Source organism: Agrobacterium pusense (assembly GCF_013285525.1).
Lineage (GTDB): Bacteria > Pseudomonadota > Alphaproteobacteria > Rhizobiales > Rhizobiaceae > Agrobacterium > Agrobacterium pusense.
The window spans coordinates 1,639,469-2,096,962 of sequence record NZ_CP053856.1; the positions used below are offsets into that span (position 1 = coordinate 1,639,469).

The 457,494-nt window shown below is 59.5% G+C and carries 444 protein-coding genes, 3 tRNA genes, 1 other RNA gene and 1 pseudogene (2 of these 449 only partly in view); 190 read left to right on the forward strand and 259 right to left on the reverse strand.

The features are described from left to right. Positions 1–492 carry the beginning of an aminopeptidase P family protein gene (locus HQN82_RS08120; RefSeq protein WP_173614745.1) on the reverse strand. The gene continues 1,350 nt to the left of window position 1, outside the view, so 492 of the gene's 1,842 nt are visible here — the first part of the coding sequence; it begins with the start codon at positions 490–492; the stop codon falls past the left edge of the window. A gap of 293 nt (positions 493–785) precedes the next feature. Between HQN82_RS08120 and HQN82_RS08125 the strand changes: the two genes are divergently transcribed. Beyond that, a complete protein-coding gene (locus HQN82_RS08125; protein WP_003522343.1) occupies positions 786–959 on the forward strand; it encodes a hypothetical protein in 174 nt (57 codons plus the stop codon). A 147-nt stretch (positions 960–1,106) separates the two neighbouring features. Here HQN82_RS08125 and HQN82_RS08130 read toward each other — a convergent pair whose 3' ends face one another. The 3 genes from HQN82_RS08130 to HQN82_RS08140 form a co-directional block, all read right to left on the reverse strand. Continuing rightward, a complete protein-coding gene (locus tag HQN82_RS08130; protein WP_112766564.1) occupies positions 1,107–1,985 on the reverse strand; it encodes a 50S ribosomal protein L11 methyltransferase in 879 nt (292 codons plus the stop codon). An 80-nt stretch (positions 1,986–2,065) separates the two neighbouring features. Further along, complete coding sequence (sco, locus tag HQN82_RS08135; protein ID WP_022556589.1) at positions 2,066–2,674, reverse strand: cytochrome oxidase assembly protein Sco; 609 nt, start codon at positions 2,672–2,674, stop codon at positions 2,066–2,068. A gap of 141 nt (positions 2,675–2,815) precedes the next feature. Beyond that, positions 2,816–2,974: a hypothetical protein gene (locus HQN82_RS08140; RefSeq protein WP_006697769.1), complete on the reverse strand. Its 159-nt coding sequence runs from the start codon at positions 2,972–2,974 to the stop codon at positions 2,816–2,818. A 226-nt stretch (positions 2,975–3,200) separates the two neighbouring features. On the opposite strand from HQN82_RS08140, the gene HQN82_RS08145 reads away from it, so the two are divergent. Beyond that, positions 3,201–3,668, forward strand: a complete 468-nt coding sequence (locus tag HQN82_RS08145) for a chemotaxis protein CheW (protein ID WP_003522339.1) — start codon at positions 3,201–3,203, stop codon at positions 3,666–3,668. A gap of 36 nt (positions 3,669–3,704) precedes the next feature. Here HQN82_RS08145 and HQN82_RS08150 read toward each other — a convergent pair whose 3' ends face one another. The 3 genes from HQN82_RS08150 to gcvA are packed head-to-tail and all read right to left on the reverse strand — an operon-like array spanning position 3,705 to position 5,796. Then, positions 3,705–4,196, reverse strand: a complete 492-nt coding sequence (locus tag HQN82_RS08150; protein WP_142184867.1) for a CreA family protein — start codon at positions 4,194–4,196, stop codon at positions 3,705–3,707. A 46-nt stretch (positions 4,197–4,242) separates the two neighbouring features. Beyond that, entirely contained in the window at positions 4,243–4,851 is a 609-nt protein-coding gene (locus HQN82_RS08155) for a 3'-5' exonuclease (RefSeq protein ID WP_035209699.1), read from the reverse strand. A gap of 42 nt (positions 4,852–4,893) precedes the next feature. Beyond that, positions 4,894–5,796: a transcriptional regulator GcvA gene (gcvA, locus tag HQN82_RS08160; RefSeq protein WP_004442772.1), complete on the reverse strand. Its 903-nt coding sequence runs from the start codon at positions 5,794–5,796 to the stop codon at positions 4,894–4,896. Between the two features lie 197 nt (positions 5,797–5,993). Between gcvA and HQN82_RS08165 the strand changes: the two genes are divergently transcribed. Next, on the forward strand, positions 5,994–6,923 hold the full coding sequence (locus HQN82_RS08165) for a DMT family transporter (RefSeq protein ID WP_045531911.1): 930 nt from the start codon (positions 5,994–5,996) through the stop codon (positions 6,921–6,923). Between the two features lie 179 nt (positions 6,924–7,102). Continuing rightward, positions 7,103–7,636, forward strand: coding sequence for a GNAT family N-acetyltransferase (locus HQN82_RS08170; protein ID WP_035209694.1), 534 nt, complete (start codon positions 7,103–7,105; stop codon positions 7,634–7,636). A 4-nt stretch (positions 7,637–7,640) separates the two neighbouring features. On the opposite strand, the gene HQN82_RS08175 is transcribed toward HQN82_RS08170, so the two are convergent. The 9 genes from HQN82_RS08175 to HQN82_RS08215 form a co-directional block, all read right to left on the reverse strand. Further along, positions 7,641–8,534, reverse strand: a complete 894-nt coding sequence (locus HQN82_RS08175) for an aminoglycoside phosphotransferase family protein (RefSeq protein WP_112766566.1) — start codon at positions 8,532–8,534, stop codon at positions 7,641–7,643. 64 nt (positions 8,535–8,598) lie between these two features. Next, positions 8,599–10,773, reverse strand: a complete 2,175-nt coding sequence (gene ligA / locus HQN82_RS08180; protein ID WP_112766567.1) for an NAD-dependent DNA ligase LigA — start codon at positions 10,771–10,773, stop codon at positions 8,599–8,601. A 116-nt stretch (positions 10,774–10,889) separates the two neighbouring features. Continuing rightward, positions 10,890–12,563, reverse strand: a complete 1,674-nt coding sequence (recN, locus tag HQN82_RS08185; protein WP_004442779.1) for a DNA repair protein RecN — start codon at positions 12,561–12,563, stop codon at positions 10,890–10,892. A 15-nt stretch (positions 12,564–12,578) separates the two neighbouring features. Beyond that, entirely contained in the window at positions 12,579–13,445 is an 867-nt protein-coding gene (locus tag HQN82_RS08190; RefSeq protein WP_006697761.1) for an outer membrane protein assembly factor BamD, read from the reverse strand. A 233-nt stretch (positions 13,446–13,678) separates the two neighbouring features. Then, positions 13,679–14,638 carry a UDP-3-O-acyl-N-acetylglucosamine deacetylase gene (gene lpxC / locus HQN82_RS08195; RefSeq protein WP_004442781.1) on the reverse strand — a complete coding sequence of 320 codons (960 nt, stop codon included), beginning with the start codon at positions 14,636–14,638 and terminating at the stop codon, positions 13,679–13,681. A gap of 271 nt (positions 14,639–14,909) precedes the next feature. Next, positions 14,910–16,664, reverse strand: a complete 1,755-nt coding sequence (ftsZ, locus tag HQN82_RS08200) for a cell division protein FtsZ (protein WP_037089889.1) — start codon at positions 16,662–16,664, stop codon at positions 14,910–14,912. A gap of 91 nt (positions 16,665–16,755) precedes the next feature. Next, the gene (gene ftsA / locus HQN82_RS08205; protein WP_004442783.1) at positions 16,756–18,087 is read right to left on the reverse strand and encodes a cell division protein FtsA; all 1,332 of its coding nucleotides are present in this window, start codon (positions 18,085–18,087) and stop codon (positions 16,756–16,758) included. Further along, entirely contained in the window at positions 18,084–19,016 is a 933-nt protein-coding gene (locus HQN82_RS08210) for a cell division protein FtsQ/DivIB (protein WP_022556596.1), read from the reverse strand. Before HQN82_RS08210 ends, ftsA begins: the two co-directional genes overlap by 4 nt. Further along, on the reverse strand, positions 19,004–19,930 hold the full coding sequence (locus HQN82_RS08215) for a D-alanine--D-alanine ligase (RefSeq protein ID WP_004442785.1): 927 nt from the start codon (positions 19,928–19,930) through the stop codon (positions 19,004–19,006). Before HQN82_RS08215 ends, HQN82_RS08210 begins: the two co-directional genes overlap by 13 nt. A gap of 236 nt (positions 19,931–20,166) precedes the next feature. Here HQN82_RS08215 and HQN82_RS25660 point away from each other — a divergent pair, with 236 nt between their 5' ends. Further along, complete coding sequence (locus HQN82_RS25660) at positions 20,167–20,295, forward strand: hypothetical protein (RefSeq protein WP_272955770.1); 129 nt, start codon at positions 20,167–20,169, stop codon at positions 20,293–20,295. Positions 20,296–20,470: 175 nt separating this feature from the next. Further along, positions 20,471–21,775 (forward strand): MFS transporter, encoded by a 1,305-nt coding sequence (locus HQN82_RS08220; RefSeq protein ID WP_004442787.1) that lies wholly within the window; start codon positions 20,471–20,473, stop codon positions 21,773–21,775. Positions 21,776–21,865: 90 nt separating this feature from the next. Here the strand turns inward: HQN82_RS08220 and HQN82_RS08225 are convergent, their stop codons facing one another. The 19 genes from HQN82_RS08225 to HQN82_RS08315 all read right to left on the reverse strand — a co-directional run bounded on the left by HQN82_RS08225 (position 21,866) and on the right by HQN82_RS08315 (position 42,509). Further along, positions 21,866–22,672 (reverse strand): GGDEF domain-containing protein, encoded by an 807-nt coding sequence (locus HQN82_RS08225; protein WP_112766568.1) that lies wholly within the window; start codon positions 22,670–22,672, stop codon positions 21,866–21,868. A gap of 193 nt (positions 22,673–22,865) precedes the next feature. Further along, on the reverse strand, positions 22,866–23,831 hold the full coding sequence (gene murB, locus HQN82_RS08230) for a UDP-N-acetylmuramate dehydrogenase (protein WP_004442789.1): 966 nt from the start codon (positions 23,829–23,831) through the stop codon (positions 22,866–22,868). Beyond that, the gene (gene murC / locus HQN82_RS08235; RefSeq protein ID WP_004442790.1) at positions 23,828–25,243 is read right to left on the reverse strand and encodes a UDP-N-acetylmuramate--L-alanine ligase; all 1,416 of its coding nucleotides are present in this window, start codon (positions 25,241–25,243) and stop codon (positions 23,828–23,830) included. Before murC ends, murB begins: the two co-directional genes overlap by 4 nt. Beyond that, positions 25,240–26,376 (reverse strand): undecaprenyldiphospho-muramoylpentapeptide beta-N-acetylglucosaminyltransferase, encoded by a 1,137-nt coding sequence (gene murG, locus HQN82_RS08240; RefSeq protein ID WP_112553905.1) that lies wholly within the window; start codon positions 26,374–26,376, stop codon positions 25,240–25,242. Before murG ends, murC begins: the two co-directional genes overlap by 4 nt. Positions 26,377–26,382: 6 nt before the next feature. Further along, positions 26,383–27,537 carry a putative lipid II flippase FtsW gene (ftsW, locus tag HQN82_RS08245; protein WP_004442795.1) on the reverse strand — a complete coding sequence of 385 codons (1,155 nt, stop codon included), beginning with the start codon at positions 27,535–27,537 and terminating at the stop codon, positions 26,383–26,385. A gap of 5 nt (positions 27,538–27,542) precedes the next feature. Continuing rightward, complete coding sequence (murD, locus tag HQN82_RS08250) at positions 27,543–28,952, reverse strand: UDP-N-acetylmuramoyl-L-alanine--D-glutamate ligase (protein WP_173614746.1); 1,410 nt, start codon at positions 28,950–28,952, stop codon at positions 27,543–27,545. Between the two features lie 3 nt (positions 28,953–28,955). After that, positions 28,956–30,056 (reverse strand): phospho-N-acetylmuramoyl-pentapeptide-transferase, encoded by a 1,101-nt coding sequence (gene mraY, locus HQN82_RS08255; RefSeq protein WP_003522196.1) that lies wholly within the window; start codon positions 30,054–30,056, stop codon positions 28,956–28,958. Positions 30,057–30,079: 23 nt separating this feature from the next. Then, complete coding sequence (locus HQN82_RS08260; protein ID WP_004442800.1) at positions 30,080–31,513, reverse strand: UDP-N-acetylmuramoylalanyl-D-glutamyl-2,6-diaminopimelate--D-alanyl-D-alanine ligase; 1,434 nt, start codon at positions 31,511–31,513, stop codon at positions 30,080–30,082. Beyond that, positions 31,510–32,979: a UDP-N-acetylmuramoyl-L-alanyl-D-glutamate--2,6-diaminopimelate ligase gene (locus tag HQN82_RS08265; protein WP_108081445.1), complete on the reverse strand. Its 1,470-nt coding sequence runs from the start codon at positions 32,977–32,979 to the stop codon at positions 31,510–31,512. Before HQN82_RS08265 ends, HQN82_RS08260 begins: the two co-directional genes overlap by 4 nt. 57 nt (positions 32,980–33,036) lie before the next feature. After that, positions 33,037–34,779: a peptidoglycan D,D-transpeptidase FtsI family protein gene (locus HQN82_RS08270; protein ID WP_112766570.1), complete on the reverse strand. Its 1,743-nt coding sequence runs from the start codon at positions 34,777–34,779 to the stop codon at positions 33,037–33,039. Then, positions 34,779–35,336 (reverse strand): cell division protein FtsL, encoded by a 558-nt coding sequence (gene ftsL, locus HQN82_RS08275; RefSeq protein WP_004442805.1) that lies wholly within the window; start codon positions 35,334–35,336, stop codon positions 34,779–34,781. The genes HQN82_RS08270 and ftsL overlap by 1 nt, the downstream gene beginning before the upstream one ends. Position 35,337: 1 nt before the next feature. Next, positions 35,338–36,363 (reverse strand): 16S rRNA (cytosine(1402)-N(4))-methyltransferase RsmH, encoded by a 1,026-nt coding sequence (rsmH, locus tag HQN82_RS08280; RefSeq protein ID WP_022556601.1) that lies wholly within the window; start codon positions 36,361–36,363, stop codon positions 35,338–35,340. Between the two features lie 14 nt (positions 36,364–36,377). Then, a complete protein-coding gene (mraZ, locus tag HQN82_RS08285) occupies positions 36,378–36,818 on the reverse strand; it encodes a division/cell wall cluster transcriptional repressor MraZ (RefSeq protein WP_022556602.1) in 441 nt (146 codons plus the stop codon). Positions 36,819–37,219: 401 nt separating this feature from the next. Next, an RNA gene (rnpB, locus tag HQN82_RS08290) (RNase P RNA component class A) lies at positions 37,220–37,621 on the reverse strand. A gap of 56 nt (positions 37,622–37,677) precedes the next feature. After that, positions 37,678–38,868, reverse strand: coding sequence for an NAD(P)/FAD-dependent oxidoreductase (locus HQN82_RS08295; RefSeq protein ID WP_173614747.1), 1,191 nt, complete (start codon positions 38,866–38,868; stop codon positions 37,678–37,680). 60 nt (positions 38,869–38,928) lie between these two features. Continuing rightward, the gene (locus HQN82_RS08300; protein ID WP_112766572.1) at positions 38,929–40,116 is read right to left on the reverse strand and encodes an FAD-dependent oxidoreductase; all 1,188 of its coding nucleotides are present in this window, start codon (positions 40,114–40,116) and stop codon (positions 38,929–38,931) included. An 88-nt stretch (positions 40,117–40,204) separates the two neighbouring features. Then, complete coding sequence (locus HQN82_RS08305) at positions 40,205–40,744, reverse strand: lytic transglycosylase domain-containing protein (RefSeq protein WP_004442810.1); 540 nt, start codon at positions 40,742–40,744, stop codon at positions 40,205–40,207. A 248-nt stretch (positions 40,745–40,992) separates the two neighbouring features. Next, a complete protein-coding gene (locus HQN82_RS08310) occupies positions 40,993–41,772 on the reverse strand; it encodes an N-acetylmuramoyl-L-alanine amidase (RefSeq protein ID WP_072494644.1) in 780 nt (259 codons plus the stop codon). Continuing rightward, a complete protein-coding gene (locus HQN82_RS08315; protein ID WP_034498855.1) occupies positions 41,769–42,509 on the reverse strand; it encodes a J domain-containing protein in 741 nt (246 codons plus the stop codon). Before HQN82_RS08315 ends, HQN82_RS08310 begins: the two co-directional genes overlap by 4 nt. 328 nt (positions 42,510–42,837) lie before the next feature. Here HQN82_RS08315 and HQN82_RS08320 point away from each other — a divergent pair, with 328 nt between their 5' ends. From HQN82_RS08320 to HQN82_RS08350, 7 genes are all read left to right on the forward strand, one after another. After that, a complete protein-coding gene (locus tag HQN82_RS08320) occupies positions 42,838–44,049 on the forward strand; it encodes a pyrophosphate--fructose-6-phosphate 1-phosphotransferase (protein WP_112766677.1) in 1,212 nt (403 codons plus the stop codon). 52 nt (positions 44,050–44,101) lie between these two features. Further along, positions 44,102–44,737 (forward strand): LysE family translocator, encoded by a 636-nt coding sequence (locus tag HQN82_RS08325; RefSeq protein ID WP_022556608.1) that lies wholly within the window; start codon positions 44,102–44,104, stop codon positions 44,735–44,737. 123 nt (positions 44,738–44,860) lie between these two features. Further along, entirely contained in the window at positions 44,861–45,940 is a 1,080-nt protein-coding gene (locus tag HQN82_RS08330; protein ID WP_137069276.1) for a lytic transglycosylase domain-containing protein, read from the forward strand. Between the two features lie 328 nt (positions 45,941–46,268). After that, positions 46,269–47,519, forward strand: coding sequence for a BtaA family protein (locus HQN82_RS08335; RefSeq protein WP_173614748.1), 1,251 nt, complete (start codon positions 46,269–46,271; stop codon positions 47,517–47,519). Further along, on the forward strand, positions 47,516–48,235 hold the full coding sequence (locus tag HQN82_RS08340) for a class I SAM-dependent methyltransferase (RefSeq protein WP_022556612.1): 720 nt from the start codon (positions 47,516–47,518) through the stop codon (positions 48,233–48,235). Before HQN82_RS08335 ends, HQN82_RS08340 begins: the two co-directional genes overlap by 4 nt. A gap of 231 nt (positions 48,236–48,466) precedes the next feature. Then, entirely contained in the window at positions 48,467–49,246 is a 780-nt protein-coding gene (locus tag HQN82_RS08345) for a glycoside hydrolase family 25 protein (protein ID WP_004442823.1), read from the forward strand. Between the two features lie 122 nt (positions 49,247–49,368). After that, positions 49,369–50,595, forward strand: a complete 1,227-nt coding sequence (locus tag HQN82_RS08350) for a lytic murein transglycosylase (RefSeq protein WP_045531946.1) — start codon at positions 49,369–49,371, stop codon at positions 50,593–50,595. A 465-nt stretch (positions 50,596–51,060) separates the two neighbouring features. Here HQN82_RS08350 and metF read toward each other — a convergent pair whose 3' ends face one another. From metF to ettA, 3 genes are all read right to left on the reverse strand, one after another. Continuing rightward, positions 51,061–51,954: a methylenetetrahydrofolate reductase [NAD(P)H] gene (metF, locus tag HQN82_RS08355; RefSeq protein ID WP_173614749.1), complete on the reverse strand. Its 894-nt coding sequence runs from the start codon at positions 51,952–51,954 to the stop codon at positions 51,061–51,063. 1 nt (position 51,955) lies between these two features. Further along, positions 51,956–52,969 carry an ArsR/SmtB family transcription factor gene (locus HQN82_RS08360; protein WP_173614750.1) on the reverse strand — a complete coding sequence of 338 codons (1,014 nt, stop codon included), beginning with the start codon at positions 52,967–52,969 and terminating at the stop codon, positions 51,956–51,958. A 159-nt stretch (positions 52,970–53,128) separates the two neighbouring features. Beyond that, entirely contained in the window at positions 53,129–54,778 is a 1,650-nt protein-coding gene (gene ettA, locus HQN82_RS08365; protein ID WP_004442830.1) for an energy-dependent translational throttle protein EttA, read from the reverse strand. Positions 54,779–54,925: 147 nt separating this feature from the next. On the opposite strand from ettA, the gene HQN82_RS08370 reads away from it, so the two are divergent. The 4 genes from HQN82_RS08370 (at position 54,926) to HQN82_RS08385 (ending at position 59,769) form a co-directional block, all read left to right on the forward strand. Beyond that, positions 54,926–55,903, forward strand: a complete 978-nt coding sequence (locus HQN82_RS08370; RefSeq protein WP_173614751.1) for an alpha/beta fold hydrolase — start codon at positions 54,926–54,928, stop codon at positions 55,901–55,903. Positions 55,904–56,070: 167 nt separating this feature from the next. Beyond that, positions 56,071–57,273 carry a succinate--glutarate CoA-transferase gene (gene caiB / locus HQN82_RS08375; RefSeq protein WP_004442833.1) on the forward strand — a complete coding sequence of 401 codons (1,203 nt, stop codon included), beginning with the start codon at positions 56,071–56,073 and terminating at the stop codon, positions 57,271–57,273. Next, on the forward strand, positions 57,270–58,937 hold the full coding sequence (locus tag HQN82_RS08380; protein ID WP_162699398.1) for a thiamine pyrophosphate-binding protein: 1,668 nt from the start codon (positions 57,270–57,272) through the stop codon (positions 58,935–58,937). Before caiB ends, HQN82_RS08380 begins: the two co-directional genes overlap by 4 nt. A gap of 67 nt (positions 58,938–59,004) precedes the next feature. Next, positions 59,005–59,769 carry a HugZ family pyridoxamine 5'-phosphate oxidase gene (locus tag HQN82_RS08385; RefSeq protein WP_112766575.1) on the forward strand — a complete coding sequence of 255 codons (765 nt, stop codon included), beginning with the start codon at positions 59,005–59,007 and terminating at the stop codon, positions 59,767–59,769. Positions 59,770–60,038: 269 nt separating this feature from the next. Here HQN82_RS08385 and HQN82_RS08390 read toward each other — a convergent pair whose 3' ends face one another. The 3 genes from HQN82_RS08390 to HQN82_RS08400 form a co-directional block, all read right to left on the reverse strand. Then, complete coding sequence (locus HQN82_RS08390; RefSeq protein WP_112766576.1) at positions 60,039–60,380, reverse strand: RidA family protein; 342 nt, start codon at positions 60,378–60,380, stop codon at positions 60,039–60,041. 50 nt (positions 60,381–60,430) lie between these two features. Beyond that, entirely contained in the window at positions 60,431–60,769 is a 339-nt protein-coding gene (locus HQN82_RS08395; protein WP_112766680.1) for a protein tyrosine phosphatase family protein, read from the reverse strand. A gap of 115 nt (positions 60,770–60,884) precedes the next feature. After that, a complete protein-coding gene (locus HQN82_RS08400) occupies positions 60,885–61,718 on the reverse strand; it encodes an aldose 1-epimerase family protein (protein WP_080822954.1) in 834 nt (277 codons plus the stop codon). A 155-nt stretch (positions 61,719–61,873) separates the two neighbouring features. Here HQN82_RS08400 and HQN82_RS08405 point away from each other — a divergent pair, with 155 nt between their 5' ends. Then, on the forward strand, positions 61,874–63,259 hold the full coding sequence (locus HQN82_RS08405; RefSeq protein WP_173614752.1) for a L,D-transpeptidase family protein: 1,386 nt from the start codon (positions 61,874–61,876) through the stop codon (positions 63,257–63,259). A 58-nt stretch (positions 63,260–63,317) separates the two neighbouring features. Here the strand turns inward: HQN82_RS08405 and HQN82_RS08410 are convergent, their stop codons facing one another. The 8 genes from HQN82_RS08410 to HQN82_RS08445 form a co-directional block, all read right to left on the reverse strand. Next, entirely contained in the window at positions 63,318–64,523 is a 1,206-nt protein-coding gene (locus HQN82_RS08410) for an MFS transporter (protein WP_173614753.1), read from the reverse strand. A gap of 46 nt (positions 64,524–64,569) precedes the next feature. Then, positions 64,570–65,217, reverse strand: a complete 648-nt coding sequence (locus HQN82_RS08415) for a TetR/AcrR family transcriptional regulator (RefSeq protein ID WP_173614754.1) — start codon at positions 65,215–65,217, stop codon at positions 64,570–64,572. A gap of 144 nt (positions 65,218–65,361) precedes the next feature. Further along, complete coding sequence (locus HQN82_RS08420) at positions 65,362–66,078, reverse strand: ParA family protein (protein ID WP_004442847.1); 717 nt, start codon at positions 66,076–66,078, stop codon at positions 65,362–65,364. Positions 66,079–66,364: 286 nt separating this feature from the next. Then, positions 66,365–67,510 (reverse strand): iron-containing alcohol dehydrogenase, encoded by a 1,146-nt coding sequence (locus HQN82_RS08425; protein ID WP_034498788.1) that lies wholly within the window; start codon positions 67,508–67,510, stop codon positions 66,365–66,367. Continuing rightward, positions 67,507–68,895 (reverse strand): aldehyde dehydrogenase family protein, encoded by a 1,389-nt coding sequence (locus HQN82_RS08430; RefSeq protein ID WP_173614755.1) that lies wholly within the window; start codon positions 68,893–68,895, stop codon positions 67,507–67,509. The genes HQN82_RS08425 and HQN82_RS08430 overlap by 4 nt, the downstream gene beginning before the upstream one ends. A gap of 18 nt (positions 68,896–68,913) precedes the next feature. Beyond that, positions 68,914–70,281, reverse strand: coding sequence for a glutamine synthetase family protein (locus tag HQN82_RS08435; protein WP_006697733.1), 1,368 nt, complete (start codon positions 70,279–70,281; stop codon positions 68,914–68,916). 64 nt (positions 70,282–70,345) lie between these two features. Next, positions 70,346–71,860 carry an amino acid permease gene (locus HQN82_RS08440; protein ID WP_112766581.1) on the reverse strand — a complete coding sequence of 505 codons (1,515 nt, stop codon included), beginning with the start codon at positions 71,858–71,860 and terminating at the stop codon, positions 70,346–70,348. 213 nt (positions 71,861–72,073) lie between these two features. After that, positions 72,074–72,847, reverse strand: coding sequence for an N-formylglutamate amidohydrolase (locus tag HQN82_RS08445; protein ID WP_004442857.1), 774 nt, complete (start codon positions 72,845–72,847; stop codon positions 72,074–72,076). A 174-nt stretch (positions 72,848–73,021) separates the two neighbouring features. On the opposite strand from HQN82_RS08445, the gene HQN82_RS08450 reads away from it, so the two are divergent. The 8 genes from HQN82_RS08450 (at position 73,022) to HQN82_RS08485 (ending at position 81,513) form a co-directional block, all read left to right on the forward strand. After that, the gene (locus HQN82_RS08450; RefSeq protein ID WP_173614756.1) at positions 73,022–73,900 is read left to right on the forward strand and encodes a MurR/RpiR family transcriptional regulator; all 879 of its coding nucleotides are present in this window, start codon (positions 73,022–73,024) and stop codon (positions 73,898–73,900) included. A gap of 288 nt (positions 73,901–74,188) precedes the next feature. Further along, positions 74,189–75,295: an ABC transporter substrate-binding protein gene (locus tag HQN82_RS08455; RefSeq protein WP_006697730.1), complete on the forward strand. Its 1,107-nt coding sequence runs from the start codon at positions 74,189–74,191 to the stop codon at positions 75,293–75,295. A gap of 100 nt (positions 75,296–75,395) precedes the next feature. After that, positions 75,396–76,280, forward strand: coding sequence for an ABC transporter permease (locus HQN82_RS08460; protein ID WP_037089843.1), 885 nt, complete (start codon positions 75,396–75,398; stop codon positions 76,278–76,280). Continuing rightward, positions 76,277–77,059 (forward strand): ABC transporter permease, encoded by a 783-nt coding sequence (locus HQN82_RS08465; protein ID WP_004442862.1) that lies wholly within the window; start codon positions 76,277–76,279, stop codon positions 77,057–77,059. The genes HQN82_RS08460 and HQN82_RS08465 overlap by 4 nt, the downstream gene beginning before the upstream one ends. Before the next feature lie 12 nt (positions 77,060–77,071). Beyond that, positions 77,072–78,130 carry an ABC transporter ATP-binding protein gene (locus tag HQN82_RS08470; protein ID WP_004442863.1) on the forward strand — a complete coding sequence of 353 codons (1,059 nt, stop codon included), beginning with the start codon at positions 77,072–77,074 and terminating at the stop codon, positions 78,128–78,130. Positions 78,131–78,225: 95 nt separating this feature from the next. Next, on the forward strand, positions 78,226–79,269 hold the full coding sequence (locus tag HQN82_RS08475; protein WP_112554331.1) for a zinc-dependent alcohol dehydrogenase family protein: 1,044 nt from the start codon (positions 78,226–78,228) through the stop codon (positions 79,267–79,269). 58 nt (positions 79,270–79,327) lie between these two features. Beyond that, positions 79,328–80,104, forward strand: a complete 777-nt coding sequence (locus HQN82_RS08480; protein ID WP_112553945.1) for an AAA family ATPase — start codon at positions 79,328–79,330, stop codon at positions 80,102–80,104. Positions 80,105–80,181: 77 nt separating this feature from the next. Further along, entirely contained in the window at positions 80,182–81,513 is a 1,332-nt protein-coding gene (locus HQN82_RS08485) for an MFS transporter (protein ID WP_112766582.1), read from the forward strand. Positions 81,514–81,582: 69 nt separating this feature from the next. On the opposite strand, the gene metH is transcribed toward HQN82_RS08485, so the two are convergent. After that, the gene (gene metH, locus HQN82_RS08490; RefSeq protein WP_142184897.1) at positions 81,583–85,356 is read right to left on the reverse strand and encodes a methionine synthase; all 3,774 of its coding nucleotides are present in this window, start codon (positions 85,354–85,356) and stop codon (positions 81,583–81,585) included. Positions 85,357–85,535: 179 nt separating this feature from the next. Between metH and HQN82_RS08495 the strand changes: the two genes are divergently transcribed. Continuing rightward, a complete protein-coding gene (locus HQN82_RS08495; protein ID WP_162699400.1) occupies positions 85,536–86,795 on the forward strand; it encodes an AGE family epimerase/isomerase in 1,260 nt (419 codons plus the stop codon). Positions 86,796–86,925: 130 nt separating this feature from the next. On the opposite strand, the gene HQN82_RS08500 is transcribed toward HQN82_RS08495, so the two are convergent. Then, entirely contained in the window at positions 86,926–87,486 is a 561-nt protein-coding gene (locus HQN82_RS08500; protein ID WP_034498853.1) for a dual specificity protein phosphatase family protein, read from the reverse strand. A 199-nt stretch (positions 87,487–87,685) separates the two neighbouring features. Next, complete coding sequence (locus HQN82_RS08505) at positions 87,686–88,138, reverse strand: hypothetical protein (RefSeq protein WP_004442872.1); 453 nt, start codon at positions 88,136–88,138, stop codon at positions 87,686–87,688. A 436-nt stretch (positions 88,139–88,574) separates the two neighbouring features. Between HQN82_RS08505 and HQN82_RS08510 the strand changes: the two genes are divergently transcribed. Further along, complete coding sequence (locus tag HQN82_RS08510; protein WP_022556638.1) at positions 88,575–89,207, forward strand: outer membrane protein; 633 nt, start codon at positions 88,575–88,577, stop codon at positions 89,205–89,207. A 211-nt stretch (positions 89,208–89,418) separates the two neighbouring features. Next, a complete protein-coding gene (locus HQN82_RS08515) occupies positions 89,419–89,784 on the forward strand; it encodes a hypothetical protein (RefSeq protein ID WP_004442874.1) in 366 nt (121 codons plus the stop codon). A 177-nt stretch (positions 89,785–89,961) separates the two neighbouring features. On the opposite strand, the gene HQN82_RS08520 is transcribed toward HQN82_RS08515, so the two are convergent. Beyond that, positions 89,962–90,037: transfer RNA gene (locus HQN82_RS08520), tRNA-Ile, on the reverse strand. A gap of 177 nt (positions 90,038–90,214) precedes the next feature. Here HQN82_RS08520 and HQN82_RS08525 point away from each other — a divergent pair. Continuing rightward, positions 90,215–90,958 (forward strand): SIMPL domain-containing protein, encoded by a 744-nt coding sequence (locus tag HQN82_RS08525; protein ID WP_037089833.1) that lies wholly within the window; start codon positions 90,215–90,217, stop codon positions 90,956–90,958. Between the two features lie 155 nt (positions 90,959–91,113). Here the strand turns inward: HQN82_RS08525 and HQN82_RS08530 are convergent, their stop codons facing one another. Both HQN82_RS08530 and HQN82_RS08535 read right to left on the reverse strand, forming a co-directional pair. Next, positions 91,114–91,449 carry a hypothetical protein gene (locus tag HQN82_RS08530; protein WP_107339162.1) on the reverse strand — a complete coding sequence of 112 codons (336 nt, stop codon included), beginning with the start codon at positions 91,447–91,449 and terminating at the stop codon, positions 91,114–91,116. A gap of 150 nt (positions 91,450–91,599) precedes the next feature. Beyond that, positions 91,600–92,022: a secondary thiamine-phosphate synthase enzyme YjbQ gene (locus HQN82_RS08535; protein ID WP_173614757.1), complete on the reverse strand. Its 423-nt coding sequence runs from the start codon at positions 92,020–92,022 to the stop codon at positions 91,600–91,602. Positions 92,023–92,275: 253 nt separating this feature from the next. Here HQN82_RS08535 and HQN82_RS08540 point away from each other — a divergent pair, with 253 nt between their 5' ends. Then, complete coding sequence (locus HQN82_RS08540) at positions 92,276–94,828, forward strand: HWE histidine kinase domain-containing protein (protein WP_173614758.1); 2,553 nt, start codon at positions 92,276–92,278, stop codon at positions 94,826–94,828. Positions 94,829–94,906: 78 nt separating this feature from the next. On the opposite strand, the gene HQN82_RS08545 is transcribed toward HQN82_RS08540, so the two are convergent. The 4 genes from HQN82_RS08545 to HQN82_RS08560 all read right to left on the reverse strand — a co-directional run bounded on the left by HQN82_RS08545 (position 94,907) and on the right by HQN82_RS08560 (position 101,292). Then, positions 94,907–95,824 carry a DUF930 domain-containing protein gene (locus tag HQN82_RS08545; protein ID WP_004442882.1) on the reverse strand — a complete coding sequence of 306 codons (918 nt, stop codon included), beginning with the start codon at positions 95,822–95,824 and terminating at the stop codon, positions 94,907–94,909. A gap of 194 nt (positions 95,825–96,018) precedes the next feature. Then, complete coding sequence (rpoD, locus tag HQN82_RS08550; RefSeq protein ID WP_004442883.1) at positions 96,019–98,073, reverse strand: RNA polymerase sigma factor RpoD; 2,055 nt, start codon at positions 98,071–98,073, stop codon at positions 96,019–96,021. A gap of 393 nt (positions 98,074–98,466) precedes the next feature. Beyond that, positions 98,467–100,452, reverse strand: a complete 1,986-nt coding sequence (gene dnaG / locus HQN82_RS08555; RefSeq protein ID WP_006699649.1) for a DNA primase — start codon at positions 100,450–100,452, stop codon at positions 98,467–98,469. 390 nt (positions 100,453–100,842) lie between these two features. Beyond that, a complete protein-coding gene (locus HQN82_RS08560) occupies positions 100,843–101,292 on the reverse strand; it encodes a GatB/YqeY domain-containing protein (RefSeq protein ID WP_004442886.1) in 450 nt (149 codons plus the stop codon). Positions 101,293–101,630: 338 nt separating this feature from the next. Here HQN82_RS08560 and carA point away from each other — a divergent pair, with 338 nt between their 5' ends. Further along, the gene (gene carA, locus HQN82_RS08565; protein ID WP_045531978.1) at positions 101,631–102,836 is read left to right on the forward strand and encodes a glutamine-hydrolyzing carbamoyl-phosphate synthase small subunit; all 1,206 of its coding nucleotides are present in this window, start codon (positions 101,631–101,633) and stop codon (positions 102,834–102,836) included. A gap of 37 nt (positions 102,837–102,873) precedes the next feature. On the opposite strand, the gene HQN82_RS08570 is transcribed toward carA, so the two are convergent. Continuing rightward, positions 102,874–104,271: an MATE family efflux transporter gene (locus tag HQN82_RS08570; RefSeq protein ID WP_004442888.1), complete on the reverse strand. Its 1,398-nt coding sequence runs from the start codon at positions 104,269–104,271 to the stop codon at positions 102,874–102,876. Positions 104,272–104,601: 330 nt separating this feature from the next. Between HQN82_RS08570 and mcpU the strand changes: the two genes are divergently transcribed. After that, positions 104,602–106,692: a methyl-accepting chemotaxis protein McpU gene (mcpU, locus tag HQN82_RS08575; protein ID WP_112766587.1), complete on the forward strand. Its 2,091-nt coding sequence runs from the start codon at positions 104,602–104,604 to the stop codon at positions 106,690–106,692. Positions 106,693–106,979: 287 nt separating this feature from the next. Continuing rightward, positions 106,980–107,459, forward strand: a complete 480-nt coding sequence (locus tag HQN82_RS08580) for a DUF2938 domain-containing protein (RefSeq protein ID WP_107339155.1) — start codon at positions 106,980–106,982, stop codon at positions 107,457–107,459. 30 nt (positions 107,460–107,489) lie between these two features. Here the strand turns inward: HQN82_RS08580 and ypfJ are convergent, their stop codons facing one another. Then, positions 107,490–108,407: a KPN_02809 family neutral zinc metallopeptidase gene (ypfJ, locus tag HQN82_RS08585; protein WP_173614759.1), complete on the reverse strand. Its 918-nt coding sequence runs from the start codon at positions 108,405–108,407 to the stop codon at positions 107,490–107,492. Between the two features lie 98 nt (positions 108,408–108,505). After that, the gene (locus HQN82_RS08590) at positions 108,506–108,994 is read right to left on the reverse strand and encodes a DUF2306 domain-containing protein (protein ID WP_142184916.1); all 489 of its coding nucleotides are present in this window, start codon (positions 108,992–108,994) and stop codon (positions 108,506–108,508) included. Positions 108,995–109,041: 47 nt separating this feature from the next. Between HQN82_RS08590 and HQN82_RS08595 the strand changes: the two genes are divergently transcribed. The 3 genes from HQN82_RS08595 to HQN82_RS08605 all read left to right on the forward strand — a co-directional run bounded on the left by HQN82_RS08595 (position 109,042) and on the right by HQN82_RS08605 (position 113,973). Then, positions 109,042–109,905 (forward strand): LytTR family DNA-binding domain-containing protein, encoded by an 864-nt coding sequence (locus tag HQN82_RS08595; RefSeq protein WP_037089822.1) that lies wholly within the window; start codon positions 109,042–109,044, stop codon positions 109,903–109,905. A gap of 158 nt (positions 109,906–110,063) precedes the next feature. Beyond that, positions 110,064–113,552 carry a carbamoyl-phosphate synthase large subunit gene (gene carB / locus HQN82_RS08600; protein ID WP_113381205.1) on the forward strand — a complete coding sequence of 1,163 codons (3,489 nt, stop codon included), beginning with the start codon at positions 110,064–110,066 and terminating at the stop codon, positions 113,550–113,552. Positions 113,553–113,769: 217 nt separating this feature from the next. Further along, on the forward strand, positions 113,770–113,973 hold the full coding sequence (locus HQN82_RS08605; protein WP_153776198.1) for a type II toxin-antitoxin system antitoxin: 204 nt from the start codon (positions 113,770–113,772) through the stop codon (positions 113,971–113,973). An 18-nt stretch (positions 113,974–113,991) separates the two neighbouring features. Here HQN82_RS08605 and HQN82_RS08610 read toward each other — a convergent pair whose 3' ends face one another. The 3 genes from HQN82_RS08610 to HQN82_RS08620 all read right to left on the reverse strand — a co-directional run bounded on the left by HQN82_RS08610 (position 113,992) and on the right by HQN82_RS08620 (position 117,942). Then, positions 113,992–115,131: a GGDEF domain-containing protein gene (locus HQN82_RS08610; RefSeq protein ID WP_173614760.1), complete on the reverse strand. Its 1,140-nt coding sequence runs from the start codon at positions 115,129–115,131 to the stop codon at positions 113,992–113,994. Between the two features lie 136 nt (positions 115,132–115,267). Further along, entirely contained in the window at positions 115,268–116,710 is a 1,443-nt protein-coding gene (locus HQN82_RS08615; RefSeq protein ID WP_173614761.1) for a UdgX family uracil-DNA binding protein, read from the reverse strand. After that, positions 116,710–117,942, reverse strand: a complete 1,233-nt coding sequence (locus HQN82_RS08620) for a putative DNA modification/repair radical SAM protein (RefSeq protein ID WP_173614762.1) — start codon at positions 117,940–117,942, stop codon at positions 116,710–116,712. Before HQN82_RS08620 ends, HQN82_RS08615 begins: the two co-directional genes overlap by 1 nt. A gap of 221 nt (positions 117,943–118,163) precedes the next feature. Between HQN82_RS08620 and greA the strand changes: the two genes are divergently transcribed. Then, positions 118,164–118,640, forward strand: a complete 477-nt coding sequence (gene greA, locus HQN82_RS08625) for a transcription elongation factor GreA (protein WP_003522847.1) — start codon at positions 118,164–118,166, stop codon at positions 118,638–118,640. An 85-nt stretch (positions 118,641–118,725) separates the two neighbouring features. Beyond that, the gene (locus tag HQN82_RS08630; protein ID WP_035209285.1) at positions 118,726–119,781 is read left to right on the forward strand and encodes a glycosyltransferase family 4 protein; all 1,056 of its coding nucleotides are present in this window, start codon (positions 118,726–118,728) and stop codon (positions 119,779–119,781) included. Positions 119,782–119,800: 19 nt separating this feature from the next. On the opposite strand, the gene HQN82_RS08635 is transcribed toward HQN82_RS08630, so the two are convergent. Then, positions 119,801–120,268 carry an Lrp/AsnC family transcriptional regulator gene (locus HQN82_RS08635; protein ID WP_004442906.1) on the reverse strand — a complete coding sequence of 156 codons (468 nt, stop codon included), beginning with the start codon at positions 120,266–120,268 and terminating at the stop codon, positions 119,801–119,803. A gap of 250 nt (positions 120,269–120,518) precedes the next feature. Here HQN82_RS08635 and trxB point away from each other — a divergent pair, with 250 nt between their 5' ends. The 4 genes from trxB to HQN82_RS08655 all read left to right on the forward strand — a co-directional run bounded on the left by trxB (position 120,519) and on the right by HQN82_RS08655 (position 124,540). Further along, positions 120,519–121,493 (forward strand): thioredoxin-disulfide reductase, encoded by a 975-nt coding sequence (gene trxB, locus HQN82_RS08640; protein ID WP_112766592.1) that lies wholly within the window; start codon positions 120,519–120,521, stop codon positions 121,491–121,493. Between the two features lie 24 nt (positions 121,494–121,517). Then, entirely contained in the window at positions 121,518–122,414 is an 897-nt protein-coding gene (locus HQN82_RS08645; protein ID WP_034498849.1) for a LysR family transcriptional regulator VtlR, read from the forward strand. Positions 122,415–123,010: 596 nt separating this feature from the next. Next, complete coding sequence (locus tag HQN82_RS08650) at positions 123,011–123,301, forward strand: ArsR/SmtB family transcription factor (protein ID WP_006699635.1); 291 nt, start codon at positions 123,011–123,013, stop codon at positions 123,299–123,301. Between the two features lie 123 nt (positions 123,302–123,424). Beyond that, positions 123,425–124,540 carry an alkene reductase gene (locus tag HQN82_RS08655; protein ID WP_022556662.1) on the forward strand — a complete coding sequence of 372 codons (1,116 nt, stop codon included), beginning with the start codon at positions 123,425–123,427 and terminating at the stop codon, positions 124,538–124,540. Between the two features lie 47 nt (positions 124,541–124,587). On the opposite strand, the gene HQN82_RS08660 is transcribed toward HQN82_RS08655, so the two are convergent. Together HQN82_RS08660 and HQN82_RS08665 are read right to left on the reverse strand one after the other, a co-directional pair. Further along, entirely contained in the window at positions 124,588–124,977 is a 390-nt protein-coding gene (locus HQN82_RS08660; RefSeq protein ID WP_035209279.1) for a DUF6220 domain-containing protein, read from the reverse strand. Then, a complete protein-coding gene (locus HQN82_RS08665; protein ID WP_173614763.1) occupies positions 124,977–126,014 on the reverse strand; it encodes an NAD-dependent epimerase/dehydratase family protein in 1,038 nt (345 codons plus the stop codon). The genes HQN82_RS08660 and HQN82_RS08665 overlap by 1 nt, the downstream gene beginning before the upstream one ends. An 89-nt stretch (positions 126,015–126,103) precedes the next feature. On the opposite strand from HQN82_RS08665, the gene HQN82_RS08670 reads away from it, so the two are divergent. Further along, positions 126,104–127,048, forward strand: a complete 945-nt coding sequence (locus HQN82_RS08670) for a LysR family transcriptional regulator (protein WP_173614764.1) — start codon at positions 126,104–126,106, stop codon at positions 127,046–127,048. Positions 127,049–127,150: 102 nt separating this feature from the next. On the opposite strand, the gene HQN82_RS08675 is transcribed toward HQN82_RS08670, so the two are convergent. After that, positions 127,151–127,417: a DUF2188 domain-containing protein gene (locus HQN82_RS08675; RefSeq protein WP_004442919.1), complete on the reverse strand. Its 267-nt coding sequence runs from the start codon at positions 127,415–127,417 to the stop codon at positions 127,151–127,153. Positions 127,418–127,612: 195 nt separating this feature from the next. Here HQN82_RS08675 and HQN82_RS08680 point away from each other — a divergent pair, with 195 nt between their 5' ends. Further along, positions 127,613–128,719, forward strand: coding sequence for a calcium:cation antiporter (locus HQN82_RS08680; protein WP_112766594.1), 1,107 nt, complete (start codon positions 127,613–127,615; stop codon positions 128,717–128,719). A gap of 56 nt (positions 128,720–128,775) precedes the next feature. Here the strand turns inward: HQN82_RS08680 and HQN82_RS08685 are convergent, their stop codons facing one another. Continuing rightward, positions 128,776–129,978 carry a pyridoxal phosphate-dependent aminotransferase gene (locus HQN82_RS08685; protein WP_004442922.1) on the reverse strand — a complete coding sequence of 401 codons (1,203 nt, stop codon included), beginning with the start codon at positions 129,976–129,978 and terminating at the stop codon, positions 128,776–128,778. 212 nt (positions 129,979–130,190) lie between these two features. On the opposite strand from HQN82_RS08685, the gene HQN82_RS08690 reads away from it, so the two are divergent. The 4 genes from HQN82_RS08690 (at position 130,191) to HQN82_RS08705 (ending at position 133,278) form a co-directional block, all read left to right on the forward strand. After that, positions 130,191–131,114 carry an EAL domain-containing protein gene (locus HQN82_RS08690; protein ID WP_107339139.1) on the forward strand — a complete coding sequence of 308 codons (924 nt, stop codon included), beginning with the start codon at positions 130,191–130,193 and terminating at the stop codon, positions 131,112–131,114. Between the two features lie 136 nt (positions 131,115–131,250). Beyond that, complete coding sequence (locus tag HQN82_RS08695; RefSeq protein ID WP_004442924.1) at positions 131,251–131,562, forward strand: hypothetical protein; 312 nt, start codon at positions 131,251–131,253, stop codon at positions 131,560–131,562. Between the two features lie 152 nt (positions 131,563–131,714). After that, positions 131,715–132,617: a DMT family transporter gene (locus HQN82_RS08700; protein ID WP_034498771.1), complete on the forward strand. Its 903-nt coding sequence runs from the start codon at positions 131,715–131,717 to the stop codon at positions 132,615–132,617. Between the two features lie 445 nt (positions 132,618–133,062). Continuing rightward, on the forward strand, positions 133,063–133,278 hold the full coding sequence (locus HQN82_RS08705; protein ID WP_003494703.1) for a cold-shock protein: 216 nt from the start codon (positions 133,063–133,065) through the stop codon (positions 133,276–133,278). An 86-nt stretch (positions 133,279–133,364) separates the two neighbouring features. Here the strand turns inward: HQN82_RS08705 and HQN82_RS08710 are convergent, their stop codons facing one another. Continuing rightward, positions 133,365–134,009, reverse strand: coding sequence for an MBL fold metallo-hydrolase (locus HQN82_RS08710; protein WP_004442926.1), 645 nt, complete (start codon positions 134,007–134,009; stop codon positions 133,365–133,367). 229 nt (positions 134,010–134,238) lie between these two features. Here HQN82_RS08710 and HQN82_RS08715 point away from each other — a divergent pair, with 229 nt between their 5' ends. The 4 genes from HQN82_RS08715 (at position 134,239) to HQN82_RS08730 (ending at position 137,708) form a co-directional block, all read left to right on the forward strand. Continuing rightward, on the forward strand, positions 134,239–134,838 hold the full coding sequence (locus tag HQN82_RS08715; protein ID WP_004442927.1) for a DUF1236 domain-containing protein: 600 nt from the start codon (positions 134,239–134,241) through the stop codon (positions 134,836–134,838). Positions 134,839–135,074: 236 nt separating this feature from the next. Then, the gene (locus tag HQN82_RS08720; protein ID WP_112766596.1) at positions 135,075–135,581 is read left to right on the forward strand and encodes a MarR family winged helix-turn-helix transcriptional regulator; all 507 of its coding nucleotides are present in this window, start codon (positions 135,075–135,077) and stop codon (positions 135,579–135,581) included. Between the two features lie 2 nt (positions 135,582–135,583). Beyond that, positions 135,584–136,297, forward strand: a complete 714-nt coding sequence (locus HQN82_RS08725) for a response regulator (RefSeq protein WP_006699625.1) — start codon at positions 135,584–135,586, stop codon at positions 136,295–136,297. A 31-nt stretch (positions 136,298–136,328) separates the two neighbouring features. Further along, positions 136,329–137,708, forward strand: coding sequence for an ATP-binding protein (locus tag HQN82_RS08730; protein ID WP_006699624.1), 1,380 nt, complete (start codon positions 136,329–136,331; stop codon positions 137,706–137,708). 14 nt (positions 137,709–137,722) lie between these two features. Here the strand turns inward: HQN82_RS08730 and HQN82_RS08735 are convergent, their stop codons facing one another. From HQN82_RS08735 to HQN82_RS08750, 4 genes are all read right to left on the reverse strand, one after another. Continuing rightward, positions 137,723–138,064, reverse strand: a complete 342-nt coding sequence (locus HQN82_RS08735) for a tRNA-binding protein (protein ID WP_004442931.1) — start codon at positions 138,062–138,064, stop codon at positions 137,723–137,725. Positions 138,065–138,075: 11 nt separating this feature from the next. Continuing rightward, entirely contained in the window at positions 138,076–138,894 is an 819-nt protein-coding gene (gene proC / locus HQN82_RS08740; protein ID WP_004442932.1) for a pyrroline-5-carboxylate reductase, read from the reverse strand. 1 nt (position 138,895) lies between these two features. Next, positions 138,896–139,396, reverse strand: coding sequence for a type III secretion system chaperone family protein (locus tag HQN82_RS08745; RefSeq protein WP_004442934.1), 501 nt, complete (start codon positions 139,394–139,396; stop codon positions 138,896–138,898). A gap of 426 nt (positions 139,397–139,822) precedes the next feature. Next, the gene (locus HQN82_RS08750; RefSeq protein ID WP_004442935.1) at positions 139,823–140,086 is read right to left on the reverse strand and encodes an accessory factor UbiK family protein; all 264 of its coding nucleotides are present in this window, start codon (positions 140,084–140,086) and stop codon (positions 139,823–139,825) included. A gap of 308 nt (positions 140,087–140,394) precedes the next feature. On the opposite strand from HQN82_RS08750, the gene lgt reads away from it, so the two are divergent. The 6 genes from lgt to HQN82_RS08780 all read left to right on the forward strand — a co-directional run bounded on the left by lgt (position 140,395) and on the right by HQN82_RS08780 (position 146,400). After that, positions 140,395–141,207 (forward strand): prolipoprotein diacylglyceryl transferase, encoded by an 813-nt coding sequence (lgt, locus tag HQN82_RS08755; protein WP_162699413.1) that lies wholly within the window; start codon positions 140,395–140,397, stop codon positions 141,205–141,207. 16 nt (positions 141,208–141,223) lie between these two features. After that, positions 141,224–142,324, forward strand: a complete 1,101-nt coding sequence (locus HQN82_RS08760) for a class I SAM-dependent methyltransferase (RefSeq protein ID WP_077987400.1) — start codon at positions 141,224–141,226, stop codon at positions 142,322–142,324. 151 nt (positions 142,325–142,475) lie between these two features. After that, positions 142,476–143,270, forward strand: coding sequence for a peptidoglycan editing factor PgeF (gene pgeF, locus HQN82_RS08765; RefSeq protein ID WP_112766599.1), 795 nt, complete (start codon positions 142,476–142,478; stop codon positions 143,268–143,270). A gap of 1 nt (position 143,271) precedes the next feature. Beyond that, on the forward strand, positions 143,272–144,423 hold the full coding sequence (locus tag HQN82_RS08770; protein ID WP_173614765.1) for a M24 family metallopeptidase: 1,152 nt from the start codon (positions 143,272–143,274) through the stop codon (positions 144,421–144,423). An 89-nt stretch (positions 144,424–144,512) separates the two neighbouring features. Beyond that, on the forward strand, positions 144,513–145,247 hold the full coding sequence (locus HQN82_RS08775) for a hypothetical protein (protein WP_173614766.1): 735 nt from the start codon (positions 144,513–144,515) through the stop codon (positions 145,245–145,247). A gap of 220 nt (positions 145,248–145,467) precedes the next feature. Then, positions 145,468–146,400, forward strand: coding sequence for a ribose-phosphate pyrophosphokinase (locus HQN82_RS08780; protein WP_003522877.1), 933 nt, complete (start codon positions 145,468–145,470; stop codon positions 146,398–146,400). A gap of 230 nt (positions 146,401–146,630) precedes the next feature. Here the strand turns inward: HQN82_RS08780 and HQN82_RS08785 are convergent, their stop codons facing one another. From HQN82_RS08785 to HQN82_RS08800, 4 genes are read right to left on the reverse strand one after another with little or no spacing between them, the layout of a single operon-like run. Next, positions 146,631–147,479 carry a phosphatase PAP2 family protein gene (locus HQN82_RS08785; RefSeq protein ID WP_173614767.1) on the reverse strand — a complete coding sequence of 283 codons (849 nt, stop codon included), beginning with the start codon at positions 147,477–147,479 and terminating at the stop codon, positions 146,631–146,633. Continuing rightward, positions 147,469–148,977 (reverse strand): ArnT family glycosyltransferase, encoded by a 1,509-nt coding sequence (locus HQN82_RS08790; RefSeq protein ID WP_173614768.1) that lies wholly within the window; start codon positions 148,975–148,977, stop codon positions 147,469–147,471. Before HQN82_RS08790 ends, HQN82_RS08785 begins: the two co-directional genes overlap by 11 nt. Further along, entirely contained in the window at positions 148,952–149,239 is a 288-nt protein-coding gene (locus HQN82_RS08795; RefSeq protein WP_035209260.1) for a lipid-A-disaccharide synthase N-terminal domain-containing protein, read from the reverse strand. The genes HQN82_RS08790 and HQN82_RS08795 overlap by 26 nt, the downstream gene beginning before the upstream one ends. A gap of 20 nt (positions 149,240–149,259) precedes the next feature. Beyond that, a complete protein-coding gene (locus tag HQN82_RS08800) occupies positions 149,260–150,099 on the reverse strand; it encodes a glycosyltransferase family 2 protein (RefSeq protein WP_035209259.1) in 840 nt (279 codons plus the stop codon). A gap of 189 nt (positions 150,100–150,288) precedes the next feature. Here HQN82_RS08800 and HQN82_RS08805 point away from each other — a divergent pair, with 189 nt between their 5' ends. Further along, positions 150,289–152,553: a methyl-accepting chemotaxis protein gene (locus HQN82_RS08805; RefSeq protein WP_112766603.1), complete on the forward strand. Its 2,265-nt coding sequence runs from the start codon at positions 150,289–150,291 to the stop codon at positions 152,551–152,553. Positions 152,554–152,695: 142 nt separating this feature from the next. On the opposite strand, the gene adh is transcribed toward HQN82_RS08805, so the two are convergent. The 3 genes from adh to HQN82_RS08820 form a co-directional block, all read right to left on the reverse strand. Continuing rightward, positions 152,696–154,213 (reverse strand): aldehyde dehydrogenase, encoded by a 1,518-nt coding sequence (adh, locus tag HQN82_RS08810; RefSeq protein WP_112766604.1) that lies wholly within the window; start codon positions 154,211–154,213, stop codon positions 152,696–152,698. A gap of 173 nt (positions 154,214–154,386) precedes the next feature. Beyond that, the gene (locus HQN82_RS08815) at positions 154,387–155,346 is read right to left on the reverse strand and encodes a helix-turn-helix domain-containing protein (protein WP_006699467.1); all 960 of its coding nucleotides are present in this window, start codon (positions 155,344–155,346) and stop codon (positions 154,387–154,389) included. A 94-nt stretch (positions 155,347–155,440) separates the two neighbouring features. Next, the gene (locus HQN82_RS08820) at positions 155,441–157,522 is read right to left on the reverse strand and encodes a putative bifunctional diguanylate cyclase/phosphodiesterase (protein ID WP_173614769.1); all 2,082 of its coding nucleotides are present in this window, start codon (positions 157,520–157,522) and stop codon (positions 155,441–155,443) included. Positions 157,523–157,824: 302 nt separating this feature from the next. Between HQN82_RS08820 and HQN82_RS08825 the strand changes: the two genes are divergently transcribed. From HQN82_RS08825 to HQN82_RS08845, 5 genes are all read left to right on the forward strand, one after another. Next, a complete protein-coding gene (locus HQN82_RS08825) occupies positions 157,825–158,433 on the forward strand; it encodes a 50S ribosomal protein L25/general stress protein Ctc (protein WP_004442950.1) in 609 nt (202 codons plus the stop codon). 297 nt (positions 158,434–158,730) lie between these two features. Beyond that, positions 158,731–161,118: an EAL domain-containing protein gene (locus HQN82_RS08830; RefSeq protein ID WP_112766605.1), complete on the forward strand. Its 2,388-nt coding sequence runs from the start codon at positions 158,731–158,733 to the stop codon at positions 161,116–161,118. A gap of 16 nt (positions 161,119–161,134) precedes the next feature. Further along, on the forward strand, positions 161,135–161,848 hold the full coding sequence (locus HQN82_RS08835; protein ID WP_037089780.1) for a substrate-binding periplasmic protein: 714 nt from the start codon (positions 161,135–161,137) through the stop codon (positions 161,846–161,848). A 99-nt stretch (positions 161,849–161,947) separates the two neighbouring features. Beyond that, positions 161,948–162,664, forward strand: a complete 717-nt coding sequence (gene pth, locus HQN82_RS08840; RefSeq protein WP_004442954.1) for an aminoacyl-tRNA hydrolase — start codon at positions 161,948–161,950, stop codon at positions 162,662–162,664. Between the two features lie 7 nt (positions 162,665–162,671). Further along, positions 162,672–163,124 carry a GNAT family N-acetyltransferase gene (locus HQN82_RS08845; protein ID WP_173614770.1) on the forward strand — a complete coding sequence of 151 codons (453 nt, stop codon included), beginning with the start codon at positions 162,672–162,674 and terminating at the stop codon, positions 163,122–163,124. A 3-nt stretch (positions 163,125–163,127) separates the two neighbouring features. On the opposite strand, the gene clpS is transcribed toward HQN82_RS08845, so the two are convergent. After that, positions 163,128–163,439, reverse strand: coding sequence for an ATP-dependent Clp protease adapter ClpS (clpS, locus tag HQN82_RS08850; RefSeq protein ID WP_006699463.1), 312 nt, complete (start codon positions 163,437–163,439; stop codon positions 163,128–163,130). 241 nt (positions 163,440–163,680) lie between these two features. On the opposite strand from clpS, the gene ychF reads away from it, so the two are divergent. From ychF to HQN82_RS08865, 3 genes are all read left to right on the forward strand, one after another. Beyond that, entirely contained in the window at positions 163,681–164,784 is a 1,104-nt protein-coding gene (ychF, locus tag HQN82_RS08855; RefSeq protein WP_004442957.1) for a redox-regulated ATPase YchF, read from the forward strand. A gap of 297 nt (positions 164,785–165,081) precedes the next feature. Continuing rightward, positions 165,082–165,555, forward strand: a complete 474-nt coding sequence (locus HQN82_RS08860) for a MaoC family dehydratase (protein WP_004442958.1) — start codon at positions 165,082–165,084, stop codon at positions 165,553–165,555. After that, complete coding sequence (locus HQN82_RS08865; protein WP_072494690.1) at positions 165,552–166,019, forward strand: MaoC family dehydratase; 468 nt, start codon at positions 165,552–165,554, stop codon at positions 166,017–166,019. The genes HQN82_RS08860 and HQN82_RS08865 overlap by 4 nt, the downstream gene beginning before the upstream one ends. Before the next feature lie 43 nt (positions 166,020–166,062). Here the strand turns inward: HQN82_RS08865 and HQN82_RS08870 are convergent, their stop codons facing one another. The 4 genes from HQN82_RS08870 to petA form a co-directional block, all read right to left on the reverse strand. After that, positions 166,063–166,605 (reverse strand): adenine phosphoribosyltransferase, encoded by a 543-nt coding sequence (locus HQN82_RS08870; protein WP_004442960.1) that lies wholly within the window; start codon positions 166,603–166,605, stop codon positions 166,063–166,065. Positions 166,606–166,830: 225 nt separating this feature from the next. Beyond that, positions 166,831–167,718, reverse strand: coding sequence for a cytochrome c1 (locus HQN82_RS08875; RefSeq protein ID WP_004442961.1), 888 nt, complete (start codon positions 167,716–167,718; stop codon positions 166,831–166,833). A 22-nt stretch (positions 167,719–167,740) separates the two neighbouring features. Then, positions 167,741–169,024, reverse strand: coding sequence for a cytochrome b (locus tag HQN82_RS08880; RefSeq protein WP_004442963.1), 1,284 nt, complete (start codon positions 169,022–169,024; stop codon positions 167,741–167,743). 14 nt (positions 169,025–169,038) lie between these two features. Beyond that, positions 169,039–169,617 (reverse strand): ubiquinol-cytochrome c reductase iron-sulfur subunit, encoded by a 579-nt coding sequence (gene petA, locus HQN82_RS08885; protein WP_004442965.1) that lies wholly within the window; start codon positions 169,615–169,617, stop codon positions 169,039–169,041. Positions 169,618–169,926: 309 nt separating this feature from the next. Here petA and HQN82_RS08890 point away from each other — a divergent pair, with 309 nt between their 5' ends. Beyond that, positions 169,927–170,859: an endonuclease/exonuclease/phosphatase family protein gene (locus HQN82_RS08890; protein ID WP_006699460.1), complete on the forward strand. Its 933-nt coding sequence runs from the start codon at positions 169,927–169,929 to the stop codon at positions 170,857–170,859. 9 nt (positions 170,860–170,868) lie between these two features. Here HQN82_RS08890 and HQN82_RS08895 read toward each other — a convergent pair whose 3' ends face one another. The 3 genes from HQN82_RS08895 to HQN82_RS08905 form a co-directional block, all read right to left on the reverse strand. Then, on the reverse strand, positions 170,869–172,773 hold the full coding sequence (locus tag HQN82_RS08895) for an ABC transporter ATP-binding protein (protein ID WP_345791260.1): 1,905 nt from the start codon (positions 172,771–172,773) through the stop codon (positions 170,869–170,871). 605 nt (positions 172,774–173,378) lie between these two features. Then, positions 173,379–175,229, reverse strand: a complete 1,851-nt coding sequence (locus tag HQN82_RS08900) for an ABC transporter ATP-binding protein (RefSeq protein ID WP_045532037.1) — start codon at positions 175,227–175,229, stop codon at positions 173,379–173,381. Between the two features lie 376 nt (positions 175,230–175,605). Next, positions 175,606–176,481 (reverse strand): phosphodiesterase, encoded by an 876-nt coding sequence (locus HQN82_RS08905; protein ID WP_037089774.1) that lies wholly within the window; start codon positions 176,479–176,481, stop codon positions 175,606–175,608. Positions 176,482–176,715: 234 nt separating this feature from the next. Between HQN82_RS08905 and HQN82_RS08910 the strand changes: the two genes are divergently transcribed. Together HQN82_RS08910 and HQN82_RS08915 are read left to right on the forward strand one after the other, a co-directional pair. Further along, positions 176,716–177,189, forward strand: coding sequence for a tRNA (cytidine(34)-2'-O)-methyltransferase (locus HQN82_RS08910; RefSeq protein ID WP_004442975.1), 474 nt, complete (start codon positions 176,716–176,718; stop codon positions 177,187–177,189). A gap of 173 nt (positions 177,190–177,362) precedes the next feature. Continuing rightward, complete coding sequence (locus HQN82_RS08915; RefSeq protein WP_045532041.1) at positions 177,363–179,015, forward strand: Na/Pi cotransporter family protein; 1,653 nt, start codon at positions 177,363–177,365, stop codon at positions 179,013–179,015. A gap of 59 nt (positions 179,016–179,074) precedes the next feature. Here the strand turns inward: HQN82_RS08915 and HQN82_RS08920 are convergent, their stop codons facing one another. Further along, positions 179,075–179,350, reverse strand: a complete 276-nt coding sequence (locus tag HQN82_RS08920; protein ID WP_004442978.1) for a hypothetical protein — start codon at positions 179,348–179,350, stop codon at positions 179,075–179,077. 128 nt (positions 179,351–179,478) lie between these two features. Here HQN82_RS08920 and hemF point away from each other — a divergent pair, with 128 nt between their 5' ends. From hemF to HQN82_RS08935, 3 genes are all read left to right on the forward strand, one after another. Beyond that, positions 179,479–180,390 (forward strand): oxygen-dependent coproporphyrinogen oxidase, encoded by a 912-nt coding sequence (gene hemF, locus HQN82_RS08925; protein ID WP_107339118.1) that lies wholly within the window; start codon positions 179,479–179,481, stop codon positions 180,388–180,390. Between the two features lie 121 nt (positions 180,391–180,511). After that, positions 180,512–180,778 carry a hypothetical protein gene (locus HQN82_RS08930; RefSeq protein ID WP_004442981.1) on the forward strand — a complete coding sequence of 89 codons (267 nt, stop codon included), beginning with the start codon at positions 180,512–180,514 and terminating at the stop codon, positions 180,776–180,778. A gap of 119 nt (positions 180,779–180,897) precedes the next feature. Continuing rightward, positions 180,898–181,083 carry a DUF1059 domain-containing protein gene (locus tag HQN82_RS08935; RefSeq protein ID WP_004442982.1) on the forward strand — a complete coding sequence of 62 codons (186 nt, stop codon included), beginning with the start codon at positions 180,898–180,900 and terminating at the stop codon, positions 181,081–181,083. A gap of 25 nt (positions 181,084–181,108) precedes the next feature. Here HQN82_RS08935 and HQN82_RS08940 read toward each other — a convergent pair whose 3' ends face one another. The 3 genes from HQN82_RS08940 to HQN82_RS08950 are packed head-to-tail and all read right to left on the reverse strand — an operon-like array spanning position 181,109 to position 183,626. Continuing rightward, entirely contained in the window at positions 181,109–182,365 is a 1,257-nt protein-coding gene (locus tag HQN82_RS08940) for a CCA tRNA nucleotidyltransferase (protein WP_173614772.1), read from the reverse strand. Then, positions 182,362–183,000, reverse strand: coding sequence for a CoA pyrophosphatase (locus HQN82_RS08945; RefSeq protein WP_137068883.1), 639 nt, complete (start codon positions 182,998–183,000; stop codon positions 182,362–182,364). Before HQN82_RS08945 ends, HQN82_RS08940 begins: the two co-directional genes overlap by 4 nt. Continuing rightward, the gene (locus HQN82_RS08950) at positions 182,997–183,626 is read right to left on the reverse strand and encodes a DUF1285 domain-containing protein (protein ID WP_173614773.1); all 630 of its coding nucleotides are present in this window, start codon (positions 183,624–183,626) and stop codon (positions 182,997–182,999) included. The genes HQN82_RS08945 and HQN82_RS08950 overlap by 4 nt, the downstream gene beginning before the upstream one ends. 175 nt (positions 183,627–183,801) lie before the next feature. On the opposite strand from HQN82_RS08950, the gene HQN82_RS08955 reads away from it, so the two are divergent. The 5 genes from HQN82_RS08955 (at position 183,802) to HQN82_RS08975 (ending at position 191,160) form a co-directional block, all read left to right on the forward strand. Beyond that, positions 183,802–184,812 carry an AAA family ATPase gene (locus tag HQN82_RS08955; RefSeq protein WP_022556704.1) on the forward strand — a complete coding sequence of 337 codons (1,011 nt, stop codon included), beginning with the start codon at positions 183,802–183,804 and terminating at the stop codon, positions 184,810–184,812. 25 nt (positions 184,813–184,837) lie between these two features. Continuing rightward, positions 184,838–185,764, forward strand: a complete 927-nt coding sequence (locus tag HQN82_RS08960; RefSeq protein WP_004442988.1) for a DUF58 domain-containing protein — start codon at positions 184,838–184,840, stop codon at positions 185,762–185,764. Next, on the forward strand, positions 185,761–188,571 hold the full coding sequence (locus HQN82_RS08965; RefSeq protein ID WP_112766611.1) for a DUF4159 domain-containing protein: 2,811 nt from the start codon (positions 185,761–185,763) through the stop codon (positions 188,569–188,571). Before HQN82_RS08960 ends, HQN82_RS08965 begins: the two co-directional genes overlap by 4 nt. 1 nt (position 188,572) lies before the next feature. After that, a complete protein-coding gene (locus HQN82_RS08970; protein ID WP_112766612.1) occupies positions 188,573–190,657 on the forward strand; it encodes a hypothetical protein in 2,085 nt (694 codons plus the stop codon). Between the two features lie 89 nt (positions 190,658–190,746). Then, positions 190,747–191,160: a GNAT family N-acetyltransferase gene (locus HQN82_RS08975; protein WP_045532056.1), complete on the forward strand. Its 414-nt coding sequence runs from the start codon at positions 190,747–190,749 to the stop codon at positions 191,158–191,160. 19 nt (positions 191,161–191,179) lie between these two features. On the opposite strand, the gene HQN82_RS08980 is transcribed toward HQN82_RS08975, so the two are convergent. Continuing rightward, a complete protein-coding gene (locus tag HQN82_RS08980) occupies positions 191,180–192,133 on the reverse strand; it encodes a LysR family transcriptional regulator (protein ID WP_022556707.1) in 954 nt (317 codons plus the stop codon). Positions 192,134–192,219: 86 nt separating this feature from the next. Between HQN82_RS08980 and HQN82_RS08985 the strand changes: the two genes are divergently transcribed. Then, positions 192,220–193,185, forward strand: coding sequence for an MBL fold metallo-hydrolase (locus tag HQN82_RS08985; RefSeq protein WP_037089763.1), 966 nt, complete (start codon positions 192,220–192,222; stop codon positions 193,183–193,185). 56 nt (positions 193,186–193,241) lie between these two features. Here HQN82_RS08985 and HQN82_RS08990 read toward each other — a convergent pair whose 3' ends face one another. Then, the gene (locus tag HQN82_RS08990) at positions 193,242–194,555 is read right to left on the reverse strand and encodes an MFS transporter (protein WP_006699448.1); all 1,314 of its coding nucleotides are present in this window, start codon (positions 194,553–194,555) and stop codon (positions 193,242–193,244) included. A 211-nt stretch (positions 194,556–194,766) separates the two neighbouring features. Further along, positions 194,767–195,336 carry a GNAT family N-acetyltransferase gene (locus HQN82_RS08995; protein WP_004443004.1) on the reverse strand — a complete coding sequence of 190 codons (570 nt, stop codon included), beginning with the start codon at positions 195,334–195,336 and terminating at the stop codon, positions 194,767–194,769. 295 nt (positions 195,337–195,631) lie between these two features. On the opposite strand from HQN82_RS08995, the gene HQN82_RS09000 reads away from it, so the two are divergent. Beyond that, complete coding sequence (locus HQN82_RS09000; protein ID WP_037089971.1) at positions 195,632–196,624, forward strand: glutathione S-transferase family protein; 993 nt, start codon at positions 195,632–195,634, stop codon at positions 196,622–196,624. A gap of 15 nt (positions 196,625–196,639) precedes the next feature. Here HQN82_RS09000 and HQN82_RS09005 read toward each other — a convergent pair whose 3' ends face one another. Beyond that, positions 196,640–197,131, reverse strand: a complete 492-nt coding sequence (locus tag HQN82_RS09005) for an NUDIX domain-containing protein (RefSeq protein ID WP_006699445.1) — start codon at positions 197,129–197,131, stop codon at positions 196,640–196,642. A gap of 65 nt (positions 197,132–197,196) precedes the next feature. On the opposite strand from HQN82_RS09005, the gene HQN82_RS09010 reads away from it, so the two are divergent. Next, positions 197,197–198,162 (forward strand): metallophosphoesterase family protein, encoded by a 966-nt coding sequence (locus HQN82_RS09010; RefSeq protein ID WP_004443010.1) that lies wholly within the window; start codon positions 197,197–197,199, stop codon positions 198,160–198,162. A 200-nt stretch (positions 198,163–198,362) separates the two neighbouring features. On the opposite strand, the gene leuA is transcribed toward HQN82_RS09010, so the two are convergent. The 3 genes from leuA to HQN82_RS09030 all read right to left on the reverse strand — a co-directional run bounded on the left by leuA (position 198,363) and on the right by HQN82_RS09030 (position 202,042). Further along, positions 198,363–200,072 carry a 2-isopropylmalate synthase gene (leuA, locus tag HQN82_RS09015; protein ID WP_112766614.1) on the reverse strand — a complete coding sequence of 570 codons (1,710 nt, stop codon included), beginning with the start codon at positions 200,070–200,072 and terminating at the stop codon, positions 198,363–198,365. 319 nt (positions 200,073–200,391) lie between these two features. After that, on the reverse strand, positions 200,392–200,634 hold the full coding sequence (gene brnA / locus HQN82_RS09020) for a type II toxin-antitoxin system BrnA family antitoxin (RefSeq protein WP_170985846.1): 243 nt from the start codon (positions 200,632–200,634) through the stop codon (positions 200,392–200,394). A 229-nt stretch (positions 200,635–200,863) separates the two neighbouring features. Next, the gene (locus tag HQN82_RS09030) at positions 200,864–202,042 is read right to left on the reverse strand and encodes a benzoate/H(+) symporter BenE family transporter (protein ID WP_112766615.1); all 1,179 of its coding nucleotides are present in this window, start codon (positions 202,040–202,042) and stop codon (positions 200,864–200,866) included. Between the two features lie 274 nt (positions 202,043–202,316). On the opposite strand from HQN82_RS09030, the gene HQN82_RS09035 reads away from it, so the two are divergent. Further along, positions 202,317–203,399, forward strand: coding sequence for an esterase-like activity of phytase family protein (locus HQN82_RS09035; protein ID WP_173614774.1), 1,083 nt, complete (start codon positions 202,317–202,319; stop codon positions 203,397–203,399). A 79-nt stretch (positions 203,400–203,478) separates the two neighbouring features. Here HQN82_RS09035 and HQN82_RS09040 read toward each other — a convergent pair whose 3' ends face one another. Together HQN82_RS09040 and HQN82_RS09045 are read right to left on the reverse strand one after the other, a co-directional pair. Further along, complete coding sequence (locus HQN82_RS09040; protein WP_034498755.1) at positions 203,479–204,123, reverse strand: NrsF family protein; 645 nt, start codon at positions 204,121–204,123, stop codon at positions 203,479–203,481. After that, on the reverse strand, positions 204,120–204,668 hold the full coding sequence (locus HQN82_RS09045) for a sigma-70 family RNA polymerase sigma factor (protein ID WP_173614775.1): 549 nt from the start codon (positions 204,666–204,668) through the stop codon (positions 204,120–204,122). Before HQN82_RS09045 ends, HQN82_RS09040 begins: the two co-directional genes overlap by 4 nt. 182 nt (positions 204,669–204,850) lie before the next feature. On the opposite strand from HQN82_RS09045, the gene HQN82_RS09050 reads away from it, so the two are divergent. Then, positions 204,851–205,093 carry a pentapeptide MXKDX repeat protein gene (locus tag HQN82_RS09050; RefSeq protein ID WP_004443022.1) on the forward strand — a complete coding sequence of 81 codons (243 nt, stop codon included), beginning with the start codon at positions 204,851–204,853 and terminating at the stop codon, positions 205,091–205,093. A gap of 71 nt (positions 205,094–205,164) precedes the next feature. Here the strand turns inward: HQN82_RS09050 and HQN82_RS09055 are convergent, their stop codons facing one another. Then, on the reverse strand, positions 205,165–205,746 hold the full coding sequence (locus HQN82_RS09055; RefSeq protein ID WP_003523060.1) for an ATP-dependent Clp protease proteolytic subunit: 582 nt from the start codon (positions 205,744–205,746) through the stop codon (positions 205,165–205,167). A 233-nt stretch (positions 205,747–205,979) separates the two neighbouring features. On the opposite strand from HQN82_RS09055, the gene HQN82_RS09060 reads away from it, so the two are divergent. Next, complete coding sequence (locus tag HQN82_RS09060; RefSeq protein ID WP_173614776.1) at positions 205,980–206,570, forward strand: HupE/UreJ family protein; 591 nt, start codon at positions 205,980–205,982, stop codon at positions 206,568–206,570. Positions 206,571–206,670: 100 nt separating this feature from the next. Beyond that, positions 206,671–207,423 carry a DUF2076 domain-containing protein gene (locus HQN82_RS09065; RefSeq protein WP_173614777.1) on the forward strand — a complete coding sequence of 251 codons (753 nt, stop codon included), beginning with the start codon at positions 206,671–206,673 and terminating at the stop codon, positions 207,421–207,423. A 25-nt stretch (positions 207,424–207,448) separates the two neighbouring features. Here the strand turns inward: HQN82_RS09065 and queF are convergent, their stop codons facing one another. From queF to HQN82_RS09085, 4 genes are all read right to left on the reverse strand, one after another. Then, the gene (queF, locus tag HQN82_RS09070) at positions 207,449–207,913 is read right to left on the reverse strand and encodes a preQ(1) synthase (RefSeq protein WP_004430149.1); all 465 of its coding nucleotides are present in this window, start codon (positions 207,911–207,913) and stop codon (positions 207,449–207,451) included. Between the two features lie 16 nt (positions 207,914–207,929). Next, a complete protein-coding gene (locus HQN82_RS09075; RefSeq protein WP_004443025.1) occupies positions 207,930–208,832 on the reverse strand; it encodes a cation diffusion facilitator family transporter in 903 nt (300 codons plus the stop codon). Between the two features lie 155 nt (positions 208,833–208,987). Beyond that, positions 208,988–209,389 (reverse strand): glyoxalase superfamily protein, encoded by a 402-nt coding sequence (locus HQN82_RS09080; RefSeq protein ID WP_173614778.1) that lies wholly within the window; start codon positions 209,387–209,389, stop codon positions 208,988–208,990. A 67-nt stretch (positions 209,390–209,456) separates the two neighbouring features. Next, positions 209,457–210,560 carry a branched-chain amino acid ABC transporter substrate-binding protein gene (locus HQN82_RS09085; RefSeq protein ID WP_004443027.1) on the reverse strand — a complete coding sequence of 368 codons (1,104 nt, stop codon included), beginning with the start codon at positions 210,558–210,560 and terminating at the stop codon, positions 209,457–209,459. Between the two features lie 286 nt (positions 210,561–210,846). On the opposite strand from HQN82_RS09085, the gene HQN82_RS09090 reads away from it, so the two are divergent. Next, a complete protein-coding gene (locus HQN82_RS09090) occupies positions 210,847–212,022 on the forward strand; it encodes a DUF3095 domain-containing protein (RefSeq protein ID WP_112766683.1) in 1,176 nt (391 codons plus the stop codon). Positions 212,023–212,150: 128 nt separating this feature from the next. On the opposite strand, the gene HQN82_RS09095 is transcribed toward HQN82_RS09090, so the two are convergent. The 4 genes from HQN82_RS09095 to HQN82_RS09110 form a co-directional block, all read right to left on the reverse strand. Further along, positions 212,151–212,471 (reverse strand): ArsR/SmtB family transcription factor, encoded by a 321-nt coding sequence (locus HQN82_RS09095; RefSeq protein WP_003524068.1) that lies wholly within the window; start codon positions 212,469–212,471, stop codon positions 212,151–212,153. 536 nt (positions 212,472–213,007) lie between these two features. Beyond that, positions 213,008–214,054 carry a choline ABC transporter ATP-binding protein gene (gene choV / locus HQN82_RS09100; RefSeq protein ID WP_004443032.1) on the reverse strand — a complete coding sequence of 349 codons (1,047 nt, stop codon included), beginning with the start codon at positions 214,052–214,054 and terminating at the stop codon, positions 213,008–213,010. Beyond that, a complete protein-coding gene (choW, locus tag HQN82_RS09105; protein ID WP_173614779.1) occupies positions 214,051–214,902 on the reverse strand; it encodes a choline ABC transporter permease subunit in 852 nt (283 codons plus the stop codon). The genes choV and choW overlap by 4 nt, the downstream gene beginning before the upstream one ends. A gap of 187 nt (positions 214,903–215,089) precedes the next feature. Beyond that, a complete protein-coding gene (locus HQN82_RS09110) occupies positions 215,090–215,992 on the reverse strand; it encodes a choline ABC transporter substrate-binding protein (RefSeq protein WP_373887382.1) in 903 nt (300 codons plus the stop codon). 373 nt (positions 215,993–216,365) lie between these two features. On the opposite strand from HQN82_RS09110, the gene HQN82_RS09115 reads away from it, so the two are divergent. The 3 genes from HQN82_RS09115 (at position 216,366) to HQN82_RS09125 (ending at position 218,902) form a co-directional block, all read left to right on the forward strand. Further along, positions 216,366–216,947 carry a thymidine kinase gene (locus HQN82_RS09115; protein WP_004443038.1) on the forward strand — a complete coding sequence of 194 codons (582 nt, stop codon included), beginning with the start codon at positions 216,366–216,368 and terminating at the stop codon, positions 216,945–216,947. 111 nt (positions 216,948–217,058) lie between these two features. Continuing rightward, a complete protein-coding gene (locus tag HQN82_RS09120) occupies positions 217,059–217,508 on the forward strand; it encodes a pseudoazurin (protein ID WP_072494710.1) in 450 nt (149 codons plus the stop codon). Positions 217,509–217,744: 236 nt separating this feature from the next. Continuing rightward, a complete protein-coding gene (locus HQN82_RS09125) occupies positions 217,745–218,902 on the forward strand; it encodes a DUF2333 family protein (protein ID WP_112766622.1) in 1,158 nt (385 codons plus the stop codon). Positions 218,903–218,932: 30 nt separating this feature from the next. On the opposite strand, the gene HQN82_RS09130 is transcribed toward HQN82_RS09125, so the two are convergent. Together HQN82_RS09130 and HQN82_RS09135 are read right to left on the reverse strand one after the other, a co-directional pair. Beyond that, positions 218,933–219,649: a helix-turn-helix transcriptional regulator gene (locus HQN82_RS09130; RefSeq protein WP_112766623.1), complete on the reverse strand. Its 717-nt coding sequence runs from the start codon at positions 219,647–219,649 to the stop codon at positions 218,933–218,935. Between the two features lie 95 nt (positions 219,650–219,744). Continuing rightward, entirely contained in the window at positions 219,745–220,266 is a 522-nt protein-coding gene (locus HQN82_RS09135) for a TIGR00645 family protein (RefSeq protein WP_004443046.1), read from the reverse strand. Positions 220,267–220,619: 353 nt separating this feature from the next. Between HQN82_RS09135 and HQN82_RS09140 the strand changes: the two genes are divergently transcribed. After that, positions 220,620–222,866, forward strand: a complete 2,247-nt coding sequence (locus HQN82_RS09140; protein ID WP_173614780.1) for a TonB-dependent hemoglobin/transferrin/lactoferrin family receptor — start codon at positions 220,620–220,622, stop codon at positions 222,864–222,866. 56 nt (positions 222,867–222,922) lie between these two features. Here the strand turns inward: HQN82_RS09140 and HQN82_RS09145 are convergent, their stop codons facing one another. Further along, positions 222,923–223,861 carry an extensin-like domain-containing protein gene (locus tag HQN82_RS09145; protein WP_173614781.1) on the reverse strand — a complete coding sequence of 313 codons (939 nt, stop codon included), beginning with the start codon at positions 223,859–223,861 and terminating at the stop codon, positions 222,923–222,925. A 282-nt stretch (positions 223,862–224,143) separates the two neighbouring features. On the opposite strand from HQN82_RS09145, the gene HQN82_RS09150 reads away from it, so the two are divergent. Beyond that, positions 224,144–226,333, forward strand: coding sequence for an anthranilate synthase (locus HQN82_RS09150; protein WP_112766627.1), 2,190 nt, complete (start codon positions 224,144–224,146; stop codon positions 226,331–226,333). Then, the gene (locus tag HQN82_RS09155; protein WP_173615008.1) at positions 226,333–226,842 is read left to right on the forward strand and encodes a GNAT family N-acetyltransferase; all 510 of its coding nucleotides are present in this window, start codon (positions 226,333–226,335) and stop codon (positions 226,840–226,842) included. Before HQN82_RS09150 ends, HQN82_RS09155 begins: the two co-directional genes overlap by 1 nt. Here HQN82_RS09155 and HQN82_RS09160 read toward each other — a convergent pair. Further along, on the reverse strand, positions 226,839–227,783 hold the full coding sequence (locus tag HQN82_RS09160) for an HD-GYP domain-containing protein (protein ID WP_035211098.1): 945 nt from the start codon (positions 227,781–227,783) through the stop codon (positions 226,839–226,841). The two genes, HQN82_RS09155 and HQN82_RS09160, sit on opposite strands and share 4 nt — an antisense overlap. Positions 227,784–228,059: 276 nt before the next feature. Here HQN82_RS09160 and ade point away from each other — a divergent pair, with 276 nt between their 5' ends. Then, entirely contained in the window at positions 228,060–229,754 is a 1,695-nt protein-coding gene (gene ade, locus HQN82_RS09165; RefSeq protein WP_173614782.1) for an adenine deaminase, read from the forward strand. A gap of 67 nt (positions 229,755–229,821) precedes the next feature. On the opposite strand, the gene HQN82_RS09170 is transcribed toward ade, so the two are convergent. The 3 genes from HQN82_RS09170 to bglA all read right to left on the reverse strand — a co-directional run bounded on the left by HQN82_RS09170 (position 229,822) and on the right by bglA (position 232,755). Further along, positions 229,822–230,373: a hypothetical protein gene (locus HQN82_RS09170; protein ID WP_173614783.1), complete on the reverse strand. Its 552-nt coding sequence runs from the start codon at positions 230,371–230,373 to the stop codon at positions 229,822–229,824. Positions 230,374–230,638: 265 nt separating this feature from the next. Beyond that, a complete protein-coding gene (aac(6'), locus tag HQN82_RS09175; protein WP_112766630.1) occupies positions 230,639–231,094 on the reverse strand; it encodes an aminoglycoside 6'-N-acetyltransferase in 456 nt (151 codons plus the stop codon). Further along, the gene (gene bglA / locus HQN82_RS09180; RefSeq protein WP_173614784.1) at positions 231,091–232,755 is read right to left on the reverse strand and encodes a beta-galactosidase BglA; all 1,665 of its coding nucleotides are present in this window, start codon (positions 232,753–232,755) and stop codon (positions 231,091–231,093) included. Before bglA ends, aac(6') begins: the two co-directional genes overlap by 4 nt. A gap of 155 nt (positions 232,756–232,910) precedes the next feature. Between bglA and HQN82_RS09185 the strand changes: the two genes are divergently transcribed. Further along, positions 232,911–233,831, forward strand: coding sequence for a sugar kinase (locus HQN82_RS09185; protein WP_173614785.1), 921 nt, complete (start codon positions 232,911–232,913; stop codon positions 233,829–233,831). 138 nt (positions 233,832–233,969) lie between these two features. Continuing rightward, positions 233,970–235,019, forward strand: coding sequence for a bifunctional monoglucosyl/glucuronosyl diacylglycerol synthase (locus HQN82_RS09190; RefSeq protein WP_022556737.1), 1,050 nt, complete (start codon positions 233,970–233,972; stop codon positions 235,017–235,019). A 170-nt stretch (positions 235,020–235,189) separates the two neighbouring features. Here the strand turns inward: HQN82_RS09190 and HQN82_RS09195 are convergent, their stop codons facing one another. The 4 genes from HQN82_RS09195 to HQN82_RS09210 all read right to left on the reverse strand — a co-directional run bounded on the left by HQN82_RS09195 (position 235,190) and on the right by HQN82_RS09210 (position 238,957). Next, positions 235,190–235,798, reverse strand: coding sequence for a DUF2026 family protein (locus tag HQN82_RS09195; RefSeq protein ID WP_112554139.1), 609 nt, complete (start codon positions 235,796–235,798; stop codon positions 235,190–235,192). 195 nt (positions 235,799–235,993) lie between these two features. Then, on the reverse strand, positions 235,994–237,412 hold the full coding sequence (gene der, locus HQN82_RS09200) for a ribosome biogenesis GTPase Der (protein ID WP_173614786.1): 1,419 nt from the start codon (positions 237,410–237,412) through the stop codon (positions 235,994–235,996). A gap of 132 nt (positions 237,413–237,544) precedes the next feature. Further along, positions 237,545–238,216 carry a tetratricopeptide repeat protein gene (locus HQN82_RS09205; protein ID WP_004443073.1) on the reverse strand — a complete coding sequence of 224 codons (672 nt, stop codon included), beginning with the start codon at positions 238,214–238,216 and terminating at the stop codon, positions 237,545–237,547. Between the two features lie 156 nt (positions 238,217–238,372). Then, positions 238,373–238,957: an NnrU family protein gene (locus HQN82_RS09210; RefSeq protein ID WP_006699417.1), complete on the reverse strand. Its 585-nt coding sequence runs from the start codon at positions 238,955–238,957 to the stop codon at positions 238,373–238,375. A 148-nt stretch (positions 238,958–239,105) separates the two neighbouring features. Here HQN82_RS09210 and HQN82_RS09215 point away from each other — a divergent pair, with 148 nt between their 5' ends. Next, entirely contained in the window at positions 239,106–240,089 is a 984-nt protein-coding gene (locus HQN82_RS09215) for a polysaccharide deacetylase family protein (RefSeq protein WP_173614787.1), read from the forward strand. A gap of 46 nt (positions 240,090–240,135) precedes the next feature. Here the strand turns inward: HQN82_RS09215 and bacA are convergent, their stop codons facing one another. From bacA to HQN82_RS09235, 4 genes are all read right to left on the reverse strand, one after another. Beyond that, positions 240,136–241,410: a bacteroid development protein BacA gene (gene bacA / locus HQN82_RS09220; RefSeq protein ID WP_006699415.1), complete on the reverse strand. Its 1,275-nt coding sequence runs from the start codon at positions 241,408–241,410 to the stop codon at positions 240,136–240,138. A gap of 185 nt (positions 241,411–241,595) precedes the next feature. Beyond that, positions 241,596–242,786, reverse strand: a complete 1,191-nt coding sequence (locus tag HQN82_RS09225; RefSeq protein WP_022556741.1) for an MFS transporter — start codon at positions 242,784–242,786, stop codon at positions 241,596–241,598. A gap of 284 nt (positions 242,787–243,070) precedes the next feature. After that, a complete protein-coding gene (gene map / locus HQN82_RS09230; RefSeq protein ID WP_004443083.1) occupies positions 243,071–243,823 on the reverse strand; it encodes a type I methionyl aminopeptidase in 753 nt (250 codons plus the stop codon). A gap of 51 nt (positions 243,824–243,874) precedes the next feature. Beyond that, positions 243,875–244,939, reverse strand: a complete 1,065-nt coding sequence (locus HQN82_RS09235) for an LLM class flavin-dependent oxidoreductase (RefSeq protein WP_004443085.1) — start codon at positions 244,937–244,939, stop codon at positions 243,875–243,877. Positions 244,940–245,144: 205 nt separating this feature from the next. Between HQN82_RS09235 and HQN82_RS09240 the strand changes: the two genes are divergently transcribed. The 5 genes from HQN82_RS09240 (at position 245,145) to HQN82_RS09260 (ending at position 252,078) form a co-directional block, all read left to right on the forward strand. Next, positions 245,145–245,921, forward strand: coding sequence for a 3-hydroxybutyrate dehydrogenase (locus tag HQN82_RS09240; protein ID WP_004443086.1), 777 nt, complete (start codon positions 245,145–245,147; stop codon positions 245,919–245,921). 127 nt (positions 245,922–246,048) lie between these two features. Continuing rightward, positions 246,049–247,518 carry a xanthine dehydrogenase small subunit gene (xdhA, locus tag HQN82_RS09245; protein ID WP_112766633.1) on the forward strand — a complete coding sequence of 490 codons (1,470 nt, stop codon included), beginning with the start codon at positions 246,049–246,051 and terminating at the stop codon, positions 247,516–247,518. Between the two features lie 3 nt (positions 247,519–247,521). Then, positions 247,522–249,861 (forward strand): xanthine dehydrogenase molybdopterin binding subunit, encoded by a 2,340-nt coding sequence (gene xdhB / locus HQN82_RS09250; protein WP_173614788.1) that lies wholly within the window; start codon positions 247,522–247,524, stop codon positions 249,859–249,861. 195 nt (positions 249,862–250,056) lie between these two features. Next, the gene (gene xdhC / locus HQN82_RS09255) at positions 250,057–250,911 is read left to right on the forward strand and encodes a xanthine dehydrogenase accessory protein XdhC (protein ID WP_173614789.1); all 855 of its coding nucleotides are present in this window, start codon (positions 250,057–250,059) and stop codon (positions 250,909–250,911) included. Between the two features lie 237 nt (positions 250,912–251,148). Next, positions 251,149–252,078 carry a LysR substrate-binding domain-containing protein gene (locus tag HQN82_RS09260; protein ID WP_173614790.1) on the forward strand — a complete coding sequence of 310 codons (930 nt, stop codon included), beginning with the start codon at positions 251,149–251,151 and terminating at the stop codon, positions 252,076–252,078. Here HQN82_RS09260 and HQN82_RS09265 read toward each other — a convergent pair. Then, a complete protein-coding gene (locus HQN82_RS09265) occupies positions 252,054–252,392 on the reverse strand; it encodes a hypothetical protein (protein WP_006699610.1) in 339 nt (112 codons plus the stop codon). The two genes, HQN82_RS09260 and HQN82_RS09265, sit on opposite strands and share 25 nt — an antisense overlap. A 471-nt stretch (positions 252,393–252,863) precedes the next feature. On the opposite strand from HQN82_RS09265, the gene puuD reads away from it, so the two are divergent. The 4 genes from puuD (at position 252,864) to HQN82_RS09285 (ending at position 257,670) form a co-directional block, all read left to right on the forward strand. Then, complete coding sequence (gene puuD, locus HQN82_RS09270; RefSeq protein ID WP_173614791.1) at positions 252,864–254,126, forward strand: urate hydroxylase PuuD; 1,263 nt, start codon at positions 252,864–252,866, stop codon at positions 254,124–254,126. Further along, positions 254,123–255,433 (forward strand): guanine deaminase, encoded by a 1,311-nt coding sequence (guaD, locus tag HQN82_RS09275; RefSeq protein ID WP_173614792.1) that lies wholly within the window; start codon positions 254,123–254,125, stop codon positions 255,431–255,433. Before puuD ends, guaD begins: the two co-directional genes overlap by 4 nt. Positions 255,434–255,736: 303 nt before the next feature. After that, positions 255,737–256,456: a sulfite exporter TauE/SafE family protein gene (locus HQN82_RS09280; protein ID WP_173615009.1), complete on the forward strand. Its 720-nt coding sequence runs from the start codon at positions 255,737–255,739 to the stop codon at positions 256,454–256,456. A gap of 80 nt (positions 256,457–256,536) precedes the next feature. Further along, the gene (locus tag HQN82_RS09285; RefSeq protein ID WP_004443103.1) at positions 256,537–257,670 is read left to right on the forward strand and encodes an alpha-hydroxy acid oxidase; all 1,134 of its coding nucleotides are present in this window, start codon (positions 256,537–256,539) and stop codon (positions 257,668–257,670) included. 204 nt (positions 257,671–257,874) lie between these two features. On the opposite strand, the gene HQN82_RS09290 is transcribed toward HQN82_RS09285, so the two are convergent. Then, complete coding sequence (locus HQN82_RS09290; RefSeq protein WP_004443106.1) at positions 257,875–258,219, reverse strand: DMT family transporter; 345 nt, start codon at positions 258,217–258,219, stop codon at positions 257,875–257,877. 2 nt (positions 258,220–258,221) lie between these two features. After that, positions 258,222–258,800: a TetR/AcrR family transcriptional regulator gene (locus HQN82_RS09295; protein ID WP_173614793.1), complete on the reverse strand. Its 579-nt coding sequence runs from the start codon at positions 258,798–258,800 to the stop codon at positions 258,222–258,224. Positions 258,801–258,989: 189 nt separating this feature from the next. On the opposite strand from HQN82_RS09295, the gene HQN82_RS09300 reads away from it, so the two are divergent. Further along, positions 258,990–260,261, forward strand: a complete 1,272-nt coding sequence (locus tag HQN82_RS09300; protein WP_173615010.1) for a D-alanyl-D-alanine carboxypeptidase — start codon at positions 258,990–258,992, stop codon at positions 260,259–260,261. Between the two features lie 3 nt (positions 260,262–260,264). Here HQN82_RS09300 and HQN82_RS09305 read toward each other — a convergent pair whose 3' ends face one another. The 9 genes from HQN82_RS09305 to HQN82_RS09345 form a co-directional block, all read right to left on the reverse strand. After that, a complete protein-coding gene (locus tag HQN82_RS09305; RefSeq protein WP_006699602.1) occupies positions 260,265–261,008 on the reverse strand; it encodes a metallophosphoesterase family protein in 744 nt (247 codons plus the stop codon). Between the two features lie 5 nt (positions 261,009–261,013). Beyond that, complete coding sequence (gene uraH, locus HQN82_RS09310; protein ID WP_037089711.1) at positions 261,014–261,370, reverse strand: hydroxyisourate hydrolase; 357 nt, start codon at positions 261,368–261,370, stop codon at positions 261,014–261,016. Beyond that, complete coding sequence (locus tag HQN82_RS09315) at positions 261,367–261,867, reverse strand: ureidoglycolate lyase (RefSeq protein ID WP_004443111.1); 501 nt, start codon at positions 261,865–261,867, stop codon at positions 261,367–261,369. Before HQN82_RS09315 ends, uraH begins: the two co-directional genes overlap by 4 nt. A gap of 3 nt (positions 261,868–261,870) precedes the next feature. Then, positions 261,871–262,233 carry a HepT-like ribonuclease domain-containing protein gene (locus tag HQN82_RS09320; RefSeq protein WP_004443112.1) on the reverse strand — a complete coding sequence of 121 codons (363 nt, stop codon included), beginning with the start codon at positions 262,231–262,233 and terminating at the stop codon, positions 261,871–261,873. Next, the gene (locus HQN82_RS09325) at positions 262,230–262,520 is read right to left on the reverse strand and encodes a nucleotidyltransferase family protein (RefSeq protein WP_004443113.1); all 291 of its coding nucleotides are present in this window, start codon (positions 262,518–262,520) and stop codon (positions 262,230–262,232) included. The genes HQN82_RS09320 and HQN82_RS09325 overlap by 4 nt, the downstream gene beginning before the upstream one ends. Positions 262,521–262,569: 49 nt before the next feature. Continuing rightward, positions 262,570–263,067 carry a 2-oxo-4-hydroxy-4-carboxy-5-ureidoimidazoline decarboxylase gene (gene uraD, locus HQN82_RS09330; RefSeq protein ID WP_112766638.1) on the reverse strand — a complete coding sequence of 166 codons (498 nt, stop codon included), beginning with the start codon at positions 263,065–263,067 and terminating at the stop codon, positions 262,570–262,572. Then, positions 263,067–263,990 carry an allantoinase PuuE gene (puuE, locus tag HQN82_RS09335; RefSeq protein WP_072494737.1) on the reverse strand — a complete coding sequence of 308 codons (924 nt, stop codon included), beginning with the start codon at positions 263,988–263,990 and terminating at the stop codon, positions 263,067–263,069. Before puuE ends, uraD begins: the two co-directional genes overlap by 1 nt. Before the next feature lie 200 nt (positions 263,991–264,190). Further along, positions 264,191–264,898 (reverse strand): DUF1045 domain-containing protein, encoded by a 708-nt coding sequence (locus tag HQN82_RS09340; protein WP_004443119.1) that lies wholly within the window; start codon positions 264,896–264,898, stop codon positions 264,191–264,193. A 96-nt stretch (positions 264,899–264,994) separates the two neighbouring features. After that, the gene (locus tag HQN82_RS09345) at positions 264,995–266,209 is read right to left on the reverse strand and encodes an NAD(P)/FAD-dependent oxidoreductase (RefSeq protein ID WP_173614794.1); all 1,215 of its coding nucleotides are present in this window, start codon (positions 266,207–266,209) and stop codon (positions 264,995–264,997) included. Here HQN82_RS09345 and mnmC2 point away from each other — a divergent pair. Next, positions 266,208–266,963 (forward strand): tRNA (5-methylaminomethyl-2-thiouridine)(34)-methyltransferase MnmC2, encoded by a 756-nt coding sequence (gene mnmC2, locus HQN82_RS09350; protein ID WP_112766639.1) that lies wholly within the window; start codon positions 266,208–266,210, stop codon positions 266,961–266,963. The two genes, HQN82_RS09345 and mnmC2, sit on opposite strands and share 2 nt — an antisense overlap. 11 nt (positions 266,964–266,974) lie before the next feature. On the opposite strand, the gene HQN82_RS09355 is transcribed toward mnmC2, so the two are convergent. Beyond that, a complete protein-coding gene (locus HQN82_RS09355) occupies positions 266,975–270,649 on the reverse strand; it encodes a response regulator (RefSeq protein WP_162699408.1) in 3,675 nt (1,224 codons plus the stop codon). Between the two features lie 501 nt (positions 270,650–271,150). Between HQN82_RS09355 and HQN82_RS09360 the strand changes: the two genes are divergently transcribed. Further along, a complete protein-coding gene (locus HQN82_RS09360) occupies positions 271,151–272,623 on the forward strand; it encodes a DEAD/DEAH box helicase (protein WP_004443127.1) in 1,473 nt (490 codons plus the stop codon). 234 nt (positions 272,624–272,857) lie between these two features. Here HQN82_RS09360 and HQN82_RS09365 read toward each other — a convergent pair whose 3' ends face one another. From HQN82_RS09365 to HQN82_RS09380, 4 genes are all read right to left on the reverse strand, one after another. Continuing rightward, positions 272,858–273,766, reverse strand: a complete 909-nt coding sequence (locus HQN82_RS09365; protein ID WP_112556943.1) for a DMT family transporter — start codon at positions 273,764–273,766, stop codon at positions 272,858–272,860. Positions 273,767–273,930: 164 nt separating this feature from the next. Continuing rightward, entirely contained in the window at positions 273,931–274,320 is a 390-nt protein-coding gene (locus HQN82_RS09370) for a DoxX family protein (protein WP_173614795.1), read from the reverse strand. A 239-nt stretch (positions 274,321–274,559) separates the two neighbouring features. After that, positions 274,560–275,177: a L,D-transpeptidase gene (locus HQN82_RS09375; RefSeq protein WP_004443131.1), complete on the reverse strand. Its 618-nt coding sequence runs from the start codon at positions 275,175–275,177 to the stop codon at positions 274,560–274,562. Positions 275,178–275,255: 78 nt separating this feature from the next. Continuing rightward, entirely contained in the window at positions 275,256–276,152 is an 897-nt protein-coding gene (locus HQN82_RS09380) for a DMT family transporter (RefSeq protein WP_006699592.1), read from the reverse strand. Between the two features lie 437 nt (positions 276,153–276,589). On the opposite strand from HQN82_RS09380, the gene HQN82_RS09385 reads away from it, so the two are divergent. The 7 genes from HQN82_RS09385 (at position 276,590) to HQN82_RS09415 (ending at position 282,091) form a co-directional block, all read left to right on the forward strand. After that, positions 276,590–277,999, forward strand: a complete 1,410-nt coding sequence (locus tag HQN82_RS09385; RefSeq protein WP_022556767.1) for a circularly permuted type 2 ATP-grasp protein — start codon at positions 276,590–276,592, stop codon at positions 277,997–277,999. A 3-nt stretch (positions 278,000–278,002) separates the two neighbouring features. Beyond that, on the forward strand, positions 278,003–278,944 hold the full coding sequence (locus tag HQN82_RS09390; protein ID WP_004443135.1) for an alpha-E domain-containing protein: 942 nt from the start codon (positions 278,003–278,005) through the stop codon (positions 278,942–278,944). Between the two features lie 21 nt (positions 278,945–278,965). Then, on the forward strand, positions 278,966–279,787 hold the full coding sequence (locus tag HQN82_RS09395) for a transglutaminase family protein (RefSeq protein ID WP_112766642.1): 822 nt from the start codon (positions 278,966–278,968) through the stop codon (positions 279,785–279,787). A 4-nt stretch (positions 279,788–279,791) separates the two neighbouring features. Continuing rightward, the gene (locus HQN82_RS09400) at positions 279,792–280,388 is read left to right on the forward strand and encodes a class I SAM-dependent methyltransferase (RefSeq protein WP_112766643.1); all 597 of its coding nucleotides are present in this window, start codon (positions 279,792–279,794) and stop codon (positions 280,386–280,388) included. A 116-nt stretch (positions 280,389–280,504) separates the two neighbouring features. Next, positions 280,505–280,963: a GNAT family N-acetyltransferase gene (locus tag HQN82_RS09405; protein ID WP_112766644.1), complete on the forward strand. Its 459-nt coding sequence runs from the start codon at positions 280,505–280,507 to the stop codon at positions 280,961–280,963. Positions 280,964–281,018: 55 nt separating this feature from the next. Further along, entirely contained in the window at positions 281,019–281,435 is a 417-nt protein-coding gene (locus HQN82_RS09410; RefSeq protein ID WP_004443141.1) for a VOC family protein, read from the forward strand. 23 nt (positions 281,436–281,458) lie between these two features. Continuing rightward, a complete protein-coding gene (locus HQN82_RS09415; protein WP_112766645.1) occupies positions 281,459–282,091 on the forward strand; it encodes a histidine phosphatase family protein in 633 nt (210 codons plus the stop codon). 200 nt (positions 282,092–282,291) lie between these two features. On the opposite strand, the gene araD1 is transcribed toward HQN82_RS09415, so the two are convergent. From araD1 to chvE, 4 genes are all read right to left on the reverse strand, one after another. Beyond that, positions 282,292–283,287: a 2-keto-3-deoxy-L-arabinonate dehydratase AraD1 gene (gene araD1, locus HQN82_RS09420; RefSeq protein ID WP_112766646.1), complete on the reverse strand. Its 996-nt coding sequence runs from the start codon at positions 283,285–283,287 to the stop codon at positions 282,292–282,294. A gap of 119 nt (positions 283,288–283,406) precedes the next feature. After that, on the reverse strand, positions 283,407–284,603 hold the full coding sequence (gene gguB / locus HQN82_RS09425; protein WP_004443145.1) for a sugar ABC transporter permease GguB: 1,197 nt from the start codon (positions 284,601–284,603) through the stop codon (positions 283,407–283,409). Continuing rightward, complete coding sequence (gene gguA, locus HQN82_RS09430; RefSeq protein WP_022556773.1) at positions 284,600–286,138, reverse strand: sugar ABC transporter ATP-binding protein GguA; 1,539 nt, start codon at positions 286,136–286,138, stop codon at positions 284,600–284,602. Before gguA ends, gguB begins: the two co-directional genes overlap by 4 nt. A 90-nt stretch (positions 286,139–286,228) precedes the next feature. Continuing rightward, complete coding sequence (gene chvE, locus HQN82_RS09435; RefSeq protein WP_004443148.1) at positions 286,229–287,293, reverse strand: sugar ABC transporter substrate-binding protein ChvE; 1,065 nt, start codon at positions 287,291–287,293, stop codon at positions 286,229–286,231. A 254-nt stretch (positions 287,294–287,547) separates the two neighbouring features. Here chvE and HQN82_RS09440 point away from each other — a divergent pair, with 254 nt between their 5' ends. Together HQN82_RS09440 and HQN82_RS09445 are read left to right on the forward strand one after the other, a co-directional pair. Continuing rightward, the gene (locus HQN82_RS09440; RefSeq protein ID WP_004443150.1) at positions 287,548–288,552 is read left to right on the forward strand and encodes a LysR family transcriptional regulator; all 1,005 of its coding nucleotides are present in this window, start codon (positions 287,548–287,550) and stop codon (positions 288,550–288,552) included. A 71-nt stretch (positions 288,553–288,623) separates the two neighbouring features. Further along, on the forward strand, positions 288,624–289,106 hold the full coding sequence (locus tag HQN82_RS09445) for a hypothetical protein (protein ID WP_112766648.1): 483 nt from the start codon (positions 288,624–288,626) through the stop codon (positions 289,104–289,106). Positions 289,107–289,152: 46 nt separating this feature from the next. Here the strand turns inward: HQN82_RS09445 and HQN82_RS09450 are convergent, their stop codons facing one another. Continuing rightward, positions 289,153–289,416 carry a hypothetical protein gene (locus HQN82_RS09450; protein WP_006699583.1) on the reverse strand — a complete coding sequence of 88 codons (264 nt, stop codon included), beginning with the start codon at positions 289,414–289,416 and terminating at the stop codon, positions 289,153–289,155. A 237-nt stretch (positions 289,417–289,653) separates the two neighbouring features. After that, positions 289,654–290,160 carry a MarR family winged helix-turn-helix transcriptional regulator gene (locus HQN82_RS09455; protein ID WP_112766649.1) on the reverse strand — a complete coding sequence of 169 codons (507 nt, stop codon included), beginning with the start codon at positions 290,158–290,160 and terminating at the stop codon, positions 289,654–289,656. A gap of 520 nt (positions 290,161–290,680) precedes the next feature. Between HQN82_RS09455 and HQN82_RS09460 the strand changes: the two genes are divergently transcribed. Then, a tRNA-Arg gene (locus tag HQN82_RS09460) sits at positions 290,681–290,757 on the forward strand. 92 nt (positions 290,758–290,849) lie between these two features. Then, positions 290,850–291,332, forward strand: coding sequence for a hypothetical protein (locus HQN82_RS09465; RefSeq protein WP_173614796.1), 483 nt, complete (start codon positions 290,850–290,852; stop codon positions 291,330–291,332). Positions 291,333–291,411: 79 nt separating this feature from the next. Here the strand turns inward: HQN82_RS09465 and HQN82_RS09470 are convergent, their stop codons facing one another. Further along, on the reverse strand, positions 291,412–292,161 hold the full coding sequence (locus HQN82_RS09470; protein ID WP_173614797.1) for a DUF4145 domain-containing protein: 750 nt from the start codon (positions 292,159–292,161) through the stop codon (positions 291,412–291,414). Positions 292,162–292,679: 518 nt separating this feature from the next. Next, the gene (locus HQN82_RS09475) at positions 292,680–293,399 is read right to left on the reverse strand and encodes a hypothetical protein (RefSeq protein ID WP_173614798.1); all 720 of its coding nucleotides are present in this window, start codon (positions 293,397–293,399) and stop codon (positions 292,680–292,682) included. A 185-nt stretch (positions 293,400–293,584) separates the two neighbouring features. Here HQN82_RS09475 and HQN82_RS09480 point away from each other — a divergent pair, with 185 nt between their 5' ends. From HQN82_RS09480 to HQN82_RS09490, 3 genes are read left to right on the forward strand one after another with little or no spacing between them, the layout of a single operon-like run. Next, positions 293,585–293,845 carry a hypothetical protein gene (locus HQN82_RS09480; RefSeq protein WP_173614799.1) on the forward strand — a complete coding sequence of 87 codons (261 nt, stop codon included), beginning with the start codon at positions 293,585–293,587 and terminating at the stop codon, positions 293,843–293,845. Further along, a complete protein-coding gene (locus tag HQN82_RS09485; RefSeq protein WP_173614800.1) occupies positions 293,832–294,464 on the forward strand; it encodes a hypothetical protein in 633 nt (210 codons plus the stop codon). Before HQN82_RS09480 ends, HQN82_RS09485 begins: the two co-directional genes overlap by 14 nt. Continuing rightward, complete coding sequence (locus HQN82_RS09490; RefSeq protein ID WP_173614801.1) at positions 294,464–294,940, forward strand: hypothetical protein; 477 nt, start codon at positions 294,464–294,466, stop codon at positions 294,938–294,940. The genes HQN82_RS09485 and HQN82_RS09490 overlap by 1 nt, the downstream gene beginning before the upstream one ends. A 141-nt stretch (positions 294,941–295,081) precedes the next feature. Here the strand turns inward: HQN82_RS09490 and HQN82_RS09495 are convergent, their stop codons facing one another. The 8 genes from HQN82_RS09495 to HQN82_RS09530 form a co-directional block, all read right to left on the reverse strand. Further along, positions 295,082–296,545: a HEPN domain-containing protein gene (locus HQN82_RS09495; RefSeq protein WP_173614802.1), complete on the reverse strand. Its 1,464-nt coding sequence runs from the start codon at positions 296,543–296,545 to the stop codon at positions 295,082–295,084. A 59-nt stretch (positions 296,546–296,604) separates the two neighbouring features. Then, a complete protein-coding gene (locus HQN82_RS09500; RefSeq protein ID WP_112951022.1) occupies positions 296,605–296,871 on the reverse strand; it encodes a DUF982 domain-containing protein in 267 nt (88 codons plus the stop codon). A 417-nt stretch (positions 296,872–297,288) separates the two neighbouring features. After that, the gene (locus HQN82_RS09505) at positions 297,289–297,612 is read right to left on the reverse strand and encodes a phage holin family protein (protein WP_003513730.1); all 324 of its coding nucleotides are present in this window, start codon (positions 297,610–297,612) and stop codon (positions 297,289–297,291) included. A gap of 1 nt (position 297,613) precedes the next feature. Continuing rightward, positions 297,614–297,853, reverse strand: coding sequence for a hypothetical protein (locus HQN82_RS25505; protein WP_234904846.1), 240 nt, complete (start codon positions 297,851–297,853; stop codon positions 297,614–297,616). A gap of 123 nt (positions 297,854–297,976) precedes the next feature. After that, a complete protein-coding gene (locus HQN82_RS09515) occupies positions 297,977–298,867 on the reverse strand; it encodes a glycoside hydrolase family protein (RefSeq protein WP_234904847.1) in 891 nt (296 codons plus the stop codon). A gap of 82 nt (positions 298,868–298,949) precedes the next feature. Beyond that, a complete protein-coding gene (locus HQN82_RS09520) occupies positions 298,950–300,110 on the reverse strand; it encodes a phage late control D family protein (RefSeq protein ID WP_173614805.1) in 1,161 nt (386 codons plus the stop codon). 2 nt (positions 300,111–300,112) lie between these two features. Continuing rightward, positions 300,113–300,325 (reverse strand): tail protein X, encoded by a 213-nt coding sequence (locus HQN82_RS09525; RefSeq protein WP_080841915.1) that lies wholly within the window; start codon positions 300,323–300,325, stop codon positions 300,113–300,115. 4 nt (positions 300,326–300,329) lie between these two features. Then, positions 300,330–300,794, reverse strand: coding sequence for a phage tail protein (locus HQN82_RS09530; RefSeq protein WP_080810740.1), 465 nt, complete (start codon positions 300,792–300,794; stop codon positions 300,330–300,332). 76 nt (positions 300,795–300,870) lie between these two features. Here HQN82_RS09530 and HQN82_RS09535 point away from each other — a divergent pair, with 76 nt between their 5' ends. Next, positions 300,871–301,212 carry a hypothetical protein gene (locus HQN82_RS09535; protein WP_173614806.1) on the forward strand — a complete coding sequence of 114 codons (342 nt, stop codon included), beginning with the start codon at positions 300,871–300,873 and terminating at the stop codon, positions 301,210–301,212. Here the strand turns inward: HQN82_RS09535 and HQN82_RS09540 are convergent. The 32 genes from HQN82_RS09540 to HQN82_RS09695 form a co-directional block, all read right to left on the reverse strand. Then, positions 301,209–303,428: a phage tail tape measure protein gene (locus HQN82_RS09540; protein ID WP_234904848.1), complete on the reverse strand. Its 2,220-nt coding sequence runs from the start codon at positions 303,426–303,428 to the stop codon at positions 301,209–301,211. The genes HQN82_RS09535 and HQN82_RS09540 overlap by 4 nt on opposite strands. A 52-nt stretch (positions 303,429–303,480) precedes the next feature. Beyond that, positions 303,481–303,750, reverse strand: coding sequence for a phage tail assembly protein (locus HQN82_RS09545; RefSeq protein WP_173614807.1), 270 nt, complete (start codon positions 303,748–303,750; stop codon positions 303,481–303,483). A 75-nt stretch (positions 303,751–303,825) separates the two neighbouring features. Then, positions 303,826–304,338 carry a phage major tail tube protein gene (locus tag HQN82_RS09550; RefSeq protein WP_080816010.1) on the reverse strand — a complete coding sequence of 171 codons (513 nt, stop codon included), beginning with the start codon at positions 304,336–304,338 and terminating at the stop codon, positions 303,826–303,828. A gap of 12 nt (positions 304,339–304,350) precedes the next feature. Beyond that, positions 304,351–305,814, reverse strand: a complete 1,464-nt coding sequence (locus HQN82_RS09555; RefSeq protein WP_173614808.1) for a phage tail sheath subtilisin-like domain-containing protein — start codon at positions 305,812–305,814, stop codon at positions 304,351–304,353. Between the two features lie 121 nt (positions 305,815–305,935). Beyond that, the gene (locus HQN82_RS09560; protein ID WP_173614809.1) at positions 305,936–306,505 is read right to left on the reverse strand and encodes a hypothetical protein; all 570 of its coding nucleotides are present in this window, start codon (positions 306,503–306,505) and stop codon (positions 305,936–305,938) included. A gap of 9 nt (positions 306,506–306,514) precedes the next feature. Continuing rightward, positions 306,515–307,570, reverse strand: a complete 1,056-nt coding sequence (locus tag HQN82_RS09565) for a hypothetical protein (protein ID WP_173614810.1) — start codon at positions 307,568–307,570, stop codon at positions 306,515–306,517. Between the two features lie 61 nt (positions 307,571–307,631). Continuing rightward, a complete protein-coding gene (locus HQN82_RS09570) occupies positions 307,632–307,805 on the reverse strand; it encodes a hypothetical protein (protein ID WP_173614811.1) in 174 nt (57 codons plus the stop codon). 9 nt (positions 307,806–307,814) lie between these two features. Continuing rightward, complete coding sequence (locus tag HQN82_RS09575; RefSeq protein ID WP_173614812.1) at positions 307,815–310,079, reverse strand: hypothetical protein; 2,265 nt, start codon at positions 310,077–310,079, stop codon at positions 307,815–307,817. Positions 310,080–310,091: 12 nt separating this feature from the next. After that, a complete protein-coding gene (locus HQN82_RS09580; RefSeq protein ID WP_173614813.1) occupies positions 310,092–310,757 on the reverse strand; it encodes a phage tail protein I in 666 nt (221 codons plus the stop codon). Continuing rightward, positions 310,754–311,701, reverse strand: coding sequence for a baseplate J/gp47 family protein (locus tag HQN82_RS09585; protein WP_234904849.1), 948 nt, complete (start codon positions 311,699–311,701; stop codon positions 310,754–310,756). The genes HQN82_RS09580 and HQN82_RS09585 overlap by 4 nt, the downstream gene beginning before the upstream one ends. 2 nt (positions 311,702–311,703) lie before the next feature. Continuing rightward, positions 311,704–312,081: a GPW/gp25 family protein gene (locus tag HQN82_RS09590; protein ID WP_173614814.1), complete on the reverse strand. Its 378-nt coding sequence runs from the start codon at positions 312,079–312,081 to the stop codon at positions 311,704–311,706. Continuing rightward, positions 312,032–312,229, reverse strand: a complete 198-nt coding sequence (locus tag HQN82_RS09595; protein ID WP_173614815.1) for a hypothetical protein — start codon at positions 312,227–312,229, stop codon at positions 312,032–312,034. The genes HQN82_RS09590 and HQN82_RS09595 overlap by 50 nt, the downstream gene beginning before the upstream one ends. 9 nt (positions 312,230–312,238) lie before the next feature. Continuing rightward, on the reverse strand, positions 312,239–312,790 hold the full coding sequence (locus HQN82_RS09600; RefSeq protein WP_173614816.1) for a phage baseplate assembly protein V: 552 nt from the start codon (positions 312,788–312,790) through the stop codon (positions 312,239–312,241). After that, the gene (locus tag HQN82_RS09605) at positions 312,790–313,536 is read right to left on the reverse strand and encodes a hypothetical protein (protein WP_173614817.1); all 747 of its coding nucleotides are present in this window, start codon (positions 313,534–313,536) and stop codon (positions 312,790–312,792) included. Before HQN82_RS09605 ends, HQN82_RS09600 begins: the two co-directional genes overlap by 1 nt. Before the next feature lie 8 nt (positions 313,537–313,544). Further along, complete coding sequence (locus HQN82_RS09610; RefSeq protein WP_173614818.1) at positions 313,545–313,922, reverse strand: hypothetical protein; 378 nt, start codon at positions 313,920–313,922, stop codon at positions 313,545–313,547. A 1-nt stretch (position 313,923) separates the two neighbouring features. After that, on the reverse strand, positions 313,924–314,247 hold the full coding sequence (locus HQN82_RS09615; protein ID WP_112495633.1) for a DUF2190 family protein: 324 nt from the start codon (positions 314,245–314,247) through the stop codon (positions 313,924–313,926). Between the two features lie 75 nt (positions 314,248–314,322). Further along, entirely contained in the window at positions 314,323–315,978 is a 1,656-nt protein-coding gene (locus tag HQN82_RS09620) for a phage major capsid protein (RefSeq protein WP_173614819.1), read from the reverse strand. A gap of 98 nt (positions 315,979–316,076) precedes the next feature. Then, the gene (locus HQN82_RS09625; protein WP_112154917.1) at positions 316,077–316,727 is read right to left on the reverse strand and encodes a hypothetical protein; all 651 of its coding nucleotides are present in this window, start codon (positions 316,725–316,727) and stop codon (positions 316,077–316,079) included. Beyond that, complete coding sequence (locus tag HQN82_RS09630; RefSeq protein ID WP_173614820.1) at positions 316,714–318,255, reverse strand: phage portal protein; 1,542 nt, start codon at positions 318,253–318,255, stop codon at positions 316,714–316,716. Before HQN82_RS09630 ends, HQN82_RS09625 begins: the two co-directional genes overlap by 14 nt. Continuing rightward, positions 318,255–318,449, reverse strand: coding sequence for a phage head-tail joining protein (locus tag HQN82_RS25760; protein WP_112200667.1), 195 nt, complete (start codon positions 318,447–318,449; stop codon positions 318,255–318,257). The genes HQN82_RS09630 and HQN82_RS25760 overlap by 1 nt, the downstream gene beginning before the upstream one ends. After that, on the reverse strand, positions 318,449–320,230 hold the full coding sequence (locus HQN82_RS09640; RefSeq protein WP_173614821.1) for a phage terminase large subunit family protein: 1,782 nt from the start codon (positions 320,228–320,230) through the stop codon (positions 318,449–318,451). Before HQN82_RS09640 ends, HQN82_RS25760 begins: the two co-directional genes overlap by 1 nt. Continuing rightward, entirely contained in the window at positions 320,145–320,879 is a 735-nt protein-coding gene (locus tag HQN82_RS09645; protein WP_234904850.1) for a MerR family transcriptional regulator, read from the reverse strand. The genes HQN82_RS09640 and HQN82_RS09645 overlap by 86 nt, the downstream gene beginning before the upstream one ends. Positions 320,880–321,039: 160 nt before the next feature. Beyond that, positions 321,040–321,609, reverse strand: a complete 570-nt coding sequence (locus HQN82_RS09650; RefSeq protein WP_173614823.1) for a hypothetical protein — start codon at positions 321,607–321,609, stop codon at positions 321,040–321,042. A gap of 242 nt (positions 321,610–321,851) precedes the next feature. After that, positions 321,852–322,538: a transcription termination/antitermination protein NusG gene (gene nusG, locus HQN82_RS09655; protein ID WP_173614824.1), complete on the reverse strand. Its 687-nt coding sequence runs from the start codon at positions 322,536–322,538 to the stop codon at positions 321,852–321,854. Next, the gene (locus tag HQN82_RS09660; protein WP_173615013.1) at positions 322,528–323,796 is read right to left on the reverse strand and encodes a helix-turn-helix domain-containing protein; all 1,269 of its coding nucleotides are present in this window, start codon (positions 323,794–323,796) and stop codon (positions 322,528–322,530) included. Before HQN82_RS09660 ends, nusG begins: the two co-directional genes overlap by 11 nt. Continuing rightward, positions 323,796–324,089, reverse strand: a complete 294-nt coding sequence (locus tag HQN82_RS09665) for a hypothetical protein (protein WP_173614825.1) — start codon at positions 324,087–324,089, stop codon at positions 323,796–323,798. The genes HQN82_RS09660 and HQN82_RS09665 overlap by 1 nt, the downstream gene beginning before the upstream one ends. Then, on the reverse strand, positions 324,086–324,481 hold the full coding sequence (locus tag HQN82_RS09670) for a hypothetical protein (RefSeq protein WP_234904851.1): 396 nt from the start codon (positions 324,479–324,481) through the stop codon (positions 324,086–324,088). The genes HQN82_RS09665 and HQN82_RS09670 overlap by 4 nt, the downstream gene beginning before the upstream one ends. Before the next feature lie 242 nt (positions 324,482–324,723). Beyond that, positions 324,724–325,359: a DUF4031 domain-containing protein gene (locus HQN82_RS25510; RefSeq protein ID WP_345791256.1), complete on the reverse strand. Its 636-nt coding sequence runs from the start codon at positions 325,357–325,359 to the stop codon at positions 324,724–324,726. Beyond that, positions 325,356–326,738 carry an SAM-dependent methyltransferase gene (locus tag HQN82_RS09680; protein WP_173614826.1) on the reverse strand — a complete coding sequence of 461 codons (1,383 nt, stop codon included), beginning with the start codon at positions 326,736–326,738 and terminating at the stop codon, positions 325,356–325,358. The genes HQN82_RS25510 and HQN82_RS09680 overlap by 4 nt, the downstream gene beginning before the upstream one ends. After that, the gene (locus tag HQN82_RS09685; RefSeq protein WP_142841007.1) at positions 326,738–326,989 is read right to left on the reverse strand and encodes a hypothetical protein; all 252 of its coding nucleotides are present in this window, start codon (positions 326,987–326,989) and stop codon (positions 326,738–326,740) included. The genes HQN82_RS09680 and HQN82_RS09685 overlap by 1 nt, the downstream gene beginning before the upstream one ends. Beyond that, positions 326,986–327,483, reverse strand: a complete 498-nt coding sequence (locus HQN82_RS09690; RefSeq protein WP_112967340.1) for a hypothetical protein — start codon at positions 327,481–327,483, stop codon at positions 326,986–326,988. The genes HQN82_RS09685 and HQN82_RS09690 overlap by 4 nt, the downstream gene beginning before the upstream one ends. Positions 327,484–327,692: 209 nt before the next feature. Further along, positions 327,693–327,914 (reverse strand): Cro/CI family transcriptional regulator, encoded by a 222-nt coding sequence (locus HQN82_RS09695; RefSeq protein WP_234904852.1) that lies wholly within the window; start codon positions 327,912–327,914, stop codon positions 327,693–327,695. An 85-nt stretch (positions 327,915–327,999) separates the two neighbouring features. On the opposite strand from HQN82_RS09695, the gene HQN82_RS09700 reads away from it, so the two are divergent. The 6 genes from HQN82_RS09700 (at position 328,000) to HQN82_RS09725 (ending at position 331,369) form a co-directional block, all read left to right on the forward strand. Next, a complete protein-coding gene (locus HQN82_RS09700; RefSeq protein ID WP_173614828.1) occupies positions 328,000–328,695 on the forward strand; it encodes an XRE family transcriptional regulator in 696 nt (231 codons plus the stop codon). Between the two features lie 496 nt (positions 328,696–329,191). After that, positions 329,192–329,512 carry a hypothetical protein gene (locus HQN82_RS25515; protein WP_234904853.1) on the forward strand — a complete coding sequence of 107 codons (321 nt, stop codon included), beginning with the start codon at positions 329,192–329,194 and terminating at the stop codon, positions 329,510–329,512. A 55-nt stretch (positions 329,513–329,567) separates the two neighbouring features. Then, positions 329,568–329,798, forward strand: coding sequence for a hypothetical protein (locus tag HQN82_RS09710; protein ID WP_173614829.1), 231 nt, complete (start codon positions 329,568–329,570; stop codon positions 329,796–329,798). 60 nt (positions 329,799–329,858) lie between these two features. After that, a complete protein-coding gene (locus HQN82_RS09715; RefSeq protein WP_173614830.1) occupies positions 329,859–330,041 on the forward strand; it encodes a hypothetical protein in 183 nt (60 codons plus the stop codon). A 30-nt stretch (positions 330,042–330,071) separates the two neighbouring features. Next, positions 330,072–330,404, forward strand: a complete 333-nt coding sequence (locus HQN82_RS09720; protein ID WP_112200745.1) for a hypothetical protein — start codon at positions 330,072–330,074, stop codon at positions 330,402–330,404. Between the two features lie 59 nt (positions 330,405–330,463). Then, positions 330,464–331,369, forward strand: a complete 906-nt coding sequence (locus HQN82_RS09725) for a YfdQ family protein (RefSeq protein ID WP_173614831.1) — start codon at positions 330,464–330,466, stop codon at positions 331,367–331,369. Positions 331,370–331,698: 329 nt separating this feature from the next. Here HQN82_RS09725 and HQN82_RS09730 read toward each other — a convergent pair whose 3' ends face one another. From HQN82_RS09730 to uppW, 5 genes are all read right to left on the reverse strand, one after another. Next, entirely contained in the window at positions 331,699–332,436 is a 738-nt protein-coding gene (locus tag HQN82_RS09730; protein ID WP_173614832.1) for a DUF2290 domain-containing protein, read from the reverse strand. Next, positions 332,433–334,529, reverse strand: coding sequence for a DEAD/DEAH box helicase (locus HQN82_RS09735; protein WP_173614833.1), 2,097 nt, complete (start codon positions 334,527–334,529; stop codon positions 332,433–332,435). The genes HQN82_RS09730 and HQN82_RS09735 overlap by 4 nt, the downstream gene beginning before the upstream one ends. A 93-nt stretch (positions 334,530–334,622) precedes the next feature. Continuing rightward, complete coding sequence (locus HQN82_RS09740; protein ID WP_173614834.1) at positions 334,623–335,855, reverse strand: tyrosine-type recombinase/integrase; 1,233 nt, start codon at positions 335,853–335,855, stop codon at positions 334,623–334,625. 537 nt (positions 335,856–336,392) lie between these two features. Then, positions 336,393–338,342 carry a methyl-accepting chemotaxis protein gene (locus HQN82_RS09745; RefSeq protein ID WP_173614835.1) on the reverse strand — a complete coding sequence of 650 codons (1,950 nt, stop codon included), beginning with the start codon at positions 338,340–338,342 and terminating at the stop codon, positions 336,393–336,395. Between the two features lie 470 nt (positions 338,343–338,812). Then, positions 338,813–340,189 (reverse strand): Wzy-type polysaccharide biosynthesis protein UppW, encoded by a 1,377-nt coding sequence (gene uppW, locus HQN82_RS09750; protein ID WP_112766887.1) that lies wholly within the window; start codon positions 340,187–340,189, stop codon positions 338,813–338,815. A gap of 534 nt (positions 340,190–340,723) precedes the next feature. Here uppW and HQN82_RS09755 point away from each other — a divergent pair. Continuing rightward, positions 340,724–341,794 (forward strand): GNAT family N-acetyltransferase, encoded by a 1,071-nt coding sequence (locus tag HQN82_RS09755; protein ID WP_162699445.1) that lies wholly within the window; start codon positions 340,724–340,726, stop codon positions 341,792–341,794. Positions 341,795–341,830: 36 nt separating this feature from the next. Here the strand turns inward: HQN82_RS09755 and uppG are convergent, their stop codons facing one another. Next, positions 341,831–342,910 carry a polysaccharide biosynthesis glycosyltransferase UppG gene (gene uppG / locus HQN82_RS09760; RefSeq protein ID WP_153776329.1) on the reverse strand — a complete coding sequence of 360 codons (1,080 nt, stop codon included), beginning with the start codon at positions 342,908–342,910 and terminating at the stop codon, positions 341,831–341,833. A gap of 2 nt (positions 342,911–342,912) precedes the next feature. Continuing rightward, the gene (gene uppI / locus HQN82_RS09765) at positions 342,913–343,983 is read right to left on the reverse strand and encodes a polysaccharide biosynthesis UDP-hexose transferase UppI (protein WP_112766884.1); all 1,071 of its coding nucleotides are present in this window, start codon (positions 343,981–343,983) and stop codon (positions 342,913–342,915) included. 275 nt (positions 343,984–344,258) lie between these two features. Here uppI and uppH point away from each other — a divergent pair, with 275 nt between their 5' ends. Beyond that, positions 344,259–345,170: a polysaccharide biosynthesis endo-1,4-beta-xylanase UppH gene (gene uppH / locus HQN82_RS09770; protein ID WP_173614836.1), complete on the forward strand. Its 912-nt coding sequence runs from the start codon at positions 344,259–344,261 to the stop codon at positions 345,168–345,170. 8 nt (positions 345,171–345,178) lie between these two features. Continuing rightward, positions 345,179–346,123 carry a polysaccharide biosynthesis UDP-hexose transferase UppJ gene (uppJ, locus tag HQN82_RS09775; protein WP_142185039.1) on the forward strand — a complete coding sequence of 315 codons (945 nt, stop codon included), beginning with the start codon at positions 345,179–345,181 and terminating at the stop codon, positions 346,121–346,123. A 21-nt stretch (positions 346,124–346,144) separates the two neighbouring features. On the opposite strand, the gene HQN82_RS09780 is transcribed toward uppJ, so the two are convergent. Both HQN82_RS09780 and uppL read right to left on the reverse strand, forming a co-directional pair. Further along, entirely contained in the window at positions 346,145–346,393 is a 249-nt protein-coding gene (locus tag HQN82_RS09780) for a hypothetical protein (protein ID WP_022556783.1), read from the reverse strand. Positions 346,394–346,547: 154 nt separating this feature from the next. Beyond that, a complete protein-coding gene (gene uppL / locus HQN82_RS09785) occupies positions 346,548–347,348 on the reverse strand; it encodes a polysaccharide biosynthesis UDP-hexose transferase UppL (protein ID WP_004443235.1) in 801 nt (266 codons plus the stop codon). 243 nt (positions 347,349–347,591) lie between these two features. On the opposite strand from uppL, the gene HQN82_RS09790 reads away from it, so the two are divergent. Beyond that, complete coding sequence (locus tag HQN82_RS09790; RefSeq protein WP_003491679.1) at positions 347,592–347,801, forward strand: hypothetical protein; 210 nt, start codon at positions 347,592–347,594, stop codon at positions 347,799–347,801. Positions 347,802–347,821: 20 nt separating this feature from the next. On the opposite strand, the gene uppM is transcribed toward HQN82_RS09790, so the two are convergent. Further along, entirely contained in the window at positions 347,822–349,444 is a 1,623-nt protein-coding gene (gene uppM, locus HQN82_RS09795; RefSeq protein ID WP_173614837.1) for a polysaccharide biosynthesis protein UppM, read from the reverse strand. A 257-nt stretch (positions 349,445–349,701) separates the two neighbouring features. Here uppM and uppO point away from each other — a divergent pair, with 257 nt between their 5' ends. The 3 genes from uppO to HQN82_RS09810 all read left to right on the forward strand — a co-directional run bounded on the left by uppO (position 349,702) and on the right by HQN82_RS09810 (position 352,042). After that, complete coding sequence (gene uppO, locus HQN82_RS09800; protein ID WP_173614838.1) at positions 349,702–351,117, forward strand: polysaccharide biosynthesis phosphomannomutase UppO; 1,416 nt, start codon at positions 349,702–349,704, stop codon at positions 351,115–351,117. Between the two features lie 131 nt (positions 351,118–351,248). Next, on the forward strand, positions 351,249–351,650 hold the full coding sequence (locus HQN82_RS09805; RefSeq protein ID WP_037091753.1) for a group II truncated hemoglobin: 402 nt from the start codon (positions 351,249–351,251) through the stop codon (positions 351,648–351,650). Continuing rightward, positions 351,647–352,042 carry a DUF423 domain-containing protein gene (locus HQN82_RS09810; RefSeq protein WP_004443245.1) on the forward strand — a complete coding sequence of 132 codons (396 nt, stop codon included), beginning with the start codon at positions 351,647–351,649 and terminating at the stop codon, positions 352,040–352,042. Before HQN82_RS09805 ends, HQN82_RS09810 begins: the two co-directional genes overlap by 4 nt. Positions 352,043–352,208: 166 nt before the next feature. Here the strand turns inward: HQN82_RS09810 and HQN82_RS09815 are convergent, their stop codons facing one another. The 3 genes and pseudogenes from HQN82_RS09815 to rutR all read right to left on the reverse strand — a co-directional run bounded on the left by HQN82_RS09815 (position 352,209) and on the right by rutR (position 353,629). Further along, positions 352,209–352,418, reverse strand: coding sequence for a hypothetical protein (locus HQN82_RS09815; RefSeq protein ID WP_427832738.1), 210 nt, complete (start codon positions 352,416–352,418; stop codon positions 352,209–352,211). Next, a pseudogene (locus HQN82_RS09820) lies at positions 352,399–352,722 on the reverse strand (DUF2325 domain-containing protein); the annotation flags it as partial. The pseudogene HQN82_RS09820 and the gene HQN82_RS09815, both read right to left, overlap by 20 nt. Positions 352,723–352,987: 265 nt before the next feature. Beyond that, positions 352,988–353,629, reverse strand: a complete 642-nt coding sequence (gene rutR, locus HQN82_RS09825) for an HTH-type transcriptional regulator RutR (RefSeq protein WP_004443251.1) — start codon at positions 353,627–353,629, stop codon at positions 352,988–352,990. A 259-nt stretch (positions 353,630–353,888) separates the two neighbouring features. On the opposite strand from rutR, the gene HQN82_RS09830 reads away from it, so the two are divergent. From HQN82_RS09830 to HQN82_RS09875, 10 genes are all read left to right on the forward strand, one after another. Continuing rightward, on the forward strand, positions 353,889–355,136 hold the full coding sequence (locus HQN82_RS09830; RefSeq protein ID WP_112766878.1) for a Zn-dependent hydrolase: 1,248 nt from the start codon (positions 353,889–353,891) through the stop codon (positions 355,134–355,136). Next, positions 355,133–356,590 (forward strand): dihydropyrimidinase, encoded by a 1,458-nt coding sequence (hydA, locus tag HQN82_RS09835; protein ID WP_112766877.1) that lies wholly within the window; start codon positions 355,133–355,135, stop codon positions 356,588–356,590. The genes HQN82_RS09830 and hydA overlap by 4 nt, the downstream gene beginning before the upstream one ends. Before the next feature lie 2 nt (positions 356,591–356,592). After that, entirely contained in the window at positions 356,593–357,027 is a 435-nt protein-coding gene (locus HQN82_RS09840; protein WP_045532166.1) for an NUDIX hydrolase, read from the forward strand. Continuing rightward, positions 357,024–357,818, forward strand: coding sequence for an ABC transporter ATP-binding protein (locus HQN82_RS09845; RefSeq protein ID WP_037091764.1), 795 nt, complete (start codon positions 357,024–357,026; stop codon positions 357,816–357,818). Before HQN82_RS09840 ends, HQN82_RS09845 begins: the two co-directional genes overlap by 4 nt. Positions 357,819–358,064: 246 nt before the next feature. Beyond that, complete coding sequence (locus tag HQN82_RS09850) at positions 358,065–358,940, forward strand: ABC transporter permease (protein WP_112766876.1); 876 nt, start codon at positions 358,065–358,067, stop codon at positions 358,938–358,940. Then, positions 358,937–359,809, forward strand: coding sequence for an ABC transporter permease (locus HQN82_RS09855; protein ID WP_173614839.1), 873 nt, complete (start codon positions 358,937–358,939; stop codon positions 359,807–359,809). Before HQN82_RS09850 ends, HQN82_RS09855 begins: the two co-directional genes overlap by 4 nt. A gap of 21 nt (positions 359,810–359,830) precedes the next feature. Beyond that, on the forward strand, positions 359,831–360,823 hold the full coding sequence (locus HQN82_RS09860) for an ABC transporter substrate-binding protein (protein WP_004443268.1): 993 nt from the start codon (positions 359,831–359,833) through the stop codon (positions 360,821–360,823). 500 nt (positions 360,824–361,323) lie between these two features. Beyond that, the gene (locus HQN82_RS09865) at positions 361,324–362,520 is read left to right on the forward strand and encodes an efflux RND transporter periplasmic adaptor subunit (RefSeq protein ID WP_006699561.1); all 1,197 of its coding nucleotides are present in this window, start codon (positions 361,324–361,326) and stop codon (positions 362,518–362,520) included. A 13-nt stretch (positions 362,521–362,533) separates the two neighbouring features. After that, the gene (locus HQN82_RS09870) at positions 362,534–365,854 is read left to right on the forward strand and encodes an efflux RND transporter permease subunit (RefSeq protein ID WP_004443274.1); all 3,321 of its coding nucleotides are present in this window, start codon (positions 362,534–362,536) and stop codon (positions 365,852–365,854) included. Between the two features lie 467 nt (positions 365,855–366,321). Then, a complete protein-coding gene (locus tag HQN82_RS09875; protein ID WP_004443275.1) occupies positions 366,322–367,011 on the forward strand; it encodes a Crp/Fnr family transcriptional regulator in 690 nt (229 codons plus the stop codon). Between the two features lie 69 nt (positions 367,012–367,080). On the opposite strand, the gene aidB is transcribed toward HQN82_RS09875, so the two are convergent. From aidB to HQN82_RS09980, 21 genes are all read right to left on the reverse strand, one after another. Beyond that, a complete protein-coding gene (gene aidB / locus HQN82_RS09880) occupies positions 367,081–367,905 on the reverse strand; it encodes an AidB family quorum-quenching N-acyl homoserine lactonase (protein ID WP_173614840.1) in 825 nt (274 codons plus the stop codon). Between the two features lie 3 nt (positions 367,906–367,908). After that, positions 367,909–368,520 (reverse strand): urease accessory protein UreG, encoded by a 612-nt coding sequence (gene ureG / locus HQN82_RS09885; protein WP_004443279.1) that lies wholly within the window; start codon positions 368,518–368,520, stop codon positions 367,909–367,911. Positions 368,521–368,766: 246 nt separating this feature from the next. Continuing rightward, complete coding sequence (locus tag HQN82_RS09890; RefSeq protein ID WP_173614841.1) at positions 368,767–369,438, reverse strand: urease accessory protein UreF; 672 nt, start codon at positions 369,436–369,438, stop codon at positions 368,767–368,769. 3 nt (positions 369,439–369,441) lie between these two features. Further along, on the reverse strand, positions 369,442–369,939 hold the full coding sequence (ureE, locus tag HQN82_RS09895; RefSeq protein WP_004443285.1) for an urease accessory protein UreE: 498 nt from the start codon (positions 369,937–369,939) through the stop codon (positions 369,442–369,444). A 150-nt stretch (positions 369,940–370,089) separates the two neighbouring features. Continuing rightward, positions 370,090–370,626 carry a peroxiredoxin gene (locus HQN82_RS09900; RefSeq protein WP_006699556.1) on the reverse strand — a complete coding sequence of 179 codons (537 nt, stop codon included), beginning with the start codon at positions 370,624–370,626 and terminating at the stop codon, positions 370,090–370,092. Between the two features lie 155 nt (positions 370,627–370,781). Then, positions 370,782–371,450, reverse strand: coding sequence for a TIGR02117 family protein (locus HQN82_RS09905; RefSeq protein WP_112557330.1), 669 nt, complete (start codon positions 371,448–371,450; stop codon positions 370,782–370,784). 12 nt (positions 371,451–371,462) lie between these two features. Next, positions 371,463–373,172, reverse strand: a complete 1,710-nt coding sequence (ureC, locus tag HQN82_RS09910; protein WP_004443293.1) for an urease subunit alpha — start codon at positions 373,170–373,172, stop codon at positions 371,463–371,465. 4 nt (positions 373,173–373,176) lie between these two features. Beyond that, entirely contained in the window at positions 373,177–373,821 is a 645-nt protein-coding gene (locus HQN82_RS09915) for a hypothetical protein (protein ID WP_004443297.1), read from the reverse strand. A 4-nt stretch (positions 373,822–373,825) separates the two neighbouring features. Then, a complete protein-coding gene (locus HQN82_RS09920) occupies positions 373,826–374,242 on the reverse strand; it encodes a lysozyme inhibitor LprI family protein (protein ID WP_082074323.1) in 417 nt (138 codons plus the stop codon). A 3-nt stretch (positions 374,243–374,245) separates the two neighbouring features. Next, positions 374,246–374,602, reverse strand: a complete 357-nt coding sequence (locus tag HQN82_RS09925) for a GFA family protein (protein WP_045532183.1) — start codon at positions 374,600–374,602, stop codon at positions 374,246–374,248. A gap of 1 nt (position 374,603) precedes the next feature. Continuing rightward, a complete protein-coding gene (locus HQN82_RS09930) occupies positions 374,604–374,909 on the reverse strand; it encodes an urease subunit beta (protein ID WP_006699550.1) in 306 nt (101 codons plus the stop codon). Positions 374,910–374,929: 20 nt separating this feature from the next. Next, positions 374,930–375,187 carry a DUF1272 domain-containing protein gene (locus HQN82_RS09935; protein ID WP_045532186.1) on the reverse strand — a complete coding sequence of 86 codons (258 nt, stop codon included), beginning with the start codon at positions 375,185–375,187 and terminating at the stop codon, positions 374,930–374,932. Positions 375,188–375,195: 8 nt separating this feature from the next. Next, positions 375,196–375,498: an urease subunit gamma gene (locus HQN82_RS09940; RefSeq protein ID WP_004443305.1), complete on the reverse strand. Its 303-nt coding sequence runs from the start codon at positions 375,496–375,498 to the stop codon at positions 375,196–375,198. A gap of 107 nt (positions 375,499–375,605) precedes the next feature. Beyond that, positions 375,606–376,457 (reverse strand): urease accessory protein UreD, encoded by an 852-nt coding sequence (locus HQN82_RS09945; protein ID WP_034498717.1) that lies wholly within the window; start codon positions 376,455–376,457, stop codon positions 375,606–375,608. Then, on the reverse strand, positions 376,364–377,617 hold the full coding sequence (locus tag HQN82_RS09950; protein ID WP_112766868.1) for a CE1 family esterase: 1,254 nt from the start codon (positions 377,615–377,617) through the stop codon (positions 376,364–376,366). The genes HQN82_RS09945 and HQN82_RS09950 overlap by 94 nt, the downstream gene beginning before the upstream one ends. Before the next feature lie 253 nt (positions 377,618–377,870). Further along, the gene (urtE, locus tag HQN82_RS09955) at positions 377,871–378,566 is read right to left on the reverse strand and encodes an urea ABC transporter ATP-binding subunit UrtE (protein WP_004443309.1); all 696 of its coding nucleotides are present in this window, start codon (positions 378,564–378,566) and stop codon (positions 377,871–377,873) included. A gap of 217 nt (positions 378,567–378,783) precedes the next feature. After that, the gene (gene urtD, locus HQN82_RS09960; RefSeq protein WP_107341650.1) at positions 378,784–379,545 is read right to left on the reverse strand and encodes an urea ABC transporter ATP-binding protein UrtD; all 762 of its coding nucleotides are present in this window, start codon (positions 379,543–379,545) and stop codon (positions 378,784–378,786) included. Between the two features lie 4 nt (positions 379,546–379,549). Next, complete coding sequence (gene urtC, locus HQN82_RS09965; protein WP_035210611.1) at positions 379,550–380,713, reverse strand: urea ABC transporter permease subunit UrtC; 1,164 nt, start codon at positions 380,711–380,713, stop codon at positions 379,550–379,552. Continuing rightward, positions 380,710–382,323: an urea ABC transporter permease subunit UrtB gene (gene urtB / locus HQN82_RS09970; RefSeq protein ID WP_173614842.1), complete on the reverse strand. Its 1,614-nt coding sequence runs from the start codon at positions 382,321–382,323 to the stop codon at positions 380,710–380,712. The genes urtC and urtB overlap by 4 nt, the downstream gene beginning before the upstream one ends. A gap of 278 nt (positions 382,324–382,601) precedes the next feature. Beyond that, positions 382,602–383,891 (reverse strand): urea ABC transporter substrate-binding protein, encoded by a 1,290-nt coding sequence (gene urtA, locus HQN82_RS09975; RefSeq protein ID WP_004443324.1) that lies wholly within the window; start codon positions 383,889–383,891, stop codon positions 382,602–382,604. A 330-nt stretch (positions 383,892–384,221) separates the two neighbouring features. Beyond that, on the reverse strand, positions 384,222–384,428 hold the full coding sequence (locus HQN82_RS09980) for a DUF2735 domain-containing protein (RefSeq protein ID WP_006700348.1): 207 nt from the start codon (positions 384,426–384,428) through the stop codon (positions 384,222–384,224). Between the two features lie 481 nt (positions 384,429–384,909). Between HQN82_RS09980 and HQN82_RS09985 the strand changes: the two genes are divergently transcribed. The 5 genes from HQN82_RS09985 to HQN82_RS10005 all read left to right on the forward strand — a co-directional run bounded on the left by HQN82_RS09985 (position 384,910) and on the right by HQN82_RS10005 (position 392,152). Further along, positions 384,910–385,944, forward strand: coding sequence for a glutamine synthetase beta-grasp domain-containing protein (locus HQN82_RS09985; RefSeq protein WP_006700347.1), 1,035 nt, complete (start codon positions 384,910–384,912; stop codon positions 385,942–385,944). Between the two features lie 220 nt (positions 385,945–386,164). Beyond that, positions 386,165–386,935 (forward strand): SDR family oxidoreductase, encoded by a 771-nt coding sequence (locus tag HQN82_RS09990; RefSeq protein WP_173614843.1) that lies wholly within the window; start codon positions 386,165–386,167, stop codon positions 386,933–386,935. Positions 386,936–386,966: 31 nt separating this feature from the next. After that, positions 386,967–390,362, forward strand: a complete 3,396-nt coding sequence (locus HQN82_RS09995; protein WP_173614844.1) for a hybrid sensor histidine kinase/response regulator — start codon at positions 386,967–386,969, stop codon at positions 390,360–390,362. Beyond that, a complete protein-coding gene (locus tag HQN82_RS10000; protein ID WP_173614845.1) occupies positions 390,359–391,285 on the forward strand; it encodes a response regulator transcription factor in 927 nt (308 codons plus the stop codon). The genes HQN82_RS09995 and HQN82_RS10000 overlap by 4 nt, the downstream gene beginning before the upstream one ends. A gap of 279 nt (positions 391,286–391,564) precedes the next feature. After that, positions 391,565–392,152, forward strand: coding sequence for an AAA family ATPase (locus HQN82_RS10005; RefSeq protein WP_173614846.1), 588 nt, complete (start codon positions 391,565–391,567; stop codon positions 392,150–392,152). On the opposite strand, the gene HQN82_RS10010 is transcribed toward HQN82_RS10005, so the two are convergent. The 7 genes from HQN82_RS10010 to HQN82_RS10040 all read right to left on the reverse strand — a co-directional run bounded on the left by HQN82_RS10010 (position 392,101) and on the right by HQN82_RS10040 (position 398,630). Continuing rightward, positions 392,101–392,817 carry a polysaccharide deacetylase family protein gene (locus tag HQN82_RS10010; protein WP_173614847.1) on the reverse strand — a complete coding sequence of 239 codons (717 nt, stop codon included), beginning with the start codon at positions 392,815–392,817 and terminating at the stop codon, positions 392,101–392,103. The genes HQN82_RS10005 and HQN82_RS10010 overlap by 52 nt on opposite strands. A 130-nt stretch (positions 392,818–392,947) precedes the next feature. Further along, positions 392,948–394,066: a branched-chain amino acid ABC transporter substrate-binding protein gene (locus HQN82_RS10015; protein WP_004443345.1), complete on the reverse strand. Its 1,119-nt coding sequence runs from the start codon at positions 394,064–394,066 to the stop codon at positions 392,948–392,950. 119 nt (positions 394,067–394,185) lie between these two features. After that, positions 394,186–394,539, reverse strand: a complete 354-nt coding sequence (locus HQN82_RS10020) for a DUF6867 family protein (RefSeq protein ID WP_004443347.1) — start codon at positions 394,537–394,539, stop codon at positions 394,186–394,188. 180 nt (positions 394,540–394,719) lie between these two features. Next, a complete protein-coding gene (locus tag HQN82_RS10025; RefSeq protein ID WP_004443349.1) occupies positions 394,720–395,448 on the reverse strand; it encodes an ABC transporter ATP-binding protein in 729 nt (242 codons plus the stop codon). Continuing rightward, entirely contained in the window at positions 395,448–396,326 is an 879-nt protein-coding gene (locus tag HQN82_RS10030) for an ABC transporter ATP-binding protein (protein ID WP_034498713.1), read from the reverse strand. Before HQN82_RS10030 ends, HQN82_RS10025 begins: the two co-directional genes overlap by 1 nt. Beyond that, on the reverse strand, positions 396,326–397,678 hold the full coding sequence (livM, locus tag HQN82_RS10035) for a high-affinity branched-chain amino acid ABC transporter permease LivM (protein WP_373887383.1): 1,353 nt from the start codon (positions 397,676–397,678) through the stop codon (positions 396,326–396,328). Before livM ends, HQN82_RS10030 begins: the two co-directional genes overlap by 1 nt. 49 nt (positions 397,679–397,727) lie before the next feature. Beyond that, positions 397,728–398,630, reverse strand: a complete 903-nt coding sequence (locus HQN82_RS10040; protein ID WP_004443357.1) for a branched-chain amino acid ABC transporter permease — start codon at positions 398,628–398,630, stop codon at positions 397,728–397,730. 335 nt (positions 398,631–398,965) lie between these two features. On the opposite strand from HQN82_RS10040, the gene cysQ reads away from it, so the two are divergent. The 4 genes from cysQ to HQN82_RS10060 all read left to right on the forward strand — a co-directional run bounded on the left by cysQ (position 398,966) and on the right by HQN82_RS10060 (position 402,021). Continuing rightward, positions 398,966–399,754, forward strand: a complete 789-nt coding sequence (gene cysQ, locus HQN82_RS10045; RefSeq protein WP_173614848.1) for a 3'(2'),5'-bisphosphate nucleotidase CysQ — start codon at positions 398,966–398,968, stop codon at positions 399,752–399,754. Positions 399,755–400,003: 249 nt separating this feature from the next. Further along, entirely contained in the window at positions 400,004–401,044 is a 1,041-nt protein-coding gene (locus tag HQN82_RS10050; RefSeq protein ID WP_173614849.1) for a DUF2793 domain-containing protein, read from the forward strand. A gap of 191 nt (positions 401,045–401,235) precedes the next feature. Then, positions 401,236–401,511: a CtrA inhibitor SciP gene (gene sciP / locus HQN82_RS10055; RefSeq protein WP_003491799.1), complete on the forward strand. Its 276-nt coding sequence runs from the start codon at positions 401,236–401,238 to the stop codon at positions 401,509–401,511. A gap of 228 nt (positions 401,512–401,739) precedes the next feature. Then, entirely contained in the window at positions 401,740–402,021 is a 282-nt protein-coding gene (locus HQN82_RS10060) for a GNAT family N-acetyltransferase (RefSeq protein ID WP_004443362.1), read from the forward strand. A gap of 237 nt (positions 402,022–402,258) precedes the next feature. Here HQN82_RS10060 and HQN82_RS10065 read toward each other — a convergent pair whose 3' ends face one another. Together HQN82_RS10065 and HQN82_RS10070 are read right to left on the reverse strand one after the other, a co-directional pair. After that, the gene (locus HQN82_RS10065; protein ID WP_004443364.1) at positions 402,259–402,462 is read right to left on the reverse strand and encodes a DUF1059 domain-containing protein; all 204 of its coding nucleotides are present in this window, start codon (positions 402,460–402,462) and stop codon (positions 402,259–402,261) included. A gap of 283 nt (positions 402,463–402,745) precedes the next feature. Next, a complete protein-coding gene (locus HQN82_RS10070; RefSeq protein WP_003491821.1) occupies positions 402,746–403,096 on the reverse strand; it encodes a flagellar export protein FliJ in 351 nt (116 codons plus the stop codon). A gap of 482 nt (positions 403,097–403,578) precedes the next feature. Between HQN82_RS10070 and ctrA the strand changes: the two genes are divergently transcribed. Further along, complete coding sequence (gene ctrA, locus HQN82_RS10075; protein ID WP_004443365.1) at positions 403,579–404,283, forward strand: response regulator transcription factor CtrA; 705 nt, start codon at positions 403,579–403,581, stop codon at positions 404,281–404,283. Positions 404,284–404,404: 121 nt separating this feature from the next. Beyond that, a complete protein-coding gene (locus HQN82_RS10080) occupies positions 404,405–404,932 on the forward strand; it encodes a GNAT family N-acetyltransferase (protein ID WP_077987264.1) in 528 nt (175 codons plus the stop codon). 30 nt (positions 404,933–404,962) lie between these two features. Here the strand turns inward: HQN82_RS10080 and HQN82_RS10085 are convergent, their stop codons facing one another. The 4 genes from HQN82_RS10085 to chpT all read right to left on the reverse strand — a co-directional run bounded on the left by HQN82_RS10085 (position 404,963) and on the right by chpT (position 407,553). Continuing rightward, entirely contained in the window at positions 404,963–406,009 is a 1,047-nt protein-coding gene (locus HQN82_RS10085; protein WP_173614850.1) for an alpha/beta hydrolase family protein, read from the reverse strand. A gap of 132 nt (positions 406,010–406,141) precedes the next feature. Next, entirely contained in the window at positions 406,142–406,249 is a 108-nt protein-coding gene (locus HQN82_RS25705) for a DUF6616 family protein (protein ID WP_341769867.1), read from the reverse strand. A gap of 45 nt (positions 406,250–406,294) precedes the next feature. Further along, positions 406,295–406,822 carry a GNAT family N-acetyltransferase gene (locus HQN82_RS10090; RefSeq protein WP_173614851.1) on the reverse strand — a complete coding sequence of 176 codons (528 nt, stop codon included), beginning with the start codon at positions 406,820–406,822 and terminating at the stop codon, positions 406,295–406,297. 83 nt (positions 406,823–406,905) lie between these two features. Beyond that, entirely contained in the window at positions 406,906–407,553 is a 648-nt protein-coding gene (gene chpT / locus HQN82_RS10095; protein WP_004443377.1) for a histidine phosphotransferase ChpT, read from the reverse strand. A gap of 252 nt (positions 407,554–407,805) precedes the next feature. Between chpT and HQN82_RS10100 the strand changes: the two genes are divergently transcribed. Further along, positions 407,806–408,402, forward strand: coding sequence for a DUF1134 domain-containing protein (locus tag HQN82_RS10100; protein ID WP_004443378.1), 597 nt, complete (start codon positions 407,806–407,808; stop codon positions 408,400–408,402). Between the two features lie 288 nt (positions 408,403–408,690). Further along, positions 408,691–409,941 carry a coiled-coil domain-containing protein gene (locus HQN82_RS10105; RefSeq protein ID WP_173614852.1) on the forward strand — a complete coding sequence of 417 codons (1,251 nt, stop codon included), beginning with the start codon at positions 408,691–408,693 and terminating at the stop codon, positions 409,939–409,941. Positions 409,942–410,174: 233 nt separating this feature from the next. Here the strand turns inward: HQN82_RS10105 and HQN82_RS10110 are convergent, their stop codons facing one another. After that, on the reverse strand, positions 410,175–411,029 hold the full coding sequence (locus HQN82_RS10110; protein WP_006700333.1) for a TrmH family RNA methyltransferase: 855 nt from the start codon (positions 411,027–411,029) through the stop codon (positions 410,175–410,177). Beyond that, complete coding sequence (locus HQN82_RS10115; RefSeq protein WP_004443384.1) at positions 411,019–411,411, reverse strand: hypothetical protein; 393 nt, start codon at positions 411,409–411,411, stop codon at positions 411,019–411,021. Before HQN82_RS10115 ends, HQN82_RS10110 begins: the two co-directional genes overlap by 11 nt. Positions 411,412–411,449: 38 nt before the next feature. On the opposite strand from HQN82_RS10115, the gene HQN82_RS10120 reads away from it, so the two are divergent. From HQN82_RS10120 to rpoH, 3 genes are all read left to right on the forward strand, one after another. Continuing rightward, the gene (locus tag HQN82_RS10120) at positions 411,450–412,472 is read left to right on the forward strand and encodes an RluA family pseudouridine synthase (RefSeq protein WP_113380773.1); all 1,023 of its coding nucleotides are present in this window, start codon (positions 411,450–411,452) and stop codon (positions 412,470–412,472) included. 222 nt (positions 412,473–412,694) lie between these two features. Continuing rightward, complete coding sequence (locus HQN82_RS10125; protein WP_173614853.1) at positions 412,695–413,519, forward strand: class I SAM-dependent methyltransferase; 825 nt, start codon at positions 412,695–412,697, stop codon at positions 413,517–413,519. A 166-nt stretch (positions 413,520–413,685) separates the two neighbouring features. Next, positions 413,686–414,588 (forward strand): RNA polymerase sigma factor RpoH, encoded by a 903-nt coding sequence (gene rpoH / locus HQN82_RS10130; RefSeq protein ID WP_004443393.1) that lies wholly within the window; start codon positions 413,686–413,688, stop codon positions 414,586–414,588. 427 nt (positions 414,589–415,015) lie between these two features. Here rpoH and HQN82_RS10135 read toward each other — a convergent pair whose 3' ends face one another. Both HQN82_RS10135 and HQN82_RS10140 read right to left on the reverse strand, forming a co-directional pair. Next, positions 415,016–417,316, reverse strand: a complete 2,301-nt coding sequence (locus HQN82_RS10135; protein WP_173614854.1) for a hypothetical protein — start codon at positions 417,314–417,316, stop codon at positions 415,016–415,018. Between the two features lie 70 nt (positions 417,317–417,386). Further along, the gene (locus tag HQN82_RS10140) at positions 417,387–418,685 is read right to left on the reverse strand and encodes an adenylosuccinate synthase (protein ID WP_004443399.1); all 1,299 of its coding nucleotides are present in this window, start codon (positions 418,683–418,685) and stop codon (positions 417,387–417,389) included. Between the two features lie 242 nt (positions 418,686–418,927). Between HQN82_RS10140 and HQN82_RS10145 the strand changes: the two genes are divergently transcribed. Continuing rightward, the gene (locus tag HQN82_RS10145; protein ID WP_006700330.1) at positions 418,928–419,815 is read left to right on the forward strand and encodes a DMT family transporter; all 888 of its coding nucleotides are present in this window, start codon (positions 418,928–418,930) and stop codon (positions 419,813–419,815) included. A 51-nt stretch (positions 419,816–419,866) separates the two neighbouring features. Here HQN82_RS10145 and HQN82_RS10150 read toward each other — a convergent pair whose 3' ends face one another. After that, positions 419,867–420,400, reverse strand: coding sequence for a transglutaminase-like cysteine peptidase (locus HQN82_RS10150; RefSeq protein WP_042936874.1), 534 nt, complete (start codon positions 420,398–420,400; stop codon positions 419,867–419,869). Positions 420,401–421,059: 659 nt separating this feature from the next. On the opposite strand from HQN82_RS10150, the gene HQN82_RS10155 reads away from it, so the two are divergent. After that, a complete protein-coding gene (locus HQN82_RS10155; protein ID WP_004443407.1) occupies positions 421,060–421,644 on the forward strand; it encodes a transglycosylase SLT domain-containing protein in 585 nt (194 codons plus the stop codon). A gap of 245 nt (positions 421,645–421,889) precedes the next feature. Here the strand turns inward: HQN82_RS10155 and HQN82_RS10160 are convergent, their stop codons facing one another. The 5 genes from HQN82_RS10160 to HQN82_RS10180 form a co-directional block, all read right to left on the reverse strand. Continuing rightward, positions 421,890–422,504, reverse strand: coding sequence for an alpha/beta hydrolase (locus HQN82_RS10160; protein ID WP_035211712.1), 615 nt, complete (start codon positions 422,502–422,504; stop codon positions 421,890–421,892). Between the two features lie 251 nt (positions 422,505–422,755). Next, on the reverse strand, positions 422,756–423,700 hold the full coding sequence (locus HQN82_RS10165; RefSeq protein WP_006700433.1) for a VOC family protein: 945 nt from the start codon (positions 423,698–423,700) through the stop codon (positions 422,756–422,758). A 160-nt stretch (positions 423,701–423,860) separates the two neighbouring features. Continuing rightward, complete coding sequence (locus HQN82_RS10170) at positions 423,861–424,937, reverse strand: siderophore-interacting protein (RefSeq protein ID WP_173614855.1); 1,077 nt, start codon at positions 424,935–424,937, stop codon at positions 423,861–423,863. A 207-nt stretch (positions 424,938–425,144) separates the two neighbouring features. Continuing rightward, positions 425,145–425,837 carry a uracil-DNA glycosylase gene (gene ung / locus HQN82_RS10175; protein WP_004443416.1) on the reverse strand — a complete coding sequence of 231 codons (693 nt, stop codon included), beginning with the start codon at positions 425,835–425,837 and terminating at the stop codon, positions 425,145–425,147. Between the two features lie 18 nt (positions 425,838–425,855). Then, positions 425,856–426,251 (reverse strand): VOC family protein, encoded by a 396-nt coding sequence (locus HQN82_RS10180; protein ID WP_004443419.1) that lies wholly within the window; start codon positions 426,249–426,251, stop codon positions 425,856–425,858. A 247-nt stretch (positions 426,252–426,498) separates the two neighbouring features. On the opposite strand from HQN82_RS10180, the gene HQN82_RS10185 reads away from it, so the two are divergent. Next, entirely contained in the window at positions 426,499–426,855 is a 357-nt protein-coding gene (locus HQN82_RS10185; protein ID WP_004443420.1) for a YbaN family protein, read from the forward strand. A 15-nt stretch (positions 426,856–426,870) separates the two neighbouring features. On the opposite strand, the gene HQN82_RS10190 is transcribed toward HQN82_RS10185, so the two are convergent. Genes HQN82_RS10190 through HQN82_RS10200 form a run of 3 tightly spaced genes read right to left on the reverse strand, consistent with a single transcriptional unit; the run spans position 426,871 to position 429,628 of the window. Then, positions 426,871–427,653: a heme ABC transporter ATP-binding protein gene (locus tag HQN82_RS10190; RefSeq protein ID WP_173614856.1), complete on the reverse strand. Its 783-nt coding sequence runs from the start codon at positions 427,651–427,653 to the stop codon at positions 426,871–426,873. Beyond that, a complete protein-coding gene (locus tag HQN82_RS10195; RefSeq protein WP_022556828.1) occupies positions 427,650–428,738 on the reverse strand; it encodes a FecCD family ABC transporter permease in 1,089 nt (362 codons plus the stop codon). The genes HQN82_RS10190 and HQN82_RS10195 overlap by 4 nt, the downstream gene beginning before the upstream one ends. After that, entirely contained in the window at positions 428,735–429,628 is an 894-nt protein-coding gene (locus HQN82_RS10200; RefSeq protein ID WP_137068944.1) for a heme/hemin ABC transporter substrate-binding protein, read from the reverse strand. Before HQN82_RS10200 ends, HQN82_RS10195 begins: the two co-directional genes overlap by 4 nt. Positions 429,629–429,814: 186 nt before the next feature. Between HQN82_RS10200 and hmuQ the strand changes: the two genes are divergently transcribed. From hmuQ to HQN82_RS10240, 8 genes are all read left to right on the forward strand, one after another. Next, a complete protein-coding gene (gene hmuQ / locus HQN82_RS10205) occupies positions 429,815–430,162 on the forward strand; it encodes a heme-degrading protein HmuQ (RefSeq protein ID WP_004429958.1) in 348 nt (115 codons plus the stop codon). Positions 430,163–430,170: 8 nt separating this feature from the next. Further along, positions 430,171–430,695, forward strand: coding sequence for a heme utilization cystosolic carrier protein HutX (gene hutX, locus HQN82_RS10210; protein ID WP_173614857.1), 525 nt, complete (start codon positions 430,171–430,173; stop codon positions 430,693–430,695). Positions 430,696–430,879: 184 nt separating this feature from the next. Next, the gene (locus tag HQN82_RS10215) at positions 430,880–431,269 is read left to right on the forward strand and encodes a hypothetical protein (RefSeq protein ID WP_234904854.1); all 390 of its coding nucleotides are present in this window, start codon (positions 430,880–430,882) and stop codon (positions 431,267–431,269) included. 152 nt (positions 431,270–431,421) lie between these two features. After that, positions 431,422–431,814, forward strand: coding sequence for a DUF2975 domain-containing protein (locus HQN82_RS10220; protein ID WP_234904855.1), 393 nt, complete (start codon positions 431,422–431,424; stop codon positions 431,812–431,814). A 155-nt stretch (positions 431,815–431,969) separates the two neighbouring features. Continuing rightward, positions 431,970–432,212: a helix-turn-helix domain-containing protein gene (locus HQN82_RS10225; RefSeq protein ID WP_112765879.1), complete on the forward strand. Its 243-nt coding sequence runs from the start codon at positions 431,970–431,972 to the stop codon at positions 432,210–432,212. Between the two features lie 91 nt (positions 432,213–432,303). Further along, positions 432,304–433,080, forward strand: coding sequence for a YbaY family lipoprotein (locus HQN82_RS10230; RefSeq protein ID WP_112765880.1), 777 nt, complete (start codon positions 432,304–432,306; stop codon positions 433,078–433,080). 207 nt (positions 433,081–433,287) lie between these two features. Next, entirely contained in the window at positions 433,288–434,172 is an 885-nt protein-coding gene (purU, locus tag HQN82_RS10235) for a formyltetrahydrofolate deformylase (protein WP_006700424.1), read from the forward strand. A 106-nt stretch (positions 434,173–434,278) separates the two neighbouring features. Next, entirely contained in the window at positions 434,279–434,611 is a 333-nt protein-coding gene (locus HQN82_RS10240; RefSeq protein WP_112557390.1) for a hypothetical protein, read from the forward strand. Between the two features lie 41 nt (positions 434,612–434,652). Here HQN82_RS10240 and HQN82_RS10245 read toward each other — a convergent pair whose 3' ends face one another. Both HQN82_RS10245 and HQN82_RS10250 read right to left on the reverse strand, forming a co-directional pair. Beyond that, positions 434,653–436,029: a sensor histidine kinase gene (locus tag HQN82_RS10245; protein WP_112765881.1), complete on the reverse strand. Its 1,377-nt coding sequence runs from the start codon at positions 436,027–436,029 to the stop codon at positions 434,653–434,655. Continuing rightward, the gene (locus tag HQN82_RS10250) at positions 436,026–436,706 is read right to left on the reverse strand and encodes a response regulator (RefSeq protein WP_004443444.1); all 681 of its coding nucleotides are present in this window, start codon (positions 436,704–436,706) and stop codon (positions 436,026–436,028) included. Before HQN82_RS10250 ends, HQN82_RS10245 begins: the two co-directional genes overlap by 4 nt. Before the next feature lie 81 nt (positions 436,707–436,787). Between HQN82_RS10250 and HQN82_RS10255 the strand changes: the two genes are divergently transcribed. From HQN82_RS10255 to dps, 10 genes are all read left to right on the forward strand, one after another. Then, positions 436,788–437,855, forward strand: a complete 1,068-nt coding sequence (locus tag HQN82_RS10255) for an ABC transporter substrate-binding protein (protein WP_006700422.1) — start codon at positions 436,788–436,790, stop codon at positions 437,853–437,855. A gap of 385 nt (positions 437,856–438,240) precedes the next feature. Next, positions 438,241–439,149 (forward strand): Bug family tripartite tricarboxylate transporter substrate binding protein, encoded by a 909-nt coding sequence (locus HQN82_RS10260; RefSeq protein ID WP_153776944.1) that lies wholly within the window; start codon positions 438,241–438,243, stop codon positions 439,147–439,149. Continuing rightward, complete coding sequence (locus HQN82_RS10265) at positions 439,146–439,640, forward strand: tripartite tricarboxylate transporter TctB family protein (protein WP_035210454.1); 495 nt, start codon at positions 439,146–439,148, stop codon at positions 439,638–439,640. The genes HQN82_RS10260 and HQN82_RS10265 overlap by 4 nt, the downstream gene beginning before the upstream one ends. A 93-nt stretch (positions 439,641–439,733) precedes the next feature. Beyond that, positions 439,734–441,251, forward strand: coding sequence for a tripartite tricarboxylate transporter permease (locus HQN82_RS10270; RefSeq protein WP_004443452.1), 1,518 nt, complete (start codon positions 439,734–439,736; stop codon positions 441,249–441,251). 128 nt (positions 441,252–441,379) lie between these two features. Further along, positions 441,380–441,640: a hypothetical protein gene (locus HQN82_RS10275; RefSeq protein WP_004443453.1), complete on the forward strand. Its 261-nt coding sequence runs from the start codon at positions 441,380–441,382 to the stop codon at positions 441,638–441,640. A 343-nt stretch (positions 441,641–441,983) separates the two neighbouring features. Then, positions 441,984–442,922 carry a siderophore ABC transporter substrate-binding protein gene (locus HQN82_RS10280; protein WP_173614859.1) on the forward strand — a complete coding sequence of 313 codons (939 nt, stop codon included), beginning with the start codon at positions 441,984–441,986 and terminating at the stop codon, positions 442,920–442,922. Positions 442,923–443,113: 191 nt separating this feature from the next. Further along, positions 443,114–444,079, forward strand: a complete 966-nt coding sequence (locus HQN82_RS10285; RefSeq protein ID WP_173614860.1) for an ABC transporter permease — start codon at positions 443,114–443,116, stop codon at positions 444,077–444,079. After that, entirely contained in the window at positions 444,072–445,040 is a 969-nt protein-coding gene (locus HQN82_RS10290; protein ID WP_173614861.1) for an iron chelate uptake ABC transporter family permease subunit, read from the forward strand. Before HQN82_RS10285 ends, HQN82_RS10290 begins: the two co-directional genes overlap by 8 nt. Next, the gene (locus tag HQN82_RS10295; protein WP_006700416.1) at positions 445,037–445,795 is read left to right on the forward strand and encodes an iron ABC transporter ATP-binding protein; all 759 of its coding nucleotides are present in this window, start codon (positions 445,037–445,039) and stop codon (positions 445,793–445,795) included. Before HQN82_RS10290 ends, HQN82_RS10295 begins: the two co-directional genes overlap by 4 nt. A 122-nt stretch (positions 445,796–445,917) precedes the next feature. Beyond that, positions 445,918–446,406: a DNA starvation/stationary phase protection protein Dps gene (gene dps, locus HQN82_RS10300; RefSeq protein WP_004443462.1), complete on the forward strand. Its 489-nt coding sequence runs from the start codon at positions 445,918–445,920 to the stop codon at positions 446,404–446,406. Positions 446,407–446,472: 66 nt separating this feature from the next. On the opposite strand, the gene HQN82_RS10305 is transcribed toward dps, so the two are convergent. Continuing rightward, on the reverse strand, positions 446,473–446,694 hold the full coding sequence (locus HQN82_RS10305; protein ID WP_004443464.1) for a hypothetical protein: 222 nt from the start codon (positions 446,692–446,694) through the stop codon (positions 446,473–446,475). A gap of 368 nt (positions 446,695–447,062) precedes the next feature. Between HQN82_RS10305 and HQN82_RS10310 the strand changes: the two genes are divergently transcribed. Then, positions 447,063–447,137 (forward strand) — tRNA-Gly (locus HQN82_RS10310). Positions 447,138–447,253: 116 nt separating this feature from the next. Here HQN82_RS10310 and HQN82_RS10315 read toward each other — a convergent pair. Then, positions 447,254–448,087 (reverse strand): aldo/keto reductase, encoded by an 834-nt coding sequence (locus HQN82_RS10315; RefSeq protein WP_112765884.1) that lies wholly within the window; start codon positions 448,085–448,087, stop codon positions 447,254–447,256. Between the two features lie 61 nt (positions 448,088–448,148). Then, entirely contained in the window at positions 448,149–449,330 is a 1,182-nt protein-coding gene (locus HQN82_RS10320) for an MFS transporter (RefSeq protein WP_004443466.1), read from the reverse strand. A 163-nt stretch (positions 449,331–449,493) separates the two neighbouring features. Between HQN82_RS10320 and HQN82_RS10325 the strand changes: the two genes are divergently transcribed. Further along, the gene (locus HQN82_RS10325) at positions 449,494–450,393 is read left to right on the forward strand and encodes a LysR family transcriptional regulator (RefSeq protein WP_112765885.1); all 900 of its coding nucleotides are present in this window, start codon (positions 449,494–449,496) and stop codon (positions 450,391–450,393) included. 3 nt (positions 450,394–450,396) lie between these two features. Here HQN82_RS10325 and HQN82_RS10330 read toward each other — a convergent pair whose 3' ends face one another. Then, positions 450,397–451,296 (reverse strand): LysR family transcriptional regulator, encoded by a 900-nt coding sequence (locus HQN82_RS10330; protein WP_004443468.1) that lies wholly within the window; start codon positions 451,294–451,296, stop codon positions 450,397–450,399. A 135-nt stretch (positions 451,297–451,431) separates the two neighbouring features. Here HQN82_RS10330 and HQN82_RS10335 point away from each other — a divergent pair, with 135 nt between their 5' ends. The 4 genes from HQN82_RS10335 to HQN82_RS10350 all read left to right on the forward strand — a co-directional run bounded on the left by HQN82_RS10335 (position 451,432) and on the right by HQN82_RS10350 (position 457,366). Beyond that, positions 451,432–452,241, forward strand: a complete 810-nt coding sequence (locus HQN82_RS10335; protein ID WP_004443469.1) for an alpha/beta hydrolase fold domain-containing protein — start codon at positions 451,432–451,434, stop codon at positions 452,239–452,241. Positions 452,242–452,356: 115 nt separating this feature from the next. Continuing rightward, entirely contained in the window at positions 452,357–453,547 is a 1,191-nt protein-coding gene (locus HQN82_RS10340) for an efflux RND transporter periplasmic adaptor subunit (protein WP_004443470.1), read from the forward strand. 133 nt (positions 453,548–453,680) lie between these two features. Further along, a complete protein-coding gene (locus tag HQN82_RS10345; protein ID WP_022556841.1) occupies positions 453,681–456,875 on the forward strand; it encodes an efflux RND transporter permease subunit in 3,195 nt (1,064 codons plus the stop codon). Positions 456,876–457,162: 287 nt separating this feature from the next. Then, complete coding sequence (locus tag HQN82_RS10350; protein ID WP_004443472.1) at positions 457,163–457,366, forward strand: hypothetical protein; 204 nt, start codon at positions 457,163–457,165, stop codon at positions 457,364–457,366. Positions 457,367–457,418: 52 nt separating this feature from the next. On the opposite strand, the gene HQN82_RS10355 is transcribed toward HQN82_RS10350, so the two are convergent. Then, positions 457,419–457,494: the 3' portion of an endonuclease/exonuclease/phosphatase family protein gene (locus tag HQN82_RS10355; protein WP_004443473.1), read on the reverse strand. It continues 770 nt past the right edge of the window; only the last 76 of its 846 coding nucleotides appear in the window; the start codon falls outside the window, past its right edge — the gene reads right to left on this strand; the stop codon is at positions 457,419–457,421.

Below are 457,494 nucleotides of genomic sequence, written 5' to 3' on the forward strand. Positions count from 1 at the left end.
CAGCGGTTCGGAGGGACGGTCCTGCCACAGCGCGTCGAGCGGGTTCTTTTCCAGAAGAACGATTGAACCGCCCTTGCCGGCGATCGCCTTTTCCAGCCGCTTCAATTCGGCGCCGGTGTGCAGCCACGGATCGATACCAAGCCGGAAACCCTTTGGAGCATGTTCGGCAAGCCAAACGGAAGGTGGCGCACCGACCAGATCACCACCAGTGAACACTGTCTGGTCAACCTGCGAGCTTAGCTGCGTCGTATAGCGCCCATCGACGAATACCACCGCTTCCGTCCGCGTTACCAGTGCAATGCCGGCGGAACCGGTAAATCCGGTCAACCATGAGAGGCGCTCGGCGCACTCAGGCACATATTCTCCCTGATATTCATCGGCACGCGGCACCAGAAACCCATCGATACCGAGGGCATCGAAACCGGCGCGCAACGCCTCGACGCGAGCCTTGCCGAATTGCGGCGCGGATTTGTTTTCGAAGGTCTGGAACATGGGCATCTTTCGGGAACTGACATGGAGAAAGCTGTTTGTCGGCACCATCAAATCGTTGGCGCGCAACGACAATGCCACGCGGACAAAGCCGGTTTCAAGACATAAGTGATGCCCGGGATTGCGGTGATAAATTGGGCATATTTTGCGAAATAAGTAATACTGAAGGCTTAGTGATATGCAAAAAATGCATTCCTACCCTGAAATATACCCTCTAACCAAACAAAAACACATCGCTTATATCAGGATCAACACAGCGAGAGAGACACTCTCCTGGCAAACAAGGATTTGAAGCAATGGCAAAATCTTTCCTCCGCACCGCCTTCGATCGCGTCGTTGAAGCACGCGAGCGTCAGGTCAGCCGTCATGTCAACGCCGCCCTTCTGAACCTCGACGATAAGTCGCTCGAAGCGCTCGGCATGAACCGCGCCGATCTGCGTCGCAAGGCAAAGTCCAGCTACGTATTCTGATTTTATCCGGCGCGGCATTCCTCCCTACCCCGCGTCCGGACAGGAATACGTCTACCCGCTTGAGCAAGCTCCTCCCAGGCTCGCGGGTTTTCAGGCGGCGCGAAAGCGCCGCCTTTTCTTTTGTCCGCAATAAATGTTGCGAGAGCTTCAGTCCTTGCGAATATGCAGCGTCACCCAGCCATTGCGCCAGATGGTGCGGACATGGGAAAGCCTTGCGCCATTATAGGCGGAAAGCACTTTCCAGCGCTGTGACGCCAGAATGCCCGACAGGATGACAGTGCCGCCGGGTGCCAGATGCGTGACGAGCTGCGGCGCCATCTTGATGAGTGGCCGCGCGAGAATATTGGCGATGATGAGATCGAACGGGCCATGCTTGCGGAAGGCGTCCGAGTGAAAACCCGGCGCCGTCTCCAGCACCATGCCCGAAACAATGCCGTTAAGCCGGACATTTTCCTTCGCCACCCTCACAGCGACGGGATCGATATCCGTCGCAAGCACGGGAATAGGACGCATCTTGCGCACGGCGATCGCCAGAACGCCGCTGCCAGTGCCGAGATCGAGTGCGTTGCGCACGGGCCGCGCCCTCAGAACCTCTTCGATCATTTCGAGGCACCCCGCCGTCGTGCCATGATGGCCGGTGCCGAAAGCCTGTCCCGCCTCGATTTCGATGGCCAGATCGTTCGGCCGCACCTTGTCGCGATCATGAGCGCCGTGAACAATGAAACGCCCTGCCCGGACAGGCTTTAAACCTTCAAGCGATTTGGCGATCCAGTCGACATCAGGAACAATCTCCTTCTCGATGACAAGGCCCGGAAAGGCCGGCGCAAGCAGCGTACTGATGCGCTCGCGAAATTCCTCTTCCTGCTCCGCCATCAAATAGACAGAGGCTTCCCAGATGTCACGCTTCTCGTCCACCTCGGTCGTGGCGATCGCAACATCCTCCTCGCCGAAATAGTCCGACATCAAATCGAGAATTTCACCGGCCTTGATTTCGGTCGTGGTGACGTAAAGTCGGATTTCGCTCACGGCAGGCTGTTTCCTCTGGCTTCGGCTGTTCAATCTGCCTTTGCCACAAAACCGCACTCAGTCCAATAAGCCGAACGCAATTAAACCTTCGCGCCCTTTAGCAGGTTCTGAAGCTTCTGCTCGGCAACATCGGGATTTTCACCATAGGCGATCGTTCCCGCAAAACGGCCATTGGCATCGAGAAGGATAACGGATGCCGTGTGATCCATGGTGTAATCGCCATTCGGGTCCTTCTCATCCACCGGCACCTTTTTGGCATAGATGCGATAGCCTTTCAGCGTCTCGGCAATCTTGTCGGCCGGTCCGGTAATGCCGGTGATCCGCTTCGACACGTTGGACACATACTGCTGCATGATCTCAGGCGTATCACGCTCCGGATCGACGGAAACGAAATAGGCCTGCAGCTTGTCGCCAGCCGGATCCACCTTCTCCATCCAGCCATTCAGCTCGAACAGGGTCGTCGGGCAGACTTCCGGGCAATGGGTGAAACCGAAGAACAGCGCTGTCGGCTTGCCCTGAAAGGCTTTTTCGGTAATCGGCTGACCCGTTTGAGCCGTCAGTTCGAACGGCACGCCATAGGCGGTCTCCACCATCTGCTCGCGGGTCTTCGTCATTTCGATCGTCAGCCAGCTGACGACGCCGGCTAGAACGAGCACGACCGCCCACAATACGATGCGAATATTTCTCATTGTCCAATCCTACCCCGAAAGCCGGCGCCGTGTCCGGGCGTCCGACAGACAGATAGCGAAGGACGGCGGCGACGGCAAATCAACTGGCCGTATTTGAGCCGACCGCGCTGATTTGTCACAAAGCCCGACGACGGCGCGGCGTCACAGGCACCAGGCGATACCGCTCTGCACGGCGGAAAGGAAAATATCGGTGCCGTGCCGCACCCAGCCGTCAAACGCAAGAAGCACGATGGCAAGCGAAGCCACCACGGAAAGTCCAGCCAGAATAAACTTCAGAGGATGGGAAACGAGCGCATTCATGTTCCTATCATAGCCCGTCCACGCACAGTCGAAAACCGGTAAAATACTGGAGTTTGCCGTGGCGAGATGGAGAATTGTTAGGGAAAGTTTAAAATCTTGCCATGCATTATGACCCCAGCGGCTTTTCAAGCCTCGACATGATGTCTCCCGGTCCATTCTCCGGCCGCCGCATAAAGCTCAATCCTGCGTGGGCCTGTTAGAGAGCCATCAGAGGAAACCTGCCGTCATGTCCAACGCCATCAAGCAATCCGGCGCATATCTCGAAATCGTTTCCTTTCATCTGGGCGATCAGGAATTCTGCATCGATATCATGGCGATCCGCGAAATCCGTGGCTGGGCGCCGGTGACCCCGATGCCGCACACCCCGCCCTATGTTCTCGGCCTCATCAACCTGCGCGGCGCCGTCATTCCCGTCATAGACATGGCCGGCCGCCTCGGCATGAAAATGACCGAGCCCTCCGAGCGCTCCGCCATCATCGTTACCGATATCGGCGGCAAGCTGGTCGGCCTTCTGGTGGAACAGGTCTCCGACATGATGACCATCCGCTCCGAAGACCTTCAGCCCGCGCCCGATATCATTCCGGAAGAACAGCGCAGCTTCTGCCGCGGCATTGTCGCGTTGGAAAAAAGCATGGTCTGCTTCCTCAACCTCGATACGGTTATCGCCGACGAACTGGCGCGCGAAGCCGCGTAATCCACGGCATCGACATGGCAATTGCGGGGGCGAGCCTTACGGCTTGCCCTTTTCCCATGTCACCTGCTGGTTATAGAGCGGCACCGTCGATATCGCCATCTTGGCGGAACCATCGGTCAGTTCCCGCGCGTGCACCAGATAAATCAGCGTATCATTGGCCTTGTCGTAGACGCGGCTGACGACGAGTTTCTTCCAGACCAGCGACATCCCCTGCCGAAATACCTCTTCGCCGCCCTTCGAAAGATTGATGTCACCAATCTCCACCGGCCCGGTCTGGCTGCAGGAAATGGCGTTGTTGGAGGGGTCTTCGAACCAGTTGCCGTTTTTCAGCCTGTCGATGACGCCACGCTCGAAATAGGTCACATGGCACGTCACGCCTTTGATCTTCGGATCAGCGATCGCCTCTATCATGATATCATTGCCGATCCAGTCGACGCCGACCTCGCCAACGACCTGCGAATTCGCCGCACTCACCGGAAGCAACACCAGAAAGCCCGCAAACAAGCCCGACAGAGTTTTCTTTGTCATCGCATCTTCTCCGTTACGCTGCTTCCAACATAGGTGGAAGCCACCGTTACGCAACCCGGGCGGCAGGCCGTTTTTTCATGCTGCACGGCTGGTAGCCCGTGGCGGTAAGTCGACCGGCCACCATGCCGATTTTCTCCGGCAGATCGTGGATATGGGCAACACTCAATGCCTTGGCCGCCGCAATCGACGCGGCCGCGCAGACAACGGCATCTTCCGCGGCATTGTGGTGAACGAAACGCAGCTGAAGGTGATGAGCGATCACATTCAGCTTGTGCGACGCCAGATTGGGCCAGACATGCCGGGCGATCTTGACGCTGCACAGATAGGAAAGGTCGGGATAGGACTGTCGATATTTGTCGAAGGACGCGCGCATGACGCTGAAATCAAAGGCGGCATTGTGGGCTATCATCGTCGCACCATGGAAGTCGTCGATGAACTCCTCCATCACCTCGGGAAATTCGGGCGCATCCTCGACATCGGCAGGGCGGATGCCGTGCACGGCGATGTTGAAGGGCGAAAACCGCATGTCCTTCGGCCGGATCAGCCGTTCCTCGACACGAACGATCGCCCCGTCTTCTATCCAGGCAAGGCCGACGGAGCAGGCGCTGCCCCGCTCTTCATTGGCGGTTTCGAAGTCGATGGCGATGGTTTTCAAGAGTGATTCCCGTTGTTTCTTCCGGCATAAACCGGATCGGCCTCAAAGAGAACCGGCTTCGCTGGAATGCGCTTCCGAAAGCATCCAGTCGATGAGCGTCACGAGATCGGGATTATCGAGCATACGCCTGGGATAAACGAGGAAATAGGCGAGCGTGCTGGCCATGTCCTTACCGAATGGCGCAATCAATGCACCTTCGGCAAGCTCGCGGGAAACGAGCGAACGCCGGGTCAGTGCAATGCCATGCCCGGCCTTGGCGGCATCCAGCGCGCCGTTGCTGTCGATGAAAACGGTGCCGCCGGACGCGTCGACTTCCGCTGCACCTGCCGCTTCCAGCCAGCGCCGCCATTCATTGCGGTTTTCATCATGCAGCAGCGGGACCGATTTCAGATCGCCCGCTTCCCGTAGCGGGCCGTATTTTTCAAGAAGCTGGGGCGAGCAGACCGGCAACGTGCTGTCATCAATGAAGCGGATGCTCTCAAGCCCTTCGTACCGTCCGAAACCGTGCCGGACGGCCAGATCGACGTCGTCCCTCGAAAAATCCACCAATCGGTTCGTGACGCTGATGCGCACATCCACCTGCGGGTGCTGCTGCTGGAAGGCGGGCAATCGCGGCATCAGCCATTGGACGGCGAAGGTCGGTGTGCAGCTCAGCGTCAAAACGGTGATCTCGGACCGCGCTGTCAGCTCCGCCGTCGCCTCGCGCATCATCCGGAAAGCGGTGCGGAGCGCGCCGTAATAACGCTCCCCCTCGCGCGTCAGCTGGATGCTACGCGGCTTGCGAAAAAACAATTGCACACCAAGCCGCGCCTCCAGCTCCCGGATTTGCAGACTGACGGCGCCGGGCGTGACATTCAACTCGTTGGAGGCAAGCGTGACGCTGCGATAGCGCGCTGCGGCCTCGAAGGCCTGCAACCCTTTCAGAGACGGGAGTTCGGCGGACATGATTTAGCTCAACTCAATTATCGAACGAGAAACAATCGTTTGAAAACACCATAAAACAGAGAGTAAATGGACGCAACCAGACACAGAGCGACGTGAAAACCCTTCACCTCCGAGCTTGAGATTAACTCAACCAATATCGGGTGGATGGCGGGGATCCCGTCTGCGATCATGTCGATGCTCATGCGTTGGAGATGATAATGGCGATACAGAAACAGATGGATGCCCGCGAATGGGCGATGCTCGTCGCGCTTTCGCTCCTGTGGGGCGGATCGTTCTTTTTCATCGGTGTTGCGGTCAAGGAACTACCTCCCGTCACCATCGTCGCACTGCGTGTTACCCTTGCGGCAATCGCGCTTCAGATCGTCTGCCGCATCATGGGCCTTCGCCTGCCGAGGCAATGGGCGGTGTGGCGCGCCTTTTTCGGCATGGGCCTTCTAAATAACATCATTCCCTTCTGCCTGATCGTCTGGGGCCAGACCCATATTGCCAGCGGACTGGCTTCGATCCTCAATGCCACAACGCCACTCTTCACGGTTATCGTCGCGCATTTTCTCACCACTGATGAAAAGATGACCGGCAATAAGCTGACCGGCGTATTGGTCGGCTTTGCCGGCGTGGCGACCATGATCGGCCCCGCCGCCTTTACCGGCTCATCCGGCCTCTGGGGCCAGATCGCCGTCCTCGGCGCGGCCATCTCTTATGCCTTCGCGGGCATATTCGGCCGCCGCTTCAAGGCCATGGGTGTGCCGCCGCTGATGACCGCCACCGGCCAGATTTCCTCTTCGGCACTGATGCTGATCCCGGCCGCCCTTCTCATCGACAAGCCATGGACACTCGCCATGCCGAGCCTCGGCACGTGGGGCGCGCTTGTCGGCATCGCACTGCTCTCGACGGCGCTCGCCTATCTCATTTTCTTCCGCATTCTTGCCAGCGCCGGCGCCACCAACCTTGCCCTCGTCACCTTCCTCATCCCCGTCAGCGCCATCCTGCTCGGTTCCCTGCTTCTAGGGGAGCAACTGGAAATGAAGCACTTCGCCGGCATGGCGATGATTGCTGCGGGTCTCGCGGCGATCGACGGCAGGCTGCCGTCAAAACTCAGAAGCCTGCTGCGCAACGCACCTGCTTGACAGAATTACACGGCAAAAGCATTGTGCGCCCATGATCGCGAAGCAGAACACCACCCGTCGTCACACCATCACCGGCCACCCGGCAGGGGAAGGTATGTCGTCGCGTTAAGCGATCCATTTCCACCCTGCCAGTCGAGCAGGGTTCGCACTCCTGCTCCCATACGCCCGAGGAGACAGGCATGCAGACTGTGAAATTTGCCGATAATGAAGATTCGCAATTCAGCTTGAATGAAGTCGTCCTGCGCGCCGCGCGTCTGGACGACGCTGAAGCCCTGACAGAAATGTTCAACCTGCCCGGCGTCCGTCACGGCACGCTTCGACAACCATTTCAGTCGGTTGAAAAAACACGAAAATCGATGGAGAACCGCGGCCCCAACGATATCGCCATCGTTGGCGAATGGCGGGGAAAGATCGTTGCCAATGCAGGACTGTTCCGCAGGGCAGGAAGACAGTCCCACATTGCCGATCTGGTAATCAGTGTCCACGACGATTTTGCCGGCAGAGGTGTCGGAACATACATTCTGGCGGCTTTGATCGACACCGCCGATAATTGGCACGATATCCGCCGCATCGAACTCAACGTCTTCACCGACAATCTCCCCGCGATCCGGCTTTACGAGAAATTCGGTTTTGAACTTGAAGGCACCCTGCGCAACGACGCCTATCGTGATGGCAAATACGTTGATGCCCACGTGATGGCACGACTTCGATAGTCGGTTAGCTGCACAAGTGGTCGGCAAACACTTCCCGAATGGTCCGGCGCGACCATTCGGCCATTTTTTCGTTACGGCCGCGCTCGGCATTCAGAACGATCAGCGCCTTCCATAAGGCCCACCCGCGCCCGCGCTGCCATGTGGCCTCATCCAGATCGAGCGCTCTGCGAAAAACAGCCCGGCTTTCAGCATCAAGCACATTCCACGCGAGAATGAGATCAGAAGACGGATCGCCTACGCCGGAACTGCCGAAGTCGATGACGGCCGAAAGCCTGCCATCCTTCACCAGCAGATTGCCCTCGGCAATGTCGCCATGCACCCACACCCGCTGCTTTTGCCAATGACTCGAAAGCGCAAGCTGCCATATCTCGATAGCCAGCGCCTGATCCACCTCACCGGCAAGCCGCGCCGCCGAGGCCTTCGCTTCCCCGTCATAGACTGCAAGCGAGCCCCCGCGATGAAAGTTATGCGCCCCTGCGACCGGGCCATCCACAGCATCCGCCTCGTGTAATGATCTCAAGAACGTGGCGACATCAATGGCAATGACCGACAAATCGACCTTCTCCAGATGCTGAGCAAGCGGTTCCCCTTCGAGCCAGCGATAGACCGACCAACGGAACGGATAACCCTGCCCCGGCTGCCCGAGCGCTACTGGAGCAGGGATCGGAAAAGGCAGGAAAGGCGCAAGCGTTGGCAGCCATCGATGCTCCTTCTCGACCTGCGCCACGTAACGGGTGGCGCTCGGCATGCGGATGAGCATTTCATCGCCAAGGCGAAAACTGCGATTGTCCCAGCCGCTCAGTTCCACCGGCCGAACATCTAACGCCGCCCATTGAGGAAACTGGCTGTCAACCAGCGCCCGGACCTGCTCTGCACTGACGACGATGCGGTCATCCATGCCTTACCCTCCGTCTCAGGCACAAAGCTCTAGCGGCAGAGGACAATATTTCCATGACGGCCCCTCAGCCGCCGATCAGGGCCAGCCACTCGTCCTCATCCATGGTCTGCACGCCCAGTTCCGCCGCCTTGGCAAGCTTGGAGCCCGCTCCCGGCCCCGCCACCAGAATATCGGTCTTTTTCGAAACGGAACCGGCAACCTTGGCGCCCAGACTTTCCGCCCGGGCCTTCGCCTCGTCGCGGGTAAACTTCTCCAGCGAGCCGGTAAACACCACCGTCTTGCCTGCCACCGGGCTCCCTTCCGTTGAAGGCTTTTCCGCGTCTTTCGGACGAAGTTCCCTTATCAGCCGATCGATGACGTCGAGATTGCGTGGCTCCTTGTAGAACTCGACAATGGCGCGGGCCACCACCTCGCCGATGCCGTCGATGGCATTAAGCTCGGCCCACGCCTCGCTTGCGGGATCCGCCGCCGCCTTCATGCTTTCTTCGAAATGGTCGTAAGTGCCATAGGATCGCGCCAGAAGCTTCGCCGTAGTCTCACCCACATGGCGGATGCCCAGCGCGAAGATGAGCCTGTGCAGATCGATCTCGCGGCGGGCATCGATGGCGTCGAACAGCTTCCTGACGCTGACCTTGCCAAAACCGTCGATATTTTCGAGCTTGGTCAGATGAGAAGCATCCTGCCGCGCCTTCAGCGTGAAGATGTCGGGTGCGGTCTTGATCGAGAGCGCAGGATCGTCACTTTCGAAGAAGAAATCGATCTGCTTGGTGCCCAGCCCTTCGATATCGAAGGCATTGCGCGAGACGAAATGTTTCAGGTGCTCCACTGCCTGGGCCCGGCAGACGAAACCGCCGGTGCAGCGCGTGACAGAATCGAGCTTGCCGGTCTTCTCATTACGCTCCCGCACCGCATGGCTGCCGCAGACCGGACATTTTTCCGGGAAGGCATATTTTGCCGCCCCGGCCGGTCGCTTTTCCAGAAGCACGTCCAGAACCTGCGGAATGACATCGCCGGCCCGCTGCACGATAACAGTGTCGCCGATGCGGATATCGTGATCTTCCGGGCGGATGCGCTCACCGCTATTCCCGATGCCCTCGATATAATCGGCATTATGCAGCGTGGCATTGGTAACGACGACACCGCCGACAGTGATGGGGGTAAGACGCGCGACAGGCGTCAGCGCGCCGGTGCGGCCAACCTGAATTTCGATATTTTCAACCGTCGTAAAGGCTTGCTCTGCTGGAAATTTATGTGCGGTCGCCCAACGCGGGCTGCGCGAGCGGAAGCCCAGCCGTTCCTGCAGATCAAGCCGGTCGACCTTGTAGACCACACCGTCGATATCGTAATCGAGATCGGGCCGCGCAACACCGATTTCATTATAATGCTCAAGCAATTGCTGGGCGGACGTGAATCGCTTCATCAGCGGATTAACCGGGAAACCCCACTCCCTGAACTTCTCGACGATGCCATATTGGGTATCAGCAATCCGCGTCGGCTGACCGCCATTCGAAACCTCGCCGAGGGCGTAGGCGAAAAACCGCAGCTTGCGTTTCGCCGTCACATTGGCGTCCAGCTGACGCAGGGAGCCGGAGGCAGTATTGCGCGGGTTCACGTAGGTCTGCTTGCCTTCCGCTTCCATCTGGGCGTTGAGCGCCAGAAAGTCGCTTTTGGCCATATAGACCTCGCCGCGCACTTCCACCACATCGGGCGCATCGGCGGGCAGCTCGTTCGGAATTTCCTTGATGGTCCTGATATTGGGAGTGACATTTTCGCCGGTCGTGCCGTCACCGCGCGTCGCCGCTGTCTTCAGCCTGCGGTTTTCGTAGCGGATGGACATGGAAAGCCCGTCAATCTTCGGTTCCGCAGTGAAAGCAATGGAGTCATCAGGCAGATGCCCGAGGAAACGATAAACCGAACTGACGAAGTCGCGCAGATCTTCTTCCGAGAACGTATTGTCGAGCGACAGCATCGGTCGCGCATGCACGATGGGCGCAAAGGTCGGAAGCGGCGCGAAGCCTACTTTTTTCGATGGGCTGTCGGCCCGCACCAGCGCCGGGAAATTCGCTTCGATGGCGTCGTTGCGCCGCTTCAGCGCGTCATACTCCGCATCGGAAATCTTCGGCGCATCCTTGCCGTGGTAAAGCGCGTCATGGCGGGCAAGCTCGGCCGCCAGAAATGCAAGCTCCGAAGAGGCTTCAAGCTCGGTGAGGTTTTCAACGGGTTTCTGGTCTTTCGACATGACGGCCTCTTTTCGGAATTACCGAACGCTTTTAGCCGAAATAACAAACATTAAAAACAGTTTTGCCGCTGAGCTCACAATGCCGAAAGGCACTGCACTGGCATTGCCGCGAAGGGTCAGTCCTTGGCCGCGAGAAGACGAGCGGCAGCAGCCCTCGCCTCGTCCGTCACGGACGCGCCAGCAAGCATACGGGCGATCTCTTCGGTGCGGTGCTGCGGCTCCATCGTGGCGACGCGCGTGGCGATACGCTCGCTTCCATCGCCGGACGGACCCTTTGAAATGAGAAGATGGGTCGCCGCCCGTGCCGCCACCTGCGGCGCATGGGTGACGGAAAGGACCTGCACGGTTTTGGACAGGCGGCGCAGCCGCTGGCCGATGGCATCCGCCACCGCGCCACCGACACCCGTGTCGATTTCGTCGAACACCAGGGTCGGTGCCGAACCGCGATCCGCCAGCGCCACTTTCAGCGCCAGCAGGAAGCGGGACAATTCGCCGCCTGATGCGACCTTCATGATCGGCCCTGGGCGCGTGCCCGGGTTGGTCTGCACGTGGAATTCCACCGTATCGATGCCGTCGGCCGTCGCCTGCTCGGGATCGGAGGTGACCTCGACGGTAAACCGCGCCCGCTCCAGCTTCAACGCCGGAAGCTCGGCCATGACAGCGTTGGAAAGCGCTTCCGCTGCATTGCGGCGTTTGTCGGAAAGCGACTGCGCGGCACGGTCAAAATCAGCCTTCACGACGCCAAGATTGGCCTCGAGCTTGCCAAGCTTTTCTTCGCCGGCGTCGAGATCGGCGAGATCGGCCACCATTTTTTCGGCGAGAGCGGGGAGGTCTGGCACGGCGACATTATATTTGCGTCCGGCGGCGCGCAACGCGAACAGCCGCTCCTCCACCCGCTCCAGCTCGCGCGGATCGAATTCTGTGCGGCGCAGCGCCGCTTCCACTTCCATCTGCGCATTGGAAAGATTGTCCAGCGCGGCATCCAGCAATTGCACGGTGTCTTCCAGCAGCCCGGGAGCCTCGTGGCTCTTGCGCTCCAGACGCCGCATCATGGATGCTATGACAGGCACGGGCGAAGCATTGCCGTTCAGAAATTCGCTGGCTTCAGCAATATCGCCAGCGATGCGTTCGGATTTTTGCATCACCGCCCGGCGTTCGGCCAGTTCATCCTCCTCGCCATCGCGCGGTGAAAGAGTTTCCAATTCCTCGACGGAAGAGCGCAGGTAATCCGCCTCTCGCGCCGCAGCCTCGACTTTTGCGCGATGCGTCTTTAAGGCCCGGTCAGCATCTTTCCAGGTGCGATAGAATGCCTGAACAGCGCGAGCCTCTTCGCTCAGCCCGGCAAAGGCATCCAGCAGCGTGCGGTGCGCATCCGTATCGACAAGCGCACGATCATCATGCTGGCCGTGAATCTCGACCAGCATCTGACCAAGCTGGCGCATCATCTGCACGCTGATGGCCTGGTCGTTGATATAGGCCTTGGTGCGCCCGTCGGAAGATTGCACGCGGCGGAAAATCAGGTCGCCATCGTCATCGAGACCGTTTTCGCGCAGGAGAAGCCGTGTCGGATGATTGTTCGGCACCTCGAAAGTCGCGGTGACCTGCCCCTTTTCCTCCCCGTGGCGCACAAGGCCGCCATCGCCGCGGCCGCCAAGCGCCAGCGAGAGACTATCGAGAAGAATGGATTTGCCCGCACCCGTCTCGCCCGTCAACACGGAAAGGCCCGCCTCGAAACCGAGGTCGAGCCTTTCGATGAGAACGATATCGCGAATTGAGAGCTGGACCAGCATGGCCTATGCCCCGTCTCAGGCGCCGATGAGCTTCTTGCCGGCGCGCGAAATCCAGGACCCCTTATTCTCACGCGGCTCCAGGCCCTGGCCCTTCAGCAGCTTGTAGGAATCCGCATACCATTGGCTGTCGGGATAGTTGTTGCCGAGAACGGCAGCCGCAGTCTGCGCTTCGTCCACCAGGCCCATCGCGTAATAGGCTTCCGTCAGACGCGCCAGCGCTTCCTCGATCTGGTTGGTGTTCTGGTACTGCTCGACGACGATGCGGAAACGCGAAACGGCGGCGAGATATTCCTTGCGCTCAAGGTAATAACGACCGACCTGCATTTCGCGGCCGGCAAGCTGATCGCGGGCGAAACGGATCTTGGCCTGCGCATCCGCGACATATTCCGAATCGGGATAATCGTTGACGACCTTGTTCATCGCCTCAACTGTGCGCTGCGCGGCGCGCTGGTCCTGCGTGACGTCGGAAATCTGCTTCGAATAGGCAAGACCGATCATGTACTGAACGTAAGCGGCATCCTTGGAACGGGGATATTGCCGCAGGAAACGGCTACCGGTGGTGATTGCCACATCGTTCTTGTTGGTGCGCGTGGCAATGAAGGTCTGCATGACAAGCGCCTTCTGGCCCCATTCGGTGAAGGGGTACTGCTTGTCGATCGCCTCGAACTTGCGTGAGGCTTCCGTCATATTGCCTTTGTTCATGTTCGCCAGCGCTTGCTTGTACAGAACGTCAGGCGGATCGGTCTCCACGCCAAGCTTGGTGATGTCGATATCCGGATCGGACTGGCAGGCAGTGACGACGACGCTCGCGCCGACCAACATCAACGAAACGGCGATCCCCCGCATCGTACCCTTCATTGCACCAGACCCTACATGCTTCATTCGACAGTTCCCACTTCCCGCGCAAATACATAAGCATCGGCTTTGTATTGGCGTTCTAGCCATAAAAGCATCCGCAGGGCAACGCAATGATGACGCATTAACGCATTTTTATGGCATCACCCCATGCAATCGCACGATTATCCGGCGATAATTTGCAACTTCCTGCTCCGTCTCACGAAAAAGCCGCCCCGAAGGAGCGGCTTTTTCTGTCAATTGATAGCCTTCAAAAGACCTTATGCGGACCAGGGCGCGAATTCGGGCATATTGACGGCCACAAATTCGCGGGCGCGCACCATCTGGTTGCGTGCGGCCGGAGCCTCTACGATCTCGTAAGCCGTACGGTCGCTCAGCAGGGCCTTCAGCGCATTGGCATTGACCTTGTGACCACCGCGATAAGAACGGTAGCAACCGATGAACTGAGCGCCCGCAAGTGCCAGGTCGCCCACCGCGTCAAGCGTCTTGTGGCGGACGAACTCGTCCTTGGCGTAACGCAGGCCTTCCATGTTGATGACGCTGTTGTCGTCGGAAATGACAACCGAATTCTCAAGTGAGGAGCCCAGTGCATAACCGGCGGCCCAAAGGCGCTCGACATCACGCATGAAGCCGAAAGTACGGGCACGCGACAGTTCGTTCTTGAACGTCTCTGCCGTCAGGTCACCCTTCCAGGACTGCTTGCCGATCAGCGGCGTGTCGAAATCGATGTCGACCTCGAAGCGCGTACCATCATAGGGACGGAACTCCGCCCAGGACGCACCCGAATCGATACGCACCGGCTTGGTGACCCTGATATAGCGGCGCTTCACGCCAAGATTCTTGATGCCGACCGATTCGATCGCTTCAATGAAGGGAGCAGAGCTGCCATCCATGATCGGCGCTTCCGGACCGTCTACCTCGACGACAAGGTTGTCGAGGCCCATGGCGTAGATGGCGGCCATGACATGCTCGATCGTCGCTACTGACTGGGAAAGCGAACGGCCAAGCACGGTGCACAGATCGGTATTCCCGACATTGGCAGACACTGCCTTCAGCTCGGTGACGCTGCCATTGTCATGGAGGCGATGGAAGACGATGCCCGTTCCAGCTTCTGCGGGCTGGAACGTCATCGAGACCGGATTGCCGGAATGCACGCCAATGCCTTTAAGCTGAACGGCATGTGCGATAGTTGTCTGAAATCCGAGCAGTCCGATAGTCATTAGTGTATGCCTTTTTTGCAAACCGCGCCGCTTGGGGCCAGCGCCGTTCAAGTTTTCAAGCCGGGTTTTAACGACCGGCGAAGTCAGTCTGTTCCTTTACCCAGCCTCATACATACGCACATGTACGTGCCACGACAAATCACTGTTCGTTTCGGATTGTTACATGCGTAAGTAGCTGACAACGCTAATTAATTTAGTGTTAATAACGTAAAATAAACAAAACGCCCGGATCGTCGGATCCGGGCGTTTCGAGAGGCTAATGGAATCGCCCTCAGTTGGACTGGCGGCGCAGGAAGGCCGGGATTTCCAGCTGGTCATCATCGTGGTGGCTGGACGATGCAGGCGTTGCACGGCCGTGATCGTCGAGCTGGCCGCGACGCGGTGCGTAGAGGCTTGCTTCCGGCGAAAGCGGTGCGCGGCGCTGCGGCGCCATGCTCGGCGCATCCATCATGTCGGAAGGAACTTCTTCTTCTTCGCGGCGACCAAGCGAGTTGGTGATGCGCTTCAGAAGACCCATCGGGCCACGCTCTTCCTGGGCAGCAGGAGCGGCATGGGTGCGGTGGTCCAGCTCGGCCTTCACGACCGGCGGGAAGTCTTCGACCTTCGGCATGCGAACCGGCTCAGGCTGACGGGCAACCGGTGCAGGTTCCTGATAGACAGGAGCCTGCGGCTGCTGCATGCGCGGTGCCGGAGCAGCATGCTGTTCCGGAGCGTGATAGACCGGTGCCGGAGCAACCGGAGCCGGAGCGGCCTGCTGAACCGGCTGGGCCGGACGAAGTGCCGCCGGTGCTTCAGCCGGAGAGGATGCGAACAGCTTGCTCTGCGGACGGAAGTCCTGGGCCGGCTGCTGGTGTGCGGCAAAACCGAGTTCACGTTCCATTTCGGCTTCTGCCGAACGGATGGTCTGGGCGATCGGGTCTACGGCCTTCGGTGCCTGCGAAACTGCGGCAGGCTGTGCTGCGGCCGGAGCGGGAGCAACGGCCGCGGAAGGACGGATAAGCGGCTTTGCAGCGGCGGCTGCGGCGCGCATTTCGGCAACGTTCTGTTCGCCGACGCCTGCAACGCGGTCAATGCCGGTTGCAACGACGGAGACGCGGATGAGGCCTTCAAGCGCTTCATCGAAGGTTGCGCCGAGGATGATGTTCGCATCCGGATCAACTTCTTCGCGAATACGGGTCGCAGCTTCGTCGACTTCGAACAGGGTGAGGTCGCGACCGCCGGTGATGGAGATCAAGAGGCCCTGCGCACCCTTCATCGAGGTTTCGTCGAGCAGCGGGTTGGCGATCGCCGCTTCCGCAGCCTGCATTGCGCGGCCCGGACCGGAAGCCTCGCCGGTGCCCATCATCGCGCGGCCCATTTCGCGCATGACCGAACGGACGTCGGCGAAGTCGAGGTTGATGAGACCTTCCTTCACCATCAGGTCGGTAATGCAGGCAACGCCGGAATAGAGAACCTGGTCGGCCATGGCGAAGGCGTCCGCAAAGGTCGTCTTGTCATTGGCAATACGGAAGAGGTTCTGGTTCGGAATGACGATCAGCGTATCGACGGACTTCTGCAGTTCCTCGATGCCCTGTTCGGCAAGACGCATGCGGCGGCCGCCTTCGAAGTGGAAAGGCTTGGTGACGACGCCAACCGTCAGGATGCCCTTGTTGCGCGCAGCCTGCGCGACGACGGGAGCAGCACCGGTGCCGGTGCCGCCGCCCATGCCGGCGGTGACGAAGCACATATGCGTGCCGTTAAGGTGATCGATGATCTCGTCGATGCATTCTTCAGCGGCAGCGCGCCCGACTTCCGGCTGGGAACCGGCGCCGAGACCTTCAGTGACGTTGACGCCGAGCTGAATGACCCGATCTGCCTTCGTCATGGTCAGCGCCTGGGCATCCGTGTTGGCGACAACGAAGTCGACGCCCTGGAGGCCAGCCGTGATCATGTTGTTGACAGCGTTACCACCACCGCCACCGACACCGAAGACGGTGATGCGTGGCTTCAGCTCTGTGATATCAGGCTTCTGCAGCTGTATCGTCATTTTAACATTCCTTCTTTCTCTGGCCGCATCGCCCCGCTGGCCGATTCTTGAAACTCAACTCTGAAACCTCCGGCTTGCGCCCCGAGGCTACTCAAAAACTCTCTTTCAGCCATTGCCCCACCCGGGCTATCCGGCCGCTACCGTTACCAAACGGCGAGAACATTCCGCCTTGCGCCGCATGAATTTCGATGTCCGCCACCTGCGGATAGATCATCAGTCCGCAGGCGGTTGAAAATGCCGGGCCCTTTGCCGCGACCGGAAGACCAGCCACGCCCATGGGGCGGCCGATGCGAACGTTGCGGGCAAGAATGCGCCGCGCCGTTTCCGGCAGCCCCGTCAGCTGGCTCGCGCCGCCGGTCAGGACGACGCGCTTGCCGACGATGGGGCTGAAGCCGGACTTCTGGATACGATCACGGATCAATTCCAGCGTCTCTTCGATACGTGCCCGCACGATGCGGGTAACCAATGCTCTTGAAACTTGCGATGGTTGATCGCGATCATCTTCGCCAATCGGCGGGATCGAAATCATGTCGCGCTCATCCGCGCCATTCAGCAAAGCCGAACCATGCACCACCTTCAGTCTCTCCGCATCTTCGATTCGTGTCGAGAGGCCTCGTGCAAGATCTGTCGTGACGTGATGGCCGCCAAGGCCGATCGCGTCCGTATGGATGAGCCGGCCCTCGGCAAAAACCGAGATCGTCGTCGTGCCGCCGCCCATGTCGATGGCGGCGCAGCCGAGTTCGACTTCATCGTCCACCAGTGCGGCAAGACCGCTGGCATAGGGCGTCGCCACCATGCCCTCGACGGAAAGATGCGCGCGGTTGACGCAAAGTTCGAGGTTCTTCAGCGCCGTGCGTTCGACAGTCACCACATGCATGTCAACGCCGAGAAGATCGCCGTACATCGACAGCGGATCGCGGATACCGCGCTCGCCATCCAGCGAATAGCCCGTCGGCAGCGAATGCAGGATCGCCCGGTCCTGACGCATGGACTGCTGGCTTGCCGCCACCAGAACCTTGCGCAGATCGCTTGCTTCCACTTCCTGCCCGCCGAGATCGATGCTCGCGGTGTAGATATCGCTTGCTAGTCTTCCTGCCGAAACATTGACGATCAGGCTGTCGACGGTCAGGCCCGCCATGCGCTCAGCCGCATCGACTGAAAGACGAATGACGCCTTCCAGCGCGTCGAGGTCAGCAATCACGCCAGACTTCACGCCGCGCGAACGCTGGTGGCCGATGCCGATGATTTCGACCTTGTGGGTGCGGCCAGGCAGGATTTCGCTTTCCTGACGGGGCGTCAGCCGGCCGATCATGCACACGACCTTGGTCGAGCCGATGTCGAGCACCGAAACGATGTGGCTGCGCTTGGAAGAAAGCGGCTTCAGACGAGGCAGACCGAAATGGGAAGAACCGAAAAAGCTCATGTGTTCTTCTCCGCTTTCTTGAGAGCCTTGGTGCGCGCATCGACGGCAGCCTGGCGGCGTTCGGCGGCACCTTCGGTCAGCTGGATCGTCGTACGGTCGGACAGGCGCAGGTCCACGGCAGCGACATCGCGCGACAGAACTTTCTCTTCCAGATCGAGCCGCGCGAGCAATTGCAGCGCCTGCGGCAGGTTTTCTTCTGGCAGCTTGACGACGATGCCGTTGTCGAGATGCAGGTCCCAGCGGCGGCCGGCGATACGCACGTAGGCTCGGACGCGGCTGCGGATTTCCGGCCAGTCAGCCAGCTGCTCGACGAAACCGGCAGCACCGGTTTCCGCGTCGCGGCCGACGAAAAGCGGCAGCGAGGCAAACTTGTTGTCACGCAGCGGCGCGATGACACTGCCGCTCTTTTCGATCAGCGACAGTTCCGAGCCGTGCTGCCAGATGCCGAAAGCCTCACGCTCCTTCAGACGAACCTCGACCGTCTTCGGATAGATCTTGCGGATATCGACATCCTCAACCCAGGGAAGCTGCACCAGCTTGCGGCGCGCGGCGTCGATGTCGAGCGCGATCAGGGACGTGCTGCCATCGAGACCGAGAAGCTGGAAGACATCGATTTCGGAGGTCTGCAGGTTGCCGGAGACCTTCACGTCCTCAACGGCGAAACCGGCCGCCGAGGTCGTTGCCTGCGTGACGATATTCGTATGGCCGCCGAGTGACATGCCATAAAGTCCGGTCGCCGCATAAAAGGCGACGGCCGCAATCGTACCGGTATGGGCGGGAATGTGGATACGTCCGGTCGCAAGGCTGACGCCGAAACGCACGACGCGACGCAGCGGACGCGGCAACACCATGCGATCGTCGGCACTGGCCGCCGCCGCGAATTGCTCGCGCTTTTTTGCCGTCGACTTTTTGCCGATCACCGCAAACACGAAGCGTCCTCCACCATCCAGCTGACAAGGTTACCAAAGGAGCGGCCAGCATGGGCCGCCATTTCAGGCACCAGGGAGGTCGGCGTCATGCCCGGCTGTGTATTCACTTCAAGCCAGATAACTTCGCCATCTTCTGAGAAACGGTCGTCGTAACGAAAGTCTGAACGGCTTACGCCACGGCACCCGATCGCCCGATGCGCCATAACCGCCAGTGTTTGAATTTTTTGGTAAATTTTCGGTGAAATTTCTGCAGGAATGACATGTTTCGAGCCACCAGCAGCGTATTTCGCATCGTAATCATAGAAATTGTGACCGAGCGGCACCACTTCGGTGACGCCCAACGCCTCGCCGTCGAGCACCCCGCAGGTCAGTTCGCGCCCATGGATATAACGCTCGACCATAACATGGTCGCCGTATTTCCATTCAGAGGACGTGAGGATCTGCGGCGGGTGCGACTGATCTTCCTTGACGATAACGACGCCGAAGCTCGAGCCTTCACGCACCGGCTTCACCACATAAGGCGGCGCCAGCGGATGTTCGCTGGTGAAATCGAAGCGGTTCATGACTCGCTCGGCGGCGACAGGAATGCCGGCAGCAGCAGCAACCTTCTTGGCCTGCGCCTTGTCCATGGCAAGCGCCGAGGCGAGCACGCCGGAATGGGTATAGGGAATGGCGAGATATTCGAGGATGCCCTGAATGGTGCCGTCTTCGCCGAAGGGCCCATGCAGCGCGTTGAAAGCGACGTCCGGGCGCAGCGCATCAAGCACGGCGGCGACATCGCGGCCGACATCGACACGGGTGACCTTGTAGCCCTCGTCTTCCAGAGCCTGCGCGCAAGCGTTGCCCGACGACAGGCTGACCGGCCGCTCCGACGAAAATCCACCCATAAGAACAGCTACGTGCTTGCCGCTCATCGATACCTCTGACACCAACTCTCCGTTACGGACCACGCTCCTAACCGACCGGATTTCACGAACGGTGATTCTGGCACATGACCCTTGAGACCAGTTAAACGCCATTAAGGTTAATGAATCGTTTACTTTCGTTAACCGCCGCGCCCAACATGCCGAGTTTGTTAAAGAATCAGCATTGATCCGAATTCCCTCCTTGGAATCAGAGAGTTGGGCGGAATGCAACATGCAGGTTTTCAATGATCGGAAATAAAACGACGCCGGCGCGTCTGCTGCTGCACGACAAAGGCAAGGCCGAAACGTTAACAGACAGCATTATTCCCCAGGCAAATTATCTGCGGTTTCAGGGTTTTAAAACCGCGGCCTGAATCAGTCTCTCAATCGACAAACATTCTCCGAGGCCGTGACCACACGTGTCGCCCTGATGGATCACATTATCTGCATTATTTCTTTTTTAGCATTCCATAAGAACAAAAATTGCGTTAACGCAGATGTCGCCTCCCAAGGCATGACATTGCAATCATCCAAAATGGAACCAATACCATGACCGACGCGATATCTCCGGTATCGCCGACCGCTGACAATTCGAACGCTGTAAAGACAAATTCGCCTGCACGAGTTCTCACTGCCAGTCTGGTCGGTACGACCATCGAGTTTTTCGATTTCTACGTTTATGCCACGGCCGCAGTGCTCGTGTTCCCGACATTGTTCTTCCCGAACAATGATCCGATGACGGCGCTTCTGGCGTCTTTCGCAACTTTCTCCATCGCCTTTTTCGCCCGCCCCCTCGGCGCCGTGGTCTTCGGCCACTATGGCGACCGCGTTGGCCGCAAGACGACGCTTGTCGCGGCGCTGCTGACCATGGGTGTCTCGACGGTCGTGATCGGCCTGCTGCCGTCCTATGAGACGGCCGGCGTTCTGGCGCCGCTGCTGCTCGCACTTTGCCGCTTCGGCCAGGGCTTCGGTCTTGGTGGCGAATGGGGCGGTGCCGTCCTGCTCGCGACGGAAAACGCCCCTCCCGGCAAGCGCAGCTGGTACGGCATGTTCCCGCAGCTTGGCGCACCCGTCGGCCTGTTCCTCTCGTCAGGCGTGTTCTGGATCCTGCTGCACTTCATGTCGCAGGAAGCGCTTCTCAGCTGGGGCTGGCGCATTCCCTTCGTCGCCTCGATCATCCTGATCGCGGTCGGCATGTGGGTTCGCCTGTCGATCACCGAAACGCCCGACTTCCAGAAGGCCATCGAAAAGGAAGAACGTGTGGCCGTGCCGGTTGCGGAACTGTTCCGCAACCACAAGCGCAGCCTCGTGCTCGGCACCTTTGTGGCGCTCGCCACCTTCGTGCTCTTCTACATCGGCACAGCCTATCTGCTCTCCTACAACGTCAAGGTCCTGAAAATTCCGTTCCTCGACGCGCTGGAAGTGCAGATCCTCGGCTCCGTCGTTTTCGGTATCTTCATTCCGATCGCAGGCAAGCTTGCGGAAAAATTCGGTCGCCGCGAAATTCTGATCCTGACGACAGTGCTGATCGGCCTGTTTTCCTTCCTGCTGCCCGGCCTGATGACCGGCAGCGAAGGCTCGATCTTCGTCTTCGCAGCTCTGGCGATGATGCTGATGGGCATGACCTACGGCCTGATCGGAACGGCGCTCGCCGCCCCCTTCCCGACCCGCGTCCGCTATACCGGCTCTTCCATCACCTTCAACATGGCCGGCATCTTCGGCGCGTCGCTGGCGCCTTACATCGCCACGTGGCTGCAGGTGAACTACGGCATGGGCTATGTCGGCTATTACCTCTGCGTATCCGCCCTCATCACGCTGGCCTGCATTCTTCTGTCCCGCAAGGACGAAGTCTGAACCCGGACCAGCGATCAAAGAAGCCCGCGAAACTTTAGTTTCGCGGGCTTTTTTTTATCCGACTTGATCTTTATCTGACTTCTTCAACCTTCACGCGACAGCCTGACGCCGCTCGACATATCTGGTCAAGCAGACGCGGTTGCGCCCGCCTCCCTTTGCCCGATAAAGCGCCAGATCGGCATCGTGCATGACCTTGTCGAAGATTTCGGCATCACCGCGGAAAGCCACCCCGATGGAAATCGTGACCGGGATCTGTAGATCCTGGTATTCCACGGGCGTGGTAGCGATCGCCGCGCGAACCTTCTCGCACATCTGCGTAAATGCCAGCCTGCCAATTTCCTGCACGACCACGAACTCCTCGCCGCCCAGGCGGGCGACATGCGCGTCAGCATCGAAATGCTCCCTTATCGTGCGGGCGACCCTTGAAATGACAAGATCGCCGACGAGATGGCTGTAAGTGTCGTTCACGGATTTGAAGTGATCAATGTCCAGAAAGGCAACGCAATAGTCGCTGCCAAGTTCGGCGCAGGCTGCATAGAGGCCAAGCCGGTTGCTCAAGCCGGTCAATGCGTCGGTATGGCTTAGATGCAGAAAGCGTTCGTGCGACTGTGCAAGAAGCTGAACTTCCTTTGCATTCAGCCAACTGACGAGGAACGTCACCGTAAAAGCGACAGCGCTCCCTAGCGTTACGCTTAAAAATAGACCGTTGACGAGATCCGTCACGAACCCGAGTTTTGCTAAGAGAGACAGGCCCCCCGTGCACATCAGGACCACGATGATCGTCACAAGGCATGCAATACGAATGGAGAATTCCAGTGGCTCAAGGCGCCGGCGGCCTTGCGCCGCTACCGAAAAACTAATCATTTTGATCTGTTTTTTCCAAAGACCCAACATCATATCAAAATTGCCTAAGTCACCGATGCGCTAACATTCCCAAATAAAAAGTATTTAATATCGCGGGTCGATATTTAGTCTCGCCCGCCGAAGTTTTCCTTCCTGACAGTATAGCAAAAAATATTGATCGACCGTTACGATAAGCGAAACGGCCGATCAATATTAGTATCTTTCTAGATAGAGCGAGGGTTTGGTATCAGGCCCCGAGGAAAGGCTCAACTTCGCGGCCCGGCATGAACAACCCCAGGCGCTTGATTTCCCATTCCAGCCGGATGCCCGATTTGTCAAACACGCGCTTGCGGATGGTTTCGCCCAGATATTCCAGATCGTAACCGGTCGCATGGCCGGTATTGATCATGAAATTGCAATGCAGTGATGACATCTGCGCGCCGCCGATCACAAGACCACGACCGCCCGCCTCATCGATAAGCTCCCATGCGGAATGACCTTCGGGGTTCTTGAAGGTCGAGCCGCCGGTCTGTTCGCGGATCGGCTGCACGGTTTCGCGGTGATGACGCACCGCATCCATATCGGCGCGGATTTTCGCCTTGTCCTCGGGATAGCCCTCGAAGAGCGCACCGGTGAAGATCAGGCCAGCGTCGGCGCCGGAATGGCGATAGCTGTAGCCCATATCGGCATTGGAAAGCACATGCTGGTTGCCCTGACGGTCGACCGCATAGACTTCCACAACACGTTCACGCGTCTCGCCGCCGTTTGCGCCCGCATTCATGCGCAGCGCTCCGCCGATGGAGCCCGGAATGCCGTAATAGAAGTGGAAGCCGCCAATGCCATTATCCATGGCCATGGCTGCAATATGCTTGTCCGGGCAGATCGCGCCCGCCTTGATGCGGTTTTCACCGGCAAGCTCCACCTGGCCGAAGCCCTTGGCGGACAGGCGCACGACCACGCCCGGAATACCGCCGTCACGCACCAGAAGGTTCGAGCCGACGCCAACCACGGTCAGCGGCACATCTTCCGGCAGAATTTTCAGGAAGGCAATCAGATCATCCGTATCGTGCGGCTGGAACATCACCTCCGCAAGACCGCCGGCTCTGAACCACGTCACGCGGTCCATAGGCGCATCCGGTGTCAGACGTCCCCGCAATTCCTTTACCCCGTCGCCGAGCCTCCCCAGCAATTTAACCCCATCGACCTGTCTCATTCAGACTTTCCTGATATGCTCTTCAATTCCGAAGGCAGCGACGCTGCCCATTGCGTGATATTCCCAGCCCCCAAGAGAACCACGAAATCACCCGGATTCGCAATGGCTGCGACCTGTGACGCAAGGTCCTCCCGCTTTTCGAGGAAACGCGCGTCACGGTGGCCAGCGGCCTTGATGGCCGAAACCAGCGCTTCGGAGCTTGCGCCTTCGATGGGATCTTCGCCCGCTGCATAAACCGGAGCAAGAAGAATCGTATCGGCATCGTTGAAACAATGCGCGAAATCATCAAACAGGCTCGAAAGACGGCTGTAGCGGTGGGGCTGGTGCACGGCGATGATGCGGCCCTTGCAGGCTTCCCGCGCCGCCTTCAGCACGGCCTTGATCTCGACCGGGTGGTGACCGTAATCGTCAAAAACCTGCACCCCGTTGGCTTCGCCCGTCAGCGTGAAACGTCGCTTGACACCACCGAAGGAGGCAAGCCCCTTCTTGATGTCGGCTTCCGAGATGCCGAGACGATTGGCAACCGCGATTGCCGCTGTCGCATTCGAAACGTTATGGCGGCCGGGCATCGGCAGGACGAGGTCCTTGAAAGAGAAAATCTTGCCGGTGCGGCGACGGCGGATTTCCACGTCGAAGACCGAGCGCGTACCATCGATGCGGACATTCGAAAACCGCACGTCGGCCTGCGGGTTCTCGCCATATGTGATGACCTTGCGGTCCTCGATCCGGCCAACCAATGCCTGTACTTCGGGATGATCGAGGCACATGACGCCGAAACCGTAGAAAGGCACATTCTCGACGAACTGACGGAATGCGGCGCGTACGGCATCGAAATTGCCGTAATGGTCGAGATGTTCCGGATCGATATTGGTGATGACGGCGACGTCGGCCGGCAGCTTCAGGAAAGTGCCGTCGGACTCGTCGGCCTCCACCACCATCCACTCACCCTCACCCATGCGGGCATTGGTGCCATAGGCATTGATAATGCCGCCATTAATGACGGTCGGGTCGAGATTGCCGGCTTCCAAGAGCGTGGCGACCATGGAGGTCGTCGTCGTTTTGCCGTGCGTGCCGCCGATGGCGATCGCGTTACGGAAGCGCATCAGCTCGGCCAGCATTTCCGCGCGGCGCACGATCGGCAGGTGCTTTTCCCGCGCGGCGACGAGCTCCGGATTGTTCTTCTTGATCGCGGTCGAAACGACGACGACCTCTGCATCGCCGATATTGTCAGCCGTGTGGCCCACAAAAACCTCGATGCCCTTGTCACGCAGACGCTGCACATTGGCGCTGTCGGCCTGGTCCGATCCCTGCACCCGGTGGCCGAGATTGTGAAGCACTTCGGCAATGCCGCTCATGCCGATCCCGCCTATGCCGATGAAATGCACAAGGCCTATGGCTTTCGGCATCTTCATGCCCCAACTCCTTCAATATTCTTCTTGAATTCCTGTACGGACCGGCCGGAGGCAATCGCCTCCACCAGATCGGCCAGCACATCCGCCGCGTGCGGTTTGCCGGTTGCCTTCGCCGCCGCCGCCGTTGCGGAAAGCCGCTCGGGTTCGGCAAGCGCCGAGGACAGCAGGCCAGAGAGCTTCTGCGGCGAGAGCTCCGCCTGCTTGATGACGCTTGCCCCACCCGCCGCCGAAAGCGCAGCCGCGTTCGCCGCCTGATCATGATCCAGCGCGTGCGGATAAGGCACGAGGATCGACGGACGGCCGATCACCGAAAGCTCCGATACCGTCGAAGCGCCCGAGCGGCTGATGACCAGATCGGCCTCGCCGATACGCGACGCCATATCGCCGAAGAAGGGCGAAACATCCGCCTTCACGCCGAGCTTCTGGTAGGAGGCGATGACGCTGTCCTTGTCTTCCGGCCGCGCCTGCTGGGTGACGACGATGCGCTTGCGCTGCTCGTCTTTCAGGAGGCAGATTGCGGCGGGTACCGCGCTCGAGAAAAACTGTGCGCCCTGGCTGCCGCCAAAGACAACGAGCCGGAAAGGCTCGCCTGTCTGCGAGGCGGTGTAGGGTATTTCAGAGGCGGCCAGCACCGCTGGGCGCACCGGATTGCCGGTCGCGACGGTCTTCTCGGAATATTGACCATTGGCGGGCGGCAGGAAGCCGCCGGCAATTGCCTTTACCCGCCCGGCAAGTGCCTTGTTGGCGCGGCCCATCACGGCGTTCTGTTCGTGAATGATCGACGGCACTCCAAGCCCGGTGGAGGCCAGCAGCGGAGGCACGGTGGGATAGCCGCCGAAACCGACAACCGCGACCGGCTTCAGTTTTGCGACCAGCCGACGCGCCGCGCGCAGGCCAACCCAGAGCTTCCAGAGCGAACCCGCCACGGAAATTGGGTTTTTGGAGCCGATGGTGGCAGACGGAACCACATGAATTTCATCTGCCGGAAACTTGCCCGCATAACGCTCGGCGCGACTGTCGGTGACGAGATGCACCTGATAACCGCGTGCCTTCAGCGTATGCGCCAGCGCTTCTGCCGGAAACACATGGCCGCCGGTTCCACCGGCGGCAAGAAGAACAATACCCTTGCTCATGATCGTTTACTCCGCGGGAACGCCGGAACCAACGCGGAAGAAACTCCGCTCCTGCGCCCGCTTTTCAGGTCTGTGGCGTGTCAATGCCAGAAGGAAACCGGCGGTCACGCATATCGCCATCATTGACGAACCACCATAGGAAATCAGCGGCAAGGTCATGCCCTTGGCAGGCATCAGTTCCAGATTGACGCCGATATTGATCATCGACTGCATGCCGATCTGCAGCACAAGGCCAGCCACGGCGAAGCGGCAGAAATCGTCCTTTTCCTTGAAGGCGTGCGACAGGCCGCGCAGCACGATGAAGGCGAAGATTGCGACGAGGAACATGCAGAAAACGATGCCGAATTCTTCCGCTGCAACCGAGAAGATGAAGTCGGTATGGCTATCGGGAATGATGCGCTTGACGATACCCTCACCCGGTCCGCGACCGAACCAGTCGCCGCGAATGATCGCTTCACGCGCCGTGTCCACCTGGAACGTATCGCCCTCACCCGTCCAGAAACGGTCGATACGGCCGGCCACGTGCGGCAGCATGAGGTAGGCGGAGATGATGCCGCCGACGCCGAGACCACCGAGCATGATGATCCAGAACCACGGCACACCCGCCATGAAGAACATGCCGCCCCAGACAACGGAAGTCAGGATCGTCTGGCCGAAGTCAGGCTGGGCGATGAGAAGTGCGGCCACGATTCCGAAGGTGATGATCGCAAAGAGATTGCCCGGAATTTCCGGATGGCGCGCCCGCTCTGCAAAAAGCCATGCGCAGACGATGACGAAAGCCGGCTTCATGAATTCCGACGGCTGAATCGAGAAAGTGCCGATGGAAATCCACCGCCGCGCGCCCTTCACCTCGATGCCGAAGAACAGTGCAAAGATCATCATCAGCAGCGAGGCGATCAGCATGATGACCGCCACGCGGCGCACCTGGCGCGGCGACAGGAAGGACAAGCCGACCATGATCGCCAGCGATGGCACCATGAACATGGCCTGACGCTCAACAAAAAAGAAGCTGTTGAGGCCGATACGCTCGGCAACGGCCGGCGACGCCGCGAAGGACAGCATCAGGCCGATGCCCATCAGCGCGATGAATGCCGCCAGAAAGAAACGGTCGATGGTCCAGAACCATTCCGCGACCGGACCGCGATCAACTCGGCTTACCATGGCCTTCAGCCCCCTTTTCCAGAGTGAACGAGCATCGTCATGCCATCGAGCGCCGCGACCTGCGCGACAAACGAATCACCTCTCACTTCAAAGTTCTTATATTGATCGAAACTTGCGCAAGCCGGGGACAACATCACGATATTGCCGGGCGTCGCGTCTTTTTCCGCATCCGCCGCCGCATGCTGCACGGCCTTGTCCAGGGTGCCGGATATTTCGTAGGGCACCGCTTCACCGAGCGTCGCTGCAAATTCCGCCGCCGCCTCGCCGATCAGATAAGCTTTTGCGATGCGCGGGAAAAGCGGTGAAAGGCTGGCAATCCCGCCGGCCTTCGGCAGACCGCCGGCGATCCAGTAAATGCGGTCAAAGCTCGAAAGCGCAGGTGCCGCCGCATCGGCATTGGTGGCCTTGCTGTCATTGACGAAGGTGACATTGCCGCGTCGGCCAACCGGCTGCATGCGATGCTTGAGGCCGGGGAAGGATTTGAGACCTGCACGAACTTCATCCTCGGAAACACCGACTGCAAGGCAGGCCGCAATTGCCGCCGCCGCATTTTGCGCATTGTGGCTGCCGCGAAGCGTCTGGATACCGTCGAGATCGACCAGTAACGACGAAGTTCCCCCATGCGCCCGCAGGATGCGGCTGCCCTCGGCATAAAGACCTTCGGAAACAACATTGCGCTTGGAAATGCGCTCGACCCTGACGCCGGCACGCTCAACGCGATCGGCAATCAGCGTCGAGTAGCTGTCATCGACACCGACAATCGCCGTGCCGCTGCCGGCAACAAGCCGTTCCTTGACGTCGGCATAGTGCTGCATCGTACCGTGCCGGTCGAGATGATCGGGGGTGAGATTGAGAAGAATGCCGGCTGTTGGATTGATCGTGGGCGCCAGGTCAATCTGGTAGGATGAGCACTCAACAACGTAGAAGCGTCCCGCCTTCGGCGGATCGAGGCTCAGTACCGCCGTACCGATATTGCCGCCAAGCTGCGTATCGCGACCAGCCGATTTCAGAATATGTGCGATCAGCGCCGTGGTGGTCGACTTGCCGTTGGTCCCGGTAATCGCAATGAAGGGGCAATCCGGCGCGTGCGCACGACGTTCACGGACAAAGAGCTCGATATCGCCGATGATCTCGACGCCGGAGGCTTTCGCCAGATCGACGGACCAGTGCGGCTTCGGATGCGTCAGCGGCACGCCCGGTGCCAGCACGAAGGAGGAGAAACTCGACCAGTCAATCGTGTGGAGATCCGCCGTCTTGATGCCCTCGGCCTCGGCCTTTGCAACGCTGTCAGGATTATCATCGAAAGCCACGACGTCGGCACCGCCGGCGACCAGCGCCCGGGCCGTGACAAGACCCGAACCGCCGAGCCCGAAAAGAGCGACTTTCTTACCCTTGAACGACGTGACCGGGATCATCGCTTACCTCAGCTTCAGGGTGGCGAGGCCAAGCAGCGCGAGGCCAACGGAAATGATCCAGAAACGGATGACCACCTGGCTTTCCGTCCAGCCCTTTTTCTCGAAATGGTGATGGATCGGCGCCATCAGGAAGACGCGCCTGCCGGTGCGCTTGAACCAGAAGACCTGGATGATGACCGACAGGGTTTCCATGACGAAGAGACCGCCGACGATGACCATGACGATCTCGTGCTTGGTGGCGACTGCGATGGAGCCGATCAGGCCACCCAGCGCGAGCGAACCCGTATCGCCCATGAAGATGGCGGCGGGCGGCGCATTGAACCACAGAAAACCGAGGCCGGCACCGATGACGGCGCCGACAATAACGGCGAGTTCACCCGTGCCGGGCACGAAATTGATCTGCAGGTAATTGGCAAAAACGGCGTTACCGGCGAGATAGGCGATCACACCGAAGGTGGCGGCCGCGATCATGACCGGCACGATGGCGAGACCATCAAGACCGTCGGTCAGGTTCACCGCATTACCCGCGCCGACGATGACGAAAGCACCGAAGAGCACGAAGAAATAACCGAGATTGATCACGAATTCCTTGAAAAAGGGAAAAGCGATGGAGCTGCCGAGCGTGCCGCCATGCGGCGCGGAAGCGAGCGCCATCTTCATCATGAAGAACACGGCAATCGCCGCGATCAGGAATTCGATGCCGAGACGAGCCTTGCCGGAAAAACCCTTGTCGCTCTGTTTCGTCACTTTCAGATAATCGTCATAGAAGCCGATGGCTCCGAAACCAAGCGTCACCATTAGAACGGCGACGACATAGACGTTCGACAGGTCGCCCCACAGAAGCGAACCGCCGAGAATGCCGGCGAGGATCATCAAGCCGCCCATGGTCGGGGTGCCGGCTTTCTTGAAATGCGTCTGCGGCCCATCGGCGCGAATCGGCTGGCCTTTGCCCTGGCGCACGCGCAGCGAATTGATGATGGCCGGTCCAAACAGGAAGACGATCAACGCAGAGGTGAACATCGCCGCCCCCGCCCGGAAGGTGATGTACCGGAACAGGTTGAAGATTTGAATTTTATCCGACAGTTCGACGAGCCAGATCAGCATAATTGCCCTTTCAAAAGGCTATTTCAGACTTGGCGTTCCGTCTCGGGGAATGCCGGATACTTGTCAAGCAGGGCGGCGACAATCTTGCCGAAACCAAGCCCAAGTGACGATTTTACCATCAGCGCGTCTCCCGGTTGCACCCATTGCAGGGCGAAATCGGTGAGTTCCGCCGTCGTCGGGAACCAGATGACGGTGACGCTGTCAGGCAGCGCGTCCCGCAAAGCGGCCATCGCCTCGCCTGCCAGCCACACATGTTCGATACCCGCCGCAAGCAATGGCCCGGCCAATTCCTCATGCAGTTGTGCCGAAAATTCGCCCATCTCCAGCATGTCGCCGAGGACGGCAACGCGACGGCCATGGCCCTGCGTCGGCGTTTCCGCCAGCACCGCGATCGACGCCCGCATGGAGGCAGGATTGGCGTTGTAGCTTTCATCGATCAGAAGGAAGGAGCCGCCGTTGATCTGCAGATGGTGGCGCTGGCCACGCCCCTTCACCGCCTCAAGCGATCCCAGCGCTTCGAAAGCGCGGTCGAGATTGGCGCCCGTGATCGCCACGGCGCCGAGCACCGCCATCGCATTGTCCGCAATGTGCCGGCCCGGAATGTTGAGATGCAGCTCGCTGGTTTCGCCGTTCAGGATCGCCCAGATCGTCGAGCCAGTCGTCGTGCTCTCGAAATCCGCGAGGCGGAAATCCGCCTTGGCATGCTGACCGAAGGTCAGGATGTGTTCGATGCCCTGCTCCTGCGCCGCCTCTTCAAGCTGCTCGAACTGGGCATTGTCACGATTGAGGATGACGGAACCGCCCTGCTCCACGCCCTCGAAAATCTCCGCCTTTGCGGCGGCGATCTCTTCGATGTTGTTGAAGTTGCCGAGATGGGCGGGCGCGATGGTGGTAATGATCGCCACATGCGGGCGGACCATCTTCACCAAAGGCCGGATTTCGCCGGAATGGTTCATGCCTATTTCGAACACGCCGAATTCAGTATCGGCGGGCATGCGGGCCAGCGTCAGCGGCACACCCCAATGGTTGTTGAAGGAAGCCACCGCCGCATGCACCCGGCCCGATGGCGCGAGCGCCTGCCGTAGCATTTCCTTCGTCGTCGTCTTGCCGACCGAGCCCGTCACCGCGATGATGCGCGCCGATGTTCTTTGACGCGCCGCGATGGCAAGCTTGCCAAGGGCTGCAAGAACATCTTCGACCACGATCATCGGCACCGTCAGGCGGCCGAGCGCTGGTAGCTTGGCTTCAGCAACGACCAGAAGTCCTGCCCCGTTGGCAACCGCGAAACTCGTATAGTCGTGACCGTCGACACGATCACCCTTGATGGCGAAGAAAGCTTCGCCCGGCTTCACCGTCCGGCTATCGATGGAAATGCCGGTGATTCCTGTCGGCAGATTGCCCACCGGGCGTCCTGCGGTGATGGCGATCATATCGGCGACTGTCCATAACCAGCTCAAATTTTCGATCCTTCCAGCGCTGCCAGTGCAGTGCGCACCTGTTCATGATCGGAAAAAGGCAGTGTCACGGAGCCAACGATCTGCCCTTCTTCATGCCCTTTGCCCGCGACGATCAGCGTATCGCCATGCGACAGCATCGATACCGCATGGCGGATCGCCTCGGACCTGTCGCCAATTTCCAGAGCGCCGGGCGCCGCCGCCATCACCTCGGAGCGGATCGTCGCCGCGTCTTCGGAGCGCGGATTGTCGTCCGTGACGATGACGATGTCGGAAAGACGGGTCGCGACCTCGCCCATGATCGGGCGTTTGCCCTTGTCGCGGTCGCCGCCGCAGCCGAAAACGGTGATGATGCGGCCGGAGGTGAAGGGCCGGACCGAGGTCAGCACGTTTTCCAGCGCATCGGGCTTATGGGCGTAATCCACATAGGCAAGCGCGCCGTTTTTCGTTTGTCCCACTAATTCGAGACGGCCGGCAGCGCCGACAAGCTTTTCGAGCGCCTTGAGCGCCGTTGCGGCGGGAACACCCGTCGACATGGCAAGACCGGCGGCAACAAGCGCATTGGCCACCTGGAAATCACCCGCGAGCGGGATATCGACTTCGTGGATGACGCCGTCATGATGCACTTCGATCATCTGCTTGTGGCGGAAATGCTCAACGCGCTTCAAAGCGAGATATTGCCCGTTCCGTCCGACGGTGCGGACATCGAGACCCGCTTCGCGCGCCGCATGAACCGCCTTGTCCGACCAAGGATCGTCGGCGAAGATCACGGCGGGAGCGCCTTTTTCCATCAGCGTATCGAAAAGCCGCATCTTCGCGGCCATGTAATCCTCGACGGTCGGATGATAATCCATATGGTCGCGGCCAAGATTGGTAAAGCCGGCGGCAGAAAGGTGCACGCCATCGAGGCGGCGCTGGTCAAGACCGTGGCTGGAAGCTTCCATCGCCGCGTGGGTGACGCCCTCGCTCGCAAGCTCGGCCAGAAGCGCATGCAGCGTCACCGGATCGGGCGTCGTCAGCGCGCCATAATCCTCCCGGCCGGGAGCGATGACACCGGTTGTGCCGATCTGGGCTGCGGCATGGCCGGCGAAAGCCCAGATCTGCCGCACGAAGGAGGCAACCGAGGTCTTTCCCGCGGTGCCAGTGACGGCGACCATGGTTTCCGGTTGTTTTCCGTAAAAGCGGGAGGCGGCAAGGGAGAGATAAAGGCGTGGGTCGGTCACGACCAGAACCGGCACTTCGGCTTCCACCGCGTGCCCGGAAACAACGGCAACGGCACCCTTGGCAACCGCATCCTTTACATAGGTCGCACCATCAGCCTTGGTGCCAGAAACCGCAACGAACAGGCTGCCCGGCGCAGCCTTGCGGCTGTCTGCGGTGATCCCCCCGATTTCGATCGCCCCGATCTCAGACAGGAGCAATTCTTTCAATTCCGGAAACGCATTTCCGGATATATCTCGCAAATTCATCGACTGTTTCCGTCTTGTCCCCCCGGCACGAATCGCCGGAACATCATAAGCTAACAATCAATAAGACACGAGCAAGGCCGAGCCATCCTTGCCGAACTTCGGCTTCACACCCAGCACCGCCGCCGTGCGGCTGATGATATCGTGCACCATGGGTGCTGCGGACGTGCCGGCGAGTGCCGCGCCATTGCCCTTGTCGGTCTTCGGTTCATCGATGAAGGACAGCACCACATATTGCGGATCATCCATCGGGAAAGCCGACAGGAAGGCGTTGAAGTTCTTGTCGTGCACATAACGGCCGTTGACGACCTTATCGGCCGTGCCGGTCTTGCCGCCGACGTTGAACCCATCGACGCGCGCATTTCGGCCTGAACCGTTGACGCCGTTCCATTCGAAGAGGAAGCGCATATCCTTGCTGGCGCTGGGTTTCAGCACCTGCTTTGCCACCTGATCCGCCTGTTCACGGGTGCGCGGCAGGAAGGTCGGCTCGATGAGTTTGCCGCCATTGACGAGTGCCGCACCGGCAACCGCCGTCTGCAGCGGTGTGGTTGAAACGCCGTGGCCGAAGGAGATGGTGATGGAGTTGATCTTCTTCCACTCACGCGGCTGCGAAGGCAGCGCCACTTCAGGCAGTTCGGTCTGCATGCGGGTGAGAAGACCAAGCCGCGTCAGGAATTCCTTGTGCCCTTCGGTGCCAACGGTATCGGCAATCTTGGCCGTACCGATATTGGACGAAAACTGGAAGATTTCCGGCACTGAGAGCATGCGGCCCTTGCCGTGGAAGTCTTTGATGGTGAAGCCGCCGATGCGGATCGGGTAACGCGCGTCGAACATATCACCGAGGCGGACGCGGCCCGAATCAAGACCCATGGCAATGGTGAAGGATTTGAAGGTGGAGCCCATTTCGAACGTGCCGTTCGACATGCGGTTGAGCCAGCCTTCTTTCGCGCCTTCGGCCGGGTTGTTCGGATCGTAATCCGGCACCGAGGCCATGGCCAGCACTTCGCCGGTATGCACATCCAGAACCACGGCACCGGCGCCGATCGCCTGGAACTTGGTGATGGCCGAAGTCACGACTTCGCGCACGATGGACTGCACGCGCAGGTCGATGGAAAGCTTCACAGGCTCGAGCGGCTGATCGCTCGTCATGCCGAGCGCCGTGAGATCGGCAAGACCCTGGCTGTCGACGTAACGCTCCATGCCGGCAACACCGCGGTTGTCGATATTAACGTGACCGACGACATGCGCTGCGGTCGGCCCGCCGGGATAGAAGCGGCGTTTTTCCGGACGGAAGCCGATGCCGGGAATGCCGAGCGCGAGAATCTGGCTCTGCTGCTTCGGCGTCAACTGGCGGCGCAGCCACTGGAACCGCGAATTGGAGGAGAGCTTCTGATAGGTCGTGCGCTGGTCGAGATCCGGCAGGACGGTGCGCAGCTTTTCGATGGCCTCGTCAATATCGACGATACGATGGGGCTCGGCAAACAGCGAGACGGTGCGGATATCGGTGGCCAGCACCTCGCCGTTACGGTCGAGAAGATCAGGGCGCGACGCCATCAGCCTGTCGGCTGGCGCGATACTCGACACCGTCTCCTGCTCTGCCATGCCATATTGCACCAGACGGCCGCCGACGACGGCGTAAAAGGCGACAAAACCAAAAATGAGAAGGCCGACGCGGCTTTTCGCCTGCGCCGCGCGCTTCTTGCGCGCGCCTTCAAACGCCGCATGATCGGTGTGGATGCCGGTCGTGCTGGCGGAAAAGTGAGCCTTGCTCTTCAAAACCATGGCGCGGGAGAGAAAAGACATCAGCGGTTCACCGATCCTGTTATCGTGTCGTCCATGTCGGTTTCATCACCGGCGGTGGCGGAGGCAACGGGCACGGGTGCCGGTGCCGGGCGAGAAACACGGGCACGCGGCGTAGGCACCGGCACGCCGTTGACGGCAATCTGGCCTGCCGGCGGTGATTTTGGCTTGGAAGCGCCACCCAGCGTCGCGCCGGGTTTGGAGCCATTGACGGCAGCGGCGATGACATCCTCGACGCTCATGCCTTCAGGCTCGGGAGGCTGCGGCAATTGCGAACGCAGCATCGGCAGCTCGCGCGGCTGCGCCAGTTGCGTCGGCAGTGTCGGCGAAAGACCGAGTTCCGTTTGATAGGCATTGACGAGACGGTGCAGACGGTTCGGCTGCGTCAGCAGCGCCCAGTCAGCGCGCAGGAGATCGATTGTATCCTTCTCAAGCTTGATTTCCGCCTCCAGCTTGCGGACCTCCTCAAGCTTGAGATCGGCCTTGTGCTTGATCGAATAGGTCACGACCGCCGCAGCGACCATGACCCCCATCAAGATGACATCGAAAGTGCGCAGCATATCAGCCTCCCATCTTTTCAAGGCTGGCGAGATCGGGAAGCTCGAATATCGAGAAATCCGCAGCGCGCGCCGGTGCCGTGGTGCGCAGGCCAGCGCGGAGCTTGGCCGAACGGGCCCGCGGATTAAGCTCCGCCTCCTCGTCGCTGGCAGCAATCATCGGCTTCCCGATATTCTCGAAAATGGAGGGCTTGTCCTCCACCATCGGCAGATGCCGGGAACCGGCTGCCTTGCCCGAACGGTCGGAGAAGAATTTCTTGACGATACGGTCTTCCAGCGAATGGAAGGTGACGACGACCAGCCGACCGCCGGGCTTCAGAACCTGCTCGGCGGCAAACAATGCCTGCGCCAGCTCACCCAGCTCATCATTGACGAAAACACGCAGCGCCTGGAACACCCGCGTTGCCGGATGAATCTTGTCCTTGGCTTTCCGTGGCGTGACGATCTCGATCAGGCCCGCCAGATCGCGGGTGGTGCGGAAAGGCTCTTCCGCTCTCCTCTTCTCGATAGCGCGGGCAATGCGACCCGGCTGCTTTTCTTCCCCGAGAAAACCGAAGATGCGGATGAGATCACCAACCTTGGCGCGGTTGACGACATCGGCTGCCGAAACGCCGGAAGCGGACATGCGCATGTCGAGCGGGCCGTTCTTCTGGAAGGAAAAACCGCGCTCGGCCTCGTCGATCTGCATGGAGGATACGCCGATATCGAGAACGACGCCATCAAGGCCGCCCTCGGGCGCATGTTTCGCGAGATCGGAAAATTGCGACTGGATGAGTGAAAGCCGGCCGCCATTGGCTGCGACCATTGCCTGACCGCCGGAGATCGCCGTTGGATCGCGGTCTAGTGCGATGACATTTGCGCCGCGATCGAGAATGGCCTGGGTATAGCCGCCGGCGCCGAAAGTGCCATCCAGAATAATTTTGCCGGGGGCGGGTTCAAGCGCGCTGATGACTTCACGAAGCAGCACGGGGATATGGCGCTGAGGTCCGCCATCGGCATCAGAAGATCGTCCGCCAGAATTCGCCGCCATTGAGTGTCCCCGTCCTAGGCGGGGCGAGCAGCCGAAAAACCGCGCCCCGCTCTTGCTTCCGCCTGCGCCGCCAAAAACGCATCCGGTTGCCAAAGCTGAAAATGATCCGCTCGTCCGACGAAGGTGACCTCGGTAGTGATGCCGGTGAATTCCCGCACAAAATCCGTCACCATCAATCGACCTTCCTGGTCGAGCTTCATGAAAACACCGCCGCCGTGAACCAGCAGCGACATTGCGTTCGCTTCCGGCGAGAAGGCATCCATGGACGCAATCTGCCGCTCGTAGCGCTCCAGCAGATCCGGACCGCCGACACTGATTGCCGGAAACGCAAAATCCTGGAGACAATAAAGCTCCTGAATGCCGCGCTTGGCCAGCACCGAACGAAACGGAGACGGAACCGAAACGCGCCCCTTGGCGTCGATCCTGTTCGTCACGTTCGATAAAAAGCGGTCCATTACTCAACTCGCCAAAACCGCATGCCGCAAAGCGATTCATCCGCCCCGCAGCCGACACCGGTACGCACGACACATCGCCAAGCGCCAGGGCGACATGCCCTGCAGCAGCCCCTTGCAGGCTCCTCACTCGTTTCAGCGATTGCGGGTCAAAAACACGACCCAATGTGGTGTGCATTTGGGATACCATGGGACACTATGGGCGTCAATGGGATGAAGCCGGCACGATACCGCCTTCGCATCGGAAATTCATAAGCCGTTAAGTTTAACGAATGGTTTACTTTGCGCGCAGCAACCCGCTTTCACGACGCAAAAATGCATCATGGAAAAATCTATTTTCTTTTATGAAACAACAGGATGTCTTCATCCCGCCAAAATTTCCGCCCTCGAAGCCTAAGAGGAAATTCGCCAGTTGGCCTGTAAGCCGGGTTCTGTATGGCCCCGGTTTGACCCGGAACGTGGCAGCCATTCATCTGGGACGGCATTTGCATGCCGCCTCGCGCAACCCACCCGGATGACGGGCCCGGAAACCGGCTGTGAACGGGCTTTCGCCCGCCCCGTGTCATCCCTATTCGGTCTTGCTCCCGGTGGGGTTTACCTTGCCGCCGCTGTTACCAGAAGCGCGGTGGGCTCTTACCCCACCCTTTCACCCTTACCATGCGATGCATGGCGGTTTGCTCTCTGTGGCACTTTCCCTGGGGTCGCCCCCGCCGGACGTTATCCGGCACCGTATTTCCGTGGAGCCCGGACTTTCCTCACCTTACCGTCTTTCGACATTGGTAAAGCGCGGCTGCCCGGCCAACTGGCATGGGCTGCATAACCATGTTCCGCAGCGAAAGCCACCGAAAAGCGACGGCCAAGATTAAAGAAATGCGGGTTTGAAATCCGTCGAGAAAGCACCGTCGGCGATTTCTCCGTCTCGTAGCAGCAACGCGCCAAGCCGTCCGATCTCATCGGAGCTCTTGGCCGCCGTGCCGTTACCACCGGTCAGAACGGCGCTGCGCGGCGAGGCTGTGAAACCAATGGCGGGATAACCGCTGCCGGTTTTGGAGACGACACAGGCGGCCATCGAGACACGCGAGAGATCGATGGCAGGCACCAGCGTTCCGACGATGTCAGCGAGATGATCCCGCACGCTTTCACGTCCGCCGGAACGGAACCATTCCCGGATTTCCGGATCACTGCCGAGCCGCTTGTCATCGGGATCGCCGCCAATCTTCAGGTAGAATTTGCCATCGGGATAGCGGACCGGCGGCAGAAGATAGATATGTTTTGTCGTATCGCGCGGCTCGTAGATCAGCGACGGCATGCCGGCATATTGATCCAGATCACCCTCATCTATTTCAAAGAAAGCAACGGTGCGGGCATAGACATCCAGCGCTACCGGCTGGGGCAACAGATCTTTGGTAATCGAGAAGCCGCCGGCCGCCACCAACACCCGGTCTGCGGTGTAAACCGCACCTGATGCCGTATGAACCGATGCCCGGCCACTTTCTTCCCGCGTGGAAACAACGATATCGTCGATCAGCGTAACACCCGCCTTTTCCGCCAGTATGGTCTGTGCTTTCACCAGCGCGCGGGGATTGACGTAACCGGCATTATCCCTCTCGAAGACGCCTTCGCAGCTCTGTTCGAAGGAGAAATAGGGAAAGCGGCTTTTCAGGCTCTGGTCATCCAGGAGTTCCGTGGAAACCCCGAGCCGAGCAGCCGCCTTCAGAACATCATCGACAAAGGGATTGGCGCCGCCCCGCTCAGGTCCAACCATCAGGCAGCCGACCGGCGCGTAAAACTCGACACCGCTGCGTGTCGCAATATCGCCATAACGTGCAATGGAACGGTTAGCGAGCAACGCCCAGTCGGCATCGCCATCGATGGTGCGGGTAATCCGCGCCTCGTCATAATGGCTGGCGAACACACCCTGATGCGATTTGATGTCGGCAGGTTCACCGGGACCGATCAGCGCGACGCCATCCACTGTTTCGGCCAGATGACGGGCGGCGGCGGCACCCATCATGCCGCGGCCCACGACGATATATTTGAAATGTCCCGACATGCCGCCCCTCTTTACCCGCTCACTTCCGTCGAAACCTTTTAGCCGCTTCGCCCGAAAATGTCAGACGAAAACCGGGGCCATTTCGGCGGCGAACTCATCCTCTGCCAGCTGACCGTTCAAAAGCAGCACGGCTCCCAGCCGTCCGATTTCGTCCGAAGATTTGGCGGAAACGAAATTGCCGCCGGTCAGAACCGCGATGTTGGAAGATTGCGTATAGCCGATGTAGGGATAGCCGCTGCGGGTGATGGAGGCGACACAAGAGCCGGAGGTCACGGGGCAGCCGGCAAGCTCCGGCATCAGTGATAGCGCCCGCTTCTTCAAAAACTCCACCTCCTCAGGCGTGCCGTCCGAATGGAACCAGCCAACCGCGTCAGCCAGCGTTTCCAGCCTGCCCTTCTCGCTCTCGCCGCCGATCTTCAGATAGACCTTGCCGTCGGGATAACGCACCGGCGGCAGGATGTAGACGATGTCGTCCTCGGTTTCCGCGAGGACGATGGTGGATGGCATCGCTCCAAACAGGGCCTGCCTTGCCTCATCCAACTCGAAAAACACGATGGTTCGGCCCGTTGCCGCCATATCGACCGACGATGGAAGAAGTTCTGCCATGTTGGTAAAACCGCCGGCGGCTACGATGACCTTTTCGGCGGTGTGGATGGCCCCTTCGCGGGTCGAAACCTCAACGCCGCGGGAGGTATCGCGAATATGCGCCACCGTCTCGCGCAGCAACCGTGCGCCCTGCGCTTCCGCGATGGCGCACTGCGCTTTCACCAGGGCGCGTGGATTGACGTGACCGGCATTCCGCGCCTCGAAATAACCGCCGTGATCGGCTGGCAGGGAGAACATCGGGAACCGGTCGGCAAGCACATCATGGCCCAGCGTCTCTACGCCAAGGCCTAGACGGTCGGCCGAGGAAAGGGCGCGCGAGACATAATCACCGGCAAGACCCTTGCCGTTGCCGGTGAACAGGCAGCCCGCTTCGGTGAAAAAGCGGATGCCGCTCTTAGCCTCGATCTCGTCATAACGGTGGATGGAACGTTGCGCCAGTTCCGCCCAGACGGGATCGCCGTCAAACCCGCGAGTGATGCGCGCCTCGTCGTAATGGCTTGAGAACACGCCTTTATGGGTCTTGGGATCGGCGGGTTCACCCGGGCCGATCAGCACCACGCCATCCGTTTGCACTGAGAGATGCCGCGCCGCAGCCGCTCCCATCATCCCGGCCCCGACGACGATATATTTGAAATCCGGCATGTCATGCTCCGTATCAGCTTTGCTTCTGACTACAGCATGCCGGGTGGAAGCGGAATCGCTTTTCGCAATTTCTCAGACGATGGAGGCCTCAGCCGGCCAGCAGCGCCTGCACCTTGCCGCAATAACGCTTGGAGACCGGGTTCATGCGGGTAGCGCCATGGCCGGCATTGTACCGCAGGATCGTGCTGCAAACCTGACCGCCGCCCAACTGATGCGCCGTCGCCAGATATTGCATGCCCCAGCGAATGTTGGTCTCGGGATCGTACAGCGCCTTGGTCGTGCCGCGATAGCCCATCATCCGCGCCGTCGCCGGCTTGATCTGCATCAGCCCGACTTCGCCGGCGCTGCCACGAGCCTTGGGGTTGAACTTGCTTTCAACCGAAACCACGGCATGCGCCAGATTGGTGGGAACGCCATAACGCTTGGCATATTTGACGATCAGATCGGAATAATCGTTCCTGAGCGAAGAAGGCAGGCTCTTTTCTGGCATGGGATAACCGGGCTTGCGGAAGAAATTCTCCAGCGTCACGGTTTTGGTCTTCACGTCTTCATCTTTGGCAAAAGCAATCCCCGCCTGCGAAGCGAGTACAGCAATACCCACTACGACAGCAACAACAACCCTGTTCATATGTAGAAAAAGTCTCCAGATCGGAGGACCGGAACAGTGAATCGGCACAATTAGTCAACACCCGGAAAGTCGATCGCGACTCTCCGCTGTCCGGTCTCCTTGATTGATATTGACGGCAGGTTCCCCTGAAGAACGTCACCGCATACAGTGCTGTTCTTAAACTTCCTCAATGCGGATTAACTGTGGCAACCCAAAAAAAGCGACTTGCGGAGCGCGGCAAACCGGGATTCGTTTTCCAGAAACTGCGTTCAGGCGACCGAAAATTTCGGCAGGTTGGCGATCAGCCGGTGCAGGGTGTCAATGGTGGAAAAATCCGCAATGCCATCCACCAGTGCGGGCCGGAAATGCCTCTGGAACGCCGCCACGGCGCCCTCGGTTTTTTCACAATAATTGCCCGTTATTTCAACGCCGTAACCATAGATGGACAGCATCGACTGCAGCGCTTCGACGGGCTGGCCATGGTCGCCGCGCTGGAAAAAACGCCCGCCGCGGATTGGCGCGGGTTCAACCCAATGGCCGACACCGTGCTGCGACAGGATGTCCCACGGGAATTTTTCGCCCGGATCGACCTTGCGGATCGGCGCCACGTCCGAGTGGGCAAGCACCCTTTCAGGGGCGATATGCCACCGCTGGCCGCAATCGCGACATAATTCGATGACGGCTTCCACCTGCTCCATGGGGAATTCCGGCAGCCCGCCGGGATGACCCTGATTGGCGATTTCGATGCCGATGGAGCGGGAGTTGATGTCCTCGTCCCCGGCCCAGGAGCTTTTTCCCGCGTGCCATGCACGGCGGGTTTCCGGCACAAGCTGGACGATGCGCCCGTCTTCGAAAACAAAGTAGTGGCTCGATACCTGGCTTTCGGGATTGCAGAGCCACGACAGAGCGCCATCGGCTGTAGTCATGCCGGTATAATGAAGAAGAATGATATCGGGACCGGGCACGCCGATCCTCTCGCCGTGATTAGGCGAAGGCGCAACAGTTGCGCCCCCGAAATCCGGGGTAAAATCCGGCAGACATTCACTCATGCGACGCGGCGTTCTTTCTCGATGGCCGCATAGGCGGCGTTGAGAGCCGCCATACGCTCATTCGCAGCCGCATGCAATTCCATGGGAACGCCACGGGCGATGAGCTTGTCGGGATGATGCTCCGCCACCAGCGAACGGTAACGCTTGCGGATATCCAGGAAGTCGTCGGACGGCGAAACACCGAGCACGCGGTAGGGATCGCGCCCATCCATATGCACATGCCGCGCCATGATCGTTTCGAAATGATCTTCGGTGATATGGAAGATTTCCGCGATACGGCCGAGGAAGGCGAGCTCACGCTCGTGGATCAGGCCATCCGCCTTGGCGATATGAAAAAGGCCGTCGATGACGCTTTCCAGCATCTCGCAATTATCGTGACCGGAACCGCAAAGACCGGCCAGCCGCTCCGCATAGGCTTCGTAACCCGCAACGTCCTGACGTGCGAGGTTATAAAGACGGGCAACGTTTTTGGCTTCTTCTTCCGGAAAATCGAAAATCTGCCTGAAGGCCCGCACCTCGGCATCGTTGACGATGCCGTCGGCCTTCGCCATCTTGGCGGAAAGCGCGATAATGGCCACGGAAAAAGAGACCTTGCGGCGCGTTTCCGGATCACCTTCGAACAGGGTGCGGATGGCTTCCACCACGCGACCAAGCGCGTTGCCTGCCGCGTCGCCGATTGCGCCGAGCAGCCGTTCCCACAGGGATGAAATTTGCAAACAGGCGAAATCGAACATCATGACCGCAAGCATGACGGGATATTGCCGCGAATGCAATATCCACAGCGGGTAAGCGGCATTAACTTTTATTCATCTTTGCGACAGTTTTGCTTCAGGAACAAGATAGCGGGGTGAACGGAACTCCGAGTTTTCCACAGGGCACTGGGCCCGTGTCCGCAATGGGCCTATTGAAACGATTATATTTGCCCGGTCAGGTCAAGCCGCTGAAAAAGCGCGAGAAATCGGCGTTTTTCTTGATAATTTCACTTTACACCTACACGCGGCTGTCGCATCCATTTGCCAGACATGTCCAGACATGTGTTTGAGTATACGCAAAAGGAGAGCCATGATGGCCAAACAGAAAGTCGCAATGCTGACCGCGGGTGGCCTTGCGCCCTGTCTCTCTTCGACCGTGGGCGGCCTGATCGAACGATACAGCGATATAGCGCCTGAGATCGACATCATCGCTTATCGCTCCGGTTATCAGGGCGTGCTTCTGGGTGATCGCATCGAAATCAGCAAAGACATGCGGGAAAAGGCGCATCTGCTGCATCGTTACGGCGGCTCGCCGATCGGCAACAGCCGCGTCAAGCTTACCAACGCCGCCGATTGCGCCAAGCGCGGCCTCGTCAAGGAAGGCGATAATCCGCTTCGTGTCGCTGCCGAGCGGCTGGCGGCTGACGGCGTCACCATTCTTCATACCATCGGCGGTGACGACACCAATACGACCGCAGCGGACCTCGCCGCCTATCTCGGCGCCAACGGCTACGACCTCACCGTCGTCGGTCTGCCGAAGACGGTGGACAATGACGTGGTTCCGATCAAGCAGTCGCTTGGCGCCTGGACGGCCGCCGAAGTCGGCGCGTCCTTCTTCGACAATGTCAGCAACGAGCAGAGCGCAGCCCCCAAAACCTTCGTTATCCACGAAGTCATGGGCCGCCATTGCGGCTGGCTGACGGCGGCCACCGCCCGTGCCTATATCCAGAAGACCAACGGCAACGAATATGTCGAAGGCCTGATGATGAACACGCAGATGAAGAACATCGACGGCATCTACCTGCCGGAAATGGCCTTCGACATCGAAGCGGAAGCCGAGCGCCTGAAGGAAATCATGGACAGACACGGCTACGTCACGCTGTTCGTCTCCGAAGGTGCCGGCCTCGATTCCATCGTCGCTGAACGCGAGGCTTCCGGCGAAGCGGTAAAGCGCGATGCCTTCGGCCATGTGAAGATCGACACGATCAATGTCGGCGGCTGGTTCCAGAAGCAGTTTGCCAGCCTCATCGGCGCAGAACGCTCCATGGTGCAGAAATCAGGCTATTTCGCCCGCTCTGCCCCCGCCAATGGCGACGATCTGCGCCTCATCCAGGGCATGGTCGATCTCGCCGTGGAAAGCGCACTCAACAAGGTCTCCGGTGTCACCGGCCACGACGAAGACCAGAATGGCAAATTGCGGACCATCGAATTTCCGCGTATCAAGGGCGGAAAGCATTTCGACCTCTCTGCCAAATGGTTTACCGAAGTGATGGAACATGTCGGTCAGCCGTTCACAGCGGCCTGATTTTACGGTAGGCTAAAATAAGACGGCGACAGGGAGGGCAAGGAGGAAGAGAATGTCTGGACAGGCCTGGCTGATTTTCTGCGCAGCATGTGCCGTGGTGTTCGCACTCCCCTCTCCCCTTGTATTTTCTGTCGCCTCTTATGCCGCCATCCGTGGCAAAAAGACGCTTTTGGCTTCCGTCAGCGGCGGCGCTCTCGGTATCGTAACCGCCATGACGATTTCAGCCATTCCTGTGGCCGGCTTTGCCTATATGCCGCAGTCTTTCGTGGAAATCGTGCAATGGGCCGGGCTCGGTTGGCTGATGCTGTTTTTCCTGTGGACTTTCGCCACTCCCGCCGCCCAGGCGGCCAATGCCGATAATGACAATCTGGCTGGCAAGTCCGGGAGCGGAACGTTCCGCGATTGTTACGCAACCGCCGCCCTGAGACCGCGCTATTTCACCTTCTTCCTGGCGCTGTTGCCGCAATTCATCTCCACCACCGGCAATGCGGTAGAGACGTTTGCCGTGGCGCAGGCCGCAGTCCTGCTTCTGGCTCTGGCCATTCTCATCGTGCAGGGGCTGTTTCCCGAATCGACTCTGGCACTGGTGCGGCGCATGTCTGGCGACAAGAAAATCCGCCAGAAGTACCGCACGCACTTCATTTCGGGCCGCGCGGTCAGCGCCGGATACAGGCGCATCGCGGCCTGAAACACTGCAAGTCGCCTCCCGGCTTGCCGCTTTCCTTACAATAGGTTAATGAAGCTCGACGGGACACTGCCTGCTTCGCTCGACGCGGGGGTATCGAAAGACAGGCATAACGAAGGCGGCAACATGCGAAATTCGGGCAAATTCCGCGGAAGAAGGACACTTCTTCTGTCTTCCACCGTGGGTCTGGCACTGGCATTGAGCGCATGCACCAGCGTCGAATATACCGCAAAGGATGGGCCAAACGGCCCTAAAATAGCAACGGTCAACCCCGCGACCACTCCTGCGTCGACATCCGCGCAGCCGGCAGCGACCGAGGCCGCAGCAGCAACCCCGACAGCTGCATCGGTTCAGACCGCCGAAACCGCAGCCTCTTCTCAGGCAGCAGCACTTCCCACAGCCGTCGCCGTCAAGGGCGGACGCGTGGCGCTGCCGCCGGCTTCCGAAATAGCTGCCGCCGCTGCGATCACTGCCCAGATGCAGCCGCAGCAGACGGAGGTCGCCCAAGCCGCCGTGGCGGCATCTGCACCCACCGCGGCCGCAGCACTCGCACCGGCAAGCGCCGCTCCCGCGGCGGCAGCCATCGAAACGGCGGCTGCGGCGGCCAAACCTGCCTCCCATAATGCCGCGGCCGATCTGCCGCAGGTGGTTGCCGTCAAGGGCAGCTTCCCGCCGGCACCGCCGCCGCCCGGCTCACCCTCCATCGGCACCGAACTGACGGCCGAACGCAAAGTCATTCCGCTGCCCAAGCCGGACAGCACCGTTCTCGCCTATGCCGCCGGGCCGACCAACGCCGCCCTTGCCGCCATCCGGCAGAATGAAGCGATGACTGCGCCGCTTAATACGCCACCTGCCGGACGCGAAAAACTGAGCGGGCTGATTTCCAAATACGCCAGCATGTATGATGTACCGGAAGACTTGGTTCATCGCGTGGTGCAGCGCGAAAGCCGGTATAATCCCGGCGCCTATAACAGCGGTAACTTCGGCCTGATGCAGATCAGGCACGCTACGGCACGCTCCATGGGCTTCGATGGCCCCGCCTCGGGCCTGTTCGACGCCGAAACCAATCTCAAATACGCCGTCAAATATTTACGCGGCGCATGGGTGGTGGCGGGCAACGACCGCGACAACGCCGTCAGGCTTTACGCGCGCGGTTATTATTACGATGCAAAACGCAAGGGCATGCTGCACGTTCTGCGCAAGTGATCGCCTCTGGCGTCGCTCTGAGCGCGGTGCAGCCGTTTGTCCTTGAGCGTCGGGCATTTTCCTTTCGCCATCCCTGGTTTTGTCCCAAGGATTTGAAAACCTCGCAAATATCAGGACGTGCAGATCCTCGGGACGAGCCCGAGGCGACGTATCCGTAGCGGCGCCAGTTGCCTCCCAATCCGTCGCTGGGGCGGTTCTTTGTGTCCCGCAGTGCCGGCCGTCTGGTTTTCCAGCGTCTCCATCATTCCCCACCTTCGCCCACAGCCCCTGTCATCAAACTGTAGCGTCACGGCTGTAGACGCCTCTCAATCGACTGAGAGGTGAACAAATGACGAGTGCGGCACCCAAGACCGGCTTCAGCAAGAACACGAAACTGAAGTCCGCATTGCTCCAGCACAAGGCTCTCTCGAAAAGCGGCCTCTCCGAACGGTTCTTCGGCGTTCTTTTCTCCGGCCTCGTCTATCCGCAAATCTGGGAAGATCCCGAGATCGACATGGAGGCGATGGAGCTGGGCGAAGGTCACCGTATCGTCACCATCGGTTCCGGCGGCTGCAACATGCTGGCATATCTCTCGCGCAACCCGGCCAGCATCGACGTGGTTGACCTCAATCCGCATCACATTGCGCTGAACAAGCTGAAGCTCGCCGCCTTCCGCCATCTGCCCGCCCATCAGGACGTGGTGCGTCACTTCGGCCGCGCCAATATGCGCAGCAATAGCCACGGTTACGATCGCTTCATCGCCGACCATCTTGATGCCACGACCAAGGCTTACTGGTCGAAGCGCACGCTTTCCGGCCGTCGTCGCATTTCGGTGTTTGACAGGAACATCTATCACACCGGCCTGCTCGGACGCTTCATCGGCGCAGGCCATCTCATGGCCAGGCTGCACGGTGTGAAGCTCACCGAAATGGCCAGGACCCGGACGCTCGAAGAACAGCGCCAGTTTTTCGACAGCAAGGTCGCGCCGCTCTTCGACAAGAAGGTGGTCCGCTGGTTGACGAAACGCAAAAGCTCCCTCTTCGGTCTCGGCATACCGCCCCGCCAATATGACGAACTGGCAAGCCTTTCCGATGACGGCACGGTTGCCTCGGTTCTGAAGCAGCGGCTGGAAAAACTCGCCTGCAACTTTCCGCTGAGCGACAATTATTTTGCCTGGCAGGCCTTTGCACGCCGTTATCCGGAGCCGCATGAAGGCTCTTTGCCCGCCTATCTCAAGTCGGAATATTACGAGACAATCCGCAACAATACGGCGCGCGTCGCCGTGCATCACGCCACCTACACCGAGCTTCTCTCCAAAAAGCCGGCAAGCGCCGTCGACCGCTATATCCTCCTGGACGCGCAGGACTGGATGACGGATGTGCAGCTCAACGAATTGTGGTCGCAGATCAGCCGCACCGCCGCATCGGGCGCCCGCGTCATCTTCCGCACCGCAGCCGAAAAGAGCGTGATCGAAGGCCGGCTTTCCCCCGATATCCGCAATCAGTGGGTCTATCTGGAAGAGCGCTCCAGCGAGCTCAACGCCTTGGACCGCTCGGCCATTTATGGCGGTTTCCATATTTACCAGAGGGCTATGGCATGAAAACCGTCGGTGAGAATGTAAGTCTTGCAGATAGTGCACATGCGAGCCTGATGGACCGCATGTATCGCCACCAGCGACATATCTACGATATCACCCGCAAATATTACCTTCTTGGCCGCGACCGGACCATTTCCGGCCTGAACGTACCAAAGGGCGGCACGCTCCTGGAAGTCGGCTGCGGCACCGGTCGCAACCTGCTGCTGGCCGGCCGCAGGTTTCCTGACGCCAAACTATTCGGCCTCGACATCTCCGCCGAAATGCTGCTGACCGCAGCCGAGAATTTCGCCGGCAGGGCGGAACGCCCGATTTTGCGCGTGGCCGACGCCACCGCTTTCCGCCCCTCCGAGTTCGGTCAGCCCGACGGGTTCGACCGGGTCATGATTCCGTATGCGCTGTCGATGATACCGGACTGGGAAAAGGCAGTGGAACAGGCGCTCAAGGCGCTGAAACCCGGTGGCGCGCTGCATATTGTCGATTTCGGCCAGCAGGAACAGCTGCCGAAGTGGTTCCGCACGCTCCTGCACGGCTGGCTCACGCGCTTCCATGTTACGCCCCGCGCCAATCTTCGCTATGTTCTGGCCAATATGGCAGGCCGTTTTGATGGCAACCTCGAATTTGAGGAAATCGCCCGTGGTTACGCCTGGCGGGCTGTCATTACCCTTCCGGTCACTGAAGCGCAGCAACCGAAAATCCACCGCATCCTGGCCGACGCCTGATTGCAGAAGGCATAGGGACCCCGCGCGCGCCGAGAGGCGTCACCGTCAAGGCTCCTGCAGCGCCTTATTGGGCGATGAATGCGCAAATCGCTTCAAATCCAGCGACTGTCGGGTGCAAAAAGCACGTTGCCACTTGCCATATCAGTTTGTTTACCATGTTATGCGTAAATCGGGAGATACGGCGCGCCGTTTTGGCGGCCGTATAGGGGCAATATTTTCATCAGGGTTCCAATGCGGCTGCGTTTATCGGCACTATTGTCGGCTTTGCTATTGATCGGCGGCTGCACCTCCACGAGTTACGATCTGCTCGAAACCGCGTCCGTATCCAAGCCAAAATTTTCCGATACCGACCCTCAGGATTTCGGCGTCAACAACCCGCACCGCCATGAGGTGCACGGCATCGACGTGTCCAAATGGAATGGCGATGTCGACTGGCAGACCGTGCGCAAGTCGGGCGTGTCATTCGTCTTCATCAAGGCAACGGAGGGGTCGGATCGAATCGATCCGAAATTCGGCGACCATTGGCGCAGCGCCGCAGCCGCGAATATTCTGCATGCGCCTTACCACTTCTATTATTTCTGCTCGACGGCAGACGCGCAGGCCGACTGGTTCATTCGCAACGTACCGAAGGACGCCGTTACTTTGCCACCGGTTCTCGACGTGGAGTGGAACCCTGCCTCCCCCACCTGCAAGACGCGCCCGGCTCCCGGCATCGTACGCGCCGAAATGCAGCGCTTCCTCGACCGCATCGAAGCCCATTACGGCAAACGTCCGATTATCTATACCTCGGTTGATTTCCACCGCGACAATCTCGTCGGCCAGTTCAAGGACTATCATTTCTGGGTGCGGTCCGTCGCCGCGCATCCGACCAAGATCTATGAAGACCGGCAATGGGCCTTCTGGCAATACACTGCAACAGGCGTCGTACCCGGCGTAAATGGCCCGACCGACATCAATGTCTTTGCCGGAAGCGAGAAAAACTGGCGGAAATGGATCGCTTCGGCCAAATAGAACGGCCAAGAAGCAACACTTTCCAAAATTCGGCGTTGTTCAACCACGTCAGATCGCCCGATCCGTTTTTTTGTCGCAAACATATGGGTAAAGCGGGCTAACAACCTATCGAGGAAATTCCCATGCCCACGTTCCGGTCGCGCAGCATCATCTTTGCCGCCGCTCTGTCTCTTTTGTCTTCCAGCGCAGCCCTCGCCACGCCACCGGTTGCATCGCCTGACGATCCCAAGCAGGTCGCCTGTGGTGGTGATCTCGGTACGTTTCTTGAAGGCGTCAAGGCCGATGCGCTCGCCAAGGGCATTCCGGCAGATGCGATCCAGAAGGCATTGGCGGGCGCACAGATCGACCAGAAGGTGCTATCGCGTGACCGCGCGCAGGGCGTTTTCCGCCAGACCTTCCTCGAATTCTCGCAGCGCACCGTCAGCCAGGCCCGCCTTGATATCGGCCGCAGGAAGCTGCAGGAGCTCTCCTCCACCTTCGCCCGCGCCGAAAACGAGTTCGGCGTGCCCGCTGGCGTCATTGCCGCCTTCTGGGCCATGGAGACCGATTTTGGCGCCGTTCAGGGCGATTTCAACACCCGCAACGCGCTGGTAACCCTGTCGCATGATTGCCGCCGCCCGGAGCTCTTCCGCCCGCAGCTGCTCGCGCTGATCGAAATGGTTCAGCATGGCGATCTCGATCCTGCCACCAATACGGGCGCATGGGCCGGCGAAATCGGCCAGGTACAGATGCTGCCGAAGGATATCATCGCCTTCGGCGTCGATGGTGATGGTGACGGCCACATCAACGTCAAGAGCAGTGCGCCCGATGCCATTCTGACGGCTGCAAAATTCATCCAGCACCTCGGCTTCAAAAAGGGCGAACCCTGGATTCAGGAAGTTTCCCTGCCCGAGAACCTGCCCTGGGAAAAATCTGGCCTTGGCGGCCCGCTGACCGCCGGCGAATGGTTTGCGCTTGGCGTCACCCCGCGCGATGGCAACAAGAACTTCGCCTCCCTTCCCGCCGCACTCATCATGCCGCAGGGCCGCAAGGGTCCGACTTTCCTCACCTATCCGAACTTCAACATCTATCTGGAATGGAACCAGTCGTTCATCTACACGACCTCGGCTGCCTATTTCGCTACCCGCCTGATGGGCGGCCCGGTCTATGACAAGGGCAACCCAGATCCCGGCTTTGATGACGCCACCATGAAGCAGCTTCAGACCAAGCTCGAAGCACGCGGCCACAATGTCGGCAAGGTGGATGGAATTCTCGGTTCTGGCACCCGCGTCGCCATCCAGAAGGAACAGCAGCGCCTCGGCATGCCGGCAGACGGCTGGCCTACGGCAGCTCTTCTCCAGGCGCTTTAACCTGTCTTAACGCTGCTCTCCGACCCTTAATCTGTCGGCCGGAATCAAGGCGGAAATCGTTAATCTCGACCGGATGACTGGGGATAAAACCCCGGTCATTTACTTTTTTTAAACACATGAAGCACTGCGGGATAAGAAAATAACCATTCATTTTCAGATAATTACGGAAATTCCTTTTTTGAGGCCCTGAAAGACGTGCTGCACCGCATCACAAAAACCGCTTTTCAACTGCCACAAAACGGTCATATTATCGAAGCTGTCAACAAGAGGAGGCACCCATGGGACTTACAAAATCTCTCAATGCCTTGGCAGTCGGTTTGGCGTTTTTGTTCGTAGCGATGATGCTTTTCATCTGACGAGACGTGAAGACCAAACGCAGTGAAGAACCGTAGATGACACGAATTTAAAAAGCGCAGGCCCCGAGGGACCTGCGCTTTTTTCTGTCCGAAAATAGACTGGCTGAAATCACGCGGCGCTGCGGCGCAGACGCTCCAGGCCCAGATTTTCAAGCACGGCATCAACCAGCGGCGCGCGGTTCATGGTATAGAGGTGGAACTCACTGACGCCGCGCCGCTGGAGATCGGCGATCTGCTCGGCCGCAACCTCTGCAGCCACGCGGGCGCGGCCCTCCAGATCCTCGTCATAGCCTTCAAAACGCTCATCCAGAAACGCAGGAATGCTTGTGCCGCAACGTCCGGCGAAACGCTTGAGCTGGGTGAGATTCTGGATCGGCATGATGCCTGGAACCACCGGAATGGTGATCCCCGCCGCCGTAACCCGTTCGATGTAACGTTCGAACACGTCATTATCGAAGAAGAACTGCGTCAGCGCCCGGGTAGCGCCATTATCCGCCTTACGCTTCAGCATGTCGATATCAACAGCTTCACTTGCGCTTTCCGGATGCTTTTCAGGATAGGCGGAGACGGAAATCTCAAAGTCGCCCAGCTCCTTGAGGCCCTTTACCAGCGCTGCGGCGTTCTCGTAACCCTGCGGATGCGGCTGGTAAGCCGTGCCGATACCGGTGGAGGGATCACCGCGCAGCGCCACGAAATGACGAACGCCCGCATTACGGAACTCGTCGACGACCTGGTGCACCTCATCGCGGCTCGCGTCCACGCAGGTCAGATGTGCGGCCGTCGCCAGGTGGCTGTCACCGATCATCCGGCGCACCGCGTCCAGCGTCGGCGCCTTGGTGGAACCACCGGCACCGTAGGTGACGGAGACGAAATCCGGGTTCCACTTCTTGAGCTCGGCAACCGTTTCCCATAGCTGGGTTTCCATCTCGGCGTTCTTGGGCGGGAAAAATTCGAAAGACAACCGGATGTCGCCATCACGGCGTGCGGTTTCCGACCTCAACATATCATGCCCTCCCGGAGCGAAGTAAAACCGCCTCTTGCGCCACATCGTCTGCCATCAGCAGCCGCTGGTCGCGGGCAACCCAGATCGTGACGTCCAGAGCTTCGTCGGACGCCTTTTCAGAATGCAGATCGACGGCGCGCTCCAGAGAAAGCCCGGCCTTCTTCATCCACTCTTCCATCAGCGGGTGCGAGAAGCCTAGCCGCACATGCGCGTGTTCGTCGCGCAGATATTCAAAGGAATGCGGCGCAAGATCGATGACGATCAACCGACCGCCCGGACGCAGCATACGCGCGGCTTCCGAAAGGGCGATCTCGGGCTGGTCGAGGAAATGCAGCACCTGATGGATGGCAATCAGATCGAAATCCTGTCCCTCGAGCGGCAGATTGAGAATATCGCCATGGCGCACAGAGGCGTTCACCACGCCCGCCTTGTCCAGATTGGCGCGTGCCACCGAAAGCATGTCGCGGCTCGCATCCACGCCGATGGCACGGCGATAAATGCCGCTCAGAAGCTGCAGGATACGGCCGGTGCCCGTGCCGAGATCGAGCAGCGAATCGACGGGCGTGGTGCCCACCAGCTTCAGCAGCGCGCCTTCCACGGCTTCGTCGCTGACATGCAGGCGACGCAGTTCGTCCCAGGCGGACGCATTACGGCTGAAATAATCCTGCGCCCGCTCCGCCCTCACCCGCTTGACGGCGGCCAGTCGCTCACTGTCACGCTGAAGAACCGCGTCGGAAGGCGAGGCCGCTGCAAGCAACTGCCGAACGACACCCGCAGGCTCGCCATCCTGCCGCAAGCGAAAATAGGCCCACGCACCTTCCTGATAACGCTCGATCAGCCCCTCTTCCGTCAAAAGCTTGAGGTGACGGGAGATACGCGGCTGCGACTGGCCAAGGATTTCGGTAAGGTCGGTCACCGTCAGATCGCCGGCCGAAAGAAGCGCCAGCAACCGGAAGCGCGTCGGCTCACCCGCCGCCTTCAGGAGATCCACCAATTTGTCCAGACCGAACGCCACTCTGCCGCGCCTCGCAAGCTAATCAAGATATAAAGATATCTTTATGTCGATGCGGCGCGAGATGCAAGCGCAAAGTGCCGCGCGAGACGATCATCTCCACTTATTACACGGAGAAAGGCCCGCTTTGCGGCGGGCCTTTTTGAAGTGATGACAAACGGATCAGCGTGTCAGACGCTTGTAGCTCACGCGGCCGGGCTTGATGCTTTCCGGGCCGAGGCGACGGACCTTGTCCTTTTCGTAGTCTTCAAAGTTGCCTTCGAACCATTCCACGTGGCTGTCACCCTCGAAAGCGAGAATGTGGGTCGCGAGGCGGTCCAGGAACATGCGGTCGTGGCTGATGATAACGGCGCAGCCGGCGAAGGCTTCCAGAGCTTCTTCAAGTGCCGCCAGCGTTTCCGTATCAAGGTCGTTGGTCGGTTCGTCGAGCAGCAGTACGTTGCCGCCCGCCTTCAGCATCTTGGCAAGGTGCACGCGGTTGCGCTGACCACCCGAGAGGTTGCCGACCTTCTGTTGCTGATCGCCGCCCTTGAAGTTGAAGGCGCCGCAATAGGCGCGCGAGTTCACTTCGAACTTGCCGAGCTTGATGATGTCGTTGCCGCCGGAGATTTCTTCCCACACGGTCTTGTCACCCGCCAGCGCGTCACGGCTCTGGTCGACGTAACCGAGCTGAACGGTGTCACCAACAGTCACCGAGCCGCTATCAGGCTTTTCCTGACCGGTGATCATTTTGAACAACGTCGTCTTACCGGCGCCGTTCGGGCCGATGACGCCCACAATACCGCCCGGGGGCAGCTTGAAGGACAGGTTCTCAATCAGCACGCGGTCGCCATAGGATTTGGTGAGGTTCTCAGCCTCGATGACGACGCGGCCCAGACGCTCGGCGACCGGAATGACGATCTGCGCATCGCCGGGACGGCGGTTTTCCGCTGCTTCCACCAGCTCGTCATAGGCCTTGATACGCGCCTTGGACTTCGTCTGGCGGGCCTTGGGGCTGGAGGCGATCCATTCCTGTTCGCGGCTGATGGCCTTCTGACGCGAAGCATCTTCGCGGGCTTCCTGCTGCATGCGCTTGGCTTTCGCCTGCAGATAAGCGGAGTAATTGCCCTCGTAAGGAATGCCGCGACCACGATCGAGCTCGAGAATCCAGCCCGTCACGTTGTCGAGGAAGTAGCGGTCGTGGGTGATCATCATCACGGCGCCGGGATAGTCGCGCAGGTGCTTTTCGAGCCAGGCGATGGTTTCAGCGTCCAGATGGTTGGTCGGTTCGTCGAGCAGCAGCAGGTCCGGCTGCGACAGCAGCAAACGGCACAGTGCCACGCGGCGGCGCTCACCACCCGAAAGGCCGGTCACCGGCGAATCGCCGGGCGGGCAGCGCAGGGCGTCCATGGCCATTTCGACCTGATTTTCGAGGTCCCACAGGTTCTGGCTGTCGATGATGTCCTGAAGCTTCGCGCCCTCTTCCGCCGTTTCGTCGGAATAGTTCATCATCAGCTCGTTGTAGCGGTCAACGATCGCCGTCTTGCTCGCCACGCCTTCCATGACGTTTTGCATCACGGTCTTGTTTTCGTCGAGCTTCGGCTCCTGCTCGAGATAACCGAGCGTCGCACCTTCAGCGAGCCAGGCCTCACCGGTATATTCCTTGTCAAGGCCGGCCATGATCTTGAGAACGGTCGACTTACCCGCGCCGTTCGGGCCGAGGATACCGATCTTGGCGTCAGGGTAGAAGGAGAGATGCACATTCTCCAGAACCTTCTTCGCGCCATAGGACTTGTTCAGCCCAGCCATGTGATAGATGAATTGACGTGCCATTGTAGCGAATGCTCCACATCGGATTTTTAAGAGTACGTATCGGGAAATTTGCCGCTATGTAGGGTAAATAGGACCTTGGGGCAACCTCTGGCACGATTATGACCCCATGATTATGACACGCTGCGCGATGAGACGACGGGTGCGACGATGAATGAGACGACCGATAACTTCGCATTCAGCCGGATTGAGAGGCTGGAAGCCCCTTCTGGCGCATCCATCGCCTTCCGTCATCAACCTTCCGCCCTTGCCGCCCGCGGCGTGCTGATGATCTGCCACGGCCTTGTGGAACATGCCGGCCGTTACCGCCGTTTTGCCGACGTCATGTCGCAGCAGGGTTTCGAGGTCTATGCCCACGACCATCGCGGCCACGGTCGCACGAAAGCAGCGGATGCGCCTCTTGGCCGCTTTGCCTGGAAGGATGGCGCGGACAAGGTCGTGGCCGACGTCATGGCGATGCGCCGGCTGGCCGGCGAGCGGCATCCCGGCCTGCCGGTGATCCTGTTCGGCCACTCCATGGGGGGCCTCGTGGCGCTCAATACCGCTGTCAGTTACCCCGACGCCTTCGATGGTCTGTCGATCTGGAATTCCAATCTCAATCCCGGTCTTATGGGCCGTTTCGCGCAGATTGTGTTGCGGCTGGAAAAAATGCTGAAAGGCTCGGATGTGCCGAGCGCCATCCTGCCGAAAGCCACTTTCCGCGCCTGGAACGCGAAAATGCCGGAAAAGCGCACCCATGCGGACTGGCTGAGCCACGACAAGGCGGCGGTGGACACCTATGTGGAAGACCCGCTCTGCCAGTTCGAGGCGAGCGTTTCCCTCTGGCAGGATGTCTTTGCACTCTCCTATCGCGGCCCGAAACTTATCGAGCGTCTGCCGAAGGCTTTGCCGCTTTTGCTGGTGAGCGGTGATGAGGACGCCGCGACCAACGACGGCAGGGAGATCGTGTGGCTTGCCGAACGTTTCCGGGAGGCGGGCTTCAGCCGTGTCGAGCACACGATTTACAAGGGCATGCGGCACGAGACGCTGAACGAAATCGGCTGGCAGGCCGTCGCGGCGGATTTTGCCGCCTGGTGCGGCCGCGTCGTGGATGACAGTAAAACGCCTTCCCCGTCATTCCGGCCTTGAGCCGGAATGACGGAATTAGGGGACTCTCAAAATACCGAATGTCGAAGCTGCCGTATCAGCCCCAGTTTAGTGCCGTTCCAAAACGGAATAAGTCCATGAGATAAAATCACATGCGACGCGGCAAGCAGCGGTCTATAAACCGGCAGACACCAAGTACCGGGGGATAGATGACCGACAAGCCGAACAGGAAACCGCCGCTATCGGGCATCCGCGTCATCGAATTGGCGCGTGTTCTCGCCGGTCCCTGGGCGGGGCAGATGCTGGCCGATATGGGCGCAGACGTTATCAAGGTCGAAAACCCCGAAGGCGGCGATGATACACGCGCATGGGGACCGCCCTTCGTTGAGAGCAATGACGGAGAAAACCTCTCCGCCGCCTATTACCACGCCACCAATCGCGGCAAACGCTCCATCGTCGCCGATCTCAAAACACCCGAGGGCTGCGAACTGGTGCGCCGGCTGGTGCGCACCGCCGATGTCGTCATCGAGAATTTCAAGCGCGGCGGACTTGCAAAATATGGCCTCGATTACGAAAGCCTCAGGGCGCTCAATCCGAAGCTGATCTATTGCTCGATCACCGGCTTCGGCCAGACCGGGCCCTATGCCGATCTCGCCGGATACGATTATATCGTGCAGGGCATGTCCGGCTTCATGTCGATTACGGGCGAAGCCGACGGACAGCCGATGAAGGCGGGCGTGGCGGTTGCCGATATCTTCACCGGCATCTATTCCGTATCAGCCATTCAGGCGGCCCTGATCCACGCCATTCGATCTGGCGAAGGCCAGCATATCGACATGGCGCTTCTCGATGTGCAATCGGCCGTTCTCGCCAACCAGAACATGAATTACCTGATCTCCGGCAGGCCTCCCGTCCGGCTCGGCAACGCCCACCCGAATATCTCCCCCTATGAGGTGGTGCCAACGGCCGACGGCTTCCTGATCCTCGCGGTCGGCAATGACGGTCAGTTCCGCCGCCTCTGCAATATCCTCGGCATCGGCGCGATCGCCGATGACGAGCGATACGCGACAAACAAGGCCCGCGTGGCGCATAAGGTCGAGGTGCGGCAGATCGTTTCCACGGAGACGCTGAAATGGCAGAAGCGCGATCTTCTGACCGCCTGCGAGAAGAACGCCGTTCCCGCCGGACCGATCAATTCCATCGAGGAAATGTTCGCGGATCCGCAGGTGAAGGCACGCGGCCTCCGTATCGATCTGGAGGCGGAAGACGGCACTGTCATCCCCGGTGTCCGCACACCCATTATCATGTCTCAGACGCCGCTGCGTTATGAACGCCCGAGCCCTAAGCTCGGCGAACATCAGGCGCAGGTGCTGGCCGAACTGGAAAACATCGAAAGGACCACGACGCCATGACTGCAGCCGGAATGAAAAGAACAGGCGGGCAATTGATCGTCGAAGCGCTGAAGGCCAATGGTGTCTCCCGCGTTTCCTGCGTTCCGGGCGAAAGCTATCTGGCCGTTCTGGATGCGCTTTATGAAAGCGGCATCGAAACCGTGGTCTGCCGTCAGGAAGGCGGCGCAGCCATGATGGCCGATACCTGGGGGCGGCTGACGGGCGAGCCTGGCATCTGCATGGTGACCCGTGGCCCCGGTGCCACAAATGCTTCGGCCGGCCTGCACATTGCAAGGCAGGATTCCATTCCGATGATCCTGTTCATCGGTCAGGTGCAGCGGGATGCCCGCGAGCGCGAGGCCTTTCAGGAAGTGGAATATCGCCGCGCCTTTACCGAATTCGCAAAATGGGTGGGCGAGATCGATGATGCCCGCCGCATTCCCGAATTCGTTACCCGCGCTTTTGCCGTCGCCACTTCCGGCCGCCCCGGCCCCGTGGTGCTGACGCTGCCCGAAGACATGCTGGTGGAAGAGGTCGAAGCTCCCGAGGCAAAGCCCTATACGCCCGTCGAGGCACATCCAGGCCTGTCGCAAATGGCCGCCTTCGCCAAAATGCTGGGCGAGGCAAAACGCCCGGTCTTCATCGCCGGCGGCACCCGCTGGTCCGAGGAAAGCGTCACGGGCTTCAAGGCTTTTGCGGAAAAGCACAAACTTCCCGTGGGCTGTTCATTCCGCCGCCAGATGCTGTTTGATCATCTGAGCCCCTCCTACGCAGGCGATGTCGGCATCGGCATCAACCCGGCACTGGCCAGGGAAATCAAGGAAGCCGACCTCGTGGTGCTGCTCGGTGGCCGCCTCTCCGAAATGCCCTCCTCCGGTTATACGCTGCTCGATATTCCCTACCCGTCGCAGAAGCTCATCCATATCTATCCGGAGGCGGAAGAGCTTGGCCGCGTCTATCGGCCGGACCTCGCTATCTGCGCCTCCCCGAACGATTTCGTTGCCGCCCTTGCCTCCATCGATCTTGCCGGCAATGCCGCCTGGGCCGATCGCACGGCCTCAATGCATGAGGCCTATCTCAAATGGTCAACGCCGCCGCAGACAGGCCCCGGCGCCGTGCAGATGGGTCCGATCATGGACTGGATCGAGGCGAACGTTGCTGAAGACGCCATCTTCACCAATGGCGCCGGCAATTACGCCACCTGGCTGCACCGCTTCCACCGCTTCCGCCGCTTCAACACGCAATCGGCCCCGACATCAGGCTCCATGGGTTACGGCCTGCCGGCGGCGGTGGCCGCCAAGCACCTGTTCCCGGAGCGCGAGGTGATCTGCTTTGCCGGTGACGGCTGCTTCATGATGCACGGGCAGGAATTCATCACCGCCGTGCGTTACGGGCTGCCAATCATCACCGTGCTGGTCAATAACGGCACCTATGGCACGATCCGCATGCATCAGGAGCGGGAATATCCCGGTCGTGTCAGCGGCACCGATCTCGTCAATCCGGATTTCAACGCCTTTGCCAAAGCCTATGGCGGACACGGCGAAACGGTGGAAAGAACGCAAGACTTCGCCGCCGCCTTCGAACGGGCACGGGCAAGCCGCAAACCGGCGATCATCGAGGTGAAGCTGGATGCGGAAGCGATCACGCCGACGCGTACCCTGACGCAGATCAGAACCCGAAGCTGATAACGCGCATGGACATGGCTTCGGCATGGTGTAAATCCTGACTGTGACTCACAGCTTAGGAAACGCCATGCCGGTTACAGCCCCTCCCGTCATCACCCCACGCGGCGCGAAGATCGAGCCCTCGGCCGGCGCGCCTTTCGAGGCAGTGCGCGTGGCCCGCGATGTGCTGCACACGTCCCGCACGGCAGCACTTGCGACGCTCGATCCCGTCAGCGGTTATCCCTATACAACCGCGACCAATATCGGCATCGAGCCGGATGGCACGCCGTTCTTCTTCGCGGCCGGGCTGACGCTGCACGCCCGCAACATGGAAAGCGATTCGCGTATCTCGCTGACACTCGCCCCTTTCGGCAAGGGTGACGCGCTGACGCTGCCGCGCCTCACACTGGTGGGCAGGGCGGAACAAATCAGCCCGGATGAAGTGCCGATCGCCATCGCGCGCTACATTGCCCGCTACCCCAAAGCGAAACTTTATCTCTCCCTTCCCGACACAAGGCTTTACCGGCTGCGGACGGAAGGCGTGCAGATTAATGGCGGCCCGGCCCGCAACGCCAGCAATATCATCCCCGCCGATCTGCGCACCGATCTGTCAGGCGCAGAAGAACTGATGGCGGCGGCGGAAAGCGAAGCGACCCGCCTTAACGCCATCAAGGGCGAAGCAGCTCGGCTCGCCGTTCTAGCTGGCGCAAAGGCTGGCCGCTGGACGATCACCTCCATCGATCCGGATGGTATCGATTTCGCCTCGGCAAATGATCTGGCGCGACTATGGTTTGCGGAGCGGGTGGAGACGTTGAAGCAGTTTGAGAAGGCGCTTGCTTCGCCGGTGAGGTGACGGACGCAAGCGATTCAAAAAACATGAAAATTGCTTCTACTTGGCATTTTGTGGCCATGTCGCCGCGCCGCGCCGTCACCCCGGACTAGATCCGGGGTCCAGCGCGATCAAGTCCTTGATCGCGAAAGACTCTTTTCACGGCGCAGACGCGCCGTGGCTGGATGCCGGGTCAAGCCCGGCATGATGGGGCGAGTTTTTGACCCCATCCCATCAAAAAAGGCCCGACCGCATTCCGCGACCCGGCCTTTTCTTAAAGATCAGACTGATGCTCAGAGAGCAGCGGTGACGATGAATTCAACCTTGTAATCCGGCGTTGCCAGCGCGGCTTCGCTGGTGGCGCGGGCCGGCGGGTTTGCCGGGTCGATCCAGCCTTCCCAGACAGTGTTCATTTCGCCGAAGGTGGACATGTCGGAGAGGTAGATGATGGTCTGCAGGATCTTCGACTTGTCGGAACCGGCAGCGGCCAGCAGGCGGTCGACTTCAGCGAGAGCCGACTTGCTCTGTTCCGTCACGCTCGTACCTTCGCCAACCTGGCCGGCCAGATAAACGGTGTTGCCGTGAACGACGGCGCCGCTCATGCGCTTGCCCGGCTCGATACGCTTGATGGTCATGGAAAACTCCTGTTGATTGGCACTTGAAAAATAGACTGACGCGCGAAAAATCAGCCGCGCAGGTGATGGGTCTTTTCGTAGATCGCCGTGGAGCGCGCGCCGGAACGGCAATAGCCGAGCATCGGGCGCTGCAATTCATCGAGCGCATCCACCATGCCGGCAACGGCATCGGCGTCGACACCGTAGCGGCCGACCGGCACATGCATGATCGTCAGGCCAAGCTGCTCTGCACGCTCGGCAATATCGGCAAAAAGCGGCTGACTGTCTTCTTCGCCGTCCGGGCGGTGGCAGACGATCGACTTGAAGCCGAGTGCCTTAATCTCATCCAGATCGGCGACGCTGATCTGTCCAGTTACCGAATATTCGTCGTCTATGCGCCTGATATCCATGTCATGCCTCCTGAAACCGGCGTCCGCGCCGCTGGCCGTCATCCTTGAAATCCGCCTCCGATGTAAGCGGTCAAATCCCATGCGTCAATGATGCGCGGTCTTCATTCGGTACGGCTCAGAGGATGGAAAAGCGCAGACCGAAGGAACGGCTTTCCCCCGGCTGAAGAATATTGAACTCACCGGCTGCCTCAAGCTCGCTACGCCCCACCCAGCGATGCGAAACCGGCTCGATGCCGAGCACGTTCGCCGGTGCCTGCTGGTTGCGCCACATCTGCAGATAGGGCAGCGTCTCCGTGCGAAAACGCACCGTGAGCGTCTTCCCGCCAATGGCCGCAATCGGGCCGAGTTTCAATTCCGCCCATTCAGTCTTGCCGGCCGACACGCAGAAAACAGTGCCCGGCTCCTCGCCAAAACGCCAGCCATGGCCGCCGCCATCCAGCATTGCGCCTTCAAGCCGCACCGCATCGTCAAACAGGCGAGCGCCGACATTCATATGGTACATCAGGAATACTGGGATCGGCCGCCCGGACGTATTGACGATCCTGTCATCGAGGCTGACCTCGCCGCTTTCGCCATCGATCTTCCATGTCCGTTCCAGCAGCGCCGTGCCGCCATCGGCAAGCTTCACGGGAACCTCGACGCGCGCCAGCGCATTGGACTCGAGAACATCGAACGCGGTGATCGTTGCGGGATGCGAGGAGAAGGAGCCGTGCAAGGGATATCGACGCCCCTCGCGGTCACCATCAATCGGTTCGGGATGACGGATATGATCGGGACCACAGGTAAAAAGAAAGCCTTCAAGCGAGTGGTCGATACGCGCATCGCCATCATCGGGAATGGCGCGGCCGGGCGCGATGTCTATGCCATCGACGACGCAGGCGCCGATATCGAAAACGGAGGTCTCATCGAGGAAAATGCGTGGCGATCTGCCAGCCTGAAACGAACGCAAGACAACCTCCCTGTGGCATTAAAAACGCGTGGTTCACGGAAACGCTACTAACCGTGACGGAAATTAAGATTGCATTAACCGCGAATTCATCTTTTTCACAATAGGGTCAAGATTACGGTGTGTTTATCGGTGACGAAGCAAGGGATAGCAGAATCGTGAAACAGTTTCTTAACGCAGCTCTGGGCCTGACGATCGCCGTGGCGTCGATTTTCGCTCCGCTACAGGCTGGCGCGCAGCAGCGTTATGGCGAACAGACCATGCTGGTTACGCCGGATGGCCGCGTTCTCGATTTCATGCCGGAACGTGGCGACATCGTCATCAGCCGTGACGCGATGGGCCGTACCGTGTTCTATGACCAGTACGGCAACCTGCTGGCCACCGAAATGCCCTCCGGCTACCAGCAGCGGCAGCAGGTACGCCAGCGCGACACCACCTATTATCCACCCGCCCCCGGCGGCGAGTATCGTGAGCCGCCGCGCGACTACGGTTATCAGGACAACGGCAACGTGCGCGATTATCGCGAATATCGCGGCGACGGCTCCGATGAGAATCTCTACACCGGTTCCGTGCCAGCCCCCGGCGCGGTGGAAAGCGGCCCGCTCGGCCAGCCGATGCCGGGAGAAAGCACCACGGCCGCCGTTCCGCAACCGGACCACCTGATCGAGCGGCATACGCCGGTAACGACGCCGGTCAACCGTTCCCGCCAGGAAATCGTCGCGCTCCAGACCTTCCTCGACCGCGAGGGCATCTCCCCCGGCGTGATCGACGGGAAGATGGGCGACAATGTCAACAAGGCCATAGCCGCTTGGCAAGACATGACGGGCGAAAAGCTCGACCCGAACAATTCAGAAGACATTCTGGAACGCCTGCGCGCCTCGGGCGGCATGCCGATTGTGGATTACACGATCACCGCCGCCGATGCAGCCGGCCCCTACGTGGCCTCCATCCCGGACGACTATGCCGAGAAATCGCAGCTTCCTGCCCTTTCCTTCACGTCGACCTCGGAAGCGCTGGCCGAACGCTTCCATATGGATGAGAACTATCTGAAAGAGCTGAACCCCGGCGTCGATTTCTCCGTGCCCGGCACCATCATCAAGGTCGTCAATCCCGGCGAGGCGAAGAAGGGGCAGGTCGCCCGCATCGTTGCGCACAAGGGTATCAAGCAGGTCTTCGCCTATGGGCAGGACGGCAATCTGATTGCCGCCTATCCCGCCACGATCGGCTCCACGGACACGCCCTCGCCAAGCGGCACCCATACGGTAGAGCGTATCGCGCTCAATCCGGGCTACACCTATAATCCCAAGATCAACTTCAAGCAGGGTCAGAACGACAAGATCCTGCAGATCCCGCCCGGCCCGAACGGTCCTGTCGGCACTGTCTGGATCGCCCTGTCGAAGCCGACCTACGGCATTCACGGCACGCCGGAACCCTCGAAGATCGGCAAGACGAACAGCCATGGCTGTATTCGCCTGACCAACTGGGATGCCACCGAACTGGCGAAAATGGTCCGTCCCGGTGTGGTGGTCGAATTCGCGGAATAAATCGACTGGAAAGAAAAAGAAAAAGCCCGGTGGTCCGGGCTTTTTTAGTTATGACGTTTCAGTCGCGCTTTTCCGTCAGGAAATATAGCAGCGCGGCTACCGGAAGAGCAAAGCCGATCCAGGAGGCGGCTTGCCATTCGCCAACCGCATAGGCCCAGCCGCCAACGGCGGAACCAATTGCACCGCCCATGAAAAATGTCGCCATATAGATGCCGTTCAGGCGGCTGCGGAATTCCGCCCCCAGCGTGAAGATCGCCCGCTGCCCAAGCACCAGATTGGTGGTGACACCGAAATCCAGAACGATTGCGGCAATGACAAGAATGGCGAGCGCCAGATGCGATCCCTCGGGCGCAAGATGCGTGACGGCGAAAGAGAGTGCTACCGCCAGCAGTGCAAAGAATGTCGCCGCCCGCGTCCATCCGCGATCGGCCATCCGCCCGGCAATCGGGGCGGCGACGGTGCCGGCCGCACCAGCCAGTGCGAAGAGTGCGATCTCACCCTGGCTGAGATTGAAATGCGGCCCACTCAGATAAAGAGGCGTCGTGGTCCAGAACAGGCTGAAGGCCGCGAAGAGAAACGCATGATAGATCGCCCGCCGCCGCAGGACCGGCGTGTGAAGCGCCAGCCGGCCCATCGAAGCCATCAAGGCGCCATAGCTCAGCCGCGCTTCAGGCACACGGGTCGGCAGGAGCCGGAAAAGCACCACGGCAAGAAGCGCCATGACGGCCGCAGACGTCAGAAACACACCGCGCCAGGAGACAATTTCCGACAGAAGGCTGGAAACCGGCCGCGCCAGCATGATGCCGGCCATCAACCCACTCATGACATTGCCGACCACCCGCCCGCGAATGGCGTGCGGCGCCATATGGGCCGCATAGGGAACGATGACCTGCACCGCCACCGAACTGACCCCTACCAGGAAGGCTGCGATCAGAAACGGCGTCGCATGTGGCGCGAATGCTGCGGCCGCAAGGGAAAGCACCGCCATGGAGACGGAGCCGACGACCAGCTTGCGGTTTTCCACGAGATCGCCGAGCGGCACGACAAACAGCAGACCGACACCGTAACCGATCTGTGTCAGGGTCACGATCAGCCCCGTCGCGCCAGCGGAAAGACCAAGCTCCGCACCGATGATGCCGGCAAGCGGCTGACCATAATAAAGGTTGGCCGCGATCAATCCGCAGGCTGTCGCCAGCAGGAAAGTCAAAGCCGGGGAAATGGATGGTGCCTGAATATCATCGCCATCAATTACACGCGTCGTCATCATTTTCTCCAATATGGAAACAATCGTTTCCTAAATATTCACAAAATTACTCGGCAAGCCTCATGGCAATATCCACCACGGCCACCATGTCTTTAAGGCTCCGCCCTGTCTTTCCCACCACGCGCATACCGTACATCATGCACAGCATCGCCCGCGCAAGATCATCGGGATCAGCCTTGGACCGCACGGAACCATCCTTCTGCCCTTCGGCAACGAGGCGGGCGACGATCCGCTCCCTCGCCTTCACGGCCCTCTCGACCACAACGGCGATGTCGTCGTCCAGTGCCGCCAGATCAGCAGCGGCACCAACCACCAGACATCCATCGGAGCCGACACCGCCGTGGGATCGTTCGGCGTAAAACATCAGCCCCGCTCTCAGCCGCTCATAACCGGTGTCGAAACCGGCCACAGCTGCCTCGAAACGCTCGGTCTGCATGATCCTGTAGCGCTCCATCGTCGCGATGAAGACGGCTTTCTTATCCTTGAAGGCCTTGTAGAGGCTACCCTGGGCCAGCTCCATCGCATCGGTAAGATCGCCTACCGAGGTGGCGTGATAACCGCGCCGCGAGAATACCTTGATCGCGCCATCGAGCGCGCGTTCAAGATCGAACTCGCGCGGTCTGCCGCGATGGCGCTGTTCCGGGGAATGGGGCTGGCTGAAATTGCTCATGAGCCGAATATAGGAAACGATCATTTCCAAATCAAGCAAAAATTTAGCGCCATGAAGAGGTCGCGGGAGCGCCTCGTAAAGGCGCCTCTTCTCCGCATTTTTGTGGGGAACCCATTTCACCAAACCGTCGCACCGTCGCCGCAACCGGGCCGGATTGGCAACGCGAGGTCAGGCAGCCCTGCGTGTCACGAGACGTGCCAGGTGCGCAACGCGCCTCGGAAGTCTTTTCGGCAGGAGGTTGATGACTTCCTCGGCAAAGGCCGCCGCATTTTCTACCGCCTTGTCGATATTGCTAACCTTCTTGCCATCCAGACAGAGAAGCGTGCCGCCATAGTCGAAAATATCGCGATAGGCCGCCCGCTCGACAATCGCCGTGTTGAGCACGGAGACGTTCTTTTCCGCCAGCAGCATCTTGACGAGCAACAGCGAACGCGTTGCTACCATGGCGTTGACCCGTGTCAGCACGATGGAATGGGCGATCGCCTTGCCCATCTTGCGGTTCAGGAATTCGATGTGATCGAGAACTTCGGCAGCGCCACGCGCATCCATGGCCGATCCCTGTACCGGGATCAGAACATGATCGGAAATACCGAGCGCCATGGTCAAAAGCGGCGTTTTTGCGCCGGGCAGGTCAATGATGAAACAGTCTGTATTGGCCCGGTTTTCGCGAATGTGGCCTTCAAGCGAAGCCATCGTCACATGCGAAATCACTGACAGGTTTTCTACCATGCCCGAGAGTTCGTACCAGCGGGAAATCCACAATTGCGGATCGGCATCCAGAACCGTCACCCGATGGCCGCTACGGGCGAGTTCGGTCGCCAGAAGCAGCACAGCCGTGGTTTTTCCGGCGCCGCCCTTGGTATTGGCGAAAGTGATGACTGACATGATACCCCCTGTTTGTCAGAGCCGTTTCATGCTCATTCACGCACCGACGCACTTCATGGTGCTTTCCATAATCTTAACGAACAGGGTTAATAAAACGCTAATAACGATTACGCCGCGGAACAAAAAGCCCGCGATGGCGTCGCGGGCTTCGTGGATTAGAGGTCGTATGGTCGCTCGGCACCGATGCGGGGTACAGCGTCGCCGCAGGTTTCTTCTCCCCGCCGGGGAGAAGAAACAAGCGGCACCCTCTCAGCCTCTCACAAACCTGGCGATCAAAGGTAACTCCTTAAAAGCAAGCCTCAAAAAGCGCCTTGGTATTCTCAAGCGTCATCGGCACCGGATTGCCGCCGCAGCTCGGGTCCTTGATCGCTTCCGCCGCCAGTTCGTCGATACGATCCGGCTTGATGCCCATGGCGGTGAGGTTCTCAGGCACGCCGAGTTCCTTGCGAAGCTCCAGCACATAGTCATAAAAGCCGTCGAAACCGCCGGAAATGCCAAGATAGGCAGCGGCGCGGGCAATCTTGTCCTCGATGGCAGGACGGTTGAAGCGCAGCACGGCCGGCATGACGACGGCATTGGTCATGCCGTGATGGGTGTTGTAGACAGCGCCGATCGGATGCGAGAGCGAATGGATGGCGCCGAGGCCCTTCTGGAAGGCAACCGCCCCCATGGCCGCCGCCGCCATCATGTTGGTGCGCGCTTCGATATCCGTGCCATCCTTATAGGCGCGCGGCAGGAATTCCTTGACGAGACGCAGGCCCTCCAGCGCCACACCGGCACTCATCGGATGATAGAAGGGCGAGGAATAGGCCTCCAGGCAATGGGCGAAAGCATCCATGCCCGTGCCGGCCGTGATGACTTTCGGCATACCAACCGTCAGCTCCGGATCGCAAATGACGACGCCGGGCAAGAGCTTCGGATGGAAGATGATCTTTTTCACATGCGTCTGCGAATTGGTGATGACGCTGGCGCGACCGACTTCCGAACCGGTGCCGGCCGTCGTTGGAACCGCGACAATGGGCGCGATCTTTGAGGCGTCCGCGCGGGTCCACCAGTCGCCAATATCCTCGAAATCCCAGACCGGGCGGGTCTGCCCGGCCATGAAGGCGATGGTCTTGCCAAGATCGAGGCCCGAGCCGCCGCCGAAAGCGACGACGCCGTCATGGCCGCCATCGCGATAAGCTTTCACACCCGCTTCCATGTTGATTTCGTTCGGGTTCGGATCGACCTCGGCGAAGATCGCCCGGCCGAGACCCGCCTCTTCCAGCACATCCAGCGCATGCGCGGTAATCGCCATATTGGCAAGGCCGCGGTCCGTAACGAGAAGCGGCTTCTTGATACCAAGCGTCTTGCAGGCTTCCGCCAGTTCCTTGATCCGGCCACGGCCAAGCTTGACGGCGGTGGGATAGCTCCAGTTGGCGACGATATTCATTTCGTGACTTTCTTCAGATGGTAGGATTTCGGACGGGTCAGGTTCTGGAAACCGAGGACGGAGAGCGAACCGCCACGGCCCGTTTCCTTCACACCGGTCCAGCAAAGCGCCGGGTCGAGATAATCAGCGCGGTTCATGAACACGGTTCCGGTTTCGATCTCGCGGCCGATGCGCCCGGCACGGGCGGCATCTTGTGTCCAGAGCGAAGCGGTCAGCCCGTATTTGCTGTCGTTCATCAGCGCGATGGCTTCGTCATCGTTCTTCACCTTCATGATGCCGACCGCCGGGCCGAAGGTTTCTTCGGTCATGAACTCCATGGAGTGATCGACGTTGACGAGGACTTGCGGCGCGACATAGGCGCTTTCGCCATCATCGGCAGGGAACAGCTTTGGATCGACCAACGCCTTGGCCCCCTTCGAGACGGCATCGGCAATCTGCGCACGAACCACCTTGGCAAAACGCTTGTTGGCCATCGGCCCGAGCGTCGTTTCCTGTTCCAGCGGATTGCCGAGCTTGTAGTTCGACACCCACGCGACCGACTTCTCGACAAAGGCGTCATAGAGGTTTTCGTTGACGTAGATGCGCTCGATGCCGCAGCAGCATTGCCCGGAATTATAGGTGGCGCCATCCATCAGCGTATCGACGGCGGCATCGAGGTCGGCATCCTCCATGACGTAACCGGGATCCTTGCCGCCGAGCTCAAGCCCGAGACCGGTGAAGGTGCCGGCAGCGGCGCGCTCGATCGCGCGGCCGCCTTCCACCGAACCGGTGAAGTTGACGAAGTTGAAAAGGCCCTCGGAAATGAGCGCAGAGGTCGTGCCATGGTCGAGGAAGACATTGATGAAGACATCGTCAGGCACACCGGCCTCGACAAAAGCCCGCACCATGCGCTCGCCCACCAGCAGCGTCTGCGCCGCATGTTTGATGACGACCGTATTGCCGGACATCAAAGCCGGCGCGACGGTGTTGATCGCCGTCATGTAAGGATAGTTCCAGGGCGCAATGACGAAGACCACGCCATGCGCCTCACGCTCGATGCGGCGTTCGAAATTGCCGCTTTCCTCGATGACGAGCGGCGCCAACGCATCGGCTGCAATGGAGGCGACATAGTTGGAGCGTTCGTTGAAGCCCTTGAACTCGCCGCCATAGCGCACCGGACGGCCCATCATATGGGCAAGTTCCGGCACGACCTCGTCCACCATTTCGTTGAGGCGTGCGACACCTTTCAGAACCAGCTGAACGCGGTCCTCAAGCGGGCGTCGTGCCCAGTCCTTCTGCGCCTTGCGCGCCTTTGAAACGGTGGCCCGTGCCGCCTCCAGCGACATCGCCTCCCGCTCGGCATAAACCGAGCCGTCGATGGGCGAGATATTCTGGATCATGGTCATGATGTTTTCCCGTAATGATTAGGCTCGTTCGAAACCGCGCGCCACTTCCCAGTCGGTCACGCGGCGGTCGTATTCTTCCTGTTCCCACGCCCCGGCGCGGACGTAATGATCGATCACATCGTCGCCAAAGGCGCTGCGCAGCATTTTCGATCCGTCCAGAAACGCGGTGGCGTCACGCAGCGTCTTGGGTATCTCGCGCACATCCTTGCCGCCATAGGCATCGCCGACAAATTCGGGCTCAAGTTCAAGTTTATTTTCGATGCCGTCAATGCCCGCTGCAAGCAGGGCGGCCATGGCGAGATAGGGATTGAGATCGGAGCCGCCCACGCGGCATTCGATGCGGATGCCCTTGGTATCGGCGCCACAGAGGCGATATCCCGCCGTGCGGTTGTCGAGGCTCCAGATCGCTTTTGTGGGCGCGAAGGTACCCGCCATGAAACGCTTGTAGGAATTGATGTACGGGGCGAGGAAATAAGTGATTTCACTGGCGTGGGCCAGCAGCCCGGCAACATAATGCCGCATCAATTGCGACATGCCGTGCTCCGCATCTTTGTCCAGGAACGCGGGCGTCTTCCCGTCAAGGCTCCACAGCGACTGGTGAATATGTGAGGAACTGCCGGCGGCATTGTAGTTCCACTTGGCGAGGAACGTCACGGCCTTGCCTTTGGACCACGCGATCTCCTTGGTGGCGTTCTTGATGATCGCGTGCCTGTCTGCCATGGTCAGCGCATCGGCATAACGAACATTGATCTCCGCCTGCCCCGCGGACGCTTCGCCCTTGGAATTTTCAACCGGAATGCCGGCCCCCTGCAGGCCCTTGCGCAGCGCCCGCATCACATCTTCCTCCTTGGTCGTCTGGAAGATGTGGTAATCTTCATTATAGCCGCTGGCGAGGTTCAGCCCCTTGTAACCGCTGGCGCGCGCCGCGTCGAAAGTCTGGTCGAAGAGGAAGAATTCAAGTTCGGTCGCCATATAGGCCTTCAGCCCCATGGCCTCCAGCCGAGCCACCTGCTTCTTGAGAAGCGCGCGCGGCGAATGCGGAACCTCTTCGTGGGTGTGATGATCGAGCACGTCGCACAGCACCAGCGCCGTGCCTTCCAGCCACGGCACACGGCGCAGCGTCGAAAGATCGGGCTTCAGGACATAATCGCCGTAACCCTTCTCCCAGCTGGAGGATTTGTAACCGGGAACGGTCTCCATCTCCATATCGGTGGCAAGCACATAGTTGCAGCTATGGGTTTCCTCAAAGGCGCTTTCGACGAAGAATTCAGCCTGGAACCGTTTGCCCATCAGACGCCCCTGCATGTCGACAAGGCAGGCCAGAACCGTGTCGATGCGCCCTTCGGCGACATCCATTTTAAGCGCGTCAAATGTGTAGCTCGTCATTTTATCCGTTCCCTTTATTGTCGTGACCGGGCGGCCGGAATGCGGCCGCCCGTTTGTTTAAGCATCAGGCCTTTGCAGCCGCCGCTGCCATGGCAGCCTGCTTGTGCTCCAGCGCGAATTCCTCTTCCGGCGAGAGGATGAGGCGATGACGGCCGATGAAAGCGAAATAGGCGATGGCGACCGCAAACCAGACGGCGACCCAGAGCACGCCCTTTGTGAAGTTCGGATCCTGGATCTGGTAAAGCAGCGTGACGATGGCGATGATGACAGTCAGCACCGCACCTGGAATGCCGAAGGGCGAACGGAACGGCCGCTCGATATGCGGCAGGTTCTTCCGAAGCAGGATGAAGGAAATCGCCTGCATGATGTAGGAGAACATCGCGCCGAACACAGCCATGTTCAAAAGCACGCTACCGATGATGCTGCCGCCCTGTTCCGCACCCAGCGCAAACCAGATGACCAGCATGACCGCAAGGCCGACGATCGCGCCGGTGATGTTGGCCACGTATGGCGTGCGGTATTTCGAGTGGGTAATCGACAGCACGGTCGGGAAATAACCCGCACGCGACAGCGAATAGATCTGGCGACCCTGCGCATAGAGAATCGTATGGAAGCTGGCGATGAGGCCGGTAAGCGCGACGAGACCGAGCAGCACCACACCGCCATCGCCATAGATCGCCTTGAAGCCATCAAGCAGCGGCTCAAGCGAGGAGCTGAGATGGAAGGCGCCGACGCCCGGCAGCGACGGGTTGAGCAGCACGATCATGAAGGCCGAAACCATCAGCGTGACCATGCCAAGGATGATTCCCTTCGGCATGTCGCGTTTCGGATCGACGGATTCCTCAGCCGCGAGCGGCAGCTGCTCGATGGCGAGGAACAGCCAGACCGCGAAAGGCAGCGTGGCGAGAACGCCCGAAAAACCGAACGGGAAGAACGAGCCACCGCCCTCCGGCAGTTCCACCGCCTTGCCATCAGGTCCGACGCCGATGTTGAGCGCAAAACGCGAAAAATCGATATTGGGAATGGCACTGATCCAGAAGAACACCAGAACGGCGAGCGAAATCAGCGTGATGACGAGCGTCACCTTGAAGGAAAGCTCGAGCCCGAAGACGTTGAGAGCAAGGAATATAGCGTAAAACGCCATCCACACGAAGGGTGAATAGGCCGGATCGAGGCCGAGAATCGAGTTCACATAGGCTGTGATGAAGGTGACGACGACCGCCGGCGTCAGCACATATTCAACATTCTCGCAAAGGCCGGTGATGAAGCCGCCCCATGGGCCCATGGCCGTGCGGGCGAAGGAATAGGCCGCACCCGTGTGTGGCAGCGCCGGGCTCATTTCGGCGATCGAGAATGTCAGCCCAAGATACATGATGGCGATGATGATGCCCGCCACCAGCATGCCGCCCCAGCCGCCGGTGGAGAAACCGAAATTCCATCCGGAAAAATGCCCTGATATGACCGCGCCGACGCCAAGCGACCAGAGCGACCACACGCCCGCATAACGGGATAGTCCGCGTTTTTCGAAATAGGATGCATCAGCTTTCTTGTAGCTGACGCCTGACGATGAACTGTCCATGCCCTTCTCTCCTGATAAGAAAAAAACAAGCCAGTCAGCCGTTATTGGCCGATTGTGCCCCAGTCTTCGGCGCCATCAGGAAACTCCCGGATCGCGCCGCACGCATCTGCTGTTCCCGTACCGCTTCGTTTTCCGGCTTCTTTGACCGGATGGCGGCAGTCTCCCTTCGACGCCTGACCCCGGTGTGTTCACCATCGGCCGGCCCCTGCTCCCTCACTCGTCGATCGATGCGAGTGCCTTCCCCATAAGCTCGTGTAGAAATGCGGCGATGTTCGCCTGCTCTCCTTCATCGGCGATCAGATCGTTGCGGATCTCGATCATGACGTTCAAAAGCCCGTCCGGCAGCGCATGCAGTCGCAACGTATGCGTCACGCCATCTTCCGGGCCATAAGGATCGTTGCGATTGACCGTGAGCGAGGCCCCTTCGGCGCCTGTCAGCATGGCGTCAGCGAGACGGCTGTCGGTATCATGCAGGATGCCGATCTCAACCTCGCGGAACCGGCCATGATAAACCGGCGTGAAACTGTGGATGGTCACCACCACCACCTTGCGGCGCTTCGCCTGCCGCTCGGCGATGATCTCGCTCACCCGGTCGTGAAACGGCACATACAGCGCTGACGTTCGGGCAAACCGCTCCGCTTCGGTGAGGTCGAAATTGCCGGGAATATCATACACTTCGCTTCTCACCGGCATGGCGGACGGCGATTCGGGGGGCCTGTTGCAATCATAGACCAGGCGGGAAAACCTCTGATAAATGAGCGTCGCGTCGAGCTTCTCCGAAAGCAGACGGGCAACGGCCAGAGCGCCGGGGTCCCATGCCACATGACTTGAAAGAACCTCGGGCGACAGGCCGAGCGTGCCTAATCTTTGCGGGACGGTGGCCGAAGCATGTTCGCAGACGAGCAGGACATCGCCCGCCGCACCGGCATTCTCGATGCCAACGGCCTGCCCTTCCGCTTCTGTGAAAAACCGCGAACGCACCGTCATGCACGTACCCCACCCGGAAAACCGTCTTCCCTAACGGCGAAAAGAATTCTTCACATTATGGCGGGTGTCAAATGGAATTTTGAAATTTTCTCTTCATTTTTCCATTGACTCAATCACGGGCAGAGATGTTTATTTTAGCCCACACACCGGCAGAAAGACCGGAAGGGGAAAGATTTGCGCAACACCGCGGCCACCGTGTCGGACGTCATCCATGCCCATTACGACGCGCTGACACGTTCCGAAAAACGGCTGGCAGAAAGCCTGCTCGGCAATTATCCGGTGTCCGGCCTCGGCAGCATCACCACGATTGCCGAAAATGCCGGTGTTTCCACCCCGACAGTGGCGCGGATGGTGCAGAAGCTCGGCTATAAGGGCTACCCCGAATTTCAGGCCCATCTGCACCAGGAGCTGGAAGCGACGATCTCCGGTCCGGTGGCCAAACATGACCGCTGGGCAACCAATGCGCCGGGCCTGCACATTCTCAACCGTTTCGCCGACGCCATTACCGGCAATCTGCGCGATACGCTTGGGGATCTCGATACCGCCGTCTTCGACAATGCCGCCGCGCTGCTTTCCGACCGCAAGCGCAGCATCTACTTCGTCGGCGGGCGCATCACCGGTGCGATTGCCGAATATTTCTTCACCCACATGCAGGTGATCCGGCGGAAGACAACGCTGATGTCGTCCAACTCCAGCGCCTGGCCGCAATATATGCTGAATATGAGCGCCGGCGATGTGCTCGTCATTTTCGACATCCGCCGTTACGAGCACGATATGACGACGCTGGCAGAGGTGGCCAAGGCAAATGGGGTGCAGATCATCCTCTTTACCGACCAGTGGACATCGCCGGTGGCGCGTCATGCGCTGCATATTTTCCGGGTCAAAATAGAGGCCCCGTCCGCGTGGGATTCGTCTGTCGTTACGCTTTTTGTCGTCGAGGCGCTGATCGAAGCGGTGCAGAGCGGCACGTGGGACGAAACCAAGGAACGCATGAACGCACTGGAGGGCCTGTTTGAACAGACACGCCTGTTCCGACGCCCTGATAGAACGTGAATATGCGTAGCCGGCATACGACTTGACGCCGATGCCGCACGCTGATTGGATACCTGCGATCGCTACCAGCACGATAAAGCAGGGGAAAAACCAAGCTGGGGAACGCATCTGGTCTAATGGACAAAAACGGTCAACTCGCGCAATCGCTGGCAAAAAGCCCGATAATGGCGGAAAATGGGTTTAAAGTGGCGGAATCCGGATAAATGAATTGCCATCCAGCCGTCACATTAGCTTCATCGAGAATCCGTATCAGCGTCCGCAATATGAGAACACGAAGAGGAGAAAAAAGTGATCTCTCACTGCCGCCGACTGCTTGCTACAACCACCGCACTGGTCATCGCCTCCACCGCTATTGCCGCCGCTGAGCCGAGCGCCGAACTGATCGCCGCCGCCAAGAAGGAAGGCATGCTGACCACCATCGCCCTGCCGCACGACTGGTGTGGTTACGGCGACGTGATCGCCGCCTTCAAGGCGAAATATCCGGAAATCACCGTCAATGAACTGAACCCCGACGCCGGCTCCGCCGACGAAGTCGAAGCAGTCAAGGCAAACAAGGACAATAAGGGCCCGCAGGCGCCTGACGTCATTGACGTCGGTCTTGCTTTCGGCCCGCAGATGAAGGCCGAAGGCCTGCTGCAGCCCTACAAGGTCTCCACCTGGGACGAAATTCCTGACAACGTCAAGGATCCCGAAGGTTACTGGTATGGCGACTATTACGGCGTGATGTCGTTCTTCGTGAACAAGGATCTTGTCAAGGAAACGCCGAAGGACTGGGCAGACCTTCTGAAGGCTGACTATTCCGGTCAGGTCGCGCTTGCGGGTGACCCGCGCGCCTCCAACCAGGCTATCCTCGGTGTTCTCGCCGCCGGTCTTTCAACCGGAGCAAAATCCGGCAAGGAAGCCGGTGAAGCCGGCCTGAAATATTTCGCCGACCTCAACAAGGCTGGCAACTTCCTGCCGACTATTGGCAAGGCCGGTACACTTGCACAGGGTGCCACGCCGATTATCGTTGCCTGGGACTATAATGCGCTGTCCTGGAAGAAGACGCTGAACGACAACCCGCCGACGGAAGTCGTCGTTCCCGAGAAGGGCGTTCTCGCCGGTGTTTACGTGCAGGGCATTTCCGCTTACGCCCCGCATCCGAATGCTGCCAAGCTGTGGATGGAGCACCTCTACTCCGACGACGGTCAGCTCGGCTGGCTGAAGGGTTATTGCCACCCGATCCGCTTCAACGCCATGGTCAAGGCCGGCAAGGTTCCGCAGGACCTGATCGACAGCCTGCCGCCGGCAGCAGCCTATGAAAAGGCGATCTTCCCGACGCTCGAGGAAGTCGATGCCAACAAGGCGGCCGTCACTGGCGGCTGGGATAGCGTTGTCGGCGCGAACGTGAAGTAAATTGTTGAAAACGCACCCCGGCCGATCAAAGCCGGGGTGCTTCTTTTATAATATAGACCTTTATAGACAGACCGTTTGAAAACGGCGTTTGGGGACAAGGATGCCATCAACCAACACCGGCGGACCATCCGACGCGCGCAGAAAGCTGCCGCTGCATTGGATAGGCGTCGTACCTTTTGCCGTTTTTGTGCTGCTGTTTCTGATTATGCCGACGATGAAGATCGTCGTTGGCGCGTTCCAGCGGACAGACGGAACTTTCACGCTTGAAAATATTGCAGGGCTTTTTACCGCATCCATCCTTTCGGCCTACTGGATCTCGATAAAGATCAGCCTCGCTTCTGCAGCGCTCGGCTGCCTCATCGGCTTTGCCGTCGCCGCGGCCGTAGTGCTCGGTGGTCTGCCGCAGCGTATCCGCGGACCGCTTCTCACCTTTTCAGGCGTCGCCTCGCAATTCGCCGGGGTACCGCTTGCCTTCGCATTCATCGCCACGCTTGGCCCGGTCGGCCTCCTGACCGTCTTCCTGAAGACGCAGGTCGGCATCGATCTCAGGATGCTCGGCTTCAACATCCTGTCCTTCTGGGGTCTCACCGTCACCTATCTGTTCTTCCAGATTCCGCTGATGATCCTCATCATCACGCCCGCGCTTGACGGCCTGAAGCGCGAATGGCGCGAAGCGGCGGAAATTCTCGGAGCCACCGGCTTTCAATATTGGCGCATGGTGGCCTTTCCGATCTTGCTGCCGTCGCTGCTCGGCACCATGTCGCTGCTGTTTGCCAATGCCTTCGGCGCAGTGGCCACCGCAATTGCGCTCACCGGCTCCTCGCTCAACATCGTACCGATCCTGCTCTTCGCGCAGATTCGCGGCGACGTTCTCGGCAATCCGCATCTCGGTTACGCGCTCGCCTTCGGCATGATCGTCGTGACAGGCATTGCCAATGCACTTTATATCTGGCTGCGCGCCCGCAGCGAAAGGTGGCTGAAATGAAGCGTTTCTTCGCCTGGGGCGCGCTGATTTTCGGCCTGCTCTATTTCGCCCTGCCGCTGATCGGCATGACCAATTTCTCGCTGAAAATGCGGCGCGGCGAATATTCTTTCGACGCTTATGCCAAGGTGCTGGGCGACCCGCGCTTCCAGGAAACCTTCAGCTATTCCGTCGTCATGGCGCTGTTCACCATCATTTTCGGCGTCCTGCTGGTGGTGCCGACCGCCTATTGGGTGCGTCTGAAACTGCCGGGCCTGCGCCCCTATATCGAATTCATCACGCTTCTGCCGCTGGTCATCCCGGCCATCGTCATCGTCTTCGGTTATATCAGGCTTTACAACACCTCCAGCTGGCTGCCGCTGACCGGCACGAGCTTCGGCACCAACCTGCTTCTGATGTTCGGTTATGCCACGCTCGCCCTGCCCTATATGTACCGCGCCGTCGATACCGGCCTCAGAACCATCGACGTGGCGACCCTGACGGAAGCGGCGCAGAGCCTTGGCGCGGGCTGGACGACCATCCTCTCGCGCATCATCCTGCCCAATGTTCTGGTCGCCGTGCTGTCGGGCGCCTTCCTGACCTTTGCCATCGTCATCGGTGAGTTCACCATGGCAGCCCTTTTGAACCGCCCGGCCTTCGGCCCCTACATGCAGCTGCTGGGTGCCAACCGCGCCTATGAACCGGCCGCGCTTGCCGTGATTTCCTTCGGCATCACCTGGGGTTGCCTCGGTCTGATCCAACTCGTTTCACGCTACCAGAAGGGCGCGCCTCCCAAGGCCTGAGGACAATATTTCATGAGCTTTTTGACACTTAGCAACATCAAGAAATCCTTCGGCTCCGTCCAGGTCGTACATGATTTCAACATGGCCATCGAAAAGGGCGAGTTCGTCTCCTTCCTCGGGCCATCGGGCTGCGGCAAGACCACGGTACTGCGCATGATCGCCGGTTTCGAAATCCCGACCGGAGGGTCGATCGTCATCAACGGCAAGGACCAGACAACGCTCCGGCCCAACCAGCGCAATATTGGCATGGTGTTCCAGGCTTATGCGCTGTTCCCGAACATGAATGTCTATGAAAACGTCGCCTTCGGCCTGAAAGTCGCAGGCAAACCGAAAGCCGAAATCGACGCGCGCGTGAAAGAAATGCTCCAGCTCATCCACCTGGAGCATCTGGCTGACCGTTATCCCTACCAGATGTCGGGCGGCCAACAGCAACGCGTGGCGTTGGCCCGTGCGCTCGCGCCGAAGCCGGAAGTGCTTTTGCTGGACGAACCGCTCTCGGCACTCGACGCCAAGATCCGTGTTTCGCTGCGCGAGGAAATCCGCCAGATTCAGCAGAAACTCGGCATCACCACCATTTTCGTGACCCACGATCAGGAAGAGGCCCTGTCGATTTCCGACCGCATCGTTGTCATGAATGCCGGCCGCGCCGACCAGATCGGCTCGCCCTTCGATATCTACAACACGCCCGCGACCCGCTTCGTCGCTTCCTTCGTGGGCACGCTGAACCTCATCGACGCGATCGTGGCGGACTCCTCATCCAACACCATCCAGGTCGGGGAGCAGCAGATCACCCTGCAAAAGCCGGTCAATGCGGCAAATGGCGAAAAAATCACCCTTGCCCTGCGCCCTGAAGCGGGTTCGCTCGGCAGCGACGCGAAAGGCGATGTCGCCATTTCCGGCACGGTCACCTCCAGCCAGTTCCTCGGCTCGGTCATCCGCACCCGCCTCGATCTCGGCGGATCCACTCTGTCATTCGACATGTTCAACGATCCCGGCACAGCACCGCCCGCCGTCGGTGAGCAGGTCACGCTGAAATTCGCAGCCGGCGACCTGATGCTCATCAAGGACTAAAACGCTTTTCCAGACGCAAAACCGCTTCGCCCATTTGCGGGAGATGGTAGAGCAGGTATGACTTCGAACCTGCATACCAACGATGTGAGGCCATGATGCGCGCGCTTTATTACGAACGATTCGGTGAGACCCCCGTTGTCGCGTCCCTGCCGGATCCGGAACCGACAGATGGCGGTGTGGTCATCGAGGTAAAGGCCACCGGCCTTTGCCGAAGCGATTGGCACGGTTGGATGGGACATGACCCGGATATTCGCCTGCCGCATGTTCCCGGCCACGAATTCGCCGGGGTGATTGCCGCTGTCGGCAAGAACGTCACCCGTTTCAAGACCGGTGATCGCGTCACCGTTCCCTTCGTCTCAGGCTGCGGCCATTGCCACGAATGCCGCTCCGGCAACCAGCAGGTCTGTGAGGCGCAGTTCCAGCCCGGCTTCACCCATTGGGGCTCCTTCGCCGAGTATGTCGCGATCGATTACGCCGATCAGAACCTCGTGCATCTGCCCGATGCGATGAGCTACGCAACGGCGGCCGGCCTCGGCTGCCGGTTTGCCACCTCCTTCCGGGCAGTGACCGATCAGGGACGCCTGAAGGGCGGTGAATGGCTGGCGGTGCATGGCTGCGGCGGCGTCGGCCTGTCTGCCATTATGATCGGCGCCGGCCTCGGTGCGCAGGTCGTCGCCATCGACATCGCCGAAGACAAGCTCGAAATGGCCCGTCAGCTCGGCGCAACGGCCACCATCAACAGCCGGTCCGTGGCCGACGTCTCCGAAGCGGTGCGCGAGATCACTGGCGGTGGTGCACATGTTTCGGTCGATGCGCTGGGTCACCCGCAAACCTGCTGCAACTCCATCAGCAATCTGCGTCGGCGCGGCCGTCACGTGCAGGTGGGCCTCATGCTGGCAGACCACGCCATGCCCGCCATCCCTATGGCCCGGGTGATCGCCCACGAGCTGGAAATCTACGGCAGTCACGGCATGCAGGCGTGGCGTTACGACGATATGCTGGCCATGATCGAAAGCGGCAGGCTCGCGCCAGAAAAGCTGATCGGCCGCCACATCTCCCTGACCGAGGCCGCAGCTGCCTTGCCCGCCATGGACAGCTTCAGGGAAAGCGGCATCAGCATCATCGACCGTTTCGAATAGGGATAATGGCTTTTGACACGGTGACCGTTTAAGTGTCTTCCGTCAGGAGGAGCCAAACATGCTGTTTCTCGATAGCGTAACCACAAAAGAGAACCTCGACGGAAGCGACGTCTACCCCTTCTCCGTCCCTGCGCTGCGCCATCTGCAACGTCTTGAGTTCAAGACGCCGATCACCTTTTTCGCCGGCAATAACGGTTCGGGCAAATCAACACTGCTGGAAGGACTGGCGGCGGGAATGACTGCCTATGCCATCGGCAATCACGGTCAGGTAACCGGCGACCTTTACCTTCAGCACGCCGAGACCGTGGCGAAGTCGTTCTATTTCGCCCGCAAGAAATATCCGAAAATCCGCATGTTTCTGCGCGCCGAAGACGTGCTTGGTTATATCCGCCGCCAGAATGAGGAAGCGCTGGACGATTTTCGCTGGGAGCGGGATAAGGCACTGAAAAAAGGCGAGGATTTTCCGGAGGAGACGCCCGAGACATTTCGCAGGATCGTCAGGAACAATATACTCGACCGCCGTTCCCACGGCGAAGGGTTTATGGACATCATGCAGCAGAGGTTGCACGGTGCCGGTCTTTATTTTCTGGATGAACCGGAAAGCCCGCTTTCAATGCAGAAACAGCTCGAACTCGCCGCGCTCATCCGCCATGCGGCCGATCGAGGCGGGCAATTGATCATCGCCACCCATTCGCCCGTCCTTCTGGCCATTCCAGAGGCAACGATTTATCATTTCGACGAGGATGGCATCACCGAACGTCTTTATGACGAGTTGGAGACCATAATCTTCCTGCGGCGCTTTCTCGACAGCCCATCGAAATACCTGAGTGATTGAACAGCATAAGGCTTGAAATCGCGCTGCGCTTGCCGCATTCCCATAAGTAATACGAAATTTAGAAAAGAAGCAGCCTCATGTCTCCCACCACCACACCGGCGGCAGCCCGGCCCCTCAATAGCCAGGATTACAAAACGCTCGGCCTTTCGGCCCTGGGCGGTGCGCTCGAATTTTACGACTTCATCATTTTCGTATTTTTCGCGACCGTGATCGGCCATCTGTTCTTCCCGCCTGAGATGCCGGATTGGCTGGTGATGATCCAGACCTTCGGCATCTTTGCCGCCGGTTATCTGGTGCGGCCGCTGGGCGGTATCGTACTGGCGCATTATGGCGACCGTTACGGCCGCAAGCGTGTCTTCGCTTTCTCGATCCTCTTGATGGCTCTTTCCACGCTGGGCATGGCACTGATGCCGACCTACGCCACCATTGGCGTGGCCGCTCCCATCCTGCTCATCATCCTGCGCATGCTGCAGGGTGCCGCCATCGGCGGTGAAGTGCCCGGCGCCTGGACCTTCGTTGCCGAACACGTGCCCTTCCGCCGCGTCGGCCTCGCCTGTGGTTTCCTCACCTCCGGTCTTTCCTTTGGCATCATGCTGGGCTCGTTGATCGCCTTTGCCATCAATTCGCTTTTCACGCCGGAAGACGTGGCCGGTTACGCCTGGCGCATCCCCTTCCTGCTCGGCGGCATTTTCGGCCTCATCGCCGTTTATCTGCGCCGCTGGCTGGAAGAGACGCCGATCTTCATGGAAATGAAGAAGTCGAAGTCACTTACGGACAAGCTGCCGCTCGGGCTGGTGCTGAAGCACCATATGCGCGGCGTGATCATCTCCGCCCTGCTGACCTGGGTTCTGTCAGCGGCAATCGTCGTCACCACGCTGATGACGGCGACCTTCCTGCAAAAGCTCTACGGCTATACGCCAACGCAGGCGCTCGCCGGCACCAGCTTCGGCACGCTGTTCCTGATCTTCGGCGTCATCATTGCCGGCGCGCTGATCGACCGTATCGGCTCCGGCCTCTTCTTCATGGGCGCCAGCATCTTCTTCGGCATCGCCACCTTCACCTTCTACAGCTACGCCGGCACCTCGCTTCAGACCATGTTCGTGCTTTACGGCGTCATGGGCCTTTCGGTCGGCATGGCCGGTGCGGTGCCCTACGTCATGGTGCGGGCGTTCCCGGCATCCGTCCGTTTCTCCGGCCTCTCCTTCGCCTACAACGTCTCTTATGCCGTCTTTGGCGGGCTGACGCCGATCGGCGTGACGACGGCGCTTGCGATCAACCCCATGGCCCACGCCTGGTATCTGGTCTTCATCGCCGTCCTCGCCTTCGCGATCGGTCTCTACCTCTATCTGCGCGGCAGCGAGATAGAGAGCCATGTCGGCATTGAGGAACTGGCGGCGTTGCGGTCATAGGTTCCACAGTAAACAAAAAAGCGCGGGCAAGACCCGCGCTTTTTATTTGTCCCGGCAATGCGTGAACCATCAGGCCGCGCTATCGATTTTCTCCTCGCCGTTCGTCGGCACGTAGTTGAGCACAGGGCCGAGCCAGCGCTCCACTTCCTCAACCGGCATATCCTTGCGGCGCGCATAATCCAGCACCTGATCACGCTCCACCTTGGCAACGCCGAAATAATAGCTTTCGGGGTGGCCGATATAGATGCCCGACACGGAAGAGCCCGGCCACATGGCGTAGCTTTCCGTCAATTCCACGCCCGCCGCATTGGTGGCGTCGAGCAGGGCAAACAGCGTCTTCTTTTCGGTGTGGTCGGGCTGGGCCGGATAGCCAGGTGCCGGGCGGATACCGGCATAGGCCTCTCCAATCAGCTCATCACCGGCAAAAGCCTCATCCGGTGCATAACCCCAGAACTCCTTACGCACCCGCTCATGCATGCGCTCGGCGAAGGCCTCCGCGAAACGGTCGGCCAGCGCCTTGACGAGGATGGACGAATAATCGTCATTCGCCCGCTCGAAACGCTCGGCAATCGCCACTTCCTCGATACCCGCCGTTACCACGAAGCCGCCGACATAATCGGCAACACCGCTATCGACAGGCGCGACGAAATCGGACAGCGCCACATTGGGACGTCCGTCTCGCTTGGAAAGCTGCTGGCGCAGCGTGAAGAAGGTCGCCAGCTCTTCATTGCGGCTCTCATCGGTAAATAGCCTGATATCGTCGCCCACCGCATTAGCCGGCCAGAAGCCGATCACCGCGCGCGGCCGGAACCAGTTCTCCTCAATGATCTTCTTCAGCATCGCCTGCGCATCGCTATAGAGCTGACGCGCCGCCTCGCCCTGCTTCTCGTCATCGAGAATCGCGGGGAAGCGGCCCTTCAATTCCCAGGTCTGGAAAAACGGCGTCCAGTCGATATAGCGAGAAAGCTCTTCCAGATCATAGGTCTCGAATACCTTTGTGCCGAAGAATTGTGGCTTGACGGCGCTATAGCTCGACCAGTCAATCTTGTGCGCATTCTCGCGGGCGCGGGAAAGCGGCAGGCGCTGCTTCTCACGCTCGTTGCGGGCGTGAGCCTCTGCCACCTTGGCATATTCGCTGCGAATACCGTCGATATAAGCCGGCTTCTGCTCGGCGGAGAGAAGCGCCGACACGACGCCCACGGCGCGCGAGGCGTCGGTCACATAGATCGCCTGCCCCTGCTCATACCGCGGATGAATTTTTACCGCCGTATGCACACGGCTCGTCGTGGCGCCACCGATTAGCAGCGGGATGTCGAAACCCTGCCGTTCCATTTCTGCGGCCACATGCACCATCTCGTCCAGCGACGGCGTAATGAGGCCGGAAAGGCCGATCACATCCACCTTTTCGGCGATTGCCGTTTCGAGGATTTTCGTCGTCGGCACCATGACGCCGAGATCGATGATCTCGTAATTGTTGCAGGCGAGCACGACGCCGACGATGTTCTTGCCGATATCGTGCACATCGCCCTTGACGGTCGCCATCAGCACTTTGCCGGCCGCCTTCTTCTCTTCGCCGCCGTTCAGGCGCTTTTCTTCTTCCATGTAAGGAAGAAGCACCGCCACAGCCTGCTTCATCACGCGGGCAGATTTCACCACCTGCGGCAGGAACATCTTGCCCGAACCGAAGAGGTCGCCCACCACGTTCATGCCGGCCATCAGCGGCCCTTCGATGACGTGCAGCGGACGCTCCGCCTTCTGGCGCGCCTCTTCCGTATCGGCCTCGATATAGTCGGTGATGCCGTTGACCAGCGCGTGCTCCAGCCTTTTCTCGACGGGCAGCTCACGCCAGGAAAGATCCTGAACCTTGGTATCCTTGGCGCCCGTGCCCCGGAAACGCTCCGCGACCTCCAGCAGGCGTTCGGTCGCGTCATCGCGGCGGTTCAGCACCACGTCCTCGCAGGCCTCGCGAAGCTCCGGGTCGATATTGTCATAAACCGCAAGCTGACCGGCGTTGACGATGCCCATATCCATGCCAACCTGGATGGCGTGATACAGGAACACGGCATGCATCGCCTCGCGCACCGGTTCATTGCCGCGGAAGGAGAAGGAAAGGTTGGAAACGCCACCGGAAATATGCGTAAGCGGCATGGTTTCGCGGATGGTCTTGGTGGCCTCGATGAAATCAACGCCGTAATTATTGTGCTCCTCGATACCGGTCGCGACAGCAAAGACGTTCGGATCGAAGATGATGTCCTCAGGCGCCAGCCCGGCCTTTTCGGTCAGCAGCTTGTAGGCCCGCGCGCAGATTTCCACCTTGCGCTGATAGGTATCCGCCTGCCCCACCTCGTCAAAGGCCATGACAACGACTGCCGCGCCGTAATTGTGGACGAGCCGCGCCTGCTGGAGAAACTTCTCCTCGCCTTCCTTCAGCGAAATCGAGTTGACGATCGACTTGCCCTGAACGCATTTCAGACCGGCCTCGATGATCTCGAACTTCGACGAGTCGATCATGACAGGCACGCGGGCGATGTCGGGCTCGGCAGCGATGAGGTTCAAAAACTCCACCATCGCCTTTTCGGAATCGATCAGGCCTTCATCCATGTTGATGTCGATGATCTGCGCGCCGTTTTCCACCTGATCGCGGGCAACGGCCAGCGCCGCCGTGTAATCACCGGCGGTGATAAGCTTGCGGAACTTGGCCGAGCCGGTGACGTTGGTGCGCTCGCCGACGTTGACGAAGGGAATGTCCTTGGTCAGCACGAAGGGCTCAAGGCCCGAAAGCGACATGAAGGGCTTGTGCTCAGGGATCGGGCGCGGCTTGTAATCCTTCACCGCTTCGGCAATCGCCCGGATATGCTCCGGCGTCGAGCCGCAGCAACCGCCGACGATGTTGACGAGACCGTCGCGGGCAAAGCCTTGCACCTGACGCGCCATCATCTCAGGCGTTTCGTCATATTGCCCGAACTCGTTCGGCAGGCCTGCATTCGGATAGGCACAGACGAAGGTATCGGCGACATCGGACAATTCCTGCAGATGCGGACGCATGGCATCCGCACCGAGTGCGCAGTTAAGGCCGATGGTAAAGGGGTTGGCGTGGCGCACCGAATTCCAGAAGGCAGACGGCGTCTGGCCGGAAAGCGTGCGGCCGGATAGGTCTGTGATCGTGCCCGAGATCATGACCGGCAGGCGGATGCCCTTGGCCTCGAAACGCTCCTCGCAGGCGAAGATCGCCGCCTTTGCATTCAGCGTATCGAAGATCGTCTCGATGAGGATGATATCGGCGCCGCCATCGATCAGGCCGTCGATCTGCTCGCCATAGGCGATACGCAGATCGTCAAAGCTGACGGCGCGGTAACCGGGATTGTTGACATCTGGCGAAATCGAGGCCGTACGGTTGGTGGGGCCGATGGCGCCAGCGACAAAACGGCGGCGGCCATCTTCCCGCTCGGCGCGCTGGGCGGCGCGGCGGACGATCTGCGCACCCTCGCGGTTGAGGTCGTAGACGGCATTTTCCATCTCGTAATCGGCCTGCGCGATGCGGGTCGAGGAAAACGTGTTGGTTTCGAGAATATCCGCACCCGCCATGGCGTAGCGATAGTGGATGTCTTCGATAGCGTCCGGCTGGGTCAGAATCAGAAGGTCGTTATTGCCTTTCTGGTGACAGGCGCAGCCGATGAAGCGGTCACCACGAAAATGATCTTCGTCAAAACCGAGACCCTGAATCTGCGTGCCCATGGCGCCGTCGAGAATGAGGATGCGCTCGCTGGCGGCTTCGCGCAGCGCCTTGAAAATTTCCGCGCCGTCGCGCTTTGCCCCCTCAGGGCCAAACAGATCGTCAAACACGGGCACACTCCTCATTTCGATTTGCAAGATCGCAAGTCGTCAAGTCACATAAAGATATGTTTATGTCAATATATCTTCAAGGGACAGGCATGGCTTTGCGTCGTTGCGTCACGTTACGAAATATCGCTGACAGATGACAGGTTTATACGGCAAGGATATAAGCCGAAGCAGCAAACCGCATGGAGGACGCGATGTCTGAGGACGATCACAACAGCCGAAACTGGAATACCCTGCCCTGGCACCGCCAGTGGCTGGTAAAACAGGCCGAGGGGCTTTTCGACTTCTTCCAGTACCGGGCGCTCAATCCTGCCGGCGGCTTCTTCGATCTCGATGTCAAGGGCGCGCCGTTGCAGGCAAACGATCCCGTGCGCGGCATCCATGCCTCCGCGCGCATGGTGCATTGCTTCTCCATCGGCCATCTGCTCGGCCGTCCGGGCTGTGGCGATATTGTCGACCACGGCATGACCTATCTCTGGAACAGGCATCGCGACAGCGAGCATGGCGGTTATTTCTGGCAGGTTAACGATGCCGGCCCCGTGGACGCCACCAAGCAGGGTTACGGCCATGCCTTCGTGCTTCTGGCCGCCTCCTCCGCCAAGACCGTCGGCCACCCGCTCGCCGACCAGATGCTGGCCGATATTACCGAAGTGCTGGAAACCCGTTTCTGGGAAGAAAAACACGGCGCGATCGCCGAGGAATTCAACCGCGACTGGTCGCCCATCGATAATTATCGCGGCCAGAATTCCAATATGCATCTGACCGAAGCGTTGATGGCCTCCTATGAGGTGACCGGCGACAAAAACTACCTCGGCAAGGCCGAACGCATCGCCGATCTTCTCATCCGCCGTCGCGCCGGTGAACTGGATTTCCGGGTTCCGGAGCATTTCGACGACAACTGGACACTCGACAAGGACTATCGCGGCAACGAGATGTTCCGTCCCTCCGGCTCCACCCCCGGCCATTGGCTGGAATGGGCGCGCCTCCTCCTCCAGCTTTGGGTGTTGGGTGATCGCCGCCACGACTGGATGCCGGTGGCCGCCAAATCGCTGTTCGTGCAGTCCATGGCGCTTGGCTGGGATCGGGAAAAAGGCGGCTTCTTTTATACGCTCGACTGGAACGACAATCCCGACAAGCGGGCAAAGCTCTGGTGGCCCATGTGCGAAGCGGCGGGTGCGGCTCATTTTCTCAACGAGAACCTGCCGGCGGACCCTTTCTATGAAGACAGCTACCGCCGCATCTGGAGCACCATCGCCAACAGCTTCATCGACCATAAAAATGGCGGCTGGCATGAGGAACTGACGGAAAATCTGGTTCCCGCTCACACGCTGTTCCCCGGCAAGGGTGATATATACCACGCCCTCCAGGCCTGCCTCATCCCGCTTTTCCCGGCTACGGGCAGCCTGACAAGGGTGATCGGGGAAAGCGGCGGGGTTTATTAAGCGCGTTGTTCGCAACGGCGTTCGAAGACTTCTCCACTGTCATGCTCGGGCTTGTCCCGGGCATCTGCAGCCTATCGGCCGGACGCAACGCGGTTAGATCCCCGGCATTGGGCCGAGGATAAAGCAGCAGTCAGAACCCGATGGTTTCCTCGAAGTCATCCCAGGACTGATACATTTCATAACGCCCGATGCCGGGGATCGGCACATGGCCGTAATAGGGCGAAAGTTGAAACTCGGCGGCCGCCTCGCTCTTGCCTGCCACGGCGGCCACATAGATCGCAGAGGCAAGCCCGGTGCGGTTCGCGCCATGTTCGCAATGGATGAGAACAGGCTTTTCCGCGTTGCGCAGCACCGCCGCCAGCGTTTCTGAATCTTCCACCGAGACTTTCTCGCTTGAGCTCAGCGGATAGTCGACCAGCCGGATGCCGTTGTTTTTCGCGGCCTTGCTTTCGGTATCATACCAGGCTTCACGCTTTTCATCGCGCAGGTTGATGATGGTCTTGATGCCATAGGCCTTGGCGTAAGCGGCGATGTCCTTGCCACTCGGCTGAGCCGAACGATAAAGCTCGCCGGGAATGACCTCGTGAAAATTCCCCGTCAGCTGGCCGATGCCCATATGTGCGCCGGCCAAAACCGGGAGGGCAACGAGGCCAATAGCCGTGATCTTCAAAAACTTCAGAAAAATACGCAAAACATCAACCCGCGACATCAATCCAATGTGTGGCAGATGACACCGCAAACCGGCGAAAACAAGTCACGCCCCGTCGCGGCCCGTGCGCTTCGCACGCAGCCGGGGCACGGCAGGCCCATGGAGCGGTTGCAATGCAGGGCCTTTGGACCCAAGCATAAATTCTCAAAATACCGTGATTGCCGGCACCGGTGTGATCTCTTCAATCAAACTCGGCGGAAATGACGGTAACCCGCCACTCCAGCCTTTGCGGTTCCACCCGCTCGTTGTTGCGCAGGCGAAATGTCCGGCAGGCGGCGAAGGTTTCCCCGGCTTCGATCCGCCTTTCGCTCACCTGATAGGGATCGAACGATACGGAAGCTCGAAAGGCCGGTTCGAATCCCTCCAGCGTGTAGGTCAGACGCTGCACCGCGACATTGTTATCATTGCGGAAGCTGACGCGAATGGGCAATGCAGGGTCCGGACAGGCGGCCTCGAACCCGGCAGTCGCGACGATATGCTCCAGCCGCTGGCTGCTGCGACGCCAGTCGTAAATGACAAAGGCAGCCGTGCCGGCCCATATCAGGAGCAGGCAGATGACCACTGGTTTGAGATGCCGCGGAAATGCAATAAGGGTGAGGAGAAGAATGGCGCTGAGAACGGCTCCGACAATCACGTCGCCCCTCCTCCGCTAAAATAAAGCTCCATACGTTTCTGCCCTCCCCTGCCCTTCCAGCCACAAACGGCCGCGCGAGGCGGTCGTTGGGGTATTATCTCGACGGCGGCTCAAGCCTCTAGCATATGGCGCGAAGCACCGGCATCGCAGCCGTCAGCCACAACTCTATGGGTGCTCCCCCCGGTGTCAAGACAACCAAGCGTGACCGATAGCGCCGGCATTGCGGTCCTCAGAAAGAACGGCGAAGGGAACCAAACGCCGCCGAAGACGTTCGCAGCATCAGAACAGCATGGCGGGACATCACGAAACGCCGCGGCATGGAGGTAAGTAGGCCAGCCGGCAGGGACGACAAGCCGCCCCTTGGCACCGCCGAAAGCCACCCCATATTAAAAGTTACTAAACTATGCTACATATCAGTCAGCTCAGGGAGAAAACGATGAAAACGCTGATCGTAACGTCGCTCCTGGCCCTTTCGGCCAGCACCGCAATGGCCGCGGATGCCGTCTACGAAACACCGGCGCCTCCGGTCGCACAGGAAACGTTGCCGGTCTTCACCTGGTCTGGTCCTTATCTTGGTATTCAAGGTGGCGCGGGCTGGGCAAATGGTGATTTTTCGGCCGGTGCCCCCATAGGCTCGGATAATTTCGATGGCGGCATTCTCGGCGCCTTCGCCGGCTACAATTACCAGTTCGACAATAATTTTGTTCTCGGCATCGAGGGTGACGTCGACTATAACTGGAATGACAATGATTATGCGGGTGTGAACATTGGCACCGACTGGCAAGGGTCCGTTCGTGGCCGCGTTGGTTATGCCTTCGATCGCGCCCTGCTTTATGGCACCGCCGGCTGGACCGCCACACGCGGCTTCATCGACACCCCCGGCGCCGGCAAGGATAGCGCCACCTTCAACGGCTACACGGTTGGCGCAGGTCTGGATTACGCCTTCACCGACAATGTCTTCGGCAGGCTGGAATATCGTTACAACGATTACGGCGACAAGGACATATTTGGCATCAATACCGACCTTGACCAGCACACCGTCAAGGTGGGCCTCGGCGTGAAGTTCTGATCACAATCGAATTTTGTAGACCCGAAGCCCGGCCATCCGCCGGGCTTTTTTCGTTGCAGAAGCCCAGCGCAGGCTACGATCCGCTCTGCGAAAAAACGGAACAATATGAACTGCGTAAAAATGAAACATTCACAAGCCGTTCAGCAGTTCCGTGCCATCATGCGGGCATAATGAGCCTCTATCTCCCGAAGCAGGCTTATGGAGTAGCCCGATGAAAAAGATAATTCTTTCCACGATTGCCGCGCTTGTTGCCACTGGCAGCATCTTCGCATCCTATGGCAGCGCCAGCGCGCAGGACTATCCCTACCGTCCGCGTTACGATCGGGGTTACGACCGTGGCGGCCCGCCGCCACCGCCCTATCGCGAACACCGTCGCCACAATGATGGCGCAGCCATTGCCGGAGGCCTCGCCGCAGGCGTCATCGGTGGGCTGATCGGCGGCGCCATCGCCAATAATAGCGGCCCCCGTTATTACGAACCGCCACCGCCGCCGCCGCGCTGCTGGTTTGAAGACCGGCGGGTTCCGAATTCCTATGACGGCGGCTGGCACACCGAAAGCATGCGGGTCTGCAACTAATGTCCGATCCTGCGGCCCGGTTTGCTTCAAATGGCAAGCCGGGCTGCTATCAGCGAATGAGATGGCGGGATACGATTTTCATCCCCACCACGCGCTCTCACCGATACTGCGTGAGGCGCGACAGCACCCCTGCGATCAGCACAGAAAATCAACAACCATCTGATAAAAAAAGAAAAATGGTGGGCCTGGAGAGACTCGAACTCCCAACCAAGCGGTTATGAGCCGCCGGCTCTAACCATTGAGCTACAGGCCCCTTCGGAAAACGCTATCCGAAACACCGGTTTCGCAATGGTTCGAATCCGGTGGTCACGCTCTAACGCAATTTTTACAGCCCGACAAGCCATTGATGCTTTTGCAAACAGTGCCGCCGTATTAGCTACACAATCTAAGGCAATACCCGTTCAAGGGACTCAATCAACGAGGAAACACCATGAAGACAAAATCGGCCCGCCTTTTTGCACTTAGCGCAATGACAGCAGCAGCCATGATGCCGCTCTCCGGCCAGTTGCTCGCGCAGGAGGCCACCCCGCGTGAAGCCACAATCAGCGTTTCCGGCGAAGGCCAGGCGGCCATCGCTCCTGATATGGCAATCCTGTCGTTCAGCGTCGTCAAGCAGGCAGAGACCGCGGCGGCCGCTCTTTCGGAAAATTCAAAGGCGCTGGCCGATGTTCTGAAGGCGCTGAAGGAGGCGGCGATCGAAGATCGTGACCTGCAGACCAGCAACTTCTCGGTGCAGCCGCTTTACAAGCATTATGAGCCAAAGGACGGCGTCTATGTCGCTCCCGAAATCACCGGTTACCAGGTATCCAACGGCCTGACCGTGCGGGTGCGGGACCTGAAGAAGCTCGGCGCGATCCTCGATACATCCGTCAAGCTCGGCATCAACCAGGGTGGAGACATCAGCTTCACCAACGACAAGCCTGAAGCCACCGTCACCGAGGCTCGCAAACAGGCCGTGGCAGACGCTCTTTCCAAGGCCAAGACCCTGACGGAAGCTGCTGGCGTAAAGCTCGGCCGTGTCATCCAGATCACCGAAAACTCGCAGCGCCCGATGCCGGTGCCGCAGGCCATGATGCGCGCCTCCATGGCGAAGGAAGCGGACAGTGTCCCGATTGCCTCTGGTGAAAACAGCTACAGCGTTGTGGTCAACGTCACCTTCGCGCTCGAGCAATAATCGGCAAGGGGCGGCTTTTGGGTCGCCCGCACCGGCTCGGCCTCCGCCATAGCACAGATAAAATGAAACGCCCCTCGCTACCGTTCAGGAAGCGAGGGGCGTTTTGTCCATCTGCCGGGACGGGGATGCCGGCAGATCGATCAGGATCGCTGCCGTTAGCGGCGGATTACCGGGCAGCCGCGCTCATTGGCGAATACGACGCGGTCACGGCCGTGGCGGTCAAAACCTGCAACGACGACGCGGCGCGGAGATACATCAACAACACGCGCGCGGCGAAGACCCATGCGGCTTGCCTTTTCTTCCGCAAGCCAGGGCGAGCAGCCACGGCGCGGGCGATCCGGGCGGCCCCAGCCGGGACGATGACCATAACCATCCTGAACCTGAACTCGGAACTGTACATCCGAGCCGGCCGAAGCAGCTGGAGCGGTGACGGAAATACCACCAAGGGCGATGAGGGCAGCCAGGCCGGCTTTTGCGAAGGTGCTGAACATGAACTCACTCCGTTTGTTTCTTTGACGTCGGGGGAACATCCCCCGGCGATTGACGAGACCCTAGACTCGCCCATCTGAATATCAGCAGAACCGAATGTTCAGCAGGCGTTCAGGGTGGTTAACGCGCACACCCCGATCAGGATCCGCACATCACGGCGAGATATGCAGCACGACTTCGCGCCGATGCGACTGATCGCGATGTTCGAAGAGATAAAGGCCCTGCCAGGTGCCAAGCACGAGCCTGCCATCCGTGATGGGAACGCCGATGGAAACCATCGTGAGCGCCGATTTGATGTGGGCGGGCATGTCGTCTGGCCCCTCCAGAGTGTGGACAACCCACCGCATGGAAGGATCGCTCGAAGGCGGGACGAGACGGGAGAAAAACTCCGTGAGATCGCGTCGGACGTCGGGATCGGCATTTTCCTGGATGAGCAGGGAACAGGACGTGTGCCGGACAAAGACTGTCAGCAAGCCTTCCGTTACGCCGGCCTGATTTACGAAGCCTTTTGCTTCAGAGGTAAACTCGTAAAGGCCCTGGCCGTTGGTTGAGATGATTATTTTCTTCTGTGGCACGTTTTTCTTTCAAATAGTCGGGAACAAAATCGGCGCTGCGAACGTTGCACCATGTCAAATTCTATCCGATGGCGATAAGTATAAGACGACAGGGCGATAACAGCCCATGACAGCAGAACGGAAAACCGCCACTGCAGTTGCATAAAACGGGGAAGGGTTGGCAATATAATAATGAATTATCCAGGCTATCCCTTCCATAGACAAACACGGCATTTACAGCGCAGGACTGACACAGGGTGCGAAAGACTTTCTCATGGCACCCACTGACTATCGTGTCGATCTGACCAATTGCGACCGCGAGCCCATCCATATCCCCGGCTATATTCAACCCCATGGCTGTCTCATCGCCTGCGATAACGCTTTGCGCATGGTGCTGCGGCATTCGGCAAATTGCTGCGACATTCTGGGTGTGGAAGGCGATATCAATGGCCGGACCGCCGAAGAGGTTCTGGGCAAGGACCTCGTACACAACCTCCGCAACGCGCTGACTGTAACCGGGAGGACAACGCGCCCGGCCATGTTGCCCGCAACGGAAATGGGCGACGGCCGAAGCTTCGACATTTCGCTCCACCGCTACAAATCCACCACGATCATCGAATTCGAACCGTCCCGCAGCGAAACCCAGCCCCTGGGCACCGCACGCAAGATGGTGGATCGCATTCGCGAGGCGGACAGCGTGGAAAGCCTCATCTCCAGAACGACCAGGCTGGTAAAGGCGACGCTTGGCTACGACCGGGTAATGATTTACCGCTTTGAGGAAGATGGAGCCGGCAAGGTGGTCTCGGAAGCAAAGCAACCGGAACTGGAAAGCTTCCTCGGCCAATATTTCCCCGCCAGCGACATACCCCAGCAGGCCCGCACGCTTTATCTCAAGAACACGCTCCGCATTATCTCTGATGCCAGCGGCACACGAATTCCCGTGTTGCCCGCCCTCGATATCTCCGGCGAACCGCTCGACCTCTCTTTCGCGCATCTGCGCAGCGTCTCTCCCATCCATTGCGAGTATCTTCGCAATATGGGCGTCGCCGCTTCCATGTCGATTTCGGTGATCGTCGATGGCGCCCTCTGGGGTCTGATCGCCTGTCACCATTATTCCCCGCGTGTCCTGACCATGCCGGTAAGGATTGCCGCTGAAATGTTTGGAGAATTCTTCTCCATGCATTTGCAGGTCCTCAAGCAAAAACGTCGGCTGGACACCGTCAACCATGCCCATGCCGCGCTCGATCGCTTCCTGCGGCTCGCCGCGCACCACGCCAATATCGAAGAACTGCTGATCGACAGTTTTCAGGATTTTGCCGATCTGATGCCGTGTGATGGTGTCGGTCTCTGGGTAGACAACAACTGGCACGGCCATGGCGCAACACCACCGCATGACGCCATTCCAAGGCTCGCGCGTTTCGTCGCCTCGGCTTCGGAAGGCAGGGTCTGGGCGACCCATGCGCTGTCGCAGGCGATACCTGAGGCGGAAATCTACGCCGACACGGCAGCTGGAATGCTCGCCATCCCACTTTCTCAGGTGAAACAGGACTATCTCCTGTTTTTCCGCAAAGAGATCGTGCAAAATCTGAACTGGGCCGGCAATCCGGAAAAATCTTATGAAACCGGCCCGATGGGGGACCGTCTCACACCACGCAAGAGTTTCGCGATTTGGAAAGAGACGGTGCATCAGAGGGCGCAGCCCTGGTCGGAAGATGACCGGGAAATAGCGGAAGCCGCCAGAATTGCGCTGGTCGAGGTCGCCTTCCATCACAGCGAGCTAATGGCCGGCGAAAGGGAACGCGCCGAAGTGCGCCAGCGCATGTTGAACGAGGAGCTCAACCACCGCGTCAAGAATGTTCTCGCCATCATCAAATCGCTGGTCGGCAATCCCTCACAGGAAGGCAAGACCCTGCAGGAATATGTGGCTGCCCTGAAGGGCCGTATTCAAGCCTTGTCCTTTGCCCATGATCAGATCATCCGAGGCGAAGGCGGCGGCGCGCTGCGCGATCTTCTCGACGCGGAATTGTCGCCGCATCGTTCCCCGGAAACGACGGTGAAACTCGAAGGTCCCCACGTCACACTTGATTCGCGCGCCTTCTCCGTCATGGCGCTCGTTCTGCACGAACTGGCGACGAACGCCGCCAAATACGGCGCGCTTTCGCAGAACGGTGGGCAATTGCATGTGTGCTGGTGGGTCAACGAAAACCGCGATTGCGAAATCGAGTGGCGGGAAGTGCTGACCACCAAACTGCCGACGCCATCCCGCGCCGGCTTCGGCACGGCGCTGATCAGCCGCAGCATTCCTTACGATCTCGGCGGACGCAGTACGTTGCGCTATTTGCCCGATGGATTGGAGGCAGAAATTATGCTGCCCTTCCGTCATGTCTCGTCAGCCAACGAAAGTGTCGAAGTACCCACAGAAAATGAGCCCGCGCGGCAATCCAGCCGCTATAACCGGGAGGAGCCGTTGAAAATATTACTCGTCGAAGATCAGATGCTGATCGCCATGGACGTCGAAAACATGCTCGAGGATAACGGCATCAAAACCATCGAAACGGCGACTTCGTCTGCGATGGCAATCGAAAAGCTGAAAAGCTATGTGCCTGACGTGGCAATTCTCGACATCAATCTCGGTTCGGACACCTCCATTCCCGTCGCCCGGGAACTTCACCGCCGTGGCATCCCGTTCATGTTCGCTACCGGCTACGCCGATGGCAGCATGGTGCCGGATGAATTCGGCGCTGTTCCGGTTATCAGGAAGCCCTATGATGAGGATGCTCTGATGGCCGGGATCGGGGTTTTGGTGGGCGATACGGAGCGCGTTTGAGCGACAAGTGACAAACGTCAACCGAGGTTTTCCGTGCATTTGGAGGGCGGATCATTTTTTAATTCGGCGACCGATCTGCTACCGACCGGTGAAACCCCGTTTCCTTGCTTCAGCTGGCGTGATGACGTCCCCCATCTTAATTCTGAAGGCCGTCACTGCATAGTTATCGACATCCACCTCGCATTGAAACGTGACATCGCGCCAGACGTCGCCGACGTTGAATGCGCCGCCAGTCGCGTCAAGAACATTGCCCGATATACGTCCGCCCGTGTCGGAAAAGCCATACATGCCGCGGGTATCAGCGTAAACCTGTCTTATTTGGGCCAGTGCTTCCGCTTGGCAAAGCTGCACGATACGACGCCGCGGCGGTAGATCGCCAAACATCTGCCGTCTCTGCGCCGGTGTCAGTAGAGCCGATGAAAGCAAACTCTTAGCCGCAGGAAGTTTCGCGGGCTTGTTTTCCCTTGCCTCAGAAGGCTTTTCCTCAGGCGGCTTTGGTTGCGGTACTGGCGGCTGCTCCGGTGACGCTTCTTCTTTCATCGGCGCAACCGCGATCTCTCCCTGCTCGGCGGAAACCTTGAGGTCGCTGTTGGCGGCGGCGGGCGCAGGCTTTTCCTCGGCCGCTTTCTCGGGCTCGCGCGGCGGTTCTGCGGATGGCTGTGTCTTTTCCGCTTCTTCAGTCTTGCCGGCCTTGTCCTCAGGATCTGCCTGCGCCTCTTCCGGCCGCATGGCGATGGAAGGCAACGTCGCCTGCGGTTGCGGCACCGGTTTCGCTTCTTCAGCCGGTGGCGCGGGAGGTGGTGGCGGAGGTTGCGGTTTTTCCTCTTTCGCCTTCTCCTCACCGGGCGGCGGGGCCTCTTCTGCCTTTTTTTCCTCAGGCGGTGGCACCAGATCGACGCTGATGCTTTCCGGTTCCTGCGGCTCGGCTACACGCTCCGGCAATTCGAAAAGGAAAATCGCCACGACGACAAGATGCAGAAGAACGGAGACGGGCATAGCCCATCCCTTCCACCGCCACCTTCCTGCCGAAACCTGTTGCATCTTACTGAACCAAATCGAACCCGGACATATCCAGCGGAAGCGGATCGCCTGCCTCACACATAGGGCTTGTCGCAGAGTTCGCCAGTGCGGAAAACAAAAAACCCGGCCAGAGCTGACTGACCGGGTTCAATTTTAAAGGAAGCAAAAGCTTAGCTGTCGAGGAAGCTGCGGAGCTTTCTCGAGCGGCTTGGGTGCTTCAGCTTGCGCAGCGCCTTCGCCTCGATCTGGCGAATACGTTCTCGCGTAACCGAGAACTGCTGGCCGACCTCTTCCAGCGTATGGTCCGTGTTCATGCCGATGCCGAAGCGCATGCGCAGAACACGTTCCTCACGCGGTGTCAGCGAGGCCAATACGCGGGTGGTCGTTTCACGCAGGTTCGCCTGAATGGCGGCGTCGATCGGCAGCAGCGCGTTCTTGTCCTCGATGAAGTCACCGAGATGCGAATCCTCTTCGTCACCCACGGGGGTTTCGAGCGAGATCGGCTCCTTGGCGATCTTCAGAACCTTGCGCACCTTTTCCAGCGGCATGGCCAGCTTTTCGGCCAGCTCTTCCGGGGTCGGCTCGCGGCCAATCTCGTGCAGCATCTGGCGCGAGGTGCGAACGATCTTGTTGATCGTTTCGATCATGTGCACCGGAATACGGATCGTGCGGGCCTGGTCAGCAATCGAGCGGGTGATCGCCTGTCTGATCCACCATGTCGCATAGGTCGAGAACTTGTAACCGCGACGGTATTCAAACTTGTCCACCGCCTTCATCAGGCCGATATTGCCTTCCTGAATGAGATCGAGGAACTGCAGACCACGGTTCGTATACTTCTTCGCAATCGAGATCACGAGACGCAGGTTGGCCTCGACCATCTCCTTCTTGGCGATGCGCGCTTCGCGCTCACCCTTCTGCACCATCGAAACGATGCGACGGAATTCGGCGATGGAAATGCCGGTTTCCGTGGAGAGGTTCTGGATTTCCTGGCGGATTTCCCGGATCGTGTTGCTTTCTTCGCGGGCGAATTCCTTCCAGCCGCGGGCGGCCAGATTGGCGATCGACTTCATCCAGTTCGGATCGAGTTCCGCACCGTGATACTGCTCGAGGAAGCTGTCGCGCTTGACGCCATAGGATTCCGCAAGGCGCAGCAGCCGGCCTTCGTTCTGCATCAGACGCTTTGAAATGTCGTAGAGCTGCTCGACAAGGCTGTCGATGCGGTTCTGGTTCAGCGAAAGCGACTTCACGGCCGTGATCAGCTGATCCTTCAATTCCTTGTAACGGCGCTCCTGGCCGGAAGAAAGCGTACCGGTGCAGGCCAGACGCGCTTCCACCTGCTGATCCTGAAGCTTGCGCAGCTTCTTGTAGGTGTCGGCAATGGTGTCGAGCGTTTCCATGACCTGCGGACGCAGTTCGGCTTCCATCGCGGCAAGGGAAAGATTGGACTCGTCGTCGTCCTCTTCTTCCTCTTCCGGCGGCAGGCCGTCACCACCAACATCGGTGACATCCTCGTCACCGGTCGGAGCACGCAGCTTGCGGGTCTTTTCCTTTTCTTCGGCGGCCTTGCGGTCGGCCTCGATCTTTTCCGGGCTCTGGAACTGCGGCGCAGCCTTGGCTTCCGGGCCGGAATAGGTCGTTTCGAGATCGATGATCTCGCGCAGCAGCGTGGTGCCTTCGTTGAGTTCGTCGCGCCAGATGATAAGCGCCTGGAACGTCAGCGGGCTTTCGCACAGGCCCGAAATCATCGTCTCGCGGCCGGCCTCGATGCGCTTGGCGATGGCGATTTCGCCCTCGCGCGACAGAAGCTCAACAGAACCCATCTCGCGCAGATACATGCGCACGGGGTCGTCGGTGCGGTCGGTTGGTTCTTTCTTCTTGGCGGTCGCAAGCGCGGTGCCGCTGGAAGGCGCAAGTTCGCCACCCTCGGAATCGTCACCGTCGGAATCGCCGTCGTCATCGCCACCGGCGGCTTCCTCGGCATCCTCGTCCTCGATCACGTTGATGCCCATGTCGGACAGCATCGCCATCGTGTCTTCGATCTGCTCGGAGGTCACCTCTTCGGACGGCAGGACCGAATTCAGCTCGTCCATCGTCACATAGCCGCGCTTCTTGGCGGCCTTGATCATTTTCTTGACCGCGTCATCCGAAAGGTCGAGAAGCGGGCCGTCCGTCGCACCGTCGCGTTCGTTTTCTGCTTCTTCGTTTTCTTTGACTTTGGTTGCCATCTATCTCGTCGCTTTCCCTGACGCTAACACCTGTTCCGCCGCATCGCCGTCCGCCCCTTGAGCATCCGGCGCATTGCCGCGAATCACTGTCAGACACCTAACGGAGTGATCTTTAATTGCCGATTAACCACGGCAGCCTCAGGCAGAATGCAAGGACAGTGCACCCGGAAATGCTTGCTCATGCAATTTCTATCCGCCAAGGCTCATTCCACCTTACTTTTCCTGAATTGGTGATTCCCGCTATTTCCCGCCCCGTCAAGCCTTTGAAGGCGAGACAGCCACGGAAATTCTTAAAAAGAGCCGCATTTTGCGAATTATCACCAGACTATCCCCTATTTAGGACGCCTGCCGCAAAAGGCAACCCCACACACCTTTCAATTCTTGCCGCGACGATCATCCATGGCCGACGGCCGGTCCCTTCACCCGGCCGGACATGACCCCGAAACCATCGATGATGGCCTCCTGATTTTCCATTCGGCCGATCTCCAGCTGAACCTCGGCAAGCGCGCGCACCAGAAGCGTCCCGCGCTCATCATCCGTCGCCTCGGCAATTTCGCGCTCCAGCTCCTTTTTCTGCCAGAGGAGCGACTTTGTCCTTTTGTGCAGGGAAAGCGCCTGCACGTAACCTTCCCGTGCATCCTCCATCGCCGCCTCGCCGGTCGCCGTCCACAGACGGGCATTGCGCACCTGCTGATCCATGGTTTTCAGCAGCACGTCAAAGCCCTGCTGCGACAGGCGCTCGATCAGCCCCGCCCGCGATATCGCAGCCGCATTTTCGGCCGCGTAGGTCAGAACCGTAGACCACAGGCGTTGCAGGTCACGGTTCTCATAGTCGATCGCGGCGATCTCGTCATATTCCTCGAGAAGCAGTTCGGGATGGTTGACGATGGTGATGGCCAGAACGCTCTCCCGAAGCGACGGCTTGGTCTGATAACCCCTGACGAGGCCGGATTGCGCCAACCGTTCCGAAATACTGCTGGCAGGTGCGGCCATAGCCCCACCCCGGCCCGGTGCGTTGCGCTGAAAGCCACGCCCCGGCGCCTGTGCGCCATTGCGGCGGAAATTGCCACCCTGCTGCCCGCCTGCCTGAAAGCGCGGCTGGAAGAAGGCATTCAGCCTGTCACGCATGTCCTGTTGATAGAAGCGCCGCACCGTCTCGTCACCAATAACGGCCACGATCTGCCGCAGGCGGCTCTCGAGCTGGGCACGCTTTTCCGGCGTATCGAAAGTAACGCCTGAGGTCTCGCGGCTCCAGATCATCGCGGCCAGCGGCTTTGCCTCGGAAAGAACGCGGTCGAAAGGCGCCCTACCCTCCAGACGCACGAGATCATCCGGATCCTTGCCGTCGGGCAGAAGCGCGAAGCTGACGGAGCGATCCGGCTTGATATGTGGCAAGGCGAGATCAGCGGCACGGTTGGCGGCGCGAATGCCGGCGCCGTCGCCATCGAAGCAGAGGATCGGCTGCGGCGACATCTTCCAGAGCAGATCGAGCTGGCTTTCGGTCAAGGCAGTGCCGAGCGGTGCGACGGCATTTTCGACGCCCGCCTGATAAAGCGCGATGACATCCATATAGCCTTCGACGGCAATGACCGTGCCGCCCGCCGCCTGTGAGGCCCGACGTGCACGGGCGAAATTATAGAGAACATTGCCCTTGTGAAAGAGCTCGGTCTCGTTGGAATTGAGATATTTCGCCACCGCATCCGAAGCCATTGCGCGGCCGCCGAAGGCAATCACCTTTTCCCGCGAGGACAGGATCGGGAACATGATGCGGTCGCGAAAACGGTCATAGGAGACCGGCACGTTTTCATGGACCACCAGCCCGCAGGCTTCCATCTGCTCCTTCGACACACCCTTGCTTGCCAGATGCTCCTTCAGCGCGTTGCGACTGTCAGGCGCATAACCCAGCCGAAAAGTCTCGATGGTACGACCGGTCAACCCGCGATCGCGCAGATAAGCCCGAGCCCGAGCGCCGAGCGCCGTCTGCAGCTGATCCTGAAAGAACAGCGTCGCCATTTCCATGACATCCTGCAGAGAGGTGCGCTCACGCTCCCGCTTCTCCGCCTGCGGATCGGGCTGCGGCATGGAAATGCCGGCCATATCGGCGATCTGCTGCACGGCTTCCGGGAAACTTAAGCCCTCAAGCTCGGTCAGAAAGCGGAAATGATCGCCGGAAACGCCGCAACCAAAGCAATGATACCGCCCCTTGCGGTCCTCACAGTGAAAGCTCGGGCTTTTTTCGCCATGGAACGGGCAGCAGGCCCAATAATCCCCCCGCGGCGCATTGGTCTTCTTCTTGTCCCAGGACACGCGTCTGCCGATCACATCGGAGATGTTCACGCGGTCGCGTATCTCATCAAGGAAAGAGTTGGAGAAGCGCATGGGTTACCTGTTCGAGGCCGGTCTTTCATATAAGCGCAGAATGGCGCCAGCACCAACCCTATGAACCAGTTCACAGCCACAATACCCGTTATTCACAGGGTGGCGCAAAAGCTGGCAAAGCCCTTTGCGCCTGCTTTAGGCAAATTTGTGGCGCTGCATCATCACTAAAAATTATGTTTTTGTAATTTGAGCAGTCCGTCCGCGCGATGTAAAAACACAGCCACAGTCAAAGTAACGAAATCGCAGAAATCTGCCGACGCCCGCAGGCACGTCCCCCGAAAAACGCCTGCGCTTGAGAGCATTCTGATCCGCCGGAATGCGTTTTCGTCGACAGAAAAAGGCAGGGCAGCCCACATCTGCCCTGCCTTTACTTTTTTGGCATTGCCGAATTTACTTCAGCAGATCCTTCACGACGCCGGAGGCCTTCGCAAAGTCGATCTGACCGGGATAACGTTCCTTCAGCGCATTCATGCATTTGCCCATGTCACGCAGGCCGGAAGCACCGGTTTCGGCGATGACGGCCTGGCAAAGTTCGCGCACCTTCTCGGCCGGAATTTCTTCCGGCATGAATTCCTTGATGATGACGATTTCTTCGCGCTCCTGAGCGGCAAGTTCGGGACGGCCCGCACCTTCATAGATGCTGGCGGATTCTTCCCGCTGCTTCACCATCTTGGTCAGAATTTGCATGATATCTTCATCGCTGACGGGGTCCTTGCCCACGCCGCGGTTGGCGATATCGCGATCCTTGATGGCCGTCTGGATGAGACGCACGGTCGAGGTGCGGCGTGCATCACGAGCCTTCAATGCGTCCTTCAAAGCGTTTGCGAACGTGTCGCGCATCATTTTTCTTCTCCTTGGGAAAGCGCTTTCCGCAGCTTCTCGATACGGAAACTTTCCACCTCATTTTGCGAAACGACATAAACGAGCCGACACGCTCAAGCAAATCAAATGCATAAGACCTTGAAAATACGGTGGTTTAATTCCACGTAAATCTTGGCCCTGCGGTTGACCGCTTGGGCTGCTTTCGTTATTTTCCGGCACCTGCACGAGATTTTAACGAAGGGTCGGAACGCGAGCTTTATCGCGCGCCCCTTTATGTCACGAAGCCTGCGACAAAAATGGCCCCTTACCCCCTGCCTTTCAAGAGGCGGGGTGCGAAGCGGCAGAAACGGAACGAGATGACCGAGACAGCGCCCTGGACTACCCGCAAACCGACCGCAATGCTTGTTCTTGCCGATGGCACGGTGATTGAAGGAACAGGCATAGGCGCAACCGGCAAGGTTCAGGCCGAGGTCTGCTTCAACACGGCGCTGACGGGTTACGAGGAAATCCTCACCGACCCCTCCTATCTCGGCCAGATCGTTACCTTCACCTTCCCGCATATCGGCAATGTCGGCACCAATGAAGAAGATATCGAAGACCTGACGCCCGCCGCCCGGCGCGGCGCCGTCGGCGTCATCTTCAAGGCCGACATCACCGACCCTTCGAACTTCCGCGCCGTCAAGCATCTGGATGCCTGGCTGAAGGCCCGCGGCGTCATCGGCCTCTGCGGCATAGACACCCGCGCCCTGACGGCATGGATCCGCGAAAACGGTGCCCCGAACGCGGTTATCGCCCATGATCCGAACGGCGTCTTCGATATCGAAGCGCTGAAGGCGGAAGCCAAGGCATGGAGCGGCCTCGTCGGCCTCGATCTCGCCATAGAAGCCACCTCCGGCCAGTCTTCCACCTGGGCGGAAACGCCGTGGGTCTGGAACAAGGGTTACGGCACGCTCGGCGAAGCCGATGCCAAGTATCACGTCGTCTGCGTCGACTTCGGCGTCAAGCGCAACATCCTGCGTCTGTTTGCCGGTCTCGATTGCAAGGTCACGGTCGTTCCGGCCCAGACTTCGGCTGAAGACATCATGGCGCTGAAGCCGGATGGCGTGTTCCTGTCCAACGGTCCCGGAGACCCGGCCGCGACGGGCGAATATGCCGTTCCCGTTATCCAGAACCTCATCAAGACCGACCTGCCGATCTTCGGCATCTGCCTCGGCCACCAGATGCTCGGCCTTGCGGTTGGCGCAAAGACCGAAAAGATGCATCAGGGCCACCATGGCGCCAACCATCCGGTCAAGGACTTCACGACCGGCAAGGTGGAAATCGTTTCGATGAACCACGGCTTTGCGGTGGATACCAAGTCGCTGCCCGAGGGCGTCGAAGAGACCCACATCTCGCTGTTCGACGGTACCAATTGCGGCCTGCGCATCACCGGCAAGCCGGTCTTCTCCGTCCAGCACCACCCGGAAGCATCGCCGGGCCCGCAGGACAGCCACTATCTCTTCCGCCGCTTCGTCAACCTGCTGCGTGAAAAGAAGGGTGAGGCAGCGCTCGCCGAGCGCTGATACTTTTCCAATCCGGACGTTACATGCGGCCCGCTTCTCAGCGGGCCGTTTTCATTTCACGCTTCACAAGCAGCACGAAGCGGATGGTGAGAAGAACGGCGGCTGTCGAAAGACCGATCACAAAGCCGAACCAGACACCGCGCCCGCCGAAACCGAGCGGAAAAGCCATGGTCCAGGCAAGCGCCAGCCCAATGGGCCAATAGGAGATCAGCGCCAGCATCGCCGGTATACGCGCATCCTTCAACCCGCGCAGCAGGCCTGCCGTGACCGCCTGAATGCCATCGACAAGCTGGAAGATGCCGGCAATCACCACCAGGCTGCTGGCATAAGCGAGCACCTCGGCGGCCTCCGGCAATTTCGGATCGAGGAACCACTTCGCCAGAAATTCCGGCACCGCCGCAAACAGGATGCCACCGCACAGGGCGATGCCACAGGCGATGGCGTAAATCATGATCGAAGCGCGGATGAGGTTTTTGAAGTCCCCCTGGCCCCGCGCCACGCCGACGCGAACGGTCGCTGCCTGCGAAAGGCCGAGCGGGATCATGAAGGCGATGGAAGCGAGCTGCAGGGCAATGCCGTGCGCCGCGAGCTGTACCGTGCCGATCTGCCCCATCAGGATCGAGGCGGCAGCAAACAGGGTCACCTCGGCAAGAATGGTGATGCTGATCGGCAGGCCAAGACGCAGCACTTCAAAAAGCGCATGCCAGTCCGGCCGCCAGAAGCGCACGAACAGCTCGTATTTCTTCGTTTCCTCGCGCGTCTGCACATAAGCCACGATGAAGATGAAGCTGAAGGCGTTGACGATGACCGCAACCACGGCCGCGCCATTCATGCCCATGGCCGGCAGCCCGAAATGTCCGAAGACAAGAGCATAGGCGAGTATACCATTCATCACCAGCATGATGATGGTGGCATAAAGAATGATGCCTGCGCGGCCGATGGCGCTGACAAGGCCACGCAGCACATAAAACAGCAGCGCCGGCAGAAGGCCGAATTTGGCGATGGCGAGATAATGGCCGGTCAGTGCCGCTACGTTGGCGTTCTGCCCAAGCGCAACCAGAATGCGCTCTGCATTCATGAAGATCGGCAGCGCCAGCAGCCAATAGGCAATGGCCACCCACATGCCCATGCGCAAAGAGCGGCGCGCAGATGTCGCATCGCCCTGCCCGTAAGCCTGGGCCACCATGGGTACGACGGCAACGGAGAAGCCCGAGCCGAAAATGAAGACGACAAAGAAAAACTGCCCGGCCAGCACCATGGCCGCCAGCTTCTCTGCACCCAGCTGACCGACGATCACCATATCGGTGGTATGGATGCCAAGCTGCGCGAGCTGCGCGCCGATAAGCGGAATCCCGAGAACAAGCGTAGCCTTGAAATGAGAAAACCACGACCCCGATCCGGAAGGAACGGTTCCTGCAACAACCGACGAAGACATTGTAATTCACCCGAACATTGGCCGTTGCCCGCGATTTGCGCAACGGCAGCACGAGGATGAATAAAATAATCGCTGTCTGCATGCAACCGGCAGCAGTGCATGGTTAAAAATTACGCAGTTCTGAAAAGGCTCGACAAATTCGCAATACGAGCCCTCGCCAAACACAAGTTTAGTCGAATTTTACCATTCGCCTTTATCCATTAGAACATCGAATAGTTCTTCTAAAATCATAAGCTGCATGACGCAGAATATTCCCGCCTTCGAGGCATGTTTCCCCAACCATTGTTCAAGATGACCTTATCGGTGCATCGGGCTTCAAGGATCTGTAGCTTGCCAAAGAAAACCAATCTTATGACGCGCATTCTGGTTGCCGCGTCATCTCTTGTCGTCGCCGCCTTCGCGGGCTTCTCGTATTATATCGACAGCCTTCAGCATCGGGTCACTACCGAAGCGGTGGCGGAAAATATCGATTCTTCCGGCAAGCAGGCCGCCCAGAGCATCGCGAATTGGCTGAATGGCCGCATCATGCTGACGGAAACCGTGGCAAAGACGCTTGCCAAGCTTACCGAGGACGGTGCGAAGCTGCAGTTTCTAGAGAATGAGGTGCTGACCGCGCAATTCATGTCCACCTATTTTGGCAATGCGGAAACCGGCACCTTCACCACCTTCCCGAAGACACCGCTGCCGGAAGGCTACGACCCGCGCAAGCGCCCGTGGTACCTGGATGCGGTGAAAGCCGGGAAGACGGTGCTGACCGAGCCTTATAACGACGCCTCCACCGGCGGCCTCATCATCACGGCTGCCATTCCGGTCTCCGTCGACGGCAAGCTTACCGGTGTAACCGGCAGCGACTTCTCGCTCGACTCCCTGGTCAAGATGATCACGTCAGTGGATGCCGGCAAGGACGGTTACGCCTTCCTCGTCAGCAAGGATGGCAAGATCCTCATCCACCCCGATGCAAAATTCGTCGACAAGCCGCTAAACGACCTCTTCAAAGTCGATACGCCGGTGATTTCTTCTGCAATTTCCCAGACGGAAATCGACGGCAAGGGCAAAATCACCAGTTTCATTCCCGTTGCCGGCCTGCCTTCGGTCGATTGGTATCTTGGCTTCGTTGTTGATTCCGATGTTGCCTATGGCGCCATCGGGCAGTTCCGCATGGCCGCCACCATCGCCACCATTCTCGCCGCCACGATCATGATCGGCCTGCTGGCGACAGTGCTCTCCCGCTTCATCGTTCGCCCGGTAACGCAGATGACCTCCGCCATGGAAGGCCTGGCTGCCGGCAATCTCGAGGTCGCCATTCCTGGCCAGGAACGCACCGATCAGATCGGCTCAATGGCTGCGGCCGTTGCCGTGTTCCGCTCGAACGCCATGGAACGCCTGCGGCTCGAAGGGGACGCCGAACAGAACCGCACACTTTCCGAACAGGAGCGTAACGAGCGGGAACGACTGGCAGCAAAAGACGCGGCCGATATCCAGTTTGCAGTCGATTCACTGGCAAAGGGTCTTGCTCATCTCTCCAACGGCGATCTCAATTATCGTATCGATACGCCGTTTGTGTCCCGCATCGATCGCCTGCGCGACGACTTCAACAATTCAGTTGCGAAGTTGAATGCTGCGCTCAGCACCGTCGGACAGAACGCGCTTGCGATCGATGCCGGTGCCGGCGAAATTCGCCAGTCAGCCGACGATCTGGCGCGACGCACCGAACAGCAGGCAGCCTCCGTGGAAGAAACGGCGGCGGCGCTTGAGGAAATCACCACGACTGTCAAGGATTCCGCCCGCCGTGCGGAAGAAGTCGGCCGTCTGGTCGACCGCGCCCGCGGCAATGCCGAACAGTCCGGCGTCATCGTCGAAGATGCCGTGCGCGCCATGGAAGGCATCGAAAAATCATCTTCCGAGATCAGCAACATCATCGGCGTGATCGACGAGATCGCCTTCCAGACCAACCTGCTCGCGCTCAACGCCGGTGTTGAAGCCGCCCGCGCCGGCGAGGCCGGCAAGGGTTTTGCTGTCGTCGCCCAGGAAGTGCGCGAACTTGCCCAGCGTTCCGCCAATGCGGCAAAGGAGATCAAGACGCTGATCAACGCCTCCACCTCGCAGGTGCAGTCCGGCGTCGAACTCGTCGGCAATGCCGGCAAGGCGCTGGAAACCATCGTCCGCGAAGTGCAGGAGATCAACCGCCACATCGACGCGATCGTCACCGCATCGCGCGAACAGTCGACCGGCCTCCAGGAAATCAACACCGCCATCAACACCATCGATCAGGGCACGCAGCAGAATGCCGCCATGGTCGAGGAGCAGACGGCAGCAAGTCATGGCCTCGCCTCGGAAGCGGCGGCGCTGAATGAGTTGCTAGCGCAGTTCCAGCTCGCCACGGCTACGCGGCGGCAGGCGGAATATGGGCGGGCTGCTTAAGGGAGAATGGATATTGGCCGATCGTTATAGCACCGGATCATGGCCAACCATCACCACGCTCGACGTCATCCTCGGGCTTGTCCCGAGGATCCAACCACGTCTCGTATAAAACATACGTCGCAGATGCTCGGGACACGCCCGAGCATGACGGAGGTGAAATCTTACGCCTTTCTCACCTCATGGCCGGAGCGATCCGGCCATTTTTTTGCCCACCCTCCTAATAGTCGGTTCCCGCCATTCACACGATCCGCTAGAGCTTGATCGATCATGATCATGCGGAGGGATTCATGCTGGAACTGATTTGGCGCGGCATTGCCATGGGCATTGGCGGCACCGTGTTTATGGACATATGGGCAATCATACTGCACCGGTTCTTCGGCCAGTCCGCCCCGAACTGGGCGCCGGTCGGCCGCTGGTTCTGGCATGTGCCGAAAGGCAGGATATTTCACGACAGCATCGCCACGGCTGAACCCTACGAGCATGAACTGGCGCTCGGCTGGATTTCGCATTACGCCGTCGGGATTCTCTATGGTGTCATTCTTGCCCTGGTGGTCCCAGTCACCTGGTTTGCAAACCCGTCCTTCATAGCGCCGTGGGTCGTCGGCATCATAACGGTGGGCGCAGGCTGGTTCCTGCTGCAGCCGGGTCTCGGCATTGGCTGGGCCGCATCGAAGACACCGAACCCAACGAAGGTTCGCGTCCTCAACCTCGTGGCCCATACCATCTTCGCCCTCGGCATGTATGTCGTGGCGCTCTTGATGAGCTAAACGAAAAGGGGGCTGAAAAGCCCCCTCTCCTCAGATATTCGCCGAGAAAGTATCGCAGTCCTCGACCCGGCCGCTCTGGAAGCCGCGCTTAAACCATTCCATGCGCTGCGCCGAGGTGCCGTGGTTGAAGCTATCGGGCACCACATAGCCTTGAGTCTGCTTCTGCAGCGTATCGTCGCCGATCTGATGGGCCGCGTTCAGGGCTTCCTCAAGGTCGCCGGTCTCAAGAATGCCCTTCTGTTCGGTAAACTTGCCCCAGATGCCCGCATAACAATCCGCCTGAAGCTCCACACGCACCGACATCTTGTTGGCGTCCGTCTGGCTCATCGACTGACGGCGGCGGTTGAACTCAGGCAGAACGCCGGTCAGGTTCTGGATGTGGTGGCCGACCTCATGCGCAATCACGTAAGCCTGCGCGAAATCGCCAGCCGCGCCGAAACGCTGGTCGAGTTCCTTGAAGAAGCTGGTATCGAGATAGACCTTACGGTCGCCGGGGCAATAGAACGGACCGCTGGCAGCGGAAGCATAACCACAGGCGGAAGACACCTGCCCGGAAAACAGAACCAGCGTCGGCTTCTGATAGGTTTCGCCTGCCGACTGGAAAATGCCGCTCCACGTATCCTCGGTCTCGGCAAGAACGGTGCGGACGAAGGCGGTCGTCTCGTCGGCAGATTGCCCCTGTGGTCGCGTGCCGGACTGCTGGGTCCCCGATTGCGTCGTACCGCCGCCATCCATCGACAGATCGCCGCCGGTCAGCAGCGTCAGTGGGTTGATGCCGAGCACCCAGCTGATCAACAGAATGACCAGAAGACCGCCAATCCCGATACCGCCGCCGCGACGCCCGATTGGCACGCGCATCCCGCCTCGGGAAAAAGGATCACTCGGCCCCGCCGACATGCCGCGCCGATCCTCAATATTGTCCGACTGGCGGCGCCCTCTCCATTCCATGCTATTCTCCCGGCGACTATCGCCTCAACAAGCTGCCTTATAACGGCACTATAATACATCTTGTTCCGGAAGAAAGCAGAGGCGGTCAGCGGAGTCTTTCATGCGGCTCTGCGTCTTTGTTTCAGCACGGTCAGAAGCAGGAAGGCAAAGACCAGAGCGCCGGCGGAAATGACCACAAATCCCGCTCCGCCGCCACCAAAAGTAACCTTATTCATAAGGCGTCCGGGAACGAAGGTGAATCCTCCCGCAATCACGATGCCGCCCAGATAAACGCTCTGCATAATCCGCATATGGCGTCTGATATCGCCACGCCGGGCGAAGTAGATCGATTGCAGACAGCCATATATCGTGAAAGCGGAGAGCAGATGGATCGGGCTGAAACCGTAAAACATCCTCAATTCATGGATGAAGAAGGTCGAAACGGAAGTCGAAACCATCAGCAGCACCCAGATCTTGCCGAGCAGCCGGTGGATGGCGGTTCCCTTGGGACGCAGGAAGATGAAGGCCCCGAGAATGGCTGCGGGCATGACGGTGGCGACATGGAATTGCACGGCAAGCGGTGCGTCTAACAGAGGCTGGAATGACATGGGTGCTGTTTCGGCTCGGTTGAAATCACCGGCAATTTCGGCGAAACATGCGGACAGGAAAAACGGATTGGCGCCATCAGCAGGAAAACTTCGTGGATCACCCGTATCTGCAATCCACGCTTCGTGAAATGCACGCCGTTCTGCAATCGCGCAGGCTGTGGCTGACATTCCTTGCGGTACTGGCGATCTTCATCGTGACCGGGCCCTTCGGAACGAGCGAAACCATGAGCTTCGCCGACCGGTTGCTTTACTGGACAATCATTCAGGCCGGCGCCTGGATATTTGCCATATCCTTTTCCATCATCGCCAACAGCATCCTTGCCGGCCGCATCGAAAATATGCTGGCGCGCATGATGATCGGCTCGCTGACGGCCGCCTTGCCGATCGGGCTCTTGCTTACCATCACAAACGGGGTCTTTTCCGGCAGGGAAATGGGTTTCGGCCCCTTTTTGCAGAGCAGCCTGTCCTCCCTGCCTCTCTGCGCCATCTTCTGCCTGCTGAGTTATCTCACCGCCTGCCAGTCGTTCGAGACGACGGCCAATGCCTCTACGGTCAGAGACGAAGACATCAAACACGCTAAGGGCCTCGCACCGCTGCTGGAGCGGCTTCCACCGCAAAAGCGTGGCGAACTGCTGCGGCTCTCAGTACAGGACCATTATACCGAAATCGTCACCACGCGCGGGCGTCAACTCGTCCTCTTGCGTTTTGCCGATGCGCTGAAGGAGATTGGCGAGACGCAGGGCTTGCAGGTGCACCGCTCCCACTGGATTGCCGATACGAATGTCGTCGCGCTGCGTAAACAGACAGGCCGTCTGCTTCTCATGACAAGGGACGGCACAGAAATTCCCGTCAGCCGCTCCTATACCGCGGCGGTACAGGCCCGTTTTGCCGCGCTTGCCCCTGCCCGTTAAGAGTTTCTGTCGATTCCGGAATTTATGGGGTTCCGTTCTCAAAAACATTTGCCTATAAGCCGCTTCTAGCCTGAAAACATTTGAATTGCGCTCCCCGGCCGGTGATCTTCCACCCTGGCCGGTGTTTTGCGCAACCGAAAAGCGGAACGAGAGAGCCCATGCCGAAGCGCCAAGATATCAAGTCCATCCTCATCATCGGCGCGGGACCGATCGTTATCGGTCAGGCATGTGAATTCGATTACTCCGGCACGCAGGCCTGTAAGGCGCTGAAGGAAGAAGGTTACCGGGTCATTCTGGTCAACTCCAACCCGGCGACGATCATGACCGATCCGGGTCTCGCGGACGCCACCTACGTCGAGCCGATCACCCCTGAAGTCGTGGCCAAGATCATTGCAAAGGAGCGTCCCGACGCGCTGCTGCCGACCATGGGCGGCCAGACCGCGCTCAACACCGCGCTTTCTCTCAAGCGCATGGGCGTTCTCGACCGCTACAATGTCGAAATGATCGGCGCGAAGCCCGAAGCCATCGACATGGCTGAAGACCGGGCCCTCTTCCGCGAAGCCATGGCCCGCATCGGCCTTGAAACCCCGCGCTCGATGCTCGCCAACGCCACGGAAATCAAGGATGCAGACCGCAAGAAGCATGAAGCTGCGCGGGCGGAACTGAAGGGCAAGCTCTCCGGCCCCGAACTCGACAAGGCGCTGGACGACCTCGAAAACCAGTGGAACCTCGGCGAAACCGACCGCAAGCAGCGTTACATGGCCCACGCCATGGCCATTGCCGCCCAGGCCATCGATCATGTCGGCCTGCCCGCCATCATCCGCCCGTCGTTTACGCTGGGCGGCACGGGCGGCGGCATTGCCTATAACCGCTCGGAATTCTTCGACATCGTCTCCGGCGGCCTCGACGCCTCGCCGACGACGGAAGTTCTGGTCGAAGAATCGGTTCTGGGCTGGAAGGAGTATGAGATGGAAGTCGTCCGCGACACCGCGGACAACTGCATCATCATCTGCTCCATCGAAAACATCGATCCGATGGGCGTCCACACCGGTGACTCCATCACTGTTGCGCCAGCGTTGACGCTGACCGACAAGGAATACCAGATCATGCGCAACGCCTCGATTGCGGTGCTGCGTGAGATCGGCGTCGAGACCGGCGGCTCCAACGTGCAGTTCGCCGTCAACCCGAAGGACGGCCGCCTCGTCGTCATCGAAATGAACCCGCGCGTGTCGCGCTCCTCTGCGCTGGCTTCCAAGGCAACCGGCTTCCCGATCGCCAAGATCGCCGCCAAACTGGCCATCGGCTACACGCTGGACGAACTCGAAAACGACATCACCGGCGGCGCCACCCCGGCATCGTTCGAACCGTCCATCGACTACGTCGTCACCAAGATCCCGCGTTTCGCCTTCGAGAAGTTCCCGGGCGCGTCGCCGATCCTCACCACCGCGATGAAGTCGGTCGGTGAAGTCATGGCCATCGGCCGTACCTTTGCGGAATCCCTGCAGAAGGCGCTGCGCGGTCTCGAAACCGGCCTTACCGGTCTCGATGAAATCGAAATTCCCGGTTACGAAGAGGGCGAAGGCTCCAAGAACGCGATCCGTGCTGCCATCGGCACGCCGACGCCGGATCGCCTGCGCATGGTCGCCCAGGCGCTGCGCATGGGCATGAGCGAAGAGGAAGTCCACGAGAACTCGAAGATCGACCCCTGGTTCATCGCCCAGTTCAAGGCCATCGTCGATACGGAAGCCCGCATCCGCGAGCACGGCCTGCCACAGGACGCCGAAAACCTGCGGATGCTGAAGGCCATGGGCTTTTCCGATGCCCGCCTCGCCAGCCTGACCTCCAAGCGCCCGAAGGAAGTGGCAGAGCTGCGTAACAGCCTGAACGTCCGCCCGGTCTTCAAGCGCATCGACACCTGCGCCGCTGAATTCGCCTCGCCGACCGCCTACATGTATTCGACCTATGAAATTCCCTTCGTCGGCGCCGCCCGCTCTGAAGCGCAGGTCTCCGACCGCAAGAAGGTCGTCATCCTCGGCGGCGGCCCGAACCGTATCGGCCAGGGCATCGAGTTCGATTATTGCTGCTGCCACGCAGCCTTCGCGCTGAAGGATGCCGGCTTTGAAGCGATCATGATCAACTGCAACCCGGAAACGGTGTCCACCGACTACGACACTTCCGACCGCCTCTATTTCGAGCCGCTGACGGCCGAAGACGTGATCGAAATCATGCGCGCCGAACAGGAAAAGGGCGAACTCGTCGGCGTCATCGTGCAGTTCGGTGGCCAGACGCCGCTGAAGCTTGCAGAAGCGCTGGAAAAGAACGGTATCCCGATCCTCGGCACCGCGCCTGACATGATCGACCTTGCAGAAGACCGCGACCGCTTCCAGAAGCTCTTGATGAAGCTCGATCTCGCCCAGCCGAACAATGGCATCGCCTATTCGGTCGAGCAGGCCCGCCTCGTCGCTTCTGAAATCGGCTTCCCGCTGGTGGTTCGCCCGTCCTACGTTCTGGGTGGCCGCGCCATGCAGATCATCCATTCGGAAGGCCAGCTCCAGACCTACCTGCTCGACACGGTTCCGGGTCTCGTACCCGAGGACATCAAGCAGCGTTACCCGAACGACAAGACCGGCCAGATCAACACCCTGCTCGGCAAGAACCCGCTGCTGTTCGACAGCTACCTGACCAACGCCGTCGAAGTGGACGTCGACGCGCTGTGCGATGGCGAAAACGTCTTCGTATCCGGCATCATGGAGCACATCGAAGAGGCTGGCATCCACTCGGGCGACTCGGCCTGCTCGCTGCCTTCGCGTTCGCTCAGCAAGGAAACGCTCGACGAACTGGAGCGCCAGACGACGGCGCTTGCCAAGGCGCTCAAGGTCGGCGGCCTGATGAACGTCCAGTACGCCATCAAGGACGGCACGATCTACGTTCTCGAAGTCAACCCGCGCGCTTCGCGTACCGTGCCTTTCGTCGCGAAAACAATCGGCGCGCCGATCGCCAAGATCGCCGCCCGCGTCATGGCGGGCGAGAAGCTCGATCCGGCGATTGCCGCTTACGGCGAGAAGCCTGATCCGCGTAACCTCACGCACATTGCCGTCAAGGAAGCCGTCTTCCCCTTCGCGCGCTTCCCCGGCGTCGACATCCTGCTTGGACCGGAAATGCGCTCGACCGGTGAAGTCATCGGCCTCGACACGGATTTCGCGCTCGCCTTCGCCAAGAGCCAGCTCGGCGCCGGTGTCGACCTGCCGCGCTCCGGCGCGGTCTTCGTCTCGGTCCGTGATGAGGACAAGGAAGGCGTTCTGCCCGCCATCCGCATTCTCGTGGAAAGCGGCTTCAGAGTGCTGGCGACCGGCGGCACCCAGCGTTTCCTTGCCGAAAAAGGCATCAACGCCGAAAAGATCAACAAGGTACAGGAAGGACGTCCGCATATCGAAGACGCCATCCGCAACCGTCAGGTCCAGCTCGTCATCAACACCACCGACAGCAACAAGGCGATTTCCGACTCGAAGTCGCTGCGCCGCGCAACGTTGATGCAGAAGGTGCCCTATTACACGACGATGGCAGGTGCCGAAGCAGCCGCCCTCGCCATCAAGGCGCTGAAGGCCGGCAATCTGGAAGTGAAGCCGCTGCAGAGCTACTTCAACTAAGAGATCAGCAAGAAAGCCTGACGAACTGAATGAACGCCGGAACGCCGCGAACCACCAGGTTGGCGGCGTTTCTCATTGCGTAATACACCTGCAATCCAACGCCGGTATCAAAAAAACATCATTTCCACCCGCAGGCCGATGACGATTTTTCCCTGTCCCGAGAATTCTCCGCCATCGCCGATCACCCAGTTCCTGAAGCCGCATCTGGAGTAAAAGCATGACTGGACGACCGCCCGGCCCGATGCGTGTAGCGTTCCCACTGCGCATCGAACCGGTGATTTTGAATGCTGTCCGCCAGACTGCGAGCGACGAGCTGCGCAGCATTAACGCGCAGATCGAAATTCTTCTGGAAGAAGCCCTTAGGCAGCGTGAGCGAGAGGTAGGCCATGACATGGGCCAAAAATCGAACGAGAGCGAATAGCATCTGAAACGGCAGGCTTTAAGCCGCCAGTGCTTCCCGGACGCAGTTGCGGCCTTCGCTCTTGGCGCGGTAAAGCGCGCGGTCGGCCATGTCGGCCAGCGTCTGGAGATCACAGTGTATCTCGCCGCTTGTCGCAATGCCGATGCTGATTGTCACACCGACACGCAGCCCGCCGCAGTCCACCTCTTTCAAAGCAACCGCGTTGCGATTGCGCTCGCCTATCATTGACGCCTTTTGGCTTCCTGCGCCGGGCAGGAAGATGATGAATTCCTCGCCGCCATAACGGGCCAGCACGTCGCCACTGCGAATACTGCCGCCGATCCGCTTTGCCACTTCCTGCAGGACGCTGTCACCGACGGAATGGCCGAAGCGGTCGTTGATTGATTTGAAGTGATCGATATCGAGCAGCATTGTCGCATCGGTGGGATCAGGCCTTGTGGGCATCGTCTGGAAGAAGAAGCGCCTGTTCTTCACGCCTGTCAGCGGATCCGTATTGGCAAGGATCAACAGTTTCCGCTCCGAGCGTTCAGCCACCAGCACCATCACGAACAGGGCAATCGCAAAGTTGAGCATAATGATGAGGAAGAACGCATTGACGATGTTGATGGAGGCGAGAGAGGGTGAAAGCACCCCCTTTACCACCAGAAGTGAAATCAGCCCCGAGACGGTAGTGATCGCGCCCAGCGCGATGCGGGAAAGAAGCGGCTCCTTGCGCCAGCCGCTAAACAGCACCGCGGCCGCGCCGAGATAGGCAAGCGCCGCACAGCCATTGAACAGCGCAGCGCGCAACGCATTGCTCTCAGCCACCTCATACGCGATGACAATCCCGAGCACCACGACAAGACAAGTCCCAAGCAGAGTTTTCTGCGATACAAAACGGCCGTCGCTCAACGTTTTAAGACCAAGCCAGATAAGCGCATAACCTGCAATACCGGATACGATACTGCCCAACCGCCACAAGGCCGGCGACAATATCTTCCACTCGCCATATCCGGCAAGCGTTGAGCCGACGGCCATTGCCGCAAAGCCCGCGGCAAGAGTGACAGGACCGCGCAGGCCACGATTGGTCAGCATCAAATAGATAAAACTCATTAGCCCCACGATGTAGGAGCATTTTTGCATTAGTATGACTGTTGCAAGGTCAAGTTCACCAAGCATAATACGCCCGTCTATAAATATTTTGATGAGACATATAAAATGACTCGAATAAATTTCAATTAAAACGAAAAACTAACGATGCGTAAAGCATAACAACGCCAAGTTGATATTCGATAGAATATATACTTAGAAAAGACTATTCAAAATTTCTTACATAAAGCATGTCCTGTTTGAATTTCTTGATTTCCATCTCTTTAGCCTGCTCATCAGGGAGGCGGAGCAGGTAGGATGGGTGCACGGTGACAAAAAGCGTCCGCCCCTCTTGCATTGGCAGGGGACGGCCGCGAATCTCCGAGACCTTTTCTTTACCGCCGGTCAGCGCATATAGCGCCGTCGCACCCATCGCAACGATCAGCTTCGGCTGAACAAGCGCGATTTCCTGGTTGAGCCACCAGCGGCATTGCTCCACTTCCCCCGCATTGGGGCGCTGATGTTTACGCCGTTTGCCGCGCGTTTCGTATTTGAAGTGTTTCACGGCATTGGTAACGTAAAGCCCGCCGCGGTCCACACCGATCTCGCTGAGCGTCCTGTCGAACAGCTGGCCGGCGGGGCCGACAAAAGGTTTTCCGGCCAGATCCTCGTGATCGCCCGGCTGCTCGCCGACGACCATGATCTTCGCGTTTTCCGGCCCGTCACCAACAACGGTCTGCGTCGCCTTGCAATGCAGGGCACACCGTGTGCAGTGGCGCGCTTCATGCGCCAGCGAAGCAAGCGTGCCACCCGGCAAAGGTGGCTGCTCTTCCCGTGCGGAAGCCGCTGCCTGGAGGCGATGGTGAAACGGCTTCGGTTGGCTCGCCTCCTTCGCCGCCATCTCCAGCACCCGCGCCTCCGCGCCCAGAATCAGGTCAGGGATGAGCTCGGCTTCCGGCAGATTCTTCCAGTATTTCTTCGGCATCTCCGCTGTCATGGCCTTGATCTTCAAGCGGGCCGGGTTGAAAATATTGGCGTAATAGGTCCGCCAGAGATCGTCCGTTTCATCCTTGAGATCAGGCTTGGCGGCAGCCTCCCGTGATGTCTGCAGCAGGTTTCCGTCCCATCGGGCGCTGCCCTTCGGCGAGACAATCAACCAGTCCATGTCGGTGAAGCGACGTTGAAAAAACGGAGCCGTACGTTCGATGATGAAATGGTCCGGTTCGAACCACGCCACGAACCGCCGTCGCCCGGCCTGCCCTTGCGGCAATGGCAACTCCTTGAAACGCACGAAGGCCGTCATCTTGTGATAATCGCGACGGACAGACTTTTCGAGCAGCCGCACATCGGAAACATCCGGATCGGACTTGAACTGCAGCAGGGCCCGATCCCGTTTCAGCCGCCACAATAACCTGTAGAGCAGCGCGAAACGGCCGGGATCGCTGTGGCAGATGACGGCCTGCGCCAGTGCGACAAATGCGGCAGATACGGAAACCGGGGCGGCGCCCTCCGTTGGCAATGGCGCACCGGAAAAGTCGAGAAGCCCAAACCCGTCATCCTGCAGCCGCCAGTCGATCTTCTCCGGCGGTACATTGGCCGCAAGCGCCGCGCGCGCAGCATCGCGCCACTCGGTGAAATCCCCCCGCCCCTCCAGCACAGGGCCATACATCACAACAGCGACAATTGTTCAGGCTGCGGCGCAAACATCGCGCGCAGATCCGGCCGTTCGATCAGCTTGCCCGGTGTCCATCCCTCAGCGACGATAAAGGCCTTCACCTTTTTGAGAGATACGCCGAAGCGGGCGATATCTTCCAGCCGCAGGCTGCGGAACTTCCGCGACGAGAGAATCGAGGCAACCGTCTTGGTGCCGAAACCGGGTACACGCAGCAACATTTCGCGATCCGCCGCATTGACGTTTACCGGAAACTGATCGCGATGCTTCAATGCCCAGGCAAGCTTCGGGTCGATGTCAAGATCCAGCATGCCGTTTCCGCCGATAGCGGTTATCTCGCCGATATCGAAACCGTAAAAACGATAAAGCCAGTCCGCCTGATAGAGGCGGTGTTCGCGCATCAGGGGCGGCTTGATGAGTGGCAGGTTCTTCGACGAATCCGGAATTGGGCTGAACGCCGAATAATAGACGCGCCGCAGACCATAGCTTCCATAGAGCCGCGCGCTGGTGGAAAGAATGGTGCTGTCATCGGCGCCGTCGGCGCCCACGATCATCTGCGTGCTCTGTCCGGCGGGCGCAAAACGCTTGGTTTTTCGCGTTCTGACGGTAGGCTCGCCCGCCTCCTCGATCTTCAGGCGAATATCGGCCATAGAGCGGCGAATATTGGCGGGCTGCTTTTCCGGCGCAAAACGGCCGATGCCGCTATCGGTGGGCAACTCGATGTTGATCGACAACCGATCCGCATAAAGCCCCGCCTCCTCGATCAATTTCGGAGACGCGTCCGGAATGGATTTGAGGTGGATGTAACCACGAAAGCCATGGGTGACCCGCAGTTCACGCGCCACACGCACCATCTCCTCCATCGTGTGATCAGAGGAACGGATGATACCCGAGGACAAGAACAACCCTTCAATATAGTTGCGCCGGTAAAATTCGAGCGTCAGCCACACCACCTCTTCTGCGGTAAACCGCGCCCGTTCCACATTGCTGGAAGAACGGTTGATGCAATAAGCGCAATCATAGATACAGAAATTGGTGAGCAGGATTTTCAGGAGCGATATGCAGCGCCCATCCGGCGCATAGGCATGACAGATGCCAGACCCTTCTGTCGAGCCCAATCCGCCAGAGGCTGCGGAGTTCCGTTTCGCCGTCCCGCTCGATGCACAGGAGGCGTCGTATTTCGCGGCGTCAGAGAGAATGGCCAGCCGTTGCCTGATTGACTTCTTCATAATAATGTTCACTATATGTTCTCTTGAGGATTGTCAATCAGGATATTCAAGTCATTGGAAAGACAAAGAAATATTGATGCCTCAAATTTGCTGGCATTTCGCTGTCGTCTTCTGATATAGTCCGCTCAGTTATGATTTTGGCATGGTTCCGGAGTTCCCCTCCGGAACCTGTTTCTTTTTGTGTCTGCAGGTAAAGCGACCGGAATGCGAAGGATAAAAAAATGGTAGAAAAAGTACCGATGACCCAGGGTGGATTCGTCAAGCTTCAGGAGGAGCTTCGCTGGCGCCAGCAGGAGGAACGCCCCCGCATCATCGAGGCGATTGCGGAAGCGCGCGCCCATGGCGACCTTTCGGAAAACGCCGAGTACCATGCTGCCAAGGAAGCGCAGAGCCATAACGAGGGCCGCATCACGGAACTCGAAGATTTGACGGCGCGCGCTGAAGTCATCGACCTTTCCAAGATGTCGGGTTCGAAGATCAAGTTCGGCGCCACCGTGAAGCTGGTTGACGAAGACAGCGATGAGGAAAAGACCTATCAGATCGTCGGCGACCAGGAAGCCGACGTAAAGGCCGGCCGTATTTCCATCTCTTCGCCGATTGCCCGCGCCCTGATCGGCAAGGAAGTTGGCGACAGCATCGAAGTCAACGCGCCTGGCGGCGCCAAGGGTTACGAGATCCTCGCGGTTCAGTGGGGCTGATTGCCCCATGCAATGCGCCCCCCAGCGGGCGCATTGCTTTTGACCTGTTGCTCCCCTGAACCAGCCGCAAAGACGGAAGCCCATCTTGTCCCACGTCAGCCTGAAAGATGTGCAGGTGCTTGCGCCGAATTTCAAACGCAGGCTCTCCGGCGTCACCTCCACAATCGTTCAGCTGATACCGGTGCAGAACCGGATGGGACAGAAGGTCGCCACCATCGGCCCCGGCCTGCCGCCGCATCTGCCGCATGTGCGTTTCCGCGACCTGTGGCGGCTCTGGCAAGGCGGCCCGTTTGGCGGTCCGCGCATCTGGCATGCCCGCCGCAACCTCGAAATGTTGCCGGGAATTTTCATGCGTGATGTGCTGCGCATGAGGGTGAAGCTTCTCTTCACCTCGGCCGCGCAGAGGCGGCATTCCGCCTACACCCGTTTCCTGATCTCCAGGATGGATGCCGTGGTGGCCACCAACATCCGCTCGGGCTCATTTCTTGAAGTGCCCCATCGCGTTGTCATGCATGGCGTGGATACCGAACTTTTCCATCCGGCAACCGGTCCTGAGGACACGATAGCCGCGACCGGCTTGCCGGGACAATATCTGATCGGCTGCTTCGGGCGGGTCCGCCACCAGAAGGGCACCGATCTTTTCGTGCGTGCCATGATCGAACTTCTGCCCGCCTATCCGCAATGGACAGCTGTGGTTTCAGGCCGCGTGACGGCGGAACACAAGGCTTTTGCCGAAACCCTTGAAGCAGATGTCAGGGCCGCCGGCCTCGCAGATCGTATCGTGTTTCAGGGTGAAGTTGATGACATCAAGCCGTGGTACAGGCGGCTGACGCTCTATGTCGCGCCTTCGCGCAACGAGGGCTTCGGGCTGACTCCGCTTGAAGCAATGGCCTCGGAAACGGCCGTCGTCGCCAGCAATGCCGGTGCCTACGAGGAAATGATCGTCAAGGGCGAGACCGGGGCGGTTGTTGAAGCGGGGGACTATGCATCACTGAGGGATGCGATAAAGACCTATCTCGCCGATCCCGCCATGGCCAAAGTCCACGCGAGTACCGGACTTGCGCATGTGCGCAGCACTTTTCCGCTGGAAAAAGAAGCGGCCAGTCTTGGCGAAGTCTATGAGGCGTTGCGGCGGGGGTAATGCGTCGCAAACCGGAAAATCAGATTTCCACGAGACCGACGCGCTTGACCTGACGGATGGTCAGCATGGTGCGCACCGTATCGACATTCTCATCCGCAGTCAGAACCTCGATCACGAAGTCCTGAAATTCCGTCAGGTTTCTTGCGACGCAATGTAACAGGAAGTCGCTTTCGCCGGATACCATCCAGGCCTGGCGCACGAGAGGCCACCCGGCCGTCGCCGCGGCAAAGGCCTTCAGATTGCTGTCCGACTGGCGCTTGAGACCGATCATGCAGAAGGCGACGAGATCAAAACCGAGCTTCGGCGCGTTCAACATGGCGTGATAACCCTCGATCACCCCCGCCTCCTCGAGCTTGCGCACACGCCTTAGGCACGGAGGAGCCGAGATACCGACCCTTTCGGCCAGTTCCACATTGGTCATGCGCCCGTCACGCTGCAATTCGCGCAGGATTTTCAGATCGATGGCATCGAGTTCGACGCTGGTCACGGAGGAGTACCTCGTTAAGCTGGAGAACTTCCTTGTACTATTCGGCGCGGGATTCGCAACAATATGCCGCCAACCGGTCACAAAATTGCGCGTGCATCCACAACTGCCTTGTTGGTAACGCAAGGCTGCCCTTGAATAAAGGCACTAGACAACCTTAAATACCCGCCAACGAAGGGGTTATGGCCCGTCCGCCCTGCCGCGGCTGGAAGGCCCTCGACTGAAGACCCTGCTATTGAGAAGGAAATTTCCCATGCCTGCCCGCCATACCAAGGTATTGATCATCGGCTCCGGTCCCGCAGGCTACACGGCGGCGATCTACGCGGCGCGCGCAATGCTGAAGCCGGTGCTGATCGCCGGCATGGAACAGGGCGGTCAGCTGATGATCACCACCGATGTCGAGAATTACCCGGGCTTTGCAGACCCTATCCAGGGCCCGTGGCTGATGGACCAGATGCTGAAGCAGGCGACGCATGTCGGCGCGGAAATCGTCAGTGACCTGGTGACCGAAGTTGAAACCAGCGTTCGCCCGTTCGTCGTGAAGACCGATTCTGGCCAGGTATGGACCGCCGACACGCTGATCATCGCCACCGGCGCCAAGGCCAAGTGGCTCGGCATCGAGAGCGAGCAACATTTCCAGGGCTTCGGCGTTTCCGCCTGCGCCACCTGCGATGGTTTCTTCTATCGCAACAAGGATGTGATCGTGGTGGGCGGCGGCAATTCCGCCGTGGAAGAGGCGCTTTATCTCGCCCATATCGCCAAGACGGTAACGGTCGTGCACAGACGCGACAGCTTCCGTTCGGAAAAAATCCTTCAGGAACGGCTCTTTGCCAAGGACAACGTCAATATCCTCTGGAACACGGAAGTTGCCGAAATTACCGGCGCGCCCGCAAAACCGCCGATGCCGCCCTCCGTTTCCGGCGTCAAGCTGCGCGACACCAAAACCGGCGCGATCAGCGAAAGGCCCATTGACGGCGTCTTCGTCGCAATTGGTCACGCGCCTGCCGTGGAGCTATTCAAGGGCAAGGTGAAGCTGAAGGACAACGGTTATATGTGGACCGCTCCCGATTCCACCGCCACCGACGTGGAGGGCATTTTCGCGGCCGGCGACGTCACCGACGACATCTACCGTCAGGCAATCACCGCCGCCGGCATGGGCTGCATGGCCGCGCTGGAAGCGGAACGTTATCTCACCGCGCATCAACCGCTTGCTGTCGCAGCGGAATAACTGAAAGGCAGGATAGGCATGGCAATGCCATTGGACTGGGATAAACTGCGCATATTTCATGCCGCAGCCGAAGCAGGGTCTTTCACCCATGCTGCCGACAAGCTGCATTTGTCCCAGTCGGCCATCAGCCGCCAGGTCAGCGCGCTGGAGCAGGATGTCGGCGTCAAGCTGTTTCATCGCCACGCCCGCGGCCTGATTCTTACCGAACAGGGCGAACTGCTCTATCGCACCGCTCACGATGTGCTGCTGAAGCTCGAAACGGTGAAGATGCAGCTCACCGAAACGACTGAAAAGCCGAGCGGCAAGCTCCGCGTCACGACGACGGTGGGCCTCGGTCAGGGCTGGCTGACGGACAAGGTGCAGGAATTCCTGCAGCTCTATCCGGAAATGTCGATCCAGCTCATCCTCGACAATGAGGAGCTGGATGTGAATATGCGCCACGCAGATTGCGCCATTCGCCTGCGCCAGCCCCAGCAATCGGACCTCATCCAGCGCAAGCTGTTCACGGTGCACATGCACGTCTATGCCGCGCCGTCTTACATCAATCGCCATGGCGAGCCCCAGTCGGTTGAGGATCTGGACAACCATCGCATCATCTCGTTTGGCGAACCCGCGCCGAACTACCTGCTAGATGTCAACTGGCTCGAAAATGCCGGGCGGTCTTCCGACAATACCCGCACCCCGCATCTGCAGATCAACAGCCAGACCTCGATCAAGCGCGCCTGCCTGCTGGGAATAGGTATCGCCTGCTTGCCGGATTACATTGTCGGCCGGGACCCCGGCCTCATCCAGTTATCGCTCGCGGCCGACATTCCGTCATTCGACACCTATTTCTGCTATCCGGACGAGATGAAAAATGCTGCAAAGCTGAAGGCCTTCCGCGATTTTATCGTCGCCAAGGCGCGCAACTGGAATTTCTGACGTTTAAATAGCCGAACGGCTGAAATAGACGTTATTTTTCAAGGAAATACAGGGGAATTCATGGAAGGGCGACCAGTCGCCCTTTGCCAGCTTTGCACATAAAATATACCTGAAATATCGAGGCCTGCACCCGACGCATGCCTGACCTGCACAAAAAAGAATTGTTTCGTGCACAAAAAAGCACCATATCGCTCTCAGCTGATGCACACGGTGGCTTTTCCTCCCAGTTCCACCGCATCAGCTGTTCCCCTCTGGAGGTTTTTGACCTTCACACTTAAAGGGCCCTGGATACATCCGGCGGCCCTCTTTTTTTACCCGCAAGAATTTTCTCCAAATTGGCGAAATATCGGATGATGCAACCTTGTTTTGCATTGTCGCTCCCACCATATCTTGGTTGGCTGTCACGCTCGCTCAGGCACGCGACAGCTGTTCCCCTCTGGAGGTTTTGACCTTCAAACTTATCAGGCCGCGGAAATATCCAGCGGCCTTTTTTTTGCCGATGCCACCGCGCCCTTGCGGTCCTCACAGAGACGTGAATTGTATATCGATAATGGTCGATATAAATATCGGGTATGTCAGATATTGAAGAAACCCCAATGAACCCGGAGGAAGTCCTCAAAGCCCTTTCGCACCCCGCACGGCTGAAATTTCTGGAATGGCTGAAGTCTCCGGAAAGTCACTTCTGTCAGGAGCATCCGCTCAGCATGGGTGTTTGCGCCAACCAGTTTCAGATCAGCGGCCTGTCGCAATCCACCGTCTCCTCGCATCTTGCGGTACTGCAGGCGGCGGGCCTGATAAGGTCGAAGAAGGTGGGGCAATGGGTGTTTTTTGAGCGCAACGGGGAAACCATCGATGCTTTCCGCAATTATCTGCAAACCAATCTCTGAGCCTCTCAAGCTTTGAGCCCCGGGGTGCCGGACGGGAACCGCGACACGGTTTCGCACCGGCACCCATATCAGGATAGCGCGCCTGCCGCGCAATTTCGCCAACCGACCAGAAAGTGAAGTCGCATGACCAGTCTTTTCGAACCGGCACAGGCCGGCGATATCGAACTCGCCAACCGCATCGTCATGGCCCCTCTCACCCGCAATCGCTCCCCGGGCGCCATTCCCAACAATCTCAACGCCACCTATTACGAGCAGCGGGCGACAGCCGGCCTGATCGTCACTGAAGGCACGCCCATTTCCCAGCAGGGCCAGGGTTACGCCGATGTTCCCGGTCTTTATAAGCGGGAAGCGATTGAAGGCTGGAAAAAGATCACTGACGGCGTTCATTCGGCGGGCGGCAAGATCGTTGCCCAAATCTGGCACGTGGGCCGAATTTCCCACACCTCGCTGCAGCCGCATGGTGGCCAGCCGGTCGCCCCCTCGGCCATCACCGCCAAATCGAAGACCTATATCATCAATGATGACGGCACCGGTGCCTTTGCCGAAACCTCCGAGCCCCGTGCCCTCACCATCGACGATATCGGCCTCATCCTCGAGGATTACCGCAGCGGCGCGCGCGCGGCACTGGAGGCCGGTTTCGACGGCGTCGAAATCCATGCCGCCAATGGTTACCTGATCGAGCAGTTCCTGAAATCCAGCACCAACCAGCGCACGGATGATTACGGTGGCTCCATCGAAAACCGCGCTCGCTTCCTGCTGGAAGTCGTCGACGCGGTGGCGGAAGAGATCGGCGCCGGCCGCACCGGCATCCGCCTCTCGCCAGTTACCCCTGCCAACGATATTTTCGAGGCTGATCCGCAACCGCTCTATAATTACGTCGTCGAGCAGCTGGGCAAGCGCAATCTCGCCTTCATCCATGTCGTTGAAGGTGCGACGGGCGGTCCGCGCGATTTCAAGCAGGGCGACAAGCCTTTCGATTACGCTTCCTTCAAGGCGGCTTATCGCAATGCCGGCGGCAAGGGCCTGTGGATCGCCAACAATGGTTACGACAGGCAGAGCGCCATCGAAGCCGTGGAAAGTGGCAAGGTTGATGCCGTTGCTTTCGGCAAGGCCTTCATCGCCAATCCTGATCTGGTGCGCCGCCTGAAAAACGACGCGCCGCTGAACGAACCGAACCAGCCGACCTTCTATGGCGGCGGCGCCGAAGGTTACACCGACTATCCGGCCCTCGCCCAATAGCAATGAACAAGACGCCGCATCGTTCAAAAGCGATGCGGCGTTTTCGTTCATTGCGCGCTTCTCGCATGCCGCGCGGCAAAATCGGAAAAGGCGCCCATTACGAAGGCATTGGGCAGATGCAGCGCCTGTAAAAGGCCATTGCCCGTTTCCCGACCGATGCTCATCAGCGCCACCTGCAGACAATAGATAGCAAGCAGCACCAGCGAACGGCCAAGATTGGGCCGCAGGTCCTCGTATCGCAAAGCGAGGACCGCCAGCGACAGGATCGGAACGGCGATCAGAAGGCCGAGCCCCTTGTGCAGCGACAGCAGCGATCCATCGTAATAGATCGACAGCCCGGCCAGCAGCACCTGAGCGAAGATCAGCACGGGCACGCTTGCCGAAATCACGGCAAAGGCGCGACGCCTGGTCGACATTCCGTTCGCAACCGCGCCCATCACGCCCTGCCTTCGGCGTCGGCCGGATGCGCAAGGTTCGACGGCCGCGGCCTCTCGTCAAGGCAGCCGAGACCCGCCAACGTGGTCGCCACCGCAATGTCGATAGGTGTCTTCGGCTCGCTTCCAAGGAAATCTGTCAGCTTACGATTGCTCATCCTGATCGGCATCTGCCAGAGATATTGCATTTCCAGCACTTCGCGGAACAGCGGAACGAAGGGCGCAACTATTTTGATGCCTGTCCAGGATAAACGTCGCCGCTTGACCGGATGGCCCACAACCCGCTCGATCGCTTCAATCAGTTGCAGCCCGTCGAAATCCCAGAAACCTTCCATGTGATAGACGGCAAAGGCCGGAAGCTCGTCTGCACGGTCGAGCAGTCGGCCAATGGTTTCCGCCACGTCAGGCAGATAAGCCCATTGGTGTCCTGCATGGCGGGCGGAAGGGTTCTGCACGCTGCGAACCGGCCTTCCGGGTCGCACCAGCATCTGCGAAAACCAGTTGTTTCTCGCATCTGGCCCAAAGAAGTCGCCCGCCCGGACGATCAGCACCGGCACGCCGCGCATTGAAGCCAGTTTAAGCCGCCGCTCCATCTCCACACGCAACGCGCCCTTGCGGGTAAAGGGCTTTTGCGGGCTCTCCTCGCTCAGCAGCGGAAAGGCGTCAAAGCCGAAATTATAGATGGTCCCCGGGAAAACAATCCTCGCCCCACAGCTTTCAGCAGCCGCGATCGTGTTGTCCAGCATCGGCAATACCTGCTTCTCCCAATCGCGGTATCCGGGAGGATTAACCGCATGGACGATCAGCCGAACACCTTGTGCCGCCTTCAAGACGTCCTGTCCGCTCATGGCGTCACCCCCCACGAACTCGACATCGCCAGTGATGTGGGAAGCCCCCTTCCGCCGCGTCATCGCCCTCACGCGCCATCCCCGTTGCTGCAGCATACGGGAGACCTGGCCGCCGACACCCCCATTCACGCCCAGGACCAGCGCGAGTGGCCGATCATTCTCTGCTGAATCTGCGTTGTTTTCATATATCATCGCCGTACTCCTTGTTCTGGGATGGAGTATCGTCGCGTTTCGCGATATACGAAATTATCGAAATCAGTGGATCGGCTATACAAAATTTTATGAGCAAGAACCGCGACGTCAGCTGGGATTTTTATCGCACCTTCCTTAGCGTGCTGAGCGACGGTTCGCTGTCCGCCGCCGCCCGCGAGCTTGGCATCACCCAGCCGACGGCGGGACGTCATATCGGCGCGCTGGAAGAGGCCGTCGGCTTTCCTCTGTTCATCCGCTCGCCGCACGGCTTAATGCCGACGGAAGCAGCCCTTGCGCTCCGCCCCTATGCGGAAAATCTGGCGGCGACAACCGCCGCCCTCATGCGCGCGGCCTCCGGCGAAGTCGGCAAGATCGAAGGCACGGTGCGCATCAGCGCATCTGACATCATCGGCGTCGAAATGCTGCCGCCGATTATCACGGCCATGCAGGAGGTTCACCCGCGGCTTGAAATCGAGCTGTCATTATCAGATTCGCTGGAAGACCTTCTAAGACGCGAGGCGGATATTGCCATTCGCATGACCGAGCCGCTGCAGGACGCGATCGTCATGCGTTACATCGGCAATTTCCGTCTGGGATTTCATGCGACGCGCGACTATCTGGCAAAAGCCGGAACGCCAAAGAGCATGGAAGACCTGAACCACCACCGGATGGTTGGTTTTGACCGCAAGACGCCGTTCATCCGGGCGGCCATCCAGCGGATGCGTTCGCTCGATCCTGATATCCCCGATGTTGAGGAAATTTCCTTCGAAATACGCGCCGACAGCAACCTTGCACAACTTGCCATGATCCGCGCCAGCGCGGGCATCGGCGTCTGTCAGATTGGGTTGGCCCGCAAGGACCCGCGACTGGTTCAGGTTCTGCCGAACATCGACATCCCGCTCCATACCTGGGTCGCGATGCACGAAAACCTCAAGACCTCACCGCGATGCCGCGCCGTCTTCAGCGCCCTGGTCGAAGGCCTCAAGGGTCATCTCAAGGAAACCGATCCGGGCGCGCCACCGAAACGGCGCTAAGGCAATACCGCGTCGATACGAGGCAGCCCGCGATCCGCACCTGAAAGGGACCGGCGGAACGGAAAAGCGATCCTGGTTTGCATAAAATCCACGGATCGCCCGTCAGAATGGTTCGGCCTGCTGCGTTGTCTTGTCCACCACCTCGGCTTCCGGGCGGTCGCCGCCCTGGCTGTATTCTTCATGCCAGTGGCCGCTCTCATCCTGATAGCTGATTTCCTCGTCATCGCCACCCACCTGCTGTTCGGCAGCGACGATGCGCGCAGCCTCGACGGCATCCGCATAGGTAGGAAATGTTTCGGAATAAGCGCCGTTCATGCGGTAGGCGAAGCCTCCGTCATGTTCGACGATTTCATACACCACTTTGGTCATGCATGTTCCTCCTGTTTCGGTAGGCGACATGGCAACCACAACCGCGCTTCAAGCATTGCACCCGATGGGGACACCGCGGCATGAGCAGCATGTCCTGCGACATCACTATCCTACCAAAAGCACTCAAGCGCAAATCCTGCTTGATCTGAGGGACGATACGTCACAGCCTAAGCCGATCCGGGGGAAGGGAAGTCAATGGCGGGTTCTATTCTGAAACAGGAGCGTATGCTGCTTCTGGCGATACCGGCGGCAATCGTCGCCTATCTGGCCGAACATGCAATCTTCGAAGCGGGAAAGACGGCGACGATCATCGCTGCCGTCGTGCTGATCGGGCTCATTGTTCTCGTCTCGATGCGGGTTGCCCATCACGCCGAAATCCTGGCCGCCAAGGTGGGCGACCCCTACGGCACCATGATCCTGACGCTGTCGGCCGTTGCGGTGGAAGTGCTGATCCTTGCCATCATCATGAGCGAATCCAGTTCACCCACGCTGGTGCGGGATACGATCTATTCCGCCGTGATGATCGACATCAACGGCATTCTTGGTCTCGCCGCGCTTCTTGGAGGCCTTCGCCACGGAGAACAGCCGTATAACGACGATTCCGGCAAGACCTATGGCGTGATGATCCTGACGGCGATGGGCATATCGATGATAGTGCCTGAGTTCATTCCTGAACAGAGCTGGCACATCTACTCGGTGTTCACAATCGTGGCGATGATTGCGCTCTATGCGCTGTTCCTCAAAATGCAGGTCGGCCCGCACAGCTATTTTTTCAGCTACACTTACCCTCGAAAGCCACATCCGGCCGGCCAGCCAGCAGGCAGCCATGCGGAAGAGGACGATGAAGGCAACGTACCACTCTCCATCGGCCTCATCATCGCCGGCGTGGTTCTAATCGGCGTACTGGCGGAATTCATGTCCGCCTTCCTGGGCGAAAGTCTTCAAGGCACCAGCGCACCGCCAGCGCTGATGGCCGTGGTGGTGGCGACGATCTCGGCATCGCCGGAAATCCTCACCGCGCTCAGGTCCGCCCTGCGCAACCGTATGCAGGCCGTGGTCAATATCGCCATGGGCGCATCGCTCTCGACGGTTATCCTGACCGTGCCCGTGATGGAGGGTATCGCGCTCTATACCGGCCAGCCCTTCATCATGGCCATGACGCCCGTTCAGACCGTCATGGTCTTCATCACGCTCATCGCCGCCGCCATCAACCTCAATGACGGTGAAACCAACGCGATTGAAGGAATGACGCATTTCATTCTCTTCGCCACCTTCATCATGCTGCTGTTTCTTGGGCTCTGACCGAAAAAAAAGCCCGGCATCGCTGCCGGGCTTTTTCAATCGAGGTTACAAACCGATCAGCGGCAATCGGCGCAGAAGCGCTGGATGCGCTTGCAGGCCTCTTCCAGCAACTCTTCCGAGGTGGCATAGGAAATGCGGAAGTTCGGGCCGAGACCGAAGGCCGAGCCCTGCACAACGGCAACGCCTTCGGCTTCAAGAAGCTCGGAGACGAAATCCGTATCCGTCTCGATGACCTTGCCCGACGGCGCGGTCTTGCCGATCAGGCCGGCGCAGGACGGGTAAACGTAGAACGCACCTTCCGGAGCCGGGCAGCTGATGCCCTTGGCCTGGTTGAGCATGGAGACGACCAGGTCACGGCGGCCTTCGAAGATTTTCTTGTTCGCCGGAATGAAATCCTGCGTGCCGTTCAAGGCTTCGACCGCGGCCCATTGTGCGATGGAGCTCGCGCCCGAGGTCTGCTGACCCTGGATCATGTCCATGGCCTTGATGAGCGGCAGCGGGCCGGCAGCGTAACCGATACGCCAGCCGGTCATGGCATAGGCCTTGGAAACGCCGTTCATCGTCAGCGTGCGGTCATAGAGCGAAGGCTCTACTTCCACCGGCGTGACGAATTTAAAGTCGCCATAGGTCAGGTGCTCATACATGTCATCCGTAAGGATCCATACATGCGGGTGCTTGACGAGCACATCGGTCAGCGCCTTCAACTCGTCGTGCGAATAGGCCGCGCCCGACGGGTTGGACGGCGAGTTGAACACGAACCACTTGGTCTTCGGCGTGATCGCCTTTTCCAGCGCTTCCGGCTTCAGCTTGAAATTGTCTTCCAGCGTCGCGTCGACGAATACCGGCGTGCCGCCGCAGATCGAGACCATCTCGGGATAGCTGACCCAGTACGGCGCCGGGATAACGACTTCATCACCGGGGTTCAGCGTCGCCATAAAAGCGTTGAACAGGATCTGCTTGCCGCCGGTGCCGACAATCGTCTGCTCCGGCTTGTAGTCGAGGCCGTTTTCACGCTTGAATTTGTCGGCAATCGCCTTGCGCAGTTCCGGAATGCCGGAAACAGGCGTGTATTTCGTTTCACCGCGTTTAATCGCGTCAATGGCCGCTTCCTTGATATTGTCGGGCGTATCGAAATCCGGCTCGCCGGCGCCAAGGCTAATCACATCGCGGCCCTGCGCTTTAAGCTCGCGGGCTTTCTGGCTAACGGCGATGGTGGCGGATGGCTTTACGCGGGAGAGAATGTCGGCAAGGAAGGCCATTTTTAATCGGTCCTATTGGGGTTGACATCGCAGAGCTTGGAAATCTCGTCTGCTGCGGCAATTTCTATGTCGAAAGACGGGCCTAGTTTCAAGGCCAAAAGCCAGCCTATCCGCCGTGGGGTACAATTTAAGCCTTCCTTAACCCGGAAGTAACGCTTGTTGAGCTACATTCGCGAGCCTAGGGGTCGTGTCTCTCTATAGCTGGTTGAAAAATGGCGCCCAAAAGCATCTTTTCCAGTCTTGTCCGCGAGGCCGATGGCACATGGTCCACCGCCTATAACAGCTTCAACCTCAAGTCCGCCCTGCAGCCCATATTCCGTCGCACATCAAGCGGCCCGCTGGACATCGATTCCTTCGAAGGTCTTGTGCGACCCCACCGCAACGGCGAACCGGTAACACCAGGTGAATTTTTCTCGCTGGTGGCACCGGAAGATATCGAAAATATCGACAGCATCCTGCGGACCATCCACATTCTCAACACCGGCAGGCTCAGCCGCTCCCGCGCGCGCATCTTCGTCAATTTCCATCCCGGCCTGTTCCAGACGCCAGCCAAGATGCGGCAGGAAGTGGAGCGCATGCGTCTCGCAGCCCACGAGGCCGGCATGACGGCAGATCGTATCGTCTGCGAAATCTCCGAGAAGAAGGCCTCCGACACCCAGATGGTCGCAGATTTCGCCTACCACATGCACGATATCGGCTTTCGTGTGGCGCTCGATGACTACGGCGCCGGCGATACCGCCATCGAACGGGTAAAGCTCATCAAGCCGGACTATGTGAAATTCGAAGCGGGCTGGGTGCGCGACTTCATGCAGAATTCTGCGGGCGCCGCTCTCCTGCGCGTCATTGTCAGCCAGTTTCGGGAGGATGGGATAGAGCCGGTTTTCGAGGGGTTGGAAACCGGTTGGCAGGTGGAGCAATGTGAAGAACTCGGCGTTTTCCTGATGCAGGGCTACATTCTGGCAAAACCGGAACTTGCGCCCACCAGTTTCGACGCGCGCTTTCCCGAGCTGGGCAGCGCATATTTTTCCCCTGCCGCACGAATGGAGAAAGGCTCCGCGGCTTTTTTCCGTGAGGAGCGCACCTCTGACGCGCATCCCCTGCGCCAGACCCGGACATTCGGAAAACGCGGCCTCTGACGCCAATTCGGGTTCAAAAACGCTCGCGCCACAATATTGCCGCAATAAATGCCGCGGAACGCCAGAATTCGGTCTCCAAGCCGTCCATTTCGAAGCCTCTTTTGTCCTTTAAGAACAGGGACAAGAGGCGACAGCCATGTTTACCAACGACCGCACTTCCGTTGAAAGGTTAAGGGCACAGAGAACGCTGTTTTCCCTCTGGATGGCGGTCGCGGCTTTTCTTGTCATCATCACCATGGCAGCCGGCATCGCGACATCGGCCAATGCGGCTGCGCAAGCGGTGGACACCCTGCATACCTCCGCCATACCGCAGGTGGCCGCGACGACGAAGGCAGGTCCGCATATCCTGCTCATCGTCCTCTCCGCCGCGGCGTTCGTCGGCCTCGGCCTTGGCGGCCTGATGCTTACCCGGCGCAGCCTGAAGGACGAGGCCCGCCGTTATAGATAACGGCCCTCCCCTCGACTTGCGGCATCGGCATGTTGCTGCTAAAGCACCCGGGAAACAGTCGTCCGACACAGCTGGATGACACCCCACAAAATCCCCTGTTTGCCCGGCCGTGACGTCAATGATCTCCCGGCCCGGCGTTGCTGGTGCCAATAATGACGCGAATTCAGGCCAATATGCTGCTTCTGCTCGCCGCAGCAATCTGGGGAGGCGGCTTTGTCGCACAATCCTCAGCCATGGCCTCGATTGGCCCTTTCTGGTTCGTCGGTTTGCGTTTCGCCATCGCCGCCATCGCCGTGCTGCCCTTCGCGCTCATGGAAACCCGGTCCCTGAAATCACCGCCCCGCCCGCGTCAGATCGGCAGCTTCATTCTCGTCGGTCTTGCGCTGTTCGGCGGCGCCACCACCCAGCAGGTCGGGCTGCTGACCACGACGGTCACCAATTCCAGCTTCCTGACCGGGCTCTATGTCATCTTCGTGCCCGTGATTGCCGTTCTGCTTTACCGCCGTCACCCCCACTGGGTCGTCTGGCCCTGCGCGCTGATGATGCTCGGTGGTATATTCCTCCTTTCCGGCGGCGCCTTCGAGACGCTGACGAAAGGGGATATTCTCAGCATCATCTGCGCTTTCTTCTGGGCGATCCAGATTACGCTCGCAGGGCGCTTCGTCTCCGAAAGCGGCCGGCCGCTTGCGCTCTCCTGCACACAATTCGCGGTTTGCTCCCTTCTTAGTTGCATGATCGGCGTTGTGTCCGAACCGATCAGCATGGTCGCCATCGAGGCGTCGATGGTGGAAATTCTCTATGTCGGCCTCGTTTCTTCCGGCCTCGCCTTTGTGCTTCAGGTGATTGCCCAGCGCTACACAACAGCGCCGCAGGCCGCGATTTTCCTGTCGTCGGAGGCGCTCTTCGGCGCCCTGCTGGCTTCGATTTTCCTCAAGGAAACCATTTCCAGTGCCGGCTATGTCGGCTGCCTGATCATTTTCATCGCCATCCTGATCGTGGAATTGGTACCGGAACTGACGCGCAAACGGCAAAAAACCGCGACAGAAGCGGCGTGACGCGAAAAGAACTGTTTTTTCTGTTTTCTCGGGAAATCGCGGTCACGCGTCCAAATTTTTGCCGGGAAAGCTCAGACCGACCGGCAATTATTTCATCAACTATCACTTATGCGAAAAAAATGTGCGGTTCCCACGCGTAACTCTACCGCAGGTTTTTTATCTGACAAAAAGCCCGTAAAAACTTTTGCTTGCCAATTTTCGATAAACGCAGCAATCTACTGCGGTTCGGGCAATTTGCGAGCATGGGAAGGCCTATAAATTTGCGCACTGGGGACGCTATAAACCTCGGGCGGTGGGACGAAAAACGTTGGATGAGAACGCCATTACTTCCCGCTGCGAAGGTCCATTTTCTCAATAGTCAAAAACTGCCTGCCAACGCCCACGCGGGGCAAAACTGTAATGCTGCCTGTAGCTGAACGCGGGCAGAGCGAAAAGGACCTGATGCATGGCCGAAACTGGCACCGTAAAATTCTTCAATACAGACAAAGGCTTCGGCTTCATCAAGCCAGACAATGGTGGCGCTGATATCTTTGTTCACATCTCTGCCGTACAGGCTTCCGGCCTGTCCGGACTTTCAGAAAATCAGAAAGTGAGCTTCGACACGGAACCGGATCGTCGCGGCAAAGGGCCGAAGGCAGTCAATCTGCAGATTGCTGGCTGACCCTAAAACGGCTTTCTTTTCTAGTTGAAGCCCGGCAGGAATGCCGGGTTTTTTTGTGCGCGCCGCAGGCCGCAGTCGGCCGGCGCTCACAGTCCCTTGAGATAGGGGTTGGTCAGCCGCTCCTCACCCAGCCGTCCGCCCGGGCCGTGGCCGCAGATGAAACCGACATCGTCGCCAAGCGGCAGCAGCTTATCGCGAATGGACGCCATCAGCTGCTCGTGGTTTCCACCCGGCAGATCCGTGCGCCCCACCGACCCGGCAAACAGCACGTCGCCGACATGGGCGAAGTTCTGGTCGCGGTTGTAATAGATTACGTGACCAGGCGCGTGCCCCGGGCAATGATAGACCTCGAAGACGTGATCGCCAAAGGAAACCTTGTCACCTTCCTTCAGCCATGAATCCGGCACGACGTTCTTCAGACCGCTGATGCCGTATTTCTGCGCCTGCACCTCAATTCTCTCCAGCAGGGGCCGGTCATCTTCATGCGGCCCGATCACCGGCAGGGAGAGTTTTTCGCGCAACTCATCCGCACCACCGGCATGGTCGAGATGGCCGTGCGTCAACCATATTTCCTTGAGCGTGATGCCGTTTTCAGCAACTACCTGAAGAATGACGTCCACATCCCCGCCAGGATCGACGACGACGCCTTCCTTGGTGTCCTGATCAAACAGGACGGTACAATTCTGCTCAAATGGCGTGACCGGAATAATCCCGGCCTGCAACTTTCCCATATCCCGTGTCTCCTGTCTGAAAGATCCGCCATCCTATAGCCCGCTACCGGTTGCGGCACAATGGCGACAGGTCGCCTTGTTCTCAGCGGCGAATTCACGAAGAAAATCCTTATTCCATACAGTCAGATAACACGAAGAGGCGGCTTGAAGAGCCATGATCCTCCCGAAAAATGTGGAACGCCCTGGGGATTGCGACGTTGTAGCACCAGTCTTGAAAGGAGTGAGACACATGGACAAGACGCTTAAAATGCTGATCGCTGGTGGCGCCTTCGCCTTGATGGCGGGCTATGCAAATGCCGCCATGGTCGCAACAACCGCCTCGGATATTTCTGTCCGGTCCGGCCCCGGTGACGACTATCCGGAAGTCGGCCTCGCCACGCGTGGCAGCAACGCCGTGCTGGACGGCTGCATGGAAGGCAGCAGCTGGTGTCGCATCGAGGTGAACGGTCTGCGAGGCTGGGCCCATGCCGATTACCTGAACGTGATGTATGAAGGTTCGCCCGTCATTCTCAAGGAACGCCGCACGGAACTCAGCGTGCCGGTCGTGACCTACGAAAAAACTTCGAGTGTTCAGGCTGAACCGAACCCCGGCGATCCGAATCTGGGCCGCGTCGGCGAAGTCGATCCGCCGCAGTCGGTCATCACCTATATTGACGAGCACCCTGCCGATACCATCACCTATGACGGTGACATTGCCGTTGGCAGCGTCCTGCCGGCCGATACCCGTCTGGTTGAAGTTCCAGATTATCAGTATCGGTATGTGCGGGTGAACGATGTACCTGTACTCGTAGAACCCTCGACACGTCGTATCGTCTACGTCTACCAATAAGACGGCCATTACCACAGTAATGCTGAGAGCGCGGAGTTTCCGCGCTCTTTTGTATTTGCGGTAAAAGTCGCTCAGGATTCCAGTTGCACCTGCACCCTCGCCATATTATCCACCGCAACAGAAAATGATCGCGGCATTCTCCCGAGCGGACGCATTTTCGGCTATGTTTACAGAATATTGGCGCATCGACGCCTGCAACATATGATCAGACAGCCGCAGAATATGAAGGAACCGCAGTGCCACCGCAATCGCTCAAAACCGCCGCCGCCAGACAGACACCGGCACTGCCGAAGGTTGACGACGGCAAGATTGACTTCGACACGATCGAAGCGCTGTTTTTCGCCTATCGCGATTTCGTCTCCGATCCCGACGTCATCCTGTCGAAACTTTATTATGGGCGCGCGCATCACCGGGTGGTCTATTTTGTCAGCCGGCAGCCGGGCATGACCGTGGCGGATCTCCTCGATACGCTGCAGATCACCAAACAGAGCCTCGCCCGAGTGTTGAAGCAATTGATCGACGACGGTTACATCCGCCAGATGGCAGGTCCTGAAGACCGCCGCCAGCGCCGGCTCTATCCGACGCTGACAGGCCGCGAACTGGCGTTGGCGCTCAGCGAACCACAATCGCGCCGCATCGACCGCGCGCTGGAAGGCCTCGGTCCCGATGCGCGCGCCTGCGTGCGCAAATTTCTGGCGCAGATGCGCAGCCCGGCGACGATGACCAGCGTGGAGGATGAGTGACGATGGCGCAAGCTCCGGCAAAACGTCCACCGGCGGACGACGATGCGGCTCATCTCCTGATCGTCGACGATGACGCTCGCATCCGCGATCTCCTGCAGCGTTTTCTTGGCGACAAGGGATATCGCATCTCCGTTGCGGCCGATGCAGCAGAAGCCCGCCGCAAGATGGTAGGCATCCGTTTCGATCTGCTGATCCTCGACGTGATGATGCCCGGAGAGAACGGGCTTTCGCTGACCCGTTCGCTGAACGAAGACAAATCCGTGCCGGTCATTCTTCTGACCGCCCGCTCGGAAGCGGATTCACGTATTGCCGGGCTGGAAGCGGGAGCGGACGATTATCTCGCCAAGCCTTTTGATCCGCGCGAACTGGTCCTGCGCATCAACAATATTCTGCGGCGCAACACCTCCCCGGACACGCCCAAGATCGAACAGATCATGTTCGGCCCCTACAGCTTCTCCATTCCCAGGAGGGAACTGCGGCGCGGTCCGGAAACGATCCGCCTGACAGATCGCGAACAGGAGATCATGCTGCTTTTTGCGCTGCGCGCCGGCGATACCATTCCACGGCACGAGCTGGTGGAAGCGGAATCGGAAGTGGGCGAAAGAACCATCGACGTGCAGATCAACCGTCTTCGCCGCAAGATCGAGGACGACCCTGCCAACCCGGTTTATCTGCAAACGGTGCGTGGCATCGGTTACCGCCTCAGCGTAGACTGACGAGCACCCAACGAAGGGCGAACGCACGACCATGGCGAGCCTCGATTTTCTCGACACGTTTAAAAAAAGCGCCGTCGCAAAGACCTGGCGCTCCCTCGGCAGATGGCTGCGACACTGGCTGCCCACTGGGCTTTACACCCGTTCGCTCCTCATCATCATCCTGCCGATGATCCTGCTGCAGGCCGTGGTCGCAGCCGTCTTCATGGAGCGCCACTGGCAGCTGGTGACCGAACGCCTTTCGGCAGCAGTGACCCGGGATATCGCCGCGATCATCGAACTTCTACAGACAGACCCCGAAGAGGATGACTATCAGCGGGTCATCCGCATCGCCCGCGACAAGCTGGGTCTCAGCGTCTATATTGAGCCCAAGACGGACCTGCCCGCGCCACGGCCGGAGCCGCTGTTCTCGATTCTCGATACCATCCTCGCAAACCAGCTCAGCCAACAGATCGGCAGGCCCTTCTGGATCGATACCTATGGCAACGGCTCACTGGTGGAAATCCGTGTCCAGCTCGATGACAAGACGCTCCGCGTCTTCACCAGCAGAAGCGCGGCCTATGCCTCCAACACCCACATCTTCCTTGTCTGGATGGTTGGCGCATCGCTGGTGCTCATTGCCATTTCGATCCTCTTCCTGCGCGGCCAGATCAAGCCGATAGAAGCGCTTGCCAAGGCGGCGGAGAATTTCGGCAAGGGCCAGAAGGTCAGCGCCTATTCTCCCCGCGGCGCGGATGAAGTACGCCGGGCGGGCCTTGCCTTCATCCTGATGCGGGAGCGCATTGAACGGCAGATGGAGCAGCGCACCGCCATGCTGAACGGTGTCAGCCACGACCTGCGCACCATCCTCACCCGGTTCAAGCTGCAGCTGGCGCTCGCCGGCGACAATCCGGATCTCGAGGGCCTCGACAAGGATGTGGAAGACATGCAGTCGATGCTGGAAGCCTATCTGACCTTTGCCCGTACCGATGTGGAAGAGGATGTCGGCACGCTGGAGCTTCCTGCACTTCTCGAAAAAATCGGCCATGATTTCGAACTGCACGGCAAGAAATTCAGCTACGAACTCTATAATATCGAGAGGATCATCGCGCGGCCGAACGCACTTTCACGGCTCGTCGCCAATCTCGCCGAAAATGCCCGGCGTTACGCCAGCAACCTCCACGTCGATATCCGCAAGGCGCCACGCTCCATTATCATGACCTTTGACGATGACGGTCCGGGCATTCCGGAGAACTCACGCGAGGATGTATTCAAGCCGTTTTTCCGACTGGACGAGGCGCGCAACCTCAATGCCTCGGGCACGGGTCTTGGCCTTTCCATCGTCCGCGACATCGCCCGCAGCCATGGCGGCGACGTGTCGCTGGATAAAAGCCCGATGGGCGGATTGAGGGTTATCGTCAAAATCCCGGCTTGACGGCAGGCCGCCAATCAGCACATTTTCTCGCCGTTTGGCACCGGCCTTTCAACCGCAGCCAGTACGATATCTCCATTGGCGTCGGCAAAGCCAAGCGTCAGGACCTCGGAGCGGAACGGCCCGATCTGGCGCGGCGGAAAATTCACCACGCCCAGAACCTGCCGGCCGATAAGGCTTTCCGGCGTATAGTGCACCGTGATCTGCGCCGAGGACTTCTTGATGCCGATCTCCGGCCCGAAATCGATCTTCACCTTGATTGCCGGTTTGCGCGCCTCGGGAAAAGGCTCGGCTTCCACGATCGTACCGACCCGGATATCCACCTTCTCGAAATCGGCATAGGAAATTTCGCCGCTCATCGCCCGCCTCCTCAGCCCGCCAGTTCTTCAGCGCGGGTCTTGGCAGCGGCGACCGCCCTGTCGAACAGGGGCTGCATGCCGTCTTCGGCCATCAGCACGGAAAGTGCGGCAGCCGTGGTGCCGCCCGGCGAAGTCACATTCTGGCGCAGGCGCGCCGCCTCGTCGGAGGACTGGTGCAGAAGCTCGCCGGCGCCAGCCACCGTTTCACGCGCCAGACGCATGGCCACATCCGCCGGCAGACCGGCCTTACGGCCGGCTTCAGCCATGCATTCCACGAGATAAAAGACATAGGCTGGCCCGCTGCCCGAAACCGCGGTCACGGCATCGATATCGCTTTCGGCATCCACCCATTCGACCGGACCGCTGACCTTCAGCAATCCGTCCACCACGGCTTTAAGCTCGGGTGTCACAAGTTCATTTGCATATGCGCCGGTAACACCACGGCCCACCATCGCTGGCGTATTGGGCATGGCGCGCACCGCGGCAATCGCACCGAAATGCGAAACGAAGGTGGCAATGGTGGTGCCGGCCGCGATGGAGACGACGACCGTTTCCGGGCCCAGCAGGGGCTTCAGCGAAGGCAGCACTGCTTCCATCATCTGCGGTTTCACCGCCACGAAAAGAATGCCGGCCTTGACGCCTTCAGGCGCGCTTTCGCTATGGGCCGCACCCGCTTCCGTAATCGTCGTGCGCATGGCGTCGGAGGGCCGCGGGTCAACGACAATGACCTGCGATCCCGGCACGCCCTTTTTCAGCCAGCCAGACAGCATGGCGCCGCCCATATTGCCGGCGCCCACGAGGACGAGCGGCCCGGAAGCCTTATACACCATGTTACGCTTCTCCAACGGTCTCGAACATGACCGCTTCGATTGCACTTTTCGCATCCAGACCCGACCAGACGACGAACTGGAATGCCTGATAATATTGCTCGCAGGCCTCCAGCGCGCTGGAGAGCAGCACTTCTACTTGCTGGTTGTTCGGCTCGGCACCGCCTGACAGAAGCAGCGACTGGCGGAAGATCACGACATCTTCCTGCCGCCACAGATCGAAATGCCCCATCAGCACCTGACCGTTGACCTGCGACAGCAGGCAAATGACTTCGTTGACACGGTGATCGGGCACCTTGATGTCGAAGGCGCAGGCAAGATGCAGCGCTTCGAAATCTTCCATCCACGCAAATGAAACGTGATAATCGGCCCAGTGGCCCGCCACAGTCATGGCGATCTCGTCCTCGCCCGAACGCTCGAACGACCAGTCATTCGAGGCAGCGACAATCTCGATCATATCGACGGGATTGGACTGACGCTCAATTTCAAATTCTATCAGACTCATGCGGCACCTTCTCAGCCGGTCGGAATGTCGTGTTTTGAACGCCGGGCACAAAACGCACATACAAACCGGGATAAACATTTGAGACGATTGCCCGACACCACCAGAATAACGCATTCACCCTGTCTGGAGCTTACCGGTCTTTTCGAATCATCATTTAAAATCAGTGTATAATGGCCGAGTCCCGCTGCCACCCCTCGCTCGCCATTTTTGCTTTTTGAGCAGTGGATATCTTCTCCCCCATCACCTCAGGCGAGAGTCTTAAGCGACTCTGCCGATTGTGTTTTTTGGAAGTGTCCACAGGCCCAAAAAATTCGCGTCTGAGCACGACTTTCGGCAACCGGAGATCAAGTCGGCCAGAGAGAGCCGAAAAACAAAAAGCCCCGGAATCGCCTGCGATCCGGGGCTTCTGAGAAAAGTGATGAAGAATCAGTCCTTCGTGGCCGAAAGCTTTGCTTCGAGAGCCTCGATCCGGGCGCGCAGGGCGTCATTTTCATCCCGCGCCTGGATAGCCATCTCCCGCACGACGTCGAATTCCTCGCGCCGGACGACATCCAGACTGTTCAGCCAGCGATCGGCCTGTGCGTGGAACGCAGCCTCGGCTTCCTTGCGCACGCCCTGGGCCGCGCCGGCCGCATCCGTCATCAGCTTGGCGAATTCATCCAGAAAACGATTGGTGCCTGTCGTGCTCATGGCGCTCATCCTTCGTCGGTTCAGGGGCATCGTCTTGCCCGCTGTTGATAGCATTCAGGTAGGCACTCCACCGTCGCCTTGCAAGCGAAATCGAAAAATCCCAAGAGCTTGCGTCACCTTTGGTATGTTGATCCATAGCTTAAAGAATCACCTTGACCGCCGCCACCGCAATCGCCATTTTCCTTGGCGTCAAAGAACCGGTGAGCATCATCGCCCGGTCCTTTGAGACAATGGATGATCCGTTGTCCGCCCAGCAACGATGACGGAATATATACGGATTGATAGCCGCTCCCACTTCACTCGCCATCATGCCCTTCCCGAACATCGACCCGATAGCGTTGTCCATCGGTCCGCTGGCGATCCACTGGTACGGCATCGCCTATGTTGCGGGGATCATGCTCGGCTGGCTTTACGCCCGCCGCCTCGCCCGCACGGATCGCCTGTGGCCTAACGACGCCTCACCCATCTCGGCGCAGCATCTTGACGATTTCATCCTGTGGGCTGCTGGCGGCATCGTGCTCGGTGGACGCATCGGCTACATCCTGTTCTACGATCTCGCTGCGGTCGCCGCCAATCCCATCAGAGCCATCGAAATATGGAATGGCGGCATGTCGTTCCATGGCGGCCTGATCGGCACGACGATCGCCATGATTCTTTTCGCCCGCAAGAACGGCATTCCTGTCTGGAGCATGTTCGATATCGTCGCGGCCGTAGCACCCATCGGCCTGCTGTTCGGCCGCATCGCCAATTTCATCAATGGCGAGTTGTGGGGCCGCATTTCCGATGTGCCATGGGCCGTCGTCTTTCCCACAGGCGGCCCTTTCGCGCGCCATCCGAGCCAGCTTTATGAGGCTGGCCTCGAAGGCCTCGTGTTGGCCATCGTTCTGGCCATCGCCATTTACGCCTTCAAGGCTCTGAAGCGGCCCGGCTCCGTCACTGGCATCTTCGTCTGCGGTTATGCGCTGTCACGCATCTTCGTGGAATTCTTTCGCGAACCGGACGCGCAGATCGGTTATCTCGCCGGCAACTGGCTGACCATGGGCATGGTTCTGTCCACTCCGATGTTCCTTCTGGGCCTCTGGGCCGTCCTGCGCGCGCGCCGCGCGACAAAAGTCGCCTAAAGCGGTATGGCCAGCCATGACCACACCGCTCGCGCAACGCATCAAATCACTTATCCGGCTCAACGGTCCGCTTAGCGTAACCGACTTCTTTTCACTTTGCCTCGCCGATCCGGAACATGGCTATTACAAGAGCCGCGAGCCCTTTGGCCGTTCGGGTGATTTCATCACCGCCCCGGAGGTGAGCCAGCTTTTCGGTGAAATGCTTGGTGTTTTCGTGGTTCATGCCTGGCAGAGGCACGGTGCACCCGCTGAAACCCGGCTGGTGGAAATCGGCCCCGGCCGCGGCACCATGATGGCGGACATGCTGCGCGTCATCCGCCGCATCGCGCCGCCGCTCTATGAGACGATGCGGGTGCATCTGGTGGAAACCAGCCCCCGCCTTTCCGCCATCCAGAAGGAAACGCTGGCCGAACATGCGGGTCGACTGGCATGGCATGACAGTTTCGACGATGTGCCTGAAGGTTTCCTGCTGCTTGTCGCCAACGAACTTTTCGACGCCATTCCGATCCGGCAATTCGTCAGGACGCCGCAGGGTTTCCGCGAACGCGTGGTCAGCCTCGATGCCAATGGCGACCTCGTCTTCTCCACGGGTCTTGCCAGCATAGACCCGGCGCTGCTTCCGCCGCAGCCCGAACGGCAGCCGCTTGGCACGATATTCGAGATTTCGCCTGCCCGGGAAGCGGTGATGACCGCAATCTGCCAGCGCCTGTCTGCCCATGGCGGCACCGCGCTCGCCATTGATTACGGCCATCTGGTTGCCGGCTATGGCGACACGCTGCAGGCCATGCGCAACCATGCCTTCGATCCGCCGCTCGCCCATCCAGGCGAAGCCGATCTGACCAGCCATGTCGATTTCGAAAGTCTTGTAAAAACGGCCGAGGCGACCGGCGTTCACGTCAACGGCACCCTGAGACAGGGCGATTTCCTCTACGGCCTCGGCCTCAAGGAACGGGCCGGGGCGCTCGCCGCCAAGGCAACCGCGGACCAGACCCTCGCCATCGCCGAAGCCGTCAACCGCCTCGCCGGCGAAGGCGCCGGCAAGATGGGGGAACTTTTCAAAGTCATCGCCGTTTCCAGTCCCGCGCTCCATCTTCTGCCGTTTCGTGCGGTGGATTGACAGCGTAATAACCTCTGGGCCAACATCGTCGCGACACACGAAGCAGGCACACTGCATCACACACGCCGCGCAACGCCGCGGCAACAGGAAACATCTCGCTTGACCCTGCTCCACTCGGCTACAGCGAAATTCTCCAAGGAACTCCCGCACCATGCAGAACGTAACGCTGCCGCTCCCCATCCAGAGTCCCCTCCTCGCAGCCTTCGATAAAAATCGCATCCGCCATGGCTTTTTCACCCGGCAGGGCGGCGTTTCCGATGGTCTTTATCAAGGCCTCAATGTCGGGCTCGGATCTGATGACCAGCCGGAACGGGTGCAGGAAAACCGCCGCCGCGTAACCCAATGGTTCGGCCTTGCCCCAGACCGCCTCGCCACGGTCCATCAGGTCCACTCCCCCGAGGTCGTCGTGGTTGACGGAACCTATGACGGCAGCCGTCCTCAGGCAGATGCGATGGTGACAGCGACACCGGGTTTCGTCCTCGGCGTGTTGAGCGCCGATTGCGGCCCCATCCTGTTCGCCGATGCGGAAGCGGGCGTCGTGGGTGCCGCCCATGCCGGCTGGAAGGGTGCTTTGTTCGGCGTGCTGGAAAACACGATCGAGGCGATGACGAAGCTCGGGGCCAGCCGCGATCGTATTGCTGCCTCGCTCGGCCCCTCCATCAGCCAGGACAATTATGAGGTCGGGCCGGAATATGTCGCGCGTTTCACCGAAATCGAACCCGCTTACGCGGATTATTTCTCCAGGGCGGAGAAAGAGGGCCACGCCTTGTTCGATCTCAAGCAGTTCACCATCGACCGCCTGACCAAAGCCGGTGTGAAGGCGGAAAATCTTGGTCTCTGCACCTACCCGGACGAAGAACGCTTCTATTCCTACCGCCGCACCACCCACCGCGCCGAACCCGATTACGGCCGGCAGATTTCCGCAATCGCAATTCTTGAGGACTAAGATGGCCCTGCATTTCGAGCTTTCGGAATTCGATGCCCGCCGCGAGCGGCTGCTCGCGAAAATGGCCGAGGAGAAGCTGGATGCGATGCTGCTTTTCGCCCAGGAAAGCATGTACTGGCTGACCGGCTACGATACTTTCGGCTACTGCTTCTTCCAGACGCTGGTGGTGAAATCGGACGGCTCAATGACGCTACTGACACGCTCGGCCGATCTGCGTCAGGCCCGCAATACTTCGATCATCGAGAACGTCCTCCTCTGGGTCGATCGACCCAATGCCGACCCGACGCTCGATCTCAAAAACCTGCTGAGCGATCTCGACCTTCTGGGCGCAAAGATCGGCGTGGAATATGACACCCACGGTATGACCGGCCGTGTCGCCCGCCTGCTGGATAACCAGCTTGCGAGCTTCGGCCAGATGGTCGATGCGTCGTATCTCGTCAGCACCCTCAGGCTCGTCAAAAGTCCGGCCGAAATCGCCTATGCCCGCAAGGCTGGCCAGCTGGCCGATGAGGCTCTCGATGCAGCATTGCCGCTCATCAAGCCCGGCGCGGACGAGGCCGCCATTCTTGCGGCAATGCAGGGTGCCGTGCTCGCGGGCGGCGGCGACTACCCCGCCAATGAATTCATCATCGGCTCAGGCGCGGATGCGCTTCTCTGCCGCTACAAGGCAGGCCGTCGTGTCCTCGACAGCAAGGATCAGTTGACACTGGAATGGGCCGGCGTCAGCGCCCATTACCATGCCGCCATGATGCGCACGGTGGTGATCGGCGAACAGGACTTCCGCCAGAAGGAGCTTTACAGCGCCTGCTTGCAAAACCTCACCGCCATCGAGGAGGTGCTGCGGCCGGGCAAGACCTTTGGTGATGTCTTCGATGTGCATGCCCGCGTCATGGACGAGCGCGGCCTCACCCGCCATCGGCTGAACTCCTGCGGTTATTCGCTGGGCGCGCGCTTCTCCCCGTCCTGGATGGAGCATCAGATGTTCCACTCCGGCAATCCGCAGGAGATCACCGCTGACATGACGCTCTTTGTGCATATGATCGTGATGGATTCCGATTCCGGCACGGCCATGACGCTCGGCCAGACATATCTGACCACGGACGGCGCGCCGGAGCCACTGTCGCGTCACAGCCTCGATCTTCTCACAGCTTAAATCGCCCCCGGGTTTGACACAGCGGGAAAACCGCCCTTACATTGCGCCACCTTGGGCAAGAAGGAGCGGAACATGAGAGGGAAAATCGCATGAGCCGGTTGGGGGTTGCCCTCATTGTTCCGGCTTTGGCACTGATCCTGTCCGGCTGCAACACCACGGAAGCGCTGACGCCACAGGTGGATGTTGGCCACAACGCATCACAGTCGACGCCGGTAACACAGGGTGATCTCGACCAGATGGCGGCAGCCGCCGACCGCGCACCCGCAGGCGGGCCGGCAATCGCATCGTCCGTCCCTGCCTATGCACCCCAGAACTCCCTGCAGGCACAGGCACAGGCGCTGTCCAATGGCAGCCAGTACGGGGAACCGCTCCGTCAGAACCAGGCCGCGGCCGCGGCCCCCGCCGTCACGCAACAACCGCCATCACAGCAGACGGCTTCCCTTGCACCTGCCACCGCCGCGAATTCCATCCGCTTCCTGCCCATCATCGGCGCGCCGGTTCAGGCGGTGACACCGCTATCCCGCCAACTGGGGGCCGAAGCGCGGGCCAAGGGGCTGACAATCCGCGCATCCAACGACAATTCCGCCGAAAATATTCTGAAGGGATATTTTTCCGCCTTTGCCGATGGCGGCAAGGTCAATGTCGTATACGTGTGGGACATTCTCGACGCCAATGGCGTGCGGCTGCACCGATTGCAGGGGCAGGAGGCAGTGACCGCGCGAGGCAGTGATCCATGGGCGGCCGTGACCGACAAAGTCATGCAGGACATCGCCGCAAAAACACTCAACGACTACACGACATGGAAGCAGTCTCAAAGCGGATGAGGTGAAACGACGGGAGAAGTCACAGAGATTTCACGAAAATCATTGCGAAAGCGCGGAGTCCTCTTGCAATCGGAAGCAACAGCGCTATTAAGGCGCGCATGGCAACAAGGCGTATCCGGCAAAGGCTTTTCAGCCGGATGTTCCTCCCCTTGAACGACGCTTGGTTACGGCGGATTGAGCCCCGTGGCGCAAGGCGATGGCATGGAAACAGGCGGCCGCAATGAAGGTTTTCGCAGGCAATTCGAACCGGCACCTTGCCGAAGCGATCTGCAAGTATCTTAATGTTCCTCTCGGAAACGCCACTGTAAAGCGGTTTGCTGACCAGGAAATATTCGTAGAAATCAGCGAGAACGTGCGCGGCGAGGACGTCTTTATCGTCCAGTCCACCTCCTTCCCGGCAAATGATCATCTGATGGAACTGCTCATCATGATCGATGCCATGCGCCGCTCCTCGGCCAAACGAATTACCGCGGTGCTTCCCTATTTCGGTTACGCCCGCCAGGACCGCAAAGCCGGCCCCCGCACTCCGATTTCCGCCAAGCTCGTTGCCAATCTCATTACCGAAGCCGGCGCCGACCGCGTTCTCACCCTCGATCTTCATGCCGGACAGATCCAGGGCTTTTTCGATATCCCCACCGACAATCTCTTTGCAGCCCCGATTCTCGCCCGCGACGTGAAGGATCACTACGACACCAACAATGTCATGGTCGTTTCGCCTGACGTCGGTGGTGTGGTTCGCGCCCGTGCGCTGGCAAAGCGCCTCGACTGTCTTCTGGCCATCGTCGACAAGCGCCGTGACCGTCCCGGCGAATCCGAAGTCATGAACGTCATCGGCGATGTCTCCGGCAAGGACTGCATCCTCATCGACGACATCGTCGATTCCGGCGGCACGCTCTGCAACGCCGCTGAAGCCCTGCTGAAAAAGGGCGCAACCAGCGTTACTGCCTATATCACCCATGGCGTGCTCTCGGGCGGCGCGGTGGCCCGCGTGGCCTCTTCCAAGCTGCGCGAACTCGTCATCACCGACAGCATCCAGCCGACCACCGGTGTCCAGTCCGCGCATAATATCCGCGTGGTGAGCACCGCCGGCCTGCTCGGCGAAGCAATCAACCGGACCGCGCAGGAACAGTCGGTTTCCGGCCTGTTCGACTGAATAAATTCAGCAATCACGCTGAGGGTTGCCTACGTCTGCTGGTTTTTTCCGGCATGCGATTGAGCCGAAGTGGGCGCATATTCACTCAACGTGATCCTCGGCCTTGTGCCGAGGAGCTAACCACGTCGATAAAATCAAGGCGCGCGGGCAATAGGGACAACCTCGAGGATGAGTCGGAACTGTCTTGCCGCTCGCTCCCACCCCAGCGATGCTGCACCTCGAACTCCCAACTAAGACGACGCCGCACCCGTGTCGGGGGGCCGTTGGAGGCGGGTGGCTGCAGCCCTGATTTTCGGCCACCAGCCCCGAACGCGGGTAAGTATGGCGTGGCGGCCATTGCGCCAAAGTCTGATCGTATCGGCTGAGATGGCAGCACCGCTGAAGAGGTGACGGTGGTGGCTTATCGCCAGCACCCGGTACAGAAACAGTGTCGTCAGGGCCGAAAACAGGATGGACATCACCACATCGCTGAGGAAATGCCCGCCGGCCGCGATGCGAAGACCGGACATGAGTATGATTGCCCCGGCGGCAAGGGCACCAACTACCCATCGCCCATAGGGCCGCAGGCGCGGCCAGACAAGCACACAGAGGGGCAGGAAAAAACTCGCGATCAGCGCGGTTTCACCCGAAGAAAACGAACAGTTCGAATAGCATTGCGTGCTGAACTGAAAAGGTGGCGTGAAAAGCTGATGCCCGCCAAATTCGGTAACGCTGAACGGACGCGCGCGACCGATCATGGCCTTCAGCACGCTGTTGACCAGCAGCCCGGCACATAGGATCACGGGACCACAAAGGAACGCCCAGACTCGCCAGCCGGTTCGCTGCGAAGTGCCGAGCCGGAGATTGCCGACAAGGACCAGGAAAGTCAGAAGCGCGGCGAGCTCGACACCTTCCCGCAACGTGTCGCGCAGCCATTCGGGAAACGGCTCCCGGCCAGGCCATGGCTGGCCCACCGGCGAGAAAAACAAGGCGGAAAAGCGCAGATCTATAGAGGGAAAGGTCGCAAACAGGATCACCAGCGCAAGCGCTGCGAACGTAACCCAGATGGTGATCCGCATATGCGAGACATCATTGTCCATTGACGCTCTCCGGGATGCACTGTGGTGGCAGGCGCCACAGCCCGATTTCCCTGCCCTCGACAAAGCCCGGGCCGGCGGTCCAGTGCGCCACCGGCGCCTCGCCTGCAAGACACGCCGGCAAGCCATCGGCACTTGCCAGAAACAGCGGATTTTTCGCTTCGCTCGGCTTGAATGGATAAAGAAGGGCATAATGGCTGGACGGCACGCCGGTTTCCGGAAGCGCACGCGTCAACATCTGTTTCTCGTCCCGCAACTGGTAAAAGAGCTCGGCCAATATCGAACGATCATTGGCGACAATAGCGTCCGCACCTGCTTCACGCGCCCGCGACAGGCCGGTCGATACCAGCTCGGAGCTTCCAAGATAACGTGCCATCGCCAGTTTACCGTTCGGCAGGCGCAGGCCCGTTCCCACTATCGTCATCAGCGGCAGCGCTATTGCGACGATGCCGCCGAGGACCAGTGTGGATACGATGAGCCAACGTCGCGATGCCAGGATCGGCACCGCCAGCAGTACGCCTGCCGCATAAGCTCCCACCGCCCAATTGGCGAGTGCCCGCGACATGAGGCCCTGTGCCGTGATCAAAAGCACGATCGGTACGGAAAGAGCGACGAGCGCCCGTGCTTCACCGGTTTTTGCGCGGATTGTCGCAACAATCATGCCGACGAAGACGTATGGCCCAACCACACCTGCCTGGGAAAAGAAGAATTCAAGCGCGGAGCCGATCTTGAGTTGGACACCGTGCCAGTTGGCATTGTCGGCGGTGTGGCGTGCCGTCATGAAATCATGGGCCGCATTCCACCACAGATTGGGCGCGATGACGGCAACGCAGACGAGCGCAGCAATGGCCGCGTCACGCAGCCGGATCCGCCATGCTTCGCAAAGCCAGCTGGCGGCGATGAAGCACGGCAGAAAATAGATCATCGCATATTTCGACATCAGCCCGAGGCCGAAACAGAGACCCAGAGCGATGCTCCAACCCAACGCCGCCCTGCCCTCGCTGCGGGCGAGCGCAAGCTTGCGCACGGATATCATCGACAGCACGATGAACAGCATCATCGGCGTATCGGTCGAGATCAGCAGGCTGCCGAGCGTCACGGCTGGCAAGGTCAGATAGATCACTGCCGCAAGCGAGGCCAGCCTGACATCATAGATCATGCGGCCGAGCACAAAAATGGCCGCCGCCGCAACGCCATGCACGACGGGTGCGGCGAGCCGCACCTGAAACGTACCCTCCCCGCCGCCCAGAATGGTGGCCGCGCGAATAAGCCAGCCGATGAGCGGTGGCTTGGAATAGGCGCCGAGCGCCATTTCGCGACCCCACAGCCAGTATTGCGCCTCATCGACAAAAAGGTCGGTGCGGTTGAAGGCGAGCCCGAGGACGCGCAGGGCAGTTACGAGGACAATCGCCGAAAACGCGAATGTCAGCCATTGGCGCTCGGCGCCTGCCCGCGCATAAGGCAGGGTCGCCGCCTCATGCATGCTGGCGGCGTTCTGCATGGATCAACCAGAGATTTCGAGCATAGATAAAGAGGCCGGATGCCTGCCCGAGAACAAAGACCGGATCGCGCCGCCACAATGCATAGGAGAGCAGCACCACACCGCCAAGAATCGAAAAATACCAGAAAGCCACCGGCATGACCGACCGGTTGGCCCGTTCCGATGAAATCCATTGAACCAGAAAACGCATGGTGAACAGCATCTGGCCCATGAAACCGGTCAAGACCCATACGAATTCTTCCCAGCTGTTCACATGCAGCATGGACCATAAAGCCGGTACGTTCACGGCAATGTCTCCGTTATGAAAGTTTCAGCCCAGCTTGACCGCTTGCGCCGGCGCAAAAGCCATGCGACGCCGATCAGGTCGTGGATGCCCACCAGCGCCCGGCCGATATTGGTATAATGGGAATTTCCATGCAGCCGCGCCCGGTGCGTGACGTCGACATGGGCGACCTGCCAGCCGTCACGATTGAACAGCGCCGGGAAGTAGCGGTGGTGATGGTCGAAATACGGCAAAGCGAGGTAGGCGTCGCGGCGAAAGGCCTTGAGGCCGCAGCCCGTATCGCGCGTGCCATCCTTCAGAATTCGCGCCCGAAGCCCGTTGGCAAAGCGGGAGGAAAGGCGTTTTCCCAGCGTGTCGCGCCGGCCGACGCGCTGGCCGGCCACCAGCCCAAGCCGGCGCGGTGCATTGGCGGACAGAAGCGGTGCAAGAAGTACCGGCAGATTGTCCGGCGGATTCTGGCCGTCGCCGTCCAGCATACATACGATAGGCGCGCGCGCCGCCTGCACTCCGCTGTGGATCGCAGCCGATTGACCGCCCTGGCGGTCGTGCCGCACCAGCCGCAACATGCTGTAACGGGCAGCGAGCGCCAGAACCGCTTCCGCCGTGCGGTCAGAAGAAGCGTCATCCACCACAACGATCTCGAAGCGGCCGACCGGCGCACAGGCGCTCACGATCTCTGCCACCAGCGTTTCAACGCTCGCTTCTTCATTGTGCATGGGCACGACAACGGCAAAATCCGGGGCAGATCGCAAATTGGCTCCGTCACATCCGTCTGCGCGGGTTCCGCAAACATCATCGATTGTGGCGAGAGAAGGAGCGTGAAAAGCTTGCATGAACATGAACAGCCGTTGATCTTCGCTGGATATGCGCCCGTTCTGTTGCAGTTTTATTACGTGGTGCCTATCCGCGCGGCTCTTCGATTTTTTCACGCCATGCGGGAAATTATCCTACAATTCCCTGTCCTTTAACGCGACCGTAAACAATTTTTGCAACGGTACGGCCACGTTTTTTGGGGGGAGGAAAACAGGATGCCGGGTGGAAATCCGACTGCTGTCAAAGCTAAATCATTGTCAATCAAAGCCAAATTTGCCGCGCTCGTTACCGGTGCGACACTGGTTTCCTGCCTGTCGGTGGGGCTGCTGTCCTACGAGATGGGTAAATCGGGGCTGATCGACGCCAGCAAGATCAGGCTCGAAACGGTTGCAGGCAACCAGTCCAAGCAGCTTGATGCCTATACGTTGCGCGTCGAACAGAGCATTTCCGAACTGTCGCAGAACGCCGCGGTGGCTCAGGCGCTGGAAACGATGACCACCGTTGTTCCAACGGAAAAGGACGCCATCATCCAGGCTTTCCGCCGAGAGGGCGTCTCCGAAGAGGAGCGCGCCTCCTTCAACGGCGAAGGGTTGCGGCTGCTCTACGCCATTCGTCATGCGACCATCAACGCCGCCATTGCCAGCGTCTGGCGTAATACCCGCGTCAGCGATATCTACGTGATCGACAAGAACGGCCTTATTATCTATTCCGTGACCAAGGGAAAGAACTTCCTGACCAATGTAACGGAACCGCAGAACGCCGCGATCAAGGAGCTGTTCGACCGCATCGAAGCCGGCAAGGACGGCGTCGTCAGCACCACGGGCTTCAGCGATGGCGAGAATAATTCGGCCATGATCGGCATGCCGCTCGCCGTCTCCAACTGGGGTCAGCTCCAGCGCAAGGGTGCCGTTATCATGCGCATCGCCGCCGATCGCATCGGCGCGGTGGTGACGCCCGAGGAAACCGGCAAGACCATCGACGACGCCGTTCTCCTGAGCTCCGACGGGAAACTCAGGGCTGGCGTCCTCTCGGGCGGTGCGGATGCTGCCGTTTCCGAAAGTCTCGCTGCCCTTTCCAACGTAAACGACGCCGGAACGGTCATGGCGCAAACACCTGCGGGCAATATCTTCTATGCCTATCGTCCGGTCGCCGTCTTCGGACAGAAACATCTTCTTGCCATCGGCCAACAGGAAAGCAAGGTTCTCGCCGCTGCCAACGATCTCGCCTTCTGGGCAGCGGTCGCAACGCTGGCCGTACTAGCAATAATGACGCTGATCGGGATTTTCGTTTCCGCGAGCCTGACCAAGCCGTTGACCGGACTTGCCGGTCTTATGGAGCGCCTGAACGGCGGTGAAAACAACATCGAGATCAAGGCAGTTTCCCGTGGCGACGAGATCGGCACCATGGCGCGCGCGCTGGAATCCTTCCGCCAGGGCATTCTGGACAAGCAGCGGATGGAAGCCGAAGCCCACCGCAAGGGTGAAGAACTGGACGAGGAACGCGCCCAGCGCGAGATGGAGAAGGCAAGAAGCGCCAGGGAACTGGAAGAAGCCGTGGACGCGCTCGCCACCGGTCTTGCCAATCTGGCCGCCGGCAGGCTCGATCTTCGCATCGAAAAACCCTTCGTTCCGTCACTCGATCATCTGCGCATCGACTTCAACAACTCCATGGCAGGGCTGGAAGCGACGATCTCCAATATCGGCGGAAGCGCCAATGCCATCCGCTCCGGTTCCGGCGAGCTGAAAAGCGCCTCGGAAGACCTGTCGCGGCGCACAGAACGTCAAGCAGCAGCCCTTGAGGAGGCGGCAGCGGCGCTCGGAGACATGACGCAGGCTGTCAATCTGTCGCTGTCGCGCTGCAATGTCGCCGTCGCCGCTACGGCGGATACGATGCAGGATGCCCATAGATCAACGGCTGTCGTCAAAGAAGCGATCGTTGCCATGGAACGCATCGAGACCTCTTCGGCCAAAATCCGCCAGATCATCGATGTCATCGACCAGATTGCCTTCCAGACCAATCTTCTGGCGCTGAATGCCGGAGTTGAGGCAGCGCGCGCCGGCGAGGCCGGCAAGGGCTTTGCAGTCGTGGCGCAGGAAGTTCGCGAACTGGCCCAGAAATCGGCCGCCGCCGCCCGCGACATCACGCAGCTCATCGCCACCTCTGCGGGTGATGTGGAAAGCGGTGTGGCGCTGGTGTTGAAGACCGGTGAAAGCCTGGAACAGATCCAGAAACGCATCCAGTCGGTCAACGACCAGATCGGCGAAATCGCCACCGCGTCGCGAGAACAATCCGGCCGTCTCAGCGAGATCAATGCCTCCGTCAATGAACTCGACCACGTGACACAGCAGAACGCCGCCATGGTGGAGGAGACAACGGCCGCCGCCTTCTCGCTCGCCAACGAGGCGGATGGCCTGACCGAACAGGTGGGGCAATTCTCCGTGGGCGATCCTCGCCGGCGAGACCAGCGTTACGCGGCGTGATGCGCAACAAAAAAGGCCGGAGGCAAAACCTCCGGCCTTTTATTTTGCCTGAAAGCCCGATCCGGGCTCCCAGGGGCAGGCGCCCCTGGGAACACGCCGGCGACCTGGCACCACAGCCCCTCGCCGGCTTCCGGGGAGGACCTCAGAAGAAACCAACCTTGTTCGGGCTGTAGGACACGAGCAGGTTCTTGGTCTGCTGGTAGTGGTCGAGCATCATCTTGTGGGTCTCGCGACCGATACCAGACTGCTTGTAGCCGCCGAAGGCCGCACCCGCCGGATAGACGTGATAGCAGTTCGTCCACACACGGCCCGCTTCGATGCCCCGCCCGGCGCGGTAGGCGATGTTCGTGTCACGGCTCCAGACGCCAGCGCCCAGCCCGTAAACCGTGTCATTGGCGATTTCGAGCGCTTCCTCCACGGTCTTGAAGGTGGTGACGGAAACAACGGGACCGAAGATTTCCTCCTGGAAAATCCGCATCTTGTTGTTGCCTTCAAAGACAGTCGGCTGGATGTAATAACCGTCTTTCAGATCACCCGACAGCGTCTTGCGATCACCGCCGGTCAGAACCTTGGCGCCTTCCTTCTTGCCGATCTCCAGATAGCTCATGATCTTGTCGAACTGTTCCTGCGAGGCCTGTGCGCCCAGCATCGTCGACGGATTGAGCGGATCGTCCTGGCTGATGGCCTGAACGCGCTTGATCGCTTTTTCCATGAAACGGTCATAGATCGATTCATGCACCAGAGCACGCGAGGGGCAGGTGCAGACCTCACCCTGGTTCAGCGCGAAAAAGGCAAAACCTTCCAGCGCCTTGTCGAGGAAGGCATCGTCCTCATTCATCACGTCGGCAAAGAAGATGTTCGGCGACTTGCCGCCCAGTTCCAAGGTGATGTTGGTGACGTTGTCTGCGGCATAACGCATGATTTCCTTGCCGACCGAGGTGGAACCGGTAAAGGCGATCTTGGCGATGCGGTTGCTCTGCGCCAGCGGCTTGCCGGCTTCAAGGCCAGTACCATTGACGATGTTGAGGACGCCAGGCGGCAGAAGGTCTTCAATCAGCTCCATCACGATGAGAATGGAGGCCGGCGTCTGTTCGGCCGGCTTCAGCACCACGCAATTGCCTGCTGCAAGCGCCGGTGCGAGTTTCCACGCAGCCATCAGGATCGGGAAGTTCCATGGAATGATCTGGCCGACGACACCGAGCGGTTCATGGAAGTGATAGGCGACGGTATCGTTATCGATCTCGCCGATCGTGCCTTCCTGAGCGCGGATGCAGCCTGCGAAATAGCGGAAATGGTCGATGGCGAGCGGGATATCCGCATTGGTGGTTTCACGCAGCGGCTTGCCGTTATCCCAGGTTTCAGCCCGGGCGATGAGATCTAGATTGTCTTCAATGCGCTGGGCTATCTTAAGCAGGATGTTGGAGCGCTCGGTTATGCTCGTCTTGCCCCATTTGTCGCGGGCCTTGTGGGCCGCGTCGAGCGCAAACTCGATGTCGGCTGCATCCGAACGCGGCACTTCGCAGATCTTGTGGCCGGTCACCGGCGAGAGATTGTCCATGTAGCGGCCGGATTTCGGCTCCACCCATTTGCCGCCAATGTAATTGCCGTATTTCAGCTTGAAGGGCGCTTCGCCCGCTTTCTGCTGAACCTGAATATTCATGATTTCATCCTCCCTGATGAAAACGATCCTGAGCGGACCGCATGAAAGGAAGGTGGGCCCAGATGGCACGGTTCGGTAGAGGGGCGACGCGGTTCCGCAGCGCACATTGTCTCACATCTGCGACAAAGCCGCGTTGATCCGGCGCGATCGGCCGGATCGCAACAACAAGAACGTCAATGAACGTCGAATTTCTTCATCTTGCGATGAAGCGTGGCCCGGCTGATGCCGAGCAAGGACGCGGCCTGCGTGACATTGCCGTTGGTGCGCGACAACACGCGCCGCAGCGCCGAACGCTCCGCTTCCGCGAGGTCGGAACCGCTGTCATGGCGCTGTTCCTGCAGGATATCCGCGGCCGGGAGACCTTGCGCGATGCGGGCATCGTCCAGCTTCAGCGCAAGACGAGCGGCGCGGGTCGCGCCGAGCACGAGATCGTCCTGATCCACGGCGAGAAGCGAAAGCGCCGCCCCGAACCCACTTGGCACGACGACGATGCGTGCCCCCGGAAAGGCACGGCGGAACAGATTGCCCTCGATGCGCTGCGCCGCGTCCTTCACCGCCTGGGTGACAAAAGAAAAGGTCATCTCGTTGATGTCATCGCGGCAGGTGGAAATATCGAGCGCACCCGTCACCCGGCCGGTATGATCGCGAATGGGAGCCGTGGTGCAGCACAGTTCCGTATTCGACGTGAAGAAATGTTGGTCACGATAGACAACCACCGAACGCTCGTCGACAAGCGCGGTGCCTATGCCGTTTGTGCCAACGCTCTCTTCGCTCCAGACGGCGCCGGACCAGAGGCCGAGCGCCCGGAAATCGCGATCATCGCCGGACGCGCCTCGCCGCTCCAGCGCAACGCCCTGAGCATCGGTCAGGAGCAGGCAGCAGCCGGACCTCCCGACACTGTGGAAAATTCGGTCAAGTTCGTCGGTGCTTTCAGCAATCAGGCCAGCGGCACTTTCACGGGCGCGCCGAAACTCCGTCTCGCTGAGAAAGATCGGCTTGCGATTTTCTTCCGGTGCAAGACGGTGCTTGACCATGCAGCGACGCCACGAGGCGACAATCGGCGAACTTGCGGCTGCGGAACGGTGGCGTGCGGTTTCATACACGCGTTCCGCATGGGCGATGTCAGTCGGCATGCGCTCCTCCCAAAGCTTTTGGGCGATGGTGCGCTGGAAGCGTCGATGTTTCAACAAAAAACTTCGCGACCGGCATCGGAGGCGTAGCTGACGGTCAGACCGCCTTGAAGTAACGCCTGCCGGCAGTGACCTCCGGTTCGTCCTCAATGGACAGGAAGGTATCATCCACGAGGCTGGCAATGGATGTCAGCGGACCGGGCTTGCCGAAAAAGAAGCCCTGCACCTGCAGGCAGCCTTCGCGGCGCAGGAACTCGACATGGGCCTTGGTTTCCACACCCTCCGCAAGCACGGGAATATTCAGGCTATGCGCCAGAATGAGCGTCGAACGCACGATCGCTTCGGACTGCACATTGGTCGACAGCCCGTCGATGAAGGCGCGGTCGATCTTGATCTTGTCGAAAGGGAAACTCTGCAACGTCGAAAGCGAGGAATAGCCCGTGCCGTAATCATCCATCGCGATCTTGACGCCGAGCGCCTTGAGCTTGCGGATGGTGACAAGCGCATGGCGGTGATCGGCGATGATGCTGCCCTCGGTGATTTCCAGCTCGAGCCTTTCAGGCGCAAGGCCCGTTTCTGTCAGGATTTTTTCGACCTTGTCCGGGAACTCGTTATCCGCAAGCTGCTGCGGCGCTACATTCACCGCAATGGAAAGCGATTTTTTCCAGAGTGCCGCCTGCGCGCAGGCTTCTCTCAGAACCCACTCGCCGAGTTCGACGATGAACCCCGTCTGCTCCGCGATCGAAATGAATTCGGCGGGAGAAATCATGCCCCGATCGGGATGGTTCCAGCGTAAAAGCGCCTCGAAACCGACGATGCTGCCGCTTCTGGTGTCGTTCTGCTGCTGGTAATAAAGCTCGAACTCGTTATTGGCGAGGCCGCTACGCATGGCGACGGCAAGTACATTGCGCTCACGCGCGGCCTCATCCATCGATTTATCGTAAAAGCAGATCGTATCCGAACTGCCGCTTTTTGCTCGGTACATCGCGACATCCGCCTGCGCCATCAGCGTATCGGCATCGATGGAGCCGGTATTGCGGACCGAAATGCCGACACTCGCACCGACCGAAAATGTCTGCCCGTTCCATTCCACCGGCCTGCTGATCTGGTCGATCAGCCTCTGGGCGAATTCGGCGCCGTCGGCGCGGGTATAATAGGAATTTGTCATCGCCACGAATTCATCACCGCCCATGCGCGCCAGAAATTCGCCGGCCTTCAGCACGGAACTCGCCCTGTCGGCGATGGTGCGAAGCACGGCGTCGCCCGCCGCATGGCCGTGCACATCGTTGATTTCCTTGAAACGGTTGAGATCGATGGAAAGAAGCGCGGTGTGTGCGCCCAACGAAATATGACGCGTGCGACGATTGAGATGTTCGATGAAGGCTGCCCGGTTGGGAATGCCGGTCAGCGGATCGTGCAGCGAAAGATGGCGATAGCGGGCGACCGCCTGCTGGGTGGACTGGGCGTCGATGACATAAGTGGAAAGCCCCAGCGCCAGCAGCAACAGCGTAACCGCAATGGCGCCTCCGCCCATGATGGCCGGCGGCAGCAGATTTTCAGGAATGATGATACGCGGGTCGAAGGCGAAAGACATGGAGGCCATGCCGGTATAATGCATCGACGCTATCGCCAGGATGAGAAACGCCACCGCGCTGTACTGGCAGAACCGATTAACGGGCCGCGAGACCCGATTGACTGCAACGGCGCCCAGCACTGCCCCCAGCACGAGGGACGCGATGACATAGTTCTGATCCCAGAAAATCATGCCCTGAACATTGTAGGCCGCCATGCCGGTGTAGTGCATGGCTGCAATGCCGAGACCAAGGATGATCCCACCGGCTTCCACCAGCACGCTGCGCCCGCCATAGGCAGAAATTCCGAAACCGGCAGTCGTTGTGGTAATCGCAATCAGAAGTGACAGCCCGGTCAGATACGGATCGTATCCCACGTCACCCGCAGCAACATAGCCCAGCATCGCCACGAAATGGGTGGTCCATATCGCCGCGCCGCCATTGACACCTGCCAGAAACAGCCAGTTGACCTTCTGCACCCCCGTCGCCAGACGTGCTTTCGAAAAAAGGCGCATCGACACGAAACTACCGAGCATGCAGACGAAAACCGCTGCGACGGTATATCGATAGTCGTGATCGATGGTAAGGCACTGGAGAACTTTGAGCATTGTCATCTACGCAGTTGGAATTTCGCGTAGCCTTATCATTCGCCAAGTTTTCGCCCGGTTTACATGAATGGATAAGCACATATTAAAAGTTGCAACATGCGAGTGAATTAGTACAACCTAATAAACCCGCAAGGCGTGCGATCGAAAAGCAGGCCTCTCTTGTCTTTGTCTCCCGTTTGTATTATAGCGCCCGCACCCGTGTAGACACCCTTGGAGGCAACGCGGGTGGGATGGCGCTTGCCGCCTCCCCAGTTCAGCGCCCGCGGGCATGAACTCTCCATATAACCTCGAAAGGAATTGCCATGAGCAAAGAATCGTATGAGCTCAAGGCCGAGGCGCGCGAACGAGTTGGTAAGGGGTCCTCTCGTGAACTTCGCCGCAACGGTTTGATTCCCGCTGTCATCTATGGTGACAAGCAGGCCCCCATTTCTATCGCCCTGTCCACCAACGAAGTCACCAAGCGTATCCACGCCGGCGGTTTCATGACGACGGTTGCGACGATCGACGTCGACGGCAAGAAGATCAAGGTTCTCCCGAAGGATTACCAGCTTGATCCGGTCCGCGACTTCACCATGCATGTCGACTTCCTGCGCGTTTCGGGCAACACGCTCGTCAACGTCGAAATTCCGGTTCACTTCGAAAACGAAGAAAAGTCGGACATCAAGATCGGCGGCGTTCTGAACATCGTTCGCCACACGGTGGAATTCCACTGCCCGGCCAACGACATTCCGGAAGCCATCACGGTTGATCTCTCCGGCCTGAAGATCGGCGACAGCGTTCACATCTCGAACGTCAAGCTGCCGAAGAACATCACGCCCGTTATCGCCGACCGTGACTTCACGATCGCAACGATCGTTGCCCCGGCAGCAGGCGTTGAAGAAGAAGCAACTGAAGAAGCTTCCGAGGAATAAATCGGCGGCCGCAAGGCCGGACAGCTTTGAAGAACGAGGCCCGTTCCGTTTCCGGAACGGGCCTTTTAGTTTTTATGAACTTTAAAAACAGAAAGCCCGCTCCCCGCCAGCGATGCGGTTCGTGTTTCAGCGTCGATTAACACTTCCATGAAACGATACCCTTGCGCCCTCATGGAAACACCGGCGGGTCGAGAAATAGCGTGGGGAAAGGGCTCGGCCCGGGATCTGACGCATCTCTGTCCGGAAGGATGAAACAGGGCGCAGCAAGTCTTGGGCAAAGGGTAGCTGCAATCGAACATGGCTCATTCCGTCGAAAGTCGCTTTATCGCGATTGTTTCCGGCGCACTTCTTACAGTGGTCGCCCCGCTCTTCACGCTTTTGCTGACACTTTCCTATAACGAGGCTATTCGCAGCCAGCGCAACCATATCGAAATTCTGCTGTCGACGAATACGCAGGCGCTGGCCCGCCCCCTGTGGGACCTCGATGACGACACGATAAACCAGATTACCGGAACCCTTGTCTCCGATCCCATGATCCGTATGGTCGAGGTTAAGGATACATCCGGCCAGCTTGATGTCGTTCAGACCGCCGGCAGCGACATCATCCAGGATGCCGCCTCGACGACACGCGAGGTCATCTACAAGACGACCAAGGGGCCCGTCACGGTCGGCCAATTGACGGTGTATTACGATGATGTCGGTCTTCTGACCTCCCTCAGCCGCACCGAACTGGCCTTTATCACGATTTTCATCCTCGCCATTCTCACCATGGTCCTTGCCGCCATTGCCGGTAACCGCTTCATGGTCATCCGCCCGCTGATGCGGCTGGCCGCGGCAATAGAAGCGACACGACGCCTCGGCTCCCGCCACCACGTCGACTGGCGGTCGAAAGACGAGATCGGCCGGCTGGCGAAAAGCTTCAACGAAATGCAGAGCCAGCTCGAAAAGGAAGAGCTGGAGATAAAGAACGCCCACGCCCGCAAGACGGAAATCTACAACCGCACGCCCGCCATGCTGTTTTCGCTGGACAGGCACGACAGGATCGCCGCCGTCAGCGACTACTGGGTGCAGGCTACCGGTTATGACCGCGCCAGAATACTCGGTCTGAATTTCGCCGACCTCATCCACCCCGATGACCAGACATTATTCCAGGAACGCAAGGCGGCGCATCAGGCGGCTGACACCCAACAGGCAGGCATCACCGTTCGCTTCCACTGCAGGGATGGCAGCGTCATGGATGCCCTTATCCTAGAAAAAGCCCTCGATTCCAGCGATACGGCCCATCACAGCACCTGCCTCTGCGTTATGACCGACGTGACCGAACTTCGGCAGTCGGAAAAGCGTAATCGCCAGCAGGCCATTTCCGACCATCTGACCGGCCTCTTCAACCGTCAGGGCTTCGAGGCCATCCTCGACCTGCAGATTCGCGATGCGGACAGGAACGGCAGCGAACTCGCGTGCCTGTTCATAGATCTCGACCGGTTCAAGGCCATCAACGACAATCTCGGTCACGCCGCAGGCGATGCCGTTCTGCGCGAATTCACATTAAAACTGCAGCCGCTGCTGACACCGCTGGACAGCGCCTCGCGTCTGGGCGGAGACGAGTTCGCAATCCTGCTGGCCGGTGACAAGGTGGAAGAGCGCGCCCTGCAGTTCTGTGAGCGCATCTGCACCCTGCTGGACACTCCATTTGAAATCGAGAACAACAGCATCCGCCTCAGCGCCAGTATCGGTATGGCGGTCTACCCTCTTCACGCCGCGAGTGCCTCCGAGCTTCTGCAGAACGCCGACATGGCCATGTATACCCGCAAGCGGACGGGCAAGAACGGCTCCCAGGTCTTCGACAGCTCGATCATGGACAGGGCCCGCGAACATGCGGAACTGGAACGGGATATCGCGCAGGCGCTTTCCGAAGACTGGTTCGAGGCCTATTTTCAGCCAATTCAAAACATTGCAACCGGCCAGACAGCGGGTTTCGAGGCCTTGCTGCGCCTCAACCATCCGGATAAGGGGCTGCTTTCCCCTGCTGCCATCATCAGCCTTGCGGAAGAGAACGGAACCATTCACCGTATCGGCAACGTGATCCTTGATCAGTCGGTCGCCAATCTCGCCAGGCTATCGCGCCTGCCGGGCATGACGCAAACCTATGTGGCGGTGAATTTTTCGCCATTGCAGTTCGAACCGGGACTGCCGACACGCATTGCCGGACTGTTGCACCGGCACGGCATTCTTCCCGGGCGGCTGGTCATCGAAATCACCGAAGCGGTCATCATGAAGGACGATCCGCAGATCCGGGCGATCCTCACCGCCATCCATCAGCTGGGTTGCCGCATCGCGCTGGATGATTTCGGCACGGGTTACTCGTCGCTCAGCTATCTCAGCCGCTTTCCGGTCGATATTGTAAAAATCGACCAATCCTTCACCCGCTCGATCTGCGACGATACGGTGGAAATCCGGCAGCGCAACCGCATGCTGGTCGAAGGTATCGCAGCCATCTCGCACAAGATGAATTGCGTTGTCATCGCCGAGGGTGTCGAGACGGAGGAGCAGAAGCTGCTTCTGGCGGATATGGGTGCCGATTATGGCCAGGGTTACTTTTTCGCTCGCCCGCAGCCCGTCGAGCGGCTGATTGCCGCCTATGAGGCCGGGTCTGGACAAAGCCGCACAGCGGCGCGACAAGCCTGAGCCGCGGGGAGTAGTTATGGGATTGATCCGCTTTTGCCTGGTCTTTCTTGCTCTTGCCAATCCCGTCTGCGCGGCCAAGCTTTTCCTGACCACGGAAGTCTACCCGCCCTACAACCTGCAGGGCAGTGACGGCAGCGTACGCGGCGTCTATTTCGACCAGCTCAAGATCATTCTTGAGGACACCGGCACCAGCTACGAGGTCGCCGTCATGCCGTGGGCCCGGGCGATCGCCCTTGCCACAACACAGCCGATGCATTGTGCCTTCGCCACGGCGCGGACCGCCGAGCGGGAAAAGCTCTTCAAATGGGTCTCGCCAATCCACATCGATCGCAACATTCTCGTGGCGCGGCGCAAGGCGAATATCAATGTCCTGAGCCTCGAAGACGCCAAGAAATACCGGGTTGGAACCCAGCGCGGCGACTACACCGAAACCCTTCTGGAAACGCTCGGTTTTCCGCAGGTGGATGTCGGCGCGGATTTCGAGATCACGCTTCACAAGCTGACGGCCGGACGCATCGACCTTATGCCCATGTCGGAAAGCACCTTCAAAAGCCTGCCGGCGCACACTTTCAGGGAAGTGATAACGCTGTCGAGACAGCAGCTTGGGCTTGCCTGCAACAAGAGCGTGCCGGACGAGGTTATCGCGAAATTGCAGGCCCGTCTCGATGAGCTGATCGCCGACGGGACACAACAGCGGATCTTCGACCGTTACGATCTCATCAGGCCCTGAGCGTCGGCCGGCATTGCCGCAACCCCACAAAAAGATTGACAGCCAGCGGATTTCAGGGTGGTGACAACAGCATCATCAGGCACAACGCGGACATGCTTCATGAAGATCATCGCAGGACTTGGTAATCCCGGCACGCAATATGCCGGAAACCGGCACAATATCGGCTTCATGGCGGTGGATGCGTTACAGCGCCTGCCTTCGTTCGCGCCCTGGTCAAAGAAATTCAAGGCCGAGATTTCCGAAGGCGAGATCGCCGGAGAAAAGGTCCTGCTGATGAAACCGCAGACCTATATGAACCTGTCGGGCGAATCCGTGGGCGAAGCGATGCGCTTCTTCAAACTCACGCCGGCGGACATCATCGCCATCCATGACGAACTCGATCTTCCGGCCGGGCGCGTGCGCATCAAGACCGGCGGCGGTCACGGTGGCCATAACGGCCTGAAATCGCTCGACGCCCATTGCGGCAAGGACTACCGACGCCTGCGCCTCGGCATTGGGCATCCCGGTGACAAGGAGCGCGTGCACGGCCATGTGCTGGGGGATTTCGCCAAGGCCGACCGGGTCTGGCTGGAGCCGCTGCTGGATGCGATTGCCGACAACGCCGCCATGCTGGTGAAGGCGGAGGATTCCCAGCTGATGAACAAGCTGGCGCTGGCCACGGGCAGCAAGCCCGAAGCCGAGAAGCCGGCCAAGGCAGCCAAACCCGCCGCGCAGTCTCATATCCACCAGGCACGCAACAGCGCCCAGCCTAAAAAGCTGCCGGAGACCGGGCCGATGGCCGAGATGCTGAAGCGGATGTTCGGCAAGAAGGACTAGATCGCGAATGTCTTCGAAGACCATCACCCTGCGCGAAGCCGGAACCAGCGATCTGGCTGGATTGCTTGATCTCTACCGGGCGCTTAATCCATCCGACCCGGAAATGACGACGGAAGAAGCAAAGACGGCTTTTGCGGCCATGCTCGCCCAGCCGGGTCTGACCGTGTTTCTTGCGACCGAAGGCGAGGAAGCGGTCGCTACCGCCACGCTGCAGATTGTTCCAAATCTCACGCGCGCCGCCCGTCCCTATGCTCTTATCGAAAACGTGGTGACACTGGAAAACCGTCGCGGCCGCGGATATGGCCGCGCGGTCGTGCGCCATGCCGTCGAGGCGGCTTTTGCGGCGAATTGTTACAAGGTGATGCTGCTGACAGGGCAACAACGCCCGGGGGTTCACGCCTTTTACGAAAGCTGCGGCTTCGTGCAGAACAAGACCGGTTTTCAGATTCGGCAGAATTGATGCTCACTCCTCCGGCTCGGTCGTGAACATCAGCGGAAATCCCGCTTCCTTGCCGAGATCGGTCGCCTCCTTGGCCTTCGTCTCGGCAATATCACGTTCGCAAACGACGACCACAGCGCTGCCGAAACGGTGCGCCGTCATCATCACCCGGTGGCCGGCCTCCTCGCTCATGCGGAACACGGCTTTCAGCACCACAGTCACGAACTCACGTGGCGTATAGTCGTCATTCAGCAGAATGACCTTGTAGAGCTTCGGCCGCTCCAGCTTTGGCTTGACCTTCGGTTTTGGTTTGAGATCGACAGGACTGTCGCTCATCATGGCCGCTCGTGCCTGCCGTTCATCGCGGTTGCTCATGGGAAAACCCCGTTGATGACGAAAGATCGATCGCTTGACCCGCATATATTGCGCCGCAACCACGCCATCGGCAAGTCTGTCAGGAATTCCTCGCCTTTAAGAAGCCTTTGCCGGCCCAAATCGACCCGCGGGCTTGACCTTCCCCCGCCCTTTCCGCAAAAGGCTCCTCAACGAATTCTTTCAAACGGACAGGTTTCAAGCCATGGGCTTCAAATGCGGTATCGTTGGATTGCCGAACGTCGGCAAGTCCACTCTTTTTAACGCGCTGACGAAAACGGCCGCCGCACAGGCCGCCAACTATCCCTTCTGCACCATCGAACCGAATACCGGCGAAGTGGCGGTGCCCGATGCGCGCATGAAAATCCTTGCCGACATCGCCGGCTCGAAGGAAATCATCCCGACCCGCATCTCCTTCGTCGATATTGCCGGTCTGGTTCGCGGCGCATCGAAGGGCGAGGGTCTCGGCAACAAGTTCCTCGCCAACATTCGCGAAGTCGATGCCGTCGTACACGTGCTGCGCTGCTTTGAAGACGACGATATCACCCATGTGGAAGGCCGCATCAACCCGGTTGGCGATGCCGAAACGATCGAGACCGAGCTGATGCTCGCCGATCTCGAAAGCCTGGAACGCCGCGTCGAGCAGACGCGCAAACGCGCCACCAGCAAGGACAAGGAATCGCTGGCCCAACTGCCTGTCATGGAAGCCGTCATCGCGCTGCTCACCGACGGAAAGCCGGCACGCCTGCTTTTGAAGACACTGGCGGACGAGGAAATCGAAATCCTCAAAGGCCTCAACCTTCTGACATCGCACCCGGTGCTTTATGTCTGCAACGTCTCGGAAGCCGACGCATCGTCCGGCAACGAGCACACAGCAGCCGTCGCGGAAATGGCGAAGCAACAGGGTGCGGAATGCGTGATCATCTCGGCGGCGATCGAAGCCGAAGTCGCGCAGCTTCCAGCCGATGAAGCCGAAGAATTTCTCTCGGCCCTTGGTCTTAACGAGGCCGGCCTCGACCGGCTGATCCGTGCGGGATACCACCTGCTCGACCTCATCACCTATTTCACCGTCGGCCCCAAGGAAACACGCGCATGGACGATCGTGCGCGGCACCAAAGCACCCGCCGCCGCGGGCGTCATCCACAGCGATTTCGAACGCGGCTTCATCCGCGCCTTCACCATCGGCTTTGACGATTACGTTACCTACAAGGGCGAAGTCGGCGCCAAGGAAGCTGGCAAGGGACGCGACGAAGGCAAGGAATATGTGGTTCAGGACGGTGACGTCATCCACTTCCGCTTTAATACCTGATTTGATCTGAACGGGCTTGCTTCTTTTATGGGGCGGACCCAGCCGCTTGTTTCTTCTCCCCGACCGGGGAGAAGATTGCCCCAAGGGTCGGATGAAGGGCGACGTTGCCGCAGCTCACTACCTTCGCCCGCTTCATCCCGCTGCCGCGACCTTCTCCGCGGCGGGGGAAGATGCGAGACGCATCCGTTCGCTCCATAGCGCTTTCCCGCTCCGATATTACGCCACCGATTTGACCTTTACGTAAAGGGAAAAATCCTCTTAGATGCGACGGTATTGACTGTGCGAAGGGAGGAAACCATGGCGCCGGTCGCGACCTATGCTTACGAGGATTTCACGGTAGGGCGGGAGTTTCCGCTTGGACCGCAACCGATCTCCGCGGGGCAAATCATTGCTTTCGCCAGCGAATTCGATCCGCAACCCATGCATCTTTCCGAAGAAGCAGGCCGCCAGAGCATTCTTGGTGGGCTTGCAGCTTCCGGCTGGCACACCTGCAGTCTGCTGATGCGAATGATGGCGGACAGCTATATCTCGGATTCGACGTCGCAGGGCAGCCCCGGCATCGACTACGTTGATTGGAAGAAGCCGGTTCTGGCAGGAGATACGCTTTCTGGGAAATCCATCGTGCTGGAGCAGCGCCCTTCGGCTTCGCGCCCCGGTATCGGCCTCGTGAAATTTCGCCACGAGCTTTATAACCAGCGCGACGTTCTGGTGTCGCACGGCGAAAACACCGTGATGTTCCTGATGCGCGGCAATGGAGGTATTGCGGCATGATACTGGCAGAACTCTCCCCGATCGGCGAACGAGTGACCCTCGATACGCTGCATTTTTCCGCCGAAGACATTATTCGCTTCGCCCGCGATTTCGATCCGCAGCCATTTCATCTTGATGCCGAAGCCGCAAAGAACAGCGTTTTTGGCGCACTTTGCGCATCTGGATGGCACACTGGTGCAGGCTGGATGAAGTGTTTTCTCTCGTACTGGGCCAAAGAGGTTAAAAGACTGAAGCTTGAGGGCCTTGAACCGCCAAAACTCGGCCCTTCACCGGGCTTTCGCGAACTTAAATGGAAAAAGCCGGTCTTCGCGGGAGACGATGTCACCTACTTCGTCACCCTGCTCGATACCCGGGCGCTGGAATCCCGGGCCGGTATCTGGCTGAACACCACATTTAACGAAGGGGTCAACCAGTCGGGAGAGACCGTCCTGACTTTCCAGAGCGGGGTTCTGGAATTCGAATAAGCGAGCTTCGGGGCATGTCGTTGCGACCTGCCCCACCCGCCGCTCAATGACCGGAAAATTCCACCAGGGTCCGTACCTCGACACCGAGGTCCTCGAGTTTCTTGCGGCCGCCGAGATCAGGCAGATCGATAACGAAGCAGGCGGAGACGATCTCCGCGCCCATCTGGCGCAAAAGCTTGACCGCGCCCTCGGCAGTCCCGCCGGTCGCAATCAGGTCATCGACCAGAATGACCTTTTCACCCGGCTGCACCGCATCAACATGCATTTCCATTTCATCGACGCCGTATTCCAGGCTATAGGCAACCCTTACAGTGGCATGCGGGAGCTTGCCCTTCTTGCGGATCGGCACGAAGCCGGCCGAAAGCTGATGCGCTACCGCGCCGCCCAGAATGAAGCCGCGCGCTTCCATGCCCGCGATCTTGTCGATCTTCGTTCCCGCATAAGGTTGCACGAGTTCGTCCACGGCGCGGCGGAATGCGCGGGGATTGCCAAGCAACGTGGTGATGTCCCTGAAGATGATGCCCGGCTTCGGATAGTCGGGAATGGAACGGATGGCAGCGGAAAGCTCCGAAGCGATAACGGTCATGGTATTTCCAGTTAAAAATGGGAAATGGATGGTTCGGGCCACCCTATCAACTTGACGGCGGCGCACCAACTAAAAAGGACCGGCGCAACCTTCGGCCAACGCCGATTGGTATGGAGCATCGCAAATCCGCATCTTGTGAACGACAACCAGGTCAATGCAGACTTCATATAAAAAGGCCCCCATGGAGGCCATGGGGGCCGATGACTGCCGGCACCGTAGTGCCGATCAATGTTCCTTGTTGGCGTAGACCGATTTCTTGGTGAGATAGATCAGCGCGGTGAAGATGAACAGGAACACCATGACCATGAAGCCGGTGCGCTTGCGCTCTTCCAGATGCGGTTCTGCAGCCCACATCAGGAAGGCGGCCACATCCTTGGAATACTGATCCACGGTCTGCGGCGCGCCATCGTCGTAAGTCACCTGATCGGCGCTGATGGGCGGGGCCATCTTCAACGCGACCGCGCTGACGAAATACGGATTGAAATGTGTGCCTTCGGCCACTTCAACACCAGCCGGCGGGTCCTGATATCCGGTCAGCAGCGCATGGATGTAATCCGGGCCGCCTTCCTGATAACCGCCGACGATCGGGATCATGTCGATGATGAATTGCGGGAAACCACGCTCCACGCCGCGCGCCTTGGCAAGCAGCGACATGTCTGGCGGTGCGGCGCCACCATTGGCGGCAGCAGCCGCCTCATGGTTCGGGAATGGCGACGGGAAATGATCTGACGGCACGGCCTTGCGATTATACATTTCGCCGTCGGCATTCGGACCGTCCTGCACTTCATATTCAGCGGCGAAAGCCTTTACCTGCTCTTCCGAATAGCCAAGATCCTCCAGCGTACGGAAAGAGACAAGGCTCATGGAATGGCAGGCCGAGCAGACTTCCTTGTAGACCTTGAGACCACGCTGCAGCTGGCCCTTGTCATATTTGCCGAAAGGACCGGCAAATGACCAGCTCTGCTCCTCGGGCTTGATCACCGGGAAGTGGCCCCCGGCAATCGCATGTTCCGTCTTGGTGGCGAGGTCATGGCTCTCCTCCGCCGCCGAGGCGACGGTGAAGGAACAGCCGATGGCGGCGAAAAGCGCGATGCTCGTTACAAGCTTCTTCATTGTCGTCATCCTTCCTTCGCGCTCAGATTTCGGCAGCCGCAGGCGCGGCACCCGACTTGGCGGCGTTCTTTTCGAGAACGGCCTCGGTAATCGAATTCGGAATACGCCGGGGCGTTTCGACCAGACCGAGGATCGGCATGATGACGAGGAAGAAACCGAAGTAATAAAGCGTGCCGATCTGCGACATGATGACGTAGGTGCCTTCCGCCGGGCGCGAACCCAGCCAGCCGAGCATGATGGCATTCACCACGAACAGCCAGAAGAACATCTTGTACCAGGGACGATAGACGGCGGAGCGAACCTTCGACGTATCGAGCCAGGGCAGGAAGAACAGCACGACGATTGCGCCGAACATCACGAGAACGCCACCCAGCTTGGAATCGATGACCCAGATGTTGAAGGTGATGGCGCGCAGCATGGCGTAGAACGGCAGGAAGTACCATTCCGGAACGATATGCGCCGGGGTCTTCAAAGGATCTGCCATGATGTAGTTATCAGGGTGGCCAAGGAAGTTCGGCATGTAGAAGACGAACCAGGCATAACCGATCAGGAACACGGAAACACCGAGCGCATCCTTCAGCGTCGCATAGGGCGTGAAGGGAACGGTGTCGGTCTTGCTCTTCACTTCGACGCCGGTAGGATTGGTCTGGCCGGTGACGTGCAGCGCCCAGATATGCAGGATAACGACGCCCGCAATCATGAAGGGCAGCAGATAGTGAAGCGCAAAGAAGCGGTTCAGCGTCGGCTGATCCACGGCAAAGCCGCCGAGCAGGAACTGCTGGATCCATTCGCCGATGGCAGGAAACGCCGTGAAGAAGCCGGTGATGACGGTCGCGCCCCAGAAGGACATCTGGCCCCAGGGCAGAACATAGCCCATGAAGCCCGTCGCCATCATCAGCAGGAAGATGACGCAGCCAAGAATCCAGAGGATTTCACGCGGCGCCTTGTAGGAGCCGTAATAGAGGCCACGGGCGATGTGCAGGTAAACCGCGATAAAGAAGAACGACGCGCCGTTGGCATGCATGTAGCGCAGCAGCCAGCCGTGGTTGACGTCGCGCATGATCTTTTCGACGGAATTGAAGGCAACCGTCGTTTCGGCCGCATAATGCATGGCCAGAACGACGCCGGTGAGGATCTGCACGATCAGCATGACGGAAAGCATCGCGCCGAAAGTGTAGGCGTAGTTCAAATTACGCGGGACAGGATAGGCAACGAAGCTGTCATAGATCATGCGCGGCAAGGGAAGCCGCGAATCGATCCACCTCTCGATGCCGGTGGACGGCTGATAACTGGAATGACCACTCATGAATATCTGTCCCCTTATCCGATCTTGATCACGGTATCGGATGTGAATGCAAATGTCGGGATGGCGAGGTTCTGCGGCGCCGGACCCTTACGTATGCGGCCCGCCGTATCGTAGTGCGAGCCATGGCAGGGACAGAACCATCCGCCGAAATCGCCGGCCTGGCCGAGCGGAACGCAGCCGAGATGGGTGCAGGAACCGACCATGACGATCCAGTTTTCCTTACCCTCGCCGGCGGAACGGTCGATATCGGTCGCCTGCGCGTCGGCGGCAATGTTGGCGTTGCGCGCCACCGGATCCTTGAGTTCGCCAAGAGCGACCGCCTTGGCTTCCTCGATTTCCTTTTCCGTGCGGTTGCGGATGAAAATCGGCTTGCCGCGCCACTTGACGGTAAGTGACATGCCCGGCTCGACCGCCGCGACATCCACTTCGATGGAGGCCAGCGCCAGCGTCGATGCATCGGGGCGCATCTGGTCAATGAAAGGCCATGCAACTGCGGCGGCACCGACGGCGCCCGCCATTCCTGTCACTAGATAAAGAAAATCGCGACGGGTCGGTTCACCCGAAGCGTCGTGATTGGTTACGTGCTCGCTCACCGCTACACCATCCTCTGCGCTGTTTTTGCCGTAAATCGCATGAGTCCTCCCGCTATGATTTGATCCAGGACAATCTCCGTCCCACCGTCCTGGACACAACTGCGGCATCAAGAAACCGCGTCACTCTGTGTGATCGCAAAATATTGACCGACTTGGCAAGAGCAAAGCACACAAAGCTGCCGTAATTCTGCCCGAAGCGCCCGATTTGCTTCTCATTTTTTCGCCGCCTCTGGCAGTCGGGCAACATTGTGCACCCAAAGGCGCCATGTTAGGAGACTACGAGGGAGAGCTTGGAAAGCAGGGATTCGGATGACGGCGAAGCTCTCGTGCATGGTCTCCACGGCGGTTGCTGCCGTTCTCGTCATTGCCAGTCTGCGCTACATCACCGATTTCTGGCTTCTTGCCTTCGTCACCAGCTTCCAGCTTCATATCGCCATTATCTGCATCCTGTTGTCATGGCTGGTATTTTGGCTCATGCGCGACGCCTTTTCCGCCGTGCTCTTGGTCTGGTCGATTGCGCTCGCCGTCCATGCGGTGTCCATGCTTCTGGATTTTTCGACATCGGCCACGGCCGCACCGGATGCGCAGCCGTTCCGGCTGCTTTCCTTCAATGTGCTGATGGATAACGCCGCCAATGCGGAGGTGATTGCCGACGCGATTGTCGAATCACACGCCGATGCGGTTTATCTCTTTGAAGCGGACGCCCTGCAATCGGCTCTGCCGCGTCTGCAACAGACATATCCGCACAGGCTGGGCTGCTTCGAGGGAACGCCAGGCTGTGACCTCGTGATCCTGTCGAAGCGGCCTTTGCTCGAAGGCCATTTTCATAGTCTTAGCGACCTGCGCCGCGACCGTTTCGCGATCGCCAAAATCGATCTCGACGGCAGGGAAGTCACGCTTGCCGCGGCACATCTTACCAAGCCCTATTTCGACGATTATCACCGCGACGAGCTGGATGAGGTCAGCGAAATTCTCTACCGCGTCACCGGGCCGCTCATTCTTGCAGGAGACTTCAATTCGGCAAGCATCGCTCCCGATATGCGGGATTTTCTGGCCGCCAACGATCTCAGGAAAGCGCCTTGGGAACCCGCGACTTGGCCAACGGAAGCAGGACGTTTCGGCATAGCCATCGACCATATCTTCGCCCGTGAACCGGCAACGCTGATAAAAACCACGCGCCTGCCGGACAGTCTCGGCTCCAATCATTACGGTCTGATGGCCGACTTCATGATCGGCAAATAGCGCCGCGCTTTACGGGATCGCCTCGTCTGCCGCGAGAAACCCGCCCGATTGCCGCGCCCAGAGCTCCGAATAGAGTCCGCCCCGCGAGACCAGTTCCGAATGTGTGCCCTGCTCGACGATGCGCCCCTGATCCATCACGATCAACCGGTCGAGCGCCGCGATGGTCGAAAGGCGGTGGGCGATTGCCAGCACCGTCTTGCCCTGCATCAGCTCGTCCAGATTACTCTGGATCGCAGCCTCTACCTCGGAATCGAGCGCCGAGGTCGCCTCATCAAGCACGAGGATTGGTGCATCCTTCAGCATCACACGGGCAATGGCGATACGCTGGCGCTGGCCGCCGGAGAGTTTCACGCCGCGTTCGCCCACATGGGCGTCAAAACCGGTGCGTCCGCGCTGATCCTCCAGCCGCTTGATGAAGTCGTCCGCCTTGGCCCGTCGCGTCGCCTCCTGCAATTGCGTTTCGCTGGCGTCGGTGCGGCCGAACAGGATGTTGTCCCTGATAGAGCGATGCAGCAGCGAGGTGTCCTGCGTAACCATGCCGATATGGGCCCGCAGCGATTCCTGGGTTACACCCGCAATATCCTGCCCGTCGATGAGAATGCGTCCCTTCTCGACATCGTAAAACCGCAGCAGCAGATTGACGAGGGTGGATTTCCCCGCGCCGGAGCGTCCGACGATGCCGACCTTTTCCCCTGCCCAGATGTCGAGATTGAGATGATCGATGACGCCGTTCTTTCGGCCATAGTGGAAACTGACATTCTCGAAACGAATGCTCGGTTTTTTAACCTCCAGCATAACCGCGTCAGGCGCATCGACCAGACCGATCGGCTGAGAGATCAACTCGGCGGCGTTCTGCACCGTGCCGAAATTGCGCATGATGCCGTTGAACTGCGTCATCAGGCGCCCCAGCAGGAAATTGAGACGCAGCACCAGCGCCAGCGTGAAGGCCACCGCACCGGAACTGATCTTGCCGGAAAGCCACAGATCGATGCAGAGAGCCGCCATGGACGTGATCATAACGCCTGACAGCAGCGCCATCGATGCCCGCACGCCGGTAATGAACCGCGTGAACGTCATCGTCGCACGCTGAAAGATATCGAAGCCCTGCCGCATGTAGCGGTCATTGGCGTCGTCGCGCCCGAACAGCCGCAGGGTCTGGATATTGCTGTAGGCATCTACCATGCGGCCGGAAAGCATGGAGGCGGCTTCCGCCGTTTCTTTTGAATGATAGCGGATGCGCGGCACGAAATAGCGCGCCAGCAGCGAGAAGATCGCCACCCAGACAACGACGACGACCGCAAGCCGCCAGTCCAGCCCCCCGATCAGAAACAGCATCGAGACGGAATAGATACCGACGAACCAGACGCTTTCCATCAACGAGGTCACAAGGTCGCCCGCCGCCTGCCCGCCGGACCAGACCTTGGTGACGATGCGGCCGGAAAAATCGTTCTGGAAAAAGGTCAGCGACTGCCGCGCCACATGCATGTAGGATTGCCAGCGCACCAGGTTGTAGAAGCCGGGCGTGATGATCTGCTGATCCACCAGCGCCGTCAGCATCGTGACGATGAAGCGGATGACCCCGATCAGGATAAGCATGCCGACGAGCTCGCCGCCATGGGTGGAAAGCAACCCGGCCCAGCCTTCTTCCGGTTTTACCGTCGAGAGAATATCAACAAGCCGACCGACGAACCAGAAAAGCGCCGCCTCGATGGCCGCAGTCAGCCCACCCAGCACCAGCATCGCGAAGAACGGCGCTTTCGCCTGCGAAATATAAAACCAGATGAAGGCGAACGTGCTTTCCGGCGGCCGCAAATCGTCCTTGCGGTCGAAGGGCTTTATCCAGTTCTCGAAATACTCGAAGATGCGGGTAATGAGCATGATCCGGATATAGGCGGATTCCCGGTGCGGGAACAGCCGCGGAGGCTACGGTGAGAAATTATATTTCGGTAACGTTCCGAGAATGAAAAAGGGGCTGGGAATGTTCCCGATCTTGAAATCCACCCAGCGACATTCTGCGCATCGGCAAGCTCTACGCTGTCACCCCGGACGAGATCCGGGGTCCTCTGCGATCAAGTCCTTGACCGCAAAGACGCGTCTTACGGCGCAGACGCGCCGTGACGGGATGCCGGATCAAGTCCACTCCTGTCCGATTTAAATTTCTGGAGGACGCGCAAGCATCTCATTCGAAGAGGATTTCAGGTTTTTGCCTTGGGCGTACGCGAAAGAAGAGCGGCCTCTCCCCAATAGGAAGGAAAGTCGAGCAAATCGCGCCGACGTCATCCTCGGGCCTGACCCGAGGATGTGCAACGTATTGATTTTATTCGACGTGATCAGATCCGCGGGACAAGCCCGAGGATGACGTTGAGTGAATTCCACCCTTCGCCACCGACTTCTACGGATTGTAGCCTGGCCAGAATTTAAACCGGACAGCAGTGGACGGAGCCCGGCGTGACGGGGAAAGGCGAGAATGTGCATCATAAGCGAAAGGGCGGAGACTATTCCCCGCCCTCCTGTATCCACTACTCCGCAGCCGCTTCCGCCTCGTGATCGGCGATGAAGCCGCCGGACTGGCGCCGCCACAGATCGGCGTAAATGCCGCCCATTGCCACCAGTTCCGCATGGCTGCCCGCTTCCACGATCCGGCCCTTGTCCAGAATGATCAGCCGGTCCATTTCGGTCAGCGTCGAGAGACGGTGGGCAATGGCGATCACCGTCTTGCCTTCCATAAGCGAGAACAGGTTCTCCTGAATTGCCGCCTCGACTTCTGAATCGAGCGCCGAGGTCGCCTCATCAAGTACCAGAATCGGCGCGTTCTTGAGGAAGACGCGCGCAATTGCGATACGCTGGCGCTGGCCGCCCGACAGTTTCACGCCGCGCTCACCTACCTGGGCATCGAGGCCCTGGCGACCATGCATGTCGACCAGCGTTTCGATGAAATCCCAGGCATTGGCCCGCTTTGCTGCCGCAATCACCTGCTCGTCGGTGGCTTCCGGATGACCATAGGCAATGTTGTCGCGGATCGAGCGGTGCAGCAGCGACGTATCCTGCGTCACGACACCGATCAATTCTCGCAGGCTGTCTTGCGACACCTTGGAGATGTCCTGACCGTCGATGGTGATCCTGCCGCCTTCCAGATCGTAAAAACGCAGCAGCAGGTTCATCAGCGTCGTCTTGCCCGCCCCCGAACGCCCGACCAGACCGACCTTTTCGCCCGGCTTGATATCAAGCGTCAGCCCGTCGATCACGCCCTTGTTCTTGCCATAGTGGAAGCGGACGTTGTCGTAGCGGATGCCGCCCTGCGGGGCCGCAAGTTCCGGAGCCTTCGGAACGTCGACGATGTCATGCGGCTTCGTCATCATCGACATGCCGTCATAGACCGTGCCGATATTTTCGAACAGTGAGGTGACTTCCCACATGATCCACTGCGACATGCCGTTGACGCGCATCGCAAGGCTGATGGCGATGGCAACCGAACCGGCCGTCACCGAACCCTGCATCCAGAAATAAAGACCGAGCGCGGCCGTTGAAAACAGAACCACCGCATTGTTCAGGTCGATCAGGATGTTGAAGCCGGAAATCTTGCGCATCTGGCGGTGAACGGTTCCGAGAAACACGTTCATGCCCTCACGCGCGTATCTCTCCTCGCGGCCCGCATGGGAAAACAGCTTGATCGTCGAGATATTCGTATAGCTGTCGACGATCCGGCCCGTCATCATGGAGCGCGCATCGGCCTGCTCCTGCGCCAGCCGGCCGAGCTTGGGCACGAAATAGGCGAGGATACCCATGTAGATACCCAGCCAGACCAAAAGGGGGATAACCAGTCGCCAATCGGCAGCCGCGACCATGAACAGCATCGAAACGACAAAGCTGATCGCGTAGACGAAGACGTCGATGACCTTCAGTGCCACTTCGCGGATCGCCAGCGCCGTCTGCATGACCTTGGTCGAAACCCGGCCAGCAAATTCATTGGCGAAAAACGTCATGGAATGGCGCAGCAGGAAACGGTGCATTTTCCAGCGCGCAATCATGCCGAAATTGCCGGCAAGCGTCTGGTGCATCGTCATGGTGTGGATCGCGCCCATCAGCGGCAGCAGAAACAGCACCAGCCCGGCCATGATGATCAGATGCCAGCCCTCATCGGCAAAAAACGTCTCGCGATTGGCCGTGGAAAGCCAGTCGACGATATTGCCGAGGAATTTGTAAAGCATCGCTTCCGCAACGGCGATGCCCATCGACATCAGGCCGAGCAGCAGCAGCCACGGCCAGGCGGGCTTCACATAATGCCACAGGAACGGCAGAAGCGTCTTCGGCGGCACGGAAGGCGTCGAAGACGGAAAGGGATCGAGACGTTTTTCAAACCAGCCAAACATAGGCCAAGCTCCGGCAATAAATCGCCCCGTCGTCAAAGGTAAGCGGACGCAATATGGCCCACGACGGAACGGAAAAGTCTTTGAACATGGCCGTGACAGCCACATGACGAATCGGAATATGGGAAACGCGGCCGAGCCGCGGAGTAACACCTAGGCCAGCAGCAGCACTACTGGGGCCGGGAGGCGAATACGAATGTCATTTGGCATAAGAACCTCCCTTGGCTGGTGTTGAAGATATGGCCTTGTAGCGCAAAAATTAAGCAATGACCAGCCGGAAAGACACCGACACGCTCGAAAACTCGAGATGGTCGAGTAGCACAAAGGGACGGATTTACCCGCAAAGGTTTCCGACCGCCGCCTGCCGTGCTGCACCGCCTTATTCGGCTGCGTCCTGCGCCTGACCACTCTCATATTCCGTGATCAACTCGATCATTCCGGCCTGAGTATGGCGCTTGAGTTCCCGCCGGTCGCTGGGCTGCGGGGCAAAGGTGACGGTCAGGCCGGTATCCCTTATCGTGCCGATGGCGAAAGATGCGCCGGAGAGCATGCGTACGCCCTCATGCAGCCATAGAGGATCGGTCGCGAAATGCTGGCCGATACCGACCACGATGGGAATGCCCTGCCAGTGTGACATGCGGTCGTAATGGATGTGGCCTGCCAGAATACCAATGACATCATGTTCGAACAGCAGCTCGTCCAGAATCTCGGTATCGTCAAAGGACAGGGATTCCCACTCCGCATCGGGACGGTCGAAATCAAGCGCCGGCGCATGGTGCATCACCAGCAGCTTCGGCAATTCGGGATGGTTTTCCAGCTCATCCTCAAGCCATTCGACCTGTCCGGGTTCGAAAGCACCCCCGACCTTGCCGGGAACGCTGGTGTCCATGACGATGATGTGAATGCCGGCAATCACCTCGGCATGGTCATAGGGCTCGTCCAGATCCTCGTGGCGATCGAGCATCACGGGATAAAATCCATCGCGGCGGTCGTGATTGCCGAGCGCGAAGAGCACAGGCATACCGAGTTCCGCTTCCTTTATCAGACGCTTGAGCTCCTCATAGCTGCCGGCATCGCCCCGATTGGTCAGATCGCCGCTGACGATGATGAATTCGGGCGGCGGCACCAGCGCCTTGATCTGCGCAAGCGTCGTGGAAAGCGTGGCCGAGGTCTCTGAATAAAGATCGTCATCCTGCACCTGCGGATTGCCCACATGCAGATCGGTCAGATGGACGAAATTCACCCGTTCGGACATGCTATCCCCCTGTTCCTGCGTGCAGAAGATCCGGCTCAAGTAGGCCGACGTCAACCGTTCCCGATGGTTCGGGCAAGCCTGATGATGTACTGGTGAATGGGTAGCCGCCCAGTGTGTCACGCGCATGAATATCCGGTCTGGAATGACACCCGAGAGGGACTTTTCGCAAACTGCCTGTCGTCCCCTGTCCGCGCGTGATAATCGGACGAGCACAGCAACCGCAGTGAGATCTCCATGTCCGGCACCACGACCGAAATCAGAATCGCCCTTTACCAGCCCGACATTCCCGGCAATACCGGCACCATCCTGCGGCTGGCCGCCTGCCTTGGCCTTGGCGTCGACATCATCGAACCCGCAGGTTTCGACATCTCGGATCGCAATCTGAAACGGGCCGGCATGGACTACATTGCGGCGGCCGCCCTCACGCGCCATGTCAGCTGGGATCGCTTCGAGGAATGGCGGGCAACCACCGGCCGGCGGCTCGTCCTCGCCTCCACCAAGGCAGCCCAGCCCTATACTGATATCACCTATCGTGCCGACGATATCCTGCTCTTTGGCCGCGAAAGTGCGGGCGTGCCTGATCACGTGCATGAAAAGGCGGATGAGCGAATCATCATTCCGATGGTCGCCGGGCAGCGCTCGATCAACGTTGCGATGTCGGCTGCGATGGTCACCGGTGAGGCCTTGCGCCAGACCTCATGGTCCTGACCTGCCATCTTTACAGCCAATTTTTCAGGCAAATTTGAAAATTGGCCGTTTTTGCCGCGAAACTGTCGCAACCCGGCCTGTACCGGAGGCGTTCACGCTCCTATACTGATTAGCCGGACAATAAAAATCGCCCTCGCCGAGACGGTCCGCCGGCGGGTGTGTGGAGACGTCGCATGCAGTCCACCATTGTCATCGTCAATCTTCTCGGCGCGGTCGCGCTGCTGCTCTTCGGCCTCGCCCAGGTGAAGGATGGCGTGACCCGTGCCTTTGGCATGAAACTGAGGAGCGTACTCGCCACCGGCACCCAGAACGGGCCCCGATCCTTCTTTTCCGGCTTCTTCGCCACCGTCGCGCTGCAGAGCTCCACGGCAACCGCTCTCACCGTCGCCTCCTTCGCCGAACGGGACCTCATCAAGCCGCGCATGGCACAGGTCGTGCTGCTTGGCGCCAATGTCGGCACCGCCGTGACCGCGTGGATCGTAGCGGCGGGCGTCGAATGGTTGTCACCGCTTCTGATCCTCGCGGGCATCGTGCTCAAGAAGGGAAGCTCCAACGCCAGGCAGGGCGGCGGAACGGCGCTGATCGGCATCGGCCTGATGCTTTTGTCACTGCATCTGCTGAGCGGCGCGACCGAGCCCATGCGCGCCTCGCCCGCGCTTGCCGTCTTTATCGGCCTGCTCGACGGGGCCTGGCCCGTTGCGCTGATTTTCTCCGCGGTGCTTGCCTTCGTCTCCTCCTCCAGCCTTGCCGTGGTGGTGTTGATCCTGTCGCTTGCGGCCACCGGAACGCTTTCCACCGGCCTCGTCATCGTCCTCATTCTCGGCGCCAATCTCGGCGGCGCCATTCCTCCGGTCATCGCCACGCTTTCCGGCCCCGCCTCGGCGCGGCGCATCACCATAGGCAATCTCGCGGTGCGCACCACTGGCTGCCTCATCGCCCTGCCGCTCGCCTCCTATGGCGCGGAGTTCCTGCAGCAATTGCCGCTTTCACCCGCGAAACTGCCGGTCGACGCCCATCTCATCTTCAACGTCATCCTGGCCGCGCTCGCATGGCCCTTCTCGGGCCTCATCTCAGACCTGATGACGAAGCTGGTTCCCGGTGATCCGAAAGCCGAAGACGGCCCGAATTTCCTCGATCAACAGGCGCTGGCAACGCCGGTGGTGGCACTGGCCAATGCAACGCGGGAGGTCCTGGGCGTCGGCGACAGCATCGAGCGAATGCTGATCCGCGCCGAAAACGCCTTCAAGCACAACGACCTGGCGCCGCTTGCCGAAATATCCCTGCTCGAAAAAAAGGTCGACCGCCGCCAGCAGGAAGTAAAGGTCTATCTGTCCCAGCTCGGCCGCAAGGGGCTTGACGATGAGGATGCCCGCCGTTCGATCGCAATCATCGATTATGCCATCAACCTCGAACATATCGGCGACATCATCGAAAAGGGCATTTGCGAACAGATCCGCAAGAAGGTGCTGAACAGCTTCAAATTTTCCGATGACGGTTATGAGGAGTTGAAGACCCTGTTCGACATGACCATCGAGAACCTGCGCGCCGCCCAGAGCATTCTGGTGACCGGCGATTTCGAACTTGCCCGCAGGCTGATGGAAAGCAAGGTGGATATTCGCCGCCTCGAAAAACAATCCTCCAACCGCCATCTGGAGCGGCTGCGCGACGGGCTGACGGAAAGCATGCAGACAAGCTCGCTGCATCTCGACATGCTGCGCGACCTCAAGCGTATCAACGCCCATATCGTTTCGGTGGCGCACCCCATTCTGGATGAAAGCGGCGTGCTGATCGAAAGCCGTTTGCGATATGCTGAGCCGCGCGCCTAGAGGATTTTAGAAAATCTGGTCCGTTTTTTCGGTACGGAAAGACGAAAGCACTCTAAAAATCAGTCTGCCGAGGGAAGCCGGCGCATGGTGAATTCGATGCGGTCACCTTCCAGCTGCCGCCAGCTTTCCACTTCCGTCCAGTAAGCGGCCTTGGGAAAGCTGTCGAACCATTCTCGGGCCTTGGCGCGGGCTTCTTCGCGTCCCAGACAAAACGTTTGCCGCACGAACATGCCCTCACGCTTTTGTTCGCCGCCGGCGCTGTCGCGCTCCCTGCGGTGATTGGCAATTCTGCGCTTCAGCCCGTCGAGGGGCGGCGGTCCGGTAAATTTCGTCATGATATTCACCTCTGGCACCTACGTCTTTAAAGATAGTGTCGACCCGCTGACTTGGCGAGTCGAATTTGTGCGCGGCGCAAACACCTGCTAGAGGCGGCATGACAGACTACACAGCAGGAGAATGAGACATGGAACGGCCGATCTTGCCGAAGGGCTTGCCCGAGGACATTGAAGACAAGAAGGCCGTTGCCCAGGCATGGTTCCAGCATCTGCGCGACACCATCGTCGCCTCCTTCGAAACCCTGGAAAACGAACTGACCGGCCCCTTGTCCGATCAGGAACCGGGCCGTTTCGTCCAGAAAGACTGGCTGCGTGACAATGGTGAAGGCGGCGGCGGCAAGATGTCTATGATGGAAGGCCGCGTCTTCGAAAAGGTTGGCGTGCACACCTCCACCGTCTACGGCGAATTTTCGCCGGAATTCCGCAAGCAGATACCGGGCGCGGAAGAAGACCCGCGCTTCTGGGCATCGGGACTGTCGCTCATCGCCCATCCGGTCAATCCCAATGTGCCGGCCGTGCACATGAACACCCGCATGGTCGTCACCACCAGCCACTGGTTCGGCGGCGGCGCGGACCTGACGCCGGTGCTTGGCCGCAGGCGGACGCAACAGGACGCCGATACCCAGCTGTTCCACCGCGCCTTCGAGATCACCTGCAACCGCCATCCCGTGGCGGACTATCCACGATACAAGACGTGGTGCGACGAGTATTTCTTCCTGAAGCACCGCGACGAGCCGCGCGGCACCGGCGGCATCTTTTTCGACTGGCTGCATCCGCAAGAGCAAAATGGCGGCTGGGACGCCAATTTCGCCTTCGTGCAGGATGTCGGCCGGGCCTTCAATCTGGTCTATCCGAAAATCGTCCGCGCCAATTTCAACCAGAACTGGACGGAAGAGGACCGTGACGAGCAGCTTATTCGCCGTGGCCGCTACGTGGAATTCAACCTTCTCTACGATCGCGGCACCATCTTTGGACTGAAGACCGGCGGCAACGTCGAATCGATCCTGTCTTCCCTGCCGCCGGTGGTGCGCTGGCCCTGAAAACCTCACGCAAATTTGACGCTTATCAGCCATTTTGTCGCAAATAGCGTAAATTAGGACTTATGGAAAAATCAAGGCAGTGGTAGTCTCCTCCCGCAGACGTACTGGAGGAGCTATCGTCATGATTACTTCGAACAGCATGCCTATTTCTGCTTCCGCCGAGGGAGCATCGCAATCCATCGATACCACCGCATTGATTGACCGCCTGGCCGCCGAAATGCGCTCAACGGGTGATCGCGAACTGCCGCATTCCTTTTATGTCGAACAGGTGAAACGCACGCTCGCCGGAAAAGCCGTGAAGCGCGCGGATAACGACGAACGACCCAGCACAAAAATCCCGCCGGCCGGGACGTCCTCCGTTTTCCAGTGCTGGGCGATGCCCGAATAAGTCCGGTATCAGCGCTCAAGGACGCCGCTTTGGAACATAAGCGGCGGACTTTTGTTTCATAACGGAAGGGCAGCACGTCACTTCAATGCTGCCTTTTTCTGAAGCAGGGAGGCAAGACCATGAGACTTTTTGAATGTGGAACGCTCGTGCCGGGCTGCGCCTGGCATACACGCGCAGATGACGATGCTGAAGTCGTCCGCCGCACGGTGGAGCATATGCGCTCGGCCCACGGCGAAACCGTTATCCGCGAAAATATGATCGAGAACATCAAGGCCCGCATCCGCGACGAGGCGAATGCGGCTTAGACCGGAGTGTAGCGTTCTGGCAATATCAGTTCTGAAGCATCTCTTTAAGCCGGGCGGTTAGCGCTGCCCGGTCAAGCGAGAAATTGACGTCGATCCACTTTTCCTCAAGGCTTTTCAGCACCTCGCCGACCTGCGGACCGGCCGCGACGCCCGCTGCCATCACGTCTGCACCGCTTAACGGAAATCCGGGCTTCTGGAATTTCTCCGCCCTCGCCAGCAGTGTCGAAAACCGCGCAACCGTCTGCATGGCTGTCTCGCCGGCCGAAATATCGGCACGAGCGGAGGAAAGCGCGAGTTTCAGCCGCATCTTCACGCCTTCAACACCTTGACGATAAAGCAGCCGGTCGAGCGCCGTCTCCTTCAGTTCGGGATCTGCCGGCGGGGCCGCGGCCCAATGGGCAAGGTAGGCAGCTTCTGCCTTCGACAGCTTCAGCCGCGCGGCCAGAGAGGCCATCCTCTCGCCATCCGGCGGCACGATCGCGGCAAGCCGCAGCATTGGATCTACCGCCCAGCCAAGAGCCTGCTCCGTCGCGACCAGACCGTGAATGGCGTCGATACCCCATTTCTCGGTTTCGGGAAGAATTTCCGTTAGAACGCCCGATTGCCGCATCCAGAGCAGGGCGCGGGAAGGATCGCGGGCCGAAAGCAGCTTTTTCAACTCGCTCCACACCCGCTCGGCCGAAAGCGTCGCCAGCCTGTCCTTGGCCCGTGCGCTGGCTCGCAAGCCATCGGCATCCGGGCGGCCAGAGCCATAATGGGCAAAAAAGCGGAAAAAGCGGAGAATCCGCAGATAATCTTCCGAAATTCGCGTCGCCGCATCGCCGATGAAGCGCACGGTTCCGGTTTCGATATCGGGCAACCCGTTGATGAGGTCGATGATCTCGCCCTTTTCATCGGCATAAAGAGCATTGATGGTGAGATCGCGCCGCTCGGCATCGGTCTGCCAGTCGGTGCCGAAGGCCACCTGTGCGTGGCGGCCATTGGTCTCCACATCGCGGCGCAGCGTCGTCACCTCGAAACCTTCACCGTCGATGACCAGCGTTACCGTGCCATGCTCGATGCCTGTTGGCACCGCCTTGATGCCCGCAGCCTTGGCCCGCGCAACAACCACGTCGGGGGTCAGCGTCGTGGCCATGTCGATATCGACCACCGGCAGGCCCATCAGCGCGTTGCGCACCGCGCCGCCGACGATCCGCACCTCTCCGCCATCGGCATTCAAAAGCGCGAAAATGCGCTTCAGCGCCGGTTTTTCGAACCAGTCCTGGCCGGCAAGGCTGTTCATAAATAAAACCTTTCGTAAATCGTCCTGACGATGCCCGCCGTAATGCCCCAAATGTAGCGTTCACCATAGGGCATTTCATAGAAAAACCGCTCCTTCCCCTGAAAGATGCGGCTACCGCGCGCGTGGTTTTCAGGGTTCATCAGGAAGGACAGCGGCACCTCGAAAACTTCGTCCACTTCCGCCGGATTGAGCGTGAGGTCGAAGCCCGGCCGAACAACGGACAGCACCGGCTTTATCCGGAAACCCGTGCCGGAGATATAATCCGGCAATCGCCCCACCGTTTCCACGAAGGACCGGGACAGACCGATTTCCTCCTCCGCTTCGCGCAATGCTGCCTCTTCCGGCGTGCGGTCCTCGGCGTCGATACCGCCGCCCGGGAAGGAAATCTGACCTGAATGTTTGCGTAAGGTGGAGGTGCGCTGGGTGAAGATCACCCGGGCATCATTGCCGTCATCGATAACCGGGACCAGCACGGCGGCGTCTTTCAGTTTGATGCCGTTCCCGGACAGCACCACGCCCGGATTGAGGACATGGTCGCCATTTTCGCGCTCGGCCACGCCCTCGCCCTCCTGCAGCACCCGGCGGCGGAAGTCGCTTGCAGTAAAAGCCCTGAGGCCTATTGTCGTGATCGTCATTGCGAAAGCCGTTCCAGTTCATTGGCGGGCATGACTGGAAAAACGACGCCACCCGAGCACACCGCGAACATGTCGACGCCGTTAACCTCGATCACTTCACCGAGGGCGACGAGGTCGTACATCACGGCTCGCGAGACAAGCGCTTCCAGACGGCCGCGGACCAGAAGATAGGGCTTCAACTCGCGGTTTTCGCCCGAAATTTCAAACCGCAGCGGATGCTCCCGCCCCGCCTCTACCACGTCGCCAACATTCGTCCGGAAAGTGAGCACAGGCTCCCCATCCTCCTCGCCCACCGTCACCTTCATTTCCACGGCGACGAAAGGCGCATCGACGACCCGGATCCCGACTTTTTCCACAGGAGTTACAAGATAGGTTTTGCCATCCTGATCCTTGCGCAGAACGGTCGAAAACAGCCGCACCAGCGGCGCCCTGCCAATGGGCGTGCCGAGGTAGAACCAGGTGCCGTCAGCGCGGATTTCCATGTCGAGATCGCCGCAAAAGGGTGGATTCCAGCGGTCCACCGGGGCCGGTCCGCGCCTGGCGTCACCGGTCTGTTCCGCGGCGCGGGAAATCAACGCCGCAAGGCCAGCCGCATCATCAGCCGAATTTATCGTCTCCGCTGCCATATTCGAGTCTCGCTTTGCCGATAAGGAAATACTAAGTCACGACATAGTCATTCGAATGGCGCTTGTCAGCGGCCAAGAGAGCAATAAGCTATATGCAGCGCAAAATCCGTTCCGGCTGGCGGCCAGCAAAACCGGAATGCAAATGTGACAGCGGCGAAGGTATGAGGAGAGCGACATGGGCGTGATGAATACCGGCGAAACCCTCGATGAAAAGGCGATCATCGCCTCGGCCGAAAAGGCGCTGTCCGACATTGCGGCGATCCGCGCGGAAGTCTCCAAGGTTATCTTCGGCCAGGAAAAGGTGGTGCAGAACACGCTTCTCGCCATCCTCTCCGGCGGCCACGCCCTTCTCGTCGGCGTTCCCGGCCTTGCCAAGACCAAGCTCGTCACCACACTCGGCACCGTGCTCGGCCTCGACGCCAACCGCATCCAGTTTACCCCGGATCTGATGCCGTCAGATATTCTCGGTTCCGAAGTCATGGACCAGGACGAAAACGGCCGCCGCTCGTTCCGCTTCATCAAGGGACCGGTTTTTGCTCAGTTGCTGATGGCCGATGAAATCAACCGCGCCAGCCCGCGCACGCAGTCCGCGCTGCTGCAGGCCATGCAGGAATACCACATCACCATGGCCGGCCAGACATATGAGCTGCCGAAGCCGTTTCACGTTCTCGCAACGCAGAACCCGCTGGAACAGGAGGGCACCTATCCGCTGCCCGAAGCCCAGCTCGACCGCTTCCTGCTGCAGGTGGATGTCGGTTATCCCGAACTTGCCGCCGAACGCCAGATCCTGCTCGACACCACGGGCACCGGCTCGGGCGAAGCACGCGGCGTCATCGATGCGCCCCGCATGATGGAGATACAGGCGCTCATCCGCCAGATGCCGGTCAGCGACAAGGTGGTGGACGCCATTCTGTCGCTCGTCCGTTCCGCCCGCCCCGGCCACGGCAACAAGTTGACCGATAAGAACGTTGCCTGGGGTCCCGGTCCGCGCGCCGGCCAGTCGCTGATGCTGACGGCCCGTGCGCGTGCGCTTTACGAAGGCAGGCTCGCGCCCTCGCTTGACGATGTCTATGCGCTGGCCGAACCGGTGCTGGAACACCGCATGGCGCTGACGTTTGCGGCCCGCGCCGAAGGCATGTCGGTGCGCGATGTCATCGCTGCCCTCGTGGAGCAGGCGAAGAACTGAAGCGACGTTCGCGAAAGGACTGCATGTGGCATCCATCGGCCAGATCGTAGACAAGACGCCGGGTAGCGAAGTTCTGGCGCGCGCGCGCCAGCGCGCCGCTCTGGTGCCGGACTGCATGGTCGAGGCAAAGCGCATCGCCAACACCGTCACCGCAGGCTGGCATGGCCGCCGCAAGCGCGGCATCGGGGAAAATTTCTGGCAGTTCCGCCCCTATGCCGAAGGCGAAAGTCTCTCGCGCATCGACTGGCGGCGCTCCGCCCGCGACGATCATACCTATGTGCGTGACCGCGAATGGGAAGCGGCCCACACCATCTGGCTCTGGGCTGACATGTCGCCGTCGATGATGTTCAAATCGACCCTCGGTTCCGTTTCCAAGGAAAGCCGGGCCCTGGTGCTGATGCTGGCGCTGGCGGAAATCCTCGCGCGCTCCGGCGAGCGCATCGGCTGCCCCGGTATCATGGAACCGGTTTCGGCCCGGAATGCCGCCGAACGGCTCGCCACCGCGATCATGCATGCGCCGCCGACCGAAGGCATGCCGGAAACGGGCATGATCCGAGGCGCGAGCGACATCGTGCTGATCGGTGATTTTCTCGATGATGCACAGGCCGTGATGGAACGCATTTCACCGCTCGCACGGCGGGGCTTGCGCGGCCACGTGGTGGAAATTGCCGACCCGGCCGAAGAAACCTTCCCCTATTCCGGCCGCACCGAATTCAGCGATCCGGAAACCGGCGAAAAACTGGTGTCCGGCCGCGCCGAAACCATTCGCGAGGACTATACCCGCGCCTATCTCGCAAGGCGCGAGGCACTCTCCTCGTCGCTTCGCCGGCTGGGCTGGAACTTCGTGTTCCACCGCACCGACCATCTCGCTTCCGAGGCATTGGTGGCCATGCACATGTATCTTTCCGGCGCGCCGGCACAGGGCGGTGGGCAAGGCGGTGGCCGCCGATGAGCGCATTGCCTTTCGTCTTCACCAGCCCCTACATCCTCTTCGGCTTGCTGGCGCTGCCTGCCATCTGGTGGCTGCTGCGGCTTACCCCGCCGCGCCCCAAGGCGGAGGTCTTCCCGCCACTGAAGATTCTGGCGACGGTGTTGAAACGCGAGGAAACGCCGTCGAAAAGCCCGTGGTGGCTCACCTTGCTGCGCATGGCGCTTGCCGCCGCCGTGATTCTTGCTCTCGCCGATCCCGTGGTAAATCCACGCAACAGCGGCATCGCCGGCAGCGGCCCGCTGGTCCTTGTGGTTGACAATAGCTGGGCGTCTGCGCCCGACTGGGAGCGGCGCGTGGCGACCGCGGAAGCCCTGATCGGGGATGCAGAGCGTGCCGAGCGCCCCGTCGCCATCGCTTTTACAGCTGATGCCGAACACGACGCCGTGCCCGGAACGACAGCGGTCGCCCTGGAAAAGCTGGCAGCGGCAAAACCGAAGCCGCTCGTGCCCGATCGTGTCCGTACGGCCGAAGCCATCACCGAAGCGCTTAACGGCACGACCCCCGGCACCCTCGCCTATATCGCTGATGGCGTGCAGACGGCGCAGGACGAAAGCGCCCTGAAAACGCTGGCCAGTCTTTCACCAGCCGAATTCCGTATCGTCAGCGGCGACGGCAAGGCCATTGCCGCGATAACGGGCGCAACCAACAATGCCGACGCCATGAGCGTTTCGCTTTCAAGGCTCGATACTGCGGAAGCCGCCCGGTTGACGGTCAACGCGCAGGACAGCCAGGGCCGCATCCTCGCCAATGGCATCGCCACCTTCGCCCCCGGCCAGGCTGAAACAACGGCAACGGTGGAAGCACCCTTCGAATTGCGCAACGATTTCGCCCGTCTTTCCCTTGAAGGTGTTTCCACGGCGGGTGCAGTGCATCTTCTCGATGACGGCTTCCGCCGCCGCCGCGTGGCGCTGCTGGCAGGCGAAACCGGCAACGACTTCCAGCCGCTGCTGCAACCGCTTTATTACATCAGCCGCGCACTTCAGCCCTTCGTCGATCTCATTCCGCAGCGGCAGGCCGATCTGGCGCAGGCTATCCCGGAAATCCTGCAATCCAACCCCTCCGTCATTGTCATGGCCGATATCGGCCGCCTGCCGCAGGAAACATATGAGCCGATGCAAAAATGGCTTGCGGGCGGCGGCACGTTGATCCGCTTCGCCGGGCCACGCCTTGCCGCAGCACCAGCCGACGACCCGCTGGTGCCGGTGACGCTGAGACAGGGTGAACGCGCACTCGGCGGCGCGCTCTCCTGGGCTGAACCGCAACCGCTTGCCGATTTCCCTGCATTCGGCGCTTTCGCCGGCATGCCGAAGGCCGATGGCATTCTCGTCAAACGTCAGGTTCTGGCCGAGCCGACACCGGACCTCGCCGAACGCACCTGGGCAAGCCTCGCCGATGGCACGCCGCTCGTCACCACCCGCAACGTCGAGGCGGGCCGCATCGTGCTGTTCCATGTCAGCGCCGAGGCCAGCTGGTCCGACCTGCCGATATCAGGCCACTTCGTCGATATGCTTCGCCGTATCGTGCAATTGTCCAAGGCGGGCGGCGCTTCGGCCTCCGCCAATGCCCAGGCCGCCGCTCTACCACCCTTCCGGCTGCTGACGGCGGAAGGCGCGCTATCTGCCGAAATCGGCACTGCCCGGCCCCTGGAAATGCGCGCGGGCCAGCTTCCGCGCACCGGTTTCGACAATCCCCCCGGCCTTTACGGCACAGAGGATGGTTTCGTGGCTCTCAATCTCCTGCCCGCAGGTGCGACGCTGCGCCCGCTCGATACGTCGGCCGCCGGTGTCAGCACGTCAAGTGAAGCGCTGATCGGCGAAACCGCGAAATCGCTGCGTCCCGCCCTCTTCATCGCTGCCTTCCTGATGCTGATCGCCGACAGCCTGATCGTGCTTTTCATGAACGGCGCCTTCGCCCGCCTGCCGAAAGCCAGAAGCGCCACAGTGGCCACAATGCTGCTGGCGCTTGGTGCCTTTGCCGCCATGGCGCCAAACGACGCCCGCGCCGACGATCCCAAACCCGGCGACGAGCAGATATTCGAGCGGCTCGACACCACTCATCTCGCTTATGTCCGCACCGGCGAAGACGATGTCGACCGCATTTCAGAACAGGGTTTGCAGGGTTTGAGCGAATTCCTGACCTGGCGCACGACGCTGGAGCCCGGCCAGCCTGTCGGTCTCGATATTTCCAAGGATGAATTGTCCTTCTACCCAATCATCTACTGGCCGGTTTCGGCCTCCGCGCCCATGCCGTCCAGCGCCGCCATCTCGCGCATCGACGCCTATATGCGCGCCGGTGGCACCGTGCTGTTCGATACACGCGACCAGTTCTCCTCGCTCGATACCGGCGCGACCAGCCCTAATGGCGAACGCCTGCAGGCGATCCTTGCCAATATCGACATTCCGCCGCTGGAGCCCGTGCCGGAGGATCACGTCCTGACGCGTTCCTTCTACCTGCTCACCAATTTCCCCGGCCGTTACAATGGCTCGCCGCTCTGGGTGGAATCGCGTCAGGGTGCCGCCAAGACCACCTCCGGCCTCTCCTCCTCCGGGGACGGCGTGACGCCGATCATGATAACCGGTAATGATTTCGCCGGGGCATGGGCCGTCGATGCGCAGGGCGCACCGGTTCTGCCCACCGTGCCGCCTGACGAGATGCAGCGCGAACATGCCTTCCGCTCCGGCGTCAACATCATGATGTATATGCTGACCGGCAACTACAAGGCCGATCAGGTCCATGTTCCGGCACTTCTCGAACGGTTGGGGCAGTGACATGACATTGACCTTCGCTCCCTTCCTGCCATGGATCGTGATCGCCGTTCTGGCCGTCGCAGCACTTCTCCTTTCCTTCATCGGCCTGTGGCGCGGCGTGCGTGGCGCATGGTTGCGCGGGCTGGCGCTCGCCGCCCTGCTTGCCGCCATCGCTAATCCGCTTTTGACGCAGGAGGAGCGCGAGCCGCTTTCCACCATCGTCCCCGTTATCGTGGACCGCTCGCAGAGCCAGGACGTGCAGGACCGGCCGCAGATGACGGATACGGCGCTTAACGCGCTGAAAGACCGGCTGTCCCGCTTCCCGCGCATCGAGCCGCGTATCGTTGAAGTGCGCGACAATGGCGAGAGCGATTCGCCCTCGACCCAGCTTTTCTCGGCCTTGTCCTCCGCCGTTTCGGATGTCTCGCCTTCCCGCGTGGGTGGCGCGATTTTGCTGAGCGATGGCCAGATTCACGATATTCCCAATGCCCTGCCCAACGCCGAGCAGGCGCTCGGCTTCCGCGCGCCCGTGCACGGCCTGATCACGGGCAAGGCTGATGAGTTCGACCGCCGTATCGAAATCGTTCGCGCCCCACGCTTCGGCATCGTCAATGAGGAACAGCAACTGACGCTGCGCGTCTTCGATGACGGACGCCCGGCAGGCGGTGGCGCGGCTGAGGTGACGGTGAAGATGAATGGCGAAGAGATCGCCACACTACAGGCGACACCCGGTCAGCCGACGCCGTTCCGCTTCAAGGTCCCACGCGGCGGCAACAATGTCATGGAATTTTCCGTCGCCGAAATCCCGGGCGAAGTGACTGTTGCCAATAACCGCGCCGTTCACCTGATCGAAGGCATCCGTCAGAACCTGCGCGTGCTGCTCGTCTCCGGCGAACCGCACGCCGGCGAACGGGCATGGCGCAACCTCCTGAAATCCGACGCCTCGGTCGATCTGGTGCATTTCACCATTCTGCGTCCTCCGGAAAAGCAGGACGGCACGCCGATCAACGAACTCTCGCTGATCGCCTTCCCCACACGGGAGCTGTTCGTCGAGAAGATCAATGATTTCGATCTCATCATCTTCGATCGCTACCAGCATCGCGGCGTGCTGCCGATCCTCTATTACGATTACATCGCCCAATATGTCGAAAAAGGCGGCGCGCTGCTGATTGCCGCCGGGCCGGAACATGCCGGTCAGGATTCAATCGCCATGACGCCTCTGGCCTCCGTGCTGCCGGCGCAGCCGACCGGGCAGGTGCATCAGGCTGCCTTCTATCCGCGTCTTTCGGAAGCGGGCAAGAAACACCCGGTCACCCGCGGGCTAGAGGGATCGGGCAATGAGCCGCCGCAATGGGGCCGCTGGTTCCGCACCATCAGCGTCGACCCGCCGCAGGGCCAGACCGTGATGCTGGGCGATGGTCAGGACCCGCTGCTGGTGCTCAACCGCCAGGGTGAAGGCCGTGTCGCCATGCTGCTGTCGGATCAGGGCTGGCTCTGGGCGCGTGGTTATGAGGGCGGCGGCCCGCATGTGGCGCTTTACCGCCGCATCGCCCACTGGCTGATGAAAGAACCCGAGCTGGAGGAAGAGGCACTGACAGCGCGCGCCAACGGCCGCACCCTGCAGATCACCCGTCAGACCATCGGTGACGATCCCGGTCAGGCCAGCGTGCGTTTCCCTTCCGGCAAAACCGAAAACATGGCTTTCACCAGCAGCGAGCCCGGTCTCTACAGGATCGAACGCCGCATGGATGAAACCGGCCTGTTCGAAATCAAGAACGGCGATTTCACCACCCTCGTCCATGTTGGCGCGGTGGACGCCCCCGAATTCAAGGCGATGATTTCAACGACCGAAACGCTGAAGCCGCTGGCCGATGCCACCAAAGGCAGCGTGCACCGTGTCGCCGATAATTCCGGCCGGGTCGCACTGCCGGATATATTGCCGGTCCGCGGCGATATCAGGGTTGCCGATGAGGATCGCATGCTGATACGCATGACCGACGAGACGGTGCTGAAAGGCGTCAACACCCTGCCGCTCTTTGCAGGTTTCGCCGGGCTAGGCGCGTTGCTGCTTGCCTTCTCCGCTCTATGGTGGCGTGAAGGCCGGTAAGGGCGTTCCAGCAAAGATCGTGGGGCCTTCCCCTCGTCTCGGCACGTAAACGGGAAACGGCCACCGCCCGGCGGCCGGGGAAGATGAACATGAATTTCGTTTTAAGCGATGCCGCCGATCCAGAGGCCGAAAAAGCCATCCGCGATCCTCTGGTGGCCTATAATCTTGCTCGTTTCGGCGAAAGCGACAAACGCGACATTATCATCACCATCCGCAATGACGACAATGAGGTCACCGGCGGTCTGGTGGGCCACACCGCCCGCGGCTGGCTTTATGTGCAGCTTCTTTTCGTGCCGGAGACGATGCGGGGACAAGGCACGGCCTCGAAACTTCTGGCCATGGCCGAAGACGAGGCGAAAAAGCGCGGCTGTATGGGCGCCTATATCGACACGATGAACCCGGATGCGCTGAGGACTTACGAACGGTACGGTTTCACCAAGATCGGCTCGCTTGGGCCACTCTCCAGCGGCCAATCCATCACCTGGCTGGAGAAACGGTTCTAGAGCACCGGCCACGCAAATTTCAGGCGGCGATGCCCGACACCTCGCTGTCGACCGTGCGTCCCATGGTGTCGCGAATCTGTTGACGCAGCCACACGGCTCCCGCATCCGCATCGGTCTGCAATGTCCAGACCATGGCGACAGGCGGGAAATTCAACGTCACCGGCACCGGGCTCACTTCCAGTCCCAGCATCGGCGCATAACGCTGAGCAATGCGCGAAGACACGGTCGCCAGCACGGCTGAGGAGCGCGCCGTTGCCAGCACGGAAAGAAAATCCGGCGCAGCGGCGACGACGTCGATTTCCAGTCCGGTCAGTTCCAGCGCGTCCTTGATACAGCCATGCAGACTGTCGGTCTGTGATATGACCGCGTGCTTGGCCGACAGATAGGCGTCCAGTCCAACGGGATTGGGCAGATCGAGCAGAGCCGGGTTGAAGCAGCAGAGCACGCTGGAAGAATAAAGCGGTTCGCAATGGTGCCGCTGTTCCTTCGAATAGGTGCATCCGACAGCCATGTCGATCACGCCCGTATCCAGCATAGCGGTGATTTCCTGCTGTTGCCCGTTGCGCGCAAGGATACGGATACCGGGTGCGATCTCGCGCAGCCGCGCGGACAGATCCGGCAAAAGCAACAGCTCAACCTCGCTTGACATGCCGAGCCGGAACGTCCGCCGCTCGGTCGCCGGATCGAACACATCAGCCGTCAGCACCGCCGCCTGCGCTTGTCTCAGCGCCTGCCGCACCGGCCCCGCCAGATTGAGCGCCCGCGCCGTCGGCTTCATTTCCTGCCCCACGCGAATGAACAGCTCATCCTGAAACAGTGTGCGCAGGGTGGAGATATTATGGCTCATGGCAGGTTGCTGGATTTTCAGCCGCCGTGCCGCGCGCGTGACGTTCATCTCTTCCATCATCGCATCGAAAGCGACGAGGAGATTGAGGTCGAAGGAACGGAGATTGAAATGATCGATAGTTTGCATAAGTCACATCGATTTGATTGCTAACCTGCCTACACTTAACTGGAGATCGGAAAGTTTCAAGACATTCCTAAACCCAGGAGCCTTCAATGCCATCACGTCGCTCACTTCTCAAAGGCGCCGCCAGCGCCCTCATCGCCGCCCCCTTTGTTGCGCCCTCCGTCGCATTTGCCAAGGCACCGCTTGTCGCCACGCAGGCGCCCGGCTTCTACCGGCTGATGGTCGGCAAGGTGGAAGTTACTGCGCTTTCGGACGGCGTCATTGCGCTGCCGCTTGCCAAAATCTACACCAACACCACACCGGAACATGCGACGAAGGCGCTTCAGGATGCGTTCCTTCCGGAAGAGACGCCTACGTCCGTCAATGCGTTTCTCGTCAACACCGGTGACAGGCTGGTGCTGATCGATGCCGGCACCGGCTCCTATCTTGGCCCAAGCCTCGGCAGGCTCGTCGCCAATATCGAAGCCTCGGGCTACAAAGCAGATGAGATAGATGATGTCGTTCTCACCCATATCCATACAGATCATTCCGGCGGTCTCTCCGCGGATGGCAAGCGCGTCTTCGCCAACGCGACCCTGCGCGTGAACAAGCGCGAAGCCGCTTTCTGGCTCGATGAGGCGAAGGCCAAGGCAGCACCGGAGGCGCTGAAGAAGGGCTATGCCGAAGCCAAAGAAAGCATCCAGCCCTATATCGATGCCGGCAAGTTCGAGACGTTCGGCGACAATGCCGCGCCGGTTCCCGGTCTCGGCTCAGTCCTTTACGCCGGCCACACGCCGGGCCACAGCGGCATCGTTCTCGAAAGCAACGGCCAGAAAATCGTCTTCTGGGGCGATATTACCCATGGCGATATCCTCCAGTTCGATGAACCTGATGTCGCCGTCGCATTCGACGTCGATCAGAAGGCAGCCGTCGCCACGCGTGATCTGGCATTTAAACAGGCGGTGGAAGGCAAATATCTGGTGGCAGGGGCGCATATCGCCTTCCCCGGCATCGGTCATGTGCGCACCGACAGCACCAATTATGATTGGCTGCCGGTGAATTACACGACGCTATAAAGCCGAACAGAATGGCCTGATCCTCAAGGGTCAGGCCATCGTCCCGCACTGACACCCTATGTCAGCGCCACCTGGCGCGTTTCCGCATTGATCATTGTCGCCGCAATGGCGGCCAGTACCAGCAGCCCGGCAAATATGCCGATCGCGACACCAAAACCCTGCGCAATGGCATAACCGAGGAGTGACGGCGCCAGCAGGCCGCCAAGCCGCGCCATCGCCCCTGCGGCACCCATGCCGGTTGCCCGTGATTCCGTCGGGTAAAGTTCCGGCGTGAATGCATAGAGAGCGCCCCAGGTGCCAAGCAACGCAAAGCTCATGATGAGAAGCGAGGCGGCAATCATCGCACCGCCGGAAGCAAGCGTGAAAAGCAGGCATCCGAGCGCGGAGAGCAGGCAGAAGCCGATCAGCGTCGGCTTGCGACCCCACTTTTCGACACCATAGGCCGCAAGCGCGTAGCCGGGGATCTGTGCCAGCGCCACCAGCACAAGGAAACCATAACCGCGCACGAAACCGAAGCCGTCTCCCGCCAGCTTCGCCGGCATCCAGGTGAAGACACCGTAATAGGAAACGGAGACGAGAAACCAGATGGCGAGGATCATGATGCTGCGTTGGCGCAGCGCCGGTGAAAATATCCCCTGCCCCTTGGACACTTCAGGCTGGAAAAGCCCTGTCCCGGCATCGAGCTGGGCGCGGCCATTCGTGACCAGCATACGGTTGACGACGGCCTTTGCTTCCTCCGACCGACCCGTGCGCAGGAGATAAAGCGGCGATTCCGGCACGAGAAAGCGAAGGCCAAGGCCGAGGACAGCCGGGAACGCGGTTACGGCAAAGATATATCGCCAGGCATCGGCAACACCGGCAAGGCTGGCACCCCAGGCTGCAAGCGCCACGATCAGCGTCCCGACAGCCCAGAAACCTTCCAGAAAGACGAGCCAGCGCCCACGATTCCTGGCGGGCAGGAATTCCGCCATCATCGCATAATCCACCGGCAGCGTGCCGCCCACGGCCGCCCCGGTGAGAAAGCGCAGGACAAGCAGAATGGTGAAATCCGGCGAGAATATCGAAAGCACGCCGAACAGGGCATCACAGGCCACCGTGACGATCAGCACCCGGCGACGGCCGTAACGGTCCGCCAGCCGTCCGAAACCCGCAGCACCCAGCAACATGCCGAAAAAGAACGCTGTTCCGGTCTGCAGCGCCTGCGGCACCGTCAGCCCAAAGGTTGCGGCAATGGAGGCCGCAGTGAAACCGACGGCCAGAACCTGCATGGCATCCGCCGCCCAGACGAGGCCGAATATGCCCATCAGCCTGCGCTGATAGGCGCCTGCGCCCGCGCGCTCCAGCGCATCATTCATGGTGATTGCCGTCATGCCTCGTCCCTTCGCAAAAACCGACTTTCACTTGCTATCGTATGGGGGGAGGAAACGGAATTGAATTCTGTGGAGGGAGACGCGTTGTTTCGAAACAGGCTACTGGAAGAAGATTTCAGCCCAAAGACTTGACCTGGCTGCATTCCGGCTCAAGGCCGGAATGACGGGGCTTATGTTGCGCTAAGAAGCAAAAAGCTCTTCGGATATCCCGTCACCCGTAAACCCGAAGAGGCGCCTCGAAACCCTCATCTTCCACTGTCGCGGCCGGCATCACGGCCTCGCATTTGCGCCAGCCGATATTGCCCTTCAGCCGCTGGTGCACGTCATTGCCAAGCGGCACGACCAGCACCCGGTTCGGATCAACCGGCCCCGGAAAATCAAGCGCCGCATAAGCGACTTTCTCGAACCCGAGCGGCATGTAATAGGGCGGATCGCCGATCAGTATCACGGCTTCGGAGCCCTTGCGCCTTGCCGCCGCGATGGCGATCCGGACGAGTTCCCGGCCGATGCCCTTGTTCTTGTGAGAGGGCCGAACCGCAAGCGGGCCAAGCATATGACCCTTCACATCGCCTGCCAGAACCGGCGTCATGCGCACCGAGGCAATCGTCTCGCCATCATCGGCGCAGACGAAGGAGAGCGACCGGTCATGCGGACCCTGCTCGCGGATGCGTGCTGCCGCACGGGTGTGCCGGCCGGGGCCAAATGCTTCTTCGTTGATGACTTCGATGATGGCGTCGTGCGACGCGTCCTCGGTGAGGTAGACAAGATCGTGCTTGGACATGAAGAGACCGAAACTTCCAGAATGCGGATGCGACAATAGATGACGGCTGCGCCGGTTAGGGCGTTCAGGAGCGTCAGCGTCGTCGGAGCATCCGTAGTTCGATCATAATCAAAAATTTCCTCAGATTTGTGAAAATCGCAATTATCAGGAAAATAACGACCCGTCCAGAACAAATCTCGTCGCCGCCCCATTCCAGCTCTGCAGCACGGAAACGCATTGTTCAATGCCTTGCGGGTTCGCGACAACGAGTGAAACGGGTAGGATTGCCGCCAAGGAAACAATCAAGGAGATCGTCATGGGCATGCTGGTGGAAGGCGTATGGAAAGACGTCTGGTACGACACCAAGGAAACCAAGGGGCATTTCAAGCGCAGCGCCTCGCAATTTCGCAACTGGATAACGGCGGATGGCGCACCCGGCCCTTCAGGAGAAGGCGGCTTCGCGGCGGAGAAGGACCGTTACCACCTCTATGTCTCCTTCGCCTGCCCCTGGGCGCACCGAACCCTGATTTTTCGCAAGCTGAAAAAGTTGGAAGAGCTTGTTTCGGTCTCGGTTGTCGACCCTTTGATGCTGGAAAACGGCTGGGAATTTAAGCCTGAAGGTGAGCGGACGCCAGGTGCGACCGAGGATCACCTCTTCGGTTCATCCGCGCTCTGGCAGGTCTACACCAAAGCGGATCCCAAATATTCCGGCCGCGTGACCGTGCCGGTGCTCTGGGATAAGAAGCGCGGCACCATCGTTTCCAACGAATCGGCGGAAATCATCCGCATGTTCAACTCCGCCTTCAACGACCTCACCGGCTCGCAGACCGATTATTATCCCGAGACGTTCCGCGCCGAAATAGACGCGTTGAACGACGTGATTTACGACACCGTCAATAACGGCGTCTACAAGGCTGGCTTTGCCACAACGCAGGATGCCTATCAGCAGAATGCGGTCAAGGTCTTCGAAACGCTGGACATGCTGGAAGACCGGCTGAAGCACCGCCGTTTCCTGTTCGGTTCGGAGCAGACGGAAGCGGACTGGCGCCTGTTCACCACGCTGGTTCGGTTCGACCCCGTCTATGTCGGCCATTTCAAGTGCAATATCCGCCGCATCCACGACTATCCGCACCTCACGGGTTACCTGCGCGATCTTTACCAGACGCCGGGCGTGCCTGACACGGTCGATATGCGCCATATCAAGGAACATTATTACCGCAGCCACCGCACCATCAATCCGACAGGCATCGTGCCCATCGGCCCCGAGCTGGACCTGACAAAGGCCCATGGCCGCGACCCGCTTTCCTGACGAGGGTGGACACTGCTACCAGTGATCGGCGAGCGCCGCCTCGCCGGCAAGTTCTGCAAGGCGGCGACGGGTTGCGCCCGTCACCCCTTCGGGCAAATTTGAAAGATCGAAAAAGCCGCTTTCGGCAATTTCATGATCCGGCTTTTTCGGCTTGGTCTGGGTAACCTCAAGCCGATAAAGCGCGACATGGTCGCGATTGCTGCCTTCCAGATTGAGATAAACATGGAAAAGCTCAGGCTTTGACGTGGCTTCGAGATTGCCTTCCTCCCGAATTTCCTTGTGAAGCGCCGCGAGCAGGGTTTCACCCCGCTCCACCCCTCCACCCGGCAGATACCAGCCCGGCAGATAGGTGTGGCGGACGAGGAAAATCCTGCCGGTTCCATCATAGCAGGCGGCACGCACGCCAAGAGTTGCGCCGCGCGTGAACAGAAAAACGAAATGCAGCAAACGAATGAAGACGCGCATATGGAACGGACGGGCCTGCCGCCCGGTTGTCTCGTCATTCACCCTGTTTCTCCCCGCCTGCCGGCTTTTGTTGGACGTGCGGCATATCATAGGTTATCTCTGCCGCCATGTTCAAACTTGCGCATATTTCAGACGTCCATTTGGGGCCACTTCCAAAACTCACTTTTCGCGAACTTGCATCCAAGCGTATCACCGGTTTCGTCAACTGGCATCGCAACCGCCGCAAGCATCTCTTCACCGATACGCTGGAAAAGCTGCTGGACGATCTGGAGACAAAATCACCGGATCATCTGGCTATCACCGGCGATCTCGTCAATCTTGCGACCGGCATTGAAATTCGCGCCGCCGCCGACTGGCTGGAAGAGGTGGGTGACCCCGAAAAGACCTCCGTCGTTCCCGGCAATCACGACGCCTATGTGTCCGGCGCGCATGACAAGGCCATGCAGGCCTGGTACCCCTATGTTCGTGGCGATGGCGACCCTGCCGAGTGGGACGACGACCGCAAGATATTCCCCTATATGCGCGTGCGCGGCCCCATCGCGCTGATCGGCTGCTCCACATCAATTGCGACGCCACCTTTCTCGGCCACCGGCTATTTCGGCAACCGGCAGGCGCGCGCCACCGCGGAACTGTTGAAAAAAGCCGGGGAACAGGGGCTGTTCCGCGTCGTGATGATTCACCACCCGCCGATCCGTGGCGCCGCCCCAACGCACAAGCGCATGATCGGCATACGCCGTTTCGCCGCGGCGCTAGGCGTCGGCGGTGCGGAGCTCGTGCTGCATGGCCATACACATTTGAACACAGTCTATTGGCTGAACACGCACCATGGTGAAGACCACATTCCCGTGGTCGGCATCGCCTCTGCTAGCCAGGGGCCCGGTGGGGAAAAACCGCGCGCGGCCTATAATCTCTTCAACATCTCCGGCGGTCCCGGCACCTGGAACGTGACCTGCGAGCGGCACAGCCTCAATGAGACGGCAACCGGTGTCGCGCTTGAGGATATCAGGGTATTTTATGAAAACGGGCGGCCGCTGGGGTTTTCGCGGCCTGCGGAGCAGAGCCCGGAGGAGTAAACCTTAGCGCGTGCAGCTTACCCCCCTCTGTCCTGCCGGACATCTCCCCCTCAAGGGGGAGATCGACTCGTGGCGATCTTTCGGTCATCTCGACCTTGGCAAACGAGGCTATGTTAGTGCTTCCTGCTGATCTCCCCCCTTGAGGGGGAGATGCCCGGCAGGGCAGAGGGGGGTGCTTTGCCCCACCCTCAACGCAAGCCTTATTTCGCCCGCTCTTCCAGCACCCGATTGGCCGCAGAAACAATCGCCTCCAGCGAGGCCGCCACGATATTCGTATTCACCCCTGCCCCGAACAGCTTGCCGCCCGGATGTTCCATCTCGACATAAGCGATGGCCGAGGCATTCGAGCCGTGCTGCAGCGAGTGCTCGGAATAATCATTCACCGAGAGATCAATGCCGAGATAAACCGAAAGCGCATTGATGAACCCGTCGATCGGACCGGTCCCCTTGCCTTCAATGCGCTTCACCTCACCATTGTCGGTGATCTCGGCGGCAACGATGCGCACGCCCTTGAAATCGCCGGCCGGATAGGTGTGGTGATCGACGAATTTGATGCGCGCATTCGGCTGCGTCACGTAACGCTCGATAAAGCGCTCATAGATGCGCTTGGCCGGCAGTTCCACGCCCTCTTCATCGGTGATGCGCTGGATATCCTCGCGGAATTCCACCTGCAGGTTGCGCGGCAGGTTGATGCCGTAATCCTGCTGGAGGATATAGGCGATGCCACCCTTGCCGGATTGCGAGTTGATGCGGATGATCGCCTCGTAGGAGCGTCCCACATCCTTTGGATCGATCGGCAGATAGGGCACTTCCCAGATGGGATGATTGGCGACCTTGATAGCCTTCATGCCCTTGTTGATGGCGTCCTGATGCGAGCCGGAAAACGCCGTGTAGACCAGTTCGCCCACGTAAGGGTGGCGCTCGGGGATCGTCATCTCGTTGGAATATTCATAGACCGCCTTGATGCGCTCGATATCGCGGCAGTCCAGCTCAGGGTCCACACCCTGCGTATACATGTTCAGCGCCAGCGTCACGACATCGACATTGCCGGTGCGCTCACCATTGCCGAACAGGGTGCCTTCAACGCGGTCCGCACCCGCCATCAGGCCCAACTCGGTCGCCGCAATGCCCGTGCCGCGGTCATTGTGCGGGTGAAGCGAGATGATGACGTTTTCACGATTGTCGATATTGCGGCACATCCATTCGATCTGGTCGGCATAGATATTCGGCGTCGCCATTTCCACCGTCGATGGCAGGTTCAAGATCAGCTTGTTGTCGGCCGTCGGCTTCACAACCTCGACGACGGCGTTGCAGATTTCCAGCGCCACTTCCAGCTCGGTTCCGGTAAAGCTCTCAGGCGAATATTCGAAGCGGTAGCCACCACCGGCTTTCGCAGCCATATCGGTGATCATCTTGGCCGCGTCGACCGCGATCTGCTTGATACCGTGCACATCCTTGCCGAACACCACGCGGCGCTGCAGTTCCGATGTCGAATTGTAGAAATGGATGATCGGCTTGTTGGCGCCTTCCAGCGCTTCGAAGGTGCGGGTGATCAGTTCCGGGCGGCATTGCACCAAAACCTGCAACGAGACGTCATCGGGCACATTGCCCTCTTCCACGCACCAGCGGGCGAAATCGAAATCCGTCTGCGACGCGGAAGGGAAACCGATCTCGATTTCCTTGAAACCCATTTCGAGCAGCAGCTTGAACATGCGGGCCTTGCGGTCGTGACCCATGGGGTTGACCAGCGACTGATTACCGTCGCGCAGGTCCACCGAACACCAGATCGGCGCCTTGGTGATCGTCTTGGAAGGCCAGGTGCGGTCGGGGATGTTGATCGTGGGATAAGGGCGATACTTCACGCTCGCGTCGGTCATGCCCTTGGAAACATTGGTGGTCTTGGCGTCCATGTCGCTTCCTCCTTGCGCCATCCGCGGGCTTATTCAAGCCATCGGCGGATGCGCGGCCCTTGAGGGCCTAAATCCAGTATAAAATGAGATTTCGAGATGAGGAGCGTTTGCACCAGCGGGCTTTCGGCCGCCGGGCGCTCCTCACTGGACCCGGCAACCGCGTGTAAGGTCGAGGCTAAGAAGCGAGAGTGCACCGCACGGCGAGGCCTTCGCAGAAATCTGCGCGCTCATGCCGGAAATGGTTGCGATGCTGTTGCTCATGGCGATGTGTATAAACAGCGGCTGGCGGTCTGACAAGTGATCTTGTGCGGTGCGCCGGTTATTTTCCCTGCCTGCCGCTCTCCAGCCTTTCGGCAATCCATTCGGCCATCAGGGATTGTCGTGTTCTGCCAAGGCGCACCGCTTCCGCATCCACTTTCCGCAACAGCTTTTCAGGCAGATCGATATCGACATGCACCATTTCCAGTCCAGGACGGCTTGCCTTGGACCAGTCGAGATAATCGTCGATGTCTTCACCATCGTCGAATTTCCTGTCAAATTCTTCAGCGCTGATCGTCTTCATAACGCTGCCTTTCCTTGTCCCTGGAACGCCTGACGGAGATGATGCGCAACCGGTCATTTCTGTAAGTATAAATGACGCTCCAGCACTTCCCGCGAAACGGGCGGCCATAATATACCGCTCTTCCGACGTGGTTTCGAGAGGAGCGACTAGTCTTTTCTCATCAAGCCAAAGCGCTCTTGCCTCGGCGAAATCCATGAATAATATTTCTTTAAAACAATAAGCTGCCTACCTAACCACGCCTTACCAACCGTTGCAACGCCATCATCAACCCGCCGCCGATCAAGCCCCAGAAAGCGCCGGAAACGCCGCCGAAGGAGAGGCCGGAGGCCGTGATGAGGAAAGTGGTGGCCGCAGCCTCGCGGGTTTCGGGGTCCTTGAACGCGGCGACCGCGGAGCCGGAAAAAGCGCCGACCAGCGCCAGCCCCGCCACCGCCTGAATGAGGATAGGCGGCGCAAGCGCCACGAAGGCCGTGACCACGCCGGCTAGCAGACCGAAAATAATATAGCCGACACCGCCGATGATCGCCGCCCAATAGCGCCGCTTTGGATCAGGATGGGCATCCTCGCCCGCGCACATCGCCGCCGTTATTGCCGCAAGATTGACCGCATGGCCGCCAAAGGGCGCGGAAAGCAGCGAGAAAAAGCCGGTCGCGGCGAAAAGCGAGCCGGGCTGCGGGTCGTAGTGATTGACCTTCAGCACCGCAATGCCGGGAATATTCTGCGAGGCCATGGTGACAATGAAGAGCGGCAGCGCGATGGAGACGACGGCATGCAGGCTGAAGACGGGCGTTACCCATTCCATCGGCGGCGTCAGCGATTGCGCGACGCTATCGAGCGCACCCGCCGGAATATCGACGCCGAAAATCATCACCAGCACGAAGGCGGCAAGGGCCGCAGGTACTGCAAACAGCCGCCTGAAAGCCCCCACGACAATCCACGCCAGAATGATCGGCAGGCCAAGCGCCGGGTTGAAGCCGATCGCCTTGATCGGGGCGAAACACAGGCCGATGATGACACCCGACAGCATGGCATTGGCGAGTGGCGCCGGAATGGAGGCAACCGCCCGACCGAGCGGCTTGAACAGGCCGGCAACGATGATCAGGACGGCGCAGACAATGAAGCCGCCGACAGCCGCAGGAAAACCGCCCTCGATCACGCCCGTCGTGGCCAGAAGTGCGGCGCCCGGCGTCGACCATGCAATGCTGACCGGCAGCCGGGTGGCGACGGAAAGAACGATGGCGCAAAGCCCCATCGCCACCGAAAGTGCCATCAGTCCCGACGCGGCCTCGAAATCGGTCGCGCCCACGGCTTTGAGGCCCTGCAGCACGACGGCAAAGGAACTGGCGAAACCGACAAAGGCGGTGAGGCAGCCCATGAACAGACTCTGGACGGAAAAATCTCTCAGCATGAAGCACTCTGCGGCCTGCTGCCCGTCGCAAGAAACCGCAGCGATCTGCACTGGCGACGGACACGAACAAATTTGAAGCGTGAAGCGCGAATCTGAAGATAGCAGCACGCTCTGGATGAAGCATGGCTATATTCAGGATCAAAAAAGACGGGGCTTGGCAAGATGAACCGCCGGACTTCGGGTACGCCGGCATGGAAAACGTCATCAAAGTTTAGCGGCAGCACGCTAATCCTCCCTGCATCGCAACGGATCATCCGCCACAGGAGGGAGCTTCATGTTTCGTATCGTCACCATTGCAGCCCTTGGTTTTGCAGCCCTTCCGGCGGCTGCCCAGACCCTGCCGCAGCCGGCCTTTCTGGGCCAGATCGTCGTTCCCTCCGGCCTCGCCATCGATGGCGTCACCTTCGGCGGGATCTCCGATCTCGCTTTCGACAGCGAAACCGGGCGTTATCTCGCAATTTCCGACGACCGCGTGGAAAAGGGCCCGGCCCGTTATTACGAGCTGGAACTGGCGGTGTCGGAAGGCGTCGCCACCCTCAATATCGCCGCCATGCATGAATTGAAGGATGAGACCGGCGCGGCCTTCGCTCCCAAAGGCATCGACGCGGAAGGCATCACACTCGACCGCAAGGGCGGCAAGCTCTATTGGTCTTCGGAACGCGACCTGAAAAACCAGCCGGCGATTTATGCGTCAAACCTCGACGGAAGCGATGTCAAACGGCTGGAGCTGCCCGACGCCTATCTCATCGATGACGCGAAGACCAGGGGCGTGCAAAACAATCTCGGCTTCGAAGGCCTGACGTTGACACCTGGCAGACTGATCGCCGCCACCGAAAATGCGCTCACTCAGGATGGCCCGAAGGCGACGCCGCAGGCGGGCAGCCCGGCCCGTATTCTCGTCATCGATACCGCGACCCTGAAGCCGGTCGCTGAACATATCTATGTGACGGAGGCGATCTCCAACACACCGACAGCCGCCGAGCCGAAATACAATGACAATGGCCTCTCCGCTCTTGCGGCCCTGCCGGACGGCCGCCTCGTCGCCGTCGAGCGCAATTTCGCCTCCGGGGTCGGCAACCATATCCGCTTCTTCGTCGTCGACCTCTCCCGCGCCGAGAATATTCTCGGCAAGGACAGGATCGATCCGGCATCCGTGGCCGCCGTTTCCAAATCGGCATGGTTCGAAATCAGGGAAGGCGACTTCGGCCTCGACATAGACAATATCGAAAGCCTTGCTTTTGGACCGGTCGTGGATGGCAAACAGCTCTTTGTCATCGCCTCGGACGATAATTTCAACCCGGGCAAGCAGTTCACCCAGTTTGCAGCCTTCGCAGTGCCGGCAAACCTCGGTCAGTAACACACGATAAGGATCGTGCCGGCCCCTGACAGCCCACAGCGCCGGCATGAGCGGACACGACACAACAGGAAACCTGCCTTCACCAGCGGAGAAGACGTGAACCGGCGAAGGCCCCGATCAGACCGGTGAGGAGAATACCCAGCGAATACCAGATCAGCACGAAGGCCAGGCCGTTTTCGCTGCAGAACCAGGAATAGACCCAGGCTCCGGCCGCTCCGGCCGCAAGTCCCGCAGCAAAACCTGCCAGGGCGGGATCGGCAGGAGCAGATCGTTTGAGAGCGGCAAAATTCGCAAAAAACACCGGAACAGAAAAGGCGACGATCAAGAGCGGGCAATGCAGAGCTGAAGAACCCAGGATGAGCCTGCGGTAGGCTTCAGGCAGGGCAAATCCCAGCTGCACGAAGGCCATCACCGCCATTGCCGAAACGATCACCGCGATCCCGACAAACAGGCAGCTTCTTTCTCCCTCCGGCCGGGCAAGACGCCTGACCGCGAAAAAAGCGACCATCGCCAGCAGGGCATTGTAAAAAGACTTCACCCAGAAAGCTGGCTCGCTTACCGCATCCCGCATATCGCCGCGCGGTCCCAAAATGATGAACATCAGCAGAAGTGAAACGCCAAGCGCCGGCAGGGCTGCAAAGGCCAGCCGACGCTCGAGCGCAAAAGCCGGAACGGGCCTGAGATCTGCTGCCAGTCGCTCGATAATATCTTCCGTCTTCTTCACGTGTCGCCTCGCAACTTCGCCGCCAGGGTTTTTAATGTCCTGTGAATGCCGACTCGTGCCGCAAGCTCGGTCTGGCCGGTTTTTTTTGCCGCTTCGGCAATGGACTGCCCTTCAAGCTTCACGCTGCGAATGAGCTCGCGTTGCCGCTCCGGCAAATCCTCGAGCAACCGTTCGACATCCATCCGCGCGGTGACGGCGTCGACAGACCAATCCGCCTCCAGGGTCTCATCCAGCTCCACCTCCCCCCGCATGCGCGCGCCCCTGCCGCGATAGTGATCGATGAGCTTGTAGCGCGCTATCGAAAAAAACCAGGCCGTGAACGGTCTTGAGCGATCATAGGTCGCCCGCTTCGCATGCAGCGACAATAGCGTTTCCTGCACAAGATCTTCCACTTCTCCCCTTGAAGCGGCGCCCATGCGCCGACCGTAGTAAGCAGTCAGCAGCCGGCGCAGGGCATGAAGCAAATGCCTGTAGGCGCCTTCGTCCCCATCGAGGGAACGCAGCATCAGCGTCTTTAAAGTGTCTTCTGAAAGGCTGCCTGTCATTGTCACTATCGGGTTATTCGCAGTCGGCAGCATATTGTTACACGGTGGTTTGAAAAATCTCGCCCGAAGATGTTGTCACAAACGTGTGAAGCTGTAACGACCGCCCATTTCTCCCGAATGGACAATCGTGATCCCCGACATGATGCCGGCGGACATTCGATAACGTCCAGAGGAGACCCTTCATGACCCGCATTTTCACCGCCGTTGCCGCCGCCTCCCTGCTCTCTACTGTTTCCCTCACGGGCATCGCCCATGCCGACGGCATGAAGACAGACGCCATGAAGCCCGACGCGATGAAAATGGAGACGATGAAAAAAGATGGCATGTCCGTGACCGGCAAGAAGGCCTGCATGCACAAGGCCGGTATGGAAATGGACAAGATGAAGAAAGCCGACATGATGAAGGCCTGCGATATGATGAAATAACAACGGCCCGAAAGGAAAAAGCCCGCATCGGTTTTCACCGATGCGGGCTTTATCGACTGAAAATCCGGAACTCAGAGTTCCGACTGGCTTTCGACGATCTTGCCGACGAGGCCATAGTCCTTGGCCTCTTCCGCGCCGAGCCAGTAATCGCGATCGATATCCTTGGCGATCTTTTCTTCGCTCTGGCCGGTGGCCTTGGAGAAAATCTTGATCAGGCGCTGGTTCATCTTGATGATTTCGCGGGCCTGGATTTCGATGTCGGACGCCATGCCGCGCGTACCGCCGGAGGGTTGGTGCAGCAGGAAGCGGGTGTTCGGCAGGCAAAGGCGACGTTCTTTCGGCACCGAAACATAGATCAGCGCGCCGGCGGAGGCGACCCAGCCCGTGCCGATGATGTAAACCTTCGGCTTGATGAACTTGATCATGTCGTGGATGGAATCACCCGATTCGACATGACCGCCCGGAGAATTGACGTAAACGCGGATGTCGTCGTCGCTGGCGGCGGCAAGGGCCACCAGCTGCGTGCAGACCTTCTGCGCCAGTTCCTGCGTGATGCCACCATAGATGAAGATCGAACGCGACTTGAAAAGATTCGCTTCCGTTTCCTTGCCGATCGGCAGTTCCTTGCTCTTGTCGTCTTCGTCTTCGTTCATCAACGGCTCTCTCCAGCAAAATTCGTGCATGCCCTTCGGACATAGTGCGACTTGTTACGTAAGGCAATGAGCAAAAAAGACAAGGTTCGCGCCCGAACAATAAACAGCACCCCCGGCAGATGACGCATGGACAGCTCGTTCGTCTTCGCGATATCGTCAGCGTCTCATTGCAGTGCCGCACGCTGCGGAACCCCAAGACAGCAGGTGGGCGGCGATAATCTTAAGAGGGAACCATGCTGAAAAGACTAAGCCTTGCAGCCGCCGCGCTCGGCCTTACCACCCTGCCCGCTTTCGCGCATTTGAACCCGGAAGAACACGGCTCCTTCATGGCCGGTGTCTCTCACCCCTTCTTCGGTGCCGATCATATTCTGGCGATGGTGGCGGTCGGCATCTGGGCCTCCCAGATTGCTGTCGCGCAAAGTGACCGAAGGGCGCTGTGGACCGTGCCCGCCGCCTTCGTCGGCACCATGGCCGTGGGCTTCCTGATGGCGGTTTACGGCATCGACCTGCCCTTCGTCGAACCCGCCATTCTCGCCTCCGTCATCGGCCTTGGCCTTCTGGTCGCCATGGCGGCAAAGCTTCCCACCGCAGCAGCCGCGGCCGTTGTCGGCGCTTTCGCGCTTTTCCACGGCCATGCGCATGGCGGCGAACTCGGCAGCGCGGGCGCGCTGCAATTCGGCATCGGCTTCATGATCGCCACCGCCATCCTGCACCTTGCCGGCATCGCCCTCGGTCTCGGCATCGCCCGCTTCGGCTCGGTCGCCAGCCGCACCGTTGGCGCGCTCACGGCAATTGCGGGCCTCTCGCTCGCTTTCGGCGGCTGAGGATCATTACCGAAATTTAAAATTCGGACCGCTTTGAAAAGCCAAAATTGTGGCCTACCTCCTTATCGTAGAATTTCGCTTCACGGTAAGGAGGCAGCACATGTCACCGGAAGAAAGCCAGCTTCTCAAGGGCCTGTTCGAAAGAACCAAGGCCGCATCCGCCACCCCGCGTGACCGCGAGGCGGAAACGTTGATCGCAGACGCCGTGCGCGATCAGCCCGCCGCTCCCTATTATCTCGCTCAGGCGGTGATCGTGCAGGAGAAGGGACTGGAGGCGGCAGCAGCCCATATCAAGCAGCTCGAAGAGCGCATCCACGCATTGGAAAGCGCCCACCCGGCCCCTCAGGCCGCAGCGCAGGGCGGCTTTCTCAGTTCCATCTTCGGCACCGGCCAGCCGCAGCCGCCAGCTCCGACACCAGCACCTGCTGCTGCCGCGCCGGCCTCGTGGCGCAACGATACCGCTGGCCAGACGGCCGGTCCGTGGGGATCGCAGGCAGCCCAGCAGCAGCCCGGTGGACCGTGGGGTCAGCAGCCGGCAGCAGCCGGCCGGTCTGGCGGCGGTTTCCTGCAGGGCGCGCTTGGCACCGCAGCCGGCGTTGCAGGCGGCATGCTGCTTGCGAACTCGCTGAGCGGCATCTTCGGAAGCCACATGTCGTCGCTCGGTCTCGGCTCGCCCTTCGGCGGCAATAGCGGCACTGGCAATGCGCCAGTCGAAGAAACGGTCATCAACAACTATTATGGTGACAGCGCGAACCCGCAGGATAACAATGACGACGATATCCAGCAGGCCGATTACGACGACAGCGCCGATGATGCCGATTTCGATTCAGGCGACGACAGCTCGTTCGTTTGAGCTTTTTATCACCTAAAGAGCCGGATCAGCCGCGGCCGCGATAAGTGGCAACGCCCTGATCCGGCAGCCATACGCCCTCGGGCGCCGGTCCGGTCTGCCAGAACACGTCGATCGGAATGCCGCCGCGCGGATACCAATAGGCGCCGATACGCAGCCACTTCGGCTGCAGCAATTCCACAAGGCGCTTGGCAATATAGACCGAGCAATCCTCATGGAATGCGCCATGGTTGCGGAAGGACTGCAGGAACAGCTTCAGCGACTTCGATTCCACCAGAAAGTCGCCGGGAATGTAATCGATGACGATATGGGCGAAATCCGGCTGGCCGGTCATCGGGCAAAGCGAGGTGAATTCGGGCGCGGTAAAGCGCACGACATAATCGGTGCCGGCATTGCCGTTGGGCACCTTTTCGAGAACGGCCTTTTCAGGGCTCTCTGGCGTATCGACCTTCGTGCCCAGCTGCGACAGGCCGGAAACATCCGTCACGGACATGGAAAACTCCTGTTTTTTAAACGATCACTTTGACGCCATGCGCCTTTTCGCCTTCCGGCTCGACGTGAATGGCAAGGCTGGCGCCCGGTATGACGTCCCTTATGGCATCTTCAAGGCGGTCGCAAATATCATGCGCCTCACGCACCGTCATGATGGCAGGAACGACGACGTGAAAATCGATGAAGGCGGCCGAACCGGCGCGGCGGGTTCTGAGATCATGGACACCGATAATGCCACCGGAATTGGCTGCGATCGCCTTCTTGATCGCCTCATCCTCCTCGGGCTCCACTGCCCGGTCCATCAGGCCACCCAGCGAATGCAGGATGACCTTCGAGCCCTGAAACAGAATGTTGACGGCCACGAGAATGGCAAGCGCGGGATCGAGAATGGCATAGCCCGTCAGCAATGCCAGGACGAGGCCGACAAGTACGCCTGCCGATGTCACGACATCAGACATGATGTGGTGGCCGTCCGCCGCAAGCGCCGGCGAAGAATGCTGTTTGCCGACGCGGATCAATATTGTCGCCCAGACAGCGTTAATGATCCCGGCCGCGGCATTAATGGCAAGACCAAGTACCGGCGCTTCCGGCAGTCTCGGATTGAAGAGTGCGCCCCAGGCCTCCTGCACGATCAGCAGGGCAGCGACAACGATCAGCACCCCTTCGACGACAGCGGAAATATACTCCGCCTTGTGGTGGCCGAACTGGTGGTCGTCATCGGCAGGCTTCTGCGCATAACGAATGACGAAATAGGCGATGAAAGCCGCGACCACGTTGACGGTCGATTCCAGACCGTCGGACAGCAGCGCGACCGAGCCGGTAACCCACCAGGCCACAAGCTTGAGGCCGAGTACACCGAAAGAAAGCGGAATGCCCCAGAATGCGAGCTTCCTGACCAGCGCATTGCCTTCAACGTTCATTTTCTGTCCCCGTGCGGATGCGAACGAATTGCATCATCAAGTCCCAAAACGCACGAACCGCGCGCACGGGGGTACCCGTGCGCGCGGTTCGCAATTTGCGCGTTCTATCGTTCAAACCATGGCAAAGGTCAAGAGCCGTAGCGGCCTTCAAGGCCTCATGGCCGGCTTTTCTGTTCGCAGAAACGGATGCGGTTGCCGAAGGGGTCGGTCACCTCCATCACGTCGCCCCATGGCAACTCTTCGACACCCGGCTTCATGAAGCGATAATCCTTCGCTGCCAGTTCGCGCTGAAAGGCGTGAACGCGGTGCATCGTGACAAAGATGTTCGAGCCCGGTGTCGCATCGCCATGATGGCCGCTGAGATGAAGACCCATCCCCGCGCGGGAAACCTGCATGTAGAGCGGGAAATTTTCGCCGAAGCGGTGTTCCCACTCGACCTCGAAGCCGAGAAAATCGATATAGAACTCCCGTGCCTTGGCCTCGTCAAACATCCTGAGGATGGGGAATATCCGCTCGAAAGCGATATCTCCGTCTATGCGCGTCCCGGCATCGGCCATGCTGCCTTCACCTTCTTCAGGCCATAAAATGAAACCGGCCGCAACAGGTGCGGCCGGTAAGGTCAGCTTATTCGGCTGCGACGATCTTGCCGTCCTGCCACTTGAACAGCGAGAAGGTCTGCGAGGTCAGGTCACCGCTTTCGCCATAGGTGACCTTGCCAATTGCGGTCGGGAAGGCTTCACCGCTCTTCAGGACCTTGGCAACCGCTTCGGAATCCTTGGCGCCAGCCTTTTCGATGCCGGCTTTCAGGACTTCGACAGCAGCGTAAGCATTAAGCGTGAAGGCTTCCGCCGGAATGTTGGCGGCCTTCAGCGCTTCCGCAGCAGCCTTGGAATCAGCGTTCTTCAGCGCGTCGGAAGCGTTGGTGAAGATCGTGCCTTCGCCAGCCTGCGAACCGATGTTCCAGAACTCGCTGTTCGACAGGCCGTCACCGCCGATAACGGCAGCCTTGGAGCCGATATCCTTCAACTGGCGCACCAGAAGACCGGCTTCCGGATGGTATCCGCCGAAATAGATGATCTCGGCATTGTCGGACTTCAGACGTGCCGTCAGCGCGCCGAGGTCCTTTTCGCCCGGCGTCAGGGCATCGTAGAGAACTTCGGTCACGCCGCCAGCATTCAGCGTCGCCTTGAAGGCATCTGCCAGGCCTTTGCCGTAAGCGCCCTTGTCGTGAATGATGGCGACCTTCTTGTCCTTGAGGTTGGCGAGAACGTATTTCGCCGCAACCTCGGCCTGCTGGTCATCGCGACCGCAGGTGCGGAAGACGTTGGAAAGGCCGCGGTTGGTAAGGCCCGGCGCAGTCGCCGTCGGCGTCACCATCAGCACGCCGTTTTCGGCAAAGACGTCCGAAGCGGGAATGGCGACGCCGGACGTCACCGGACCGACGACGAAGTGAATGCCTTCGGCAACCAGCTGATTCGCAGCTGAAACGCCCTGCTTCGGCTCGCCGCCATCGTCGGCCAGCTTCAGCACGACCTGTTCGCCGAGGATGCCGCCCTTTTTGTTGATTTCATTGACTGCCGTCTGGGCGCCGTTCTTGACCTGGTCGCCATAAGCGGCGACAGGACCGGTAAGCGGCGCAATCAGGCCGATGACGATTTCGGCATGGGCAAGGGGTGCGAATGCGAAGGACGCTGCAAGCGTCACGCTGGTCAATGTCTTCAGTTTCATCCTGGTGTCTCCTTAAAGGGGGTCGCGGGACCCGGTGAGCGCCATGGGCGCCGACCGAATGAAACTATCGGACGCCTCCCGGCGAAAACTCGTTCCATTTTTGAATTCCGAGCCTTCCACTCAACTCATACGGAAGGATTGATGATCTATGCAAGTCACCTTTGCTGGATTAGGTCTATTAGAGGTAAATCAAACGCGAAGCGGGCCATGATCCTATCACTCCAAAGCACGGTATCGACCCATGGAAATGCTTGGCGTTTGGCCGCCGCTGGAGGATAATCGCGGCATGATCACAGCAGATGACGAATTTCTGACGGGCCTGCCCGTTTTCCAGCGCTTTGAGGACGTGGTTGATCCGACGCTTTATCGTGCCCTGCCACCGGGATGGGGGCTTGCCATCGCCGATATCGTCGATTCAACGGCGGCGATCCAGACCGGCCGATACAAGGCGGTGAACATGGCCGGCGCGGCGGTCATTTCCGGTGTGTCGAACAGTCTCGGACGTCACGACCTGCCCTTCGTTTTCGGCGGCGATGGCGCCGCCGTCACCGTGCCCCCGGGCGGGCTGCCGCTTGCCAGCGCCGCTCTTTCTTCCGTTCAGCGTTGGGTGAAGGACGATCTCGACCTTACGATGCGGGTAGCGCTGGTTCCGGTTGAGGATATTCGTGAGAATGGCTTCGATGTGCGCGTCGCGCGTTTTCAGGCAAGCGACGATGTATCCTATGCGATGTTTTCAGGTGGCGGCAATAGCTGGGCTGAAGCACGGATGAAGGAAGGCCTTTATATCCTGCCCACCGCAGCCGCAGGCGAACGCCCGGATCTGACCGGCCTCTCATGCCGCTGGAATCCCATTCCGGCGACCCGTGGCAAGGTTGTATCCATCATAGCGGTGCCGGGGCAGTCGCGGGACATGCCGGCATTCCGCAAGCTTGTTACCGATCTTGTCGATCTGGCCGAGCAGGACGGAAGGCATGGCCACCCCGTGCCTGAGGAGGGCCCGAAGCTCGGTTTCGTGCGGGAGGGACTGAATCTCGAGGCACGCGCAGGAGCGGCCCATCGCGACGTCTGGGGCCAGTTGCGCCGTTCGTCCCGTATTCTCGGCGAGACCCTGCTTATCAATTTGCTCGGCTTGACGGGTCTTTCGCTCGGACGGTTCAATGCGGAGCGCTATCGGCGCTCCGTCGCCAGCAATACCGATTTCAGGAAATTCGACGACGGTTTGAAGATGACCGTGGACATCGACGCCGCAAGGCTTGAAAAAATTCGCGACCGGCTGGAGCAAGGCCGCCTGTCTGGAAGCTGTTATTTCGGCCTGCATGAGCAGGACGCCGCATTGATGACCTGTATCGTACCCTCCCCGCTTTCACGGGATCACATGCATTTCGTGGACGGCGCTGACGGCGGATATGCGGCTGCAGCAACCCTGCTCAAGCAGCAGATGCAGACTGTGCCCGCCCGCTGATCGCACCCGGCGCAAAGACCAGCGCGCTCCTTGCGGGATCACCCGCCCGGCCAGGTAACTCACAAACGAAAAACCGGCGTCAAGCGCCGGTTTCAATTCAATGCTGCCGGAGGCCTGACGGCCCCGGATCAGGCGGCTGTCTTGCTGCTCTTCTGCGCCTGGCAATAAATTTCCTCAAGGGAGGCCAGGATTTTCTTAACGGATTCGGAGTTGCTGGAATAATAGATGGTCTGCGCATCCCGTCGTGTCTTTACCAGCCGCTGGGCCCGCAATTTCGAAAGATGCTGCGAAAGAGCGGACTGGCTGAGACCAACCTGAGAGGCGAGAACACCGACCGGCACTTCCGTATCCACCAACGTGCATAAGATCATCAGGCGCTTGGGATTCGCCATCGCTGAGAGCAAGTCTGCAGCGGCGATGCTATGTTCCGACAGAGATTGGTTATCCATACGCTCAAGTCTCCTGATGACAGTCGGAAAGACGGTCATGGTGGCTATTATAGGTGTTCCAAAAGGTGTTTTTATAATTCGGTGGATACGTTGTATATACCTAAATCTTGCTTATATCGTGTCCCTTTCAAAGACTATTCTTCACTAATTATCCATCTAAGACACTTCACCTAAAATATCGGCGTTCTGCCTGATTTTTATCCCATTGACAATAAAAACATGTATTAGAATAAGTATTCATAAGCAACAAATGATAAAAATTTCAGCTCCCAAATCACCATAACCCGCGACCGATTTTGAGGCTTTAAGCTTATACCACCTTAAATTTAGCAACGGGCTACAGAATCTAGTTTTACTTTGCGCAATTTTCTCGAAATTTGCAATATGGTTTTTATTAGTAATAATTTTCATGCATAACTTATGATGTCAAAGATACTCTTTCCAACAGGGGGAAGGTAACTTGCCCGGAATATCTGCGGAAAAACAAAAGGGACCCCCGGTGAGGGAGGTCCCTTTTGTTTCCTGGCAAAAGCCAGTTATTTTTTGCGATGACGGGTCAGCCCTGCCACGACTTCGTCAGCGGAAATCGTGCCGACGATCGCGCCATTGTCGACGACACCGATTGCGCCGGAATGTTTGGCCAGCGCATCGAGAATGTCGATCAGGGGGGATGACGGGCGGGCGGTGGCCGCAACGGTCATCTGGCCGTTGCGTTCATCTACGCCCCGCTTCATCACATCCGCAGCGGTCAGCATGGAGATCGGGTTCATATTCTGCACGAAATCCGCGACATATTGCGTGGCCGGTTGCTTGACGATCTGCTGCGGCGTCCCGCACTGGATGATGCGTCCGCCTTCCATCATGGCGATACGATTGCCGATGCGGAAAGCCTCATCCAGATCGTGGCTGACAAAGAGGATCGTTTTCTTCAGCCGGCTCTGGAATTCGAGAAGCTCATCCTGCAGGCGGCTTCTGATAAGGGGGTCGAGCGCCGAGAATGGTTCGTCCATCAGCAGGATCGGCGCGCCGGTGGCAAACGCTCTCGCCAGTCCCACACGCTGCTGCATGCCGCCGGAAAGCTCTCCCACCTTGCGGTCGGCCCAGGCGGAAAGATTGACCAGTTCGAGCTGCTCGGCCACCATGCGTTTGCGCTCCGCTTCCGGTACGCCGGAAAGCTCGAGCCCGAAACCGACATTGTCGGCCACGTTACGCCACGGCAGAAGACCGAATTGCTGGAACACCATGGAAACCGTATGCATGCGCAGGTCGCGGAGCGATTTGGCCGTTGAGCGATAGGGATCGACAAAGCCGGTCTTGGTCTTCACCCCCACATTGCCACGTACCACGGGCGCAAGCCCGTTGACGGCCCTGAGCAGCGTCGACTTGCCCGAGCCGGAAAGCCCCATAAGCACGAGTATCTCGCCTTCGCTCACCGACAGCGATGCATTGGCGACACCGAGCACCAGGCCGGTCTCGGCATTGATCTCGTCGCGCGTACTGCCTCTGTCGATCATCGGCAGCGCGGCATCGGGCCGATCGCCAAAGACGATATCGACATTTCCGAAGATGATGGCGTCACTCATAGATCATCCTCCGTACCGGGAAGGCGGAAAAGCCGGTCAAGAACGATCGCCAGTATGACGATACACAATCCCGCCTCGAAGCCCATGGCGATATTGACGGTGTTCAAGGCGCGCACGACAGGCACGCCCAAACCATTGGCGCCGACAAGCGCGGAAATGACCACCATCGACAACGACAGCATGATCGTCTGGGTAAGACCGGCCATGATCTGCGGCGCGGCAAAGGGCAGCTCCACCTTGCGCAGCACCTGCGACGGCGTTGCTCCGAAGGCGACGGCCGCCTCGACCAGCGCCGGCGGCGTGGAGACAATGCCGAGGCGTGTGAGCCGCACCGGAGCCGGAATGGCGAAGATGACGGTGGCGATCAGCCCCGGAACCATGCCAAGGCCGAACAGCACCAGCGCCGGAATGAGATAAACGAAGGTGGGGATGGTCTGCATCAGGTCCAGCACAGGGCGCATGCCGGCATAGATCCATTTGCGTCTCGCCGCCAATATGCCAAGCGGTATGCCGATGATCATGCACACGGCGCTGGCGGCGATCACCAGCGCCAGCGTCTCCGTCGTCGCTTTCCAATAGCCGAGATTGATGATGAGCAGCAGGCCGAGTGCGGTGAAGATGGGCATGCCGATCGAGCGTCGCGTCCAGGCCGAAAGCGCCGTGACAATCGCCACGATGACCAGCGGATGCGGCGCCTGGAGCACATAAAGCAGGGCGTTGATGACGCTTTGGAAAATGAAGGAAAGCCAATCGAAGAAAAAAGCGAGATTGCCGGTCAGCCAGTCGATGGCCTCCTTGGCATATCGGCCGACGGGCAGGCGGTTTTCAGGAGCGCTGAGCCATTCCACGGTAAGAAAAGACCTTTCTTAAACAAATGCAGAAACAACGACCGGCAGACGGCGGCCGGACGCGGTGCTGGCGCATGACCTGCAATGCGTTGAAAATGCGCGGGCAAGGTCATGCATGGGCATCGATATTTCCCGCTGTATCCAGCCTGTCGCGCAGGCCGGATACAGTCATGCATAGTCTTGCGTTTTAAAGGCCAAGCGCCTTCTTGACGGCGGGCAGGGCGTCGGCGCTGCCATCCTTGGTCTTGACGTTGGCGAGCCAGGGTTCGACCGCAGCCGGATTGGCCTTCAGCCATGCGGTGGCGGCAGCTTCGCCCTCAAGCCCGTCATTCAGGATTTTGCCCATGATCTCGTTTTCCATGGGCAGGGAAAATTGCAGGTTCTTGAGGAAGGCGCCGACATTGGGGCATTCCTCGACATAACCCTTGCGAACATTGGTGTAGATCGTCGCACCACCGAAGTTGGGACCGAAGACCTCATCGCCGCCCGTCAGGTAGGTGAGCTTGAAATTCGCATTCATCGGATGCGGTTCCCAGCCGAGGAAAACGATCGGCTCGCCGGATTTTTCCGCGCGGGCGACCTGCGACAGCATCCCCTGCTCGGAGGATTCGACGACTTCGAACGCCTTCAATCCGAATGTATCCTTCGCCACCATGTCGAGGATCAGGCGGTTGCCGTCATTACCGGGCTCGATGCCATAAATCTTGCCGCCAAGCGCGTCGCTGTGCGTGGCGATGTCCTTGAAATCCTTGATGCCGAGTTCGGCACCCTTGGCGTTGGTCGCCAGCGTATACTTGGCGCCGGTCAGGTTTTCCCGCAGCGTTTCGACCGATTTGTCTTCGCGGTAAGGCGCGATATCCCCTTCCATGGTCGGCATCCAGTTGCCGAGGAAGACATCTATGTCCTTGTTTTTTAGGGATGTATAGGTAACGGGAACAGAGAGAAGCTTGACGTCGGTTTCATAGCCGAGGCTTTTCAGTAGTACCGTGGCGGTGGCCGTTGTGGCAGTGATGTCGGTCCAGCCCACATCGGAAAACCGCACCGTGCCGCAGCTTGCCGGTTCGGCGGCACCGGCCGCGCTGAACGTCATGGAGGAGATTGCTGCGGCCAGAACCAGACAGCGACGTCTATTTGCAAACATTGTTTGCTCCCTTTTTTTCGTTCCCTTGCCATTATCAATATCTTCCGGCCACAATCAACTCGCGTGCATTTGCGTGCTTTGGCCCGCCCGTTTGCGACAAAAACGGCAAAAACGTCGGGATTCGAACCTGCAAATGGGAAAACGCAGACCGCAGAAATCTGTGTTTTTCGCGCCTGCGCACTTTTCAATCCACATCTTCCTCGTCAAAAGACGCCTGATGCGGCATCGGACCGGGCTTTGTGATCGCCTGGTGAAATCCGGCGCGCCGTTTCGTGAGGTTGCGAGGCATCCGAAAGGCGCGAAGGCGCTCCGGGAGTGGATAATGGCAAAACTCTATTTCAATTATTCGACGATGAATGCCGGCAAATCGACCATGCTGCTGCAGGCGTCCTATAATTATCAGGAGCGCGGCATGCGCACGCTGATCTTCACGGCCGCGTTTGACGACCGCGCCGGCGTCGGCCGTGTCGCCTCGCGCATCGGTCTGTCCTCCGACGCCCTGACCTTCGATGAAAATACCGATTTGTTCGCTGAAGTATCGGCCCTGCATGTACAGGCGCCCGTCGCCTGCGTTTTCGTCGACGAGGCCAATTTTCTCTCAGAACACCATGTCTGGCAGCTTGCCGAGATTGTCGACCGGCTGGACATCCCGGTCATGACCTATGGTCTGCGCACGGATTTCCAGGGCAAGCTCTTCCCTGCCTCGAAAGAACTGCTTGCGATTGCCGACGAACTTCGCGAAATCCGCACCATCTGCCATTGCGGCCGCAAGGCGACGATGGTGGCCCGCTTCGACAATGAAGGAAATGTCGTCACGGAAGGCGCGCAGATTGAGGTAGGCGGCAACGAAAAATATGTTTCCTTCTGCCGCCGCCACTGGGTGGAGACGTTCAACGGCGGCTGAGCGGCTGCGTCCGGTTGCCGCATTTGATTTTTCGCAAAGATGACCGCCCGGCTCCTGCGCTAGAACGGCGGGGACATCCGCTTGGATGTGCTTTCTCTCAGGAGCAAAATTATGCAGAACAAAATTGCCGGATTTGCCAGCCTCGTCATTGCTGGAATTTTTGCCTTCCCCGCCCTGTCTGCCGAAATCGAAGTGAAGATGCTCAACAAGGGCAGCGATGGTCAGGCGATGGTCTTCGAGCCCGCAACCGTCAAGGCTGCCGTAGGTGACGTCATCACCTTCATTCCGGTGGACAAGGGCCATGACGCGGCAGCCGTGAAGGATATGATCCCCGAGGGGGTTTCCGAGTTCAAGGGCAAGATGAACGAGGCGGTGAAGCTGACGGTCGAGAAGGAAGGCGCCTACGTCGTCAAATGCACGCCGCATCTCGGCATGGGCATGGTCGCGCTCGTTGTCGTGGGCGACGCCGTGCCGGCCAACCTCGATGCCGTCAAGAGCGGCAAACTGCCGAAAAAGGCACGCGACCGGCTGAATGAGGAGATCGCCAGGCTCGGCCTCTGACTGCTTGCCCTCCGGCTCCGCGGCGGCCGTTACGTCGCAGTCCGTATGGAGAGCGATGATGGCCAGCGCGGACCGCAGGTTGAGAAAAGTTTCGCAATCATGTTGTATCCCGGTTGACCGGGACATATCTGCAGGACAGTAAATGACCGGAGTCCGACCAGGCGCCGAAGGGCGCCCCACCGGATGGCGGTTTTATTCCGGCATCCAGCCCCACGGGCAGAGGAGACTATGACGACATGATAGACCGGATCACCGCCACGATTCAGGCAGCCTTCAGTGCCATCGGCAGGGCCGCCGGTCTTCTCGTCGCCTGGCTTTTATGGCCCTTCATGGCCGCCCATGGCTGGTACAGCGGCCGCAACTGGCTCATCAAGGGCCCGATCGCTCTGGTTCTCATCCTGCTTGCCGGCTTCTACGGATATTTCGTCTGGCAAACGCAGGTCTGGAGCAATTTCGATCCGGATTACATTTCCCGTTACAAGCTTGCTGAACGGACCGTGCCGCCCGGACAGGAACTGCCGGCCGCCTCCCCGACGTCGCCCGCTGGCGCAACCGGTGCAGCCGCCAACACATCCGCGCCGGTGTGCCAGCGCTCGGCCATCGTTGACGCTGCCACCGATCTCACCGATTTCAACGTCAACCAGAATGCATGGATTTCCTCCATGCTGCTCTATCGCCTCGGTCTCTTCGGCATGGACTGGGATAGCACACCGTTTCTCGACAACAAGGCTTCATTCCAGCGCGGCGTCAACCAGGCCGTGCGCCGCACCTCGGTGGAGCTGGTGGATACGCTCGGGCGCGTGCGCGGGACATCGGGCATCAACAACAACCTCCAGGAAGCGCGTGGCAATATGCAGTTCAGCGAATATTCCTGGTATTTCGGTCTCGATCCTTTCGGCCCGAAGACGCCGACTCCCAGCTATTACCGCGCCGCGATCCGCAGCTTCCAGGCCTTCAATGGCGAGCTCGTCGCCTGCAAGGCCGTCTTCGACACCCGCGCCGACAACCTGATCCAGTTCATCGACCGCATTGCCGGCGATATCGGCTCGACATCGGCCATCCTGCGTGAGCGTTCGGAAAACTATAATGGCGGTTGGTTCGATACCCGCGCCGACGACCGTTTCTGGTTCGCCTATGGCCAGCTCTACGGTTATTACGGCGTACTTTCCGCAGCCGGATCCGACTTCGCGCAGGTCATCCGCGAACGCAACCTCACCAACCTGTGGAACGACACGCTCCTGCAGACCCGCGCAGCCTTGCGTATCCAGCCGGCGATCATCTCCAATGGTGAGGAGAGCGGCTGGATCATGCCGTCGCACCTGGCCACCATGGGATTTTACGTTTTGCGGGTTCGCTCCAATCTCGTCGAGCTTCGCTCGGTTCTCGACCGATAAAGAGCAGGGTTTCCCGAAGAGCGGGACTGATCAGACGATCAGGCCAAGGCGTATGGTCTTGGCCACCAGCTGGGTGCGGTTCACGCAGTCGAGCTTGCGGATGGCGTTGTTCATATAGGCGTTGACGGTATGTTCCGAGATGGAGAGAAGCTCGGCAATCTCCACCGAGGTCTTCCCCTGCGCCGTCCAGCGCACCACGTCGAGTTCCCGCTTCGTCAGCGGTGAAGGCCCTCTGGAGCCAGTGCGGCAAAGCCGGTCATAGACCTCCAGCGCGTGTAGCGCGATCATGCCCAGCTCGTTCAGCGCGGCCTGTTGCAGGGTATCGCGATCGCCTGCGAAATTCATCAGATACCGATTGCCGTTCATGCCGTGTACCGGGACCATGAGACCCGAAGTAATGCCCATGCTGCGCACGGAGGATACGGCATCCTGAAGCGTTTCACACGCAATGTCCGGGTCCTGCAACGACCAATATTGCGGCATCATCGATGATGCGCCGCGCCTGATGACGGGACAATCCCCGAGCGCACCGTCGCTGGTCATCGCATTCACGACCCAGATTGGCAGGCTGCTTTCAATGATCGTCGGCAAGCCATAGGCATTTTGGCCGCCGGGCAGGAGCAGCAGGGTCACATAGGCGTAACCGAAAGCGTGCATCACTTCCTGCAGCGCCTCCAGCCATTGGGACTTGTCGGCAGCAGCCGACAGATCATCGCATAGCCTCGCCTGACGCTCCGTCTTCACCATTCACGCCCCTTCTCCGCGCCGGGTCTTGACGCCAGGAGCGAAAAAATGCGTGGCCATGACGGGGTTGCGACCTTCATATCGTCTGGATTACCCTGCTAAAGCACCGGCTTTTCGGCCTTGTCCTTCGGCTTGGCCATCAGTTTCTCCAGGAAACCAAGCATGACCGCCGAGGCGACAAAAGCCAGATGGATGATCGTGAACCACATCAGCTTGCTGTCCGAGTACTGATTGGCATTGAGAAAGATTTGCAGCAGGTGAATGGACGAAATGGCCACGATTGACGACGCGACCTTGATTTTCAGGCTTCCGGCATCAAGCTTGCCCAGAAACGAAACCTCCGCATCGGCATCGTCGAAACGGCTGACAAAGTTCTCGTAACCGGAAATCATCACCATGACGATCAGGCTGGCGACGAGTGCAGCATCGATCAGGCCCAGCATGGCGAGGATCATGTCGGCTTCGTCGTAGGTAAAAACGTTCTTCGCAACTTTCAGAAACTTGAGCGCGAAAGAAAAGGCGTAGACAGCAAGTGCCGCGACGAGGCCGAGATAAAAAACGACCAGCAGCCAGCGGCTGGAGAGAATGATCCGCTCGACGAGCAGTTCAAGAGACTTCATTTCCGTATCCGATTATTAAACTGTTATTTTCGGGTATGCTTTCTTCCGCCATGTAAACTGGCCGCGAAGATCGTAGCAAGCATCAATGTCGGCACTTTGACCGCATCGTGGCGTTTTCGCCCTGACCCATCTTTTTTGGCCGCGGCCCGCAAACGTAATATTTTTGCAACATAGCGCCCCGCTTTAAAACATGATGCAAAAAGTCATATATAATATGTTGACAGTTATCGTCATGTTTTTTAGTCCTCGCTTATCGGCTCGCCCGTAACCAATCAGAACATATCCAGCCGCGCCTGAGCGCGGCGCGTTTTTGCGCGCCGTGGCTCCTGTGCGCGCATATTCGGGGGTAATCAATGTCCATCTCACGCACGCATTCCGCGCTGCTTCTCTGCACCGCCATGTCTCTTCTGCCCCTGACCGGCCACGCACAGGCACAGGCACAGGATGCCGCTTCCGGTACCAATGGCACCACCACGCTCGAAAAAATCGTCGTCAAGGGCAAGCGCGTCAAAAGCGCCAATGCCGTCGCCGATACGCCGCTGGCGAGCCAGACGACTGCGGAAGACATCCGCAAGAAGGACATCGGCAGCATCAAGGACCTCGGCAACAGCACGGAACCGGGTGTCGATTACGTCGACGCCAAGCCCGGCCGGCCCGGCGGCCTGTTCATTCGCGGCCTCGGCGGCGCACGCGTCGTCACTTTGATCGACAATATTCCCGTTCCTTACTTCAACAATTTCGCCCGTCAGGGTCAGGCAACCACCACCCTCAGCGACACAAGCTCAAGCTTCGATTTTTCCTCGCTCTCGACGGTCGATGTGGTGCGCGGCGCCGATTCCAGCCGTATCGGCTCCGGTGCCCTTGGCGGCGCTCTGGTACTGCGCACGCTCGAACCGGAGGACCTGATCGGTGAAGGCAGGGACTGGGGCGGTGTCGCCAAGACCACCTATGACAGCGAGGACAGAAGCGTGGGCGGATCGCTCGCCGTCGTCAAGAAGATCGAGAACACCTCGGTCCTGTTCCAGGGCTCCTACAAACGCGGCAATGAAACGGACAACAAGGGTACGGCCGACATCTACGGCACGCGCCGCACCAAGCCCAACCCCGCCGACACCTATGAAAGCAACCTGATGTTCAAGATCCGCCAGGATCTGGAAGGTGGCCACCGCATAGGACTTACTGCCGAACGGTATTCGCTGAGAGACCGCAGCGACATGAAAACCCTTCAGGGTGTCAGCGTATCGGGCTCGACCTATCGCATCGGCGATTACCGCGGTTACGAGGACACTGAGCGCGACCGCGTCTCGCTTGATTATGAATACGAGGCGCCCTCGACTGACAGCGTGATCGATGCCGCCAATCTGTCGCTCTACTGGACGCGCCTCTCCAAGGAATCCGGCGCCGGCGACCGGCTGACCAATAATTCCCTCTATATTCGCGAAGACAGCATGCGCAACAGCGCCTTCGGTATCGTCGGCGGCCTGGAATCCGGGTTCGAGCTTGGCGGCGTGCAGCACACCGTCCGTTTCGGCGGCAACGCCATGACCACCGATTTCAGCCAGGAGCTTTTCGCCAATACGGCCGGTTCGACCTCATCGTCGCAATCGGACATGCCTGACGTGAGCGGCAAGAGCCTCGGCCTTTATCTCGATGACGAAATCGCCTTCGGCAACGGCTTCCGCCTGACCCCCGGCCTGCGCTTCGATTCCTACGATTACGATCCCGATGGCTCCGTTTCCAGCAACAGCGGCTACCGAACATTCGGCCTGCCGAGCGGCAATAGCGGCTCGCGCTTCTCGCCGAAGCTTCTTGCCACCTATGACCTCACGCCCGAACTACAGCTTTTCGCACAATGGTCGATGGCCTATCGTGCCCCCACGATCAACGAACTGTATCTGAACTTCTCCAACGTCAGTTCCGGTTACGCTGTTGTCGGCAACTCCGCCCTCAATCCCGAGACCAGCAACGGTTTCGAGATCGGTGCGAACTACGCCTCCGGCGACCTGACGGGAAGCCTGACGCTGTTCCACAACAAGTACAAGAACTTCATCGAACAATATACGACCTCGACAACGCTCTTCCCCGGCTTCGGCGGCAGGGGCAACGGATCGCTGTTTACCTATCGCAACCGCAACAACGTCGAAATCTCCGGTGTGGAGGCCAAGGTCCGCAAGGATCTGGCAAACGGCTTCTTCGCCCACGCTTCGCTCGCCTACGCCTATGGCAAGGACACCGACACCAACGAGTTCATCCGCACGGTGGCACCGTTCAAGTCCGTCCTCGGTGTGGGTTATGCGCAGGATGTCTGGGGCACGGAACTGACGGGCGTTTTTTCCGCCGGCATGCGTGACGACAGGGTGGCCAACACTTTCGACGCCCCCGGTTACGGCGTCTTCAACCTGACCGGTTGGTGGGAACCCGAGCAGACCAAGGGCCTGCGCATCCAGGCCGGCATCTACAACCTGTTCGACAGGAAATACTGGAATGCCGTCGGCGTCCGCGACGTGAACCCGAATTCGGTCAGCACGGTCAATCAGCCGGTCGATTTCTACACGGAAGCAGGCCGCACCTTCAAAATCTCCCTGACCCAGAAGTTCTAAATCCGGGGCGGAAGCATCAACTCCAGTCGGGCGGCCTTTCGGGTCGCCCCTTTTTGTCAGCGGCAATAGAGATAGCCGCCTTTTCGCTCCAGCACGTCGAGATGCAGGTGATCCTGATGGGTTGCGTCGCTGCCGGGCGAAAGGACCGTGCGGAAAAACAGGCAGGCGGCAGCGGTAATCGTGCGCTGAAAAGCACCCTCCGGCGTCCCGTCCTCACCGCGCGGCTTCATCACCAGCGGCTCGCCCTTATCGAAGGAAATGGTGGAAATATCCACGGCATTGCCCTTGGCATGTTCGGAAATCTTGCCGTTTTCCGCTCTGTTGCGGTTGCGGCAAATATAGGTCGAAGCGTTGGCGATCGCCGTCACCTTTTTCTCCGGCAATGCCAGAGCGGCCGCCGGCACCATCATCTCCTTGGTCCAGCGTGAAAGCGCAAGCGCGGTTTCACAGCGCATGGTTCCAGATGGCTCAAGCTTGATGCCTGGGAGAACCACGGAAAGCTCGACAGGCGCGTCGATGCCGCACCCCTGTTCCGTATCGCGGATCGGCTCAAGCTGCTTGAACTCTGCACCAATCCCCTTCAACGAGGCAAGGCATGCCTGGAGTGCGGCCGGGTCCTCCGGCTTCACCGGCTCCGGTGGCTTCTCGTCAGGTTTCGCCGTTTCGACAGTCGGTTTCTTCTGCTCCACGCCATCCTTGTCCTCGCCTTCCTTCTTGGCGTCATCGGAACCCTTGTCTGCGGGTGTCTTTTCACCATCGGATTGCTGGTTTCCGGAAGCATCGGGTTTCGCGACCGGCTTCTCCTCGGGCTGCGGCTTGGGAACGGGTTTGGGTGCTTCCGCCGGCCTTTGCGGCGTCTCGTCGGATGGCTTTTCCGAGGGGGTGGAGGACTGCCCCTCACCCGGTTTCGGCTGCGGCACCGGCACCTGCGCCGGCGGTTCTGAGGCAGAAATCAGTGCGAGGGTGGTTACCAGAAGACACAGGCGATGAAGCATTTTACGGGGCACTCCTGACCGTTTCGGCAGGGGTGCAACGCCGCGGCGGCCCGTAAGGTTCATTCCCCTGCCGAAATCCGCTTGCCAAGGCGGATCGTGCACGCTAACAATTTTCGCATGAACATCGTGTCTAAGAACATTGCTAACTGGTGGTGGAGCAGCTTTACGCGGCCTTGACCAGTCATGTCTTCAGACAAAGTCCAAGCCGCCCGAATTTTCAGGCGGCTTTTTTGTTATCTTGCCGCCTGTCATCGGGCCTGAACAACGGGAAGTGCGAAAGAAATGGTAACGATCATTCAGGATGACGGAGCGGAAACCTACGAGACGAAAGGCGGCATCAAGGTCAGCCGAAAGCGCCGGCCTGCCGACTATGCCAACGCGATCGACAATTATGTCGAAAAGCTCGATTCCCATCGCGGCGCAGTTTTCTCGTCCAACTATGAATATCCCGGCCGCTACACGCGCTGGGACACGGCCATCATCGACCCACCGCTCGGAATTTCCTGTTTTGGCCGCAAGATGTGGATTGAGGCCTATAATGGCCGCGGCGAAGTACTGCTTTCCTTCATCACCGAAAAGCTGAAGGCGACGCCCGATCTCACGCTCGGCGCTTCCACCACGCGTCGTCTTGATCTTACCGTCAACGAACCGAACCGCGTCTTCACCGAAGAAGAACGCTCAAAAATCCCGACCGTCTTCACTGCGCTGCGCGCCATAGTCGACCTCTTCTATTCGAACGCGGATTCGGCAATCGGCCTGTTCGGCGCCTTCGGTTACGACCTCGCTTTCCAGTTCGACGCCATCAAGCTGTCGCTGGCACGCCCGGAAGACCAGCGCGACATGGTGTTGTTCCTGCCCGATGAAATCCTGGTCGTTGATCACTATTCCGCCAAGGCCTGGATCGACCGTTACGATTTCGAAAAGGGCGGCGTGACGACGGACGGCAAGTCCTCGGACATAGCACCCGATCCCTTCAAGACAACCGATACGATCCCGCCCAAGGGCGATCACCGTCCCGGCGAATATTCCGAACTTGTCGTGAAGGCCAAGGAAAGCTTCCGCCGCGGCGATCTGTTCGAGGTCGTCCCCGGCCAGAAATTCATGGAACGCTGCGAAAGCAACCCGTCGGCGATTTCGCGCCGCCTGAAGGCGATCAACCCGTCCCCCTACTCCTTCTTCATCAATCTCGGCCATCAGGAATATCTGGTCGGCGCTTCGCCGGAAATGTTCGTGCGCGTCTCCGGCCGCCGCATCGAGACCTGCCCGATCTCAGGCACCATCAAGCGCGGTGACGATCCGATTGCCGATAGCGAGCAGATCCTGAAGCTGCTCAACTCGAAGAAGGATGAGTCCGAACTGACCATGTGCTCGGATGTGGACCGCAACGACAAGAGCCGCGTCTGCGAACCCGGTTCGGTCAAGGTCATTGGCCGCCGCCAGATCGAGATGTATTCGCGCCTCATCCACACGGTGGACCACATTGAAGGCCGCCTTCGGGACGATATGGACGCCTTTGATGGCTTCCTCAGCCACGCCTGGGCCGTGACCGTCACCGGCGCACCGAAGCTCTGGGCCATGCGCTTCATCGAAGGCCATGAAAAGAGCCCGCGCGCCTGGTATGGCGGCGCCATCGGCATGGTCGGCTTCAACGGCGACATGAACACCGGACTTACGTTGCGCACCATCCGGATCAAGGACGGCATTGCCGAGGTGCGTGCGGGTGCGACCCTGCTCAACGATTCCAATCCGCAGGAAGAAGAAGCCGAAACCGAACTCAAGGCGTCCGCCATGATATCAGCCATTCGCGACGCGAAAGCCACCAACGCCGCTTCCACCAAGCGCGATGCGGCCAAGGTCGGTACTGGCGTGAAGATCCTGCTTGTCGATCACGAAGACAGCTTTGTCCACACGCTGGCGAATTATTTCCGCCAGACCGGTGCGACCGTCTCCACCGTCAGATCGCCGGTCGCAGCCGACGTATTCGATCGCTTCCAGCCCGATCTCGTCGTGCTTTCCCCCGGACCGGGCAGCCCGACGGACTTCGACTGCAAGGCGACGATCAAGGCGGCCCGCGCCCGCGAATTGCCGGTCTTCGGCGTCTGCCTCGGCCTTCAGGCTCTGGCGGAAGCCTATGGCGGCGAGCTTCGCCAGCTTGCGGTGCCGATGCATGGCAAACCCTCGCGCATCCGCGTGCTGGAACCGGGCCTCGTCTTCTCCGGTCTCGGCAAGGAAGTGACCGTTGGCCGTTACCACTCGATCTTTGCCGACCCCTCCACCCTGCCGCGTGATTTCATCATCACGGCCGAAAGCGAGGACGGCACGATCATGGGCATCGAACATGCCAAGGAACCCGTGGCTGCCGTTCAGTTCCACCCGGAATCGATCATGACGCTTGGCCAGGACGCCGGCATGCGCATGATCGAGAACGTGGTGGTGCATCTGACCCGCAAGGCGAAGACGAAAGCCGCGTGATGGCTGCCGCCGGCACCACCAACATCGAGCCGATAGGGGTGGAGCACGTTGAGAGCTTTCATCGTGCTCTCGATGCGGTATCGCGCGAGCGGAAATATCTGAGCTTCCTGGAGGCGCCGCCGCTCGATGCGGTGCGCGCCTTCGTTCTCGACATGATCGAGAACAACCATCCGCAATTTGTAGCGATTGCGGATGGCGAAGTGGCGGGCTGGTGCGACATTCGCCGCCAGGACAGAGTAACCCGCGCCCATTGCGGCACACTCGGCATTGGTATCCTACCAGCCTACCGTGACAAGGGACTTGGCGCGCAGCTGATGCGGCGAGCGCTCGATGCCGCCCGTCAAGGCGGGCTGCATCGTGTCGAGCTGAGCGTGCATGCGGACAACGCCAGAGCCATAGCGCTGTACGAAAAAATCGGCTTTGTGCATGAGGGCCGGGCCCACGATGCCGTTCTGATCGACGGGCGCTATATCGACAGCCTGAACATGGCGATCATCCTCGGTAACTAACCCCTCGGCAGCGCAGCGGAAATACAAAGTGCGAATTTCTTTAGCAGCTGCAGGTCGAAATGTCCCTCCCGGCGCAGCATCCAGGTCAGCGCGTCATTCGCCGTCCATGGCTTCTTGTAGGGTCTGACCGAAGTCACGGCGTCGTAAACGTCGCAGATGGCCGCGATACGCGCGTAAAGGCTGATCTCGCTGCCGGCGCGCCCGCTGGGATAACCGCCGCCGTCAATTCGCTCATGATGATTGAAGCAGACATCAAGCACCATCTCAGGCATCTGCTCGTTTCGCGACAATATTTCCCGCCCGAATGCCGGGTGGAGATTGATGATTTTGCGTTCGTCGGTGCTCAACCCATCCGCCTTGTTGAGAATGGACGAGGGTATTTCCACCTTGCCAATATCATGCAGCAGGCCACTGACGCCGAGCAGATCGACCGTTCCGCGGTCGAGCCCGAGATAATTACCGAAGAGGATCATCAGCCCGCTGACGGAAACCGAGTGCACGAAAGTCGTTTCATCTTTCGATTTCAGGCGGGTGACCCCGATGAAGATCGCCGGGTTCGACTGCACGGCATCGGAAATCTTGCCCGCCGCCGCCGCCATGCCCTTCAGCGACACAAGGCCGCCGGCTTCTGCGGAAGCAAAGGTCTCGGAAATAGTGCCTGCGGCTGATCGGACCGCATGGGTTACGGCGGCAATGGTTTCCGGGCAATTGTCCGGCGCCAGCGAAACCGCAGCCGAACGCCTGCCGCCTTCGGTATCGTATCCCCTGGCCGTGTTGATGATGATGCTTTCGGCGCCGCTTGATTTCAATTGCCGCATCAATTCCTCCTGCCGCAAAAGAAAGCGGTGCCGCTTTAAAAATCCCTGATTCGAAAGCGTTCCTTCGACCGCTTCGATAAACATGCCAAGTGTCAGTTGCTGGGTGGAAATTCGTTTGAGCATCAGACGCTTTTATTTTCCTTCCCGGGAATATAACCTAAAACCGCAATTCGTAAAAATGCCGGCGCACAACCGGATGAACTATAAAGGTGAAGTCAAGCCTTCCCAATCCCGCCCAAACTTGAACCTCGAAGATTAGATACCACAAATATGAAAATTTTTTACTCTCGATATATTTAAAACTCAAAGAATCAATTCGAATAGATCCAGAAACAACCCTCGAATGTAAATAATGAAGATTCTCGCATACGACGTAAATCAGGAGCCGAAGAAAGCCGCATGAATTCCAGACTTGAAAAGCGCATCGACCAGGGTACGGGCCGTGAACCGGCAGACGTGGTTCTCAAGAACGGCCGCTTCTTCGATCTCGTCACCGGAGAACTCGTTGCCTCGGATATCGCCATTTGTGGCGATACGATCGTGGGAACCGGCGAAAGCTATGAGGGTTACCGGGAAATCGATATTTCCGGCAAAATCGTCGTCCCCGGTTTCATCGATACGCATCTCCATATCGAATCGTCGCTGGTGACACCGCATGAGTTCGATCGCTGCGTTTTGCCGTATGGCGTCACCACCTCCATTTGCGACCCGCATGAAATTGCCAATGTGCTCGGGGTGGAGGGGCTTCAGTTCTTCCTCGACAGCGCCATGGAAACCATCATGGACATCCGCGTGCAGCTTTCCTCTTGCGTGCCCGCCACTCACTTGGAAACCGCTGGCGCCGACCTGCCGATTGAAAAGCTGCTGCCGTTCCGGAACCACCCGAAGGTCATCGGCCTTGCTGAATTCATGAATTTCCCCGGTGTCATCCACAAGGACCCGGTGTGCATGGCGAAGCTGGAGGCTTTTCAGGGCCAGCATATCGACGGGCACGCACCGCTTCTTTCCGGAACAGCGCTGAACGGTTATCTCGCTGCCGGCATCCGCACCGAGCATGAATGCACAAGTGCAACGGAAGCGCTGGAGAAAATCCGCAAGGGCATGCACATTCTGGTGCGCGAAGGCTCGGTCTCGAAAGACCTGCATGCCCTGATGCCCATCATAACCGAGCGGCTGTCGCCCTATCTGGCGCTCTGCACCGATGACCGCAACCCGCTAGACATCGCCGAACAGGGCCATCTCGACTACATGATCCGCACCGCGATCGCCAGCGGCGTGGAACCGCTCGCCATCTATCGCGCCGCCTCTATTTCCGCCGCCAAAGCCTTTGGCCTGCGCGATCGCGGCCTGGTCGCGCCGGGCTGGCGCGCCGATCTCGTGGTGATCGACAGCCTGGAAAGCTGCAAAGCCAGCATGGTTCTTTCCGCAGGCCGGATCGTCAACGATGCGCTCTTTGCCACGCGCAAACCGGTCGCACCGGTCGGTCTCGACAGCGTCAAGGCGAGACCCGTGCTCACCTCGCATTTTGGCGTGCCGGTCACGGAAGGCGAAAGCCCTGTCATGGGCGTGCTTCCCGGCAAAATCATTACCGAGCACCGCCGCTACAGGCTGCCGACGGACGGCAACCAGACCACCGTCGATCTCGAAAACGATATCATCAAGGTCGCCGTCATCGAACGCCACGGCAAGAACGGCAACCATGCCAATGGTTTCGTTCAAGGTTTCGGCCTGAAAAAGGGCGCCATCGCCTCCACCGTCGGTCATGACAGCCATAATATCTGCGTTGTCGGGGTGAGCGAAGACGACATGGCGCTGGCCGCTAACCGGCTGGGCGAAATCAAGGGCGGTTTTGTCGTGGTGGAAGACGGCAGGGTGACAGGCGAAATCGCTTTGCCCGTCGCCGGGCTGATGAGCCTTGAACCCTACGAGACCGTTCGCGATACGCTGCACACCCTGAGAAAAGCAGCCTATGCGCTGGGCACCACGCTGGAAGAACCCTTCCTTCAGGTCGCCTTCCTGCCCCTGCCCGTCATCCCCCATCTCAAGATTTCCGACATGGGCATGGTGGATGTGGACCGGTTTGCACTGATCTGATGGTGGCTTGGCGACTAGCGGCAGCGAAGAACGCTTCGCCTCCGTTTTTGAGGCCGCTGGCGCGGCCTCATGCCTTCGTCTCCGCAGGCCAGGTGACATAATAATATTTGCCCGCGACCCTGCCGAAATAGGCATTTTTTCCCGTCGCCTTTTCGACATAACTCCCGTTTCCGTCCTTGGAAAGCGCACCGTCTTCGCTGCGCTTCAGTTGAGTATTGAGGAAGTCGACCCAGTTGGTCTTGGCGGTATCGGTAGCTGTGGTCGGCGTTGCTTTTTTCTGGTTGGGATCCCACGCATTGATCGTTTTACCCTGAGTGGGATTGGTAACCTGCAGGGCCCCGCGCTCGAGAGCGCCTACCATTGCCCGGGCGCGCAGATATTGCGCCGGATCGTCGCCAGCCAACGCGAGCTTCGCTTTCAGATTCCGCATGAAAGCGGGCGACGCGATATAGTCGGCCGAAGAGGTTTTTGCCGCTGGTGTCGATGAGGATGTGCGGGCCGCCGATTTCCCGGAAGGAAATATATCGCGGATGGACGGAAGGGCAGCCTTGGCTTTGCCGCCTGAGGACCTAGTATTACCGCTGTTGGGCTGATTGAAATTCTTGATTGAAACGGACATGACAATTCCTGCTTCACTAACGAGTGGTGATGGAAATATGCAGGACACGATGTTTGACGCCGAAAGCTTGCCCAAGACTTGCAGTACAGCCGAAATAAATGCGAAACCATTATTTATGCGGAGGAAAAACGACAATATAAACATTCTAAATTATGAATATACTTAAATAGCTTCGTTACGACGTTAAGACAAAGCCATGACGTCACATGCGGCGGTGGCAACCCGCCCCGCAGCCAGAGACTCTTCGCGGATCAGCACAGGCAGCTTATCGCTTCGGGATCAGCGACCTGCGAAAATAAACGACGCGCTCCGTTTCCTCAAATCCCAGGGCCGCATGCATGCGATGGGAGCTGAGATTGGCGATATCGGCATCGGAGGCAAGTTCGCTGACGCCTTGGGCGATGGCCCATCGGGTCACCTGCTCCACCAGAAGGGCGGCGACGCCCTGCCTGCGGAACGCCTCCTCCACGTAGATTCCCTCAAGAAACGCCACGGGTGACGTATCGCAGCCGTTGACGTAATCCCGCCGCAGGCTGACCTCGGCAAAACCAATGGCCGATCCGTCAAGATCGTGAACGATAAATCCAGCCCCGGTTTCGCAAACGTCCTGCAACTCAGCCCGATGGTCTTCAGGCGCCGTATCGGGCCAGAGACGGTGTCGCAGAAGGCACCAGTCATCCGGATAGTCGCCAGCATTTCGGACGTCGAAAGTCCCGCTCATTCAATGCTCCCGCAAAACACGTCCAGCCCCTCAAGCTTGACGATGCCGCCATCAAATAGCGGCTCGAAACCCGGCATCGGCAGGATTGTCGTCACGTTCATGCCCTTGGGGATGGGAAACTCCACCGGCTTGCGCGTCAGGTTGAAAACGAAAAGCAGCGTATGCTCGCCCTTGTGCCGCGTGAAGGCCAGCACGTCGAGATTGGTTTTCAGGAACGTCATGTCCCCGTCACGCAGCGCGCCATGGCTTTTCCGGAACGACAGAACCGCCCGGTAATGGTTCAGGATCGAGTCCGGCCTGCGCTCCTGCGCATCCGCGGCGTGCATGGCATGCGCATAGGGCACCGGCAGCCACGGTTTGTCAGCGGTTGAAAAGCCGGAATTCTGCTTGCCTGTTTCCCACACCATCGGCGTGCGGCATCCATCGCGCCCCTTGAAGGCTGGCCAAAAGCGGATGCCATAGGGGTCACGCAAATCAGCGAAAGCCAGCTCAGCCTCCGTCAAGCCAAGTTCCTCGCCCTGATAGAGGCAAATGGACCCGCGCAGGCTGGCGAGAACGCAGATGGCAAGCTTTGCAACCCGCGTCTGTTCTTCGGCGCCTTCCGAAAACCGGCTGAGATGGCGCACCACGTCATGGTTGGAAAAGGCCCAGCAGACCCACCCGTCCGTCACCACCTTGCCGAAAGTCTCGACCGACCCGCGGATGTGTTTGGCGGTGAAATCCGGCCCCAGAAGGTCGAAGGTGTAGCACATGTTGAGCTTGTCGTTGCCGGATGTGTAGGCAGCAACGGTCTTCAACGACCGCGCGCCGTCACCCACTTCACCCACGGTGGCGCGGCCCTCATACTCATCGAGCAATGCGCGAAAGCGCTTCAGGAATCCGATATTTTCCGGCCGGGTCTTGTCATAAAAATGGTCCTGCATGCCGTAAGGGTTGACGTCGGAAGCGTCGAGCCCGAAGCTTTCCTCGTCGAACAGCGGCGGGTTGTCACGCAGGAGCTTGTCGTGGAAATAGTGATTGACGGTATCGAGCCGGAAACCGTCCACGCCGCGATCCAGCCAGAAGCGTACCGTTTCCAGCAGCGCATCCTGAACCTCGGGATTGTGGAAGTTCAGGTCCGGTTGCGACGTCAGGAAGCTGTGCATGTAATATTGCTTGCGCACGCCATCCCACTCCCAGGCCGGTCCACCGAACACAGAAAGCCAGTTTGTCGGTGCCGTGCCGTCCGGTTTGGGATTGGCCCAGACATACCAGTCGGCCTTGCTGTTCGTCCGGCTCGCCCGGCTGTCCACGAACCATGGATGCTGGTCCGACGTGTGCGAGATGACCTGGTCGATGATGACCTTCAAGCCGAGACGATGCGCCTCGGCCATCAGCGCATCGAAATCAGTGAGCGTGCCGAACAGCGGATCGACATTGCAATAATCCGAGACGTCATAGCCCATATCCGCCATGGGCGAGGTGAAGAAGGGCGAAAGCCAGATTGCGTCGACACCGAGCGAGGCGATGTATGGCAAGCGCTTGGTCACGCCGGCGAGATCACCATAGCCGTCGCCTGTCGTGTCCTGAAACGAACGCGGATAGACCTGATAGATCACCGCTCCCTTCCACCAGTCCGATTGCGCTTGGGGTTTGTGGACCGGGGCATGGGATAACGTCATCGGCAATCTCCTGATCGTGTCTGACGGAGAGAATATAAAGCCGCCGCCTCCGCGTAAACCTTAACTTCGCACCTGCACAAACGGCCAAAACCACCTTGTCAGCAGCGCGCACTCGTCGTAAGCCGCATGGCTGGAAAAAACGGGAGGATGACGGCGTGGGCGGACGATTTCTGTCGATTGGCGAATGTATGGTGGAACTGTCGCAGGCCGGCAACGGGCTGCTGCGTAAGGGTTTTGCCGGCGACACCTTTAATACCGCCTGGTATGCGCGCGCCTGCCTGCCGGAGGACTGGTCCGTCGATTATTTCACCGCACTCGGCGACGATCCGCTTTCGGAAGACATGCTGGCATTCATTGCGGAAGCCGGCATCGGCACGGAAAAAATCCGCCGCATCAAGGGCGGCACGCCCGGCCTTTACCTGATCAACCTGAAAGACGGCGAACGCACCTTCAGCTACTGGCGCAATGCCGCGGCGGCAAGACAGCTCGCTGCGGACGCGGACCACCTGCGCAAAACGGTCGAAAACGCCGACGTCGTCTATTTCTCCGGCATTACGCTCGCCATCCTCGCCTCCGCCCATGATGTCGATACATTCCTTGCGGAACTGCGCCGCGCCAAGGCGGCGGGCAAGCCCGTGGTCTTCGATCCCAACATCCGCCCGCGCCTCTGGGCGGACAAGGACATCATGCTGGAGACGATCTCCAATGGCGCCCGCGCCGCGACGCTTGTCATGCCGAGCTTCGACGACGAGGCGAGCCATTTCGGCGATACCTCCGTGGAAGCGACCATTGCCCGTTACCGTTCGCTCGGTGTTGAAAACATCGTTGTGAAGGACGGCGCCAAGGGCGCAACACTCGATTTCGGCGGCACCCGTAGCCACGCCCCGGCGATGAAGGCCGTTGAGGTGGTGGACACGACGAGCGCCGGCGACAGTTTCAACGGCGCCTTCCTCGCCCGTTATGTGACCGGAAGCTCTCCGGAAGAAGCGGCCACTTTCGCCGCAAGGGCGGCGGCAACCGTCATCGGCCACCACGGCGCGCTGATCAGCCCCGAATTGCTCCCTCTCGTCGGATAGCCGCCACGCCCGGCCAGCAAACAAGGTTTTGCAGCCGTCACAGACCCTGACATGATCCTGTAACACGCGCGCCGCATATACGGGCGGAAGCCGGGCAATGGGGATTCGCCCGTGCGCAGATGAGCAGGATCGGTGTTCATGACGAGAATCACGATTGTCACAGATGCCTGGCACCCGCAGGTCAACGGCGTGGTTCGCTCGATCGAGAACACCAATACCGAACTGGCGCGGCTCGGCGTCGACGTGCGCATGGTGACGCCGCAGAGTTTTTACAGCATCCCCTGCCCCACCTATCCGGAAATCCGCCTTTCGGTCGCCGGCTATCGCCGCGTGGCGGCGGAGATCGAAAAAAGCCAGCCCTCCTTCGTGCATATTGCCACAGAAGGGCCGCTGGGTTTCATGGCGCGGCGCTGGTGCGTCAAGAACCGCATGCGTTTTTCAACCAGCTATCACACCCGCTTCCCCGAATATGTGGCGGCGCGCTTTCCCGTGCCGGAAAGCTGGCTTTATGCCTTCGTGCGCTGGTTCCACAATGGCGGCAATACCTGCATGGTGGCGACGCCAAGCCTTGAGACAGAACTGGAGGCGCGCGGCGTGCGCAACCTCAAACGCTGGAGCCGCGGCATCGACGCCGAACTCTTCCATCCCCGCCCGAAGGCAAAGCTGCCCTTCGACCTGCCAAGACCGATTTTCATGACCGTGGGACGTGTAGCGGTGGAGAAGAACCTGCCGGAATTCCTCGATCTCGACCTGCCGGGATCTAAGGTCGTCATCGGCGACGGCCCAGCCCGCCATGAATTGCAGGAAAAATACCCTGACGTCCTTTTCACCGGCGTCAAGACCGGCGAGGATCTTGCCGACGCCTATGCGCAGGCCGATGTCTTCGTTTTCCCGTCCAAGACAGACACCTTCGGCAACACCATTCTGGAAGCTCTGGCAAGCGGCGTGCCCGTGGCCGCCTTCCCCGTTACCGGACCAATCGACATCCTTGGCGGCAACCCGGCGGCCGGAGCGCTGGACGACAATCTTCGCGATGCCTGTCTTGCCGCGCTTCATTGTTCGCCCCAGGCGGCGCTGACGCTCTCCAGGAGCTACAGCTGGGAAAAGGCATCCAGGCAATTCCTCGACAATGTCATTCATGCCGCTGGCAAATCGCTGCCGCTGCTCTCCCGCTCCCAACTTGCATGAGTCGATCCCCGAGATTTTCTTCAGGGATAGTGGACGAAACCGATCGGGAATGTCACAAGGCGACCAGGACGCGACTGCCGTTATCTTTAGAACGGGGTCGGGCTGCTGATTGACGTCAGGCGGCTGCCGCGAGATTACGCTGGCCGTCCTTTAGTCCGATAAACCGGTGCCTACCAGGCACCGACCAGAGATTCGCCCGTCAGTGGCACGGTCCGCGCCTTACCGTCCCGATCCGTTACCGACAGCGACGCGGCCATCTGCTTGGGCGACTTGCGGAACCAGTTGGCGGCGACGCTTGCCATATCGCCTATCATCGCGTGTTTGTGCCATTCGGCAAAGCGCTTGGCTGTTGCTTCCGGCTCCGAACGATAGAAGAAATCGCCGGATTGGCCGAGATCGTTGATGGATGCCGCCATGGCGGAGAGTGGCCGCTGGAACATTTTTGCCGGCACCGACAGCCCCCGGGCGCTATCGGCAAAAGCCGGCGCCATGAAATCGATCGCCCAGCCATCGGCATCGATCCAGCAGTGGAAATTCTCGCCCGCACCTGTCACGTAACCATCGTCGCGATGATCCGCGAACAGGAGCACCTTTCCGCCAAGATTATAGGCCGCAAGCCCGCCCTTCGGCACCGCTTTCACCTTGTAGTGCTGCTGCAGGATGAAGGCGCCGAAAGTGCTGAAATACATCGAGGCCGAAGCGGGATCGGCATTCTGGGCGAGGAGCAGGCTGTTGATGACGCGGTAGATCCGCTGATAGTCGGTCTGCTTGATCAGCATGATTTTTACTCTTCAAAACAAGGCGTTGGATGAGCGTCCGCCGCTTGTTTCTTCTCCCCGGCAGGGAGAAGTCCGCGGCAGCGGGATGAGGGGCTAGGCCAGCGATATACGGAGAGCTTGCCCCCTCATCTGACCCTTCGGGCCATCTTCTCCCCGGCAGGGAGAAGAAAATTGCCGCGACGTCTCACGCCAAAATCAACGTCTCTTCTTCGCCTTGCTCTCGAACGGATTGTCCGAGCCGCGATAATGTACGCGGATCGGCACGCCCGGCATGTCGAAATCCTTGCGCAGGCCATTGACGAGATAACGCGTATAGCTCTCCGGAATGGCTTCCGGCCGCGTGCAGGAAATCATGAAGGCGGGCGGGCGGGCCTTGACCTGCGTCATATATTTCAGCTTCAGGCGGCGGCCGGAGACGGCCGGCGGCGGGTGCTGCGTGGTCTGCGCGTCGAGCCAGCGGTTAAGCCTTGCGGTGGAGATGCGGCGGTTCCAGACCTTGTCGGTATCGATGATATTCTGCATCAGCCGGTCGAGGCCATACCCCGTCTGTCCGGAAATCGGCACGGCGCGAATACCGCGCGCCTGCGGCAGCAGACGCTCGGTCTTTTCACGCAGATCAGCCAGATAGGCCTGCGGGTCTTCGACGAGATCCCATTTGTTGAAGGCGAGCACGGCGGCGCGGCCTTCGCGAATGACGAGATCGACCAGCTGCAAATCCTGCTTTTCGAACGGAATGGTGCTGTCGAACACGATGACCACGGTTTCGGCGAAGCGGATGGAGCGCAGCGAATCCGCAACAGAGAGCTTTTCCAGCTTCTCCGTCACCTTGGCCTTGCGGCGCATGCCGGCCGTATCGAACATCTTGATGGTGCGGCCGCGCCAGTCCCATTCGACGGAAATACTGTCGCGGGTGATACCGGCTTCGGGGCCGGTCAAAAGGCGATCTTCGCCGAGGAAACGGTTGATCAGCGTCGACTTGCCCGCATTCGGCCGGCCGATGATGGCGACGCGCAGCGGCTTGGTCTCGTCATAGACGGGCTCTTCGTCTTCCTCGTCCTCGCTGCGTGGCAGAACGATATCCGTTTCCGCCTCGTCCACCTCCGGCGGGAAGGCGACGTCTTCGCCGATCGCCTCGACAATGGCGTCGCGCAGGTCGATCATTCCCTGGCCGTGCTCGGCCGAGATCGGGCAAGGATCGCCAAGACCGAGCGTGAAGGCATCGTAGAAACCGGCGTCGGAACCGCGCGCTTCGGATTTATTGGCCACCAGCACCACCGGCTTGCCGCGTCGGCGCAGCATTTCCGCCAGCGTCTCGTCGGCCGGCGTCAGGCCTGCCTTTGCATCCACGACGAAGAGTGTCACGTCGGCATCGTCGATCGCCGCTTCCGTCTGGGCCCACATGCGGCCCTGAAGCGTTTCCGGCCCGGATTGCTCCAGACCGGCGGTATCGATGATGGTGAAACGCAGGTCGACGAGTTTTGCCTCGCCAGGCCGGCGGTCGCGGGTCACGCCGGGCGTATCATCCACCAGCGCCAGCTTCTTTCCGACGAGACGGTTGAAAAGCGTGGACTTGCCGACATTGGGGCGCCCGACTATGGCGACGGTGAAGCTCATTGATCCTGGTTCCTTAAAGCACGTCTGCCCAAAACGTTACCTGTTTTGGGCAAAGGACATGCGTAAAATAATGCGTTGGATCGCTTTGGCAATGCGAAGATTGTCGGCGCGATCTCGGGCGGGGCAGCGGCGTTAGGCAGCCTTGCCCGAAGCGGTGATGTTATCGAGCATGATCTGCGCGCGGTTGGTGACGTTGCGCGGCGCCTGCGTGTCGCCGACGATCTGCTCGAACCATTGCTTGGCCTTGGCGAAATCGCCAGCCTTATAGGCGGCAAGACCGAGCGCCTCGCGGGCGGAAGCGCGCATGGTCTGGCCGTCAGTGCTGAGCGGTTCGGCAAGCGCAGCCACCTGATCATAGGTGCCATTATCGACCAGCAGCCAGGCGGCGCGAACCTTGGCGGCATCGCGGAAGACCTGCGGCGCGGAATTATCGTTGCCGATCGCGGTGAAGGCGGCGATCGCACCGGCCGCATCGCCCTTCTGTGACAGCAGCGTTGCCGAACGGAACTTCGCCAGAACGGGATAGTTGCCGTGACCGGAGGTTTCGAGATCGGCGAAGGCCTTCAGCGCCTCATCCGTCTTGTTTTCGGAAGCGAGCGTCAGGGCCGCCAGGAACTGATCGCCGGAATTGGAGGCACGGCTGGTGTTCCAGTATTCGTAGATGCCGGCACCGGCGGCACCGAGAACAACGAGGACGGCGGCACCCACGACCACGATACCGTAACGGCCCCAGAAGCGCGACAGCTGCTCGGAGCGGATCTGCTCGTTCACTTCGCGGATAAAGGTATCATTCTCGTTTGCCATCAAATTCTCCGTTACCCGCGCGGAGATCGTGTCCCGATCCATCCGTCCGCGGACATACCAAGCCGCTTACCCGGATCGGCAAAAGTAAGGCCAACCGGGTCATGGTCGGCCTTCTAGCCTATTTTGCCTGATATGTAAGGGGGAAACGTCGATTTCCTACATGGCGATGGGCTGAACGCCGATCAACCATTCGTGCAGTTTCAGGATGAAAGCCCCCCACAGAACGATGCCGCCGACGACCGCCACCAGATCGTAGCGGCTTGAAACGAAGTCCCGGACCACTTTTTCACCTGCCCGTTCCCGGCGCTTCAGCGAAATCCGCATCACCACGCCCCAGGCAAGGAACGACACGAAAAGCAGGATCGAAGACGTTTCTCCATTGGCGAGAAGATGCGCGAGCGCCCAGATTTTGACGGCCAGAATGAGCGGATGTTTGGTCTTCGTTGCGATATGGCCAGCCGGGATGAGGCTGGCCACGAGACAGATCATCGCCAGCAACATCAGGGTAATGGCGATGTGGCTCATCCAGACCGGCGGATACCACAGCATGCCCGTCTCCTGCCGCGCTTCGCCGAAAGCGTAAATGACAAGGCCGAGCGTGATGAGGCTGACGACGGAATAAACGCCCTTGAATGGCCCTTCACCCATCGTCGCGATCATGCGCGCGCGAAACTGCGGTGCGATCACCTTCAGGAGATGGGTGAGCAAAAACAAGGCAAGACAGAGTGCGAGAAAAAGCATGAACACGGCCCCCGGAGTGGAACGAAGCGGCTCAATCACCGCAGTCAAGAACAGGAATTAGGCTGAAAGTCATGAAAACGCCAGACTATTCAAAGCTTCGCCTTATTCCACCCGCAAAAGGCCACGGTGTTCATATGACGGAAGACTGATGTTTCGCCCCTTTGCCGCCTTTTCCCTGTCGCTTCTCGCCGCCCTTCCCGCTTTTGCGCAAGAGGTGCAGAAGCCGAAGCAGCTTGTCATCGTTTCCTTCGACGGTGCGGGCGACAATACGCTGTGGGAAAGAAGCCGGGCGACGGCGAAAGAAGTCGGGGCGCATTTCACCTATTTTCTCGCCTGTACGCTGGTGATGGATCGCAAGACCAGCGCCAAGACCTATCAGGGACCGGGCCAGAAGGCCGGCCGCTCCAATGTCGGCTTCGGCCAGTCGCCGGATGAGGTGGAGGCAAGGCTTAGAAACATCTGGGCCGCCTATCGCGAAGGCCACGAGATCGCCAACCACACCTGCGGCCATTTCGACGGCGGGCAATGGACCGCCGAACAGTGGGACGGCGAATTCACCACCTTCACCAGCACGCTGGAAAACGCCTGGCAGATGATCGGCAAGAAGGGCGAGGAGCCCGAAGGCTGGCGCGACATGGTCAAAAAGATCAATGGTTTCCGCGCGCCCTATCTGTCGCAGGGTCCGGCGCTGACCGCCGCGCAGAAAAAGCACGGCTTCGTTTACGACGCCACCAGCATCACCAAGGGACCGGAATGGCCGGTGGAGCGGGAAGGTATCCAGCATTTCGGCCTGCCGCTGATACCCGAAGGCCCGGGCAACCGCCCGATCATTGCCATGGATTACAACCTCTTCATCCGCCACTCCGTCGGCGTCGAAACGCCCGATCGCTCGGGCGAGTTCGAAGAGCGCGCCTACACTGCCTTCCGCAACGCTTTCGACAGGCAGTACAATGGCGAACGCATTCCCCTGCAGATGGGCTTTCACTTCGTGAAAATGAATGGCGGCGCCTACTGGAACGCCTATGAAAGGCTGCTGCGCGAGGTTTGCCACAAGACCGATGTCGCCTGTGTTAGCTATGCTGAAGCCATGCCGATGATCGAGGCGCGCAAGAAGCTGAAGACCGAGGGCTGAAACCTCTTCATGAAAAAAGGCGGCCGATTGGCCGCCTTTTTGTTTGTCAGGGTCGATCAGCATCCAGCTCGCCGCCTCTTGCTTCCCGAAGCAGGTAGCGCTGGTCGATTTCAGGCAGTTCCTGCCCTTCGATGGCCGCTTCGAAAGCTTTAAGACGTTTGTAGATCGACAGGAGTTCAACAATGGTCGTCCATGAGTTGACGAGGTACTGGAACGAGCCACGGACCTGTTCAAAAACGTTGAGTACCTGGTTCATCAGCCCGAGCGTTACCTTGCCGGCAACGATCGACGGGATGAGTACCAGTGTGCCAAAGATGTTGTCCGCCTGCAGATAAAAGATGCGGGCGACGTTGAAGTAGAGATAGTGGAAATAGAGGCGGAAATAATTCTTCCGGACATTCGCGAACAACTCGCTGATGGTCAGGGGATCCGCGCGATCTTCATGGTCTTCACCATAGACAAGTTCTTTTCGATACGCCGCTTCGACGCGCTGATTGCGGAACTCGAGGCCGGGCAGTTTGATACCCACGAGCGCCAGGAAAACGGTTCCGAACACTGACCAAACGATCGCAGCCCATACCAGCGCATGCGGCACGGTCCCGAAAAACGGCAGGTCCGTGATGGTTTCCGAGAAAGTGAACAGGACAGGTAGAAATGCAATCAGAGTCATGATCGCACGCACGAAGCCCACGCCCAGCCCCTCGACCGTGGAGGAAAAGCGCATCGTATCTTCCTGCACACGCTGCGAGGCACCTTCAATATGCCGCAGACGATCCCAGTTCGACATGTAGAATTCGTTCATCGCCGTGCGCCACCGGAAAATGTAGTGGCTGACGAAAAACAGATTTAGAACGCCAACGAAGATGGCGACGAAGGCAATGCCTGCGAAACCAAGCGACCCCATATATAGCTGCTCAGCCGTAACAGGCGCCGTTCGCGCCAGAGCCTGCTGGATGAGGTCGTAGAACGGCCCGTACCAGGCATTCACCGCAACACTCACCTGCACCGAAAAATACGTCGCGAAAATAATAAGCGCCGAACCGAGCACTGACCAGTTTTGCCAGCGATGGGGCCGATACCAGAACCAGAATGCGGAAAAGATCAGCGCGGCAACGGCGTAATAGATGTAGAACCACAGGAACGGCGTGGACCAGAAAACCGAAACGCCGATGACAGGCTCCTGTCCGGCAGGCAAAGGCGGCAGGCCAATAGCGGCGCCCCAATTGCGGCCGCCGGCATACCAAACGCCGATCATGGCCATCGCCCAGACGAAGGCAGACGTGAAGAACAATTTCGGTTTGGGAAAGAAGGAATGAAACACGTTTCGAACTCACGCGCGTTTGAAATCAGCCATTATTGGCGAAGCACTAGATTGCCCGAACCTAGGGCAGAAATTTGTGCACAGCAACGGCGAAGCGCTGACCTTAACAAGATGTAAGGCAGAGTCCGCGGACGATACCCAGCGGAAACGCAGGATGAAAGGGGAAGAGACGGCGGCCCGCGGCCTTAACCACGCCGCTCCGTGGCGAGCACCGGCAGCATCAGCAGAATGCTGACGACGAGCACGGCGGAGGCGAGAACGCTGGGCGCGGTAAAACTTCCCGTCGCCTCGGCAATCCAGCCGGCGGCAAGCGGCCCGACGATCTGGCCCGTCCCGAAAGCGGCTGTCATCAGCGCAAAGGCGCGACGCGGGCTCGGACCCGCAAATTCCCGGCCGAGCTGTAGCCCGTAAGCAGTGATGACCATGAAGGTCAGCCCCAGGAGCAGACCACCCATGAGCACACCGGACACGGGCGGCAGCATCACGGAGGCGAAGACGCCGACGGCTTCCACGGCAAGAACGATCACGAAAGCACGTTTCAGCCCCTGCGCCCTCAATAGCGGCTTCCAGAGGAACAGGGATACCGCAGCGGCGCAGCCGGTGATGAACCAGGCGAGGAACTCCACGAAAACACCGGCTGCTGCCATGCGCGCTATCGCCACGATGAAGGTGGCTGTGATGACATAACCGAAGCCAAAAAGACCGTAGGCCAACGTCGTCAGGAAAAGCGGTCGTGTCCAGCTGAGCGGCGGTTCCGCCACCGCGGAAGCATGCCGCGGCGGGCCTGCCGGCAATATCCTGAAGACGAGCATAAAGGTCAGGAAGGAGAAGACGGCGCCGGCGATCCATTCCTCCCGCCACGAGGCGCCACCCCCATCGAACACGACACCGATGAGATAGACCGCAAGCGAGGAGATTGCGATCCCCGCGCCAACGCCCCCATAATGCAACGCCTGGATATTGTCCCTGCCGGCCTTGACGGCATGGCCGATGACGATCTGCGAGGTGAAGATCATGGTCAGCGCACTGGCTATGCCGGCGAGAAACCGGATGACTGTGAAAGCGGCGACGGAATTGAAAGCCGCCATCGCCAACAAAAGCGCTCCGGTTGCAAAAAGGCCGCTCAGCGCCACCAGCCTTTCCCGTCCCGAGCCCCATGAATAGGCGGCGAGAACCGCACCCGCCAGATAACCGGCAAAATTACCAGCCGCCACGATCCCCGCATCCCCCGCAGACAAGGGCACGTTCGCCATCATGCCGGGCAGGATCGGCGTAAAGGAAAAACGGCCGAAGCCCATGGCGGAGGCCATCATCAGCGCACCGGCGAAACCGAGCGCTGTCAGATGTCTGGCGGAAAGTGGCTTGTCGATGCTCATGCATGGCTTATCGCAACGGGGAGGATAAGGGACAAGCGAGTTATTTTGATCGGCGTTATAAGCAGTCGTTATCGGTCAAGCGGTGAGCATCGAGGGTGCCGCGTATTTCCTCTCCCCGCCAGGGAGAAAGTGGCTCGAAGGGTCGGATGAGGGGGCCAGGTTGCCGGATTTCGGAGAGCTTGCCCCCTCATCCCGCTGCCGCGGACTTCTCCCCCGCCGGGGAGAAGAAACAAGCGGCACGCGCCCGCTCCGACAGCGAAAACGAGGCGGCTAAGGAGGCGTCGTCAGTCCGCGAGCGTCAGCACCAGCGGTCCGTTCTTGGTCGCGACCACGGTATGCTCATACTGTACCGTCGGCGCGCTTGGATCGCTGTAGAGCGTCCACGGATCATCATCGCCGTCTTCCGCCCAGTAAGCCCCCGTCGAAAGAAATGGCTCGACAGTGAAGACCATGCCTTCCTGCATGATGCGCCGCTCATCCTTGTCCGGCCAGGTCGCCAGTTCCTTCGGCTCCTCGTGCAGCGAACGGCCAATGCCATGGCTCGCCAGATTGGTGATCAGCGTGTAGCGGTTTTTCTTGGCGAAAGCGCCGATGGCATTACCGATATCGGCAAAGGGACGGCCGGTCTTCACCTGCTGCAGGCCTGTCCACATGGCGCGCTTGCCATCGCGGCACAGCCGCTCGATTTCCTTTTTGACCGGCGGCACGGCGAAAGACGAACCCGTGTCGCCGAAAAAACCGTTCTTCACAGCCGAGACATCGATATTGACGAGGTCGCCCGCCTTGATAATGCGCGCTCCCGGAATGCCGTGGGCCACTTCCTCGTTGACGCTGATGCAGGTCGCACCGGGAAACTTGTAGCAGAACTCCGGCGCCGATTCCGCATCGTTATCCTCGAGCACCTTGCGGCCGATGGCATCCAGTTCGGCCGTGGTGATGCCCGGTTCCAGCGCATCCGCCATGGTCTGCATGGCAACGGCGCATATACGGCCGATATCCTTCAGCATGACCAGTTCTTCGTCGGTGGAGATAACCATATGTCTTTCCGTCATTGTGAATGGCGGGTCTCGTGGCGCCCGCCTTGGTAATCATGAGGCCGTGGCTTTCACCGGATCGGCGCTCCCCGTCAATTCTTTTCTGACGATCGGAGCGACTTTCGTACCATAAAGCTCGATGCCGCGCATGATCTGATCGTGCGGCATCAGGCCGATGGCCATCTGCAGCAGGAAGCGATCATTCCTGAACACCCCATGCGCCTTGATGATCTTTTCTGCCACCAGCTCCGGCTCGCCGAGAAAAAGATTGCCTTCCGGGCCACGCGCTGCATCGAAATGGGCGCGGTTGGTCGGCCCCCAGCCGCGCTCGCGGCCGATGCGGTTCATCACCTCCGCCTGCGGCCCGTAAAACTGATCGGCCGCCTTGTCGGTGGTATCGGCAATAAAGCCATGCACGTTGATGCTGGTGCGCAGTGTCGTCTTATCCTGACCGGCCCGCCGGGCAGCCTCGTGGTAGAGATCGAACAGCGGCGCGAACCGGCGATATTCGCCCCCGATGATGGCGAGCGCTACCGGCAGCCCCATGGCGCCGGCGCGGGCGACCGATTGCGGCGTGCCGCCAACGGCGATCCAGACAGGCAGACGTTCCTGCAGCGGTCGGGGATAAACGCCCCGACCGTTGATGGCCGGGTGCTTGGTGCCCGACCAGGTGACGATTTCCTGTTCGCGCAGCGCCAGCAGCAGATCGAGCTTTTCGGCAAACAGCACGTCGTAATCTTCCAGATCATAACCGAACAGCGGATAGGATTCGATGAAGGAGCCGCGCCCCGCCATGATCTCGGCACGGCCGTTCGACAGGAGATCGACGGTGGAAAACTGCTGGAACACGCGAACGGGATCATCCGAACTCAGCACCGAAACGGCGCTCGTCAGACGTATGTTCTTCGTCTTCACCGCCGCCGCAGCAAGCACGGTGGAGGGCGAGGACACAACATAGTCCGGGCGGTGATGTTCGCCGAGCCCGAACACATCGAGACCTACCTGGTCGGCAAGTTCGATTTCCTCCAGAAGCTCCCTGAGCCGGCGCGCGCCTTCCGGCCCCCGGCCATCGGCGGGGTTCGGGTTGACATCCGCGAAAGTGTAAAGACCGAGTTCCATGAACATACCTCTGTTTGCCTGTCCGAGAGATAGGGACTGAGGGCTCCGCAGACAAACGCATAATATGGAAGTTTAGCTTCGAAAAAATGGATGGGCGCCGCCGGATCCGCGTCCTGTGACCCCGGACAGAAATGGCGATTGCCAGCCTGCCTTCTTGGGCATACGCTGGTTAAATATGTGCGAAGTAATGCAAAAAGGGGAAAGCATGCATCGGACAGTTATCGTGACAGGCTCCACGAGCGGCATCGGCCTTGCCATTGCCCAGCGATTTGCAAGGGAGGGCGCAAATGTCGTGCTGAACGGTTTCGGCGACGAGGACGAGATCGAAAAACTCCGTCTGGTGCTGGAAGCCGAAAGCGGCGGGCGCGTGCTTTACCATCCCGCAGACATGACGAAACCGGACGAGATCGCCGATCTCATCCAGTCGTCGCACGATAAGCTCGGCTCCGTCGACGTGCTCATCAACAATGCCGGCATCCAGCATATCGCACCCATCGAGGAGTTTCCGACGGAAAAATGGGACTGGATCATCGCCATCAATCTGACCAGTTCCTTCCATACCATGCGCGCCGCGATACCGCTGATGAAGAAGGCTGGCAAAGGCCGCATCATCAACATTTCCTCGGCCCATGGCCTCGTCGCCTCGCCGTTCAAATCGGCCTATGTGGCCGCAAAACACGGCATCATGGGCCTGACGAAAACGGCGGCGCTGGAGCTTGCGCAGACCGGGGTTACCGTCAACGCCATCTGTCCCGGTTATGTGCTCACCCCGCTGGTGGAAAAACAGATACCTGAGATGGCCAAGGTGCGTGGCATCAGCGAAGAGGCGGTGAAGAACGACGTGATGCTGGAATTGCAGGCGACGAAGCAATTCGTCACCGTCGATGATGTCGCGACCGCGGCCATATTCCTGGCCAGCGACGCCGCCAGCAACATCACCGGCACGCATATTTCCGTCGACGGTGGATGGACGGCACAATAATCGCCAAATTTTCTTTCCGTTATGGAAAGAATGAATTGCCAAAACGGAAATCGATATGCCTGCCGGGGCGTGCATAGATGAACAACAAGAAACCGGCTCGGCGGCCGGACAAAAAGCAAGGCATTGCATGAACGACGCGATCAGCTTCATCCTCAACAGCGAAACGATCTCGCTTAGGGATTTCGGACCGACAGACACGCTTCTCGATTACCTCCGCATCAGCAAGCGGTTGACCGGGACCAAGGAAGGCTGCGCGGAAGGCGACTGCGGCGCGTGCACGGTGCTGGTTGGGCGGCTGCTGGACGGTTCGCTGCGTTATGAAAGCGTCAATGCCTGCATCCGTTTTCTGGGCTCGCTGCACGGCACCCATATCGTGACAGTGGAGCATCTGGCAGCCCGCGACGGCACGTTGCATCCCGTGCAGCAGGCCATGGTGGATTTCCACGGCTCGCAATGCGGCTTTTGCACGCCGGGCTTCATCATGTCGCTTTACGGCCTGTGGCTGACCAGCGAAAACCCAGGCCGCGCCGATATCGAGAAGGCGCTGCAAGGCAATCTCTGTCGGTGCACGGGTTACGAGCCGATCGTAAAGGCCGCCGAAAAAATCGCTGCCGCCCGCCCGAGCGCCCTGTTCGACCCGCTGCAACGCGACCGCACCGATATCATGGCACGGCTTTGGGCGATCCGCGAAAACGAGACGATCACGATCGTCAGCGGCGAAGACCGCACCATAATTCCGGCAACGCTTGCTGATCTTACCGAAATCTACGCCGCGGAGCCGAAAGCGACCATCGTTGCCGGCTCAACCGATGTCGGCCTGTGGGTGACGAAGCAGATGCGGGCGCTGAACCCTGTCATTTTCATCAACAATCTCGGCGACCTGCAGACCATCACGGTGGGGGAAGACGGTATCACGCTCGGCGCGGGCGTCACCTACAGCCAGGCCTTCAAGACCATCGCAGAGCATTTCCCGCCGCTTGCCCGGTTGTTCGATCGTCTCGGCGGCGAGCAGGTGCGCAACATGGGCACCATCGGCGGCAACATCGCCAATGGCTCGCCTATCGGAGATACACCGCCGGCGCTGATCGCGCTTAACGCGACGCTGACTCTGCGTTCTTCCTCGGGAAACCGCAGCCTGCCGCTGGAAAGCTATTTCATCGATTACGGCAAACAGGACCGGCTCAGCGGCGAATTCGTCGAAAAGCTCTTCATTCCGTTCCTGAATCCTGCAAGCCGCTATGCCGTCTACAAGATTTCCAAACGCCGCGACGAGGATATTTCCGCGCTGTGCGGAGCGTTCAATTTGACGCTTGATGCTGAGGGCGCAGTCGAAGACATCCGCATCGCCTTCGGCGGCATGGCCGGTACGCCGAAACGCGCTGCACATCTGGAGGCGGCGCTTCTCGGTAAAGCGTGGTCGCAGGACACGATTGATGCCGCGCGCGATGCGTTGGACGAGGATTTCACCCCGCTGACCGACTGGCGGGCGACCGCCGAATATCGGCAACTGACGGCCAAGAATTTGCTGACACGGTTTTTCCTCGAGACAGCAGGGGAAAAGCAGGAACTTGCCCGCTTCTCGCTGGAGGAGGCTTGAACCATGGACACCACAAGCTTCGACAAGACCAAGACCGAAATCGACGGCCCGATGCACACCTCGCTCCGGCACGATTCCGCCCACAAGCACGTGACGGGCAGCGCCGAATATATCGACGATATTCCCGAACCCGCGGGCCTCATCCACGGCGCGCTGGGAATGGCGGACCGTGCCCACGCGGAAATTGTGTCGATGGACCTCTCCGAGGTCGAAGCCACACCAGGCGTTCTCTGGGTGATGACCGGTAAGGACGTGCCCGGCGAAAATGACATTTCCTCCGGCGGCCGCCACGACGAGCCGCTGCTTGCCGAAACAAAGGTGGAATTCCACGGCCAGCCGATCTTCGCGGTCTTCGCCGAGACGCGCGATATTGCTCGCAAGGCCGCCCGGAAAGCAAAGATCACCTATAAGGATCTGCCGCATTTCACCGACATCGATACGGCGATTGAAAATGGCGGCGCGCTCGTCATCGATCCGATGACGCTGAAGCGTGGCGATGCGAAGCTGGAAATGGATGTCGCGCCACGCCGCCTCACCGGCACGATGCGGATCGGCGGACAGGAACATTTTTACCTCGAGGGCCACATCGCCATGGCGGTGCCGGGCGAAGACGATGATGTGACGGTGTGGAGCTCCACCCAGCATCCGAGCGAAATCCAGCACATCGTCAGCCACATCCTGCAGGTGCCATCCAATGCAGTCACCGTGCAGGTGCGCCGCATGGGCGGCGGTTTCGGCGGCAAGGAAACGCAGGGCAACCAGTTCGCCGCGCTCTGCGCCATCGCCGCGAAGAAGCTGAACCGGGCCGTGAAAATCCGGCCGGACCGCGACGAGGACATGACGGCAACAGGCAAACGCCACGATTTCCGCGTCGATTACGAGCTGGGCTTCGATGACGAGGGCCGAATCCACGCCGTCGATGCCACCTATGCCGCCCGCTGCGGTTTTTCTTCCGATCTGTCCGGCCCGGTCACGGACCGAGCGCTGTTCCATGCGGATTCCAGCTATTTCTATCCGCATGTTCACCTTAGCTCGCGGCCGCTCAAAACCCACACCGTCTCCAACACCGCCTTTCGCGGTTTCGGCGGCCCGCAGGGCATGCTCGGCGCGGAACGATTTATCGAAGAAATCGCCTATGCCGTCGGCAAGGACCCGCTCGATATCCGCAAGCTGAATTTCTACGGCGAGACCGGTTCCGGCCGCACCACGACGCCCTATCATCAGGAAGTCGAGGACAACATCATCGCCCGCGTTGTCGAGGAGCTGGAGACGTCAAGCGACTATCGCGCACGACGCGAGGCGATCGTCGAATTCAACAAAACCAGCCCGGTCATCCGCAAGGGCATTGCGCTCACCCCTGTCAAATTCGGCATCTCCTTCACCATGACCGCCTTCAACCAGGCCGGAGCGCTGGTGCATATCTATAATGACGGCTCCATCCATCTGAACCATGGCGGCACCGAAATGGGCCAGGGCCTTTACACCAAGGTGGCGCAGGTCGTGGCCGATGCCTTCCAGGTGGATATCAACAGGGTGAAAATCACCGCCACCACCACGGGCAAGGTACCGAACACGTCAGCCACCGCCGCCTCGTCAGGCACCGACCTTAACGGCATGGCCGCTTATGACGCCGCCCGCCAGATCCGCGATCGGCTGATCAAATTCGCCGCCGAGAACTGGAACGTGCCGGAAGAGGAAGTCGTCTTCCTGCCGAACCGGGTCCGCATCGGCCTTGAGGAAATCGCCTTCAACGACTTCATCAAAAAGGCCTATTTCGCCCGCGTGCAGCTTTCCGCCGCCGGTTTTTATAAGACGCCGAAAATCCACTGGGATCGCGCCGCCGGCCGTGGCACGCCGTTTTATTATTTCGCCTATGGCGCGGCGTGCTCGGAAGTATCGATCGACACGCTGACCGGTGAATACCTGATGGAACGTACCGATATCCTCCACGATGTCGGCAAGTCGCTCAACCCGGCCATCGATATCGGCCAGATCGAGGGCGCCTTCGTGCAGGGCATGGGCTGGCTGACCACGGAGGAATTGTGGTGGGACGGCAAGGGGCGGCTGCGCACCCACGCGCCTTCCACCTACAAGATCCCGCTCGCCTCCGACCGGCCGAAGAGCTTCAACGTCAGGCTGGCGGAATGGTCGGAAAATGCCGAACCCACCATTGGCCGCTCCAAGGCCGTGGGCGAACCACCCTTCATGCTGGCCATCTCGGTTCTCGAAGCCCTCTCCATGGCCGTCGCTTCCGTGGCAGATTACAAGGTCTGCCCACGCCTCGACGCGCCAGCAACGCCGGAGCGGGTGCTGATGGCGGTGGAACGGTTGAAGAAGGTTTGAGGGAGGACGTACCCATGCGGCCGAGCCCCCTCATCCGTCCCTTCGGGCCACCTTCTCCCCGTCGGGGAGAAGAAAGATGCCGCATCGCCTCACCCTTCCTGCAAGCACGTAAGATGGACGGAGCCAGTGCTCCGGGTTTCTTCTCCCCGCCGGGGAGAAGGTGGAGCGCAGCGCCGGATGAGGGGGCCAGCCCCAATGCCTGACGCCTCCCTCTCCACTTTCCTCGCCCGCTACACCTCCACAATCCTCGTGGAAATCGAAGCCGTGAAAGGCTCGTCACCGCGCGAGGCCGGCACCTTCATGCTGGTCAGCCAGGAGGCCATCTGGGAAACCATCGGCGGCGGCCAGTTCGAATATATGGCCATAGACCATGCCCGCGCCATGCTGCGCAGCGGTGTTGCCGGAGACCGCATGGATATACCACTCGGCCCCGAAATCGGCCAATGCTGCGGCGGGCGCACCCTCCTGCGCTTTCGGCTGGTCACTGCGGATATTGCCGCTGCGCTTGAGGCAAGGCAGAAGGGCGAAGCCGAGCAGCAGCCCGCCGTTTTCATTTTTGGTGCCGGCCACGTGGGCAAGGCGCTGGCTGAGGCCCTGTCGCTGTTGCCCCTGACCCTGACCGTGATCGAAACACGCGAAAACGAGCTGCGCGATCTTCCGTCTGCAGCGGCGTCCATACTCACCCCCATGCCGGAAGCATTCGTTCGCAAAATCCCGGCAAATGGGGCCGCGGTCATCGTCACCCACGATCATGCACTCGATTTCATGATCGCGAAGGAGGCGCTCGCCCGCAACGATCTCGCCTATGTCGGCATGATCGGCTCGAAGACCAAACGCGCTACCTTTGCCCATTGGCTGGAGCGGGAAGACGAGCCGCCTTCCCGCCTTGCGAAACTCATCCTACCCATCGGCGGCAGCGGCGTCAGGGACAAGCGTCCCGCCGTTATAGCGGCCCTTGTGGCAGCCGAGTTGCTTCAAGCATTTTCCGCTGCCGAAACCCGCCGCAGCGGTAATCAATACGGCCATCCTCAAGGCCTAGATCTCGCTTGAGCGCGTCCGGCAGGCTTTCATCCGCCAGATTGTCGGGTTGGAGGCTCTCTAGGATAAACCGTTCCGCTGTCCGCAGGCCCGCGCGCAGGCGGGACCACGCGCGCAAGAGTGCTGTGCGCATGTTCGTCTCCGTTCAAAAATGTCAGAAGCTCAGTTGATGAATTGCGCTAAAAATGCTCTGATTTCCGAATAAAAACCAATGAAACCTTCGGCAATTGGCATAAAGAGAACTTATCCATGAAAATGTCACGCCAGTTCCCCCTGAATGCCCTGCGGGTGTTCGAAGCCGCCGCAAGACACATGAGCTTCACCAAGGCCGGCGAGGAATTGGGCATGACGCAGACGGCAGTCAGCTATCAGGTGAAACTGCTGGAGGAGAATATCGGAGAGCCGCTCTTCATAAGAACGGCGCGGCAAGTCTCGCTGACCGAGGCTGGAGAAAAATTAGCGCCGAAAGTTGCGGAAGCCTTTAATACCTTAAAGGAGGCTGTCGATAGCGTGCGCGACGCGCCCGATGCAACGCTGACAATCCACTCAACCGCCACCTTTGCGTCGCGCTGGCTTTCGCGGCATCTGGGCGCTTTCCAGCTTGAACATCCCTCAATCGCGGTGCGGCTTGATACATCGAGCTCACTGATCGATTTTTCCCAATCAGACTGCGATGTCGCCATTCGCTGGAGCAAAGATAACGGTAAAGGGCTGATCTACCATCAACTGCTGCGCGGCGTTTATACGCCGATGCTGCATCCAAGTCTTGCTGACAGCATCGGCGGATTGCACAAACCGGAAGATCTGCTGCGCCTGCGCATCATCGATCCCGGCGATATCTGGTGGAGCCAGTGGTTCAAGGAAGTCGGCGTCGAAAATCCGGGCCTCGACCGTTATCCCCGCAGCCGCCTCAATGTGCAGGCCTTCGAGGCCGCAGCGGCGATCGCCAGCCAGGGCGTCGCCATGCTCACCCCGGAACTCTATGCCGATGAGATTGCGCTCGGCCGCCTTTATCAACCCTTCGAGCATCTCAGCAGCGAGGGCAAGAACTATTGGCTGGTCTACCCTGAAAACCGCCGGAACATTCGCAAGATAAGGCTGTTCCGCGACTGGATTTTGAAGCGGATCGAGGAAAGCCGGCCGCAGCAGCAGCCTCAATACCCCATATCCGGCGCATAAAAGCACCGCGGCGTATCCTCATCCGGAAACAGACAGAGGTGGTACTCGCCGTCTTCGGATCGACGCGCCTGGCTCTGGGACCAGTTGAAAACGTGACGTCGCGTGACCATGCGGTGATCGCCGGGCGCAAGCGAGACCTCGTAACCATCAGACGTCACCCGAACGCTGCGTGTCGGGATCATCTGGCAGTCGCCGGTTTCGGCATCGCCGTTACAGCAGTAGCTTTCATATTTGAATCCCTTGTGGGATTCATGGGCAAGCGCGGTGGCGCTGAATGCAAAAAGCAAAAAAAGAACCGTCAGAACAAGGCGCATCGGCACGGTCTCCGTTGAGAACAACGGCGGCAGCCGGAAGATCATTGCGTCCCTTAATTTAAAATCTCATATCACTCACACCCGGACACAATGGCACCGGGAACTGCGACACCTGCCCCCTGATCTGCTCCGCCCAGGGTTCGCAGCGCCCGCTTTCGGAAAAACCGCCAGCGAAACATGTCATGGGATCCGCGCATCGACGCGAGAGTCCACAGCCTCATATTCTAGCACATCAGCAGGCTGCACACAGGATCATAGCTGAGTCGCCTTAGCCAGCTAAGCACAAACTCGACGACAGGATTGGCCGTTTCCAGCTTTCGAGGGCTTGATCGCCAAGCCGGAACGGACCGGCCCAGGATTGCAGACACAACCGCGTTGCATTGTGAACAATCTCTGCCCGGCCTCTGCTTTCCCCTTCCCTAAAGGCCAAATTTCTCGCAAGGTGCGCTGCACAAGGATCAGGGGAACCGCATGTACGAATACGCCATTGCGTGGGAATGGATGGCCTTTGCCGTCCGCTGGCTCCACGTCATCACCGCCATCGCCTGGATAGGCTCATCCTTTTATTTCATCGCGCTCGATCTCGGGCTGGTCAAGCGGCCGCATCTGCCGCCGGGGGCCTATGGCGAGGAATGGCAGGTGCATGGCGGCGGCTTTTACCACATCCAGAAATATCTGGTCGCCCCTGCCCAGATGCCCGAGCACCTGACATGGTTCAAATGGGAAAGCTACGTCACCTGGCTTTCCGGCTTCGCCATGCTCTGCATCGTTTATTATGGCGGGGCGGACCTGTTCCTCATCGACCATTCCGTGCTTGATCTCACTCAGTTCCAGGCCATCGCCCTGTCGCTGGCATCGCTCGCCATCGGCTGGCTATTTTATGATTTCCTCTGCAAATCGCCGCTCGGCAACAATACCTGGGGCCTGATGATCGTGCTTTATGTCGCGCTGGTGGCGATGGCCTGGGGTTACACGCAGGTCTTCACAGGTCGCGCCGCCTTCCTGCATCTGGGTGCGTTTACCGCCACCATCATGTCGGCGAACGTCTTTTTCATCATCATCCCCAACCAGAAGATCGTCGTCGCAGACCTGATCGCCGGGCGAACGCCGGACCCGAAATACGGCCGCATCGCCAAACAGCGCTCGCTGCACAACAACTACCTGACGCTGCCCGTCATCTTCTTCATGCTGTCGAACCATTATCCGCTGGCTTTTGCCACGCAGTTTAACTGGATCATCGCAGCGCTGGTGTTCCTGATGGGCGTCACCATCCGCCACTGGTTCAACACCACCCATGCCCGCAAGGGCAAGCCGACATGGACATGGCTTGCGACCGCCCTCATCTTCATCGTCATCATGTGGCTTTCCACCGTGCCGAAAGTGCTGACCGGCGAACAGGAAGAGAAGGCTGCCACCCTCTCACCCATGCAGCAGCAATTCGTCAGCGATGCCCATTTTACCAAGGCCCGTGACGTCGTTCAGGGTCGCTGTTCCATGTGCCATGCCGCCGAGCCGGCGTGGGACGGCGTGCCGTTCACGCCGAAATCGGTAAAGCTCGAAACCGACCAACAGATCGCCGCCCACGCGCGTGAAATCTATTTGCAAGCCGGGCGCAGCCATGCCATGCCTCCCGGCAACATCACCGCCATCACCCCGGATGAGCGCAAGGTGCTGACCGCATGGTATGAAAGTGCGGTTTCCGGGGCTGGAAAAGCCGAAGGAAAGACTGAATGAGCCTGGTTCTGCTGCGTGGCCGCCTGCTGAGCTTCCGCCGCGCGCCGCTCGCAATCGACGATACGCAAAGCTATCTCTATATTGAAGATGGCGGCCTGCTTCTCGAAGACGGCAAGATCGCCGCCATCGGCGAATACGCCGATATCCGTAAGACAGCACCCGAAGACGTCGAGGAAAAGGACCACCGCCCGCACCTTATCGTGCCCGGCCTCATCGACATGCACCTGCATTTCCCGCAAATGCAGGTCGTCGGCTCCTATGCCGCCAACCTGCTGGAATGGCTGAACACCTATACCTTCCCGGAGGAGTGCCGTTTCGTTGAAAGCGCGCATGCTCAACGCATCGCCACGCATTTCTACGATGAGCTTCTGCGCCACGGCACGACAACGGCCGCCGCCTATTGCTCCGTGCACAAAACCTCCGCCGACGCCTTCTTCGCGGAAGCGATGAAGCGCAACATGCTGGTGGTCGGCGGCAAGGTGATGATGGACCGCAACGCCCCGCAGGGCCTGCTGGACACACCGGAAACCTCCTATGACGAGACACGCCAGGTCGTCGCCGACTGGCACGGCAAGGGCCGCAACCACGTCGCCATCACCCCGCGCTTCGCCATCACTTCCACGCCGAAACAGATGGAAGCCGCACAGGCGCTGGCGCAGGAGTTTCCCGATCTCTTCATCCAGACGCATCTGTCTGAAAATCTGGACGAGATCAAATATACCTGCGAGCTTTACCCTGAAGCGACCGACTACACCGACATCTATGTGCGTTACGGCCTGATGGGCAGCAAAACCCTTCTCGGCCATGCCATTCATTTGTCCGATCGCGAGGCGGATGTGCTGTCGGAAACCGGCGCGGTGGCAGTGCATTGCCCCACATCGAACCTCTTCATCGGCTCCGGCCTCTTCCCGATGAAAAAGCTGCAAAGGCGCGAAAAGCCTGTTCGTATCGCCGTCGCCACCGATATCGGCGGCGGATCGAGCTATTCCATGCTGCGCACCATGGACGAGGCCTACAAAATCCAGCAATTGCTGGGCGAACGTCTCAACCCGCTGGAAAGCTGGTATCTGATGACCCGTGGTAATGCAGAAGCGCTCTCCATGGTCGACCGCATCGGCACGTTGGAGGCCGGCACGGATGCCGACATCACGGTGCTGAACGCCTCCTCGACGTCAGCCATGGCCCTGAAGATGGAAGTGGTGAAAAACCTCACCGAAGAACTGTTCCTGATGCTGACCATGGGCGACGACCGCACAGTGGTAGAGACCTATGTGGCCGGCCAGCCGATGAAGAGCGTGCTGGCATAGTTCGGCTGCGGCCGAAACATAAAGCTGCTAACTCGTTTACATCCGTCACATATTGGATCGAGCGTGTGCCGCCTCTTTCTTCTCCCCAGCGGGAGAAGGTGGCCCTAAGGGTCGGATGAGGGGGCAACGTTGCCGGATTTCGGAGAGCTTGCCCCCTCATCCCGCTGCCGCGACCTTCTCCCCGGCGGGGAGAAGAAACTAGCGGCACTCGCTCGCTCCACATGATTGCCTGACGCCATTTCGGCCGAATGCGAATGACCTCTGGAGTGCCCGGTGCCGAACCTAGACACAACCACCCTGCTGATGATCCTCACAACATTTATCGTTGCCGGCATCGTCAAGGGTGTGACCGGCATGGGGCTGCCGACTGTTGCGATGGGCGTGCTCGGCCTCTTCATGCCCCCGGTCATCGCCGCCGGCCTGCTCATCCTGCCCTCCTTCATCACCAATATCTGGCAATTGCTGGCCGGGCCTGATTTCCGGGCCATCGTGAAGCGGCTATGGCCGATGATGATCGCTATCACCCTCGGCACCCTCATCGGCATCCGGCTGATGACGGCGGGCACCGGCGTCTGGACCACCTCAGCGCTCGGCCTGTGCCTCGCGGTTTACGCAGCCTACAGCCTGCTTGCCAAACCGATCTCAATACCGGCAAGGCTGGAACCAAAACTCTCCCCCATCATGGGGCTGGTGACGGGCCTTCTCACCGGCGGCACCGGAATTTTCGTCGTACCCGCAGTGCCCTATATCCAATCGCTGGGTTTTAGCCGAGACGATCTGGTGCAGGCACTCGGCCTTTCCTTCACCATTTCCACCCTTGCACTTGCCGCCGGTCTCGCTTCTCAGAATGCTTTTCATGTCGAGCATCTGTCGCTTTCCGCACTCGCCGTCGTGCCAGCGCTTCTCGGCATGTGGCTTGGCCAGAAAATCCGCCATATCGTTAGCCCGGCGACATTTCGGCGCTGGTTCCTCATCTGCCTGCTCGTACTTGGCTGCGAACTGTCCCTGCGCGCTTTTTGGTGAAACACCAATGACGATTTCGATGTCGCAACCCTGCTATTCATGTTAAGTGAAGCCATCATTCAAATGTGAAGGCTTTATCCATGGGCAAAATCCTGACCATAGCTGACCTGAAAAACCAGGCGCAGCGCCGTGTGCCGAAAATGTTTTTTGACTATGCCGATAGCGGCGCATGGACGGAAAGCACCTACCGCGCCAATGAGGATGATTTTGCGAAGATAAAGCTGCGCCAGCGCGTGCTAGTGGATATGACCGACCGATCGCTCGCCACCGAAATGGTCGGCGAGAAGGTGTCCATGCCGGTAGCGCTTTCCCCTACGGGCCTTACGGGCATGCAGCATGCCGATGGCGAAATGCTGGCTGCCAAGGCGGCGGAGGAATTCGGCGTGCCTTTCACGCTCTCCACCATGAGCATCTGCTCCATCGAGGATGTCGCCTCCGTCACTTCAAAACCCTTCTGGTTCCAGCTTTATGTGATGAAGGACCGCGACTTCGTCAACAACCTCATTGACCGCGCCAAGGCCGCCGGGTGCTCGGCGCTGGTGCTGACGCTCGACCTGCAGATCCTTGGTCAGCGGCACAAGGATCTGCGCAACGGCCTCTCGGCCCCGCCGAAATTCACCCCGAAACACATCTGGCAGATGGCGACCCGGCCCAAATGGTGCCTGGACATGGCGCGGACCAAGCGCCGCAGCTTCGGTAACATCGTCGGCCACGCCAAGAACGTCTCCGACCTCTCGTCGCTCTCTTCCTGGACGGCCGAGCAGTTCGATCCGCGTTTGTCCTGGAAAGACGTTGAATGGATCAAGGAACGCTGGGGCGGCAAACTTATCCTCAAGGGCATTCTTGACGAGGAAGACGCCCGCGCTTCGCTCGATACCGGCGCCGATGCCATCATCGTCTCCAACCATGGCGGCCGCCAGCTCGACGGCGCGCACTCCTCCATCGCCATGTTGCCGAAAATCGTCGATGCTGTGGGCGACAGGGTCGAGGTGCACATGGATGGCGGCATCCGCTCCGGTCAGGATGTGCTGAAGGCCGTGGCGCTTGGCGCAAAGGGCACCTATATCGGCCGGCCCTTTCTCTATGGCCTCGGTGCGGATGGCAAGCAGGGCGTGACGACAGCGCTCGAGATCATCCGCAAGGAAATGGATGTCAGCATGGCGCTCTGCGGCAAGCGGCTGATTACCGATGTGGATCGCAGCATTCTGGCGTGATGTCAGAAGGGCAGAACTTCCGGCATGGCAACCACAGCTCGCGGACCTCTCTACGGTCATGCCGGACTAGATCCGGCATCCAGCCGCGGCGCGTCTGCGCCGCGAAAGAGTCTCTCGCGATCAAAGACTTGATCGCGCCGGATCCCGGCTCAAGCCCGGGATCACGGCGGTCGGTATAGCCTTCGCGCTACACCACCCAGCCCCTCAATGCCCGACCGTCTTCGAAAACACGTTCACGATCACCACGCCGGTGATGATGAAGCCGAGGCCGATGACGGCGGCAATATCCAGCGTCTGGCGGAACACGAAATATCCGATGCCGGAAATCAGCACGATGCCAAGCCCGCTCCAGATCGCGTAGGCCACGCCGACCGGCAGCGCCCGCAGCGTGAACGACAGAAGATAAAAGGCTGCACCGTAAAACAACGCCATCAGCACGGTCGGCACCAGCCTGGTGAACTGCTGCGATTGCTGCAGGAAGGAGGTGGCGATTACCTCGCAGACAATGGCTGCGACAAGCGCGCCATAAGTGAAGACCGCGGTATTCATCGTCACGTATCCTTCTTCGTCTGGGCGATCATCCGGGCCCTCAGAGCCGCCCTGTCGCCACCCGCTTTGCCGTCGTCGGCCAGCAGATCGGCAAACCAGATGCCGTCGGCAGCCAGCCGCACCATCTCCAGTACCACCCCGTCATCCGTTTCTTTATGACGGACAAGACGACCCTCGATCCAGCTGTTCCACATGCGTCGAAGCGACGGTTCGCCGACCATCGAAACGGAGATCGCTGCCCATTGCCGACCCGAATCCCTGCCCCGATCAGAGAAAACCGCGTTTACATAGGCCCGCGTAAAGCTTCCAGAAGCTTCACGATCCTGTGAGATGAGAGCATCGATCTCGTTGTCCAGCGCCGCCAGAAGGTCAGTCATAACGGCTTCGAGCAGCACCTGCTTGGAAGGAAAATGGTGAAACAGCCCGCCCTTGGTCACTCCCGCCGCATCCGCCACCGCCTGCACGGAAAGTGCTGCAACCCCTTGTTCAGCAGCAAGTTTCGCCGCGCAATCGAGTAGATTGCGGCGCACCACCTCAGGCTGCTTCTTGCGTTCATGAGCGTTTGTCATGTCGCAAAACATACCGGATGGTTGGTTTCTTTTCAAGGAAATTGTGAGGGCAGCTGTCGGGTTGAAATTCATACTTAATTAAGCATGAAAGCGATCTCTAAAGTTTTAGCGGTTTTGTTGCCGGAAAGTGTCAGTAAAACTTTGCCCAGCGCGGCGATCAAACAAAAGGGGTGAACTATGTCGGGAATGATCAAACGGGGAATGGCGGGTGCCTGGATTTTTGCACTCGCCTTCTTTTGCGCGATCCTCTCGCTCCATGCGTCGCCGGCGCAGGCGGGCTATGCCCATTTCATCATGGACGCCAATACCGGCAAGGTTCTGGCCGCCCGCAATGCCGATGTGCTGAACCACCCCGCCTCGCTCACCAAGATGATGACGCTTTACCTGACCTTTGAGGCGCTGCATGCCGGCAAACTTCGCTGGGACCAGAAGATAACGATGTCCAAAAATGGGGCATCGGTCATTCCCTCGAAGCTCTATGTGCGTCAGGGCCAGACCTTCACCGTGCGCGAAGCCATCTACGGCATGATCGTCAAATCCGCCAATGACATGGCCGAAGGTATGGGCGATCACCTCGGCGGCTCCGAGGCACGGTTCGCCGAAATGATGACCCGCAAGGCCCGCCAGCTCGGCATGACCAAAACGGTCTTCCGCAACGCGTCCGGCCTGCCCAACAAGTCTCAGGTGACGACGGCACGCGACATGGCGAAGCTCGGTCTTGCCTTGCAACGGGATTTTCCCAAAGAATACAGCCTCTTCGCCACGCAATCCTTCAATTTTCGTGGAAAGCGCATCCGCGGCCACAACAATCTGATGTATCGTTATCAAGGGATGGACGGCATCAAGACCGGCTATACCAACGCCTCCGGCTTCAATCTCGTCAGTGCAGTCAATCACAATGGCCGCCGCGTCGTCGGCGTCGTGCTGGGTGGCAAGACCGCGCGCAGCCGCGATGCCCAGATGGCTGCACTTCTCGACAAGGCCGTGCCGCAGGCATCGAGAGGCCGCAACACCGAACAGCTCGTCGCCAGTGCCAATGTCAGCCGCACCTTCGATGTTGCCGCCGCCGTGCCGCCGGCTGCCGTGCCGCTGCCGATGTTCGCCGAGCGCCGGGCAGATCCGGTTGCCATGCAGATTGCCACCGCAAACGCCGATGTGGCGGACATGATGCAGGTCTCGGCCATCCCGCGGCCTGCTCCCGCCGCGGCCTCTGCCGGCCAGCGCAGCCGGTGGGAAGTGCAGATCGCCGCCACCGACAGCGAAGCCGCCGCCCGCTCGCTGCTCGCCAATGCGCGCTCCAATATCGGCAACTATTCCGGCATCGCCCCCTACACCGAAGCCGTGCAGAGCGGATCGGCGACGCTCTACAGAGCCCGCTTCACCGGCTTCGAAGATCAGTCCTCGGCAGTCTCGGCCTGCAAGGCGCTGAAGGCACGCTCTTATGCATGTGTGGTGATGACCAGCGAGGGGTGATCCCTAGCGCTTCAGCCAGCCGTTTTCCAACGCATCGGCCAGATAAGGAATACCGTTGACCCGAGCCATTTCGGACATGGCCAGGTTGTCGTAACGGATATTGCGGAAATAGACCTGCCAGCCGCGTGCGGTTTCTTCGAGAACCGCATAGGTGGCGAGCGGGTGACCGGCTTCAACGTGGTGATCGAAAGGCGTATCGTCCCTCCACCCAGGACAGCCGACGCTGCCCGGATTGACGATCAGCCGGCCATCTGAAAGCTGCACGGCGCGTGGGATATGGGTATGGCCGCAAAGCATCAGCGGCTGCGTGATACCCTCAGCCATGGCTTCGATTTCGGCCAGAGGGCGCAATTTAAGGACACCTTCAGGCGACAGCGTTTCCAGCCAATATTCCAGATCGTCACGGGGCGAACCATGACAACAATAAGCGACGTCCTTGAACACCATGCTGAACGGAAGAGTTTGCAACCAGTCCCGGTGCGCAGTGCTCAGCTGCGCATGCGCGGGCCTTTCCCAGCTCCCCATCTCCTCCGGCGCACGCTCGATCAGTTCCCGGTCGTGATTGCCGCGGATGCTGGGAATCCAGTTGCCGACCAGCACATCGCCGGTAAAACCGGCCTCCAGCGGACCGCTGAAACAATCGCCGAGATTGACAATGTCCTCGATACCGAGCCTGGCGATATCCTCAAGCACCGCCTCCAGCGCGGCGCAGTTTCCGTGAATATCGGCAATGGCGGCAAAGATCATCGGTGTCAGCTTCCTCGATAGGTGGAATAGCTATAAGGCGAGAGCAGCAAGGGCACATGGTAATGACCGCTCTCGTCGGCAATGCCGAAACGGATCGGGATAATATCGAGGAAGGCCGGCTTCGGAAGCACGACACCCTTTCCTCGCAGATAATCGCCGGCATGGAAAACCAGCTCATACTCACCGGCCCTGAAACTGTCGCCAACGAGCAGCGGCCCGCCATCGACACGGCCGTCGCCATTTGTCTGCACCGTCTTCAGCTTGTCACGGCGATCACCGGAGAGCCGGTAGAGATCGATCACCAGCCCCTCGGCAGGCGTGCCGTGCGCGGCGTCGAGAACATGGGTTGTCAGACCGGTCATAGGCTGGGCTCCGCGATTACATAGGGCCTGTCGAAAAAATACTCTTCCAGATTGTTGCCCGGCCCGTCACGGTCGGCAACCAGAAAATCCGAAACCGCCTGCAACGGCATCAGCGGATAGTGCCAGACATTGCGGCGGTAATTCACGCCCTGATCGCCCCGCGCCAGAAACACCCGAGGCCGCCCCGGTCGGCCGCCATCGTCTTCGGCAACGACCACGAGGAAGGGCCGGCCGGAAAGCGGCGAAAAACTCTGGCTGCCGAGCGGATGCCGCTCCATCATCTCGATTTCATGCGGAAAGGCGCGCGGCTGCCCGCGGAAGATATTGAGGATCACACGTGCCCCCTCGCCTGCCGCCTCCGGCGCTGCGAGCGCATGATGCCGCTCCGTCTGGCCGCCGTTGATGTACCGCATGGAAGAAGGTGTTGTTTCGATCACGTCGCCGAAGGACGCAAACGCCTCCTTGGTAAGAGGTTGTATGTTGAGAAAATCAGTCAAATGTCATTCACCTTGGGCATGCCAGTTTCGGAGAAGGGAGAGGCGCGCCTGCAAATCCGGAATACTCTGCGTTATCGTTTTCCAGACGACCGAGAGCTCTGCCCGGAAGTAATCATGCACGATCAGATTGCGCATACCCTTCATCTTGATCCAGGGGATTTCCGGGTGCTGCTGTAAAAACGCTGGGTAGTGCCTGTCGAGCTTGGCGACCGCCTCGCCAATCAGGGCAAGACCCATCATCACCGCCATCTGCGTACGCGTGTCGGAAGAAAAAGCGGCCTCATCCATATCCTGAATGAAATCCCGTATCCTGGCAGCAGCAACATCCATCTCCTTCAGATAGAGCAGAAGCCGATCTGTACTCATACCGCTTTGGCTTCCTTCAGAACGCGCGCCCGAATATCCGAATGCAAGCCGCCCGAGGTGACGACATCGACCTCGACACCAAGCATCGTCTTCAGTTCTTCCAGCAGACCGCCGAGATCAAACAGCGTCGTACCCGGCAGCGCGTCCACCAGAATGTCGAGATCGCTGTCCGGCCTGTCCTCGCCGCGGGCGACGGAGCCGAACACGCGGGGATTTGCCGCATTGAAGCGTTTCGTCGCTTCGCGGATCGCTTCCCTGTTCTTTTCCAGCACCTCGGAAGGTCTCATCGTCATCTCCAAACGGCGCGACTCTAGCAGAATGGCCGCAACGCGCCAATCATCCCTCCGGCAGCATTGCGTAAAGACGAAGCCAGGCGATCTTTTCAACCTGCGCCGTGGCGGTCGCGAATTCTTCGGCCGCGCCGTTACCTATGCGTGTCTCGAAGGCCGAGAGTATATCGTGCCTGTTCAGCCCCTTGACCGCGATGATGAAAGGAAAACCGAATTTATCGGTATAGGTGCTGTTCAATTCGGTAAAACGGGCGTGCTCTTCCGGGGTAAGCCTGTCGAGCCCGGCACCGGCCTGTTCGTTGCGGCTGTCTGCCGTCAACTCGCCGGCAATTGCCAGCTTCCCGGCAAGATCGGGATGCGCCCGCAACACTCCAAGCCTTTCCGCCTCGGAAGCCGCGCGAAACTGCGCGCTAAGCGCGGCATGAACCGCCTTCGCCGTCAGTTCCAGGCCGGCCCCACCAGCGTCATAGGCCCGCTCGGCAATGAATGGCGAATGTTCGAACACGCCGCCGAAACGGGTAACGAAGTCCTCACGCGTCAGCATCAAAGCGCCTCCGGCTTGTGATGCTCATGCCAGTGACGGGCGATCTCGATGCGCTGCGGGATCCACACCTTTTCGTGGCCAAGCACATATTCGATGAAGCGGCGAAGTGCCGCTGCGCGACCGGGACGGCCGACAAGGCGACAATGCAGGCCGACACTCATCATCTTCGGCGCACCTTCGACACCTTCCTGATAAAGCACGTCGAAAGCGTCCTTCAGATAGGTGAAGAACTGGTCGCCGGAATTGAAGCCCTGCGGCGTGGCAAACCGCATGTCGTTGGTCTCAAGCGTGTAGGGAATGATCAGGAAAGGCTCATCCTTCACACCCTTCACCCAATAGGGCAGATCGTCGGCATAGGAGTCCGACGAATAGAGAAAACCACCCTCTTCCATGACAAGCCGCAGCGTATTGTCCGAGGGCTTGCCCTGATACATGCCATAGGGACGTTCGCCGGTGACCTCCGTGTGCAGACGGACCGCTTCGACGATGTGCTTACGCTCTTCCTCCTCGGAAAAATCCTTGTATTCCAGCCAGCGGTATCCGTGGCTGGCGATTTCCCAACCCGCTTCCTTCATCGCCGCAACCGCTTCCGGGTTGCGGGCCATGGCTGCGGTCACGCCGTAAACGGTGGTGGTGACGCCAAGCCCGGTGAACATGCGCCACAGCCGCCAGAAGCCGGCGCGCGAGCCATATTCATAGATCGATTCCATGTTCAGGTTGCGCTGGCCAGGCCAGGGCTGGGCGCCGACGATTTCCGACAGCAGCGATTCCGACGCCTTGTCATTGTCGAGAATGCAACTTTCGCCGCCCTCTTCGTAATTGATGACGAATTGCACGGCAATGCGCGCACCGCCCGGCCATTTCGGATCGGGAACATTGCGGCCATAGCCCACCAGATTGCGGGAGTAGTTTTCGGAAATCATTCAGCCACCCAGACCATCTCTCCCAATCGGCAACCGATTTCGGAGACATAAACAGAACTTCGAAGATGCCTGATCCAGACGGATGACGCAGCGCGCTTCGAATATGCGATGTCGAACGGTAGCATTCGCATACGGAATGTCGAGATCAATTTTGCCGACATTCCGAAGCTTTTTTGTATACGATTATGATGGTGCGCCAGTCAGGCAATCTTCCGGGCGGAAACGCGGCCCATGGGATGAAGCGAGTGCACCCGGAAAGGCGCTCCCGGCTCATCCTCGATGAAGAGCGCAAGGCTGGAAAATTGCAGGGACCGCGACAGCAGCGGCTCGAACACCTTGCGCACTGCCCGCTCGATCCTCTGGCTGCTGGCGGGTTCCACACCGCCGGTCAAAGACATCTGGAACCGGAACTCGTCCATCACATGCGGGCTGCCCCAGCGGTGCAGATTGGTGAGCTGCGAGGCCGACAGCCGGTCCGGATCCGCACGCTCGATCTCCGCCTCTGTCAGAGGCGCCCGGTAACGGTCGAATTCCTGCACGACGCGGGCCGCGAAAAAATGCAGCACTTCACAGGGCCGTTCGGGGACGAGGCTGAAGACATTGTCATGCCTCGCCACCACAAGTTGCGGCAACGGAAAGGGTTCCTGCCTGCCGGAAAAATACATCAGGTCGCGCAGGAGCGCCGCTTCGGACTGACCTTCGGCAAGGCGGAAAGGAGCCTTGATGGTGCCATGGAAACCATACCGGCGCGGCAGGGCCGTGTGATAGGAAATCTCCTGCATGCCAAGATCGATCATACCGGGCGGCTCAACCGCCTGACCGGAATAGGCATCGCGCCCCAGCCACGCAGCGGCCACCTGCGTCAGGGGGTCATTGGGGGAAGGCGTGAAATGAATGGCGTATCGCATGCGCTGTCACCTCGCCGCAAAAGCGGACAAACCTGCCTCGTTGCAGGCCAGCAAATAAGTGATTTGCGTGACAGATTAACGACGTAAGCGGTCTGGTCAGAACTTTCCGATGCCCGCCATGGCTATGTTCACGTGTTCTTGAAGCTGGAAACTCCGCGGCACGTCCGGTGCCTTTCCGCAGACGGCCTGTAGCGCGGCATCGGCAAGAGAATGGGCAAGACCGAAGCTCACCTTGAAGCCGCCCGTCAATGCCACAAGCTTCGGGTGACCGGCAACCGTTCCCACCATGGGGTCTCTGCCCGCAGCCTTCGGCCGCAGCCCGGCCCAGCGTTCGAGAACCGGCGCCCCGCCAAGGCAGGGGACAATCGCAGCCGCATCCGCAAGCAGTTTTTCCAGCTTCTCATCCGTATCGAAGGGGTCGGAAAAACAATCTTCGCTGGTACTGCCGATGGCGACCGTTCCGTCTTCATGCGGCACGATGTAAAGACCGTTCAGGAACACCACGGGCATGGCCGGATCGACCGCCGCGTCGAGCAGCGCCGCCTGCCCCTTCACCGGCTGCCCGAGCACCAGCCCGGTGTCGAGACCCAGTGCGTCCCGGATCAGCGGAAAGGATCGATGTCCGTTGGCGATCACGGCGTGTCCGAACACGACCTCGTCACCCGAAGACAGCGCCGCCCGGCCTGTCTCCGCGTCAAGCGAAAGGACGCGGCAACCCTTGATCAACCGCACATGCCGCGCCTTGCCGAGAAATGCCGAAAGAAGCGCAATCATTGCACGCGGAGCCACCCGCGCCGCCAGCGTATCGAACACGAAACCCGCTGCGCCAGCCGCGTCATCCACCCAGCCCGCAACCGCTGGGCTGTCACCGACATGCCAATGGAACCGGCGCTCACCCGAGACCCAGTTCTCCTGCGCATCCCTTTCATGCCGCTCGGCGATGGGACGCAGATGCGGCTTCGGCAATGGGATGATCCGGCCAGAGCGGCGATAACCGGCGGAAAGCCCGGTCTCCGCCTCCAGCCCGGCGATCTCTTTTTCCAGCGCCACGAGGGCGGCGAACTGGAACTGCTTCTTGTCCGACCAGCGGTCCGGCATATGAGACATCAGCGCGCCGAGCAGCCCGCCACTCGCGCCGCCACCGGGATGATCCGCCTCCACCAGCAACGTATCGATGCCGAGCCGTTCCGCCTTAACCGCAGCCCATAGACCCATGATACCACCCCCGACGATGAGGAGAGGGACGGAAGCAGGCAAAGGCGTTCTTGGTGATTGACCCTGTTCGAAAGCGGGATTATCGGCTTTAGCCATGAAAGATTCCAACGACACTATCAGAGAGACTGACGCACAGGCCGGTTCGGCAACCGGCGAAACCCACACTGCACTCGACTGGCGTGACGGGGATATGCCCTATTCGCTGGCTTTTGACGACCATTTTTATTGCCAGACGGATGGCAGACTGGAATGTGGCCACGTCTTCCTGTCAGGAAACGGCCTGCCGCAACGCTGGCGGGAACGCGAAGGCGTCTTCCGCATCGGGGAACTGGGCTTCGGCACCGCGCTCAATCTGTGCGAGACATGGCGCCAATGGAAAGAGGTCCGCAACGGCCGCTCCACGTTGCATTTCATCTCCTTCGAACTCTACCCGATGAAGGCGGACGAGATCGGCCGGGCACTTTCCCGCTGGCCGGAGGTGGACGCCGAACGCAGGGCGCTCACCGCCCTCTGGCCCGCCGAACCGAAGGGGAAGGTAGAGATTGAACTCGATGGTGAAACACGCCTGACGGTGGTCTGCGGCGAGGCGCTCACCGGTATTTCCAACAGTCACGAAACCTTCGATGCCTGGTTCCTGGATGGTTTCGCACCTGCGCGCAACCCGGACATGTGGTCGCTCGAGATCATGCACGCACTGTTCGCCAGGACGGCGCCGGCAGGCACCTTCGCCACCTATGCCGCCGCAGGCTTCGTCCGCCGCAATCTCATCGCCGCCGGTTTTGATGTGGAACGACGCAAGGGTTTCGCAGGAAAACGGGAAATGCTCTGCGGCACCAGGCCCCCGGTTTGACCAAAACGACATCAGCGACCGGTTGCGTCATCAGATACCAGGCGCGGAATATCTTCACCCAGCCACTGGGCGATCTTGTCTTCGAGAATTTCGGGGCTGATGGGCTTCGACAGATAATCGTCCATGCCTGCCTGCAGGCATAGATCGCGGTCAGCATCCTGCGTATGGGCCGTCACGCCAATGATCGGCACATGCCGGCCTTCGGCGGCCGCAAGTTCGGCCGTCCGGATCGCCTGCGTTGCCTGATGCCCGTTCATGACAGGCATGGAGACATCCATGAGGATGATCGCGGGATTATATTCCTCCCACGCCTGAACGGCCTTTTTCCCATTGCCGACGATCAGGAACCGCAGACCCGTCTGCTGCAAAATCTGCGTGAAAACAATCTGGTTGACGTCATTGTCCTCGGCCACCAGCACATCGATCAGGCTGGGCCGCAGCCGGACGGAAACTGTCGGCACCTCTGCCCGCCGCTTCTTTTCTGAAGCAGGACCTTCCGGCCGGGACGAACCGCCGTCCGAGGCACCTGCGAAAGCTTCCGGCCGCGCGCGTTTCAGCCGCACGTCGCGCACCACGTCGAACAGGGTGGAACGCAACAGCCGCGCCCGCGCGGGCTTCATCAGATGGGCCTGCACGTTGAGATCGGTAAAGAGCGTCTCGTCACCCACGACATCCATGGACGTGAGGAAAATGATGGCGATGTCATCGAAACGGCGATCCGCCCTGATCCGCTCCACCACGTCCAGGCCGTTCATGACAGGCATGTGATAATCGAGAATGATGGCGTCGATCGAAAGACCCACCGCTGCGGCTTCCTGCAGCACGGCGATGCCCGTGGGCCCACCCTCGACGGCATGGCCGTCTATGCCCCAGCTTTGCAGCTGCTCCGTCAGGATGCGCCGGTTGACATCGTTGTCATCGATGACGAGCACCCGGATATTTTCGATCGCCACCGAAAGAGGTGGGACATCCCTCCGCCTTTCGGTCATCTGAAACGGGATGTTGACCTCGAAACTCGACCCCTTGCCCACTTCGCTGACGACATCGATCTTGCCATTGAACAGTCCGACAAGGCCGACGGTGATCGCCAGGCCGAGCCCGGTTCCTTCGTGACGGCGCGTGGCGGAACTATCGACCTGGCTGAACTTGTCGAAGATCGTCTCCAGCTTGTCGGAGGGAATACCGATCCCGCTGTCTTCGACACGCAGCGACAGGATAGCCTCCGAAGCTTCCGCTGACTGCGCAGAAAGTTCCACCAGCACATGGCCGGTTTCGGTGAACTTGACGGCATTCCCGACGAGGTTTGTAACAATCTGGCGGAAGCGTCCGGCGTCACCGATGACCTTGCCGAAAACCGACGGGTCGATCCGCACCACCAGCTCTATGTTCTTCTCCAGCGCCGCCGAGGACAGGAGCGAAACCACATCCTCAACGGCTTCCGCCGGATCGAAAGATACGCTGCGCAGTTTCATCTGCCCGGCTTCGATCTTGGAGAAATCGAGGATGTCGTTGATGATCGTCAGAAGCGCATTGCCTGACTTGACGATGATGTCGGTGAAAGTCTTCTGGCGCGTATCGAGGTTGGATTTGGCCAGAAGCTCCGCCATGCCAAGCACGCCGTTCATCGGCGTGCGGATTTCATGGCTCATATTGGCCAGAAATTCCGATTTGGCGCGGTCCGCCGCTTCCGCCCGCGAAAGCAGACGTTGCAATTCGCCTTCGCGCATCTTCATCTCGGTCACGTCGGTGACGATCACGAGCCAGTAATTGCCGGAACTGTTGGTGGCTTCCAGGTTGAGCCAGCTCTTGCCGGCGACATGGATTAGCCAGGAGAACGGTCGGTTGGCGGCAATGTTGTCTTTCCAGGCATTGAGCATCGCGGCCGCTTCCTCGGCCGTGCCGAAATCTCCGCGCGCGGCACAATGGGCGAAGAAGCCGGACCAGTCGCGATCCTTTTCCAGCAGCTCGGGCGGCACGTCGAACATCCGCGCCATCGCCTCGTTGGACATGATGATCGTGCCCTGCTCCACCAGCACCAGGCCCTGCGCCATGGCGCGCGTCGCGCCCTGCATATATTCGCCGACGCGCTCCAGCTCGGCCTTCGCCTTGCTGATTTCGGCGTCGCGCATTCGCACATCCGTCACATCGGCATAGGTGCTGAGGATTTTCCCGCCTTCGAGGCGCGTTTTGGAGATGACGGTCACCTTGCCGCTTTTGCTGCGCACCTCGCGAGGGGCAAAGGCCCCATCCTTCAGGAGCCGCTGCGCCCGCTCGCTATAGACCTCTTCGAAAGGCCGATCGCCATAATCATAAAGGCCGCTATCGAAATTCATCCTCATGAATTCGCGATAGTCTTTGCCCACAAGTGATTTCTCGCCGCCGATTTCGCCCCAGACCTGGTAGAAGAACGGATTGACATATTCGATGACGAGATCGGCGCTGAGAAGCAGCACCCCCACGGGCAGCGCGTGAAGCACCGCCTCGAGTTGGCGATGCAGCGCCTCGGCTTCGGCCTGTGTGGCGATCAGCGCCTTTTCCCGCTCCTGCAGGAGGCTGACATCGGTGACGGAGCCCACGAGGTAATATTCGTCATCCGGTGTCGCAACGCGGCCGAGCCGCGTGATGACGGGAATGGCTCGTCCGTTGCGCTGAGGCATGTTTCCCGTGCGTTCGAGCGCCTCCCCGGTCTGCAAGATCCGTTCGTTTTCCTGTTGGAACTGGGAGCCATTCTGCGGGAACATTTCGGCTTCGGTCTTGCCGATATAGTCGGCGAGATTGCCGCCGAGAAATGCGTCATAGGCGGCATTGGCATAGGTCAGCCGCCTGTCCTGATCCCTCAGGAAAACCCCCACAGGCAATTGTTCGAGGGCAGCGCGCAGCAACCAGGTCTCGCGGATCTGGGCGCTGAGAAGGGTCTCGTGCGCCTTGAACTCGGTCACATCGATGCGCAGGCCAACCAGCATGCCGTTTTCCAGCCGCTTGTTGACCATGCGCACCCAGCGGCCATCGGCGAACTGCTCCACCCTTTCGAGATAGGGCAGTGAAAAATCGCGCAACTGCTCCCGCATCCAGCCTTCGAACGCAGGGTCGTCTTCTTTGACGCGACGATATCCGCTCGAAAAATAGAGCGCCTCCATCAGCGCCTCGAGCCGGATGCCCGGCTTCAGCTCGACGCCAAAACCGCTATAGAACTCCGCGAAACGGGCATTGCAATAAACCAGCCGGTTTTCCGGATCGTAGACGACGATGCCGGCATCGATGAAATCCATGAGGCCGCTGCTGAACAGCAGGTCCGACGCCCCGCCGATATCCGCCGTCCCCGTCAGAACGCCCAACGGCATGTCTTCCACCGTTTCGAACAGGAACAGGCTGCCGTCATCATCGGTGAAGCGCTCGCAGCGAAGCGTGTATGGCAGGGAGGAAACCGAGGCATGGCAGGCGATCATCTCGTCCGTCGCAAAAACGAGTGAACGGCGCTCCCTGTCCTCCCGCTCCGCATCACGGATATCAGCCGAGAGGGAAAGGCTGGTGTGGCCTTCGAACGCCCTGAGGGGACGCCCCATCAACCGTGCGTAGGCGGCGTTGACCACGAGATAGCGCAGCTCGCTGTCCTTGATGCACGCGGGCAGGTTCAGGGCGGCAACAGCCCTGCAAGCCTTTTCCAGCAACCCGCTGCCCTCGGTCAATCGATACTCCACAGCGTGCAGTTTCACTTTTGTCGAATCAAATATTTCTAGATGACTTCGCAAAAACGTTATGTGAGAAAATCTGTTTTTGCTATGCGCCCTGCCCGGCAATACACTTTTTTAACCATAATTATTCGCTGCGATCCAGCTCTTCGGCCAGCTGGCGGCGGCGTTCCGCATGGCTGCCATGCGCCGTCCGGCAGCCATGTCATGAAACTATCGCTTGACTTTGGCGAGTAAAACGCCCACATGCCGTTCAAGCTTTCACCTTCGGCAGCCGCGTGAGCTGCAGCGTATGTTGAGAAGACTTGGTCCGAGAGAGACTTGGCCCGCATGAAGGAAAAGCGCAGAGAATACAGAAGACGGCATGTGCCGCACTGATGCGCAGAAAGTTATTCCAACCCACAAGTTCCCAATTCACGCGGGGTTCTTGACGCCGAAACCGCCGGACAGCAGCCCTGTTCCGGACGATTGGTTTTTGGCGCCCCGAAAGGCATTATATTGACCAGTTTTAGCGAACTCGGCCTCTCCGAAAAGATTGTTGCCAGCGTTACCCAGCTTGGCTACACGACCCCGACCCCCATTCAGGCAAAAGCCATTCCGCTGCTGCTCGAAGGCCGCGACCTGATCGGCCTCGCACAGACCGGAACCGGCAAGACCGCCGCTTTCGGCCTGCCGATCATCGAAATGCTGATGAAGCAGGCGGACCGCCCGGCAAACCGCACCTGCCGCACGCTCATCCTTGCCCCGACCCGCGAGCTGGTGAACCAGATCGGCGAAAACCTGCGCGCTTTCGTGAAGAAGACGCCGCTGCGCATCAACCAGGTGGTTGGCGGCGCATCGATCAACAAGCAGCAGCTCCAGCTCGAAAAGGGCACGGACATTCTGGTGGCAACCCCCGGCCGCCTGCTTGACCTCATCGCCCGCAACGCCATCTCGCTCTCCAAGGTCACCTATCTGGTGCTGGACGAAGCGGACCAGATGCTCGACCTCGGCTTCATCCACGATCTGCGCAAGATCTCGAAGATGGTGCCCGCCAAGCGCCAGACGCTGCTCTTCTCCGCCACCATGCCGAAGGCGATCGCCGATCTTGCCCACAGCTACCTGACCGATCCGCTGAAGGTCGAAGTGACCCCGCCCGGCAAGGCAGCCGACAAGGTGGAGCAATATGTCCACTTTGTTGCCGGCAAGAACGACAAGACCGAGCTTCTGAAGAAGTCGCTCAACGAGAACCCGGATGGCCGCGCCATCGTGTTCCTGCGCACAAAGCACGGTGCGGAGAAGCTCTACAAGCATCTCGAACATATCGGCTTCAAGGTCGCCTCCATCCACGGCAACAAGAGCCAGGGCCAGCGCGAGCGCGCCCTGAAGGGCTTCAAGGACGGCGAGATCAAGGTTCTGGTCGCAACCGACGTCGCGGCCCGCGGCATCGATATCCCGGCCGTGACGCACGTCTTCAACTATGACCTGCCGGAAGTACCGGACGCTTATGTCCACCGCATCGGCCGTACCGCCCGTGCCGGCCGCGACGGCATCGCCATTGCTTTCTGCGCACCGGACGAAACCCGCCTGTTGCACGACATCGAAAAGCTGATGAAGATCGATATTCCGGTTGCCTCTGGTGAACGCCCGGCCGGTCTTGCCAGCCCGACGCGCCCCAACAACAACCGCGGCGGACGCAATAACAATGGCGGCCAGCAGCGCGGCCCGCGCGAAGGCGGACGCCACAACGGCGAATCCCGCCCGTCTCGCCACCACGCGCCGCGCGATGCGGACAATGATCTTGAAGTCACCTCAGACTTCAAGCGCGTGAAGCAGGCCGAAGGCGACGCAGGCCGCCCGGCTGGCCCGCGCAAGCATCGTCGTCCGGCCCGCAAGCCCGGCGGCAGCGGCGCCAACCGCCACGCCCCTGCCGGCGGCAACGGCCAGGAAAAACGCGCTTCCGGTAACGGCCATCGCGGCCGCAACCGTTAAGGCGCTCTGAATGGATTGGGGACGCCGCAGCATTGCCGGGCGTTTCTTCTCCCCGCCGGGAAGAAGGTGGCCCGAAGGGTCGGATGAGGGGGTAAAGTTGCCGTATCTCATCACCCTTGCCCCCTCATCCCGCTGCCGCGACCTTCTCCCCGGCGGGGAGAAGAAACAAGCGGCACGCGCTCGCCAATAATCAAGCCCCGCAGCCACACCCGGTAGCGGGGCTTTTCTTCGCCTTCAGCTACCCTGCGCGACCGGACGACGCCGTGACGGCAGGGTCATCGCCAGCACGCCCGCAATGACGCAGACGAGCCCACCCCACATGGCGGGCGTCGGCATTTCCCCCAGAAACGCCATGCCGATGGCGACCCCGACCGGCACCCTGAGATAGGCCTGCGAGGTGGTACCGACCGAACCGAGTGTCTGCATCAGCCGGAAATAGATCATGAAGGCGAGCGCGGTCGAAAACACACTGAGGCACAACAGCGCTGCCAGTGATGCCGCCGAAGGCGACAAGGTCCAGGGTCGGTCGACAATCAGGCTCACGGGCAGCAGCAGGACAGCACCGCAGATAAGCGAGCCGGCGGCCGGCATGATCGGATCGAGCCCTTTGAAATTTTTACTGAAAATGGCCGCGCAGGCATAAGAAAATGCCGCTGTCAGCACGGCGAGCTGGCTCCATATCGCCTCGCCCGCCCCATCAAGTGCCTCCATGCCGATAATGAGGCAAACGCCCGTCATGCCGGCAATCGTGCCGAACAGCTTGCGCCCGCTGACTGCCTCATGCCGGATCACGAGCGCCGTGAGAAGAAAGGTAAAGATCGGCGTCGTGGCATTGAGAATGACGGCGAGGCCGGCATCGATGCTCTGTTCGGCCCAGGCGATCAGCGTGAAGGGGAGAACGCTGTTGATACAGGCCTGAATGAAGAACAGCCGCCATGTCGCTAAATCCGTGGGCAAACGCAACCCGCGCAGCCGGATCACCGCGAAGAGCAGCAGACCGGCGATCATCGTGCGCGATGCGATGAAGGTAAGGGGCGGAATGGTCTCCACCCCGATCTTGATGAAAGTGTAGGATGCGGCCCACAGCGTGGACAACAGGGCCAGAAGCAGCAATTCGCGGGCGATGGGGTTCTCAGAGGTCACGGATCGATTTCCAACTGCATTGAGGGTGACCCGTTCTTAACCGGAAAACAGGCGCCTATGCTTCGGCCGCGGCCGAAGTATCGACCCTGCTCTAAAAAGAAGCCCCCGCGCGGCGTTGGCCACGCGGGGTTTCGGCAAAACAAATCGATGTCCGGTCAGGCAGATCAGGCCCGGCGCTCATCCACCGAGAAAGCGCCCGGACCGGCCACGAACAGATAGAGGAAGATGAAGCAGAACAGGATGGCGGCATCACCCCCGTTGAGTGCCGGGAAGAAGCTCTTCGGCCCATGCGCGATGAAATAGGCAACCGCCATCTGGCCGGACAGGATGAATGCGACCGGACGCGTGAAAAGGCCGATCAGCACGAGAATGCCGCCGACGAATTCCAGAATCGCCGCCACCAGCAGCATCGTCGGCAGGGAGCCTTCCATCTGCGATGCCGGAAAACCGAACAGCTTCTGCGTTCCATGCGAAGTGAAAAGCAGCGCCGTCATGATGCGCAGCGCCCCGAGTGCCTGTGGGCGATAGCGGGAGAGAGAATCGAAAATTGCCATGTTGATGTGTCCCCGTTGAAGTGGTGAAGCGCCGATAAGAGCGCGATGGCACGTTTATGGATACACCTCCGAAATAGCGGAAATCACGTTTCCGATATTGCAGAACTACCTAAAATACTCAAAACGCCATTTTCTACAAATAGTTGATTTCACCATAGAAAATTGACTTTCTTACAGAAAAATCAACTCAGGGCTTCAGACATTTTTTCGATCGCAACAGGCGGAAAAACCGTCCCGCCTCACGCCTGCAGCACCACCACCTTCGAACCGACAGGCACGCGGCTATAGAGGTCGATGATGTCGTGGTTCAGCATGCGGATGCAGCCGCTCGACATGGCGTGGCCGATGGACTGCGGCTGGTTGGTGCCATGCAGGCGGAACATGGTGTCGTTGCCGCCGCGATAAAGATAGAGCGCGCGGGCGCCAAGCGGATTGTTCGGGCCGCCGGGCATGCCGGCTGCGAATTTCAGATTGCGCGGATCGCGGCGCATCATGTTCGCGGTTGGTGTCCAGGATGGCCATTCCGCCTTGCGACCGATATAGGCGTCACCCTTCAGGGCAAGACCCTGGCGGCCTACACCGACGCCGTAGCGCATTGCGCGACCGTCGCCGAGAACATAATAAAGCCGCCGCGCCGGCGTATCCACAACCACCGTTCCAGCCGGATGGCGCGTATCATAGGCCACCTCCTGCCGGCGCAGTTCGGGCTTCACCTTATCGAGATGCATGGCGGGAAGCGGGAATTTTTCCTCCGGCTTCGCCGCGTAATCCAGCCTGTGCTGGCCGATGCCGGTGTTTGCGCAGCCAGCCAGAAACAGCGGCAATCCAAACAGAACACCACGACGTGAAATAGACATGTAACCCCCGCCAAATCATGTGATTAACGAGAGGTATAATTTTATGGTTAACAAACCCCTAATATGAGGTTGCAGTAATTAACCAGCCGCAACCGATGCGGCAGGTTTGCGATTGGCGAGATAAACGCCTGTCACCGCCAGAACCGTACCCGCAATCATCGCAGGCGTCAGCGTCTCGCCGAAAAGCAGGGCGGCTTCCACCGCGGCAAGCGGCGGCACGAGATAGATCAGCGAAGCGGCGCGCGAAACCTGGCCGCGCCGGATCAGATAAAGAAGCAGCGCCACGGCCCCGATGGAAATCGCGCCGACAGACCAGGCGAGCGTCGCGGCAAGGCCGAGGCTCCAGTCCACATGCCCATCTTCCAGCAGAAGCGCGAAGGGAACCGTTACCAGCAGCGCGCCGACATATTGCAGCGTTGCCACCGCCATGATGTTGCCGCCATGCACGTACTTCTTCTGGTAGAGCGTGCCATAGGTGACCGAGGTCATGCCCAGCACATTCACCGCCACGGCGTAAAGCGGCACCGACAGCCCGCCAGCACCCGCGGCCATGACCTTCGGCAGCACCGCGATGGCGATGCCGGCAAAGCCGATGAGCAGGCCGGCGCGCTGCAGCGGCGAGATCCTTTCGCCGATCATGAAACGGGCGGCCACCGCCGTCATCAGCGGCTGCAGGCCGGCGATAATGCCGCCGATCGCCGCAGGCACGCCCTGCCCTATCGCCCACCAGATCATGCCGAGATAAAGACCGTGCAGGAAGACGCCTGACAGGATCGCCCGGAAGATATCGACACGACTTTCGGGCCACTGGATGGACGAAAAGCGGCAGATCGCCCACAGCAAAACGCCCGCCAGAAGATAGCGCAGACAGAGGAAGGTCAGCGGCCCGGTATAATAGACCGCATATTTGGCAGTGACCCAGCCCGTCGACCAGAGAAAGACGAAGATGGCCGGAGCCAAACGGTCGAGCGACATGGGCGCATCCTCTGTGTTGCATGATGTCCGCTACCGGTGCGGGACAGACGGCGAATTGATGTTTCTGCGGCTTCACGCAAACCGGCGAATGATCGAGCCGGATATTCAGCATGGCGTTATCCGCATCCCGGCAAAAGGTCAAAGGCGTTTTGGTGATCACATCTTTCAGATTTTCTGATGCGACGCCGGACATTCATCAACCGAAAGCGAGCGAACAAAATTTATGCATTCGCCCACGGCGCAAACAGCGCCACCGCCCGCTTACACCGCTCGTCGCCCCGCAACCAATTTGCCGATGCCGCATTTATAGGCGGAAGCCGAAAAAACGCTTCTTTTTTAAAACTCTAGGGCGACAAAAAATCTTCTCAGGGAGGCCTGCATAGTTCTTGCATTGCATTTGTCGTTGTATTCATATGGCAAAAAAGGGGACATCGAAGTTGGCATTTGACGAAATGATAAATGCGGACAACACGCCGCGAAGCCCATATGAAAACTATAACGAATGGTACAGCCGGCAGGACAGGGCGCACCTGATCCAGAAATCAAAAGACGCGGAAAACATCTTCAGAAAAACCGGCATTACTTTCGCAGTCTATGGCCACGCCGATAGTTCAGAAAAACTTATACCCTTCGATATTATCCCGCGCATCATCTCCGGCCGTGAGTGGCGCAAACTGGCCCAGGGCATCGAACAGCGTGTTCTCGCCCTCAATGCTTTCCTCGACGATATCTACCACAAACAGGAAATCATCCGCGCCGGGCGCATCCCCCGTGAGATCATCGAAAAGAACGAAGCCTTCCTGCCGGAAATGATCGGCTTCACGCCGCCTGGCGGGGTCTACACCCATATCGTCGGCACGGATATCGTCCGCACCGGCGAAGACCAGTTCTATGTTCTGGAAGACAATGCCCGCACGCCGTCAGGTGTCAGCTACATGCTGGAAAACCGCGAAACGATGATGCAGATGTTCCCGGAACTTTTCCATGAGAACCGCGTGCGACGGGTGGAGGATTACCCCTATCTGCTGCGCCAGTCGCTTGCCTCGCTCGCCCCTCCGGGCTGCACCGGCAAGCCGCGCGTCGCGGTGCTGACCCCCGGCATCTATAATTCCGCCTATTACGAGCACTCGTTCCTCGCCGACATGATGGGTGTGGAACTGGTGGAAGGTTCCGACCTTCGTGTCATGGACGGCAAGGTGAAGATGCGCACGACGCGCGGTTATGAGGCCATCGACGTTCTCTACCGCCGCGTCGACGACGACTTCCTCGACCCGCTGACTTTTCGGCCGGATTCGGCGCTTGGCGTTCCCGGCATCATGGATGTCTATCGCGCCGGCAACATCACCATCGCCAACGCCCCCGGCACCGGCATTTCCGACGACAAGGCGATCTATTCCTACATGCCCGAGATCGTCGAATTTTATACCGGCCGCAAGCCGCTCCTTGAAAACGTGCCGACCTGGCGCTGTTCCGAGCCGGACAGCCTGAAATACGTTCTCGACAACCTCGCCGATCTCGTCGTCAAGGAGGTCCACGGTTCAGGCGGTTACGGCATGCTGGTCGGTCCCACCGCATCGAAAAAGGAACGGGCGCTGTTTGCCGAAAAGCTGAGAGCACGCCCCTCCAACTATATTGCACAGCCGACGCTGTCGCTCTCCACCGTGCCGATCATGGTCAAGAACGGCATCGCGCCGCGCCATGTCGATCTGCGTCCTTATGTGCTTGTTTCGGACAAGGTGCAGATCATTCCCGGCGGCCTGACCCGCGTTGCGCTCAAGCAGGGCTCGCTGGTGGTCAATTCCAGCCAGGGCGGCGGCACCAAGGATACGTGGGTACTGGAGGATTAAGCCATGCTGGGCAGAACGGCAAACGGGCTCTACTGGATGTTCCGGTATATCGAGCGCGCTGAAAACATCGCCCGGCTCATCGATGCGGGCCTGCGCGTTTCACTGACGCGCTCAGGCAGCGGCGACGAGGATTGGGACGGCGTGCTGCAAAGCGCGGGCGTGCATGAGGAATTCCTCGAAACACGCGAAAAGGTGACGGCGGCAAATGCTATCGATTATCTTCTTCGCGAGAAATCGAACCCATCCAGCGTCATGTCCTGCATCGAAGCGGGGCGCAACAATGCCCGCATGGTGCGCACGGCGTTAACGCGCGAGACATGGGAAGCCACCAACGAATTCTGGATCGAGCTGAAGAACATCCTCGGCCGCAAGCTCAACCATGCGGAACTGCCGCAGACCATCGACGTGATCAAACACCGTGCCGGTCTGGTGCGCGGCGCCTTCCACGGTTCGATGCTGCGCAACGATCTCTACAATTTCTCCCGTATCGGCACCTTCATCGAACGCGCCGACAATACGGCGCGCATTCTCGACGTCAAATATTACGTGCTGCTGCCAGCTGTGGCGCATGTCGGCTCATCGCTCGACAATGCGCAGTGGGAATCCATTCTGCGCTCGGTTTCGGCCCACCGTTCCTACGGCTGGGTCTATGATGCGGAATACAAACCGGCCAACATCGCCGACTTCCTCATTCTCAATGGACGCATGCCGCGTTCGCTTGCCTATTGTTACGAGAAGATCGCCAGCAACCTCAATTACATCGCCGAGGACTACAGCGAGCGGCACAAGGCACACGATACGGCGGAAAGCATCCGCGACAGCCTGCGCGCGACCACCATCGCCCGGGTCATGGACGAGGGCCTGCACGAGTTTCTGGAAAGATTCGTCCATCGCAACGGGCAACTGGGACAGGAAATAACGGAAGGCTACCGCTTCTATCAATGAGCGCGTAGACGGGGACAGCTTATGCGTCTGAAAATCACCCATACGACGGAATATGTCTATGACGAGCCGATGCCCTATGCCTTGCAGCGGCTTCGCCTTACACCGCAGACCGGCCCGAGCCAGACGGTGGAGGACTGGGATGTCTCGGTCGATGGCGCCACCGTCGAAGTGACCTATGACGACCATTTCGGCAATCGCGTCGCGCTGGTGGAAACGGAAGGCCCACAGCAGCGGGTCAAAGTGGTGGCGAGCGGCACGGTGAACACGCAGGACAAGGCCGGCGTGTTCGGTCACCACATCGGCAACGCACCGCTCTGGCTCTTCCTGCGCGAAACGCCACGCACCAAACCCGGAAAGCTGGTACGCGAACTGGTGAAGGCGAGCGTCGGCGAGAGCGAGCTTGCCCGCCTCCACAATCTCATGGAAAACATTCACGGCAAAGTGGAGTATTTGCCCGGCTCGACCGACATCGAAACCACGGCCGAAGCGGCACTGGAGACTGGCAGGGGCGTCTGTCAGGACCACGCCCATATTCTCATTTCCGCTGCCCGGCAGATGGGCCTGCCCGCGCGTTATGTGTCGGGTTATCTGATGATGGAGGCGGTGGAGGAACAAACCGCTACCCACGCCTGGGCCGAGGTGCATCTGCAGGGCCTTGGATGGGTCGGCTTCGACGCCGCCAACAATATCTGCCCCGATGACCGTTATGTCCGCATCGCATCCGGTCTCTGCTACCGCGATTGCGCGCCTATATCTGGCATGCGCATCGGCCCGGCCGGTGAGACGCTGAGCGTTTCAGTTACCGTGCAGCAATCGCAGAGCCAGAGCCAGTCCCAGAGCTGAGATCATGGCCGCCAGAGACGACGATACGATCGGTTTCTACACTGACAACGCAACCGCCTACACCAACCGCGGACAGGCGGCGGACCGCCCGCATCTGGAAACGTTCCTGTCGCAGTTGGAAAAAGGCGCCAGCATTCTCGAGCTAGGATGCGGTGGCGGGCAGGACAGCGAATATATGCTGGCAGCCGGTTTCGACGTGCATCCCTCCGATGGAACGCCCGATATAGCGAAGGCTGCGGAAGCCCGACTCGGCATTCCTGTCAGGACATTGCTGTTCGAAAATATCGATGAGGTCGGGCGCTATCACGGCGTCTGGGCCAATGCCTGCCTGCTGCACGTGCCACGCCCTGCCCTGCGCGGCATCATCGGCCGTATCCACACGGCACTGAAACCGGGCGGCGTCTTTTATGCGAGCTTCAAGGCCGGAGAGGCTGAAGGACGCGATACGTTCGGCCGCTATTACAATTATCCGTCCAGGTCATGGCTTGAGGAGCTTTATGGGCACTATGACTGGACGGGTGTAGAGATCGAAGCCCGGCAGGGAAGCGGTTACGACAAGCTGCCGACAGACTGGCTGCATGTCACGGCCAAAAAGCACTGACCAACCGCGACAGGTTGACGGTTGCAAAAAGGCGCAGCACCCGTTTTAATCGCCGTTCTCAATTGAAAGCATGATCCGGTTTATCCTTTTGGGACAAAACCGGCCGGGAGACGGCATTGTACAGCATTTCCGACTATCGCGACTGCCAGTCGCATGGACCCATCATAGCAGAAAGGGTCTGGACGGCCTGGTGGCAGGATAGCGGCCTCAAGGTGGGCGATGTCCTCGAGCACCTGACAGAGATGACAAATCCTCACGCCCTCCCCACCGGTTTCGTCGCCCATGATGGCGACGCCTATGTCGGCTCCGCTTTTCTCATTCATTGCGATCTCGAGGAGCGCCCGCACTATCTTCCCTGGGTCGCGGCTCTGTGGGTGGAAGAAGACCGCCGGCGCTCTGGCGTGGCGCGCGCGTTGATGCAGGCCGCAACAAAAAGGGCCGCCGAACTCGGTTACGAGACCTGCTACCTCTGCTGCGAGGCAAGTCTTGAGGACTATTACCTCAACTGCGGCTGGACCATCCTCGAACGGGGCGTCGGCAAGCACGATCTTACGGTGCTGACCTACAAGACATGACGCCGCCCGCCGCCTACCCATCATTCCTCACCACATCTCGACCATAGGAGGCACCATGCAACCGCCAACAGCCATCATGGAAACCGCGATCTATGTGAATGATCTCGAAGCCGCCGAGGCTTTTTACCGCGATGTCTTCGGGCTGGAGATCATCCGCAAGGTGCCCGGAAGCTTCGTCTTTTTCAGGTGCGGGCAGCAGGTACTGCTGGTTTTCGACCCCGAGAAGTCGCGCAAGGCCGATCCCGATAATCCCATCCCTCGCCATGGCACGGCAGGTGAAGGCCACTTCTGCTTTTACGCAAGGGACAAATCGGAGGTAGACGGCTGGAAAGCGCACTTCGAAACGCTCGGGATTCCTATCGAGCACTATCACCGCTGGCCGAATGATAGCTATTCCGTCTATATCCGCGACCCCTCCGGGAACTCGGTGGAAGTGGGAGAAGGCAAGCTCTGGGGATTTGAACAGGGCTGACCGCAAAGAAACAGGACGCCACCGTGAAGAACATCTATGTCGTAACTCATCCTCAGTCGGTCCACCATGTCGAGAACCGGGTCGGCGGCTGGTATGATACCGGACTGACGCCGCACGGCAGAACCGATGCCGGGGCGGCGGCTGCCAGACTGGCGACGCTGGTCGGTGGTGAGGCCGTGGAAATCTTCAGCTCCGACCTGCTTCGCGCCTCGCAGACCGCAGAAATCATCGCGGAACGCTTCGGGCAGCCAATGGAGACCATGCGTGACCTGAGGGAAATGAGTTATGGTGAGGCCGAAGGCATGCCGCAGCAATGGCTCGATGAGCGTCAAATCCCGGCACCGCATCATAATCGCCTGGACCATCGTGGCGGTATTGCTGATGGCGAGACGAGACGCGAATTTGCCGAAAGGGTGTATCGAGCCGTAAACATGATCATCGCGCGGCCCTGCGCCACGCAGATCATCGTGACCCATGGCTTCGCCCTGACCTTCGTCATCGCGGCATGGATCAAGATGCCGATCGACAGCGCCGGTTATGTCAGCTTTCCGGCGCGCTCCGGCAGCATAACGCATTTGAAGGAAGACGATTACTGGCAGAACCGCGCCGTCGTTTCACTGGCGGATGTTTCGCATCTGACCGACGGTGATGGCTGACAAGAAGCCCGCTTGAAAATCGTCCTCGCAAAGAGAGGATTGGACACAAAACCTAAACTCTAGCGTCATCCTCGGGCTTGACCCGAGGATCCATGTGAGCGCCGGGTTGTGAATCCTCGGGTCAAGCCCGAGGATGTGACGTAGAGAGGTGGGAATACTCCGAGACCACACCTCAACCCTTTACGTGCTACTTTCGCAGATCAGATCTGCCGAACCACGATCTCTTCTTCCGCATCGACCGCCAGCGGGTTCTTCAGCGGCAGGCCGAAACCGGCGGCTTCGATTTCGAAGACGTCGCCCGCTTCCGGCTTGATACCTTCGGCGAAGGAAAGCGTTGCCGTGCCGAACATGTGCACATGCACATCGCCAGGCGCACGGAACAGGCCGTATTTGAAGTGGTGATATTCGAGGTTCGCGAAGGTATGGGACATGTTGTCTTCACCCGATACGAACGGCTTTTCGAAGATGACCTTATCACCGCGACGGATGCGCGAGGTGCCGCGAATATCGGACGGCGGGGCGCCGACGCGAATTTCCGGGCCGAAGCTTGCCGGGCGCAGCTTGGAATGGGCGAGGTAGAGATAGTTGATCCGCTCGGTGACGTGATCGGAAAACTCGTTCGAGACGGCAAAGCCGATACGCACGGCTTCGCCCTTGTCGGAAATCACGTAGATGCCTGCCATCTCAGGCTCTTCGCCGCCATCCAGCGCAAACGAAGGCGAGGTGAGCGCCGCACCGGGCGCTGCCGCCACATGGCCGTTGCCCTTGTAGAACCACTCGGGCTGAACGCCCTTTTCACCGGCCTTCGGCTTGCCGTTTTCCAGACCCATGCGGAACATCTTCATGGAGTCCGTCAGGCTCTCCTCGGCGGCTTCCGTGGTTTTCTTGTGCATGCTGTCGCGGGTCGCGGCCGAACCGAGATGGGTAAGGCCGGTGCCGGTCAGATGCAGATGGGCCGGATCGGGATGGGTGATCGGCGGCAGGAAGCGACCTTCGGCATAAGCCTTCTCAAGATCGACGGCATCGCCCAGACCATGCGCGGAAATGACATCTGCAAGGTTCTTGTCGCCATTGGCGGCTTCCATGGCAAGCGCATAAACGGACTCTGCGCCCTTGACTGCGCGTGCCTCTCCGCCTTCTTCGCGAACCGCTACGGTGATCTTGCCGCTGGCATCTTTAATCTGTGAAATGAGCACGGGATTTCCTTCCTCCGGCGCAGTGCGCCTTTATCTCTTCTACGCGGCGCCTTGCGCCTGCATCTTATGAAAGTGGCCGGAAACCGGCCACTTTTTGGACTGCGATAGGGGTGAGCCGATCAGCCCTTGTTCTTGTTGTAGACGTCGAAGAACACGGCGGCGAGCAGCACGAGGCCCTTGACCATCTGCTGGAAGTCGATGCCGAGACCGACGATCGACATGCCGTTGTTCATGACACCCATGATGAAGGCGCCAATGACCGCACCGGTGATCTTGCCAACGCCGCCGGATGCCGAAGCACCGCCGATGAAGCAGGCCGCGATAACGTCAAGCTCGAAGCCCACGCCGGCCTTCGGCGTTGCCGAGTTGAGGCGGGTCGCGATGATCATGCCGGCGAGACCAGCCAGAACGCCCATGTTGACGAAGGTCAGGAAGCTCAGGCGTTCGGTGTTGATACCCGAAAGCTTGGTCGCCTTTTCATTGCCGCCCATGGCGTAAATGCGACGGCCGATCGTCGTGCGACGCGTTACGAAGCTGTAGAGCGCAACGAGAGCAAGCATCACGATCAGCACGTTCGGCAGGCCGCGATAGGTGGAAAGCTGGTAGCCAAGGAACAGGATCGCGGCCGAAATCAGCAGGTTCTGGGCGATGAAGAAACCGAAAGGCTCGACATCGATGCCATGCTTCACATTCACGACACGGCGACGCCATGCGAGATAGAACAGCACGACGGTAATCAGCACCGTCAGGATCATCGAGGTGGTGTTGAGACCTTCAATGCCGCCGATATCGGGCAGGAAGCCGGTGCTGATGATCTGGAAATCGGTCGGGAACGGACCGATGTTCTTGCCGCCGAGCACGAAGAGCGTCAGGCCGCGGAACACCAGCATGCCCGCCAGCGTCACGATGAAGGACGGGATGCGGTGATAGGCGATCCAGTAACCCTGGGCCGCACCGATGATGCCGCCGATGACGAGACAAATCAGTGCCGCCAGAAAGGGGTTCATGCCCCATTGCACGGTCAATATGGCCGCGATCGCGCCGACGAAGGCGACGATGGAACCGACCGAAAGGTCGATATGCCCGGCCACGATGACAAGCAGCATGCCCAGCGCCATGATGACGATGAACGAGTTCTGCAGGATGAGGTTGGTCAGGTTCACGGGGCGGAACAGGATGCCGCCGGTGTAGAACTGGAAGAAAACCATGATGGCGACGAGCGCGATCAGCATGCCATATTCGCGGATATTGGAGCGAATATAGGATGTGACCGAGACGACGTTACTTTCTTCGTTTGTTGTGTTTGCCGAACTCATGAGTTCTTCTCCCCTGAGCGCATGATAGCGCGCATGATGCTTTCCTGGCTCGCCTCTCCCTTCGGCAATTCAGCGACGATGCGGCCTTCGTTCATGACGTAGATGCGGTCGCAATTGCCGAGCAGTTCGGGCATTTCCGATGAGATCATCAGAACGCCTTTACCATCGGCAGCGAGCTGGTTGATGATGGTGTAGATTTCATATTTCGCGCCGACATCGATACCGCGGGTCGGTTCATCGAGGATCAGCACGTCGGGATTGGAGAACAGCCACTTGGAGAGCACAACCTTCTGCTGGTTGCCGCCCGAAAGGTTGACCGTTTCCTGAAAGATGCCCGACGAGCGGATGCGCAGGCGCGTGCGGAAATCGCTCGCCACCTTCATTTCCTTGATGTCGTCGATGATGCTGGCATTCGAGACGCCGGCAAGATTGGCGAGTGTGGTGTTGTGCAGGATGTTGTCGTTGAGCACGAGACCGAGATGTTTGCGGTCCTCCGTGACATAGGCAAGACCGGCATCGATTGCCTTGCGCACAGTGCTGACGTCAACTGGCTTGCCGTTGATCAGCACTTCACCGGTGATCTTGTGGCCATAGGACTTGCCGAACACGCTCATCGCAAATTCGGTGCGCCCTGCCCCCATCAGGCCAGCAATACCGACGACTTCGCCCTTGCGCACGGTGACGTTGATATCATGCAGAACCTGGCGGTCGCGGTGCTGCTGGTGATAGGCGTTCCAGTTCTTCACTTCGAGAATGGTTTCGCCGATCGGCACGTCGCGCGGCGGATAACGATCTTCGAGATCGCGGCCCACCATGTTGCGGATGATGACATCCTCGCTGATTTCTTCCTTGTGACAGTCGAGCGTCTTCACCGTCATGCCGTCGCGCAGCACGGTGATCTGGTCAGCCACCTTGCGCACTTCATTCAGCTTGTGGGTGATGATGATCGAGGTCATGCCCTGCTTGCGGAATTCCATCAGCAGGTTCAACAGCGCCTCGGAATCGCTTTCGTTCAGCGAAGCGGTCGGCTCATCAAGGATAAGCAGCTTCACGCTTTTCGACAGCGCCTTGGCGATTTCGACCAGCTGCTGCTTGCCGACGCCAATATCGGTGATCAGCGTCTCCGGTGATTCCTTCAGGCCCACTTTCTTCAGAAGTTCGCGGGTACGGTTGAAGGTCTCCTGCCAGCTGATCACGCCGTTCGAGGCGACCTCGTTGCCAAGGAAGATGTTTTCCGCAATCGACAGGAGCGGCACGAGCGCCAGTTCCTGATGAATGATGATGATACCAATATCTTCACTGTCGTTGATGGCGCGAAAGTTTCGCACGGCGCCTTCATAGTGGATTTCGCCCTCATAGGTGCCGGCGGGGTAAACACCGGAAAGGACCTTCATCAAGGTCGACTTTCCCGCGCCGTTCTCACCGACGAGTGCGTGGATCTCACCTTCCTTAACCTTGAGGTTGACGTTCTCAAGCGCTTTCACGCCCGGAAACGTCTTGGTGATGTTCCGCATTTCGAGAATGGTATTGGCCATATCGCAATCCAGCGCCCGATTAATTCCGGCGTTTTTATTTTTATGGAAAAACGGGGATGACGCCAAGCCATCCCCGCATGTGTATCAGGCTTATTTCAGCTGGTCTTCCTTGTAGTAACCGCCATCGACGAGAACCTGCTTGTAGTTCTCCTTGGTTACTGCAACCGGCTTCAGCAGGTAGGACGGAACAACCTTGACGCCATTTTCATAGGTCTTGGTGTCGTTCACTTCAGGCTCCTTGCCCTGCATAACGGCATTCACCATGTTCACGGTAACCTTCGCGAGTTCGCGGGTGTCTTTGAAGATGGTGGAATACTGTTCGCCGGCAATGATCGACTTCACGGACGGGATTTCAGCGTCCTGACCGGAAACGACCGGCAGCGGCTGATCCTTCGTGCCATAACCAACGCCCTTCAGCGAGGAGATGATGCCGATGGAAAGACCGTCATAAGGCGACAGAACGGCGTCAACCTTGGCGTCGGTGTAGTAGGCCGAGAGAAGGTTGTCCATGCGGGCCTGGGCCGTTGCCGGATCCCAGCGCAGCGTGCCGACCTTGTCCATGCCGGTCTGGCCGGACTTCACGACGAGCTTGCCGCTGTCGATGTAAGGCTGGAGAACAGACATAGCGCCGTCGTAGAAGAAGAAGGCGTTGTTATCATCAGGGGAGCCGCCGAAGAGTTCGATGTTGAACGGACCCTTGCCATCCTTCAGACCGAGCTTGTCGACGATCGAAGTCGCCTGCAGAACGCCAACCTGGAAGTTGTCGAAGGTGGCGTAGTAGCTGACGTCGCCGCTGTTGCGGATCAGGCGGTCATAAGCGATGACCTTGATGCCCTGCTCGCCGGCCTGCTTCAGCACGTCCGACAGCGTGGTGCCATCGATCGAGGCGATCACGAGGACCTTGACGCCCTTGGTGACCATGTTTTCGATCTGGGAAAGCTGGTTCGGAATATCGTCGTCGGCATACTGCAGGTCGGTCGTGTAACCAGCTTCCTGAAGCTGCTTGACGATGTTGTTGCCGTCATCGATCCAGCGCGCGGAAGACTTGGTCGGCATGGCGATGCCAACAGCGCCCTTGTCCTGTGCGAAAGCCGGCACTGCGAAAGACGCAGCACCGATGGCACAAGCTGCCATCAGCGAAATAATGGACTTCATTAACTCTCTCCCTTGAGCCCTTCTCTGGACCCGCATGTTGCGGTGCACCAGGAAATTCATGCCGTCAGAGGAAGAAGCCGCGCCCTGCTCGCTCCCTTTTCGCAATTGCGAAATGGAACAGCTGCCGCTCCTCCCCGGCATTCCGCAAATTGTTCTGAATCCATATAACTGTCAAATAGAATAAATCAGTTTCCATATATCAATTATGATATATTAAATCGATACAAAAACCGATGAGGGGTATAAAATCGCGAATGAGCAACCAGAAAGTGTATGAGCAGGCGCAAACAACGGATGCCCTTTTTGTCTTTGAAGACAACCCGTTGCTGCGGGCCGGATTGAAGATGAGCCACCTGCGCATGCTGGTCATGATCGAGGAGCACGGGCAGGTCAGCGCGGCTGCCGCCGCCATGAACATGACGCAGCCGGCGGCCTCGCGCATGCTCTCGGAAATGGAAGCGATCGTCAAATCGCCGCTCTGTCAGAGAGCATCGCGCGGTGTGGTTCTGACGAAGTTCGGCGAGGCGCTGGCGCGACGGGCGCGCACCATATTGCTGGAGCTGCGTGAGGCGAGTCGCGAACTCAATCAGATGAAGTCCGGCAGCGGCGGATCCGTTTTCATCGGCGCGGTGACCGCGCCCGCCATCAGCCTCGTGGTTCCCGCCATAAGACGGGCCATGGACACCTATCCCGGCATTGAAATCAATGTTCAGGTGGAGAGCAGCAACGTGCTGGCGCGGGAATTGCTGGCTGCGCGCCACGATTTCATCATCGGCCGCATACCGGATGACTTTGATCCAGGCCTGTTCTCCATCCACGAAATCGGCATTGAGCGCGCCTGTCTGGTGGTGCGCGAAGGTCACCCGCTTCTGGGCGGCGATCCCGTCACCCTGCAGGATCTTTCCGGTTACGACTGGGTGTTCCAGCCCCCTGGCGCGCTTTTGCGGCGCACCATGGAGGATGTCTTCCTTACCCACGGCGTCGCCATGCCGCGCAACGTCATCAACACGCCATCCGTGGTTCTCACGCTTGCGCTTGTCTGCAACACCGATGCCATTGCGCCGATTGCGCAGGACATGGCCGAATTCGTGGCCGGCCAGCGGGCCGATATCGGCCGGACCCGCATATTGCCGACGGATTTCGAACTGGTCGTCAAGCCCTACAGCATCATCACCACCAAGGGGCGCGTCCTGCCGCCCAGCGCCCGCCTGCTTTACGATCTGGTGCTGGATGAAAGCCGCAAGCTGACTGCCCAGTGACGGCGGCAAGCCAGACGCCACCTTCATCCGCTACAAGGGCCGGAAATCGTGACCGGCGAAGGAACAGCCGTATGCTCTTCGGACAATCCGTTTTCCAGTCTGTCGTCGAAAGACTGGAGCAGGAGAAAGAAGACGAAGGCGCAGAGCCGCCCCCGCCCGCGGATCACCGCATTGCCGGCTTCAGCTCAGGCTTCGTTGTCGATACGCATATCGAAGCGCCGGCGGCTGCGAACGGCAATCTCGACGCTTATCTCGCCTTCCTGGAAGACCCCGCGCCACCGGCGGAACCCCAGCCGGAACCGGAGAGCGAACCGGAACCGATGCCGGCCCACCTCGAAAAGACCTCACTTGCCGATGTTTCGGCGGAACTGGCGATCCAGGAGACCGACACTGCGGCAACGCTCGCGGAAAAGCGCCGCGCCTTCGCCCGCCTCAATCATCCCGACCGGGTGAAACCGCAGTTCCGGCACAATGCGACACTGCGCATGACGGCAGCCAATCTCCTGATCGACCAGGCGCTCCGCATGCTTCGGATGCGAGAGCATTTCCGGTAAGAGGCGGGCAGCTCAAGACAGGCGATGAACGGAAAATCGCGACGCGTCAGCCGGCATCGTCCTTATCGGTGGGTGGATTTTCGGCGGCGGGCGCAACCGCCCCGTCCCCACCCTTGTCGCCGTCGCTTGCGGGTTTGAATTTTACCAACAGTTCATAGGCCGCATAGACGCCTATGCCGCCCACGACGGTTCCCCAGAAAAACTCGCGATTGACGAATTCGATGACAGCCCATGCCACACAGAAACCGACGATGAGCAACCGCACCCACAGGGGACGATAAAGCGGATGACTCGTATCGATATTCAGCATGGTGTTTCCGTCTCTGGCTTTTCCGGTCAGTCGCTCGCTGCCGCGCGGGCACCGCATGGCACGGGGATTCCATGCGTCTTGACCGTTTCGCAGACAAATTGCAACGCAAATCGGACCGAGGGATATCAGGCTGCCGTGATGGAGATCACCGGAAACCGGGGGTGCCGTGCCACCACGGATGAAATCCGCCGCCCCTTCCGCCCAGCATTGCCGATGGGGAAACACCGGCGACAGACGTCAGTCGCGCAGGCGGCCGAGCAGCGCCAGCAATTGGTCGCGGGCCTTCTTGCCGCCGATACGGTCGATCAGCTTTTCCTCGCGGTCGCGCCAGACATCGGAAAGGCGCTCGAGAAGACGGCTACCCTCGGCCGTCATGTCGAGGAAATGAACGCGCCTGTCCTCTTCCGACCTGCGGCGGACGAGCAGACCTTTCTCTTCCATGCTGTCGACGATGGCAACGAAATTGGCCCGCTGGATGCCGAGCGCCTCGGCCACATCGCTTTGTTTAAGACCCGGATTTCCGCCAACGATGACGAGAACGGAAAAATCGGCCGGCCGCAATGCCTGCTCCGCCAGCACATCGGAAAAACCGTTTGCCACGGCAAGTTGCGAGTGCCGCAAATGGTAGCTGATCGCAGTCGTCAGCAAACCGTAATCGATCGCGGTGAGATGCGTCGTTTGCGCGCTGCCGCTTTCGACCTTTTCCGTCCGCGGCCCGTTGCTATGTGCCAATCGCAAAGCCATCCGATCCCCCGCCTGATTCGTCCTTTACCCTGCCAAAATCATAACTGACAATGTCACGAAACTGTATCCTAAATAAATGTAGATGATACTAATATTGTATAAGAATTTGACAGTTAATGGCCGGAAACCCAATGTAGCCCGCCATCTGGCGACAAAATCTGCGCCGAAAGCATGACTATTTACCCGCCAATTTTGAGGGGCCGGAACCGCGGGGCCACCCTTGTCTGGCAGGCATACGGGCACTCCGGCCCACGACGGATGAACATGCTGAAACTGCATGCGGGACCCGTGACAAGCTACTACTTATAAGTGAAATCGATTTCCGCGAGACCTGGGACGCCAAACGACGCAGCCCCGCGCGCAAAGTCGCCAAAAACCCGCAAGCCCCCACTTCCGACCCTCTTCACCCTGCGGTCTCGAAAACTGGCAAGGTTTCGCAAATCTTGGATTTTTAGTCATTGATGCGGAAAGAAAGCTAGGGTATGAACCAACCGCTGCACGCGATTCAAGCGTGACCGCTGCACCCGTAGCTCAGCTGGATAGAGTGTTGGATTCCGATTCCAAAGGTCACAGGTTCGAATCCTGTCGGGTGCGCCATATTTCTCAGGGGTTTTGGCGTTTTTCTTCCTTCTCACAAAATCGTGCAGGAAGCATATAGGAAGCGGGATATCCGGAACGGGTGTTGGACTATGGAAACTGCCCTCACCGTAATCGGTAGCCTCATGTCCTTGGCGGGCGGCGTCTTGGGTTATCCCTTGGCCGAAATGATTTATGATTTCCAACATTGGTCAATTAAGAACGACTTATCAAACGCACGAAAGATGATTGATAAGTACGAGGCGAAGCTGGAAGACGCGACCGAAGGCAAGAGCTTTACAAACAACTACTATCTAACGGGAAATTTGTACGGTCTCTTCACCACGCAGCGAATCAACGCTTCGGCGTACAACGCTATCCATCAAGCTCACCGTTCATATGGCTTGAAGGAATATTCCTTAGAACGACATCCCGGCATAATTGACTGGGATCGCACTCAAGCCAGCTACAGCGAGATTAAAGCAGCCATTGTGTTTAGGCGGGAAAATTACGAAGACCGCAACACCAAGCCTCTGTCGCTTATTCTGGTTGTCACCGGATCATTGCTGGCCATTGCAGGCGCGTTCGCCAAGTAACTGCGGGTTTTAGCCACGTTAATAAACGGTGCCCGTGCGACGATGGAAAAATTCGGATCAGGTGTGAAGCCCAACCGCCTCAAGAGACGCCAGTTCCAGAAGCCTTCACCTTAGCAGCCGCGATTTCCTGTTTCTTCTGGTCCGCAATCGCCTTGACGTTTGCTAGTCGCTGCGTCCGTTTATTTCGCGCCACATACCAATCCTGAAACAGCATTTCGAGCAGTTCGATGAGGGCCTGCACTTCTCCGGCGTCAACTTCGACAATAACGTCAATATCACGTTCCATATGAGCACCGATGTTGCCAATGTCCCTAACCGCATCGATTGCCTCAATCGTTTCAAGCTCTACTCCCTTAGGTCCATTACCGCCCTCCACGAGGCGTTTTAGCTCCTTGATTTCGTCGATCAATCTGGCCTTGGAAATTCCGCAGAAGTTTCGGATCATACCTTGAAGGCATCTTCGCGCGAGCGTAGCGGCAGCCTTTGGACTCTTATCGCGAATCAAGCATGCCTCGTAGTAGTCCTCCCGTATAGCTGCTGGGATATAGTCAGGCTGCACAACAGAAGATGATTCAGGCCGCACGCGCCAACTGTCTAACACCTCACCTGGTGCCCAACCATTCACGCCGTGCTGAGCTTTTGAGTATTCTATAGCTAAGGTCGATTGATTGCATTGATTATTCAGGCAGCGTACAGCCATCACTTTCAAACCAACTTGCCCATCCGAGCACCGGCCAAAGTCCAGCCTGAAAAAAACGTCAATAAAGTTGCTGTCAGTCGCGACTTGATCCCGTCCACAATGTGGGCAGGTAAATTGGTGTTGTGCCATCTACTTGAATCCCTCAGACTGGGTGACATTAGTCCTGCAATTGCCGCACTAAAGCAACTACCGAATAACACAACGATTTCCAACTTCTAGACAAGAGCGTCGCGCAACAGCTTGGGAAGCTCAGTCCAACGTACGATTTCAATATATTGCTGGTAAAACTCGTCCTTTGGCGTCGAAATTCTCTCAATGTTTTCAAGAGCGCTGTAAAACTATGCACGCCCGAAAACATGCGGAAAGACTTGGATATTTTAGGTACGGGGCCGCACTACCTCTTAATAATGGCACCCCAAGCCGGGCCGCTGATTTTATGGAAAATCAGCGGTTTGCGGCATTGTTGGACACCTTGGTTTTCCATACACTTACTAGGCTTTTTCAAAAAGTGTCCAATGCCATTCTCAGAAGCTCTGGCTTCCGGTTTCAAAGGTCATAGTGTCGAAAAGGTCTTGGCGTCCAAACGAGTTGCTCCGTAATTGCTGATAAGGTGGGGCCCCGCTTTCCAAAATGGCAAAGACTATTCGCTAGAATGGAATGTCGTCATCAAGCGCATCCCACGAGCCTTTCGTAGCAGACGGCGGCGGGGCAAGCAGCCTAGGCTTCGTGGGACCTTCCAGCCGTAGTATCTCCTCGTCTTCTTTCTGCTTATCAACGCCGATGAGGTGGGTAATTGTTGCAATTGCCTGGGGTGCCTCAGCTAAAAAGGCTGTTGTGCCGCCCACCATGGCCCCGATAGACGCCAGAACAGACAGTGAAACGCCGAACCGCAAACGCTCTTTATGAAGCTCTGTGCGGAACTCACCAATCTTTCCAAGCAGGCGCTCCTTCTTGTCGTCCGAGAGGTTGCTCTCTTCAACCGATGCTCGAAGCTTCGTCAGCTCATTCTCAATGAGACCTTTTGTTTTGCTGGCGAGCCGAACGGAAAGCGCATCACGACTTGAGGAATTCCGAAGCCTAATCTTTGCTGTGACCCCCGTGACCAGCCGAAAGAATTCATTAAGGTCCTGCTCAACTGTTTGGTACTCGTTGATGTACCGGATGCCCGGAATCCCCAGTTCCTCAGCGCTGGCTGTGACGATCGTCATATATTGGGTTCGCACAAGGCTGTCGAACGGCTGGCTTGTCTCATTCGAGATAATCGCCAACATGTTCTTGCGGCAAATCCTTTCTATAGTCGTGAACCTTTTCTCAGGCTCTGAAGGAAGATTCTCGTAATCGTCATCCGTAATGAGCTCGTAATCCATGCTTTATGTAATTCCCCTAACGCGACTCGGGCTATTAGCATTCTACCTCAGATAGCCTGTGCATCCATCGACAGCTTCGATGAACCCATAAGGAGTCGGCTTGAGACAGTGTCTAATGCCACTATGTGATGAATCGATCATTATCCTTGACATAGACAAGGCGCGGTAGCGTATAAGAAATCCAGTTGAATAGCCGTGAGGCCAAGGTTGACATGAGCGCTAAAAAAACTCGACCCAAAAACGAGAACTTTGATAAATCAGAACCGACGTTGTTTCCCTTCGGTTTTGGCCTTCAGCGTGTTGAGGACGATATTATCGTAATAGACTTCTTTGACATGGCAGATGAGAATGAGAATCAGCGGATAATTTCTTCGATTGCTATGCCGACGAGCAGGGCTCGATTGCTCGCAAATTCTATTCTTGGGATCAAGGATGAAACAGAGTAGGCTTTATATCAGACTTGAAAGCAGGGACCGCGTCCATCAAAAGGAAACGGGAAGCTTCAAAACGTCATACGATTCGGTGAATGTTGCTAGAGGCATCGAAACTAAATCGGTCCGATATAAGCAATACCCTAGTAAAGTTGAAGGTTTACAAAGCGCACCTGCGGATATATCTGGCTGGTGCTCATTCGTTGATTCATTGGACATCGATTTTAGTCATCATTCTGAGTTGCTCCCAGAGCAACAAGATAATGAACCTGCGTTTTCTCAGTATTCAAAACTTGTTGGAAAACTGGTCGACGCTATTAAAGATTACATAGCAGTTAGCGCCGAGAACCAGCGCGAAGAGATTTCGCCTGATTCAGCAAGAAATTATTTTTATCTTCTGCCAGTTCTGTCTCGCAGGAAGCATGAAGTGTCAATCGATGCTGACACAGGCTTCGTGACTGTAGCATTGTTGTCTAGCGACAAAAGCTTGATGAGCGCGTTACTAACGGGGAAGGGAGACATCCACTACTCGTATATCAACAGGGGCGTCAGGCTCGTAAAAATCTCGGGTGTGGCGAAAATCAAGGATAAGCGGGATTTCGGGCAGTTCGAACGCGTCCTCAGGATGATCTGATGGAAATTGTTTCTAGCTATATCACAGAAGGTATCGCTTCTCGGTTTTTAAAGTCTATTTGGGTTAGGGGAGCAGATGAGGTTCAAGCATGCGCTTTCGATTTGCGTGAGAGCCCGCCTGAGGAGTACGTTTCTTTCTTCATGATTTCCGGCGCCGACGACGAGGCTTGTTTCTCTAACGCGTTTGATATTATCGGTAAAAAGCTCACTATCGACAATGGTGCGGTTGCTCTTCTCGACATCGAAACATGCCTGTTGGAAGTGAACGACGAGGATGCCGACATCATATCTTTCCGAGAAAAGAAATTGCCTCATTGTGGAATGTACTACCACACAGATGACCTAACAAAGATCACAGAGGCTAAAAACACCTTACGCTTTTTATCGAGAGAACGCATACGGTGGACGTCCGAGAAAGCGGAAAAGCTTTGCCTATCCCAGAATGAAAGCGAGAATCTTAGACGCAAACCCGTTTAATGAATACGCGACTTCGGATATTATTATTTTCCACCTGCTGGAAGGCGTGACGTTCGCGCTTCAATGAGTGTGAATGCCGGAGTGCAGCTTGGGAAGCTCGATCTATCGTAAAGATTGGACAGTTTTGAGCAGCCTTCTCGTTCAGCTATCCTCGCCACTATCAACACCTGAGCGGAGCAGCAGCTCTGTATCGATTTTACTGGGATCGAGAAATTTTGGGTGCATGAGAAGAGCATCTATTACGAAGCGGAGCAGCTCAGACGCTTTATGTCGCTCATCCTCATATCGCTTGTCTGAAACCGGCTTTAGCTTCTTTGACGTCTTTTTTTTAAGTCCGTGCACTATCGATGATCGTGCCGCGTAAACATCCTTGACCAACTGCGCGATACTGAGGGGCGTGTGATTGGTTTTCCCAAGAAACGCTAATGCACTAGCTCGTAGTCTCAGCTTGTATGAGAGAGACTGATTTTGGTCGTCTCCTAGTAGGAGTTCCATCCCAATCACTGCATCCAGAACAGCGTCCGCAGCATCTGCGCGAGTTAGGCTCGAATTAAGACGCTTTATGGCCAGTGTCATTGCTTCATTTGGGTCGCCATTTAACGCTTGATATATTCGGCGAACCTCTAGAAGCTCGGCACGCGTGACCGCTTTTCCTCTCCTTGTCCAACCGTAGTCGTCGAACTCCTCCGGATATCTTCGTATAGTTGAACCGTAGAAACGTGGTAGGTCGCAATAATAGTCAAGCGCCCAGCCGTTTGGTGCCCAAAGCACTTGAGCATATCCCGTGGTTATGCCCGTTGCGGTTCTCAAGGCTCCGAAAAATACATCAATGGCGTCTAAGACGTTTTCTGAAATGTTAGAGAGACCGCCCCTGGCTTCGCCGTGCGTCTCCAACTCTAGACTCCAATTATTGGAGACAAAGGCGTGCGTCGCCGCGTTGGCGACCATTTTGGTGACGCCTGCTCCATAACGATCCACGGCATAGCGCGCCATTTGCATTTTCTTCGGGAGCCGCACGATATATGTGCTGTCCGTTAACCGAAAACGGTCGACGTCGAAGTGAGTGAGTGCAATAGGCACCACCAGGCGCATGCGCAGCGTTTTTAGAACCATCCCCGAGACAATTGGCCAGATTAGCTTGTCCCGTTTGGCTTCAATCAACGGACTTTCGATGCCGTATCGGTGAAGGTATCGTTCGACCACGTCCCCAACACGCAGACCTAATAGCCATGAACTTGTCCCATCAGTTATGCCGAGATGTGACGCGAATTCACTTTTGGCAAGAAACTTTGTTAGCTCGTTCAGAGTTGGAAGTTCGCTCTTATCTCCTATGAAGCCGCCTAGTAATCCCGCGAGGGATCGTGCTCCTATCGAAGTAAGATAGTGGGTAGGCGCGTCGCCAAACGCACCAATCTCGTGAATCGAAGGAAACCCGCTATCAAGCTGCGTGTAGCGCGGGTAGTCGTGATGGGTGGTAGGGCGCTGCTGCCCGGATTTGATCGCGCTAATTACCGCTTGGTGGTGTTCATCTACAGCGGCTTTGAACAGGTCGAGAAAACGTCCGAGATCCTCTTTCTTTCTTTGGAAGGTAGTTTTCTTCGCCAAGATGATGTCCCTAAGTTGCTGTTTAAGGATTAATAGAACGAGTAGGCACCTAATAGCAGCTAGAAATCCAGATCGTCATCATCTGGCGATACCGACAGGAGTGCTTCGTGGGCGGCATCAATAAAGGCTGCGCGCGCATCTTCTGGTCGGTCATCCAAGCCGTTTTCGAGAACAGCCGAACAGACCATTAGGGCGGTCACATAAGCGTCGGTCGTTGTGTTGCCCGGCCAATTTTCGAGCAAGCACCCCGCCAAGTCTGTCACGGTCTCAAGGGTCGCAAAGTTTCCCCATAGGATAGTAAGAGGGCTAATTTTGAAATCACTCATCAGCTCCGCTTTCGAGAAGGGTAGGAAGCCGCCACCCGGAAGCAAAACATAGCAGGATAAGAGATTTTGGCGACAACCTTTGTCCGGTAGTGTCCCATATAGGAAGCACAAGGGGCAGGATAATGAGTCATTACAGCAATCTTTTCGAAGTCGAGGACAGGTCGAGTACGGGCGACTGGATGGAAGGGACGGGGCAGGAATGCATCGATTTCATCGTGCGTTCCCGAGCTATTCCAAGGATCGACGCGCTTCAAATTGTGACGTTGGCCAAGCTATATGACCAGATCGAACTCCCTGAATTGGAACTTTACGTGAGCCGGGGACGAGGCTAATTCCGTGATAGCTGCTATTCCGACAGCACAACGCAAAAAGCCGCCCGGCGCGAACCGGACGGCTTTGACGATGCGGCAGGATTGGTCAACCGGCCATGCGGCGGTCAAACCATTTATGGAAGAGCGCTTCGACACCACGCGGGCCGAGATATGCCAGAAGCGCAATCAACCCGGTTGATGCAGGTTGACCAAGATTGGCATAGGCGGCGGCACTTTCGCCGATGACTGCCATGCCGAGCGCGACAGGCAGTTCCCAAAACAGTTCAATGCCAAAGAACTTACGGCGACCTTTCCGCGCCTCATTGCCATGCCACATGAAGCGACCAAGCAGGGAAGCGATAATGGTGGTGAAGGCACCACCAACCCACGCATTCATCAGTTCGATGAAAGAGGTGTATTTTTCCGGCATGTCAGCGACCTTTTCCATGGCGGGCGCATTCGTCCCGGTTCCAAACGTCGCCACCACAAAGGCCCGCAACCGTCCTGTCAATTTTCCGTTGATCCTCCTGCGTTGCGCCACGCGCGCCGATCAGGTCAATCCCGACCACCCGGCCCAGGCCGGATACATCGCCCGGCCCCGAAATCCCACACCCCGCCAGCGCAATCGTCAAAACGATGACGAGCGCTGTCCGCCCGATCCCCAGCCGCATTATTTTGCCTTTCAGTTTTGATGACCGCGCGATACGTCGCATTCCGGTCGATGAAGAGGATGCCCGCGCCGATGAGAGACACCGCCGCCAGTCCGAGCAAAAGGAAAAGTCCGATTTTCGTCATCACACCGCGACCTCGCGACCCAGCAAACTATTGACCCGCCGAGAGATGACATCGCGCTTGCGGTAGGCGATAACGCCAAGGACGACCGCCGCAGTAAGCAACGCGATCCACCCCCAGGGCAAACCGAGCGACCATGCAGCAAAGCCGGAACCAAAGAGGGAGCCTGCGCCGCCCTGCACCGCTTCTTTCGTGGCCACAGCGTCACGACGCAACTGCGACAAGGTGGCGGGACCAATGATGCCGTCGGCAACAAGGTGCGGGTGCGCAGACTGATATGCCTTGACTGCGGCAGCAGTCTTTTCCCCCATCCAGCCGTCGATAGCGCCGGGATTAAAGCCTTTCGCCGAGAGGATAGCCTGTGCTTCCTTAACCACCGGATCGGGCTGCTTCGGTGCAGTCTCTTGGGCGGAGCGCGGCACGCCTTCACCGACGCCAGTGTAGATTCCCTTTTCGAACAAAAGGGCTTCTTCCTTGCGTCTGCGAACGAGGCCGGGCAGCTTCTTGCCCCCAGCCGTATTGTAGTGGGTGGCGAGATAGTCCGCCGCCTGCTTTTGCTTTCCGGCGCGCCAAAATTTCGCCCACTGCCAATCCATGGCGCCAGCGCCGAGATTGAATATCGCGGACACCGCCGCATCCATTTCGTGCTGCTTGCGCGCATTCGGCGACTTGGCGACCACCGCAGGCTCGAACTCATCCCGAAGCACAGCCACGAAGATGGCGTCCGATTGGGCTGAGGTGAGCTTTGTTTTACCCGGCACCAATTTGGTGATGCCGATCTTTGCTAGTTCGCGGCGAACAGACCGGCTCCGCATCGTGAAACCCCGCCCGATGGTCGGGATGCGGACCGGATCAAGATAGCAGGTAAGCGGGTTTCCTTCATGGGCGTCCATAAAGGCACGCCCACGCGGTGACGTTGTCACAACGGACATGGATATCTCCTAAAGTTTTTGGGAAAGAGTGGTAGGCCGCGCCCTAGTTTTCGTCCGTCCGTCCGAAGCGGCGCGGCGTCAGGAATGAGGAAGGCGTGGCCGGGGTTCCGGGCGCACTGTTGGGCGCGACCTTGCCGGTTGCTTTTGAGGCGTCGGGGGTGACGTTGGAGCCGCCGCTTTCGGTGCCGGCCGATTTTTCGGTCGCGGATTTGCCATCGTAAAGCCTGCCCGAAACCGCCACTTCAAGACCGCCGGTTTTCGTGTATGCGGTTTTGGCCGTCTTGATGATGTACGGCACGCCGTCCACTCCGGGCCGGACATCGGCGAACAGGAGCGGCAAGCCCGCGTCTATTCCCGCATCACCGATCACGGTTACAGACACCGAGCCTTCGCCACGCTGCAATTCCTTGGCCTTCGCCTGCGCGGCCTTGTCAGCTTCGGCGGGCGATGCATAAGGTTCCGGCAGACGGTAAACGCTATCGCCGTCCGCATCCGCATCCGCGTCGATTTCGACCCGTTCAGCCTTGTCGGAATCCTGATAATAGGCCACGACCTTGCTGTATTTCGTGCGGTCGTTGATTTCGACCTTCAAGCTTCCGACTTTTATTTTCTCGGGCGTCAGGATGATGGAGCCGAGCGGCGCGCCGGATGCAGACAACCCGGAACCAAGCCGCGTGAAGATCAATCGCCTTTGCTTGACCGCGAACAGGCCGTTATGCCGCTCCGCCAGCCGCCGCAGGAAATTGATGTTGCTTTCGTCCTGTTGCGCCAGCCAGTCATATTCAAAATCCGCAAGGTCATCATCAACGGCAGGGGTTAACCCGCTTTCGTTTGCGATCTGCGACAGGATATCGCCGAGCTTCGTTTTATCCCATGACCTTTCCTGCCGCTCTTTCAGCTTTCCGCTGCGAAGGTCCGCAGCTTTGCCAGAAATCGACATTTTATAAGGCAGGCAATCGACATTGACTTTGTCCGCAGTGAAGACGCCTTTCGGCACGAGATCATCACCGAAACCCATCTTGACCGAAATGATTGCACCCTTACGCGGGATCGCCAGAAAGTTCGGCGGGCCGTCATTCAATTCAATGTCCACCGTGTCGGATTTCATTCCCTCTTCGTCAGTGACGGTAAGGGAAAGCAGACGCTCATAGAAATGGCCTGCCACCGGCACGCCGTCGATAGTCACTTCCACGCGCGGTTTCATGGTCAGTCCCAAAGGCTGGTCAACGGCTTGGCCGTGCTGGTGGCGGGAATGTCCGGCATGGTGATTTTCGTGCCGAGCGGGAGGACCGGACCGAGTGCGGCAAGACCCGGATTGGCATCTATGACGGCTTCGACCACCTTGGCCGTGCGCCCATAAAAAGCGAGGCAGGCGAGGTCAACCGTCTCGCCCTGCCGTGTTGTATAGATTGTCGCCATATCGTCACCGGAAAAGTTCGGACAGGAAGGATGCAGCCCGATCCACCAGACCGCCCGCACTTGGCAACGTGCCAGAACCGGAGCGCTTGAGCGTGATAGAATAGGCGTTGCGCCCGGCCTCGCCCCGGCGGTTAATGTAGCTGCGATCCTCTTCGACGCTTTGGACCGTAAACATTCCTTGTATGACGCCCTGCGCGGCATCGCCGGTCACAAGCATCATTTCGGTTCCAGCCATCGACGCAGCAATAATACCGTCAAGCTGCGATTGCCCGCCGAACTCTTCGGGGAAAAGCACCCCGGAGATTGTCACTTCGTCGGAAGTTGGGCCGGTCCATTGCTGCTGGTTGAGGGTTTGCCCAACAGGCATATCCACCCAAGGCGTGTTCACCTTGCGTTTGACACCCTGATAGCCAAAGCCCAATCCCTCGAAGGCGAAACCCCCGAGCATCATTGACGTTACGCCGGTCATTCTAATCTCTCTTTTTAAAGATGACTCGACAACGCAAAGGCCATCTGTTTTTCATTGCGCGAAGCAGGGGGGCAAAATGAGCGAAAACGAACTTCTCGTTATATTCATTTTAACAGCAGCAATCGGCGGTGCGTGGGGCGCTCGACGCTCTGGCTCAGACGGATGGCGCGGCGCAGTTGTCATCGCGGTCTCGGCACTGATTACAATCGCGATATTTTTCGCACTTGGAATAGATAACGCCCTGCTCTCAATATTAGTAAATATCGCTCTAGCGAGCGTGATCGGCGGAGCGCTCAAAATGGCACCCCGCCAAATTGCGGTAACATTCATGGGAGGGCTTATCCTCTCATTCGTTGCGGGGGGGCTCATTAGTCTCGTAAGCCCAGAGCATTTGCCGCCAAGTTTGACTAAAAGCTAATCGCTAAAAGTGCCTTCCAGCTTCGAAAGCTCACCTTCCAATTCCCTTACAGCCTGCGATGCCGCCGCCTTCGGGTCTGCCACGCCGGTTATAGTAATCGGCGCATGGATGGTTACATTCGGCCTTTGAGGGTTCACCACCCTAACGTCTTGCGTTCCAGTAGGTTTTATCATCTCAGACATAGATGAGGCGTCGATACGCACCGTTCGAACGCCGAGATCATCAGCAGTTTTTCCGGGCAAAACATCGGTAGACCCACCCCCTATACCATTAGCACGCGCCTGCACGGCGTTGTCCATGGCCATCTGTGAGTAAACCGAAGCTGGCGCGGGGCGGTTATCTGATTGCGTCCATGAACTAGGACTGCCCACATTTTTTTCTAACCAGTCGTTGTACCCGTCCCACCGTTTTTTGTTCCTCTCCATAAAATCCCGCATCTCGTCTGGCCCATCGGGCAGCGAACTAAGCAGAAACGCCGAGTTGAACAGATTAAGCAGTCCGCCAGACCAAGGAGCCGGTGTGGAGTTTTTCCGTGGGTTAGAATTAGTTCCGTTTCCGGCTCCGCGTGCGCCCCCACCACCTCCGCCAGAGCGCCCATCCACAATGTCGGCGATTCCTTTTACCGCTTTCAAAGCCCCAAGTAAGGTGCTTGCGCCGGACAACACGAACAGCGCTGCCGCCAGCTTCCGAATGGTGCCAGCCAACATGGAAATACCCATGCCCCACGCAAAAAGTTGGAAGCCGTAACCGGACATTTCCGCGAAAAACTTGGCGATAGGATTATCCTTTATCGCATCGTTCAATTCGCGGATGGAAGCGCCCCATTCCTTCGCGCGCATGAAGATTGCTCCAATGCGGTCGGCGGCATTCGGATCGACGGGACCAAGCAACAGGTCACCGAGATCGTTCATGAAATCCTTCATGCCGCCGGTATAACCAAAGCCCTGCGCAAATCCCTTGGTGAAATTCGTGATCTGGTCGAAGATCGTCACGCGGTTGCCGAGCGTGTCCAGCACCTCGCCAATGCCCTGCGCACCCTCGCGGATGGTCGGCAACATGCTGTCGCCGATTTCCGCAAAGACATTGGAAATCTTGTTCCCAAGCAGGTCCAGAACGTTTTGCGTGGTGCTGGCGCGCTGGATGTACTCATTGAATGCCGAACCTGCATATTTCGTGCGGTCGGCCACGCTATCCAACGCTTGATCCAGCAGCTTGATATTGCCGACTAGCGGCATGAAGGCGCGGGCTTCATCGCCGAAGAATTCGGAAAGCAAGGAAACCTGCTTATCCTTCGGCGCTTTCGCAATCGCCGTCAGCACCTTGCGCATGGTGCCTTTTGCGTCTTTCTGCATATCCTTGGCGATGGACGGCAGATGCAGCCCAAGTGCCTTGGCGGCGTCCCTCTGCGACTTCTTGGCAAACTCGCCTTTCGTCAATGCGCGGATGACGTTCAACATGGCAGTGCCCGCCGTGCTGGCATCCGAACCGGCGGAGATCATGGCGCTACCCATGGCCGCAAGTTCTTCCTTCGCGAAACCGCCCATCTCACCGAAGGAGCCGACCCGCAACATGAATTCGGTCACGTCCTTGGCCTTGGACGCCATGTTGTTCGACAGGTGGTTGATGGCGTCGGCCATGTCACCGGTTTCGGCGACCGTCAAACTAAGCTGCGTTTTCAGCTTGGCAAGGCTTTCGCCTGCCTCACCTGCGCCGAGATCGAAAGCGATGCCAACGCGTGCGGCCATTTCCGCGAAGCTTTGCAAGTCTTCGGTCGCTATACCGCTTTCACCTGCGGCGGCGAACAGTGCGGCAATGTCATTTGCGGCCAGCGGGATTTCGCCGGACATGCGCCGGATGCTGCGGCGCATGTTTTCAAACTGTTCGTCATTGGCTTCGACCACCTTTTTCACGTCTGCAAACGCAGACTCGAAACTGATGGCCGCGCCCGCCGTGGCCTCGAAGCCGCGCGTGACGCCGAAGTAACCAGCGCCGAGCGCGACGGCCTGCCCGATCAAACCGCGCATGGGTGCGAAGGCAGAAACAGATTGCGCCCGCAGGCCGTCCAGCGACCGCGTGATGTGTTTCGCGCGGGCCGAAACATCATCAAGAAGGGAGACGCGAAGAGTGCTTTGCTGGACAGCCATGGTCATTCTCTCATGATTTTCCGGTACTCCTTGCAGGTGTTGAAATATGCAAGCAGCTTTCGGGCGGGCCATCGCTCAATGACATCGAGCGATGTTTTCGCAGTATCAGCAACGTAGACGGCGACTATTCGCCAGTCGTGTTCGTCGGGTCGTTTCCCAACAGCGGTTTCGTCTTGGCGACGATGTTCTTGAAGTCGCCGCCCTTGATCTTCTTAAAGGCAGGCAGCGGCACATCAGAAATGAGGGCCAGCAGCGCGACCATCTGGCCGATGCCAGGAGAAGAGCTATCCGCTAACAGGAGGTCGCCGACTTCCGGTTCGCGGAACGTCAGTTGGGAATAGGTCTTGCCCTCAAGCTCGACCGGCTTGGCGAGCGTTACAGAAATTGCGTCCATGGTATCACCTGAAAAAATGGCCCGCAGAGCGCGGGCCGGATTGGAAGGATTTGGGGAAGGAAGAAGCGCCAGCCGCTAGAGCAGCAAGGCGTTTCGGATATCGCCGAACTGCGAGACGCCACCGACCTTGAAATCAAAATCGTCCATCTCGTAGATTTGCTCGCCGTCGATTTCGAGCTTGTAATAGTTCACGTCGACTCCGTAGTCGTTTTCGGAAAGCTCGCCTGCCTTCCACGTCCCGGCGTCCGGCTTGTAGACCCTGCCGCGAATGGTCATCACGGCGCTATGCGTGGTGCCATCTTCGTCCACCAGCGCCCCGGTAATCATGAACGGCGTTTCCTCGCCGATCTTGATGCCGTGCAGCTTCAAAATCTGCGGGTCCACGCCCGGCATCTTGAAGCTGAATTCCAGAGCGTTGTAACCGAGATGGACCTTACGGGCCTTGATCATCCCGGCGTTGCGCACGTCCTCGCGGACGGCTTCGGGAACCGGAGGCGTGATATCGCCGATCTGCCCGAGCTTGCTTTGACGATCCGCCCACAGCATGCAGTTCCGCAGGATGTAGGCGGGGAGAGTTTTTTGCGCCATGTGAAAAGCTCCTTACGCGGCGACCGAGAGCGCGCCGATTTCGATTGCCCCGTTCACCTCGTCAATCAGCAACTGATACCGGACGATGTTGCGGTGGGTGGTGATGTGGATTTGTTCCATGAGGCCAACCGGCTCGAATTCGACCCCGAGCAGGGTCTTGCCGTTGACCATCAAGGTTGGGTCGTTCTGGTCGGACAGCCAGACGCTACCGCCAAGGATATCTTCGTTCTTCGCGAAGACACGCATTGCGGCGTTGCCGTCTTCGATGAGCATCTTGAAATTGCCCTTCGTGGTCTTTCGATCCACGTAGAGGAAATACAGGTCTTCAAGAGACTCGTTGATCATGTCGGCGGTGGCGCGCACGCTGTCGAACTGCCACAGCGGATCATCAATCGCGAGACGGCTGCCCCATGTCCTGAAACCGCCGCGCTCATTGATGATCGTGGCGACCTGATTTTCGTTCAGGTAGTTGCTGTCATCGGGATAGGAAATCGTCCGCGCTACACCGTCGATGGTGCGAATGATCTTGTTCGACACCGACCCGGAGAAGCCTTCCGCCGACGCCACGACACGGGCGCGGACGCCTGCGAAGACGGCGGCAACAGGCTTCGTCACCGGAACGCCGTTGACGTTCTTGATCACCTTCGGATCAATGATGAGGATGCGCCCGCCGTTGACAGTCTGGCGGAAACGCACGGCTTCGGCGTCGGTCGTATTCGGACCCGAGATATATGCGCGGGCGCGGATTTTCGGGGTGACGGCATTGAGCGCCGAAACAAAGGGATTCGCCACGTCGCCGACATTGGCGGTTGCTGTCGGCAGAACTTTGCCAGCATCCGCCCCGCCGCCCGTGAACGTGAGAACGGGCGCTTGCGACATTTTCTTGCCGGGCGCAATGACTTTAACGGAAACAACCTTGTCGGCGTCGGCCCCGGTTCCCATCACAGCCTCCAGCGTCGGCAATACCTTGCCGGGATCATTGCCGCCACCCGTCGCGGTGACGACCGGCGCTTCCGTCAGGTTATCACCCTGCGAGGTCAGCGACACCGAAACCACGCCGTCCTCGATCCACGCACCGGTATCTCCGGCAGTGATGATGACGCGCGGCTGGTAGCCGGTCAGGGCCTTTGCGCGGAGCGCGGAATAGATGCCGGTCCGCGCCACCGGGTCGCCGATCAGGTTGTTTTGCAGCGTCGCCGGGTCGGCACTGTCGGGGACACGGTTGACGATGCACCAAGAGCCGCCTTCGTCGAAAATGGTGGTAAGGTCTTGCAGCAGCGTTCCCGCCGCGCCGAGCGCAGTTGCCGCCGTCAACGAACGAACGATGGTCGGATAATCGAGAGGAAAGGCGGCAGGGTCCGCGTCAGGCGCGATGCCGTTGACGAAGGTAATACCGCTGCGGGTCACGCGTGCGATTGCCGGGGTGTCGGTGCTTTCGACGAGCTTGACGCCATGATGATAGGACAGGTCAACCATTCGGCTGGTCTCCGTTGAAGGTTCCAAATTTTTGAAGGGAGTTCCGGCTACACCCGGAGATGGGGAAACGCCTCGCCATGTCTGGCGATGCGTGATTATGGGTATCAGGAGGAATCTGCTGTTAAGCGATTTCCGCTTGTCGCCACATTGCGTCAACCTGCTGTTCAGCCAGATCGAGCGCGGCGGCAATCAGCATTAGCGTTGGGTGGGTGCGCTCAAATTCGGTCGCGTCAGCCCATTCGATCTGAGCTTCTTCCTTTTCCAACCCATCGGGCATCGTGCTGATAGCTGTTTCTACAGCGGCAAGGGATATGCCGTTTCGAACCAGTGTAAGCCGCAACTGGCGACGGGTGATGGGATTGAAGATAGGAGGCTCGGGTGGAGCCGCTACAAGGCCGCCTCCCTGATAAAGCATCCCCTCCGCGATATCGCCCGCATCAGCGTCAATGCCCAAAACGATCTTGTCATTCGGCACCATGCGGGACGGGTCCCGTTCGACGTTGGTAACTTTGAGGGTTACCGGATCGACCATCGCCCAAGCACCATAGATCGCAGTGAGGAAGTTACCCTGCTCGTCCCACGTTGTGAGGCCGCGCCGCAGGTCGTACCAGTCTTGGCCGTCCTCATTTGCAAAGAACTGGATGCCGGTCGTGCTGGTAAGCTTGAAGTGTCCGAAATTAACGATTTCCATTTGTCTACCTCAAGCGTTGTGGGCCGTAATCCAGCCGCGCACCGGATCGAATAGTTGGAAGTAGCGGTAGCAGAAGTGCTTCATCCAGTTGTTGCTTTCGATATAAAAGCCGGTGACCGCACTCCCTGCCGGAGCTTCCCGCCAGACATTGTAACTCAGATTGAATTCACCACGGGACACCCACCGGGTATTCAGGTTCGCCACGCGGTCATTCGCAACCGCCCAAGCGCGGGAGTCGGCATGGGCATAGGCCCTGTCCTCGATGCGAGTGTTCAAATCGCCAATCTGAACATTCCAAAGAGCGCCGTCTGTGCCGACGCGAAATATCCCCCGGTTTCCGGAGAAGTCCCATATCCAAGTGCTGCCGTCTTCTCGGACCTGCAAACCTACGTCTCGCACACCTGGGTAAAGCATGCGGTGCGTGGGATAATTCTTGTTGACCGTGATATCTCCCGTGAGGGTGTCCCCGGTCTTGGCAACCTTGCCCGCGAGGGCGGTATCGACAGCGGCTTTACGATAGTAGAGCACATCAAGTGCTGCTTTGATGTTTCCCCATGTTGTCCAGAACACTGTTGATGCCCCGGACAGAACACCAGCAAACCGGTCGCCATCATCGGGCGTCGTTTTCCCATTCGCACCCGCGATAGCTGCGCCGACGGTGGCGGTTGTGGTCAGCGCCGGAAGATTAGCCAGCGGCACCTTGCTGTCAGGGCCCAGCGGAGCAATGCCATCAGCAACGTTTTTTTGATCGGCGCGCAGATAGTCGGCGAGCTTGGTATCAACAGCTTCCGAGGCATCCTGCACGGCATCCTGCACGTCCTGCGCTGACGCGTACCATGCGGCTTCCTTTCCGCCGAGCTTGAGGGCGTTCGGCGCTGTACCGCCGACAATGATCTGGTCAATCTGTTCCTGCGCAAGCGAAATCGATTGCTGCAGGGTCGCGATTTGCGGGGCAACATTGACCTGAATGTAATCAAGTGACGCCTGAACACCCTCTGCCATGAGGCGTTCAAACGATGCTTCCAGTTGCTCGCGGGCAGTCAGACGGGCATCAATGTCGCCCATTGTGGCATTCCACAATGGACGGTCGATCAGAGTCTTCGGCCACGAGGGGATTTGATAGCCATCAGACCTGTCTGGCATAGTCAAAAACCTCCTCACCTTCCTGCTCGATGATCGCCGTCACCAGCGAGCCGCGCATGTTGATTTCGTTCAACGGGTAGTAAGTGAAACGCCCGCGCTTAACGATGCGCGAGAGCTTCACATCATAGGATTTCTCCGGGTCGATCTGGGAAGCCATGGGAACTCCTTAAAGCGCAGCAATGAAGGCGTCCTGCACGAATGGCACGGACGCGACATTGTTTGTGGTAGCGGCGGGGCGCATGCGAGCAGCATTCGCCGCAGCGCCGAGCGTGTAGGTTGAAAGATAGGTTCGGCGCGCAGGCATCTGCGGGTCGATGGTGATTTCGGTGCTATCCGGGTTGACGACCGTATTTCCGACCATGATAGCGGGCGTGAACGTGTGCCGGTCAGGATCGAAGAAATCCAGCGTGTATTGCGTCTGGATGCTTGTGGTCGAAAATCCGAGCGGAAAGCTTTTGCTGACTGCCCGCATGCTGTTGCGGTTGCGGGCAACACGCGAGACCGCTTTCTGGTCAAGCTGGATCATAGGCTGCAAGTCCGCCGTACCCATCATGACCATGCGCAATTCCACCGAGGCAGGTAAGCCCACAAGCGGGTTCGTCGTCGGGTCGCCGTCATCCAGTTCCGTCCAGACGGTCGAACCGGATGGCCGGATTTCCCAGCCAAGTGTGCATCCGCCCGGCACCCAACCCGCAAAAAGCATGTCGATCTGCGTCATGCCGTCCGCGAGGTTGAGAGCCTGCATGGGAATGATCGTGCGAGGGCTGCGATAGCGGGCGGCATTGAGCCGGAAGCAGATATCCGTCTCCGTTGACCCCTGAGCAAACGCACCGTCTGTCGTCAGGAACTGCGTTCCGCCCGTGTACTTGTTCGACCCGGAAATATGCAGCGCGTGTGCGCCGGTCGTCACAGTCACGAAAGCATACCGCTTTCCGCTTTCCAGCAATGTGATGGGCAATTCCACCTTGTTCCAGCCGACGGTAAGCTCCGCATGTTTCAGCATGCCTTGCGCCAAAACCGCATCAAAACGCGGCACGCCACCGGTCGTGGTTTCCACGATGAACACATGAACATCGCCGTCGATACCAACGCGAGCAAATGACAGGTCCAGACTTGTGACCTGCATAGGCTGAGCAACCAGAAAAGACTGCGCGCAAATTGAGCCGTTGATGCCAACCTCTTCGGTGACGTACTCCCAATAAGGTTCGCTGTAGATTTCATAGCGCACCTGACGAACGCCATAGGTTTGGTGGCCGGGGCCATAGTTGCCGCCGACATAGACCACTTCAAAGGTCTCGCCGCCGACATTGAGCATCTGCCCCACCCTGGAATCACCGCCGAGGCCAGCCCAACCCGCCGCGTTTTCACATGCGCCCATGGTCGGGCCATAGGTGAGGCGCACGCGGGACGCCTCCTTGCGAACCAGCGTGGTCTCCGTATGCACCAACTGCGAGATGTTGAGCGTGGCATCCAGCGAGGTGTTCGCAATGCGCGTCACCTCGTCAAAGGCAGGCACCATACGGCGACCACGAAAATGAATCTTCGGATCGTCTTCGGCCTGCACTTCAAGCCTCGCCTGCGCTTCGGCTGCGAAACCGAAGCGGACGCCCTCTTCAATACGGGCGAGCCAATCGACATGTGTCGTATCCCAACGGTCGGGAATGAGCGCATCATCGAAAACATAGGCACGCGCCTCGTCCGGCAGATCGACTTTCAGCCGGGCCGCGCCTATATCGCGTTGCATCTGGCGTATGATTTCACGGCGGGGAATTTCTGTGAGCTTGGCGGTGATGTTGACGATCTGCGTTTCAATCGTCTCGGTCCGCATAAAAAGGCCGTCCAGATCGACTTCGAGCGCTGCAACGCGGCCTTCCACTTCGAACAGGGTTTTCACCCGGTCGCCATTGCCCGGCTCTATGGCATCGATACCGGTCGATTTCAGCAGTACGAACGCGATGCAGGCGTCCGTGGATGCCACAACGGGCTTGGCCGGAACCGGGTTCGCTTCACCCGGCTGCACGATCAATTCGACAACGCGGCGGATTGTCTTCGGCGTCGTGCGGTTGACGATGACACTGGTTTCCGGATCGTCCGAGGTTTCGAACGGGCGGGTTGCGGTGTCGATGACTTCCTTGCCGCGCAGCAGGACAGCGACCCAACGCTGGTCAGATGCGGCGACGGGAATATGAATCTGGAGGTTCATATCCTTTGGCGCTTCCTGCGCATAAACGATTTCCCCGGCAACGTAGCGGCCAGCCGAGACCGTGATTTCCTGTGCCGATTTACGCGCGACGGTAAATGCGGCCCAATGGGCAGGATAGCCGATGGCATCCAGCCAAAGACCATCCGTTGCGGCCTGCGCTTGCAAGCCGATGGCTTCGAAATCTGCATGATCGGCGATTTCAGCTTCTGCAAAGGAAGTACGCTGCATGTGTCGTTACCCTCAATCCAGCCGCTTGCGATCCATGTAACCGCCGATGGCATGGCTTCCGTCGATGAAAATATTGTCGTTAAAGGTGATGCCGCGCCGCCACGCGAAAGACACCGAATAAAGCGTCTCGGGCGTCTTGGCGGTCGTCATGGCGCGTTTGGCGCGGCGGATAGGCTCAAGGTTGATGGCCGTCATCGCCGCCCGCCCGAAGGCGCTGCGGCCAATTTGAAAGCGGTTCTTCGGCGCTCTCAGCGTGACGCGAACAAGGTAATGCGCAACATAGGGCTGATGCGCTATCGGTGTCCGGCCAATCACCGCGCGCCCGAAGGTGAAGCGGTTCGGATGCGCAATGCGATCCACGATTTCCGCATCAACAAACGCAAGGTAGCGTTTCAGCCCGGCAAGCGTGCCTTTCAGCGCACCCAAGGGGGACGCGGGATAGAGCGTCGAAACCCCGGCACACTGCGCAATCATTTCCCGCTTACGCTCTTCGGTCCAGTCATCAAACCAGAGATCGACCGAATGATGCACAGCCAGCCAAGGCAGAAACTGCGCGGGCGTCTGGTATGGGTCCATCAGAACCGCGTAAGGTATCGGCAGATCATCCGACATACCGGCGGCAAGCGCCTTTTCGAATGGCTCCGCCGACGATGGCAGCAACACACCTACGTCGCTCATGCCCGCACCTCGACAGCGATGCTAAGGCTGGTCATCACCGGCACCTTGTAGGCGTCGGGCTGGATGACGACCGGCGCGAGGTCGCGCACCCTGATAACGCCGTCACCAAATGCCGCCCCCGAAAACAGTGCTTCGGGGATTTCGCCGCCGATCAGGATGCGGGCGGTCGCCGCTGCGGTAACACGCTTTTCCGCTTCCTGTCGGACGATATCGGCAGACGGCCCGACCGCCGGAATTTCGAGGATAAGCGAGACCGCATATTCCGTCCGCCCGGCGGCCATGACCGATATAGCCACAGCTTCCGGCGCACGGTTCGGGTTCGTTACCGACGCCCGGACTGTATCCAGCTCCAAGGCAGTCGGAAGCCTGCCCATCGGGCCGATGACAACAACATCCGTGTCACCGCGACGGCCATGGACAGCCCGGCCATTCACCCGCGCATCCCAAAGCCCAAGGGCCTTGTCAGCAGATTGCGGCCAAGCCGTCCACGCATCATAAAGGTAACGACCGGCAGAACCGGCGGACGGCAGATCGTAGGACAGCAGATAACGACGCAACAACGCGTCATCGCCTTCCATGATCGCCGCCGCATTCGCGGTTGCAGGAACCACGGTGAGGCGGACTATGTTACGGTTTGCGGCGATGGCATCCAGATTGGACCCCTTCGCATATGCCGCCAGAAGCGACCGGAAGGTATCGTTGACGTTCTGCCGGTCCAGAAGGCGCAGGTATGACCAAGCTTCACCGACGACGCCCGCCGGGTCTGTTTCGAGATCCTGCACGTCATATTCCGGTAGCGACGGATCGACCGACCGCAGCGTGTTCCAGAATGCGAGGAAGCGGGCCTTGAATTCGCTGTACAGCGTTTCGAAATCCAGCAGGCTAATCGCATCGGGCAACGGCAGGCGCGAAACATCAATCGTCGTCGGTGCGTAAATCGCCATGGTCATTTGCCCGGATAAATGACGCGGACGCTGGCGCTCTCCGCAATGGAGTAATCGCCGCGATGGCCGCGAGGATAATAGGTGCCGAAGATATCGAGCGCGATGACGCCACCGGCATCCGCTTTGGTCACGCGCCCGGCAGTCATGCGGAAGCGCGGTTCCCATTCGAGGATTGCCGTTGCGGCAGAAGAGTAGAGCGCAAGCACGTTCCGCCGCGTCATCTTGCCGTCGATAAAATCAGGGACATTGCTGCCGAAGGTCCGGCGCATGACGCGCGAACCTTTCGGCGTTCTAAGAATTTTGCGGATTGATTGTTCCGTATGCGGCCAATCATTCAGCGGTGCGCCGGTCTGACCGTTTACGCCGGTTGAGCTTGCCATGGGCGCTATCCTCTTTTTCAGGGAAAACGACATTACCGAAGGGCGGCGCAAGCTCGCGGGCTTCGTCGTCGGTCAGGGGGATGATTTCGCCAGCCAACCGCCAGCGCCCGGCGATTTCGCAGCCGGTTCGAACCTTGTAGTTTTTCATGGGGTTTCCTCAGTCCACCGCGAAGACTTTTCCCGAGCCTTCGACAATCGGCCACTTGCCCGACGAAGAACCGGACATGACGTGCACAAGGTCGCCAATCCGGGCGACACGCTTGCCGCCGTCACCGCCAAGTTGCACGTTCGGCGATTCAACGATCACCTTCGGCGAAGTGATTTTCACCCGCCCCGCAGCGGCTTCAATGACGGTATCGTCAATCTTGATATGGAGCGGCGCGTCACTATTCTCGCGGGCGTTGTCGTCGCTATAGGTGGAAAAATCTATCTGCGCGTCGGTCATGTCGCCGTTTTCGGAAACAACATCCACTTGTTCGCCGACGCTGTAGAGAACATCGACTTTGACGCCACCGGCAGCAAGCGTCCGCGCCTTGATCCAAGGCGTGAGATACGGCTTTCCAGCCTGTTCCGACAACTTGACGCGGTATTTAGATTTGTCGTCGCTGACTTCCGCAATCGTTCCCTTGCGCCGTCGGTTGCGGTTGCGGCGCTCAAGTTCGGCCATGCGCACATAAAGGTCTGTGATCTGGTCCACCAAACTGGCCATCAGGGGGATACCTCGTAAGGCGTGATCAACATGGCGTCGGCCTCGTCATGGATAAGGCCGTATCGCCGCATGGCGGTCTGCAATTCGCTGGCGTTGCCTGAAAGCTGCGCACGAATGAGAGCAATTTTTTCCGCCATGGAAGGATCATTCGGAGCAAGGTCACTTTCGCACTTGACGAGGAACCGGGCGAAAGGCGAACCCGGCTTGAGCGGTTCCCCCCTCAAAGGTTCGGCCACCATATTGGCGGTGATTTTCAGTTGGTGCGCGGCAAGCCGCACGCCGTTAGTATCGCCGCTGATGCGCGAGCGCGATGCGGATTGAAACGACGAACAGAGAGAGCGGAAGATTTCCGCCCATTTGTTCTCCGAGTCATTGAGAGCATCGCCGGTTTGGCGAAGCGCCATATCAAGGTGAAACTCAAACGTCGCGTCGGTCGCGGGCATTCCGAGAATAACGCTTTCGTCCGTCTCGGTATCGGTGACGGCGTGCGCCGTGGTCACGCCAGCTTCAAAAACGATATCGAGTTGCCCCGGCGATGCCAGCGAGCGAAGCTCAAGGCCTTCTATCAATTTCGAACCGTCCGTGTAGACGGAGATGAAAGGCTTATCCTTATCCGTCCGCAAGGAGCCATCGGCAGCGATATCGAGCACGCCGATTTCGCTGTCCAGCACGTTGGAACCGACAACCGTGTTTCCCTTGATCGCCTCCACAGCGGAGATGCGGGCAGCAAAACGGATGAAGGACATGCAGGCTCCTAAAGTTCTTTCAGGGCAACAGCGATAAGGTTGCTATGCCGGTCACTGACAAAATCGACCAACCAAACCGGTTCGCCTGCCCGATCCATTGCCCGCACCTTGTCTCCGGTTTTCAGCGCCGGGCCTTCGTAGGTGGAGCGGTCAATAAAGAGTACGGCATCCGCCGCAGCGAAACGGACGCGATGCGGACCGCTAGCGGCATTGCCTGCCGGTCGCGTTGTGTCGTCTTCGGTGTGCAGGGCTTCGCAGCGGATGACGATCTGCGGGCGGTCGGGGTCAATCTTGCCGTTCGCCATGAACGACAGGCGGACCGTCTCGCCAAAAGCGCCGCCAACCTTCCGGTCAACGGCAGCTTCCAGTTTTCGCCAGTCCACCATCTTACTGATGCAAGATGAGGTCGCCGGTCGCCGAAGGATTGGCGGCGACGGCGGCGGCGTAACCGACCTTGGTGTTTGCGCCAGCATTATCGGCGGTGGTCAGCTTGGCACCATCCCAATAAAGAAGTGCGCCTTCGGTCCATGCCTGCGCATTCGTTTTGGGCAGCGTAAAGACGCCTTCTCGCGCGATATTGACGCGCTGGCCAGCCTTGGCGGAAAATTGCGCCACTCCGAAGAGCTTGCCGACAAGAACGCCATCGCCGGAATTGACATCGGCGGGCGCGGTGACTTCCACCGTATCGGCGGGGCCTCGATAATTTTTCATGGTGATCTTCCTTGCGATCAACGTGACAGGAAAGGGAGAGCCGGGCGGCTCCCCCAACGAAGTCGGGCAGGCGGCTTACGCTTGGCCGGGGTTGTGGTAGCCGAAGCGGAAATCGGTCGCGCCGCAACCGAAGTCGTGTTCCACCGACATGCTGAAACCCTGCGAGCCGAATGGTTCGTCCATGCGAACGCGCGGAGCCTCGTAACCTTCGAGGTAACCCCATCGGTAATTGGAGCCGGTCGAAGGATCGGCGAAGAGGTCCCAGGAATTGTCCGCGATCTGCGACGTTTCCACCAGTTCGAACTTGCCGGAGAAAATATTGACCGTGGAAACCGTGGCGGGCGTGATGGATGCGAGCAGCTTTTCCGCATCGGTCAACTGGTTCGGGCCGACCAGCATGATACGCGCCGGGTTTGCGAGCAACGGCTTGCCATCCAGAGAGGTTTGCCGACCCATCGACTTGCGGCCTTCGCCGACGCTATCGACAGTAATCGCAGAACCAGCAGCAGCAAGGTTCTTATGGTCAGCATGGAAGACGGTTTTGCCGTCCGCAAGCTTGCCGTTGAACGCACCGCCGTAAAAGGTGACTTCTTCGAACAGGGCAACCGAAGCGCCGTAGCTCGTCAGCAGTTCGGCGATGGCGCCAAGATCGTCATTGATGAGCATCTGGCGGCTGATATTCAAGGCGATGGCGTAACTGAAAGCCTGCACGGCTTCCTTACCTTCACCGAACGAACCGAACTTGATCTTGCCGTTTTCCAGAATCTTTTCCAGCATCGGGAAATCGCCGGTTTTGACGATCGTATCCGGGCGGAAGTCGCGGAAGTTCTTCTTGCGGGTGAAGCGCTTAAAGGTCGGCTGCGCCAGTGCGTAGCGCTGTTCCAGCGTGCGATTGACAGCGCCTTCAAAAATCACCGGGAAATCAGAAGTCGAATGCGCGGCACGGCTGAAGATGTTGTCGATGTCGCGGGCATTCAACATGCGGCGACCGTGGAAGTTCACGCAATCGGCAGCGATATCGACCAGACCTTGGCCCATATACTGGCGGGCGGCAGCAGACGGACCGGCCTGCGGGACCGGCGCGCCGAGACCGTATGCAAGTGCTTCCACACGGGCCGAACGGATGGTATCGGCTTCGTCATTGCCGACCTGCACGCGAACGCGGCTATCGGTCGGCGTGGTGCGTTCACTGGTCACCATGTGATCCAGAAGCAAACCCCGGAAGCTGTCCAGAGAGGTGCCGGAGCGAATATGGTCACGACCAAAGCCCGCTTGCCCGGCACGCTCCGCCAGTTCTTCGATAGCAGTCACGCGCTCGCGTTCGGCACGAACAGCATTCTGCGCGATGGCCTGCGGGTTGTTGTCGGCAGGCGTCGGCGCATTTCGCTCCGCATTTTCAAGCGCGGTGATCTCGGCACGAACGCCATCAAGTTCGGCGATAATGTCCGTGTGATCCTTTTCGATGGCGCGGGCGGCTTCATCGGACAGACCTTCCACCAGTTCCTTGCGCTTGTTTTCGGCGCGCGTGGTGAGGTCGGTAGCCTTCGCCCGGAGTGCGAGCAGTGCCGGGGTGGCCTGATAGACATGATCCAGCATGCCGCGCGTCTGCACGAATGCATCGTGTCCGATCAGCGAGGCCGCGTGGGAAGGGTCGGCGGAAAGAATGGTGAAGGCGAGACCGAAGCAGACGATTGCGGCGACGGTCGCGAAAACATATGCAGCCTTTTTCATGGCGTGCGGTTCCTTTTGTATTACCGGGCAGGACAAGCGCCGTCGCCCTGCATCCCCGGTGGAAGTCAGGCGGCGAACTGGAAAATTTGGAATGAGTGTTAGGCGAAGCGGCGTTCGGCTTCGGCCATGCGCATGCGTGCGGCCCGAAGGTCGAGACATGACGCGGACTGGATAGAGAGCGGGAACGTGGCTTCGCTGGATCGGACCTGCGCGCCGGGATCGGCCGGTACGGTCACAAATGAAATCTCGTTTGGCGTCCAGCGCTCCACGAAAATCTTTTCGACCTCGCCTTTCTTCGCCGCTTCCTCCACCCGGATTTTATCAATGGAATAACCCACCGACACATTTTTGATGATCTTGTCAGAGACCAGCCCGAACATGCGGTCGGCGGCGAGATCAATTCCGGCCTTGGGGAAACGGATGGTCGCCCATCCTTCGCCCTTTTCGATCCACGCCCGTTCAACAACAGCGATCTGCGAGAATGTGGACCACCGGGAATGGCTGTCCAGAACTGGCGCACCCAAGTTCATCCGCGTCAGGTCCAGCGCCCGTTCGCTGACGACAAGGATTTCATCGAACGGGACAGCCGTATCCCACCCGGTATAGCGCAGGCGGCGCACCGCAGCGCCGGTCGTGAATACCAGCGTCACGGTGCGCGCCTCCGCATCGATCGAACTGACATTCAGGTCTTGGCCGCGAACCTGCATCGGCAGGGACGCGGGCGCTTTGCGCAGTTCAAGTTTCGTCATCGTCGGGGTCCTTGTCGTCTTCCGACTTGTCGTCGGGCGGATCGTCTTTTTCGTCCCGCTGCTGCGCTTGCCCGGCCTGAGACATCCGCCGTGGGTCGCTGTCGAGGACAAGCTTGCGCTTGTCGATTTTCTTGTTGTCGGACTGGATTTCATCCAGCACGTCATCCGGGTTTTCGCCCATTTCGGCTATGACGCTGGATAGCGAGCGGAAGCCCGACCGCACTTCCTTGATGCGGGCGTTCACGTCTTTCAGCGGGTCAGCTGAATAGAAGCGCGGCGGCGACCATTCCACGGCAACCTTGGGCGAACTGATGATTCCGGCGAAGTACGCGGCTTCGCAGAACCAATCCCAAATAGGCTGTAGCAGCATCGGAATGATGATGAGCCATTGAACGGCGGAGATCGTCCGGCGAAACCCTTCCAGCCCGATCTTGCTGGACGAATAGTTCACTTTGTCCAACCGGCCCGACATGATGGCATAGGGAACGCGCCAGCCCGCAGCGATGGTGTGCAGCATAGATGCCTTATAAGGATCATAGCTGTCCGTCACTGCCGGTTGCGAAAACTCCATGCCCCGGCCACCAACGGCATTATAGAACATACCGGGTTCGAATTTCTCGACGCGCCTGCCGTTCACATCATAGATGCCGGGCTTGGCTGGACTGTTATCCGCCATAGGCATGCCAAGCTGGTCGCCTTCGTCGCCGCCGGTCATCACGCCAACAAGGCAGGCTTCCAGCCGCTTGCGCGTCAATTCCGCTTGCTCGTAAGACGCCAGATCGTAGGTATCGGCCATCGCTGGCGTACCCCACGGCGCACCCATGACCTGTGTGCGCTGCTTTTCGAAAGCGTGGGCAATGTCGGACGCAGGAACCGGCTTCGAAACAATCGTGGACTTCGGGTCGAAGAAGCTATTGCCCGGATGCGAACCGAACATCCAGTAGGCGCGCTTCCTGCCTATGGCATCAAATTCGATGCCTTGGATGATCTTGCCACCATCGGAAAGAACGCCTTCTTTGGTAGTGTCGATCAGGTCCGGTTCCAGCACCTGCAATTGCAACGGGACGGGCAAACCCTCTTCCAGCCTGCGACGGCGGCGGCGAACAAGGCCGTTCCCGCTTTCGAACATTTCGCGGGCCGTCAGGTTGACGATACCGTTGAAATCAAGATCGCCGTCCGCATCACAAACCTTGCTCCACTCCGCGAAAAGCTTGTTGAGCTTTTTATTTTTCGAGCGCGGAATAATGCCGTCGCCGATGGCGTGGGTAACAAGTTCGTGGATCGCCTTCGCAGCATAAGGATTGTTGCGGGCGAGATCGCGCATGCGGTTGCGCAGGGTCCGACCGGCGCGCGCAATTTCTGCGTCCGCCGATGTTGATGGTGCGCGCCTGCCGGATTTCAGGCGACTGGTTTCTGCGCCAGTGTAATCGCGAAGAGCATTCATCGCGAAGCGGCTTTTCGCGCGCCGAAGGCCAGCTTCGGGCGAGAAATAACCAATGGTCCGGTCGAGAACGTTAGCGAGGCTCATCAGTCGAGCGCCGCGTAAATGGTCCGGGAGCCGCCCGACCGAGTGGATTTCAGGGCGGCGAGAGCCTCCCTCATATCTTTGAGAGAGTGATATTCCACCTCGCGGCGCGTGCCGCCAGAGTGGAATATCACCTTTCGCGCGCCCATTGCGATTGCATCTTCAAGCGCAGCAATTTGATCGTCTGTAGTCGCCATTATGCAAGCCACTCCGGTTTCGCGATTTCTTGTGTGTAGGTTGCGACCGCCGGTTCCGGCGGTGTCGAAAGCTCGCCCTCGCGGTGCGCCCAATTGGCATTGACCATCTGGCGGGCGGCGAAGGCATAAACCGTGCAGTCAAGCGCCTCATGGCGTCGGCCCGGTATCGGAACGAACTGTCTGCTTGGCTGGCCGCGCAAATAGCGGACTTCCATTTTTTCGCCTGCAAGCTGCTCGTACCAAACATCCGGCAGGTCTTTCGAAAACCGGATGGACTTGGGCCGCGCCAGCCTGCCGAAAATGTGGCTCTTGATGCCATCCACGCCGACGATGAAAAGCCGTCCGCCCTTCACGCTGGTCTTGGAGCGCTCAATCCATGGCCGGTTGCCCGCAGCACCCTTGATTGCCAGAACACGGCGATTGAAGCGCGGGAACGCGAAGCGATAGACCGTTTCCATGGTCTCGCCGTCCGAGCTATCGACGCAAACGGCATCGACCTTGATCTTGCCGCCAAGCGGATGGTCCCATTGCGTCGTCAGGGCAACGTCCAGTTCGGCCCATGTGGTATGGTCATCATAGCGACCCCACACAACGGTATGGCCGAGAACATAGGGGATGCCCTCTTTGTCCCAACCGACGAAGGTTGCTTCCAGACGATCATCCTGCACGTCCACGCCGACCGTGATAATCAGCACTTGGATCGGGATATTTTCCAGCCCGAAGTCTTCGGCGCGGCCCCCAAGCTCGATATCGTCCAGTTCGTCGCCGTCCTCTTTCCACCCTTGGGCAAGAATGGTGTTGACGAAGGTTTGCAGCGTCGAAGGGTCGTTTTTGACCGTGACGAATTCGCGCGCCAGCCGCCCCCAGGAGGCGTTAGGCAAAAGCGATATCAGGGCGTTCATGCGGAAACCGGCATGATCCTTGATTTCCGGTCGAAGAGCGCGCCAGCGGCCATTCGCCACCATGCCCGGCTTGTGCCGTTCCTCCACAACGGAACCGCATTCGACGCAAACATAATACGCCTTTTCCGGTTCGCCTTCGGGCCAATGGATATCGGCCCATGTGATTTCATGGAAGTGACCGCACTCGGGGCAAGGCACCTCATAAATACGCTTGTCCGATTGCTCATAGGCCCGCAATACATGGCTGGTCGCCTCGTACACAGGCGTCGAACCCATGACAATCTTGCGGTCCGCAAACGACAGCGTGCGGCGTTCCGCCAGCAGGATCGGCGAACCTTCCTTCGTCGCATCCATGCCGTCCGCCTCGTCAATGAAGAGGATGCGGACATTGTGACGGCGCAGGTTGCGCGGTGCCTTTGCGGCAATGACTTTCAGGAACCCGCCGGGAAAGCGACGGGCAAGAAGCGTGTTGCGTCCGCCTTCGCTGGTATCACCGGTCAAAAGACCGCGAAGCGCTGGCGAGGCATCGAAAATCGGTTCAACGTCCGAAACCATATAGTCGCGGCAGTCGGCCTCTGTCGGCAGAAGCGAAAGGATCGGGGACGGGTCGTTCGAACAGAAGCTTGCCATGGCGCTGGTCAGCAGCGTCGTGAAGCCGACGCGGACCGGCTTGACCAGCGTTACCCGCTCAATCGCGCTATCGCCAATGGCGTCGGCAATTTCACGCTGCGGGGGCCACAGCCGAACCTTGCCGGTGAGCGATGAAACGCCTTCCGGCAAATGGACGGTATGTTCAATCCATTCCGACAGCCGAAGTTTCGGCGGCGGTAACAGGCTGTCCCATACCGCTCGCCGCAATGTCGCCAGCGCCGTTGTCATCGTCCTCGTCACCAAGTTCGGTAAGCGCCGACCGGATTTCCTGCCCGATCAGGTCCACATCGTAGGTCGTGAGATGCGGCAGCATCTGCCGACAGCGCGAAGGCACAGACAGAACAGCGTTGCGGATGCGTCGGCCTATCGAAACCCACTCGTTTCGCACGTCCGTCATCGAAATCAGTTCGCCGCGCATCGCCGCGTTTTTCATGGCCGTCTGGTCGGCCTGTTCTCGCGCGAGTCTGGCGCGTTCGGCGGTCAGAACATCCGCGCCGTCGCCGCCGCGACCGGCGGCAACACCACGCAAATGCTCACAATAAAGCTGGATGGACTGGCGAAGATCGAAGCGATTCCGTTCTGTCTTCACCACGATTCCACGCTCTACGAAATCCGAGACCGCCCGCTTCGAAACCTTCAGCAGTTCCGCCAGTTCGGATGCGGTGATTTCGATATCGAGCGAGGGCTTTTCCGGTTCGGCAGGTGCCGCTTCGTTAAGCAGCGGGAGGCTTTCGCCAGCTTCCGCATGTTTCTTGTGCGATTTGGCCGCGAAACTCGGGCTGACGTTGAACTTTGCCGCCGCCTCCCGAACCGTGTGGCCTTCATCCATGAAGGCCACGACCTGTTCACGCAACTCGTCAGGATAGCTCTTTGCCATCTGATTCCGATTCCATCGAAAGGGCGGTGGAACCCCCCTATAATTTTCTTCACAGAGCGAAATCCCGCAGTCGCCCACACCCGCTACTTGGCCTCTTTTGGGGGAGGACCCGACCGAGGGGGGTATGGGGCGGGTCGCGACCGGGGGTCGGGGTGGCCGGTCAGGGGACCAGCTTGGCAAGGGCGGCTTCGACCCGCTCTTTCAGCAAGGGCGCTGCTATGCGCTGGAATGCTTCGGCTGTTGCGCCGCTGGTCATTTCCTTCGGGATGAAGACCCCCGAGCGGGCGAAGGTAATCTTCGTGCCGGAGCGGTTGAGCCGGTAATAGGCATGGCCATTGAACTGCTCCACCGGCTTACGGTCGGGGAACTGTCCACCCCGCAGGAACGCGCCGGGATAGAGCGTCGGCTTTCCGAATGGTCGCGCCACGACACCGGCTTCGGTTTCCTTCGGGCGCAGATATTTGAGGCGAATGTTGCCGCCCCGCGTGGTCATGTCATAGACGTACCGGCCCGGCTTTGCGGTTGCCGGATTGCCGATGGCCTTAACGATGGTGGCACGCGGCAAGCCCGTCTGTTTCGTCAATTCGCGGATGACAACGGTTTTCGTCCTGTTGCCGACCTGATTGACGATGCGGGGTAGAACGGTCGGGAAGCGCCGTTTCAATTCCGCTATCCGGTCGCCGTACTCCGCAAGATTGCGGTCGGCCCATTTCATGGACAGAACAGCCATCGTCAGATTTTCCCGGAAGTTGCCTACACCCTACGCAAACGAAAAAGGCGACCGGGTTAGGGTCGCCTTTGCTCAAGTCCGCCGATGATATAGCTGTCGCACTGGCCTTGAATCGGTCTCTCTGGCGAGAGGGTCAAGGCAGGGTCTACCCGGCATACCCGCGTGGGAGGTTTTAACTCCACTCGCCGGTCGAGACCGACGCGCTTGCACAGGATCAGCAGATCATCCTGCGCTATGCATAGTCACAACTTTTCGAGCAATGCAAGAGAGGTTTCAACAGGGGTAACAGCACCAAACATCTCTACGGCGACAACAGCCCCGCTCGCAATCCGCTCCCCGTCAACCACCTTATCCTTGCGCAGTTTGGTGACGTGGCCAGTGAAACCGGCAAACGGGCCGCTGCTAAAGCGAACCCTATCGCCGCGCCGAAAGCTCTTGCAGTGCTCCAAATCAAGGTCAAGCTCTTGAGTACCGAAGAGCTTGAATCGATTCATTTCCTCGTCAGATACACGATGCGGCGTGATCATGCCGCCGACGAAGCCCGCCACACCTTCCAGCCGGGCAATTCCGCAGACTGCGGCGGGAGAATACACGATGTTGACCAGCACATAACCGGGCATCATCGGGCGCAAAACATCATGGATAACCCGGCCACGAACGACCTGTTTACCGCAGTTCTCCATGGGCAAAAAAGTTTTGACACCGGCTTTGCTGAGGGCGTCCTCAACAACTTTTTCCGCCTTGTGCTTCGTCTCCACCACGAACCATTCGTGTTTTCCCGGCTGATTCTCCGCCGCCATTGAAAGCATGGTGACGTTGAGTCGCTTCGTGTTCCGCATCTGGTCGAACAGAGACGCAAAGCGCGTCAGGTCATAAAGCTCCGGGTTAACCGGCTTGCTGGCGGCATAAATCTTCACGTCATGCATCATTGGAGCGTCCCTCGTTGATGGAGATAAGGAAATTGGAAAGCGCGGCATCTACTGCCGCTTCGAGATCGTCAGCCCCGTCATCGACCGGGGGGAAATAGACCCATTCGGGCGGATGCTCGATAAAGGGCCAGCCGTTGCGCTCATGCAGGCGTTTCCAGACCGCGAACACATCGCTGTCACGATGCACCTGCCGGAAGTCCTGCACAAAGGGGAGCAGCGCCAGCGATGTGGTGTACGGCTCACGGCGGTTAGCATGGTCCCGCATGGCGTTGACGACAGGCCAGCCATTGTCACGCCGCTTTTCGTGCAAAAGCTGTTCGCGGGAAATCATGCCCTTGGCGATGCGGGTTTCGTCAAAGCTGGTCACGTTAAAGCGCCCGGTCGGCTCTTTCGACAGAGCTTCAAGGCGCGTCCCCATCCAGAGCTTGCCGCACACCTTGGCAATGCCGCGCGTCTGGACAGGCTCCGCAAGAACGTGTTCCGGCAGGTCGCGCCAGTGGCGGTTTTTGAGATAGACCGCTGCGGCCATGATATCGGCAGGTTTAGCCCAGCGGAGATAAGCGGGCGTCCGCTCCACACATTCCGCCCGATCTTCCGGGGAAAGGGCGAACCACGCATTGCGGGCGAATTCAACGTCACCCTTCTTCCACGTCGCAAACCAGAGCGTGAAGGCGTGCTCTATCTTTTTTCGATCAGCCTTTTTCAAAACTCCCTCTTCCGCGCCAGCGGCTGGAGAGTTTTCTGGAATGTTAGTTGGAAGATTCTTATCTTGGTGGAACTCCTCCACCACCTTCGGGTCGTCATTTCCACCACCTTCGGGAACCATTTCCACCGCCTTTTCCGGCGAACGTGGTGGAACGGCTCCACCACCTTGGAAGGTGCTGGCATCGTTGGAACGTGGTGGAAGATTTCCACCACCTTCATTTTCTTCACCGCTCGCCGCATTGCCGGAAAGGTCGCGGCCCGGCCAGCGCGCAACATATTCGTTCCGCTTCCATTTCTGACCGCGAAAACCGTGTTGCGTGACGACGATCCAACCGCTCTCTTCGGCGATTTCGAGGTGTTTCAGGACGGTTTTCTTATCGAGGCCCGTCAGGTCCACCAGTTCCGAAATCGGCGGATAACAGGAACCGCCGGTCGCATCCATTTTCAGGCCAAGCGTATGCAGCACAAGGCGCGTGATCGGCGGCAGGCCGGATTTACCGACCGCGTGACGCCAAGACCATGCGCGCGACATTGCGCCGTGATCCGGTTCCATCACTTTGCACCGCCTTTCCGCACCACGTCGCGCAGGAATGAGCGCACAGCATGGACGCCGAGAACGACCGTATGCGGCAATCCGCCGTCCGGCAGGCGCGTGGCGTTGATGGCTGCGAATTCGACGTCCAGCGCGTCCACGCCGAGCGTAAAATGCGCTTCCTGCAAAACACGGCGGATTGTGGTGTGGTCGCGATAGATGACGCCCTGAGGCGCGCGCAAAAGCCAGTCCGCGCGCGCCGCGTCCGTCTGGCAGTCCGCCAGAATTTCAACAATTGGCATAAGATCGGTCATCGGCTGATTTCCCGCTCTACCTTGCGTGCCAGAACGCGGTAGCTGTCCATCGCCTTGCAAAGATCACCCTGTGCCCGCCGCTGGTCGGCAGCAGCCTTTTCCGCGCTGGCGGTCGCGTCCTCGCAGGCGCGGAAAGCAACTTCCATCTGCGCCGTTTCTTTCAGGAACTCGTCATAAAGCGGGTTCGAGCCTGCCGGGCCGAAGAATTGTTCACGGACCTGCGCAACCCAATCTCGCGGCACACCCAAATCTTTCGCCACGGCAGAATCCGTCCAGGGGGATTTGTAGGCGTCTTTGGCGTAAACCTCATCCAGCTTGTCGTTGATAATGCGCCGGTCCTCGCGGCTCATTTCGCGGGGCTTGTCGGCAATCGTCGCTGCGGTGTCCGCCATGGCTTTCTGTCCTTTACGCTTGGAAGGGCTGGCGTGAAGCGGGCAGAAATCCTTGCGTGGATTGCTCCCGACCACCCATCCCTTGTTCTGAAAATGCTGAATTGCCGCGATTGGCGGCTTACGGGTTATTCCCGTTTGATGCGGAAAGTAGGCCACCCCGCCACAGCAGGCGCATGCGATCCGCATGGCCTTCGTGGACTTGTCGCCGTAGGAAATCGGAACCTCTGGAAAGTTGCGGTCGCTCACACGGAAACCCTCTTTTTCCACACGTCGAAATCCGCCCGCAGTGCGATGAAAACCGACTGCGCGCGTTCGTCCGTGTTGAGTTGTGTTTTGCTGGCGATGCCGATCAGGCTCTTGAGTACCGTGTCAGCATGGTCTTGGTTGTAAATCGCGCGCGTCTGGTCCCGCATTTCAAGGAAACGGTGAAACAGCGGTTCCGCACACAGCAGTTCGGCCAATGCGGCAAAGTCACCCTCGCGAAGACCACCTTGCCGTGCCTGCGCGCCATCGTGCCGAACGCGAATGGCTTCGTATGAAGCGAGGCGTTCGCGCGCCGCCCGAACTGCATCTTCATTCTCTGCGGAAATCGCCGCCGCAAGCCGTAGCTTTGTCGTGTGAATAACCGGGCCAAACCGATCTGTTTCGATGGCGCCAAATTTGACCGCAAGCGCTCGCTTCGAGGTGGCGATATCGAAATGAACCCAACTGGCATTTCGATGTTTGCCAAACGAAAGAACAGGATGCCCCTGAATCCACTTGCGCTGCACGCCTATGCGATCCGCCATGGCAAGCAGTTCGTGATCCAAGTCCGCCCACATGTGACACATCACCATGTTGCCAAACGGGGCGCGCATGTCGTCAACGTAAACGCTCATGCCTCCTCGCTTTCCGCCGTCGCGGCGGCTTGCTGCGGCTGGAAATCCTTCCAGTCCACGCGGCGGACAATGGTGGCGCTGCCGTAGTTTCCGGCCTCGTCACGCTCCCAAACAAACCACGCGGTGTTCATGCGGCTGCTGGCCTTGTTTCCGTCCCATCCGTCGCGGTGCATCATCGGGAGGCGGCGCTTGAAAACGTAGACGCGCGCGGGCGGGCAATCATCCATGACGAAATTGCGGTCATCGTCCGCGAAGCCGCAAAGGAAATTCAGATTGAGCAAAAGCGCCATTTTGCGCGGCTTGTAGACGCGCAGGGCGTAGGCCACGAAGGCATTGAGTATATCGCCGTAAGGCGGATTGGTGATGATATCGTACGAGCCGGCTTCCGGCGGCTGCGAGGTCAAAAAGTCCTGCACAGCCTGCAATTCGCCGTTGCTGTCCGCCGTGGCGTAGTCGTTAATATCTGCCAGAACCACGCTGTAGTGGAACGCTTCCAGCATGCGCGAGATGGCACCGCGTCCGCAGGCCGGTTCAAGCACGCACGCGGTGAATTCTTCAAGTGCCAGCAGAGTAAACATTGCTTCCGGCGGTGTTTCGTATAGGTTTGCGCCGCGTTCTTCCTTCGTGGCACTGGCCGTGCCGACTGCGGCGCGAAGATTGGCCTTCGTCGGCTCCAGCCCGGCAGCAAGCCGCGCCTGAATCGCCCGCTCGACAATGCCGGGTTCACGATGTTCCGCCGCCGCCAGCTTGCGGGCTTCGTGGATTTCCTTGCGGGAAAGCCCAGCCTGTTCCGCAGTAAAAGCGTTCTCGTCGGGAACGCTTTTCGGTCGGCCTTTAAGCGTTTTCCCTTGGGCTTCCGCTTCGTCCCATTTGTCAGCGATGAGGATTTTTGCACGGGCTTCGATCAACAGAGCGTCGGCCTGCATACGCCGCGCCTTAGCAACAAGCTTTTCGGTTGCGCCGATCTGTTCGGCAAATTGCGCGGCGGTCTTGGCCTGATTATAGGCGACAGACGCGACGATGCGGGCGTTGATGATATCGCCATCATCAAGAAGCGCCCGCGCCCGTTCTACCGTGGCGACCAGCCCGGAAGCGTCAGCGACCGGCACCACGGCTGTTTCCGTTTCGCGTTCCGGCATGTCGCCCGGCTCCGCAATGCCTTCCAGCATCGCCAGCATTTCGCGCGCGCGGTCGGTCGGATAGTAGGTTTTGCCATCCTTCTTATCCCGCGTCAGATAGCCGTTGCTCACGGACTTATTTGCTGCCGTCCCCTGCTGCTGCGTTTCCACGGTCACGGTCCCGTCGCGGACGGCGGCAGTGATGACGATAAGCGCACTTGGGCCTGGCTTGGGGAGCTTGACTTGCTTGTAAGGGGCCATCAGTGCGCCCTCATCAAACGGTCAAGATATGCCTGCCCCAAGCCGGTCAGCTTGGCGGTGTCGCCATCGGCGGTTACATGGAGGTATCCGCAGCGGCGGCACTCTTCGGCGAGAATGTGGAAAGCAGCGCCGAGTATGGACAAATCTACTTTGCCGCCCTCTAACTTCACATGCCGCAAAAAGCCCCTCGCACGTTCGGACAAGGGGCGCTTCATCAGTTCGGAGATGGCGGGATCGGTCAGACGCTTCATTCCGCACCCCCGACAACACTAAGCCCGACCTTCTGACCACCCTTGGCTTTCACACTGGCGAGAGCCTTGCGGAATGCGGCCAGACCGGCTTCCAGTTCCGCCGCGTCACGGTCCATTTTGGTCGCTTCGGCTGGCGTCACCACCATGTCGGCGATAGCAACCGCGCCGCCGGAAATCAGATCGCCAGCCTTGCGGACCATTTCGGAATAGGTGACGACGACGCACTGTTCGGCGGCGCGCTCATTTTCCGGGTCGGCCAGCCGCCGCCCGTTAAGTTCGGCCATCGCAGAGGTGACAACCGGCACGCCACATTCGCTTTCAAGCGCGTAGACTGCATGCAGCGGCATCAACTCCGGGTCGGTCGCATTGTTCATGCGCCCGATGTGGCTTTTCGAAATAGAGGAAATCTCCGCCGCACGCTCGATGCCGCCCACGAGGCGGATAAGGTCACGTTGCGCGGCTTTGATACGGTGAAACCATGCGTTTGAAATCATGAGACAATACCTTTCCCGCGCCGGGAAAATCCCGGCGTTTTTCCCGTGGTGGGAATTGATTGGAGATGAGAGTTTCAGGGCGTCAGGAAGTTATGGAGGCCCACATGCAAAACGAGAGTTGCCCGCGCCGGGCGAGAAGAAGGAAAGCGCACCGGCGCGGGTCGCAGCAGGCCGGGAGGATTGGCCGCGCGAAGGGGAAACGAGGCCGATCATTCTGCGGCCTCCAATTCAGCGGGACCGAACACGTCCGGGCGCTGGACATGGCGAGAAACGCCAAAAGCTTTTTCTAACTTCAGGACATGCTCAGGTGGAATTGACTTCCACTGTGCTACTGCCTGCGGGGTCACCCCAATCGCGCGCGCAATTGCGCTAGCGCCGCCTGCGGCACCTTTTACTGCAATTAACCCATTCTGATTGAGGTTCGTTTCCATGAGCGCGATTAAAAGCACAGCTTTAAAACCTATGCAAGCTATACTTAAATGGACGAAAGATGAAAGTTCCCCTTTCATCGCGCCCATGGATCAAATCGAACTCAGAAAAAAAATCGGCAAAGCCATTCGAACCGCCCGCATTCGGCGCGGCTTGGTTATGCGGGACCTAGCCGAAGCGGGGGGCGTCAGCACTGGCGCTGTTGGTAACTGGGAGCGTGGCGCAAACGCTATCGCAATGGAACATCTTCAAGCGATTTCGCAAAAGCTGCGAATCGATCCCGTAGCCCTCAGCAACGGCGCTCTGCGGTATCTGGATGAAGAGGGAGCGCTAGCCGACGCGGAGCAAGTAACAGATTTTGGACCTGCACCGACAGGCCCTATGGATGTTGAGGTTTTGGGCGTAGCCGTTGGCGGAGACGATGGCGATTTCACCTTGAACGGTGAAGTTTCCGGTTACGTTCGCAGGCCCCCAGGAATTGCACACCTCAGAAAAGTTTTTGCGCTCCACGTCCTCAGTGAAAGCATGGTTCCCCGATATGATCCCGGCGAGCTCATCTATGTCGGTGGGCGCGAGGCAGTGGCTGGAGATCACGTAGTAATCGAAATGTTCCCCGAAGATGGCGCAACTGTCGGCAAGGCGTACGTAAAGAAGCTGAAAGGGCGGATGAAGGGCGCAATAGTTTGCGAACAATACAATCCACCCAAGGAGCTACAGTTCGACGCGTACGCTATTAAGAATATGTGGCGCATCATACCGCTTCGCGAACTGCTTGGCTATTAATACGCCAAGCCTCCGCCCTTATACGGTCGTTTTCGAATGAAAATGCTGCTTGGATCGATACATTTCGACCGTCAAATCCTTCCGACTGGCAGGCCGAGCAGACTAATCGAGTGCCCAACTCTGCAATCTGAGTGGTCGGATTAACCCCGCGCAATCGGTAAAGCTCCTGCGGCTTCCGCCAGCGCATACGGCCACAATCCCCGCACTCAATCGAAAGTGAAAGCACTTGGTTTAGTGTCGCAGCGGCACCCGATTGCATCCATTTTTCTCCGTTCTGTTCTTGTTGTGTTCCAATAATTGATTCTTTTTCATTCGTTGTCGAATCGTTTTTTAGCACTTTCGTTTTAAAGTATGACTTGCAAGCATTTTAAAGCTGTGCTTACTATTGCCGCCATCCGAGCCGCCAAACCTCTCTGCGGCTCGGGCAGACTGCCGGGCGGCGCACCCTCGAAATGTGAACATGCCGCCCGGCTCCCTAAACAGGACGGAGAACGGCATGCATATCGAAACCGCGAATGACGAAGAGCTAACGCAGGCAATGGCCGACGCTATCCAGCGCGTGGGCGATGGCTGCACGAAAGCCGACCTGCGGGAATGGTTCACAGCGAAAGAAATCCGCCGTTGCGGTGACGCCGCTACCTCCCGAGCTCACGATATGCGGGTCAGCGCTGCACGCGCCACGGACCCCGCTATCAAGTACCCCTACTACTCAACCGCCGAGCTTGCACGAGCAGCAACCGCACCACGGCTTTCGACCGATGAGCGCATCAGGATGCTGGACGAGATCCAACGCCGCGATGCTGTCGCAGCCGCCTGATGCCGTTTGGCGATGGCCTTCGGGTCATCATCCAACTGCATCAACGGAGAGAGATATGAACAAGGACCGCCGCAAGGAAATCGCACGCGCCGCCGCGATGATCGATGAAGCCAAGGGTATATTGGAGACCTGCCGCGACGAAGAGCAGGATTATTACGACAATATGCCGGAATCTTTTCAGGACGGCGAAAAAGGCAGCACCGCGCAAGAGGCGATCGACACGCTAGAGGAAGCCATTTCCAGCCTCGAAGACATCGTCGCCAACATCGGCGAGTTCACCGCGTAGCCATCCGCTCCGGTTTCCGCCTCACGCGAGGCGGTTTCCCGAACGGATGGAGACAGAGCCTTGATCCAGATTTCACCCATGATCCCGACAGAGCGCCCGCAGCAGGCAACGCCGCCGTATGGCCGGTTCTTTCTGGCCTGCGTTTGCGCCGTCCTCATCCTCGCCATCATCGGCGGCGCGGCGCTTTGCGCCACCAGCCTCGCCGAGATCAAGCGCCACCACGCCGCCGCGGGGCGCGCGTGACCTTCCTCCAAACCACAAGGAACCATCCGCATGAAGAAAATACGCGATGCCTCCACCATTATCGGCATGCTAGAAAACGGCCAGCTAAACCCCGCCTTTTCCGCCGAGATCGGCCAGACGCTGGAAAAGCTTTCGGACATGTCCGAAGCCAACCCCATGCAGAGTTTCAAGGGTTCAGTGACCCTGAAACTCTCCCTGTCCGTCAAGGACGGCATGGTGACGATTGCCGCCGACATGGAATCCAAAACCCCGAAGCTGCCGCGCAAGAACTCGGTCTTTTGGGTTGTCGAAGACGGCGCGCTTTCGACCGAGCATCCCCGCCAGCACGACATGTTTTCGCCGCGCGAAGTTTCCGCGAACTGATTTCCCCACTTTAGCAACCGCGTCCGGCCAGTGACCGGCGCACCAATAGAGGAACCGAAATGGATCAACTCACCCAAACCGCCGTCGCCGAAATCGCAAAGCTCGCGGCGCAGACCAACGCCGCGATTGTGCAGGTTCCGGCACCTGCCGACGCCAAGGGCATCCCCTCCAACGTCCCGGCGCTGCTGGACCCGACCAGCGGCAAGCTGTCTGACGTATCGGCAGTCTTCGCGCCGTGGCGCACCCGCCCGGAGCGCAAGCATGGCACCGCCAATGTCGAAACGTTGGAGTCCTTCGTCCAGCTTGTCGAGCGCCACAAAACAGGCAACAGCGTGATTTTTGCGGTTACGGACTGGCGCAGCCCGGCCTTTACCGCCGTCATCGACTATCATGGCGACGACCCGGACAACGGCAAGCACCGCGTGCACTATGCGTTTCCGCTTTCCGAAGAGTGGAAAGCTTGGCAGGGCATCAATGGCAAAGCGCTGACGCAAAACGAGTTTGCGGAGTTTGTCGAAGACCATATCGCCGAACTGGCCGCGCCGGACTCGGATGAGGTGAAAGACCTCGAATTGTTGTTCCGGGCAAAGATCGCCTACCCGAATGAACTGGTAGTGCTTTCGCAGGGCTTGCAGATCAATGCTGAAACCCGCGTCAAGACCGCCGTGAAACTGCAAACCGGCGAAAGCCAGATTGTCTTTGAGGAAGACCACAAGAACGCCAACGGCGATCCGATCACCGTGCCGGGCGTTTTCGTCCTCAACATCGCGCCGTTCTTCCAGGGCGAAAGCATCCGCTTGCCCGTGCGCCTGCGCTACCGCCTTCGCGAAGGCAAACTTTCGTGGACGTGCATGCTTTACCGGCCCGATATCCACATCACCAAAGCAGTCACCTTCGCCCTGCACGAAACCGCCGCAGAACTTGGCCTGCCGAAGTTCGCAGGCAAGCCGGAAATGTCGGCCTGATTTCACCCGGAGCGCGGGCGGTCGCCGCCCGTTCCAACTTTCCAAGCCATAATTCGGAAATTAAACATGACCCGCGATACTAGTCAAAGTCCACCGCAGTTTCTTCAACGTCCTCGCCTACGTCGAGCAGATGTTCCTGCTTATCTAGCTTCAAAGCATGGAATTGATATCGCGGTCTCCACACTTGCGAAGATGGCGACGGTAGGTGGAGGTCCGTTGATGCAATATTGCGGACGGATTCCCTTATATCACCTTCAAGATTTAGATGCTTGGGCCGCCAGTCGCTTGACGAAATCTGTGCATTCCACGTCGGAACGATAGTTCATTCGTCACGGGTGGTTCGGCAGGAGCGCACCGAAATGGAAAGTCAATTTTTCGAAGTCAGAAAAAACCAGCGAAGCGCCGTCACTTCTTATTGAGGTCAGTAGTTTCTCGTCTAAGCATGCATCAATGTGATGTTGCAGACTTTGATCCTGTTCAGATTTTGAGAACCGCGAGCGTTCCCACCAAAAATCGGGATAGTAAAGTTTCGCGATCAGAAGAACGAAAGAAAGCGGAGATAACTTTCTTGACGAGGCCCATCTGTCTTCACCCGACATGCCAATATGGAAGTGGGCACCGGGATGTCGTACCCGTCGATACTGGCTCTCACTGTACTCAAACCTGATGCGAGGAATGTAGTTTCCAATCGGCAGGCTCGATGCGAGGGCAGCGAACTCTTCATCATCAATATCGCCTTTCTCCGCCGCGTCTTTAAATTCATTGAAGTCTGCGATCGCATCGGGCGATCCACTCACTCGGGGATTAGGGTAGTAAGCCAGTGCCCATTCGCTAGAAGATACGTAGGAAAACTGGAAGAATGCTAAATCCTTTAAGCTAAAATTGTAATGCGACCACGACAATCCAGCCTCATAGATCAGATTATATTCCTTCGACGTCATACTTATGTTATTGAAATGCTCTAATTTTGGGAGGCACACTAGATAAACAGTGTTCTCAACTAAATTTTCTCCAGAAAAGAATGCATGGGCCGCACGAATGCTTCCGTTGAATTCGTCACGATTCATCCGTCGTCCTCTACCAATCGCACCATGTCTTCGTCTGAGAGGTTTAATTCGCTTTTGAGCCTTTCCATCCGCCGTTTGGCTTCTACCAAACGGGCGTGTTTTTCCTCCAAGCCACGCTGAATAATATTCAATCGGCTCATGTTCGGCATGGTGAACCGTAAACGAGGGCTATTTCCAAGCGCTGTGCTTATCTCGTGACTCAATTGCGTGAAAGTTCTACTCGTCAGCCCGAATACCCTTAGCCATCCTTTTGTACGAGTGAAGGCTACAAACAACTTGTTTCGCCCAGTACGCGTCTTGAGTACAGCAGCATCGGCACCAACCACGATAACCACAGCGGCCTCGTTTCCTTTGGCTCGATATACTGTGCTCAAGGTAACTTTGTCATCGATACGGAATGGCGGTTCGCTGAACTTATCGACTATTATGTTATTACATGAAATTCCACTAACGAGGAGCCGACGAGAGATTTCAGCAAAGTAGCCTTTTGCCGCCCGGTCATCTAAGCTGACAACCAGTATCTGATGAGGATGTATGCCGCGGTTCACAAAGGATAGAACCTCATCCACAGCAGACGCAACTTCTTCCTCAAAACTATTGGCTGCACGAACGCTGATCAACGGCACATCAGCCGGAGTTTCAAGTACGCTAGGGCTGTTCACCAAGGGACGCTCAACCACGTTTTCACTTCCGGTCGTGAACGGACCCGAGATCACGTCATAGCCGACGTCCTCCCAGTGTTTAGCGTTCTCCAGCATCTGAACTACTTCATCATACACCCCGAAACCAACAGCATGCGCTAGCACAAGAACATCCCGTTGGTTTCGATACGAGCGCTGAAGCACAAAATCGTTTGTATCGGTGCCCGGTGGGAGGCTCCTAGTGAGCGAAATGCGCGGGCTGCCGTCCAAATCTTTGCCGAATAGCTGTTCTGGTTCGCGGACCTTTACGTCAAAGACGTTCTGTAGTTCGTCGTACGCCCAAATAATCTGCTTATTGTCCCGATGTCCTTTCGCGAGATAAAAGCACATCTGATAAAAGCCATCCGGAAAATCCTGGCCTTCATCTACTAGTATCACGTCATAGTAGGGACTGATAACGCCTCGATTTACCAAATCATGACACACAGAACCGAATGGATCTTCCGAATTTCGGACGTCGTTAAATGATTTGGAGAGAACGCCCTCACGTATACAAGTATCGCGATACACGCCCGGAAGATTTTGCCTTCCCCAACCGTGCCTAACGTGGACATTGTCCCAGTTTGGATCCACCTCAGCAAAGTGTCTGTGAAAACGCGTTATCAGCCGTTCAATGATATCGCGCAGGCTACGGGTGTAGTAAGTTATCAGGATTTTTGCGTTTGGGTTCTCGATGTGAGCTAGGGCAGCCTTCATTGCGAGAATCACGGTTTTGCCAGTTCCAGCTAACCCCCGTATCCGTTGCGGTCCTTGGATAGCGGTGAGAGCAACTGAGCGCTGCGTCGAATCAAAGTTGTAGATTACGGCCTCCAAGTCCCTATAAGCTCTCGCAACGGGATGGATTTCCTCATCGTCCTCGGCATCGAGTATTTGGCCAAGCGCTTTTGCACCCTCGATGATTGCTTGGACCTCTGACTGTTGCTCCTCATCGAGTGGCCCACTCGGCTCTATCAGAATACGGTAGAGCTCAGCTTCGCTGGAGACGAACTCAACTTCATCGCTATCGAAGTCATCAACATCGATGTTCGGTGCGAAAATAATCGGAACAACATCGAAAATCAGTTTTCTACGTTTTTTTAGTTTCAGGCTTTTAGCCAAAAGAGATTCGGTCGTCGCCGCTGTTTGCAAGACGCTAATTGCATCTCGTCTCACATCGTTCTTGGCAGTCGAGAGGGAGATTTTTACGAGCTTTATACCATAGCGATCACTGACGATGGTAAGGTCGGAACTATGCGTCCTGCCTTCATAGTCCTTGACTTGGGGCCAACCCGCGTAAAGGACGATCCGATCGGATTCATCGTACTGCCCCCCTCCTCGAAGCGTTCTCACCAATTGGCTCGCGACGCCGTCGTTGTCGCGACGACCAATGGTAGGTATGAACGTTACCGCCATATGATTATCCCCATAATTGATGGTCGAACCTAATAATCGCAACCATCAAGATCAAGCTGCTGAAAGAATGAAAAAATGCTCTGAGCACAAGAGTTAGGGTTTGCTCATCATATCGACGATTTTGGCGCAAACCTTATCCGCGGCGGAAAGCAGTACGTCATCAAGGTGATGGATGTACCGCTGCGTTACGTTCCCAGCTGCATGACCAAGAAGCGCAGCAATAGTTATCTCGGTAAATCCAAGATCGCCCGCGACGCTTGCATAAGAATGTCGTAACGTATGTGAGGTGACCCCCTGTAGTCCTGCTGCTTTCGTCAGGCGTTCGACCGCTTCATCGAGTGCCGAGTAGTGGCGTTTCTCGCTTCGTGGCCCCGGCAGAACATAAGGGTTACTCCCCACTCTTGGAACGTTGCGCAGAACGTTGAACACCGCCTTGCCCACGGGACGAACGGAAGCATCCTCTTTGGAATCGGCAAGCCGCAGGCAACTACCCGCTTCGTCGACTTCCGACCACATAAGCCCTGCGATTTCGCTAAGGCGGAAGCCCGTCAGAAGAAACAGCTTTGTCCCGACTACGCCTTGCCACAATTCATCGTCCGCACTTTCCAGAACCTTTCCGAGCGCCCTATATTCCTTTGCGTTCAATCGGCGCGTCCTTTTCCCCACCGCCGGTTTCTTGATACCCCGCGCGGGATTGTTCGCGATGATGCCTTCGGACACAGCATAGGTGAGAATGGCACTTAGTAGCGTCACCGATTGAGACGCCGTCCCTGCCCCACCCGTTACCACCGCCCGCCCACGGAGCTTTTCTGTTTTCTCATTAGCCGCAGTTTTGCCGATCGTTACATCACGCATCATCTTAATGACGTCAGCGGTCGTCAGTTCTTGCACCAGCCTGTTGCCGATGAGCGGGATGATATGTCTGCTGGCGCGACCTTTATCGACATAAAGGGTGGAGGCCTTCTTCGGCGCACCGCGCTTGCCGAATACTAGCCCTTTGTCCGCCGCCTCAAAATACAGATCGCACAGGTCTTTGACGGTTAGAGCCTTACGACGCGTCGAACGATCAAGCTGCGGGTCTTCGCCCCGTGCAACGTCACCAAGAACCGCCTTCGCTTCCTTCCGCGCTTCTTCCACGGTCAACGGACCATGGACGCCGATCTTGAAACGACGCGTTTGCTTCCCTGCCCTGTATTGCGCAACATAGGTCTTGCGACCGCTGGGCCAGACACGAATGCCGAAGCCCGGCAATTCGTCATCCCACTCGAAATAATCTTTGTCGCCAGCCGCGAGGCCGTCTATCATCCGCTTTGTCAGCTTTGCCACGCTGGCGTTCTCCATCCTATACAGGAAGCACATAGGAAGCGGCAGGAAGCAAATCAGAGTAAACTTGATCCAGACCGTTGTAATTGCGGAAATGGCTTTCCGCTTGATCTGAATAGCAAAATCAATTTGGAGTAAACAAGAGGAAGCGGCAGGAAATAATTCACCCCTGCCTTCCGATTCCAAAGGTCACAGGTTCGAATCCTGTCGGGTGCGCCATTTTACGCAGAACGTATCACCCCGGATTGCCACTCTTCGTTTTTGACGGAAGCCTATGGAAAGCATGTATGGCGTTGCCGCATCCGGGAGGCGGCATGCTTTGACAAGTGCGCGTCGCTGCAGTCTGAGACGGATTCCCCGAAAACGCCGTTAGACTCCGTCCCGATCGATATTGCTGAAGCATTAAAGGCGATGGGCGAGGCGGCGGCGGATCAGTGGTGGCCTGAGATAAGCTATCCGGTCTTCGACAACCCAGATGCAAAAAGCCGCCCGGTGGTCAGAACCACCGGGCGCTGGTTTCAGGCGATTGAAGTCGCAGGATCAAAACTCACGCCATTCATCTCTCGATCTGTCGACGGCGGCATTGCCCGCGAAGGCGGCAGCGAGCTTGTGGCCGAGCGCACGCACGGGTGATGCTACCGGTCTTTCGCCGCCGGCGGCGGTGCGCACCGGCGCGGGCTGGCTCTGCGGCTGATAGGCGCTGTCGCCGAGGCGGAATTGCGACAGCAACTGGTTGAGAGAGGCCACCTCCTTGGCCAAGCTGTGGCTTGCGGCATTGGTTTCTTCGACCATCGCCGCGTTTTTCTGGGTGTCCTGATCCATCTGGTTGACCGCGGTGTTGATCTGCTGCAGGCCCGAGGACTGCTCCTGCGCAGCCTCCACGATGGAAACCACGTGGCGGTTGATTTCCTGCACTTCGGATACGATCGTCACCAGCGCCTTGCCGGTGTCACCCACCAGCTGCACGCCCTGCTGCACCTGATCGTTCGAGGTGGTGATCAGCGCCTTGATCTCCTTGGCAGCATGGGCGGAGCGTTGCGCAAGCTCGCGCACCTCCTGGGCCACGACGGCGAAGCCCTTGCCGGCCTCACCGGCGCGGGCGGCCTCCACGCCGGCATTCAGGGCAAGCAGGTTGGTCTGGAAGGCGATCTCATCGATCACCCCGATGATATTGCTGATTTCATTGGCAGAATTGGCGATCTGCTCCATGGCGACCACGGCGCGGCGCACCACTTCGCCAGATTGTTCCGCGCCCGCCTTGGCGCGACTGACGATCAGGCCCGCCTCCTGCGCGCGTTTGGTGGAATCCTGCACGGTCGTGGTTATCTCCTCCAGGGCCGCGGCGGTTTCCTCCACGGCCGCCGCTTGCTGTTCGGTACGTCTCGCCAGATCGTCGGCGGCCGATTTGATTTCGTTTGCCCCCGCGCCGATGCCGTTGGCGTTCTGCGCAACACGGGTCAGGGCTGCCTGCAGCTTTTCCGCCGATGTGTTGAAATCGTTGCGCACGGTATCGAGCGTTGTCGTGAACGGCTCGCGGATGCGGTAGGAGACATCGCCGTCGGAGAGTTTCGAGAGACCGGCAGCGAGGTTGTCGACGGCGAATTTGACGTCGGCCGCTTCCTTCGCCTTCTGCTGCTCACGGTCGATCCGGTCCTGTTCCGACAGGCTGCGGTTCGCTTCGGTTTCCCGCTCGAGACGAATGCGCTCTATGGCATTTTCACGGAAAACCTGAACCGCCTGCGCCATCTGGCCGACTTCGTCTTTGCGTGCCATTCCGTCGATTTCCGCCGTCGTTTCACCGGCGGCAAGCGCGACCATGCGCTCGCGCAGGCGGGCAATCGGCGTGGTGATGCCGCGCGAAGCCACGAAAAGCGCCAGAATAATGCCGGTCGCGAAAGCAACGCCGACAGCCATCAGCGAGGTGAGGATGGTCGAATTGGTCTGATCGGTCAGGTCGTCGCTTCCCTTGACGACACCCTTGGCAAGCTTGTCAAGAAGATTGGCGATGTCGGCGCCCGTAGCGCGCATGGCAACGTCAGCCTTCAGAAGCTCCGCAGCGGATTCCTGGTTGCGGTTGGTCGAACCGAATTCCACGGCCTTGTCCGTGATGGCGATAATGGCCTTGACGTCTCGCAACAGCCTGTCGAGCGTTGCTGTCTCTTCCGGAAAAATGGCTTTGACATCATCCAGGCGCGATACCACCTCTGCCCTGTCCCCCGCATATTCCTGCTTCACGATCTTGAAGTCAGGGCTATTGGCGTCATAAGCCATGATCTGATACGCACCATAGGCCATGGACTGCAGGTTGCGGTTTGCCCGGGCAAGCTCCACCAGGGCGGCGTTGTCTTTGGCGATAAAATCGGAATAGGCCGTGTCCGCGTGCTTGTAGCGGTCGGACATGAAGCCGGTGGCGCCAAGACCGACGATGCAGATCGGCAGAATGAGAGAAAGAATTTTTGTGCGGATGCTGGCGTTCTGGAGAAAGGACACGGAAACCTCACGTCATGGAAAAAACCGCTCCTTCCCCGTGCCACAGGAGGTGTTCGGCAAGGCTGGCATGGCACGTCGAGGACCCCGGTCATCAGGGCTTCGATAGCCGCATCATCGGCTGGGATTGCCTCTGCATCATGCATACGCCGAAGAAAGCCGGGCCTGTCCCTGCAATACGCACAGGCCGTCTCCCCCGTGGCATGGCGCCCCTGAAAGGCCAGGCGCCAGGCCGCATCTTGAGGAAAAGCTGAGCAGAGCCGATCGATGGGCTGCTCGCGATTCCTTTTATCGCAAAATAATTATGACCAAAAACTTTATAATTTCTTCACGCCGAAAAATTGCAGGTGCCGACAGGGATTCGCGGTGCAGCTGCTGCCGGCGACATCAAATGATGGAACCAGTATGGAGCAGTGATCTCGCATCATTACCCGACCGCAGCGCGGCCGGCGGTGGCGGCGCATCTCGAACCGTCAACGGGAATGCAGGACCTGCGGTTGTGCGGCAGGCGGCCCGCCCGGCTTCGCTGCACTGCGCACGGGGCCGCCGGACTGGCCGGGTTCCCGCTCCGCCTCTTCCTCGACGAGGCTGGCATGGGCCTGCAGATGCAGGCCCATCATCGCGACGAGCAGGAAAAACCAGACGAAACCCGCGCTCAGAAGAAACAGGGTTTCCAGAAAGCCGTATAGCAGGACGTAAAGCCAGACGCCGACATAAAGCCGCGTCAACGGACTGTTGCGCGTGGCGCTGTCCATTTTGCCGAGATTATGGAGCGGCAGCAGATAAATCCATATCAGCACCAGAACCAGCCCCGGCACGCCACCTTCCAGCAGCAGGTCGAAATAGCCGCTATGGGAAGCCGGCGCGGTGGTCGCCCAGCTATTGTCCTCGGTGAAGCTCGACATCAGCGTATCGCTGCGCCAGAAGGCCTGGTAGCCATATCCGAGGATCGGGCTTTTGCGGATGTAATCGATGGCGACAGCCCAGATATCGGTTCGGCCCGTAAAGCTGGCGTCGATGCCCATTTTCGTCAGCATCTGTGAAAACACCGGGTCTACCGTGGTGCCCACGGTCACGGCAGCGCAGAACAAAAGAAGCAGGGTCACGACCATATAACGCCACCGGGGCCAGCGAACGATGAACCAGCCGGTTGCCACGATGATCGGCATCAGGCCGAGCACCGTCTTGCCACCTGTCTTGACCAGGAAGAAAACCGAAAGCAGCAGCACCGAGAGGCCGCCGATGAAGGACCAGCGCCTACAAAGATAAATCGACACGATGATCAGCACCGCCATGACCGATGCGGCCTCGTTCTTGTGCTGGAAGACCCCGCGCCAGTTGCCGGCCAGCAGCGGCTCCAGCGCATCGCTTGCCAGGTGAATGGACCGCGAAGGCAGGGCGACGACGCCGAAATAACACAGGAACAATATGATGAGGACGCAGGTGGCGAGCAGCGTGGTGAAATGCCGCTCGGTGCGCGGCAGCTGCAGGAACCCGCCGGCGAGCACGCAGATGATGGCGCACATGACAAGCCGACGTAGAGAAAACGATGGTGCTTCACCGAGAAGCGAGGTCAAGGCAAACCAGCCGAAAATTGCCGCTGTCAGCAGGCGCGGCGCAAGGATGATGGAGAACGAGCGCTCCCTGGCCATGAATGCCACAAAACTGCAGAGCAGGATGACTGCGGTGAGCTGGTTGAGCAGGTTGGACCCGGCCGCCATGGCGGACCCCAGATAGGTGGAGGAGAGCGAGATATAGGGCGAAAAACCGACTGTGAAGTACAGGAACGTCACATAAAACAATGCGTCCCGCCAGTAGCCACGCCCCTGTCCGTCATGCGGTGCATCCATAAGGGGTTTTTCTCTTCCTCTTTCCACCGCCTCGGCATCCCGTCCGATGCTTCATCCGGTTACCCGAATATCCTCCCAAAATCCTATTTTTTAGTTATATATAATGCACGGAAGAATAGTAATTCCGTCATTTCCGACCGCGCTTCCGGAACGAGGTCAAAGGGTTAGAAACGGAGAAGGACTGCCGGGAAAGAAGCTGCGCCCTGAAGAATGGCTCTCAGGCGTTAACTTCGCATCGAAAATTTAATGCGCTGATTTCCTTAATATTTACCACGAAATTCCTGCCCGGAAAGCCCGCCTCTACTTGCACGACAAGAGAACCGTCTTCGCATGCCGGAGGTATACTCACGCAGCCAGCAGATACTCTATTTAGCGTATATTAACAACTCAAGATATATCTTTGGGTTGATTTCGTAAATACGCATAGGCTGGAGACCCAGGGTGGACGTTCCGAGGCACACCAGGACGGACGATAGCGATAACGGTCAGTCGACGCGATGCCCGGCGCCGCAAAGCTCAACCGGCGTCCGCCCCATGCGCAGGGACGACGTGCCGGCTGTCGAGCGGGTGCTGAACAGCGCATTCAGGAAGACAGGGCCCACGACGAGCTTCGATTTCCGCTCCTATGTAGAGACGTTGTTCTTCAGCAGCCCCGTTTTTGTTCCGGATTACGGCAGCGTGGTTTACGATGCGGGAGAGAATGGCGTGACAAGCGTCATTCTGGCCGTGCCCATGCGGTTTGTCGCCAATGGAAGAACCGTTACGGCGCGCCTGCTCTGTGCTTTCGCGTCGGATGGAAAACTTGGCGCACTCGGGGCCGCGCGCCTGTCCCGCGGCATGCGGGCATCGAAACACGACATGCTGTTTTCGGATACAGCCTCGCCTGTCAGCGCCGACCATTGGGTTGCGACCGGCGGCAACATGCTGCCCATCGAAAGCCTGCAATGGCATAAGGCGCTGAAGCCCTTCTCAACCATCGCACTGCGCATGCCGCGCCGTTCGAAACTGGCCAAGACAACGCTTGCCCTGGCGGCGCTCGGCTTCGTGGACGGCGTCCTGCGCAAATGGAAAAAAGGCCTCCGGCCGCAGCAGGCTCCGGGCGCCAGGGTAAAAGAAGTGGATTTCGAAACCTTCCGCCGCGCAGCGCTGCCGATGATCGAGCGTTTTTCCGTCCGCCCGGAATGGTCCCATGACGAATTTCACTGGCTGATCGGCATGAGCAGGACGAATGAGAGTCTGGGCGAACTGAAAAGCCTGGCGATCGAGACGGCCGAAGGTCATGTCATGGGAGCCGCCCTGTTTTTCGGGCAGCCGGCGCGAACCGCCTATGTGCTCAATCTCGTCTGTGATGCCGGCCGCGAAAACGATGTCCTCAACACACTGTTCCACCATTTTGACAATGAGAATTACGCCCATGTCACTGGCATGGCGCAGCCCTTTCTGATCAACGCGCTTTACCGCCAGAACCACATGAGCTTCCGCCATGACGGATATTTCTGCATGGCCACCCGGGACGATCTGCTGAGGGAAAGGGCGCTGGCCGGGGATATCTATATAGGCGGACTATGCTCGGAGAGCTGGAGCAAACTCATCACCGATTATTGAGGCCCCCCGCAGACCGACACGAGCCGGGCCGCCGCCTCAAGCCTTGGTAAAACGACCCACATTGGCCGATATCAGATGGCGCAGGGCCTTCGCGTAACGTTTGGAGCGTGTCTTGGCCGCCAGCGCGCTGGTCCAGTCCACCATCGATCCGTTGATATCGAAATCGCCGAGCTGACCTTCGGGTATATCGCCCTTTTCGATCCGCTCGACGATGGAAGCGAGCGCCGAATAGAATTCCGGCGAACGATAAGGCGGGTGCAGTGAATACATGCCTTTACCCGTACCGAGAAAATCCAGCCTGTAGACGCCGCGGCGCATCATGTTGGTGCTCAACACCTCCTCAGCAGGCATCGAGATGGGCTGCTGATTATAGGCATAGGAGCGGATGCGCCGTTTGAAATCGGGCCTGAGCAGTTCCAGCGAACCGATCCGCTTGGCGAAGCGTTCCATGTCAATCATGAAAAGACGTGTGGAAACGGTGGCGAAGCGCCAGGTGGGAATACGCGACGGCAACTTGCGCGGCTCAGGAATGTTCTTCACGCCGGGCATGCCGACATGGCGGGAAATATCGAGATCGCCCCGCACTGTCGGCGGCCCGGAAAACGGCGTGATGCACAGCGCATCCGGATTGGCTTTCTGCAGCGCGATCGCCTCGGAAAACCAGCTCTGGCTGCCGCCGCCAAACATCATGTCGCTGTCCATGTGCAGCACGTAACGGGCGTTGGCCCGTTTAAGACCGTGGAAATAGACGTGGAAAGGACCGCCGTCGAAAGCCTTGGCGGGATAGGGAACCGCCGACCGGGAAAAGAAGGTCTCGGACACCGCCTTGCGCGCCTCATCACTGTAATCGACGATATCGACGACGAGATGCGGATAGTTGATCTGCATTTCCTCCAGCATGTCGAAAAGTCGTTTGCGCGACGCTTCGAAGCCTTTGCCCTTGTAGCGACCCGCCCCCACCTGGCCGGTATCGACCGTCAGCAGAATGCGGTCCACCTGTCCGCCCCAGACCCGTAGCTGATGCGGCAACGTCAATGCGGCATGCGGAGCGTCGAAGGGATGCAGATTGACCTGCAGCGCTTTCTGGACGGGAGGAAGCGGCATTTCAGCATTCATAGTCACGCACCACGGTTCCGGAATTCATTGATGATGGCCATCATGGGTTTTTCGTTGAAGCTCCAGTCGAGCGGCAACGGTCGGTTCGCCGTGCCGTCACGACGCGGATAGGCCCAGCGGATCCAGGTATACTGGTCCGAAATACCCCATGTGGTGATCGAGGAAAGCGGGCCGCCGGCCGAGGCCGCCTCAAGAAAATCCCGGACCTGACCGTTGATCATTAAATCGCGTTCCGCTTCCGGACCGGGCAGCGTCTGGTCCATCACATCAAGCTCCGTCACCAGAACGGCAAGGCCGTAACCGCGCATTTCCGTCACGAAGGCGGCAAGCTCGTCCTTGGCGATCGGCCAGCCGCCGCGCAGGTGCCCCTGCAGACCGATGGCGTTGATGGGCGCCCCTTTTTCCAGAAGCTCGAGAATGAGATTGCGGAACGCCTCGCGCTTGGCTGGCGATTTTTCGACCGCGAATTCCACGTCATATTCATTGAGAACGAGCTGCGCTTTCGGATCGACCTGATGGGCGATATCGAAGGCCTTCTTGATGGCGTCCGGCCCGGCGCCGTAATACCAGGCGTCACGCCGGGCGCGCACATTGCCGGGAACATCCGGGATCGGTTCGTTCACCACGTCCCAGCTATGGACCACATCCCCGTAACGCTCCATCACCTTGACGATATGGGTTTCCATCAGCTTCTCGACCTTGCCGCTGCCACCGATGCCGGCAATCCAGGGGGCATTTGAGGCGTACCAGATCAGCGGATGGCCATGCATGGAAAGCTTGTGCTGGCGCGCGAAGTTGGCGAGTGCATCGGCGGGCGCAAAATCGAACACCGCTTCCGATGGCCGCATGACCTCCCATTTCATTTCAGTCACGGGGGTGATGCGCGAGCAATATTTCACGATCGCCTCGCCGATGCGGCTATCGGCGGTGAGGTCAGGCAGATAAATGGCCGCGCCGTAAGGTGCGGTTTTGGTCGAGGTTTTTTTCTGCGCGGCAGAGGCCGTGCCGGTCACGGCGTGCAAAAGGCCCGCGCTTGCCGCACCGCCCAGAAAATTCCGCCGCCCGATCCGCATTCATCCGCCTCCACAACCCCGGCGCATCGAGGGAAAACCGGGATCGATTTTCGCCAGCAACGATGCGCAGCCCAAAATGTCGGAGCGTTTCCGCACATCCGGATGGACCCGGCACGCTCCATTCTCAAAACATAACATTCTGATCATGCCAAAAGGATATTAAAGATTTGCAAGGTTAACCGCCGCTATACCACGTCGTAATTGGCCAGCGCCGCTTAATCCGGTAGTAACTTCGCCATGCGAATTCTTGGCCCATGCCTCACGGAGTTTAAAGCTTGATATCCGTTTCGATTGTCATCCCCGTTCGCAATGGCGAGCGTTACATCGTGGAAGCGATCGAAAGCGCATTGCTTCAGGGCAAAACCGTCTGCGAGGTGCTGGTGGTTGATGACGGTTCCACTGATAGCACGGCGCAAAAGGTGCAGGGTTTTTCCGATCCGCGCGTTAAACTGCTTGCCCGGCCGCAGGGACGGCAGGGCGTTTCCGCGGTTCGCAATTTCGGTCTTTCGCAGGCACGTGGCGAGTGGACGATGTTTCTCGATGCCGATGACCGCCTGAAGCCTGGCGCCGTCGCGGGGCTTTGCGCCGGCGTCACCGGCCCGGATGTCGTTGCCGTTTATGGCGATTACGAGCGTATCGATGAAAACGGTGCAAAGATCGGCCGTCGCAACCTCATCCGTCGCCGCGAAAAGCCTGACGGGTTCATCCTTCGGCCGCTGCTCGGCGGAAACTTCATCGTCAATGGCGGCATCATGCTGGTCAGAACCCGAATCTTCCAGGATTTCGGCGGCTTCGACGAGACCCTGCGGTATGCGGAAGACTGGTACGGCTGGTGCAGGCTGGCCGCCGCGGGCCGCTTTGTTTATCTTCCCGGCCGCCACGTCCTCGATTATCGGGTTCACCGGACGAGCGTTATGATGAATCGGCTCTTGACCTTCCGCGATTGCGAACCGGCAATCGAAGCCGTGTTTTCCGATCCCGCCATCGTCGCAGCCATTCCCCCGCAGGAGCTCGGGCGGCTTCGCCGCAAATCCGAAAACCACATGAACGCCTATACCGTTGCCCAGGCGTTTCGTGCCCGCCGTTACCGGGAAGCCTTGTCGGCACTGGCCGACACCGTCATCCATCGCCCGCGCCAGAGCCTCCGGGCCGTCGTTTTTTCCGCCGCAGCACTTGCCGGAATTTAGGAGTTTCCATGTCCGAGATCATGCCGGAAGCGGTGGTGTGCATCCCCAGTTTCCGCCGGCCGGAAGGCCTGAAGAAGACACTTGCATCGCTTGCGGCCCAGAAGGTCGATTTTCCCTTCGCGGTCGTCGTGGTCGATAATGATGGTGCAGGCCAGCAGGGTCTCGCTGTTGCGCGCGCCTTTTTTGCCGAAAACGACATGGCCGGGCTGGCCCTGGTAGAACCGACACAGGGCAATTGTTACGCCATCAATACGGCGTTCCGCACCGCCCGGCAGAGCTATCCTTCGGCGCAATGGTTTCTGATGATCGATGACGACGAGGCCGCCTCCCCCGTCTGGCTTGGGCAAATGGTCTCGGCGGCGAAATCCTTCGACGCCGACATCGTCGGCGGACCCGTCAATCGCGAATTCGACGCCCCGGCTTCCAGGGCGGTTCTTTCGCATCCGCTGTTCGGTTCCATAGAAGCACCGACCGGCCCGGTCGACCAGATCCACGGCTCGGGCAATTGCCTGATTTCACGGCGAGTGTTCGAAACCTTGCCGAAGCCGGAATTCGACGTGCGGTTCAACTTCCTCGGCGGCGGCGACATGGATTTCTTCACACGCTGCCGCAAGGCCGGTTTCAAATTCGCCTGGAATGCGAACGCCCTCATCATCGAATACGTGCCGGAAAGCCGCATGGCGCCGCGCTGGATCATGGAGCGCTCGCTCCGGACCGGCATCATCAATTACAGCATCGATCGCGCCCGCCGCCCCGGCCTGAAGGGCGGACTGCTGCTCGCCGCCAAAAATGCCGTCAGCCTGTGCCTGTCGCTCTTCCGCGCCGTTTCCGCATTGCTGAAAACCGGTTCGCTGCTGCCCGCCACCCATCCGCCCCTCATGTCCGTGGGCCGGGTGATGGCGAGCCTCGGCATCACGCTCACGCCCTATAAGGCACCGGCGAAGAAAAGCTGACGCCCGATCTTACCGTCACGTTTAACCCAGCGTCTTTTGCCTGCCGAACGACATCGGGTTCGCGGGCCGCTTCTGCAAACCGAAAGACGAAAAGGCCGTCGCAAGTACGAGAAGCGGCACGAGCACCGGCCAGAAAAAACAAAGGACAATGCCGGTTACCCGATAAAAATCCCAGTTCTTGTCGCGGCGGGCGCCTTCAATATAGGTCATGGCGAGAGAGGTAACGGTGCCAATTCCATATATGAAAAGAGAAATGGACGTAATCACCATTGATGGCCTCGAAATATCTCTGATTCGAATAAATTTGTAATATTTGTGCAGTGTAGCGCAGCCGTTCGCAGTTGCAACGGGTTTCGGCGCCGCAGCGCGCTGATTCAATAAGTTAGAAAAACCTTACATTTATCGGGCAAGACGGCGCAATGATCTAGCGGTTCTGCCCCGAAGCGCCAAAGCGATACTTCAGCAGCGAATATATGGCGATCGGATTGGTCAGCAGGTAACGTTTTCCAAGACGCTTCGGCTCAAGCATCGCCCGGTAGAGCCATTCCAGCCCCATATCCTGCATCCACTGCGGCGCCCGGCTGTTCTTGCCGGCAATGAAATCAAAAAGGCCGCCGCAGGTCTTGATCACGGCGACGCCGGAAAGCCTGTCCAGATTGCGCGAAACGAAGCGCTGCTCGAGCGGAATGCCGAAGCCGACCCAAAGAATATCGGTCTTCGAGGCGACAATATCGGCAATGATTTCGTCCCCGCGACCCGGACTGAAATAACCATTATGGCGTCCCGAAAAGACGAGGCGCGGATAAAGCCTCTGCATTTCCTCGACCGCCGCACGGTTCACCTCTTCGGAACCGCCAAGGAAATAAAACCGGCTGCCCGTCTCTTCGGCGCGCTTGGCCACCGCATGGACGAGATCCGTCGTTGCAACCCGTTCTCTCAACGCCCGGGCACAGAACTTGCGGGAGAAGATCACCAGCGACATGCCATCGGCGTGAATCTGGTCCGCCTGCCGCAGCATGGCGTCGAATTCGCGGTCGTGGTGGCAGAGCGCGATGACCTGACCGTTTGCGGATGTCGAATAAAACGGCCTTGCACCCGGCGTACGCTCCGTCGTTGCACGCAGGATGAAATCCCGCGCGGTTTCATCGATGGTTGCGTCAGTAATGGGTAGGGACGCAAGAGAAATGACCGGCCAGGAATGACCAGTCTCCTCCGTCTGCGGCATCTCTCTCCCTGTCATAATCTGTCCGGCGTCCAAGATAGGCATCGTTTCATTGTTATGGGCACGCATATGCATAAAATAGAAGGCTTCAAACACTACGAAGAACTATCATTAATATTTTTATAAATCCTCCGCTTGAGGCAGGGAAATTGCACGCCCGCTGGTTGAATGACCTTCCCCTCGCCTATTCCCGTTTGGCGTCCGATGGTTTAATGGACGGAAACATCAATGACAAAGGTCCCGGCCATGGAAACCATTTCAATCGACAACCGCGGCGATTTCGGCCTCTGGGCAATAGAACGTGCGAAGGAAATCGTTGCCAACGAGGCGTCCGATCTCGCCGTTTCCGTCCGTGATGGCGACGAGGCAGGCATTCGCGATGCCGGCAATGCGCTGGGTGCGGCCATCGCCGCCGCTCTCCTTGAAGTTTATGATGGCCTGATCTCGGAAGAATAAGTCGGCGCGGGGTCCCAGATTTAACGCGCCGCGGCTTCCGCATGATCGTCCCGGCGCAGATAACCCCACAGCCCGAGTGCGATTGCAATGGCGAGGCCGAGAAACAGGCCGCCCGCGCCGCCAGCGACGAGGAAGACCAGCTTGCCCGGCGGCCAGCTTCTGGAGTTCGGCGCAACCGGCTGCGAAATAACGCGGACATTGGTGGAATCGATCGATTGCTGTTCGGCGAGCTGGCGTGACCGGGTAAGATAGGTCTCATAGATCGCCGCTGCCGAGCGGGCGTCGCGCTCAAGATCCCTCAGCCGCACCTGCGCTTCGTTATCGGTGAAGACATTGGCACGCTCCGCCACGGCTTTCAGTCGCAGCGCATCGAGCGAGGAGCGCGCTTCGGCGACATTTGTCTTGGCTGCCTGCAGAATGCGCCGCGCCTCGTCGGCCATGCCGCGTTCCAGCATGGCCCGTTCCGCACCTGCGGTCGCCAGCCGCGGATGACGCGCGCCGTAGGTCAGCGTCATGGCTCCGATCTGCTGCTGCAGGGTGCTGTATTGCGCCCGGATCGTGTTCATGGTCTGGCTATCGAAAATCGCATCGCTTTGCGTGCGGTTCTGCGCGATTGCCGCCTCCATCTGCTTCAGCCGGGATTCTTCCTGGATGACGCGCTGCTGGGCCGCGAGAACCTGTGTATTGAGCTCACCGGAGGCCAGGTTGCTGACAAGCTGGCCATTATTCTCCTGCAGGCCGTTTTCGCGACGGAAATCGGCCACCCGCTTTTCAGCCGCAGTAACATTCTCGCGCATTTCCTCAAGCCGCTTCCTGAGATCGTCGACGACACGCTGGCTGCTGTCGGAGGTCGTCTGGAACAGCTCGGTTTCAAACGCCTTCACGATGGCCTTTGAGACCGTCACGGATTTGTCGGCATCATTGGTCCAGACGGAAAGCGTCACCACGAAGGAGCGTGGGTCGCGTTCCGCTGCGACCCGGTCGCCGAGGGAGCGGAGTGCACCGAGCCGGTTGTCGCCATCTTCCGGCCTGGATGAAAACATCGCCTTCAGCCGGGCGAGCGGCGGCGGGCTGATGAATTCCGGATCCTGATCGAGCTTCAGTTCCTCCACCACCCGCGCCAGCACGTTGCGCGACGTGATCGTGCGCAGCTTGCTTTCGACTTCGAGAATCTGCGTGTCACGCTGCTGGTTCGGCGAGAACACGCCGTCGTTGACAACGTTGAGATTGGAGGGATTGACGACGATATCCGTATAGGCCGTGTAGCGTGGCGGCGTCATATACGCATAGCTGAGCGCAGCCGCGACGCAGAGAATGATTGCCAGAACGATCCAGACGATGCCCCTGCGAAGCCAGATGAGGACGTCGTCAACGCCGATCCTGTCGATATGGCTGAGGCCCGGCAATGCTGCGGCCAGATTTCCGCTGGGCGACGACGCCTTCACCGGTCTCGCGGCCGGAGCGGGCTCGACAGCAGCCGCGGCCGGTTTTGGCTCGAGATGCTCTTTCAGCACCGTGCGCTCGAAAACCTCGTCGTCATCCACCAGATCATCCAGCAGGGAACCATGAGTTTTCGCGGCCGGCGCCGTTTTTTCATCGAGCGGACGTACCTGCTTATGTCCCGCCTTTTGAAGCCTGTACATCAGCCAATCCAACTCGAACGAACCAAAAAAAGCCGGCAACCGATGATCCTCATCGTCGCCATAGCCGCTATCGACGGACAAGTTTAAATATGACGGGTGAATTTTAGGTTACCCGCATCATTGCCGTCATCATCGCCTATTCGCGGCCTCCAGGGAAGGGGAGGATTGACGTGAATGGATCGATACGGTTCTTTCAAGCGTTACATTTTTGAACTATCCATTTGGCCCTCAAGGATTTTACGGAAGCGGAGTTGAGAATGAGCCTGAAATTTGGAACGAGCGGCCTTCGTGGCCTCTCCGTCGATCTGAAAGGAAAAGCGTCGGCCGTTTATGCCACGGCATTTGCGAAGCACCTTCTCACATCGGGCCAGGCAAAGGCGGGCGACCCCATTCTCGTTGGCCGCGATTTCCGCGATTCGAGCCCCGATGTGTCCGCCACCTGCATCGCGGCATTGAAAAAGGCAGGCCTCACGCCGTTCGATTGCGGCACGGTGCCCACCCCGGCTCTGGCGCTTTATGCTCTGTCGCTGAAGGCGGGCGCGCTGATGGTAACGGGCTCCCACATCCCGGCCGACCGCAACGGCATCAAGTTCTACCGCCCGGATGGCGAAATCGACAAGCAGGACGAGACGGCCATCGCAGCCCTCGCCGCCGAAATCGAAGCGGAAGGCATCAGCGACGAATCGGCGACTGCCGAAGACCATTCCGCCATCGCAGCCGAACTATTCTACGAACGCAACATCGCGCTGTTGCCGGAAAAGGCTCTCTCAGGCCTCAAGATCGGTGTTTACCAGCATAGCACGGTGGCGCGCGATCTCTTTGTCGACGTTCTCGCCCATTACGGCGCCGATGTCGTTCCGCTCGGCCGCTCGGAGACCTTCATCCCCGTCGATACGGAGGCGGTCTCGCCGGAGACGCTTTCGCTTCTCAAAAAATGGGCTCCTGAGCACAGTCTCGACGCCATTGTTTCCGCCGATGGCGACGGTGACCGCCCCCTGCTGGCCGATGAAAGGGGCGTACCGCTGCGCGGCGACCTCATTGGCCTCATCACCGCCAATTTCCTTGGCGCAGGCGTCGTTGTCACCCCTGTAACGTCCAATTCCGGCATCGAGGCCAATGGTTCCTTTGAGGTCGTTCGTACGAAGGTTGGCTCGCCTTTCGTCATTGCCGGCATGGCAGACGCCCTTTCAGCCGGAAAGAACGGCGTGATGGGCTTCGAGGCGAATGGCGGCCTGCTGACGGCCTCTTCCTTCACGCTCAACGGCAGGCCCCTCTCGCCGCTGCCCACGCGTGACAGCTTCCTGCCCGTTCTCGCCGTGCTGCTTCTTTCGTCGGAACAGAAAAAACCGCTGTCGCAAATCGCCGCCGCCTATAACCTTCCGGTCGCCGCCGCCGACCGCCTGGAAAATTTCGCGCAGGAAAAGAGCGCCGCCCTGATGGCGCATCTGCGCGCCTCGCGCACCAATCTCGAAGCCTTCCTCGCCCCGGTTGGCACGGTGAAAGGCCTGAGCGACATCGACGGCCTGCGCGTGTCATTGACCGACGGCAGCACCATCCACTTCCGCCCGTCAGGCAACGCGCCGGAAATGCGCTGCTACGTCGAAGCTGCCAATCAGGATGAGGCCGAGACGCTTTTGAGCAAGGGGCTCGACCTTATCCGAAATTTTGGATGATTTTTGGATGATGCCGGGCAAGCCCGGCATCTGCCCTTTTTAATCTGTCCCAAATGTCGCACCCTGCCCGTGCCTGTTGCTCTTCCGGCTCCACGGAGCGATAAGAGCCGGAGGGCCACGAGAGGCGGATTATGACCGGCGAAACCATTACCCTTTATGAAGCGATCGGTGGCGATGCGACCGTCAGGGCGCTCACCCGGCGCTTCTATCAACTGATGGATACCCTGCCGGAAGCAGCCCGCTGCCGCGCCATCCACCCGGCCGATCTTTCAGGCAGCGAAGCGAAGTTCTACGATTACCTGACCGGATATCTTGGCGGACCGCCGGTCTACGTCGAGAAGCACGGCCACCCGATGCTGCGCCGCCGCCATTTCGTCGCCCCCATCGGCCCTGCCGAGCGGGATGAATGGCTGCTCTGCTTCCGCCGCGCCATGGAGGAGACGATCGAAAATCCGAAGCTGCGCGAGATCATATGGCCCCCGATCGAGAGGCTCGCCTTTCACATGCAGAACCGGGAGGCGGACAGCCAATGACCACGCAGAACGCGACCATAGCGACCGTGCCCGGGGCCAGATTACGGGCCTTCATTCTGTTGCTGGGCAGCCTGCTGGGTGCTGCCGGCGTCATGCTTGCCGCCGCTGCCACCCATACCGGCGAAACCTATATGCTCGGTAATGCCTCCGCCATGGCGCTGGCGCATGCGCCGGTTCTTATCGCGCTCCATATCGGTGCGGATCGCATCAGGACCGCCATTCCGGCGGGCTTGATCCTCGGTCTCGGCACGGCGATCTTCGCCGGCGATCTCGTTATCAGGCATTTTTCCGGCCATAGCCTGTTTCCATACGCTGCGCCGCTGGGCGGCATCGGCATGATCGCGGGTTGGCTGGTGTTGTGCGCGGGAGCGTTTTTGAAGCCTAAAGGCTGATTGTTTTAGGGCATCTGCATCGTGACCCGGAGTGCGAGCGGAGCTCCCTCACACCTGGCGCCATCTTGCCCTCTCGGCAAGGATTTAACGCTAACCACGCGTCCAGCGAAACGGCAGAATGTTGCGGCCTTTTTCAGCCGCCACACCTGTTTGAAAGGCCGTCGTTTCACCCGGCTGGCGGGCGCTGATGAGGAAAGGTCACCACATTGCCGCCGCTTCCGGCAACGCGGCTGCGTCTTTCGCGTTCGCCGATGATGTCATAAAATTCCGTCGTGGCCGGATCGCTCGCCTGTTCGGCCATCTTGTGCAGTTCCACACCACACGGTCTGTCCGCCGTGCGGTGCTCGTCGGGAAAATTATTGCGCTCGTCGCTCATCGCTGGGGCTCCGTTCATTCATCGTCTGAAGCGCCCGCTCCAGACTGGATTTGCTGCCATTGCGCAGCGGAATGAACGTCTTGCCGAATTTCTTGCAACCGGACTTCACCCGCAGACACGCATCGTGGCTGATACAGTCGATCGGGCAGAAAACGCAGTCGACGGAAGGAAGCACGGTATCGATGCGCGAAACCGCCTCACGCAGGCCGCCATCGTGGTGGATCAGTTCGGCGCCGAAATTGCTGGCGATCTGGCGAAGATGGGCAACCTGACAGTCACGGCCGCCGACATAAAGAAAGCTTTTCGGACCGGAAAGCTGCTGTTCGGCCACGTCCCGCTCGGTCTGGGGAGCGCCTTTGCCCTGCTTACCGCCACGTTCGGCCTTCTTCTTTTCCTTGCGTGCCATTCCCTCACCTGCCGGTTGGTTTTTGATACCCCGATATCGGGCCCCGACGTTCGGGATGCCGGCACCATAATAAAGATGAGTTTTGGAGTAAAGTATAAAGGTGATAAATTTCCTCATGTTTTTATGCGGAGGGCTTATCACATAATCGCGAGAAGCAGGCCGATCAGCCGTTTATCCGCAACCCGCCCATGAAAAGCTGTTCCAGATGGCGGGCCGCGTCTTCGAAACGTCCCTCGCCGCCATTCTTGTCGCCCAGAACCGCCCGCACCTGTACATCGAAATCGGCATAGTGCTGGGTGGTCGACCAGATCGAGAAAATGAGGTGGTAAGGGTCACATTTGGCCATCCGCCCGGCCTTCACCCAGGCGCGGATCACCTCGGCCTTCTCATCCACCAGCTGTTTCAACGGGCCCTTCAGTTCATCCTCGATATGCGGCGCGCCCTGCAGTATTTCGTTCGCAAACAGCCGGCTTTCGCGCGGGAAATCGCGCGACATTTCCAGCTTGCGACGAATATAGGAGCGGATCTCGCTTTCAGGATTACCCTCGGCATCGAAAGCGCGCAGCGGGTCGAGCCACGTGTCCAGCACCCGCTCGATCAGCGCACGATGCATCGCCTCCTTGGTGCGGAAGTAATAAAGCACATTCGGCTTTGACATGCCGGCCGCTTCCGCAATCTGGTCGATGGTGGAGCCGCGGAACCCATTCGTGGAAAAAACACTGAGCGCGGCTTCAAGAATCGCTTCCTGCTTTTCCTCCTGAATGCGGGTCCGCTTCTGTGTTTTCGCTGCGCGCGGTATGGCCATTCTCAGCTCTCTGTTTCTTTTCAATGCAATTGCCGCTACAGTATGCTTAAAAAATAATCGACGTTCATAGCTTAGGCAAAATTACTGCGTTTCGTCACAAATTCCCTTGCTGACGCCATCGCGAATTTGCAATGTTTACCAGCCGGTCAATTTATCCATCATCGCCGCCACAAGGCAATGGCTGTTATCTTAACCGGCAAAAAAGGGAACGGCACAAGCTTTGCTTTGATAAAAACAAAACAGGTGAGGACGACACTTCATGACGGCGGGTAAGAACTTGACGGTCAATGGCGACCGTCTGTGGGATAGTCTGATGGATATGGCGAAGATTGGCCCCGGCATTGCCGGCGGCAATAATCGCCGCACGTTGACGGATGAGGATGCGGAAGGCCGCCGCCTTTTTCAGCGCTGGTGCGAAGCGGCAGGCCTGACGATGGGCGTCGACCGCATGGGCACCATGTTCGCCACCCGCGCCGGCGAGGACCCGGACGCGCTCCCCGTTTATATCGGCAGCCATCTCGATACCCAGCCGACCGGCGGCAAATATGACGGCGTGCTTGGCGTGCTGGCCGGTCTGGAAGTCGTGCGCAGCCTGAACGACCTCAATATCCGCACGAAACACCCCATTGTCGTCACCAACTGGTCGAACGAGGAAGGCGCCCGCTTTGCGCCTGCCATGCTGGCGTCGGGGGTCTTCGCCGGCATTCACGATCTCGATTACGCCTATAGCCGCACGGATACCGACGGCAAGACCTATGGCGAGGAGCTGAAACGCATCGGCTGGCTGGGTGAGGAAGAGGTCGGCGCGCGCAAGATGCATGCCTATTTCGAATATCACATCGAACAGGGCCCCATTCTGGAGGCCGAAAACAAGCAGATCGGCGTCGTCACCCATTGCCAGGGCCTGTGGTGGCAGGAAGTGACGCTGACCGGCAAGGAAGCCCATACCGGCTCCACCCCGATGGCGATGCGCGTTAATGCCGGCCTCGCCGCCGCCCGCATCCTCGAAAAAGTGCAGGAAGTGGCGATGGCCCACCAGCCGGGCGCGGTGGCTGGCGTCGGCCAGATGATCTTCACGCCCAATTCCCGCAACGTGCTGCCCGGCAAAGTGGTCTTCACCATCGACCTCAGAACGCCGTCGCAGGCAAAACTCGACAGCATGCGCGCCATCTTCGAACGCGAGGTGCCCGCCATCGCCGAAGAACTCGGCGTCGGCTGCTCGATCGAAGCCATCGGCCATTTCGACCCCGTCACCTTCGATCCCGTACTGGTCGGGCGCGTACGCGCCGCCGCCGAACGACTGGGCTACAGCCACATGGACATCATCTCCGGCGCCGGCCATGACGCCTGCTGGACAGCACGGGTCGCCCCCTCCACCATGATCTTCTGCCCCTGCGTGGACGGGCTTTCCCACAACGAGGCGGAGGAAATTTCACCCGAATGGGCAAAAGCCGGCTGCGACGTGCTGCTGCATGCCGTGCTGGAGACTGCGGAGATCGTGGAATGACCGCCACCATCATCAAGAACGGCACCATCGTCACCGCCGACCTCACCTACAAGGCCGATGTGAAGATCGAGGGCGGCAGGATCACCGAGATCGGCCCTGATATCACCGGCGGCACCGTGCTGGATGCCACCGGATGTTACGTGATGCCCGGCGGCATCGATCCGCATGTGCATCTGGAAATGCCCTTCATGGGCACCTATTCCGCCGATGATTTCGAGAGCGGCACGCGGGCGGCGCTTTCCGGCGGCACGACGATGGTGGTGGATTTCTGCCTGCCGGAGCCGGGGCAGTCGCTTCTCGATGCCCTGCAACGCTGGGACAACAAGGCGACGCGCGCCAATTGCGATTACTCCTTCCACATGGCCGTCACCTGGTGGGGCGAGCAGGTCTTCGACGAGATGAAGACGGTGGTTCAGGAAAAGGGCATCAACTCCTTCAAGCACTTCATGGCCTATAAAGGCGCGCTGATGGTGAATGACGACGAGATGTTCGCCTCCTTCTCGCGCTGCGCGGAGCTCGGCGCCATTCCCTTCGTGCATGCGGAAAACGGCGATATCGTCGCGCAGATGCAGGAAAAACTGATGGCGGAAGGCAATGTCGGGCCGGAGGCGCACGCCTATTCCCGCCCGCCCTCCGTCGAAGGCGAGGCCACCAACCGCGCCATCATCATCGCCGATATGGCCGGTGCGCCGCTTTACGTCGTCCACACCTCCTGCGAACAGGCGCATGAAGCCATCCGCCGCGCCCGGCAAAACGGCATGCGGGTCTATGGCGAGCCGCTGATCCAGCACCTGATCCTCGACGAAGGCGAATATGCCAATCCCGACTGGGATCACGCCGCCCGCCGGGTGATGTCACCGCCCTTCCGCAACCGTCAGCATCAGGACAGCCTCTGGGCGGGTCTCGCCTCCGGCTCGCTGCAATGTGTGGCGACCGACCATTGCGCCTTCACCACAGATCAGAAACGTTTCGGCCTCGGTGATTTCCGCAAGATACCGAACGGCACGGGCGGGCTGGAAGATCGCATGCCGCTGCTCTGGACCCACGGCGTGGCGACCGGCCGGCTGACGATGAATGAATTTGTCGCCGTCACTTCCACCAACATCGCCAAGATCCTCAACATCTATCCGAGAAAAGGCGCGATGCTCGTTGGCAGCGACGCCGATATCGTCGTCTGGGACCCGGCGCTCACAAAGACCATCAGCGCCGCGAGCCAACAATCGGCCATCGATTACAACGTGTTCGAAGGACACCGAGTAAAAGGCCTGCCGCGTTACACGCTCTCGCGCGGGCTGGTGAGCGTTGAGGAAGGCACCATCGAGACACAGGCCGGCCACGGCCAGTTCATCGCCCGCGATCCCTATCCGGCCGTCAGCCAGGCGCTTTCCACCTGGAAGGAGCTCGTATCGCCACGCAAGGTGGAACGCACGGGCATTCCGGCATCGGGCGTGTGATCATGAGCGAGCCGAAACGCGAAATCCTCATCGCCGCCGCCATCCTGCTCAACGAGAAGCGGCAGATGCTCGTGGTGCGCAAGCGCGGCACCACGCAGTTCATGCAGCCGGGCGGCAAGATCGATCCGGGCGAAACGCCGGAACAGGCGCTTCGCCGCGAGCTGGCCGAGGAAATCGGCCTGACGCTGCCCGAAAATGCCGCGCGTTATGAGGGCGTCTTTCGCGAGGAAGCCGCCAATGAGCCGGGCGCTGATGTCGTCGCCCATGCCTTTACCGCCAGGCTTCATTCCGAGGTCACCCCGCAGGCGGAAATCGAGGAAGTCCGCTGGCTCGATCTCGACCGCACCCCCGGCGTCACCATCGCCAGACTGACGGAAACCCAGATGCTGCCGCTGGCGCGCGCCGCACTTACGGAAAGTGAAACCAAGCCGCGATGAACCAGGCCTCTTCCTATTCCGTCGTTTCCGCCAGAAAACTGGGCCTCACTTTCGAAACGGGGGACGGCCCGGTTCACGCGCTGTCCAATGTCGATCTCGACGTGAAAAAGGGCGACTTCGTCTCCTTCATCGGCCCTTCCGGCTGCGGCAAGACGACCTTTCTGCGGGTCATCGCCGATCTCGAAAAACACACGTCGGGTGAGATCACCGTCAACGGCACCACGCCGGAAAATGCCCGCAAGGACCGGTCCTACGGCTACGTCTTTCAGGCCGCCGCGCTCTATCCATGGCGCAGCATCGAAAAGAACATCGCCCTGCCGCTCGAAATCATGGGTTACAGCAAGGCCGAGCAGCGCGAGCGCATCGACCGCACCATGGACCTCGTCAACCTCAACGGCTTCGGCAAGAAATACCCCTGGCAGCTTTCCGGCGGCATGCAGCAGCGCGCCTCCATCGCCCGTGCGCTCGCCTTCGATGCCGACCTGCTTTTGATGGACGAGCCCTTCGGCGCGCTGGACGAGATCGTTCGCGATCATCTGAACGAACAGCTGCTGAAACTCTGGGATACGACCGGCAAGACCATCTGCTTCGTCACCCATTCCATTCCGGAAGCCGTTTATCTCTCGACCAAGATCGTCGTGATGTCGCCGCGGCCGGGCCGGGTGACCGATGTGATCGAATCCAGTTTGCCTCGGGAAAGGCCGCTGGAAATTCGCGAGACGCCCGAGTTTCTGGCGATTGCGCATCGGGTGCGTGAGGGGTTGAAGGCGGGGCATGGCTATGAGGGGTGAGGTCAGCGCCAGCATTACCCCCCTCTGCCCTGCCGGGCATCTCCCCCTCAAGGGGGGAGATCGGCAAGAGGCGCGACCACCGCTTCATTCGCAAACGTTGAGACGGGCGAGACCCCACCACGAGTCGATCTCCCCCCTTGAGGGGGAGATGTCCGGCAGGACAGAGGGGGGTAAGCTCCACCCACAAGTTAGAGGTAAGCCCCACCTTCAACGCGCAAATAAACCTCACCCACTGAGGGCCAACCCATGACCCTCCTCCGCCACCGCGTCCTCCCCATCCTCACCGTCCTCCTCGCCATCCTCGTCCTATGGCACCTCGCCGTCATCTACCTCAACATGCCCTTCGCGCGCGACCAGGCCACCCGCGCTGGCCAGTCACCGGGCTTCCTCGAACTCCTGCCGCAAACCTTCGCGCAGGAGCGCCCGGTCCTCCCCGCCCCGCATCAGATCATCGCGGAACTCTGGGATACCACCGTCAACAAGGCCGTCACCTCCAAGCGCAGCCTCGTCTACCACGCCGGCGTCACGCTTTCGGCCACGCTGCTCGGTTTCGTCATCGGGGCGGTGCTGGGAATCCTGCTGGCGGTCGCGATCATCCATAACCGCGCCATGGACCGCTCCGTCATGCCGTGGATCATTGCCAGCCAGACGATCCCCATTCTCGCCATCGCGCCGATGATCATCGTTGTCCTGAACTCCATCGGCATTTCCGGACTGCTGCCGAAGGCGCTGATCTCGACCTATCTCTCTTTCTTCCCCATCGTTGTCGGCATGGTGAAGGGCTTAAGAAGCCCCGAAACCCTGCAGCTTGACCTGATGCACACCTATAATGCCTCACCAGCGCAGATCTTCTGGAAGCTGCGCTGGCCCGCCGCCCTGCCCTATCTCTTCACATCGCTGAAGATCGCGATTGCAATTGCGCTTGTCGGCGCCATCGTCGGTGAATTGCCGACGGGCGCTGTTGCGGGTCTCGGCGCGAGACTGCTCTCCGGTTCCTATTATGGCCAGACGGTGCAGATATGGGCGGCGCTGTTCATGGCAGCCGGCGTGGCGGCGCTGCTGGTATCGATCATCGGCATCGCCCATGCCGCTGTCCTCAAGCGAATGGGAGCACGGCCATGACCAACCCCGGCTGGTTTATCGGCGCTATCCTTTTCTGGCTTGCGGCCTGGGCCTTCAACGAATGGCTGGTACGCCATGCCTTTATTTCCCAGACCGCGAAACGCATAAGCCGCCTCGCCGTGCCGCTGCTGTTCGGCCTTGCCATTCTGGTTCTCTGGGAAGGGGTGGTCCGCGGATTTTCCGTGCCGCCCATCCTGCTGCCGGCGCCGAGCGCCATTCTCGCCCGCCTTTTCGGCTCGCTGCCGATCCTCTGGGCGGATTTCCGCCAGACCTTCATCAAATCCGTACTGACGGGTTATGTCCTTGGCTGCGGCCTCGGGTTCCTCGTCGCCATCCTCATCGACCGCTCGCCTTTCCTGCAACGCGGTCTTCTGCCCATCGGCAATTTCGTCTCCGCCCTTCCGGTCGTCGGCGTGGCACCCATCATGGTCATGTGGTTCGGTTTCGACTGGCAGTCGAAAGTCGCCGTCGTCGTCATCATGACCTTCTTCCCGATGCTGGTGAACACGGTGCAGGGGCTTGCTGCCGCCAGCCACATGGAGCGCGACCTGATGCGCACCTATGCTGCCGGCTGGTGGCCGACGCTGATAAAGCTGCGCCTGCCCGCCGCCTGGCCCTTCATCTTCAACGCGCTGAAGATCAACTCCACGCTCGCCCTGATCGGCGCCATCGTCGCGGAATTCTTCGGCACGCCCATCGTCGGCATGGGGTTCCGCATCTCGGCAGAGATGGGCCGCAGCAATGTCGATATGGTCTGGGCCGAAATCGCGGTCGCAGCGCTCGCGGGCTCAGGTTTTTACGGTCTTGTGGCGCTCGCCGAGCGGGCCGTCACCTTCTGGCATCCGTCCGTCCGTGGGGGACGAACGTAAATAACGAAAAAGGGAACAGCGATGAAAATGAAACTTGCATCCATGCTTCTTGCCGGGGCGTCACTGCTGACCGCATTTAGCGCTCAGGCCGCCGACAAGATCACCCTGCAGCTGAAATGGGTCACCCAGGCGCAGTTCGCCGGATATTACGTCGCCAAGGACAAGGGCTTTTATGAAGCCGAGGGCCTCGATGTCGACATAAAGCCCGGCGGCCCGGATATTGCGCCCGCGCAGGTTCTGGCCGGCGGCGGGGCCGACGTCATCGTCGACTGGATGCCGTCTGCGCTTGCCACGCGTGAAAAGGGCGTGCCGCTGGTCAATATCGCCCAGCCATTCAAATCGTCGGGCATGATGCTGACCTGCCTGAAAGAAACCGGCATCAAGAAGCCTGATGATTTCAAGGGCAAGACGCTGGGCGTCTGGTTCTTCGGCAATGAATATCCGTTCCTGTCGTGGATGGCGCACCTGAAAATTCCGACCACTGGCGGCGCCGATGGCGTTACCGTGCTGAAACAGGGCTTCAACGTCGATCCGCTTTTGCAGAAACAGGCCGCCTGCATTTCCACTATGACCTATAATGAATATGGACAGGTCCTCGATGCCGGCATCAAGCCTGATGACCTCGTCACCTTCAAATATGAAGACGAAGGCGTGGCGACGCTGGAAGACGGGCTCTACGTTCTAGAAGACAAGCTGAAGGACGCCAAGTTCAAGGAGGACATGGTCAAATTCGTCCGTGCCTCCATGAAGGGCTGGAAATGGGCCGAGGAAAACCCTGACGAGGCCGCCGATATCGTTCTCGAAAACGACGCCTCCGGCGCGCAGACCGAAAAGCACCAGAAGCGCATGATGGGCGAAGTGGCAAAGCTGACGGCCGGCTCGAAGGGCGCTCTCGACAAGGCGGATTACGAGCGAACAGTAAAGACCCTGCTCGGCGGCGGCTCCGACCCCGTTATCACCAAGGAGCCCTCGGGCGCATATACGACCGAAATTACCGACGCTGCGTTGAAGTAGGCGCGGGCGGGAAGATAGGATCGCGCGGCGTTGACCGCGCGATTTTCTTGAATGACAACCTCTCTTCCGTCATCCTCAGGCTTGACCCGAGGATCTACCGACGTTTCGATTGCGGCGATGTGCCTGGATCCGCGTCAAGCCCGAGAATGACGGCGTATTAGGCGCTCTCAGAATTCCAGGCCGCGTCACGCAGTGGTAACCCATCAAATCAATTACAACACCTCGGCCTATACAAAAATGTATATCAACCCTCGTGGCTATGCGGATTGATTTGCACGACAACAAGAATTACAGTCCCGCCCACAAGACTGCCAAATTTGATCTTGTAGAAAAAGCACAGGGCAAAGGTGCTTGAGATTCGCGTTGAGGGGCGTTCGAATCGGGAGGATCGAAAAGGGAGTATTGTGATCCCTTGTTTCACATTCGCCATCGCATGACCTTTTAAGATACGGGCCGCAGCCTGCAGGACATGTGAGCGGATATTGCGCGAGCCAAGACATATGCAGCATAAAGTCACGTTTAACCGCATTCTTTTCCTTCTTCTTCTGTCCGCAACGGCGCTTCCCCTTCCAGCAGCCGCGGAGGGAGAGGCACAGGCGCCGGTGAAACAGCAGAACGTGCCCTCGATCATCGTCGCGCATGTCGCAAAGCGCGACCTCGTGGACCGTGTTATTGCGACAGGCACAATCCGCCCGGTGGACGAAATCTACGTCCAGCCCCTGGTCGACGGCCTGTCGATCGACACGTTGAACGCCGATATCGGCGACCGGGTGGCGGCGAATGCGGTTCTGGCCGTCCTGTCCTCCGACAGCCTCGTCCTGCAAAAGAGCCAGCTCGAAGCCAACAAGGCCAAGGCCGAAGCTTCCGTCACCCAGTCCAAGGCGCAGGTGCTGGAGGCGCAGGCCAATCTGGCCGACGCCCTTCGCCAGCGCGACCGCGCCGCCAAGCTCAGCCAAACCGGTTCAGGCTCCATTTCCGAAACGGAAAAGACGGAAGCCCTCGCGCAGGTGGCGCAGGCTCGCCTCGATGCGGCCAAGCAGGCCGTTTCCGCCGGCGAAGCCGACATCAAGGTGGTTGACGCGCAGATCGCCGATATCGATCTCAAGCTCACGCGCACCGGCGTGAAAACCCCGGTCGCCGGCATCGTTTCAGCCAAGAACGCCAAGGTGGGCGCGATTGCCAGCGGCGCCGGAAACCCGCTTTTCACCGTCATCAAGGACGGCGCCATCGAACTTGTTGCCGATCTTTCCGAAACCGACATTCAAAACGTGAAAGTCGGCCAGAAAGCCTATTTGACGGTTGCTGGCGGAAGAGCGAAAATAGAAGGCAAGGTGCGCCTCGTTTCGCCGACCGTCGATCCGACGACGCGCCTCGGTTCCGTGCATGTGGTGCTGCCGGAAAACAGCCCGGCGCGATCGGGCATGTATGCCAGCGCAGAGATCGTGATCGAGGAGACGAACGCGCTCGCCTTGCCGCTCTCGGCTGTCACTTCCGGGCGTGAAGGCTCGACCACCCGCAAGGTGGAGGGCGACGTCGTCAAGCAGGTGAAGATCGAGACCGGCATAGAAGACGGTGGATTCATCGAGATCGTCAGCGGCCTTGCCGCTGGAGACAAGGTTGTCGAGAAAGCTGGAGCATTCGTGCGTGATGGTGACCGGATAAGACCGGTGGAAGCCCAGACGGCTGCGTCCAACTGACTGAGGGAATGAAATGAACTTCTCCGCATGGTCAATCCGTAACCCGATTGCGCCGCTTCTCGGCTTCGCGCTTTTGATGATGCTCGGCATGCAGGCGTTCAATACGCTGCCGATCACCCGTTTCCCGAATATCGACGTGCCCGTCGTCGCCGTCACCGTGACCCAGAGCGGGGCTTCGCCCTCCGAACTGGAGATGCAGGTGACGAAGGAGATCGAGGACGCCGTTGCCGCCATCAGTGGCGTCGACGAAATTCAGTCCACCGTGGTCGACGGCCAGTCGACGACAACGGTCGTGTTCCGCATCGAAAAACCGACGGAAGAAGCGGTTCAGGACACCAAGGACGCCATCGACAAGATCCGCAGCGATCTTCCCTCCGATATCGAAGTGCCCGTCGTCAGCAAGATCGACGTCGAGGGACAGGCGATCCAGACCTTCGCCGTCTCTTCGCCGAACATGACGCTGGAGGAACTGTCCTGGTTCGTGGATGACACGATCAAGCGCTCGCTGCAGGGCCAGTCCGGCATCGGCAAGGTCGACCGTTACGGCGGCGCGGACCGCGAGGTGCGCGTTTCGCTCAGCCCCGAAAAGCTCGATGCCTATGGCATCACCGCGACAGAAGTCAACAGCCAGCTGCGCGGCACCAATATCGACCTCGGCTCCGGCCGCGGCCAGGTGGGCGGCAACGAGCAGACCATCCGCACGCTGGGCGATACACGCGATGTAAGCCAGCTTGCCAACACCACGATTGCGCTTTCCAACGGTCGCTTCGTCAAGCTTTCCGAACTCGGCACGGTTACGGACACCTATGAAGAGCAGAAGTCCTTCTCGCGCTTCAACGGCAATCCGGCCGTCACCTTTGCGGTGTTCCGCTCCAAGGGCGCGAGCGAGGTTTCGGTCGCCGAAACCGTCGCGCAAAGTCTCGATCAGGTCCGCAAGGACCACCCCGATGTCTCGATTGAGATGGTCGATGACGCCGTCTATTTCACCTATGGCAACTACAAGGCCGCACTCGACACGCTGATCGAAGGCGCGATCCTCGCCGTTATCGTGGTCCTTCTCTTCCTCCGGAACTGGCGCGCGACACTGATCGCCGCCGTGGCGCTGCCGCTTTCCGCGATCCCGACCTTCTGGATCATGGATATCATGGGCTTTTCGCTCAACCTCGTCAGCTTCCTCGCGCTTACGCTCGCCACGGGTATTCTCGTGGATGACGCCATCGTGGAAATCGAGAACATTGCCCGCCATATCAAGATGGGCAAGACGCCCTATCGCGCGGCCCTCGAAGCAGCCGATGAAATCGGACTTGCCGTCATCGCGACCAGCTTCACCATCATCGCCGTCTTTGTGCCCGTCTCGTTCATGCCGGGTATTCCGGGCCAGTACTTCATCCAGTTCGGCCTCACTGTCGCCTTCTCTGTATTCTTCTCGCTGGCAGTGGCCCGTCTCATCACACCCCTGATGGCGGCCTATCTGATGCGCGCCGAAGACGCGATGGACGATCACCACGACAATGACGGCAGGCTGATGAAGGCCTATACGCGCATGGTGACCGCCACCACGCGGAAATGGTGGGCGCGTTATCTCACGCTATTGGGAGCGATTGCCTTCCTCATCGCCTCAGTGATGCTGTTGAGCCAGGTCCCCGGCAGCTTCCTGCCGCCTGATGACGCCTCGCGCGTCACCCTGTCCGTTGAACTGCCGCCCAATGCGACGCTGGATGAGACCGACCGCACGACGACGCAGATCTACCAGGCGATCCGTGACATCAACGGCGTGGAAAGCGTCTTCATCCTCGGTGGCGCTTCGCCCAAGGGGGACCTGGAGCTGCGCCGCGCCACGGTCAATGTCATCCTTGAGCATATCGATCACTCGCTGCTGAAAACCCTCGTGAACAAGGGGCTCGGCTCCATTCCGCTCATCGGCCAATATCTTCCCAAGCTGGAGGAGAAGGGCCGTACACGTCCGCAATGGGATGTCGAGCGGGATATTTTCGCGCAGGTGCGTGGCATTGCGGATGTTCGCATCATCAAGCTGAACGACCGCGCGGAACGCGAGCTTTCCTTCAACTTCCTTTCAACCAACGAGAAGGATCTGAACGACGCCGTGGGCATTCTCGAAAGCCGCCTGCGCGCTTCGCCCATCCTTGCCAATGTCAGCTCGGAAGGCGCTCTGCCCCGTCCCGAACTGCAGATCCGCCCGCGCAAGGATGAGATCGCCCGCCTGGGCATCACGCCGCAGCAGATTTCGCAGACCGTGCGTGTCGCCACCATCGGTGATATCGATGCGCAGCTGACGAAAATCTCGCTGGATGACCGGCAGATCCCGATCCGCGTGCAGGCTTCGCTCGATACCCGCCGCGATCTCGCCACCATCCGCGCCTTGAAGATCAAGACCGCCTCCGGTTCGCTGGTGCCGCTCTACAGCGTGGCCGATATTGATTATTCGGAAGGCCCGAGCTCGATCAAGCGCAACGACCGCAACCGCGTCGTCTCCATCGGGTCGGACGTGCCTTTCGGCACGGCGCTCGATACGTCGACGGCCGAGTTCAAGCGCATCGTTTCGGAAACCAACCTGCCGGCAAGCGTTCGGCTTGCCGAAAGCGGTGACGCCAAGGTGCAGGGCGAAATGCAGCAGGGCTTCGTCAACGCCATGCTGCTTGGCCTGATGCTGGTGCTGGTCGTTCTCATCCTGCTGTTCAAGGATGTCATCCAGCCCTTCACAATCCTGTTCTCGCTGCCGCTTGCCATCGGCGGCGTGGCAGTCGCGCTCATCATCACCCAGAACGCGCTCTCCATGCCGGTTCTCATCGGCATTCTGATGCTGATGGGCATCGTGACCAAGAACGCCATCCTGCTGGTGGATTTCGCCATCGAAATGCGCCGTCACGGCATGGAGCGGGTGCATGCCATGGTGGAGGCCGGCCGCAAGCGCGCCCGCCCGATCATCATGACCTCCATCGCCATGTCGGCAGGCATGCTGCCCTCCGCGCTCGGCGTCGGCGAAGGCGGTTCGTTCCGCGCACCGATGGCGATTGCGGTCATCGGCGGCATCATCGTTTCCACGGTGCTGTCGCTGATCGTGGTGCCGGCCTTCTTCCTGATCATGGACGACCTGTCGCGTCTGCTCGCCCACCTCTTCGGCCGTTTCGTCGGCAAGAAGGAAGAGGAGGAGGAGGCCCTCTCCAACGAGAAACTCTCGGAGATCGCCCGCGAAAACAGCCTCGCGCTTTCCTCGCTGGAGGCACGGGTGGCGAGTATGGAAAAGGGCAGCGGCGACAAGGCCGCGGACAAGGGCAGCAATATATTGCGACTGCCGCCGCTTGCCGCCGAGTGAGTGCTGCAGCTTGAAGATTGAGACGCCGGGTCATGTGCCCGGCGTTTCCATATACTTTGGGAGAGCACGACATTGCGGATCGTTTCTTCTCCCCGCCGGGGAGAAGGTGGTCCGAAGGGTCGGATGAGGGGGCAAGCTCTCCTGATATCTCGACCCTCGCCCCCTCATCCCGCTGCCGCGGACTTCTCCCCCGGCGGGGAGAAGAAATATGCCGCACGCGCTCGCTCCATATTTCCCTTGTGATTGGAAGCATGAGCAGCCCCATCATTTCCTTCCTCACAACGACCGCACCCCCGTTTGATCGAAATCAATTCGCTTTCCACCTGAACTGCTAGTCTCCCTCGCATCGGGAATTGCCGGTCGAGGATAATGCGATGAGTTCAGTGCAGATGGGCGTGAGGGGCAAGGAACATCCCCGGTTTCGTATCGCTTCGGACAGCCCGGCAAAAGGTTTGAGCGGGAGCCGAATGGACGTGAACAAGACCGTGAAGCTGAGCAACAGAGACAGGAACATTCTGCTGCGTGCGCCCTTGATCGGGATCGCGGATGACGCGGTGGCGCTGAAGCTGATGGAGGCGGCGACCATCGCCAATGTGAATGCCCGCCATGTGCTTTTTAAGGAAGGCGAACTGGCCCAGCATTTCTATTGCGTGCTGTCGGGTTATGTCAGGCTCTACCGGCTGGACAGGCACGGCCGCGAGGCGGACGTGCGCGTCAGCGGCCCCGGCGATACCTTCAATGAATGCCTGATCTTCGGTAGCGACACCTATCGTTACAGCGCGCAGGCGGCGGAAAGCTGCACCGTGGCGCGTTTCGAACTCACCAGGCTGCGCAGCCTCATCGATCAGGAACCGGCCATCGCCAAGGCCGTCATGCGCTGCCTGTCCAACAGCCTGCTGGCCGCCATGGACTGCGTTGCCAATGACCGCCTGCAGACGGCACCGCAGCGTGTCGCCCATTACCTCATCAATCAGGGCCCGCGCGACGCGACGTCCTTCTCGCTGCGGTTGCCGTTCCAGAAAAGCCTGCTCGCCGGCAAGCTCGGCCTTGCGCCGGAGGCCCTCTCCCGCGCTTTCTCCACCCTGAAAAAGTCCGGCGTCACGGTGCGCGGTCGCATCGTCCAGGTCAATGACGTGGCGGCGCTGAAACAGATCTGAAAATACGGGGAGAGGACGAAGGGCGGGAGGCCCATCAGGCATTCCGCCCTTCGGTGTATTGCACGGAAGTCATCCAGGCTGCGGTATAAAACCGAAACTGTCGCCCCGCCGCTCGACCGTAAAAAAGCCGCCGAGATGGCCGCCGGACACCAGCCAACCATGGTCAGCCGCCGCCGACAACGCTTCGAGACGCGTCGCGTGGGCGAGTTCGGAATCGATATCATAGACAAAAGCAATTCCGGGATCGGCCGCCTGCATGTCCCCGACATGCAGCACATCGCCCCATAACATCAACCGCTTATCGTCTCCTCCTATGAGATAAGCCATCTGTCCGGGCGTATGACCGGGCACCGCGATTGCCTCTATGTCCTCGGCAACCGTCCCCACCGAGATCGGCCGCAACATCGCGCCGCAAATATCGATCAGGCGGGCAGCCAGATCGAAACCGCCCTGCCGGGCAGGCGGCAATGCCTTTCGCGCCTCTGCATCGGTGAAAAAGGCAAGATCGGCCTCCGGCACCCATACCTCCGCCTTGGGAAAATAAGGCCGGTCGCCATCGATGAGGCCCAGCGCGTGATCACCGTGAATATGGGTGAGGATGACACGGCTGACATCATCAGGCTGAATACCGGCGGCAATCATAGCCGCGCGGGCATGGCCATAGGCCTCGCCCCAGGCCGTGCCGCAGCCGGCATCGATTAGCCAGATGCCCTCAGGTCCCGAAAGCGTGAAGCAGTTGACGTCCATATCCACTGTTTCGCCGTGATGGCCGGTAAGGGCCGCAGCCAGCGCTTCGGCACCCTGGCGGTGAATGAGATGGCTGACCGGTGCCTTGTAGACACCGTCGACAAAACGGGAAACTTCGTAAGCGCCGAAACGGCGGGGCATCGTCATTATTCAGAGACCGCCCTGCTCTTTCAGGAAACCGACGATGCGGTCCACGCCATCGCCCCGTTTCATGTCGGTAAACACGAACGGCATGGCGTTGCGCATGCGGGTCGCATCACTGTCCATGACGGTCAGATCGGCACCGACATAGGGCGCAAGGTCCTTCTTGTTGATGACGAGCAGGTCCGAACGGGTGATGCCCGGCCCGCCCTTACGGGGAATTTCCTCGCCCTGGCAGACGGAAATCACATAGATGGTGATATCGGCGAGATCGGGTGAAAATGTCGCCGCGAGGTTATCACCACCGGATTCGATGAAGACCACGTCGAGATCGGGAAAGCGCTGGTTGAGCCCGGCAATCGCCTGCAGATTGATCGTGGCATCTTCGCGAATGGCCGTATGAGGGCAACCGCCCGTCTCCACCCCGACGATCCTTTCGGAAGGCAGCGCCTGCATGCGCACCAGTGCCTCGGCATCTTCCTTGGTATAGATATCATTGGTGACGACGGCGACCGAATAATCGGCGCTCATCGCCTTGCAGAGCTTTTCCGTCAGCGCCGTCTTGCCGGAACCCACCGGCCCGCCAATCCCAACGCGCAGCGGACCATTACCCGATTTCATCACTCTGTTCCCTTCACTATGCTGTGGTCCAATCTTACGACAACCACTCAACAGCTCAAATATACGCAAGGATCATGCCACTTGTTTCTTCTCCCCGCCGGGGAGAAGGTGGCCCGAAGGGTCGGATGAGGGGGCTGGCTCTCGGTGTATCTCTACCCTTGCCCCCTCATCCCGCTGCCGCGACCTTCTCCGCGGTGGGGAGAAGAAACAAGTGGCACGCGCTCGCCCCATCGATTGCCGTCGCTTTCACGACCGGAAAAGCCGTGTCCCCTGTGTTTCATGACGCATCGCCGCCGTATCGGCGATGATCGTGGCGCTGCCGAGGTCATCAAGCGTGGATTGGACGGCCCGTGCCGCCACCTCGGCAATCCCCGCCTCGCTTGCGGCGAGAATGGCAACGCCATCTTTCTGGCCCGCGACGCCGAGACGGATAGCGGCAGAAACGATCTGTGAAACACCTGCATGCAGAAAGGCGGCAAGCGTCTCGCGCAGCGGCACGCCGTGGCCAGCGGCCACAGCGCCTATGGCGATGGGATAGGGAGCCTCTTTCGGCAACAGCTCCAGAACCGCATGCGGCCAGGCGCTGGCGGCGGAAACGAAGGCGTTCCCCAGAAGCACGGTCTCCCGATAACGCTCCGCCGAACCGGCGAGCGCGCGGCCAAGATCAGCGGTTTCGCTGAGCGCTACGGCATCCTGCGAGCATCGCCAGGCATGCGCGAGAAACACCGCATCGTTCCACAGGCTGCCGTGGCGCAGCAGCGGGTTCACCCAGCCGCTCAACTCGGCGGCATCACGCACACGCCCGTCCTCCACCGCCTTTTCCAGCCCGCCCGAATAGGAAAAGCCGCCGACAGGAAACGCCGGCGACATCCAGGCCATCAGGCGCAGCAGCGCGGCGACGCCGCTTTCCCCGCTCACGCCTCAGCCGTGATCATGATGGTGGTGGCCATGCCCGTGCCCGTGATCATGGCCATGCGAGTGGCCGCCATGGGCGTGATAAGCGCCGCGCGCCGGCTGGAACGGCTCTTCCACCTCGCGCACTGTGGCGCCCAGACCTTCCAGCATGGCGCGAATGACATGGTCACGCAGGATGAGAATACGCTCCTCCTCGATCTGCGCCGAAAGATGCCGGTTGCCCAGATGCCAGGCGAGCTCGATCAGGTGAAGGCGGTCCTTCGCCTTGATTTCGAACAGCTTTTCATCCGCCGCACGAACCTCGATCAGATCGCCGTTTTCGACCACCAAAAGGTCGCCATGGGCAAACAGCACGGCTTCCTTCAGGTCCAGCATCACCATCTCGTCATTCTGCAGATGCAGAAGCTTGCGGCGCAGATGCCGCTGGTCATGCGCCAGCGTGACATAGCCGGAGGGCTCGTCGGCAGGGGTTCCGGCCGGGTGATAGGAGGTGACGCGCAGCATGGGATGATCCGTTTCAGAAACAGTCTTTGGGGGTCTGATTTTTGACGGATAGGCGGGGGGATTTCAAGGTGTGTTTTCAGGGCGGCAATGCCTCGGAAAACAAAAAGCCCGGCATCGCTGCCGGGCCTTTCTCAAACAACAAAACCAAAATCAGGCCGCAGCGCGGCTTTTCAGGTTTTCCAGAATGTTCTGCGGCGAGGAAACGCCGTAGGGGTCGCTATCGCAATTGTCCGAATAGCCTTCTTCCTCGAACCACTGCTCGACGACGCCATCGTTGATGACGGCGGCGTAACGCCAGGAGCGCATGCCGAAGCCGAGATTGTCCTTGGCGACCAGCATGCCCATCTTGCGGGTGAACTCGCCCGAACCGTCAGGGATGACCTTGACGTTTTCGAGGTTCTGACCCTTGGCCCAGGCGTTCATGACGAAAGCATCATTGACCGACAGGCAATAGATTTCATCGACGCCGAGCGCGCGGAATTCCGGCGCCAGCTTTTCGAAATCAGGAAGCTGGTAGGTCGAGCATGTCGGCGTGAAAGCGCCGGGCAGCGAAAAGAGGACGACCTTCTTGCCCTTGAAATAATCGTCGGAGGTCATGTCCTGCCAACGGAAGGGGTTCGGGCCGCCAACGGCCTCATCGCGAACGCGCGTGCGGAAGGTTACGGCGGGCACTTTTTTGCCGAGCATGTCTTGTCTCCTGTTCTGGCGTTTTGCGAGGCATCGCTTGGGATCGATCCGCGCGGAATTCTTTTGCCGTTTCCATAGCGCAAGACGCGCTGCGGTGCAGCATAAAAATGGGATTCCAGCCACCAAATGCGCGAAATGCCGCACGGAATTGGGGATCAATTGTGCAGGTTTATCGACCAGCGCAACAGCGGCGGCAAGGGCGTCCACCAACCGGTTTGAACGCCCGCTTCCCGCAACATCGCGGCTGACCACGTGTTACAGCCGGCGAACGCATTGAACTGGCCATTCGCCTCGAAAAAAGCGTCCGTCAGGCCGTAGCCAGCGCCGGGTACCGGACTAACACCGTCATCGTTTCCGGCAAAACTCGCCCGGATGCCCGCGACGAGACGCTGATAACCCACTTCGGAAATTCGAAGCCGTTTCACTCCGGCGAGATCAGCGGGAAAATCACCTGTCACATCCACATGCATGACGGAGCTGTCCAGCGTGAAAGAGCGCAGAACCGGCATCGGTTTCAAATCGGCCCAGGTGGGCGTCTGAATGTAAAACGAGCGGCCGCCCCAGCCGAACACCAGATAGGCCGCAGCTGGATGATTGACCGCAATCCCACCCTCCTGCAACTCGGCAAAGACCCGCCGCAGATCGTCATCAACCGGCAGGGCGATATCGGTGTGGATCGGGTTGGATAAGAGCAGGATTTCCCTGCTCTTTTCGCCTTCACCCACCTGCTCGGCAAAAAACGGGCGCGGCGCAACCGTGCCCAGCACAAGAAGCAGGAGGAGCAGCAGCAGGCCGCCGCCGATCCATCGTGTGAGGCGTCTCAAGAGCGCCTGCCGTCAGAACAGGAAATAACGCTGCGCCATCGGCAGCACGGTCGCCGGTTCACAGGTCAGAAGCTCGCCATCCGCACGTACTTCATAGGTCTCGGGGTCAACCTCGATATGCGGCGTCAGCGAATTGTGGATCATCGAGGCCTTGGAAATGCCGCCGCGCACATTTTTCACCGGCAGCAGCTTCTTCGCGACACCGAGACGCTGGGCAAGGCCGGCATCCAGCGACGCCTGCGAGACAAAGGTCACCGAGGAATTGGTGCGCAGCTTGCCATAGGCGGCGAACATCGGCCGGTAATGCATCGGCTGCGGCGTGGGGATGGAGGCATTCGGATCGCCCATCGGCGCGGCAGCGATCGAGCCGCCGAGCAGCACCATTTCCGGCTTCACGCCGAAAAACGCCGGGTTCCAAAGAACCAGATCGGCACGCTTGCCGACTTCGATGGAGCCGATCTCGTGGCTGACACCCTGGGCGATGGCCGGGTTGATGGTATATTTGGCGATGTAACGACGAACACGGAAATTGTCGTTTTCGCCGGTCTCTTCCTTCAGGCGGCCACGCTGGCGCTTCATCTTGTCAGCGGTCTGCCAGGTGCGGATCGCCACCTCGCCGACACGGCCCATGGCCTGACTATCGGAGGAAATGATCGAAAACGCGCCGATATCGTGGAGAATATCCTCCGCCGCAATGGTTTCCTTGCGGATGCGGCTTTCGGCAAAGGCGATATCTTCGGGGATGGACGGCGACAGGTGGTGGCATACCATCAGCATGTCGAGATGTTCCGCCAGCGTATTGACGGTGTAAGGCCGCGTCGGGTTGGTCGAGGACGGAATGACGTTGGGATTACCGCAGACCTTGATGATGTCAGGCGCGTGGCCACCGCCCGCCCCTTCGGTGTGGAAAGCATGGATGGTGCGGCCCCTGATAGCCGCAACCGTGTCTTCCACGAAACCGCTTTCATTCAGCGTGTCGGTATGGATCATCACCTGCACGTCATATTCGTCGGCCACCGTCAGGCAATTGTCGATGGCGGCGGGCGTCGTGCCCCAGTCCTCATGCAGCTTCAGCGAGGAGGCACCGGCGAGGATCATTTCCTCCAGCGGAGCCGGCAGAGAGGCATTGCCCTTGCCCGCAAGCGCGAGGTTCATCGGGAAAGCATCGAAGCTTTCGATCATCCGCTCGATATGCCATGCGCCGGTGCAGGTGGTGGCAAGCGTGCCGTGCGCCGGGCCGGAGCCGCCGCCAAGCATGCAGGTCACACCACTCATCAGCGCTTCTTCGATCTGCTGCGGGCAGATGTAATGGATATGCGCATCCATGCCGCCGGCCGTCAGAATCTTGCCTTCGCCGGCAATCGCTTCCGTCGAGGGGCCGACGATGATCGTGACACCCGGCTGCGTATCCGGGTTGCCCGCCTTGCCGATGGCGTGAATGCGGCCGTTCTTCAGGCCCACATCTGCCTTGTAGATGCCGCTATGGTCAACGATGACGGCATTGGTGATGACGGTATCGACAGCGCCCTCTGCCCGCGTCGCCTGGCTCTGGCCCATGCCGTCGCGAATGACCTTGCCACCCCCGAATTTCACTTCCTCGCCATAGGTCGTGTGGTCCTTCTCGATCTCGATGAAGAGTTCGGTATCAGCAAGACGCACCTTGTCGCCAACGGTCGGGCCGAACATGCCGGCATAGGCGGCGCGGGAAATCTTGTATGGCATGGGTTCAGGCTCCTTCGGACGCGGAGAAAATCGATGTGGGGGAAAATCGTGTCAGCCGGCCCGTTCCCGCAAGGGCATCGACCAGCTGTTGTTCGGCGGTAAAGGGATGGCCGCTCCAGCCCTGGTGGCTGAAACCGGCAATCGTCACCTCGTCATCATCGCCGCTGACATTTTCAAGAACATGGGCAATGGCAACGAGCCCGGTGCTGGGGCAGACGTATGGTGCGGGCTTATAGGCTTCGAGCGCCGTATCGAGCCTCTCATGCACACCGCGAGAAATAACGACATGGCTCTTGCCGCCAGCTCGTGCGATGGCCGCGAATTCGCCGGTATAATCGGCGCAGAAATCAGTGAGTTCCGGCCAGGCTGCGCGGATGCCGGGTTCCATTTCGGCAAATTTCGCAGGATCGCGCACCGACCAGATGGCGGCGGCTTGGCGCACACCATGGCTCTCGCGCCATTCGCTTCCCTCGGTCATCTCACGGCCCGGCCGCCCGGTGTTGCACACGGCCACGACATCGGTGCGCGTACCGCCCAGCCCAAGAGACCGGCAATCATTAAAACGGACGACGATATCCGACCGGTCGATAAGCAGGGCCGCGCCTGGCGGGAGCTCCCCGTTTCCGACGATCGTGATCCGCCGCCCCATGGGTTCAGAAACCTTCCGAGAGTTGGCGCAGTTCTTCCGCCCGCTTGCCGCTCGTCTCGGCCAGGCAGGAAGAGATCAGCATCGGCTCCATTGAGCCGCCACGCGCCTGAAAACCGGCAAGTGCGCAATTGGCGTCACGGAACGCCACCCATGCGCGCTGAGCTGTCACCAGCGCGTCGGTTGCACCCTTTCCATCCGCATCCGCCGCCTTGTCACGTTCGATGAGCAGCTTGCGCAGCTTCTGATAAGCGACATTGAGCTCTTTGTCGGCCTTTTCGTAATCCTTGCCGGCGCAAATCGTCATGTCCGCCTGCGTCTGCGGTTCCTTGCAGTTCGGCTCCTGCGCGGCAACCGGCATGGAAATACCGGCGGTTACGCAGATGAGAGCGGTCATGACGAGGTTGTTCTTGCTGATCGCCATCGCTCAGGCCGCCGCGCCGTCATAAGCCTGCGGCTTCAGCGCCCGCGGATCGACGCCATCGAGACAATTGGCATTGACCGCCACCATCGGCGTACCGTCAGGCCCGTCGGCATAGGCAAAGCTTTCAATGCCGCAGGTGGAGCAGAAAAAATGATGGATCCTGTGTTTGTTGAAGAGATATTCACTCAGCGTGCCCTCGCCGGAAAGCAACGTGAACTTGTCACGTGGCGCGAAGGCGAGCGTGGAGCCCAGACGTTTGCAGCGCGAGCAATTGCAGACAACAGTGTGATCGAGATCGGCATCGACCTCGAAGCTGACGCTGCCGCACTGGCAGCTTCCATGATAATGCGCCGTCGCCATTTCATAACCTCCCCATGACCTGTTGACGGAAACCATAAACCTCCCGCTTGCCGGAAAGCGGCACCAGCGTCACTTCCCGCTTCTGGCCAGGCTCGAAACGCACCGCCGTGCCGGCCGGAATATCGAGACGCATGCCGCGCGCCTTTTCGCGATCGAAAATGAGACCCGCATTGGTCTCGAAGAAATGGTAGTGGCTGCCCACCTGCACCGGCCGGTCGCCCGAATTGGCCACTTCGATCGTCACGGTCGGCTGGCCGGCATTGAGTTCGATGGTGCCTTCGGCGGCAATGATTTCGCCTGGTTTCATCGGTGTTCCCCTTATCGTTCTTATGCGGCCGTGGCTGCCGCGCAGCCTTCCGCCTTCAGCACCCGTTTTGTCGATGCCGGGTTATTGATGAGCTTTCCCGCCGGGCGGACGGGCCTTCGCACCAGTTCGCCACCGCAATTCGGGCACGCGCCCTTGAGCACGCCGGTCACGCAATCAGCGCAGAAAGTGCATTCGAACGAGCAGATCATCGCGTCCCGGCTGTCGGGCGCTAGATCACGGTCACAGCATTCGCAATTGGGCCGAAGTTCCAGCGCCATACGTCACCTCACCGGATCGGTTCGTGAACGGTCACCAGCTTGGTGCCGTCAGGGAAGGTCGCTTCCACCTGCACATCGTGGATCATCTCGGCAATGCCGTCCATTACCTGATCACGGGAAATGACATGCGCGCCCGCCTCCATCAGGTCGGCCACGGCGCGGCCATCGCGTGCGCCCTCCACCACGAAATCGGTAATCAGCGCAATCGCTTCGGGATAGTTTAGCTTGACGCCGCGTTCCAGCCGGCGGCGCGCCACCATGGCGGCCATGGAAATCAGCAGCTTGTCTTTTTCTCTTGGGCTAAGGTTCATCGTCGTCCCACGGCTTGGCATCTGCTCCACAAACGAGGTTTGCTGGAGACCAGATCCGACATTTGACAGACCCCGAAGAACGCCTGTCACGAGACGATCCGAGGGGTTTACAGATTCCAGACTTTCGGCACTGGCGCGCCGTTTCGCAAGAGCGAAATGATCGGAAAAAGCAATTTTCTCAAGGAGAAACCATCAGCGGCGGACACGCGCACGACGAGCTTGCCCTGCCACTCGCTGGCACCGCCGCTTTCCCCGGCAATCGCCCGGATTTTAGGCAGAAGCGCCTCGGCCAGAGGCCCGATGTAAAGCAGCGTGGCAAAGGCAACCTGCCCGGCCAGAACCGCAGGTTTCGCGGTCAGCGCCGCCACCTCGCCCGCAAGCAGAAGTTCTTCGGCATGCACCAGCTTGCCGCCGTGGCGAATGCGCCAGCGGTCGCGGAAAAGCCCGTGCGTCATCACCTCGCCCATGGCCTGGCGGCCAAGCAGCACGGCTTCGACGGCGATGAATTCTGAGGACTGGTCAAGATCGGCTTCCAGCCTTCGCGTCAGCGACGCGCGGTCGAAGAGGATCGTTTCCTGCGGCAGCCAGTGCAGCTTCGCACCCGGCCCGGCGGAAACACGCGCGGTCACGGTGGCTGTGCCCGACGACGCCTTGTAGACCTTCTCGCAGGCCTGCGTGGTGACCACAAGCGAGGTACCGGCGCCGGCGACGGCCTGCCATTCAAGTTCGTCTCCGCCGGTCAAACCACCGGAGGAATTGATGAGAATGGCTTCTGCTTCGTTCGAGTAGGTTTCCGGAAGACGGATCTTGGCGCAGCCCTCCTGAAACAATTCGTCCAGCCGGCTGCGCCCTTCAACTGCCTTCGTTACAATGCGTCCTCTGCCACGGGCGCGCTGTTGCCGGACAGGTTGAGCGTCTTCGCAACCGGAAGGGCTGATGGCTTGCTGTTGCTGCTGCACGCGGTCTCCGAAGCGGTTGCGGAAGCGGGATTGGCCTTGGCGACGCAATCCTTCTTGACGACGGCGTCCACGACAAGCTGACCTTCCGTGTTTCGGAAGAAATCCCACATTCTCTCGGCTGCATCAACAGTCCGCGTCACTTCGCCTGTGGGCATCTTGCGCTCCACGGCGGGCTCCGCCTTCGGTGTCTGCTCGCCGCCCGGCTTGCGGGTAACAACGGCGTTTGCGGCCAGAACCTCGGCCTTCATGGTGGCGCGCGGCCAGGCATGGTCCCAGTTCTCGATGACATAGGACTGGATGCGTGCGCCTGCCTTGCAGACATCGTAAGAATTGACGGTGAAGCTCTCGCCCACCTTGCTTTTGGCGGCGCCCTTGCAACCATCCATTTCGGCCCAGCGCTTCAGCGCCGTCTCGCCGCTATATTGCCAGTAGGATTTGCCGCCGCCCTGATAGGGATTGGCTGGATCCTTCAGCCCGGCAAAGGCGATGATCGACATCGGCCGCGCCGGTGTGCAGCTTGCCACATCCGGTGCCCATTTGCCTTCGGTCTCCAGCGGATAACCCGCGCGCAGCGACGCGACAAAACCGGCGGCATTAAAATCCTTGGCTCCGGTGCAGATGAATTGCGACAGCATGCGCCCGCCGCCAGAATAGCCGGAACCGTAAAAACGTTCCTCATCGACGCAGAACTTGCCCTTCACCATGGCAATCGCTTCATGAATGAAGCTCACCTCGTCCAGCCCGCCGGGGCGTGTTGTAACGCCGGGGACATTCCAGGCATGGGTGCCCGGCAATTCGCCATTTAAACTGCCCGCCAGCGCGACGACCACAAGACCATCACGCTCGGCAAGCTTGTCCCAGCCGCTGCGGTTCAGCTGGCCATGCGGATTGCTGTTCGAGCCGTGGAAATCGAATACGACAGGCAGGGGCTTATTTCCATCATAGGCGGATGGAACAAAATAGACGCCGTCGCGTTTCTGCCCGTTAGAGAGAATGGAAAAATCATGTCGACCCGGTTCCATGCCGGGCCCGGGCACCTGACCGCAGGTTGCTGCCGACGCTGCGGCGCCCGCGCCTGCGCTGATCGCCAGCCCAAGAAGCAGGCTGCGTGCGGAACGAACCAACCGGGAGGCCCGGCCCACTGCAAAGTCTTGAATCATTGACACGCCTTTATTGGCACAGTTTTCCGACAATACGTCGGACGTGCGTGGAATGTAAGGGATCAACTGTCGCGGCGTGCGAATAGACTTTTCCTGTGTCTCGCATGCAGCATTTTCGCTGCCAATATCACAGGCGGTTATTCAATGAAATGCTAAAATTACGCATGAAAGCCATGTCGAGGCGCATAGGCTTTCAAAATATTAATCGCCCGTTTGCACGCCGTGATCGGCGCGCACAGGCTTTGGTCTCGGTTTATACTGTAAGATGCCGCCTCGCTTCCGGCATATCCAGCGTTTCAGCGAGGCCTTGATGCACGATTTCACCTCGGTCCATGATGTAGACGTAATCGGCAAGCTCACGGCAGAAATCCAGATATTGCTCGACCAGCAGGATCGCCATGCCGGTGGAATCGCGCAGATATTTGATGGCCCGGCCGATATCCTTGATGATCGACGGCTGGATGCCCTCGGTCGGTTCGTCGAGAACGAGGATTTTCGGCCGCGTGACCAGCGCCCGGCCGATGGCAAGCTGCTGCTGCTGCCCGCCGGAGAGATCGCCGCCGCGGCGTGACAGCATGGTCTGCAGCACGGGAAACAGGCTGAAAATATCATCCGGGATGAACCGCTCCTTGCGCGACAGCGGCGCATAACCGCTCTCCAGATTTTCCTGCACGCTGAGCAGCGGAAAAATCTCGCGCCCCTGCGGCACGTAACCGACGCCGCGTTTTGCCCGCTGGTAAGGTGCCAGCCCGTCCAGCGCCGCATCGCCGAAACGGATCGTGCCGGCGCTGGTGGCCTGCTGGCCGGTCACGGCCCGCAGCAGCGAACTTTTGCCGACGCCGTTGCGGCCGAGAACGCAGGTGATCTTCCCCATCTCGGCCTTCAGCGACACGCCGCGCAGCGCCTGCGCTGCGCCGTAATGGAGGTTGATGTTGTCGACTGTCAGCATGGTGAAACTCCAATGACGGTATGGTGGGCGGCGCTACCCCCCTCTGCCCTGCCGGGCATCTCCCCCTCAAGGGGGGAGATCAGATGCCGCACCCACCCACTCCATCGAGAGGGAGCGATCAGGCGCAGTGTAAGCCACTTGCCGATCTCCCCCCTTGAGGGGGAGATGCCCGGCAGGGCAGAGGGGGGTACGGTCACGGCAAACGCAAACACCACCATCACCGCCCCAGATAATTCTCGATCACCTTCGGATCGCTCGACACGAAATCGATCGACCCCTCAGCCAGCACCGAGCCTTCGGCAAGGCACGTCACCTTCACCCCAAGCTCGCGGATGAAGCCCATATCGTGCTCCACCACCACCACCGAACGCGTCTTGGCGATTTCCTTCAGCAGCACGGCGGTTTCGGCCGTCTCGGCGTCCGTCATGCCCGCCACCGGCTCGTCCACCAAGAGAAGCTTGGGCTCCTGTGCGAGCAGCATGCCAATTTCCAGCCACTGCTTCTGCCCATGCGAGAGATTGGCGGCGAGATCGCCGCGGCGGTGGCCAAGCCGCACGGTGGCGAGGATTTCCTCGATACGCGCCTTGTCTTCCTCCGTCAGCCGGTAGAACAGGGTTGCGAACACGCCGCGCTTGCGGTTCAGCGCGAGTTCCAGATTGTCCCACACGGTATGGCTTTCAAACACCGTCGGCTTCTGGAATTTCCGGCCGATGCCGAGCTGGGCGATATCCGCCTCGTCCTTATTGGTGAGATCGATACTGTCTTCAAAGAGAACCGTGCCCGTATCCGGCCGCGTCTTGCCGGTGATGATATCCATCATCGTCGTTTTGCCAGCACCATTCGGACCGATGATGGCGCGAAGTTCGCCCGGCTCCACCACGAAGGAGAGGGAATTCAGCGCCCGGAAACCGTCGAAGGAAACGGAGACGCCATCGAGATAAAGCAGGCTTTTCGCTCTGTTTTCGGAAACCGTGTTCATGGGCTTACTCCGCCGCCTGTTGCGCAACCGCGCTGTCGTTGCCAGCCTCACGCGCCGCGCTTGCAACCCGCTTTTCCCGCCGCCCGGCCAGATAATGCTGCACGGTACCGACGATGCCCTTGGGGAAGAACAGCGTGACAGCGATGAAGAGACCGCCGAGCGCAAACAGCCAGAATTCCGGGAACGCGCCAGTGAAATAGCTCTTGCCGCCATTGACCAGCACCGCGCCGATGATCGGCCCGACCAGCGTGCCGCGCCCGCCGACAGCCGTCCACACCACCACTTCGATGGAGTTGGCAGGCGAAAATTCGCCGGGATTGATGATGCCCACCTGCGGCACGAACAGGGCACCGGCAATCCCCGCCATCATCGCCGAAACGACGAAGGTAAAGAGCTTGATGTTTTCCACCCTAAAACCGAGAAAGCGCACCCGGCTTTCGGCATCCCGCACACCCACCAGCACCTTGCCGAACTTGGAATTGACGATGCCCGACGCGATCAAAAGCGAGAGCGCCAGCATCACGGCCGTCATGGCAAACAGCACGGCGCGGGTGCCATCCGCCTGCACGGAATACCCAAGAATATCCTTGAAATCGGTGAGGCCATTATTGCCGCCGAAACCCATGTCGTTGCGGAAGAAGGCAAGCAGCAGCGCATAGGTCATCGCCTGGGTAATGATCGAGAGATAAACGCCATTGACGCGCGAGCGGAAGGCGAACCAGCCGAAGACGAAGGCGAGCAGCCCCGGCACGACGAGCACCATCAGCGCCGCAAACCAGAACATGTCGAAGCCGTGCCAGAACCACGGCAATTCCTTCCAGTTGAGGAACACCATGAAATCAGGCAGCACCGGATGGCCATAGACCCCGCGCGTGCCGATCTGCCGCATCAGATACATGCCCATGGCATAACCGCCGAGCGCAAAGAAGGCGGCGTGGCCAAGCGAGAGAATGCCGCAATATCCCCAGACCAGATCAAGCGCGAGCGCCAGCAGCGCATAGGCCAGATATTTGCCGAGCATCGACATGATATAGGTCGGGATGCGGAACGCGCTGTCGGCTGGCAGCAGCAGGTTGGAGGCGGGAACCAGAACGGCGATCGCGAGAATGATGCCGATGGCGATGGAAATGCGGCGATCGAGCGCGCGCAGGAGGAAGCCGGTAATCATGCTTCGATCGCCCTTCCCTTGAGTGCGAAGAGACCGCGCGGCCGCTTCTGGATGAACAGGATGATGAGGACGAGCACGAGGATTTTGCCGAGCACGGCGCCCACAGTTGGCTCAAGAAACTTGTTGAGCACGCCGAGCGACAGGGCGCCTACCAGCGTTCCCCAGAGATTGCCGACCCCGCCGAACACCACGACCATGAAACTGTCGATGATGTAGCTCTGGCCGAGATTGGGAGAGACATTGTCGATCTGCGACAGCGCGACGCCCGCGAGGCCCGCAACACCGGAACCGAGCGCGAAGGTGAAGGCATCCACCCAAGGCGTGCGAATGCCCATGGAAGACGCCATGCGGCGGTTTTGCGTGACCGCGCGCATCTGCAACCCGAAAGCGGAGCGTTTCAGCAGAACCAGCAGCGCGAAGAAGACGGAGAGCGAGAAACAGACGATCCACACCCGGTTCCAGGTGAAATTGAGATAACCGACGCTGAAGGAGCCGGACATCCAGCTCGGGCTGCCGACTTCCCGGTTGGTGGGGCCGAAGATGGAGCGCACACCCTGTTGCAGGATCAGCGAAATGCCCCAGGTGGCAAGCAACGTTTCCAGCGGTCGTCCATAGAGATAGCGGATGACGCCACGTTCCATGACAAGGCCGACGCAGGCCGTGACCAGAAAGGCGGCCGGCAGGGCAATCGCCAGTGACCAGTCGAACAGGCCGGGGAAATGGCTGCGGATCAACTCCTGCACCATGAAGGTGGAATAGGCGCCGATCATCACCATTTCACCATGCGCCATGTTGATAATGCCCATGACGCCGAAGGTGATTGCAAGGCCGATGGCGGCGAGCAGCAACACAGAGCCGAGCGACAGGCCGTACCAGACATTCTGCGCGTAATCCCAGAAGGCAAGGGAACTCTCGATGCTGGAAATCGCCTCGTCCACATCCGGTTTCAGGCTCGGATCAACCGATGGCGTCGCCGCCATCAGAATGCTGATCGCATCGCGCCCGCCAAGGGCCTTGATGGTGGCGATCGCTTCTTTCTTCACCTCAAGGGGACGGTCGGAGGAGAGCAGCGAGACAGCCCGCGCCTCCTCCATCCGGGTCCGCACCTCATTATCGGTTTCCTTGGCGATGGCCGCTTCCAGCAATTCGAGATTTTCGGCGCTTGGCGCTTTCAGGACGGCGTCAGCCGCTGCAAGCCGCACGGATTTTTCCGGGCTGAGCAACGTCAGCCCGCCGAGTGCGGCGCGGATGACGCGGCGCAGATTATTGTTGACCCTGATCTTGGTAACGGTCGCCTTCGGCGCCGAGCCGGCGCTTTCACCTGTCAGCGGGTCGATCAGTGTGAAATCGGAACCGGCAGGTTTGGTCATGAAGACGAGATTGTCTGACTTGCGCACGTAGAGATCACCCGCCGCAAAAGCCTCCAGCGCCGGCACCACGCGCGCATCTCCGGTGGCGGCAATCTGCCCGATCAGCACTTCGGCCTGCTTGAAATCAGCCGTGCCGAGCTGGTCGATCAGCGCCTTTGGGTCGCTCTGCGCGAGGGACTGGGCGGCGATCCCCACGGTGAGCCAGAGGAGAATGGCTCCGAGAAAAGATCGGATCGTCATGTCGGGTTCCTTGGAGCGGCGGTGTATTTTATCTGGCGATGAGTATGTGGCTTACCCCCCTCTGCCCTGCCGGGCATCTCCCCCACAAGGAGGGAGATCGGCAAGATGCGCTCGCATCGCTCCATCTCGACCGATGAGAAATGCGGGGCCTCGCCGCTTGCCGATCTCCCCACCTGTGGGGGAGATGCCCGGCAGGGCAGAGGGGGGCATGCTTGTTCAGTTTCCAATGATAAAACCGCCCCCACTAAGGGAGCGGCCCATCACAGCGCCCCCGCTAATCAGCTACCCTTGCCGCCGCACTTGCCCGTGGCCACGTTGAAGTTGCCGCAGGACATCGGCTTCCTCCAATCCGAGATCAGATCCTTCGAGTCCGGCAGGTAATCCGACCATTCGTCACCCACCACCTGCGGCGTCTGCTGCACGATTTCGAACTGGCCGTCAGCCTGGATTTCACCGATCAGCACCGGCTTGGTGATGTGGTGGTTCGGCATGACGGTGGAGTAACCGCCAGAGAGGTTCGGCACGGAAACGCCGATGATCGAGTCGAGAACCTTGTCCGTATCGGTCGTGCCGGCGGATTCCACGGCCTTAACCCAGGCATTGAAACCGATATAGGCGGCTTCCATCGGGTCGTTGGTCACGCGCTTGTCGTTCTTGGTGAAGGCATGCCAGGTCTTTATGAACTCGGCATTGACTGGCGCATCAACGGACTGGAAGTAGTTCCAGGCGGCAAGGTGGCCGACCAGCGGCGCAGTATCGAGACCGGCGAGCTCTTCTTCACCCACCGAGAAGGCGACGACCGGAATGTCTTCGGCCTTGATGCCCTGATTGGCCAGTTCCTTGTAGAAGGGGACGTTGGCGTCACCATTGATGGTGGAAACAACGGCGGTCTTCTTGCCGGCCGAGCCGAATTTCTTGATGTCGGACACGATCGTCTGCCAGTCGGAATGACCGAACGGCGTGTAGTTGATCATGATGTCCTCTTCCTTGACGCCCTTCGACATCAGGTAGGCCTTCAGGATCTTGTTTGTGGTCTGCGGATAGACATAGTCCGTGCCGGCCAGAACCCAGCGCTCGACGCCTTCGGTATTGGCGAGGTAATCGACGGCCGGAATGGCCTGCTGGTTGGGGGCGGCACCCGTGTAGAAGATGTTGCGCGAGGATTCTTCACCCTCATACTGAACCGGATAGAACAGGATCGAGTTCAGCTCTTCGAACACAGGCAGAACGGATTTGCGCGAGGAGGACGTCCAGCAGCCGAAAACGGCGGCGACCTTGTCCTGAGAAATAAGCTGGCGGGCCTTTTCGGCGAAAAGCGGCCAGTCGGAGGCCGGATCGACCACGACGGCTTCAAGCTTCTTGCCGAGCACGCCGCCCTTCTTGTTCTGCTCGTCGATGAGCATCAGCATGGCGTCTTTCAGCGTGGTTTCTGAAATGGCCATCGTACCGGAAAGAGAATGCAGCACACCGACCTTGATCGTGTCATCGGCAGCAAAGGCGCCGTGGAAGGCGGTGGTGGACAGGATTGCGCCAAGCAGCGCGGCACTGAGCGTCTTGCGGAACATCATCGGAAGGACCCCTCTCCTTGTTGGCCTCTCGTGGAGGCTCAGCGGCATCTTCGGCCGCTGCTGGAGGGACTATCGATCTCGTAAGCGCGAAACCGTATACGTCAATTGACGTAGGCGGGGTGGCGAAAGGTGCAGGGGACGGGACTACCGGACAGAGCGGCCTATGTGGACCAAGAGGTCCCGGCTTGTTTCTTCTCCCCGCCGGGGAGAAGTCCGCGCAGCGGGATGAGGGGGCAAGGGTCGAGATATTGGGAGAGCTTGCCCCCTCATCCGACCCTTCGGGCCACCTTCTCCCCGCCGGGGAGAAGAAAGGCGCGGCAACGTTTCACATCAAGAATGCGGCTTGCGGTCGCTCTCTTCGTCTCGGATCGCCTCGTCATGATACCATGAGCCGAAATCCACATGCGGCTCCCTCGCCTCGCGTTCGAGGTCGCTCAAGCCATTAGTGCGGAACTTGGAGACGCCAGCGCGCCCGCCAACAGGGAATTGGTAGATCGTTGCCGTCTCACGATGAAAGCCAGTCGCCATTTCGGTCATCTCACTCTGTTTGCATCGAAGCACTTGGTCATGGAATCAAACCCGTGAAAGCCGGATTCGCTCCCTTTGATTAAAAAAAAATCACGTTGCGGAAAATATAGGCATAGACAGTGCTTTCGACAAGAAAAACCATTCCGAAAGCGCTGGTTTTTAGGGCAAATGCCAATCCCTCGCGCGCAATTGAATTTCCCGCATCGCAGCATCGCATGGGACTGCCGGGCGCCAGCTATCTATCAGGATTCAATGATGAAACTTGAGGGGTGATTTACCCTGCTGCGTCGCAACAGAAGCCCCTTTGCAGGAAATCCAGAGGCCCTGCGCCAACGGCCCCAGAAAGATTTTTCGAAAAAATCGCCGGATATCGCGAATCTGGCACGCGGCATGCATCTAAGGGGTCAGCCCTTGAACGCGAATGTGCTTCCGGTGGTGAAAGCCGCGGGAGGCCTCAAGGCTTCGCATTGTTACCTATGAGAGGTTCGTAATGACTAAGTTCAAACTCGAGTACATCTGGCTGGACGGATACAAGCCGGTCCCCAACCTGCGCGGCAAGACCCAGATCAAGGAATTCGATGAATTTCCGACACTCGAGCAGCTGCCGCTTTGGGGCTTTGACGGCTCCTCCACGCAGCAGGCCGAAGGCCACTCCTCCGATTGCGTGCTGAAGCCCGTCGCGATCTACCCGGATCCGGCCCGCTCCAACGGTGCGCTCGTCATGTGCGAAGTCATGATGCCCGATGGCGTCACCCCGCATCCGTCGAACAGCCGCGCAACCATCCTCGACGACGAAGATGCATGGTTCGGCTTCGAGCAGGAATACTTCTTCTACCAGGACGGCCGCCCGCTCGGCTTCCCGGAACAGGGTTACCCCGCTCCGCAGGGTCCTTACTACACGGGCGTCGGCTTCAAGAACGTCGGTTCGGTTGCCCGCGAAATCGTTGAAGAGCACCTTGATCTCTGCCTCGAAGCCGGCATCAACCACGAAGGCATCAACGCCGAAGTGGCCAAGGGCCAGTGGGAATTCCAGATTTTCGGCAAGGGCTCCAAGCGCGCCGCCGACCAGATCTGGATCGCTCGTTACCTGCTGCTGCGTCTTTGCGAACAGTACGGCATCGACGTCGAATTCCATTGCAAGCCGCTCGGCGACACCGACTGGAACGGTTCGGGCATGCACTGCAACTTCTCCACCAAGTACATGCGTGAAGTTGGCGGCAAGGAATATTTCGAAGCCCTCATGGCCGCTTTTGCCAAGAACTGGAAAGAGCACATCGACGTTTACGGTCCGGACAACCACCTTCGCCTGACCGGCAAGCACGAAACCGCTCCGTGGAACAAGTTCTCCTACGGCGTGGCAGACCGTGGCGCGTCGATCCGCGTTCCGCATTCCTTCGTCAACAACGGTTACAAGGGTTACCTCGAAGACCGTCGTCCGAACTCGCAGGGCTGCCCCTACCAGATCGCTTCCGTCGTTCTGAAGACGATCGCGGAAGTGCCGCTCGCAAAGTCGGCTGCTGCCTGATATCGAACTGATGGCGTCGCCCGAACCGGGCGACGCCATTTTTCTGTCCAAACGGCCAGGCGGACAGGTGACCTTTCGCCCGTCGCCACATGCGGCATAGTCATCCCGGCGCAGGCATCTGCGTGGTTTTGAGCGATGGCATCGCCGCTTCCTTGACCCGGACAGGGTTCGCCCCGGTGCCTCAAAGCAGGCCATGTGCTTTCGAGCAGAAAGGTGAACGATGGGCATTCTCGACAAATTTTCCCTCAAGAACCGCACCGCCATCATCACCGGCAGCGGCCGCGGCCTCGGTTTTGAAATCGCCAAAGCCTTTGCCGAAGCTGGCGCCCATGTCTGGCTGACCGGCCGCAATGCCGAGACGTTGCAACAGGCGGTCGACACGTTGCGCGAAGCGGGCGGAAAGGCGGATTATGCCGCCTTCGATATTGCCGATACCAGAGCCGGGGCGGCGCTGGTCCACCGCATCATGAGCGAACTGGGCCACCTCGATATTCTCGTCAACAATGTCGGCGCGCGCGACCGCCGCCCGCTGTCCGAGTTCAGCGATGAGGACGTGCTGGATTTGATCCGCACCGACCTCACCTCCTCCATTTCCCTGTCGCGCGATGCGGCGGAAGCCATGGCGGCAAACACCTATGGCCGCATCATCACCATCACCTCCATTCTTGGCCACATCGTGCGGCCGGGCGATGCGATCTATCCCGTCGCCAAACAGGGGCTGACGGGCTTGATGCGGGCGATTGCCGTGGAATATGGCGCGCGCGGCATCACCAGCAACGCCATTGCGCCGGGCATGTTCGCCACCGAAACCAACGCCGCCCTTGCCGAAAATCCTGAGATGGTGGCTTTTGCCAAGCTTCGTGTACCGTTGGAGCGCTGGGGCAGACCGGACGAGATTGCCGGTGCGGCCCTGTTTCTGGCCAGCGACGCGGCCTCCTTCGTCAACGGCCATGTGCTGACGGTGGATGGCGGCATGTCGGTGCGCCTGTGAAAGGCCGCGGGCGGAAAGGCGCTCAATAGGCATGGCGGCACGGCAACGCATCATCCCCGTCAGGCGCGAATATAACCGCTGGGTCGCCAACCAGACGCTGGAAGATTATGCGCTGCGCTTTACCGCCAAAAGCGCCCGGCAATTTTCCTCCAACCGCATTTCCCACACCGCCATCGGCGCGATATCGTTCCTCGCCCTTGAGGCCATCGGCGGGGCCATCACGCTTTCCTACGGCACCACCAACGCATTTTACGCCATCCTTGTCGCCGCCGTGGCCATGCTCGCCGTCGGCCTTCCGATCAGCCGTTATGCCATCCGCCACGGCGTCGATATCGATCTGCTGACACGCGGCGCAAGCTTCGGTTACATCGGCTCCACCATCACCTCGCTGATTTACGCCGCCTTCACCTTCATGCTCTTCGCCATCGAGGCGTCGATCATGTCCGGCGCGCTGGAACTGGCGCTCGGCATTCCCTTGTGGATCGGCTACATCATCTCCGCCGTCATGGTCATTCCGCTCGTCACCCATGGCGTGCGGCTTATCAGCCGTTTCCAGATCATCACCCAGCCCTTCTGGATCGTCCTCAACATCCTGCCCTTCATCTTCATCGCCTTGATGGACTGGGAAAAATACGATCTCTGGCGCGCCTTTGCCGGCATTCACCATGCGTCCGGCCCGCCCGGCACCGTCGCGGATTTCAATCTCGTGGAATTCGGCGCAGCCTCGGCCGTCATTCTGGCTTTGATGTCGCAAATCGGCGAACAGGTCGATTTCCTGCGCTTTCTGCCGGCCGAAGGCCAAAGCCGCCTGCGCCACCGCCTCGCCGTGTTTCTAGCCGGTGCGGGCTGGGTTGTCGTCGGCGTACCGAAGCTCTTGGCCGGCTCGTTCCTTGTCGTGCTGACCTTCAGCTCCGGCGTTTCGGTCGATCGCGCCGCCGATCCTGCGCAGATGTATCTCACTGCCTTCGGCTACATGATCCCAAACCAGACGGCGGCGATGCTGCTGATGGTCGCCTTCGTGGTCGTCTCGCAGCTGAAGATCAACGTCATGAACGCCTATGCGGGTTCGCTCGCCTGGTCGAACTTCTTCTCCCGCCTCACCCACAGCCACCCCGGCCGCGTCGTCTGGCTGGTGTTCAATGTGGCCATCGCGCTGCTCTTGATGGAACTCGGCATCTACCGGCTGCTTGAGGAAACGCTCGGCATCTTCTCGATCATCGCCATGGCGTGGCTCTGCACCATCTCGGCCGATCTCTTCATCAACAAGCCGCTCGGCCTTGCCCCGCCGGGCATTGAGTTCAAGCGCGCCCATCTCTACGATATCAACCCGGTCGGCGTCGGCTCCATGGCGCTTTCGGCCACCATTGCGCTGATGGCGCATTTCGGCACCTTCGGCCCGCTCGCCGCCTCGCTCGCGCCCTATCTCACGCTCATCGTCGCCTTCATCGCCTCGCCGCTGATTGCCTGGGGCACCAAAGGCAAATTCTACCTTGCCCGCAAGCCGCGCCAGCAGTGGCGCGAAGAAAGCAGCATCACCTGCTCCATCTGCGAGCACCCTTTCGAGCCTGAGGACATGGCCTGGTGCCCGGCCTATGCCGCGCCGATCTGTTCGCTCTGCTGCTCGCTGGACAGCCGTTGCCACGACATGTGCAAGCCGAAGGCGAAGCTGAACTATCAGGTCGCGACCGTCGCAAAAACCTTCCTGCCGAGACAGCTGGTGGCGAAACTCGCCACCCGGCTCGGGCGCTACGGTATGGCGGCGGCGATTGCCGTCACCGCCATTGGCGGCATTCTCGCGATGATCGCCCATCAGGTCGGCACGGCCTCGCCGGAAACGGCAGATGTGGTGAACCGCACCATCCTCATCGTGTTTTTCGTCTTCGCCGTCATTGCCGGCATCGTCTGCTGGTTCCTCGTCCTTGCCCATGACAGCCGGGTGGTGGCGGAAGAGGAATCCTCCCGCCAGAACACGCTGCTCTTGAAGGAAATCGCCGCCCACAAGAAGACAGATGCGGCCCTCCAGGACGCCAAGGAAACGGCTGAGGCCGCCAACCGCGCCAAGAGCCGTTATGTCGTGGGCCTCAGTCACGAATTGCGCACACCGCTGAATGCCGTTCTCGGCTATGCCCAGATCCTCGAGCGCGACGAGACCATTCCCCCTCCCCGGCAATCGGCGATCAAGGTCATCCGCCGCTCGGCAGACCACCTCTCGGGTCTGATCGATGGGCTTCTCGATATTTCCAAGATCGAGGCGGGCCGCCTGCAGGTCTATTCCAACGAGATCAACATTCAGGATTTCCTCGACCAGATCGTCGATATGTTCCGCCCGCAGGCGCAGGCCAAGGGGCTGGAATTCCGCCACGACCGCTCGCCGGCTCTGCCGCAATATGTGCGAACCGATGAAAAGCGGCTGCGCCAGATCCTCGTCAACCTGCTTTCAAACGCCATCAAGTTCACCGATCATGGCGCCGTCACCTTCGATGTCGGTTATCGCAGCCAGGTGGCGAGCTTCACCGTGTCCGATACCGGCCGCGGCATTGCCGAAAAAGACCTCGCCCGCATCTACGAACCCTTCCAGCGTGGCGAGGCCGAAAGCGTGCGCCCGATGCCAGGCCTCGGCCTCGGCCTCACCATCACAAGGCTTCTGACAAATACGCTCGGCGGCGAGATTTCCGTTTCCAGCGAAAAGGACAAAGGCTCCACCTTCCGCGTGCGCCTCATGCTATCCGCCGTGCACCGGCCAAGCACGGCGCCGGCGCCGGAAAAGACCATCCGCTCCTATTCCGGTCCACGCCGCACCATCGTCGTGGTCGATGACAACGAGGATCATCGCGAGCTGATGCGGCAGGTGCTTTCGCCGCTCGATTTCGTCGTGCTGACGGCGCAATCCGGCCCCGAATGCCTCACCCTTATCGAAGGGGTGAAGCCCGATCTTTTCCTCATCGATATTTCCATGCCCGGCATGACCGGCTGGCAGCTGGTCACGAAACTGCGCGAGGCGGGTCAGACGGCCCCGCTCATCATGCTCTCAGCCAATATCGGGGACGGCACTGTCGCGGGCGCCGGCGATGACAATCACAACGACGCCATCGCCAAGCCGGTCGATATCCGCCACCTCTGCGACAGGCTCGCCGTGCATCTCGGGCTGAAATGGATTTACGATACCGATCTGCCCCCCGCGCCGGAGCCGCAGCCGCCTGCCGAGATCGTCCATCCGGGAGCCATTCACATCCAGGATTTGCAGCGGCTGGGCGAAATAGGCTACATACGCGGCATCGAAGCGAAACTCGCCGATCTTGCCCGCAACACGGAAAACCTGCCCTTCACGCAGGAGCTCGGCGCCTATGTGCAGGCTTTCGATCTGGCCGGTTACGCGCATTTTCTCAAGCGGTTCGAAGACAGTGACAGGGGAGACCTCAAGGCATGAACGCTCAGGCGGCGGCCCCGAGAGACATCGTATTGCTGGTGGATGACAGCCCGGAAGCGCTGGGATTCCTGACCGACGCGCTGGAACAGTCCGGCTTTTCCGCCCTCATCGCCACATCGGGACAGGCCGCGCTCAACATTGCAGAACGCATTACGCCCGATATCATCCTGCTCGACGCCGTCATGCCCACCATGGACGGTTTCGAAACCTGCCGCCGCCTGAAGGCCAATGCGGCGGTAGCGCAGGTGCCCGTTATTTTCATGACGGGACTGACCGAGACCGAACACGTGGTGCGGGCGCTGGACTCCGGCGGCGTCGATTATCTGACCAAGCCGATCAATATCGATGAGCTGCGCGCCCGCATCCGCGTGCATCTATCCAATGCCCGTTCCGTGCAGAGCGCGCGCGTGGCGCTTGACGCCGCCGGCCGACATCTGCTTGCCGTGCGCGCCAATGGAGCCATCCACTGGTCAACACCCCAGGCAACGCGGCTTGTCAACGCTGCGACCGGCCGGGATGATGGCATGGAAATCGTCGTCAGCCATATCGGCCGCTGGCTTGGCGAAAGGGCGGCGTCGGAAACCGGTCGCGATGCACCGCTGACGATCACCCAGGCCGGACGCCCGGCCTTGCAGCTCTCCTTCCTCGGCGCGATGGGCCCGGATGAGCATCTGTTTCGCCTGACCGCCGCCAACGAAAAGTCGGATGACCACCTTCTGAAAGAGCATTTCGCGCTGACGACGCGGGAGTCGGAAGTGCTTTTGTGGATCGCCAAGGGCAAGTCCAACCGCGATATCGGCGATATTCTCGGCCTGTCGGCCCGGACGGTGAACAAGCATCTCGAACAGATCTATGTGAAGCTCGGCGTGGAGAACCGCGCCTCTGCCGCGGTCAAGGCGGCGCATATTCTGCATCAGGGGTGACGGCTCGCCAAATTATGGTAGGCTCTTCCGACACATTCTCGCTCAAATACGCAAATTCTGCTTGTTGAACGAGCGGTAACCCCTTGTTTCTTCTCCCCGCCGGGGAGAAGTCCGCGGCAGCGGGATGAGGGGGCGAGGGTAGCGATAAGACCGAGAGCTTGCCCCCTCATCCGGCCGTTCCGGCCACCTTCTCCCCGGCGGGGAGAAGAAACGCGCGGCAACCACCTCCCAGAAAATCATCACCCCCTGCCCTGAACCCCAATACAGGAACGCACACCCATGAACCGTTTCATCGTCCTCTCCGGTTGCTCCGGCGGCGGAAAATCCACGCTTCTCGCCGAGCTCGCCCGGCGCGGTTTCGCCACCGTGGAGGAACCCGGCCGCCGCATCGTCATCGAAGAAATCCGCGATGGCGGCAACGCTCTGCCGTGGATAGACCTCGAAGCCTTCGCGCGTCGCGCCATTTCTGTGGCGCTTGAAGACCGTCAGCATGCGCCAGAGCACGGCACCGTCTTCTTCGATCGCGGCCTGATCGACGCCGCCTCGGCTCTACGCGAGGTCAGCGGTGACCCCCTCATCGAAACGTTGCACCGCGAACATCGCTATAATTCCCTAGTCTTCCTCACCCCGCCCTGGCCGGAAATCTATCGGGCAGACGCGGAGCGTCGGCATGATTTTGCCGCGGCCGTGGCCGAATACGACCGTCTCGTCAGGGATTATCAAGCCCTTGACTATGAGACCGTCGTCCTTCCGAAATCAGGCGTCGAAGAGCGTGCTGACTTCATTTTGGAGCGGCTGGATGGGGCGCAGCTGTCTCAGCGATTTTCCAGCAGCTGCGACACGGTCACGAACTCGAACCCGCGCTGACGCAGTCCATCGATGATCAGCGGCAAGGCCTGCCGTGAAGCCTCGCGGCTGCGATACATGACATGCATGATGATGATCGAGCCGTTTTTCGTGTGCTCGATAACGTGCTTCGCAAGAGCCGCTGCATCCTCGGCGATATCTGGATAGGATTCCGGCTCAACATCCCACATGATTGTTTTCCGGTCATGCCGGTATAGATACCATGGCAAGCCGAGCAGCTTCTTGCCATAGGGCGGGCGGAACATGATCTCACCTTTATGACCCGCAGTCCGAATGGCCGCATCGGTGCGCTCGATCTCGTCCCTGATCCGCGCGGACCCCATCAGCATCATGTTGGAATGCGTGTAGCTGTGGTTGCCGACCTGATGCCCCTCGCTAACGATCATGCGCGCCTGCGGTAGATTCTCTTCCGTCTCCTTACCGGTCAAAAAGAAAGTCGCTTTTACCTCTCGCTCCCTCAGGACCGCCAACACATCAGGCGTGAAACGCACCGAAGGCCCGTCATCGAAGGTCAGCGCCACCACCGGCCTTTCCGTTTCGACCCTTGCGACGATGCCGCCAAACAATTGCGTCGTCCGGGATTTGCTGAAGAAATGCACGCCGATCAGCCCCGCCGCCAGGGCAGCAAGAACAACGAGAAGGCACCCGGTTCGCTTCATCGTCATTGCTACCCCTCATTGCAGTTTTCCCGAGAGTTTTGTTTCCCGCCTTATTGTCTCCAGTATGGCGAGTCGTAACCGCAAAAACAAAAAGCCCGGCATTACTGCCGGGCTTCGATAGGGTGTCGCAAAAGGTTTAGCTGCCCTGCTGGATGTAGGTGAACTTGCCGTCCGGACCCTTCTTCCACTCGTACATGACATAGCCAGGAAGCTTCGGGTCACCCTTCTCGTCGAAGGAGATCTCGCCGAGCGCCGTCGGGAAGCTACCCTTCTTCAGCGCTTCGGCAACCTTTTCAGGCTCCACGGAACCGGCTGCCTTGGCAGCGCCGGCAATCGCCTGCAGGGCTGCATAGGAGTAGAGCGTATAGGCTTCCGGGTTGAAACCGGCGGCCTTGAACTTCTCTACCAGTTCCTTGTTTTCCGGGCGCAGTGTCGGATCAGGACCAAAGGTGTTGAGCGTGCCTTCGACGGCGTCGCCGGCGATGGAAGCCAGTTCGTTCGATACGATACCGTCGCCCGAGACGAGCTTGGCCTTCAGGCCCTGGTCAGCCGCCTGGCGGATGATGAGGCCGGCTTCGGTGTGCAGGCCGCCCCAGTAGATGATGGAAACGCCGGCTTCCTTCATCTTGGAGATCAGCGCCGAGAAGTCCTTGTCGCCGACATTCACGCCTTCGTACATGGCTTCCTTCACGCCGGCGGCATTGGCTGCCTTCTTGGTTTCATCGGCAAGGCCCTGACCGTAAGGCGTCTTGTCGTGAATGATGGCGATCTTGGCGTCCTTGAAATGATCGGCGAGATACTTGCCGGCGATGCCGCCCTGCTGGTCGTCACGGCCGCAGGTGCGGAACGTGTTCCACAGACCGCGCTCGGTGAACACGGGGTTGGTCGCGGCAGGCGTGATTTCGAGAATGCCGTTTTCGGCGTAAACTTCGGACGCCGGAATGGAAACGCCGGAGTTGAAGTGACCGACAACGAATTTCACGCCGTCAGCGACGAATTTATTGGCGACCGAAATACCCTGCTTGGGGTCGGATACGTCGTCGCCCAGCACGATCTTGATCTGCTCGCCATTAATGCCGCCGGCGGCATTGATGTCTTTCGCAGCCTGTTCGGCACCCTTCTGGATCTGAGCGCCGAAAGCAGCGTTCGGGCCGGTCAGCGGTGCGCCGACGGCGATCACGACATCGGCCCAGGCCGAACCGCCAAACGCGACCATGGCGGTCAGCGCGACAGCGGAAAGAAGAGACTTCTTCATTACTTTACTCCCAGTTCCTTTGGATGGGTTGTTTGCGAGGACCTGTTCAGTACCCACCTTAACCGAACAGGAAACGTTCCACTCTGCCGAGTATTAGTGACCCCGGAAAATACCGGCTGTCAATTTTTCTTTTTATAGGAAAATGCCGACGTGCGGTCGTAGAGCCAATAGTAATTATTGACCATCTGGCTCGTCCGGCGCATGCGGAAACCGATGCTGGAAAAAACCAGAAGAAGAACGACGTCAAACACGTAGTAGAAGCCGTTGATGAACGGCCCATCGAACAGCGCGTGATGCAAAAACCGCATCACCACGCCCAGCGCGAGCGTGTAGATCACCACCCGCGTATAACCACCCCAGCCGTCGGCAACGGATTTGCCGGTGCGCCAAGCCGTCCAGAAACCCAGAAGAACAACCAACGCGCGCAGAACATACCGCACGCCGTTATCCGTCTCGAAAAAAAGGCCCTGCATCTCTTTCCCCATCAGTGCCGGGCTGAATACCCACGCCCTGCCTTGTCTGTCGTCCCGTCGTTTGCCGCCGGGCATTTTATTGTTTACGCCCCGCCATGGATCCTTAAGGTTTTGACCAAAGGACGACGGACCGCCGTTTGCAGTCTTGCGCCGCAAAATTTCCGGCGCAAGTAAAATCTTTCAGTGCCGTCCGCCTTCGAGATAGGCGGCGCGTACCTGCGGATCGGCGAGCAGTTCCTTGCCCGAACCGCTCATCGTCACCTTGCCGTTGACCATCACATAAGCGCGGTCGGAAAGCTTGAGCGCGGCGAAGGCGTTCTGCTCCACGAGGAAGACGGTCAGACCCTCTTCCTGATTGAGTTTCTTGATTGCCTCGAAAATGCCCTTGACGATCAGCGGAGCGAGACCCAGCGAAGGCTCGTCCAGCAGCAGGAGCTTCGGACGCGCCATCAGCGCGCGGCCGATGGAGAGCATCTGCTGCTCGCCGCCGGAAAGCGTGCCGCCGCGCTGGCTCTGACGCTCCTTCAGGCGCGGAAACATCACGAAGATCTTCTCGACGTCTTCCTTGAAATATTTCAGGTTATCGAGATTGGCACCCATCTGCAGGTTTTCCAGCACTGTCATGCGCGGGAAAATCCGGCGGCCTTCGGGTGATTGGGCGATGCGCTTGCGGGCGATCAGATGGGTCGGCAGCTGGGTAATGTCCTCGCCATCGAAGATCACCTGGCCGGCGCGCGCCTGCGGGCTGCCGCAGATGGTCATCATCAGCGTCGACTTGCCAGCGCCATTGGCGCCGATCAGGCTGACGATTTCGCCCCTCTTCACTTCGACATCGACACCGGCCAGAGCCCGGATATTGCCATAATAGGTTTCGACACCCTGGACTTTCAGAAGCGGTTCACCGGACATCAGGCCGCTCCTCCGTCGAGTTCTTCCGCAATCACGTCTTCCACTTCATCATCCTCGACACCCAGATAGGCGGCGATGACCTTCGGGTCGTTCTTTACATGGTCCGGCGTGCCGTCGGAAATCTTCTGACCGTATTCCAGAACCACCACGTGGTCGGAAATCTGCATCACCACGGACATGTCGTGCTCGATGAGGAGCAGCGACGTACCCTCGTCGCGGATGCCGCGCAGCAGCGTGTTGAGCGCCAGGGATTCCTTCGGATTGAGACCGGCGGCCGGCTCATCGAGGCAAAGCAGCTCCGGCCCCGTGCACATGGCGCGGGCGATTTCCAGGCGGCGCTGCGCGCCATAGGGCAGATCGCCCGCCGGATCGTCGGCGCGATCGATCAGATCGGCCTTTTCCAGCCAGTATTTGGCTTTTTCGATAGAGGCATCGACCGCCCGCCGGTATGCGGGCAGGCCGAGAAGGCCGAGGATCGTGTAACCCGAGGCCTTCATCAGCGCATTGTGCTGCGCCACCAGCAGGTTTTCCAGAACGGTCAGGCCCGAAAACAGGCGGATGTTCTGGAAGGTGCGCGCCACCTTTGCCTTCTTGGTGATTTCGAAATCCGGCAGGCGCTCGAGTAGATGCGTCTCGCCATCCTGCTGGCGCATGGTGATCATACCCATGGTGGGCTTGTAGAAGCCGGTGATGCAGTTGAAGACCGTGGTCTTGCCCGCACCGTTCGGGCCGATCAACGCGGTGATCTCGCCGCGCTTCGCCTCGAAGGAGAAGTCGTTGATGGCCATAAGGCCGCCAAAGCGCATCGAGAGATGTTCGACCTTGAGGATCGTGTCGCCAGTGGTATTGGGTGTCATTGTTGTTGTTCCGGAAGCCATCAACCGTGACCTTCCTTGGTAAAGCTGCCGGAGACGGCCTTGCGTTCTTTAAGGAAAGCCGTGGGTTCACGCGAGCCGACGAAACCGCGCGGCTTGAACAGCATGACGATGACCATGGCAAGCCCGAACAGCAGCATACGATAGAGTTCCGGCGTGAAATCGGGCCCGAAGACATGCTTCAGGAACTCCATTTCGCGCAGAAGCTCGGTGCCGCCGACCATGACGAGCGCCGCAATGGCAATGCCGGTCAGCGAGCCCATGCCGCCGAGAACGACGATGGCGAGAATGACGGCGGATTCGAGGAACACGAAGCTTTCCGGCGAAACGAACCCCTGACGGGCGGCGAAGAAGGAACCGGCAAAACCGCCGAACATTGCGCCCGTGGCAAAAGCGGTGAGCTTGGTGATGACCGTATCGATGCCGAGCGAACGACAGGCGATCTCGTCCTCACGCAGCGCTTCCCACGCCCGGCCGATGGGCATGCGGCGCAGGCGGATGGTGACATAGGCCGTCAGCATGCACAGCAGCAGGATCACGTAGAACAGGAAGATCTTGTAATAGGCCGAGGACATCGACAGGCCGAACGCCTTGGCGAAATTGTTCGGCGCGCCGACATCGAACGACCAGATGCCGAAGATCGACGCCTTGGCGATGCCGGAAATACCGAAAGTGCCCTTGGTCACATCCGTCCAGTTGAGCAGCACGAGACGGATGATTTCACCGAAGGCCAGCGTGACGATTGCCAGATAGTCGCCGCGCAGGCGCAGCACCGGAAAGCCGAGGATGATGCCCCAGAAGCCTGCCAGAATGCCGGCAACGGGCAGCAGCACCCAAAACGACAGGCCGAACTGGCTGGAGAGAAGCGCATAAGAATAGGCGCCCACCGCATAAAAGGCGACGTAACCGAGATCGAGCAGGCCGGCAAGGCCGACGACGATGTTCAGACCCCAGGCCAGCATCACATAGATCAGGATCTGGATGCCGAAATTGTCGACGAATTTCAGCGAGCCCTGGAAACCGAAGAGCTGCACCGCGATAACGGGATAAAGCAGCAGCAGAACCAGCGCCAGCTTCAGAAAGTGCTTGTGGAAAAAGCCCTTTTCCTCGGAAATCTCCAAAACGCCGCTCTTGGCCTTGGCCAGCTTGCGACGATCCAGCGACGGCTTGATAAAGCCGACCATAAGGAAGCGGCCGATGGCGGCAACGGCGACGAAGATCGCCAGAAGGCCCCAGCGCGTGCCCCAGATCAGCTGGTTGTTGATGTCCTGATAGGTGACGATGCCGACATAAAGAATGAACATGCCGAACGAGATGACGCCCGCAATCAGGCCCTCCTTCACGGCTGTCGCCATCAGGCTGGGGCCGGAAGAGGTGTTTTCGGAAGCGATATTGGCCATGGGATCACACCTTCTCGACTTCCGGGCGACCGAGGATGCCGGTCGGCTTGAAGATCAGCACGAAAGCCAGGATGCCGAAAGCCGCGACATCCTTGTAGGCGATGGAGAAATAGGCCGACCACAGCGATTCGATCAGGCCGATCAGGAGGCCGCCGAGAACAGCGCCCGGCAGCGAGCCGATGCCGCCCAGAACGGCTGCGGTAAATGCCTTGACGCCGGGAATGAAGCCGTCGCTGAAAGAGGCAACACCATAATACATCAGATACATGGTGCCGGCGACCGCGGCGAGTGCTGCACCCATGATGAAGGTGATGGAGATGGTCTTGTCGACATCAACGCCGAGCAGCGCCGCCATCTTGCGATCCTGTTCGGTGGCGCGCTGCGCCCGGCCGAGCGGGGTCTTGTTGACGATATACCAGAAGGCGAAGAGCAGCACCGAGGTGACGACCATGATGATCAGCTGTTTCAGCGACACGGTGATGGCGCCGAAATGATAGCTTTCGGTCACCAGCGACGGGATCGGCTTGTTGCGTGGACCCTGCGTGACCTGGATGAAATTGGAAAGCGCGATCGACATGCCGATGGCAGTGATCAGCGGCGCAAGACGGAAGGAGCCTCTGAGCGGGCGGTAGGCGACGCGTTCGATCACCCAGTTCCACAGGCCGGTCATCAGCATGGCGACGACCATCATCAGAAGCAGAAGAAGCGCCACCGGAATGCCGGCGACAAAGGATGTCACGATCAGGAAAACGATCAGCGCGGCGAAGCCGCCGAGCATGAAAATATCGCCATGGGCGAAGTTGATCATGCCGATGATGCCGTAAACCATCGTATAGCCGATAGCGATGAGGCCGTAGATCGATCCAAGAGTCAGCCCGTTTATGAGCTGCTGGATAAAATACTCCATGTCTTTCCCCCGGGCACGACCTCAAATGGGCCACGCCTCGTTATGTTAATTATAGGGGCGCCCTTGCAGGCAGACCCCCACCCTCAAAATGCATATCGTGTTCGTTAAAAATGTGAAGTCAAAAACGGGCGATCCTGCACAAAATTTGGAATTTCCACACCAGCTGCCGCTTTCACGATCAGAAGAGCCATGATTTTGGCAGGAAGTGCTGAAAAAATGACGGTCGAATGCTTATTTTAGCATTGTCCAACGCCATTATTTGACGGGCAGCGGGCAAAGGAGTAGCGAAGATCGGAACGGCGATATCCCGCAGACGGGATTCAATTGGCAAAGAGATGATCGACATATTGACGAAAGCGGCGCTGGACGCCGGGCAGGCCATCATGGCGGTCCACCGTGCCGGCCCGCATGTGTCGTACAAGGATGACTGCTCGCCGGTGACGGAAGCCGATCAGCGTGCCGAAGCGATCATTCTTGCGGCCCTGGCCGCCCATTTTTCCGATATACCGGTGGTTGCCGAAGAGGCCGTGTCGAGTGGCATCCTGCCGGAAACCGGAGCGGAATTCTTTCTCGTCGATCCGCTGGATGGAACCAAGGAGTTCATTTCCGGCAAGGATGATTTCACCGTCAACATCGCGCTCATCCGCAACGGCGCACCGGTGGCCGGTGTGGTTTACGCCCCCTGTCGCGGACAGGCGTGGACCGGCGAGGGCAACGCCGCCGAAAAACTCGCCATATCGGCCGAAGGCGTCATCCTGTCGCGCCACCCCATCCGGGCCCGCCAGCGCGGCGCTTCCCCCGTGGCGCTGATCAGCCGCTCGCACTGCACCGAACGAACGGAAGCCTTCGTGGCCGAACATGGACTGAAGGACTGTATTTCTGTCGGCTCGTCGCTGAAATTCTGCATGCTGGCGGAGGGTGCCGCCGATATCTACCCGCGCTTCAGCCGCACCATGATGTGGGACACGGCGGCGGGCGACGCCGTGCTGCGCGCCGCCGGCGGCCGGACGCTGGACTGCTCGGGCCTTCCGCTAACCTATGCGGTGAAGGGCGATGGCGAGGATGCGCTGGCCAATCCGGATTTCATTGCCGAAGGGGCGATGGCGGTGGAACACGCGGGGTAACGGGCGCTCGGCGTTTGCTGCGGCTCTTGCGACGGGCGGCATTGGTGAGCTTCGGTGTGTGTGGCTTTACCCCCCTCTGCCCTGCCGGGCATCTCCCCCTCAAGGGGGGAGATGCCCGGCAGGGCAGAGGGGGGTAAAGCCACACACACCAAGGCCCCCCAAAAAATAATTAACCCCCGCTCATCCCCACCCCACGCCACCACCTCACAATGCCCCCGCAACGAAACACCGCAGCGCGGAAGGCACATCATGACCGAACAGACGGCGAGACTTCAGCTTCCCTATATCCTCCCCTCGCAGGCGCAGAAACACGTCACCCACAACGAGGCGCTGCAACGGCTCGACGCGATCGTGCAGCTGGTCGTCAAGGCTGTGGTTGCCGCACCGCCCGAAAACGCCGCCGAGGGAGATTGTTTCCTCCTCTCCGCCGGCGCTACCGGCGATTGGGCCGGCAAGGGCGGCAGGCTCGCCTTCCGGCAGGATGGCGCGTGGCTCTCGATCACACCGCAGCCCGGCTGGACGGCATGGTTTGCGGCCGAAAGCAGATATCGCGTCCTGCGCGACGGCGGCTGGCGTGACCTGCCACTGCCGGCCACCGGTCGGCTGGAAAGCATGGGAATCGGCACGGAGGCCGACGCCGTCAACCGGCTCGCGCTCGCCTCCCCCGCCAGCCTATTCACCCACGCGCAGGATGACGGCAGCCACCGCATGACGATCAACAAGGCGGGCGGGGCCGATACCGCCTCATTGCTGTTCCAGTCCGGCTGGAGCGGCCGCGCGGAGATGGGCCTGGCCGGAAATGACGGGTTTTCGATCAAGACCAGCACGGACGGGGCCTCATGGCACACCGCCATAGTCTGCAGCGGCGATGGTCGCGTCTCGATGCCCAACCGCCCGCTCGCCGTCGCTGGCCTGCCGGCGGGCACGACGAAGCCGGCCAATGGCTCTGCCGCCGGTTTTTCCGTGCTCTCCCTCGCTGAGGGCGGCTTTGCCCTCGGTGATGCGGCAAGTGGTGGTGGGCGCGACCTGGTGGTGCCAGCGAAAGGCCTCTATCTGGCCATATTGACGCTTGCCGTGGTCTCGTCTTCCGGCCACCGGGTGACGCTGTTGATCAACGGCGCGGCGGCCGATTTCGGCATCGCGGGCAATGTGTCAGACTCAGGCACGTCGCAGTCGGCAACCGCCTTCCTTCGCCTCGATGCCGGCGACCGCCTGCGGCTGCACCATGAGGGAACGGTGGAATTGACCCAGGGCAACGGCAAAACGTGCCTTTCGCTTGCGTGGATCTGATCTGGACAACCGATGAGAGAGAAAAATTGCGATTTTTGGAAAAATTTTTCCCCGACAAAATAAGGCGACTCGAACAAATCCGGCGAAACCGTTCAAATTCTTAATAAATTGTCACGAGCTGCTTAGGCAATTTTTAAAGGTACGGGGCTAAAGTTCCCGTCATATGGTCTTGAGTTTGTATAGAGTGTCCAATGACCGAAATGATACGCCCACGAGTTAAATATGTCATCGGCCCCGATGGCAGCCCTCTGACGATTGCGGATCTTCCGCCTGCCAATACCCGGCGCTGGGTCATTCGCAGAAAGGCAGAGGTTGTTGCCGCCGTGCGCGGTGGACTGTTGAGCCTCGAAGAGGCCTGCGAGCGTTATACGCTCACCGTTGAAGAATTCCTGTCCTGGCAGTCCTCGATTGCCGATCATGGCCTTGCCGGCCTGCGCACCACGCGCATTCAGCAATACCGCCACTGAGAAAGTGCGCCGGCGCGCAAAAGGCGCCCAACGCCGGATTTTCAAAACGCCCCGTCAGTTTATCGACGGGGCTTTCGGTTTGATTTCAGATTTTTCATTCAGAACTATGCCTGCTGACGGTGAAAGATTGTCACCGGTTTGTGTCCGCTGCGTTCGCTATCCCGCTGTTTCAATTCGGGCGCAAGCCGCTACAGTGGAGATACGAACAGCAATGGGAAGGCAGAGATAATGGATATCAAGACAACCGAAACCGGATCGCGCGGCGAATATCTCGCAACCGTCGACGGCCATACGGCGGAAATGACCTATTCCCGCACCTCCCCTTCCCTCATCATCATCGATCATACCGGCGTGCCCGATGCGCTTCGCGGCAAAGGCGTCGGCCAGGCACTTGCCGCCCACGCCATCGATGAAGCCCGCAAGGGCGGCTGGAAGATCATTCCGCTCTGCCCCTTCTTCAAGGCCCAGACCCTGCGCCATCCAGACTGGGCCGATGTTATCCAGGGCTAAGGGCGCCTTATCATCTGTCTGAGGGCAGAAGTCGCAAGCGTCGCGGCATATTTCTTCTCCCCGCCGGGGAGAAGGTGGCCCGAAGGGTCGGATGAGAGGGCAACGCCAGTAATATGCGGAGAACTTGCCCCCTCGTCCCGCTGCCGCGAACTTCTCCCCGGCGGGGAGACGAAAAAAGCGGCTTACGCTTAATCGCTCACAGCCGTTCCAAATATCGCGTCATTTCATAAATGCGTGTCACGCCACCTTCAACGGTGGGGTCCCGGCATGCATGCTCCGGCGGACCTCTTCCCGGAATTCGAGCGTATCCTTTGCGCCGTGCACGGCCACGGCATGCTGCACGGCCGCCTCCATCAGCTCCTCCTGGGAATCGGCCGAAATGGCAACGGTGCATCTGCTGTCACTGGGAAATTCACGGCAATCGATATATTGGCGGGCCATTTTTTCCTCCCTGCAATGGCCGCCCGCACCCGCACGGGTGCGTGCGCGTAAAAGCCTCCGGCTCACGGTCGGAACCCCTGTAAAATACGCCTTTCCGCATGTCCGGACAATCGAAATCGGGGCGGCCGCCCCGTCGTGGCGCGCTGGCGAAGCAGCAAGGCAAAAGGCCGCCCTGATGGAGCGGCCTTTCGAAAAAAAGCATGTCGTCCCGTCATTGAAAGCCGCCTCCTGATCCACCGGCAGCCGTCAATGAGGACGAGGTTCGTCAGTTCTGCGCCACCTGTCAGGCGCGGGCGCGGATGGCTCCGTCGCGGTTTTCCAGTGCGGCGGCCTTTTCATATTCGGCCTGCACCTCTTCCAGCGATGCCTCGGCGGCCTCCTGCTGGGCCTTCAGTTCCCGGATGGAAACCTGAAGATTATCCGCCCGCTGGCGCGCGGCCTTGGCGAAGGTCGGATAGGCGAAATGCGTCGGATCGGTAATGCCCGACTTGCTCTCTTCCAGAGAGATCTGATGCACCAGTTCCTTTGCCATCCGCTCGAATTCGGACATCATCTGCTGCAGCTGGTTAAGCTGCCTGCGTTTTTCATTAACCTGAAATTCCTTCAGGCGAACCAGGCTGTCACGCGACTTCATACGCAATACTCCATGGATAGCGAGACCCGGATCAAAAAGGGCACTATGCCCCCTCGACCGGCCCGTTTAACCCGCCCTTTCAACCGGCCGGGTTAACCCGTTGTGCCGGAATGATTCCCGAAAGTTACCCGGCGTTAATAAAAAACCGCCGCCGTTAACCTTTCGTTTACGGGCATCGTTAATGATAAACACGATCATTTAAGGGTCGGTAAATGCCAGGTCCAAAAAAATGGGCCAGACGATGTAAGAGTCGATTGAATCACTTAGCGGGAAATCCTCACGTTAAGCTTCAATTTTGGCGATGGTGGATTCACGTGCAAAAACAGCGAAATGCCTAGTTTGCTTAATAAATTCGATACACCTTGCCAAAGGCAATTAGAATTTGTTAACCATTTGGTGGCAGCCTGCAAATCAGGCAACGTCTGGATCCGCATCGCGCGAGGCAATGTTTTACCGGTTCGCGGGCGGCAAAGGGGATAATTATGCGGGTTCTACTGATTGAAGACGACAGCGCGACAGCGCAGAGCATTGAACTGATGCTGAAGTCGGAAAGCTTTAACGTTTACACGACCGACCTCGGTGAGGAAGGCGTGGACCTTGGCAAGCTTTACGACTACGACATTATTCTTCTCGACCTTAACCTCCCCGACATGTCGGGTTACGAGGTGCTGAGAACGCTTCGGCTTTCCAAGGTCAAGACGCCGATCCTCATCCTGTCCGGCATGGCCGGCATTGAGGACAAGGTTCGCGGCCTCGGCTTTGGCGCAGACGATTACATGACGAAGCCGTTCCACAAGGACGAGCTTGTTGCCCGCATTCACGCAATCGTCCGCCGTTCCAAGGGCCATGCGCAGTCGGTCATCTCCACCGGCGAGCTGATCGTCAATCTCGATGCCAAGACGGTTGAAGTGGGCGGCCAGCGCGTTCACCTGACCGGCAAGGAATATCAGATGCTTGAGCTGCTTTCGCTGCGCAAGGGCACGACGCTGACCAAGGAAATGTTCCTGAACCACCTTTATGGCGGCATGGACGAGCCGGAACTGAAGATCATCGACGTCTTCATCTGCAAGCTGCGCAAGAAGCTGGCAAACGCCGCCGGCGGCGCGAACTACATCGAAACCGTCTGGGGCCGCGGTTATGTTCTGCGCGAGCCGGATGGCTCGACGGAATATCTCGAAACCGCCTGATTCCTGCTGGAACAGGGCTGTTTTAAAAGACCCGCTGGAAACGGCGGGTTTTTTGTTGACTGCGGGTCGCGGCAGGTCGGCAACGGCGTCCCGCTCAGGCGGAGGCGCGAGAGGACAATAAATGACGGACACAATCCCCACCCTCGTGACAAATCGCCTTAACCTTCGCCCACCGCGACTGGACGATTTCCCGGCCTATCGTGATTTCATGGCGTCACCGCGCTCCACCGGCGTCGCCGGACCGCATGATCTCGCCGCCGCATGGGCCATGTTCTGTCAGGACAGGGCATTGTGGTCGTTCTTCGGTCACGGCGCGCTGATGATCGATCTCGCCGAGAGCGGCGAATGCATCGGTCAGGTCGGCATCAATCACGGCCCCCTCTATCCCGAGAAGGAACTGGGCTGGCTGCTTTACGACGGTCATGAAGGCAGGGGTTATGCGGCGGAAGCCGCAACGGCGCTGCGGGACTGGGCCTTCGATACGCTGAAGCTTCCAACCCTCGTCAGCTATGTCGGCGCAGGCAACCGCCAATCCGCCGCTGTTGCGGAGCGAATCGGCGGAGTGCTGGACCCTGTCGCGCCGCGCCCGCTGCCATCAGATCTGGTCTATCGCCATGATGTGCGAAGGGATCGGCATGCAAGGACGTGATCGATAGAGCCGCATTTATGCGACCCGTCTTTATTTTAAAGCGTCACGCAGAAAGGTCGTGACTGCACCACGGATCTCCTGATGCAGTGCCGCCCTCTCTCTTCCGCCACCGCTGCGGCATATGAATGCTTCATCGGGCGATTCTTCCAGCAGGCGTTTTTCGCCATCTTCCTTGCATATCTGCATGAAACTCAAATGGGTGGCGTCCGGTATCACATGATAGGTGGTCGTCGCCTTTGGCAGAAGAGCGGCGACACGGTCTGAATCGGCTTTGATCGCCGCAATCTCCGGCGTTTCCACGCCAGCGGCCATCACCAGAACCGGAACGTCCACCTGTCGCAACGTCTCAGGCAAAAAGCCCGCCGCCGGGCCCAGATCAAGCGAAACGACAGCGCGAATACGGTTATCATACCTGCTCATTGAGAGGCGCGGATCGGCCTTTCCACCACCGATAATTCCCACCTTGCTTAAGAGCCGGTTGGCTTTGCATTGCGGCGGCAGCGGCGTCACATCGCAACCTTCAAGAGCAAGATCGGCACTATATCTTGCGCCTGCGAGTTCCATCGCGGTCCAGCCGCCGAGCGAATGGCCGATGACTGCGATGCGCCGACTGTCGATGCGCCCGGCAAGAGCCTCATCTTTGAGGAGCGCTGTCAGGACCGTACTGATGGCGCGTGGCCTTTCCCAAAGTGCCACCACCTCGTTTCCCTTCTGCGCCTCGAAATCTTCGCCAGCATGATCGGGTGCGGCGACGACATAACCATCATGCACCAGTTCACCCGCAAGCCAGTTGAGGTTGCGCCAGCTGCCGCCGTAACCATGAGACAGCAGCACAAGCGGGTGAGAACCCGGGGCACGGGAGGCGTCCCGGAGAACATCAAGCCCGAAAAATATGGCGTTCTCGCCGACAGTCTCCGCTTTCCCGGAAGACGTGGTTGGATACCACATTGAAACTGCGAGAGTTTTTCCGCCTTGATCAGCCGGCAACTCAATCTGTTTGAAACCTATGGCCTCTTTGGCGGTCACGCTTGCGGTCAGCGCGAAAAGGAGCATTGCAGCTAGTGCCAGTATGCGCATGTTTGTCTCTCCGTTGGTCTGGACGGAGAAAAGATTGGCTTATCCGATTGCTGTAGAGACCTTGAACGCGCTCGTCGTCGTGCTCGATCGTGATCGAGGCCGTCGCGGCAACGGCCAAGTTCACGTGACGGATCAGATCGCTGCAAGCTGCTGGAGATGGCCTGTCATGCCGACACCCTCCCCGCCCGTATTCACCGTATCGAAGTAGTCGTGCCAGCCGCTCTCGGCGGTTGCCTCCACTACTATGAGTCAAAGCCCTTTGTCCGTGCTTTGGACATCGTGGAGTTAGGGTGTCCTGATCCGCTCGAAAAGCTGCACGGGGCTTTCCCGGAAGGTCGTCTCCCGGAATGGGCGGAAGCCGAAGCGGGTGGCGATTGCGAGGGAGGGTACGTTGAGCGGATCGATCATGCACACGATCCGGTTCGATATGCCCTGCGTGTCGAACCAGCCAAGCGCCGCCTGCACGGCTTCGCTCGCCACGCCCTTGCCCGTCAGATCCCTGTCGATCTTCCACATGGCCTCCGGTGCGGTGTCGAAATCCGCGCCATGTCCGCGGCGCATATGGGCGAGACCCACCTCGCCGACGATTCGCCCCGTGGACAGTTCCTCGACCACGAAGGGCCCGAAACCGAAGACGGACCAGTGGCCGATGAAACGCAAAAGCCGCGCGAAAGCGAGTTCGGGATCGAGCGGCGCTATTGAGTTCACTCCCGCAATGGGTTGAACGGCCGCGCTCCAGAAAGCGCAATAACGCGCTTCGTCCTCGATGGCATGCGGCCGAAGACAAAGACGCGCGGTTTCGACACGAATCATGAGACCTCCCCTGGAAACGAAAAAGGGCCGGGCGCTGGCAAAACCGGCCCGACCCTGATGGCATCACTTTCGCATTGAAACGATCACGCCGCGATCGTCTTTGCCGTGAAGACGATACGATCGTCATGCACCTTGTATTCCACCGTCATATTGGCCTCCTCGGCCAGAAGCAGCGTGTAATAGGGCTGAACGGAATGGGCGTCGACCGCCTCTTCCAGCCTGCCCTCGTAGATTTCCACGAACTTGCCCGGCACGCGCATCATCCGGCCCTTGACGGTGATTTCGAACTTGGCGTCGCCATCGGGGTTTTCAAGCAGCACATCCACATTGCCACCGCGCGGTATCGCGCCATAGGCCACGAGGAAGAGGTTGAGCAGAAGCTTGACGCGGTTCTTGGCAACGATGGCGCGCGGGCCGTTCCAGCTGACTTCCGCCTTCTTTTCGGCCTCTGCAAAATCCTTGGCGGCCTTTTCGGCCTCGCCGGTATCGATCGACGCGCCGGCGGAACCGGAAGCACCGAAAGCAAGGCGGGCGAACTTCAGCCGCACGGATGCGTTAAGGGCTGACGTGCGGATGAGATCGAGCGCATCGTCATCCGTGCCGCCCTCGTCCAGCAGTTCGAGGCCGTTATTGATGGCGCCGACAGGAGAAATCACATCATGGCACACACGGCTGCACAGAAGAGCCGCCAGATCGGGACCGGACAGCGTGATATTGAGTTTGCTGGTCATAAAATTCTCTCCTGCGCAAGGGAGGCGCGGACGGTGTGGAAATTGTTAAGCCATAATGACACCATATTTGGTAAACCGATTGTTAATAGGATGGTTTCAAAATGCCAAATGCCTTAACAGGCCACACTGGAGCCCCGTGTATCCGTCAGGATGCGCGAAACATGCTGTAGAACTTTGACTCTGCGCGTCGGCCCTTTCGAAAAACCGATTCGGATTTTCGAACCGACGCGCTAACGAAACAGACGGACGGACATGACGATGCGCCTTAAGAAAACCCGCACCATTGCACGCCTCGGACTGGGAAAGATCGTCGCGCTCCTCGCGAGCCTGCTGATATGGGTCGCACCGGCCGCGGCCCAGAACAGCGATCAATATTCTTTCCAGGAAGTCGTGGATGCAGGCCACGGATTCTTCGGCGAAACCACCGGCGGCCTTGCCAAGGTGGTGGAGCGCGCCTTCCAGCAATACGGTCTTCCGAACGGTTACATTCTCGGCCAGGAGGGCTCCGGCGCCTTCGTTGCCGGCCTCACCTATGGCGAGGGCACGCTTTACACCAAGAATGCCGGCCAGCACCCCGTCTTCTGGCAGGGACCGTCGCTCGGCCTCGATTACGGCGGCCAGGGCACCCGCGCCATGATGCTGGTCTACAATCTGCCCTCGGTTGATTCGCTCTATCGTCGTTACGGCGGCGTCAGCGGCTCCGCTTTCATCGTCGCCGGCGTCGGCATGACCTATCTGAAAAGCAGCGAAGTTACGCTCGCCCCCATCCGCACCGGCATCGGCGCACGCCTCGGTATCAATGTCGGTTACCTGAAGCTCACCCAGCAACCGACCTGGAACCCCTTCTGATAAGAGGGGTTGATAGGACGAGACGGTGCGGCGGATTTCTTCTCCCCGCCGGGGAGAAGGTGGCCCGAAGGGTCGGATGAGCGGGCAACCTTGCCGTATCTCATAACCCTCGCCCCCTCATACCGCTGCCGCGGACTTCTCCCCCTCGGGGAGAAGAAACAAGCGGCAAGGTCCCGCCCACGAATTGCCAAAGGGAAACCCCTCCCCACGGTTGCAATAATAGCGTAACGTGTCTTCGCGCCCCTCTTTCCGAATGCGCGCGTATCTGAGTTTCGGAGACTGTAAAGCGTGATCGAATATGCCATTCTCTTCGGATTGGGTTTTCTCACCGCAACCCTGCTGGCCCTGTTGATCGCACCCGCGATCCACCGCCGCATCGTCGCTTATACGGAAAACCGCATACGCGCGACAATGCCCATCAGCCCGCAGGAAGTCCGCGCCCAGAAGGACATGGCGCGTGCGCTCTACGCCGCCGAAAACGCCAAGGTCCGCCAGGAACTGGAAACGGAGCGGGAAAAGAACACCTCGCTCCGCCTCGCCAACGAGGCCGCTTCCAGCGATGCTTATCGCCTCGGCGAGCAGAACCGCAGCTTTTCCCTGAAGATCGAAGAGTTGACGCTGGAGATCGGCGAATTGCGCGCCGCACTTGACGCCAGCGAAGAGCGCGCCGGCATCATCCAGGCCAACCTCTTGCAACAGGAGCAGGCTGCCAATGAGCGCGCCAGCCAGATGTCCGATCTCACCGCCCGCCTCACCAACCTGACGCGCGAACTCGATGATTCGAAAATCCTCGCCGCCACCCGCGATCTCGAAGCCGAACAGGCCAAACAAAGCGCCACACGCTTCCGAAAGGAAGGCGAGACCGTCACCCGCGAGCTTCAGGATATCGCCAGCCGCAACCGGGAAGCGATGGAAGCCGTGGCGCGCGAAAGCCGCAAGGTAACGAGGCTTGAGGAGCAACTGGCCAGCACCATTGCCAAAAACGCCGACCTCGACACGATGCTGACCCTGCGCAACCAGGAGGTCGCGCGCCTCAAGGAACAGTTGGCCGCAACCGGCGGCCGCAGCAACGACATGATCATCCGCCTGCCGAACCCCGCTGTTCCCGCCGAAAAGCCGGTCGAGCGGCAGCAAGCCGCAGCGCCGACCCCTGCCGCCACGCTCGAAACCGCGCCCGCCATCGAGAAGGACGCACAACAGACGGCAGCCCCAGAGGATGCCACCCCCGCCTCCCCGCCGGAGGAGCCGGGCGCACAGCCGGGCGCATTGGCACCGGAAGGTTTGGAACAGGAAATCGAGGATATCCGCAATCAGGGCACCGCGCTCACCGAGCGCCTGTTGAATGTGCGTGGTACCGGTAATGACGAGCCCATCCGCCGCGAAATCGCGAGGATCGCCGCCGAGATGATCGCGCTGACAGCCGCGCAGGAGGGTGAGGCATCGCCTATTCCGGGGCTGCTGGCCAAGGCGTCTGGTTCATCGGGGCGGGAGAGCCTTGCGAAGCGGGCGAAGGTGGTGATGGAGAAGCGGAAGCGTTAGGTACTCTGTGGTGTGGTTACGCCAACGTTGAGTGTGCGGCTTACCCCCCTCTGCCCTGCCGGGCATCTCCCCCTCAAGGGGGGAGATCGGCAGGAGGCCCTGACACCACTCCATTCGCAAGCGCTGAGATGGGCGAGACCCAACCCCAAGTCGATCTCCCCCTCGAGGGGGAGATGTCCGGCAGGACAGAGGGGGGTAAGCCGCAGACGCCGAAGGGGTAAAGCGGCTCTGATCTACACCCGCCCGATCACCCCCGCCATCTGATAAAGCGCCAGCCCCGAAGCCGTCCCCGCATTCAAGCTATCCAGCTGCGGCGACTGCGCAATCCGCGCCGTATGAAACCGCGACAGCACCGATTGCGGCAACCCCTCGCCTTCCGTGCCGATGACGAGCGCCATGCGTTCAGCGCGGGGAATATCGCGGATTTCGGTCTCGCCACCGGGCGAAAGGCTCCAGATCGCAAAACCGGCTGCCGCGAGCCGCTCCAGCATCTCCACTGCCCCGCCGCCGCGATGATAGGGGACCGACAGCACCGACCCCACGGAAACCCGCAGCGCCTTGCGATAGAGCGGGTCACAGCACGTCTCGTCCAGCAGCACCGCATCGGCATAAAAGGCTGCGGCGTTGCGAAACATCGCTCCGAGATTGTCGTGGTTGGAAATGCCGCAGCCAACGAGCACCAGAGACGACGCGGGAAGCGCTGCAATCATCTCTTCCAGGCCGTCATCGCGCACCCGCCGCCCGAGCGCCAGAATGCCACGATGCAGGTGGAAACCGACGATACCATCCAGCACCGGCGCTTCGGCCACATAAACGGGCACATCTTCGGGGAAATCGGAGAGAATATCCGCAACGCCGGAAAGCCGGTTGCGCAGGATCAGGATGCTCTCCGCCGCAAAGGCCCCACCCGCCTTGTGAGCGGCGGCCAGCATGCGCAGCACCACCGTACCTTCCGCAATGAACCGACCTTGCCGGCCGGTGAGATCACGCTCGCGAATATCGCGAAAGGCGGCAATGCGCGGATCGGCCGGGTCGTCGATCGAGATCAGCGCCCGGCCATCCAGCAGGTTATTGACCTCACTGGCCATCAACAGTCACGTCGGCCAGGAACCGGCCGCTGGCGACGTTGAAGACCAGCGCCTTGCGCGTGCCGTTGGCCAGCCGGCCGTAAAACAGCATGTCACCGCCGGAATAGCTGACATTGTCGATCGTGAAGCCCTGCGGCAGGCTGGCGGTGACGGCCATCGGGCCACTACCAGTGGGAACGGCGAGGTTCGGCGCTTCCGTCTGCGTCTGAACGGCCTTCGACGGCCCCATCGCCTTGTAGACAACCGCACCGAAGACAGCCATAAGGCTGATAAACATCACGGAGCCCGACACGATCTGCAAACGGATCATCTTGCGGCGAACTTTTTCCATGGCCGGATCAAGCGGCTTGTCTTCCTGTTCGTCTTGCTCGATCTGCGTCATCGGGTTCCCTGAAATGCTGATGGATCGGAAAAATAAGAATGAACGACCCCTTTAAACAAGGCGGAGACGCAAGGAAAGTCCTGATTGCCGGGGAAGACGCCGAAGGCCGCCTCGATTCCTGGCTGGCGGGCGAAGTGGGCAGCGACTTCTCCCGCAGCCGCCTGAAGGCGCTGATCGAACAGGGCGCGGTTTCCCTCAACGGCAAGCCGGTGACCGAGCCGAAAAAGAAGGTGCATCCCGGCGACCGTATCGAGATCGTCATGCCCGAGCCGGAAGACCCGGAACCCAAGGGCGAGGACATTCCCCTCAACGTGGAATATGAGGATGAAGACCTGATCGTGCTCGTCAAGCCCGCCGGCCTCGTCGTGCATCCCGGCGCCGGCAACTGGACAGGAACGCTGGTCAACGCCCTCATTCATCATTGCGGCGACAGCCTCTCCGGCATTGGCGGCGTCAAGCGCCCGGGCATCGTACACCGGCTGGACAAGGAAACGTCAGGTGTCATGGTCGTTGCGAAGAACGACAACGCCCACCGGCATCTGGCCGCACAATTTGCCGACCATGGCCGCACCGGGCCGCTGGAACGCGCCTACAAGGCCATCGTCTGGGGCCGCCCGCGCACGCTGCGTGGCACAATCGACGCAGCGCTCGGCCGCAGCGTCGACCGCACCAAACGCGCCGTCAAGCACGAGGATTCGGATGATGCCCGCGAGGCAATCACCCATTACGAGGTAGTCGAGCGTTATCACGAGCGGCCGGACGCCACCTGTCTCGCCTCGATGGTGGAATGCCGTCTCGAAACGGGCCGCACCCACCAGATCCGCGTGCACATGGCCCATATCGGCCACCCGCTGATCGGCGATCCCGAATATGGCGCGGCTTTCCGTACCAAGGCGAACCTTCTGGAAGAACCGGCAAAGGGCATCGTCGGGCGCTTTCCGCGCCAGGCACTGCATGCCTATCTGCTCGCTTTCGAACACCCCCGCACCGGTGAGGTGATGGAGTTCGAAACCGAGCTTCCAGAAGACATGGAAGCCTTGGTCGCCGCATTGCGTGCCTGAAAACGCCTGGCGCAGTTCCAAAAAACTGCGCCGCACATTTCGCCGGAAGCTTCGGATAACAAAAAAAGATTAGCGGAACGCGATATTCTGCCAACGGTCCTCTTCATAGACCGCCCCAATTTCGCTTTAATCCTCACACCTCCTTTGCCTCGCAAAGCCTTGAACCGCCGCACGTTCGAACTGCCTTGAACGGAGCCGGCACGATGACGGGATCGCGTGCGCATGACGATTAAAGACCGCCGGTTTATATTCCAGGAGCTGCGCAGCGTCGAAGGTTACATCGACCCGGGGGATGCGCTCGTCTTCAAGGCACTTCTGCAGGCGCAGACGAAAAGCGCCCTTAGTGGCGGCATCGCGGAAATCGGCGTCTATTACGGTCGCTCCTATTTCCTGCTGCGCAAATTCGCGCAGAGCCAGGAAAAGGTGCTGGGCGTCGATCTTTTCGATCTGGACCCGCCGCAAGACGGCAGCCTCGACCAGTATGAACGCCTGATGGAAAACGGCCGCCGGCTGGGTTTCACAATGGATCGGGACCTCATCATCAAGGGCGACAGCACGCGGCTGACACCAGACGACATCACGTCCCGCATCGGTCCGGCACGCTTTTTCAGTATTGATGGTGGCCATCACCTGCATCACGTGCTGGCCGATGCGAAACTGGCCATGGAGGTGATCGCGCCGCACGGCATCATCGTTTTCGATGACACCTTCAACCCCGCCTGGCCGGAAGTGACGGTGGGTGTCGCCGATTTCCTGCGCACCCACGGCCACAGCCTCGTTTGCTTCGGCATGACGAAATACAAGACCTATGTGTGCCACCGCGAATTTCACGCAACCTATGCCGGCGCGATTGCCGAAGATACCGATCTGCAGGCGCTTGCCCATGTCGAGACGCAGTTCCTCGGCGCGAAGGTGGTGCGTCTGCACAATCCGATGCGCCGACGGGTGATGTACGAGCTGATGGTACGCTCCGGCCTTGGCGGTTTTTCGGAACGAATTTACCGCTCGAACGTTAAACAGGTCAAAGAAGGGGTCGCCTCGACATAACGCATGTGTGAACGCAGCGTTCGCTTGAAACGCGGCGTGAGCGTACATATCTGTCACATGGGTTCGTGCGGGGTCGGTAACGACCCGCAGCTTACGGCGCGCCTCCGGCGGGTTATTCGCCGATCAAATAGGGTGCCGTTCCAGACCATAGATAAGGGGGTGCTTTATGGCCCGCAATAGTTTGCCTACGATTACAGCCGGCGAAGCCGGTCTCAATAGATATCTCGACGAAATCCGCAAATTCCCGATGCTGGAGCCGCAGGAAGAGTACATGCTTGGCAAGCGTTATGCCGAGCATGGCGACCGCGACGCCGCGCACAAGCTCGTCACCAGCCATCTGCGTCTCGTGGCCAAGATCGCCATGGGCTATCGTGGTTACGGCCTGCCGATCGGCGAAGTCGTTTCCGAAGGCAATGTCGGCCTGATGCAGGCGGTGAAGAAATTCGATCCGGAACGCGGTTTCCGTCTGGCCACCTATGCAATGTGGTGGATCAAGGCCTCGATCCAGGAATATATCCTGCGCTCGTGGTCGCTGGTGAAGATGGGCACAACTGCCAACCAGAAGCGTCTGTTCTTCAACCTGCGCCGTCTGAAGGGCCGCATCCAGGCCATCGACGATGGCGACCTGAAGCCGGAGCATGTCAAGGAAATCGCGACGAAGCTGCAGGTGTCGGAAGAAGAAGTCATCTCGATGAACCGCCGCCTGCATGGCGACGCATCGCTGAATGCGCCGATCAAGGCGTCCGAAGGCGAGTCCGGTCAATGGCAGGACTGGCTGGTGGACGACCATGACAGCCAGGAAGACGTGCTGATCGAGCAGGACGAACTGGAAACCCGCCGCCGCATGCTGGCGAAAGCCATGGGCGTGCTGAACGACCGCGAACGCCGCATCTTCGAGGCCCGCAGACTTGCCGAGGAGCCGGTGACGCTGGAAGAACTCTCGTCCGAGTTTGACATCAGCCGCGAGCGCGTGCGCCAGATCGAAGTCCGTGCCTTTGAGAAGGTGCAGGAAGCGGTGCAGAAGGAAGCGCTGGAAGCGGCGCGCGCCCTGCGCGTGGTGGATGCGTAAGACAGCCCGCTCATGACGCCAATGCGCTGACCATGAATCATCCTCGGCCTTCGGCCGGGGATTTTTTGTTGGTAAAAGGCGGGCGATAGGAAATGGTCTGCCCCTGAGACCCGCGAGTGTGCTGCAGGAAAACCGGTAGGAAAAATATCGATGCTTCAGAGGATGCCGCTTACCCCCTCTGCCCTGCCGGACATCTCCCCCACAGGTGGGGAGATCGGCAAGACGCGCTACCGCCGCTTCATCCTCGACCGTTGAGTTGGTCGAGACCCTCGCGGTATATCGATCTCCCTCCTTGTGGGGGAGATGCCCGGCAGGGCAGGGGGGTGAGCCGCACCCACCAACATCCCCGAAATCCATCACCTGACACAGCAAAGACACCGCCGTAGCCATGTAAAGAAAAGGGCGGCCTGAGCCGCCCTTTCAATCCTTATTGACCGCCCGTCGCCGGCGCTGATGCCGCCCATTCGCTGAGCGCCTTGTCGAAAGCGGCGATGCCGTCATTGCCCTTTTGCAGGGTCAGCAGCGCACGGCGGCCATTGCGGTAGGACACCGGAATATCGATCCAGTTGCGACTCTTCAGAAGCTCCAGATTGGTCTTCATCGCATCCGGGAAGTCGTTGAGCGCGATCATGTGGAAATCGTCGGTGATTTTGGCCGGAACCGCGATCAGCGCGTTGCCGCGATCCTGCTCGGTGCTCTTCATCGCAATACGCTGGACGCTGTCGATCGCGCCGCCCTCAAAGCCGGGCGAAACCGAGAAGACGATTTCGATCAGATGGCTCGCCGGCAGCGACGGATCGGTGTTGCGCTTGAAGGTGATCAGCGCGCTGAGGCCACGGCCGGGAACGGTAATCTGCCCCTGCACGGTAGGCGAAGGCTTGCCTTCGGCATCATTTTCCTGCTGCAGCGACCAGGACACGCTGCCCTGAATGGCGGTCGGAACCGTCTGGCCCAGCACTTCCTCATAAAGGAACATGCGGTCGCCGGAAGCCGCGGCGGCAGGTTGCTGTCCGGCAGGTGCGCCAGCCGGTGTGCCGGCAGGTGCACCTGTATTGCCGGCCGGGCTTTCGCCTGCCGGCGGAGGCGCAACATTCTGCTCGTAGACCGACTGACCTTCCGCCGTGACGGGCTGGCCGTTGGCGCCCGGCGCCTGGCCCTCGTCACGCTCGGTGCCATCGGCCAGAAGCCGCTGGGTGAACTTTGTGCCGGTAACCGAACCATCATCGCCATGCGACTGGTTCGGGTGGTTGTTTGGTGTGGCCGTCGGTTGCTGCTGGCCAGCCGCAGGCGGCTGCTGGGTTGCGGGCGGCGTGGTGGGCTGCGTCTGCGCCGTCTCCGGCGAAGATGTCTGGGTACCACCGTTCTGGGCAGAATTGACCAGCCCGCCGACCATGTCGTTCAGCGCATCGCGGTTCAGCCAGAAGGCATAACCACCGCCGGCAAGCAGCGCCACGCCCACAAGTGCCAGCACCACGGAGGCATAGTTGCGGCGCGGCTTCTTCTTGACCATGTAGGCAGGCGTTGCCGCAGCCGCGCCGAGGCCGGGCGTTTCATCCGAAGACTGGCGGGTGGTGGACAACGCGCCGTCGTAACCGATCAGCTCGTCCAGATCATCCCAGGGCGTACGCTCCCTGTTGTCCTTCGCCTGCGCCTGATCGCCGAAGGGATCGTTATCGGCACGCGGCAGGACGGGGGCGTCTTTGGCGGGAATGGCGATATCCGCATCCTGAAAATAGGACGAGAAATCTTCCACGACGGCCTTTTTCGGAGTGGCCTCCTCGCTCTGTCGCTGCTCGGACAACTCGTCCCGGGCGCCGAAAGCCGGCGTCTGGCCGAACCGCTGATCCGCATCGTCCCGCCTTTCGGGATCCAGCGTCACTTCCGGTTCCTGATAATGATGCGCGGGATAATCGGCAACGAGCGGATGCTCATCCGCCTCGGCGCGCCTGTCGGCATAATCGTCCGCCGCGCGCAGGTCCTCGTCCCGCGCCTCATCCAGCTTGCGCCAGTCATCTTCATCCACCGGCTGCGCCCAGTGGGCCGGAACGGACGCATCCTCTGCGAGCGGTGCGGTTTCGAATTCACGATCATGCTCGTCGGCCGAACGATAGGCCGGCTCTTCTTCCGCACGGGTGAAATAGGTTTGATGCACCTCGTCGGAAGCGACGGGCGATACCGGCGCCACGGGCGTGGGCGCCTCATAAAGCTCTTCCGGCTCGGCTTCGCCATGCTGTTCTACGCGCGGCTGTGGCTCAGCGTAAACCTGCTCATCCCGCTCGGCTACGGGCGTTTCACGGCCAGGTTCTTCTTCGGTGGCCTGCTCTTCGTAGACCGGCTCGCGCTCGTCGGCCTCGACGGGGGCGGGCTCTTCATAAACCTGCTCCTGCTCTTCGTGCGTAACAGGCTCGGCGGCATGCGCCGCGCGGTCGTCTTCTTCGATTTCGTGCTGATGGTAAGGCGCGGCCGCGTCTTCCGCGACGGGGGAGAACGCGTCATCCTCCTCCAGCGCCGGAAGCGCCTCGGCATATTCGCTGTCCACCTCGGCAATGGCGGCGTCCAGCTTGGCGATCTGCCGGCGCAACAATTCTTCCGGCGGACGTGGCTTCATATTCTCGAGCTGGCGCACAACCGCACTGCGCGCCTTGTCGTAAACCTTCGCCCGGTTTTCGGGAGTATTGTTCGCCAAGCCATCCACGGCCTTGCGAATGACTGCTACAAAATCCGCCATAAGCACTTTCTCGTCGTGACCGGCGACGTACCGGCCCGATATGGTTTATGAATCTAGATCGCCGAGGACATTAATCCTCAAACGGATCAGTCACAAGTATGGTGTCGTCACGCTCGGGACTTGTCGACAGAAGCGCAACCGGCGCCCCGATCAGTTCCTCCACCTGCCGGACGTATTTGATTGCCTGAGCAGGCAAATCCGCCCATTTTCGGGCACCGACGGTAGATTCTTTCCAGCCTTCCAGCGTGATGTAGATCGGCTCGACACGCGCCTGCGCGCCCTGGCTGGCCGGAAGATGATCGATTTCCTGCCCGTCAAGCTTGTAGCCGACGCAGATTTTCAGCTCATCCAGACCGTCGAGAACGTCGAGCTTGGTGAGCGCAATGCCGGTAATGCCGTTGGTGGCGACCGACTGGCGCACCAGCGCGGCATCGAACCAGCCGCAACGGCGCTTGCGGCCCGTGACGGTGCCGAATTCGTGACCCTTTTCGCCCAGGAACTGGCCGATTTCGTCATTGAGCTCGGTCGGGAACGGGCCTTCGCCGACGCGCGTGGTATAGGCCTTGGTGATGCCGAGAATATAGCCCAGCGAACCAGGACCCATGCCCGAACCGGCAGCGGCCTGGCCGGCAACCGTGTTGGAAGAGGTCACATAGGGATAGGTGCCGTGGTCGATATCGAGCAGCGAACCCTGCGCGCCTTCAAACAGGATGCGGGCACCGGCGCGGCGCTTCTTGTCGAGCAGCAGCCACACGGTTTCGCTGAACGGCAGGATGCGCTCGGCAATCGAGCCCAGCTCTTCCATGATCGTTTCATGCGAGACTTCGGCCGCACCGAAGCCGCGACGAAGTGCGTTGTGATGCGTAAGGATACGATCGACCTTGGCGGAAAGCGCCTCCATGTCGGCGAGATCCATGACGCGGATAGCGCGGCGGCCAACCTTGTCTTCGTAAGCCGGGCCGATGCCACGGCGTGTGGTGCCGATCTTGGTGCCGCTGTTGGAGGCGGCGTCCTCGCGCATGCCGTCCAGTTCACGGTGCAGCGACAGAATGAGCGTGGCATTGTCGGCGATACGCAGGTTTTCCGGGGTAACCTTGACGCCCTGCGCTTCCAGACGGCCGATTTCGGCGATCAGCGCATGCGGGTCGACGACGACACCATTGCCGATGACGGCGAGCTTTCCGGGACGCACGACGCCGGACGGCAGAAGCGAAAGCTTGTAGCTGACACCATCGATGACAAGCGTGTGGCCGGCATTGTGACCGCCCTGGTACCGCACGACGACATCTGCCCGCTCGGACAGCCAGTCAACAATCTTGCCTTTACCCTCGTCGCCCCATTGCGAGCCGACCACCACAACATTCGTCATTTCTTGCTTTCCTGCTCATGGCGCCTGCGCGCCCGATAACCCGATGGGAAACCCAAACCCGCGAATGTATACTGTGTTGTTTTACGGAAAGCGACCCTGTTTCTTATGGAGAATTTTGCTTTTTCCGTGACAAGCTGCGGATTTCCCGCATTATCTCGCCCCGTGGGCGGCCAAGCGCGGGTGCAAGGCCGCCGCTCACCCCTCACCGTTTTCCCGCCCTTATGAAGAAGCGAAACATCAGCGTGCCTTCGAAAGCCTATATCGCCCTCATCATCGCCACGCTCTGCTGGGGCGGCAACACCGTTGCCGGCAAGCTCGCCGTCGGCCACATCAGCCCCATGGCCTTCACCTTCCTGCGCTGGGTCTTCGCCGTCGCCATCATCTTTGCCATTTCAGTGCCGCAGTTGATCAAGGACTGGCCGGTGGTGAAAAAACGCCTGCCCTATTTCTTCGTGCTCGGCAGCGTCGGTTACACGGCCTTCAACGTATTTCTCTACACCGCCCTGCAGCACACCTCGGCCATCAATGCCGCCGTCATACAGGCCGGCATTCCCATGGTCATTTTTGTTCTGAACTTCATCCTGTTCCGTACCCGGGTGCTGTTCGGCCAGATCGCCGGTTTCTGCCTGACCATTGCAGGCGTGGCGCTGCTCGCCTCGCATGGCGATCCGGTCTCGCTGCTGCAACTGGAAATGAATGTCGGCGACGCCGTCATGCTGCTCGCCGTGCTGGTTTATGCCATCTACACGGTGATCCTGCGCTGGAAACCCACGGTCGACTGGCGGACACTGATGGCCATCCCCGCCTTTTTCGCACTGCTTACGTCTGTACCGCTGGTGTTCTGGGAAATGTCGCGCGACAGCGTCGTCTGGCCGGATCAGAAGGGCTGGGTGCTGGTGGTCTATGCCGCCATTTTTGCGTCACTCATCGCACAGATCCTTTACATCAAGGGCGTGGAACAGATCGGCGCCAATCGCGCCGGCCTGTTCATCAATCTGGTGCCGGTTTTCGGCACGTTGCTGTCGGTCGTCGTGCTCAGTGAGACCCTGCACACCTACCAGATCGCAGCACTCATCATGGCGCTGGCCGGCATTGCCGTGGCGGAACGAAAAAAATCGCCGGCTTCCTGAACCCACAGGGTCAGAAAACCGGCGCAGTCTGGCAGGCATGAAAGGATGGGTTTAAAGCGCGGTTTCGCGCTCGACCGGAGAAAGGACCGCATTGCCAAGGACGATATCGCCCTTATCGGTGGTGACGATCAGCACTTTTTCGAGCGATCCGTCATTGTTCAGCGAAAAGGCAAGGCGCAACGCACTGGAAGACCAGCCAGCGCCGGCAAGGGCGGCGCGCTTGATCGCGGCGCAGTCACCGCAATCCCCAAGGTTTGCAGAAGGCGTTGCCGGAAGATCGGTTGCGAGACCGGAAAAATAATCGTCGAGCGCGCCCATGGTGGTGTTCACATCGCGGTTGACGCGCAACAGTTCCTCACGGCGCTCGGCCGTCAGCGGCGCCGCGATGGTCGAAACGCATTGACCGGCGGAAAGGACGCAGCCATCGAAACCATCAGGTGCGGAAACACCAATCTGCGTAACGGCGGACTTCTCGACGGCGGCAAAACCGCGGGCAAAACCGGCAGCGCCAGCCGCGTCGGCATGGTTGGACATGGAAGCAACGGCAATTCCGCAGATGGCGGCAGCAATAATCTTCTTCAGCATTTTCATACCCCGTTTTGCGATCCGCCGGCTTATGCCGGTCTCGATTTAGTTGTGGAGCGTCTCTTTCAAGGGACGCTCTCCGTCTGTGATCCCACAATGGCACAACACTGTTTTCAGCCGCTTTAAGCCGATTGCTACAATTTTACCGGTTTTCATTTTTGTACAGCGGGCGCGATTTATGAACATGCGCCGGTATCGTCGCCGCGGATTCCGCGGCAACGTCGGGAAGAGCAAAAGGGGCCGCATCGCTGCGGGGGTATCAAAGGGTGGTAGAGGGTATTGCAAACGATGCAGCCCCTGCTTCAAACACATGACCCGCCCGCCAAACCGGTTCCTGTTTGGAGGATGGGCATATGCCGGCCGCCCTGACCGTGACATCGGGAAACTCCCCGGTTTAGGCCGCCTGCCCCGCCCATCCTGCGCCGCGCGCACGCCTGATGACCGGTATGGGCAAAGTATAGTCTGGCTGGCAGCACCGGGGACGCGCGGGGATGACGCATTCCGAAAAAAGGCGCCGGGAGGCGGTTTCGCCCATCCCGGCCACAGGAATTTTCAGCGGGTTAACGACTGCCCGATCGGCGGCATTTGAATTAACCTTGTCTTAAAACCCGACGTTAATGGTTAGCAATTTAAGAATAACGGAACGAAAGGGTTCCGTTATGCGTGGCGTATTTGCCGTTGTTTTCCTGATGCTCGTTCTCGCCGGCTGCGCCACCGCACCGTCGCAGGTGACCAATGCCTGTGCGATTTTCGAGCAGCGCAACGGCATCTTCAACAATTGGCGGCGTGATGCGAAAGCGGCAGAACGAGAGTTCGGCGTGCCCGTGCCTGTCATGATGGCGACGATCTATACCGAATCCGCCTTCCGCCCTTATGCGCGGCCTCCGCGCACCAAGCTGCTGGGCTTCATTCCCTGGAAACGGCAATCGACGGCCTATGGCTACGCCCAGGCACTCGACGGCACATGGAGTGTTTACCAGCGAGAAACCGGCCGCTGGTCGGCAAGCCGCACCGATTTCACCGATGCCATCCACTTCGTCGGCTGGTATCACGCCAAGAGCCGCCGCGAAAACGGCATTGCACTGAACGATCCCTATAACCTCTACCTTGCCTATTATTCCGGCCATGCCGGTTATGCGAAGGGCAGCTGGCGCAACAATTCAGCCGTCCAGAAGGCTGCCCGCCGCTCCGCCAACATGGCGTTGCGTTACGAGGCGCAGTTGCAGCAGTGCGGGTATCGTTGAGGCTGGGCGGGACGAGGCTGGTCTAAGGATTACTTGACGGAGCAGTAAATCCCTCCTCCGTCATCCTCGGGCTTGACCCGAGGATGACCTTGAGTTTGGGCGAATGCACATCATCCGCGCCCCGTCACCCCGGACTAGATCCGGGGTCCAGTGCGATCAAGTCCTTGATCGCGAAAGACTCTTTTCACGGCACAGACGCGCCGTGGCTGGATGCCGGGTCAAGCCCGGCATGACGGAAGACAGCATCACTCCCCGTAAACCGAGAGAAATTCCCGCACGGCATCAATCTCGCTGGAGCGAATTTCATGCCCGCCCGGATGCCATACCGTCTCCACGGCTCCACCCTGCGCCTGAAGGTTCTGTTCCAGCGCCTTGGTCAGCGGCACCGGGCAGATCGGATCGCGCTCACCCGCCGTGATCAACACCCGGCGCGTGGCTTTGGCAGGGGAAATCTTCGGCTCGAACGGGATGAGCGGATGCATCAGCACTGCGGCATCGAAAAGCCCGGGCTGTTCGATCAGCACATTGGCGAGAATATTTGCGCCATTGGAAAAGCCGAGACCGATGACCGGACCGGCCTGATATTGCTCCCGGTTGGCCTTGACGAAATCGGCAAGCTTCCCGGTAGCCCGGGCAAGATCGGCCATGTCGTACACACCCTCGCCGGTGCGGCGGAAAAACCGCGCCGCGCCGTGTTCGGAAACATCACCGACAGGCGAGAGGATGGTTGCCTGCGGCAGGAGACGCGAGCCGAAATCGAAGAACTGGTTTTCATCACCGCCAGTGCCGTGCAGCAGGACGAAAAGCGGTGCACCGACAGCACCGGCGCGGGACTTGTGGAAATAGCTGTCCTTGGTCATCGAAAAATCCTTTCTGGAAGGAGAGGTTCAGTGGCATCCACGCGGCTTTTTCAGCCGAACGGAGCATTCCCATGTGGAGCAAGTGCCGCTTGTTTCTTCTTCCCGAGGGGAGAAGTCCGCGGCAGCGGGATGAGGGGGCGAGGGTGCGGTCTATCGCTGGCGTTGCCCCCCTCATCCGTCCCTTCGGGCCACCTTCTCCCCGCAGGGGAGAAGAAAGACGCGGCAACATCCTGCCAAAAGCCATCGAGCGATTAAGCGGCCTTCTCATCCCCCAGCGGCTCCAGATGCTCTTCCAGCACGGAGCGCAGATGCGCATGCTGGGTCGGCAGCTTCAGCGCCTCGCCGAGATGGGCGGTGTCCTCGTCGCGGTCGAAACCCGGCTCGTTGGTGGCAACTTCAAACAGCACGCCGCCCGGCGTGCGGAAATAGATCGCCCAGAAATAATCGCGGTCGATGACGGGTGTCACCTGATAGCCGGTGTCCATCAGCGCCTTGCGCACCTCCAGCTGCTTTTCGCGGTTTTCGACCGCAAAAGCGATGTGGTGCACGGAGCCAGCACCCAGCCGCGCGCCTGATATATTCGGCATGGTTTCGATGTCGATGACATCGGCACCGTTGCCGCCGGGCATACCAAGGCGCAACACGCCGTCCTGACGGTCGACTTCCTGATAACCCATGAATTTCAAAAGCTCGGCCGTCGCACCTTCATCGCGAAGTCGCAGCGACGCACCCTGAAAACCATGGATCGCCTGATCCTGACCGACGCCATTGCCGATCCACTGCGCACGGTTGTCATCCCTGACCTCGACCAGCGCAAAACCGTCACCATCGGGGCCTGCGAAATGCAGGCGCTTGTTTCCAAAGGCTTCGTCGGCCTTCAGGCCATCCACGCCGGCCTTCGAAAGACGCTCCTGCCAGTAGCCGAGCGACCCGTCCGGTACGGAAAACAGCGTCGTGCCCACTTCGCCGGTGCCGGGACGGCCGCGGGCGATATGTGGAAACGGGAAATAGGTCATGACAGAGCCGGGCGTGCCGACTTCATCGCCATAATAGAGATGATAGACATCAGGCGCGTCGAAATTGACCGTCTTCTTTACCCGGCGCAGGCCGAGCGTATCGGTGAAAAAACTGTTGTTCTGGCGCGCGCTCGCCGCCATGGATGTGACGTGGTGCAGGCCCTTGATCTGGTTGAGCATGATAAACCCCTTCTTGCCTGGCGGGCCGCATGGTTGGGCCCGTCCTCTTCATGGCGTAAAGATGGGGTAACAGTGCACTCGGGCACAGAGTGGACAACGGGAACGGATTGTTCCCGAATGGTGAACGATAAAACCGACTGTTCAACGACCGATGGGCCAGTCAATGATCGTCAGCGACACCCAGGCTCCAGTAACCGACCGCGCGCAGAGCAGCTTTCGGCACGGAAATCTCGTCGGTAAGGAAGGATTTTGCCGCCCTCGCCTCGGATTTTTCGCAGGCGACAAAGACATGCAATCCTTCATGGTCTCCGCTCCAGGCATGGTCGCGCAGCGCTTTTTCAATAAGGCCGGCGGTGCCGGCGGCCTTGCCGCGACGATAGAGCCATGTCCACTCGACATTTGCCGCGCAAACGATTTCCTGCCGCTCGGCTTCGTCATCGATCTCGGCATAGACGCTGAGCTTCTTCCCGGCCGGCATTTCGGCCGCCATGCGCAGCATCACCGGCAGCGCCGTCTCATCGCCGGCAAAGACATAACGTTCGGCCTCCGGGCAGACACCGCTCGGGCCGATGATGCCGAGAACATCGCCGGGCCTGGCCGTTGCGCCGAATGTCGCGCCCGGCATGTGGTCACCCTCATGCATGACGAAATCGATATGGACTTCACCGCGCGCGATATCGCCGGAACGGATGGTGTAGACGCGGCGCGTGAGAAGATCCTCGCCCGCCGGCCAGACGATGGCCCCGGTGGGCGCAAGATAAGGCCAGACCGGCGCTCGGGCCTGATCCGGGACCAGAAGCAGCCGCACATGCATGCCGCCCATCATCAGCCTTTCAATGCCGCTTTCGACGGAAACCACCAGCCGGCGCATATGCGGCGTCAGATTATAGGCGCGGGCAATCTTGCCGACGAAAAGATTGGGCAGTTCGCGCTGCTGCGCGCCATGGCCGCTCCAGCGGAAATCCAGCCCCGTCTCCCCGGAAAACTCGACAATATGCTCGGCCACCATGGCCTTGACCGACATCAATATATGTTCGGAAATGCAGCTGACGCTTGCGGCGAAACGACCGCCTTCTGCGCTGAAACGGCCATGGCCGTATTCGGTCTTGAACCGAACCGTCGCGCCTTCGCGCTCCATCTCCATATGCTCGGAAAAATGATCCTCGAAAGCATCGACGATCGACAGCGGATCGGGCAGTGAGACGGAGGTTTCGGCAGACAGGAGAGACACGGGCATAATCCTTCACTTCATAGTCTAGTATTCTTTAGACCGGAGGTTGCCGCGCGTAAAGACATTTTAGTTTTGAATTCCGTCATGCCGGACATGATCCGGCATCCAGCCAGCCCAAGTCTTTGGGCTGAAAGGACTCTTCTCGCCGCGCAGACGCGCGTCGGCTGGATTCCGGCTCACGGCCGGAATGACGGAAGTATATGCAGGGAGGGCTTACACCGATTCCGGCAATTGCCAGTCGATCGGGTCGCGGCCATGGGAGATGAGAAAGGCATTCGCCTTGGAAAAATGGCCATTACCGAAAAAGCCGTTATGGGCGGAAAGCGGTGACGGGTGCGGCGAGCGCAACACCAGATGTTTGCGCTGGTTCACAAAGGCCGCCTTCTTCTGGGCATAGGAACCCCAGAGCAGGAAGACGACATGGTCGCACTCGTCGTTGACGGCGCGGATGACGGCGTCGGTGAATTTTTCCCAGCCCTGCCCCTGATGCGAGGCGGCGCGGGCCTCTTCCACCGTCAGCACGCTGTTGAGCAGTAGCACGCCCTGTTTCGCCCAGCTTTCCAGAAAACCATGGCCGACCGGGCGAATGCCGAGATCGGCCTGCAATTCCTTGTAGATATTGACGAGCGAGGGCGGGATGCGCACGCCGGGCTGCACGGAAAAGCACAGTCCATGCGCCTGGCCGGCGCCGTGATAGGGGTCCTGCCCCAATATGACGACCTTCACCTCATCGAGCGGTGTCAGATCGAGAGCGCGGAAATAGTCCGCGCCCTTCGGGAAGATACGCTTGCCGGCTGTCTTTTCCGCAAGCAGGAACTCTTTCAGCTTTTGCATGTAGGGGCTGGCAAATTCTGCGGAAAGCACGCGCTTCCAGCTGTCTTCGAGTTTAACGCCTGCCTCTGCCATGCCTGCCTCCATCAGAGCTTATTTGAACCGGTTGCCGCGCTGCAGCACTTCGATCTTGTAACCATCGGGATCGCAAATGAAAAAATATTTTGCGAAAGGCTGGCCCTTGTAATCGGCCTCGATGATCTTGCCGGGGGAAAGCCCGATCTCGTTGAAGCGCTGATGCTCGGCGTCAACATCGGCGACGCTGACGGCGAGATGGCCATAACCGTCGCCCAGCGCATAGGGCACTTCGCGGCCGCGGTTGACGGTCAGCTCCAGCTCGAAATCGCCCTCGGCATTGCTGAGATAGATCAGCGTGAAATTCTCGAACTCGGCGCGTTCCGCCACTTCAAGCCCGAAAGCCTGTTTGTAAAATTCCACCGAACGCTTTTCGTCCAGCACCCGGACCATCGAGTGGATCAGCTTGGCCATGGTGTTTTCCTTCTTCTTCCTGTTGACGGCCCGGTTATGCTCCGGGCATCGCGGCCAAGGGGATAAAGACAGTGTGCGGCGCTTTCAACCCTAAAGGCGCGACACAGGGCCGGGGAGAACGCAGATCACGGCAAATGTGATGGCAAAAGCTGCCGGTTTCCGGTGCGGTGGAGCCTGCGGCAACGGGACCCATCCTTTTCGGCCCACCGCTCTATCCTGAGTGGTAAAGTCATGATACCGGCTAGGAATGCGCCTTTTATACCTCTGTCTTGGCTGGCTTATGGTCGCGACCGGCATTGTCGGCGCGTTTCTTCCCGTTTTGCCCACCACGCCTTTTCTGCTTCTGGCGCTCTGGTGTTTTTCCCGCTCCTCGCCAAAACTCGAGGCGTGGCTTCTCGCCCATCCCAGATACGGCCCTTCCCTGCGGCGATGGCGCGAACGCGGCGCAATAGCCCGCAAAGCCAAGATCGCGGCGCTTTCGGCCATGTCCGTCAGCTACGCCGCTTTCTGGTTCCTGAGCGAGCCGCCGCCGTTGCGCGCAGCCGTCGTCGCCGCCGTCATGCTGGGCTCCGCGCTCTTCATCGCCACCCGCCCGGAAAATTGAGGCGGAGGACAGCCCCTATCGGTGGCGAGACTGCGGAAGTACGTAGGGAATATGCCGCGCCGGCAGCCGGCCGACGACACCACCAATGCCATAGACCCTTGCAATGGTCTCATCGCTGATCGTTTCCAGCGATGGGCCACTGGCCGTCACCCGGCCGCCATGCATGACGATAAGTTGATCGGCAAATTCCGCCGCCAGATTGAGATCGTGCAGGATGGCGAGAACCAGCCCGCCGCCGCTTGCAAAATCCCGCGCCGTTTCCAGCACGGCGATCTGGTGGCCGATATCGAGACTTGCGGTGGGCTCGTCGAGGAAGAGCGCCCTTGCCTCGCCATTTTCAACCGGGTTCGGTACCTGCGCCAGCGCCCGCGCAAACTGCACCCGCTGCTGCTCGCCGCCTGAGAGCATATTGTAGGACCGCTGTTCGAAACCGCGCAGCCCGGCCTTGGCAAGAGCCCGGCGGGCCTGCTCTTCCGGCGCACGCGACCCCTGCGCGACCGCCCCCATCCGGACGATTTCGAGCGCAGTGAAAGGGAAGGCGAGCTGGGTGCTCTGGGGCAGCACGGCGCGGAGCCGCGCAAGCTGGACCGGCGTGAACACCGGCAGGTCGACATCATTATAGGTCACCAAACCGGCCTGAGCGCGCATCTCGCCCGAGAGAACCTTCATCAGCGTGGATTTGCCGGCACCGTTGGGACCGATGATGACATTGACCTTGCCGGGTTTCAGATCGACGCTGACTTCATCAAGCAGCCGACGGCCGGAGCGGATGAGGGTAAGGTTTTCGGCCCGGATCATGACATGTTCCGCATGGAAAAACCGCCGCGTCCCAGCAGCAGGAACAGAAAGACCGGCGCACCGATGAGCGCCGTGACGACGCCGATCGGCAGTTCCGCCGGTGCGGCCACCGTGCGGGCGAAACTGTCGGCCAGCAGCAAAAGCGCCGCCCCGCCAAGGGCGGAGGCCGGCAACAGGAAACGATGCGACGGGCCGATGGCGAGGCGAAGCAGATGCGGCACGACGATACCGACAAAGCCGATGGAACCCGCCGCCGCCACGCTCGCCCCGCAGGCGGCGGCAACGGCCAGAATGACGACCCGTTTCAGCCGCTGCACCGGTATTCCCATATGGAAGGCGGCCGCATCCCCGAGGATCAGCGCATCCAGCCCGCGCGCGACGAAGGGAATGATGGCGAGAACGACGATGATGAAAGGCAGGGTGGCCAGTACCTTGGCGGGCGTTGCCCCGCCGAGAGAACCGAGCGACCAGAAGGTGATGTCGCGCAGCGCCCGGTCATCGGCGACGAATATCATCAACCCGGTCATCGCACCGCTGATGGCCGCCACCGCAATGCCGGCCAGGATGAGTGTGGTGGTTGAGGTCGCGCCGTCCTTCGTGGCGATCAGATAAAGCACCCAGGTGTTCAGGAGCCCGCCGAAGAAGGCCATGATCGGCAGGAAGTGAGGGCCGAAAAACAGCGCGACCGTGGCAAGCGCGCCTTCCCCTAGCGAAATGGCGGCGACAGCAAAGAGCGCAGCGCCCGAGGTGACGCCGACAATACCGGGATCGGCCAATGGATTGCGGAACAGGCCCTGCATCATCGCCCCTGAAACAGCGAGTCCCGCGCCGATCAACATGCCGAGGGCCGTGCGCGGCAGGCGCACCGCCTCGAGAATGATCCTGTCGCGCGCATCGAGCTGATCCGCGCCGCCGGTGAGATAGGCAAGGAGTTCGGAGATGCCGACGCCCGTGGGTCCGCTGATCAGCGATACGCCACAGGCAAACAGCAGGATGCCGACGAGCACGACAAGGGCAACAACTCCCTGACGGGATCTGTCGCCCGCAACGCTGCCCTCGGTCGAACTCAAGACGGCTAGGCTCACGGCTTCACCACATCAGGATAGAGCTTGTTTGCCAGCTCCCGGCCTGCAGCGGGCGTGCGGGGGCCGAAACCGATAAGATAAAGCCCATCCATGCTGATGAGCGCCTTGCTGGCGGCAGCGGGTGTAGACTGGAACGCGGGAAGGGCGAAAGTCTCATCCGCCTTGGCGGCGTGGTCGCCGCGCGCCATTGTGAGCACCACGTCGGGCGCCGCGGCAATGACCGCCTCGTCCGTCAGCGGTTTGTAACCGGTAATGTCCTCCGCCGCGTTGATACCCCCAGCCATTTCGATGATCGCCGCCGCCTCAGTATCCTTGCCCGCCGCCATGACGCGGCCACCGGCAGTGGAAAGCACGAACAGAACGCGTTTCCGGCCCTGTTCCGGCACGGCGGAGACGTCCTTGGTGAGCGCATCAAGCCCCGCCCTGGTCTCGGCAGCCAGCGCCTTCGCCTTGTCCGAGAGCCCCACGGCCGCACCGACATCCTCGATCTTTTTAGGGATTGCATCGCCGCTCGGCGGCGTATCGACGGTGACGAAAGGCACCGCGCTGGCTTTCAGGATGGCGATGACGTCCGCGGGGCCTGAGCCGTCTTCGGAGAGAATGAGATCGGGTTTCTGCGACAGGATACCTTCTGAAGACAGTGCCCGCATATAACCGACGTCAGGCTTTGCAAGCGCATCGGCCGGATAGCTGCTGGTGCTGTCGCGCGCCACGATACGGTCTCCTGCACCCAGCGCATAAAGGATTTCCGTAACCGTACCGCCCAGGGCAACGATGCGTTTAGCCTCCGGATTACCCTTGTCCGAAGCCATGGCGGCCGGCGCGGCAAAGGCGATTGCGGCGGGCACGAGGGCGGCGAAAACAAAGGAACGAAAACGGGAATTCAACATGGCGTTATCCTGAAAAACGGCCCGGCGCAGGTTCACCCGCGCCACTAATCTTGAGTTATTTACACATGTTTATACGCCGCGCAATCGATAAGTGGAGTATTTTTGTTCGCTTTGGCGTGAACCCCTTCCCAACCCCGTCCGCGGACGATATCCTGACTGAAACAGGCAACTTAAAGGGAGACTTTCATGTTTATCGCAATGAACCGCTTTCGCGTCGTGCCGGGTTACGAAGACACATTCGAATCCATCTGGCGCGAGCGCAAATCGCATCTGAGCGAATTGCCGGGCTATATCGAATTTCACATGCTGAAGGGCCCGAAGGCGGACGACCATACGCTTTATGCATCGCACACCGTCTGGGCCACCAAGGACGATTTCCTTGCCTGGACGAAATCCGAACAGTTCCGCGCCGCCCATGCCAAGGCCGGCGAAAACCGCGGCAAGGTGGAATATCTCTCCGGTCCGCATTTCGAAGGTTTCGACGTCATCATCCACGAAGACAAGAATGGCGAGCGCCGTTCGATTGCCGCCTGAGGCTACCGATGAGCATTGCAGTCCAAAAGACGAACGACGACAGGCGGGCACGCGCCGCCGCCGCGCTCGCTGAAAAACCTGATGGCATCGTGGAGGCCATCGCCGCCAAGGCCGAGGTGACGCCGGCCGAGATTTTGGCGATCCTGCCGGAAGGTGCGGCCGTTTCCGCTGCCGCCGATCGCTTCGATGCGATCTGGAACGAGATGCGCAGTTGGGGTGAAATCCTGATGATCGTGCAGACCGGCGATATCGTGCTGGAAGTGCCAGGCCATCTGCCGGAAGGCAGCGAAAGTCACGGCTGGTTCAACATCCACGGCGACAGCCCCATCGGCGGTCACATCAAGAAGGACAATTGCGCCGGCATCACCTTCGTCGACCGCGGCTTCCACGGACGCCGCTCCTGTTCCGTCTGGTTCATGAATGCCGCCGGCGGCGCCATGTTCAAGGTGTTCGTCCGCCGCGACGAGAACAAGGAGTTGCTGGCCGAACAACTGGCGAAGTTCGAAGCGCTGCGGAACGGTTTCCGCGGCTGAGCAGGTACGAGGCTGCCACGTCTCCGTGGCAGCCTCTTCCGGCAACGATTGCCCAGCCATGGACCAACGCTATCCTAGGATAAATAATTATCGTTTTACAATAATAAATATTGCAAAATCGATGTCCCTGATCAAGATTGGCCACCGTCGGCCGATCCAGCCGCTATTTGAAAAGGGAATTTCGATGATGAAGACATTATTCACCGCCGCCGGGATGAGCCTGTTGCTGCAGGTCTGCCTTGTCTCGCTCCCCGCGCAGGCAGCAGGCGGTCAGGACCCGGCCTCCGCGGAACGCGCACTCAGAACCGTTCTTGAGGAAGCCCGCAGCGGCAACCTGGACCTATCGCGATTTGAAGATGATATCGTGCCCGATGTCCGAGCCAATGCAGGCGCGGTCTCCGGTGAAATTAGGCGCCGTGGCAAAGTGACGGCCGTGCAATATCTCGGAAGACAGGCGACGGAGGCAGGCGATCTCCACAAATTCAGGGTCACCTTCGAAAAGGGCCAAATGCTCTGGTCGCTCATTCTCAACACGCGCGGTCAGATCGCCAATATCGACATGCAGTCCCACTGAACTCCATCGTGTGTGCGGGCGGGATGCAAAACGCCCCCGCCGGCATATCAGACCGACCCTTCCAGACCAGCAAGACGGCCTGCGGCCTCGATTGACGTTATAAATTTATCGCCTTACATGAATTGAAGGACAAAAGACCATCGGATCACCTGATGACCCAGCCATCTACCAGCCGCCGCATCGCCCGTGTCAGTCGTATCTTGACATGGTTTTCCGTGGTTTTCGCGGGCACCCTTGTCGCGGCTTACTTCGCCATATGGGCGGATACGCAAGCCCTTCGAACGGTGATTGAAGGCCAGATCCTACCGCCTGCCACGCCATACCTGCTCACCGACGTGGTACGTATTGCCGGATTTGTCGTAGGGCTCCTGCCGCTCATGGCTGCGCTGAGCGGCCTCTGGTTTGCGGTCCTTCTTTTTCGGCTTTTTGAAAGGGGCGAAATCTTCACGCCGACATCAGGCAAAAGGCTGATCCAGGTCGGTATCGCGCTCGCTGCCCTGCTGCCGGCGCAGATCGTCATGACCGCGCTGCCTCCTTTCTGCTGACGATGGGCAATCCGGTTCCGAGCGTCCTCTTTTCCTTCGAGAGCACCCAGATGCTCGTTGGCTTTGCGGGTGGGTTGATGATCGTCGTTGGCTGGGTGCTGGGTGAAGCGACGCGCATCGCCGATGAAAACCGCGAATTCATCTAGGAAACGCCCGTGCCGATCATCGTCAATCTGGATGTCATGCTTGCAAAACGGAAGATGCGTTCGAAGGAACTCGCCGCCCGTATCGGCATCACGGAACAGAACCTTTCAATCCTGAAATCCGGCAGAGCGAAAGGCGTGCGCTTCGAAACGCTTGAAAAGATCTGCGAGGCGCTGGATTGCCAGCCCGGAGACCTTCTCGAATACCGGCATGGCCCCTCTGCCGTCACGGATGACGCGGCGAACGAGACCTGATGTCGGCGGGAGCCTTTCGGTTCATCGCACGTTCAGTGCCGTTTTTTATCATCCGGTTCAATTCCACCGGAACCAGCACGGAGCAAGCACCATGACCGACCACCAGCCCCTTCTTTCGCGCCGCAGTTTCGCCGGTCTTCTCGCGCTTGCCCCGCTCTTTGCGGCAGGCGGCGCGGCGGCGGCACCGGCGAGCCTGCGCGGCAGCGTCTCCTATCGCGAACGCATCGCCCTGCCGCCGGGCGCAACCGTTACCGTGCGCCTGATCGATGTGTCGCTGGCGGACGCGCCGTCACAGACGATTGCCGAAACCACCATTCGCCCGCGCGGCCAGGTGCCGGTGCCCTTCGTGCTGCGTTATGACGACCGCGACATCCGTGGCCGCCGCTCCTATGCGCTGAGCGCCGAAATCCGCGACCGCGACCGGCTGCTCTTTACCACCACCCGGCGCTATTCCGTCCTGACCGGTGGCCGCGACGATACCGATCTCGTGCTGGAGCGCGTCGGCGCCGGCCCGGGCCGCCCGGAGCCGGAAGCCGGTATCGATGGGCGCTGGCTGGTCGAGGAAATCCGCGGCGAGAGGGTTCGCGGCCGCCGGCAGGCGACGCTGGAAATCTCCCGCGAAGGCCGCGTTTCCGGAAATGCCGGCTGTAACGGCATTGGCGGTGAAGTGAAGATCAACCGTAACCGTGTCGATTTCGGCCGGATGATTTCCACCCAGATGGCCTGCGCGCCAGACATCATGCGCCAGGAGCGGCAGTTCATCGAAGCGCTGGAAGGCGCCCGCTCCTTCAGGCTGGAGCCGCGCCGCGGCGCGCTGGAACTGCTCGACGGCCGCGGCCGCACGGCAATGCGCCTGCGCCGCGCCTGAGATTGGCGACCGCCCCGGCAAAACACCCCGCGTCGCCGTGCTGGCCATGGAACATTCCATGTCGCTTCCGGCACGGCGCGCTTCCCTTTCCCGCCCTATGACTTTGACTGCGTTCGTCTTGACGCTTTGCTCCACCGCGGAGCTGCGCTATGGAACGCGCCGAACTGCGTCGGCTGATACCGACGCGACGTCTCTGAGGGAAAACGAATGACATCCTACGTTCTGACCGTAGCCTGCAAATCGACCCGCGGCATCGTCGCCGCGATTTCCGGTTATCTGGCGGAGAAAGGCTGCAATATCGTCGACAGTTCGCAGTTCGACGACCTCGAGACCGGCAAGTTCTTCATGCGCGTCTCCTTCATCTCGGAAGAGGGCGCCTCGCTTGAAGCCATTACCGACGGGTTCCGGCCGGTGGCGGAAAAATTCGGCATGGAAGCGGATATCTACCCGGACGGCCAGCGCATGAAGACGCTGCTGATGGTGTCGCGTTTCGGCCATTGCCTTAACGACCTGCTCTATCGCTGGAAGATCGGCGCGCTGCCGATCGACATCGTCGGTGTCGTGTCCAACCATTTCGATTACCAGAAAGTGGTCGTCAACCACGACATCCCCTTCCACCACATCAAGGTGACGAAGGAGAACAAGCCGAAGGCCGAAGCCCAACTCATGGAGCTGGTCGAGACAACAGGCACGGAACTCGTCGTGCTCGCCCGCTACATGCAGGTGCTCTCCGATGACCTCTGCCGCAAGATGTCAGGCAAGATCATCAACATCCACCACTCCTTCCTGCCGAGCTTCAAGGGCGCGAACCCCTACAAGCAGGCCTATGAGCGCGGCGTGAAGCTGATCGGCGCGACAGCGCATTATGTAACAGCCGATCTCGACGAAGGCCCGATCATCGAGCAGGACACGGTGCGGATCACCCACGCGCAATCAGCCGATGACTACGTTTCGCTTGGTCGCGACGTGGAAAGCCAGGTGCTTGCCCGCGCCATCCACGCCCACATCCACCACCGCACATTCATCAACGGAAACCGCACCGTGGTCTTCCCGCCAAGCCCGGGAAGCTATGCTTCCGAGCGGATGGGGTGAAATCGGGATACACCTGATAAAGCCGGCGGAATTATTTTCGCCGGCCAGCAACCCAGCATATCCAGTAACCGTTTCTTCGCCGTAGCCTAACAGCGAGGTCATTCACATGAAAAAGCTCGTCATTACCGGCGTCGCGTTGCTCATCGCGGCGGGGTCCGGTTTCGCCCAGCAGCCGCCCCCACCGCCGCCGGGACCGGCGGATGCCAGTCAAAGCGCCGATGCCCCACCACCGCCTCCTCCTCCCGGCCCTGGCGGCCCCAAGGAAGCAGGCTGGCGCGGCGGCCCGCATGGCAAGAGAATGCCGCCACCGCCCTCCAAGGCGGCGCATTTCAGGATCGAAGACGGCGAACGCAAGATCGACGTCAAATGCGCCGACGACGAGCCGATGAAGGCCTGCGCCGACATCATGATGCAGATCATCGACAAGATGAACGAATAGGGCCGGCACGTCCTGCACTGAGGCGGCGCAGCAGCGCCGCTTCAGGGAAACACCACCCGCGCTCTCAGCCCACGCCCACCCGCACCATCCTCCAGCATCAGCCGCCCGCCGAACAGCCCGGCGATCTCCTCGATGATCGCAAGGCCGAGGCCGGCGCCGGGGGCCGCGTTTTCTTCGCCGCGGGCGAAGCGCTGGCGCACCATGGCGCGTTTCTCAAGCGGGATGCCTGGGCCGTTATCTTCCACTTCCAGCCAGACGGCATCCGCCTGTCTGCCGACGCGGACGGTGACTTCCGCGCCGCGACCGGCATAATTGATGGCGTTGGAAACGAGGTTGCCGATCAACTCGCCGATCAAGAGCGGTTCGGCGAGAATGGTCGCCTCGACCTCGCCTTCGAAACCGAGATCGATACCCGCCTCAGCGGCCCGCGGCACGAAATCGGCCGTCACGTTCTGCGCCACAGCCACGAGGTCTATCGCGGAAAAATCATGTTTCTCGCTGGAGCCGGCAGCATCGATATTGGCCATGCGCAGAAGCTGGGCAAGGATATGCTCGGCATGGGCGACCGATGCCCCACCCTTCAGCGCCGCCGCCTGCGCTTCCTCAAGGCTGGCGGCGCGGGCGGAAAGAGCCAGCTGGGTGCTGATGATGGCAAGCGGCGTGCGCAGCTGGTGGCTGGCATTGCCGGTGAAATGCCTGAGCGCATCCAGCGCCGATTGCAGCCGCACCATGAAGGAATTGACCGTCTCCACCAGATTTTCCACCTCGACAGGCACGGATTGGCGGATGGGGTGCAGATCGTTCGGGCTGCGCTCGGCAATGGCTTCGCTGAGCCGGTAAAGCGGGCGCAGCGAAATCGTCACCGCGATCCAGACGATGATCGCCGCCCCGACGATCATCAAAAGCAGGCGCAGCGCCGAGCGCAGGATGATTGCCTGCGCCAGCTGGCTGCGGGCAATGGTGGTTTCGGCAACCGTGACGGAAAAGGGCACGGAATTGATGCCGGTCGAAGCAAAACGGCGGATAGCCGCGATGCGGATCGGTTCATCGCGAAACACGGCATCACGAAAGGCGGGCGTATCACCCTTCGGGTTCGCGACCGTTGGCAGGTTCTGATAGCCGGTGAGGAATTGCCCGTTCGGCCCGTCGACACGGTAAAACACCCGGTCCTGGGCAGCCGATGTCAGCATTTCCAGCGCCACATAGGGAATGTCCACTTCCAGCGAACCGTCCTCGGCCACCACCACCCGCTCGGCAATGGCGAGCGCTGAACCGGAAAGCACCCGGTCTGAAACCACATTGGCGGTATTGACCGCCTCGCGCCATGTATCGGTCAGCGCAACGCAGCCGATGATGGCGGTGGAGATGAGGAGCCAGCCTAGAAGTCGCCGCCTGAGCGAATAGGCGGCCTGTATCATTCAGCCATCTCCGGCAGCTTTTCGAGATAATAACCGATGCCGCGCGCCGTCTTCACCGTCAGCCCGTGCGGCGCGAGCCGCTTGCGCAGGCGGCTGACATATTGCTCGATGGCATTTGCGGAAATATCGTCGTCGAAACCTGTCAGCGACTGCACGATCGCCTCTTTGGCGACAACCTTGCCCGCCCGCATGAACAGCACCTCCAGCAGCGCCACTTCGCGCGCCGGAATATCGAGCGGGCGACCGTCCGCCGAAAAGGTGCGGGAATTAAGATCGAACAGCACCTTGCCGAAACTCAGCGCCGAAGAGCGCAGCCCGGCATTGCGGCGCAGAAGCACCCGCACCCTCGCCTCGAATTCGGTGATATCGAAGGGCTTGATCATGTAATCGTCGGCACCGAGATCGAGCCCCTTGACCTTTTCTTCCGGCGTGCCGCGCGCCGTCAGGATCAGCACCGCCGCCTTGTCCTGGCGCGATCGCATGGAGCGTAGCACCTCGATGCCATCCATTTCCGGCAGGTTGAGATCGAGAATGACCAGATCGAAACTTTCCGCTGTAATTGCCGCATCGGCGGAGGCGCCATCAGAAACCACGTCCACCGCATAACCGCTGCCGCGCAGAAGCGCCGAAAGCCCTTCCGACAGCACCTGATTGTCCTCGACCAGCAAAATACGCAAATCTTCCTCCTGCAACATTGCCGAGTTTAACCAGACCCTTACCGCTTGTGAATGGCCAGCGCCTGCGGCATGATCTTTTCCATGCGTATCTGCCTTCTTCTCTGTCTCTGTCTCTGCATGGCCTCGCCTGCGCTTGCCCAGGCCGTCGTTTTTCCGGCTCCCTCCGGCAAGGCGGATGCGCAGACACTGGTGGTCTATTCCTCGCTCGACGAACCGCTGGCGACGCCGATGATCGAGGGTTTCCAGAAGGCCAATCCCGATATTGCCGTCCATTATGAGGATATGCTGACCGGCGAGATCTACGACCGTATCGTCAAGGAAACCGACGCCGGCAAGAAGACCGCCGATTTCGCCTTTTCCTCGGCCATGGACCTGCAGGTGAAGCTGAGCAATGACGGTTATGCCCAGCGGTCGGATCTCGCCATGAGCGCCCGCTGGCCCGCCTGGGCGAACTGGCGCAACACCGCCTATGCGCTGACCTTCGAGCCGGCGGTTTTTGTCTATCACAAGCCAAGCTTCACCACCGAAAAGCCGCCCGCCACCCGCGCCGAATTTGTCGATTATCTCGAACGTCACGCCAAAGAGGTGCATGGCCGTATCGCGACCTATGACATCGAACGCTCCGGCGTCGGCTTCCTGTTCATGTCACGCGATCAGGAACAGTTCGGCGATATATGGAGCGTCATCAAGGCCATGGGTGCCGCGGGTGTGAAGGTTTATTCCACCTCCTCGGCCATTCTGGAGCGCGTCTCCGACGGCCGCTTCGTGATGGGTTACAATATTCTCGGCTCCTACGCGGCAGACTGGGCCTCACGCCACCCGGATGTCGGTATCGTGCTGCCGAAGGATTATACCGTCGTCATGTCGCGCATCGGGCTGGTGCCGGAAGCCGCAGCCAATCCTGAACTCGGCCGCCGCTATCTCGAATTCTTCATGTCCAAGGAAGGTCAGACGATCATGGCCCGGCAATTGCAAATCCCCGCCGTCAGCCCGGAAGTGGCGGGCGAGAACACGGCGAACACCATGCAGGCCATCCACGGTGCACAATTGCGGCCGGTCCCGGTCAGCCCCGGCCTGATGGTCTATCTGGATCAGGTCAAGCGCACCCGCCTGATCGAGCGCTGGAACGAGGCGCTGCGGTCGCAGTAGGTTTGAGCGCCCCACCCTCCCTCAGTCCTGTGCCTGTCACAGAAATGAGGTTGAAGCAGGCTTCAAAGGCGCAAAACAAAGCCGTCCACACGCCACAGTGGACGTCCGGCACAAATTAATAGAGAGTAAATGCGCAAGGACTTGCGTTGCGTCAGTTAGATGACAGCTTTTTGTGATGCTCTGCAATCCTTCTTCATTCCGTGGAGGCGGAAGAAGATGCGGGAGGAAATCTTGAGGATTGCCAAGGCCCAGCGTTGAGTACTCAGCGTCGGCACAGATGCGCCCTGAAGCCCTTCCGCATAAACGAAAAACGACGCCCAAAAAGGGCATCCTGAGGAGGGTTTTCTACGTGAAACATTTTCTTATCGGCACATTTCTGGCGGGCATGATCGCGCTTCCGGCGGCTGCGGCAGATTACACCGTCATCGCACCGGCCAATCCCGGCGGCGGCTGGGACCAGACCGCGCGCTCGCTGCAGAGCGTGCTGCAGGAAGAAGGCATTTCCAAGAGCGTTCAGGTGCAGAACGTACCGGGCGCCGGCGGCACCATCGGTCTTGCGCAATTCGCCAGCCAGCAGAAGGGTAACCCGCACGCCCTCATCGTCGGCGGTTACGTCATGGTTGGCGCGATCCTCACCAACAATGCGCCCGTGACGCTGAAGGAAGTGACCCCGATCGCACGCCTGACCGGCGAATATGAAGCGATCGTCGTTCCGGCATCCTCGCCGCTGAAGACCATCGGCGATCTCATCGACCAGCTGAAGAAAGACCCGGGCAGCGTGTCCTGGGGCGGCGGCTCTGCCGGCGGCACCGACCATATCGCCGTTGGCCTGATTGCCAAGGCGGCCGGCGTCGATCCGACCAAGATCAACTACATCGCCTATTCCGGCGGCGGCGAAGCACTTGCCTCGATCCTCGGTTCGCAGGTCACCGCTGGCGTTTCCGGCTATGGCGAATTCGAAGGCCAGGTGAAGGCCGGCACGCTGCGCCTTCTCGCGGTCACCAGCGAAAACCGTCTTGAGGGCGTCGACGCGCCGACGCTGAAGGAAAGCGGTCTTGATGTCGTCGTGCAGAACTGGCGCATGGTTGCGGCAGCCCCCGGCATTTCCGCCGATCAGGAAAAGGCCATCAACGCCGACGTCGAAAAGCTGGTGAAATCCGCCAAGTGGCAGGAAACCCTGAAGACCAAGGGCTGGATGGATACCTATCTCGCCGGTGACGCCTTCAAGGAACAGCTTGCCAAGGACACCGCCGCCACCGAAACCATCCTCAAAGACATCGGACTGGTAAAATGAGCCAGGGTTCCAACCCTTCGCATGATCAAAAGCGTCGCCCCGACTGGGCGGCGCTGGTCATCGCCGTCGCCCTCGTCGCTGTTGCCAGCGTCATCTTCTGGGATAGCGCCCGCCTTGCCAGCGTCACCGGTTATTCCCCTGTCGGCCCGGCAACAGTACCCTACGCCATCGCCTTCTGTCTTGTCGGACTGGCGATCTGGACGGCCGTCGAGGCTTGGCGCGGTGATTTTCCCGAGCGCGACAGGCAGGAAATCGCTCCGGTCGTGTGGGTCATTGCCGGCCTTGCCGCCCAGATGCTGCTGCTGACAGTTGCCGGCTTTTCCATTGCCACCGGTCTGCTGTTCGCCTTCACGGCACGCGCTTTCGGCAAACGCAAGCTCTGGTTCTCGATACCGGTCGGCATTGTGCTGAGTTTTGCCATCTGGATCGTTTTTGCCCAGCTGCTGCAGCTTTCGCTGCCCGCCGGACCTCTGGAACGGCTGTTCTTCTGACAGCCATTCCAACCATATTCGAGATCACAGGAAACCGCAGGCGCGCGATGACGCAACCGCCGGCCATTCCGCCCGACAGGGGGACATCTGTCCATGAGTACCTTTGAATTCCTGCTGCACGGTCTTGAGGTTGCCGCCCAACCCATGAACCTGCTCTACGCGCTGATCGGCGTGACGCTCGGCACCGCCGTCGGCGTTCTGCCCGGCATCGGCCCCGCCTTGACCGTCGCGCTGCTCCTGCCCGTCACCTACCGGCTCGACGCTGCCGGTTCGCTCATCATGTTCGCCGGCATCTATTATGGCGGCATGTATGGCGGTTCGACCACCTCCATCCTGCTCAACACGCCGGGCGAAAGCGCCTCGATCGTGACCGCGCTCGAAGGCAACAAGATGGCCCGCAAGGGCAGAGGCGGCCCGGCGCTTGCCACCGCCGCCATCGGCTCCTTCGTGGCCGGCCTCATCGCCACCATCGCGCTCGCCTTCGTCGCGCCCTACATCGTCAAGCTGGCGCTGGTCTTCGGTCCGCGCGAATATTTCGCACTGATGGTGCTGGCTTTCGTCACCGTTTCCTCCGCCTTCGGGGATTCGGCGCTGCGCGGTCTCACCTCGCTGTTCATCGGCTTTGCGCTGGCTATCGTCGGCATCGACCAGCTGACTGGCCAGACCCGCATGAGCTTCGGCATTCCCGACCTGCTCGACGGCGTGGAAGTCACAACGCTTGCGGTCGCCATGTTCGCCATCGGCGAAACGCTGTTCATCGTGGCGCAGGGCCAGAGCGGCGACGACAAGGTCGAAGCCGTCAAGGGTTCGGTCTGGATGAGCGCGCAGGATTGGGCGCGTTCGTGGAAGGCGTGGCTGCGCGGCACCCTGATCGGCTTCCCGATTGGCGCGATGCCTGCCGGCGGCGCTGAAATCGGCACATTCCTGTCCTATGCCACCGAAAAGAAGCTGACCAAATATCCGGAAGAATTCGGCAACGGCGCGATTGAAGGCGTTGCGGGTCCGGAAGCGGCGAACAACGCCTCGGCCGCCGGTACGCTGGTGCCGCTCCTGACGCTCGGCCTGCCGACGACGGCAACAGCGGCCATCATGCTCGCCGGTTTCCAGCAGTTCGGCCTGCAGCCCGGGCCCCTGCTGTTTGCCACCAATCCGCAGCTCGTCTGGGGCCTGATCGCCAGCCTGTTCATCGCCAACCTGATGCTCTTGGTACTCAACCTGCCGCTCGTCGGTCTCTGGGTAAAGCTGCTGACCATTCCGAAGCCCTGGCTTTACGCCGGCATCCTGCTGTTCGCAACGCTCGGCACCATTGGCGCCAACCCGTCGGTGTTCGAACTCGGCATGCTGCTCGCCTTCGGCATCCTCGGCTACATCATGCGCATCTTCGGGTATCCGATCGCGCCTGCGGTTGTCGGCCTCATCCTTGGCCCGCTCGCCGAACAGCAGCTTCGCCGCGCACTGGCCATCGGCCAGGGCGACCCGACCGTGCTGTTCACCTCGCCGATTGCCGTTGGCCTGTTCATCGTCGCGGCAGCCGCCTTCATCATTCCGCTCATCATGCGTATCCGCGGCCGTGGCGAGGTGCTGACGCAGCTTGCCGCCAACGAGGATTGAGAACCAAAGAACCTCCCAAGGCAACTGGCCCCGTATCTCCGGATACGGGGCTTTTTTATGGAACGTTATGGATTGCGGCGAGGTTGGGGGCGGCATAGATTTTATGAAACCCTCTGAGGAACCCTGTCATGCGCAGCCTTGCAATCCTGACCATCCTTGCTTTAACCGGTTGCACTACCGCCGCCCCCGATGTGGAACCCATTCCCGGCAGTATCACCTATGGCGGCCAGCCCCGTACCAAACTGACAAAGTCCCCCGTTGGCAGTACGCTCAGCAACGAATTCGTGATGGGCGACGGAAGGCTGGCGATCGAGACTTACCGGGTGCAGCCGGACCGATCGTTGAAACTGGAGAGGCGCGAAATCGTCGGCGACTGGCCACCGGATTGACAGCGGCTGTCACGTTGGTCGTGATGGGTAAAACAGACGGGTAAAAGGCACCGACGAAATTGACGCCGGCCTTTCCTTCCCCTCAACGTCATCCTCGGCCTTGATCCGAGGATCCATCACCACCACCGCAGTGGGATACTCGGGTCAAGCCCGAGCATGACGGGGAAGAGGTTCGAGCAGATGTTTCATCTGCCCCCGCATTTCCCGCTCACGGCAATTCAGAACCATTCTAAAACATAATTTTGATTTCCGCCCGCCTTGCCAATAAAGCTGATAACGGACATCAAGTTAACCCGACGGAAAGCTTTCCGCCGGTCCGGAACCATTCGCAAGGGACATATTCGTGGCCATCAACTTCACCTTCCCCGTTCGGCTGCTGGCGGCAGCGGCCTTCAGCCTTGGCGCGATGACCGCAAGCGCTGAGGAAATGACGATCAAGCACGCCCAGGGCGAGACCGTGCTGAAAGCCGCGCCGAAAAAGGTTCTGGTTCTTGATGTTCCCTCGCTCGACAATCTCGATGCACTCGGCGTCGAACCGACGGGCGTCGTCGGCTCCAACCTGCCGACCTATCTGCAGAAATATGCCGACGGTAAATATCTGAAGGTCGGCACGCTGTTCGAGCCCGATTACGAGGCGATCAATGCGGCAGAGGCCGATCTCGTCATCGTTGGCGGCCGTTCGCGGGCAAAATATCCGGATGTTGCCAAGATCACACCGGCCATCGACATGTCGGTGGATTCCAAGGAATTCATCGGCAGCGTGAAAGCCAACATCGCCAAGCTTGGCGATATCTTCGGCAAGCAGGAAGAAGCCAAAAAGCTCGATGCCGCCATCGATGAAAAGGTGGCGAAGCTGAAAGAGATCGCCCCCAATTCCGGCACGGCGATGATCCTCGTCACCAATGCCGGCAAGGTCGGCGTTTATGGCCCAGGCTCGCGCACCGGCTGGCTGCACACCGAAATCGGCCTCAAGCCGGTCGCCGAAGACATTGATGACCGTTTCGACCGCGGCGACGTCGTCTCCTTCGAATATCTTGCCGAGGTCAATCCGGAATGGTTGTTCGTGATCGACCGCGATGCCGGCATCGGCCGCGCCACCGATCCCGGCAAGGCGGCCGCGCAGGTGCTGGATAACGAACTGGTCCACCAGACCAACGCCTGGAAGAAAAAGCAGATCGTTTACCTCGACCCGCAGGCGGCCTATATCGTCAGCAGCGGTTATACGGCGCTCACCACCCTGCTCGATCAGGTCTACGAGGCTGTCTCCGACAAGAAATCGTAAAAGCCTCTAGGCATGCGCTTCTGAAGGCTGCTCCATACTCGACGTCATCCTCGGGCTTGACCCGAGGATCCATCGCGCGTCAGGTTGTGGACCCTCGGGTCACCCGAAGATGACCAAGGAGAGGTCGGACACCTGTTTCGGCAGCCTGCCAGGTTACGGGGAGCTTTTACCATTTACGAAAAACCGCCAACGTGAAATCCCTGTCTCTCATTCTTGTCCTGTTGCTAGCCCTGGTGCTCGCCATCACCAGCCTGTTCGTCGGCGTGAGCAACGTTTCGCTCGCAACGCTTTTCGCACCCGACACGAGTGCAGACGCGCTGCGTGTGCTGCTCGTCAGCCGTATTCCGCGCACGCTAGCGCTGATCCTTGCGGGAAGCTCGATGGCGATTGCCGGCCTCATCATGCAGATGCTGGTGCGAAACCGCTTCGTGGAACCTTCCACGGCAGGCACGACGGAATCCGCCGGCCTCGGCCTGCTCGCCGTCACCCTTTTGGCACCGGATACACCGATCTTCGGCAAGATGCTGGTGGCAGCAGCTTTTGCCCTCGCCGGCACCGCGCTGTTCCTGCGCATCCTGCGGCAGGTGCCGCTGCGCGACGTGCTGCTGGTGCCGCTGATCGGCATCATGCTTGGCGGCGTCATTTCCGCCGTCACCACCTTCTTCGCCTATCGCTTCGATCTGCTGCAATCGCTCGGGGCATGGATGACGGGGGATTTTTCCGGCGTACTGCGCGGCCGTTATGAGTTGCTGTGGATCGGTTTTCTCTTCGCCATCGCCGCCTATCTCGCCGCCGACCGCTTCACCGTGGCGGGCATGGGCCGGGACTTCACCACCAATCTCGGTCTCAACTATCGCCGGGTAATGGCGCTCGGCCTCACCATCGTTTCGCTGGTCAGCGCTGTCGTGGTGGTGACGGTGGGCATGATCCCCTTCCTGGGCCTCATCGTGCCGAATGTCGTGAGCCTGATGATCGGCGACAATATGCGCCGCTCGGTGCCGTGGGTGGCGACGCTCGGCGCGGTCTTTATGCTCTCCTGCGACATCATCGGCCGGACGGTGTGCGCGCCTTACGAAATACCCATTGGAACCGTGGTCGGCGTCATCGGCAGCGCGCTGTTCCTCTATCTCCTGCTGCGGAAACGCAACCATGCGTGAGAGAAACCCTGACAGGCGCGCAAAAATCGTTCTGCTTGTGCTTGCCGCACTGGCGCTCATTTCCATGACCGCCTTCATGACGCTCGGCGCCAGAGGAAGCTGGAGTTTCGTGCTGCCGTTTCGCGGCATCAAGCTCCTGTCGCTTTTGCTGGTGGCCTACGCCATCGCCGTTTCCACCGTGCTGTTCCAGACGGTTACCAACAACCGTATCCTCACCCCTTCGGTCATGGGTTTCGATTCACTCTACGTGCTGATGCAGACCGGGCTGATTTTCGTCTTCGGTTCGGCAACAGTCGTGATGATCGATCCTCAACTGAAATTTCTGGTGGAAACCGGGCTGCTCGTCACCTTTTCCGCCCTGCTCTATCGCTGGCTTTTTGTCGGAGCGGAACGCAGCCTGCATCTTCTCGTCCTGGTCGGTATCGTCTTCGGCGTGTTTTTCCGCAGCCTCTCTGGCTTCATGCAGCGGGTCCTCGATCCGAACGAATACACGGTGCTGCAGGATGTGCTTTTCGCCAGTTTCAATTCCATCGATCCGACGCTGCTCACTGTTTCCGCCATCATCATCGGCGTGGTCACCATTATCGGACTGCGCCTGATGCACACGCTCGACGTGCTCTCGCTCGGCCGCGCGACGGCCATCAGCCTCGGGGTCGAATACAAGTACACCGTGACCATCATCCTCGTGCTGGTCTCCGTACTTGTCGCCGTCTCCACTGCGCTCGTCGGCCCGGTCATGTTCTTCGGCCTGCTGGTCGCGGCCCTTGCACATTATCTCACCGTCAACGGCAAGCATGCCTATGTGCTGCCTGCGGCGATCCTCATCGCCGTGATCTGTCTCGTCGGCGGTCAGGTGGTGCTGGAGCGGGTTTTCGCCTTCGATACGGCGCTCTCCATCATCATCGAATTTCTGGGCGGCATCGTCTTTATCGGTCTCATTCTGAAACGAGGTGCGCGATGATCATCGCCAGTCAGATCAGCAAATCCTATGGTGACAGCGTCGTCATAGACGGCGTCTCGGTTTCCATCCCGGCAGGCGGCGTCACCTCCATCATCGGGCCGAACGGCGCGGGTAAATCCACGCTCCTGTCCATCGTCGCAAGGCTGATGTCCATGGATACGGGAACCGTCACGGTCGACGGGCTGGATGTCACGAAAACCCCCTCCGATACGCTGGCGAAGCGGCTCTCCATCCTGCGGCAGGACAACCACATCTCCTCGCGCCTGACCGTGCGCGACCTTGTCGGCTTCGGCCGCTACCCCTACTCCAAGGGCCGCCCCACCATCGAGGACAAGGCCCATATCGACCGGGCGCTTGAATATCTGCACCTTGAAAATCTGGCCGACCGGTTTCTGGACGAACTGTCCGGCGGTCAGCGCCAGCGCGCCTTCGTGGCCATGGTGCTTTGCCAGGATACGGATTATGTGCTGCTTGACGAGCCGCTCAACAACCTGGACATGAAACACGCCTCCAGCATGATGAAAATCATGCGCAAGGCGGCCGACGAGCTGAAGAAGACCGTGGTTCTGGTTCTGCACGACATCAACTTCGCCTCCTGGTATTCCGACACCATCATCGCCATGCGCGAGGGCCGCATCTGTCATCAGGGTCCTGCGGAAGAGATCATCCGTCCCGATATTCTCAAGGAAATCTATGACATGCCGATCAGCGTCAGTGAGATAGACGGCCGGCGCATCTGCCTGTTTTACGAATGACATGATGATTGTGCAGGATTTTTGCTGTCCCGTCGCCTAACATGGAACAGGGCCACAGGCCCGGACGTTAATCGACGGACTTTTCCAAAGCGGCATTCCGTCCGCAACTTCAGGAGACATCGATGAAGACGCACAAGACGAAGAACGACCTGCCTTCAAACGCCAAGTCGACCGTTATCGGCATTCTAAACGAATCGCTGGCTTCGGTGATCGACCTTGCGCTCATCACCAAACAGGCGCACTGGAACCTGAAAGGCCCGCAATTCATCGCCGTGCATGAACTTCTCGATACGTTCCGCACGCAGCTCGACAATCATGGCGACACGATTGCCGAACGTGTGGTCCAGCTTGGCGGCACGGCGCTCGGCAGCCTGCAATCGGTCTCCTCGACAACCAAGCTCAAGGCCTATCCGACCGACATCTACAAGATCCATGACCATTTGGACGCCCTGATCGAACGTTATGGCGATGTGGCCAACATGATCCGCAAGGCCATCGACGATTCCGATGAAGCGGGCGACCCCACGACGGCCGACATATTCACCGCCGCCTCGCGCGATCTCGACAAGGCGCTCTGGTTCCTCGAAGCGCATGTGCAGGAAAAGAGCTGAGCGGAAATCCGCCCACGTCAAAAACAAAGCGCCCGGATATCCGGGCGCTTTTTTTCTTCTCAAGCATCAGTGCCGCCGCAAAACGGCAAGCCCGATGTCCCGCAACATCTCATGGTCGAGAATGCCGCGCTGGGCGCTGCGGATAAGAACCGCCGCGCACTCGTTGGCAACGTGGCTGCTGCGATCTTGAAGGCACTCGAAACATACGCCATCGAAAATATTCTGCAGATCGGTGATCTGCTCCGGCGACAATTGTGCGCCAACCCGTTCAAAAGCTGCATACGACAAGGCTCATCCTCCTGATGATATGCCAAGTATCGTTTCTTTTTTTCGTGGACAGGAAATTTGTACACCCGAACGAATCACTTGTCGAATCAGATTTTAACCAAATGTAAATAGATTATTTCCTGGCACCGCATCTGGGCGCTCCATTGTGAGACGGCAATAAAAACCAGATGAAACAATATCTTCGCTCAAATATCCGTGGCGTCCGAGCCCGCCGCTTCCCGGAAGGGCAGATAAATTCGCAGGCGGGCGGATTTCCACCGAAACCGCAAAAGAAACTGTTGCATTCCAAAAACGATTGAGCGATATAGCACCCGTCGCCGCTTCGGCGGCCCACGGTTCAGCATACTACCCCGGACCGGTGGATTTGAGCGGGTGTAGCTCAGGGGTAGAGCACAACCTTGCCAAGGTTGGGGTCGAGGGTTCAAATCCCTTCGCCCGCTCCAAATTTCCAGAACAGGCCGATAAATCTCTGGCATGCCCGATGCGAGGCGCATCGCCATACGCGAAAATTTCTCGCGCAAAGAAACCGGGAAGAGAGTTCTCTCCCCGGCCCTCGTCGTCAGGCGGCCTCGTCCCAGACGGGCGCAAGCCCTTCCGGCGAAACGATGCGGCCGTCCGGTCTTGCAAGCGCACGGATTGCCGCCATTTCATCTGCCGAAAGCTCGAAGTCGAAGATGGCGAGATTTTCCTCGACCCGGGCCTCACTCACCGTTTTCGACAGGGCGACGACGCCCTGCTGCTGCACGAGCCAGCGCAGAACCACCTGTGCTACCGACTTGCCACGGCCCGCGGCAATCTCCTTCAGCACCGGATCGTCAAACACTTTACCATCGGCCATGCCGTAATAACCCGTCACCAACATGCCCGCAGCTTTGGCGGCAGCGATAACCACATCCTGATCGATGTAGGGGTGGTATTCGATCTGGTTGGTCACGATCGGGGCATCGGACAGCTTCACCGCTTCGGCCATCAGCGCCGTGCTGAAGTTGGAAACGCCGATATGGCGCACCTTGCCGGCCTGCCTCACCGCGTTCAGCGCGCCGATCTGCTCGGCAAGCGAAACCGCCTCGTTCGGCCAGTGCAGCAGCAGCAGGTCCACATGGTCGGTCTTCAGCTTTTTCAGGCTATCATCGACAGAGGCGAGGAAGGCATCGTGCCTGTAGTTCTCGACCCAGACCTTGGTGGTGAGAAACACTTCGCCGCGCGCAACGCCCGAAGCAGCAATGGCTTCACCGACCTCGGCTTCATTGCCATAGATCTGGGCGGTATCGATATGGCGGAACCCGGCCTTCAGCGCATGGGGAACGATACGCAGCACATCGGGGCCGGGAATGCGAAACGTGCCGAAACCAAGCGCCGGGATTGACGCGCCGTTTGCAGTGACATCAAACATATATTTTCTCCTTTGAGGTGGCCCGGCCGGCTTGGGAGCGGCCGGGTATTTCATGAAAAGCTCAGGCAGTTTTCAGTGTCAGCGCGGCGCGGCGGTCGAGCGCGCTGCTCCAGATGGTCAGGAGCAGGGCAACCGCGACGAGGATGGCGCCGACCCAGGGTGTGGCACCCAGGCCCAACGGTGATTCCACCACCAGACCGCCGAGCCACGCGCCGATGGCGATGCCGAGGTTGAACGCGGCGATGTTGAGCGCCGAAGCGACATCGACGGCGCCGGGACGATGCTCCTTGGCAAGCTGCACCACATAAAGCTGCAGGCCGGGAACATTGGCGAAGGAGAGGAAACCAAGCGCGGCAAGCGTGATGAGCGTCAGCACCGGCGAAACCGCGGTGAAGGAAAAGACGAGCAGCACGATGGCCTGCGCCAGGAAGAGGCCAATGAGGGCCCTGGCCGGATTATGGTTGGCGATCCGGCCGCCACCGATGTTGCCGGCCGCGATGGCGATACCGTAAAGCACGAGGATCAGGCTGACGCTCTTTTCCGAAAATCCGGTCACATCCTGCAGGATTGGCGCAAGGAAGGTGAAGGCGACGAAGGTGCCGCCGTAACCAAGCGCGGTCATGGCGAAAACGATGAGCAGGCGGCCGGAGCCGAGAACACGGACCTGATCGAGCAAGCTTGCGGGCGGCGCCTTCTTGAGTGTGTTCGGGAGAAGCGCTGCAATGCCGAGGAAGGCAATGACACCAAGGGCAGCAACGGCCCAGAAAGTTGCGCGCCAGCCGAAGACTTGGCCGATATAGGTGCCGAGCGGAACACCGGTGACGATGGCGACCGTAAGGCCCATGAACATCATGGCAATGGCCGAGGCGCGACGGTTTTCCGGCACGAGATCGGCCGCGATGGTGGAGCCGACCGAGAAAAAGACGCCATGGGCGAAGGCGGCAATGACGCGGGCGACCAGCAGCATCTCATAATTGGGTGAAAGTGCTGCGAGACTGTTACCGACGATGAACAGGGCCATCAGGCCGAGCAGCAGCGGCTTCCTCTCTATCTTGCCGGTCAATGCGGTCAGGATCGGCGCACCAAAGGTCACACCCAGTGCATAGACACTGACGATGAGACCGGCGAGCGGCAGGGTGATATGGAGATCGTTTGCGACAGTCGGCAGCAGACCGACAATGACGAACTCCGTTGTTCCGATCGCATAGGCCGCGATCGTCAGGGCAAATATGGCCAATGGCATGACGAATACCTCTTCGCCCGCAGCTGGATCGCGGGCCTTCTGGACAGCGTGGGGCTGCCCGGTTGGATCAAATTGTATGAGCGCAATATGGGCAAAGGGGACTTGCATGATAATCGGCAAAGCCGGATAAATACCTTTGAATTGATTTCATAGGTGATGCGCGATGGATAACAGGGCCGGAGAGATGGAAGTCTTCGTGGCGGCGGCGGAACTCGGCAGCTTTTCAGCCGCCGGGCGCAGGCTGAAGCTTTCGCCCTCGGCCGTCAGCAAACTTGTCACACGTATCGAAGACCGTCTCGGCACCAGGTTGCTGGCCCGCTCCACCCGGCTCGTAACGCTTACGCCGGAGGGCGAGGTCTATCTGGCGCGGGCCCGACGCATTCTCGCCGACATAGCCGAGACCGAGCAGATCGTGGCGAGCGGCGGCAAGGTGGTGCCGCGCGGGCTGCTACGGGTCAACGCGACGCTGGGCTTCGGCGAACGTTATCTCCTGCCGCTTGCACCGGAATTCCTGTCGCTTTATCCGGAAATCGAGCTGGATATTTCGCTGACTGACGGTGTCATCAGCCTGATCGAGGAACGCACGGACATTGCCATACGCTCCGGCGCCATGGGCGATTCATCGCTGAAGGCAAGAAAGCTAAAGGAAGTACGCCGCGTTATCGTCGCCTCTCCCACCTATATCGAACAATACGGCATGCCGGAAACGCCGCAGGATCTGGCGCGGCACAATTGCCTGAGCTTCAATTTCAGTCGCAGTCTCAATGAATGGCCGTTCCGCGACCCCGGTTCTGCAGATGTCTATCGCCTGCCAGTCACGGGCAATGCCTCGGTCAATAGCGGCATGGCCATGCGCAGGCTTTGCCTAGCGGGGCTTGGGCTCGGTCGGGTCGGTGAATTCCACGTCGAACCCGATATCAGGGCTGGCCTGCTCGTTCCCGTACTGGAAGACTATAGCGCCGAGGACATGGAGGTGATCCACGCGGTTTATGCCGGCCATGAGCATCTCGCAGCCCGCGTGCGCGCCTTCATAGATTTCCTTGCCGCAAGGGTCGGGCGCTGATTATCACACCAGCCCATGTACCAGCTTCGCAAGCCAGTCGACAAATACGCGGACCTTGTTGGTCACGTGCCGGGTCTGGGGATAGACGACATAGATCGGCATCGCCTCCCGTCGCCATTCGGAAAGCACCGGCACCAGTTCTCCGCGCGAAAGCGCGTCGCGCACCATGAAGATCGGCAGCTGCACGATGCCCATGCCGGCGAGCGCCGCATTCAAGTAGGTGCGGCTGTCATTGACGGAAACGACGTAGTTGGGCGTCAACTCGACGCTGCGTATGCCATTGTCGAAGGAGGCCGGCATGATCTGCCCGGTGGTGGCATTGAGGTAACCCACCGACAGATGATCCTTCTCCAGGTCCTCCGGTTCTCGGGGCATGCCAAAATTTTCGATATAGGACGGCGACGCAAATGTTTCGAACCGGAGTTCGCCTACTTTTCGGGCAATCAGCGACTGATCGCGCAACACGCCGACGCGCAGTGCACAGTCGACATTTTCCGCGATATAATCGACCAGACGGTCGCCGACACCGAGATCGAGACGGATTTGCGGATAGCGCTGGTAAAATTCGCAAAGATGTGGGATAACCACAAGGTCCGCAAAGACACCGGCCATTTCCACGCGCAACCGGCCGGATGGCTGCACCTGCGCGCTGGACATGCTGCCGTCAAGTTCTTCTATTTCCGATAAAATCTGTGATGCACGCTCATAATAGAGAGCGCCGTCCGTTGTCAGCATCACTCGCCGCGTCGTGCGGTTGAGAAGCGTGGTCTGCAAATGCGCCTCGAGCGCCTGGACCATATTGGTGACCGTGGTCTTCGGCATGTTCAGCGCTGTCGCGGCGCGGCTGAAATTGCCGGTTTCCACGACACGCGTAAAAACCCGCATGGCGGAGAGCTGATCCATGATGAGATTATCCGTCTTTTTGGAATAGTGTTTTCATTTTGGCATACTTGATCGTTTTTCCCCGAACAATAATATGAATTTCAGATTTTGCAAATGTGATGCACTGCTCAAGGTGGTGCAACGGGACCGGATCAGATGAACGCGCACTGGGAGAATATCAAAAGCTGTGGGGGCTTCGCATCCCAGCTTTCCGTGCGCCGATATGAAGGTTCGAGCCTGTGCAGCCAACCGCCCGTCGTACTTTATCTGCGCGGCGGTTCGTTTCTGGAACCCGGCCTGGAGCCGGGCGGCAATTGCCCGGAACTTCCGGTCGCGCGCGCGCTTGCAGAAAGCGGCGCCGTCGTCGTGGAGGCCGATTACAGCAGGCCGTCCGGCAACGAGTTTCCGATGGTTATCGACTGCGCTTACGAAGCGCTCGATCGCCTGAGCCGGGATCGCAAGCATTATGGCGGCGCGAAATCGCTGCTGTTCGTGGCCGGCGAAGAGGCAGGCGGCAATGTGGCGGCGGGGCTTGCCTTGAAGGCCCGTGACCGCATGCCGGGCAAACTTGCCGGTCAGATACTTCTGTCGCCCATGATCGATCCGATGATGACGACGGAATCCTTCCGCGACGCGGACAGGATCGGCATGCGCCAGCGCTGGGCCGATGGCTGGAGCCATTACCTTGCCAAGGCGTGCGGGTTTTTTCACCCCTATGCCGCACCCTGCCAGTGCACGCGGCTGAACCGGGTGGCGCCGGCGCTGATCTTTACCGCCGAGGACGACCCTCTGCGCGACGAAACGGTCAATTACGGAGACCGCCTCATCGCCTCAGGCGTTAGCGTTAGGCAGCATGTTTTCCCCGCCGGCGTCGGCTGGACGGGGCTTTATCAAGGAGAGGGCGGCGGATGGGTCTCATCCGTCTGTTCGGAGTTCAAGACTTTCGTTGACCAGTTAAACCACTGAAATTTCGCATTTTGAGCATGTCCAGTAAAAGTGCGTAGCGGTTTTACGTCCGGATCATGCGACGAAGTAAAATAGATGAACGACCTGCTCCCGATCGGGGGCGAAGGAGATACCCATGACGCTGAACACAAAGCGCCGGGCCCTGACGGGCGCCGGTATCGGGCTTGCTATGTCCGTTGCAGCAGCAGCACTGTTTTTCGACCTCCCCACCAGTCGCGATGCAACGGCCGCTTCCACGCCTGCTGAAACACCAGCGATCCCTGTCACCGTTGCCAAGGTTGAAAGCCGCGACGTGATGCGCTGGGAGGAATTTTCCGGCCGTCTGGAAGCCGTTGACCGGGTGCAGATTCGCTCCCGCGTCGCCGGCCAGATCAAGGCTGTGCATTTTCGCGAAGGCGCGCTGGTGAAGGAAGGCGATCCCCTCTTCACCATCGATCCGGCCCCCTATCAGGCCGCTGTTGCCGGCGCTGAAGGACAGGTCGCCTCGGCCGAAGCCAAGGTCAGCCTTGCGAAAACGGAACTCGACCGCGGTCGCCGGCTTTCCGACAACCGCACCATCTCGCAGAGCGATCTCGACCAGCGCCAGAGCTCGTTTGCGGATGCCGAAGCCCAGCTTCGCGCCGCCCGCGCAGCACTCACCACGGCGCAACTCGATCTCGGTTACACCGAAATCCGCGCACCTGTTTCAGGCCGCGTCGGCCGCATCGAAATCACCGCCGGCAACCTCGTCGCCGCCGGTTCCACCTCGCCGGCACTGACGACCCTCGTGTCGGTCAACCCGATCTATGCGAGCTTCAACGCCAGCGAAGGCGTGGTGGCCAAGGCTCTTGCCGAGCTGCCGAAGACCGATGGCGCCCTGCCGGCTCTCGAACAGATCCCAGTGGAAATCGGCACGCTTTCGGATGAAGGCACGCCGATCAAGGGTACGCTGCACCTGATCGACAATCAGGTGGATTCGGCAAGCGGCACCATCGGTGTGCGCGCCGTCTTCGACAATCCCGATGGCAGGTTGATCCCCGGCCAGTTCGTGCGGGTGCGCATGGGCGAACCGAAGCCGGAAAACCGCATCGTCATCAGCGATCGCGCCATCGGCACGGATCAGGACAAGCGCTTCGTCTTCGTGGTCGATGCCGAAAACAAGGTGAGCTACCGCCAGATCAAGCCGGGCGCGCCGGCCGATGGCCAGCGCATCATCGAAAGCGGCCTTGCTGCCGGTGATACGATCGTCGTCAACGGCCTGCAGCGCATCCGTCCCGGCGCAACCATCGCACCTCAGGCGGAAGATAAGGTTGCTGCCTCGCAGTAATCCATCTCTTTGATCAGTAAGCGTCCCGCGCTTTCGCGAGACGCGCATTCAGACAGAACCGGCCTTCACCGGCGGCAGAATTGCCGCCGGAGCGGCCTTCGCATTCCAAAATATACCCGGAGAGGGACTGGATATGAATATTTCCAGATTTTTTGTCGACCGGCCGGTATTCGCCGGCGTCTTGTCGATCCTAATTGTGGTGGCAGGCCTTCTTGGCATGCGCGCCCTGCCGATTTCGGAATATCCCGAAGTCGTTCCGCCATCCGTCGTCGTGCGCGCCACCTATCCCGGTGCGAACCCGACCGTTATCGCTGAAACCGTCGCGACACCGCTCGAAGAACAGATCAACGGTGTCGAAGACATGCTCTACATGGGCAGCCAGGCGACGTCGGACGGCGTGCTGACGCTCACCGTCACCTTCAAGCTCGGCACCGATCCTGATAAGGCCCAGCAGCTTGTGCAGAACCGCGTCTCGCAGGCCGAACCGCGCCTGCCGGCGGAAGTGCGCGCGCTCGGCATCACCACGGTCAAGAGCTCGCCCGACTTCATCATGGTCGTCAACCTTGTCTCCAAGACCGACGCCTATGACATCACCTATCTGCGCAACTATGCGACGCTGAACGTCAAGGACCGTCTCGCCCGCATCGAAGGCGTGGGTCAGGTGCAGGTCTTCGGCGCGGGTGACTATTCCATGCGCGTCTGGCTCGATCCGCAGAAGGTGGCCGAGCATGATCTCGCCGCCAGCGACGTCTCCGACGCCATCCGCCAGCAGAACGTGCAGGCCGCGGCCGGCGTCATCGGCGCTTCACCAAGCCCGAACGGTGTCGACCTGCAGCTCAACGTCAATGCCCAGGGCCGTCTGACGACGCCGGAAGAATTCGGCAACATCATCGTCAAGAGCGGCGCAAACGGCGAAATCACCCGCCTGCGCGATGTCGCGCGCATCGAACTCGGAGCAGCCGATTACACGCTGCGTTCTCTGCTCGATGGTGAGCCGGCCGTGGCTGTTGCGGTCCTTCAGGCCCCCGGCTCCAACGCCATCGAAATCGCCGACAATGTCCGCGCGACCATGGATAATCTGCAATTGGCGATGCCCGATGGCGTGAAATACGAGATCGTCTACGATACGACGAAATTCGTGCGCTCCTCCATCGAGAAGGTTGTCGATACACTCCTCGAGGCCGTTGGCCTCGTGGTGCTTGTCGTCATCCTCTTCCTGCAGACGTGGCGCGCCTCGATCATTCCGCTGATCGCCGTTCCGGTCTCGATCATCGGCACCTTCGCCGTCATGTACGCCTTCGGCTTTTCCATCAACGCGTTGACGTTGTTCGGCCTTGTGCTCGCCATCGGCATCGTGGTGGATGACGCGATCGTGGTCGTCGAAAACGTCGAGCGAAATATCGAAAACGGGCTCTCACCGCGTGACGCCACCTATAAGGCGATGCGCGAAGTCTCCGGCCCGATCATCGCCATTGCGCTGGTACTGGTCGCCGTCTTCGTGCCGCTCGCCTTCATCTCCGGCCTTTCCGGCCAGTTCTACCGGCAGTTCGCGCTGACGATTGCCATCTCCACCGTCATTTCGGCCATCAACTCGCTGACGCTGTCACCCGCGCTTGCGGCCCTGCTGCTGAAGGAACATGGCGCACCGAAAGACTGGCTCACCCGCTTCATGGACAAGATCCTCGGCTGGTTCTTCCGCGGCTTCAACCGTGCCTTCGGCGCGGCCTCGAACGGCTACGGCAAGACCGTCGGCGGGCTGGTGACGCGCAAGAGCCTCGTCATGATCGTCTACATGGCGCTGGTGGCCGCCACCTATGGCATGTTTACGACAGTTCCGAGCGGCTTCGTGCCGGCGCAGGACAAGCAGTACCTCATCGGTTTCGCGCAGCTTCCTGATGGCGCAACGCTCGACCGTACCGAAAGCGTGATCAAGCGGATGAGCGAGATCGCCATGGAAACGCCCGGTGTCAGCCACGCCATCGCCTTCCCCGGCCTGTCGATCAACGGCTTCACCATCGGTTCCAATTCCGGCATCGTTTTTGCGGTTCTCGACGACTTCGAAAAGCGCAAGACACCGGAACTGTCAGGTGGCGCCATCGCCATGCAGCTGAACCAGAAATATGCCGGCATTCAGGACGCCTTCATCGCCATGTTCCCGCCGCCGCCGGTCAACGGTCTCGGCCAGACAGGCGGCTTCAAGCTGCAGATCGAAGACCGCGCCGGTTACGGCTACCAGACGCTGGACGAAGCGGCGAAGGCCGTCATCGCCAAGGCATATCAGACGCCGGAGCTGGCAGGCATTTTCTCCAGCTACCAGATCAACGTGCCGCAGCTCTTCGCCGATCTCGACCGCGCCAAGGCGGAACAGCTGGGCGTCTCCGTCAGCGACGTCTTCCAGACGCTGCAGATCTATCTCGGCTCGCTCTACGTCAATGACTTCAATGCCTTCGGTCGCACATACAGCGTCCGTGTGCAGGCGGATTCACAGTTCCGCGCCCACGCCGAAGATATTGGCCGCCTGAAGGTTCGCTCGGCAACGGGTCAGATGATCCCGCTGTCGACGCTCCTGAAGGTGAATGCGACGACCGGACCGGAGCGCACCAACCGTTATAACGGCTTCCTTGCGGCCGATATCAACGGCGGACCGGCACCGGGCTTCTCCTCGGGTCAGGCACAGGCCGCGATCGAAAAGATCCTCGCCGAAACCCTGCCCGCGGGCGTCGATTACGAATGGACGGATCTGACCTATCAGCAGATTCTCGCCGGCAATTCCAGCATCGTGGTTTTCCCGCTGGCGCTGCTGCTCGTCTATCTCGTGCTCGCTGCGCAATATGAAAGCCTGACCCTGCCGATCGCGATCATCCTGATCGTCCCGCTCGGCGTGCTCGCAGCCCTCACGGGCGTCTGGCTGACGGGAGGGGATAACAACATCTTTACGCAGATCGGCCTTGTCGTCCTTGTCGGTCTCTCAGCGAAAAACGCGATCCTGATCGTGGAATTCGCCCGGGAACTGGAATTCGAGGGACGAACGCCGCTTCAGGCGGCCATCGAGGCAAGCCGGCTTCGCCTGCGCCCGATCCTGATGACCTCGCTCGCCTTCATCATGGGCGTGGTGCCGCTGGTCGTCTCGACAGGTGCCGGTGCGGAAATGCGCGCCGCCATGGGTGTCGCGGTCTTCTCCGGCATGATCGGCGTGACGTTCTTCGGCATCTTCATGACTCCGGTCTTCTATGTACTGGTGCGCAAGCTGGCGGGCAACCGTCCGCTCATCCAGCACAAGCAGGAAGAACCGGCCAATTCGGACTACAAGCTCGAAAAGGCCGGCTGAGACCGACACCTATCCACCGCAACCTTCGACGCAAGCCCGCCGCGCATCCCGAGATGCGCGGCGTTTTATATGGAAAGATGTGTATGCGCCTCTTCTGAAATTGAACCAGTTTCAAGTGCTTAACTGTAATACAGGCCGCGTTCCGGCCGCACCACAATTGGCAAAAGTCAATATAGATGTTGGTGACTGCGCGCACTGGAAGAAACAATGATATTTTATGCTTTGTATTTTGTGTTACTTTCCAAGAACAGGGTGATTCGGACTAAATGATTTAGTTCAGGGGCGACATGATGGAGCAGGATTACGAGAACTGGGCGACGACCGTTGCCTATTCGATAGTGATGCATGAGGGTCTTGATCTCGCGCTTTCCGCGCAAAATCTCGATAGAGGCAAGACCAGAAACAATCGTGAGCGGTTGATGGAAGCCATTCGCACATCCTTGCTGGAAGCGCGCTCACGCAGCCACGTGACAGCGGCGCAACGGGTTTAAGCCGACCTCCTGAGATTGTTGCGGCAGCTTTCCTGGGCACGCCGCTGCAGGATCAGGCCGGAAGCAGGTCGGTCCGCACCGCGGCTTTCAGCGGCAGATGATCCGAAGCGATACGCGCCAGTGCGCTG

Coding starts and splice junctions, on each gene's coding strand:
- HQN82_RS08125 (WP_003522343.1), top strand. CDS start 786: ATGGCAAAATCTTTCCTCCGCACCGCCTTCGATCGCGTCGTTGAAGCA.
- sco (WP_022556589.1), bottom strand. CDS start 2,674: ATGAGAAATATTCGCATCGTATTGTGGGCGGTCGTGCTCGTTCTAGCC.
- HQN82_RS08140 (WP_006697769.1), bottom strand. CDS start 2,974: ATGAATGCGCTCGTTTCCCATCCTCTGAAGTTTATTCTGGCTGGACTT.
- HQN82_RS08145 (WP_003522339.1), top strand. CDS start 3,201: ATGTCCAACGCCATCAAGCAATCCGGCGCATATCTCGAAATCGTTTCC.
- HQN82_RS08150 (WP_142184867.1), bottom strand. CDS start 4,196: ATGACAAAGAAAACTCTGTCGGGCTTGTTTGCGGGCTTTCTGGTGTTG.
- gcvA (WP_004442772.1), bottom strand. CDS start 5,796: ATGTCCGCCGAACTCCCGTCTCTGAAAGGGTTGCAGGCCTTCGAGGCC.
- HQN82_RS08165 (WP_045531911.1), top strand. CDS start 5,994: ATGGCGATACAGAAACAGATGGATGCCCGCGAATGGGCGATGCTCGTC.
- HQN82_RS08170 (WP_035209694.1), top strand. CDS start 7,103: ATGCAGACTGTGAAATTTGCCGATAATGAAGATTCGCAATTCAGCTTG.
- HQN82_RS08175 (WP_112766566.1), bottom strand. CDS start 8,534: ATGGATGACCGCATCGTCGTCAGTGCAGAGCAGGTCCGGGCGCTGGTT.
- ligA (WP_112766567.1), bottom strand. CDS start 10,773: ATGTCGAAAGACCAGAAACCCGTTGAAAACCTCACCGAGCTTGAAGCC.
- recN (WP_004442779.1), bottom strand. CDS start 12,563: ATGCTGGTCCAGCTCTCAATTCGCGATATCGTTCTCATCGAAAGGCTC.
- HQN82_RS08190 (WP_006697761.1), bottom strand. CDS start 13,445: ATGAAGCATGTAGGGTCTGGTGCAATGAAGGGTACGATGCGGGGGATC.
- lpxC (WP_004442781.1), bottom strand. CDS start 14,638: ATGACTATCGGACTGCTCGGATTTCAGACAACTATCGCACATGCCGTT.
- ftsZ (WP_037089889.1), bottom strand. CDS start 16,664: ATGACGATACAGCTGCAGAAGCCTGATATCACAGAGCTGAAGCCACGC.
- ftsA (WP_004442783.1), bottom strand. CDS start 18,087: ATGAGCTTTTTCGGTTCTTCCCATTTCGGTCTGCCTCGTCTGAAGCCG.
- HQN82_RS08215 (WP_004442785.1), bottom strand. CDS start 19,930: ATGAGCGGCAAGCACGTAGCTGTTCTTATGGGTGGATTTTCGTCGGAG.
- HQN82_RS25660 (WP_272955770.1), top strand. CDS start 20,167: ATGATCGGAAATAAAACGACGCCGGCGCGTCTGCTGCTGCACGACAAA.
- HQN82_RS08220 (WP_004442787.1), top strand. CDS start 20,471: ATGACCGACGCGATATCTCCGGTATCGCCGACCGCTGACAATTCGAAC.
- HQN82_RS08225 (WP_112766568.1), bottom strand. CDS start 22,672: ATGATGTTGGGTCTTTGGAAAAAACAGATCAAAATGATTAGTTTTTCG.
- murB (WP_004442789.1), bottom strand. CDS start 23,831: ATGAGACAGGTCGATGGGGTTAAATTGCTGGGGAGGCTCGGCGACGGG.
- murC (WP_004442790.1), bottom strand. CDS start 25,243: ATGAAGATGCCGAAAGCCATAGGCCTTGTGCATTTCATCGGCATAGGC.
- murG (WP_112553905.1), bottom strand. CDS start 26,376: ATGAGCAAGGGTATTGTTCTTCTTGCCGCCGGTGGAACCGGCGGCCAT.
- ftsW (WP_004442795.1), bottom strand. CDS start 27,537: ATGGTAAGCCGAGTTGATCGCGGTCCGGTCGCGGAATGGTTCTGGACC.
- murD (WP_173614746.1), bottom strand. CDS start 28,952: ATGATCCCGGTCACGTCGTTCAAGGGTAAGAAAGTCGCTCTTTTCGGG.
- mraY (WP_003522196.1), bottom strand. CDS start 30,056: ATGCTGATCTGGCTCGTCGAACTGTCGGATAAAATTCAAATCTTCAAC.
- HQN82_RS08265 (WP_108081445.1), bottom strand. CDS start 32,979: ATGAATTTGCGAGATATATCCGGAAATGCGTTTCCGGAATTGAAAGAA.
- HQN82_RS08270 (WP_112766570.1), bottom strand. CDS start 34,779: ATGTCTTTTCTCTCCCGCGCCATGGTTTTGAAGAGCAAGGCTCACTTT.
- ftsL (WP_004442805.1), bottom strand. CDS start 35,336: ATGCTGCGCACTTTCGATGTCATCTTGATGGGGGTCATGGTCGCTGCG.
- rsmH (WP_022556601.1), bottom strand. CDS start 36,363: ATGGCGGCGAATTCTGGCGGACGATCTTCTGATGCCGATGGCGGACCT.
- mraZ (WP_022556602.1), bottom strand. CDS start 36,818: ATGGACCGCTTTTTATCGAACGTGACGAACAGGATCGACGCCAAGGGG.
- HQN82_RS08295 (WP_173614747.1), bottom strand. CDS start 38,868: ATGTCGGGACATTTCAAATATATCGTCGTGGGCCGCGGCATGATGGGT.
- HQN82_RS08300 (WP_112766572.1), bottom strand. CDS start 40,116: ATGCCGGATTTCAAATATATCGTCGTCGGGGCCGGGATGATGGGAGCG.
- HQN82_RS08305 (WP_004442810.1), bottom strand. CDS start 40,744: ATGAACAGGGTTGTTGTTGCTGTCGTAGTGGGTATTGCTGTACTCGCT.
- HQN82_RS08310 (WP_072494644.1), bottom strand. CDS start 41,772: ATGAGTGAATGTCTGCCGGATTTTACCCCGGATTTCGGGGGCGCAACT.
- HQN82_RS08315 (WP_034498855.1), bottom strand. CDS start 42,509: ATGATGTTCGATTTCGCCTGTTTGCAAATTTCATCCCTGTGGGAACGG.
- HQN82_RS08320 (WP_112766677.1), top strand. CDS start 42,838: ATGGCCAAACAGAAAGTCGCAATGCTGACCGCGGGTGGCCTTGCGCCC.
- HQN82_RS08325 (WP_022556608.1), top strand. CDS start 44,102: ATGTCTGGACAGGCCTGGCTGATTTTCTGCGCAGCATGTGCCGTGGTG.
- HQN82_RS08330 (WP_137069276.1), top strand. CDS start 44,861: ATGCGAAATTCGGGCAAATTCCGCGGAAGAAGGACACTTCTTCTGTCT.
- HQN82_RS08335 (WP_173614748.1), top strand. CDS start 46,269: ATGACGAGTGCGGCACCCAAGACCGGCTTCAGCAAGAACACGAAACTG.
- HQN82_RS08340 (WP_022556612.1), top strand. CDS start 47,516: ATGAAAACCGTCGGTGAGAATGTAAGTCTTGCAGATAGTGCACATGCG.
- HQN82_RS08345 (WP_004442823.1), top strand. CDS start 48,467: ATGCGGCTGCGTTTATCGGCACTATTGTCGGCTTTGCTATTGATCGGC.
- HQN82_RS08350 (WP_045531946.1), top strand. CDS start 49,369: ATGCCCACGTTCCGGTCGCGCAGCATCATCTTTGCCGCCGCTCTGTCT.
- metF (WP_173614749.1), bottom strand. CDS start 51,954: ATGTTGAGGTCGGAAACCGCACGCCGTGATGGCGACATCCGGTTGTCT.
- ettA (WP_004442830.1), bottom strand. CDS start 54,778: ATGGCACGTCAATTCATCTATCACATGGCTGGGCTGAACAAGTCCTAT.
- HQN82_RS08370 (WP_173614751.1), top strand. CDS start 54,926: ATGAATGAGACGACCGATAACTTCGCATTCAGCCGGATTGAGAGGCTG.
- caiB (WP_004442833.1), top strand. CDS start 56,071: ATGACCGACAAGCCGAACAGGAAACCGCCGCTATCGGGCATCCGCGTC.
- HQN82_RS08380 (WP_162699398.1), top strand. CDS start 57,270: ATGACTGCAGCCGGAATGAAAAGAACAGGCGGGCAATTGATCGTCGAA.
- HQN82_RS08385 (WP_112766575.1), top strand. CDS start 59,005: ATGCCGGTTACAGCCCCTCCCGTCATCACCCCACGCGGCGCGAAGATC.
- HQN82_RS08390 (WP_112766576.1), bottom strand. CDS start 60,380: ATGACCATCAAGCGTATCGAGCCGGGCAAGCGCATGAGCGGCGCCGTC.
- HQN82_RS08395 (WP_112766680.1), bottom strand. CDS start 60,769: ATGGATATCAGGCGCATAGACGACGAATATTCGGTAACTGGACAGATC.
- HQN82_RS08410 (WP_173614753.1), bottom strand. CDS start 64,523: ATGACGACGCGTGTAATTGATGGCGATGATATTCAGGCACCATCCATT.
- HQN82_RS08415 (WP_173614754.1), bottom strand. CDS start 65,217: ATGATCGTTTCCTATATTCGGCTCATGAGCAATTTCAGCCAGCCCCAT.
- HQN82_RS08420 (WP_004442847.1), bottom strand. CDS start 66,078: ATGTCAGTCATCACTTTCGCCAATACCAAGGGCGGCGCCGGAAAAACC.
- HQN82_RS08425 (WP_034498788.1), bottom strand. CDS start 67,510: ATGAATATCGTCGCCAACTGGAGCTATCCCACCGCCGTCAAGCTTGGC.
- HQN82_RS08430 (WP_173614755.1), bottom strand. CDS start 68,895: ATGACCATGATCCAGAATATCTCGCCCATCGACGGCTCGGTTTATGCC.
- HQN82_RS08435 (WP_006697733.1), bottom strand. CDS start 70,281: ATGACGAGCTACACATTTGACGCGCTTAAAATGGATGTCGCCGAAGGG.
- HQN82_RS08440 (WP_112766581.1), bottom strand. CDS start 71,860: ATGGACAGTTCATCGTCAGGCGTCAGCTACAAGAAAGCTGATGCATCC.
- HQN82_RS08445 (WP_004442857.1), bottom strand. CDS start 72,847: ATGACGGTGCGTTCGCGGTTTTTCACAGAAGCGGAAGGGCAGGCCGTT.
- HQN82_RS08460 (WP_037089843.1), top strand. CDS start 75,396: ATGCCATCAACCAACACCGGCGGACCATCCGACGCGCGCAGAAAGCTG.
- HQN82_RS08465 (WP_004442862.1), top strand. CDS start 76,277: ATGAAGCGTTTCTTCGCCTGGGGCGCGCTGATTTTCGGCCTGCTCTAT.
- HQN82_RS08470 (WP_004442863.1), top strand. CDS start 77,072: ATGAGCTTTTTGACACTTAGCAACATCAAGAAATCCTTCGGCTCCGTC.
- HQN82_RS08475 (WP_112554331.1), top strand. CDS start 78,226: ATGCGCGCGCTTTATTACGAACGATTCGGTGAGACCCCCGTTGTCGCG.
- HQN82_RS08480 (WP_112553945.1), top strand. CDS start 79,328: ATGCTGTTTCTCGATAGCGTAACCACAAAAGAGAACCTCGACGGAAGC.
- HQN82_RS08485 (WP_112766582.1), top strand. CDS start 80,182: ATGTCTCCCACCACCACACCGGCGGCAGCCCGGCCCCTCAATAGCCAG.
- HQN82_RS08495 (WP_162699400.1), top strand. CDS start 85,536: ATGGAGGACGCGATGTCTGAGGACGATCACAACAGCCGAAACTGGAAT.
- HQN82_RS08510 (WP_022556638.1), top strand. CDS start 88,575: ATGAAAACGCTGATCGTAACGTCGCTCCTGGCCCTTTCGGCCAGCACC.
- HQN82_RS08515 (WP_004442874.1), top strand. CDS start 89,419: ATGAAAAAGATAATTCTTTCCACGATTGCCGCGCTTGTTGCCACTGGC.
- HQN82_RS08525 (WP_037089833.1), top strand. CDS start 90,215: ATGAAGACAAAATCGGCCCGCCTTTTTGCACTTAGCGCAATGACAGCA.
- HQN82_RS08530 (WP_107339162.1), bottom strand. CDS start 91,449: ATGTTCAGCACCTTCGCAAAAGCCGGCCTGGCTGCCCTCATCGCCCTT.
- HQN82_RS08540 (WP_173614758.1), top strand. CDS start 92,276: ATGGCACCCACTGACTATCGTGTCGATCTGACCAATTGCGACCGCGAG.
- HQN82_RS08545 (WP_004442882.1), bottom strand. CDS start 95,824: ATGCCCGTCTCCGTTCTTCTGCATCTTGTCGTCGTGGCGATTTTCCTT.
- rpoD (WP_004442883.1), bottom strand. CDS start 98,073: ATGGCAACCAAAGTCAAAGAAAACGAAGAAGCAGAAAACGAACGCGAC.
- dnaG (WP_006699649.1), bottom strand. CDS start 100,452: ATGCGCTTCTCCAACTCTTTCCTTGATGAGATACGCGACCGCGTGAAC.
- HQN82_RS08560 (WP_004442886.1), bottom strand. CDS start 101,292: ATGCGCGACACGTTCGCAAACGCTTTGAAGGACGCATTGAAGGCTCGT.
- carA (WP_045531978.1), top strand. CDS start 101,631: ATGACCGAGACAGCGCCCTGGACTACCCGCAAACCGACCGCAATGCTT.
- HQN82_RS08570 (WP_004442888.1), bottom strand. CDS start 104,271: ATGTCTTCGTCGGTTGTTGCAGGAACCGTTCCTTCCGGATCGGGGTCG.
- HQN82_RS08580 (WP_107339155.1), top strand. CDS start 106,980: ATGCTGGAACTGATTTGGCGCGGCATTGCCATGGGCATTGGCGGCACC.
- ypfJ (WP_173614759.1), bottom strand. CDS start 108,407: ATGGAATGGAGAGGGCGCCGCCAGTCGGACAATATTGAGGATCGGCGC.
- HQN82_RS08590 (WP_142184916.1), bottom strand. CDS start 108,994: ATGTCATTCCAGCCTCTGTTAGACGCACCGCTTGCCGTGCAATTCCAT.
- HQN82_RS08595 (WP_037089822.1), top strand. CDS start 109,042: ATGCGGACAGGAAAAACGGATTGGCGCCATCAGCAGGAAAACTTCGTG.
- carB (WP_113381205.1), top strand. CDS start 110,064: ATGCCGAAGCGCCAAGATATCAAGTCCATCCTCATCATCGGCGCGGGA.
- HQN82_RS08605 (WP_153776198.1), top strand. CDS start 113,770: ATGACTGGACGACCGCCCGGCCCGATGCGTGTAGCGTTCCCACTGCGC.
- HQN82_RS08610 (WP_173614760.1), bottom strand. CDS start 115,131: ATGCTTGGTGAACTTGACCTTGCAACAGTCATACTAATGCAAAAATGC.
- HQN82_RS08615 (WP_173614761.1), bottom strand. CDS start 116,710: ATGTATGGCCCTGTGCTGGAGGGGCGGGGGGATTTCACCGAGTGGCGC.
- HQN82_RS08620 (WP_173614762.1), bottom strand. CDS start 117,942: ATGAAGAAGTCAATCAGGCAACGGCTGGCCATTCTCTCTGACGCCGCG.
- greA (WP_003522847.1), top strand. CDS start 118,164: ATGGTAGAAAAAGTACCGATGACCCAGGGTGGATTCGTCAAGCTTCAG.
- trxB (WP_112766592.1), top strand. CDS start 120,519: ATGCCTGCCCGCCATACCAAGGTATTGATCATCGGCTCCGGTCCCGCA.
- HQN82_RS08645 (WP_034498849.1), top strand. CDS start 121,518: ATGCCATTGGACTGGGATAAACTGCGCATATTTCATGCCGCAGCCGAA.
- HQN82_RS08650 (WP_006699635.1), top strand. CDS start 123,011: ATGAACCCGGAGGAAGTCCTCAAAGCCCTTTCGCACCCCGCACGGCTG.
- HQN82_RS08655 (WP_022556662.1), top strand. CDS start 123,425: ATGACCAGTCTTTTCGAACCGGCACAGGCCGGCGATATCGAACTCGCC.
- HQN82_RS08660 (WP_035209279.1), bottom strand. CDS start 124,977: ATGGGCGCGGTTGCGAACGGAATGTCGACCAGGCGTCGCGCCTTTGCC.
- HQN82_RS08665 (WP_173614763.1), bottom strand. CDS start 126,014: ATGATATATGAAAACAACGCAGATTCAGCAGAGAATGATCGGCCACTC.
- HQN82_RS08670 (WP_173614764.1), top strand. CDS start 126,104: ATGAGCAAGAACCGCGACGTCAGCTGGGATTTTTATCGCACCTTCCTT.
- HQN82_RS08675 (WP_004442919.1), bottom strand. CDS start 127,417: ATGACCAAAGTGGTGTATGAAATCGTCGAACATGACGGAGGCTTCGCC.
- HQN82_RS08680 (WP_112766594.1), top strand. CDS start 127,613: ATGGCGGGTTCTATTCTGAAACAGGAGCGTATGCTGCTTCTGGCGATA.
- HQN82_RS08685 (WP_004442922.1), bottom strand. CDS start 129,978: ATGGCCTTCCTTGCCGACATTCTCTCCCGCGTAAAGCCATCCGCCACC.
- HQN82_RS08690 (WP_107339139.1), top strand. CDS start 130,191: ATGGCGCCCAAAAGCATCTTTTCCAGTCTTGTCCGCGAGGCCGATGGC.
- HQN82_RS08695 (WP_004442924.1), top strand. CDS start 131,251: ATGTTTACCAACGACCGCACTTCCGTTGAAAGGTTAAGGGCACAGAGA.
- HQN82_RS08700 (WP_034498771.1), top strand. CDS start 131,715: ATGACGCGAATTCAGGCCAATATGCTGCTTCTGCTCGCCGCAGCAATC.
- HQN82_RS08705 (WP_003494703.1), top strand. CDS start 133,063: ATGGCCGAAACTGGCACCGTAAAATTCTTCAATACAGACAAAGGCTTC.
- HQN82_RS08710 (WP_004442926.1), bottom strand. CDS start 134,009: ATGGGAAAGTTGCAGGCCGGGATTATTCCGGTCACGCCATTTGAGCAG.
- HQN82_RS08715 (WP_004442927.1), top strand. CDS start 134,239: ATGGACAAGACGCTTAAAATGCTGATCGCTGGTGGCGCCTTCGCCTTG.
- HQN82_RS08725 (WP_006699625.1), top strand. CDS start 135,584: ATGGCGCAAGCTCCGGCAAAACGTCCACCGGCGGACGACGATGCGGCT.
- HQN82_RS08730 (WP_006699624.1), top strand. CDS start 136,329: ATGGCGAGCCTCGATTTTCTCGACACGTTTAAAAAAAGCGCCGTCGCA.
- HQN82_RS08735 (WP_004442931.1), bottom strand. CDS start 138,064: ATGAGCGGCGAAATTTCCTATGCCGATTTCGAGAAGGTGGATATCCGG.
- proC (WP_004442932.1), bottom strand. CDS start 138,894: ATGGTGTATAAGGCTTCCGGGCCGCTCGTCCTCGTGGGCGCCGGCAAT.
- HQN82_RS08745 (WP_004442934.1), bottom strand. CDS start 139,396: ATGAGTCTGATAGAATTTGAAATTGAGCGTCAGTCCAATCCCGTCGAT.
- HQN82_RS08750 (WP_004442935.1), bottom strand. CDS start 140,086: ATGAGCACGACAGGCACCAATCGTTTTCTGGATGAATTCGCCAAGCTG.
- lgt (WP_162699413.1), top strand. CDS start 140,395: ATGCCCTTCCCGAACATCGACCCGATAGCGTTGTCCATCGGTCCGCTG.
- HQN82_RS08760 (WP_077987400.1), top strand. CDS start 141,224: ATGACCACACCGCTCGCGCAACGCATCAAATCACTTATCCGGCTCAAC.
- pgeF (WP_112766599.1), top strand. CDS start 142,476: ATGCAGAACGTAACGCTGCCGCTCCCCATCCAGAGTCCCCTCCTCGCA.
- HQN82_RS08770 (WP_173614765.1), top strand. CDS start 143,272: ATGGCCCTGCATTTCGAGCTTTCGGAATTCGATGCCCGCCGCGAGCGG.
- HQN82_RS08775 (WP_173614766.1), top strand. CDS start 144,513: ATGAGCCGGTTGGGGGTTGCCCTCATTGTTCCGGCTTTGGCACTGATC.
- HQN82_RS08780 (WP_003522877.1), top strand. CDS start 145,468: ATGAAGGTTTTCGCAGGCAATTCGAACCGGCACCTTGCCGAAGCGATC.
- HQN82_RS08785 (WP_173614767.1), bottom strand. CDS start 147,479: ATGGACAATGATGTCTCGCATATGCGGATCACCATCTGGGTTACGTTC.
- HQN82_RS08790 (WP_173614768.1), bottom strand. CDS start 148,977: ATGCAGAACGCCGCCAGCATGCATGAGGCGGCGACCCTGCCTTATGCG.
- HQN82_RS08795 (WP_035209260.1), bottom strand. CDS start 149,239: ATGCTGCATGTGAACAGCTGGGAAGAATTCGTATGGGTCTTGACCGGT.
- HQN82_RS08800 (WP_035209259.1), bottom strand. CDS start 150,099: ATGTTCATGCAAGCTTTTCACGCTCCTTCTCTCGCCACAATCGATGAT.
- HQN82_RS08805 (WP_112766603.1), top strand. CDS start 150,289: ATGCCGGGTGGAAATCCGACTGCTGTCAAAGCTAAATCATTGTCAATC.
- adh (WP_112766604.1), bottom strand. CDS start 154,213: ATGAATATTCAGGTTCAGCAGAAAGCGGGCGAAGCGCCCTTCAAGCTG.
- HQN82_RS08815 (WP_006699467.1), bottom strand. CDS start 155,346: ATGCCGACTGACATCGCCCATGCGGAACGCGTGTATGAAACCGCACGC.
- HQN82_RS08820 (WP_173614769.1), bottom strand. CDS start 157,522: ATGCTCAAAGTTCTCCAGTGCCTTACCATCGATCACGACTATCGATAT.
- HQN82_RS08825 (WP_004442950.1), top strand. CDS start 157,825: ATGAGCAAAGAATCGTATGAGCTCAAGGCCGAGGCGCGCGAACGAGTT.
- HQN82_RS08830 (WP_112766605.1), top strand. CDS start 158,731: ATGGCTCATTCCGTCGAAAGTCGCTTTATCGCGATTGTTTCCGGCGCA.
- HQN82_RS08835 (WP_037089780.1), top strand. CDS start 161,135: ATGGGATTGATCCGCTTTTGCCTGGTCTTTCTTGCTCTTGCCAATCCC.
- pth (WP_004442954.1), top strand. CDS start 161,948: ATGAAGATCATCGCAGGACTTGGTAATCCCGGCACGCAATATGCCGGA.
- HQN82_RS08845 (WP_173614770.1), top strand. CDS start 162,672: ATGTCTTCGAAGACCATCACCCTGCGCGAAGCCGGAACCAGCGATCTG.
- clpS (WP_006699463.1), bottom strand. CDS start 163,439: ATGAGCGACAGTCCTGTCGATCTCAAACCAAAACCGAAGGTCAAGCCA.
- ychF (WP_004442957.1), top strand. CDS start 163,681: ATGGGCTTCAAATGCGGTATCGTTGGATTGCCGAACGTCGGCAAGTCC.
- HQN82_RS08860 (WP_004442958.1), top strand. CDS start 165,082: ATGGCGCCGGTCGCGACCTATGCTTACGAGGATTTCACGGTAGGGCGG.
- HQN82_RS08865 (WP_072494690.1), top strand. CDS start 165,552: ATGATACTGGCAGAACTCTCCCCGATCGGCGAACGAGTGACCCTCGAT.
- HQN82_RS08870 (WP_004442960.1), bottom strand. CDS start 166,605: ATGACCGTTATCGCTTCGGAGCTTTCCGCTGCCATCCGTTCCATTCCC.
- HQN82_RS08875 (WP_004442961.1), bottom strand. CDS start 167,718: ATGAAGAAGCTTGTAACGAGCATCGCGCTTTTCGCCGCCATCGGCTGT.
- HQN82_RS08880 (WP_004442963.1), bottom strand. CDS start 169,024: ATGAGTGGTCATTCCAGTTATCAGCCGTCCACCGGCATCGAGAGGTGG.
- HQN82_RS08890 (WP_006699460.1), top strand. CDS start 169,927: ATGACGGCGAAGCTCTCGTGCATGGTCTCCACGGCGGTTGCTGCCGTT.
- HQN82_RS08900 (WP_045532037.1), bottom strand. CDS start 175,229: ATGTTTGGCTGGTTTGAAAAACGTCTCGATCCCTTTCCGTCTTCGACG.
- HQN82_RS08905 (WP_037089774.1), bottom strand. CDS start 176,481: ATGTCCGAACGGGTGAATTTCGTCCATCTGACCGATCTGCATGTGGGC.
- HQN82_RS08910 (WP_004442975.1), top strand. CDS start 176,716: ATGTCCGGCACCACGACCGAAATCAGAATCGCCCTTTACCAGCCCGAC.
- HQN82_RS08915 (WP_045532041.1), top strand. CDS start 177,363: ATGCAGTCCACCATTGTCATCGTCAATCTTCTCGGCGCGGTCGCGCTG.
- HQN82_RS08920 (WP_004442978.1), bottom strand. CDS start 179,350: ATGACGAAATTTACCGGACCGCCGCCCCTCGACGGGCTGAAGCGCAGA.
- hemF (WP_107339118.1), top strand. CDS start 179,479: ATGGAACGGCCGATCTTGCCGAAGGGCTTGCCCGAGGACATTGAAGAC.
- HQN82_RS08930 (WP_004442981.1), top strand. CDS start 180,512: ATGATTACTTCGAACAGCATGCCTATTTCTGCTTCCGCCGAGGGAGCA.
- HQN82_RS08935 (WP_004442982.1), top strand. CDS start 180,898: ATGAGACTTTTTGAATGTGGAACGCTCGTGCCGGGCTGCGCCTGGCAT.
- HQN82_RS08940 (WP_173614772.1), bottom strand. CDS start 182,365: ATGAACAGCCTTGCCGGCCAGGACTGGTTCGAAAAACCGGCGCTGAAG.
- HQN82_RS08945 (WP_137068883.1), bottom strand. CDS start 183,000: ATGACGATCACGACAATAGGCCTCAGGGCTTTTACTGCAAGCGACTTC.
- HQN82_RS08950 (WP_173614773.1), bottom strand. CDS start 183,626: ATGGCAGCGGAGACGATAAATTCGGCTGATGATGCGGCTGGCCTTGCG.
- HQN82_RS08955 (WP_022556704.1), top strand. CDS start 183,802: ATGGGCGTGATGAATACCGGCGAAACCCTCGATGAAAAGGCGATCATC.
- HQN82_RS08965 (WP_112766611.1), top strand. CDS start 185,761: ATGAGCGCATTGCCTTTCGTCTTCACCAGCCCCTACATCCTCTTCGGC.
- HQN82_RS08970 (WP_112766612.1), top strand. CDS start 188,573: ATGACATTGACCTTCGCTCCCTTCCTGCCATGGATCGTGATCGCCGTT.
- HQN82_RS08975 (WP_045532056.1), top strand. CDS start 190,747: ATGAATTTCGTTTTAAGCGATGCCGCCGATCCAGAGGCCGAAAAAGCC.
- HQN82_RS08980 (WP_022556707.1), bottom strand. CDS start 192,133: ATGCAAACTATCGATCATTTCAATCTCCGTTCCTTCGACCTCAATCTC.
- HQN82_RS08985 (WP_037089763.1), top strand. CDS start 192,220: ATGCCATCACGTCGCTCACTTCTCAAAGGCGCCGCCAGCGCCCTCATC.
- HQN82_RS08990 (WP_006699448.1), bottom strand. CDS start 194,555: ATGACGGCAATCACCATGAATGATGCGCTGGAGCGCGCGGGCGCAGGC.
- HQN82_RS08995 (WP_004443004.1), bottom strand. CDS start 195,336: ATGTCCAAGCACGATCTTGTCTACCTCACCGAGGACGCGTCGCACGAC.
- HQN82_RS09000 (WP_037089971.1), top strand. CDS start 195,632: ATGGGCATGCTGGTGGAAGGCGTATGGAAAGACGTCTGGTACGACACC.
- HQN82_RS09010 (WP_004443010.1), top strand. CDS start 197,197: ATGTTCAAACTTGCGCATATTTCAGACGTCCATTTGGGGCCACTTCCA.
- leuA (WP_112766614.1), bottom strand. CDS start 200,072: ATGGACGCCAAGACCACCAATGTTTCCAAGGGCATGACCGACGCGAGC.
- brnA (WP_170985846.1), bottom strand. CDS start 200,634: ATGAAGACGATCAGCGCTGAAGAATTTGACAGGAAATTCGACGATGGT.
- HQN82_RS09030 (WP_112766615.1), bottom strand. CDS start 202,042: ATGCTGAGAGATTTTTCCGTCCAGAGTCTGTTCATGGGCTGCCTCACC.
- HQN82_RS09035 (WP_173614774.1), top strand. CDS start 202,317: ATGTTTCGTATCGTCACCATTGCAGCCCTTGGTTTTGCAGCCCTTCCG.
- HQN82_RS09045 (WP_173614775.1), bottom strand. CDS start 204,668: ATGACAGGCAGCCTTTCAGAAGACACTTTAAAGACGCTGATGCTGCGT.
- HQN82_RS09050 (WP_004443022.1), top strand. CDS start 204,851: ATGACCCGCATTTTCACCGCCGTTGCCGCCGCCTCCCTGCTCTCTACT.
- HQN82_RS09055 (WP_003523060.1), bottom strand. CDS start 205,746: ATGAACGAAGACGAAGACGACAAGAGCAAGGAACTGCCGATCGGCAAG.
- HQN82_RS09060 (WP_173614776.1), top strand. CDS start 205,980: ATGCTGAAAAGACTAAGCCTTGCAGCCGCCGCGCTCGGCCTTACCACC.
- HQN82_RS09065 (WP_173614777.1), top strand. CDS start 206,671: ATGTCACCGGAAGAAAGCCAGCTTCTCAAGGGCCTGTTCGAAAGAACC.
- queF (WP_004430149.1), bottom strand. CDS start 207,913: ATGTCCGTGACGGATGTTTCCGGCCTGTCGCAGCTGGGCACGAAGGTC.
- HQN82_RS09075 (WP_004443025.1), bottom strand. CDS start 208,832: ATGAACGTTGAAGGCAATGCGCTGGTCAGGAAGCTCGCATTCTGGGGC.
- HQN82_RS09080 (WP_173614778.1), bottom strand. CDS start 209,389: ATGGCCGATGCCGGGACGCGCATAGACGGAGATATCGCTTTCGAGCGG.
- HQN82_RS09085 (WP_004443027.1), bottom strand. CDS start 210,560: ATGAAACTGAAGACATTGACCAGCGTGACGCTTGCAGCGTCCTTCGCA.
- HQN82_RS09090 (WP_112766683.1), top strand. CDS start 210,847: ATGATCACAGCAGATGACGAATTTCTGACGGGCCTGCCCGTTTTCCAG.
- HQN82_RS09095 (WP_003524068.1), bottom strand. CDS start 212,471: ATGGATAACCAATCTCTGTCGGAACATAGCATCGCCGCTGCAGACTTG.
- choV (WP_004443032.1), bottom strand. CDS start 214,054: ATGAGTGACGCCATCATCTTCGGAAATGTCGATATCGTCTTTGGCGAT.
- HQN82_RS09110 (WP_373887382.1), bottom strand. CDS start 215,992: ATGACGTTCAGCGCGGCCGGTGCCGCCGAACCGGCAAGCTGCGGCACG.
- HQN82_RS09115 (WP_004443038.1), top strand. CDS start 216,366: ATGGCAAAACTCTATTTCAATTATTCGACGATGAATGCCGGCAAATCG.
- HQN82_RS09120 (WP_072494710.1), top strand. CDS start 217,059: ATGCAGAACAAAATTGCCGGATTTGCCAGCCTCGTCATTGCTGGAATT.
- HQN82_RS09125 (WP_112766622.1), top strand. CDS start 217,745: ATGATAGACCGGATCACCGCCACGATTCAGGCAGCCTTCAGTGCCATC.
- HQN82_RS09130 (WP_112766623.1), bottom strand. CDS start 219,649: ATGGTGAAGACGGAGCGTCAGGCGAGGCTATGCGATGATCTGTCGGCT.
- HQN82_RS09135 (WP_004443046.1), bottom strand. CDS start 220,266: ATGAAGTCTCTTGAACTGCTCGTCGAGCGGATCATTCTCTCCAGCCGC.
- HQN82_RS09140 (WP_173614780.1), top strand. CDS start 220,620: ATGTCCATCTCACGCACGCATTCCGCGCTGCTTCTCTGCACCGCCATG.
- HQN82_RS09145 (WP_173614781.1), bottom strand. CDS start 223,861: ATGCTTCATCGCCTGTGTCTTCTGGTAACCACCCTCGCACTGATTTCT.
- HQN82_RS09150 (WP_112766627.1), top strand. CDS start 224,144: ATGGTAACGATCATTCAGGATGACGGAGCGGAAACCTACGAGACGAAA.
- HQN82_RS09155 (WP_173615008.1), top strand. CDS start 226,333: ATGGCTGCCGCCGGCACCACCAACATCGAGCCGATAGGGGTGGAGCAC.
- HQN82_RS09160 (WP_035211098.1), bottom strand. CDS start 227,783: ATGCTCAAACGAATTTCCACCCAGCAACTGACACTTGGCATGTTTATC.
- ade (WP_173614782.1), top strand. CDS start 228,060: ATGAATTCCAGACTTGAAAAGCGCATCGACCAGGGTACGGGCCGTGAA.
- HQN82_RS09170 (WP_173614783.1), bottom strand. CDS start 230,373: ATGTCCGTTTCAATCAAGAATTTCAATCAGCCCAACAGCGGTAATACT.
- bglA (WP_173614784.1), bottom strand. CDS start 232,755: ATGACGTTATCCCATGCCCCGGTCCACAAACCCCAAGCGCAATCGGAC.
- HQN82_RS09190 (WP_022556737.1), top strand. CDS start 233,970: ATGACGAGAATCACGATTGTCACAGATGCCTGGCACCCGCAGGTCAAC.
- HQN82_RS09195 (WP_112554139.1), bottom strand. CDS start 235,798: ATGCTGATCAAGCAGACCGACTATCAGCGGATCTACCGCGTCATCAAC.
- der (WP_173614786.1), bottom strand. CDS start 237,412: ATGAGCTTCACCGTCGCCATAGTCGGGCGCCCCAATGTCGGCAAGTCC.
- HQN82_RS09205 (WP_004443073.1), bottom strand. CDS start 238,216: ATGGCAAACGAGAATGATACCTTTATCCGCGAAGTGAACGAGCAGATC.
- HQN82_RS09210 (WP_006699417.1), bottom strand. CDS start 238,957: ATGCTTTTTCTCGCACTCTGTCTTGCCTTGTTTTTGCTCACCCATCTC.
- HQN82_RS09215 (WP_173614787.1), top strand. CDS start 239,106: ATGTTTCGCCCCTTTGCCGCCTTTTCCCTGTCGCTTCTCGCCGCCCTT.
- HQN82_RS09225 (WP_022556741.1), bottom strand. CDS start 242,786: ATGAGCATCGACAAGCCACTTTCCGCCAGACATCTGACAGCGCTCGGT.
- map (WP_004443083.1), bottom strand. CDS start 243,823: ATGGTTATCTCCACCGACGAAGAACTGGTCATGCTGAAGGATATCGGC.
- HQN82_RS09235 (WP_004443085.1), bottom strand. CDS start 244,939: ATGGAACTCGGTCTTTACACTTTCGCGGATGTCAACCCGAACCCCGCC.
- HQN82_RS09240 (WP_004443086.1), top strand. CDS start 245,145: ATGCATCGGACAGTTATCGTGACAGGCTCCACGAGCGGCATCGGCCTT.
- xdhA (WP_112766633.1), top strand. CDS start 246,049: ATGAACGACGCGATCAGCTTCATCCTCAACAGCGAAACGATCTCGCTT.
- xdhB (WP_173614788.1), top strand. CDS start 247,522: ATGGACACCACAAGCTTCGACAAGACCAAGACCGAAATCGACGGCCCG.
- xdhC (WP_173614789.1), top strand. CDS start 250,057: ATGCCTGACGCCTCCCTCTCCACTTTCCTCGCCCGCTACACCTCCACA.
- HQN82_RS09260 (WP_173614790.1), top strand. CDS start 251,149: ATGAAAATGTCACGCCAGTTCCCCCTGAATGCCCTGCGGGTGTTCGAA.
- HQN82_RS09265 (WP_006699610.1), bottom strand. CDS start 252,392: ATGCGCCTTGTTCTGACGGTTCTTTTTTTGCTTTTTGCATTCAGCGCC.
- puuD (WP_173614791.1), top strand. CDS start 252,864: ATGTACGAATACGCCATTGCGTGGGAATGGATGGCCTTTGCCGTCCGC.
- guaD (WP_173614792.1), top strand. CDS start 254,123: ATGAGCCTGGTTCTGCTGCGTGGCCGCCTGCTGAGCTTCCGCCGCGCG.
- HQN82_RS09280 (WP_173615009.1), top strand. CDS start 255,737: ATGATCCTCACAACATTTATCGTTGCCGGCATCGTCAAGGGTGTGACC.
- HQN82_RS09285 (WP_004443103.1), top strand. CDS start 256,537: ATGGGCAAAATCCTGACCATAGCTGACCTGAAAAACCAGGCGCAGCGC.
- HQN82_RS09290 (WP_004443106.1), bottom strand. CDS start 258,219: ATGAATACCGCGGTCTTCACTTATGGCGCGCTTGTCGCAGCCATTGTC.
- HQN82_RS09295 (WP_173614793.1), bottom strand. CDS start 258,800: ATGTTTTGCGACATGACAAACGCTCATGAACGCAAGAAGCAGCCTGAG.
- HQN82_RS09300 (WP_173615010.1), top strand. CDS start 258,990: ATGGCGGGTGCCTGGATTTTTGCACTCGCCTTCTTTTGCGCGATCCTC.
- HQN82_RS09305 (WP_006699602.1), bottom strand. CDS start 261,008: ATGATCTTTGCCGCCATTGCCGATATTCACGGAAACTGCGCCGCGCTG.
- uraH (WP_037089711.1), bottom strand. CDS start 261,370: ATGACCGGTCTGACAACCCATGTTCTCGACGCCGCGCACGGCACGCCT.
- HQN82_RS09320 (WP_004443112.1), bottom strand. CDS start 262,233: ATGAGTACAGATCGGCTTCTGCTCTATCTGAAGGAGATGGATGTTGCT.
- HQN82_RS09325 (WP_004443113.1), bottom strand. CDS start 262,520: ATGAGACCTTCCGAGGTGCTGGAAAAGAACAGGGAAGCGATCCGCGAA.
- uraD (WP_112766638.1), bottom strand. CDS start 263,067: ATGCTGACGCGTGAGGACTTCGTTACCCGTTTCGGCGGCGTGTTCGAA.
- puuE (WP_072494737.1), bottom strand. CDS start 263,990: ATGATTTCCGAAAACTACTCCCGCAATCTGGTGGGCTATGGCCGCAAT.
- HQN82_RS09340 (WP_004443119.1), bottom strand. CDS start 264,898: ATGCGATACGCCATTCATTTCACGCCTTCCCCCAATGACCCCCTGACG.
- mnmC2 (WP_112766639.1), top strand. CDS start 266,208: ATGAAAGATTCCAACGACACTATCAGAGAGACTGACGCACAGGCCGGT.
- HQN82_RS09345 (WP_173614794.1), bottom strand. CDS start 266,209: ATGGCTAAAGCCGATAATCCCGCTTTCGAACAGGGTCAATCACCAAGA.
- HQN82_RS09370 (WP_173614795.1), bottom strand. CDS start 274,320: ATGGCAATTTTCGATTCTCTCTCCCGCTATCGCCCACAGGCACTCGGG.
- HQN82_RS09375 (WP_004443131.1), bottom strand. CDS start 275,177: ATGTCTATTTCACGTCGTGGTGTTCTGTTTGGATTGCCGCTGTTTCTG.
- HQN82_RS09380 (WP_006699592.1), bottom strand. CDS start 276,152: ATGTCGCTCGACCGTTTGGCTCCGGCCATCTTCGTCTTTCTCTGGTCG.
- HQN82_RS09390 (WP_004443135.1), top strand. CDS start 278,003: ATGCTGGGCAGAACGGCAAACGGGCTCTACTGGATGTTCCGGTATATC.
- HQN82_RS09395 (WP_112766642.1), top strand. CDS start 278,966: ATGCGTCTGAAAATCACCCATACGACGGAATATGTCTATGACGAGCCG.
- HQN82_RS09400 (WP_112766643.1), top strand. CDS start 279,792: ATGGCCGCCAGAGACGACGATACGATCGGTTTCTACACTGACAACGCA.
- HQN82_RS09410 (WP_004443141.1), top strand. CDS start 281,019: ATGCAACCGCCAACAGCCATCATGGAAACCGCGATCTATGTGAATGAT.
- gguB (WP_004443145.1), bottom strand. CDS start 284,603: ATGAGTTCGGCAAACACAACAAACGAAGAAAGTAACGTCGTCTCGGTC.
- gguA (WP_022556773.1), bottom strand. CDS start 286,138: ATGGCCAATACCATTCTCGAAATGCGGAACATCACCAAGACGTTTCCG.
- chvE (WP_004443148.1), bottom strand. CDS start 287,293: ATGAAGTCCATTATTTCGCTGATGGCAGCTTGTGCCATCGGTGCTGCG.
- HQN82_RS09440 (WP_004443150.1), top strand. CDS start 287,548: ATGAGCAACCAGAAAGTGTATGAGCAGGCGCAAACAACGGATGCCCTT.
- HQN82_RS09445 (WP_112766648.1), top strand. CDS start 288,624: ATGCTCTTCGGACAATCCGTTTTCCAGTCTGTCGTCGAAAGACTGGAG.
- HQN82_RS09450 (WP_006699583.1), bottom strand. CDS start 289,416: ATGCTGAATATCGATACGAGTCATCCGCTTTATCGTCCCCTGTGGGTG.
- HQN82_RS09455 (WP_112766649.1), bottom strand. CDS start 290,160: ATGGCTTTGCGATTGGCACATAGCAACGGGCCGCGGACGGAAAAGGTC.
- HQN82_RS09465 (WP_173614796.1), top strand. CDS start 290,850: ATGGAAACTGCCCTCACCGTAATCGGTAGCCTCATGTCCTTGGCGGGC.
- HQN82_RS09470 (WP_173614797.1), bottom strand. CDS start 292,161: ATGGCACAACACCAATTTACCTGCCCACATTGTGGACGGGATCAAGTC.
- HQN82_RS09475 (WP_173614798.1), bottom strand. CDS start 293,399: ATGGATTACGAGCTCATTACGGATGACGATTACGAGAATCTTCCTTCA.
- HQN82_RS09485 (WP_173614800.1), top strand. CDS start 293,832: ATGAAACAGAGTAGGCTTTATATCAGACTTGAAAGCAGGGACCGCGTC.
- HQN82_RS09490 (WP_173614801.1), top strand. CDS start 294,464: ATGGAAATTGTTTCTAGCTATATCACAGAAGGTATCGCTTCTCGGTTT.
- HQN82_RS09500 (WP_112951022.1), bottom strand. CDS start 296,871: ATGAGTGATTTCAAAATTAGCCCTCTTACTATCCTATGGGGAAACTTT.
- HQN82_RS09505 (WP_003513730.1), bottom strand. CDS start 297,612: ATGCCGGAAAAATACACCTCTTTCATCGAACTGATGAATGCGTGGGTT.
- HQN82_RS25505 (WP_234904846.1), bottom strand. CDS start 297,853: ATGCGGCTGGGGATCGGGCGGACAGCGCTCGTCATCGTTTTGACGATT.
- HQN82_RS09515 (WP_234904847.1), bottom strand. CDS start 298,867: ATGGACGCCCATGAAGGAAACCCGCTTACCTGCTATCTTGATCCGGTC.
- HQN82_RS09520 (WP_173614805.1), bottom strand. CDS start 300,110: ATGAAACCGCGCGTGGAAGTGACTATCGACGGCGTGCCGGTGGCAGGC.
- HQN82_RS09525 (WP_080841915.1), bottom strand. CDS start 300,325: ATGGCGACAATCTATACAACACGGCAGGGCGAGACGGTTGACCTCGCC.
- HQN82_RS09530 (WP_080810740.1), bottom strand. CDS start 300,794: ATGACCGGCGTAACGTCAATGATGCTCGGGGGTTTCGCCTTCGAGGGA.
- HQN82_RS09535 (WP_173614806.1), top strand. CDS start 300,871: ATGAGCGAAAACGAACTTCTCGTTATATTCATTTTAACAGCAGCAATC.
- HQN82_RS09540 (WP_234904848.1), bottom strand. CDS start 303,428: ATGGCCCGCCCGAAAGCTGCTTGCATATTTCAACACCTGCAAGGAGTA.
- HQN82_RS09545 (WP_173614807.1), bottom strand. CDS start 303,750: ATGGACGCAATTTCTGTAACGCTCGCCAAGCCGGTCGAGCTTGAGGGC.
- HQN82_RS09550 (WP_080816010.1), bottom strand. CDS start 304,338: ATGGCGCAAAAAACTCTCCCCGCCTACATCCTGCGGAACTGCATGCTG.
- HQN82_RS09555 (WP_173614808.1), bottom strand. CDS start 305,814: ATGGTTGACCTGTCCTATCATCATGGCGTCAAGCTCGTCGAAAGCACC.
- HQN82_RS09560 (WP_173614809.1), bottom strand. CDS start 306,505: ATGGAAATCGTTAATTTCGGACACTTCAAGCTTACCAGCACGACCGGC.
- HQN82_RS09565 (WP_173614810.1), bottom strand. CDS start 307,570: ATGGGCGACATTGATGCCCGTCTGACTGCCCGCGAGCAACTGGAAGCA.
- HQN82_RS09570 (WP_173614811.1), bottom strand. CDS start 307,805: ATGGCTTCCCAGATCGACCCGGAGAAATCCTATGATGTGAAGCTCTCG.
- HQN82_RS09575 (WP_173614812.1), bottom strand. CDS start 310,079: ATGCAGCGTACTTCCTTTGCAGAAGCTGAAATCGCCGATCATGCAGAT.
- HQN82_RS09580 (WP_173614813.1), bottom strand. CDS start 310,757: ATGAGCGACGTAGGTGTGTTGCTGCCATCGTCGGCGGAGCCATTCGAA.
- HQN82_RS09585 (WP_234904849.1), bottom strand. CDS start 311,701: ATGGCGATTTACGCACCGACGACGATTGATGTTTCGCGCCTGCCGTTG.
- HQN82_RS09590 (WP_173614814.1), bottom strand. CDS start 312,081: ATGGCAAGCTCAACCGGCGTAAACGGTCAGACCGGCGCACCGCTGAAT.
- HQN82_RS09595 (WP_173614815.1), bottom strand. CDS start 312,229: ATGAAAAACTACAAGGTTCGAACCGGCTGCGAAATCGCCGGGCGCTGG.
- HQN82_RS09600 (WP_173614816.1), bottom strand. CDS start 312,790: ATGGCCAGTTTGGTGGACCAGATCACAGACCTTTATGTGCGCATGGCC.
- HQN82_RS09605 (WP_173614817.1), bottom strand. CDS start 313,536: ATGTCCTTCATCCGTTTTGCTGCCCGCATCTCCGCTGTGGAGGCGATC.
- HQN82_RS09610 (WP_173614818.1), bottom strand. CDS start 313,922: ATGGTGGACTGGCGAAAACTGGAAGCTGCCGTTGACCGGAAGGTTGGC.
- HQN82_RS09615 (WP_112495633.1), bottom strand. CDS start 314,247: ATGAAAAATTATCGAGGCCCCGCCGATACGGTGGAAGTCACCGCGCCC.
- HQN82_RS09620 (WP_173614819.1), bottom strand. CDS start 315,978: ATGAAAAAGGCTGCATATGTTTTCGCGACCGTCGCCGCAATCGTCTGC.
- HQN82_RS09625 (WP_112154917.1), bottom strand. CDS start 316,727: ATGACGAAACTTGAACTGCGCAAAGCGCCCGCGTCCCTGCCGATGCAG.
- HQN82_RS09630 (WP_173614820.1), bottom strand. CDS start 318,255: ATGAGCCTCGCTAACGTTCTCGACCGGACCATTGGTTATTTCTCGCCC.
- HQN82_RS25760 (WP_112200667.1), bottom strand. CDS start 318,449: ATGGCGACTACAGACGATCAAATTGCTGCGCTTGAAGATGCAATCGCA.
- HQN82_RS09640 (WP_173614821.1), bottom strand. CDS start 320,230: ATGACAACGGCGCTGGCGACATTGCGGCGAGCGGTATGGGACAGCCTG.
- HQN82_RS09645 (WP_234904850.1), bottom strand. CDS start 320,879: ATGGCAAAGAGCTATCCTGACGAGTTGCGTGAACAGGTCGTGGCCTTC.
- HQN82_RS09650 (WP_173614823.1), bottom strand. CDS start 321,609: ATGGCTGTTCTGTCCATGAAATGGGCCGACCGCAATCTTGCGGAGTAC.
- nusG (WP_173614824.1), bottom strand. CDS start 322,538: ATGATGCATGACGTGAAGATTTATGCCGCCAGCAAGCCGGTTAACCCG.
- HQN82_RS09660 (WP_173615013.1), bottom strand. CDS start 323,796: ATGGAACCGGATCACGGCGCAATGTCGCGCGCATGGTCTTGGCGTCAC.
- HQN82_RS09665 (WP_173614825.1), bottom strand. CDS start 324,089: ATGACCGATCTTATGCCAATTGTTGAAATTCTGGCGGACTGCCAGACG.
- HQN82_RS09670 (WP_234904851.1), bottom strand. CDS start 324,481: ATGGCGGACACCGCAGCGACGATTGCCGACAAGCCCCGCGAAATGAGC.
- HQN82_RS25510 (WP_345791256.1), bottom strand. CDS start 325,359: ATGAGCGTTTACGTTGACGACATGCGCGCCCCGTTTGGCAACATGGTG.
- HQN82_RS09680 (WP_173614826.1), bottom strand. CDS start 326,738: ATGGCCCCTTACAAGCAAGTCAAGCTCCCCAAGCCAGGCCCAAGTGCG.
- HQN82_RS09685 (WP_142841007.1), bottom strand. CDS start 326,989: ATGAAGCGTCTGACCGATCCCGCCATCTCCGAACTGATGAAGCGCCCC.
- HQN82_RS09690 (WP_112967340.1), bottom strand. CDS start 327,483: ATGATTTCAAACGCATGGTTTCACCGTATCAAAGCCGCGCAACGTGAC.
- HQN82_RS09695 (WP_234904852.1), bottom strand. CDS start 327,914: ATGGAAACGAACCTCAATCAGAATGGGTTAATTGCAGTAAAAGGTGCC.
- HQN82_RS09700 (WP_173614828.1), top strand. CDS start 328,000: ATGGATCAAATCGAACTCAGAAAAAAAATCGGCAAAGCCATTCGAACC.
- HQN82_RS25515 (WP_234904853.1), top strand. CDS start 329,192: ATGCATATCGAAACCGCGAATGACGAAGAGCTAACGCAGGCAATGGCC.
- HQN82_RS09710 (WP_173614829.1), top strand. CDS start 329,568: ATGAACAAGGACCGCCGCAAGGAAATCGCACGCGCCGCCGCGATGATC.
- HQN82_RS09720 (WP_112200745.1), top strand. CDS start 330,072: ATGAAGAAAATACGCGATGCCTCCACCATTATCGGCATGCTAGAAAAC.
- HQN82_RS09725 (WP_173614831.1), top strand. CDS start 330,464: ATGGATCAACTCACCCAAACCGCCGTCGCCGAAATCGCAAAGCTCGCG.
- HQN82_RS09730 (WP_173614832.1), bottom strand. CDS start 332,436: ATGAATCGTGACGAATTCAACGGAAGCATTCGTGCGGCCCATGCATTC.
- HQN82_RS09735 (WP_173614833.1), bottom strand. CDS start 334,529: ATGGCGGTAACGTTCATACCTACCATTGGTCGTCGCGACAACGACGGC.
- uppW (WP_112766887.1), bottom strand. CDS start 340,189: ATGGATGCACCGCATGACGGACAGGGGCGTGGCTACTGGCGGGACGCA.
- HQN82_RS09755 (WP_162699445.1), top strand. CDS start 340,724: ATGCGCAGGGACGACGTGCCGGCTGTCGAGCGGGTGCTGAACAGCGCA.
- uppG (WP_153776329.1), bottom strand. CDS start 342,910: ATGAATGCTGAAATGCCGCTTCCTCCCGTCCAGAAAGCGCTGCAGGTC.
- uppI (WP_112766884.1), bottom strand. CDS start 343,983: ATGCGGATCGGGCGGCGGAATTTTCTGGGCGGTGCGGCAAGCGCGGGC.
- uppJ (WP_142185039.1), top strand. CDS start 345,179: ATGTCCGAGATCATGCCGGAAGCGGTGGTGTGCATCCCCAGTTTCCGC.
- HQN82_RS09780 (WP_022556783.1), bottom strand. CDS start 346,393: ATGGTGATTACGTCCATTTCTCTTTTCATATATGGAATTGGCACCGTT.
- uppL (WP_004443235.1), bottom strand. CDS start 347,348: ATGCCGCAGACGGAGGAGACTGGTCATTCCTGGCCGGTCATTTCTCTT.
- HQN82_RS09790 (WP_003491679.1), top strand. CDS start 347,592: ATGGAAACCATTTCAATCGACAACCGCGGCGATTTCGGCCTCTGGGCA.
- uppM (WP_173614837.1), bottom strand. CDS start 349,444: ATGTACAGGCTTCAAAAGGCGGGACATAAGCAGGTACGTCCGCTCGAT.
- uppO (WP_173614838.1), top strand. CDS start 349,702: ATGAGCCTGAAATTTGGAACGAGCGGCCTTCGTGGCCTCTCCGTCGAT.
- HQN82_RS09805 (WP_037091753.1), top strand. CDS start 351,249: ATGACCGGCGAAACCATTACCCTTTATGAAGCGATCGGTGGCGATGCG.
- HQN82_RS09810 (WP_004443245.1), top strand. CDS start 351,647: ATGACCACGCAGAACGCGACCATAGCGACCGTGCCCGGGGCCAGATTA.
- HQN82_RS09815 (WP_427832738.1), bottom strand. CDS start 352,418: ATGAGCGACGAGCGCAATAATTTTCCCGACGAGCACCGCACGGCGGAC.
- rutR (WP_004443251.1), bottom strand. CDS start 353,629: ATGGCCATACCGCGCGCAGCGAAAACACAGAAGCGGACCCGCATTCAG.
- HQN82_RS09830 (WP_112766878.1), top strand. CDS start 353,889: ATGACGGCGGGTAAGAACTTGACGGTCAATGGCGACCGTCTGTGGGAT.
- hydA (WP_112766877.1), top strand. CDS start 355,133: ATGACCGCCACCATCATCAAGAACGGCACCATCGTCACCGCCGACCTC.
- HQN82_RS09840 (WP_045532166.1), top strand. CDS start 356,593: ATGAGCGAGCCGAAACGCGAAATCCTCATCGCCGCCGCCATCCTGCTC.
- HQN82_RS09845 (WP_037091764.1), top strand. CDS start 357,024: ATGAACCAGGCCTCTTCCTATTCCGTCGTTTCCGCCAGAAAACTGGGC.
- HQN82_RS09850 (WP_112766876.1), top strand. CDS start 358,065: ATGACCCTCCTCCGCCACCGCGTCCTCCCCATCCTCACCGTCCTCCTC.
- HQN82_RS09855 (WP_173614839.1), top strand. CDS start 358,937: ATGACCAACCCCGGCTGGTTTATCGGCGCTATCCTTTTCTGGCTTGCG.
- HQN82_RS09860 (WP_004443268.1), top strand. CDS start 359,831: ATGAAAATGAAACTTGCATCCATGCTTCTTGCCGGGGCGTCACTGCTG.
- HQN82_RS09865 (WP_006699561.1), top strand. CDS start 361,324: ATGCAGCATAAAGTCACGTTTAACCGCATTCTTTTCCTTCTTCTTCTG.
- HQN82_RS09870 (WP_004443274.1), top strand. CDS start 362,534: ATGAACTTCTCCGCATGGTCAATCCGTAACCCGATTGCGCCGCTTCTC.
- HQN82_RS09875 (WP_004443275.1), top strand. CDS start 366,322: ATGGACGTGAACAAGACCGTGAAGCTGAGCAACAGAGACAGGAACATT.
- aidB (WP_173614840.1), bottom strand. CDS start 367,905: ATGACGATGCCCCGCCGTTTCGGCGCTTACGAAGTTTCCCGTTTTGTC.
- ureG (WP_004443279.1), bottom strand. CDS start 368,520: ATGAAATCGGGTAATGGTCCGCTGCGCGTTGGGATTGGCGGGCCGGTG.
- ureE (WP_004443285.1), bottom strand. CDS start 369,939: ATGCTGCGCGTCACCTCCTATCACCCGGCCGGAACCCCTGCCGACGAG.
- HQN82_RS09900 (WP_006699556.1), bottom strand. CDS start 370,626: ATGCTCGGCAAAAAAGTGCCCGCCGTAACCTTCCGCACGCGCGTTCGC.
- ureC (WP_004443293.1), bottom strand. CDS start 373,172: ATGCCATACAAGATTTCCCGCGCCGCCTATGCCGGCATGTTCGGCCCG.
- HQN82_RS09915 (WP_004443297.1), bottom strand. CDS start 373,821: ATGGGGCGGCGGATCACGATCGTCGGAAACGGGGAGCTCCCGCCAGGC.
- HQN82_RS09920 (WP_082074323.1), bottom strand. CDS start 374,242: ATGGCGATCAGCAAGAACAACCTCGTCATGACCGCTCTCATCTGCGTA.
- HQN82_RS09925 (WP_045532183.1), bottom strand. CDS start 374,602: ATGGCGACGGCGCATTATCATGGAAGCTGCCAGTGCGGCAGCGTCAGC.
- HQN82_RS09930 (WP_006699550.1), bottom strand. CDS start 374,909: ATGAAACCAGGCGAAATCATTGCCGCCGAAGGCACCATCGAACTCAAT.
- HQN82_RS09935 (WP_045532186.1), bottom strand. CDS start 375,187: ATGGCGCTGGAACTTCGGCCCAATTGCGAATGCTGTGACCGTGATCTA.
- HQN82_RS09940 (WP_004443305.1), bottom strand. CDS start 375,498: ATGAACCTTAGCCCAAGAGAAAAAGACAAGCTGCTGATTTCCATGGCC.
- HQN82_RS09950 (WP_112766868.1), bottom strand. CDS start 377,617: ATGATTCAAGACTTTGCAGTGGGCCGGGCCTCCCGGTTGGTTCGTTCC.
- urtE (WP_004443309.1), bottom strand. CDS start 378,566: ATGCTGACAGTCGACAACATCAACCTCCATTACGGCGCAGCGCAGGCG.
- urtD (WP_107341650.1), bottom strand. CDS start 379,545: ATGAACACGGTTTCCGAAAACAGAGCGAAAAGCCTGCTTTATCTCGAT.
- urtC (WP_035210611.1), bottom strand. CDS start 380,713: ATGATTACCGGCTTCCTCCTGCGCGCGCTCGATCGCCGCATTTCCATC.
- urtB (WP_173614842.1), bottom strand. CDS start 382,323: ATGACGATCCGATCTTTTCTCGGAGCCATTCTCCTCTGGCTCACCGTG.
- urtA (WP_004443324.1), bottom strand. CDS start 383,891: ATGATGTTCCGCAAGACGCTCAGTGCCGCGCTGCTTGGCGCAATCCTG.
- HQN82_RS09980 (WP_006700348.1), bottom strand. CDS start 384,428: ATGACCGAAATGGCGACTGGCTTTCATCGTGAGACGGCAACGATCTAC.
- HQN82_RS09985 (WP_006700347.1), top strand. CDS start 384,910: ATGACTAAGTTCAAACTCGAGTACATCTGGCTGGACGGATACAAGCCG.
- HQN82_RS09990 (WP_173614843.1), top strand. CDS start 386,165: ATGGGCATTCTCGACAAATTTTCCCTCAAGAACCGCACCGCCATCATC.
- HQN82_RS09995 (WP_173614844.1), top strand. CDS start 386,967: ATGGCGGCACGGCAACGCATCATCCCCGTCAGGCGCGAATATAACCGC.
- HQN82_RS10000 (WP_173614845.1), top strand. CDS start 390,359: ATGAACGCTCAGGCGGCGGCCCCGAGAGACATCGTATTGCTGGTGGAT.
- HQN82_RS10005 (WP_173614846.1), top strand. CDS start 391,565: ATGAACCGTTTCATCGTCCTCTCCGGTTGCTCCGGCGGCGGAAAATCC.
- HQN82_RS10010 (WP_173614847.1), bottom strand. CDS start 392,817: ATGACGATGAAGCGAACCGGGTGCCTTCTCGTTGTTCTTGCTGCCCTG.
- HQN82_RS10015 (WP_004443345.1), bottom strand. CDS start 394,066: ATGAAGAAGTCTCTTCTTTCCGCTGTCGCGCTGACCGCCATGGTCGCG.
- HQN82_RS10020 (WP_004443347.1), bottom strand. CDS start 394,539: ATGCAGGGCCTTTTTTTCGAGACGGATAACGGCGTGCGGTATGTTCTG.
- HQN82_RS10025 (WP_004443349.1), bottom strand. CDS start 395,448: ATGTCCGGTGAACCGCTTCTGAAAGTCCAGGGTGTCGAAACCTATTAT.
- HQN82_RS10030 (WP_034498713.1), bottom strand. CDS start 396,326: ATGGCTTCCGGAACAACAACAATGACACCCAATACCACTGGCGACACG.
- livM (WP_373887383.1), bottom strand. CDS start 397,678: ATGGCGACAGCCGTGAAGGAGGGCCTGATTGCGGGCGTCATCTCGTTC.
- HQN82_RS10040 (WP_004443357.1), bottom strand. CDS start 398,630: ATGGAGTATTTTATCCAGCAGCTCATAAACGGGCTGACTCTTGGATCG.
- cysQ (WP_173614848.1), top strand. CDS start 398,966: ATGATCGACATATTGACGAAAGCGGCGCTGGACGCCGGGCAGGCCATC.
- HQN82_RS10050 (WP_173614849.1), top strand. CDS start 400,004: ATGACCGAACAGACGGCGAGACTTCAGCTTCCCTATATCCTCCCCTCG.
- sciP (WP_003491799.1), top strand. CDS start 401,236: ATGACCGAAATGATACGCCCACGAGTTAAATATGTCATCGGCCCCGAT.
- HQN82_RS10060 (WP_004443362.1), top strand. CDS start 401,740: ATGGATATCAAGACAACCGAAACCGGATCGCGCGGCGAATATCTCGCA.
- HQN82_RS10065 (WP_004443364.1), bottom strand. CDS start 402,462: ATGGCCCGCCAATATATCGATTGCCGTGAATTTCCCAGTGACAGCAGA.
- HQN82_RS10070 (WP_003491821.1), bottom strand. CDS start 403,096: ATGAAGTCGCGTGACAGCCTGGTTCGCCTGAAGGAATTTCAGGTTAAT.
- ctrA (WP_004443365.1), top strand. CDS start 403,579: ATGCGGGTTCTACTGATTGAAGACGACAGCGCGACAGCGCAGAGCATT.
- HQN82_RS10080 (WP_077987264.1), top strand. CDS start 404,405: ATGACGGACACAATCCCCACCCTCGTGACAAATCGCCTTAACCTTCGC.
- HQN82_RS10085 (WP_173614850.1), bottom strand. CDS start 406,009: ATGCGCATACTGGCACTAGCTGCAATGCTCCTTTTCGCGCTGACCGCA.
- HQN82_RS10090 (WP_173614851.1), bottom strand. CDS start 406,822: ATGATTCGTGTCGAAACCGCGCGTCTTTGTCTTCGGCCGCATGCCATC.
- chpT (WP_004443377.1), bottom strand. CDS start 407,553: ATGACCAGCAAACTCAATATCACGCTGTCCGGTCCCGATCTGGCGGCT.
- HQN82_RS10100 (WP_004443378.1), top strand. CDS start 407,806: ATGACGATGCGCCTTAAGAAAACCCGCACCATTGCACGCCTCGGACTG.
- HQN82_RS10110 (WP_006700333.1), bottom strand. CDS start 411,029: ATGGCCAGTGAGGTCAATAACCTGCTGGATGGCCGGGCGCTGATCTCG.
- HQN82_RS10115 (WP_004443384.1), bottom strand. CDS start 411,411: ATGACGCAGATCGAGCAAGACGAACAGGAAGACAAGCCGCTTGATCCG.
- HQN82_RS10120 (WP_113380773.1), top strand. CDS start 411,450: ATGAACGACCCCTTTAAACAAGGCGGAGACGCAAGGAAAGTCCTGATT.
- HQN82_RS10125 (WP_173614853.1), top strand. CDS start 412,695: ATGACGATTAAAGACCGCCGGTTTATATTCCAGGAGCTGCGCAGCGTC.
- rpoH (WP_004443393.1), top strand. CDS start 413,686: ATGGCCCGCAATAGTTTGCCTACGATTACAGCCGGCGAAGCCGGTCTC.
- HQN82_RS10135 (WP_173614854.1), bottom strand. CDS start 417,316: ATGGCGGATTTTGTAGCAGTCATTCGCAAGGCCGTGGATGGCTTGGCG.
- HQN82_RS10140 (WP_004443399.1), bottom strand. CDS start 418,685: ATGACGAATGTTGTGGTGGTCGGCTCGCAATGGGGCGACGAGGGTAAA.
- HQN82_RS10150 (WP_042936874.1), bottom strand. CDS start 420,400: ATGCTGAAGAAGATTATTGCTGCCGCCATCTGCGGAATTGCCGTTGCT.
- HQN82_RS10155 (WP_004443407.1), top strand. CDS start 421,060: ATGCGTGGCGTATTTGCCGTTGTTTTCCTGATGCTCGTTCTCGCCGGC.
- HQN82_RS10160 (WP_035211712.1), bottom strand. CDS start 422,504: ATGACCAAGGACAGCTATTTCCACAAGTCCCGCGCCGGTGCTGTCGGT.
- HQN82_RS10165 (WP_006700433.1), bottom strand. CDS start 423,700: ATGCTCAACCAGATCAAGGGCCTGCACCACGTCACATCCATGGCGGCG.
- HQN82_RS10170 (WP_173614855.1), bottom strand. CDS start 424,937: ATGCCCGTGTCTCTCCTGTCTGCCGAAACCTCCGTCTCACTGCCCGAT.
- ung (WP_004443416.1), bottom strand. CDS start 425,837: ATGGCAGAGGCAGGCGTTAAACTCGAAGACAGCTGGAAGCGCGTGCTT.
- HQN82_RS10180 (WP_004443419.1), bottom strand. CDS start 426,251: ATGGCCAAGCTGATCCACTCGATGGTCCGGGTGCTGGACGAAAAGCGT.
- HQN82_RS10185 (WP_004443420.1), top strand. CDS start 426,499: ATGCGCCTTTTATACCTCTGTCTTGGCTGGCTTATGGTCGCGACCGGC.
- HQN82_RS10190 (WP_173614856.1), bottom strand. CDS start 427,653: ATGATCCGGGCCGAAAACCTTACCCTCATCCGCTCCGGCCGTCGGCTG.
- HQN82_RS10200 (WP_137068944.1), bottom strand. CDS start 429,628: ATGTTGAATTCCCGTTTTCGTTCCTTTGTTTTCGCCGCCCTCGTGCCC.
- hmuQ (WP_004429958.1), top strand. CDS start 429,815: ATGTTTATCGCAATGAACCGCTTTCGCGTCGTGCCGGGTTACGAAGAC.
- hutX (WP_173614857.1), top strand. CDS start 430,171: ATGAGCATTGCAGTCCAAAAGACGAACGACGACAGGCGGGCACGCGCC.
- HQN82_RS10215 (WP_234904854.1), top strand. CDS start 430,880: ATGATGAAGACATTATTCACCGCCGCCGGGATGAGCCTGTTGCTGCAG.
- HQN82_RS10220 (WP_234904855.1), top strand. CDS start 431,422: ATGACCCAGCCATCTACCAGCCGCCGCATCGCCCGTGTCAGTCGTATC.
- HQN82_RS10230 (WP_112765880.1), top strand. CDS start 432,304: ATGACCGACCACCAGCCCCTTCTTTCGCGCCGCAGTTTCGCCGGTCTT.
- purU (WP_006700424.1), top strand. CDS start 433,288: ATGACATCCTACGTTCTGACCGTAGCCTGCAAATCGACCCGCGGCATC.
- HQN82_RS10240 (WP_112557390.1), top strand. CDS start 434,279: ATGAAAAAGCTCGTCATTACCGGCGTCGCGTTGCTCATCGCGGCGGGG.
- HQN82_RS10245 (WP_112765881.1), bottom strand. CDS start 436,029: ATGATACAGGCCGCCTATTCGCTCAGGCGGCGACTTCTAGGCTGGCTC.
- HQN82_RS10255 (WP_006700422.1), top strand. CDS start 436,788: ATGCGTATCTGCCTTCTTCTCTGTCTCTGTCTCTGCATGGCCTCGCCT.
- HQN82_RS10260 (WP_153776944.1), top strand. CDS start 438,241: ATGATCGCGCTTCCGGCGGCTGCGGCAGATTACACCGTCATCGCACCG.
- HQN82_RS10265 (WP_035210454.1), top strand. CDS start 439,146: ATGAGCCAGGGTTCCAACCCTTCGCATGATCAAAAGCGTCGCCCCGAC.
- HQN82_RS10270 (WP_004443452.1), top strand. CDS start 439,734: ATGAGTACCTTTGAATTCCTGCTGCACGGTCTTGAGGTTGCCGCCCAA.
- HQN82_RS10275 (WP_004443453.1), top strand. CDS start 441,380: ATGCGCAGCCTTGCAATCCTGACCATCCTTGCTTTAACCGGTTGCACT.
- HQN82_RS10290 (WP_173614861.1), top strand. CDS start 444,072: ATGCGTGAGAGAAACCCTGACAGGCGCGCAAAAATCGTTCTGCTTGTG.
- HQN82_RS10295 (WP_006700416.1), top strand. CDS start 445,037: ATGATCATCGCCAGTCAGATCAGCAAATCCTATGGTGACAGCGTCGTC.
- dps (WP_004443462.1), top strand. CDS start 445,918: ATGAAGACGCACAAGACGAAGAACGACCTGCCTTCAAACGCCAAGTCG.
- HQN82_RS10315 (WP_112765884.1), bottom strand. CDS start 448,087: ATGTTTGATGTCACTGCAAACGGCGCGTCAATCCCGGCGCTTGGTTTC.
- HQN82_RS10320 (WP_004443466.1), bottom strand. CDS start 449,330: ATGCCATTGGCCATATTTGCCCTGACGATCGCGGCCTATGCGATCGGA.
- HQN82_RS10325 (WP_112765885.1), top strand. CDS start 449,494: ATGGATAACAGGGCCGGAGAGATGGAAGTCTTCGTGGCGGCGGCGGAA.
- HQN82_RS10330 (WP_004443468.1), bottom strand. CDS start 451,296: ATGGATCAGCTCTCCGCCATGCGGGTTTTTACGCGTGTCGTGGAAACC.
- HQN82_RS10335 (WP_004443469.1), top strand. CDS start 451,432: ATGAACGCGCACTGGGAGAATATCAAAAGCTGTGGGGGCTTCGCATCC.
- HQN82_RS10340 (WP_004443470.1), top strand. CDS start 452,357: ATGACGCTGAACACAAAGCGCCGGGCCCTGACGGGCGCCGGTATCGGG.
- HQN82_RS10345 (WP_022556841.1), top strand. CDS start 453,681: ATGAATATTTCCAGATTTTTTGTCGACCGGCCGGTATTCGCCGGCGTC.
- HQN82_RS10350 (WP_004443472.1), top strand. CDS start 457,163: ATGATGGAGCAGGATTACGAGAACTGGGCGACGACCGTTGCCTATTCG.